The organism is Microbacterium thalassium (assembly GCF_014208045.1).
GTDB classification, from domain to species: Bacteria; Actinomycetota; Actinomycetes; order Actinomycetales; family Microbacteriaceae; genus Microbacterium; species Microbacterium thalassium.
This window is the reverse complement of record NZ_JACHML010000001.1, coordinates 850,668-1,312,040: the sequence shown is the minus strand read 5'-3', so window position 1 is coordinate 1,312,040 and position 461,373 is coordinate 850,668. Positions and strand designations below refer to the sequence as shown.

407 protein-coding genes, 1 pseudogene and 1 riboswitch (2 of these 409 running past the window's edge) are annotated in these 461,373 nt (G+C 70.8%); of the genes and pseudogenes, 179 read left to right on the top strand and 229 right to left on the bottom strand.

Going from position 1 to position 461,373, the window contains the following annotated elements:
- From HD594_RS06095 to HD594_RS06055, 9 genes are all read left to right on the top strand, one after another.
- Positions 1-202, top strand: the 3' portion of a protein-coding gene (locus HD594_RS06095; RefSeq protein ID WP_184750101.1) for a carbohydrate ABC transporter permease. The gene continues 794 nt to the left of window position 1, outside the view; only the last 202 of its 996 coding nucleotides appear in the window; its start codon lies off the left edge, out of view; it ends in the stop codon at positions 200-202.
- Positions 199-1,125, top strand: a complete 927-nt coding sequence (locus HD594_RS06090) for a carbohydrate ABC transporter permease (protein WP_184750100.1) — start codon at positions 199-201, stop codon at positions 1,123-1,125. The genes HD594_RS06095 and HD594_RS06090 overlap by 4 nt, the downstream gene beginning before the upstream one ends.
- 8 nt (positions 1,126-1,133) lie before the next feature.
- On the top strand, positions 1,134-1,790 hold the full coding sequence (locus HD594_RS06085; protein WP_184750099.1) for a hypothetical protein: 657 nt from the start codon (positions 1,134-1,136) through the stop codon (positions 1,788-1,790).
- Between the two features lie 42 nt (positions 1,791-1,832).
- Positions 1,833-3,896 (top strand): beta-galactosidase, encoded by a 2,064-nt coding sequence (locus HD594_RS06080; protein ID WP_184750098.1) that lies wholly within the window; start codon positions 1,833-1,835, stop codon positions 3,894-3,896.
- Entirely contained in the window at positions 3,893-5,416 is a 1,524-nt protein-coding gene (arfA, locus tag HD594_RS06075; protein WP_184750097.1) for an arabinosylfuranosidase ArfA, read from the top strand. Before HD594_RS06080 ends, arfA (HD594_RS06075) begins: the two co-directional genes overlap by 4 nt.
- A gap of 118 nt (positions 5,417-5,534) precedes the next feature.
- A complete protein-coding gene (locus tag HD594_RS06070) occupies positions 5,535-6,845 on the top strand; it encodes an alpha-galactosidase (RefSeq protein ID WP_271171320.1) in 1,311 nt (436 codons plus the stop codon).
- A gap of 160 nt (positions 6,846-7,005) precedes the next feature.
- On the top strand, positions 7,006-8,205 hold the full coding sequence (locus tag HD594_RS06065) for a Gfo/Idh/MocA family protein (RefSeq protein ID WP_184750096.1): 1,200 nt from the start codon (positions 7,006-7,008) through the stop codon (positions 8,203-8,205).
- A gap of 5 nt (positions 8,206-8,210) precedes the next feature.
- Positions 8,211-9,428, top strand: coding sequence for a dihydrodipicolinate synthase family protein (locus HD594_RS06060; protein WP_184750095.1), 1,218 nt, complete (start codon positions 8,211-8,213; stop codon positions 9,426-9,428).
- Entirely contained in the window at positions 9,425-10,306 is an 882-nt protein-coding gene (locus tag HD594_RS06055) for a sugar phosphate isomerase/epimerase family protein (protein WP_184750094.1), read from the top strand. The genes HD594_RS06060 and HD594_RS06055 overlap by 4 nt, the downstream gene beginning before the upstream one ends.
- 88 nt (positions 10,307-10,394) lie before the next feature.
- Here HD594_RS06055 and HD594_RS06050 read toward each other — a convergent pair whose 3' ends face one another.
- Complete coding sequence (locus HD594_RS06050) at positions 10,395-12,695, bottom strand: beta-L-arabinofuranosidase domain-containing protein (RefSeq protein ID WP_184750093.1); 2,301 nt, start codon at positions 12,693-12,695, stop codon at positions 10,395-10,397.
- A gap of 71 nt (positions 12,696-12,766) precedes the next feature.
- Here HD594_RS06050 and HD594_RS06045 point away from each other — a divergent pair, with 71 nt between their 5' ends.
- The 7 genes from HD594_RS06045 (at position 12,767) to HD594_RS06015 (ending at position 20,920) form a co-directional block, all read left to right on the top strand.
- Positions 12,767-13,804 (top strand): LacI family DNA-binding transcriptional regulator, encoded by a 1,038-nt coding sequence (locus HD594_RS06045; protein ID WP_184750092.1) that lies wholly within the window; start codon positions 12,767-12,769, stop codon positions 13,802-13,804.
- Positions 13,805-13,891: 87 nt separating this feature from the next.
- Positions 13,892-14,944 (top strand): LacI family DNA-binding transcriptional regulator, encoded by a 1,053-nt coding sequence (locus HD594_RS06040; protein WP_184750091.1) that lies wholly within the window; start codon positions 13,892-13,894, stop codon positions 14,942-14,944.
- Between the two features lie 156 nt (positions 14,945-15,100).
- Positions 15,101-16,444: a Gfo/Idh/MocA family protein gene (locus HD594_RS06035; protein ID WP_184750090.1), complete on the top strand. Its 1,344-nt coding sequence runs from the start codon at positions 15,101-15,103 to the stop codon at positions 16,442-16,444.
- Positions 16,441-17,388 (top strand): NAD-dependent epimerase/dehydratase family protein, encoded by a 948-nt coding sequence (locus HD594_RS06030; RefSeq protein ID WP_184750089.1) that lies wholly within the window; start codon positions 16,441-16,443, stop codon positions 17,386-17,388. The genes HD594_RS06035 and HD594_RS06030 overlap by 4 nt, the downstream gene beginning before the upstream one ends.
- Complete coding sequence (locus tag HD594_RS06025) at positions 17,385-18,284, top strand: 5-dehydro-4-deoxyglucarate dehydratase (protein ID WP_184750088.1); 900 nt, start codon at positions 17,385-17,387, stop codon at positions 18,282-18,284. Before HD594_RS06030 ends, HD594_RS06025 begins: the two co-directional genes overlap by 4 nt.
- Positions 18,281-19,357 carry a mandelate racemase/muconate lactonizing enzyme family protein gene (locus HD594_RS06020; protein WP_184750087.1) on the top strand — a complete coding sequence of 359 codons (1,077 nt, stop codon included), beginning with the start codon at positions 18,281-18,283 and terminating at the stop codon, positions 19,355-19,357. Before HD594_RS06025 ends, HD594_RS06020 begins: the two co-directional genes overlap by 4 nt.
- A 117-nt stretch (positions 19,358-19,474) precedes the next feature.
- Entirely contained in the window at positions 19,475-20,920 is a 1,446-nt protein-coding gene (locus HD594_RS06015; protein WP_184750086.1) for an aldehyde dehydrogenase (NADP(+)), read from the top strand.
- Between the two features lie 127 nt (positions 20,921-21,047).
- On the opposite strand, the gene HD594_RS06010 is transcribed toward HD594_RS06015, so the two are convergent.
- Entirely contained in the window at positions 21,048-22,166 is a 1,119-nt protein-coding gene (locus tag HD594_RS06010; RefSeq protein ID WP_184750085.1) for a glycerate kinase, read from the bottom strand.
- An 87-nt stretch (positions 22,167-22,253) separates the two neighbouring features.
- Between HD594_RS06010 and HD594_RS06005 the strand changes: the two genes are divergently transcribed.
- Positions 22,254-22,934: a ThuA domain-containing protein gene (locus HD594_RS06005; protein WP_246413885.1), complete on the top strand. Its 681-nt coding sequence runs from the start codon at positions 22,254-22,256 to the stop codon at positions 22,932-22,934.
- Positions 22,935-22,978: 44 nt separating this feature from the next.
- Positions 22,979-23,959 carry a UDP-glucose 4-epimerase GalE gene (gene galE, locus HD594_RS06000; protein WP_184750083.1) on the top strand — a complete coding sequence of 327 codons (981 nt, stop codon included), beginning with the start codon at positions 22,979-22,981 and terminating at the stop codon, positions 23,957-23,959.
- A 39-nt stretch (positions 23,960-23,998) separates the two neighbouring features.
- Here galE and HD594_RS05995 read toward each other — a convergent pair whose 3' ends face one another.
- Positions 23,999-24,985 carry a LacI family DNA-binding transcriptional regulator gene (locus HD594_RS05995; protein WP_246413870.1) on the bottom strand — a complete coding sequence of 329 codons (987 nt, stop codon included), beginning with the start codon at positions 24,983-24,985 and terminating at the stop codon, positions 23,999-24,001.
- A gap of 107 nt (positions 24,986-25,092) precedes the next feature.
- Between HD594_RS05995 and galT the strand changes: the two genes are divergently transcribed.
- Positions 25,093-26,265 carry a galactose-1-phosphate uridylyltransferase gene (gene galT, locus HD594_RS05990; protein ID WP_184752605.1) on the top strand — a complete coding sequence of 391 codons (1,173 nt, stop codon included), beginning with the start codon at positions 25,093-25,095 and terminating at the stop codon, positions 26,263-26,265.
- Complete coding sequence (gene galK / locus HD594_RS05985; protein ID WP_184750082.1) at positions 26,262-27,437, top strand: galactokinase; 1,176 nt, start codon at positions 26,262-26,264, stop codon at positions 27,435-27,437. Before galT ends, galK begins: the two co-directional genes overlap by 4 nt.
- A 66-nt stretch (positions 27,438-27,503) precedes the next feature.
- On the opposite strand, the gene HD594_RS05980 is transcribed toward galK, so the two are convergent.
- Positions 27,504-28,337, bottom strand: coding sequence for a DUF4190 domain-containing protein (locus HD594_RS05980; protein ID WP_184750081.1), 834 nt, complete (start codon positions 28,335-28,337; stop codon positions 27,504-27,506).
- A 139-nt stretch (positions 28,338-28,476) separates the two neighbouring features.
- Here HD594_RS05980 and HD594_RS05975 point away from each other — a divergent pair, with 139 nt between their 5' ends.
- From HD594_RS05975 to HD594_RS05960, 5 genes are read left to right on the top strand one after another with little or no spacing between them, the layout of a single operon-like run.
- The gene (locus HD594_RS05975; RefSeq protein WP_184750080.1) at positions 28,477-29,313 is read left to right on the top strand and encodes an alpha/beta fold hydrolase; all 837 of its coding nucleotides are present in this window, start codon (positions 28,477-28,479) and stop codon (positions 29,311-29,313) included.
- 5 nt (positions 29,314-29,318) lie between these two features.
- Entirely contained in the window at positions 29,319-29,948 is a 630-nt protein-coding gene (locus tag HD594_RS05970; protein ID WP_184750079.1) for a YdcF family protein, read from the top strand.
- Positions 29,949-29,959: 11 nt separating this feature from the next.
- A complete protein-coding gene (locus tag HD594_RS17170) occupies positions 29,960-30,529 on the top strand; it encodes a helix-turn-helix domain-containing protein (protein ID WP_221446564.1) in 570 nt (189 codons plus the stop codon).
- Positions 30,526-31,242, top strand: coding sequence for an ABC transporter ATP-binding protein (locus HD594_RS05965; protein WP_221447097.1), 717 nt, complete (start codon positions 30,526-30,528; stop codon positions 31,240-31,242). The genes HD594_RS17170 and HD594_RS05965 overlap by 4 nt, the downstream gene beginning before the upstream one ends.
- Positions 31,239-31,991, top strand: a complete 753-nt coding sequence (locus tag HD594_RS05960) for an ABC transporter permease (RefSeq protein ID WP_221446563.1) — start codon at positions 31,239-31,241, stop codon at positions 31,989-31,991. Before HD594_RS05965 ends, HD594_RS05960 begins: the two co-directional genes overlap by 4 nt.
- A 98-nt stretch (positions 31,992-32,089) precedes the next feature.
- On the opposite strand, the gene HD594_RS05955 is transcribed toward HD594_RS05960, so the two are convergent.
- Together HD594_RS05955 and HD594_RS05950 are read right to left on the bottom strand one after the other, a co-directional pair.
- On the bottom strand, positions 32,090-34,405 hold the full coding sequence (locus HD594_RS05955) for a glycoside hydrolase family 3 C-terminal domain-containing protein (protein ID WP_184750077.1): 2,316 nt from the start codon (positions 34,403-34,405) through the stop codon (positions 32,090-32,092).
- A gap of 66 nt (positions 34,406-34,471) precedes the next feature.
- Positions 34,472-35,782, bottom strand: a complete 1,311-nt coding sequence (locus HD594_RS05950; RefSeq protein ID WP_184750076.1) for an MFS transporter — start codon at positions 35,780-35,782, stop codon at positions 34,472-34,474.
- A 103-nt stretch (positions 35,783-35,885) separates the two neighbouring features.
- Here HD594_RS05950 and HD594_RS05945 point away from each other — a divergent pair, with 103 nt between their 5' ends.
- Together HD594_RS05945 and HD594_RS05940 are read left to right on the top strand one after the other, a co-directional pair.
- On the top strand, positions 35,886-36,506 hold the full coding sequence (locus tag HD594_RS05945; protein WP_184750075.1) for a TetR/AcrR family transcriptional regulator: 621 nt from the start codon (positions 35,886-35,888) through the stop codon (positions 36,504-36,506).
- A complete protein-coding gene (locus HD594_RS05940; protein WP_184750074.1) occupies positions 36,503-37,981 on the top strand; it encodes a carboxylesterase/lipase family protein in 1,479 nt (492 codons plus the stop codon). Before HD594_RS05945 ends, HD594_RS05940 begins: the two co-directional genes overlap by 4 nt.
- A 6-nt stretch (positions 37,982-37,987) precedes the next feature.
- On the opposite strand, the gene HD594_RS05935 is transcribed toward HD594_RS05940, so the two are convergent.
- A complete protein-coding gene (locus HD594_RS05935; protein WP_184750073.1) occupies positions 37,988-38,974 on the bottom strand; it encodes an LLM class F420-dependent oxidoreductase in 987 nt (328 codons plus the stop codon).
- A gap of 91 nt (positions 38,975-39,065) precedes the next feature.
- Between HD594_RS05935 and HD594_RS05930 the strand changes: the two genes are divergently transcribed.
- Positions 39,066-39,809, top strand: coding sequence for a hypothetical protein (locus HD594_RS05930; protein WP_184750072.1), 744 nt, complete (start codon positions 39,066-39,068; stop codon positions 39,807-39,809).
- A 13-nt stretch (positions 39,810-39,822) separates the two neighbouring features.
- Here the strand turns inward: HD594_RS05930 and HD594_RS05925 are convergent, their stop codons facing one another.
- The 4 genes from HD594_RS05925 to HD594_RS05910 form a co-directional block, all read right to left on the bottom strand.
- Complete coding sequence (locus HD594_RS05925; protein ID WP_184750071.1) at positions 39,823-40,725, bottom strand: DNA-methyltransferase; 903 nt, start codon at positions 40,723-40,725, stop codon at positions 39,823-39,825.
- Positions 40,704-41,753, bottom strand: coding sequence for a lipoate-protein ligase LplAB (locus HD594_RS05920; protein WP_184750070.1), 1,050 nt, complete (start codon positions 41,751-41,753; stop codon positions 40,704-40,706). The genes HD594_RS05925 and HD594_RS05920 overlap by 22 nt, the downstream gene beginning before the upstream one ends.
- A gap of 81 nt (positions 41,754-41,834) precedes the next feature.
- Positions 41,835-42,164, bottom strand: coding sequence for a hypothetical protein (locus HD594_RS05915; RefSeq protein WP_184750069.1), 330 nt, complete (start codon positions 42,162-42,164; stop codon positions 41,835-41,837).
- A gap of 132 nt (positions 42,165-42,296) precedes the next feature.
- On the bottom strand, positions 42,297-43,148 hold the full coding sequence (locus tag HD594_RS05910) for an alpha/beta hydrolase (protein ID WP_184750068.1): 852 nt from the start codon (positions 43,146-43,148) through the stop codon (positions 42,297-42,299).
- A gap of 129 nt (positions 43,149-43,277) precedes the next feature.
- Between HD594_RS05910 and HD594_RS05905 the strand changes: the two genes are divergently transcribed.
- From HD594_RS05905 to HD594_RS05890, 4 genes are read left to right on the top strand one after another with little or no spacing between them, the layout of a single operon-like run.
- Complete coding sequence (locus HD594_RS05905; RefSeq protein ID WP_184750067.1) at positions 43,278-43,961, top strand: hypothetical protein; 684 nt, start codon at positions 43,278-43,280, stop codon at positions 43,959-43,961.
- Positions 43,962-44,014: 53 nt separating this feature from the next.
- Complete coding sequence (locus tag HD594_RS05900) at positions 44,015-45,625, top strand: DHA2 family efflux MFS transporter permease subunit (RefSeq protein WP_184750066.1); 1,611 nt, start codon at positions 44,015-44,017, stop codon at positions 45,623-45,625.
- A 48-nt stretch (positions 45,626-45,673) separates the two neighbouring features.
- On the top strand, positions 45,674-46,132 hold the full coding sequence (locus tag HD594_RS05895; RefSeq protein WP_184750065.1) for a MarR family winged helix-turn-helix transcriptional regulator: 459 nt from the start codon (positions 45,674-45,676) through the stop codon (positions 46,130-46,132).
- A 5-nt stretch (positions 46,133-46,137) separates the two neighbouring features.
- Positions 46,138-47,487, top strand: coding sequence for an MFS transporter (locus tag HD594_RS05890; RefSeq protein WP_184752601.1), 1,350 nt, complete (start codon positions 46,138-46,140; stop codon positions 47,485-47,487).
- A 91-nt stretch (positions 47,488-47,578) separates the two neighbouring features.
- Here HD594_RS05890 and HD594_RS05885 read toward each other — a convergent pair whose 3' ends face one another.
- The 3 genes from HD594_RS05885 to HD594_RS05875 are packed head-to-tail and all read right to left on the bottom strand — an operon-like array spanning position 47,579 to position 53,815.
- The gene (locus HD594_RS05885; protein WP_184750064.1) at positions 47,579-48,616 is read right to left on the bottom strand and encodes a CE1 family esterase; all 1,038 of its coding nucleotides are present in this window, start codon (positions 48,614-48,616) and stop codon (positions 47,579-47,581) included.
- A complete protein-coding gene (locus HD594_RS05880; protein WP_184750063.1) occupies positions 48,616-51,348 on the bottom strand; it encodes a glycoside hydrolase family 3 protein in 2,733 nt (910 codons plus the stop codon). Before HD594_RS05880 ends, HD594_RS05885 begins: the two co-directional genes overlap by 1 nt.
- Before the next feature lie 7 nt (positions 51,349-51,355).
- Positions 51,356-53,815 (bottom strand): glycoside hydrolase family 3 C-terminal domain-containing protein, encoded by a 2,460-nt coding sequence (locus HD594_RS05875; RefSeq protein ID WP_221446562.1) that lies wholly within the window; start codon positions 53,813-53,815, stop codon positions 51,356-51,358.
- 77 nt (positions 53,816-53,892) lie between these two features.
- On the opposite strand from HD594_RS05875, the gene HD594_RS05870 reads away from it, so the two are divergent.
- Positions 53,893-54,531, top strand: coding sequence for a TetR/AcrR family transcriptional regulator (locus HD594_RS05870; RefSeq protein ID WP_184750062.1), 639 nt, complete (start codon positions 53,893-53,895; stop codon positions 54,529-54,531).
- Between the two features lie 41 nt (positions 54,532-54,572).
- On the opposite strand, the gene HD594_RS05865 is transcribed toward HD594_RS05870, so the two are convergent.
- On the bottom strand, positions 54,573-55,817 hold the full coding sequence (locus HD594_RS05865) for a D-arabinono-1,4-lactone oxidase (protein ID WP_184750061.1): 1,245 nt from the start codon (positions 55,815-55,817) through the stop codon (positions 54,573-54,575).
- A 53-nt stretch (positions 55,818-55,870) separates the two neighbouring features.
- Here HD594_RS05865 and HD594_RS05860 point away from each other — a divergent pair, with 53 nt between their 5' ends.
- Entirely contained in the window at positions 55,871-58,468 is a 2,598-nt protein-coding gene (locus HD594_RS05860; protein WP_184750060.1) for an ATP-binding protein, read from the top strand.
- On the opposite strand, the gene HD594_RS05855 is transcribed toward HD594_RS05860, so the two are convergent.
- Both HD594_RS05855 and HD594_RS05850 read right to left on the bottom strand, forming a co-directional pair.
- Positions 58,461-58,748, bottom strand: coding sequence for a DUF4242 domain-containing protein (locus HD594_RS05855; RefSeq protein ID WP_184750059.1), 288 nt, complete (start codon positions 58,746-58,748; stop codon positions 58,461-58,463). The two genes, HD594_RS05860 and HD594_RS05855, sit on opposite strands and share 8 nt — an antisense overlap.
- Before the next feature lie 166 nt (positions 58,749-58,914).
- A complete protein-coding gene (locus HD594_RS05850; protein ID WP_184750058.1) occupies positions 58,915-59,922 on the bottom strand; it encodes a LacI family DNA-binding transcriptional regulator in 1,008 nt (335 codons plus the stop codon).
- Between the two features lie 111 nt (positions 59,923-60,033).
- Here HD594_RS05850 and HD594_RS05845 point away from each other — a divergent pair, with 111 nt between their 5' ends.
- The 7 genes from HD594_RS05845 (at position 60,034) to HD594_RS05815 (ending at position 67,554) form a co-directional block, all read left to right on the top strand.
- Entirely contained in the window at positions 60,034-60,429 is a 396-nt protein-coding gene (locus HD594_RS05845) for an L-rhamnose mutarotase (RefSeq protein WP_184750057.1), read from the top strand.
- Positions 60,426-61,592: an L-rhamnose isomerase gene (gene rhaI, locus HD594_RS05840; protein WP_184750056.1), complete on the top strand. Its 1,167-nt coding sequence runs from the start codon at positions 60,426-60,428 to the stop codon at positions 61,590-61,592. Before HD594_RS05845 ends, rhaI begins: the two co-directional genes overlap by 4 nt.
- Positions 61,593-61,596: 4 nt before the next feature.
- Entirely contained in the window at positions 61,597-62,457 is an 861-nt protein-coding gene (locus HD594_RS05835; RefSeq protein ID WP_184750055.1) for an alpha/beta hydrolase fold domain-containing protein, read from the top strand.
- A gap of 18 nt (positions 62,458-62,475) precedes the next feature.
- The gene (locus HD594_RS05830; protein ID WP_184750054.1) at positions 62,476-64,512 is read left to right on the top strand and encodes a bifunctional aldolase/short-chain dehydrogenase; all 2,037 of its coding nucleotides are present in this window, start codon (positions 62,476-62,478) and stop codon (positions 64,510-64,512) included.
- Entirely contained in the window at positions 64,509-65,948 is a 1,440-nt protein-coding gene (locus HD594_RS05825) for a rhamnulokinase (RefSeq protein WP_184750053.1), read from the top strand. The genes HD594_RS05830 and HD594_RS05825 overlap by 4 nt, the downstream gene beginning before the upstream one ends.
- A gap of 150 nt (positions 65,949-66,098) precedes the next feature.
- The gene (locus tag HD594_RS05820; RefSeq protein ID WP_184750052.1) at positions 66,099-67,088 is read left to right on the top strand and encodes a serine hydrolase domain-containing protein; all 990 of its coding nucleotides are present in this window, start codon (positions 66,099-66,101) and stop codon (positions 67,086-67,088) included.
- 106 nt (positions 67,089-67,194) lie between these two features.
- Positions 67,195-67,554, top strand: coding sequence for a protein-L-isoaspartate carboxylmethyltransferase (locus HD594_RS05815; protein ID WP_184752597.1), 360 nt, complete (start codon positions 67,195-67,197; stop codon positions 67,552-67,554).
- A 15-nt stretch (positions 67,555-67,569) separates the two neighbouring features.
- Here the strand turns inward: HD594_RS05815 and HD594_RS05810 are convergent, their stop codons facing one another.
- Positions 67,570-67,914: a hypothetical protein gene (locus HD594_RS05810; protein WP_184750051.1), complete on the bottom strand. Its 345-nt coding sequence runs from the start codon at positions 67,912-67,914 to the stop codon at positions 67,570-67,572.
- On the bottom strand, positions 67,911-68,261 hold the full coding sequence (locus tag HD594_RS05805) for a DUF7882 family protein (protein WP_184750050.1): 351 nt from the start codon (positions 68,259-68,261) through the stop codon (positions 67,911-67,913). The genes HD594_RS05810 and HD594_RS05805 overlap by 4 nt, the downstream gene beginning before the upstream one ends.
- 131 nt (positions 68,262-68,392) lie before the next feature.
- Between HD594_RS05805 and HD594_RS05800 the strand changes: the two genes are divergently transcribed.
- Complete coding sequence (locus tag HD594_RS05800; RefSeq protein ID WP_184750049.1) at positions 68,393-68,860, top strand: MarR family winged helix-turn-helix transcriptional regulator; 468 nt, start codon at positions 68,393-68,395, stop codon at positions 68,858-68,860.
- A 9-nt stretch (positions 68,861-68,869) separates the two neighbouring features.
- On the opposite strand, the gene HD594_RS05795 is transcribed toward HD594_RS05800, so the two are convergent.
- The 5 genes from HD594_RS05795 to HD594_RS05775 all read right to left on the bottom strand — a co-directional run bounded on the left by HD594_RS05795 (position 68,870) and on the right by HD594_RS05775 (position 75,301).
- Entirely contained in the window at positions 68,870-69,364 is a 495-nt protein-coding gene (locus tag HD594_RS05795; RefSeq protein ID WP_184750048.1) for a MarR family winged helix-turn-helix transcriptional regulator, read from the bottom strand.
- Positions 69,365-69,455: 91 nt separating this feature from the next.
- Positions 69,456-71,753, bottom strand: coding sequence for a glycoside hydrolase family 3 protein (locus HD594_RS05790; RefSeq protein ID WP_184750047.1), 2,298 nt, complete (start codon positions 71,751-71,753; stop codon positions 69,456-69,458).
- Between the two features lie 106 nt (positions 71,754-71,859).
- Positions 71,860-72,705 carry a transglutaminase family protein gene (locus HD594_RS05785; RefSeq protein ID WP_184750046.1) on the bottom strand — a complete coding sequence of 282 codons (846 nt, stop codon included), beginning with the start codon at positions 72,703-72,705 and terminating at the stop codon, positions 71,860-71,862.
- On the bottom strand, positions 72,702-73,634 hold the full coding sequence (locus tag HD594_RS05780; protein WP_184750045.1) for an alpha-E domain-containing protein: 933 nt from the start codon (positions 73,632-73,634) through the stop codon (positions 72,702-72,704). The genes HD594_RS05785 and HD594_RS05780 overlap by 4 nt, the downstream gene beginning before the upstream one ends.
- Positions 73,628-75,301: a circularly permuted type 2 ATP-grasp protein gene (locus tag HD594_RS05775; protein WP_184750044.1), complete on the bottom strand. Its 1,674-nt coding sequence runs from the start codon at positions 75,299-75,301 to the stop codon at positions 73,628-73,630. The genes HD594_RS05780 and HD594_RS05775 overlap by 7 nt, the downstream gene beginning before the upstream one ends.
- Before the next feature lie 135 nt (positions 75,302-75,436).
- On the opposite strand from HD594_RS05775, the gene HD594_RS05770 reads away from it, so the two are divergent.
- Positions 75,437-77,032: a molybdopterin-dependent oxidoreductase gene (locus HD594_RS05770; RefSeq protein ID WP_184750043.1), complete on the top strand. Its 1,596-nt coding sequence runs from the start codon at positions 75,437-75,439 to the stop codon at positions 77,030-77,032.
- Positions 77,033-77,101: 69 nt separating this feature from the next.
- Here the strand turns inward: HD594_RS05770 and HD594_RS05765 are convergent, their stop codons facing one another.
- From HD594_RS05765 to HD594_RS05735, 7 genes are all read right to left on the bottom strand, one after another.
- Positions 77,102-78,088 (bottom strand): VOC family protein, encoded by a 987-nt coding sequence (locus HD594_RS05765; RefSeq protein ID WP_221446561.1) that lies wholly within the window; start codon positions 78,086-78,088, stop codon positions 77,102-77,104.
- Between the two features lie 54 nt (positions 78,089-78,142).
- Positions 78,143-78,436, bottom strand: a complete 294-nt coding sequence (locus HD594_RS05760) for a putative quinol monooxygenase (RefSeq protein ID WP_184750042.1) — start codon at positions 78,434-78,436, stop codon at positions 78,143-78,145.
- Between the two features lie 119 nt (positions 78,437-78,555).
- Complete coding sequence (rocD, locus tag HD594_RS05755) at positions 78,556-79,782, bottom strand: ornithine--oxo-acid transaminase (RefSeq protein WP_184750041.1); 1,227 nt, start codon at positions 79,780-79,782, stop codon at positions 78,556-78,558.
- Positions 79,783-79,795: 13 nt separating this feature from the next.
- Positions 79,796-80,668: a dimethylargininase gene (ddaH, locus tag HD594_RS05750; RefSeq protein WP_184750040.1), complete on the bottom strand. Its 873-nt coding sequence runs from the start codon at positions 80,666-80,668 to the stop codon at positions 79,796-79,798.
- Between the two features lie 169 nt (positions 80,669-80,837).
- Positions 80,838-81,863 (bottom strand): 1-acyl-sn-glycerol-3-phosphate acyltransferase, encoded by a 1,026-nt coding sequence (locus HD594_RS05745; protein ID WP_184750039.1) that lies wholly within the window; start codon positions 81,861-81,863, stop codon positions 80,838-80,840.
- Positions 81,863-82,738, bottom strand: a complete 876-nt coding sequence (locus tag HD594_RS05740; protein WP_184750038.1) for a patatin-like phospholipase family protein — start codon at positions 82,736-82,738, stop codon at positions 81,863-81,865. The genes HD594_RS05745 and HD594_RS05740 overlap by 1 nt, the downstream gene beginning before the upstream one ends.
- 170 nt (positions 82,739-82,908) lie before the next feature.
- Positions 82,909-85,935 (bottom strand): AfsR/SARP family transcriptional regulator, encoded by a 3,027-nt coding sequence (locus tag HD594_RS05735; RefSeq protein ID WP_184750037.1) that lies wholly within the window; start codon positions 85,933-85,935, stop codon positions 82,909-82,911.
- 104 nt (positions 85,936-86,039) lie between these two features.
- On the opposite strand from HD594_RS05735, the gene HD594_RS05730 reads away from it, so the two are divergent.
- Complete coding sequence (locus HD594_RS05730) at positions 86,040-86,882, top strand: SDR family NAD(P)-dependent oxidoreductase (RefSeq protein WP_184750036.1); 843 nt, start codon at positions 86,040-86,042, stop codon at positions 86,880-86,882.
- Between the two features lie 128 nt (positions 86,883-87,010).
- Positions 87,011-87,463, top strand: coding sequence for a hypothetical protein (locus HD594_RS05725; protein ID WP_184750035.1), 453 nt, complete (start codon positions 87,011-87,013; stop codon positions 87,461-87,463).
- 13 nt (positions 87,464-87,476) lie between these two features.
- Here HD594_RS05725 and HD594_RS05720 read toward each other — a convergent pair whose 3' ends face one another.
- From HD594_RS05720 to HD594_RS05695, 6 genes are all read right to left on the bottom strand, one after another.
- Complete coding sequence (locus HD594_RS05720) at positions 87,477-88,472, bottom strand: arabinan endo-1,5-alpha-L-arabinosidase (RefSeq protein ID WP_184750034.1); 996 nt, start codon at positions 88,470-88,472, stop codon at positions 87,477-87,479.
- Positions 88,472-89,983, bottom strand: coding sequence for an arabinosylfuranosidase ArfA (gene arfA / locus HD594_RS05715; RefSeq protein WP_184750033.1), 1,512 nt, complete (start codon positions 89,981-89,983; stop codon positions 88,472-88,474). Before arfA (HD594_RS05715) ends, HD594_RS05720 begins: the two co-directional genes overlap by 1 nt.
- A gap of 62 nt (positions 89,984-90,045) precedes the next feature.
- Positions 90,046-90,993 carry a carbohydrate ABC transporter permease gene (locus tag HD594_RS05710; protein WP_221446560.1) on the bottom strand — a complete coding sequence of 316 codons (948 nt, stop codon included), beginning with the start codon at positions 90,991-90,993 and terminating at the stop codon, positions 90,046-90,048.
- Complete coding sequence (locus HD594_RS05705) at positions 90,993-91,922, bottom strand: carbohydrate ABC transporter permease (protein WP_184750032.1); 930 nt, start codon at positions 91,920-91,922, stop codon at positions 90,993-90,995. The genes HD594_RS05710 and HD594_RS05705 overlap by 1 nt, the downstream gene beginning before the upstream one ends.
- A gap of 142 nt (positions 91,923-92,064) precedes the next feature.
- Positions 92,065-93,399 (bottom strand): ABC transporter substrate-binding protein, encoded by a 1,335-nt coding sequence (locus HD594_RS05700; RefSeq protein WP_184750031.1) that lies wholly within the window; start codon positions 93,397-93,399, stop codon positions 92,065-92,067.
- Positions 93,400-93,584: 185 nt separating this feature from the next.
- On the bottom strand, positions 93,585-94,619 hold the full coding sequence (locus HD594_RS05695) for a LacI family DNA-binding transcriptional regulator (RefSeq protein ID WP_184750030.1): 1,035 nt from the start codon (positions 94,617-94,619) through the stop codon (positions 93,585-93,587).
- 203 nt (positions 94,620-94,822) lie between these two features.
- On the opposite strand from HD594_RS05695, the gene HD594_RS05690 reads away from it, so the two are divergent.
- Together HD594_RS05690 and HD594_RS05685 are read left to right on the top strand one after the other, a co-directional pair.
- Positions 94,823-95,143, top strand: a complete 321-nt coding sequence (locus HD594_RS05690) for a hypothetical protein (protein WP_184750029.1) — start codon at positions 94,823-94,825, stop codon at positions 95,141-95,143.
- Positions 95,144-95,150: 7 nt separating this feature from the next.
- Positions 95,151-95,468 carry a hypothetical protein gene (locus tag HD594_RS05685; protein WP_184750028.1) on the top strand — a complete coding sequence of 106 codons (318 nt, stop codon included), beginning with the start codon at positions 95,151-95,153 and terminating at the stop codon, positions 95,466-95,468.
- A gap of 120 nt (positions 95,469-95,588) precedes the next feature.
- Here the strand turns inward: HD594_RS05685 and HD594_RS05680 are convergent, their stop codons facing one another.
- Entirely contained in the window at positions 95,589-99,275 is a 3,687-nt protein-coding gene (locus HD594_RS05680; RefSeq protein ID WP_184750027.1) for a bifunctional proline dehydrogenase/L-glutamate gamma-semialdehyde dehydrogenase, read from the bottom strand.
- A gap of 87 nt (positions 99,276-99,362) precedes the next feature.
- Here HD594_RS05680 and HD594_RS05675 point away from each other — a divergent pair, with 87 nt between their 5' ends.
- Positions 99,363-100,268: a LysR family transcriptional regulator gene (locus tag HD594_RS05675; RefSeq protein ID WP_184752591.1), complete on the top strand. Its 906-nt coding sequence runs from the start codon at positions 99,363-99,365 to the stop codon at positions 100,266-100,268.
- Between the two features lies 1 nt (position 100,269).
- On the opposite strand, the gene HD594_RS05670 is transcribed toward HD594_RS05675, so the two are convergent.
- Positions 100,270-100,908, bottom strand: coding sequence for a hypothetical protein (locus HD594_RS05670; protein WP_184750026.1), 639 nt, complete (start codon positions 100,906-100,908; stop codon positions 100,270-100,272).
- Positions 100,909-101,052: 144 nt separating this feature from the next.
- Positions 101,053-101,613, bottom strand: a complete 561-nt coding sequence (locus HD594_RS05665; RefSeq protein WP_184750025.1) for an acyl-CoA thioesterase — start codon at positions 101,611-101,613, stop codon at positions 101,053-101,055.
- A gap of 142 nt (positions 101,614-101,755) precedes the next feature.
- Between HD594_RS05665 and HD594_RS05660 the strand changes: the two genes are divergently transcribed.
- Both HD594_RS05660 and cofE read left to right on the top strand, forming a co-directional pair.
- A complete protein-coding gene (locus tag HD594_RS05660) occupies positions 101,756-102,262 on the top strand; it encodes a GNAT family N-acetyltransferase (protein ID WP_184750024.1) in 507 nt (168 codons plus the stop codon).
- A 26-nt stretch (positions 102,263-102,288) separates the two neighbouring features.
- A complete protein-coding gene (cofE, locus tag HD594_RS05655) occupies positions 102,289-103,089 on the top strand; it encodes a coenzyme F420-0:L-glutamate ligase (protein ID WP_184750023.1) in 801 nt (266 codons plus the stop codon).
- 60 nt (positions 103,090-103,149) lie between these two features.
- Here the strand turns inward: cofE and HD594_RS05650 are convergent, their stop codons facing one another.
- From HD594_RS05650 to HD594_RS05620, 7 genes are all read right to left on the bottom strand, one after another.
- Positions 103,150-104,013 carry a hypothetical protein gene (locus HD594_RS05650; protein WP_184750022.1) on the bottom strand — a complete coding sequence of 288 codons (864 nt, stop codon included), beginning with the start codon at positions 104,011-104,013 and terminating at the stop codon, positions 103,150-103,152.
- Complete coding sequence (locus tag HD594_RS05645; protein ID WP_184750021.1) at positions 104,010-104,714, bottom strand: response regulator; 705 nt, start codon at positions 104,712-104,714, stop codon at positions 104,010-104,012. Before HD594_RS05645 ends, HD594_RS05650 begins: the two co-directional genes overlap by 4 nt.
- The gene (locus HD594_RS05640) at positions 104,702-105,964 is read right to left on the bottom strand and encodes a sensor histidine kinase (protein WP_184750020.1); all 1,263 of its coding nucleotides are present in this window, start codon (positions 105,962-105,964) and stop codon (positions 104,702-104,704) included. Before HD594_RS05640 ends, HD594_RS05645 begins: the two co-directional genes overlap by 13 nt.
- 178 nt (positions 105,965-106,142) lie before the next feature.
- Positions 106,143-107,018 (bottom strand): LLM class flavin-dependent oxidoreductase, encoded by an 876-nt coding sequence (locus HD594_RS05635; protein ID WP_184750019.1) that lies wholly within the window; start codon positions 107,016-107,018, stop codon positions 106,143-106,145.
- Positions 107,019-107,052: 34 nt separating this feature from the next.
- Positions 107,053-108,711 carry a cytochrome b/b6 domain-containing protein gene (locus tag HD594_RS05630; protein ID WP_184750018.1) on the bottom strand — a complete coding sequence of 553 codons (1,659 nt, stop codon included), beginning with the start codon at positions 108,709-108,711 and terminating at the stop codon, positions 107,053-107,055.
- A gap of 11 nt (positions 108,712-108,722) precedes the next feature.
- Positions 108,723-109,691: an electron transfer flavoprotein subunit alpha/FixB family protein gene (locus HD594_RS05625; protein ID WP_184750017.1), complete on the bottom strand. Its 969-nt coding sequence runs from the start codon at positions 109,689-109,691 to the stop codon at positions 108,723-108,725.
- 16 nt (positions 109,692-109,707) lie between these two features.
- Positions 109,708-110,484, bottom strand: coding sequence for an electron transfer flavoprotein subunit beta/FixA family protein (locus HD594_RS05620; RefSeq protein WP_184750016.1), 777 nt, complete (start codon positions 110,482-110,484; stop codon positions 109,708-109,710).
- 347 nt (positions 110,485-110,831) lie between these two features.
- Here HD594_RS05620 and HD594_RS05615 point away from each other — a divergent pair, with 347 nt between their 5' ends.
- From HD594_RS05615 to HD594_RS05590, 6 genes are read left to right on the top strand one after another with little or no spacing between them, the layout of a single operon-like run.
- The gene (locus HD594_RS05615; RefSeq protein WP_184750015.1) at positions 110,832-112,106 is read left to right on the top strand and encodes an ABC transporter substrate-binding protein; all 1,275 of its coding nucleotides are present in this window, start codon (positions 110,832-110,834) and stop codon (positions 112,104-112,106) included.
- 59 nt (positions 112,107-112,165) lie between these two features.
- Positions 112,166-112,936, top strand: coding sequence for an ABC transporter ATP-binding protein (locus HD594_RS05610; RefSeq protein ID WP_184750014.1), 771 nt, complete (start codon positions 112,166-112,168; stop codon positions 112,934-112,936).
- The gene (locus HD594_RS05605) at positions 112,933-113,640 is read left to right on the top strand and encodes an ABC transporter ATP-binding protein (protein WP_184750013.1); all 708 of its coding nucleotides are present in this window, start codon (positions 112,933-112,935) and stop codon (positions 113,638-113,640) included. The genes HD594_RS05610 and HD594_RS05605 overlap by 4 nt, the downstream gene beginning before the upstream one ends.
- A 6-nt stretch (positions 113,641-113,646) precedes the next feature.
- Complete coding sequence (locus tag HD594_RS05600) at positions 113,647-114,525, top strand: branched-chain amino acid ABC transporter permease (RefSeq protein WP_184750012.1); 879 nt, start codon at positions 113,647-113,649, stop codon at positions 114,523-114,525.
- The gene (locus tag HD594_RS05595) at positions 114,522-115,583 is read left to right on the top strand and encodes a branched-chain amino acid ABC transporter permease (RefSeq protein WP_184750011.1); all 1,062 of its coding nucleotides are present in this window, start codon (positions 114,522-114,524) and stop codon (positions 115,581-115,583) included. Before HD594_RS05600 ends, HD594_RS05595 begins: the two co-directional genes overlap by 4 nt.
- A 44-nt stretch (positions 115,584-115,627) precedes the next feature.
- Positions 115,628-116,164, top strand: a complete 537-nt coding sequence (locus tag HD594_RS05590; protein WP_184750010.1) for a MarR family winged helix-turn-helix transcriptional regulator — start codon at positions 115,628-115,630, stop codon at positions 116,162-116,164.
- A gap of 166 nt (positions 116,165-116,330) precedes the next feature.
- Here HD594_RS05590 and HD594_RS05585 read toward each other — a convergent pair whose 3' ends face one another.
- From HD594_RS05585 to HD594_RS05575, 3 genes are read right to left on the bottom strand one after another with little or no spacing between them, the layout of a single operon-like run.
- The gene (locus HD594_RS05585; RefSeq protein ID WP_184750009.1) at positions 116,331-117,107 is read right to left on the bottom strand and encodes an enoyl-CoA hydratase-related protein; all 777 of its coding nucleotides are present in this window, start codon (positions 117,105-117,107) and stop codon (positions 116,331-116,333) included.
- Positions 117,108-117,115: 8 nt separating this feature from the next.
- The gene (gene mmsB / locus HD594_RS05580) at positions 117,116-118,024 is read right to left on the bottom strand and encodes a 3-hydroxyisobutyrate dehydrogenase (RefSeq protein WP_184750008.1); all 909 of its coding nucleotides are present in this window, start codon (positions 118,022-118,024) and stop codon (positions 117,116-117,118) included.
- 1 nt (position 118,025) lies between these two features.
- Positions 118,026-119,186: an acyl-CoA dehydrogenase family protein gene (locus HD594_RS05575; protein WP_184752589.1), complete on the bottom strand. Its 1,161-nt coding sequence runs from the start codon at positions 119,184-119,186 to the stop codon at positions 118,026-118,028.
- 233 nt (positions 119,187-119,419) lie between these two features.
- Here HD594_RS05575 and HD594_RS05570 point away from each other — a divergent pair, with 233 nt between their 5' ends.
- Positions 119,420-121,108, top strand: a complete 1,689-nt coding sequence (locus HD594_RS05570) for a choice-of-anchor I family protein (RefSeq protein WP_184750007.1) — start codon at positions 119,420-119,422, stop codon at positions 121,106-121,108.
- A gap of 234 nt (positions 121,109-121,342) precedes the next feature.
- Here HD594_RS05570 and pulA read toward each other — a convergent pair whose 3' ends face one another.
- From pulA to HD594_RS05535, 7 genes are all read right to left on the bottom strand, one after another.
- Positions 121,343-127,114 carry a pullulanase-type alpha-1,6-glucosidase gene (pulA, locus tag HD594_RS05565; protein WP_184750006.1) on the bottom strand — a complete coding sequence of 1,924 codons (5,772 nt, stop codon included), beginning with the start codon at positions 127,112-127,114 and terminating at the stop codon, positions 121,343-121,345.
- Positions 127,115-127,279: 165 nt separating this feature from the next.
- The gene (locus HD594_RS05560; protein ID WP_184750005.1) at positions 127,280-128,461 is read right to left on the bottom strand and encodes a thiolase family protein; all 1,182 of its coding nucleotides are present in this window, start codon (positions 128,459-128,461) and stop codon (positions 127,280-127,282) included.
- 39 nt (positions 128,462-128,500) lie between these two features.
- Positions 128,501-128,962, bottom strand: a complete 462-nt coding sequence (locus HD594_RS05555) for a hotdog fold thioesterase (RefSeq protein WP_184750004.1) — start codon at positions 128,960-128,962, stop codon at positions 128,501-128,503.
- Entirely contained in the window at positions 128,959-130,152 is a 1,194-nt protein-coding gene (locus HD594_RS05550) for a bifunctional 2-methylcitrate synthase/citrate synthase (RefSeq protein ID WP_184750003.1), read from the bottom strand. The genes HD594_RS05555 and HD594_RS05550 overlap by 4 nt, the downstream gene beginning before the upstream one ends.
- A 20-nt stretch (positions 130,153-130,172) precedes the next feature.
- On the bottom strand, positions 130,173-131,072 hold the full coding sequence (prpB, locus tag HD594_RS05545; RefSeq protein WP_184750002.1) for a methylisocitrate lyase: 900 nt from the start codon (positions 131,070-131,072) through the stop codon (positions 130,173-130,175).
- On the bottom strand, positions 131,072-132,598 hold the full coding sequence (locus HD594_RS05540; RefSeq protein WP_184750001.1) for an MmgE/PrpD family protein: 1,527 nt from the start codon (positions 132,596-132,598) through the stop codon (positions 131,072-131,074). The genes prpB and HD594_RS05540 overlap by 1 nt, the downstream gene beginning before the upstream one ends.
- Entirely contained in the window at positions 132,595-133,266 is a 672-nt protein-coding gene (locus HD594_RS05535; RefSeq protein WP_184750000.1) for a GntR family transcriptional regulator, read from the bottom strand. Before HD594_RS05535 ends, HD594_RS05540 begins: the two co-directional genes overlap by 4 nt.
- A gap of 221 nt (positions 133,267-133,487) precedes the next feature.
- On the opposite strand from HD594_RS05535, the gene HD594_RS05530 reads away from it, so the two are divergent.
- From HD594_RS05530 to HD594_RS05520, 3 genes are read left to right on the top strand one after another with little or no spacing between them, the layout of a single operon-like run.
- A complete protein-coding gene (locus HD594_RS05530) occupies positions 133,488-134,447 on the top strand; it encodes an ABC transporter ATP-binding protein (RefSeq protein WP_184749999.1) in 960 nt (319 codons plus the stop codon).
- Positions 134,444-136,054, top strand: coding sequence for an ABC transporter permease (locus HD594_RS05525; RefSeq protein WP_184749998.1), 1,611 nt, complete (start codon positions 134,444-134,446; stop codon positions 136,052-136,054). The genes HD594_RS05530 and HD594_RS05525 overlap by 4 nt, the downstream gene beginning before the upstream one ends.
- A 12-nt stretch (positions 136,055-136,066) precedes the next feature.
- Positions 136,067-136,561, top strand: coding sequence for a GbsR/MarR family transcriptional regulator (locus tag HD594_RS05520; protein WP_184749997.1), 495 nt, complete (start codon positions 136,067-136,069; stop codon positions 136,559-136,561).
- On the opposite strand, the gene HD594_RS05515 is transcribed toward HD594_RS05520, so the two are convergent.
- From HD594_RS05515 to rlmN, 5 genes are all read right to left on the bottom strand, one after another.
- On the bottom strand, positions 136,528-136,899 hold the full coding sequence (locus HD594_RS05515) for a VOC family protein (protein ID WP_184749996.1): 372 nt from the start codon (positions 136,897-136,899) through the stop codon (positions 136,528-136,530). The two genes, HD594_RS05520 and HD594_RS05515, sit on opposite strands and share 34 nt — an antisense overlap.
- 173 nt (positions 136,900-137,072) lie before the next feature.
- Positions 137,073-137,546, bottom strand: coding sequence for an NUDIX hydrolase (locus HD594_RS05510; protein WP_184749995.1), 474 nt, complete (start codon positions 137,544-137,546; stop codon positions 137,073-137,075).
- 10 nt (positions 137,547-137,556) lie between these two features.
- On the bottom strand, positions 137,557-138,570 hold the full coding sequence (locus HD594_RS05505; protein WP_184749994.1) for an aldo/keto reductase family protein: 1,014 nt from the start codon (positions 138,568-138,570) through the stop codon (positions 137,557-137,559).
- Positions 138,571-138,728: 158 nt separating this feature from the next.
- Positions 138,729-140,693, bottom strand: coding sequence for an ABC1 kinase family protein (locus HD594_RS05500; protein WP_184749993.1), 1,965 nt, complete (start codon positions 140,691-140,693; stop codon positions 138,729-138,731).
- A 57-nt stretch (positions 140,694-140,750) separates the two neighbouring features.
- Positions 140,751-141,986: a dual-specificity RNA methyltransferase RlmN gene (rlmN, locus tag HD594_RS05495; RefSeq protein ID WP_184749992.1), complete on the bottom strand. Its 1,236-nt coding sequence runs from the start codon at positions 141,984-141,986 to the stop codon at positions 140,751-140,753.
- A gap of 60 nt (positions 141,987-142,046) precedes the next feature.
- Between rlmN and HD594_RS05490 the strand changes: the two genes are divergently transcribed.
- The 6 genes from HD594_RS05490 to HD594_RS05465 all read left to right on the top strand — a co-directional run bounded on the left by HD594_RS05490 (position 142,047) and on the right by HD594_RS05465 (position 150,138).
- Positions 142,047-142,925: a PRD domain-containing protein gene (locus HD594_RS05490; protein ID WP_184749991.1), complete on the top strand. Its 879-nt coding sequence runs from the start codon at positions 142,047-142,049 to the stop codon at positions 142,923-142,925.
- A gap of 232 nt (positions 142,926-143,157) precedes the next feature.
- Positions 143,158-145,026: a beta-glucoside-specific PTS transporter subunit IIABC gene (locus HD594_RS05485; protein ID WP_184749990.1), complete on the top strand. Its 1,869-nt coding sequence runs from the start codon at positions 143,158-143,160 to the stop codon at positions 145,024-145,026.
- 76 nt (positions 145,027-145,102) lie between these two features.
- Positions 145,103-146,524 (top strand): glycoside hydrolase family 1 protein, encoded by a 1,422-nt coding sequence (locus HD594_RS05480; protein WP_184749989.1) that lies wholly within the window; start codon positions 145,103-145,105, stop codon positions 146,522-146,524.
- Positions 146,525-146,636: 112 nt separating this feature from the next.
- Positions 146,637-147,485: a Cof-type HAD-IIB family hydrolase gene (locus HD594_RS05475; protein WP_184749988.1), complete on the top strand. Its 849-nt coding sequence runs from the start codon at positions 146,637-146,639 to the stop codon at positions 147,483-147,485.
- A gap of 43 nt (positions 147,486-147,528) precedes the next feature.
- Positions 147,529-148,332, top strand: coding sequence for a hypothetical protein (locus HD594_RS05470; RefSeq protein ID WP_184749987.1), 804 nt, complete (start codon positions 147,529-147,531; stop codon positions 148,330-148,332).
- A gap of 162 nt (positions 148,333-148,494) precedes the next feature.
- Positions 148,495-150,138, top strand: coding sequence for an HNH endonuclease signature motif containing protein (locus tag HD594_RS05465; protein ID WP_184749986.1), 1,644 nt, complete (start codon positions 148,495-148,497; stop codon positions 150,136-150,138).
- Positions 150,139-150,350: 212 nt separating this feature from the next.
- Here the strand turns inward: HD594_RS05465 and HD594_RS05460 are convergent, their stop codons facing one another.
- From HD594_RS05460 to HD594_RS05420, 9 genes are all read right to left on the bottom strand, one after another.
- On the bottom strand, positions 150,351-151,184 hold the full coding sequence (locus HD594_RS05460) for an SDR family oxidoreductase (RefSeq protein WP_184749985.1): 834 nt from the start codon (positions 151,182-151,184) through the stop codon (positions 150,351-150,353).
- On the bottom strand, positions 151,181-151,969 hold the full coding sequence (locus tag HD594_RS05455) for an enoyl-CoA hydratase/isomerase family protein (protein WP_184749984.1): 789 nt from the start codon (positions 151,967-151,969) through the stop codon (positions 151,181-151,183). The genes HD594_RS05460 and HD594_RS05455 overlap by 4 nt, the downstream gene beginning before the upstream one ends.
- A gap of 8 nt (positions 151,970-151,977) precedes the next feature.
- On the bottom strand, positions 151,978-152,739 hold the full coding sequence (locus HD594_RS05450) for an SDR family NAD(P)-dependent oxidoreductase (protein WP_184749983.1): 762 nt from the start codon (positions 152,737-152,739) through the stop codon (positions 151,978-151,980).
- A gap of 78 nt (positions 152,740-152,817) precedes the next feature.
- Positions 152,818-154,476 (bottom strand): FAD-dependent oxidoreductase, encoded by a 1,659-nt coding sequence (locus HD594_RS05445; RefSeq protein ID WP_184749982.1) that lies wholly within the window; start codon positions 154,474-154,476, stop codon positions 152,818-152,820.
- 4 nt (positions 154,477-154,480) lie between these two features.
- Positions 154,481-156,712 (bottom strand): PAS domain S-box protein, encoded by a 2,232-nt coding sequence (locus HD594_RS05440; RefSeq protein ID WP_184749981.1) that lies wholly within the window; start codon positions 156,710-156,712, stop codon positions 154,481-154,483.
- A gap of 105 nt (positions 156,713-156,817) precedes the next feature.
- Positions 156,818-157,114, bottom strand: a complete 297-nt coding sequence (locus tag HD594_RS05435; protein WP_184749980.1) for a UBP-type zinc finger domain-containing protein — start codon at positions 157,112-157,114, stop codon at positions 156,818-156,820.
- A gap of 50 nt (positions 157,115-157,164) precedes the next feature.
- The gene (locus HD594_RS05430; RefSeq protein ID WP_184749979.1) at positions 157,165-157,953 is read right to left on the bottom strand and encodes an energy-coupling factor transporter transmembrane component T family protein; all 789 of its coding nucleotides are present in this window, start codon (positions 157,951-157,953) and stop codon (positions 157,165-157,167) included.
- The gene (locus tag HD594_RS05425; protein ID WP_184752587.1) at positions 157,950-159,329 is read right to left on the bottom strand and encodes an ABC transporter ATP-binding protein; all 1,380 of its coding nucleotides are present in this window, start codon (positions 159,327-159,329) and stop codon (positions 157,950-157,952) included. The genes HD594_RS05430 and HD594_RS05425 overlap by 4 nt, the downstream gene beginning before the upstream one ends.
- A gap of 85 nt (positions 159,330-159,414) precedes the next feature.
- Complete coding sequence (locus HD594_RS05420; protein ID WP_184749978.1) at positions 159,415-160,056, bottom strand: ECF transporter S component; 642 nt, start codon at positions 160,054-160,056, stop codon at positions 159,415-159,417.
- Positions 160,048-160,157: riboswitch (TPP riboswitch) on the bottom strand. It overlaps the preceding gene by 9 nt.
- A 129-nt stretch (positions 160,158-160,286) precedes the next feature.
- Here HD594_RS05420 and HD594_RS05415 point away from each other — a divergent pair.
- Entirely contained in the window at positions 160,287-161,798 is a 1,512-nt protein-coding gene (locus HD594_RS05415) for a D-alanyl-D-alanine carboxypeptidase family protein (protein ID WP_271171314.1), read from the top strand.
- Positions 161,799-161,805: 7 nt separating this feature from the next.
- On the opposite strand, the gene HD594_RS05410 is transcribed toward HD594_RS05415, so the two are convergent.
- The 4 genes from HD594_RS05410 to HD594_RS05395 are packed head-to-tail and all read right to left on the bottom strand — an operon-like array spanning position 161,806 to position 165,203.
- Positions 161,806-162,735, bottom strand: coding sequence for a J domain-containing protein (locus tag HD594_RS05410; protein ID WP_184749976.1), 930 nt, complete (start codon positions 162,733-162,735; stop codon positions 161,806-161,808).
- Between the two features lie 37 nt (positions 162,736-162,772).
- The gene (locus HD594_RS05405) at positions 162,773-163,318 is read right to left on the bottom strand and encodes a hypothetical protein (RefSeq protein ID WP_184749975.1); all 546 of its coding nucleotides are present in this window, start codon (positions 163,316-163,318) and stop codon (positions 162,773-162,775) included.
- Positions 163,315-164,136 (bottom strand): LssY C-terminal domain-containing protein, encoded by an 822-nt coding sequence (locus tag HD594_RS05400; RefSeq protein WP_184749974.1) that lies wholly within the window; start codon positions 164,134-164,136, stop codon positions 163,315-163,317. The genes HD594_RS05405 and HD594_RS05400 overlap by 4 nt, the downstream gene beginning before the upstream one ends.
- A gap of 5 nt (positions 164,137-164,141) precedes the next feature.
- A complete protein-coding gene (locus tag HD594_RS05395; protein WP_184749973.1) occupies positions 164,142-165,203 on the bottom strand; it encodes an enoyl-CoA hydratase/isomerase family protein in 1,062 nt (353 codons plus the stop codon).
- A gap of 93 nt (positions 165,204-165,296) precedes the next feature.
- Between HD594_RS05395 and HD594_RS05390 the strand changes: the two genes are divergently transcribed.
- Positions 165,297-166,919 (top strand): ATP-binding cassette domain-containing protein, encoded by a 1,623-nt coding sequence (locus tag HD594_RS05390; protein WP_184749972.1) that lies wholly within the window; start codon positions 165,297-165,299, stop codon positions 166,917-166,919.
- Positions 166,916-167,737 carry an ABC transporter permease subunit gene (locus HD594_RS05385; protein WP_184749971.1) on the top strand — a complete coding sequence of 274 codons (822 nt, stop codon included), beginning with the start codon at positions 166,916-166,918 and terminating at the stop codon, positions 167,735-167,737. Before HD594_RS05390 ends, HD594_RS05385 begins: the two co-directional genes overlap by 4 nt.
- A 12-nt stretch (positions 167,738-167,749) precedes the next feature.
- Here the strand turns inward: HD594_RS05385 and HD594_RS05380 are convergent, their stop codons facing one another.
- A complete protein-coding gene (locus HD594_RS05380) occupies positions 167,750-168,157 on the bottom strand; it encodes a hypothetical protein (RefSeq protein WP_184749970.1) in 408 nt (135 codons plus the stop codon).
- A gap of 104 nt (positions 168,158-168,261) precedes the next feature.
- On the opposite strand from HD594_RS05380, the gene cofG reads away from it, so the two are divergent.
- From cofG to cofC, 4 genes are read left to right on the top strand one after another with little or no spacing between them, the layout of a single operon-like run.
- Complete coding sequence (gene cofG / locus HD594_RS05375) at positions 168,262-170,601, top strand: 7,8-didemethyl-8-hydroxy-5-deazariboflavin synthase CofG (protein WP_271171313.1); 2,340 nt, start codon at positions 168,262-168,264, stop codon at positions 170,599-170,601.
- Complete coding sequence (locus HD594_RS05370) at positions 170,598-172,079, top strand: flavin-containing monooxygenase (RefSeq protein ID WP_184749969.1); 1,482 nt, start codon at positions 170,598-170,600, stop codon at positions 172,077-172,079. The genes cofG and HD594_RS05370 overlap by 4 nt, the downstream gene beginning before the upstream one ends.
- Positions 172,076-173,089 (top strand): glucose-6-phosphate dehydrogenase (coenzyme-F420), encoded by a 1,014-nt coding sequence (gene fgd / locus HD594_RS05365; protein WP_184749968.1) that lies wholly within the window; start codon positions 172,076-172,078, stop codon positions 173,087-173,089. The genes HD594_RS05370 and fgd overlap by 4 nt, the downstream gene beginning before the upstream one ends.
- Positions 173,086-173,724, top strand: a complete 639-nt coding sequence (gene cofC, locus HD594_RS05360; RefSeq protein ID WP_184749967.1) for a 2-phospho-L-lactate guanylyltransferase — start codon at positions 173,086-173,088, stop codon at positions 173,722-173,724. The genes fgd and cofC overlap by 4 nt, the downstream gene beginning before the upstream one ends.
- A 12-nt stretch (positions 173,725-173,736) precedes the next feature.
- Here the strand turns inward: cofC and HD594_RS05355 are convergent, their stop codons facing one another.
- The 7 genes from HD594_RS05355 to HD594_RS05325 form a co-directional block, all read right to left on the bottom strand.
- Positions 173,737-174,477: a sulfite exporter TauE/SafE family protein gene (locus HD594_RS05355; protein WP_184749966.1), complete on the bottom strand. Its 741-nt coding sequence runs from the start codon at positions 174,475-174,477 to the stop codon at positions 173,737-173,739.
- Position 174,478: 1 nt separating this feature from the next.
- Positions 174,479-175,480 (bottom strand): 2-phospho-L-lactate transferase, encoded by a 1,002-nt coding sequence (cofD, locus tag HD594_RS05350; protein ID WP_271171312.1) that lies wholly within the window; start codon positions 175,478-175,480, stop codon positions 174,479-174,481.
- Complete coding sequence (locus tag HD594_RS05345; RefSeq protein WP_184749965.1) at positions 175,477-176,277, bottom strand: uroporphyrinogen-III synthase; 801 nt, start codon at positions 176,275-176,277, stop codon at positions 175,477-175,479. Before HD594_RS05345 ends, cofD begins: the two co-directional genes overlap by 4 nt.
- Positions 176,278-176,488: 211 nt before the next feature.
- Complete coding sequence (locus HD594_RS05340; protein ID WP_184749964.1) at positions 176,489-176,767, bottom strand: hypothetical protein; 279 nt, start codon at positions 176,765-176,767, stop codon at positions 176,489-176,491.
- Complete coding sequence (locus HD594_RS05335; RefSeq protein WP_184749963.1) at positions 176,757-177,158, bottom strand: phage holin family protein; 402 nt, start codon at positions 177,156-177,158, stop codon at positions 176,757-176,759. Before HD594_RS05335 ends, HD594_RS05340 begins: the two co-directional genes overlap by 11 nt.
- Before the next feature lies 1 nt (position 177,159).
- Complete coding sequence (locus HD594_RS05330) at positions 177,160-177,531, bottom strand: hypothetical protein (protein ID WP_184749962.1); 372 nt, start codon at positions 177,529-177,531, stop codon at positions 177,160-177,162.
- 102 nt (positions 177,532-177,633) lie between these two features.
- Positions 177,634-179,121 (bottom strand): protoporphyrinogen/coproporphyrinogen oxidase, encoded by a 1,488-nt coding sequence (locus tag HD594_RS05325; protein ID WP_420827204.1) that lies wholly within the window; start codon positions 179,119-179,121, stop codon positions 177,634-177,636.
- Positions 179,122-179,183: 62 nt separating this feature from the next.
- Between HD594_RS05325 and HD594_RS05320 the strand changes: the two genes are divergently transcribed.
- Together HD594_RS05320 and HD594_RS05315 are read left to right on the top strand one after the other, a co-directional pair.
- Positions 179,184-179,756, top strand: coding sequence for an HhH-GPD-type base excision DNA repair protein (locus tag HD594_RS05320; RefSeq protein ID WP_184749960.1), 573 nt, complete (start codon positions 179,184-179,186; stop codon positions 179,754-179,756).
- Position 179,757: 1 nt separating this feature from the next.
- A complete protein-coding gene (locus HD594_RS05315; RefSeq protein WP_184749959.1) occupies positions 179,758-180,180 on the top strand; it encodes a DUF1801 domain-containing protein in 423 nt (140 codons plus the stop codon).
- Between the two features lie 195 nt (positions 180,181-180,375).
- On the opposite strand, the gene HD594_RS05310 is transcribed toward HD594_RS05315, so the two are convergent.
- The 5 genes from HD594_RS05310 to HD594_RS05290 form a co-directional block, all read right to left on the bottom strand.
- Entirely contained in the window at positions 180,376-181,761 is a 1,386-nt protein-coding gene (locus tag HD594_RS05310) for a glycine--tRNA ligase (protein WP_184749958.1), read from the bottom strand.
- 126 nt (positions 181,762-181,887) lie between these two features.
- Positions 181,888-182,229 (bottom strand): hypothetical protein, encoded by a 342-nt coding sequence (locus HD594_RS05305; RefSeq protein WP_184749957.1) that lies wholly within the window; start codon positions 182,227-182,229, stop codon positions 181,888-181,890.
- Between the two features lie 134 nt (positions 182,230-182,363).
- Positions 182,364-183,389, bottom strand: a complete 1,026-nt coding sequence (locus HD594_RS05300) for a hypothetical protein (RefSeq protein WP_184749956.1) — start codon at positions 183,387-183,389, stop codon at positions 182,364-182,366.
- 11 nt (positions 183,390-183,400) lie between these two features.
- Positions 183,401-185,248 carry a substrate-binding and vWA domain-containing protein gene (locus HD594_RS05295; protein ID WP_184749955.1) on the bottom strand — a complete coding sequence of 616 codons (1,848 nt, stop codon included), beginning with the start codon at positions 185,246-185,248 and terminating at the stop codon, positions 183,401-183,403.
- A gap of 45 nt (positions 185,249-185,293) precedes the next feature.
- Positions 185,294-185,887 carry a TetR/AcrR family transcriptional regulator gene (locus HD594_RS05290; protein ID WP_184749954.1) on the bottom strand — a complete coding sequence of 198 codons (594 nt, stop codon included), beginning with the start codon at positions 185,885-185,887 and terminating at the stop codon, positions 185,294-185,296.
- 103 nt (positions 185,888-185,990) lie between these two features.
- Between HD594_RS05290 and HD594_RS05285 the strand changes: the two genes are divergently transcribed.
- The gene (locus tag HD594_RS05285; protein ID WP_184749953.1) at positions 185,991-188,585 is read left to right on the top strand and encodes an MMPL family transporter; all 2,595 of its coding nucleotides are present in this window, start codon (positions 185,991-185,993) and stop codon (positions 188,583-188,585) included.
- Between the two features lie 51 nt (positions 188,586-188,636).
- Here HD594_RS05285 and HD594_RS05280 read toward each other — a convergent pair whose 3' ends face one another.
- A complete protein-coding gene (locus HD594_RS05280) occupies positions 188,637-188,960 on the bottom strand; it encodes a DUF4870 domain-containing protein (RefSeq protein WP_184752581.1) in 324 nt (107 codons plus the stop codon).
- 227 nt (positions 188,961-189,187) lie between these two features.
- Between HD594_RS05280 and HD594_RS05275 the strand changes: the two genes are divergently transcribed.
- The gene (locus HD594_RS05275; RefSeq protein ID WP_184749952.1) at positions 189,188-189,835 is read left to right on the top strand and encodes a phage baseplate assembly protein V; all 648 of its coding nucleotides are present in this window, start codon (positions 189,188-189,190) and stop codon (positions 189,833-189,835) included.
- Positions 189,836-189,853: 18 nt separating this feature from the next.
- On the opposite strand, the gene HD594_RS05270 is transcribed toward HD594_RS05275, so the two are convergent.
- From HD594_RS05270 to HD594_RS05245, 6 genes are all read right to left on the bottom strand, one after another.
- On the bottom strand, positions 189,854-190,633 hold the full coding sequence (locus HD594_RS05270; RefSeq protein WP_184749951.1) for a TIGR01458 family HAD-type hydrolase: 780 nt from the start codon (positions 190,631-190,633) through the stop codon (positions 189,854-189,856).
- A 33-nt stretch (positions 190,634-190,666) separates the two neighbouring features.
- Positions 190,667-192,133, bottom strand: a complete 1,467-nt coding sequence (locus HD594_RS05265; protein ID WP_184749950.1) for an aldehyde dehydrogenase — start codon at positions 192,131-192,133, stop codon at positions 190,667-190,669.
- A gap of 131 nt (positions 192,134-192,264) precedes the next feature.
- Complete coding sequence (gene menC / locus HD594_RS05260; protein WP_184749949.1) at positions 192,265-193,398, bottom strand: o-succinylbenzoate synthase; 1,134 nt, start codon at positions 193,396-193,398, stop codon at positions 192,265-192,267.
- A 51-nt stretch (positions 193,399-193,449) separates the two neighbouring features.
- Positions 193,450-193,599 carry a hypothetical protein gene (locus HD594_RS05255; RefSeq protein ID WP_184749948.1) on the bottom strand — a complete coding sequence of 50 codons (150 nt, stop codon included), beginning with the start codon at positions 193,597-193,599 and terminating at the stop codon, positions 193,450-193,452.
- A gap of 230 nt (positions 193,600-193,829) precedes the next feature.
- A complete protein-coding gene (locus tag HD594_RS05250) occupies positions 193,830-194,549 on the bottom strand; it encodes a GNAT family N-acetyltransferase (RefSeq protein ID WP_184749947.1) in 720 nt (239 codons plus the stop codon).
- Positions 194,550-194,559: 10 nt separating this feature from the next.
- A complete protein-coding gene (locus HD594_RS05245) occupies positions 194,560-195,402 on the bottom strand; it encodes an alpha/beta fold hydrolase (protein WP_184749946.1) in 843 nt (280 codons plus the stop codon).
- Positions 195,403-195,465: 63 nt separating this feature from the next.
- Between HD594_RS05245 and HD594_RS05240 the strand changes: the two genes are divergently transcribed.
- The 3 genes from HD594_RS05240 (at position 195,466) to HD594_RS05230 (ending at position 199,952) form a co-directional block, all read left to right on the top strand.
- Positions 195,466-196,800 carry a condensation domain-containing protein gene (locus HD594_RS05240; protein ID WP_184749945.1) on the top strand — a complete coding sequence of 445 codons (1,335 nt, stop codon included), beginning with the start codon at positions 195,466-195,468 and terminating at the stop codon, positions 196,798-196,800.
- Positions 196,801-196,888: 88 nt separating this feature from the next.
- Positions 196,889-198,289 carry an MFS transporter gene (locus tag HD594_RS05235; RefSeq protein ID WP_184752578.1) on the top strand — a complete coding sequence of 467 codons (1,401 nt, stop codon included), beginning with the start codon at positions 196,889-196,891 and terminating at the stop codon, positions 198,287-198,289.
- A 73-nt stretch (positions 198,290-198,362) separates the two neighbouring features.
- Positions 198,363-199,952, top strand: a complete 1,590-nt coding sequence (locus HD594_RS05230; protein ID WP_184749944.1) for a peptide MFS transporter — start codon at positions 198,363-198,365, stop codon at positions 199,950-199,952.
- Positions 199,953-200,010: 58 nt separating this feature from the next.
- Here the strand turns inward: HD594_RS05230 and HD594_RS05225 are convergent, their stop codons facing one another.
- The 4 genes from HD594_RS05225 to HD594_RS05210 form a co-directional block, all read right to left on the bottom strand.
- Complete coding sequence (locus tag HD594_RS05225; RefSeq protein ID WP_184749943.1) at positions 200,011-200,469, bottom strand: DUF3237 domain-containing protein; 459 nt, start codon at positions 200,467-200,469, stop codon at positions 200,011-200,013.
- On the bottom strand, positions 200,466-202,142 hold the full coding sequence (locus tag HD594_RS05220) for a CocE/NonD family hydrolase (RefSeq protein ID WP_184749942.1): 1,677 nt from the start codon (positions 202,140-202,142) through the stop codon (positions 200,466-200,468). Before HD594_RS05220 ends, HD594_RS05225 begins: the two co-directional genes overlap by 4 nt.
- 215 nt (positions 202,143-202,357) lie before the next feature.
- A complete protein-coding gene (locus HD594_RS05215) occupies positions 202,358-204,703 on the bottom strand; it encodes a glycoside hydrolase family 3 N-terminal domain-containing protein (protein ID WP_184749941.1) in 2,346 nt (781 codons plus the stop codon).
- Positions 204,704-204,756: 53 nt separating this feature from the next.
- Positions 204,757-205,875 carry an ROK family protein gene (locus HD594_RS05210; protein WP_271171311.1) on the bottom strand — a complete coding sequence of 373 codons (1,119 nt, stop codon included), beginning with the start codon at positions 205,873-205,875 and terminating at the stop codon, positions 204,757-204,759.
- A gap of 52 nt (positions 205,876-205,927) precedes the next feature.
- Between HD594_RS05210 and xylA the strand changes: the two genes are divergently transcribed.
- The 4 genes from xylA to HD594_RS05190 all read left to right on the top strand — a co-directional run bounded on the left by xylA (position 205,928) and on the right by HD594_RS05190 (position 210,486).
- On the top strand, positions 205,928-207,118 hold the full coding sequence (gene xylA, locus HD594_RS05205; RefSeq protein WP_184749939.1) for a xylose isomerase: 1,191 nt from the start codon (positions 205,928-205,930) through the stop codon (positions 207,116-207,118).
- A 162-nt stretch (positions 207,119-207,280) separates the two neighbouring features.
- The gene (gene xylB, locus HD594_RS05200) at positions 207,281-208,588 is read left to right on the top strand and encodes a xylulokinase (RefSeq protein WP_184749938.1); all 1,308 of its coding nucleotides are present in this window, start codon (positions 207,281-207,283) and stop codon (positions 208,586-208,588) included.
- Positions 208,589-208,630: 42 nt separating this feature from the next.
- Positions 208,631-209,623 (top strand): formylglycine-generating enzyme family protein, encoded by a 993-nt coding sequence (locus HD594_RS05195; RefSeq protein ID WP_184749937.1) that lies wholly within the window; start codon positions 208,631-208,633, stop codon positions 209,621-209,623.
- A 32-nt stretch (positions 209,624-209,655) separates the two neighbouring features.
- Positions 209,656-210,486, top strand: a complete 831-nt coding sequence (locus HD594_RS05190; RefSeq protein WP_184749936.1) for a class I SAM-dependent methyltransferase — start codon at positions 209,656-209,658, stop codon at positions 210,484-210,486.
- Between the two features lie 19 nt (positions 210,487-210,505).
- Here HD594_RS05190 and HD594_RS05185 read toward each other — a convergent pair whose 3' ends face one another.
- Both HD594_RS05185 and HD594_RS05180 read right to left on the bottom strand, forming a co-directional pair.
- Positions 210,506-210,949, bottom strand: a complete 444-nt coding sequence (locus HD594_RS05185) for a HEPN domain-containing protein (protein WP_184749935.1) — start codon at positions 210,947-210,949, stop codon at positions 210,506-210,508.
- Positions 210,939-211,535 (bottom strand): ArsR family transcriptional regulator, encoded by a 597-nt coding sequence (locus tag HD594_RS05180; RefSeq protein WP_184749934.1) that lies wholly within the window; start codon positions 211,533-211,535, stop codon positions 210,939-210,941. The genes HD594_RS05185 and HD594_RS05180 overlap by 11 nt, the downstream gene beginning before the upstream one ends.
- Positions 211,536-211,646: 111 nt before the next feature.
- Here HD594_RS05180 and HD594_RS05175 point away from each other — a divergent pair, with 111 nt between their 5' ends.
- Positions 211,647-212,108: a hypothetical protein gene (locus tag HD594_RS05175; protein WP_246413865.1), complete on the top strand. Its 462-nt coding sequence runs from the start codon at positions 211,647-211,649 to the stop codon at positions 212,106-212,108.
- Between the two features lie 32 nt (positions 212,109-212,140).
- Here the strand turns inward: HD594_RS05175 and HD594_RS05170 are convergent, their stop codons facing one another.
- Positions 212,141-213,376: a family 1 glycosylhydrolase gene (locus HD594_RS05170; protein ID WP_184749933.1), complete on the bottom strand. Its 1,236-nt coding sequence runs from the start codon at positions 213,374-213,376 to the stop codon at positions 212,141-212,143.
- Between the two features lie 112 nt (positions 213,377-213,488).
- Between HD594_RS05170 and HD594_RS05165 the strand changes: the two genes are divergently transcribed.
- Positions 213,489-214,079: a TetR/AcrR family transcriptional regulator gene (locus tag HD594_RS05165; RefSeq protein ID WP_184749932.1), complete on the top strand. Its 591-nt coding sequence runs from the start codon at positions 213,489-213,491 to the stop codon at positions 214,077-214,079.
- Between the two features lie 27 nt (positions 214,080-214,106).
- Positions 214,107-216,737, top strand: coding sequence for a glycoside hydrolase family 78 protein (locus HD594_RS05160; protein ID WP_184749931.1), 2,631 nt, complete (start codon positions 214,107-214,109; stop codon positions 216,735-216,737).
- On the opposite strand, the gene HD594_RS05155 is transcribed toward HD594_RS05160, so the two are convergent.
- On the bottom strand, positions 216,623-217,915 hold the full coding sequence (locus HD594_RS05155) for a multidrug effflux MFS transporter (protein WP_184749930.1): 1,293 nt from the start codon (positions 217,913-217,915) through the stop codon (positions 216,623-216,625). The genes HD594_RS05160 and HD594_RS05155 overlap by 115 nt on opposite strands.
- A 53-nt stretch (positions 217,916-217,968) precedes the next feature.
- On the opposite strand from HD594_RS05155, the gene HD594_RS05150 reads away from it, so the two are divergent.
- The gene (locus tag HD594_RS05150; RefSeq protein ID WP_184749929.1) at positions 217,969-218,406 is read left to right on the top strand and encodes a MarR family winged helix-turn-helix transcriptional regulator; all 438 of its coding nucleotides are present in this window, start codon (positions 217,969-217,971) and stop codon (positions 218,404-218,406) included.
- Between the two features lie 16 nt (positions 218,407-218,422).
- Here HD594_RS05150 and HD594_RS05145 read toward each other — a convergent pair whose 3' ends face one another.
- From HD594_RS05145 to HD594_RS05135, 3 genes are read right to left on the bottom strand one after another with little or no spacing between them, the layout of a single operon-like run.
- Positions 218,423-221,143 (bottom strand): alpha-L-rhamnosidase, encoded by a 2,721-nt coding sequence (locus HD594_RS05145; RefSeq protein WP_184749928.1) that lies wholly within the window; start codon positions 221,141-221,143, stop codon positions 218,423-218,425.
- Between the two features lie 35 nt (positions 221,144-221,178).
- Entirely contained in the window at positions 221,179-221,952 is a 774-nt protein-coding gene (locus HD594_RS05140; RefSeq protein ID WP_184749927.1) for an alpha/beta hydrolase, read from the bottom strand.
- A gap of 2 nt (positions 221,953-221,954) precedes the next feature.
- The gene (locus HD594_RS05135; RefSeq protein WP_184749926.1) at positions 221,955-222,521 is read right to left on the bottom strand and encodes a quercetin 2,3-dioxygenase; all 567 of its coding nucleotides are present in this window, start codon (positions 222,519-222,521) and stop codon (positions 221,955-221,957) included.
- 157 nt (positions 222,522-222,678) lie between these two features.
- On the opposite strand from HD594_RS05135, the gene HD594_RS05130 reads away from it, so the two are divergent.
- The gene (locus HD594_RS05130) at positions 222,679-223,605 is read left to right on the top strand and encodes a LysR family transcriptional regulator (protein ID WP_184749925.1); all 927 of its coding nucleotides are present in this window, start codon (positions 222,679-222,681) and stop codon (positions 223,603-223,605) included.
- A 20-nt stretch (positions 223,606-223,625) separates the two neighbouring features.
- On the opposite strand, the gene HD594_RS05125 is transcribed toward HD594_RS05130, so the two are convergent.
- The 8 genes from HD594_RS05125 to HD594_RS05090 all read right to left on the bottom strand — a co-directional run bounded on the left by HD594_RS05125 (position 223,626) and on the right by HD594_RS05090 (position 232,637).
- Positions 223,626-224,471, bottom strand: coding sequence for an ATP-binding cassette domain-containing protein (locus HD594_RS05125; RefSeq protein WP_184749924.1), 846 nt, complete (start codon positions 224,469-224,471; stop codon positions 223,626-223,628).
- Positions 224,468-226,492 (bottom strand): dipeptide/oligopeptide/nickel ABC transporter permease/ATP-binding protein, encoded by a 2,025-nt coding sequence (locus tag HD594_RS05120; RefSeq protein WP_184749923.1) that lies wholly within the window; start codon positions 226,490-226,492, stop codon positions 224,468-224,470. Before HD594_RS05120 ends, HD594_RS05125 begins: the two co-directional genes overlap by 4 nt.
- The gene (locus HD594_RS05115) at positions 226,489-227,430 is read right to left on the bottom strand and encodes an ABC transporter permease (protein ID WP_184749922.1); all 942 of its coding nucleotides are present in this window, start codon (positions 227,428-227,430) and stop codon (positions 226,489-226,491) included. Before HD594_RS05115 ends, HD594_RS05120 begins: the two co-directional genes overlap by 4 nt.
- Positions 227,431-227,484: 54 nt before the next feature.
- Complete coding sequence (locus HD594_RS05110) at positions 227,485-229,050, bottom strand: ABC transporter substrate-binding protein (protein WP_184749921.1); 1,566 nt, start codon at positions 229,048-229,050, stop codon at positions 227,485-227,487.
- Positions 229,051-229,324: 274 nt separating this feature from the next.
- A complete protein-coding gene (locus HD594_RS05105) occupies positions 229,325-230,158 on the bottom strand; it encodes a fumarylacetoacetate hydrolase family protein (protein WP_184749920.1) in 834 nt (277 codons plus the stop codon).
- Positions 230,155-231,030 carry a fumarylacetoacetate hydrolase family protein gene (locus tag HD594_RS05100; RefSeq protein WP_184749919.1) on the bottom strand — a complete coding sequence of 292 codons (876 nt, stop codon included), beginning with the start codon at positions 231,028-231,030 and terminating at the stop codon, positions 230,155-230,157. The genes HD594_RS05105 and HD594_RS05100 overlap by 4 nt, the downstream gene beginning before the upstream one ends.
- A 34-nt stretch (positions 231,031-231,064) precedes the next feature.
- Positions 231,065-231,850: an SDR family NAD(P)-dependent oxidoreductase gene (locus HD594_RS05095; RefSeq protein WP_184749918.1), complete on the bottom strand. Its 786-nt coding sequence runs from the start codon at positions 231,848-231,850 to the stop codon at positions 231,065-231,067.
- 28 nt (positions 231,851-231,878) lie between these two features.
- A complete protein-coding gene (locus HD594_RS05090) occupies positions 231,879-232,637 on the bottom strand; it encodes an SDR family NAD(P)-dependent oxidoreductase (RefSeq protein WP_184749917.1) in 759 nt (252 codons plus the stop codon).
- 101 nt (positions 232,638-232,738) lie between these two features.
- On the opposite strand from HD594_RS05090, the gene HD594_RS05085 reads away from it, so the two are divergent.
- From HD594_RS05085 to HD594_RS05075, 3 genes are all read left to right on the top strand, one after another.
- Positions 232,739-233,296, top strand: coding sequence for a carboxymuconolactone decarboxylase family protein (locus tag HD594_RS05085; RefSeq protein ID WP_271171310.1), 558 nt, complete (start codon positions 232,739-232,741; stop codon positions 233,294-233,296).
- A gap of 54 nt (positions 233,297-233,350) precedes the next feature.
- Complete coding sequence (locus HD594_RS05080) at positions 233,351-234,139, top strand: IclR family transcriptional regulator (RefSeq protein WP_184749916.1); 789 nt, start codon at positions 233,351-233,353, stop codon at positions 234,137-234,139.
- Between the two features lie 95 nt (positions 234,140-234,234).
- On the top strand, positions 234,235-236,583 hold the full coding sequence (locus HD594_RS05075) for an arylsulfatase (RefSeq protein ID WP_184749915.1): 2,349 nt from the start codon (positions 234,235-234,237) through the stop codon (positions 236,581-236,583).
- A 71-nt stretch (positions 236,584-236,654) separates the two neighbouring features.
- On the opposite strand, the gene HD594_RS05070 is transcribed toward HD594_RS05075, so the two are convergent.
- The 7 genes from HD594_RS05070 to HD594_RS05040 are packed head-to-tail and all read right to left on the bottom strand — an operon-like array spanning position 236,655 to position 243,300.
- Positions 236,655-237,173: an RpiB/LacA/LacB family sugar-phosphate isomerase gene (locus HD594_RS05070; RefSeq protein ID WP_184749914.1), complete on the bottom strand. Its 519-nt coding sequence runs from the start codon at positions 237,171-237,173 to the stop codon at positions 236,655-236,657.
- A 32-nt stretch (positions 237,174-237,205) separates the two neighbouring features.
- Positions 237,206-238,141, bottom strand: a complete 936-nt coding sequence (locus HD594_RS05065) for a VOC family protein (protein ID WP_184749913.1) — start codon at positions 238,139-238,141, stop codon at positions 237,206-237,208.
- Positions 238,141-239,172 carry a fumarylacetoacetate hydrolase family protein gene (locus HD594_RS05060; protein ID WP_184749912.1) on the bottom strand — a complete coding sequence of 344 codons (1,032 nt, stop codon included), beginning with the start codon at positions 239,170-239,172 and terminating at the stop codon, positions 238,141-238,143. Before HD594_RS05060 ends, HD594_RS05065 begins: the two co-directional genes overlap by 1 nt.
- Positions 239,169-240,173 (bottom strand): amidohydrolase family protein, encoded by a 1,005-nt coding sequence (locus HD594_RS05055; RefSeq protein ID WP_184749911.1) that lies wholly within the window; start codon positions 240,171-240,173, stop codon positions 239,169-239,171. Before HD594_RS05055 ends, HD594_RS05060 begins: the two co-directional genes overlap by 4 nt.
- Entirely contained in the window at positions 240,170-241,303 is a 1,134-nt protein-coding gene (locus HD594_RS05050; RefSeq protein WP_184749910.1) for an FAD-dependent monooxygenase, read from the bottom strand. Before HD594_RS05050 ends, HD594_RS05055 begins: the two co-directional genes overlap by 4 nt.
- 39 nt (positions 241,304-241,342) lie before the next feature.
- The gene (locus HD594_RS05045) at positions 241,343-242,335 is read right to left on the bottom strand and encodes a cyclase family protein (protein ID WP_184749909.1); all 993 of its coding nucleotides are present in this window, start codon (positions 242,333-242,335) and stop codon (positions 241,343-241,345) included.
- Positions 242,332-243,300: a fumarylacetoacetate hydrolase family protein gene (locus tag HD594_RS05040; protein WP_184749908.1), complete on the bottom strand. Its 969-nt coding sequence runs from the start codon at positions 243,298-243,300 to the stop codon at positions 242,332-242,334. Before HD594_RS05040 ends, HD594_RS05045 begins: the two co-directional genes overlap by 4 nt.
- 203 nt (positions 243,301-243,503) lie before the next feature.
- Here HD594_RS05040 and HD594_RS05035 point away from each other — a divergent pair, with 203 nt between their 5' ends.
- The 4 genes from HD594_RS05035 to HD594_RS05020 all read left to right on the top strand — a co-directional run bounded on the left by HD594_RS05035 (position 243,504) and on the right by HD594_RS05020 (position 247,137).
- Positions 243,504-244,466, top strand: a complete 963-nt coding sequence (locus HD594_RS05035; RefSeq protein WP_184749907.1) for a LysR family transcriptional regulator — start codon at positions 243,504-243,506, stop codon at positions 244,464-244,466.
- A gap of 187 nt (positions 244,467-244,653) precedes the next feature.
- A complete protein-coding gene (locus HD594_RS05030) occupies positions 244,654-245,793 on the top strand; it encodes an NDMA-dependent alcohol dehydrogenase (RefSeq protein WP_184749906.1) in 1,140 nt (379 codons plus the stop codon).
- 130 nt (positions 245,794-245,923) lie between these two features.
- On the top strand, positions 245,924-246,598 hold the full coding sequence (locus HD594_RS05025) for a hypothetical protein (RefSeq protein ID WP_184749905.1): 675 nt from the start codon (positions 245,924-245,926) through the stop codon (positions 246,596-246,598).
- The gene (locus HD594_RS05020; RefSeq protein ID WP_184749904.1) at positions 246,595-247,137 is read left to right on the top strand and encodes a hypothetical protein; all 543 of its coding nucleotides are present in this window, start codon (positions 246,595-246,597) and stop codon (positions 247,135-247,137) included. Before HD594_RS05025 ends, HD594_RS05020 begins: the two co-directional genes overlap by 4 nt.
- A 15-nt stretch (positions 247,138-247,152) precedes the next feature.
- Here the strand turns inward: HD594_RS05020 and HD594_RS05015 are convergent, their stop codons facing one another.
- From HD594_RS05015 to HD594_RS05005, 3 genes are all read right to left on the bottom strand, one after another.
- The gene (locus tag HD594_RS05015) at positions 247,153-248,139 is read right to left on the bottom strand and encodes an acyl-CoA thioesterase (protein WP_271171309.1); all 987 of its coding nucleotides are present in this window, start codon (positions 248,137-248,139) and stop codon (positions 247,153-247,155) included.
- A gap of 101 nt (positions 248,140-248,240) precedes the next feature.
- Positions 248,241-249,032 (bottom strand): alpha/beta fold hydrolase, encoded by a 792-nt coding sequence (locus HD594_RS05010; protein ID WP_184749903.1) that lies wholly within the window; start codon positions 249,030-249,032, stop codon positions 248,241-248,243.
- 91 nt (positions 249,033-249,123) lie between these two features.
- Positions 249,124-249,900, bottom strand: coding sequence for an IclR family transcriptional regulator (locus HD594_RS05005; RefSeq protein ID WP_271171308.1), 777 nt, complete (start codon positions 249,898-249,900; stop codon positions 249,124-249,126).
- Positions 249,901-250,030: 130 nt separating this feature from the next.
- Here HD594_RS05005 and HD594_RS05000 point away from each other — a divergent pair, with 130 nt between their 5' ends.
- Together HD594_RS05000 and HD594_RS04995 are read left to right on the top strand one after the other, a co-directional pair.
- Positions 250,031-250,783: an IclR family transcriptional regulator gene (locus HD594_RS05000; protein ID WP_184749902.1), complete on the top strand. Its 753-nt coding sequence runs from the start codon at positions 250,031-250,033 to the stop codon at positions 250,781-250,783.
- A 94-nt stretch (positions 250,784-250,877) separates the two neighbouring features.
- Positions 250,878-252,071: a 4-hydroxybenzoate 3-monooxygenase gene (locus HD594_RS04995; protein WP_184749901.1), complete on the top strand. Its 1,194-nt coding sequence runs from the start codon at positions 250,878-250,880 to the stop codon at positions 252,069-252,071.
- A 7-nt stretch (positions 252,072-252,078) separates the two neighbouring features.
- Here HD594_RS04995 and HD594_RS04990 read toward each other — a convergent pair whose 3' ends face one another.
- Positions 252,079-253,317: an MFS transporter gene (locus HD594_RS04990; RefSeq protein WP_271171307.1), complete on the bottom strand. Its 1,239-nt coding sequence runs from the start codon at positions 253,315-253,317 to the stop codon at positions 252,079-252,081.
- Between the two features lie 50 nt (positions 253,318-253,367).
- Between HD594_RS04990 and HD594_RS04985 the strand changes: the two genes are divergently transcribed.
- A complete protein-coding gene (locus tag HD594_RS04985; RefSeq protein WP_184749900.1) occupies positions 253,368-254,573 on the top strand; it encodes an MFS transporter in 1,206 nt (401 codons plus the stop codon).
- Between the two features lie 64 nt (positions 254,574-254,637).
- Here the strand turns inward: HD594_RS04985 and HD594_RS04980 are convergent, their stop codons facing one another.
- The 11 genes from HD594_RS04980 to HD594_RS04930 all read right to left on the bottom strand — a co-directional run bounded on the left by HD594_RS04980 (position 254,638) and on the right by HD594_RS04930 (position 266,429).
- A complete protein-coding gene (locus tag HD594_RS04980; protein ID WP_221446559.1) occupies positions 254,638-255,495 on the bottom strand; it encodes an SDR family NAD(P)-dependent oxidoreductase in 858 nt (285 codons plus the stop codon).
- Between the two features lie 44 nt (positions 255,496-255,539).
- Entirely contained in the window at positions 255,540-256,394 is an 855-nt protein-coding gene (locus tag HD594_RS04975; RefSeq protein ID WP_184749899.1) for an SDR family NAD(P)-dependent oxidoreductase, read from the bottom strand.
- 223 nt (positions 256,395-256,617) lie between these two features.
- Positions 256,618-258,102, bottom strand: coding sequence for an aldehyde dehydrogenase family protein (locus HD594_RS04970; RefSeq protein WP_184749898.1), 1,485 nt, complete (start codon positions 258,100-258,102; stop codon positions 256,618-256,620).
- Between the two features lie 31 nt (positions 258,103-258,133).
- Positions 258,134-259,057, bottom strand: a complete 924-nt coding sequence (locus HD594_RS04965) for a sugar phosphate isomerase/epimerase family protein (protein ID WP_184749897.1) — start codon at positions 259,055-259,057, stop codon at positions 258,134-258,136.
- Positions 259,058-259,069: 12 nt separating this feature from the next.
- Positions 259,070-259,840 carry an SDR family NAD(P)-dependent oxidoreductase gene (locus HD594_RS04960; protein WP_184749896.1) on the bottom strand — a complete coding sequence of 257 codons (771 nt, stop codon included), beginning with the start codon at positions 259,838-259,840 and terminating at the stop codon, positions 259,070-259,072.
- Between the two features lie 83 nt (positions 259,841-259,923).
- Entirely contained in the window at positions 259,924-260,916 is a 993-nt protein-coding gene (locus HD594_RS04955; protein WP_184749895.1) for a sugar ABC transporter substrate-binding protein, read from the bottom strand.
- A 70-nt stretch (positions 260,917-260,986) separates the two neighbouring features.
- Positions 260,987-261,976 carry an ABC transporter permease gene (locus HD594_RS04950; protein WP_184752564.1) on the bottom strand — a complete coding sequence of 330 codons (990 nt, stop codon included), beginning with the start codon at positions 261,974-261,976 and terminating at the stop codon, positions 260,987-260,989.
- Between the two features lie 2 nt (positions 261,977-261,978).
- Positions 261,979-263,496, bottom strand: a complete 1,518-nt coding sequence (locus HD594_RS04945) for a sugar ABC transporter ATP-binding protein (RefSeq protein ID WP_184749894.1) — start codon at positions 263,494-263,496, stop codon at positions 261,979-261,981.
- A complete protein-coding gene (locus HD594_RS04940; RefSeq protein WP_184749893.1) occupies positions 263,493-264,563 on the bottom strand; it encodes a zinc-dependent alcohol dehydrogenase in 1,071 nt (356 codons plus the stop codon). Before HD594_RS04940 ends, HD594_RS04945 begins: the two co-directional genes overlap by 4 nt.
- A gap of 28 nt (positions 264,564-264,591) precedes the next feature.
- Complete coding sequence (locus tag HD594_RS04935) at positions 264,592-265,554, bottom strand: transketolase family protein (RefSeq protein WP_184749892.1); 963 nt, start codon at positions 265,552-265,554, stop codon at positions 264,592-264,594.
- Complete coding sequence (locus HD594_RS04930; RefSeq protein ID WP_184749891.1) at positions 265,554-266,429, bottom strand: transketolase; 876 nt, start codon at positions 266,427-266,429, stop codon at positions 265,554-265,556. Before HD594_RS04930 ends, HD594_RS04935 begins: the two co-directional genes overlap by 1 nt.
- A 244-nt stretch (positions 266,430-266,673) precedes the next feature.
- Between HD594_RS04930 and HD594_RS04925 the strand changes: the two genes are divergently transcribed.
- The 10 genes from HD594_RS04925 (at position 266,674) to HD594_RS04880 (ending at position 276,739) form a co-directional block, all read left to right on the top strand.
- Complete coding sequence (locus HD594_RS04925) at positions 266,674-268,173, top strand: aldehyde dehydrogenase family protein (protein ID WP_184749890.1); 1,500 nt, start codon at positions 266,674-266,676, stop codon at positions 268,171-268,173.
- Between the two features lie 91 nt (positions 268,174-268,264).
- Positions 268,265-268,819: a MarR family winged helix-turn-helix transcriptional regulator gene (locus HD594_RS04920; protein WP_184749889.1), complete on the top strand. Its 555-nt coding sequence runs from the start codon at positions 268,265-268,267 to the stop codon at positions 268,817-268,819.
- Between the two features lie 33 nt (positions 268,820-268,852).
- Positions 268,853-269,311, top strand: coding sequence for a MarR family winged helix-turn-helix transcriptional regulator (locus tag HD594_RS04915; protein ID WP_184749888.1), 459 nt, complete (start codon positions 268,853-268,855; stop codon positions 269,309-269,311).
- A 94-nt stretch (positions 269,312-269,405) separates the two neighbouring features.
- The gene (locus HD594_RS04910; RefSeq protein ID WP_184749887.1) at positions 269,406-270,761 is read left to right on the top strand and encodes an NtaA/DmoA family FMN-dependent monooxygenase; all 1,356 of its coding nucleotides are present in this window, start codon (positions 269,406-269,408) and stop codon (positions 270,759-270,761) included.
- A complete protein-coding gene (locus tag HD594_RS04905) occupies positions 270,758-271,312 on the top strand; it encodes a flavin reductase family protein (protein ID WP_246413862.1) in 555 nt (184 codons plus the stop codon). The genes HD594_RS04910 and HD594_RS04905 overlap by 4 nt, the downstream gene beginning before the upstream one ends.
- A gap of 12 nt (positions 271,313-271,324) precedes the next feature.
- Positions 271,325-272,626 carry an NtaA/DmoA family FMN-dependent monooxygenase gene (locus HD594_RS04900; protein ID WP_184749886.1) on the top strand — a complete coding sequence of 434 codons (1,302 nt, stop codon included), beginning with the start codon at positions 271,325-271,327 and terminating at the stop codon, positions 272,624-272,626.
- A 240-nt stretch (positions 272,627-272,866) separates the two neighbouring features.
- Positions 272,867-273,670: a methylenetetrahydrofolate reductase gene (locus HD594_RS04895; protein ID WP_246414246.1), complete on the top strand. Its 804-nt coding sequence runs from the start codon at positions 272,867-272,869 to the stop codon at positions 273,668-273,670.
- A gap of 3 nt (positions 273,671-273,673) precedes the next feature.
- Positions 273,674-274,558 carry a formyltetrahydrofolate deformylase gene (gene purU, locus HD594_RS04890; RefSeq protein WP_184749884.1) on the top strand — a complete coding sequence of 295 codons (885 nt, stop codon included), beginning with the start codon at positions 273,674-273,676 and terminating at the stop codon, positions 274,556-274,558.
- A 55-nt stretch (positions 274,559-274,613) separates the two neighbouring features.
- Positions 274,614-276,020 carry a vanillate/3-O-methylgallate O-demethylase gene (ligM, locus tag HD594_RS04885; protein ID WP_184749883.1) on the top strand — a complete coding sequence of 469 codons (1,407 nt, stop codon included), beginning with the start codon at positions 274,614-274,616 and terminating at the stop codon, positions 276,018-276,020.
- 98 nt (positions 276,021-276,118) lie between these two features.
- A complete protein-coding gene (locus HD594_RS04880; protein WP_184749882.1) occupies positions 276,119-276,739 on the top strand; it encodes a PadR family transcriptional regulator in 621 nt (206 codons plus the stop codon).
- A gap of 34 nt (positions 276,740-276,773) precedes the next feature.
- Here the strand turns inward: HD594_RS04880 and HD594_RS04875 are convergent, their stop codons facing one another.
- Positions 276,774-278,267, bottom strand: coding sequence for an aldehyde dehydrogenase family protein (locus HD594_RS04875; RefSeq protein WP_184749881.1), 1,494 nt, complete (start codon positions 278,265-278,267; stop codon positions 276,774-276,776).
- Between the two features lie 224 nt (positions 278,268-278,491).
- Between HD594_RS04875 and HD594_RS04870 the strand changes: the two genes are divergently transcribed.
- Positions 278,492-279,142 (top strand): GntR family transcriptional regulator, encoded by a 651-nt coding sequence (locus tag HD594_RS04870; protein WP_184749880.1) that lies wholly within the window; start codon positions 278,492-278,494, stop codon positions 279,140-279,142.
- A gap of 96 nt (positions 279,143-279,238) precedes the next feature.
- Entirely contained in the window at positions 279,239-280,237 is a 999-nt protein-coding gene (locus tag HD594_RS04865; protein ID WP_184749879.1) for an MBL fold metallo-hydrolase, read from the top strand.
- A gap of 11 nt (positions 280,238-280,248) precedes the next feature.
- Here HD594_RS04865 and HD594_RS04860 read toward each other — a convergent pair whose 3' ends face one another.
- Complete coding sequence (locus HD594_RS04860) at positions 280,249-281,022, bottom strand: IclR family transcriptional regulator (RefSeq protein WP_184749878.1); 774 nt, start codon at positions 281,020-281,022, stop codon at positions 280,249-280,251.
- A gap of 33 nt (positions 281,023-281,055) precedes the next feature.
- On the opposite strand from HD594_RS04860, the gene HD594_RS04855 reads away from it, so the two are divergent.
- The 4 genes from HD594_RS04855 to HD594_RS04840 all read left to right on the top strand — a co-directional run bounded on the left by HD594_RS04855 (position 281,056) and on the right by HD594_RS04840 (position 285,563).
- Positions 281,056-282,135 (top strand): Ldh family oxidoreductase, encoded by a 1,080-nt coding sequence (locus HD594_RS04855; RefSeq protein WP_184749877.1) that lies wholly within the window; start codon positions 281,056-281,058, stop codon positions 282,133-282,135.
- Entirely contained in the window at positions 282,132-283,373 is a 1,242-nt protein-coding gene (locus tag HD594_RS04850; RefSeq protein WP_184749876.1) for an iron-containing alcohol dehydrogenase, read from the top strand. The genes HD594_RS04855 and HD594_RS04850 overlap by 4 nt, the downstream gene beginning before the upstream one ends.
- 6 nt (positions 283,374-283,379) lie before the next feature.
- Positions 283,380-284,807, top strand: a complete 1,428-nt coding sequence (locus HD594_RS04845; protein WP_184749875.1) for an NAD-dependent succinate-semialdehyde dehydrogenase — start codon at positions 283,380-283,382, stop codon at positions 284,805-284,807.
- 69 nt (positions 284,808-284,876) lie between these two features.
- Entirely contained in the window at positions 284,877-285,563 is a 687-nt protein-coding gene (locus tag HD594_RS04840) for a GntR family transcriptional regulator (RefSeq protein ID WP_184749874.1), read from the top strand.
- Here HD594_RS04840 and HD594_RS04835 read toward each other — a convergent pair.
- The 8 genes from HD594_RS04835 to HD594_RS04800 all read right to left on the bottom strand — a co-directional run bounded on the left by HD594_RS04835 (position 285,506) and on the right by HD594_RS04800 (position 293,599).
- Positions 285,506-287,089 carry a GMC family oxidoreductase gene (locus HD594_RS04835; RefSeq protein ID WP_184749873.1) on the bottom strand — a complete coding sequence of 528 codons (1,584 nt, stop codon included), beginning with the start codon at positions 287,087-287,089 and terminating at the stop codon, positions 285,506-285,508. The genes HD594_RS04840 and HD594_RS04835 overlap by 58 nt on opposite strands.
- Before the next feature lie 4 nt (positions 287,090-287,093).
- Positions 287,094-288,095 carry an aldo/keto reductase gene (locus tag HD594_RS04830; protein WP_184749872.1) on the bottom strand — a complete coding sequence of 334 codons (1,002 nt, stop codon included), beginning with the start codon at positions 288,093-288,095 and terminating at the stop codon, positions 287,094-287,096.
- 5 nt (positions 288,096-288,100) lie between these two features.
- Positions 288,101-289,117 (bottom strand): aldo/keto reductase, encoded by a 1,017-nt coding sequence (locus HD594_RS04825; protein WP_184749871.1) that lies wholly within the window; start codon positions 289,115-289,117, stop codon positions 288,101-288,103.
- A gap of 11 nt (positions 289,118-289,128) precedes the next feature.
- Positions 289,129-289,860, bottom strand: coding sequence for a cupin domain-containing protein (locus tag HD594_RS04820; protein WP_184749870.1), 732 nt, complete (start codon positions 289,858-289,860; stop codon positions 289,129-289,131).
- A 14-nt stretch (positions 289,861-289,874) separates the two neighbouring features.
- A complete protein-coding gene (locus HD594_RS04815) occupies positions 289,875-290,750 on the bottom strand; it encodes a phosphoenolpyruvate hydrolase family protein (protein ID WP_184749869.1) in 876 nt (291 codons plus the stop codon).
- 11 nt (positions 290,751-290,761) lie between these two features.
- A complete protein-coding gene (locus HD594_RS04810; RefSeq protein WP_184749868.1) occupies positions 290,762-291,586 on the bottom strand; it encodes a phosphoenolpyruvate hydrolase family protein in 825 nt (274 codons plus the stop codon).
- A gap of 1 nt (position 291,587) precedes the next feature.
- Complete coding sequence (locus HD594_RS04805) at positions 291,588-292,808, bottom strand: Tm-1-like ATP-binding domain-containing protein (protein ID WP_184749867.1); 1,221 nt, start codon at positions 292,806-292,808, stop codon at positions 291,588-291,590.
- 143 nt (positions 292,809-292,951) lie between these two features.
- Entirely contained in the window at positions 292,952-293,599 is a 648-nt protein-coding gene (locus HD594_RS04800) for a GntR family transcriptional regulator (RefSeq protein WP_184749866.1), read from the bottom strand.
- A gap of 217 nt (positions 293,600-293,816) precedes the next feature.
- Between HD594_RS04800 and HD594_RS04795 the strand changes: the two genes are divergently transcribed.
- The 8 genes from HD594_RS04795 (at position 293,817) to HD594_RS04760 (ending at position 302,176) form a co-directional block, all read left to right on the top strand.
- Complete coding sequence (locus HD594_RS04795) at positions 293,817-294,524, top strand: cupin domain-containing protein (RefSeq protein WP_184749865.1); 708 nt, start codon at positions 293,817-293,819, stop codon at positions 294,522-294,524.
- A gap of 106 nt (positions 294,525-294,630) precedes the next feature.
- Complete coding sequence (locus tag HD594_RS04790) at positions 294,631-296,223, top strand: ABC transporter substrate-binding protein (RefSeq protein ID WP_184749864.1); 1,593 nt, start codon at positions 294,631-294,633, stop codon at positions 296,221-296,223.
- A gap of 82 nt (positions 296,224-296,305) precedes the next feature.
- Positions 296,306-297,259 (top strand): ABC transporter permease, encoded by a 954-nt coding sequence (locus tag HD594_RS04785; protein WP_221446558.1) that lies wholly within the window; start codon positions 296,306-296,308, stop codon positions 297,257-297,259.
- Positions 297,256-298,200, top strand: a complete 945-nt coding sequence (locus HD594_RS04780; protein WP_184749863.1) for an ABC transporter permease — start codon at positions 297,256-297,258, stop codon at positions 298,198-298,200. Before HD594_RS04785 ends, HD594_RS04780 begins: the two co-directional genes overlap by 4 nt.
- Complete coding sequence (locus HD594_RS04775) at positions 298,197-299,315, top strand: ABC transporter ATP-binding protein (RefSeq protein ID WP_184749862.1); 1,119 nt, start codon at positions 298,197-298,199, stop codon at positions 299,313-299,315. The genes HD594_RS04780 and HD594_RS04775 overlap by 4 nt, the downstream gene beginning before the upstream one ends.
- Positions 299,312-300,268: an ATP-binding cassette domain-containing protein gene (locus HD594_RS04770; RefSeq protein ID WP_271171305.1), complete on the top strand. Its 957-nt coding sequence runs from the start codon at positions 299,312-299,314 to the stop codon at positions 300,266-300,268. The genes HD594_RS04775 and HD594_RS04770 overlap by 4 nt, the downstream gene beginning before the upstream one ends.
- Positions 300,265-301,377, top strand: coding sequence for a Gfo/Idh/MocA family protein (locus HD594_RS04765; protein WP_184749861.1), 1,113 nt, complete (start codon positions 300,265-300,267; stop codon positions 301,375-301,377). Before HD594_RS04770 ends, HD594_RS04765 begins: the two co-directional genes overlap by 4 nt.
- The gene (locus HD594_RS04760; RefSeq protein ID WP_184749860.1) at positions 301,361-302,176 is read left to right on the top strand and encodes a tyrosine-protein phosphatase; all 816 of its coding nucleotides are present in this window, start codon (positions 301,361-301,363) and stop codon (positions 302,174-302,176) included. Before HD594_RS04765 ends, HD594_RS04760 begins: the two co-directional genes overlap by 17 nt.
- 8 nt (positions 302,177-302,184) lie before the next feature.
- On the opposite strand, the gene HD594_RS04755 is transcribed toward HD594_RS04760, so the two are convergent.
- From HD594_RS04755 to HD594_RS04725, 7 genes are all read right to left on the bottom strand, one after another.
- Entirely contained in the window at positions 302,185-302,967 is a 783-nt protein-coding gene (locus HD594_RS04755; RefSeq protein ID WP_184749859.1) for an HpcH/HpaI aldolase family protein, read from the bottom strand.
- Positions 302,964-304,010, bottom strand: coding sequence for an NAD(P)-dependent oxidoreductase (locus HD594_RS04750; protein ID WP_184749858.1), 1,047 nt, complete (start codon positions 304,008-304,010; stop codon positions 302,964-302,966). Before HD594_RS04750 ends, HD594_RS04755 begins: the two co-directional genes overlap by 4 nt.
- A 197-nt stretch (positions 304,011-304,207) precedes the next feature.
- Entirely contained in the window at positions 304,208-305,491 is a 1,284-nt protein-coding gene (locus HD594_RS04745; RefSeq protein ID WP_184749857.1) for an ABC transporter substrate-binding protein, read from the bottom strand.
- Positions 305,488-306,579, bottom strand: a complete 1,092-nt coding sequence (locus HD594_RS04740) for a branched-chain amino acid ABC transporter permease (RefSeq protein WP_184749856.1) — start codon at positions 306,577-306,579, stop codon at positions 305,488-305,490. The genes HD594_RS04745 and HD594_RS04740 overlap by 4 nt, the downstream gene beginning before the upstream one ends.
- Positions 306,579-307,493 carry a branched-chain amino acid ABC transporter permease gene (locus HD594_RS04735; RefSeq protein ID WP_246413858.1) on the bottom strand — a complete coding sequence of 305 codons (915 nt, stop codon included), beginning with the start codon at positions 307,491-307,493 and terminating at the stop codon, positions 306,579-306,581. Before HD594_RS04735 ends, HD594_RS04740 begins: the two co-directional genes overlap by 1 nt.
- Position 307,494: 1 nt before the next feature.
- A complete protein-coding gene (locus HD594_RS04730; RefSeq protein WP_184749855.1) occupies positions 307,495-308,205 on the bottom strand; it encodes an ABC transporter ATP-binding protein in 711 nt (236 codons plus the stop codon).
- On the bottom strand, positions 308,192-308,947 hold the full coding sequence (locus HD594_RS04725) for an ABC transporter ATP-binding protein (protein WP_271171303.1): 756 nt from the start codon (positions 308,945-308,947) through the stop codon (positions 308,192-308,194). The genes HD594_RS04730 and HD594_RS04725 overlap by 14 nt, the downstream gene beginning before the upstream one ends.
- A 310-nt stretch (positions 308,948-309,257) precedes the next feature.
- Here HD594_RS04725 and HD594_RS04720 point away from each other — a divergent pair, with 310 nt between their 5' ends.
- The 3 genes from HD594_RS04720 to HD594_RS04710 all read left to right on the top strand — a co-directional run bounded on the left by HD594_RS04720 (position 309,258) and on the right by HD594_RS04710 (position 312,403).
- Positions 309,258-310,643 carry an aminomethyl transferase family protein gene (locus HD594_RS04720; RefSeq protein ID WP_184749853.1) on the top strand — a complete coding sequence of 462 codons (1,386 nt, stop codon included), beginning with the start codon at positions 309,258-309,260 and terminating at the stop codon, positions 310,641-310,643.
- A 72-nt stretch (positions 310,644-310,715) separates the two neighbouring features.
- Complete coding sequence (locus HD594_RS04715) at positions 310,716-311,618, top strand: IclR family transcriptional regulator (protein WP_184749852.1); 903 nt, start codon at positions 310,716-310,718, stop codon at positions 311,616-311,618.
- Positions 311,615-312,403 (top strand): DUF1932 domain-containing protein, encoded by a 789-nt coding sequence (locus HD594_RS04710; RefSeq protein ID WP_184749851.1) that lies wholly within the window; start codon positions 311,615-311,617, stop codon positions 312,401-312,403. Before HD594_RS04715 ends, HD594_RS04710 begins: the two co-directional genes overlap by 4 nt.
- On the opposite strand, the gene HD594_RS04705 is transcribed toward HD594_RS04710, so the two are convergent.
- Complete coding sequence (locus HD594_RS04705) at positions 312,400-312,822, bottom strand: MarR family winged helix-turn-helix transcriptional regulator (protein WP_221446555.1); 423 nt, start codon at positions 312,820-312,822, stop codon at positions 312,400-312,402. The two genes, HD594_RS04710 and HD594_RS04705, sit on opposite strands and share 4 nt — an antisense overlap.
- 7 nt (positions 312,823-312,829) lie before the next feature.
- Positions 312,830-314,740, bottom strand: coding sequence for an FAD-dependent monooxygenase (locus tag HD594_RS04700; protein WP_184749850.1), 1,911 nt, complete (start codon positions 314,738-314,740; stop codon positions 312,830-312,832).
- A 293-nt stretch (positions 314,741-315,033) separates the two neighbouring features.
- On the opposite strand from HD594_RS04700, the gene HD594_RS04695 reads away from it, so the two are divergent.
- Together HD594_RS04695 and HD594_RS04690 are read left to right on the top strand one after the other, a co-directional pair.
- Positions 315,034-316,245, top strand: coding sequence for a TetR/AcrR family transcriptional regulator (locus tag HD594_RS04695; protein ID WP_184749849.1), 1,212 nt, complete (start codon positions 315,034-315,036; stop codon positions 316,243-316,245).
- Between the two features lie 122 nt (positions 316,246-316,367).
- Positions 316,368-317,291, top strand: coding sequence for an alpha/beta hydrolase (locus HD594_RS04690; protein WP_184749848.1), 924 nt, complete (start codon positions 316,368-316,370; stop codon positions 317,289-317,291).
- A gap of 163 nt (positions 317,292-317,454) precedes the next feature.
- Here the strand turns inward: HD594_RS04690 and HD594_RS04685 are convergent, their stop codons facing one another.
- Both HD594_RS04685 and ligM (HD594_RS04680) read right to left on the bottom strand, forming a co-directional pair.
- The gene (locus tag HD594_RS04685; protein WP_184749847.1) at positions 317,455-319,056 is read right to left on the bottom strand and encodes an AMP-binding protein; all 1,602 of its coding nucleotides are present in this window, start codon (positions 319,054-319,056) and stop codon (positions 317,455-317,457) included.
- 140 nt (positions 319,057-319,196) lie between these two features.
- On the bottom strand, positions 319,197-320,606 hold the full coding sequence (gene ligM / locus HD594_RS04680) for a vanillate/3-O-methylgallate O-demethylase (protein WP_221446554.1): 1,410 nt from the start codon (positions 320,604-320,606) through the stop codon (positions 319,197-319,199).
- 181 nt (positions 320,607-320,787) lie between these two features.
- Between ligM (HD594_RS04680) and HD594_RS04675 the strand changes: the two genes are divergently transcribed.
- The 3 genes from HD594_RS04675 to vapC are packed head-to-tail and all read left to right on the top strand — an operon-like array spanning position 320,788 to position 322,467.
- A complete protein-coding gene (locus HD594_RS04675) occupies positions 320,788-321,816 on the top strand; it encodes a VOC family protein (protein ID WP_184749846.1) in 1,029 nt (342 codons plus the stop codon).
- A 49-nt stretch (positions 321,817-321,865) separates the two neighbouring features.
- Positions 321,866-322,072: a type II toxin-antitoxin system VapB family antitoxin gene (locus tag HD594_RS04670; RefSeq protein WP_184749845.1), complete on the top strand. Its 207-nt coding sequence runs from the start codon at positions 321,866-321,868 to the stop codon at positions 322,070-322,072.
- A complete protein-coding gene (vapC, locus tag HD594_RS04665) occupies positions 322,069-322,467 on the top strand; it encodes a type II toxin-antitoxin system VapC family toxin (protein ID WP_184749844.1) in 399 nt (132 codons plus the stop codon). The genes HD594_RS04670 and vapC overlap by 4 nt, the downstream gene beginning before the upstream one ends.
- Positions 322,468-322,528: 61 nt before the next feature.
- Here vapC and HD594_RS04660 read toward each other — a convergent pair whose 3' ends face one another.
- From HD594_RS04660 to HD594_RS04650, 3 genes are all read right to left on the bottom strand, one after another.
- Positions 322,529-323,692, bottom strand: coding sequence for an acyl-CoA dehydrogenase family protein (locus HD594_RS04660; RefSeq protein WP_184749843.1), 1,164 nt, complete (start codon positions 323,690-323,692; stop codon positions 322,529-322,531).
- 68 nt (positions 323,693-323,760) lie between these two features.
- Positions 323,761-324,873, bottom strand: coding sequence for a 5-methyltetrahydropteroyltriglutamate--homocysteine S-methyltransferase (locus tag HD594_RS04655; RefSeq protein WP_184749842.1), 1,113 nt, complete (start codon positions 324,871-324,873; stop codon positions 323,761-323,763).
- 80 nt (positions 324,874-324,953) lie between these two features.
- Positions 324,954-325,421, bottom strand: coding sequence for a MarR family winged helix-turn-helix transcriptional regulator (locus tag HD594_RS04650; protein ID WP_184749841.1), 468 nt, complete (start codon positions 325,419-325,421; stop codon positions 324,954-324,956).
- Positions 325,422-325,522: 101 nt separating this feature from the next.
- Here HD594_RS04650 and HD594_RS04645 point away from each other — a divergent pair, with 101 nt between their 5' ends.
- A complete protein-coding gene (locus tag HD594_RS04645) occupies positions 325,523-327,049 on the top strand; it encodes an acyl-CoA synthetase (RefSeq protein ID WP_184749840.1) in 1,527 nt (508 codons plus the stop codon).
- Positions 327,050-327,064: 15 nt separating this feature from the next.
- Here the strand turns inward: HD594_RS04645 and HD594_RS04640 are convergent, their stop codons facing one another.
- Together HD594_RS04640 and HD594_RS04635 are read right to left on the bottom strand one after the other, a co-directional pair.
- Positions 327,065-328,081 (bottom strand): sodium:calcium antiporter, encoded by a 1,017-nt coding sequence (locus HD594_RS04640; protein WP_184749839.1) that lies wholly within the window; start codon positions 328,079-328,081, stop codon positions 327,065-327,067.
- 89 nt (positions 328,082-328,170) lie between these two features.
- The gene (locus tag HD594_RS04635) at positions 328,171-329,952 is read right to left on the bottom strand and encodes a bifunctional sugar phosphate isomerase/epimerase/4-hydroxyphenylpyruvate dioxygenase family protein (protein ID WP_184749838.1); all 1,782 of its coding nucleotides are present in this window, start codon (positions 329,950-329,952) and stop codon (positions 328,171-328,173) included.
- Between the two features lie 168 nt (positions 329,953-330,120).
- On the opposite strand from HD594_RS04635, the gene HD594_RS04630 reads away from it, so the two are divergent.
- From HD594_RS04630 to purU (HD594_RS04600), 7 genes are all read left to right on the top strand, one after another.
- The gene (locus tag HD594_RS04630) at positions 330,121-330,663 is read left to right on the top strand and encodes a TRAP transporter small permease (RefSeq protein WP_184749837.1); all 543 of its coding nucleotides are present in this window, start codon (positions 330,121-330,123) and stop codon (positions 330,661-330,663) included.
- On the top strand, positions 330,660-331,934 hold the full coding sequence (locus HD594_RS04625; protein ID WP_184749836.1) for a TRAP transporter large permease: 1,275 nt from the start codon (positions 330,660-330,662) through the stop codon (positions 331,932-331,934). Before HD594_RS04630 ends, HD594_RS04625 begins: the two co-directional genes overlap by 4 nt.
- A gap of 1 nt (position 331,935) precedes the next feature.
- Positions 331,936-332,862: a shikimate dehydrogenase gene (locus tag HD594_RS04620; RefSeq protein ID WP_184749835.1), complete on the top strand. Its 927-nt coding sequence runs from the start codon at positions 331,936-331,938 to the stop codon at positions 332,860-332,862.
- The gene (locus HD594_RS04615; protein ID WP_184749834.1) at positions 332,859-333,890 is read left to right on the top strand and encodes a DctP family TRAP transporter solute-binding subunit; all 1,032 of its coding nucleotides are present in this window, start codon (positions 332,859-332,861) and stop codon (positions 333,888-333,890) included. The genes HD594_RS04620 and HD594_RS04615 overlap by 4 nt, the downstream gene beginning before the upstream one ends.
- Positions 333,891-333,910: 20 nt before the next feature.
- On the top strand, positions 333,911-334,948 hold the full coding sequence (locus HD594_RS04610; protein ID WP_184749833.1) for a phosphotriesterase family protein: 1,038 nt from the start codon (positions 333,911-333,913) through the stop codon (positions 334,946-334,948).
- On the top strand, positions 334,945-335,583 hold the full coding sequence (locus tag HD594_RS04605; protein ID WP_184749832.1) for a TetR/AcrR family transcriptional regulator: 639 nt from the start codon (positions 334,945-334,947) through the stop codon (positions 335,581-335,583). Before HD594_RS04610 ends, HD594_RS04605 begins: the two co-directional genes overlap by 4 nt.
- Before the next feature lie 75 nt (positions 335,584-335,658).
- On the top strand, positions 335,659-336,543 hold the full coding sequence (gene purU, locus HD594_RS04600) for a formyltetrahydrofolate deformylase (RefSeq protein ID WP_184749831.1): 885 nt from the start codon (positions 335,659-335,661) through the stop codon (positions 336,541-336,543).
- A 73-nt stretch (positions 336,544-336,616) separates the two neighbouring features.
- Here purU (HD594_RS04600) and HD594_RS04595 read toward each other — a convergent pair whose 3' ends face one another.
- From HD594_RS04595 to HD594_RS04575, 5 genes are read right to left on the bottom strand one after another with little or no spacing between them, the layout of a single operon-like run.
- Positions 336,617-338,101 (bottom strand): aldehyde dehydrogenase family protein, encoded by a 1,485-nt coding sequence (locus tag HD594_RS04595; protein ID WP_271171302.1) that lies wholly within the window; start codon positions 338,099-338,101, stop codon positions 336,617-336,619.
- On the bottom strand, positions 338,098-339,252 hold the full coding sequence (locus HD594_RS04590; RefSeq protein ID WP_184749830.1) for an NAD(P)-dependent alcohol dehydrogenase: 1,155 nt from the start codon (positions 339,250-339,252) through the stop codon (positions 338,098-338,100). Before HD594_RS04590 ends, HD594_RS04595 begins: the two co-directional genes overlap by 4 nt.
- On the bottom strand, positions 339,249-340,748 hold the full coding sequence (locus HD594_RS04585) for a flavin-containing monooxygenase (RefSeq protein WP_184749829.1): 1,500 nt from the start codon (positions 340,746-340,748) through the stop codon (positions 339,249-339,251). Before HD594_RS04585 ends, HD594_RS04590 begins: the two co-directional genes overlap by 4 nt.
- 20 nt (positions 340,749-340,768) lie before the next feature.
- Positions 340,769-341,632, bottom strand: a complete 864-nt coding sequence (locus HD594_RS04580) for an alpha/beta fold hydrolase (RefSeq protein ID WP_184749828.1) — start codon at positions 341,630-341,632, stop codon at positions 340,769-340,771.
- A 15-nt stretch (positions 341,633-341,647) separates the two neighbouring features.
- A complete protein-coding gene (locus HD594_RS04575; protein ID WP_221446553.1) occupies positions 341,648-342,400 on the bottom strand; it encodes an SDR family NAD(P)-dependent oxidoreductase in 753 nt (250 codons plus the stop codon).
- Between the two features lie 155 nt (positions 342,401-342,555).
- On the opposite strand from HD594_RS04575, the gene HD594_RS04570 reads away from it, so the two are divergent.
- On the top strand, positions 342,556-343,350 hold the full coding sequence (locus tag HD594_RS04570; RefSeq protein ID WP_184749826.1) for an IclR family transcriptional regulator: 795 nt from the start codon (positions 342,556-342,558) through the stop codon (positions 343,348-343,350).
- A gap of 4 nt (positions 343,351-343,354) precedes the next feature.
- Here HD594_RS04570 and HD594_RS04565 read toward each other — a convergent pair whose 3' ends face one another.
- From HD594_RS04565 to HD594_RS04555, 3 genes are all read right to left on the bottom strand, one after another.
- Positions 343,355-344,140 carry a 3-ketoacyl-ACP reductase gene (locus HD594_RS04565; protein WP_184749825.1) on the bottom strand — a complete coding sequence of 262 codons (786 nt, stop codon included), beginning with the start codon at positions 344,138-344,140 and terminating at the stop codon, positions 343,355-343,357.
- A gap of 170 nt (positions 344,141-344,310) precedes the next feature.
- Positions 344,311-345,162, bottom strand: a complete 852-nt coding sequence (locus HD594_RS04560) for a serine hydrolase (protein WP_246413854.1) — start codon at positions 345,160-345,162, stop codon at positions 344,311-344,313.
- Between the two features lie 154 nt (positions 345,163-345,316).
- Entirely contained in the window at positions 345,317-347,296 is a 1,980-nt protein-coding gene (locus HD594_RS04555; protein ID WP_184749823.1) for a M13 family metallopeptidase, read from the bottom strand.
- A gap of 151 nt (positions 347,297-347,447) precedes the next feature.
- Here HD594_RS04555 and HD594_RS04550 point away from each other — a divergent pair, with 151 nt between their 5' ends.
- From HD594_RS04550 to HD594_RS17905, 5 genes and pseudogenes are all read left to right on the top strand, one after another.
- Positions 347,448-348,773 carry an MATE family efflux transporter gene (locus HD594_RS04550; protein ID WP_184749822.1) on the top strand — a complete coding sequence of 442 codons (1,326 nt, stop codon included), beginning with the start codon at positions 347,448-347,450 and terminating at the stop codon, positions 348,771-348,773.
- 186 nt (positions 348,774-348,959) lie between these two features.
- Positions 348,960-350,186 (top strand): NAD(P)/FAD-dependent oxidoreductase, encoded by a 1,227-nt coding sequence (locus HD594_RS04545; RefSeq protein WP_184749821.1) that lies wholly within the window; start codon positions 348,960-348,962, stop codon positions 350,184-350,186.
- A 105-nt stretch (positions 350,187-350,291) separates the two neighbouring features.
- On the top strand, positions 350,292-351,113 hold the full coding sequence (ppk2, locus tag HD594_RS04540) for a polyphosphate kinase 2 (RefSeq protein ID WP_184749820.1): 822 nt from the start codon (positions 350,292-350,294) through the stop codon (positions 351,111-351,113).
- A gap of 136 nt (positions 351,114-351,249) precedes the next feature.
- Positions 351,250-351,462: a hypothetical protein gene (locus HD594_RS04535; RefSeq protein WP_184749819.1), complete on the top strand. Its 213-nt coding sequence runs from the start codon at positions 351,250-351,252 to the stop codon at positions 351,460-351,462.
- Between the two features lie 61 nt (positions 351,463-351,523).
- A pseudogene (locus HD594_RS17905) lies at positions 351,524-352,015 on the top strand (glycosyltransferase family 2 protein); the annotation flags it as partial.
- 294 nt (positions 352,016-352,309) lie between these two features.
- Here HD594_RS17905 and HD594_RS04525 read toward each other — a convergent pair.
- Both HD594_RS04525 and HD594_RS04520 read right to left on the bottom strand, forming a co-directional pair.
- Positions 352,310-353,218 (bottom strand): alpha/beta fold hydrolase, encoded by a 909-nt coding sequence (locus tag HD594_RS04525; RefSeq protein ID WP_271171301.1) that lies wholly within the window; start codon positions 353,216-353,218, stop codon positions 352,310-352,312.
- 9 nt (positions 353,219-353,227) lie between these two features.
- Positions 353,228-353,872 (bottom strand): TrmH family RNA methyltransferase, encoded by a 645-nt coding sequence (locus HD594_RS04520; RefSeq protein WP_184749818.1) that lies wholly within the window; start codon positions 353,870-353,872, stop codon positions 353,228-353,230.
- 105 nt (positions 353,873-353,977) lie between these two features.
- Here HD594_RS04520 and HD594_RS04515 point away from each other — a divergent pair, with 105 nt between their 5' ends.
- Both HD594_RS04515 and HD594_RS04510 read left to right on the top strand, forming a co-directional pair.
- Complete coding sequence (locus tag HD594_RS04515; RefSeq protein ID WP_184749817.1) at positions 353,978-355,459, top strand: Nramp family divalent metal transporter; 1,482 nt, start codon at positions 353,978-353,980, stop codon at positions 355,457-355,459.
- 26 nt (positions 355,460-355,485) lie between these two features.
- Positions 355,486-356,121, top strand: a complete 636-nt coding sequence (locus tag HD594_RS04510; protein WP_184749816.1) for a metal-dependent transcriptional regulator — start codon at positions 355,486-355,488, stop codon at positions 356,119-356,121.
- 18 nt (positions 356,122-356,139) lie between these two features.
- Here the strand turns inward: HD594_RS04510 and HD594_RS04505 are convergent, their stop codons facing one another.
- Entirely contained in the window at positions 356,140-357,099 is a 960-nt protein-coding gene (locus HD594_RS04505) for an SDR family NAD(P)-dependent oxidoreductase (protein WP_184749815.1), read from the bottom strand.
- Between the two features lie 75 nt (positions 357,100-357,174).
- Here HD594_RS04505 and HD594_RS04500 point away from each other — a divergent pair, with 75 nt between their 5' ends.
- From HD594_RS04500 to HD594_RS04490, 3 genes are all read left to right on the top strand, one after another.
- Positions 357,175-357,984, top strand: coding sequence for an HAD-IIA family hydrolase (locus tag HD594_RS04500; RefSeq protein WP_184749814.1), 810 nt, complete (start codon positions 357,175-357,177; stop codon positions 357,982-357,984).
- A gap of 6 nt (positions 357,985-357,990) precedes the next feature.
- A complete protein-coding gene (locus HD594_RS17815; protein WP_184749813.1) occupies positions 357,991-358,563 on the top strand; it encodes a YdeI/OmpD-associated family protein in 573 nt (190 codons plus the stop codon).
- A 149-nt stretch (positions 358,564-358,712) separates the two neighbouring features.
- Positions 358,713-359,726, top strand: coding sequence for a LacI family DNA-binding transcriptional regulator (locus HD594_RS04490; RefSeq protein ID WP_184749812.1), 1,014 nt, complete (start codon positions 358,713-358,715; stop codon positions 359,724-359,726).
- A 7-nt stretch (positions 359,727-359,733) separates the two neighbouring features.
- On the opposite strand, the gene HD594_RS04485 is transcribed toward HD594_RS04490, so the two are convergent.
- Complete coding sequence (locus HD594_RS04485; RefSeq protein ID WP_221446551.1) at positions 359,734-362,073, bottom strand: beta-galactosidase; 2,340 nt, start codon at positions 362,071-362,073, stop codon at positions 359,734-359,736.
- A 187-nt stretch (positions 362,074-362,260) separates the two neighbouring features.
- Here HD594_RS04485 and HD594_RS04480 point away from each other — a divergent pair, with 187 nt between their 5' ends.
- From HD594_RS04480 to HD594_RS04465, 4 genes are read left to right on the top strand one after another with little or no spacing between them, the layout of a single operon-like run.
- The gene (locus HD594_RS04480; RefSeq protein ID WP_184749811.1) at positions 362,261-363,334 is read left to right on the top strand and encodes a LacI family DNA-binding transcriptional regulator; all 1,074 of its coding nucleotides are present in this window, start codon (positions 362,261-362,263) and stop codon (positions 363,332-363,334) included.
- A gap of 47 nt (positions 363,335-363,381) precedes the next feature.
- On the top strand, positions 363,382-364,704 hold the full coding sequence (locus HD594_RS04475) for an extracellular solute-binding protein (RefSeq protein WP_184749810.1): 1,323 nt from the start codon (positions 363,382-363,384) through the stop codon (positions 364,702-364,704).
- Complete coding sequence (locus tag HD594_RS04470; protein ID WP_184749809.1) at positions 364,704-365,666, top strand: carbohydrate ABC transporter permease; 963 nt, start codon at positions 364,704-364,706, stop codon at positions 365,664-365,666. The genes HD594_RS04475 and HD594_RS04470 overlap by 1 nt, the downstream gene beginning before the upstream one ends.
- 12 nt (positions 365,667-365,678) lie before the next feature.
- Complete coding sequence (locus HD594_RS04465; protein ID WP_221446550.1) at positions 365,679-366,593, top strand: carbohydrate ABC transporter permease; 915 nt, start codon at positions 365,679-365,681, stop codon at positions 366,591-366,593.
- A 91-nt stretch (positions 366,594-366,684) separates the two neighbouring features.
- Here the strand turns inward: HD594_RS04465 and HD594_RS04460 are convergent, their stop codons facing one another.
- The 7 genes from HD594_RS04460 to HD594_RS04430 form a co-directional block, all read right to left on the bottom strand.
- Positions 366,685-367,845, bottom strand: coding sequence for a Gfo/Idh/MocA family protein (locus HD594_RS04460; protein ID WP_184749808.1), 1,161 nt, complete (start codon positions 367,843-367,845; stop codon positions 366,685-366,687).
- Positions 367,842-370,463: an exo-rhamnogalacturonan lyase family protein gene (locus HD594_RS04455; RefSeq protein ID WP_184749807.1), complete on the bottom strand. Its 2,622-nt coding sequence runs from the start codon at positions 370,461-370,463 to the stop codon at positions 367,842-367,844. Before HD594_RS04455 ends, HD594_RS04460 begins: the two co-directional genes overlap by 4 nt.
- A 196-nt stretch (positions 370,464-370,659) precedes the next feature.
- Positions 370,660-371,955, bottom strand: a complete 1,296-nt coding sequence (locus HD594_RS04450; protein ID WP_184749806.1) for an erythromycin esterase family protein — start codon at positions 371,953-371,955, stop codon at positions 370,660-370,662.
- Positions 371,934-372,632 (bottom strand): phosphoribosyltransferase, encoded by a 699-nt coding sequence (locus tag HD594_RS04445; RefSeq protein ID WP_246413851.1) that lies wholly within the window; start codon positions 372,630-372,632, stop codon positions 371,934-371,936. The genes HD594_RS04450 and HD594_RS04445 overlap by 22 nt, the downstream gene beginning before the upstream one ends.
- 86 nt (positions 372,633-372,718) lie before the next feature.
- Positions 372,719-374,002, bottom strand: coding sequence for a glycosyltransferase (locus tag HD594_RS04440; RefSeq protein ID WP_221446549.1), 1,284 nt, complete (start codon positions 374,000-374,002; stop codon positions 372,719-372,721).
- The gene (locus HD594_RS04435; protein WP_184749805.1) at positions 374,002-374,463 is read right to left on the bottom strand and encodes a GbsR/MarR family transcriptional regulator; all 462 of its coding nucleotides are present in this window, start codon (positions 374,461-374,463) and stop codon (positions 374,002-374,004) included. Before HD594_RS04435 ends, HD594_RS04440 begins: the two co-directional genes overlap by 1 nt.
- A 71-nt stretch (positions 374,464-374,534) precedes the next feature.
- Positions 374,535-375,398 (bottom strand): helix-turn-helix domain-containing protein, encoded by an 864-nt coding sequence (locus tag HD594_RS04430; RefSeq protein WP_184749804.1) that lies wholly within the window; start codon positions 375,396-375,398, stop codon positions 374,535-374,537.
- A 92-nt stretch (positions 375,399-375,490) separates the two neighbouring features.
- Between HD594_RS04430 and HD594_RS04425 the strand changes: the two genes are divergently transcribed.
- Both HD594_RS04425 and HD594_RS04420 read left to right on the top strand, forming a co-directional pair.
- Positions 375,491-378,739 (top strand): DUF5107 domain-containing protein, encoded by a 3,249-nt coding sequence (locus HD594_RS04425; RefSeq protein WP_184749803.1) that lies wholly within the window; start codon positions 375,491-375,493, stop codon positions 378,737-378,739.
- Positions 378,736-380,064, top strand: a complete 1,329-nt coding sequence (locus tag HD594_RS04420) for a cellulase-like family protein (RefSeq protein ID WP_184749802.1) — start codon at positions 378,736-378,738, stop codon at positions 380,062-380,064. Before HD594_RS04425 ends, HD594_RS04420 begins: the two co-directional genes overlap by 4 nt.
- 132 nt (positions 380,065-380,196) lie before the next feature.
- On the opposite strand, the gene HD594_RS04415 is transcribed toward HD594_RS04420, so the two are convergent.
- Both HD594_RS04415 and HD594_RS04410 read right to left on the bottom strand, forming a co-directional pair.
- Positions 380,197-381,234, bottom strand: coding sequence for a LacI family DNA-binding transcriptional regulator (locus HD594_RS04415; protein WP_184749801.1), 1,038 nt, complete (start codon positions 381,232-381,234; stop codon positions 380,197-380,199).
- Positions 381,235-381,382: 148 nt separating this feature from the next.
- Complete coding sequence (locus tag HD594_RS04410) at positions 381,383-384,664, bottom strand: PxKF domain-containing protein (protein ID WP_184749800.1); 3,282 nt, start codon at positions 384,662-384,664, stop codon at positions 381,383-381,385.
- A 277-nt stretch (positions 384,665-384,941) separates the two neighbouring features.
- On the opposite strand from HD594_RS04410, the gene HD594_RS04405 reads away from it, so the two are divergent.
- From HD594_RS04405 to HD594_RS04385, 5 genes are read left to right on the top strand one after another with little or no spacing between them, the layout of a single operon-like run.
- The gene (locus tag HD594_RS04405) at positions 384,942-387,065 is read left to right on the top strand and encodes a glycoside hydrolase family 36 protein (RefSeq protein WP_271171299.1); all 2,124 of its coding nucleotides are present in this window, start codon (positions 384,942-384,944) and stop codon (positions 387,063-387,065) included.
- Positions 387,066-387,109: 44 nt separating this feature from the next.
- Complete coding sequence (locus HD594_RS04400; RefSeq protein ID WP_184749798.1) at positions 387,110-388,432, top strand: ABC transporter substrate-binding protein; 1,323 nt, start codon at positions 387,110-387,112, stop codon at positions 388,430-388,432.
- Between the two features lie 60 nt (positions 388,433-388,492).
- The gene (locus HD594_RS04395) at positions 388,493-389,431 is read left to right on the top strand and encodes a carbohydrate ABC transporter permease (protein WP_184749797.1); all 939 of its coding nucleotides are present in this window, start codon (positions 388,493-388,495) and stop codon (positions 389,429-389,431) included.
- Positions 389,428-390,315: a carbohydrate ABC transporter permease gene (locus HD594_RS04390; protein ID WP_184749796.1), complete on the top strand. Its 888-nt coding sequence runs from the start codon at positions 389,428-389,430 to the stop codon at positions 390,313-390,315. The genes HD594_RS04395 and HD594_RS04390 overlap by 4 nt, the downstream gene beginning before the upstream one ends.
- A gap of 32 nt (positions 390,316-390,347) precedes the next feature.
- Positions 390,348-391,400, top strand: a complete 1,053-nt coding sequence (locus tag HD594_RS04385) for a LacI family DNA-binding transcriptional regulator (protein WP_184749795.1) — start codon at positions 390,348-390,350, stop codon at positions 391,398-391,400.
- Between the two features lie 29 nt (positions 391,401-391,429).
- Here HD594_RS04385 and HD594_RS04380 read toward each other — a convergent pair whose 3' ends face one another.
- Positions 391,430-392,098, bottom strand: a complete 669-nt coding sequence (locus HD594_RS04380) for a class I SAM-dependent methyltransferase (protein WP_184749794.1) — start codon at positions 392,096-392,098, stop codon at positions 391,430-391,432.
- 243 nt (positions 392,099-392,341) lie between these two features.
- On the opposite strand from HD594_RS04380, the gene HD594_RS04375 reads away from it, so the two are divergent.
- Positions 392,342-392,713, top strand: a complete 372-nt coding sequence (locus HD594_RS04375) for a carboxymuconolactone decarboxylase family protein (RefSeq protein WP_184749793.1) — start codon at positions 392,342-392,344, stop codon at positions 392,711-392,713.
- 72 nt (positions 392,714-392,785) lie between these two features.
- Here HD594_RS04375 and HD594_RS04370 read toward each other — a convergent pair whose 3' ends face one another.
- The 4 genes from HD594_RS04370 to HD594_RS04355 are packed head-to-tail and all read right to left on the bottom strand — an operon-like array spanning position 392,786 to position 396,456.
- The gene (locus tag HD594_RS04370; RefSeq protein ID WP_184749792.1) at positions 392,786-393,751 is read right to left on the bottom strand and encodes a PDR/VanB family oxidoreductase; all 966 of its coding nucleotides are present in this window, start codon (positions 393,749-393,751) and stop codon (positions 392,786-392,788) included.
- Positions 393,748-394,812 carry an aromatic ring-hydroxylating dioxygenase subunit alpha gene (locus HD594_RS04365; protein ID WP_184749791.1) on the bottom strand — a complete coding sequence of 355 codons (1,065 nt, stop codon included), beginning with the start codon at positions 394,810-394,812 and terminating at the stop codon, positions 393,748-393,750. Before HD594_RS04365 ends, HD594_RS04370 begins: the two co-directional genes overlap by 4 nt.
- 25 nt (positions 394,813-394,837) lie before the next feature.
- On the bottom strand, positions 394,838-395,542 hold the full coding sequence (locus HD594_RS04360; protein ID WP_184749790.1) for a Rieske 2Fe-2S domain-containing protein: 705 nt from the start codon (positions 395,540-395,542) through the stop codon (positions 394,838-394,840).
- Positions 395,539-396,456: a hypothetical protein gene (locus HD594_RS04355; RefSeq protein WP_184749789.1), complete on the bottom strand. Its 918-nt coding sequence runs from the start codon at positions 396,454-396,456 to the stop codon at positions 395,539-395,541. The genes HD594_RS04360 and HD594_RS04355 overlap by 4 nt, the downstream gene beginning before the upstream one ends.
- A 129-nt stretch (positions 396,457-396,585) precedes the next feature.
- Between HD594_RS04355 and HD594_RS04350 the strand changes: the two genes are divergently transcribed.
- Positions 396,586-397,098 carry a MarR family winged helix-turn-helix transcriptional regulator gene (locus HD594_RS04350; protein ID WP_271171298.1) on the top strand — a complete coding sequence of 171 codons (513 nt, stop codon included), beginning with the start codon at positions 396,586-396,588 and terminating at the stop codon, positions 397,096-397,098.
- A gap of 8 nt (positions 397,099-397,106) precedes the next feature.
- On the opposite strand, the gene add is transcribed toward HD594_RS04350, so the two are convergent.
- The 7 genes from add to HD594_RS04315 all read right to left on the bottom strand — a co-directional run bounded on the left by add (position 397,107) and on the right by HD594_RS04315 (position 404,654).
- Entirely contained in the window at positions 397,107-398,102 is a 996-nt protein-coding gene (add, locus tag HD594_RS04345; protein WP_221446548.1) for an adenosine deaminase, read from the bottom strand.
- On the bottom strand, positions 398,095-399,015 hold the full coding sequence (locus tag HD594_RS04340; protein ID WP_184749788.1) for an ABC transporter permease: 921 nt from the start codon (positions 399,013-399,015) through the stop codon (positions 398,095-398,097). The genes add and HD594_RS04340 overlap by 8 nt, the downstream gene beginning before the upstream one ends.
- A complete protein-coding gene (locus tag HD594_RS04335) occupies positions 399,012-400,289 on the bottom strand; it encodes an ABC transporter permease (protein WP_184749787.1) in 1,278 nt (425 codons plus the stop codon). The genes HD594_RS04340 and HD594_RS04335 overlap by 4 nt, the downstream gene beginning before the upstream one ends.
- Positions 400,286-401,836, bottom strand: a complete 1,551-nt coding sequence (locus tag HD594_RS04330; protein ID WP_184749786.1) for an ABC transporter ATP-binding protein — start codon at positions 401,834-401,836, stop codon at positions 400,286-400,288. Before HD594_RS04330 ends, HD594_RS04335 begins: the two co-directional genes overlap by 4 nt.
- A 61-nt stretch (positions 401,837-401,897) precedes the next feature.
- Positions 401,898-402,983, bottom strand: a complete 1,086-nt coding sequence (locus HD594_RS04325; RefSeq protein ID WP_246414224.1) for a BMP family lipoprotein — start codon at positions 402,981-402,983, stop codon at positions 401,898-401,900.
- A 91-nt stretch (positions 402,984-403,074) separates the two neighbouring features.
- Entirely contained in the window at positions 403,075-403,647 is a 573-nt protein-coding gene (locus HD594_RS04320) for a TIGR00725 family protein (protein WP_184749784.1), read from the bottom strand.
- Positions 403,644-404,654: a carbohydrate kinase family protein gene (locus HD594_RS04315; protein ID WP_184749783.1), complete on the bottom strand. Its 1,011-nt coding sequence runs from the start codon at positions 404,652-404,654 to the stop codon at positions 403,644-403,646. The genes HD594_RS04320 and HD594_RS04315 overlap by 4 nt, the downstream gene beginning before the upstream one ends.
- A 137-nt stretch (positions 404,655-404,791) precedes the next feature.
- On the opposite strand from HD594_RS04315, the gene HD594_RS04310 reads away from it, so the two are divergent.
- Entirely contained in the window at positions 404,792-405,577 is a 786-nt protein-coding gene (locus HD594_RS04310) for a GntR family transcriptional regulator (protein WP_221446547.1), read from the top strand.
- A gap of 21 nt (positions 405,578-405,598) precedes the next feature.
- On the opposite strand, the gene HD594_RS04305 is transcribed toward HD594_RS04310, so the two are convergent.
- Entirely contained in the window at positions 405,599-406,612 is a 1,014-nt protein-coding gene (locus tag HD594_RS04305; RefSeq protein WP_184749782.1) for an aldo/keto reductase, read from the bottom strand.
- A gap of 111 nt (positions 406,613-406,723) precedes the next feature.
- On the opposite strand from HD594_RS04305, the gene HD594_RS04300 reads away from it, so the two are divergent.
- Positions 406,724-408,082, top strand: coding sequence for an NtaA/DmoA family FMN-dependent monooxygenase (locus HD594_RS04300; RefSeq protein ID WP_184749781.1), 1,359 nt, complete (start codon positions 406,724-406,726; stop codon positions 408,080-408,082).
- Positions 408,079-409,410, top strand: a complete 1,332-nt coding sequence (locus HD594_RS04295; RefSeq protein ID WP_184749780.1) for an amidohydrolase family protein — start codon at positions 408,079-408,081, stop codon at positions 409,408-409,410. Before HD594_RS04300 ends, HD594_RS04295 begins: the two co-directional genes overlap by 4 nt.
- Positions 409,411-409,498: 88 nt before the next feature.
- On the opposite strand, the gene HD594_RS04290 is transcribed toward HD594_RS04295, so the two are convergent.
- The 5 genes from HD594_RS04290 to HD594_RS04270 all read right to left on the bottom strand — a co-directional run bounded on the left by HD594_RS04290 (position 409,499) and on the right by HD594_RS04270 (position 419,743).
- Complete coding sequence (locus HD594_RS04290) at positions 409,499-412,729, bottom strand: glycosyl hydrolase (RefSeq protein ID WP_184749779.1); 3,231 nt, start codon at positions 412,727-412,729, stop codon at positions 409,499-409,501.
- A 265-nt stretch (positions 412,730-412,994) separates the two neighbouring features.
- The gene (rhaS, locus tag HD594_RS04285) at positions 412,995-414,053 is read right to left on the bottom strand and encodes a rhamnose ABC transporter substrate-binding protein (RefSeq protein ID WP_184749778.1); all 1,059 of its coding nucleotides are present in this window, start codon (positions 414,051-414,053) and stop codon (positions 412,995-412,997) included.
- A 156-nt stretch (positions 414,054-414,209) separates the two neighbouring features.
- Positions 414,210-414,863 carry a response regulator transcription factor gene (locus tag HD594_RS04280; RefSeq protein WP_184749777.1) on the bottom strand — a complete coding sequence of 218 codons (654 nt, stop codon included), beginning with the start codon at positions 414,861-414,863 and terminating at the stop codon, positions 414,210-414,212.
- Positions 414,860-416,020 carry a sensor histidine kinase gene (locus HD594_RS04275; RefSeq protein WP_184749776.1) on the bottom strand — a complete coding sequence of 387 codons (1,161 nt, stop codon included), beginning with the start codon at positions 416,018-416,020 and terminating at the stop codon, positions 414,860-414,862. Before HD594_RS04275 ends, HD594_RS04280 begins: the two co-directional genes overlap by 4 nt.
- A 207-nt stretch (positions 416,021-416,227) precedes the next feature.
- The gene (locus tag HD594_RS04270) at positions 416,228-419,743 is read right to left on the bottom strand and encodes a glycosyl hydrolase (RefSeq protein ID WP_184749775.1); all 3,516 of its coding nucleotides are present in this window, start codon (positions 419,741-419,743) and stop codon (positions 416,228-416,230) included.
- 355 nt (positions 419,744-420,098) lie between these two features.
- Between HD594_RS04270 and HD594_RS04265 the strand changes: the two genes are divergently transcribed.
- Positions 420,099-420,350: a helix-turn-helix domain-containing protein gene (locus tag HD594_RS04265; protein ID WP_221446546.1), complete on the top strand. Its 252-nt coding sequence runs from the start codon at positions 420,099-420,101 to the stop codon at positions 420,348-420,350.
- 164 nt (positions 420,351-420,514) lie between these two features.
- On the opposite strand, the gene HD594_RS04260 is transcribed toward HD594_RS04265, so the two are convergent.
- The 9 genes from HD594_RS04260 to HD594_RS04220 form a co-directional block, all read right to left on the bottom strand.
- Positions 420,515-421,528, bottom strand: a complete 1,014-nt coding sequence (locus tag HD594_RS04260) for an amidohydrolase family protein (RefSeq protein ID WP_184749774.1) — start codon at positions 421,526-421,528, stop codon at positions 420,515-420,517.
- A gap of 33 nt (positions 421,529-421,561) precedes the next feature.
- The gene (locus HD594_RS04255) at positions 421,562-422,593 is read right to left on the bottom strand and encodes a cyclase family protein (protein WP_373877204.1); all 1,032 of its coding nucleotides are present in this window, start codon (positions 422,591-422,593) and stop codon (positions 421,562-421,564) included.
- Positions 422,590-423,600 carry a fumarylacetoacetate hydrolase family protein gene (locus HD594_RS04250; protein ID WP_184749773.1) on the bottom strand — a complete coding sequence of 337 codons (1,011 nt, stop codon included), beginning with the start codon at positions 423,598-423,600 and terminating at the stop codon, positions 422,590-422,592. Before HD594_RS04250 ends, HD594_RS04255 begins: the two co-directional genes overlap by 4 nt.
- A gap of 91 nt (positions 423,601-423,691) precedes the next feature.
- Positions 423,692-424,825, bottom strand: coding sequence for an FAD-dependent monooxygenase (locus HD594_RS04245; protein ID WP_184749772.1), 1,134 nt, complete (start codon positions 424,823-424,825; stop codon positions 423,692-423,694).
- Positions 424,822-425,841 (bottom strand): ABC transporter permease, encoded by a 1,020-nt coding sequence (locus tag HD594_RS04240; protein ID WP_184749771.1) that lies wholly within the window; start codon positions 425,839-425,841, stop codon positions 424,822-424,824. The genes HD594_RS04245 and HD594_RS04240 overlap by 4 nt, the downstream gene beginning before the upstream one ends.
- The gene (locus tag HD594_RS04235) at positions 425,838-427,382 is read right to left on the bottom strand and encodes a sugar ABC transporter ATP-binding protein (protein WP_184749770.1); all 1,545 of its coding nucleotides are present in this window, start codon (positions 427,380-427,382) and stop codon (positions 425,838-425,840) included. The genes HD594_RS04240 and HD594_RS04235 overlap by 4 nt, the downstream gene beginning before the upstream one ends.
- Position 427,383: 1 nt before the next feature.
- Positions 427,384-428,535, bottom strand: coding sequence for a sugar ABC transporter substrate-binding protein (locus HD594_RS04230; RefSeq protein ID WP_184749769.1), 1,152 nt, complete (start codon positions 428,533-428,535; stop codon positions 427,384-427,386).
- A 152-nt stretch (positions 428,536-428,687) separates the two neighbouring features.
- A complete protein-coding gene (locus HD594_RS04225) occupies positions 428,688-429,887 on the bottom strand; it encodes an alpha/beta hydrolase family protein (protein ID WP_184749768.1) in 1,200 nt (399 codons plus the stop codon).
- A gap of 135 nt (positions 429,888-430,022) precedes the next feature.
- A complete protein-coding gene (locus HD594_RS04220; RefSeq protein ID WP_184749767.1) occupies positions 430,023-430,949 on the bottom strand; it encodes a LysR family transcriptional regulator in 927 nt (308 codons plus the stop codon).
- 182 nt (positions 430,950-431,131) lie between these two features.
- On the opposite strand from HD594_RS04220, the gene HD594_RS04215 reads away from it, so the two are divergent.
- The 3 genes from HD594_RS04215 to HD594_RS04205 are packed head-to-tail and all read left to right on the top strand — an operon-like array spanning position 431,132 to position 434,042.
- Positions 431,132-432,058, top strand: a complete 927-nt coding sequence (locus HD594_RS04215) for a VOC family protein (protein WP_184749766.1) — start codon at positions 431,132-431,134, stop codon at positions 432,056-432,058.
- Positions 432,055-433,035 (top strand): amidohydrolase family protein, encoded by a 981-nt coding sequence (locus tag HD594_RS04210; protein WP_184749765.1) that lies wholly within the window; start codon positions 432,055-432,057, stop codon positions 433,033-433,035. The genes HD594_RS04215 and HD594_RS04210 overlap by 4 nt, the downstream gene beginning before the upstream one ends.
- Before the next feature lie 11 nt (positions 433,036-433,046).
- Positions 433,047-434,042, top strand: coding sequence for a fumarylacetoacetate hydrolase family protein (locus HD594_RS04205; protein ID WP_184749764.1), 996 nt, complete (start codon positions 433,047-433,049; stop codon positions 434,040-434,042).
- Positions 434,043-434,101: 59 nt separating this feature from the next.
- Here HD594_RS04205 and HD594_RS04200 read toward each other — a convergent pair whose 3' ends face one another.
- The 4 genes from HD594_RS04200 to HD594_RS04185 form a co-directional block, all read right to left on the bottom strand.
- Positions 434,102-435,160 carry a phosphotransferase family protein gene (locus tag HD594_RS04200; protein WP_184749763.1) on the bottom strand — a complete coding sequence of 353 codons (1,059 nt, stop codon included), beginning with the start codon at positions 435,158-435,160 and terminating at the stop codon, positions 434,102-434,104.
- A 32-nt stretch (positions 435,161-435,192) separates the two neighbouring features.
- Positions 435,193-436,302: an Rv3169 family protein gene (locus HD594_RS04195; RefSeq protein WP_184749762.1), complete on the bottom strand. Its 1,110-nt coding sequence runs from the start codon at positions 436,300-436,302 to the stop codon at positions 435,193-435,195.
- An 87-nt stretch (positions 436,303-436,389) separates the two neighbouring features.
- Positions 436,390-437,868 carry an MFS transporter gene (locus tag HD594_RS04190; RefSeq protein ID WP_184749761.1) on the bottom strand — a complete coding sequence of 493 codons (1,479 nt, stop codon included), beginning with the start codon at positions 437,866-437,868 and terminating at the stop codon, positions 436,390-436,392.
- Positions 437,869-437,993: 125 nt separating this feature from the next.
- Positions 437,994-439,031: a zinc-dependent alcohol dehydrogenase gene (locus HD594_RS04185; RefSeq protein WP_184749760.1), complete on the bottom strand. Its 1,038-nt coding sequence runs from the start codon at positions 439,029-439,031 to the stop codon at positions 437,994-437,996.
- 149 nt (positions 439,032-439,180) lie between these two features.
- Here HD594_RS04185 and HD594_RS04180 point away from each other — a divergent pair, with 149 nt between their 5' ends.
- Positions 439,181-439,714, top strand: coding sequence for a hypothetical protein (locus HD594_RS04180; protein ID WP_184749759.1), 534 nt, complete (start codon positions 439,181-439,183; stop codon positions 439,712-439,714).
- A gap of 19 nt (positions 439,715-439,733) precedes the next feature.
- Here HD594_RS04180 and HD594_RS04175 read toward each other — a convergent pair whose 3' ends face one another.
- On the bottom strand, positions 439,734-440,348 hold the full coding sequence (locus HD594_RS04175; protein WP_184749758.1) for a TetR/AcrR family transcriptional regulator: 615 nt from the start codon (positions 440,346-440,348) through the stop codon (positions 439,734-439,736).
- 74 nt (positions 440,349-440,422) lie between these two features.
- Between HD594_RS04175 and HD594_RS04170 the strand changes: the two genes are divergently transcribed.
- From HD594_RS04170 to HD594_RS04155, 4 genes are read left to right on the top strand one after another with little or no spacing between them, the layout of a single operon-like run.
- On the top strand, positions 440,423-441,244 hold the full coding sequence (locus tag HD594_RS04170) for an enoyl-CoA hydratase-related protein (protein WP_184749757.1): 822 nt from the start codon (positions 440,423-440,425) through the stop codon (positions 441,242-441,244).
- 58 nt (positions 441,245-441,302) lie between these two features.
- The gene (locus HD594_RS04165) at positions 441,303-442,064 is read left to right on the top strand and encodes an SDR family NAD(P)-dependent oxidoreductase (protein ID WP_184749756.1); all 762 of its coding nucleotides are present in this window, start codon (positions 441,303-441,305) and stop codon (positions 442,062-442,064) included.
- Positions 442,065-442,096: 32 nt separating this feature from the next.
- Positions 442,097-443,749: a long-chain-fatty-acid--CoA ligase gene (locus HD594_RS04160; RefSeq protein WP_246414217.1), complete on the top strand. Its 1,653-nt coding sequence runs from the start codon at positions 442,097-442,099 to the stop codon at positions 443,747-443,749.
- Positions 443,746-444,921, top strand: a complete 1,176-nt coding sequence (locus tag HD594_RS04155; RefSeq protein WP_184749754.1) for a thiolase family protein — start codon at positions 443,746-443,748, stop codon at positions 444,919-444,921. Before HD594_RS04160 ends, HD594_RS04155 begins: the two co-directional genes overlap by 4 nt.
- Positions 444,922-444,989: 68 nt before the next feature.
- Here HD594_RS04155 and HD594_RS04150 read toward each other — a convergent pair whose 3' ends face one another.
- The 13 genes from HD594_RS04150 to HD594_RS04090 all read right to left on the bottom strand — a co-directional run bounded on the left by HD594_RS04150 (position 444,990) and on the right by HD594_RS04090 (position 456,209).
- A complete protein-coding gene (locus HD594_RS04150) occupies positions 444,990-445,187 on the bottom strand; it encodes a ferredoxin (RefSeq protein ID WP_184749753.1) in 198 nt (65 codons plus the stop codon).
- 24 nt (positions 445,188-445,211) lie between these two features.
- Positions 445,212-446,426 (bottom strand): NAD(P)/FAD-dependent oxidoreductase, encoded by a 1,215-nt coding sequence (locus tag HD594_RS04145; protein ID WP_184749752.1) that lies wholly within the window; start codon positions 446,424-446,426, stop codon positions 445,212-445,214.
- A complete protein-coding gene (locus HD594_RS04140) occupies positions 446,423-447,637 on the bottom strand; it encodes a cytochrome P450 (RefSeq protein WP_184749751.1) in 1,215 nt (404 codons plus the stop codon). Before HD594_RS04140 ends, HD594_RS04145 begins: the two co-directional genes overlap by 4 nt.
- Before the next feature lie 10 nt (positions 447,638-447,647).
- Positions 447,648-448,148, bottom strand: a complete 501-nt coding sequence (locus HD594_RS04135; RefSeq protein WP_184749750.1) for an HtaA domain-containing protein — start codon at positions 448,146-448,148, stop codon at positions 447,648-447,650.
- A gap of 14 nt (positions 448,149-448,162) precedes the next feature.
- Positions 448,163-449,260: an NAD(P)-dependent alcohol dehydrogenase gene (locus HD594_RS04130; protein ID WP_184749749.1), complete on the bottom strand. Its 1,098-nt coding sequence runs from the start codon at positions 449,258-449,260 to the stop codon at positions 448,163-448,165.
- Positions 449,257-450,492 (bottom strand): NAD(P)/FAD-dependent oxidoreductase, encoded by a 1,236-nt coding sequence (locus tag HD594_RS04125; protein ID WP_184749748.1) that lies wholly within the window; start codon positions 450,490-450,492, stop codon positions 449,257-449,259. Before HD594_RS04125 ends, HD594_RS04130 begins: the two co-directional genes overlap by 4 nt.
- A 1-nt stretch (position 450,493) precedes the next feature.
- Positions 450,494-450,703: a ferredoxin gene (locus tag HD594_RS04120; RefSeq protein WP_246413848.1), complete on the bottom strand. Its 210-nt coding sequence runs from the start codon at positions 450,701-450,703 to the stop codon at positions 450,494-450,496.
- A gap of 18 nt (positions 450,704-450,721) precedes the next feature.
- Positions 450,722-451,984, bottom strand: a complete 1,263-nt coding sequence (locus HD594_RS04115) for a cytochrome P450 (protein WP_184749747.1) — start codon at positions 451,982-451,984, stop codon at positions 450,722-450,724.
- Positions 451,985-452,077: 93 nt separating this feature from the next.
- Positions 452,078-452,368, bottom strand: coding sequence for a hypothetical protein (locus tag HD594_RS04110; RefSeq protein WP_184749746.1), 291 nt, complete (start codon positions 452,366-452,368; stop codon positions 452,078-452,080).
- 174 nt (positions 452,369-452,542) lie between these two features.
- Positions 452,543-453,166, bottom strand: coding sequence for a TetR/AcrR family transcriptional regulator (locus HD594_RS04105; protein WP_184749745.1), 624 nt, complete (start codon positions 453,164-453,166; stop codon positions 452,543-452,545).
- 43 nt (positions 453,167-453,209) lie between these two features.
- Positions 453,210-454,610 (bottom strand): aldehyde dehydrogenase family protein, encoded by a 1,401-nt coding sequence (locus HD594_RS04100; protein ID WP_184749744.1) that lies wholly within the window; start codon positions 454,608-454,610, stop codon positions 453,210-453,212.
- A 37-nt stretch (positions 454,611-454,647) separates the two neighbouring features.
- Positions 454,648-455,400, bottom strand: coding sequence for an SDR family NAD(P)-dependent oxidoreductase (locus tag HD594_RS04095; RefSeq protein WP_184749743.1), 753 nt, complete (start codon positions 455,398-455,400; stop codon positions 454,648-454,650).
- Positions 455,401-455,573: 173 nt separating this feature from the next.
- A complete protein-coding gene (locus HD594_RS04090) occupies positions 455,574-456,209 on the bottom strand; it encodes a TetR/AcrR family transcriptional regulator (RefSeq protein WP_221446544.1) in 636 nt (211 codons plus the stop codon).
- Positions 456,210-456,306: 97 nt separating this feature from the next.
- Between HD594_RS04090 and HD594_RS04085 the strand changes: the two genes are divergently transcribed.
- From HD594_RS04085 to HD594_RS04075, 3 genes are read left to right on the top strand one after another with little or no spacing between them, the layout of a single operon-like run.
- Entirely contained in the window at positions 456,307-457,086 is a 780-nt protein-coding gene (locus HD594_RS04085) for an SDR family oxidoreductase (RefSeq protein ID WP_184749741.1), read from the top strand.
- Entirely contained in the window at positions 457,086-458,318 is a 1,233-nt protein-coding gene (locus HD594_RS04080) for an acyl-CoA dehydrogenase family protein (RefSeq protein ID WP_184749740.1), read from the top strand. Before HD594_RS04085 ends, HD594_RS04080 begins: the two co-directional genes overlap by 1 nt.
- Positions 458,315-459,397, top strand: a complete 1,083-nt coding sequence (locus HD594_RS04075; protein WP_184749739.1) for a phosphotransferase family protein — start codon at positions 458,315-458,317, stop codon at positions 459,395-459,397. The genes HD594_RS04080 and HD594_RS04075 overlap by 4 nt, the downstream gene beginning before the upstream one ends.
- Positions 459,398-459,436: 39 nt before the next feature.
- Here the strand turns inward: HD594_RS04075 and HD594_RS04070 are convergent, their stop codons facing one another.
- Positions 459,437-459,847, bottom strand: a complete 411-nt coding sequence (locus tag HD594_RS04070; RefSeq protein WP_184749738.1) for a tautomerase family protein — start codon at positions 459,845-459,847, stop codon at positions 459,437-459,439.
- 135 nt (positions 459,848-459,982) lie between these two features.
- Between HD594_RS04070 and HD594_RS04065 the strand changes: the two genes are divergently transcribed.
- Positions 459,983-461,373: the 5' portion of a sugar porter family MFS transporter gene (locus tag HD594_RS04065; RefSeq protein WP_271171297.1), read on the top strand. 49 nt of this gene lie beyond the right edge of the window; the window shows 1,391 of its 1,440 coding nt (coding positions 1-1,391); it begins with the start codon at positions 459,983-459,985; its stop codon lies off the right edge, out of view.

Here is a 461,373-nt window from a genome sequence, read left to right as displayed (position 1 = left end):
CATCATCTCCGGCGGCACGGGCGGCCCGGCGGGCATGACGAACTTCATCACCCTCTACCTGTACAAGCGAGGATTCTCCGACGGGCAGATGGGCTACGCCGCCGCGATCGCGTGGGTGCTGCTCGTCGTCGTCGCGATCATCGCCTTCATCCTCTTCCGCACCCAGCGCAACTGGGTCCACTACTCGGGAGACAACCGATGACCACTTCAGCCACGTACGGGCGGTCGGCCGCGACCACCCTCCAGAACCAGCTCATGGACAAGAGCCCGGCGCCGCGCCGCAAGATCAAGCGCAAGACCTGGCAGACGATCATCTGGTTCGTCGTGCTGCTCGCGCTCACCGCGATCGTGCTGTACCCGATGATCTGGCTGTTCTTCTCGACGTTCAAGCCGAACAGCGAGTTCGGCCAGAACACCGGCCTGATCCCGCTGAACCCGACGTTCGACAACTACATCAAGGTCACCGAGGGCATCGCCGGCGTGCCGATGGCGCAGTTCTTCTGGAACTCGATCGTCCTGGCCGTCGCGGCCGTCGTCGGCACCGTGTTCTCGTCGGCTCTCGCCGCGTACGCGTTCGCACGCATCCAGTTCAAGGGCCTCGGCGTCTTCTTCGCCGCCATGATCGGCACGCTGCTGCTGCCGTTCCACGTCGTGATCATCCCGCAGTACCTGTGGTTCAACACGCTGGGCATGGTCGACACGTTCTGGCCGCTGATCCTGCCGAAGTTCCTCGCCACCGAGGCCTTCTTCGTGTTCCTGCTCGTCCAGTTCATGCGGCAGATGCCGCGCGACATGGACGAGGCGGCCCGCATCGACGGCGCCGGCCACCTCCGGATCTTCTGGGCGATCATCATCCCGCTGATCAAGCCCGCGCTCATCACGTGCGCGATCTTCACCTTCATCTGGTCGTGGAACGACTTCCTGGGGCCCCTGCTGTACCTCACCAGTCCCGAGAACTACCCGCTGCCGATCGCGCTGCGCCTCTACAACGACCAGACCAGCACCAGCGACTACGGCGCGACGGTCACCGCCAGCTTCGTCGCGCTGCTGCCCGTGCTGCTGTTCTTCCTCGTGTTCCAGCGGTTCCTCGTCGACGGCGTCGCCACGCAGGGCCTGAAGGGCTAGGAGTCATGATGGATCGCAAGCAGCTGCGCGCGGCACGCCGCGCCGACCGCGACGGCTCCGGCCCCACGCTCGACGAGCGGGAGCCCGCGCGCTTCCCGGGCGCCGCGGCCAAGCTCGCGCTGTTCGGCGAGGTGCTGATGGCGGGCATGCTCATCACGCTCGTGAGCCTGCCGATCGTGACGCTCCCGATCGCGCTCGCCGCCGGCATCCGCCACCTGCGCCGCTACGTGATCGCCGAGGGATCGCCGCTGTCGGAGTTCTGGCTCGACGTCCGGCGGGGCCTCGCGGGCGGCGTCCTGGTCGGCTTCGGGGCGAGCGCGCTGGCTGCGATCCTGGCCTTCGACATCCTCCTCGCCCGCTCCGGCGCCCTCCCCGGGGGTGCCGCCATCGAGGTGATCGGCTGGGCGGGACTGGCCGCGGTCGGCGCCGCGATCTTCGGCCTCGCCGGCCTGTGGTCGCCCGAGCTCGGCTGGCGCGGAGCGGTCCGCGCCCTGCCCGCGTCCATCGGGGCGGATCTGCTCGGCGCGCTGTATCTCGTCGCCGCCGCCGTGTTCGTCGGCGTGCTGACGTGGGCCCTGCTGCCGCTGGTCATCCCGGCCATCGGATGCGCCGCGCTGGCGGTCGTCGCGATCCCCGTCAGACCGCGCCGTCGCGCCGCCCACTGACACCGCCCCTCGACCGCGACCCCGAATCCCCAGGAGGACTCTGTGCTGTACGGCGCCGACTACAACCCCGACCAGTGGTCGGAGGACGTGTGGGACGACGACGTGCGCCTCATGCAGGAGGCGGGCGTGAACATCGTCAGCCTCGGCATCTTCTCGTGGTCGCGCATCCAGCCGGCCGAGGACGTGTGGGACTTCGCGTGGCTCGACACCGTCATCGACAAGCTCCACGCCGGCGGCATCCGCGTCAATCTGGCGACGGCGACCGCGTCACCGCCGCCGTGGGTGAGCGCGACGTACCCCGACGTCCTCCCGGCCGACGAGCGCGGCGCGACCTACTGGCCGGGAAGCCGGCAGCACTTCGCGCCGTCGTCGCCGACGTACCGGCGCCTCGCGGCCGACCTCGTCCGTCGCATCGCGGAGCGGTACGCCTCCCACCCGGCCGTCGTCATGTGGCACGTCGGCAACGAGTACGGATGCCACCTGTGGATGGACTTCTCCGACTCGGCCCGCGACGCCTACCGGATCTGGCTGGCGAAGAGGTACGCCACGATCGACGCCCTCAACGACGCGTGGGGGACGAGCTTCTGGTCCCAGCGGTACGGGAGCTTCGACGAGGTCTTCCCCCCGCGCCTCGCGCCGTACAGCCACAACCCGTCGTCGATGCTCGACTTCCGGCGCTTCACGAGCGACATGCTGCTGGAGTGCTACCTGATGGAGCGCGAGATCCTCGTCGCCGCCGGCGCGGACCAGCCCATCACGACGAACTTCATGGGTCCGTTCAAGCCCGCCGACTACGCGGCCTGGGCGCCGTTCATGGACGTCATCGCCGACGACTGCTACCCCGACCCGGCCGACCCGCACCGTGTCCGGGACGCCGCGTTCCAGCGCGACCTCGTGCGCTCGCTCAAGCGCGGAGTCCCGTGGATCCTCATGGAGCAGGCGACGGATGCCGTGAACTGGCGCCCCGCCAACGCCGGCAAGGCTTCCGGCGCCCTCGCCGCCGAGACCGCCCAGGCGATCGGCCGCGGGGCCGACGGCATCATGTTCTTCCAGTGGCGGCAGTCCCGCGCGGGCAGCGAGAAGTTCCACTCCGCGATGCTTCCCCACGCCGGAACCGATACGGCGATCTGGCGCAGCGTGACGTCTCTCGGCGACCGCCTCGCGGCGCTGCCCGAGCTGCCCGCACCGGGCGACGACGCCCCCGTGGCGCTCGTGTTCGACTGGGAGAACTGGTGGGCCGTCGAGGAGCGCGACCACCCGACCCGGGTCGACTACCACGCGATCTGCCTCGAGTGGTACGGCGCCCTCCACGCCCTCGGCATCATGGTCGACATCGTCCCGCCCGAGAAGGTCGACGAGCGCTACCGCCTCGCGATCGCGCCGACGCTCTACCTGCTCCGCGATGCGGGCGCCGCTGCGCTCACGCGGTTCGTCGAGTCCGGGGGCACCCTGCTCGCGGGCCCCTTCACCGACGTCGTCGACGAGCACGATCAGTTCCGCGACGGCGGATTCGCCACGCAACTGGGCGGGATGCTCGGCATCCGCTTCGAGGACTTCTCGGCGCTCGCGGCAGCGGGCGCCGGCAGCACCGGCGTCGGCGCCCAGGGCGCGCGCGCCGAGGGCGCCCGCGCGACCGTCTCGTTCCGCCTGGGTGACGCCGATCACGTCGGCACGCTCGTGGCCGAAGGCATCGACGCCCGCGGGGCCGATGTTCTCGCCACGTTCGCGCAGGGCCGCACCGCCGGCCGCCCCGCGCTCACCCGCCGCCGCCACGGCGCCGGCGAGGCCTGGTACATCGCGACGATGCCGGATGCCGACGGCATCGCCGCCGTCGTGGCGGCCGTCGTCGCGGCCGCGGGCGTGGAGCCCGTGCTGGCCGGCCTCCCCGCCGGGGTCGAAGCGGCCCGGCGCGGCGACCTCGTGACGGTCATCAACCACGGCGATGTCCCGGCGCGCATCACGCTCGACGGGACGGATGCCGAGACCGGCGAGCCCGTGGGCTCGCGCGACCTGGAGCCCCAGGGCGTGCTGTTCGCGCTCGCTCCCCTGCGCGCCGGCGTCGGCCGGCCGGCCCCCGCCCTGCCCGACGAAGGAGCCGCCCGGTGACCGAAGCCCGCGCCCGCCTCGACCCGCACGATGTCATCGCCGACATCGACCGCCGCATCTTCGGCGGGTTCGTCGAGCACCTCGGCCGCCACATCTACGACGGCATCTTCGAGCCGGGGCATCCGGCCGCGGGGCCCGACGGCTTCCGCCAGGACGTCATCGACCTCGTGAAGGAGCTCGGCGTCTCGACCATCCGCTACCCCGGCGGCAACTTCGTCTCGGGGTACCGGTGGGAGGACGGCATCGGCCCGGTCGACGAGCGCCCGCGACGCCTGGACCTCGCATGGCACTCCACCGAGACCAACGAGGTCGGGCTGCACGAGTTCGCGGCGTGGCTCGACGAGGTCGGCAGCGATCTGATGATGGCGGTCAACCTCGGCACGCGCGGCACGGCGGAGGCCCTCGATCTGCTCGAGTACGCCAACGCGTCGGCGCAGACCGCGTGGACCGATCGGCGCGCCGCCAACGGGCATCCGGATCCGTTCGCGGTGACGATGTGGTGCCTCGGCAACGAGATGGACGGCTGGTGGCAGCTCGGCCATCGCAACGCCGACGACTACGGCAAGCTCGCCTCGCGGACGGCGAAGGCGATGCGGATGCTGGACCCCGGTGTCGAGCTGGTGGTGTGCGGCTCGTCGGGCCGCGGCATGCCCACGTTCGGCTCGTGGGAGCGCACGGTGCTGGAGCACACCTTCGACGACGTCGACTTCATCTCGTGCCACTCGTACTACCAGGAGCGCGGCGGGAACGCCCAGGAGTTCCTGGCTTCGGGCGTCGACATGCAGAAGTTCATCGAGTCGGTCGTCGCGATCGCCGACACCGTCGCCGCGACGAAGAAGAGCGACAAGCAGATCATGATCTCGTTCGACGAGTGGAACGTCTGGTACCTCTTCGACGACGACGGCGGGCAGAACGACAAGCCCGAGGAGAAGGGGTGGCCGGTCGCGCCGCGCCTGCTCGAGGATCAGTACCACGCGCTGGACGCCGTGGTCTTCGGCGACCTGCTCATCACGCTGCTGCAGCACGCCGACCGTGTGCGCTCGGCATCGCTCGCCCAACTCGTGAACGTCATCGCGCCGATCATGACCGAACCGGGCGGCCCCGCGTGGCGGCAGACGACCTTCTTCCCGTTCTCGATCACGTCGCGGCTCGCCGGCGACACGGCGGTGCGCGTCCCGGTCGACGCCGGCACGTTCACGAGCGAGCGTTTCGGCGAGGTGGCGAAGGTCAACGCGGTGGCGACGACGGATGCCGACGGTGTCTCGCTCTTCGTCGTGAACCGCTCGACGACGGATGCCGCGGATCTCTCGATCGACCTCTCGGCGCTCGTGCGAGAGCTCGGTCGCGACGTCACCGTGGTCGAGTCGCACGTGCTGCACGAGGACGACAGGTACGCGGCGAACACCCTCGCGGAGCCCGACCGTGTCGGCATCCGCCCCCTGACCGACGTGCGCATCAAGGACGCTGCGCTCGTCGCCACCCTCCCGCCCGTGAGCTGGGCCGCGATCCGGCTGGCCTGATGATGCGCCGGGACCCACGATTCCCCGCGAGACGCGTCGCGCGCACTGAGACCACGGCGCCGCGGGCCGGGTCTCAGCGCGAGACCGGTGTCTCGGGCGCCTGGTCGGGGGGTGCGGCGTGGTGCTGAAGAGAACGGCGACTCCGCCGATGGGGTGGAACAGCTGGGACTGCTACGGCACGACCGTCACCGAGGCCGAGGTGCTCGCGAACGCGCGGTTCATGGCCGAGCACCTGCTGCCCCACGGGTGGGACACGATCGTCATCGACGCGGACTGGTCCGATCCGGGAGCACGCGCTCACGGCTACAACGACGACGCGACGCTCGTCATCGACGGCTTCGGCCGGCTGCAGCCCGACCCGGGTCGCTTCCCGAGCTCCGCCGGCGGCGCCGGGTTCGCCCCGCTCGCCGCGCAGCTCCACGCGATGGGGCTGAAGCTCGGCCTCCACGTCATGCGCGGCATCCCGCGTGTTGCCGTCGCCGCGAACACGCCCGTCGAGGGGACGGATGCCGCGGCAGCCGACATCGCCGACGACACGAACGTGTGCGAGTGGAACCCGCATTACGCGGGACTCGACCACCGGCATCCTGCCGCGGCGGCGTACTACGCCTCGTGCGTCGCGCAATACGCCGAGTGGGGCGTCGACTTCATCAAGGCCGACGACATGCTCTGGCCCTATCAGGCGGCCGACATCGAGGCGTACTCGGCCGCGGTGGCCGCTGCCGATCGGGACATCGCGCTCAGCCTGTCGCCGGGCCGCGACCTGTCGGCGGCGCACCTCGACCATCTGCGGCGCCACGCGACGATGTGGCGCGTCTGCGACGACGTATGGGACCGCTGGCAGGATGTGGTGCCGAATTTCGCGCGCCTGGCGCGCTGGGCTCCGGTCGCAGGTCCCGAGGGCTGGCCGGATGCCGACATGCTGCCGCTCGGGCGCATCGGCATCCGCGCCGAACGCGGCGAGCCACGCGACGACCTGCTCACCCCCGCCGAGCGGCGGTCGCTCGTCACGCTGTGGGTCATGGCGCGCTCCCCTCTCATGATCGGCGGCGACCTGCCCTCGAGCGAACCCGCCACGGTCGACCTGTTCACGAACGGCGATGTGCTCGAGGTGCTGCGCTCCTCGCGCGGCAACCGCGAGTTGCTGCGCGAGGGCGACCTCGTCATCTGGGGCGCCGAGTCCGATGCCGCACGCTGGGCGGCGGTGTTCAGCCTCGCGGACGAGCCCACCGACCTGGTGCTCGACACGCGCGCGCTCGGTCTCGGCCCGGCGCCGTCCGAGGTGATCGACGTGTGGAGCGGCGTCCCGGTCCCGGTCGAGCCGGTCCGCGTGCAGAGCGACGCCGCCCGCGGCGTGGCGCCCGGCAGCAGCGCGCTGCGCATCGCCCTCGCAGCGCACGGGTGCGTCCTCCTGAGGAGCGCATCGTGACAGCCGCAGGCACCGGCCGTTCCCACTCGACGGGATGGCTTCTTGCATGCCCGCATCGACCATGGCACACTATTGGAAAGCGCTTACCCGCTCAGACTTCCGCGACATGCGCTCACCGCGACGGAGACGTCCGGTGACACCTCACAGAGAGAAGGACCCCATGACCGACACCGCCCTGGCCACGGCCCCGGCCGCAAACACCACTCCCGAGGTGCGCGAGATCGGCATCATCATGAACGGCGTCTCGGGCCGCATGGGGTACCGCCAGCACCTCGTCCGCTCGATCCTCGCCATCCGCGACCAGGGCGGCATCGAGCTGTCCGACGGCTCGAAGGTCACCGTCAAGCCGCTCCTGGTCGGCCGCAGCGAGGCCAAGCTCGCCGAGATCGCCGCCAAGCACGGCATCGACGACTACACCACCGATCTCGACGCCGCCCTCGCCGACCCGCGCTGGGAGATCTACGCCGACTTCCTCGTGACCAAGGCCCGCGCCACGGCGCTGCGCAAGGCGATCGCCGCCGGCAAGACCATCTACACCGAGAAGCCCACCGCCGAGACCGTCGACGAGGCCGTCGAGCTCGCCAAGCTCGCGAAGGCGGCGGGCGTCAAGACCGGCGTCGTGCACGACAAGCTGTACCTGCCGGGCCTGCAGAAGCTCAAGCGCCTCATCGACTCGGGCTTCTTCGGCCGCATCCTGTCGGTGCGCGGCGAGTTCGGCTACTGGGTGTTCGAGGGCGACTGGCAGCCCGCCCAGCGGCCCAGCTGGAACTACCGCGCCGAGGACGGCGGCGGCATCATCGTCGACATGTTCCCGCACTGGAACTACGTGATGGAGAACCTGTTCGGCGACGTGAAGTCGGTGTACGCGCAGGCCGCGACCCACATCCCGACCCGCTGGGACGAGAAGGGCGAGCCCTACACGGCCACCGCTGAGGACGCCGCCTACGGCATCTTCGAGCTCGACGGCGGCGTCGTCGCGCAGATCAACTCGTCGTGGACCGTACGCGTGAACCGCGACGAGCTCGTCGAGTTCCACGTCGACGGCACGCACGGCTCGGCCGTCGTGGGCCTGTTCGGCGCGAAGATCCAGCACCGCAACGCCACCCCGAAGCCGGTGTGGAACCCCGACCTCGCCGACGACCACGACTACGACGCCGACTGGGCCGGGGTCCCCACCAACGATGTCTTCCAGAACGGCTTCCGCCAGCAGTGGGAGGAGTTCCTCGAGTCCTACGTGCTGGGCACCGACTACGAGTTCGATCTGCTGTCGGGCGCCCGCGGCGTGCTGCTGGCCGAGGCCGGCCTGCAGTCCGACCGCGAGGGCCGCAAGGTCGAGCTGCCGACGCTGTCGCTGGACTGAACGCGATGAGCCAGCTCACCCTGCTCTCGGCGGAGGGCGCGACGACCCGGGTCGCGCTCTCAGAAGCCCCCGGGTACACCAAGCCCGACGGCCCGCTGCGCAGCCGCGTCGCGTACGCTGCCGCGCACGTGGTCCCGAAGACCCACGCCGACAACACCCCCGGGCAGCCCGCCGAGGTCGACTGGGATGCGACCCTCGACTTCCGCCGCGCGGTCTACTCGTGGGGCCTCGGCGTCGCCGATGCCATGGACACCGCCCAGCGGAACATGGGACTGGATGCCGCAGCGACGCGCGACCTCATCGCGCGCTCGGCGCAGGTCGCCCGCGAAGAGGGCGGCTCGGTCGTCGTCGGCGTCAACACCGACCACGTCGACGACGAGCACATCTCGATCCCCCAGGTGATCGACGCGTACAAGGAGCAGCTGCACTTCACCGAGGAGCAGGGCGCGGGCCCCGTGCTCATGGCCTCGCGCCACCTCGCCCGCGTCGGGCAGTCCGCCGACGACTACCGGCACGTCTACCGCGAGGTGCTGCAGTCGGCGACCGTCCCGGTCGTCCTCCACTGGCTCGGCACGGCCTTCGACCCGGTGCTCGCGGGCTACTTCGGCGCGGACGACTGGCAGACGGCTTCCGAGGTCCTGCTCGAGGTCATCGGAGAGAACGCCGACAAGGTCGCGGGTGTGAAGATGAGCCTGCTGGATGCGGCATCCGAGGTGTCGGTGCGCGAGCGCCTTCCCGAGGGCGTGCGCATGTTCACCGGCGACGACTTCAACTACGTCGGGCTCATCGGCGGGCAGGACGTGCCGCAGGCGCGTCAGCCCGAGCGGAACCCCGCGAGCCCCCGCCAGCACTCCGACGCGCTGCTGGGCGCGTTCGCCGCGATCACGCCGGTCGCCTCGGCGGCGATCCAGGCACTCGACGCCGGCGACCCCGACCGCTACTTCGAGATCCTCGACCCCACCGAGGGGCTCAGCCGTCAGATCTTCGCCGCGCCGACGTTCTACTACAAGACCGGCGTCGCGTTCCTGTCGTGGCTGAACGGGCACCAGAGCGCGTTCCAGATGGTCGGCGGCCTCCACTCGGCCCGCAGCCTTCCGCACCTGTCGCGCATCGTCGAGCTCGCCAACGCGTCCGGCGCGCTCGAGAAGCCCGAGCTGGCGGCGATCCGCTGGCACGGCATGCTGCGCGTCAACGGCATCGACGTCCCCGGAGTCATCTCATGAGCACCCCCGACCCGCGCCTGTCCATCAACCAGGGCACCGTCAAGCACGCGAGCCTCGCCGAAGCGCTGCGCGCCACCGCGGATGCCGGCGTGCAGGCGATCGGCCTGTGGCGTGAGCCCGTCCAGGAGGTCGGCCTGTCCACGGCGGCGAAGATGCTCGCGGACTCCGGCCTGCGCTTCTCGACGCACTGCCGCTCGGGCTTCTTCACGATGCCCGAGGGCCCCGAGCGCCGAGCCTCGATCGACGACAACAGGCTCGCGATCGACGAGGCCGCCACGCTCGCGGCGGCCGGCGCCCCCGGGTCCTGCCCGGTGCTGGTGCTCGTCGCCGGCGGCCTCCCCGAGGGCTCCCGCGACCTGATCGGCGCGCGCGAGCGCGTCCGCGACGCCATCGGAGAACTCGCGCCGTACGCGAAGGCGGCGGGCGTGCAACTGGCGATCGAGCCGCTGCATCCGATGTACGCCTCGGACCGCTGCATCGTCTCGACGCTCGGTCAGGCCCTCGACATCGCGGCGGACTTCGAGCCCGAGGTCGTCGGCGTCACCGTCGACACCTTCCACATCTGGTGGGACCCCGACGTGCTCGCCTCCATCGAGCGCGCGGGCCGCGAGGGCCGCATCGCGACGTATCAGGTGTGCGACTGGAAGACGCCGCTCGCCAGCGACGTGCTGCTCAGCCGGCACTACCCCGGCGACGGCGTCATCGACTTCGCGTCGCTCACGCGCGCCGTCGAGACGACCGGGTACGACCGCGACATCGAGGTCGAGATCTTCAACGCCGACATCTGGGCGAAGGATGCCGACACCATCGTGCGCGAGACGGCCGCGGGCTTCGGCGCTGCGGTGTCGCCGCACCTGGCGGCATCCGTCGCGGGCTGACAGGCCGGAAGCCACAGCACGGGCCGATCCGGGCGCACCTGACGCGGTGTCGCCCGGGTCGGCCCGTTTCGTGCGTCTCGCGATCGTGTCAGCGATCGGATGCCGGACACAGCACGCGCAGCTCGCGCAGTCGCGGTGTGCTGCCGTCGCGCGCCTCGATCGTCACCGCGAGCTCGACCGCTCCGGCGCTCCCCTCCGGCAGCCGCACCTCGCGCGAGCCGGGCGATCCGCCCGGCGGCACGGTCTCGTCGAGCACGGTCTCGTCGCCGACCCTCACCCGCAGGCCCGCGGGCTCACTCGGCGCCAGCCACGTCAGACGGATCCGGTCGGCGGTGCCGGTCCAGTCGCGCAGCGTCACACGGATCGCACCGCGCGTACGGCGCCAGCGGTCGCCGGCTTGCGCCCCCTGGTCCTCGTCGGTTGCCTCGAGGCCGTGATCGGACTCCGGTTGCTGCTCGCCGAATGCGACGACGTCGAGCGTTCGGGCATCCATCCCGAGCGACGCCTCGTCGATGCGCTCGAGCTCGGCCCGGCGCGCCTCGGCCGACGCCGCGTCCGCGAGCGGGAAGGCGACCGTGTACCGCGCGTCGTGGATCCGGGCGAACGGCTCCAGCACGATGGACCCGCCGTCGACGGTCGGTACGCGCACACGCCCGCCCTCGAGCCGCTCGGCCGTCGCGAGGTCCGCGGGATCGATCATCGGCGCGCCGGCGAGCGGGCGCAGCGGTCCGCGCGCGATATGCCCCATGCGCGCGGCGGTGCCGCGGTACTCGACGGCGTCGTCGGGGATCCGCAGCGCCAGCACGTCGGGGCCGTCGATCACCCAGCCCCACGCGGACCCGTCGGGGGACCGCTCGACGCGCAGCGCGCGCGGCACGGCGAGCCGCAGGCGGGTCACGCCCGTCCAGGTGCGGGCGGTGCGCCAGCGTTCCCCCGCGGCGACCGCCGTCACGTCGTCGGCGACCTCGACGCGTGCCGCTACGTCGGCGCCGTCGGGGATGAGGATGCTGAGCGCCCGGCGCACCGGACGATCGGCGGCGACCTCGACCTCCCACCCGTCGGCGCCGTCCGCTGCCGGCGCAGTCCGCAGCGTGACGGTGAGGCCGCGCCAGCGCGCGGTCGTGGCGATGAGGGCGTTGATGCGCAGCTCGTCCCCCGCCTCGCCGAACGCCAGCGCGCCGTGACGGGACTGGGCTTCGAACCCCGACCCCATGCAGCACCAGAAGCCCTCCGCCTCGGGCGAGTACACCCGGTAGTGACCGGGACGCTGCGACGTGAAGTACACCAGTCCGCCGTGCTCGGGATGCTGCGCCGACATCACATGATCGACCCGTGCCCGCTCCGCCCACGCGAGGTACGCGTCGTCGCCGGTCAGGACATGCAGGTGCGCGGCGAGCGCGATCATGTTCACGGTGTTGCACGACTCGGGGCCCTCGCGCGCGGTGAACATCGTGGCGAGATCGGATGCCGGCGGGAAGTGCTCGCGCACGCTGTCGCCGCCGATCGGGACGCTGCGCACGCGGGCGACCCGGTCGAAGAAGAAGCGCGCCGCCGCTCCCTCGCGCGCCACGATGTCGGCGACGAGCTCGGGCGCGATCTCGCGCGCGGCGCGCTCGATCGCGGCGCAGCCCACCACCACCGGGATCTGGGTGTTCGCGTGCAGTCCGTCGAGCTCGTCGCGCCCCGCCGCGAGCGGTTCGACGAGCGCGCGACGGGCGAACCGCCGGGCGAGGGCGAGGTGCGCGGGGTCGCGTCGCAGCACCGCGAGGCGCGCGAAGACTTCGGTCATGCCGCCGAACTCGGTCTGCAGCATCCGCTCGAATCTCTCGTCGTCGATCCGGCCCGCGGTGCGCAGCCACCACGCGCCGAACTGCTCGAGCGCCGCATCCGCCGAGTCCAGACCGAGGTGCTCGACGGCGTCGAGGAGCCCCGCAAGCGTCTTGTGCAGGTTGTAGAGCGGCACCCACCGGCCGTTCAGATGAAACGCGCCCGCGTCGACCCGTCCGGTGAGGATCTCGTCCCACAGCGCGGCGCCGTCGGGCACTCCCCCGACGTACCCGGTGCCGATGGCCCGCTGGCATTCCCGGATGCCGTCCGCCAGGTGCGCGGCGAGCGCTGCGATCGCGCCGTCGCCGGTCGTCGCGGCCAGCCGGCTCGACGCCGACAGCACGTGCCCGGCGGTGTGTCCGTCGAGCCCGTCGGCTTCCCAGCCGCCGTACCCGGGTGCCCGGGCCGGCAGTCCGGCCTCGCGCCGGAAGGGGGCGAGGAGCCTGTCGGGGTCGAGCCGCAGCAGCGTGTCTCGCACGGTCTGCTGCGCGGCCAGCGCGGGGCCGCCGTCGAGCCGGACCGCGTCGGCCGGCAGGAAGCGCGGCAGCGCGACGCCGGTCACCGGAGCTCCCGGAGGAAAACGTTTCCTGCGCATCCCACGGTTTTCACGGTCGACAGCCTAGACTCAAGACCGTGAGCGAGTCCGCGACGCCGACCCGAGGCGCGGCGACACTGCACGATGTCGCACGCGAAGCCGGCGTGTCGCTCGCGACGGCATCGCGCGTGCTGAACGGCTCGACCCGCAAGGTCGCCGAGAGCTACCGCGAGCGCGTCGAAGCCGCGGCCGACAAGCTCGGCTACACGGCGAACCTGTCGGCGCAGGCGACCGCGCGCGGCACCGCCGCGATCGTCGCCCTGCTGGTCGCCGACATCGCCGACCCGTACTTCGCACAGCTCGCCTCGGGCGTCGCGCGCGGCGCCGACGAGGCCGGGCTGGTCGTGACGATCGCCATCACCGAGCGCGACCCGCAGCGCGAAGCGAGGCTGGTGCGGGCCCTGCGCGGCCAGCGCCCGCGCGGTCTGATCCTCGCGGCGTCCCGCACCGGCGGGCCCGAGGCGGCCGTCCTGGAGCCCGAGCTCGAGGCGTTCCAGGGGATGGGCGGACGCGTCGTGGCGCTCGGCCCGGCTGAGGGCGACATCCGCTCGGTCGTCGTGGACAACCGCACCGGATCGCGGGCTCTCGGCCGGCACCTCACGACCCTCGGATACCGCGACGTCGTCATCATCGGCGCCCGCGAGGGCGTGCACACGTCGGATGACCGCATCGCCGGGTTCAGCGAGGGCTTCACCGCCGGCGGCGGTCAGGTCCGCGAGGTCATCCGCGCCGGCTTCACACGCGATGCCGGGTACGAGGCGACCGCGCGTCTGCTCGCCGAGCAGAGTGTTCCGGCCGGAACCCTGGTGTTCGGCATCAGCGACGTCGTCGCGATCGGCGTCATGTCGGCGGTCCGGGAGGCCGGCCGATTCGTCGGGTCCGACATCGCCGTCGCCGGTTTCGACGACATCGCGACGGGGCGCGACATCCGCCCCGGGCTGACGACCGTGCACGTTCCCCTCGAAGAGGTCGGCTACCGCGCCCTCCGCGCCGTGCTCGATGAGGAGTGGGATGCGTCGCAGCCCCCGCTCGCCCTCGACGTCGTCGTGCGCGGCAGCACCCCCGTCCGCGCCTGACGCGCGGTGGCAAGCGCTCCACGGCAGTCCGGCCACACATGAGGAAGCGCTTCCTGACGCTAGGCTGACCACCGACGAGGAGGACGGATGCCGCGAGGACCCAAGGGCGTGACGATCAACGACGTCGCCGCGCGCGCCGGTGTATCGCTGTCGACGGTCTCGCGTGCCCTCAACGGCAACCCCACGGTCGACCCCGCACTCGTCGCGCGCGTGCAGCAGGCGGCCGCCGAACTCGAGTACACCGCGAGCCCGGTCGCCCGCAGCCTCGTCCTCGGCCGCACCCAGACCGTCGCGGTCGTCGTGCCCGACCTCGGCAACCCCACGTTCCAGGCCATCCTGCGCGGGCTCAGCCGCGCAGCCGCCGCGGACGACTATCACGTGCTCGTCGCCGACTCTGCGGAGTCGGTGGATGAGGAGCGTGCCCTGGCCGCGACGACCCGCCGCCGCACCGACGGCGTCATCCTGTGCGCGCCGCGCATGCCGCAGGCCGAGCTCGACCGGCTGGTCGGCGGACTCAGACCCGTCGTCCTGGTCAATCGATCGTCGGACGACGTGCCCGCCGTGCGCGCCGACTACCGCAGCGCCCTCACCGACGAGCTGGACCTTCTGTACGCGCTCGGTCACCGCAGCATGGTGTTCCTGTCGGGCGTCGCACGCAGCGTCGCGAACACCTCGCGCCTCGAGGCCATCGCCGCCTTCGCCGCATCCCACCCCGACGTCGCGATCGAGGAGCTCCCCTGCGGCGTCGACTTCGACGCCGGCGCCGCGTCCGCGGATGCCGTGATCTCCAGCGGTGCGACCGCCGCACTCGCCTTCAACGACCTGGTCGCGATGGGACTGCTGAGCGCCGTGCAGGCGGCGGGATGCCGCGTGCCCGACGATCTGTCCGTCGTCGGCTTCGACGACATCCCGTTCGCCCGCTACACGTCGCCGCCTCTGACGACGGCGACGGTCCCGGCGGCGCAGCTCGGCGCCCAGGCATGGGCGCGCATGCGCGGGCTGCTCGAGGGCGAGGCGCCCCGGGATCCGCTCTGGCTCCGTCCCGAACTGGTCGCCCGGGGCACCACCGGCCCGCGCGGCCCCGCCGCGGGCGGTGTCGCCGCTGACTCCGGTGACGCCGAGACCAACGAATTCGACTGAGACCCCCAACGAGACGCACGGGTCTCAGCAGGATGTGCGGGCCTCAGCGGGATGTGCGGGCCTCAGCGCTAGTTCGTGCGGATGCGGGGCGGCAGGAGCCCTCCCGGGACAACGCTTGCCGTGCTACGCTGAGAAAACGTTTCCTGAAGGAGAGACATGAGCCACCGCCGCTACGCGCTCGTGGGCGCCGGCCACCGCGCCCAGATGTACGTCGACGCGATCCTCGGCACGTACTCCGACACCGCGAGCCTCGTCGCCATCTGCGAGCCGAACCCGGTGCGAGCGCAGTTCTACGCCGACCTGGTCACCGCCGCAGGCTCCCCCACGCCCGCCGTCCACACCCCCGGCGATCTCGAGGCGATGATCGCCGACGAGCAGGTCGACCGCGTCATCATCTGCGCCCGCGACGACCTGCACGCCGAACTCATCGTCCGCTCGCTGGATGCCGGCGCCGACGTCGTCGTCGAGAAGCCGCTCACGATCGACGGACCCAGCGCCGCGGCGATCGAGGACGCCATCGAGCGCACCGGCCGCGAGGTCGTCATCACCTTCAACTACCGCTACTCGCCGCGCAACTCGGCACTCCGCCAGGTCATCCAGGACGGCCTCATCGGCCAGGTGACGAGCATCGACTTCTCGTGGATGCTCGACACCAAGCACGGCGCCGACTACTTCCGCCGCTGGCACCGCGAGAAGAAGAACTCCGGGGGCCTGCTCGTCCACAAGTCCAGCCACCACTTCGACCTCGTCAACTGGTGGATCCGCTCGGCTCCGCGTCGTGTGTTCGCCAGCGGCGGCCTGCGCTTCTACGGCGCCGAGAACGCCGCCGCCCGCGGGATCACCGGCCGCCCCGAGCGCGGCACGCACGATGGAGCGGACGCCTTCGAGCTCGACCTGCGCGACGACGCGCGCCTGACGGCCCTCTACCTCGAGGCCGAGCAGCACGACGGCTACCGCCGCGACCTCGACGTCTTCAGCGAGGGCATCACGATCGAGGACAACCTCGCCCTCGTCGTCGACTACCTCTCGGGCGCGACGCTGAGCTACTCCCTCAACGCCCACGCTCCATGGGAGGGCTATCGCGTCGCGGTCAACGGCACCGAGGGTCGCGCCGAGCTCGACGTCATCGAGCGGGGCGCCGTGCTGGCCGACGAGGGCCTGCACCCGGTCCTCGACCCCAGCGCCTCGGATGCCGGCGCCTCGGGATCGCTGCGCCCCGAGGGCGAGCGCCTGCTCGTGCAGCGCCACTGGGAAGCCCCGTACGAGGTCGAGATCGAGAACCTCGCCGGCGGCCACGGCGGCGGCGACCAGCTGCTGCTGCGCGACGTCTTCGAGGGCCCCGGCGACGACCCGCTCGCGCGCCCCGCCGACTGGCGCGACGGCGTCCGCGCGATCGCGGTCGGCATCGCCGGCAACCGCTCGCTCGCGACGGGGCTGCCGGTGGAGACCGCCGACCTCGGCATCCGCTTCCTGTCCGAGGACGCGAAGGCGCGCGCGTGAGCCGCATCATCATCACCGGGGGCGCCGGCCGCCTCGGGCGGAGCCTCGTCGCAGGGCTCGCGGCGGTCGGCCACGACATCGTCTCGTTCGACCGCGCCGTCTCGGACGCGCCCGAGCTGGCCGAGATCCCGCAGGTCGCGGTCGACCTGACGGACCCGGATGCCGCCACCCGCGCCGTCGCCGACGCACGCGCAGACGCCCTCATCCACCTCGCCGCGATCGCAGTGCCCTTCAGCGCGCCCGAGGACGTCATCCTGCGCACCAACGCGGCGCTCGCGCTGAACACCGTGGGAGCGGGCATCGCCGCCGGCATCCCGAAGATCGTCACGGCGTCGAGCCCGACCGTCCTCGGCTACGGCGCGCCGACCGGCTGGCTCCCGGACCGCTTCCCCCTCGACGAGGACACGCCCCCGAAGCCGTGGAACGCGTACGCGCTGTCGAAGCACCTCGCCGAGCAGACGATCGCGATGTTCGCGCGGCAGACCGGCGACGCGACGCGCTTCGCGGCGTTCCGCCCGTGCTACGTCATCGCCCCCGAGGAGTGGGCGGGAGCACCCACGCAGCAGGGCCACACGGTCCTCGAACGCCTCGCCGACCCCGCGCTGTCGGCTCCCGCGCTGTTCAACTACGTCGACGCCCGCGACGTCGCCGGCTTCGTCGACACGCTCCTCGAGGCTCTCCCCGACATCCCCAACGCCGAGACGTTCTTCGTCGGCGCCGACGACGCGCTCGCGCGTGAGCCGCTCGCAGACCTGATGCCGCGGTTCGTGCCGGGCAGCGACCACGTCGCGTCGGTCCTCACGGGCACGGCGCCCGCGTTCTCGAACGCCAAGGCGCGGCGGATGCTGGGCTGGCGCCCGACCCGCACCTGGCGCGGCGAACTCGGGGAGCCCGCCATGGCCGACGCCCTCGACATCACGAACCGAAAGGACGTTCCGGCATGAACTTCGACGGCATCCTCTTCTTCCCGGTGACGCCCTTCGACGCCGACGGCCGCGTCGACCTCGACCTGCTGCGCACGCACGTCGAGACGTCGCTGGCGCATGCGCCCGGAGGGATCTTCCCCGCGTGCGGCACGGGAGAGTTCCACGCCCTGTCTGCCACCGAGGTCACCCAGGTCGTGAGCGCCGCGACCGAGACCGTCGCCGGACGCATCCCCGTCGTCGCCGGCACCGGCGGCCCGCTCGGCCAGGCGGTCGAGCTGGCGCGCGGCGCTGCGGACGCCGGCGCCGACGCGCTGCTCGTGCTGCCGCCGTACCTCGTGGGCGGTCCGCAGCGCGGTCTCGTCGCCTACATCGAAGCCGTGGCCGCGGCATCCGACCTGCCCGTCGTGGTTTACCACCGCGCGAACGCGCAGTACTCGGTCGAGTCGATGCGGCGCCTGGCGCGCAACCCGAAGGTCGTCGGCTTCAAGGACGGCACCGGCGACCTCGCCGTCGCGCAGCAGATCGTGCGCGCAGTGGCGGCCGAGGGCCGCGACGATTTCGCGTTCTTCAACGGGCTGCTCACCGCCGAGCTCTCGCAGGCGGCGTACCGCGGCATCGGCATGCCGCTGTACTCGTCGGCCGCGTTCGCCATGATCCCCGAGGTCGCGAACGCCTACTACCGCGCCTACATCGACGGCGACGAGGAGCGGCGCACCGCGCTGCTCGACGGCTTCTACACGCCGCTCGTGGCGCTGCGCGACGAGACGCCGGGCTTCGGGGTGTCGCTGATCAAGGCCGGGCTGCGCATCGGCGGTCTGCCGGTCGGCTCGGTCCGCGCACCGCTGGTCGACCCCACCCCCGAGCAGGAGGCCAAGCTCATCGGCATCCTCGAGGCGGGGCGCGCGCTGCTGTGACGACGATCTCGTCCTTCGGCACGCGGCTGGTCCGCGTGCCGCTGACGCGCCCGTGGGCCGCCGACGTCACGTCGGTCGGCGTCATCGCGACGCACGTCGTGCGCTCGGACGGCGCCGAGGGCTGGGGCTTCTCGTGGACGCCGCAGATCGGGGCCGAGGCCGTGCACGCTCTGCTCGCGCACGACATCACCGCGTTCGCCGTGGGGCGGGACGCCGACCCCGAGGCGCTGTGGCAGCAGGCGTGGCAGCACCTGCACGAGGCCGGCGGCGGCGGCGTCACGACGATCGCACTCGCCGGGCTCGACCTGGCGCTGTGGGATGCCGAGGCCCGCGCGCAGGGCGTCTCGGTGTCGGGGCTGCTCGGACGGCGGCGTGACTCCGTCGCCGCGTACGGCTCGGGCGTGAACCTGCATTACACGCTCGACGAGCTCGTCGCCCAGGTGCGCCGGTGGGTCGACGCCGGGTTCGGCGCCGTCAAGATCAAGGTCGGCAAGCCCGAGCTCGCCGAGGACCTCGACCGCGTCGCCGCGGTGCGCGAGGTGCTCGGCGCCGACCGCGGACTCATGATCGACGCCAACCAGCGGTGGGACCTCGACCGCGCCATCGCGTCGGTGCTCGCACTGCAGGAGTACGCGCCCGCGTGGATCGAGGAGCCGCTGCGCGCGGACGACCTCGCCGGGCACGTCGCGCTCGCGCAGCGCATCGACACCCCGATCGCCCTCGGCGAGAACGTGCACACGGCGTACCGGTTCTCGGAGTTCCTCCGCGCCGGAGCGGCGCAGATCGTTCAGCCCAACATCGTGCGCGTCGGCGGCATCACCCCGTTCCGCCGCATCGCGCAGGTCGCCGCCGAGCACGGCGCGACGCTGCATCCGCACCTGCTGCCCGAGCTGTCGGGCCAACTCGCCCTGACGCTGCCCGTGGGCACCGGCGCCGCCGAGCCCATGGCTGAGGACGTCGAGGACGCCGGCTTCGGCGCACTCGGCGCCCTGACCGAACGGTCGCCGGTGGCGATCGCCGACGGCCGCCTCACCGAGCTGCCCCACGCCGGCCTCGGCATCCGCTTCTCCTGACCGCCTCTTCCCCCGCCCCGCCCCGCCCCGCCAACCATGACGTCACCGCGCAACAGCACCTTCCCAGGCCCGATTCGGGTGCTGTATCGCCGTGACGACGAGAAAGGGACCGCAGACATGACCACCAGCCCGGAGCAGATCCAGCAGTATGCCGAGGCCGCTGAAGCCGCGGCGCCCGTGTGGCGGGCGGCGAGCGCGGACGTGCGCGCGTCGTGGCTGCGCGCGGCCGCCGACGCGCTCGACGCGAACGTCGACGAGCTCGTCGCGATCGCCGACGAGGAGACGCGTCTGGGCGAGACGCGCCTGCGCGGCGAGGTCGCCCGCACCACCGGGCAGCTGCGCCTGTTCGCGACCGTGGTCGAAGAGGGCTCGTACCTCGAGCTCATCGTCGACGACGCGGATGCGGCCGCCACCCCGCCCCGACCCGAACTGCGCCGCATGCTCACGGGCGTGGGCCCGGTCGCGGTGTTCTCGGCGTCGAACTTCCCGTTCGCGTTCTCGGTCGCCGGCGGCGACACCGCTTCGGCCCTGGCGGCCGGCAACCCCGTCATCGTCAAGGCGCACTCGGGCCACCCGCGCCTGTCGGAGCGCACGGCGGCCATCGTCGCCGAGGCGCTCGTGGGCGCCGGGGCCCCCGAGGGCTCGTTCGCGCTGGTCGAGGGTCGCGAGGCCGGGAACGCGCTGGTTCGGCATCCGGTCATCCAGGCCGCGGGGTTCACCGGCTCCGTCGCGGGCGGGCGGGCCCTGTTCGACCTGGCGTCGGCGCGCCCCGACCCGATCCCGTTCTACGGCGAGCTCGGCTCGGTCAACCCCGTCGTCCTGACGCCGGCGGCCGTCGCCGAGCGCGGCGAAACCCTCGCGACGGGGCTGGTCGGCTCGTTCACGCTCGGCGTCGGCCAGTTCTGCACGAAGCCCGGGGTGGTGTTCGTGCCGCGCGGCGCGGGCTTCGAGGACCTCGTGGCGACGCACGTGACGGATGCCGCCGGCGGCCCGCTGCTGACCGACCGGATCACGGCGGCCTTCCCGGTCGGCATCGGGCACCTCGAGGCCGACCCGTCGGTCGCGGTGCTCGGGTACGGGGCTCCCGCGGCCGAGGGCAGCGCGCGCCCGGTCGTGCTGACGACGGATGCGGCGGCCGTCGCCGACCGCCCCGCGACGCTCCTGGAGGAGTGCTTCGGCCCGGTGACGCTGCTCGTCCGCTACGACTCCGAGGATGACCTGGTCGCGGCGCTGCGCGCGGTGCCGGGCTCGCTCACCGCGACCCTGCACTCGGAGGACTCCGACGACGTCGCGGACGTGCTGGCCGTGCTCGAGCGCCGCGCGGGACGCGTGCTGTTCGCCGGCTGGCCGACCGGTGTCGCGGTGACGTGGTCGCAGCACCACGGCGGACCGTGGCCGGCGACGACGTCGCTGCACACGTCGGTGGGCGCGACGGCGATCCGCCGGTTCCTCCGCCCCGTCGTGTTCCAGGACGCCCCCGAGCGTCTGCTGCCCGAGCCGCTGCGCGACGCGTCGCTGGCGGCGCTCCCGCACCGCCGCAACGGCGTGCTCCAGGTGCCGTAGCCCGCTCCGACCCGCTCCAGCACCATCCAGCGCTGACGTGGCGTGACCGCGCGCCGGCACCGTTTCGGGCGCGAGACAGGTGCTGTCACGCCGTGACGACGGAACAGGGACGGCCGGGGTCGCGGGGTCAGAACCGGCGGGCCAGGGCGGCGCCGGCCTCGCGGAGCCAGCGGGCGGGGTCGGCCATCGCGGCCTCCGGCGAGCCGGCGAGCTCGGTGAGCGATGCGGATGCCGCGAAGCCCGAGACGTCGGCATCGCCGGCGATGCGCCCGGCGACGAGCGCGACCGGCACGCCGGCGAGCGCGGCGAGCGCGGCGACATGTGCGGGCACCTTTCCCGCGGCGGACTGGCCGTCGTACGAGCCCTCGCCTGTCACGACGACGGATGCGTCGGCCACGGCATCCCCGAGCCCGATCAGCTCTGCCACCGCGGTCGACCCCGGAACGAGCCGCGCTCCCCACGCGAGCAGCCCGAACCCGGTTCCGCCGGCGGCCCCGGCGCCGGGCGCCGCGGGGTCGGCGGGCAGCAGGGCGGCGTACGAGGCCAGGGCCGCCTCCAGCGCGCGGACGTCGTCGGGCGTCGCGCCCTTCTGCGGCCCGAAGACGGCTGCGGCGCCGCGCTCGCCCAGCAGCGGATTCGTCACGTCGCTGAGCACCTGCACCCCCGCGGGCGGCAGGGGTGCGAGCCCGGTCAGATCGGCCGATGCGATGGCCCCGAGCCCGCGACCGCCCGTCGCCGCCTCATCGCCTGCAGCATCCGCGAATCGCGCGCCGAGGGCGGCGAGCATTCCCATCCCGCCGTCGGTGGAGGCGCTCGACCCGATCCCCAGCACGAGCCGGCTCACGCCGTGCGACAGCGCCGCGGCGATGGCCTCGCCGAAGCCCCGCGTATCGGCGTCGAGTGGCCGCAGGCGCGGCGGATCGCCCAGGAGCTCGATCCCGCTCGCGCACGCCAGCTCGACGACCCCGACGCCGCCCGGAGCCTCGGCGGTGGGCGGGAGCAGGAGCCAGGATGCGGCCACCGGGGTCGCCTCCGGCCCGGTCACGGTCACCGGCATGCGGCGGGCGCCGGGCACGGCTGCGGCGAAGGCGTCGAGCGTGCCCTCACCGCCGTCGGCCATCGGCAGCAGCCTCACTCGCGCGGCGGGGTGGACCGACCGCCAGCCGTCGGTCAACGCGGCAGCCGCCGCGGCGGCCGGGATCGACCCCTTGAAGCTGTCGGGGGCGATCACGACCGTGTGGGGCATGGGACCATTCTCGCCGATCCCACGGGAAAGCGCTATCCGCTCCCGGGTTCGATGGGGCAGAATCGTCCGGGGAGAAGAGGAGCCCGCATGCCCTGCGCCGTGATCGCGGTCGGAACCGGCCGGTACGCCGACCCCTGGCACCCCTTCACCGCCACGGGCGACGCCGTCGCGGCGCTCCTTCGGACGGACGGATGGGACGTCTCGATCGATGCCGACGTGGACCACGCCCTGACGGTCCTCGCCGGAGCTGATCTCCTGGTGGTCAACGCCGGCGATCCGTGGCGGAGCGCCCCCGGCGATCCGGCGCCGCTGCGCCGCGCCGAAGCGGCCGCGACCCGGTGCCTCGACGACGCCGTCGCGAGGGGGACGGGCATCCTCGCCCTGCATGCGGCCACGGCGACGCTCCGCGACTACCCGCGATTCCGCGAGGCCATCGGCGGCGAGTGGGTCGAGGGCACGTCGTGGCACCCGCCCATCGGCGAGGCCACGGTTCCGGTGGACGACCCGTCGCACCCGGTCACCTCCGGCCTCGCCACGGTGACGGTGTTCGACGAGCTCTACACCGACGTGGTCGTCGATCCGGGCGCGCACGTGCTCGTCTCCCACGAACTCGAGGGGCGCCGGCATCCGCTCGTCTGGACCCGCGAGCACCCGACGCGCGCGGTCGTCTGCGCCCTCGGCCACGACGAGCGCGCCTACGCCTCGCCCGATCTTCAGCGGCTCGTGCGTCAGGCCGCGCGCTGGGCCGGGCGGGCGGGCGACGCCTGATCGACGACAATGGAACCGACATCGCCGAAATCCTGAGGAGACCCATGTCCTGGCTCGTCACCGGAGGCGCCGGCTACATCGGCGCCCACATCGTCCGCGCGCTCTCGGCCGCCGGGCTGTCGCCCGTCGTGCTCGACGACCTCTCGAGCGGACACGAGGGCTTCGTTCCCGACGGCGTGCCGTTCGTGCGCGGCTCCATCCTCGACCGCGATCTCGTGGAGCAGACGCTGCGCGAGAACGGCGTCACCGGCGTCATCCACGTCGCCGGCTACAAGTACGCCGGCGTCTCGGTCAAGCGCCCCCTGCACACGTACGCGCAGAACGTCGAGGGCACCCGCGTCGTCCTCGAGGCCATGGCGGCCGCGGGCGTCGCGAACATCGTCTTCTCCTCGTCCGCGGCCGTCTACGGCACACCCGACGTGGCGCTCGTCACCGAGGACCTCCCCAAGCGCCCCGCGTCGCCCTACGGAGAATCCAAGCTCATCGGCGAATGGCTCATCCGCGACCAGGCCGTCGCCACCGCCGAGTCCGACGCCCCTCTGCGCCACACGTCGCTGCGCTACTTCAACGTCGTGGGCTCGGGCGACCCGACGGTGTACGACACCAGCCCCCACAACCTCTTCCCGCTCGTGTTCGAGGCCCTCATCGACGGCCGCACCCCGAAGATCTTCGGCGACGACTACGACACCCCCGACGGCACCAACGTGCGCGACTACGTCCACGTCGCCGACATCGCCGCCGCGCACGTCGTGGCCGCGCAGCGCCTCGAGGGAGGCGAGCCGATCGAGCCCGCCTACAACCTCGGCTCGCAGAACGGTCTGAGCGTGAAGCAGATCATGGACGCCATGGCCCGCGTCACCGCCGTCGACTTCACCCCCGAGGTCTCGGCGCGCCGCCCCGGCGACCCCGACCGCATCGTCGCGACCGGCGACCTGGCCGCCCGCGACCTGGACTGGGCGAACCGCTTCACGGTCGACGAGATGGTCCGCACCGGCTGGGAGGCCCGCCGCCGCGCCGCGGAATGACCCGGCACCCGCCGGCCGACCTCCCTCCGGCGCCCGCGCTCAGCGCGGCGCAGCGGTGCTGCTGCGTTCGATCAGGCTCGTGGGCACCGTCTCGGCGGGGTTCGTCGCGCCCCGCTCGAGCCCGTGGACGAGCGCGGTCACGGCGCGCTCGCCGAGAGCCGCGAAGTCCTGCCGGATCGTCGTCAGCGGCGGGCGGTAGTCGGCGGCATCCGCGACGTCATCGAAGCCCACGACGCTGACGCCGCGCGGCACGTCGCGACCGCCCTCGGCGAGGGCGCGCAGGACGCCGAGGGCCATCTGGTCGTTGGCGACGAACACGGCCGTGGCCTCCGTCGGCAGTCGCTCCCCCGCCGCGTGGCCCGACGATGACGTCCAGTCGCCGCGCAGCGCCTCCGGCACCCGGGCGCCGCCCGCTTCCAGCGCCTCGCGCCAGCCGCGCTCGCGCTCCGCGGCGGCGAACGACGTCGACGGGCCGGCGACGTGGTGCACCGTTGCATGACCGAGGCCCAGCAGATGCTCGACCGCCCGCCGCGCGCCGCCGGCGTGATCGGACTGCACGATCGTGAAGCGCGGGTCGGCCCCGGCGTCGACGACCACCAGGTGGAGCCCCGACGGGGCCGCGGACCCGGCGGCGAGCGCCGTGGCCTCGTTGAGGACGACGGCGCCGTCGGCGCCCTGGTCGCGCAGCTGCTCGAAGGCGCCGGCAAGGGCGTCGGCCCCGGATGCCGTCACGACGGTGACCGCGTAGCCGCGAGCGGTCGCGGCATCGACGACGGCCTGCAGCATCCGGAAGTTGCCCACCGTCGCGAGGGTCGAGGCGACCAGCCCGATCGTCTGCGATCTGCCGGTGCGCAGGGCCCGCGCGGCACGGTGCGGCCGGTACCCGAGCTCGGCCATCGCCTCTTCGACGCGCATCCGCGTGGCCGGGTCGACGTTCGGGCTGGCGTTCGCGACGCGTGACACCGTCTGCCCCGAGACGCCGGCGCGCGCTGCGACGTCGGCCATCGACACGCGTCGTCCCGGCATCCGTCCTCCAACCTCTCGTCGGCCGACCGGATCACGCGGTGCGAGCGTCCGCGGCCTCGGCCATGTTGACGTTACCATGCGCCGTCGGATACCGTGTTGACGTGAACATGACGGAGTTCGAGACCCCCGAGACCCTCGGCGCGGGCGTCGTGAAGCGCCCCACGCGGCTGGCCGACGGCCGCGAGCTGATCTACTACGACGACCCCGGCACGACGCTCGGCGCCGAACGCGGCATCGACACCCGCGACCTCGGGCCGCGGCCCGATACCGCGACGATGCGCCGCGACGTGCTGACCGGCGACTGGATCTCGGTAGCCGCGGCGCGCCAGAACCGCGCCTTCCTGCCTCCGGCGCACCTCGACCCGCTCGCGCCGCAGAGCGAGACGAACCCGTCCGAGATCCCGTCGCTCTACGACGTCGCCGTCTTCGAGAACAAGTCGCCGTCGTTCGGTCCCGCCCTCGCCGAGGCCCACGGCGACGCCCCCGCGGCGGCCGACGCACCGCAGGGCCTCGCCGATCTCGACGCCCCCGGCCTCGGCCGCTCCCGCACGTCGGTCGGCCGCTGCGAGGTCGTGTGCTTCAGCCCCGAGCACTCCGGATCCTTCGGCACGCAGTCCCGCACGCGCGCCCGCACCGTCATCGAGGCATGGGCCGACCGCACGGCCGCGCTCTCGGCGCTCCCCGGCGTCCAGCAGGTCTTCCCGTTCGAGAACCGCGGCGAGGCGATCGGCGTCACCCTCCCCCACCCGCACGGGCAGATCTACGCCTACCCGTACGTCACGCCGCGCACGACGAGCCTGCTGCGTGCGATCGACGAGCAGGGCGACGACCTGTTCACCCGCATCCTGGACGTCGAGCGCGCGTCCGAGCGCGTGATCCTCGCGGGTGAGCACTGGACGGCGTTCGTGCCGTTCGCCGCCCGCTGGCCGCTCGAGGTGCACGTGCTCCCCCACCGCCACGTCGCGGACTTCAGCGAGACGACGGATGCCGAGCGCGACGAGCTCGCGCCGCTCTACCTGCGCCTGCTGCGCGGCATCGACGCCCTCTACGACACCCCCACGCCGTACATCGCGGCGTGGCACCAGGCACCCGTCCACACCGGGCGCGACGTCGTGCGGCTGAACCTGCAGATCACCTCGCCGCGGCGCGCGGCCGACAAGCTGAAGTTCCTCGCCGGGTCCGAGGCCGCCATGGGAGCCTGGATCGGCGACGTCCCGCCCGAGACGGCCGCCGAGCGCCTCCGCGCGGCCGTCGAGTCCGTTCCCGAGGTGACCGCATGACCGGGCACGCCGACGCCCGCTCGCTGTTCGAGGGGCTCACCGGGGCACAGCCGGCCGGCACCTGGTCGGCGCCGGGGCGCGTGAACCTCATCGGCGAGCACACCGACTACAACGACGGCTTCGTGCTGCCGTTCGCGATCCAGCACCGCACGCACGTCGCCGCGGCGCTGCGCGAGGACGGCATCATCCGCGTCGCCTCGACGTTCGACGCCGCTGCCGTCGAGGTGGCGGTCGCGGATCTCGACACGATCTTCCCCGAGCGCCGCGACGAGATCGTCGAGTGGGCCCGCTACCCCCTCGGCGTCGCGTGGGCAGCGCTGGCGGCCGCGGGCCGCGACGCGGCATCCGTTCCCGGTGCCGACCTCGCGTTCGCCTCCGACGTCCCCGTCGGCGCGGGGCTGTCGTCCTCGGCCGCGATCGAAGGTGCCGCCGCCGCGGCACTCGACGAGCTGTGGGATCTGGACCTCGACGCCGTCACGCGCGCCCGCGTGGGCCGCACCGCCGAGAACGAGGCCGTGGGGGCGCCGACCGGGATCATGGACCAGATGGCGTCGAACCTGGGCCGCGCCGACGCCGCGATCTTCCTCGACTGCCGGTCGCTCGAGGCTCAGGTCGTCGATCTCGGCTTCGCCGCGGCGGGGCTCGAGCTGCTCGTGATGGACACCGGCGTCAAGCACTCCCACTCCACCGGGGGCTACCGCGAGCGCCGCGAGGCCTGCGAGCGGGGCGCCGCGATCATGGGCGTGCCGGCGCTGCGGGATGTGACCGTCGCGGATCTCCCCCGCGCGCAGGAGCTCATGGATGACGTGACGTTCCGCCGCGTGCGGCACATCGTCACCGAGAACCAGCGTGTGCTCGACACCATCGCTGTGCTCCACGACCAGGGGCCCGGCGCCATCGGGGGGCTGCTGGTCGCGTCGCACGTGTCGATGCGCGACGACTTCGAGATCTCGGTGCCCGAGCTCGACACCGCGGTCGAGGCGGCCCTGGCCGCCGGCGCCGTGGGGGCGCGCATGACGGGCGGCGGCTTCGGCGGCGCGGCCATCGCGCTGGTCGCGCACGACCGCGTCGATCACGTGGCGGATGCCGTCGCCGCCGCGTTCGCCGCGGCCGGGTTCGCCCCTCCCACGCAGTTCACCGTGCACCCCTCGGACGGTGCGCGGCGGGACTGACCACCGTCAGCGTGAAGGCCGGGAGCGACATCACTCCCGGCCTTCCGTCTGCGCGCACCGCCCCGGTCAGGGCAGTTCGGGGAGGATCTCCACCTGGCGCACGCTCAGCGTCAGCAGGTCGTCGGAGGTCCCGTCGTCCCACTCGGTCGGCGTCGCGCCCAGCACCGTCACCCACGCCTTGACGTGACTGAATTCGCCGACCCCGGCGAATTCCGGGCAGTCGGTCTCGGAGGACTCGGCGACGATCCACGCGGGGACCTCGTAGCCCTCCCAGCTGGACTGCTGGGACTCGTCGACGATGATGATCGCGGCGCACGCGCCGGTGTACTCATCGAGCTGCTGCACTTCGCCGAAGAGGATGTGGGTCGCACCGGCGGCGGCATCCGGAGCGGCGACGAGGTCCGCGAACGCGCCGTCCCCCAGCTCCACGAAGGCCGACAGCGGGACGTCCTCGGCAGCGGGCTCCGCGGCCGGCTCCGGCTCGGGCTCCTCGTCGACCGCCACCGGGGTCTGGGCGGCCTCGTCGACAGCCGCGGCGATCGCGTCGTAGTTCGCGGCGAGGAACACCGCGGTCAGCGACATCAGCACCGAGGCGACCAGCCCGACGGCGCCGAGGGCGAGGCCGGTGATGCCGAAGCCCTTGCTCTGCCGCCGCACGAGAGCGACGATGCCGAGCGTGACCGCCGCGATTCCCAGGGCGGCGCCCAGGAACGGGATCCATCCGGTCGCGAATGCCGCGATGCCGACCACGAGGGCCGACACGGCGAGTCCGTTCCGCTTCGCAGGTGCCGGCGGCGCGGCGATCGTCGTCGTGGCGGGGTGACCCGTGGCGGCTTCGGCGGCGGAGTCATGTTCGACATCGACCTTGTCGTCGACGGCGGTCTCTTCGGGTGCTGGCATCGGATCAGTATCGCCCGGCGAACGCCCGGAATCGGGGTTGTCCACAGGCGGCCAACCGCCCCCTCTGGCGTGTCGCCGCCGCGACGCCTAGCGTCGTGCCGGGAGCACGGCATCCGTCCGCGCCCGGCAAGGAGCGAAGGTGGCTTACATCACCGTCGGGACCGAGAACTCGGTCGACGTCGACCTCTACTACACCGACATGGGCTCGGGTCAGCCGGTCGTGCTGGTCCACGGCTTCCCGCTGAACGGCGAGAGCTGGGATCGGCAGCAGTCCGCCCTGCTCGACGCCGGATACCGCGTCATCGCCTACGACCGGCGCGGGTTCGGCGAGTCGACGAAGACGGCGACCGGATACGACGTCGACACGTTCGCGGCCGACCTGCACGCGCTGATGGACGAGCTCGACCTGACCGACGCCGTGCTCGTCGGCTTCTCGATGGGCACCGGCGAGGTCGCGCGGTACCTCTCGCGCTACGGCGCCGCGCGGGTCGCCAAGGCGGTGTTCCTCGGGTCCGTCGAGCCGTACCTGCTGATCACGGACGACAACCCCGACGGCGCCGGGCCGCAGGAGTTCTTCGACGGGCTCGCCCAGGCGCTCCGCGAGGACCGCTACGCGTTCCTGACGGAGTTCTTCCGCAACTTCTACAACCTCGACGAGAACCTCGGCACCCGCATCTCGCCCGAGGCGGTCGCCGCGAGCGTCCAGGTCGCGAACCGGGCCGGCAACGTCGCGATCTCGACGACCCCGCTCAGCTGGCCGACCGACTACCGCGACGACATCGCGCAGATCGAGATCCCCGCGCTGATCGTCCACGGCACCGCCGACAACATCCTGCCGATCGACGCGACCGGCCGGCGCTTCCACGCGCTGATGCCCGCGGCCACGTACATCGAGATCGAGGGAGCGCCCCACGGGATGCTGCGCACGCACGCGGCCGAGGTGAACGAGGCGCTCCTGGCCTTCCTCGCCGACTGAGCCGCATGCGCCGCGCTCGGGTCCTCACCCTGGTCGGCATCGCCTGTGCCGGCGTCGCCCTGCTCGTGTGGGGCGAATGGGGCGCCTGGCGGATGTCGCGGACCGCGTACCCGGCGCGTCCGCTTCCGGGACCGTCGGGGGAGGACGTCGTCCTCGTCCTCGGCTATCCGCCGCGCGGCGACGGCAGCCCGAGCTTCCTGCAGCGCTGGCGCACGCGCATCGCTCTCCGATCGGCGCCGCCCGGCGCCCTGTTCGTGTTCTCGGGCGCGGCCGTGCACGGGGACCGCGCCGAGGCGGACATCATGGCCGACCTCGGCGCGCGTCTCGGCATCCGCCCCGACCGCATCGTGCGCGAGCGCAAGGCGACGTCGACGCGCGAGAACATCGACTTCTCGCTGCCGTGGCTGCGCGACGCGCGCACGATCCGCATCGCCTCGAACACCGGCCACGCGGCCCGCGCCCGGCGCTATCTCGCCGAGAGCGCACCGGAGCTCGTGCCCCGGTTGACCCCGACGCGCGACTTCGTGCCGTTCGAGCTCGGTCCGCTCCGGCTGGCTCTCACCTTCTACGACTGGGTCGCCGGTCGCATGGCCGACCGCGGCGCCGGGGTGGCCGAACTGAATGTTAGTGACTAACATAATGTTCCATGTCTCGCTCCCAGCGCACCCGTGAGGCCCTGCTGACGGCAGCCCTCGAGCTGTTCGCCGAGCGAGGATACGACGCGACGACGACGTCGGCCATCGCCGAGCGCGCGGGCGTCAGCGAGATGACCCTGTTCCGCCACTTCGCGACGAAGTCCGCGCTCGTCGTCGAGGACCCGTACGACCCGCTCATCGCCGCCGCTGTGGCCGCGCGCCCCGCCGATGAGTCGCCGCTCGCCGCCGCCGCACGCGGGGTGGCCGACGCATGGGGGGCCGTGGTGCCTCCCGAGGCGGCGGCCATGCGGGAGCAGCTGCGCATCGTCGCGTCGAGTGCGTCGCTCCGCGGCGTGATCGCGCAGCGCAGCCACGAAACCGAGGCCGCCGTCACGACCGCCCTCGTCGGGCGCGGGGCCGATCGCGCGGATGCCGTGGTCGTCGCGGCCGCCGTCATCGCCGGGCTCACCGCAGCGCTGCTCGAGTGGTCGACCACGGATGCCGCCGATCCGGGGCCGGCGATCACCGGCGCCCTGCGCGCGCTCGACCCGGATGCCGCCGATGCCGGAGCGACGACGTGACCGGGCTCGAACTGCGCGACGTCACACGGGTGTTCCGCGGCGGCGCAGGCGTCTTCGGCCTCGACCTGTCGATCGCCACGGGCGAGATCGTCGCGCTCGTGGGGCTGAACGGCGCGGGCAAGACCACCCTCATGCGACTCGCGCTGGGCATGCTGCGACCGGATGCCGGCGAGGTCCGCGTGCTCGGGCATCCGCTCGCGCGCACCCCTGCGGCGGCCTGGGCGCGCGCCGGCCATCTCGTCGAGATGCCGCTTGCCTACCCCGAGCTGACGGCCCGGCAGAACCTCCGCGCGTCCGCGCAGCTGCGCGGCGCCGATCCGGCGTGCGTCGACCGGGCCCTGGATCGCTGGGTGCTGGGCGCATACGCCGACCGGCCCGTGCGTCGCCTGTCGCTCGGCAACCGCCAGCGAGTGGGGCTCGCGGCGGCTCTGCAGCACGGGCCCGACCTGGTCGTGCTCGACGAGCCGACGAACGCCCTGGATCCGGCAGGCGTGCTGGTGCTGCGAGACGCGCTGGTGGAGCGGGCGGATGCCGGCGCCGCCGTCCTGGTGAGCAGCCACCACCTCGACGAGGTGTCGCGCATCGCGCACCGGATCGTCGTGATGAACGGCGGCCGCCTCATCGGCGAGCTGGCGCCGGGCGAGCCCGAGCTCGAGCGCGTCTTCTTCGAGCAGGTGCGCTCGGACGACGAGCGTCGGGCGGTGGCGCCGTGAACGCCGCGATGCGCGTCGAGGCGGTGAAGCTGATGCGCTCGCGCGTCGGCGTCATCGGCAGCGCCGCGATCGTCGCGGGCATCCTCGTGCTGTGCGCGGGCATGATGCTGGCGCTGGCGACCGGCGACCCGCAGCTCACCGCCAAGCTCGGGCCCGATGCGAGCCTCACGTGGGACGGCCTGTGGAACACCGCCGCTCAGATCACGTCGGCCGGCGGCCTGCTGGCGTTCGGGGTGGTCGCGGCCTGGATGTTCGGGCGCGAGTTCGGCGACGGGACCATCACCGGCCTTTTCGCGCTGCCCGTCGGCCGCGGCGCGATCGCGGCGGCGAAGCTGATCGTCTTCGCCGCCTGGGGCGCGGCGGTCAGCATCCTGCTCGCCGGCGTCCTCGTCGCACTCGGCCTGATCGCGGGATTCGGGTGGCCGGATGCGGCGGCCTGGGCCGGCGCTGGACGCCAGATCGCACTGGGGGTGTTCAGCGCGGGCCTCGCGGTGCCGGCGGCCTGGGTCGCGACCTCTGCCCGGTCGCTGCTGGGCGGCGTGAGCGTCGCGATCGGGCTCGTCGTCGTGGCACAGGTGGGGGTGGTCGCCGGAGCAGGCGGATGGATGCCGCTGGCCGCGCCCGCGCTGTGGGCGATCTCCGCCGGAACCGCGGTCAACGGCGCGCAGCTGGGCGTGACCGTCGCGCTCGTCGCGCTGTGCGCCGCGGGAACCGCGTGGTGGTGGCACCGGCTCCAACTCGACCGCTGACACCGGCGGCGCCGCGTCCGGCCCCAGGAAATGGCAGGTCGTGCCGCCTCCCACCGGGGGCGGCACGACCTGCCGTATTCACCGTGCGTCCGGTGCGATCACTCCTGCGGGGCGTTGCCCATCGCGATGAGGCCGTCGATCATCTCGGGAGTGATGCCGGCGCCGTCGGGGCTCATGCCCGACATCATGCCGAGGCGCCCGATCGGGAACGACCCCATCATCTCGGTGAAGTCGACGCCCTCGGGCATGATGTCCGCGGCGCCGCTCTCGGCCATGCCGCTCATCATGGCGGCCATCGCCTGCTGCACGACGGGCCCCGCCACGGGGTGGGCGAACACCTCGGCGAGCGAGGAGTTCCGCGTCAGCGGCAGGGCGAGCGCATCGCCGGCGACCTCCGCCGTGACGGAGACGCGGATGTCGCGGCTCGATGCCGCGATGTCGATCGTGTACGGCCCGCCCTCGACGATCCAGCTGTCGGTGCGGATGTCCCAGTAGGCGAGATCCTTGCGGCGCACGACCAGCACGACCTCGCCGCTTTCGCCCGGCTCGAGCGCGACCGACGCGAACGCCTTGAGCTCGCGCTCCGGGCGCTGCACCGCGCTCACCGGCAGCGACGTGTAGACCTGCACGACCTCGCGGCCGGCGCGCTCGCCGGTGTTCGTCACCGTGACGCGCACCTCGAGGTCGCCGGCCTCGGTCGTCGCCGTCGCGGCATCCGAATAGGCGAAGGTCGTGTACGACAGCCCGTGGCCGAACGGGAACGCCACGTCCATGCGACGGGCGTCGTACCACCGGTAGCCCACGAACAGGCCTTCGCCGTAGCGCACGTGCGAGAACTCGCCGGGAAAGTCGAGGTACGCCGGGGTGTCCTCGAGCCGCATCGGGATCGTCTCGGTGAGCTTGCCCGAGGGGGTGACGTCGCCGAACAGCACGTCGGCGGTCGCGCCGCCGCCCGCCTGCCCCAGCAGCCAGCCCTCGAGGATCGCCGGCACGCGGTCGGCGAAGGGCAGAGCCACGACGCCGCCGTTGGAGAGCACCGCCACGGTCCGCGGGTTCGCCGCGACGACGGCGTCGAGCAGTTCGAGCTGCTCGGCGGGGATGTCGATGTCGCTGCGGTCGTAGCCCTCGGACTCCAGACGGGCGGGAAGACCCAGGAACACCACGGCGGTCTCGGCTGCGGCCGCTGCGGCCACGGCCTCATCCCGCCACGCGGCGAGCTCGTCCTGCGTCGGCGCCTGCGGCGAGAGCGAGAAGCCCTTCGCGTACGCCACGTCGCCGGCCGCGAGCGCGCGGATCTCGTCGAGCGCGGTGTCCAGGCGCGTCGGGTTGATCATCGACGAGCCCGCGCCCTGGTAGCGGGGCTTCTCGGCGAACTCGCCGATGACGGCGAGCTTCGCGCCCTTCTCCAGCGGCAGCAGCGCGCCCTCGTTCTTCAGCAGCACGATCGAGCGGCCGGCGGCCTCACGGGCGAGCGCGTGGTGCGCCTCGACGTCGAGCGGGCCGTCCGCCGACCCGGCACCCTCGGTGGCCTTGCGCACGAGGTCGAGCACGCGCCCGGCGGCGACATCGACGACGGACTCGTCGAGCGAGCCGTCCTGGACCGCAGCGACGATCTGCGCGTCGGTGACGCCGTTCGACGACGGCATCTCGAGGTCGAGCCCCGCGGCGACACCGGCGACGCGCTCGTTGACAGCGCCCCAGTCCGAGACGACCAGGCCCTCGAAGCCCCACTCGTCGCGCAGCACCTTCGTCAGCAGCCACGGGTCCTCCGACGCGTACACGCCGTTGATGCGGTTGTACGAGCACATGACGGTCCACGGCTGCGCGTCCTCGACGACCCGCTGGAAGCCGCGCAGGTAGATCTCGCGCAGCGGCCGCTCGTCGATGTCGGAGCTCGCCCGCATGCGGTCGTGCTCCTGGTTGTTGGCCGCGAAGTGCTTGAGCGAGGTGCCGACGCCCTTCGACTGGATGCCCGTCACCAGCGCCGCGCCGATGACGCCCGAGACGATCGGGTCCTCCGAGAGGTACTCGAAGTTGCGGCCGCACAGCGGCGAGCGCTTGATGTTGATGCCGGGGCCGAGCAGCACGCCGACGTTCTCGATGGCGGTCTCGATGCCCAGGGCCTCGCCGACGCGCTCGACGAGGTCGACGTCCCACGACGACCCGAGGCCGACGGCCGGCGGGAAGCACGTGGCGGGCACGCTGCCGCCGAGGCCCAGGTGGTCGCCGGACTGGGCCTGCTTCCGCAGACCGTGGGGCCCGTCGGTCACCATGATCCCGGGGATGCCGACGCGCTCGATGGGCTTGGTGTACCAGAAGCTCGCGCCGCTGGTCAGCGACGCCTTCTCCTCGAGGGTGAGGTCGGCGACGGTCGTGGCGGAGGCAGACTCCGCGGCCAGTGTCGTGTCGGTCATGGGGTTCCTTTCAGTGGTTCACGAGTCGGGGGGATGCCGCGGCGCGGCGGCCGCGGCATCCCGAGGTCACTTGACGGCCTTGATCGGCCACACGGCGAACGCGCCCAGGATGCTGAGCACGATGCCCACGGGGAACAGCCCCGCGAACCCGAAGGCGAGGACGATCACCCCGGCCACGCCGGGGGCGAGGGTCTGCGGCAGGGTGGCGGCGATGTTCACGACGCCGAGGTCCTTCGCGAACGACTTCGCCGACGGGAGCACCTCGCTCATCAGCGCGGTGTCGACGGCCTGGAACATGCCGAACCCGAAGCCCGCGAGCACCGTGAACAGCATCCATGCCTCGAACGTGGGCGAGACCCACGGGATCACCAGGGCGACGCCCACGACGACCGACGAGGCGAACACGAAGACCTTCCGGCGGCCGAGCTTGTCCGACAGGGGCCCCGAGATCGCGGTCGCGAGCAGGATGCCGCCGAGGCTCAGCAGACCCAGCAGCGGGATGACGGTCTGCGGAGCGTCGATGCCGATGTAGTCGGTGAGCAGGAACAGCTGATACCCGGTGACGGCGAAGTAGCCGGTGTACAGGAGCAGCCGACCGGTGAACGCCCAGAAGAAGTCGGGGTGCGTGATGGGGTTCACCCAGAACGTGCTGAGGAAGTCGCGGAGCTTGAACGGCTCGACCTCGAGGTCGGTACTGGGGTAGTCCGGGTTGAAGAGGTTGAACAGCGCCATCATGACGACGGCGAAGACGGCGAAGAAGATGTAGCCGACCGTGATCGACTCGAAGAACAGGGAGCCGATGATCTGCCCGCCGAGCGCGCCGACCATGATCCCGATGCCGGTGAGGGCGGCGAAGGTCCCACGGCGCTTGACGGGAACCCGGTCGGGCATGATCGCGGACAGCGGGCCCTGCGCGACGTTGTAGGCGATCTGGACGAGCGTCCACGCCAGGACGATGCCCCACAGGCTGCTCGCGAACGCGAGTCCGACCAGCGCCAGAGCCCCGGCGAGGACGCCGATCATCATCCACGGCGCACGGCGGCCGAAGCGCGAGCGGGTGCGGTCGGAGATCTGCCCGGCGATCGGCTGCGCGATCATGGCCGCGAAGGCGCCGATCGTCGCGGCGATCGCGAGGTTGCCGACCTTGTTCGCCTCGTCCAGCAGCGTGATCTGCTGCGGCAGCAGGATGCCCGGGATGGCGCCCCAGAGGATGAAGATCGAGATGTTGGCCGGGAGCACCCAGATCAGGAGGCGCCGGATGCCCTTCTTCGGGGCGGGCGGGTCGTCGGTGCCGGCGGCACCCTCGATGAAGGCGAGATCGGTCTGCGTGTCGGGGGCGACAGCGGTGATGTCGTTCGGGTCTGACGTCGTCGTCATGAGCGGTTCTCTCTTCGGGTGGATGTGCACGTCCGCGTGCACGCATAAAAACCTTATGACATTTGGTTTTGAGAAATCAAGCATCATTCGGTTTACTGGCGTCATGGCACGAAGAGGTTCCTATGCGAAGGGCGTGGCCAAGCGCGAGGAGATCCTCGAGCGCTCACTGGACGTCATCGCCCGAGAGGGCTACCGCGGGGCGTCGGTGAAAGAGCTCGCGGACGCCGTCGGGCTCAGCCAGGCGGGGCTCCTGCATTACTTCGACAGCAAGGAGGAGCTCTTCACCGAGATCCTCCGCAAGCGCGACGAGGTCGATGCCCGCGCCTACGGTGGCAGCAGCGAGGTCGTGAGCCCGGATGGTCTGCGGGACGGCTTCGTGGGGGTCATCCGGCACAACGCCGACGTCCCCGGACTCGTGCAGCTGTACTCGCGCATGGCCGTGGACGCCGCCGATACGTCCCACCCCGCGCATCGCTACTTCGTCGACCGCAACTCCGCCCTGCGCGCGAGCTTCGCGGATGGTCTGCGTGCTCTCCAGGCCGAGGGCCGGCTCACCGACGTCGTCGACGCCGAGACGCTCGCCCGCATCGTGCAGGCCGTCGCCGACGGCCTGCAGCTGCAGTGGATGCAGGATCCGTCGACGGACATGGCCGGCACCGTTGAAGCGATGTTCCGCGCCCTCGACCCGAGCGTCCCCGCCGGCGACCCGAAGGAGACCTCGTGACCGCCGCAGGAGAGCCCATCGTCCGGATCGGGAGCGGGTCGGTGCGCGGCCGCTGGCGCGGCACCCCGGGCACGGAGGCCGCGAGCGCGGCGTTCCTCGGCATCCCGTTCGCCCAGCCGCCGGTCGGCGATCTGAGGTTCGCCGCCCCGGTCGCCGTCGAGCCCTGGGACGGCATCCTCGACGCGGCGGACCACGGCGCGACGCCGCAGCGCGGCGACACCGGCATCACCCTGATCCCCGAGCCCAGCGTGCCCGGCGACAGCACGCTCAACGTCAACGTCTTCACGCCTCGCCCGGGCGAGGCCGACGCCGCGCTTCCGGTGCTCGTGTACATCCACGGCGGCGGCTTCGTGTCGGGATCGCCCGCGAGCCCCTGGTACGACGGCGCGTCGTTCAGCCGCGACGGCATCGTCACTGTCGTCGTGTCGTACCGCCTCGGCTTCGACGGCTTCGGCCACATCGACGGCGCCCCCTCCAACCGCGGCGTGCGCGACTGGCTCGCGGCGCTCGAGTGGGTGCGGCAGAACATCGCCGCGTTCGGGGGCGATCCGGGACGCGTGACCATCGCCGGCCAGTCCGCCGGCGGCGGCGCCGTCCTCACCCTGCTCGGGATGCCGGCGGCGCAGCACCTGTTCCACGCCGCGTGGTCGCTGTCGGGCCCGCTGCGCGACATCTCCCCCGGGCGGGCGCAGCAGCTGTCGGCGGAGCTCGCCCGGCTCGCCGGCGTGCCCGCCACGCGCGCCGGCTTCGCCACGGTTCCCGAGGACAGGCTGAGGGATCTCCAGCAGCAGGTGGCCGCTCCCGCGTCGACGAGCGCGCTGGGTCCCATCGTGGCGATGATCGAAGACGGGCTGGCGTGGGGACCGGCCATCGACGGCGACCTCATCGTCCGCCCGACGATCGAGGCGATCCGCGACGGCGTCGGCGCCGACAAGCCGCTCGTCCTCGGCGCCACCGACGACGAGTTCACGATGGTCACCGCCGCCATGGGCGACGACGTCGACCCAGCCCCCGCCCTGGCGCTCCTGCTGACGGATCCGGCGTCGGTCGACGCGTACCTCGACGCCAACCGGGCTCACCGCGGCACGAGCGCCGCGGCGCTGCTCGGGCGGTTCGTCAGCGACGCGGTCTTCCGGTCATCGGTGGTGCGCGTGGCCCGCGCCCGCGCCGCCGCGCCCACGTGGGTCTACCGGTTCTCGTGGGCCTCCCCCACGTTCGGCTGGGCGATCCACTGCGTGGACGTCCCGTTCTGGTTCGACTGCCTCGACGCGCCCGGGGTCGCCGCCATCGCGGGCGACTCACCGCCTGCCGCGCTCGCCGACGCAGTCCACGGCAGCGCGGTCGCCCTCATCCGCGACGGCGATCCCGGCTGGGAGCCGTGGTCGCGCTCGACCGGCAGCACCCGCGTGTTCGACGACGGTGCGGCCTCGGGTGTGCACGCCGACGGGTACGCCAGCGTGCACGCCCTGGTCTGAGGCGGATTAGCGCAGCGACGGGATGACGTCGCGCTCGAACAGGTCGACGCCTGACCGGTCGTACGCGTGCTCCGGGAAGTAGTGGATGGCGTAGGCCAGGCCCCGGGCGCGCATGTCGTCGAGCCGCTCCGACACCTGCTCGATCGTGCCGACGAGCGCGCGACGCGAGCGGTAGTCGGCCATGTACGCCTCGGTCCTGTCGCCGAGGAACGGGGCGAGCCGCGCCTCGATGCGGTCCAGTCGCTCCTCGACCTCACCCTCGGTCTCGCCGACGACCGTGTTGAAGTTGGCGGTCATCACGACCTCGCCCGGATCGCGCCCGATCGCGGCGCAGTGCCCCTCGAAGACGGAGCGCTTGTGGCTGAACTCCTCGGGCACCGACGACCAGTTGGTGTAGTCGGCGTACTTCGCGGCGATCTTCAGCGTCACCTTCTCGCCGCCCCCGGCGATCCAGATCGGGATGCCGCCGTCCTGCAGCGGGAGCGGCCGCACGATCGCGCCGTCGACCTGGTAGTGCGTGCCGTCGAGCGTCGCCGTACCCGTCGACCACGCCTGCCGCATGATGTCGACGCCCTCGTCGAGCATCCCCAGCCGATCGCCGATCGCGGGGAACCCGTAGCCGTAGGCGCGCCACTCGTGCTCGTACCAGCCGCCGCCGATGCCCATCTCGACTCGGCCGCCCGAGATCATGTCGACCGTCGCGGCGACCTTCGCCAGGTAGGCCGGGTTGCGGTAGCCCATGCACGTGCACATCTGGCCGAGCCGGATGCGCTCGGTCGCCGCGGCGAACGCCGACATCAGCGTCCAGGCCTCGTGCGTGGCCTCCTCGGACGGGATCGGGACGGTGTGGAAGTGGTCGTACACCCACAGGGACTCCCACGGGCCCTGGTCGGCGTGCTGAGCGAGGGTCGCCATGACCCTCCAGTGGTCGGCGGTCTCGATGCCGACGAGGTCGTGACGCCAGCCCTGCGGGATGAAGATTCCGAATCGCATGGGGCTCAGCCTAGGAGCGCCCCGCCCACCTGAACAGGCCGGACCGGCGCGGGGCGCACCTGGATGCGGGCCCCCTGGCTAGCCTGGCCGCGTGGACATGTGGTTCGCGCGGTCCGCCTGGCTGTGGACCGAGGCGTCCCGACCCGCGACGCCCGCCGACCTCGCGTCGTTCGCCGCACGCAACATGGTGCGCGACGCGTGGGTGAGCGTGCCGTGGGCGGGGCCGACCCGGGCGACGGCCGCGCATGTGCGCGCGCTCGGCGGGCGGGGGATCCGCGCGGCGTGCCTGGGCGGTGATGCGACCTGGTCGACGGATGCCGACGCCGCCGCCGCGTGGGCCGATCGGGCGACGGCGTCCGGCATGTTCACGAGCGTCCACCTCGACATCGAGCCGTGGGCGCTTCCGGAGTGGACGACGCACGCGGACGTGCTCCTGACCGGTCTCGCGCGGACCGTCTCGGCCGTCGCCGCCGCTTCGCGCGGTCTGCCCGTCGAGGTGGATCTGCCGGGCTGGGTCGCGCGGACGCATCCGGCGGGTTTCGACCAGGCGGTGCGGGCCGCCGACCGCGTCACGATCATGGCCTTCCGGGACACCGCTGCGGCGATCGCGGATGAGGCGGATGCCGCCGTCGCTGTCGCAGCCGGCCGCGCGAGGACGTTCCGGGTGGGCGTCGACACGGTGCCGTCTCCGCGGCCCGAGACGACGTTCCACGACGACGGCCGCGACGCGCTCGCGCGCCACACGTCGGCGGTCGCCCTCGAGTTCGCCCGGCTGCCGGGCTTCGCCGGCATCGCGGTGCACAACCTGGCCGCGTGGCGCGAACTGCGTCCGTAAGGGGGACGTCCGCTCAGCCGGCGGGCGCGGTCACGACGCGCGCGTGCGGCATCCGGGCGCGCATGACCTCGACCGCCTCGGGGTTGTCGTCGACGAGCACGGCGTCGCGGCCGAGGGCCGACGCGACCGCGCCGGTCGTGCCGCTGCCGGCGAACAGGTCGAGCACGCGGTCGCCGGGCCGGCTCGAGGCCTGCACGATGCGTCGCAGGACCCCCTCGGGCTTCTGCGTCGGATAGCCCGTCTTCTCACGCCCCGTGGTGGGGACGATGGTGTGCCACCAGACATCGGTGGGGAGCTTTCCCCGCTCGGCCTTCTCGGGCGTGACGAGCCCCGGCGCCATGTACGGCTCGCGGTCGACGGTCTCGGAGTCGAACCAGTAGCGATCGGGGTCCTTCACGTACACGAGGATCGTGTCGTGCTTGGTCGGCCAGCGCCGGCGGGTCTTGCCCCCGAAGTCGTACGCCCAGATCAGCTCGTTGAGGAACCGCTCGCGGCCGAAGAGCGCGTCCATCAGCACCTTCGCGTAGTGCGCCTCGCGGTAGTCCAGGTGGACGTACAGGGTGCCGTCGTCGGCGAGCAGCCGCCACGCCTCGGCGAGGCGGGGTTCGAGGAAGCCCCAGTAGTCGTCGAACCGGTCGTCGTAGGTGCGCAGGTCGCCGCGCAGCCGCTCGTACTCGCGGCCGTGGAACCCGCGGCGCACGATGCCGGGCTCCTCGCCCACCGGGCGCGCGGTCTCGACGGCGCGTTCGCGTGCTCGGCCGGTGTTGAACGGCGGGTCGAGGTAGACGAGCGTGAACGATCCGTCGTCGAAAGAGCGGGCCACGGCGAGGTTGTCGCCCTGATGGATCTCGACCGCGCCCCGGGCGGCCTCGGGCTCGCCGGCGGCGGCGCTGCTCACGGCACCCGATGGAGCCATGCGTCGGTGGCGAACTTCGACTCGACCAGCGCCTCGGCCTCGGCGTACTCGTCGTCCGCGATCCCGCCCGGCACGGCCCCGTAGAGATGCGCGAACGTGTCCTTCAGCTTCTGGATGATCGCCTCGCGGGGCAGACCCGTCTGTCGCCGGAGCGGGTCGACGCGCTTGGCGGCCGACGTCGTGCCCTTGTCGCTGAGCTTCTCGCGTCCGATGCGCAGCACCTCGGTCATCATCTGGCCGTCCATGTCGTAGCTCAGCGTCGCGTGGTGCAGCACACCGCCGTTCGCGAGACGCTTCTGCGCCGCCCCGCCGATCTTTCCCTGCGGTGAGGCGATGTCGTTGAGCGGCTGGTAGACCGCCTCGATGCCGAGTGAGCGCAGCGCCTGGAGCACCCAGTCGTCGAGATACGCGTACGAGTCGGCGAACGTCATGCCGGCGACGAGCTCGGCCGGAACATAGAGCGAGTAGGTGATGATCGCATTGGCGCCCATCATCATCGCGCCGCCGCCCGAGATGCGGCGCACGACGTCGAAGCCGTGGCGTGCTGCGCCCTCGGGGTCGACCTCGTTGCGGAACGACTGGAACGATCCGATGACCACGGCCGACTCGTCCCACTCCCACATGCGCAGGGTGGGCCTGCGACGCCCGGCGCCGACACGGCCTGTCAGCACCTCGTCCAGGGCCAGGTTCATCATCGGCGACACCGGACGCTCGTGGACGATCTCCCAGTCGAACTCGCGCCAGCCGGGAGCCGTCACCAGCGCCCGTCTCACGGCGGTGCCGACGGCCTCGGGCGTGAAGCCGAGCAGCTGGGCGCCCGCGGGGAGCGCGGCGCGCACGGCGGCGGCGATGGCCGCGACATCCGATTCGACCGGCAGCCCGTTGACCGCGGCGTCGATGTCGTCCAGCGCCTCGTCGGGTTCGAGGAAGAAGTCGCCCGCCAGATGGAAGTCCGCGATGCGCCCGTCGCGCTCTTCGAGGTCGACGACGACCAGCTTCCCCCCGGGCACCTTGTACTCGCCGTGCATGGATTCAGCCTAGTCAGCGCCGGAACGACGACGCGGCCCGGTCTCCCGCAGGAGCCCCGGGCCGCGTCGCGACGGCGGCGGTCAGCCGTTGAGACCGGGGACGATCAGCCAGTCGTTGACGAGCACGATCCAGACGGCCAGGACGACGAGCGCCGCGACCGTCAGCGCGACGGCCGCCCGCCCGCGCAGGATCAGCCCGATGACGAGCACGATCATCACGGCGACCGCGAGGACCGTCGATCCGAACGGGATGCCGGTGACGAACAGGGAGAGCAGGAACAGCGCCGCGACGACGACCTCGATGATGCCGAGGACCGTGCCGCCGCGACCGCGCAGCCGCAGCACGCCGTCGACGAGGGCGAGGACGCCGCCGACGAGGGCGATGAGCAGGAGCCAGCTGAGAGTGATCACGGGTGGTGGCCTTTCTCGCTTTTCAGCCCGCCGCGGGTTCGGCGAGCGCGGGTCAGCCTAGCCACGGTCGGACGCGGGCCCCGCATCGGCGGGGAGGGCTGGACAGCGCGCTCTCGGACCTGCTATCGGCGGTCAGACCCGGATGGCGAAATGCCTGTCGAGCCACGCCAGCAGGTCGGCGCGCACCTCCTGCTGCATCACCTCGTTGAAGATCTCGTGGCGGGCGTCCGGGTACACGAGAGTCGTGATGTCACTGAGCCCCGAGCGCTCGCGGTACGCCTTCGCGAGGCGGTGGACGCTGCGCGGACCGCCCAGCGGATCGTCGCGCCCGACCATGAGCAGCGCCGGGATGTCGCGCCCGAGGTTCGTCCGCGGCCACCCCAGCATGCGGACCGTGTCGAGCAGTCCGAACAGCTTCTGCAGCGGCGTCAGGGTGGTGAGCGGGTCGTCGACGAACGCCTTCCCGACGGACTGATCCGACGAGAGCCACTCGGCACCGTGGGCGTCGGGCGCGTTCCAGCGGGCGTTGAGGTCTCCGGCGTTGAGGTAGCCCGGCCAGCGCACCGAGGATCCGCTGAGCACCAGCGCGTCGTAGGCGTCCGGGTGGTGGTTGACCAGCTTCTGCGCCATGAACGACCCCCACGAGTGGCCGAGGAGGACCAGCGGAAGGCCGGGGTTCTCGTCCCGGATGATGCGCGTGAGCCGCCAGAGCGCGTCTTCGGCCGCGCTCAGGCCTCCGGGGCCGAGCCTGCCCAGCTTCGACGCGTCGCCGTCGTGCTGCTTCATTCCGGTGCGCCCGTGGCCTCGATGATCGTCCGCGTACACCGTGTAGCCGTCGGCGGTGAGGGCGTCGATGAGCGCTCCGTATCGGCCGGCGTGCTCGCCCACGCCGTGCAGAATCTGGACGACCGCTCGCGGAGCGGTCTTCGCCGGGTGGACGTCGTAGACGATCGCGATGCCGTGTGCATCGATGAACTCGGGCATGCGCACGAGTCTAGGCAATGCGCCGCGGTCCGCCGGCGAGAGTTCGTACTCCGTCCGCGGTATGCCGCCGGCAGGATCTGCACCCGCGGGACGACGCCCGCACGCTGCGGCTTCCCTAGGCTCGACCCCATGAGCGCACACACCGGGAACGCACGTGCCGTCGGCATCGCGGTGGCGGTGATCGCCGCGCTCGCTCTCGTCGCGGGAGGCGCGGCGATCGGCGTCGCTCTCAGCCGCAGCGCCGATGCACCCCCGGCCGCCGCGGCGACTCCTGTCCCGGCGGACGATCTCGCCGACGAGGTCACCGACACCTCGGCGCAGGCCCAGGCGGATGTCGCCGACGTCGAGGACGCACTCGCCGTGGTGGCGGCGATGGACCTTCCCTCGGACGCCGAACTGGCGGCGGCGACGGCGGCGCTCGAGCAGGCGGCCGAAGCCGCATCCGCGAGTGCGGCCGCGGCATCCGCTCTCTCGAGCGATGTGGAGGAGCTGAACGCCTGGCTGGCCGAGCTCGACGCCTCGCTCGACGCCCTCGAGGACGAACTCTCGGCCTACCTCGCAGCACTCGGCGACGCGGCGACGGAGTACCTCGCCGGGCTTGGGGATGTGCCCGCCGATCGCCTCACCGGCGCGCAGGATGCCGTCGCGGGTCTCGAGGACCTGCGCGGCCGGCTCGGAGCCGGCGGCGCCGACGCGGGAGCGGGCGGCTTCGGCGCGACCGATCAGGTCAGCACCCTGCAGACGCGACTCGAAGCGGCCGAACGCGCCGCATCCCGCAGCGGGACGGAGCGGGACCGGGCGAATTCGGGATGATTCCGAGGATCGGTCCTGGCGCTGGCCGATATCGCTAGATAATCTAGCGAATCATGACGGATATGTTCGCGCGGCGCTGGGCCGGCCTCGTCTTCATCAGCATCGCGGTGTCGCTGATCATCGTCGACTCGACGATCGTCAACGTCGCCATCCCCTCGATCGTGGACGACCTGGGCATCACTTCGACCGAGGTGCAGTGGGTGCAGGAGGCGTACACGCTCGTGTTCGCGTCGCTGCTGCTGCTCTTCGGCAGCTTCGCCGACCGCTGGGGACGCAAGCGGATGCTGCTGATCGGCGTCGTCATCTTCGCCGTCTCCTCGGTCTTCGCCGCACTCGCCCCCACCGGCGGCCTGCTGATCCTCGCGCGGCTGGTGCAGGGCGTCGGCGGCGCGATGATGCTGCCGACGACGCTGTCGCTCATCAACGCGACCTTCCGCGGCCGCGAGCGCGGCATCGCCTTCGCCGTGTGGGGATCCACCATCGGGGGCATGGCGGCGGTCGGCCCCCTGCTGGGCGGCTGGCTCACCACCGAGTTCTCGTGGCGGTGGGCGTTCGGCATCAACATCCCCCTCGGCATCCTGATCCTCATCGGCGTCTCGCTTACGATCGCCGAGTCGCGGGAGCACAGCCATAAGGGCCTCGACGTCCTCGGCGCCGCCCTGTCGGTCGTGCTGTTCGGAACTCTCGTGTTCGGCCTCATCGAGGGCCGCAGCTACGGCTGGTGGGAGGCGAACGAACCCATCGATCTCGGATCCTTCACGTGGGACTGGTCTATCTCGCCCGTCCCGATCGCGTTCGCGATCTCGGCGGTCGCGCTCGCCGTGTTCGTCTGGTGGGAGCTGCGCCGGAGCCGCGCCGGGCTGGGCACGCTGCTCGAGCCGTCGCTGTTCACGATCTCGTCGTTCCGCAACGGCAACGTCGCCGCCCTCGTGGTCTCGCTCGGCGAATTCGGGCTGATCCTGTCGCTGCCGCTGTGGCTGCAGTTCGTCCTCGGCTTCGACGCGCTGCAGACCGGGCTGATCCTGCTCGCGCTGGCCGGCGGCTCGTTCCTCGCGAGCGGATTCGCCGGGGGCCTCAGCGGCCGCGTGCGCCCCGTCCTCATCGTCCGCGCCGGCATCGTCGCCGAGATCATCGGCGTCGCCTGGGTCGGCCTGGTGATCGGACCGGATGCCGCGTGGGGCTGGCTCATCCCCGCCCTCGCGGTCTACGGGTTCGGCGTGGGGCTCGCGACGGCGCAGCTGACGGGGGTCATCCTCGAGGATGTCCCGGTCGACCTGTCGGGGCAGGGGTCAGGCACCCAGTCCACGTCGCGCCAGGTCGGCTCGGCCCTGGGCATCGCGATCCTCGGAACGGTGCTGTTCACCAGCACCGGCGGCATCCTCGGCGGGCTCCTCGACGACCGCGGTGTCCCGGCCGACCAGCGCGACGCGATCGTCTCGTCGGTCGTCGACAGCGCCGGCGCCGCGATCGAGGGGCTGGAGCAGTCGCCCGAGACGGCCGACATCGCCGAGGACGCCAAGACCGCGTTCAGCGACGGCACGCGCCTGTCGGCGTTCACCGCCGCAGGATTCCTCACGATCGGGCTCTTCGCGACGCTGGCGCTCGGGCGCGGCGAGCCGCGCCGGACACGCGCGGAGGAGGCCGCCGAGTCACCGCCGGCCTGATCCGCGAACTTTCGTTAGCAAGGCTAATGAGCTAGGCTAACGAATCGCATGAACGACTCCGCCGCCCCCGCTCCCCCCGCCGATCACGACGTCCTCGCACCGGCCGCGGCCGACCTGCGCATGGCGGTGTTCCGCTTCGCGCGGCGTCTGCGCGCCGAGCGCGCGATCGACGCGATGAGCGACGGGCAGTTCGCCGTGCTCGCGGTGCTCAAGGTGTACGGAGCCCACAGCCTGGGCGAACTCGCCGAGCGCGAGCGCGTGACGGCCCCGTCGATGAACCGCACCGTGAACTGCCTCGAGGAGTCGGGGTGGGTGCAGCGCGCTCCCGACGAGGACGACCGCCGCAAGGTCAACGTCTCGCTCACCGAGGCGGGCCTCGAGGTCGTCGAAGAGACCGTGCGACGCCGTGACGCGTGGGTGGAAGAGGTGCTCGCCGACCTCGACGACGCCGACCGTGCCGCCCTCGCGCGGGCCGCGGCGATCATGGAGGAGGCGGCGGCCAAGTGAAGTCCATGTTCCGGTCTTTCACGACCTTCAACTACCGCATCTGGTTCCTCGGCGCGCTCGTGTCGAACATCGGCGGATGGATGCAGGCGACCGCCCAGGACTGGGTCGTCCTCACCGAGCTCACCGACAACAACGCCGCCGCGATGGGCGTGACGATGGCGCTGCAGTTCGGGCCGCCGCTGGTCCTCGTCAGCCTGACGGGCTGGGTGGCTGACCGCTTCGACAGGCGCCGCATCCTGTTCGTCACGCAGTCCGCCCTGCTGCTGCTGGCGACCGGAGCCGGTGTGCTGCTGCTCACCGGGGTCATGACTCTCCCCATCATGTTCGGCTTCGCGGCGGCCTTCGGCGTCGCCAACGCGTTCGACGCGCCGGCCCGCCAGGCCTTCGTGTCGGATGTGGTCTCCCGCGAGCACGCCTCGAACGCGATCGCGCTCAATTCGGCGTCCTTCAACCTCGCCCGCCTCATCGGCCCGGCCGTCGGCGGTCTGCTGATCGTCGCCGTCGGGACCGGCTGGGTCTTCGTCATCAACGCCGTGACGTTCCTCGCGATGATCCTCGCTCTGAGTGCCATGCACTCCCGCGAGCTCGTGCCCCGCGTGCGGCAGACGGGTCGCGCGCGCCTGTCGGAGGGCTTCCGCTACGTCTGGGGCCGCCCCGATCTGCGCGTGGCGTTCATCATGGTGTTCCTCCTCGGCGCGTTCGGCATGAACTTCCCGATCTTCGCCTCGACGATGGCCCTGGAGTTCGGCCAGGAGGCCGACGGCTACGGGCTGCTCAGCTCGATCCTCGCGATCGGCTCGTTCGCGGGTGCCCTGCTGGCGGCCCGCCGCGACCGCGCCCGCGTGCGCGTCATGGTGCTCGCCGCCGGCGGGTTCGGTGTGGCGTCGCTGGTGTCCGCCGTGATGCCGACCTACGGGCTGTACGCCCTCGCGCTGGTGTTCGTCGGCTTCTCGACCGTGACGATGCTGACCACCGCGAACGGCTACGTGCAGACCACGACCGACCCGGCCCTGCGCGGGCGCGTGCTCGCGCTGTACATGGCGGTCATCATGGGCAGCACGCCCATCGGCGCGCCCATCACCGGCTGGGTGGCCTCGACCTTCGGGCCCCGCGTCGCGATCACCGTGGGCGGCATCGCCGTCCTCGGCGCGTTCGCGATCGGGGCGGTCTGGATGCTGTCGTCGGGACGTGTGCGCCGCCACGAGGAGAAGCGCTTCCGGCTCACGATCGACGAGACCCGCCCCGTCTCGGTCGTCGACGCCGTGCCCGAGGACTTCAGCGAAGAGGTCGCCACGACCTCGCCGATCACGCTGCCGGAGCTGCCGGAGCGCCGCGTGCCGCACACCGCGAGCTGAGGCAGGCGCCTCCCGCGGACCACGGGCTGACGCCCAGGACGAGAAAGCCCCCGGCTCGGCTTTCCGCCGGGCCGGGGGCCATCCCGTCGAATCAGTCGATGCCGAAGAAGTCGACCGCCGCGAGCGGGCCGTCGAGGTGGGACGTCGTCGCTCCCATGACACGCGGCTGCGCGTACGTCGGGTTCGGGACGACGTGGCCGCCGCCCTCGACCGCGAACAGGACGACGGGCGCGTCACCGCCGTAGACCGTGCGGGTGACGTCGGTCTCGCCCGCGGCATCCGCGTTCGCGTACGCCGCGACCTCGGCCGTGGTGGCATCGCCGGCGCGGTCCGCGAGGAATGCGGCGCTGTCGTCCGCCGAGAGCACCGTGCCCAGCGATCCGCCGAACGTGCCGGCATCACCGCCGTCGAACGGGTTGATCGGGTCTGCGGTGCCGAGTACGAGCATCGTCGGGACGGCCTCGCCCTCCCACTCGCACACGTTGCTCTCGTCCGCCGGGTACGCCGCGGCGAAGGCTGCCACGCCGTGCACGACGTCCGGGGCCTCGGTCGCGAGACGCAGCGACATGTGTCCGCCGTTCGACAGGCCCGTCGCGAACACCCGTTCGGTGCTCGTGCCGTACGCGTCGGTCAGATCGGCGACCATCGCCTCGACGAAGGCGACGTCGTCGACGTCGTCTTCGCGCGCCGGGTAGGGCGTCGTGGCACGGCAGTCGTGCCACGTCTGCTCGTAGCCCTCGGGATAGACCGCGACGAAGCCGCGCTCCGCCGCGAGTTCGTCGAAGCGATAGCCGGATGCCGCGCGCATGCCCTCGGCATCCATCCGCGATCCGTGGAACGCGAACACCACCGGCGCATCGGCGGGGAGGTCCGCCGGGACGACGGCGACGTACTCGCGCGCCATCCCGTCGACCTCGATCGAGCTGCGGACGACGTCGGCGTCCAGCTCGGGCTCGGCCGGCGCGGCGGCGTACAGGAACCACGCGGCGAGCGCCCCGAGGGACAGCACGATCGCGCCGAGAACCGAGCCGGTGATGATGAGCGCCTTACGCAGCCGGCGGCGGGGCCGGCGGGCGGGGGCGGTGACGTCGATCTCCGCCCTGTCGCTGTCCCTCTCCACGGTGTCCATCAGGCGAACTGGTTCGTCTTGAGCACGGTGAACAGCACGGCGTGGACGCGGTCGCGCAGGGCGTTTCCGATGCCGATCGGGTCCTCCTCGGCCGCCTGGGCCATGGTGGAGGCCGTCCCGCTGGGGTTCAGCGCCGCGAGCATCAGGTCGTTCCCGTTCAGGGCCGCCTGCACGGGGTCCATCCATCCGCCCAGGACGGCGTCGGTGATGACGAAGCCCTCGAAGCCCCACTCGTCGCGGAGCACATCCTGCAGCAGCTCCCCGTTGCCGCCGGCCCACACGCCGCCGATGTTGATGAACGAGGACATGGCGCCCGACACGGGCGACTCCTTGACCGTGATCTCGAACGGGCGCAGGTACAGCTCGCGGAGCGCCTGCTCGGACACGAACACGTTGATGCCCGAGCGCGCGTTGACCTCCTGGTCGTTGAGCGCGAAGTGCTTCATCGTGGTCGGCAGACCGTTCTCCTCGGCGCCCGACACCATGCCGGCGGCCATCTTGCCGCTGAGCAGCGGGTCCTCTGAGAAGTACTCGAAGTCGCGTCCGCCCATCGCCGTGCGGTGCAGGTTCATGCCCGGCGCGTACCAGACGTCGATGCCGTAGGCCGCCGCCTCAGCGGCCACCGAGGCGCCGACCTCGTAGGCGAGCGCGTCGTTCCAGGTCGACGCGATGACGATCTCGGACGGGTAGAACGCCGAGTCCAGCGAGCTGAACAGCGAGTTCAGGCCCGCGGGGCTGTCGAGCATCGTGATCGCGGGGATGCCGAGACGGTCCACCGACTCGGTGAGGTACGCGCCGTACGAGAAGAGGTCGATCTGCTCCTCGAGGGTCAGCTGGTCGAGGAAGACCTCCCACTGCGGGTCGTCGTAGTCGAGACCCTTCAGGTCCTCGAGCATCAGGCCGTTGTCGGCACCGTAGGCCGGCGCCTCGCCCTCCGTGACGGGAACGAGCTCGGGGTTCATCAGCGCGAGCAGCTCGTCGGATGCCACGGTGTCGCCCTCGGGCGTCGTGGGGTAGGTTCCGTCCCAGTCGTCGCGCGACAGGTACGTGAGGTCGCCCTCGGCGTCGTCGAACAGGCTCTCCAGGCTCTCGCCCGTCGCGTCGTCGGTGTCGTAGACGACCTCGGCGCCGACGGTGGTCCCGACGGTGAACACGGGGCTGCTCACGTCGGTGCCCACGACGATGTCGTAGTCGCCCTTCTCGAGGACGTAGGCCTGGGCGTCCTCGCTCCACGACGACATGTCGCGCGTCGCGAAGGTCACCGCGACGGTCTCGGTCTGCCCGGGCTCGAGCAGCGACGTCTTGGCATAGCCGGCGAGCTCGATCGCCGACTTCTCGATGCCGCCGGGGGTGTACGGCGCTGCGAAGTACACTTCGACGACGTCCTTGCCCGCCACGTCGCCGGTGTTGGTCACCGTCACGTCGACCATGACGACCTCGTCGCCGACGGTGACCTGCGCGTCGGTCCAGTCGAACGTCGTGTAGCTCAGCCCATAGCCGAACGGGAACTGGACGATCTGGTCGTAGGCCGCGTCGCCCGCGTAGCGGGTCTCGTAGTAGCGGTAGCCGACATAGATGCCCTCTTCGTAGTCGAGGAAGGCGCGCCCGACGTTCTCGTACGAGTAGTCGCCGAGGTTCTCCGTCGCGGGGGCGGACTCGACGTCGTAGGCGTAGGTGTCGGTGAGGCGGCCCGACGGGTTGACCTCGCCGGTCAGCACCTTCGCGAGCGAGACGGCGCCCTGCGGTCCGGGGGTGCCGATCCAGACGGCGCCCGTGATCTCGGGGTACTCGTCGAGGAAGCCGAGCTCCATCTGGTTGCCCGAGTTGACGACCACGATGACGTTCGGGATGCTCGCCGTCACGCGGTCGAGCAGAGCCGTCTGCTCCTCGCTGAGGCGCAGCGTGTCGGCGGTGAAGTCGGACCCCTCGGATCCGGCGTTCCCGACGACGACGATCGCGGTGTCCGAGAACCCTGCGGCCTGCGCCATGACGTCGTCGGTCAGATAGTCGGGCGCCGGCTCCCCCTCGTCGCCGCCGATGAGGGCACCGGCGATCTGCACGAAGGCGTTGGACGAACCGACCTCGTGCTCCGCACCGGCATCCTCCATGACGGCGTACAGCTCCTGGTTGCACGTCACGCCCTGCGCTTCGAGGGCCTCGTACAGGGTCGGCGCGCCCTCCGAGGCGCCGCCGCCCGAGCCGCCGCCGCCGAGTTGGAGGTTGAAGGACGCGAACGAGAAGACGTTGACGGTGCCGTCCGAGAGCGGGAGCACCTCGTCCTCGTTCTTGAGGAGCACGATGCCCTCGTCCGAGACGGCCTCGGCCACGGGAACTGCGGCCTCGCGGGCGGCGGCCGCCGCCGGCGTGTCGTCGGTGAACGTGAGGGCGGCGCTGCGGGCGATGCCCGACGCGTACGGCGCTACCAGGACCACGACGCCCACGACCGCGACGGTTCCGATGCCCCAGCCGACCAGTCGGCGGGGGCGGTGCTTGGTCCGCTTGTAGGCGCGCTCGCGGCGCTTCGCCTCGCGGCGCTCGGCGCGATTCATCGACGCGCGCGCGGCCTTGCGCTCCTGCTGCGCGGCGCGTGCCGCGGCGCGGTCGGCGGCCTTGGCCTCCGACCGCTCCTCGGGCGTCATCGCCTTCAGCTCGGCGCGACGCTCCTTCGCGGCCGCCTTCTCCTCGGCGAGCCGCGTGCGGGCGTCGGTCTTGATCTCTTTCCGTGTTGCCATGTCTCTCTCAGTTCTCACCGGCGACGCGCGCCTCGGTGCGGCGCGTGCGCCAGGCCGACCACGCGTGGCGGATGCCGCGCAGGAATCGGCCGTTGACCATCAGCAGGAAGCCGTCGAGCATGTCGGCGTCGACGCGGCCTCCTGACATCCGCTCGACCGACCGGAAGGGCAGGTCGAGCACGAACCGCACGTTGTTCGCCGCGTGGGGCCGGCCCAGCAGCATGAGCGCACGGCTCGTCGTTTCGATGAGCGTGTGGAGCACGCTCGCAAAGCCGCCTCGCCCCTTCGTCTGCGCGATGATGTCGTCGCGCGTGAGGGGGCGATCGGTCGGCCAGGTCGCCGTCGGGAGCGCGCGGCCGAGCAGGGCCGCGTACTCGTCGTCCGGCACATCGTCCACGCGCCCGCTGGTGTAGTGCGGGAGCGCCGGCGCATCGCAGACCGCGAGCGGCTCGCCGTCGATCACGACGTCGGCGCGCAGCCGGATGTCGCGCGAGGACGCACCGGCCAGCACCGCGTAGGCGCCGGGCGCGATCCGCCACTCGTGGGCGCCGGTGTCGAACACGTGGAAGGCGTGGTCGGCGAACCGGACCTCCACGGTGGCGCTCTCGCCCGGGTCGAGCCGGACGGTCGCGAAGCCGCCGAGTTCGCGCGGGGCGCGGAACTGGCCGCGCGCGGCATCCGGAGCCTCGACGTACAGCTGCACGGTCTCGTGGCCCGCGCGGTCGCCGGTGTTGGTGACGGTGACGCGGGCGGATGCGGCATCCGCGCGCAGGTCGGAGTACGCGAACGACGTGTAGCTCAGGCCGTGGCCGAACGGGTAGCGCACCGGCGCGCCGACCTTGTCGTAGTAGCGGTAGCCGAGGTAGATGCTCTCGCGGTGCTCGCTGGTCGCCTCGGTGCGCGCGAAGGAGGCGGCGCTGGGAACATCCGCATAGCGCAGCGGGTAGGTCTCGGCGAGCCTTCCGCCGGGATTCGCGCGGCCGGTCAGCACGTCGGCGATCGCCGGGCCGAGGCCCTGCCCGCCGAGGTAGCCGAGCACGACGGCGTCGACGTCGTCGGCGAATGGAAGCTCGACCGGGGCGCCGCCCGCGACGACCGCGACCACCCGCACGCCGAGGGCGATGAGTTCACGAGCGAGCTCGAGCTGATTGCCGGCGAGGCGCATGTGGGCGCGGTCGACGGCCTCGGCCTCGGCGGATTCGTCGAGGCCGACGAAGAGCAGGACGACGTCTGCGCGCTTCGCGAGCCGCACGGCCCGGGCGCGCAGGCGCCGCGACGCGATGTCGCGGCGGCGGAAGCCGGCCTCGTACCCGATGATGTCCAGGCCCGAGTCGCGCAGGGCGTCCAGCGGCGCGTCCACGCGCGTCGGGTTGACCAGCGAGCTGCCGGCGCCCTGGTACCGCGGCCGCGCGGCGAAGTCGCCGATGACGGCGACACGGCCCGACGCCGGCCCGAGCGGCAGCGTGCCACGGTCATTCGACGCGAGCACGATCGAGCGTCGGGCCGCCTCGATCGCGAGCTCGTGATGACGGTCGTGGTCCACCGCCGGCGTTTCCGTGGGCGTCGTGCGGTCGATGAGCGCGAGCACCTCGTCGACCCGCGCGTCGAGGATCGACTCATCGAGCTCGCCGCGCTCGACGGCGTGCAGGACCTCGCGGTCGGTGACGCCGTCCGTCGACGGCATCTCGAGCGCGTTCCCCGCGACGACGCCGGCGACGCGGTCGTTGTTGCCGCCCCAGTCCGTGACGACGAGCCCGTCGAACCCCCAGCGACGACGCAGGATGTCGTCGAGCAGCTCGCGGTTCTCGTTCGCGTACGTGCCGTTGACCTTGTTGTACGAGCTCATCAGGGTCCACGCATCGCCCTGCGTGATCGCGATGCGGAATCCCTCGAGGTACAGCTCGTGCAGCGCGCGCTCGTCGACGACCTCGTCGATGCTCATGCGGTGGGTCTCCTGGCTGTTGACCGCGAAGTGCTTGGGGCACGCCGCGACGCCGCGGGACTGGATGCCGCGGATCATGGCGGCCGCAAGCGTCCCCGACAGGACCGGGTCCTCGGAGAAGTACTCGAAGCTGCGACCACCGAGGGGATTGCGCTTGATGTTAAGCCCCGGGCCGAGCAGGACGCTGACCTTCTCCGCGGCGGCTTCGGCGCCGAGCGCCGCGCCCACACGGCCGAGGAGGTCGACGTCCCACGTGTTGGCCAGCGTCGCGGCGGTCGGGAAGCACGTCGCGGGCAGGCTCGCGTTGAGCCCGAGATGGTCTGCCGCACCGCCCTGCTTGCGCAGGCCGTGGGGGCCGTCGGTGAGCATGATCGACGGGATGCCGAGCCGGTCCACCGGCTTGGTGTTCCAGAAATTCGCGCCCGACATGAGCGACGCCTTCTCGGCGAGGGTCATCCGCGAGCGGCGCGGATCGACGGGCGGATTCTCGCGATTCCGGTGCTGTCGGGTGTCTACATCGGTCACGTTGTCCTAGTCTAGTCGAACCTCCACCAGTTGGTGGAATTCTTTCAGCCGCTGTGCAGGTGGGCCAGGATGGAGGCATGACGGACGACCGCGGACCGGTGCTCTACGCCGACGGCTACGCCACCGGGCGCGCGACGAAGCGCGCGATCGTCGCCCGGGCCGCCGAAGCCTTCGCGCAGCGCGGGTTCCACGGAGCGTCCCTGCGCAGCATCGCGCGCGAGGCGGGCGTCGACCATTCGACGCTGATGCACCACTTCGGCAACAAGAACGCGCTCCTGATGGCGGTGCTCCAGTGGCACGACGAGCAGAACGTGCCACCCGGCACGCCTGCGCTGCCGTCGCTGGTCGAGGAGATGACCCCCGAGGAGATGGTCGCGGGCTTCGTCGCGACCGCCCGCCGCAACCAGGACAACCCGGGGCTCGTGCAGCTTCTGTCGATCCTGTCCGCCGAGGCGGGTTCACCCGACCACCCGGCTCGCCCCGCTCTCCAGGCCCGCCACGACCAGCTCACGAGCCTCATCGGCGACAAGATCCGGCGGCAGCGCGACGCCCGCGCGGTGGCCGCGGACGACCTCACGCCGGACGAGCGCGCCGCGGTCATCATCGCGACGTGGGAGGGTCTCCAGGTCTACGACGCGCTGCACCCCGGGGTGCTCGATGTCCCCGCGCTCATCGAGCGGGAGTTCCGCCAAGCGCTGGGCGTCACCGGAGGCTGACCCCGCGACCGCGCGGTCGATTCGTCGGGCCGCAGCCCGCTTCAGGACCGGATGCCGAGGCGCCGCAGGTGGTCGTTGGCGAAGCGCCCGTCCGGGTCGAGGCGCTCGAAGACGGCGCGCGCGTCGGCGAGGCGCGGATGCACGGCGGCGATCCGCCCCGCGTCGAACGCATGGACCTTCCCCCAGTGCGGGCGCGCACCGAAGGGACTCAGCGCGGACTCGATCTCGGGCACCAGGGCGGCGACCTCTGCGGGATGGTCGTGCCACGTGAAGTGGATGGCGACGCTGTCGCGCCGATAGGCGGGCGAGAGCCAGAGCCCGTCGGCGGCCGCCGTGCGAAGCTCGGTCACAATCAGGTGCGGACGGATCCGCTCCGCCAGGGGGCGCAGGGCCGAGAGCGCGGCAGGAGCCTCAGGCCGCGCGACGAAGTACTCGGTCTGGATCTCCGCGCCGAAGGACGGCTCCGCGTCCAGGCGGAAGTGCGGCAGGCGCAGCAGCCAGGGCCCGGGGACCCCGCCGAGCTCGGTCACGTTGTCGTCGCCGGGAAGCGGACTGTCCGGGCCGATGTGGCGCCGGGCGTCCAGGATCGCGTCGGGCACGGGATCGTCGTCGGACTCCAGTCGGGTCTTGACCCACAGGTGACCGATCGACTCCTCCTCCCAGCGGGAGAAGACCGACACGCTGTATCCGGCGCCCGTGACGGTTGCGAGGTCGCTCAGCGCCGCGTCCCAGCTGAGCCCGGTGTAGATGTCCTGCCGCACGCGGAACGTCGGCACGATGGCGAGCGTCACCTCGACGACGATCCCGAAGGCTCCGAGCCCGATGACGAGCGCGTCGAAGTCGGGATCCCCGCGGCGCACGTCGCGCAGCCGCGCGTCCGCGCCGACGTACCGCAGCGCGCGCACGGATGCCGAGAGCACGGGGTTGGCATCGCCGGAGCCGTGCGTGCCGGTCGCGCTCGCGCCGGCGACGTTGATGTGGGGAAGCGACCCCATGTTCGACAGCGCCCAGCCGCGCTCCTCGAGCCACACGGCGAGCACGCCGTAGCGGGTCCCGGCAGCCACCGTCACCGTGCGCGCGGCCTCGTCTAGCGAGAACTGCGGCGGGAGCCCGGTGACGTCGACGAGCGTCCCCGCGGTATCGGGGAGGTCGGTGAAGGAATGACGGGTTCCCAGAGCGTGGACGGGTCCCGAATCGCCGACGACCCGAAGGACGTCGTCGACTCCGGCGGCCGCAACGATCCGAGGCGCGGTGTACTCGTAGGTCCCTGCCCAGTTCCGCGGCATGATCCGAGACTAGTGCGGCGACGCCCGCAGCACGTGCTCAGTAGGGTGGGGCCATGCCACTGGTGGAGCGCGACGACCAGCTCGCCGCGCTCGACCGTCTCGCCGCCGGGCTCCCGACCGGGTCGATCGCGCTGATCGGCGGTGAGGCCGGATCGGGCAAGACGTCGCTGCTGCGGGAATTCCTCGCGCGCCGCCCCCCGGGCGTCTCGTGGCGGGCGGGCCGCTGCGACGACCTCGCGACGCCGGCATCCTTCGCCCCGCTGTGGGACATGGCCGATGCGCTGCCCGCCGCGGTCGCCGATGCTCTCGAGGGCGAGGGGCGGCAGCGCGTGCTCGCCGGGATCGCCGACGCGCTCCGCGCCGAGCCCAGCATCCTGGTGTTCGACGACGTCCAGTGGGCGGACGAGGCGACCATCGACCTGATCCGCTTCGTCGGGCGGCGCATCGACGAGCTGCCCGTGCTGCTGTGCCTGGCGTACCGGAGCGACGAGGTCGACCGGGGGCATCCGCTGCGCACCACACTCGGCGATCTGACGCGCGGGGCCGAGCGGATCGAGCTGCCCGCGCTGACCCTTCAGGGGGTCACCGGCCTCGCCGGCGGACGCGACATCGACGTCCCGCGTGTGTACGCGCGCTCGGGCGGAAATCCGTTCTTCGTCGCGGAGCTGCTCGCCGACCCCGACGCGAGCGCGTCCGGCGCTGTCGCCGATGCGGTGCTCGCGCGCGCCGCGAAGCTGCCGGCGTCGGCCTGGACGGTGCTCGAGCACACCGCGCTCGCGCCCGAGGGACTCCCCCTGACGCTTCTTCCGTCACTCGGTCACGATGCCGAACGCGACGCGGACCTGGCGGTCGAACGGGGCCTGCTCGACGTCTTCGGATCGCGGCTGCGCTGCCGCCACGACCTCGTGCGCACGGCGATCGCCGACGCCGTCTCGCCGGTGCGGCAGCGGAGGGTCCACCGGCACCTCGTCGAGCACCTCGCCCCGACGGCGACGACGACGGCGGATATCGCGCAGGTGGCCGCGCACGCCGTCGCGGGGGGCGACGGCGAGCGGGCCGCCGACTTCTCGCTCCGCGCGGCGGACCGGGCGGCGAGCGACGGCGCCCACCGCGAGGCGGTCCGGCACTTCACCCATGCCCTGAACCATCGCCACCACCTGACGCCTGAGCACGTCGACCACGTCCTGGAGTCGTGTGCACAGGAGGCCTATTTCGCACACGACCTCCCGCTCGCCCTCACCTGTGCGCTTGAGTGGCTGGAGCGTGCGCGCGACCTGACGCCACAGGAGCAGGGCTCGCGCACGCTGTGGTGCTCCCGCCTGGCGCACTACGCGGGCGACGCGGAACGGGCCGACGCGCTGGCAGACGCCAGCATCGCGCTCTTCGCCGACGCCGCCGACACGCTCAACGAGACCTACGCACGCTGGTGGCGGACCGACGACCCCGACGCCAAACGGACTCTGGGCCGGCGCACGGTCGACCTCGCGCAGGAGGCGGGTGACCTCGCGATCGCCGCGCACGTGCTCGTGGCGGCGGATGGCATTGAGGGGGGTTCGGCCGATGACGCGATGACGCACCTCGAGCAGGGCCTCGACTTCGCCCTGCGCTCCGGCAGCGATGAGCAGACCGCTCGCGCCTACTGCAACCTCGCCTATCTCGCGGTCGTGGATCGCGACCGCGAGGACGCCGACCGCTGGCTCGACGACGGCCTCGACTGGACGTGGGCCGAGGACCTCGCGTTCTGGTGGGACGCGATGGTCGACACGCGGGCGCTGCACCGCCTGTTCCGCGGGGATTGGGATGGCGCGCTCGAGGACTGCGCCCGCACCATCGACGGGCGGCGCGCTCTCCAGTGGCAGACCTGCGCCGCCGCGGCGCGGGCGACGATCCTGCTCCGACGAGGGGACCCGGATGCCGGTACGGCCGCGACGTTCTCCGACGAGACGGTCGCCGACGGCGGGCCCGACACGCTGATGGCCACCGCCGTGCATGCCGAAGCGGCGTGGACGGCCGGGGGCGACGCGACGGCCGCCGTGGCTGTGCTGGAGCGCGAAGTGCACGCGAGCCGTCCGCCTCGGCCCTGGCTGATCGCCGGCGTCGCCTTCTGGCTGGCCAAGATCGACCCGTCGCTGATCTCCGACGATGTGCGGGCGATGCTCCCGTCGCCGCTCGCGCGCGAGCTCTCCGGCGACCTCGCAGGCGCCGCCGCAGAGTGGCGCGACCGCGGGTGCGCATTCGAGGCGGCGGTGCTCGAGGGGTTGGCCGATGATCCGGACGCGCTGCGCCGCGCCTTCGCCGAGCTCACGGCGCTGGGCGCCGACGCGACTCTGGCACGCCTGCGTCGTGCTGCGGAGGAGCGGGGCGTCCGCTCGGTCCCCCGCGGCGCCCGCGCGACGACGGCGGCGGATCCGGACGGTCTCACGGCACGACAGGTCGAGGTCCTCCGATTGCTCGGCGAGATGATGACGGATGCCGAGATCGCCCGGCGCCTGACGATCTCGGAGAAGACCGCGAGCCACCACGTCTCGGCGATCCTGGCACGTCTGGGCGTGGGCAGCCGGCGCGAAGCCGGCACCCACGCCCGGACGCGGTTCCCCAGCGACCCCGGCGCCGATCCCGCGCCGGGGGGCCCAGCGAGGCCGGTCAGCTGACCTCGGCGAGGTCGGCGCTGTGCGGCCCGATCTCGTTCGCGACCAGCGTCACCTTGTCCGCCGGGAACCCGCCCCGGCGCGCGTGCTCGAGGACGGCATCCGCACTCTCGGCCTCGTGCACGCAGTAGATCTTGTCGCCGGCGACGTAGCTCGTGACCCACGTGTACGGCTGCCCGAGCGAGTCGACCACAGCGTTCGACGCCGTGGCGATGCCGGCGAGTGCTTGCTGGTCGAGGTCGCCCGCTCCGGGGATCTCCCGCTCGATGATGAAGCGCTGCATGGTGGTTCCTCCTGCTCGAAGTGGCTGCCCGACCGTGTGCCGAGCTGATCTCAGCCTCGCGCTCGCGGCGCGAACCGCCATCGGGAGCGGATCCCCACATTGTGCGATCGGACTGCCCATGTTGGGGAGCACCCCCGACGACCTGTCCGCGGCGGGCGAGCCGCCGTCAGCGGGCCGTGGACTCCCTGACGACGAGCTCCGGCTGGAAGCGGATGGTGCGCTCGTGCTCTCCGCCGGGGTCGGCGACCTCGTGCATCAGCAGGTCCACGGCGGTCGATCCGATCAGTCGAGCGGGCTGGCGGATCGAGCTGAGCGGGACGACCGCGGCGGCGGCGAAGTCGATGTCGTCGTAGCCGATGAGCGCCATGTCCTCGGGCACGCGGACGCCCGCCATGATGTTCATCGCCTGCAGCACGCCCACGGCGAGCAGATCGTTGGCCGCGAACACCGCGTCGGGGCGCTCGGGCAGGGGCCGCTCCAGCAGGCGCTGACCGGCCGTGCGCCCCTGCAGCACGGTGAGAGCGCCCATCTCGATGACCTCGAGCGTGACGCCCGGATGCTGCTCCACGGCTCGCCGCGCACCCTCGAGACGATCCCGCACCTGGCGGATGGCCAGGGGTCCGCCCACGAACGCGATCCGCCGGCGCCCGGTCTCGATGAGATGGGCGGCGGCGAGCCGGCCGCCCTGCACATCGTCCACGGCGACCGACGGGAAGGACCCGTCGTCGACTTCGCGGTCCACGAGCACGACGGGGATCCCGCCGTCCCGCAGCCGCTCGAGCCCGGCGAGGTCGTCGGTGGTCGGCGTGACCAGCACGCCGTTGACCCGCTGCTCGCGGAACAGGTCCACGTACGCCGACTCGCGGTCCGAGCGCTCGTCGCTGTTGCCGAGGAGCACCGAGAGTCCGTCCTCGGCCGCGCGCTCCTCGGCGCCGCGCGCGACTTCGGCGAAGAACGGGTTGCTCGCGTCCAGGACGACGAGTCCGACGCTGCGGCTACGCCCGGCGCGCAGCTGCCGGGCGGCGTCGTTGCGCACGAAGCCGAGTTCATCGATCGCCTGCTGCACGCGCTCGACGGTCTGCGGCGCCACCTTCTCGGGGCGGTTGAGCACATTCGAGACCGTGCCGACCGACACACCGGCGGCCAGGGCGACGTCCTTGACACTCGCAGCCACGGCGCCTCCTTCCCGCACCTTGCGTGAAACGATACATGTCGCCTATGCTTTGAAACGATTCACCACGCGGTGCGCCGCAGCGCCCGCATCCGCACTCGAAGGAGCACCTCGATGACGAGCCCCGTCGCACCGACGCGCGTCTGCTTCCAGCTCCAGGTCAAGCCCGAGCTGCTCGATGAGTACATCCGCCGCCACACCCCCGTGTGGCCCGAGATGCTCGCCGAGATTGCCGCCGCCGGCCGTCGCAACTACTCCCTGTTCCTTGCCGACGGCGGCCGCCTCATCGGCTACTACGAGACCGACGACGACGAGGCCGCGCAGGCGTACCTGGCCGCATCCGAGGTCGCGGCGAAGTGGGAGGCGCAGATGGCGCCGTTCTTCGTCGGCCTCGACGGCCGCCCCGACCAGGCCGCCACCCCGCTCACCGAGGTCTTCAACCTCGCCGACCAGCTCGATGCCGCACAGGCGGCATCCTCGCCCACCACCGAAGAAAGCAGTGCATCATGACGACGCTGTCCCCCGAGATCCTCTCCACCCTCGAAGGCCAGGGCATCGAGCTGCCCTCGTGGGCGTTCGGCAACTCCGGCACGCGGTTCCGTGTGTGGACCACCGAGGGCACCCCGCGTGACCCCCGCGAGAAGATCGCCGACGCCGCGCAGGTCAACAAGTACACCGCGCTCGCCCCCTCGGTCGCCCTCCACATCCCGTGGGACAAGGTCGACGACTACGCCGAGCTGCGCTCGTACGCCGAGGACCTCGGCGTCGCGCTCGGCACCATCAACTCCAACACCTTCCAGGACGAGGACTACAAGTTCGGCGCCCTGACGCACCACGACGACCGCATCCGCCAGAAGGCGATCGACCACCACCTCGAGTGCATCGACATCATGGACGCGACCGGCTCGCGCGACCTGAAGATCTGGCTCGCCGAGGGCTCGAACTACCCCGGTCAGATGGACATGCGCGCCCGCCAGGACCGCCTGAACGACTCGCTGCAGAAGATCTACGCGCGCCTCGGCGACGACCAGCGCCTCGTGCTCGAGTACAAGTTCTTCGAGCCGTCGTTCTACCACACCGATGTTCCCGACTGGGGCACCTCGCACGCGCAGGTCGCCACCCTCGGCGAGAAGGCGATGGTGTGCCTCGACACCGGCCACCACGCGCCCGGGACCAACATCGAGTTCATCGTCATGCAGCTGCTGCGCCTGGGCAAGCTCGGCTCGTTCGACTTCAACTCGCGCTTCTACGCCGACGACGACCTCATCGTGGGCGCGGCCGACCCGTTCCAGCTGTTCCGCATCCTCTTCGAGGTCATCCGCGGCGGCGGCCTGAACAACCCCGACGTGGCCTTCATGCTCGACCAGTGCCACAACATCGAGGACAAGATCCCCGGCCAGATCCGCTCGGTGCTCAACGTCCAGGAGATGACCGCGCGCGCCCTGCTCGTCGATCGCGCCGCCCTCGACGCCGCACAGGCCGCCAACGACGTGCTCGCCGCCAACGCGGTGTTCATGGACGCCTTCTACACGGATGTCCGCCCGGCGCTGGCCGAGTGGCGCGAGTCGCGCGGTCTTCCCGCCGACCCGATGGCCGCATACGCCGCATCCGGCTACCAGCAGCAGATCGTCGCCGACCGCGTCGGCGGCACGCAGGCCGGCTGGGGCGCCTGAGCCGATGATCGAGCCGTTCGCGGATGCCGACGGGCTGGTGCGCGTGTACCCCGCGCACCAGCCTGACGGCACCGGCATCGTCTGGGCGCACGGGGGCGGCTTCGCCTTCGGCGACCTCGACATGCCCGAGTCCGACTGGGTCGCCCGGCAGCTCGCCGCGCGCGGCACCACGGTCGTCTCGGTCGACTACCGGCTCGCCCCCGTCAGCGGCGGCATGTTCGGGTGGGACGTCCCCGCCCGCGCGGGAGCCCACTTCCCGGCGCCGTCCGACGACATGCTCGCAGCCTGGGCGTGGACGGTCGAGAACGCCGACCGCCTCGGCGTGGACCCCGCTCGCCTCGCGATCGGCGGGACGAGCGCCGGCGGCAACCTCGCCGCTGGCGCCGTGCTGCGGCTGATCGCGCACGGAGCCCCGGCCCTGCCGGCTCTCGTGGTCCTCGCGTACCCGACGCTCCTCGCCGTCCAGCCTCAGCCCGGCCCCGAGCTCCGGGCTGCGCTGGACGCGAGCCCGGATGCCGACCGCTTCACGCCCGCCGTCGTGCTCGCCATGTACGAGAACTACGTCGGCGGGCCCGTCGACGATGCCCCGGTCGGCGCCGTGCCCGGCCTCGCCTCCACGGCCGACCTGGCCGCCTTCCCTCCCACCCTCATGATCAACGACGACGTCGACGAGCTGCGCGTCTCGGGCGAGGCCTTCGCGGCCGCGCTCCGGGATGCCGGCCGCGAGGTCGACGTCGTCACCGAGCCCGGCACGACGCACGGGCATCTCAACCGACCCGACGAGCCCGCGGCATCCGTCTCGATCGACCGCATCGCGACGCGCCTGGGCGCTCTGTCCACCCGCCTTCCCTCCACCTCCTCCTGATACCGAAGGAACACTCCCATGACGAATCCCGCCGCTGCAGACCTCATCGCACGCAGCAACCGCCTGGGCGCCGACCCGAAGAACACCAACTACGCCGGCGGCAACACCTCCGCCAAGGGCACCGAGACCGACCCCGTGACGGGCGAGCCCGTCGAGCTACTGTGGGTCAAGGGCTCCGGCGGCGACCTCGGCACACTCCAGGAGAAGGGCCTCGCGGTCCTGCGCCTGGACCGCATGCGCTCGCTCGTGAACGTCTACCCGGGTCTGGACCGCGAGGACGAGATGGTCGCCGCGTTCGACTACTGCCTGCACGGCAAGGGCGGCGCCGCCCCGTCGATCGACACTGCCATGCACGGTCTCGTCGATGCCGCGCACGTCGACCACCTGCACCCCGACTCGGGCATCGCGATCGCGACCGCCGCGGACGGCGAGGAGCTGACCGCCAAGATCTTCGGCGACAAGGTCGTGTGGGTGCCGTGGCGCCGCCCCGGCTTCCAGCTGGGCCTGGACATCGCCGCCATCAAGGAGAAGAACCCGCAGGCCATCGGCTGCATCCTCGGCGGCCACGGCATCACGGCCTGGGGCGACACGTCCGAGGAGTCCGAGCGCAACTCGCTCTGGATCATCGACACCGCCGCCGCGTACATCGCCGAGAACGGCAAGGCCGAGCCCTTCGGCGCCGTGCGCGCCGGCTTCGAGGCCCTGCCCGAGGCCGAGCGTCACGCCAAGGCTGCGGCGCTCGCCGCCACCATCCGCGGCCTGGCCTCGACCGACAAGCCCATGGTCGGCCACTACACCGACTCGGACGTCGTCCTCGACTTCCTCGCGAGCTCGAACGCCCCGGCCCTCGCCGAGCTCGGCACGAGCTGCCCCGACCACTTCCTGCGGACCAAGGTCAAGCCGATGCTGCTCGACCTCCCCGCCGACGCCTCGGTCGAGGACTCCATCGCGCGCCTGAAGGAGCTGCACGAGGCGTACCGCGCCGACTACCAGGCGTACTACGACGCGCACGCGACCGACGAGTCGCCCGCGATCCGCGGCGCCGATCCGCTCATCGTGCTCGTGCCCGGCGTGGGCATGTTCTCGTACGGCGCGAACAAGCAGACCGCGCGCGTCGCCGGCGAGTTCTACGTCAACGCCATCAACGTCATGCGCGGCGCGGAGTCGCTGTCGACGTACACCCCGATCTCGGATGCCGAGAAGTTCCGCATCGAGTACTGGGCGCTCGAGGAGGCCAAGCTCCAGCGGATGCCGAAGCCCAAGACCCACCAGGGCCGCATCGCGTTCGTGACCGGCGCAGCCTCGGGCATCGGCAAGGCGATCGCGACGCGTCTGGCGGCCGAGGGCGCGTGCGTCGTCGTCGCCGACCTCGACCTCGAGAAGGCGCAGGCCGCAGCCGCCGAGCTCGGAGGCGCCGACGTCGCGATCGGCGTCGCCGCGAACGTCGCGGACGCCGACGGCGTCCAGGCCGCGATCGACGCGACGCTGCTCGCCTTCGGCGGCATCGACCTCGTCGTCAACAACGCCGGCCTGTCGCTGTCGAAGCCGCTGCTGGAGACCACCGAGAAGGACTGGGACCTGCAGCACGACGTCATGGCCAAGGGCTCGTTCCTCGTCTCGAAGGCCGCTGCGAAGGCGCTCATCGAGCAGGGCCTGGGCGGCGACGTCGTCTACATCTCGTCGAAGAACTCCGTCTTCGCCGGCCCCAACAACATCGCGTACTCGGCCACCAAGGCCGACCAGGCCCACCAGGTGCGCCTGCTCGCGGTCGAGCTCGGCGAGCACGGCGTGCGCGTCAACGGCATCAACCCCGACGGCGTCGTGCGCGGCTCGGGCATCTTCGCCGCCGGCTGGGGCGCCAACCGCGCCGCGACCTACGGCGTCAAGGAAGAGGACCTCGGCCAGTTCTACGCCAACCGCACGATCCTCAAGCGCGAAGTCGTCCCCGAGAACGTCGCCGACGCCGTGTACGTGCTGACGGGCCCCGAGCTCAGCCGCACCACCGGTCTGCACATCCCGGTCGACTCGGGCGTCGCCCAGGCGTTCCTGCGATGAGCGGCGGAGCGGTCGCGGCCGTCGACCTCGGCGCCACGAGCGGCCGCGTCATGATCGGGCGCGTCGACCCGCGCGGCACGCTCGCGCTCGAGCAGGTCGCGCGCTTCCCCAACGGCCCGATCCGGCTGGCGTCGGGGCTCCACTGGGACCTGACGGGCCTGTACGCCCACGCTCTGCGCGGACTCGCCGAGGCCTTCCGGGCCGAGCCGACGATCGCGTCGATCGGCATCGACTCGTGGGCGGTCGACTACGCGCTGATGCGCGGCGACCGGATGCTGGGCGAGCCCTTCCACTACCGCGACGAGCGCAACGAGCGGGCGGTCGAGACGGTGCACGCGAAGCATCCGTTCGACGACCTCTACGCCCGCAACGGCCTGCAGTTCCTGCCGTTCAACACCGTGTACCAGCTCGTGGCCGAGCGCGACAGCGGGTGCCTCGCGCTCGCCGACCGCATCCTGCTGGTGCCCGACGCGCTCGCGTTCCAGCTGACCGGCGCGCCCGTCGCCGAGCGCACCAACGCGTCGACGACGGGGCTGGTGCGCGTGGCCGACGGCACGTGGGACACCGAGCTCATGGCCGCGCTCGGGCTCGACGCGGGGCAGTTCCCGAGCCTCGTCGAGCCGGGCGACGTCATCGGCGAGCTGCGCCCGACCGTGCGCGACGAAGTCGGAGCGTCGCGCGGCATCGAGGTCGTCGCCGTCGGCTCGCACGACACCGCGTCGGCGGTCGTCGCGGTGCCGATGGCAGACCCGTCGACATCCGCCTACATCTCGTGCGGGACGTGGGGCCTGGTCGGCCTCGAGCTTCCGGCGCCGGTGACGACGGATGCCGCCCGCGAGGCGAACTTCACCAACGAGGGCGGCGTCGACGGGCGCGTGCGGTTCCTGCACAACGTGATGGGCCTGTGGCTGCTGAGCGAATCGGTGCGGCAGTGGGAGCGCGAGACGGGCCAGAGCCTCGATCTGCCGACGCTCCTGGCGGACGCATCCGAGGTCCCGGCGGACTCCGTCGCGGTCTTCGACGCGAACGACCCGCGCTTCCTGGCGCCGGGGAACCTCCCGGGCCGCGTCGCGCAGTGGTATCGCGAGCACGGACTGCCCGTCCCCGGCAACCGCGCAGCGTTCACGCGCGCGATCGTCGAGAGCCTCGCGGAGGCGTTCGCGGAGGCCGTGCGCACCGCCGCCTCGCTGGCGGAGCGGTCGCTCGAGGCGATCCACATCGTCGGCGGCGGGTCGCTCAACCAGCTGCTGTGCCAGCGCACCGCCGACCGCTCCGGCCTGCCGGTGCTCGCCGGCCCCGTCGAGGCCACCGCCCTCGGCAACGTGCTGGTTCAGGCCCGAGCGCAGGGCTGGTTCGGCGAGGACGCGTCACTCGAGTCCATGCGCGACCTGGTCGCACGCACCCACGCTCCCCGGCGCTACGAGCCCCGGGGCTGACGCCCCCGCCCTCCGCCCTCCGCCCTCCGCCCTCCGCCGAGTGGATATGCACTCGCCGAGTGCATAGGACATGACCCGCAACGTCCCTATGCACTCGGCGAGTAGACATGTACTGGTCCGCTTGGAATCGCTCGAGAGGAAACGACCCGCATGACCGGATACAGCGCAGCGTTCGCATGGGCCCGCCGGGCCGTGGACGACGGGCGGCTGCCGACCGCTGTGCTCGGCATCGCGACGGCGGACGGCGTCGTCGCGCTCGACGCGTTCGGAGCCACCGGATCGCGCCCGGCGCGCGTCGACGACCACTACCGACTGTTCTCCATCACCAAGCCCCTGACCGGCATCGTCGCGGCGCGCGCAATCGAGCGCGGCCTGCTCACGCCCGAGACGCCGCTCAGCGACGCGCTGCCCGGCTTCGGGGCGAACCGCGACGACATCGTGCGGCTGCGGCACCTCGCGAGCCACACATCCGGCATCAGCGAACCGCCGCTGGACCCGGCACTCCCGCTTCGCACGCTGCTCGTCGCAGGCGGACGCGACTTCGCCGCGGGGACGGTGTCGCGCTATTCGACGCTGGCCTTCGAGGGGATCGCCGCGATGACCGAGCATGCGACCGGCCAGGCGTGGGATGCGGCCATCGTCGAGTGGGCGGCCGAGATCGGCGCCGCCGGCTTCACGATCGACGAGGCCGCGGACCCGCATGAGATCCCGGATGCCGAGGCCGCGGGTCTCGACGCCGAGCGCTTCATCGCCGCGCGGCACCCCGGCGCCGGGTTCCTCGGCCGGGCCGCGGACCTTCTCGCGCTCGGCTCGGCTCTTCTCCGCACCGGCGTCGGTCGCGAGCGGACGGTGATGACCCCCGCGACCCTCGACATGATGCTGCGGCCGCTGACCGGAGACATCCCGCGCCTGGACCCCTACCCGCCCGAACGGGGACAGGACTGGGGCTTCGCGTGGAACCTGCGCACGCGCGCACCGGGACTGATCGATCGCGACTGCTACGGCCACGGCGGCTGGGCCGGGACCGAGTTCTGGGTGCATCCGTCGGCGGGTGTCGCCTGGGTCCTCCTGACGAACAAGGCGCAGCGTCCCGACGTCGACACCGACGAGCTCGACAACGCGGTGGTGACGGGGCTGTGACGCGCCGCCGAAGCTCCGCTGCAGATTCGCATTCACGCATTCGGCCCGAAGGTCGGCATAATGAGAGCGTGCCCCCCTGGCACAGAGAGTTCCCCCGGTGAGCAACATGCCCTACAGAGATCGGGCGACGGTCGATGCGTGGCTCCGTGAGTTCCACGCGTCGAACCCGGACATCGTGACCCAGATTTCGGTCCTGGACCAGGAGTTCACGGCGGGTCCGGAGTCGGGGCTCGTCGTGGTTTCGCTGCGCAACGCGTCGACCGTGACCTATGTCCAGCCGGTGATGCGCGACGGCGAGCCGGTGTGGATCGTGACGTTCGAGGCCCGCTCCGACAGCATCGATCTCGATGCCGGCGGAGTCGCGGATCTCGCGCAGGACCTCGACCTGCTGGCGCGCATCTGCGGCTTCCTGCAGAGCAAGACCGACGCCGCGGTAGCGGCCAAGCGCCGCGTCGTCGAGTCCTGAGCCGCCGGCCGGCGATCAGACGACGGGGAGGACCGCCTCGGCTCCGGCTGCGATGAGCAGCGCGACCGAGATGACACCCGTCGCGGACGCGACCGGTCGAGCGATGCGGTTCATGCGCTCCGCGCGTGTGGTCGCCACGCCGCGGGCGATGTCGCCGACGGCGCGCTTGGCCTCGCGCAGCGTCTCGTACCGACCCACCGGGGTGGAGCGCCCGTCGAAGCCGACGAAGCTCCCGTCGGGGTTCTCGAGGATGCGCCCGGCGAACTCGCCGCGGAGCGAGGCGGTGTGCGAACCGCGAGGATCGGCGGTCCATGCGAGACGCCGCGGGAATGTCGTGACAGCGGGAAGCGCGATGGTCATGCTGCACGCCCCAGGTGCGAAGCGGCCACCCGCAGCGGTTCGGGGCCGCGGTCCGCGACCTCGCTGTCGGTGAGGTCGATGACCACGCCGCCCGACGCGGAGGCCGAGCGGGCGAGCTCCTCGAGGTACTCGCGGTCGAGCGCCTCGGGCTCGGCCGAGTCGAACTCGAAGCGCAGCGGGATCGAGCAGTGCAGCCAGATCGTGGACCGTCCGCCCGAGTGGCAGAACGAGGCGGTGAAGCTCTCGGAACGGCGCAGCTTCGTCGTGGTGAGCGTGCGCAGATGTGCGAGGACGCGGTCCGGGATCTCGATCGCATCAATGTTGGTGCTGTAGTACAGACGACCCATCGTCGACTCCTTCTGGTTGGGAGAAGCTCTGCGAGCAGGTTACTCACCATATAACTAGTTAGTCAAGCGAGATAAACGATCAGCTGTATAGTGGAGGATCGAGACACCTTGGATATCGGGGGTGAGTATCGATGGAACACGACCAGAGTGGCGAGGATGAGGCATCCGCTCTCCTGACCGCCTACGACCGCTTCCGGCATGCAGATCTCGCGAGACAGGCTCGGGTGCGCTCCAAGACGGGGATGGGCGACAACGAACTTCGACTCGTGCGATACCTGCTCGCCGCGCAGCGCGACGGCGCTGACGTCAGGCCGAGCGCCATTTCGCGCTACCTGGGCATCTCGTCGGCCTCGACGACGGCCCTGCTCGACCGTCTGGAACGCGCCGGCACCCTTCAGCGGGTGAACGACCCGACCGACCGCAGAAGCATCCTCATCACGCCCACGGCAACCGCCGCCGCGACGCTCGCCGCCACCGTGGACGAGTACGAGCAGCGGGTGACGGGTCTGGCGGAGGATCTCGACGAGGTCGCGCGACGCATCGTCATCGACTTCCTCGACTCTCTCACCGAGGTCGCCGAGGAGACCGCGGTCCGCTGACGGGCGCGGTCACTCGTCGATCTCGTCGACCGCCTCGCGCATCGCCTCGAGGAACCGGATCACGACGGCACGATCGCCGTCGCTCATCGGGCGGACGACGTCCATCATGCGCTCGTGCATCCCGCTGAGCGTGCGGCGGATGTCGGCATCCGCCTTGTCGCTCGCCTCGATGACGACGCTCCGCCGATCCCCGGGGTTGGGTGCCCGCGTAATGTTGCCCGTCCGCTCCAGCCGATCCAGCAGGGCCGTCGTCGACGCCGACGTGATGCCGAGATAGCGGGCCAGGTTCGCGGGCGTCACCGGCTCGTCGTTCCGGTGCGCGCGCATCAGGTAGCGCAGCACGAGCAGTTCGTTCTCACCCATGTCCATCGAGTGCCGCGTGCGACGGCGCATGGCCACCTCAGCCGCGCGATAGGCGCGCAGCGCCTCCATCACGCTCGATGCGCGGATCTCCTCGGCGTCGGCGTACCAGTAGCCGTCGCCTCCCGAAGCGTTCTCATCCATCGGAATCGATTCTGCCGTGCGGCGGCGTGCTTCGGGTCACGGGCACGCGGAAGAAGCCGCTCATCGGCCCTTCTCCCGGCAGCGGAATCGCTCAGCCCACGCGCAGGGTGACGGTCCGCCGCAGGTCGCCGCGCGAGAACCCCACGTGCACGTCGTAGTCGCCGGCTCCGTCGCGCAGCGTGCCATCCCGCCACACGCAGAGCGCGTCGCTGTGGACGGCGACCGGCAGGGTCGCCTCTTGCCCGCTCTCGAGCCGGATCGCGGCGAACCCCACGAGCTTGAGGGTCTCCCCCGCCTCCGGACGCGCGTAGAGCTGGACGACGGCCTTGCCGCCGCGCGCCGCGCCGGCGCGCAGCGTCACGCGCACCTCCTGGCCGTCCGCGTGAGCATCGGCCAGTTCGACGTCCGCGTACCCCAGACCGTGTCCGAACCAGAATGCCGGCTCCACGCCGGCACGCTCGTAGGACCGGTAGCCGATGTCGACTCCCTCGGTGTAGCGCAGGCGCCCGGATGCGTCGACATCGGCCGGCGGGACGGCCGGAGATCCGTCGGGCCAGGTGAGCGTGAGCCGCCCGCCGGGCTCGGCGCTGCCGGCGAGCATGGCCGCCAGAGCCGGCGCGAAGCGCTCGCCGGACAAGCCCACGTGCAGCAGCGCCGAGACTCGGTCCCGCCAGGGTGTGTCGATCGGTCCGGCACCGTGCGTCACCACGATCACCGGCGTCCCCGTCGCGGCGGCGGCCTCGACCACCTGCGCCTGCCCGGCGGGAAGCCCCAGGTCGTCGGCATCCATCCCGGCCCCCGTCGCCCGGCCGGCGAGCACCACGACGGCATCCACGTCTCTCGCAACGGTGTCGACGGCTTCGACCGCCGGCGCGAGCGGGACCACCCCGAGCGACAGCCGAGGCACCATTCCCATTGCGGGGAACACGAAGGCGGGACCGGTCCGGAAGCGCGCGACGAGAGTCCGCGACCCCGTCGCCGCCGGGAGCACCGCACGCAGCACATAGTGCGGACCGGCGAGGAGAGGCGACGCGTCGCGGAATCCCGACCCGACCGGCGTGCCGTCGAGCAGCAGCTGGGCCTCGCCCGCGAACTCTGCGGCGACGACGAGCGCACCCAGGTGCGGCGGGATGACGACGGTCAGCTCGGCACGCCAGGGATGGTCGTGGTCGATCTCGTCGACGGGAAGCTCCGCGACCGCGAGCTCCACGTTCCGTCGCCCCGCGGAGTCCTCGATCACCGCGGAGACATCGACCCCGTCGCCGGCCACGAGCGGAGGCACGGGGACATCCGGGAGTCCTCCCGCCCGGGCCGCGACACGGATGCCCTCGCTCTCGAGCGCGGTCTCGAGCCCCGGCAGGCGCTCGCCCACCAGCGGAACTCCGGCAGAACCCCCGGTGACGAGACGGTGCTCGATCTCCTCCCCGCCGACGAGCGCGATGCGCGCACCGGCGGGGAGCGGAAGAACGCCCTCGTTGCGCAGCAGCACCGCTCCGTCGATCGCCACACGCTCGGCCACGCGCAGCGCCTCGGGCGTCCCCAGCGCCGCGGTGTCGGCGATGCCCGTCGGAGCCACGAGGCCCGCCGTCGACACGGCCGAGCGCACGTGGTCGCCGATCCGCGCGAGTGCGTCATCGTCGAGGGCGTCCACCATCTCGGGGGTGCGCTCCGACAGCGGCGGCGGGCCCGGCACGATCATCGCCGGCAGGTCCAGCCCCGCCGCGAGCGCCGCCTCGGCGTCCCGGACGGCGAAGAGGAAGTCGGGGACCGTGAACCCCTCGAAGCCCCAGAGCCGCCGCGGCACGTCCAGCAGGTCGCGGGACTGCGCCATGTAGGTGCCGTTGACGCGGACGTAGGCGGCGAGCAGCGCGACGACGCCGTGCCGCTCGACGGCCCGCCGGAACGGGGCCAGGTACAGCTCGTGGAGTTCACGCTCGCCCACGAGGACGTCGCGCGCATCGGTGCGCTCCTGCATCGGCCCTTCGCCGGCGCGCAGCCGCTCGAGGTTGTAGCAGACGAAGTGCTTGGCCACCGCGATGGCCCGGTGGGCGTGCACACCGCGCACGATGCGTCCCCCGAGCTCCCCCGTCAGCAGCGGATCCTCGCCGAGCCCGCCTGCGAGGCGCCCGGCTCGAGGATCCCGCCCGATGTCGAGTTCCGGGCCGAGCAAGACGTTGTGCCCGGATGCCACCAGCTCGGCGCCCAGGAGGTCGCCGTACCGCTGCGCGAGGTCTGCGTCGAACGTCGCCGAGAGCGTGAGCGCGCTCGGCAGGGCGGTCGCGCCGTCGTCGCCGCGGATGCCGCACGGCCCGTCCGCATAGGAGAGCCCCGGCAGGCCTGCGCCGGCGAAGTCGTTGAGCGCGATCCGGCGGTCCTCGTCGCGTGCCACGCGCGTCACCTCATCGTCCGTCGACGGTCAGGCGGCCCCACACCGCCCTGGCCGCCCACTCTGGCAGTCCGGCGGCACCGCCTGCAAGACGGAGTCTCCCCGGTGGCTACGCCTCGCGCGTGATGGTCACCTTCACGTGCAGATGGCTCTTGTGCGGGCCCGCGTACACGCCGCGCAGCGGCGGGACGTCGTTGTAGTCGCGACCGCGTCCCACCAGCACGTGGCGGTCGCCGATCTCGATGTTGTTGGTCGGGTCGAATCCCTGCCACTCGCCGGCGAACCACTCCACCCACGCGTGCGACTCGCCCTCGACGGCCTCGCCGACCTCGGCATCCGCTTTGGGGTGCAGGTAGCCGGACACGTAGCGCGCGGGGATCGCGACGGCGCGGAGCGCTCCGAGCGTGATGTGCGCGATGTCCTGGCACACGCCCTTGCGCTCCTCCCAGGCCTCGGCGGCCGTCGAGTGCACGCCGGTGATGCCGTGCATGTACTCCACCGCGTCCCCCACCGCCTCGGCGATCGCGCGGGCAGCGAGCCCAGGGTTCGTGTGCTCGGCGGCGATCCGGCGGGCGAGCTCGAGGATCTCGGCGTGCGGCTTCGTGCGGCCGGTCTGCCCCAGCTGCTCGACGGTCTCGATCAGCAGCGGCGCCTCGCGGGACAGATCCGCCCATGTGAAGTCCGTCGGTTCGATCGGCCGCGGTCGCACCTCGACGAGCGAGCGGGCGGTCAGCATCAGCTTCTCGTGGGTGTTCAGCACGTCGAACGCCGCGACGCGCGTGCCGAAGTAGTCGACGTACTGGTTGACCGAGGTCGACGGCTCGATGTCGAGCGAGGCGTTGAGCACGAACTGGTTCTCGGTCGAGTTCGGCAGCATCCGCGCCTCGTTGTACGAGGCCGACACGTCGCCCTGGTACGTGAAGCCCGTCTGGTGCTCGATCCGCAGGCGCTTCATGAGATCTCTCCGATCCAGCTGGGCTCGGTCTGCGTCGGGAAGAACCTCTGACGGATCGCCTCGGATGCGTCGCGGGTGACCACCTGGACGCGCTCCATGTGCTCGGGCAGCTCGTTGAGGATCTCGCTGAGCGCGCTGTACTCGAGGTCGTTTCGGATCTGGCCGAGGGCCCGCAGCACGGTGTTGGAGTGCCCGACGCGGTCGGCGCGGGGGTCGATCGCGCTCATGCACTGCTCGGCGCTCTGGATCGAGAAGATGATCGAACGCGGGAACAGGCGGTCCAGCAGCAGGAACTCCGCGGCGTTGCGTGCGCTCGGCATCCCCTTGTACGTGCGCAGGTACGCCTCGTACGCGCCGCACGAGCGCAGGATCGTCGTCCACGATGGCCCGGACGCCTCGGTGAGCGACCGCGTCGCCAGCATCCGGGCGGTCATGTCGGTGCGCTCGATCGAGCGCCCCAGCGTGAAGAACTGCCACGCCTCGTCGCGGCTCGTCGACGAGTCGACGACGCCGACCGACAGCGCGGTGCGCTCGCGCACCCACTGGAAGAAGTTGTGCACCTTGTCGATCTGCAGGCGGCGGGGCATGCGCGCGTTGGTCGTGTTCAGCGTCTCCCACAGCTCGGTCGAGACGATCTCGCGCGCGCGTCGCGCGTTCTCGCGGGCGGCGCCCAGGCAGTAGGCGATGCTCGAGTAGTTGCTGCGGTCGACCGCGAGCTGCTTGAGGACGTCCTCACGGCCGACGGACTCGGCGTCCTCGTCGGGGAACGACCCCATGACCGCCAGCAGCGACCGGCACGCGACGTCCTCGTCGATCCACGGGTCCTCCAGCAGCAGCTGGAGGTGGACGTCGAGGATGCGGGCTGTCCCGTCGGCGCGCTCGAGGTAGCGTCCGATCCAGAACAGGGATTCGGCGATGCGGCTCAGCATGCGTCGTCACCCCCGGTCTGCTGCTGCTGCTCGTGCTGCTCGACCACCGGTTCGGGGACATCCTGCGGGGAATGGTCGGGCTCGTGCTGCGCGTCATAGATGATCGGGATCGCGGATGTGACGGAGGCCTGGTCCTCGACGAGACCCGGGACTCCGCCGCCCTGACCGTACTCGACGTGGCCGGGTGCCGCGCCGCCGACGATCCAGGTGTCCTTCGATCCGCCGCCCTGGCTGGAGTTGACGACGAGCTGGCCTTCGGGAAGCGCGACGCGGGTGAGACCGCCCGGCAGCACCCAGATATCGTCGCCGTCGTTGACGGCGAACGGGCGCAGGTCGGCGTGGCGGGGACGCATCCCGTCCTCCACGAGGGTCGGGATGGTCGAGAGCATCACGACCGGCTGCGCGATCCACCCGCGCGGGTCGGCCAGCAGGCGCTTGCGGAGCTTGTCGAGTTCGCTCTTGGAGGCATCCGGACCCACGACGAGCCCCTTGCCGCCCGAGCCGTCGACGGGCTTGACCACCAGCTCGTCGAGGCGGTCGAGCACCTCTTCGAGGGCGCCCTGGTCCTCGAGCCGCCACGTGTCCACGTTCTTGAGGATCGGCTCCTCGGCGAGGTAGTAGCGGATGAGATCGGGAACGTACGTGTACAGCAGCTTGTCGTCGGCGACGCCGTTGCCGACCGCGTTCGCGATCGTGACGTTGCCCAGACGCGCGGCGAGCATGAGACCGGGCGCGCCGAGCATCGAGTCCGAGCGGAACTGCAGCGGATCCAGGAAGTCGTCGTCCACGCGGCGGTAGATGACGTCGACGCGCTGCGGACCGCGCGTGGTGCGCATGAAGACCTTGCCGCCGACGCACAGCAGGTCGCGTCCCTCGACGAGCTCCACGCCCATGAGCCGCGCCAGCAGCGTGTGCTCGAAGTACGCCGAGTTGTACACGCCCGGGGTGAGCACGACGACGTTCGGCTCCTCGACGCCGGGCGGGGCGGATGCCCGCAGCGCCGCGAGCAGCTTGTTCGGGTAGTCGCCGACGGGGCGGACGCGCATCGACACGAACAGCTCGGGGAGCGTCTGGGCCATGACCCGGCGGTTCGAGATGACGTAGCTGACGCCGGACGGAACGCGGACGTTGTCCTCGAGCACCCGCATCTCGCCGTGCTCGTCGCGGATCAGGTCGATCCCCGAGACCTGGATGCGCACCCCGTTCGCGGCGTGGATGCCGGCGGCCTGGCGGTAGAAGTACTGGGACGATGCGATCAGGCGGGCGGGCAGCACGCCGTCGCGCACGCAGTGCTGCCGGCCGTAGGCGTCGTCGAGGAAGGCCTCGAGCGCCCGCACCCGCTGCTTCACGCCCGCTTCGGTCTTCGACCACTCGTCGTAGTCGATGACGCGGGGCACCGCGTCGAGCGGGAAGGGTCTCTCTTCACCGGCGAAGTCGAACGTCACGCCCTGCGCGAGGTAGGAGGTCGCGAGGGACTCGGTGCGCCCGCGCAACTCCTCCTGCGTCATCTGCGCGAGAGCCTGATAGAGCTCCTTGTAGGCCTCGCGGGACTGTGGCACCGCGCCCGCCCCGAGGTCGCTGCCGAACATCTCATCGAACGCCGGCACCCCGGACGGAGTCTTGCGGGGCGCCGTGGTGGAGCCGTAGCCGTCGAACAGATCGCCCATGCCATGAGCCTAGTGGGGGACGTGTTGCCGTGTTGTTTCGGTTGACATCTGACGTCGATGCGATAGAGGCGGACGTCCTCGGATCGTCACATCTGCGGCGGGTTCGGCCCGGGCGCGTCGGCATAGGCTCGCACTGTGGCGACAACCCGGACGCGATCGCTGCTCGCCGCCGCGGCGGCGGGGGTATGCGCCGTCGCGCTCGGAACCGGCCTCGGCGAACTGACCGCGACGCTCGCGGTCCCGTCCTCCAGCCCGTTCGCGGTCGTCGGCGGAGCGCTCATCGACGCTGCGCCGCCGTGGGCCAAGGACCTCGCGATCGCACTGTTCGGCACGGCCGACAAGATCGCGCTGCTCATCGGGATCGCTCTCGTGATGGGGCTCGTCGCGGCCGCCGCGGGCATCCTCGAGACCCGACGTCCGCCGTGGGGGGCCGTGATCGGCGCACTGCTCGGAGGCGTCGGCGCGATCGTCGCGATGACCAGGACGGATGCGGGGACGTTCGCGTGGCTGCCCGCCGTGGTCGCCGGCGTCGCCGCCGCGGTCGCGATGCGCCTGCTCGCCCGGCTCGCCGCGCGTGCGTATCCGCCGCCCGCGGCCGTCCCGGCCGGTCCGGACTCCGCGGGCGCATCCCCGCCGGAGACCGCCACCCCGATGTCGCGCGGCGTCGACCGGCGCGGATTCCTGGCGTGGTCGACCGCGGCGGCCGCCGTCGGCGCCATCGGACTCGTCATCGGAAATGCGGCGCGCGCCGGCGTCCAGGCGGCGACCACCGTGCGCGACGCGCTGCGCCTGCCGACCCCGGCGAAGCCGGCGCCCGCGGTTCCGGCGGCGGCGGAGCTCGGCCTCCCGGACCTGTCGCCGGTCATCACGCCGAACACCGCCTTCTACCGCATCGACACCGCGCTGGTCACGCCGCAGATCGATCCCGCCGAGTGGTCCCTGCGCATCCACGGCATGGTCGACCGCGAGGTCACGATCACGTGGGACGAGCTGATCGCGCTGCCGCTGGAGGAGAGCCACACGACGCTCACGTGCGTGTCGAACTCGATCGGCGGCAACCTCATCGGCAATGCGCTGTGGCTCGGCTACCCGATCCGGGAGCTGCTGGCCCGCGCCGGCGTGTCACCGGATGCCGACATGGTGCTGTCGCACTCGATCGACGGCTTCTCCGCGTCCACACCCCTCGAAGCGCTCACCGACGACCGCAACTCGATCCTGGCCGTCGGAATGAACGGCGAGCCGCTCCCCGTCGAGCACGGGTTCCCGGTGCGCATGGTCGTCCCGGGCCTGTACGGGTACGTGTCGGCGACGAAGTGGGTGGTCGAGCTCGAGGTCACGCGCTTCGACCGCGCGCAGGCGTACTGGACGACGCGCGGATGGTCCGCCCGCGGGCCGGTCAAGCTCCAGTCGCGCATCGAGGTGCCCCGTCGCAGTCAGGTGGTCGACGCGGGCGACGCCGTGATCGCGGGCATGGCCTGGCACCAGCACGTCGGGGTCGGCGGTGTCGAGGTGCGCGTCGACGACGGCGAGTGGATGCCGGCGACGCTCGCCGCCGCGATCTCGGACGACACCTGGGTTCAGTGGAGCATCCCGTGGACGGCCGAGCCGGGCGGTCACACCATCACGTGCCGCGCCACGAGCGCCGCCGGCGACGTGCAGACCGAGGAGCGCACGTCGCCCGCGCCCGACGGCGCGACCGGGTGGCACACCATCCAGGTGACGGTGGCCTGACCGGAGCGGTCCACGCGAACCGGGCACGCGGCTCCCGCCCCTCACGCGCGGGCGCCGCCCGCCCGTCCCTCAGCCGACCAGGACCCGCACCACGTTGCCCCACGGGTCCGAGGTCACGAGCACGCCGGGCGCACTCTCGTATTCGATGCCGGCACCTGCGAGCCGCGCCGCGACGTCGTCGACGTCGGCCTGGTTCGGCACCCGCACGACGAACGCGCCGAGCCCCGGCCCCGCGCCCCGCTCCCCCGCGCCGTCGCTGAGCCACACGTTCGTGGCGAGGTGGTGGTGGTAGCCGCCCGCCGAATAGAACAGGGCGCCGTCCGCCTGAGACGTCACAGCGAACCCGAGCGCATCGGAATAGAAGGCGCGGGCCCGGTCGAGGTCGCCGACGCGCAGGTGCACGTGCCCCACGGTCGCGGAGCTCGGCGCGACCCCGTCCGCGTTCTCGGCGATGAAGGCGTTGGGGTCGAGGAACGCCGAGCCCATGGTCACCTCGCCGTCCTGCCACACCCACTCGTCGCGGGGCCGATCGACGTACAGCTCCACGCCGTTGCCCTCGGGATCGCCGAAGTAGAACGCGAGGCTGACCGCGTGGTCGGCGGCCCCCTGATACGACTCGGGGGCGCGGTCCGCCACGGTCAGCAGCGCAGCTGCGAGCGCGGGTTCGTCGGGGAACAGGATGGCCGTGTGGTAGAGCCCCGCCTGGCTGGGATCGTCGGCGCCGGCCGCACCCGCGAGCAGCGTCACCAGCGGCTCGTCGAAGCCGAGGACGACGTGCTCGGCATCTTCCTCCATCACCGGCAGACCGAGCGCGTCGGCGTAGTACTCCCGCATCGCCGGCAGATCGACGACGTTCAGCTCGACGGATCCCATCTCCGCCTCAGCGGGCAGAAGCGACGCGGGCGCCGTGTCTGCGCCCGCCGGCGCGCGCGTGGCCGCGACGAGGACGATGGTGATCACGGCGATGAGCACGGCGACCGCCCCCGTCACAGCGGCGACGACGATCGGACGGCGGCGGGCAGGCGCAGAGGCGGAGTTCACGTCGATCTGCAACATGCATCCATCTGAATGCATTCCCCACCGCGGTCCGCCGGGGCGACGCGGTCGATGTCAGCGGCGGACCGACTCCAGGCGAACGAGGCGCGGCGGGCCCGCCAGCAGCGCGCCGAGCGCGGGCACCGCACCCTCGCTCGAACGGTAGTCGCGATACGCCTGCTCGGCCTCCCACGACGACCACTCCTCGTACAGCGTCCAGCACGCCGGGTCGTCGCGGTCGACGAACCAGTCGAGCCGCTCGCAGCCCTCGAATGCCCGCGTGGTCTCGAGCATCTCGTCGAACACGGACTCTGCTTCGTCGAGCCGCGCCGGGTCCAGGCGGAACTCCACGATCGCTGCGTGCGCCATACCTCGCCCTTCGTCGAAACGCCGGTGGCGCCTTCACTCTGACGGCGCGTGCTCGCCGTCGCGCGGCTCGTTCCGCGGAGCGGAAGACCTGTCTCGGGCGGGGGAGCACGCAGACGGCGTCAGCCGGCGAGTACGACCTTGAGCTGCTCGACGGCCCAGTCCAGCTCGGTGGCGCGGATGACCAGCGGCGGCGCGATGCGGATCGTCTGACCCTGAGTGTCCTTGACCAGAACACCGCGCGCGAGCAGTCGCTCGGCGACCTCGCGCCCGGTTCCGACAGCCGGGTCGATGTCGATGCCGGCCCACACGCCCGCCACGCGGATCGCGGTGACGCCGTGACCGACGAGCTCGGCGAGCTTGGCCTCGAGGTGCTCGCCCAGCGCCTGCGCGCGCACCTGGACCTCGCCGCTCGCGAGCATCTCGACCACGCGCAGGCCCACAGCCGCCGCCAGCGGGTTGCCGCCGAACGTCGACCCGTGCTCGCCCGGACGGATGACGCCGAGCACGTCCTCGTCGGCGACGACGGCAGACAGCGGCACGATGCCGCCGCCGAGGGCCTTGCCCAGCACGTACATGTCGGGGACGACGTCCTCGCGGTCGCACGCGAAGGTGGTGCCGGCGCGGCCGAGGCCGGACTGGATCTCGTCGGCGATCATGAGGACGTCGTGCTTCGTGCAGATCTCCCGCACGGCCCGCAGGTATCCCTCGGGCGGGACGATCACGCCCGCCTCGCCCTGGATCGGCTCGATCAGCACGGCGGCGGTGTTCTCGTCGATCGCCGCTTCGATCGCAGCGGCGTCGCCGAACGGCACGGCCGCGAATCCGGGCGCGAACGGACCGAAGTCGTCGCGCGCATCGGGATCGTCACTGAAGCCGATGACCGTGGTCGTCCGACCGTGGAAGTTGCCGTGCGCGACCACGATGGTGGCGGCATCCGCGGGGATGCCCTTGACGCGGTACCCCCACGCTCGCGCGGTCTTGATGGCGGTCTCGACGGCCTCGGCTCCGGTGTTCATGGGCAGCACGAGCTGCTTGCCGCACAGCTCCGCCAGAGCGGTCGCGAACGCGCCGAGCTGGTCGTTGTGGAACGCACGGCTGGTGAGCGTGATGCGGCCGAGCTGCTCGGTCGCCGCCGCGACGAGGGACGGATGCCGGTGGCCGAAGTTCAGCGCCGAGTACGCCGACAGCAGGTCGAGGTAGCGCTTGCCCTCGACGTCGGTGACCCACACGCCCTCGCCGCGGGCGAGCACGACCGGCAGCGGGTGGTAGTTGCGGGCGACGTGCTCATCCTCCGAGCGGATGATCTGGATCGCGGCGGTCGCGAGATGGGAGTGCGAAGGAGTCATGGGCGCTGTCCCTTCAGCGTCGGAGCTCGAGCGTGCAGCACTTGATGCCGCCACCGCCCAGCAGCAGCTCGGAGAGGTCCACGGCGATCGGGTGGTAGCCGCGCTCGCGCAGCTGGCGCTCGAACCCGGTCGCCCGCGGGGAGATGATGACGTTGCGTCCGTCACTGGAGGAGTTCAGTCCGAACACGGCGCCGTCGGCATCCGACACATGGATGGCGTCGGGGAACCGTTCGGCGAGCACGGCCTGGCTGTGGGCGTCGAAGGCGCCGGGCAGGTACGCGATGTTGGCGCGCTCGACGCCGCCGGGCCCTTCGACGGGGTCGAGGACGGCGATCGCGGTGTCGAGGTGGTAGAAGCGCGGGTCGACCAGGGTCAGCGAGACGACCTCCTTGCCGAAGACCTCGCCGATCTCGCGATGGCTGTCGCCGGTCGAGCGGAAGCCGGTGCCGGCGAGGATCACGTCGCCGACCAGCAGGAAGTCACCCTCGCCCTCGTTGACCTCGGCGGGGTCGGCGACCTGGAAGCCGTTCGCGGCGAACCACTCCATGAACGCCGGACCCTCGGGCACGCGCTCGTCGAAGCGGAACTTCGCGCCGTAGGCGACGCCGTCGATGAGGAAGCCGCCGTTGGCGGTGTAGACCATGTCGGGCAGCCCCTCGATGGGGTCGATGAGCTGCACATCGTGGCCGAGGCCGATGTACGCGTCGTACAGGGCCTGCCACTGGCGCACCGCCTTGTCGGTGTCGGTGGGGTTGGCGGGCTCCATCCAGGGGTTGATGCTGTAGCTGACCGTGAAGTGCTCGGGGCGGCACATCAGGTACGTGCGCCGCTGCTGGATGCGCTCGGTCGCCGGGGCGAGCGGGACGGTGTTCTCGTGCGGGGACATGGTGCTCCTTCGGGAAGGGTGGCGGACGCTGTCCTCGAGGCCCGGCGGCCCTTCGACCCGCTCGTCCGGGTGCGCGCCGGTCGCGGGGAAGGGTGCGACACGGGCACGCCGAGCACCATTCTCGCACGCGAGGCGCACACCGTCGGCGCACGGCGGGCCGCCCGTCCCGTCAGGACGCGCCGACCTCCGCGGCGATGCGCGCGTCGATCCACCGATCGATCCGCTCCCACTGGCCGTAGAGCCACTCCTCCCGCTCGTCTTCGGGGGGCACGTCCTCGGCGGCGACGTACCAGACGCGCACGCTGATGGCGCTGTCCATCGGCAGGCCCTGCCAGAGCCGGCGCAGCGTCGACAGCCGCTCGAGCCCGACGTGTCCGACGAACGCGATGTCGGCGGTGGGCGCCGCGGCGATGGTGGTGAGCGCGCCCCGCGGCTTGGGCGGGAGGACATGGCTCATCCCCCGCGCCCGGTCGGCGAGGTCGGTGCGTCCGATCTCATCGAGCCGCTCGATGGCCAGTTCGCGGCGCCGCGCGGTGAAGTTGCCACCCTCGGGGAAGATCACGAAGGCGTCGGATGCGCCCATGGTGGCGGCCATATCTCGGATCGCCTCGATGGTTCCGGGACGCCGATGCCCCGGCACGAATCGGCTCGGCACGCGGCTGAGCGCGATGTCGATGCAGGGGTCGACGCGCAGCGTGTCCTTCAAGACGATCCGCGGCCGGCGACCGAGGTTGTTGAGAACGGCGTCGACCAGCAGGAACGAGTCGCCCGGGCCCGCGTGGCGCGACATGACCAGCAGCGGGCGATCGGCTCGGGGCGCCTCGTCGGGATCTTCAGGACCCACGTCGAGATCGAACGACAGCGAGAACGTGCGCCGGGCGCTGCCCATCAGCCGACGCAGCCACCACGCGATCGTGCGGTAGGTCAGATCCTGGAACCGGGGCTCCTTCATGTTCCGCCCGAAGCCCGAGGCGATCCAGTGCCCGAAGAGGATGAGCACCGTGACCGCCTGCAGTTCGATGTAGAGGAACAGGAACCAGCCGGCGCGCAGGATCCGCCATCGCCCCGGGACGAACCGCGACGCGAACGCGATCACGATGACCCACAGCGGGATCGTGGCGATGGCGGCGAGCGCCACGATGATCGTGCACGGGGCGAGCACGAGGCGTCGGACGAGGTAGGGCGGCGGCGCCATCACCGCTCCCCTGACAAGCCGCCCTCGACGCCGGCCGCGGTCGCGGTCATCTGCTCGGCGAGGTAGTCGCGCGATGCCTCGTACGCTCGTCCGGCGAGCTCGTCGGCGTCCCCGATGTCGCGCCACTTCAGCTGGCGGCGGTCATCGAAATCGAGCGCGTTCGCACTCGGCAGCACGTGCACGTCGGCGCCACCGGTCTTGCCGTCGCGGACGCTGGCGAAGCGGTGCCGGCGAGAGATCTCGAAGGCGATCAGCGCGGGCTCCCAGAATTTCGTGGGCGGCCGGAGGGGCTGCTCGACCCGGCCGACCTGAAGCACGTAGATCTCGCTCGCCCCCAGCTCCACGGCGCGGTCGACGGGGATCGAGTTGACCAGGCCGCCGTCGTAGAAGTGCTCACCGTCGATCTCGACAGGAGCGAAGAGCCCGGGGATCGCCGCCGAGGCGGCGAGCGCGTCGATGATCGGACCCTTGGTGAACCAGTGCTCGGCGGCGCGTTCGATCGACGCCGCCACGCACTGGAACGGCACCTCGAGGTCCTCGATGCTCATGCCGTCGAGCACCGTCCGGGCGATGTCGCGGATGGCGGACGGGTCGTTCAGTCCGACGCGCAACCGCACCGCCGTGCGCACGCGGTCCAGGACCGGCCCGCCGAGGAAGCCCGTCTCGCCGATGTCGCGCCACAGGCGCTCCAGTCGCATGACGCCGATGGGACCGGGGTCTGCCGCGAAGACGGCGCCGTTGAGCGCGCCGATCGACGTGCCGAGGACGATGTCGGGCTGGATGCCGGCCTCGACGAGGGCGCGCAGCATCCCCACCTCGACCGAGCCCCACTTGCCTCCGCCGCCCAGGACGAAGGCGCACCTCGGCGCGCTCATCGCGGTCCCCTTCTGCGCCCGCGGCGATGCGGGACGCCCTCGTTGCTCACGCTAGCGCGGCGGCGACGCCATGTCAGGGTCGGAGGGCCCACCGGCCCGGCCACCGCCGACGGGCCACCCTCGTCGTCACGAACGGCGGGGATCCTCGACGACGCGCCGTCTGTCCGACGTCACGACCGGCGCGTCGTCCCGGATCCCCGCCGAACTGAACCGTGCTCGGACGGCCACAGACGGGCCAGCACCCGGGCGGCGAGCTCATCGGCGGCCGGGGCGGCGGCGGAGGCGGCGGCATCCGCGGCGTCGGGCACGGCGCCCCACCGGGCGACCTCCCACGCGTCGCGGGCGAGGGCCAGCTGCGCGCGGGCGCGGGCGCAGAGCTCCAGCAGATCGCCGTCGTCCGCATCCGGTCCGCCCAGGAGCGTCACCGTCTCGGCAGCATCGACCAGGATGCCGACACTGCCGGTCGCGCGGGCCTCGCCGACCGCGGTCTCGAGATCCGCGCGCGCGATAGCGTCGTCGGCATCCGCGATGGCGAGCCTCGCCGACAGCACGAGCGCCGCAAGCCGCGGCCGCACCGGCGCTGCGCCGTCGGCGGCATCCGTCAGGATCGGCGAGATCAGACGGCGCGCGCGGGCAGGGTCGCCGGCCTCGAACGCGGTGATCGCGCGCTCGACGATGAACAGCGAGCGGTGGAATGCCGAGCCGCCCTCGTCGATCATGGCGAGCGCCTCGTCGAGCCGTCGCGCGGATCGCTCCAGGTCGCCGTCGATCCGTGCCGCGACGCCGTCGATGGCGATGGCCAGCTGTCGCAGCGCCGTCTCGCCGGTCGGCAGGAAGGTGGCGGTGACAGCCGCGGCGTCGCGCACCCGGCCCGCCCACGCGTGGACCGAAGCGAGATTGACCGTCGCCCGCAGGTGGATGTCGGGCGCGTCATCGACGCTGACGCGCCTCGCCCGCTCGAGCAGATCCGTCGCCGATCGCATGTCGCCCTGCTCGGCGGCGAGCGAGCCCAGCGCGTTGAGCGCACTCGCCTGGGTGCCGCGCGCGCCGCAGGCCTCCGCGGCCTCGACCGCCGACGTCGCGGACCCGATCGCGTGCGCATAGTCGCCCTGGTGGCTGGCGAGCCACGCGTCCTGCACCCGAAGCGCGGCGACGCGCTCGGGTGTCTGCGGTGGGCGCAGGACCGCACCGATGAGCCGTCTGCCCTCGTCGTAGAACCCGAACTCGAGCCAGAACCGGGTGACGACGATGACGACGTCCGCGGCGCGCTCGCTGTCGCCCCGGACCAGGAGGCTGTCGATCATGGCCAGGATGTTCGCGCGTGCGGCCCGGACCCGTCGGCGCCACTCCGCGATCTCGAAGCGGCGCCGCCCGCGACCGGCCTCCTCGACCAGCGCGGCGAAGAACTCGTCACGACGCAGTCGGGCCGCGACGCCCGAGCCGCCGGCGTCCGATCGCCGCTCGGCGTACTGGCGGATCGGCTCGAGCAGGCGATAGCGCGACTCGGCACCGCGCAGCGCCGCCACGACGGACTTCTCCACGAGGGTCGCAAGGGTCACCTCCACGCGTGGGAAGTCCTGCGAGGCCACCACCGCGGCAGCCGCACGGATGTCGAAGGCGCCACGCAGCACCCCGACGCTGACGAACATCTCCCGCTCGTCGGCGTCCAGCAGATCGAAGCTCCAGTGCAGCGCCGCCTCGAGGGTCCGGTGCCGCGGGAGCGCCGTCCGCGAACCGGCGCCGAGGGCCGCGAACACATCGCCCAGACGCTGTGCGATCTGCGCGACCGAGAGCGTCCGCACGCGGACGGCGGCGAGTTCGATCGCGAGGGGGATCCCGTCGAGCACACGCGTGATCCGGACCACGCTCGGGAGCACGTCGGTGGTGAGCGCGAAAGCCGGGTCCGCTCCTCGGCTGCGATCGACGAACAGGGCGACGGCGGCCGTGTCTGCAGCGGCGGTCAGATCGGCGTCGAGGGGCGGCACGGCGAGCGACGGCACGATGAAGACGTGCTCGCCGGGGATGCGCAGCGGCTCGCGCGTCGTCGTCAGAACGCGCAGCCGCGGGCACCGTCGCAGCAGGACCTGGACAGCTTCGGCGGTCTGCTCGATCATGTGCTCGCAGTTGTCCAGCAGCAGCAGCGCCTCGGTGTCGCCGATGAAGCTGCAGAGCGATTCGAGCGGGCCGCCCGGCCTCCCCTGCCCGAGCCGCAGGGCCTGCACGATGACGTCGGGCACGGATGCGGCCGGCTCGGCCGTGGTCAGGTCGACGAACCACACCCGATCGTCGAATCGCTCGCGGGAGCGCTCGGCGAGCTCGGTCGCCAGACGCGTCTTGCCGCATCCGCCCGCGCCCGTGAGGGTCGTCAGACGCCGCGTCGCGATCACGGCGCCCAGCACCTCCAGCTCGCGGTCGCGTCCGAACAAGGCGTCGACCGGCGCGGGCAGCCGAGCGCCGTCATGGTCGACGGGCGCGACCTCGGGCGAGAGACGGGATGCGATCTCGGCGAGTTCCGGCCCGACCGGTTCGCCGGCAGGGGCGAGCGCGTCGCGCGCCTGCGCGAGGGCCGCCGTCGCCTCGGTCGTCCGGCCTGCGTCGAGGAGCGCGCCGACGAGCACCGTCCACAGCCCCTCCTGCACCGGATCGTCGGCGAGCGCGCGGCGCACCGTGGCGAGGACCTCGTCGCGGCGGCCCGCCTCGATGGCGAGCTCCGCCCACCGCCGGCGGCAGTCGCGGCGCACCTGCTCGAGGCGCGCACGCAGCGACAGGGCGAACTCCTCGTAGGCGAACCCGACGAGGGGCTCGGCGTGCCACATCTCCAGCGCCTGCTCGAGCTGGGCGAGCGCTTCGACCGCATCCGACTCCGCGAGGCCCCGCGCGGCGAGGTCTTCGAAGGCGAGCACGTCGACCTGGTCGCGGGCGACATCGAGGGCGTACCCGCCCGACCGCGTCACGACGGCCGCCGTCGTGCCCGCGGCCGCCAGCCGGGTGCGCAGCCGCGAGATGTACACGCGCACCGCGTGAACGGCATCGCGCGGCGGACCGTCCACCCACAACTGATCGATCAGCCGCTCGATCGGCAGCACCCCACCGGCGCGGAGCGCGAGAAGGACGAGGATCGCCGCGGGGCGTCCGTTGCCCAGCGCGCCGTCCTCCGCATCCCCGACGGTGACCTCGCCGAACAGACGGATCTGCATCGAGCACGACTGTAGCGCGCGGCATCCCGCCCGTCGTCCGGGGTGTGACCTATCTGTGACCCCGATCCGCGATCGTGCTCTCACACACAGGAGAGGACACCGACATGGGCATGGAGAACTGCACCGGACGGGTCGCGCTGATCACGGGGGCGTCGCGGGGCCTGGGCGCGAACATCGCCCGCGAGCTGGCGGCGGACGGCTGTCACGTCGCGCTGACGGCGCGCACGATCGAGCCGCTGGACACCCTCGCGCGTGAGATCGAGACCGAGACCGGCCGGACGGCGATCGCCGTGCCCGGCGACGTGACGTCGCCGGGCGACCGATCGGGAGTCGTGGAGCAGGTCGCGGCCGTGCTCGGCCCCGTCGACATCCTGGTGAACACCGCCGCGATCGCCAAGGCGACGCCGTTCACGGCCGAGGATCCCGCGCTCCCGATCGCCACGAACCTGGAGGCGCCCATGCAGCTGACCCGCCTGGTCGTGCCGGGGATGATCGAGCGCGGCTTCGGGCGGGTGCTGAACATCGCGTCTCTCGCCGGGCTCGCGGGCCTTCCGCATCTGGTCGACTACTCCGCGTCCAAGGCGGGACTCATCGCCTTCTCGACGGCGCTGCGTGCCGAACTGCGCGGCACAGGCGTGTCGACGACGGTCGTCTCGCCGGGGTTCATCGGCGACGAGGGCATGTACCCGGCGTACGAGACACCCGTCCCGTGGTATCTCGGGACGAACGCCTCGGCGATCGTGGCGCGGAGGGCCGTGCGCGCGATGCGACGCGACCGCTCCGAGGTGATCGTCAACCGCCTCCCGCTGCGCGCGCTCGTCGTGCTCGGAAGCATGTCCGACCGCGCGATGAGGGCGATGACACGCGCCCTCGGAGCCGAGGACTATCTGCGGGGGCTGGCCGACCGGCGTCTGCCGTACTCGGATCTCGTCGCGGTCCCCCGGTGACCAAGGCCCCGGCGCGTCCGCGGGACTGGGGTCCGCGGGCGCGCCGGCTGCGCTCCGAACGTGCGATCCCGCCGTAGATCCGGTAGCGCCGGCGCGCTACGTTGAGGCTGACGCAGGGGGGCGTGATCGTGAGCAGCGATGTGGTCGAGAACGGACGGTCCCGGTACGAGCGCGAGATCGCGCGACGCCGACGGCGATCGACGTGGGAGGTGGGCCTGCGGACCTTCACGATGCAGGTCACGTGGATCGTCGTCCTCGCCGCCGGCGCGGCGGTGCCCCTCGCCGCCGCCGTGGGCTGGCCAGGCTGGGTGGCTCCCGTGCTGGGCTTCGTCATCGTCGTCGCCACAGGGATCGAGAAGATCTTCGGGCGGACGACGGATGCCGCCGTCGCCGTCGACGCGCTTCGCCGCCGGCTCGATCGCGAACGCCGCAAGCGGGACGCCCGCAGCGGATCCGACGAGGCGGAGGCCGATGGGTTCGACGCGTACGTGCGTGGCTGCGAGAGGGCCATCGCGGACTTCGACGCCTCGATGCTCGCCTACACGAAGAAGGCGACGGGACGCGAGGACGACGGCGACTGAGCCGGACGCACCGTCACCACGACAGCACGGGCCACCCGTCGGCATCCCATTCCACGGGCGCGAGCCCGAGGCGGAACTGACCGTTCAGGTCGGCGTCGTACCAGTGGAACGCCATCACGCCGTCTGAGACCGACTGGCCGCCCGGCCCGACGCGCGACCCGTCGGTCTCGAGAAGGACGGTGCCGCCGCCGGCGAGCAGCGGCACGCCGTCGCGGTCGACGAACGGCCCGGTGGGCGCATCCGCTCGCCCCACCGCGATCCTGTAGGTGCTGTCGGCGGCGCGGCAGCAGCTGTCGAACGAGACGAACAGGAACCACTCCCCCTCGTGCTCGAGCAGGTACGGAGCCTCGACGGCGTTGGGCGGCTCCTGCCGGTCGGCGAGGTGCAGCGGCTCAGCGTCGTCGACGCGCAGGCCACTCGGCCACTCCAGTTCGACCATGCGGATGCCGCTCCAGAACGATCCGAACGCCATGTACGGCGTGCCGTCGTCATCGGTGGCCACGCCGGGGTCGATGGCGTTGAAGTCGTCCAGCGGCGTCGAGGAGATCACAGGACCCTGGTCGACCCACTCGTATTGAGGATCATCGGGGTCGAGGGTCGTGTTGGTCGCGAGCGCGATCACCGACCGGTTCTTGCCGAAGGTCGACGCCGAGTAGTACAGGTACCAGGTGCCCCCGTGCTCGATCAGCTCGGGAGCCCACAGGTTGTCGACGCCGGGCACCTGCTCGCGGATCCACTCGGGCTTGGTCTCCCAGACCTCGCCCTCGTAGCGCCACGTGCGACCGTCCTCGCTCGAGCGCACCTGGATGTTGCCGTTCGCGATCGTGCCGTTGCCGGTGGAGTAGACGTACCAGGTGCCGTCCTGCACCGCCAGGGCGGGGTCGTGGGTCGCGAGGTCTCCCTCGAGCTCCCACGACCCGCCCGAGCAGGCGGCGAGCGTCGCCGCGAGAAGGCCGACGGACGCGGCTGCGATCCACCGGGTCAGCCGCGTCCGCCGCGTCGTGCGCATCAGCCGAGTGCGATGGCCGTCCACGAGACCGGGGGCAGCGTGACGGTCAGCGTGCCGTCCGCGACCACTGCGGTGTCGTTGGTCTTCGCCGTCACGCGCTCGCGGTCCTCGAGCGTGTTCTTGGCGTACACGTCCTCGTCCCAGACAGCGTGGGTTTCGAGCACCGACACATCGCCGAGCGCCGAGACGTCGGCGGTGATGGTGATCGCCTCGGTCTGGCTGCGGTTGACCAGGAACACCGCGCTGCGGCCGGTCTCGGCGTCGTGCGTGGCGACGGCGTCGACCAGCGGAACCTCGCCGTAGACCTCGGTGCTGTAGGTCGGCGCGTCGAGTTTGAGCTGCAGCGCATCGCCCTGCGCGAGGCGCGAGGTGACCGAGAACGGGAAGAACGTCGTCTGCTTCCACGCCGGCCCGCCGGGCTCGGTCATGATCGGCGCGATGACGTTGACCAGCTGCGCGAGCGAGGCGCTCGTGACGCGGTCGGCGTGCTTGAGCAGCGAGATCATCAGGTTGCCGAAGACGACGGCATCCGCCACCGAGTAGATGTCCTCGAGCAGGCGCGGGGCGACCGGCCAGTTGTCGATGCCCTCGATCTTGTCGACGCCGTGGAAGCGCTCGATGTACCAGACGTTCCACTCGTCGAACGAGATGTTGATCTTCTTCTTCGACCCGCGCACGGCGCCGACGTGGTCGGCCGTGGCGACGACGGTCTCGATGAAGCCGTCCATGTCGACGGCCGACGCGAGGAAGCTGGCGAGGTCGCCGTTCTTCTCCTCGTAGTACGCGTGGCACGAGATGTAGTCGACGTCCTCGTACGTGTGGGTGAGCACGGTGCGCTCCCACTCGCCGAACGTCGGCATGTGCGCGGACGACGACCCGCACACGACGAGCTCGATCGACGGGTCGAGCTGGCGCATGCCCTTGGCCGCCATCGACGCGACCTTGCCGTAGTCGTCGGCCGAGCGGTGGCCGAGCTGCCAGGGCCCGTCCATCTCGTTGCCGAGGCACCACATGCGCACGTCGAACGGATCGGCCTTGCCGTTGGCGACGCGCTGGTCGCTGAGGGCGGTGCCCGAGCGGATGTTGGAGTACTCGAGCAGGTCGATCGCCTCGAGCGTGCCGCGGGTGCCGAGGTTCACGGCCATCATGAGGTCGCTGCCGACCTTGTCGAGCCAGCCCGAGAACTCGTGCAGGCCCACCTCGTTGGTCTCGGTGGAGTGCCACGCGAGGTCCAGGCGACGGGGACGGTCCTCGACCGGGCCGACCGAGTCCTCCCACCGGAAGCCCGAGACGAAGTTGCCGCCGGGGTAGCGGATGGTCGAGACGCCGAGCTCCTTGACCAGGTCGATGACGTCCTGGCGGAAGCCCTCGGCATCCGCCGTCTCGTGGCCGGGCTCGTAGATGCCGTCGTAGACGTGACGACCGAGGTGTTCGACGAAGCCGCCGAAGAGCTTGCGCTGGATGGGGCCGATCGCGAAGTGCGGGTCGACCGTGATGCGTGCGGAAGGCATGGGTGTGCTTTCTTTCGTGCTTGAGGGGATGAAGAGGGACGGATGCCGGCGCAGCGCCGGGCTCAGGACTTGACGCCGCCGATGGCGAGACCGCCCTGCCAGTAGCGCTGCAGGAAGAGGAACGACAGGATCAGCGGCACCACCGAGATGAAGGCGCCCGAGGTGATGAGGTTCCACACCTGCTCGCCGCCGGCTCCGGCATTGGACAGGGTCAGCCAGCGGTTCAGGCCCACCGTGACCGGCAAGGTCTCGGGGCTCGTGAGCATCGCGAGCGGCAGGAAGAAGTTGTTCCAGGTGCCGACGATGCTCAGCAGCAGCACCGTGACGATCGCGGGGCGCAGGAGCGGGAACACGACCTGGAGGAACGTCCGCCACTCGCCCGCGCCGTCGATGCGGGCGGCCTCGAGGAGTTCGTCGGGGATCGCGTCCTGCGTGTAGACGCGCATCAGGTACACCCCGAACGGGTTCAGCAGCGACGGCAGGATCACGGCCCAGCCGGTGTTGATGAGGCCGTACTGGCTGAGGAGCATGAACTGCGGGATCACGAGGGCTGTGAGCGGCACCATGACCGAGCCGAGGATGATCCCGAAGATGACGTTGCGTCCCTTGAACGAGTACTTGGCGAAGCCGTACCCGGCGAGGACCGCGACGATGGTGGCCCCGATGCCCGCGGTGAACGAGTACAGGAACGAGTTGCCGAGCCACGTCCAGTAGATGCCGTTCTGGTGCTCGAACAGGCCCTGGATGTTCGTGAAGAACGACGAGGGGTTGTCGAACCAGAAGGCCGGGCTCGAGAAGAGGCTCCCCGTGCTCTTGGTCGAGGCGACGATGAGCCACCAGATCGGCACGACGAAGTAGAAGGCCATGATGACCAGCAGGACGTGCGAGCCGATCTTGCGGCCGCCGGTCGCGGGGCCGTGCTCGGTGCGGCGGCGCTCGCGCCGGCGCTGCTTGGGGTCGGTCGTGACGAGTTCCGTGTCGAGCGTCCCGGGGTTGAGTACGGCGGCCATCACTTCAGTCCACTCTGCTTGCGGGTCAGGAACAGGAACCCGAACGATCCGATGAACACGACCATCGCGAGGGCGAACGCGATCGTGGACGCGTAGTTGAACTGGCTGTAGCTGAAGGCCAGCGCGTACGCGTACATGTTCGGCGTGTAGTCGGCGGGGAGTGCGCCCGAGGCGACGCTGCGCAGCACGGTCGGCTCGGTGAAGAACTGGAGCGTGCCGATGAGGGCGAAGGTGATCACCATCACCATGGACGACGAGATCATCGGGACCTTGACGCGCGTCGCGATCTGCCAGCCGTTCGCGCCGTCGATGCGAGCCGCCTCGTAGATGGAGGGGTCGATCGCCCGGAGCGCGGCGTAGATGATGATCATGTAGTAGCCCGCCCACTGCCACGTGACGACGTTGACGAGGCTGAAGAAGATCGTGTCGCTCGAGAAGAAGTTCGGCGCTTCGAGCCCGAACAGCTCGAAGATCGTGCCGGCCGGTCCGAAACGCGGGCTGTAGAGGAAGCTCCACATCAGCGTGCCGATGACGACCGGGATCGCGTACGGCGCGAAGATCAGCAGCCGCGACAGCTTCGACAGCCAGGTGGCGAGGTTGTCGAGGAGCAGCGCCGCGGCGAGCGCGACGAGCAGCTGGACGGGGATCATCACGATGGCGTAGAGCGCGACGCGTCCGAGTCCGCCGAGGAACAGCGGGTCGGTGAAGGCCTTGACATAGTTCTCGAGGCCGACGAACTTGGTCCCGGTCGCGAGCGTCGAGCTGTACAGGCTCATGCCGAACGCGTAGGCGAGGGGGAAGACGAGGAAGGCTGCGAAGACAACCAGGAACGGGGTGATGAACAGCCAGCCCACCTTGTGGCGGCGTTCGGTGGCGCTGCGTCGTCGGCGAGGCGGCGCGGCCGGGGCGTCGATGACGGTCGTCGTCATGGCGATTCCCTTCGGTGTGGTGGATCGTGGGCGCGGGGCCCGGGTGGTGGATCGCCCGGACTGAGGTCCGGGGTGGTGGATCGGGTGGCGGGACGATGCCGCCGGGGGTGGGGCCGGCCCGTGAGGACCGGCCCCGGGGTGATCAGTTGGTGAGCTCGAAGCCCTGATCGGTGGCGTACTGCTCCAGAGTGGCCTGCAGGTCGTCCAGAGCGGTGGAGGCGTCCTTCGAGCCGTCCACGACGACCGCCGTGACCTCTTCCTGCAGCTGGTCGTAGGCGTAGTTCTGGAAGGGGCTGAACGTGAAGCCGGGGTAGCCGGCGGCCGCCTCGAGGAACACGTCCTTGTTGATCTGCTGACCGCCGAAGAAGGGGTCCTCACGCTCGACGAAGTAGTCCGACTCGAGGATCGGGAGCCACTGCGGCCACAGCGAGGCCTCTTCGACGCCGATCTTCCAGGCGTCCTCGGTGCCGAAGATCTCCTTGGCCACGAGCGCCGCGGCCTCGGGGTCGTCTGCCTGACTGGTCACCGCGAAGGTCGAGCCGCCCCAGTTGATCTGGACGGGGTTGTCGACGTCCCACTGCGGAACCGGCGCGGCGCGCCACTCGGCGGTGTCATCGGTGCCCTCGAGGCCCTTCAGGTAGCCGGGGCCCCATGCGGCGGCGATGTAGATGGCGTAGGTGCCGTCGACGAGCATCGTGTTGTAGTCGGCGGTGAACGCCTCGTCGGTGGCGACCAGGCCGCTGCTGGTCAGGTCGTTCCAGTACGCCAGGACGTCCTTGGAGCCGGCGTCGTTGACGTCGATGCCGATCTCGAGCGGGTTGGCGCTGTCGTAGGTGAAGGGAACGTTGCCGGCCTGCGCGAACAGGGCCTGCGTGTACGCACGGCCGTTCGGCGGGAAGTCGGCGAAGACGCCGGGTGCGCCGGCATCCTGCAGCTTCTGAGCGGCGTCGGCGAACTCGTCCCACGTGGTCGGCACCTCGATGCCGTACTCGTCGAGGATGTCCTGGCGGTAGAGCATGCCCATGGGGCCGCCGTCGACCGGGATGGCGTAGACGGCCGAGCCGCTCGAGACGTCCTTCCACGAACCCGCGGTGTAGTCGCTCTTGACGTCGTTCGCGCCGTACTCGGTGAGGTCCACCAGGCCGTCGCGAATCGTGAAGCTCGCGAGCACCTCGGACTCGAGCATGATGACGTCCGGAGCGCCGCTGCCCGACTCGAGGGCGGTCGAGAACTTGGTGTACTCGTCGTTGCCCTGGCCGGCGTTGGTCCAGCAGACCTGGACGTCGTCGTGGGTCTCGTTGAACAGGTCGACGACCTGGTCGAACGCGGGGTACCACGCCCACACGCTGACCTGCGTGGCGTCGGGGTTGAGGATCTCGTTGGTGCAGGATTCTGCTGCGGATCCGCCCGAGCATCCTGTCAGTGCGGCCGTGGCGACGGCGGCGACGCCGAGCCCGGCAAGAACCTTCGACTTCATTGGCTGTGTGCTTCCTCTCGCGGTGCAAACACCGGTGTTCACGGAGTGGTCGCGGGGCCTTCGCGTGGATTCCTCCACGGTGAGTCCTGCGATTTACAACGTTAGAAGTAAACGTTGTAAACGACATAGTGCTCCTGCATGCAGGAGATGTCAAGGCCCCTCGGGAAGATTTCGGAGCGAGTGCGCTACGGCGCGGTCACGGACTCGCGCTGCAGCGCCGGCGCGGACTCGCGCTCGACGATGCGGTAGTCCGCGAGGAGCAGCGACCGATGATCCTCGGTCGGATTCGCGATGCGGTCGAGCAGCGTCCGCACGGCAGTGCGGGCGATCCAGCGTCGCCCGGGGTCGACCGTGGTCAGCGACGGGATCGAGTACTTGGCCTCGTCCAGGTCGTCCCAGCCGATGACGTGCACGTCGCCCGGAACGTCGATGCCGGCCTCCTGAAGCACGCGCATGGCACCGAGTGCGAGGGTGTCGTTCAGCCCGAAGACGGCGTCGAACTCGGCGCCGCGGGCGAGCAGATCGCGCATCGCCGTCGCGCCGTTGGCCCGGTGCCACGTGGTCGTGTACGCGATGAGGCCCTCGTCATAGGGGATGCCCGCGGCCTCGAGACCCTGGACGTACCCGCGCGTGCGCAGGCCCGCCGAGCCGATGACCTCGCCCTCGTGCGCTCCCACGACCGCGATCCGGCGGCGTCCGTTGGCGATCAGGAACTCCGTCGCCGCCCGCGCACCCTCGACGTTCTGCATCGTGACGTGATCGACGGGGCCGTCGAAGATCCGCTCGCCGAGGACGACCATCGGGTACGGGACCTCGAGCGCGTCGACGTCCTCCTGCCCCATGCCGAGCGGGCTGAAGATGAGCCCGTCGGTGAGCTTGAGCCGCGGGCTGCGCAGCAGGTCGAGCTCCCGCTGGCGGTCGCCGCCGGTCTGCTCGACGAGCACCACGACGCCGGCCTTCTCGGCCTCGGCGATCACGTCGGCGGCGAGCTCGGCGAAGTACGACAGGCCCAGGTCGGGCAGGGCGAGCGCGATCGCGCCGGTCTTGCCCGACCGCAGATTCCGCGCGGTCAGGTTCGGCGTGTAGCCGAGTTCGGCGATCGCCGCCTGGACCTTCTCGCGGGTCGTCGGGCGCACGTGCGGGTAGTCGTTGATGACGTTCGAGACCGTCTTGATCGAGACGCCCGCGAGTCGAGCCACGTCGTGCAGCGTTGCGGCCATGTGCCCTCCTGTCGATCCACTGTACCCGGCCCGAGTACAACGTTGTAGAGTTGCGCCTCATCCCTGTGGAGCGCCGCCGCCGCAGGTTCCGGCATCCGTTCGTCGGAGTTCTGCGCGAAAGTCGGAGCATCCGCCCCCCGATCCTCCGACTTTCGCGCGCTTCCCCGGCGTTCGCGCGCGCGTCGGCCGTCTACGCTGACCTCATGTTCATCAGGACCAGCCGGCCATCCGGGTTCGGGCTCGCGATCGGATGGCTCGGCGCGCTCGCGGTCGCCGTTGCGTGCGTCTGGGCGTTCATCGGGGTCTACACGCAGGTCGGCGGCGACTGGGCAGCCGACGTGGAGACCTCGGCCCCCCGGATGCCGCTGCCCCTGTTCGTCTGGGCCGCAGGCTGTGCGCTGGTGTTCCTGGCGAGCATGGCCGGCGTGCTCGCTCCGATCTGGGTGCCGCTGTGGTCGTCCGTGCGAGCTCGACGGCAGGAGCAGAACACACTCTCGGACCGGATGAAGAAGTGGCACCGTTGACCGGCCGATGAGCCACGGGATCACCGCCGACCTCCGCTCCGAGATGATGCGCCGCATGGACGATGGCTGGCACCTCGACGGCGACCGTCGGGACGACGAGATGTGGATGATCCACCTCGTTCATCCGCCGGCATGGCGCTTTCTCCTCGAGTTCCTGAACCCGCTGAGCTGGTTCCTCAGCCCCGACCACCCGACCGCTCAACGGCGCCTGCACGTGTGGGTCGACGAGGCCGGTGTCCTTCACCGCCGCACGACCGGCGAGATCCCACCGCGCTGGCGCCAGCACCACTCATGGGAGGTCCCGGACGGGCCGATCCCGAATTGACCCGAGATACGAGCCCCTGCTCGTGTACCGAATGGCGGGGATCCCTGACGACACGCCGGTGGGCGGATGCTGCCAGCGGCGTGTCGCCGAGAATCCCCGCCACTTGTGACGCCCGCGGCCTCAGATCACGTCGGCAGACCAGTCGTCCGGGTTCCCGAACCGGTGCGCCGTGATCGTGATCGACTGCTCGCGCAGGAACGGGAGCAGCTCGAGGCGGCCCGCCGTCGTCACGGCGCTGTCGTAGACGGCAAGGTCGGGGTCGCCGTCGAACGCCGCCGCCAGGGTGCGGTGCAGCGACGCCACCGCGGATTCCGACCCGATCAGCCGCACACGCGGGGGACGCGGGTCGGCGGCCTGCATCCGCTCGATCCACTCCGCGTCGCTCTCGACGTACAGCGCGATGCCCGCGTCGTCGAGCGCGCGCCGCACCGGCGCCGGCACGCCCGTCGTCGCACTCACCGTCATCTCGGTGCCCGCGCGGATGCCGGCGAGCACGACACGCAGCAGCGCCTGCCAGGGCGCGTCCGCGGTGGCGCGCACCGCGACGGCCGGCACCGGGCGGTAGCGGAACAGGTTCCGCTCGACGCCGAGGCGCGACACGTCCTTGACCTTGCCGAACTCGCGGTCCCACGCGAGCGCATCCGACAGCGCGCCCCGTCGCAGCCACTCGAACGCCTCGTAGCCGAGCGAGGGCTGGGCCGCCTCGATCGCGTCGCGGATGCGGGAGTCCAGGCCCCGCAGGTGCAGCGTCTGCGACGGCGTGCCGCCGGTCGAGGGGCGCCACGAGCCGAGCCCGATGAGGTAGTTCGGTCCGCCGGCCTTCGTGCCCGGGCCCACCGAGGAGCGCTTCCAGCCGCCGAAGGGCTGCCGCTGCACGATGGCGCCGGTGATGCCGCGGTTGACGTAGAGGTTCCCCGCCTGCACCTCGTCGAGCCACGTCGCGAGGTCGCGGGCGTCCTGCGTGTAGAGCCCCGCCGTCAGGCCGTACGCGACCGCGTTCTGCAGCTCGATCGCCTCGGCGAGCGACGCCGCCCGCATGATGCCGAGCACGGGCCCGAAGAACTCCTCCCGGTGCACACGCGAACCGGGCTTGACGCCGGTGCGGATGCCGGGCCTCCACAGGCGCCCGGCCCACGGGTCGGGCGCGGGGCGGCCGGCACCGATCTCGGGCGCGACCATGTGCGGCTCGACGAGCCACTCCTCGCCGTCGCCCAGTGTCGTGAGCGCCCAGGAGAGCTTCCCCTGCGGGACCTCGATCACGGGCCCGACTTCGGCGGTCGGATCGGTCGGCGGCCCGACGCGCAGCGACGTCGCGGCGTCCTTCACCTGCCGCATGACCCGCTCGGACCGGGCGACCGGACCCACGAGGATCGCGAGGGACGCCGCCGAGCACTTCTGGCCCGCGTGCCCGAAGGCGCTCTTGACGAGGTCGGATGCCGCGAGGTCGAGGTCGGCCGACGGCATCACGATCATCGCGTTCTTGCCGCTCGTCTCGGCCAGCAGCGGCAGCTCCGGCCGCCACGAGCGGAACAGCGCCGCCGTCTCGAACGAGCCGGTCAGGATCACGCGGTCGACGTCGGGGTGCGACACGAGCTTCTTGCCGAGCGAGCCCTCGTCGACGTCCACGAGAGCGAGGACGTCGCGCGGGATGCCGGCCGCCCACAGCGCCTCCGCGATCACCGCCGCACACCGGCGCGCCTGGGGGGCGGGCTTGAACACGACGCCCGAGCCCGCGGCGAGCGCGGCGAGCACACCGCCGGCCGGGATCGCGAGGGGGAAGTTCCACGGCGGCGTCACGAGCGTGACCTGCGCGGGGACGAACACGGCCCCGCTGACGCGATCGAGTTCGCGCGCGGTCGCTGCGTAGTACCTGGCGAAGTCGACCGCCTCGCTGACCTCGACGTCCGCCTCGGCGAACACCTTGCCCGTCTCGGATGCCGCGACCTCGATGAGCTCGGCGCGACGGGACTCCAGCGCGCGCGCTGCCGCTTCGAGCACCGACGCACGCTCGGCAGCCGGCCGTTCGCCCCAGCGCGCACCGGCCTTCTTCACCCGCGCGACGACCGCGTCGACCTGGTCGGGGCTCCCGACGCGCGCGGCGGTGATCGCGACCTCGCCCGCCGTCGAGGACGGGATGCGGGCGAGAACGTCCTTCGCCCATGACCGCACCTGCGGCAGCGCCGGGTCGGAGTCGGGCGTGTTCGCGAAGCCCGCGACGCCGGCGGCGAGCACGTCGGACTCGCGGCTCGAGAACACCGCCGTCTCGACGAAGGAGTCGTCGGTGTCCGCGATCTCGAGCACGGCGCCGGTCATCGTGGGCTCGGCCGCGGCCTCGGCCGCCGCGCCGTCCTCGCCGTCGGCAGCTGCCGGAACGGCATCCGCCCCTCCGCCGCGCTGCTGCGCGCGCCGCGCGCCGGTCGCGAGGGCGGGGTCGTCCGCCCGTTCGAGCGACGCGACGAACCGGTCGCGCTCGCGCGCGAACAGCGATGCGTCCTCATGCAGGTCGAAGGCCGCCGAGAGGAAGTTCTCGTGCGACGCGTTCTCTTCCAGCCGGCGCACGAGGTAGCTGATGGCGACGTCGAACTCGTCCGGCCGCACGACGGGCACGTACAGCAGCACGTGGCCGACCTCGCGGCTGACGGCCTGCACCTGCCCCTGGGCCATACCCAGCAGCATCTCGAACTCGATGTCGCGCGTGACGCCGCGCTCCCCGGCGAGCAGCCAGGCATAGGCGATGTCGAAGAGATTGTGGCCGGCGACGCCGAGGCGCACGGCACGCGTGTTCTCGGGATCCAGCGCGAAGCGCAGGCACCGGACGTAGTTCGCATCCGAGTCGAGCTTCGTGTCGTAGGTGGCGACCGCCCACCCGTGCATGACGGCGTCGACGTGCTCCATGGCGAGGTTCGCGCCCTTGACGAGGCGCACCTTGATCGGCGCACCGCCTGCGTCCACGCGTTCGCGCGCCCACTCCGTGAGCCGTTCGAGCGCCGGCAGCGCATCGGGCAGATACGCCTGCAGCACGATGCCCGCTTCGAGACCCGTCAGGCGCTCGTCGGCGAGGATGCGGGTGAACACCGCGATCGTCAGATCCAGATCGCGATACTCCTCCATGTCGAGGTTGATGAAGGTGCCGTTCTCCGCCGCGGTCGCATACAGCGGCAGCAGGCGCTCGACGACCTTGTCGACGGTCTCGTCGAACGCCCACATCGAGATGTGGCTGACGATCGCCGATACCTTGACCGAGACGTAGTCGACATCGGGCCGGCGGATGAGGTCGTGGATGCCCTCGAGCCGCCGCAGCGCCTCGCCGTCGCCGAGGACGGCCTCGCCGAGCAGGTTGAGGTTCAGCCGCGCTCCGGACTCCCGGATCGACGCGATCGCGGGGCCGAGCTTCTCGGGCCGTGCGTCGACGATCAGGTGCCCCACCATCTCGCGCAGAACGCGGCGGGCGATCGGCACGACGGGCATCGGCGCGATCGGCGCCACCGCACCGCCCACCCGCACGGCGCCGCGCAGGTACCACGGCAGGAAGCCGGGCACGATCGGGGCGACGTGGTTCAGGCGGGATGCGGCGGCCACGACGCTCTCGGGACGCATGACTCCATCGACGAACCCGAGCGTGAAGGGCAGTCCGTTCGGGTCCTTCAGGACGCCGGCGAGGCGCTCGGCGGCGGGGTCGACGTCGGCGTCGGCGGCCTCGGTCACCCAGCGCGCAGCCAGCGCGATCGCGGCATCCGCGATCGCGGCATCCGTCTCGGGACCCTCATCCATCGCCACGTCTCCAGACTGCACCTCGACCGTCGTCATGACATCGAGCGTGCGGCATGCATCCGTTCAAGAAAAGCGATGATCTACGATCTATACCGTTCATGATTCTCGAATGATCGGATGCCGATGTTCGATCTGCGCCGACTGCGGATGCTGCACGAGCTCGCCCTGCGGGGAACCATCGGCGCCGTCGCGGACGCGCTCTCGTACAGCCCGTCGACGATCTCGCAGCAGCTGTCGCAGCTCGAGAAGGAGGCGGGGGTTCCGCTCCTGGCGCCCGACGGCCGCCGCGTGCGGCTGACCGAGCACGGCGAACTGCTCGTGGCCCACGCCGCCGATGCGCTCGCGCGCGACGAGGAGGTGCGCGGCGCGCTCGACGCGCTCCAGCCGAGCGGCGCTCCCGTGCGCATGGCCGTCATGCAGACCGTCGTGCACGGCATCCTGCCCGTCGCGCTGTCGCTGCTGACCGCCCGCGAACCGAAGCTGCGCATCGAGGTGAGCGAGGCGCCACCCGAAGAGGGACTCTTCGAGGTGTCGGCACGGCGCTTCGACCTCGCCGTCGCCGAGCAGTACCCCGGGCAGTCGCGCGAGCACCGTCCCGGGCTCGAGCGCGCGACCCTCGGACGCGACCCGATCCGCCTCGCGCTGCCGCCGGGGGATGACGCGCGCGGCCTCGCCGACCTGCGCGAGCGACCGTGGATCCTCGAGCCGGCGGGCACGGCGGCTCGCCAGTGGGCCGTGCAGCAGTGCCGGGCGGCGGGCTTCGAGCCCGACGTGCGGTTTGAGGTCGCCGACCTCATGGCGCACGCGGAACTGATCGCGGCCGGGCATGCGGTGGGGCTGCTCCCCGACCTGATGTGGGCGGGGAGCGCCCCGCGCGTGCGGCTCGTCGATCTGCCGGATGCGCCGGCCCGCGAGGTGTTCACCGTCGTGCGGCGCTCGTCCACCTCGCGGGCCGCCATCCGGGCCGTGCGCGACGCGCTGCGCGACGCGTTCGACGCCGCGCCCGCGCCCGCCGGCCAGAGCTCGTGAGTCAGGCGGAGTCGGCGCGCGCGGCGCGGCGCGAGTCTGCCGGTGCGCCGTCGGCGTGCGCATCAGCGGAGTCGGCGGGGGCGGATTCGGCCTGAGCGGCGCCGGCGGGTGCGGAGTCGTCGCCGGCCGGGGCGTAGCGCGGCCGGCGCAGTTCGTCGTCCTCCACACGGGGGCGCGTGATCGGCGCCTGCGACGACTCGGACTCGGCGGCCGGGGCCGCATCCGTCTGCTCGGAGGCCCGCTGCTCGTCGGCGCGATCGGCATACGGATCGACCTCGTCCGCCTCACGGAGCGCCGCGGCCTGCTCGTCGCGCAGACGGTCCGCCTCCGCGCGGTGCTCCTCCATGACGCCGCCGACGCGCTGGGCGTCCGCCTCGGCCTGCGCGGCTCGCGCGCGGGACTGCTCGGCCGTCGCCACTGCGGCTGCGGCATCCGCTCGCGCCTGGGCGAGCTCGGCCTCCTTCTCGCGAGCGGCGAGCTCCGACTCACGGGCCCGGCTGCGCAGGTCCTCCGCCTTGGCGTGCTGCGCCTGCTGGTGCCGCTGCGACCGGCCGCGCGCGGTCAGCACGTAGACGGCGATCACGACGAGGGCGACGGCGAGGACGCCGACGATGATCCAGATGAGGGTGGTGGTGTCCACGTCACGCTCCTTCTCGGTCAGGGCCGGCGGCGGTTTTCGCACCGGCACCCGCACCACCCAACCGGGTCGAAGCTCGAGAAGGCACCCCCTTGCGCCGGGCACCGCGACGCGCTACCCGCGCAGACGGGGGAAGAGGCGAACGGCTCAGCTCCAGACGCTCGGAGCCGGCGCCTTCGTGGAGGGCAGAGCGGATGCCGCGGCCCAATCGTGCACCCACGGGTCGATCTCAGGCAGATCGTCGGGGCGGCCCACCGCCTCGAACAGCTCCTCGTGGGTGACGATGCCGCCCGACCGCTTGAGGAACCGCGCGCGGACGATCATCTCGGTGTAGACCTCGCCGTCCACGACGGCGCGATGCATCAGATAGACCGACTTGTCGTCGTGCCCCATGAGGCGAGACTCGATCTCGAACCGCTGCCACAGCCCGAGGGATTTGCGGAACGTGATGGTGGAGCTCGCCACGACCGCATACCAGCGACGCTGGGCGAAGGCATCCCAGATCCCGGTGCGGATGAGCAGATCGAAGCGCCCCAGGTCGAACAGCGACGCGTAGCGGCCGTTGTTCATGTGGCCGAGGAAGTCGATGTCGGTCGGCAGCGTCGTCAGCCGGATGGTGCCGACGCTCTGCGGCGGGAGGAGGCCATCACGGCGCAGGCGCAGGCGCGCACGGAGAAGCACGATCAGGGTCCGCCACATCACGTTCACGAGGGCCGATCGTAGCCACCGACCCCACCGCACACGAAGCGATTGTGGAATCTCTACAGCACTTTCGGGCGCCCGCGCGTCCTCCACAGCCCCGCCGCCGCTCGATTTCACGTCCCGCCGACCGCGGCGTAGAGTCTGGCCCATGGGAGCTGAACTCCAGACCGACATCGTCGTCCGTCCGGTTCGCGACGTGGACGCCGAGGCCCTCGGGCGCGTGCACGCCAAGAGCTGGCACGAGACCTACGACCACCTCATCAGCAAGGCCGCGCTCGAGAAGGTGTCGCCGCTGCGGCTCGCCGAACTGTGGACCCACTGGGCCGTCCAGGGCCCCGACTTCAAGATGTACGCCGCCCTCGTCGACCACGAGATCGTCGGCTTCGCCGGCTCGGGCCCCGCCCGCGACCGTGACGCCCCGCGCAACCGCGAGCTGTACTTCATCTACCTGCTCGACCAGTTCCACGGCACCGGCATCGGCCAGAGGCTGTTCGACGCGGTCGTCGAGGAGGACGAGCCGCTCTACCTGTGGGTGGCCGAGGACAACCCCCGCGCGCACCGGTTCTACGCGCGCAACGGATTCGCCCTCGACGGCGCCCAGCACACCGAGCCCTTCCTCGGTGAGACGCTCACCGAGGTCCGGTTCGTCCGCTGACGCCCGCTGAGCGCGGCAGCGCCGGAATGCTCCAGGTCTGGGCTCTGCCGGGGATCGGCGAGATCTCGCCCGGCGACGACCTCGCCGACGTGATCGGCGACGCGGTGTCCGGGTTCGCGGCGTCCGAGCCGTCGAGCGCACCGCGGGACGGCGACATCCTCGTCGTCACCTCGAAGGTCGTGTCGAAGGCCGAGGGGCGGATGCTGCGCGCCGACGACCGCGAAGACGCCATCACGGCCGAGACCGTCCGCGTGGTCGCCACGCGACCGGGCCCGAACGGCGGCGTGACGCGCATCGTGCAGAACCGGCTCGGCATCGTGTCGGCTGCCGCCGGAGTCGACGCGTCCAACACGCCCGACGGCACCGTGTTGCTGCTGCCCGAGGACCCCGACGCCTCGGCGCGGGTGCTCGCGGAGCGCCTGCGGCAGCGCTTCGGCGTCGACCTCGGCGTGATCGTCACCGACACCCTCGGGCGCGCGTGGCGCGACGGCCAGACCGACCATGCGATCGGCGCCGCCGGCGTCCACGTCTTCGAGGACCTGCGGGGCGGAACGGATGCCGAGGGCCGCCCGCTCGTCGTGACGCTCCCCTGCGTCGCCGACGAGCTCGCGGCGGCGGGCGACCTCGTCAAGGGCAAGGCGGCCCGCCTGCCGGTCGCTGTCGTCCGCGGCCGCGGCGACCTCGTCGGACCGCTGGAGCTGCCGGGCGCCCGCTCGATCGTGCGGTCGCTCGACCGCGACATGTTCCGCCTCGGCACCGACGAGGCGTATGCCGAGGGCTTCGCCGCCGGCCGCGCGGCCGGAGCCGACGAGTCCGCGGGTTCCTGACCGCATGCCGGATGCCGGGAGCGCGCGGCCCCCGGCATCCGACCCCCCGGTGCGTGCGCGTCAGCGCGAGCGCAGCACCACCTGGCCGGCCGAGACCTGGACGTCGATGCTGTTGGGCGCCCCGGCGGTCGAGCCGATGCGGTTCTCGAAGTCGCCGGCCGACACGTCGGAGCGGATGTCGTAGACGTCGTCGGGGACGGTGACGGTCAGCGAACCGGCCGACACCTCGAGGGTGACGTCCTCGGGCGTCGAACCGCTGAGGGTGACGTCGAGCGAGCCGGCGCTGACCGACAGGTCGGCATCCGACACGTCCGAGAGGTCGACGTTGGCCGATCCGGCGCTGATGTCGGCGGCGATGGTGTCGGCGACGCCCGAGACGTCGGCGCTGCCGGCGCCGAGGACCAGCCGGATGTCGTCGAACTCGCCGTCGGCGGCGATGCTGCCGGCCGACAGCGTCAGGTCGGCATCCGCCCTCTCGACGGCGAGCGGCAGCCGCAGGACGGCGTCGCCGGTGCCGCCGAACCACCACCAGCCCGATCCCCACGCCCCCTCGGGCGAGGCGATGACGAGCGTGGATCCGCTGCGCTCCAGCGTCCAGTCGCCGATGCCCCACGCGCGGGTCACGTCGAGCTCGGCCTCGGTGACGTCGGCGAACTCGATCCGCAGCGACCCCGCTGACACATCGGCGTCGAGCATCGTCACGCCGCCGGCGGCCTCGGTCTGCGACTGCGTCGAGACGCTCGCCGCCGCGATCGTGGACAGGGCGGCCGACACCATCGCACCGACGAGGACGAGGGCACCGAAGACGATCACGAGGATCGCGACGGCCTTCGCCGCGTTGGACGGACCCGAGCGCGGCGGCGGCCCGGCGGGCTGCGGGGCCGGCTGAGCCGGCGGGGTCGGAGGGATCACGGTGGTGCTCATCGGTTCGTTCCCGTCTGCGGCGCGGTGCCGCCTGGCGTCTGGGGCGGCAGGGTGCCGCCTGCTTCGAGGTGGGCGAGGGCTGCGAGCACCCGCCGGTTGCCGGAGTCGTCCTGCTCGAGATCGAGCTTCTGGAAGACCGCGGTGATGTGCTTCTCGACGCTGCCCTCCGACACATGCAGCGTCTTGGCGATCGCGGCGTTGGAGCGGCCCTCCGCAATCAGGGCCAGGACCGAGGACTCGCGGTCGGTGAGGCGCTGCATCCGCTCGTCCTTGCGGCGACGGCTGAGCAGCTGGGCGACCACCTCGGGGTCGAGGACTGTGGCGCCCTCGCCGATGCGCCCGACCGCCTCGAGGAAGTCGGCGACGTCGGCGACGCGGTCCTTCAGCAGGTAGCCGAGGGCCCCGTCGCTGGCGGCGATGAGGTCGGCTGCGTACCGCTCCTCGACGTACTGCGAGAGGACGAGCACCGCGAGCTTCGGCAGGCGGGCCCGCAGCTCGAGCGCCGCGCGGATCCCCTCGTCGGTCCAGGTGGGCGGCAGTCGCACATCGAGGATGCACAGCTCGGGCGCCTCGGCGTCGACGGTCTCGGTGAGGTGCGTCGCGTCGGGGAGGGCCGCGACCACGTCGTGGCCGGCGTCTTCGAGCAGTCGCACGAGACCCTCGCGCAGGAGTGCGGAGTCCTCGCAGATCAGGATGCGCATGGCACGCTCACCTCCAGGCTGGTCGGCCCTCCGGCGGGAGAGTCGATGCGGGCTTCACCGCCGGCGGCGGCGATGCGGTTGACGATGCCGTCGAGGCCGCCGCCCGGAAGGATGCGGGCGCCTCCGACGCCGTTGTCCTCGACGCGGGCCCACAGCATCCCGGTGTCGCGCAGTCGCACGACGACCCGGCATTCGGTGGCGCGGGAGTGCTTGGCGGCGTTGGTCAGCGACTCGGCGATCGCGAAGTAGGCGGCCGCCTCGGCATCGCGACTGCAGCGGCCGTCCAGGCGCACGTCCAGGTGCACGGGGATGACCGAGCGCCCGGCGAGCGCCGACAGGGCGGCGTCGAGGCCGCGGTCGTCGAGGACCGAGGCGTGGATGCCGCGGGCGAGCTGCCGCAGCTCGGTGATCGCCGCCTTCGTCGACGTGTGCGCCTCGCCGATGAGCTCCTTGGCCGCTTCGGGGTCGCTGTCGATCTTCTGCTGCGCGAGGCCGAGCGTCATGCCGACGGAGACCAGGCGGGGCTGCACGCCGTCGTGGAGGTCGCGCTCGATGCGCGTGCGCTCGACGTCGGCGGCGCGGACGGCGCCGGCGCGCTGGGCGTTCGACGCCTGCGCGGCGGCGGCCAGCTGCGCTTCGCGCGAGGGGACCATGATCGCTCGGCCGATGACGCCGTGCAGGATGGCGAGACCCACGGTCGCGGCGGCCCCGAGCAGCGCCGCGAGGATGCCGACGGGCACCGCCCACGCGACCGGGACCTCGAGGCCGGTGCCTGAGAGGGGGATGCCGGCGCTGCGTGCGAACAGGGGCGAGAAGGCCAGGACGACGCCGGACGACATCAGCCCGAGCATGCTCAGCACGATCCACCCGAGCACGGTGGCGATGGCCGCGTTCGCGACGCCGCGCCACGCGGCCGGGTCGATCAGCTGCAGCCACAGGGTCTTCATGAAGCCGCCGAAGCCGGGCCGGCCGCTCGTGCGCGGCCGGTGGGGCGGGATGCCGAAGCCGTAGAGACCGTCGATGCGGGCGGCCTCGAACCAGCCGAGCGCGAAGATCAGGTAGATGAAGCCGAGGAGGAACAGGAGGCCGACGCCGAGGATCGGCAGAAGGCCGAGTCCGAGGCCGAGGAAGGTCGCGAGGACCGTGAAGACGGCGGGCCCGATGACGCCCATCGTGACCAGCTGCGCGGTGGCGCCGAGGACACGGAGCGGCGAGGCCACCGAGGGCGGGGAAGCAGTTGCTGTGGACATGACTCCAAGCTAGAACTCGGGGTCCGGGGGCGCGCCAGAGTCTTCCGTACTGTTCTCTTCGGGTTATCCCCCACCGCCGCAGCCGTCGAGTGCACATGCTCTCGCCGAGTGCACATGGCGTGAACGGGTGACGTCCTATCGTCTCGGCGACGTCATATGCACTCGACGCTGGGGCGCGTCAGCGCAGGCGCGCGAGGGCCTGCTCGTGCACGCGCGGGTCGGAGCCCATGCCCGAGGGCGAGTCGGGCCCGTAGACGATCAGCTCGTCGAAGCCTCCGGCCTCGGCCCGCTCGACGGTGTCGAGATAGCTGCCCACGTCGGAGGTCAGCCGCACCTTCCCGAACCCGATCATGACGCTCCGGCTCACGTCGGCGGGGTCGCGGTCGTACCGCTCGCACTGCTCGTCGAAGACGGATGCCTGCTGCGCGAGCAGCTGCCAGAACTCGTCCCCGTCGAGCTCGCGCCCGGCGGGGCCGCCGTACGTGTTCCACGTGTCGGCGTAGCGGGCGGCCAGGGCCAGCGCGCGCGGTCCGTGCGCGGCGACCAGGAACTCGGGGGCCGCGACGCCGTCCGGAGCCGGCAGCGTCTCGAGCCCGCCGAACGACAGCGTCTCGCCCTGCCACTCGGTCGCGCCGTCGAGCACCGCACGGTAGCCGCGCACGACGTCGGCGAACCGCCGCGACATGTCGCGCAGCTCCGGGCGCTCGCCGTGGTCGGCGACCGCGCACGACGGCGCGCCCATGCCGAGCCCCAGCACGAGGCGCCCGCCGCTGATGTCCTGCACGGTCATCGCCGCGCGCGCCAGGGCGACGGGACTGCGGAAGACGGCCGACGCGACGAGCGTGCCGAGCTTGACCCGATCGGTCACCGCCGCGGCGGCGGTCAGGGTCGAGAAGGCCTCCCCGAGCCACATCCCCGGCGCGGTCGCGTGCGTGAGGTGGTCGTAGGTGTAGACGACGTCGTAGCCGACATCCTCGGCCCACTGGTACCAGCGGGCCTGCTCGCGCCACAGCCCGACGGGCGGGATGACGAGGCTGATCCGGCTCAGTGCCATCGGGTCGGCATCCGCTCTCGTTCTCCGCGGCGCGTCAGCGCCCGGAGACCTTGCCGAACAGTCGGGCGATGGGGGCGAGCACGAGGGGCCGGGCGGCGACCCACGCGGCGGCGATGACGACGAGGGAGGCGACGAAGATCCAGAAGCCAACCCAGTTGTCGGCGTCCTGCGCGCCGTACATGTGGTTCAGGTTCCGCAGCGCCCCGGTGGCGAGGACCAGCACGACGTGCACGAAGATGAACAGCACGAAGTACAGCATCACCGGGAAGTGCACGGTGCGCGCCCACTCCACCGGATAGACCTTGTTGAGGGTCTTGGCGTTCTTCGGCCACAGCCCGCCCATCCGCACACCCGTGATCGCCGCGAGCGGCGCCGCGAGGAACACGGTCGCGAAGTAGGCGAGCTGCTGGAGGGAGTTGTAGTTGACCCAGCCGTTCTCGGTCGGCCAGTCCAGCGACACGTACTGCAGTGCCGCCGACAGGGCGTTGGGGAACACCTCCCACGAGGTGGGGACGATCCGCATCCACTGGCCCGACACGAACAGCAGCACCACGAACGCGACGCCGTTGATGACCCACAGCAGGTCCAGGGACTGGTGGAACCAGATCGTCAGGCTGATCTTGCGCTTGGGGTTGTTCCGCGGCGACCAGAACGCGGTCGGCCGCTTCTCGGTGCGGATCGTCAGACCCGACCGGATGATGAGGACCATCAGGAACACATTGAAGAAGTGCTGCCACCCCAGCCAGGCCGGGAACCCGACCGGTGCGCTCTCGGGCAGGTGGTACTCGCCCGGGTAGTCGGCGAGGAACTCCTGCATGAACTCGAGGCTCAGCAGCCACTGGACCGCGACGACGACCATGCCGGCCGCGAACAGCAGGCCCGCGCCGCCGATGATGACGGCTCCCGCCCACTGCCCCTTCGTGAAGGGGCCGACGCGCTGCGGCTCGGGCTTCGGCGCCGGGCGCGTGAACGCGGTCTCGCCCGCCCACACGGTGCGGGTGAACGGCAGCGGCGTCGAGTAGTCCTCGGCCGGAACGACCTCGGCGGCGGGTGCGACGGTGGCGACCGTGGGCTCCGCGGCAACGACCGCGGCAGCCGTCTCCGCAGGGACCGGCGCGGCGGCGGCCGTCTCGGCCGGGGCCGGGGCGGCGGCCGCCGCGAAGTCGGCGGGCGGCCAGGCGTCGCCACCCGGCGTACGCGGCAGGCCTCGCCGGACCGCGATGGCGGATGCGGCCGCGACCGGGACGGCGGCGGCGGGTGCGGCGGCGGCCGCGACCGGCGCATCGGCAGGCTGAGGAGTCTCGGCGATCGCCGGCGGCGCCGCGGCGGCGGGTTGCGCAGCGGGGCTCGCGGGAGCGACCGCGGGCGCACCTCCGGCGGCGAAATCGGCGGGCGGCCACGGCTCGCCACCCGGCGTTCGCGGAAGGCCACGGCGGATGGCGACGGCGGATGCGGCGACCGGCGCGACGGCGGGCGCGGCGACGGGCTGGGGCTGCTCGGCGACGGGGGCGGCGGCCACCGGCGTCGCGGCGACCGACACCTCAGGGGCGGCCGCGACCGCGACCGCAGGATCCTCGGCGGTCGTCCCGACCTGCTCGGCCACCTCGATCGGGGCTTCGCCGGCGGGAGGCCAGGCGGAGCCGCCGGGCGTGCGGGGCAGGCCCTGCCGGACCGTCGCCGTGTACGTCGCCATACCCGCCGGCCCTACTTCTTCTTCGCCTCGAGCGCCGCGATCAGCTGCGGCACGACGGTGAACAGGTCGCCCACGACGCCGAAGTCGGCGATCTCGAAGATCGGGGCATCGGCGTCCTTGTTGATGGCGACGATCGTCTTCGCCGTCTGCATCCCGGCCTTGTGCTGGATCGCGCCCGAGATTCCCAAAGCGACATACAGCTGCGGCGACACCGAGACACCGGTCTGTCCGACCTGGTACGACTGCGGCACGTAGCCGGCGTCGACCGCGGCTCGCGAGGCGCCGACGGCGGCGCCGAGCGCGTCGGCGAGGTCGTCGACGAGCGAGAACTTCTCACCGGAGCCGAGGCCGCGACCGCCCGAGACGACCTTCGCGGCACCCCGCAGTTCGGGGCGGGACGAGGTCACCACGGCCTCTTCGACAGCGCCGACCGTCGCGGCCTTGCGGCCGGAGGCGGTCACCTCGAGCGTCTCGACGACCGGCGACGCGACGGCCTCGGCGCGGGCGTCGATCGACCCCTGGCGCACCGTGATGACGGGGGCGCCGAAGGTGACGGACGCCTCGACGTTGTACGAACCGCCGTAGACCGAGTGCTGGGCGACGACGCCCAGGTCGTCGCGCGAGACGCCGATCGCGTCGACGCACAGGCCGGCGCGGGTGCGGGCGGCGAACCGGGCCGCCGCCTCACGGCCCTCGATCGACTGCGACGCGAGGATCGCGTCGGGGCGCACGAGCTCGGCGGCCGCGGTCAGCGCGTCGGCGACCGGGACGACGAGCCCCTCGCCGGGAGCGGCGACCAGGACGGTGCCGGCGCCGAGGGCCGCGGCATCCGCTGCGAGCTTCTCGTCGCCCACGACGAGCGCGACGGGTGTGCCGACGGTGGATGCTGCGCCCAGGAGCCCGGCCGACGATGCGGCGAGCGCGCCCGAGGGCGTCACGTCGAGCAGGACGAGGATCGAATCGCTTGCGAAATCAGCCATGTTGTTCTGCTCCCCCTTACGCGAGCCGGTTCTGGATGAGGAAGTCCGCGAGCTGCTCGCCCGCGTCGCCCTCGTCGGTGATCTTCACGCCCGCCTCGCGCGGCGGCTTCTCACTGATGGTCGTCATGATCGAGCGCGACGCGGCGGGGTCCATGGGGTCGAGGTCGAGGTCGGCCAGCGACAGCGTCTCGAACGGCTTCTTCTTCGCCGCCATGATGCCCTTGAAGTTGGGGAAGCGTGCGTCGGGAAGCGCCTCGGTGACGGAGATGAGCGCGGGCAGCTGCGCGCTGACGGCCGCGGCGCCGCCGTCGGTCGCCCGCTGACCCGAGACCGCGTCGGCGGTGATCTCGACCGTGTTCAGCATCGTGGCGGCCGGCACGTCGAGGATCTCGGCGACCATCGCGGGGATCACACCGCCTGAGCCGTCCGTCGACAGGTTGCCGGCGATGACGAGGTCGAAGTCCGTGCGCTGCAGCGCCGCGGCGAGCACCTCTGCGGTCAGCCCCAGGTCTGCACCGGCGAGTTGCTCGTCGACCACCTGAATGGCGGATGCCGCACCCATCGCGAGCCCCTTGCGCACGGTCGCGGCCGACGCCTCAGCGGCCATCGACAGCACCACCACCTCGGTTCCCGCGTTCGCGTCGGCATACGACAGCGCCACCTCGAGGGCGCGCTCGCCGATCTCATCGATCACGCGGTCGCTCGCATCGCGCTCGGCGAGCCCCGTCTCGAGATTGAGCTTCCGGTCACCGTAGGTGTCCGGGACCTCCTTGACCAGGACGACGATCTTCATTTCGAATCTGCTCCTTCGACGACACGAGTCTATTCACGCGCAGGACCCCGCCCGAGCCGGGGCGAGGAATCCTACGAACGACACCGGACTGCCGGAGGGGCCGTTTGTGGACTGCTCACGACGGCCGGCAGCGCCCCCGCGCGGGTTCGAGGACGCTCCGGCCATCACCCCCGCCCAAATGGTGACGTGATCGAAAGTTCACTTCGCTCGCGCATGCTCCTTCATTGATTGATCGAACGCAATCTTGCATACGTGAATTGCAATTAACAAAATCCGTGACATTCGCGCTCTGTTTTGGCAGACTGCCGTGAACAGCGCACCACCGAAGCACCGTTCGAGGAGGAACGATGTCTCATCTGCACATCACACGAGCACGCATGCTCACACTCGCCGCCGTCGGCTTCGCCTGCACCCTGGTCGTCTCGGGCTGCGCCGGCCGCGACACCGGCACGAGCCCCGACGAGACGGGGATGGCCGACGCCTGCGATGCGGGCTTCACCGACGACACCGTCACGGTCGGCACGAGCCTGCCGCTGTCGGGGCCCGCGGCCGCTTACGGCGCCATCGGCACGACCATGAAGGTCTACTTCGACGACATCAACGCCGCGGGCGGCCTGACGTTCGCGGACGGCACGCAGCGCGAGGTGGAGGTCATCGTCATGGACGACGGCTACGACCCGGCCAAGACCTCGACCAACGTCCGCACGCTGGTCGAGCAGGACGAGGTGTTCGCCCTGGCGGGCGTGCTGGGCACGGGCGCTGCGATCGGCGTCGCGCCCTACATCGAGGAGAACGGCATTCCGAACCTGTTCGTCGGCACCGGCACCGACGCGATCCCGGCGCTGCACGAAGGCGACACCGACTGGACGATCGGCTTCATGCCCCAGTACAGCTTCGAGGTCGAGACGCTCGCGACGTACATCACCGAGAACCACCCCGAGGCGACGGCGGCGATCCTCTACCAGAACGACGACTTCGGCGAGAGCGTCTACGAGGGCTTCGAGGCGGTCTTCGAGGGGACCGGCGTCGAGATCGTGGCCGCCGAGAACTACGAGCTGTCGGCGGCGACCGTCGACAGCCAGGTGACGGCCCTCGCGGCATCCGACGCCGACATCTTCCTCGACTGGGCCGTGGGCGCCTTCGCGACGCAGTCGCTGAAGAAGAAGCTCGAACTCGGCTGGGACGCGACCACCGTCATCAGCGCACCGGCCGCCGATGCGACCTTCTTCCTCAAGCCCGCCGGCGAGGGCGCGGCCGACGGCGTGATCTCGATCGCGTACACGAAGGACATCACCGACGCGTCGCTGGCCGGCGACGCGGGCTTCGACGCCTGGACCGAGTTCGCCGCCGCCCACCCCGACGAGGTCAACGCGATGTTCGCCCCGTCGGCGGCCGGGTACCAGACGGCCCAGCTGCTCGAGGCGGCGCTGTCGTCGATGGACGGGTGCACGCGAGAGGCGCTGCTCGCCGCGGCGACATCGTTCGACGGACTCGAACTCGACCTGTCGCCGATCCCGGTGTCCACGTCGGCCGACTACCCGTACACGTTCCAGGAGATCGGCGTGCAGGTGTTCAACGGCAGCACGTGGGACCTGCAGGACGGCACGTACACCGTCGACTGACCGACCGGCAGCGGGGTCGGCCGCAGCGGCCGGCCCCGCTCCGCTGTTCCAGGAGAACCATGAACGCCATCCTCGAGGTCGCTGAAGTCGAACTGTCGTTCGGCGGCGTCCGAGCGCTCGACGGGCCCAGCTTCACCGTCGGCGAGGGCGAGATCGTCGGCCTCATCGGGCCCAACGGCGCCGGCAAGACGAGCCTCTTCAACTGCATCAACGGGCTGTATCGGCCCCAGTCGGGCATGATCCGCGTGGGCGGCCGGCATGTCATCGGGATGCCCCGCCACCGCATCACCGACCTCGGGGTGAGCCGTACGTTCCAGAACATCGGCCTGCTCATGTCGCAGACCGTGCTCGAGAACGTGATGGCGGGCACCTATCACGTGTCCCACGGCGGCTACTGGGCGACCGCCCTCGCGCTCCCCCAGGTCAAGCGCAGCGAACGGTCGCAGCGCGCCTCGGCGATGGCCGTGCTCGACGCCCTCGGTCTCGCCGGTGCCGCCGACGTCCCCGTCGCCGTGCTCCCCTTCGGCACGCTCAAGCGCGTGGAGCTTGCGCGGGCGCTCGTGAGCGAGCCCCGGCTGCTGCTCATCGACGAGCCGGCCAACGGGCTGATCCACAGCGAGGTGCTCGAACTCGCCGACACCATCAGGCGTCTGGCCCGCGAGCGCGGGACAGCCATCCTGCTGGTCGAGCACCACATGGCGCTCGTCATGCGCGTGTGCGATCGCGTCGTCGTCCTCAACCTCGGGCGCAAGATCGCCGAGGGCGAGCCCGCGGACGTCGCGAACGATCCGGCCGTCGTCGCGGCCTATCTGGGAGGGGCGGCGGCATGACACTGCTCAGCGTCGAACTGGAGACGGCCGGCTACGGCCGCGCGACCGTGCTGCGCGACGTCGGCTTCGACGTCGCCGAGGGCGGGCGTCTCGTGATCCTCGGCGGCAACGGCGCCGGCAAGACCACGACGCTGCGCGCGATCAGCGGCCTCTGCCAGGCGCGCGGCCACGTGCGGCTCGACGGCCGGGACGTCATGGGCCTGGCGACGCATCGCATCGCACGGGCAGGCATCGCCCACGTGCCGCAGGGCCGCGGGACCATCAAGGACCTCTCGGTGCGCGAGAACCTGCTCGTCGGCGCGACGACGCGCACCCGCACCGAGGCGGCCGAGGATCTCGAGCGATGGGTCCGGCAGTTCCCGCGGCTCGGCGAGCGCATCGACCAGAACGCGGCGGGGCTCTCGGGCGGCGAGCAGCAGATGCTCGCGATCGCGCGCGCCTTCATGTCCCGCCCGCGGGTCGTCCTGCTCGACGAGCCGTCGCTGGGCCTGGCGCCCAAGATCACCGCCGAGATGTTCGCCTCGCTCGACACGGTCTGCCGCGAGACGGGCGTGGCGATGGTCGTCGTGGAGCAGAACGCCGATCTCGCCCTCGATGTCGCCGACGACGCGATGGTGCTCGAGAGCGGCACGATCGTGGCCGCCGGATCCGCCGACTCGATGCGCGGCAACGACGACGTCCGCCGCGCGTATTTGGGGGTGTGATCGACGATGATCCTGCAGCAGCTGGCCGACGGTATCGCGACGGGAGCCGTCTACGGCGCCCTCGCCCTGGCGATCGTGCTCGTCTTCCGGGCGTCGCGCACGCTCAACTTCGCGCAGGGCGAGTTCGCCCTGCTCGGCGCGTACATCGCGTGGCAGGCGATCGCGTGGGGCGCACCGCCCTGGCTCGCGCTGCTGGCGTCGATGACCTTCATGGCGGTGTTCTCGGTGGCCGCCGAGCGCGTCCTCTTCCGCCCCCTCGTTCGCCGCCACCAGCACCTGCCGGTGATCATCGTGAGCCTCGGGCTCATGATCGCGATGAACGCGCTGATCGGCTGGGTCTGGACCTACCAGACGAAGGAGGTCCCGCCGCTGTTCGGCGCCGGTATCGTCCAGCTCGGCCCCGTCGCCGTCTCGCGCCAGGACGCCGGCATCGTGCTGAGCGTGGCAGCCATCGCCCTGCTGCTCGCCGTCCTCTTCCGCTATACACGCGTGGGTCTGCAGATGCGGGCTTCGGTGTCGGCTCCCGAGTCGTCCGAGCTTTCGGGCGTCTCGACCGGCCGCATGATGTCGACGGGATGGGCGATCGCCGGCGCCGTCAGCGCGGTCGCGGGCGTCCTGATCGCGCCCGAGCTGTTCCTGCACCCCGGGATGATGGCGCCCGTCCTCATCTACGCGTTCGCCGCGGCGATCCTCGGCGGACTCGAGTCGCCGTTCGGCGCTCTGGTCGGCGGCGTCGCGGTCGGCATCGTCGAGAACCTCGCGGGCACGCTCGTGCCCGCCGTGGGCGGCGAACTGAAGCAGGTCGTCGCGCTCGCCCTCATCGTGGCGGTGCTGCTGGCGCGGCCGCAGGGCCTCTTCGGCCGGAAGGAGCTGGTGCGCGCATGACCACCACGACCCCCGTCCGCACGGTGGAGCACACCACGCCGCCGCGCACCACGCTGCTCGACTGGCTGCGCCGCCCCCGCGCCGCGCTGAACCCGCCGGTGTGGCTGCGCTGGACGATCGGCCTCGGCTCGGCGGCGGCACTGCTGGCGCTGCCCCTGGTCAATCCGTCGTACATCAACCAGACGGTGACGCTCGTCATGATCTGGACGATCGTGGGCCTCGGGCTCAACCTGCTCGTCGGGTTCGGCGGACAGGTCTCGCTCGGCCACTCGGCGTTCTTCGCCATGGGCGCGTACAGCGTCGTGATCGCCGGTCAGGCCGGCTGGCCGCATCCGCTCACCCTCGTCGTCGCCGGCGCCGTCCCCTTCGTGATCGGATACCTCATCGGGCTCCCCGCGCTGCGGCTGAAGGGGCTCCAGCTGGGTCTGGTCACCCTCGCGATGGCGATCGCGACACCGTCCGCCATCCGTGCGCTCGGCGACCTCACGCGCGGCAATCGGGGCATCGCGATCGACGCCGACCCGCCGGCATGGGTCGCGCTCGAGCACGACCAATGGGTGTTCTACCTCGCGCTCGCGTGCGCCGGGCTCGCCTACCTCGTCACGCGCCGCCTCGCGCGCGGCCGCCTCGGGCGCTCCTTCGTCGCCGTCCGCGATGCGGAGCTCGTCGCCGAGACCCTCGGCGTCGACGTGTGGCAGACCAAGACGCGGCTGTTCGCGGCATCCGCGGTCTACGCCGGCGTCGCCGGCGGACTGTATGCGCTGCTGCTGGAGTTCATCGGGCCCGAGAACTTTGGGCTGGCGATGTCGATCTCGTTCGTGACGCTCATCGTCGTGGGCGGCCTGGCGACCGTGCCGGGCGCGGTCCTGGGTGCCCTGTTCGTGCAGTACGTGCCGACCTGGACGTCGGCGCTGAGCGCGTCGGCCACCGGCGTCACGTATGGCGTCGTGCTGATGGTCTTCGCGTTCTTCGTCCCGTACGGCCTCGTCGGGCTGCTGCGCGGCATCCTCGCCCCTGCCGTGGATCGGCTGCCCGGCCGGCGTCCCGGACGCGCCTGACGGCGGCGCGCCGGTAGCGTGGTCGTGCGCGGAAGGAGCCACGGATGCCGAGGAACGCACCGCTGCCGGTCGACCCCATCGCCGAGGCGAAGCGCCAGTGGATCGCCCACGGCTGGGAGGATTCCGCCGGCGGCATGACCCTCGTCACGTCGGTCATGCGAGCGCATCAGCTGCTGCTGGCCCGCATCGACGCGACGCTCAAGCCCTTCGGCCTCTCGTTCGCGCGCTACGAGATGCTGCGCCTGCTCGCCTTCACGAGACAGGGACGGATGCCGATGGCCAGCGCCATCGCCCGCCTGCAGGTGCATCCCACGAGCGTGACGAACACCGTCGATCGGCTCGTGCGCGATGAGCTCGCCGAGCGCGAGCCGCACCCTGTGGACGGCCGCGCGGCGATGCTGGTCATCACCGATGCGGGCCGCGACCTGGTCGAGCGGGCCACGGCCGCCCTCAACACGAACGTGTTCGAGAGCCCCGGGCTCGACGCCGACGAGACGGCCGAGGTGGTGCGGCTCATCGCCCGCCTGCGCAAGGGGGCCGGCGACTTCACCGACCCACGTCCACAGCCCGAGCCCCTCTAGGGCTGCGGCGTCCGCCCCTCTGGGTTCAGCATCCGCCCCTTGCCCGCTCCCGCGGTGCACGAATTCAGGCAGATCTCGACGACACGCCGAATGGTCACGGCGCGTCGCGCGATCCTGCCTGCGTTGTGACACACGGCGCGTGACATCGGGCCCCGCGGGCGCGGGCTCAGCGGTTCCGGAACTCCGGCGCCCGCTTCTCGCGGAAGGCGGCCATGCCCTCCTTCTGGTCCTCGGTGTCGAACAGCGCCGCGAACGCCTCCTTCTCGAAGCGCAGGCCTTCGGCCAGCGGCGTCTCCATGGCGGCATCCAGCGCAGCCTTGGCCGCGTAGACCGACGGAAGGGACTTGGACGCGATCGTGTCGGCGATCTTCCCCGCCTCCTCGAGCAGATCGGATGCCGGCACCACCCGCGAGACGAGGCCCGACCGCTCGGCCTCGACGGCGTCGATCCTCCGCCCGGTGAGGATGATGTCCGCGGCCTTGGCGTACCCGACCGCGCGGATGAGGCGCTGCGTGCCGCCCATCCCCGGCATGACGCCCAGGTTGAGCTCGGGGAGCGCGAATTTCGCGGTGTCGGCGGCGAGGATGATGTCGCACATCATCGCCAGTTCGCACCCGCCGCCGAGCGCGTAGCCGGAGACCGCCGCGACGACGGGGGTGCGAACCGCCGCGAACCGCGACCAGTCTCCGAAGTGGTCGTCCTCGACCATCTCGCGCGCGGTCTTGGACTCCATCTCCTTGATGTCGGCACCGGCCGCGAACGCGCGTTCGGATCCCGTGACCACGATCGCGCCGATCCCCTCGTCGGCGTCGAAGGCGGTGGCCGCCGCGACGACGTCCCGCATGATCTGGGTGTCGAGGGCGTTCAGCACCTCCGGGCGGTTCAGCGTGATCCAGCCCACCCGGCCGCGGGTCTCGACGACGATGGTGGCGTACTCGGTCATGGGACTCCTCAGGCGTCGGTGCTCTCGGTGCGGATCGTGGTGATGATCCCCGAGAAATCCTGCCGGGCGCCGGGCCCGTTCGCGAACTCCTGGTAGATCTCGCGCGCCAGCAGGCCCATGCGTGCCGACACGCCTGTGGTGTCGATGGCGTGTTCGGCCAGGCCCAGGTCCTTGTTCATGAGGGCGCCTGCGAAGCCCGGCTGGTAGTCGCGGTTCGCGGGACTCGTGGGCACCGGCCCGGGCACCGGGCAGTTGGTGGTGAGCGCCCAGCACTGCCCCGAGGCGTTCGAGGCGACGTCGAACAGCGCCTGGTGGCTGAGCCCCAGCCGCTCGCCCAGCACGAACGCCTCGGCGACCGCGATCTGCGATACCGCGAGGATCATGTTGTTGCAGACCTTCGCGGCCTGGCCGAGACCGGCCTCGCCGCAGTGCACGATGCGGCGGCCCATCGCCTCGAGCACGGGGCGGGCGGCCTCGAAGTCCGCGGCGTCTCCTCCGACCATGAACGCGAGCGTCGCGTTCTCGGCGCCGACGACTCCCCCCGAGACCGGGGCGTCGAGGCACCGTTGCCCCGCCGCCCCGGCGAGCGCGTGCGCGGCGCGGGCCTCGTCCACGGCGATCGTCGAGCACTCGAGGAACAGGGTCCCCGGCGCGGCGACGTCGAGCAGACCCGGTCCGCCGTCGGCCCCCCGGTAGGCGTCGAGCACCTGCGCACCGGTCTGGAACATCGTGATGACGACGTCGGCGCCGCCGGCGACGGCATCCGTCGCCGACTCGGTCACGTCGAGCCCCTCGGCGCGGGCGGCATCCCGCGCGGCGTCGACCACGTCGAAGCCCACGACGTCGTGCCCCGCATCGGACAGGTTGTGCGCCATGGGCCGGCCCATGTGACCCAGACCCAGGAATGCGATCCTCATGTCACGCCTCCAGCAGCGCGCGCCCGATGATGACGCGCATGATCTCGTTGGTGCCCTCGAGGATCTGGTGCACCCGCAGATCGCGCACCACCTTCTCGATGCCGTAGTCCTGCAGATACCCGTAGCCGCCGTGCAGCTGCAGCGCCTCGTTCGCGATCGTGAACCCGGCATCGGTGGCGTACCGCTTCGCCATGGCGCACTGCATGGAGGCATCCGGCGCCTTCGCATCGAGGGCGGCCGCGGCATCCCGCACGAGCGCACGGGCGGCGCGCAGTTCGGTCGCCATATCGGCGAGCTTGAAGACCACCGCCTGCTTGTCGGCGAGCGGCTCGCCGAACGTGAACCGCTCCTTGACGTACTGCGTCGCGCGGTCGAGCGCCCACTGCGCGCCGCCGAGCGAGCACGCCGCGATGTTGATGCGGCCGCCGTCGAGCGCCGACATCGCGATCTTGAAGCCCTGCCCTTCGGAGCCGAGCATGTTCGCGGCGGGCACCCGCACCTCGTCGAGGATCACCTGGCGGGTCGGCTGGGCGTTCCAGCCCATCTTCCGCTCGCGCGCGCCGAACGACAGTCCGCGCGCGCCCGCGGGCACCAGGAACGCCGTGATGCCGCGCGCGCCCGGCTCGCCCGTGCGAGCCATCACGATGTAGACCGATGACTCGCCCGCGCCCGAGATGAACTGCTTGACGCCGGTGAGGACGTACTCGTCGCCGTCCCGGATGGCGGTCGTCGTGATCGCGGCGGCATCGGAGCCCGCGCCGGGCTCGGTCAGGCAGTAGCTGCCGAGGTCGCCCATCGTCACCAGGCGCGGCAGCCATTCGTGGCGCTGAGCGTCGTCGCCGTAGCTGTCGATCATCCACGCGACCATGTTGTGGATCGTCATGAACGCGGCCATGGTCGGGTCGCCCTCGGCGAGCGCGGCGAAGATCTCGACCGCGTCGGAACGACTCAGCGCCGAGCCGCCCACGTCCTCGCTGACGTAGATGCCGCCCAGGCCCAGGTCGCCGGCCATGCGCAGCGCGTCCTTCGGGAAGTGCTTGGCGGCGTCCCACTCCAGCGCGTGGGGCGCGAGCTCGGATGCGGCGAAGTCGCGCACCGCCTCCAGAATGGCGGCGCGCTCGTCCGCGGTGATGGCGGATGCCGCGGGCGGGGTGATCGTCATCGACACGTGTTCTCCTTCGAACGACGGGACGCCTTCGTGGGGCATCCTGCTGAGTCAGCGTGTGCCCTCGTCGGCACGCTGATCATTTTAGCTGGACTTCCTACTATCTGCATGGTAGTCCGTTTTTCTCAGAGCGTTCTGTGGCGTTCACCTCGATTTCACTTGGCGTCGGTACGAACGGAAGCACCTGCGCGCTCGCGCGCGGAGCTCTGCCCGACGACCTGAGGACACCGATGCCTTCTCATCTGAACCGCCGCGTCGCCGCGATCGGCACGGCGACCGTCGCCGCCTGCGCGCTGACCCTCACCCCGATCGCGGCAGGCGCCGCGATCGTCGAGCCGCCGATCGAGTACTCCGCCGGAGACGCGGCACTGTCGCTCGCCGCGATCGGAACCTTCGAGACCGGCATCTTCGATGCCTCCGCCGCCGAGATCGTGCAGGCGCACGGCGACCGCCTGTTCGTCGTCAACGCCGAAGCCGGCGCCGTCACGGTGCTGGACTACAGCGACCCGGCCGCACCGGAGTTCCTGTTCGAGATCACCTCGGACGGCGTCGCGAACTCGGTGGCGGTCCGCGACGACGGCTTGGGCGTCATCGCCTTCGAGGCCCCCGACAAGGTCTCGCCCGGACACGTCGTCTTCTTCGACGCGGATGCGGCCGACGGGGATGCCGCCTACCTCGGCGAGGTCATGGTCGGGTCGCTCCCCGACATGGTCACCGTGACGGACGACGGCAAGTACGCGGTCGTCGCGAACGAGGGCGAGCCCGACGACGACTTCCTGACCGACCCCGAGGGCACGGTCAGCGTCATCAAGCTGCACCCGACGAAGAAGCGCGCCTCGAACCAGGGGAACGTCCGCACTGCCGACTTCCACGCGTTCGAGGAGGGCGGCAAGAAGTCGCTTCCCGAGGACGTGCGCATCTTCGGCCCCGAGCCGGAGTCGGACTACCCGGTCTCGCGCAACCTCGAGCCGGAGTACATCACGACCGTGGGAACCACCGCGTACGTGTCGCTGCAGGAGAACAACGCGATCGCCGTGGTCGATCTCGACTCCGCGAAGGTGGACGAGATCTGGGCCCTGGGCTTCAAGGACTACGGCGCCGCCGGCAACGGCATCGACGCATCCGACCGTGACGACGCGATCAACATCCAGCAGTGGCCCGGCGTCGTCGGCATGTACCAGCCCGACGCGATCGCGTCGTACACCGCCGGCGACGAGACCTACCTCGTCACGGCGAACGAGGGCGACGCCCGCGAGTGGGGCGACTACGAGGAGCCCGTCCGTGCGAAGAATCTCGACGAGGACGGCCTCGGCCCGGTGTGCGCGCCCCTCGCGGACATCCTCGACGACGAAGAGGTCGGCCGCCTCGACGTGAGCCCCGAGAACGGGTTCAACGGCGAGTGCTACGAAACGCTCTACGCGTTCGGCGCACGTTCGTTCTCGATCTGGACGACCGACGGCACGCAGGTGTTCGACTCGGGCGACGACTTCGAGCAGTACACCGCGCTCGCGGCGCCGGAGTGGTTCAACTTCAGCAACGACGACCACGACCCCGACGACTTCGACTCGCGCAGCGATGCCAAGGGCCCCGAGCCCGAGGGCATCGCGATCGGCGAGGTCGACGGCCTCACCTACGCGTTCATCGGCCTCGAGCGCGTCGGCGGCATCATGGTCTACGACATCACCGACCCCGCCGCCGCGGAGTTCGTGACCTACCTCAACAACCGCGACTTCGACGTGGACGCCGCCGTCGAGGACGCCGAGGGCGAGGACGTCTCGAACCCGGCCGCCGGCGACCTCGGTCCTGAGGGTCTCGCGTTCATCGCCGCGAGCGACTCGCCCACCGGCGAGCCGCTGCTGGCCGTCGGCAACGAAGTCTCGGGAACGACGACGCTGTTCTCGATCACGCTGAACGACTGAGTCCGGCCCAGAGGGCGGCCCCGCAGGCATGATGCCTGCGGGTCCGTCTCGCTCCGGCGGCGTCACATCCGGCGGGGATTCAGCGGGACACGCCGGTCGAGGGGACGCTTCGGCGGCGTGTCGAGACGGATCCCCGCCGATTGACGCGCCTGTCCGCCGAGCGACGGCGATCCCCCGCCGTCCACCCGCGCGAGCGGGCCCCGCCGACGCACCGACGGGGCCCGTTCCTCGCGCTCAGCGAACGCCGACCGGCAGCTCCGGCTCAGGGTCGACGAGGACCGCCGCGGTGCGGGCCGGGATCGTGAGCGTCGCGGCACCCGCGTCCCACGTCGTGTCCTTCACGACCGGGTCGGCGCCGTCCGCGAGAGCATCAGCGAGGGCGAAGTCCCGCCCGGCGAGGACCGGCAGCTCCTGCTCGACGGCATCCGGCGACGCGTTGAACACCACGAGGGCGCCCTCGAGGTCGGGGTCGACCTCGACGCCCACGAGGTCGTCGATCAGCATCACGATCACGCCGGGAGCGGCATCCGGACCGCTGCCGGGGAACGTCACCTTCTCATCGATGAGCTCCGCCGACCCGAGGCGCAGCAGTCGCACATCGGAACGGACCCGCAGCAGATCGAGGGCGGCTGCCTCTGCCGTCGCGATGTCGTCCGCGCCCGGCTTCAGGTCGGCGTTCTCGAGGAGCGGCGCCATGACGTCCCACTTCGACTCGTTGTCGGCCGCGCGCGGCAGGCCCGAGCCGAACGTCGACTCCTGCCCGGTCCAGTCGATGCGGTTGAACCAGTCGCCCGAGTTGTAGCTGTTGCGGTCGAGCGACTTCGACCGCAACAGCTCGGTGCCGGCGTGCCAGAACGACGGGGTCTGCGCGTACGCGGTCGTGGCGAGCATGAGCGTGTTCATCCGCACGCGGTCGGCCATCGACGTGTCGACCGGGAGCTTGAGCACGCCCAGATCGAACAGCGTCTCGTTGTCGTGCGCGTCGACGTACGTGATGATCTCGTCGGGCTGGTCGGCGTAGCCGGCGGGCGAGCCGTTGTAGTCGAACTCGTCCCCGGACTTCACGGCGCCGTCCGACGCGGTCATCTCGAAGTCGCGCAGATTGCCCGCGAGGCCGAGCTTGACCAGGTCGGTCTTGGCCGCGAGGTCCGCGAACGGGTCGCCCGGAGCCGAGCCGTCACGCTCGTTCGGGTCGGTCGCCAGCCCCGTCCCGAAGCCCTGGTAGAAGGTGCTCGACCCGTCCACCGGGCTGCCGCCGTGGACGGCGTCGCGCAGCCGGTCGCTGAAGGTGCCGATGCCCGTCCCGCCGAGCTGTCCCTGGGTCGCCTGCTCGAACAGCGCGTTGTTCGCGACCTCGCCGAAGTTCCAGCCCTCGCCGTACAGGTAGATCTTCGAGCCGTCGACGCCGTCCTTCTTGAGCGTCAGCTCGTCGAGGGCCGCGCGGATCGCGAGCATGTTCTGCTTCGAATGGTGCCCCATGAGGTCGAAGCGGAAGCCGTCGACCTTGTAGTGGCGGGCCCACATGACGACGGAGTCGACCATGAGCTTGCCGGCGACCTCGTGCTCGGTGGCGACGTTCTGGCAGCACGTCGAGGTCTCGACGCCACCCGCGTTGTTCAGCCGGTGGTAGTAGCCGGGCACGATCTGGTCGAGCACTGACTTCTCGCCCTGACCGGACTGCGCGGTGTGGTTGTACACCTCGTCGAGGACGACCTGCAGTCCCATGCCGTGGAGCGCACCGACCATCTCGCGGAACTCCGCCACGCGCGCTCCGCCGTCGGCGTCGACGGCGTACGAGCCCTCGGGAACCGAGTAGTGGTACGGGTCGTAGCCCCAGTTGAACCCGTCGGCATCGACGACGGTCTCGATGCACGCCTGCTGCTCGGTCGACGCGGGGCCGAACGAGGCCAGATCGCAGTCGGGCTCGGCCTGCAGCGACCGGTCCTCCTCGATCGTGGCGATGTCGAACGACGGGAGCAGGTGCACCGTGTTGATGCCGGCATCGGCCAGCTCGCGCAATTGCGCGGTCCCCGCGCTGTCGCGGGTGAACGCTCGGTAGGTGCCCCGCTCCTCGGCGGGCACCGTCTCATCCGTGATCGAGAAGTCGCGGATGTGGAGCTCGTAGATCGCCCGGTCGACCGCGCGGGAGATGATCGGCGCCGCCGTCTTCTCCCACTGCTTGGGCTTGAACTGCGGGTCGTTCGGGTCGATCGCGACCGAGCGCACCGAGTTCTCCGTGAGCGCGACCGAGTACGGATCGGTGACGGTGTTCGTCTCGATCGCTCCGGTGGTCGGCGCATACACGACGACCTCCCACAGGTACTCGTCGCCCTTGAGCGCGCTCTTGCCCGCGACGGTCCACGTGCCGGATGCCGCGTCCCACTCGGCGCCGTGGCGCACCGGGTCGCCGGTCGCGCCGGGCTCCCACGTCAGCAGCGTCGCCTGCTGCGCCGTGGGCGCCCACAGCCGGAACGTGGGCTTGTTGCCCTCGGCCTTGAACGTCACGCCGAGTGCCACGTCGGCGACGGCATCCGCATACAGGTCGTCGAGCACGCCCGGGATCTGCACGCCGGTGAAGCCGGTCAGCGCGCCATCGGCGTCCCGCTGCGCGACCATCAGCTGGCCCGTCAGCAGGCCCGCCACGTCGGCGGCGGACTGCCCGCCCAGGTGCAGGGCCACGTAGCCGGCCAGCGCCGGGAAGCGAGCGGCCTGCTCGCCGGTGAGCCCGCCGTCGACGCGCTCGAGCGCGATGGGGTCGCCGCCCGTGACCTCGTCATCCTCGACCGCGAGGCCGGCATCCGCCGACGCATACAGCTGCCAGCTCGCGTCCGCCGGGTCGAGGCCGAGGTTCGCCGGCCAGGCAAGAGTCTCGGCGTCGATCCAGTGCGCACGCTGTTCGCCGACGCCCGCGAGCGGCGGGTTCGCCACCTCGATCTCGAGGATGTGGGTCTCGAGGGTGTAGCGGAAGACCACCAGCTCGCCGTCGCCGACGCTGAAGGACAGGTTCGCGCCGCCGGGCACACCGCCCTCGCCGTAGTTCTCGCTCCAGCCCATGCCGTGGGCGACCTTCACCTCGTAGGCGCCGGCCGGGATGCCGTCGGTCGAGAACTCGTAAACGCCGTCCTTGTCGCCGTCGGCCATGAGCGTGGCGAGACACTCGGGCTGCCAGTCGCCCGAACAGCCCAACTCCTCCTGGTGCGAACCGGGAAGCGTCACGATCGGGCCCTCGGCCGTGGACTGGATGATGTTCGAGCGCGGGTCGAAGTAGAACGTCACCGGACCGGCCTCCTCGACCGTGATCGCGATGTTCGGCCCGTCCTGAACGCCGTTAGCACCGTAGTTGATCGCCCAGGTGCCGTTGATGGCGACCTTGTACTCGTGGTCACCGGCCGGCAGGTCGAAGGTGCCCTCCCAGATGCCGTCCCCGCGCAGCGTGAGCGCGACGGCCTCGCAGTCGGGCTTCCAGTCGCCGGGGCAGCCGAGAGCCCCGTTGAAGCTGCCGGGCACGGACACCATGTCGATGTCCGACTCCGGCTCCTCCTCGACGACGAGGGAGACGGCATTGCCGACCGACGCGTACGTCGACGCGGCGGCGTGGCCGCCCGCGGCATCCGTGGTCACCGCGCGGTACTCGACGAGCGTGCCGCCGGCGAGATCCCGGATGTCGTGGAAGACGCGCGGCTCGGTGTCCTCGGCCGTGCCGAGGGCGTGCCACTCGTCGGAGCCGACGACGCGCCACGAGAAGCTCGTCTCCTGCCAGGTTGCGTCGTCGACATCGGCCGCGATGCCGACCTGGCCCGCGAGCGCCTCACCGGGCGAGGGCGCCGAGACCGTCGGCGCGAACGGCTCGGCCGGCGCCGTGACCGCGGCATCCGCCTGCCACACCACCGCCGACAGAGCGGGGACGGTCACGGATGCCGCTGCGTCGGCATCCGTCGCGAACGCCGCACCGCCGCCGTAGACCGACGCGAAGCCGGCGTCGGCGGTGAGCGTGGCGAGGTCGACCGTCTGCGACGACGTGCTGTTGTTCAGCGCCACGAGGTACTCGACCTTGTCGTCGCGGTCGACGCGCGAGAAGGCGTAGACGCCGGCGCCGTCCTCGGCGTACCGCTCGATCTGCGCGCCGGTCGCGAGCGCCGGGTGATCGGCGCGCAGCTGCGCGAGCGCTGCGATGTGCTCGTACACGGGCACATCGGTGTCGAACCGATCGACGGAGCCGACGGTCTCACCGGTGATCAGCTGCTGGGTCTGGTACTCGGCGACCTGGCTGGCGAACAGCGTCTGCCGCGCGCTCTTGTCGTTGCCCGGGTCGGCGCCCATGAATCCCTGCTCGTCGCCGTAGTAGATGACGGGCTGCCCGCGGCCGAGGAACATCAGGTCGTGCGCCAGCAGGTCGCGCTCGAGCGGCTGCGACTGGTTGCGCAGGAAATACGCGACGCGGCCCATGTCGTGGTTGCCCAGGAAGGTGGGCAGCGCGGTCGACGACGAGTCGGGCGTCGTATAGCGGTCGTCGCCGGCATAGAGGGACTGCAGACCCTTGGCGCTGTTGCCGGCGGCGTAGCTGACCGCGGCGGACTGGAACGTGAAGTCGAGCACCGAGTTCATGTCGGTGTCGCGGATGTAGGGCGCGAGCTTGGCCGGGTCGGCGTCGTAGACCTCGCCGAACATGAAGAAGTCGGGCTTGCCGGCGGTATGCGCGTAGTCGAGGACTTCGGTGGTCCACTCCTCCCAGAACTCGAAGTTCACGTGCTTGGCGGTGTCGATGCGGAAGCCGTCGATGCCGAGGTCGATCCAGCCCTGATACACATCGATGAAGCCGTCGACGACCGTGGGGTGCTCGGTCATGATGTCGTCGAGGCCCACGAAGTCGCCGTACGTGACCGACTCTCCCGACCAGGTGGAGTCGCCGCGGTTGTGATACAGCGTCGGGTCGTTCAGCCAGGCCGGCACCTTCGCGTCGGCGTCCTCCGCGGCGATCACGGGGGTGTACGGGAACGACGTCGCGGGATCCAGCGTCGGGAATGTTCCTGTGCCGGCATATTCCGCCGGGTCGAACGCCGCGCCGTCCGCGTCGCGGTACGGGTCGGTCTCCTGGTCGATGTACGAGTACTCGCCCTCGGCGTACGAGATGACGTCCGCGGTGTGGTTGGTGATGATGTCGAAGTAGACCTTGATGCCCAGCGTGTGGGCCTCGTCGATCAGTGCCTCGAGCTCCTCGTTCGTGCCGAGGTGCGGGTCGATCTGCGTGAAGTCGGTGATCCAGTACCCGTGGTAGCCGGCCGAGGCGTCTGCTCCGGAGCCCTGGACGGGCTTGTTCTTGAAGCTCGGCGTGAGCCAGATCGCCGACGTGCCGAGCCCGGCGATGTAGTCGAGGTTCGAGCGGAGACCGGCGATGTCGCCGCCGTTGTAGAAGCCCTTGTCGGTGGGGTCGAAGCCGGTGACGAGCCGGTCGCCGGTGAGGCCGCCCTCGTCGTTGGCGGTGTCGCCGTTGGCGAAGCGGTCGGTCATGACGAAGTAGAACTGCTCGTCGCTGCCGGGCTGGCGCACCGGCGCGGCGATCAGCGCGTCGTCGTCGGCGGTGTAGCCGTCGCGCAGCGACACGGCTTCGAGGCCGACGCGGTGCGTGTTGTCGTCGAACAGGAACCGCAGCGTCGCGGGACCGGCGATGGTGAGCGGGATGTTGTCGCCGCCGCCGTCGAGGCCGTACGACTCGTCCCACGTGTCGTTGACGGCGACCTTGTACTGCCACGACCCGGCCGGCACCTCGAACTCGGCGGCGAAGACGCCGTCGACGCTCGTGGGCGCGAGCTCGGTGGCCGAGCAGTCGGGCTGCCAGTCGCCGGGGCAGCCGAGCTCGTCCTGCAGGTCGCCGACGACGGCGAACGTGCGATCGGCGGCGAGGGCGGGCGCCGGGGTCACGGCGGTCGCACCGGCGGTGACCAGCAGGGCGCCGAGAACGGCGAACACGGCTGATCGACGGACAGGGAGGAAGGTCGACTTCGACAAGGCTGCTCCTGTTGCGCACGCGGCACATCGATGTGCAGGGAACTGATTGCCGCCGACGCTAGCGCGCTCCTCCAGGATTCTGCAAGCGCTTGCATTATGAGAATCAACTCATCAAGATCGAAAGGATGCGCCGCTCGCAAGCGTTTGCAGATCCACGCCCGCAGGTCAGAGACGTTCGATGACGGTGGCGTTCGCCATGCCGCCGCCCTCGCACATCGTCTGCAGTCCGAAGCGGCCGCCCGTCGCCTCGAGGTGGGCCACCAGCGTGCCGAGCAGCCGCGTGCCCGAGGCGCCGACGGCGTGGCCGAGCGCGATCGCGCCGCCCCACGGGTTCAGTAGCGCCGGGTCGGCGTCGAACTCCTCGAGCCATGCCAGCGGAACCGATGCGAACGCCTCGTTCACCTCGTACGCGTCGAGGTCGTCGAGCGTGAGGCCGCTGCGCTCGAGGATGCGACGCGTCGCCGGGATCGGGCCGGTCAGCATCATCAGCGGATCGTCGCCGACGACGGCGAACGAGTGGAAGCGCGCCCGCGGCGTGAGCCCGAGCGACGCGGCGGTGTCCTCGCCCATGATGAGCGCCGCCGAGGCGGCATCCGTCAGGGGTGAGGAGTTCCCGGCCGTGATGCTCCACTCCAGCTCGGGGAAGCGCGTCGCCAGGGCATCCGTGCGGAACGCCGGCCCGAGCCCGCCGAGCTTCTCGACGGTCGTGCCTTCGCGCACCGTCTCGTCGAACGCCACGGCGTCCTCGCCGCCGGCGTACACCGGCAGCACCTGGCTGTCGAAGCGGCCGCGGCGCCAGGCATCCGCCGCCCGCCAGTGCGACTCGGCGGCGTACGCGTCGAGCTCCTGGCGCGAGAAGCCCCAGCGAGTCGCGATGAGCTCTGCGGAGACGCCCTGGTTGACCAAGCCCTGCGGATAGCGATGGCGGATGCCGTCCGGCACGGTGGCGTCGCGCCACGCCGATCCGAGCGGCACGCGGCTCATCGACTCGACGCCGCCCGCGATGACGATGTCGTACGCGCCGGCGATGATCCCCTGCGCGGCGAAGTGCGCGGCCTGCTGGCTGGAGCCGCACTGCCGGTCGATGCTCACGCCCGGCACCGCCTCGTCGAAGCCCGCCGCCAGCAGAGCTTGGCGGGCGATGTTCATCGACTGGTCGCCCGTCTGGCTGACGCACCCCATCATCACGTCGTCGATCTGCTCCGAGTCGAGCCCGCTCCGCTCGAGCAGCCCGGTCAGCACCGTCGCGGCGAGGTCGACCGGATGCAGCCCGCTCAGGGCTCCCCCGGGCTTGCCCCGGCCGGACGGGGTGCGGACGACGTCGACGATGACGGCAGTGCGGGTCATGTCTCCATCGTGCCGCGCAGCATCGCGCTTGTCAGCGCATCAGCCGGTGCTGCGCTCCCCCGGAGTCGCGTAGGTGCTCCGCTGCTCGATGACGGCCATGGTGCAGCGCGAGATGCAGACGAGCCTGCCCGCGTCGTCGACGATCCGGATCTCCCAGACGTGCGCACGCCTGCCGATGTTCACCGGGGTCGCGGTGCCGGTCACCCAGCCGTTCGAGATCGGGCGCACGTGGTTGGCGTTGATCTCCATGCCGACGACGTGGAATCGATCCCGGTCGACGGCGAGATACGCCGACCACGACGCGAGGGTCTCGGCCAGGGCGACCGACGCACCGCCGTGCAGGACACCCGCCGGCTGGATGGTGCGCCGGTCGACCGGCATCCGGCACACGAGCGCGTCGTCGCACAGTTCGACGAACTCGATGCCGAGGTTGTCGATGAGGCTCTCGGCCGACAGGGACGGCAGATCGATCGACGAGACGTCGCCGAACCAGATGCTCACACCGCGGCCTCTTCCGGTCGCTCGTTCAGGCGGATCGCCTCGGTGTTGGCGACGTATCCCTCGACGTGCCGCTCGTCGGGCCCGTTGTACGCCGACAGCGGGCGGATGAGCGCGTTCGAGGCCATCTGCTCCATGATGTGCGCCGTCCAGCCGACGACCCGCGCCGCGACGAACAGCGGCGTGAAGGTGAGCGTGTCGAAGCCGATGAGGTTGTAGGCGGGACCCGACGGGTAGTCGAGGTTCGGGTAGATGCCCTTGCGCGAGACGAAGTCGTTCTCGAGGGCGTCGTACAGAGCCGCGACATCCGGACGGTCGTAGTACTGGACGAGCTCGTCCAGCGCCGCCTTCATGGTCGGCACGCGCGAGTCGCCGCGCTTGTACACGCGGTGGCCGAAGCCCATGATCTTGCGCTTCTCGGCGAGCGCCCGATCCAGCCAGTCCTCGACGTTCTCGGCGTCGCCGATCTCTTCGAAGATGTGCAGCACGGCCTCGTTCGCGCCGCCGTGCAGCGGCCCCTTGAGCGCGCCGATGGCGCCGACGACGGCCGAGTACAGGTCGCTGAGCGTCGACGTGATGACGCGCGCAGTGAAGGTCGACGCGTTGAAGGAGTGCTCGGCGTACAGGATCATCGACCGGTTGAACGCATCCACGACGATCTCGTCGGGCTCCTCGCCGAAGGTCATCCACAGGAAGTTCGCCGCGTAGCCTAGGTCCTCGCGCGGCTCGACCGCGTCGAGGCCGTGGCGGCGGCGCTGCCCGTACGCGACGATCGCCGGCAGGGCCGCGAACAGGTGCAGGCTGCGCGCCCGGTTCTCCTCGACGGTCCCGACGGCGTCGAGCACCGAGCCGTCGCCCGCGAGATCGATCGCGCCGATCACGCTGACGGCGGTGCGGACCTCGTCCATGGGGTGCGAGTCCAGCGGCAGAGCGTCGATCGCGGCCTTCACCTCGGGCGCGAGCGGACGATGCGGCTTGCCGTCCGCGGTCTGGGCGGCCAGCTGCTCAGGCGTCGGCAGCTCGCCGTTCCACAGCAGGTAGGCGACCTCCTCGAACGACTGGGTCGCGGCGAGCTCCTGGACCGGGTACCCGCGGTAGAGCAGCGAGTTGGTCTCGGGGTTGACCTTGGACACCGCCGTGTAGTCGACGGTGACCCCGGCCAGGCCCTTCTTGATCTCGTTCGTGTCGGTCATCTGCGTGCTCCTTCGCTCGCTCAGCGGCTGATCTGGAAGTTGAAGACGTTCGTGTCGAAGTGGTTGTACTGCTCGTAGTCGATCAGGTCGTACAGGTCGGCGCGATGCTGCATCTCGCCGAGCTTCGAGGTGAGGTGCCCTTCGTCGGTGAGCGTGTCGAGCGCGCGTCCCGCCGCGCCCATCGCGATGCGCAGCAGCGACACCGGCCAGATGACGATGTTCACGCCGACATCCCGCAGCTGATTCGCCGAGAACAGCTCGGACTTCCCGAACTCCGTCATGTTGGCGAGGATCGGCACGTCGAGGGCGTTTCGCATCGCCTCGAACTCGCCGAGGTCGCGCATCGCCTCGGGGAAGATCGCGTCCGCCCCGGCGTCCACGAGCGCCTTGGCGCGGTCGATGGCGGCATCCATCCCCTCGACGGCGCGGATGTCGGTGCGCGCCATGATGAGGAAGTTCGGGTCGCGCCGTGCGTCGGCGGCGGCCCGGATGCGCTTGACCGCGGTGTCCTCGTCGACGACGGACTTGCCGTCGAGGTGCCCGCAGCGCTTCGGGTTGATCTGGTCCTCGATGTGTGTGCCCGCCAGGCCCGCGTCCTCGAGGGTCTGGATCGTGCGGGCGACGTTCATCGGCTCGCCGAACCCGGTGTCGGCGTCGATGATCGCCGGGAGCTCGGTCATGCGGGCGATCTGCTCGCCGCGGCCCGCGACCTCGGTCAGCGTCGTCAGGCCGATGTCGGGGAGCCCGAGGTCGGCCGACAGCACCGCGCCCGAGATGTAGACGCCCTCGAAGCCCTTGCGCTCGATCAGCCGCGCCGACAGCGGGTTGAAGGCGCCGGGGAAGCGCAGCAACTCCCCCGACGCGAGCCGCTCGCGGAACAGCCGCCGCTTCTCGGCAGCGGGCGTCTGCGCGTACAGCATCAGAACAGACCCTTCGGCGCCGGAGCCGCAGCGAGCACGCCGGGCTTGGCGACGATGCTGAGCTCCAGCACCTCGGCCGGCGTCAGCTCGGGAAGACGCTGCGCGAGGTCGAGGAAGCGCTCGATCTCGGCGGGCTCCAGCACGGGCTCGGCGAGGATGCGGAACTTGCGGATGTAGTCCTCGCGGGCGAACGGCCGCGCTCCCAGCGGATGCGCGTCGGCGACGGCGATCTCGTCGACGACCGTCGTGCCGTCGGTCATCGTGATCTCGACGCGGCCGCCGAACGCCTTCTCGTCCGGATCGGTGGAGTGGTAGCGGCGCGTCCACTCCGGGTCCTCGGCCGTGGTGATCTTGTTCCACAGCTCCACGGTGTCGGGGCGCGCCGCCCGCTCGGGCAGGTACGAGTCGACGTGGTGCCAGCCGCCGTCCTGCAGCGCGACGGCGAAGATGTACGGGATCGAGTGGTCGAGCGTCTCGCGCGAGGCCTTCGGGTCGTACTTCTGCGGGTCGTTCGCGCCCGAGCCGATGACGTAGTGCGTGTGGTGGCTGGTGTGCAGCACGATCGAGGCGATGTTCGCGGGGTCGGCGAGCTCGGGGAGTTCGCCGTGGAGCTTGCGGGCCAGGTCGATCCAGGCCTGGGCCTGGTACTCGGCCGAGTGCTCCTTGGTGTACGAGTCGAGGATCGCGCGCTTGGCCTCGCCGGCGGCGGGCAGCGGCACCTCGTACGAGGCGTCGGGGCCGTCGAGCATCCAGGCGATGACGCCGTCCTCGCCTTCGTAGATGGGCGACGGGCTGGTCTGTCCGCGCATCGCGCGGTCGATCGCCTCGACGGCCATCTTGCCGGCGAACGCGGGGGCGTGCGCCTTCCACGTCGAGATCTCGCCCTTGCGCGACTGGCGCGTCGCGGTGGTGGTGTGCAGCGCCTGGCCGACGGCCTGGTAGATCGTCTCGACGTCGAGGCCGAGGAGGGTCCCGATGCCGGCCGCGGCCGACGGGCCGAGGTGGGCGACGTGGTCGATCTTGTGCTTGTGCAGGCAGATCGCGCGCACCAGGTCGATCTGGATCTCGTACCCCGTCGCGAGCCCGCGCACGAGAGCCGCGCCGTCGGCGCCGACGTGCTGGGCGACGGCGACGATCGGGGGGATGTTGTCTCCGGGGTGCGAGTAGTCGGCGGCGAGGAAGGTGTCGTGGTAGTCGAGCTCGCGGACGGCGACGCCGTTCGCCCACGCCGCCCACTCGACGCCGACGTGACGGTCCAGCGTCGCGCCGAAGACGGTCGCGCCCGTGCCGCTGACCGAGACCGGGTTGTCGAGCGCCTGCTGGCGGGCGGCGCTGACGGGTGCGCGGGTGAGGGATGCCGCGGCCACCGACGCATTGTCGATGACGCGGTTGATGATCATGTCGACCACCTCGGGCTCGACGGCCACGGGATCGGCGGCCACCTCGGCGATGTGCCAGGCGAGCTGTCCCTCGCGGGTGAGGTTCTCGTCGCTGCGGTGGACGCGCAGGTGGTGGGTGACGGTCATGCTGCTCCTTGGGTCGTGATGGCGCCGCCGGTGGTCGTGCCGCCGCCGAGGGAGGCGAGGACGCTTTCGAGCGCGTTGTGGAGATGGACGTGGGTGGCGTGTGCCGCGAGGTCGGCGTCGCGCGCTCCGATCGCCGAGGCGATGAGACGGTGCTCGGCGACGGATGCCGCCAGCCGCTGCGGATTGTCCCGCGCGAGGCGCCGCACTCGCACGAGGTGCGTGCGCACCGTCCGCAGGGCGGCGATCAGGTAGTCGTTGGCGACGGCGGCGTCCAGCGCCGCGTCGAACCGCGCGATGAGCGCGTAGTAGGTGTCGAGCCCGTCCGCGTCGCCGAGCGTCACCGCCGCGAACTCGCCCGCCAGATCGGCGAACGCGGCGGCGTCGCCGCGCACGGCGGCCAGGCGCGCGGCGGTCTCTTCGAGCGCGCGACGCAGTTCGAAGAGCTCGCGGATGTCGCCTGCATCGATATCGGCGACGACGGTGACGCGCGGCGACTGCTGCACCACGAGCCCGTCGGCCCCGAGACGTCCGAGCGCCTCGCGCAGCGGCGTACGGCTGACACCGAGCCGCGATGCCTGCTCGACCTCGGCGAGGACCGCACCGGGCGGCAGGGAGCCCGACTGGATCTCGTCGAGAAGAGTCGCGTATGCGCGATCGCTGGCCCGCATGCGTACCTCCTTCGACCCCACTGCCGACAACAGTGTATACATATGGGGCCTCGAAATGGCAATGTTTCGCCACTGATCACCAATGGTGTATACAACGTTGAGTCCACGCGCGGCGCATGCGGACGCGCAGCGGCGCCGCATCCGCAGGGGATGCGGCCGACGGCGCGTCGCGTTGATTCACTGTCTTCACGAATTCATGAAATCCGTGTAGCGTCGCCACCATGAGCGATGTGATCCTCACCCGCGGACTCGACAAGCACTACGGCTCCGTGCGGGCCCTCGACGGTCTCGACCTGACGGTCGCGGCCGGGCAGATCCACGGCTTCCTCGGTCCGAACGGCGCCGGCAAGACCACGACGATCCGCATCCTGCTCGGGCTCGCCCGAGCGACCAGCGGCGAGGCGACGGTGTTCGGCTCGGATCCCTGGACGGATGCGGTCGCGATTCACCGACGCGTCGCATCCGTGCCCGGCGACGTCAGCATCTGGCCGAACCTCTCGGGCGGTGAGGCGATCGACTTCCTCGCGCGGCTTCGCGGCGCGCGCACCGGCGACCGCGGCTACAAGGCGCAGCGCGATCGGCTGATGGAGGCTTTCCAGTTCGACCCCCGCAAGAAGGGGCGCGCGTACTCGAAGGGCAACCGGCAGAAGGTCGCGCTCATCGCCGCCTTCGCCGTGCCGGCGGACCTCTACGTGCTCGACGAGCCGACCAGTGGCCTGGACCCGCTGATGGCCGTGACGTTCCAGCGCGAACTGGCGCGGGTGCGCGATGCCGGAGCGACGGTGCTGCTGTCGAGCCACATCCTCTCCGAGGTTGAGCAGGTGTGCGACCGCGTCTCGATCATCCGCGCCGGGCGCATCGTCGAGAGCGGCACGCTCGCCGAACTGCGCCACCTCACCCGGACCCAGGTCTCCTTCGCCCTCGACGGCGATCAGTCGGTGGCCGACATCGCCGGCGCCCACGATCTCGCGGTCGTCGACGGACGCGCCCAGTTCACGGTCGACAGCGACGCGATCGCCGACGTCCTCCCCGAGCTCGCGCGGCGACGCGTGGAGGGGCTGCGCGTGGCCCCGCCGTCGCTCGAAGAGCTGTTCCTGCGCCACTACGGCGACGACCTCACGACCGACAGCGTCGGACGCGCGACGCGCCGCGGCACGCAGCCGACGGGTTCGCGGTCATGATGACGCTGCTCGGCAACCGGCTGCGCCGCGACCGGGTGCAGCTGGCGCTGTGGATCCTCGGCATCAGCGCCCTCGCGTACATGGGGTACGTGGCCGGAGGCGAGACGTTCGCGACCGAGCAGGACCGCGCGGCGCTGCTGGCCGCCGCGATCGCGAACCCCGTCATCCTGCTGTTCCGCGGGCTGCCCTCGGGATCGAGCGAGGGCGCACTGGTGATCTTCCTCATCCTCCCCGCGACGGCGTTCCTCGCGGCCCTCATGAGCACGTTCCTGGCGGTCCGCCACACCCGCGGCGACGAGGAGGCCGGCCGGGCCGAGCTCGTGTCGGCCACCACCGCATCGCGCACGCGACCGCTCGTCGCCACCGCGCTGCATGGCCTCGCCGCCAACCTCGTGCTCGCACTGCTGGTGTCGGCGGCGTTCGTCGCCTCCGGACTCGGCACCGAGGGCGCGTTCGTCGCGGGCTTCGCCATCGGCGGCGTCGGCGTCGCGTTCCTCGGGCTGGGACTGCTCGCGGCACAGCTCATGCGCACCTCGCGCGGAGCGAACGCGACGTCGGTGTGGACCGTGACCGCCCTGTTCTTCGTGTGCGGTCTCGGCAATGCCCTGGGCACCCCCTCCGACGATCTGCAGCGGATGGAGAGCTCGTGGCTCACGTGGCTGTCTCCGTTCGGCTGGGCCGAGAACACGCGCGCGTACGATGAGGACAACGCGTGGCCGCTGCTGCTGCTGCTCGCGCTCGGCCTGGTCCTGACGGGCGTCTCGATCACCCTCCAGTCCATCCGCGACCTCGGCGAAGGACTCGTCCCGTCGCGCCGCGGGCGCGCCGGCGCCGGCGCCGCCCTGGGAACGCCGATCGGGCTCGTGTGGCGGCTGACGCGCGGCGGCATCATCGGATGGGTCATCGGCGGCGCCGTCGTCGGCGCGATGGCCACGTCGCTCGCCTCCGTCGTCGACGAGTTCACCGCCGACAATCCGGCCATCGAGCAGATGCTCAGCCAGATCGCCGGCGGCGGGGACACCGAGCAGGCGACCGTGGCCGCGTTCTTCACCATTCTGGGCGTGCTCGCCGCATCCTGCGTCGTGCAGATCGTGGCGCGCGCCCGCCAGGAGGAGGCGGGCGGCACGGTCGAGCCGGTGCTGTCGGCGCCGGTGGCGCGCGTGCGCTGGCTGAGCGGCTACCTGGTCGTCGGGTTCGCCGCCGCCGTGCTCACCGTGGGGGCAGCCGTGGGCGCCTCGATCGCGGGGATCCTCGCGCAGGACGGCGACCGCGGCCTGATCCGCGATGTGCTCGTCATCGGCGGCGGCCAACTCGTCGCAGCATGCGTCTTCCTGGGCATCGCCGCGGTCGTCTTCGTCGCCGTGCCATGGCTCACGATTCCGCTGTCGTGGTCACTCGTGCTCGTCGCCCTGCTGCTCGGGTTCTTCGGTCCGCTCTTCGGGTTCCCCGATGCACTCGTCGAACTCTCGCCGATCGCGGCGGCGCCCACCGTGGCCGGCGACGACGTCGACCTCGGCGGGCTGTGGTGGCTCGCTCCCGTGGCCGTGCTCGGAACCGCCGCCTCGCTGGTGCTGATGCGGCGTCGCGAACTCGCGGCGGCGGCGTAGGGAGCCGGTCTGATGGAGCACCCGGGCACCGAGGCGGCCGAGCAGGCGGCGGCTCTCCTGACCGCGGCCGGCATGGCGCGCATGCCGGCGCGCGTCATGATGGCCCTCGTCGGGTCACCCGACGAGGGTTACACGGCTGCGGAACTCGCGGAGCGGCTGGGGGTGTCACCGGCCGCCGTGTCGGGCGCGGTCCGCTACCTGCAGTCGATGCGGCTCATCCAGCGCCTCTCGCGCGCCGGCGATCGGCGTGACCGCTACGACCTCGCCGACGGCGCCTTCCAGGGCGTGGGGGTCGGCAAGGCGCCGATGTTCACCGAGCTGGCCGATCTCATCGACGCCATCGGCACGGAGAACGCCGATGCTCCCGCATCGGTCGCCCGCGCCCGCGACACGGCGGACTTCCTCCGCTTCCTCGCCGAGCGCATGCCGCAGCTCGTCGACGAGTGGAAGCAGAATCGCGACGCCGACGGAGCTCAGGACCCCTCGACCTCGGTGATTCCCTCGTAGAGCCCGATCACGTTGCCGTCGGGGTCGGTGATCGCCGCCCACCAGCTCGTCGGGCTGATCGGCGCCTTCGGCATCACCACGGATCCGCCCTTCGCCTCGGCCGTCGCGATCGCCTCGTCGATCGAGTCGACCTCGACGTATGAGCGCGGCTGGGTGAAGTCGTCGCTGCGCGGCGCCAGGCCCCCGCCCGAGATCTTGTTCGGCGCCTGCCACATGGGGTAGCCCTCGAACCCGGGGGCTTCGGCGATCTGCCAACCGAACAGGGCCGAGTAGAAGCCGGTCGCCCGCGAGAAGTCGCTGACCGGGAGATCGATGTGCGTGATGTCGCCGTGAGCCATGTCGAATCCTTCCTTCGCGGACAGTGTCGACCCGGGCTCCGACATCGGCAAGGGGGTTGACCGCCGTCGCCCCACGGTTGCGAACGGCGGGGATCCGAGGCGACACGCCGCACGATGCCGTCGGCCCGTCGGCGTGTCGGCGAGGATCCCCGCCGCTTCGCACCGAGGGAGGCTCAGCGGGCGGCGGCGAGGCGCCCCACCAGAGCGTCGAGTGCGGGGCGCTGCCCCGTCACGAGACGCCCGCGGGCGGCATCCGGCTCCATCCACTCGACGCGGTCCACTTCGGGGAACCGTGCCGTGCGTCCCGACCGCGGCGGCCACTCGAGTTCGAATTCGCCGAACGCGACGCCGTCGAGGTCGATCCCCGCCCCGTCGGCGACGAACACCGTCACCCGCTTGCCCGACGAATACGCGAAGGTGCCCAGTTCCGCGAACGGCCCGTCCGGCGGGTCGATGCCGAGCTCCTCGCGGAACTCGCGCTTCGCCGCGTCGAGCGCAGCCTCGGCATCCGCGTCGTACTCCCCCTTGGGGATCGACCACGCGCCGGCATCCTTCGCCGCCCAGAAGGGCCCACCCATGTGGGCGATGAGCACCTGCACCGAGGGCTCGAGTCGGTACAGCAGGATGCCGGCGCTCGTCGTCGCCATGGGTGTGCTCTTAGACGACGCGGGACTTGGGCGAGACCGAGTAGGTCTCTTCGGGGTCGGTGACCGCGACGGGCGCGAGCGCCTCGTCGATCGCCGCCATGGCGCCCTCGTCGAGGGTCACTCCGGAGGCCTTGACCGTGTCGTCGAGCTGCTCGGGACGCGAGGCCCCGACCAGGGCTGCGGCGACGTTCGGGTTCTGCAGCACCCACGCGATCGCCAGCTGCGGCATCGTCAGCCCGTTCTGCTCGGCGATCGGCTTCAGCTTCTGCACGGCCTCGAGCACCTCGTCGCGCAGGAACGTCTGGATGAACCGCGCACCGCCGGCCTCGTCGGTCGCGCGCGAGCCGGCGGGCACCGGCTGCCCCGGCTGGTACTTGCCGGTGAGGACGCCCTGCGCCATGGGCGACCACACGATCTGCGACATGCCGAGCTCGGCGGCGGTCGGAACGACCTTGCCCTCGATCACGCGCCACAGCGCGGAGTACTGCGGCTGGTTCGACACGAGCTGGATCTTCAGCTCCTTCGCCAGCGCGTGGCCGGCCTGAAGCTGCTCGGCGGTCCACTCCGAGACGCCGATGTAGAGGGCCTTGCCCTGGCGGACCACGTCGGCGAAGGCCTGCATCGTCTCTTCGAGCGGCGTCTCGTAGTCGTAGCGGTGCGCCTGGTACAGCTCGACGTAGTCGGTGCCGAGGCGCGTGAGCGATCCGTTGATCGACTCGAAGATGTGCTTGCGGCTGAGGCCGGTGTCGTTCGGGCCCATGGCGCCGGTCGGCCAGTACACCTTCGTGAAGATCTCGAGACCCTCGCGGCGCTGACCCTTCAGCGCCTCGCCGAGGATCGACTCCGCGGCGGTGTTCGCGTAGGCGTCGGCGGTGTCGAAGCTCGTGATGCCGAGGTCGAGGGCGCGGTGGACGGTTCTGATCGCCGCGTCGTTCTCGACCTGTGAGGCGTGGGTGACCCAGTTGCCGTACGTGATCTCCGAGACCTTGAGACCGCTGTTGCCGAGATACCTGTAGTTGACCATCCCTCCAGGCTACGTCCCGCCCGCCCCCTCCCCGTTCTGCTCTTCGGCCGTGACGGCGCAACAGCACCGGAAACCGGCCCCGGCAGGTGCTATTGCGCCGTGACGGTGAGACTGCACCCGGGGGAGGGAAGGAGGGGCGGATGCTTGCGGGGAGGGGCTCAGCGGGTGGGGTCACGGCGGCGCAGGGCGCTGCGGAGGCTCCGGGTGATCAGGAGCAGACCGCCCAGACCCACGATGCTGCCGAGGAACGGGTACAGCGGCACGTCGTCCGTCAGCATCGGGCCGCCCGAGGCGACGACCAGCGCGATGCCGATCGACAGCAGCGCCACCCCGATGACCGTGGTGGTGATCTTGCCGAGCAGGCTCTCGATCCACGTGCGCTCGCCGGCGTCCTCGAAGGCCCGCAGCCGCACCGACAGCGTCCCGTTCTCGAGCCCGCGCGTCAGGTTCTCGACGCGGCGCGGGATGCGGCCGATGCTCTCCACGGCGAGCGCGAGCCGCGTCTGCGCCGAGATCAGCAGATCGGATGCCGACACCGAGATGCGCGCGAAGTGCGGCGCGCGCGCCAGCGCGCGACCGATCATGTCGTAGCCGGGGACCATCCGTCGCAGCGATCCCTCGAGCGACATGAGCGTTCGGAAGACGAGCAGCAGCTGGGGCGGGAGAGCGATCCGGTGCCGCCGCAGCGCGTCCAGCAGCGACCGGAACACGTTCTCGTCCGCGGGGACGTTCCGCATCCGCGTGAGCATGACGCCGATGTCCCGCTGCAGCGACGCCTGGTCCACGCTGTCGGGACCGGCTCCGCACAGGAGCAGCACCACGTCCGTCGTGGCGACGTCGTCATCGCTCGCGATCCCGAGCATCAGCGGCATGAGCATGCGCCGCATGCTCCGCTCGAGGATGCCCACGGCGCCGAAGTCGATGAGCGCGACGCGGCCGTCCTCATCGAGGATGAGGTTTCCCGCGTGCAGGTCGGCGTGGAAGACGCCGCGCACGGCCATCTGCTCGTACACGGCATCCACCACGCCGTCCACGATGGCGTGCGCGTACTCGTCGGGCACCTCCCCGCCGCGGAGCCTGCCGAACGGCACGCCGCGGATGCGCTCCTGCACGATCATGCGGGTCGTGCACAGCTCGTCGTACACCGCCGGGATGCGCAGCGGCATCGACTCGGTGTGGGCGATGGCGCCGCGCAGCAGCTCGATGTTGGCGACCTCGACGCGGTAGTCCAGTTCGGCGCTGAGGGTTCGGGCGAACTCGGCGACGAGCGCCGATGCGCCGTAGTCGCGCGCCCAGTCGGTGCGCCGCTCGGCGTCCGCGGCGAGCCGCTCGAGGATGTCGAGGTCGGTCGTCACCTGCGCCCGAGCCTCCGGCCGCTGGATCTTGACGACGACGTCCTCGCCGGTCAGCAGCGTCGCCGTGTGGACCTGGGCGACGGATGCCGCCGCCATCGGCGTCTCGTCGATCGAGGCGAAGACCTCGTCGACGCTGCGCCCGAGCTCCTTCTCGATCGCGCCGCGCGCCTCGTCCCACGGAATCGGGGTGGAGTCCATCTGAAGCGTCGACAGCGCGTCGATCAGCTCGCGCGGCAGAACGTCCTCGCGCGAGGACAGCACCTGTCCGAGCTTGACGAAGGTCACGCCGGCGTCGTTGAGGGCCGCGACGATGGCGTGGGCGAGCTCCTCGGTGCCGCCGTGCCGATTCTGGAACGCGCCGAGGCCGTGGCGGGATGCGATGGCGAGGATCTGCGCGTACCGCCGGGCGCGGTCGCGACGCCGGAATGCGTCCCGCACCGCCGCGATGGGGTTCCGCCACCGGTGGCTCGGCCACAGGAACTCGAGCGTCACGATCGCGATCACCGTGAGCGCGAAGACCCACCCGACCGTCAGCAAGAGGAACGCCGCGGCGACGGGACCGGCGACGACCAGGGTTCCGTCGTCCCGCACGACGTCGGCCGCCCGCAGGGACCACCACGCCACCGGCACGCTGGCGACGAACACGACGAACGCCGTGCCCATCGCGCGGCCCCACCCGATGTGGGAATCGAGCAGCCGTCTGCTCAGCCAGCCGCCCGCTGCGGCGAACAGCAGGGCGAACAGGACGAAGGCGAGCCAGGCCGGCATATCGCCGATTCTGTCAGCCGCGGGGGCGGCTGTGCGGGCCATTGGGCCCGCGACGCGTCACTCCGGCGGCGTCTCGGCGGCGACGCGCTCGTCGTCCTCGGTGGCCACGAGCTGACCGCAGGCGCCGTCGATCTCCTTGCCGCGGGTGTCGCGCAGCGTGGTGGGGATGCCCTTGGCCTCGAGCCGGCGGACGAACTCGTCCTGCGTCGCCTGGTCCGACGAGGTCCAGATCGACCCGGGCGTCGGGTTCAGCGGGATCGGGTTGACGTGAACCCAGCCGCGCCCGCGCTCATTCAGCTTGTCGCCGAGCAGGTCGGCACGCCAGCCGTGGTCGTTCATGTCCTTGATGAGGGCGTACTCGATCGACACGCGTCGGCCGGTCTTCTCGAAGTAGGCGCGCGCGGCGTCGAGGGCCTCGTCGACCTTCCAGCGCGAGTTCACCGGGATGAGCTCGTCGCGCAGCTCGTCGTCGGGGGCGTGCAGCGACAGCGCGAAGGTGACGGGGATGTCCTCGTTCGCGAGCTTCGTGATCGCGGGGACGAGCCCGACCGTCGACACCGTGATGCCGCGGGCGCTCATGCCCATGCCGTTCTTCTTGTCGGTCATGACGCGCACCGCCTGCATGACCCGCGCGTAGTTGGCCAGGGGCTCGCCCATGCCCATGAAGACGATGTTCGTGACGCGCTCACCCTCGTGCCCGAGCTTTCGCGGATCTCCGAGGCCGCCCTCGGCGATGAGGCGGTTGGCGCGCACGACCTGCTCGATGATCTCGGCGGCCGACATGTTCCGCGTCAGCCCCGCCTGGCCGGTGGCGCAGAACGGGCAGTTCATGCCGCATCCGGCCTGGCTCGACACGCACAGCGTGATGCGGCCCGGATAGCGCATGAGCACCGACTCGACGAGCGCGCCGTCGTGCAGCTTCCACAGGAACTTGATCGTGTCGCCGCGGTCGGTCTCGAGCCGCTTGACCTCGGTGAGGAGGTGGGGGAGCATGCCGGCGACGAGCTCCTCGCGACCGGATGCCGGAAGGTCGGTCATCGCGGCGGCGTCGTTCGTGTAGTGCGTGAAGTAGTGCTTCTCGAGCTGCTTGGCGCGGAAGCCCGGCATCCCGAGGTCCTTGACCTTCGTCTGGCGCTCGTCGGGGGTGAGGTCGGCCAGGTGGACCGGCGGCTTGCCGCGCTTCGGCGACGCGAACTGCAGCAGCGGGCGACCCTCGGCGTCCTTCTTCTGGGTCCACCCTTCGGTGGCCGGACGGACCTGGCGCACGCGCGGGGAGTCAGAGGAGGATGCCATGCCCTCAGGGTATGGGACCCACCTGCGTGATCGCTGGCGGACGCCCGTAGGATCGAAGCCATGGGCAGCAGGCGCGAGGAGCCGCACGGAGCGGGCGTCGTGCACAAGGTGCTGAACAACAACGTCGTCGTCAGCGCCGGCATCACCGGCTCCGAGGTCGTCCTGATGGGACGGGGCCTGGGTTTCCAGATGAAGCCGGGCGATCCGATCGACGTCGCCAAGGTCGAGAAGACCTTCCTGCTCGAGGGTGACCGCGCGCATGCCGAGGAGCTGCTCGCGAACGCTCCCTACGCCCTCGTCGACGCCGTCGATGAGGCGGTCACCCAGGCTCAGCTGGGCCTCGGCCGCGACCTCGGCCGCAGTCTTCCGGTGGCGATCATCGACCACCTGCAGTTCGTCCTCCAGCGCCTGAGTGACGGCATCCGCATCCCCACCGCACCCATGCCCGAACTCGGGGTGCTCTACCCCGAGGAGTACCGCACGGCGGAGGCCATGGTGGCGCGGCTGAGCGGAGACCTCGAAGTCGACCTGCCCGACGAGGAGAAGGTGTTCCTCACGATGCACCTGCTCAACGCGACGCAGGACGCGCCGAACGGGACCGCGGCGCTGCTCTTCCGTCGCGTGCAGCACATCGTCGGGACGGTCGAGGACTTCTTCGAGGTCGAGCTCGACACCGAGAGCCCCGACTACGCCCGGTTCATCCTGCACGTGAAGTTCCTGCTGCAGCGCCTCGTGTCGGGCAGCATGCTCGAGGGCGGCGACACGTCGTTCTACGAATTCGCACGCAAGAGCTACCCGCAGGCCGCCGAGTGCTCCGATGCCGTGGCGGAGTACATCCGCGCCGCATCCGACTCCGAACTCACCGACGAGGAGCGGCTGTACATCATCGTCCACGTCGAGCGCCTCACACAGCGCGTCGCGTCGAGCGACTCCCGCTGAGTGGGATGCGGCCCCGTGCGCCGGCGCGGTGCTGTGCTACCGTGACGTTCGCGGATCGATGATCCGTCCCAGTCTTCGGATTGTTACTGCGCACGCAGGCAAAACCTGAGCTGACCTGAGTCCTTCGGGACGTGGTCTACAGCTCAGGTTTTTTTGTTGCCCGAGAGCGGTCCGACGGCTTCGCACCACACAACAGACGCCGCACGGAAGCGGCGGAGGGAGAGGATCCACGATGGATCTCCGGAAGACAGCCGAAGGCGTCCTGGCGGGCGTCGGCGGCGAGGACAACGTCACATCACTCGTGCACTGCGCAACGCGGCTGCGCTTCGTCCTGAAGGACAAGGACAAGGCAGACGCGGCCGTCGTCAAGAAGGTGCCCGGCGTGATCACCGTCGCCGAGGCGGGCGGGCAGTTCCAGGTCGTCATCGGCGATGACGTTCCCGATGTCTTCGCCGAGATCGGCAAGATCTCGAAGGTCGGCCCCAGCGCCGCCGGCGAGACGAAGCCCGCGGAGGACGCCCCGAAGGCGAACCTCTTCAACCGCTTCATCTCGATGATCTCGTCGATCTTCACGCCCGTGCTGTGGACCCTCGCCGGCACCGGCCTGCTGAAGGCGTTCCTCGCGGCATCCGTCACGTTCGGCTGGCTCAGCACCGAAACCTCCACCTACGTGGTGCTCAACGCCCTGTCGGACGCGTTCATCAACTTCCTGCCGCTGGCGCTGGCCATCACCGCGGCGCGCTACTTCAAGGCCTCCGAGTTCACCTCGCTCGCCATCGCCGGCGCGCTCGTCTACCCGAGCATCACGGCGCTGGTCGGCGCGGAGGGCCTGACCTTCTTCGGCATCCCGTTCACGATGGTCAGCTACGTCTCGAGCGTCATCCCGATCATCATCATCGTGTGGCTGCAGAGCCACGCCGAGAAGTTCCTCTACGCGAAGCTGCACTCGTCGGTCAAGCGCTTCCTGACCCCGATGATCGTCGTGCTCGTCGCGGTGCCGCTGGTCTTCCTGGTCATCGGCCCGATCTCGGACATCCTCGGCGGCTGGCTCGGCTCGGGCATCGGCTGGGTCTTCTCGACCGTCCCCTGGCTCGGCGGCGCCATCATGGGCGGCCTGTGGCAGGTCTTCGTCATCTTCGGTCTGCACTGGGGCCTCGTCCCGCTGTTCCAGCTCGAGTACCAGACCACCGGCCAGCTGCTCCTGGTCGCCCCGGTCTTCGCCGCCGTCCTCGCGCAGGCCGCAGCGGTCGCCGGCGTGTGGGTGCGCACCCGCAACAAGAACATGAAGGCCCTCGCCGCCCCGGCCACCCTGTCGGGCTTCCTCGCGGGCATCACCGAGCCGGCGATCTACGGCATCAACCTGCCGCTGAAGCGACCCTTCGCCTTCGGCATCGTCGGCGGCGCCATCGGTGGCGCGCTCGTCGCGATCGGCGGCGTGTTCTCGACCGCGTTCGTCGTCCCCTCGGGCCTGGCCCTGCCGGCCCTGTTCGGCAACGGCAGCATGGTGTGGCTCGCGATCGGCCTGGCCGCCGCGATCGTCATCCCGTTCCTGCTCACCGTCCTCGTCGGCTTCAAGGACCCGCAGGAGGACGAGACCGTCGCCGCCGAGGCGAGCGACCTCGATGTCGCCAGCCCGCTCGACGGCATCGTCGTCCCGCTCGCCGAGGTGCCCGACGCGGCCTTCGCCGAGGGAGCCCTCGGTGACGGCGTGGCGATCGTCCCGAGCAAGGGCGTCCTGTACGCGCCGTTCGACGGCGTCGTGGCCGCCGCGTTCCCGACCGGGCACGCGGTGGGTCTGCGCAGCGCCGACGGCGCGGAGGTGCTCATCCACCTCGGCATCGACACGGTGAAGCTCGCCGGCAAGCACTTCACCCTCAAGGTGGAGCAGGGCCAGACCGTCGCGAAGGGCGATGTGCTCGTCGCGTTCGACCTCGAGGCCATCACGGCCGCCGGGTACGACATGACCACGCCGGTCATCGTCACCAACGGCGACCGCCACGAGATCATGGGCGACCGCGCCGCCGGTGCGATCACCCACGGCGACGCTCTGTACTTCGCCGTGTCGGTGGAGCCGGCCGCGACCGCGCAGGCCTCGGCCTGACGCCGCAGCGGGGGGTGCGTTCGTCGCACCCCCCGCTCACGCCCGCTCCGATCCGACTCGAACAAGAAAGACGCACATGAGCACCACCACGACTCCGTTCCCCGAGGGGTTCCTCTGGGGCGGCGCGACCGCGGCCAACCAGATCGAGGGCGCCTACCGCGAGGGCGGCAAGGGCCTCTCGGTGCAGGACGTCATGCCCCGCGGCATCGTCGCCCCGCGCACCGCCGAGCCGACGCCCGACAACCTCAAGCTCGAGGGCATCGACTTCTACCACCGCTACGCCGACGACATCGCCCTCTTCGCCGAGATGGGCTTCGGCGTCTACCGCTTCTCGATCGCGTGGAGCCGGATCTTCCCGAACGGCGATGACACCGAACCCAACGAAGAGGGGCTGGCGTTCTACGACCGTGTGCTCGACGAGCTCGAGAAGCACGGCATCGAGCCGCTCGTGACGATCTCGCACTACGAGACGCCGCTGAACCTCGCCGAGAAGTACGACGGATGGACCAGCCGCGAGCTCATCAGCTTCTACGAGCGCTACGCCCGGACGCTCTTCGAGCGCTACGGGTCGCGCGTGAAGTACTGGCTCACCTTCAACGAGATCAACTCGCTGCTGCACGCCCCGTTCATGTCGGGCGGCATCAACACGCCGAAGGACGAGCTCACCGACGCGCAGCTCTACCAGGCGATGCACCACGAGCTGGTGGCATCCGCCCGCGCGACCCGCATCGCCCGAGAGGTCGCGCCCGACGCCCAGGTCGGGTGCATGGTCCTCTCCATGCCGATCTATCCGCTGACGCCGGCGCCCGCCGACGCGGTCGCCGTCATGGACGCCGATCACGCCAACCTCGTCTACGGCGACGTGCACACGCGCGGGCGCTACCCGGGCTACTTCCTGCGGACGCTCCGCGAGAAGGGCATCGAACTGGACATCACCGACCAGGACCGGGAGGACCTGCTCAACACGGTCGACTTCGTCTCGTTCAGCTACTACATGAGCATCGCCGAGACGGCCGACCCCGCGAAGAAGACCGCCGGCAAGGGCAACATCATGGGCGGCGTTCCCAACCCGACGCTCGAGGCGAGCGAGTGGGGCTGGCAGATCGACCCGGTGGGTCTGCGCCTCGTGCTGAACCAGTTCTGGGACCGCTGGCAGAAGCCGCTGTTCATCGTCGAGAACGGACTGGGCGCGAAGGACCGGCTCGTCGAGGTCGACGGCGTCAAGACCGTCGTCGACGACTACCGCATCGCCTACCTCAACGACCACCTGGTCCAGGTGGGTGAAGCGCTCGAGGACGGCGTGACCGTGCTCGGCTACACCTCGTGGGGCTGCATCGACATCGTCAGCGCCTCGACCGCGCAGCTGAGCAAGCGGTACGGCTTCATCTACGTCGACCGCAACGACGACGGCAGCGGGTCGCTCGAGCGCTACCGGAAGAAGTCCTTCGACTGGTACGCCGAGGTCATCCGCACCAACGGAGCCACCCTCACCCGCTGACCCGGCATCCGTCGAGCCGCCCCTTTCGGCACGACCGGCCCCTGTGCTCACAGCACCGAGGTGGGCAGGTCGGCACGAAGGGGGCGGCTCGGCGATCGGAACACCACGCAGAATGGAACACGTGACTCCCACGCGCCGCATCGCCTTCCTCGACGTCGACGGGACCATCCTCGACCACGGTCAGACCGTCGCGGACTCCACCGTCGACGCGGTGCGCACCGCGCGCGCCGCCGGACACCTCGTCTACCTCAGCACGGGACGCTCGTTCGCCGACATCCACCCGGACGTGCAGGCGATCGGCTTCGACGGCGCCATCACGAACGGCGGCGCGTACGCCGTCAGCGGGTCAGACACGATCGTGGCCGATCCCATGCCCTCCGACGCCGTCGAGCGGCTGCTCGCGTGGGCCGAGACCACCGGCATCCTGCTGTTCCTTCAGGCGAACGACGGAATCTACGCCTCCGACCGGGTGCGGCGCACCGTCACCGAGATGATCCTCCGCTGGCGCGGTCAGCACCTGAGCGACGAACCACAGACCGCGCCGCAGCGCACGCCGCGGTTCCACGACCTCGCCGACGCCGACCGCACACGCATCGCGAAGGCGGTGTTCCTGGGCGAGGACACCGAGGCGGTCGACCGTGCGCGACAAGACCTCGGCGATCGCTTCCACGTCGTGTCCGGCAGCATGCCGCTGCCCGGCGGCTCCAACGGCGAGATCGGGATGCTGGGCACGACGAAGGGCTCGGCGATCACCCGGATGCTGGCCCACCTCGGGATGGATGCCGCCCACGCCATCGGCATAGGCGACAGCTGGAACGACGTCGAGATGTTCGAGGTGTGCGGTGTGGGCATCGCGATGGGCAACGCCGACGACGAGCTCAAGCGGATCGCCGACGAGGTGACCGCGAGCGTCCGCGAGGACGGGGTCTGGCACGCCTTCCGGCGGCACGGCCTGATCTGACGCCCACCCCGGACGGCCCACGCGAGGCGTAGCGTGGGCGGGGATGGACGACGACGACCTCGCGGAGCTCGACGAGCTGCGCCGGCGCGCGTACGGGCCCGGGGCCGACATCGCCGCGGATGCCACGGCCCGGGATCGCCTGGCGGAGCTCGAGCAGCGCGCTCACCAGGCACGGCACTCGTCGATCACGACCTCCGATCCGAGCGACGCGCGTCCGCCCGCGCGGGCCGAGGAACCGCCCGTCGTCCCCGCACCGGCCCCCGTGCCGTCCCTGTCGACGGGCGCGGCCGACGACCACCCGGCGCCGGCCGACGCCGCGGTCGACGCTCGTCGTCCGCGGACCCTGCTGCTCGTCGGCGTCGCGGTCGTCGCCCTCGCCCTCGCGTTCGCCACGGGCCTGCGCCCGAACCTCACGGAGGACGGCCCGAGCGCGGCGGACCCGATGCCGACCGCGGCCGCGCTCGCCTCGGCGCGGGTGCTCGACCGCATCCCGGTCACCGGCTCGCTCGGCAACTCCCTCCTCGTGGAGGTCGTCGACGAATGGCCCACCCTCCCGATCACGGGCGAGATCGACTGGGCGTCGTCGCTGGGCGACCACTTCGGCTGGGAGCTGTGGCTCTACGGAGCCGATGCCCCCGGCGCTCGCGTGCACTGCCTCCTGCTGGAGCGGCACGGAAACGTCCGGTACTCCTGCGCACCCGTGGCGAACGCCGCGCGGGGCTCGCTGCACCTGGAGCTTCCGATCGAGGAGGTAGCCGTCGCGCGCCGACTGCTGGGCGTCGACCGCCTGGACTTCCAGTGGCGTGCCGACGGTGTCGTCATCGTGACCGCGATCGCCGATCGCTGATCGCGCTGCTCCACCCGGACTGCGGCTCGCTCGGCGACCGATCGCGCAGTCGAGGAGACATCCGGGGGACCGCGCGTCGGTGCAGCGTCGGCGGCAGGCGCGTCGCGCTCGGTGCATGTCCACTTTCGAAACAATGTCCGAACCCCCTGCCATGCTGGAGCCATGACGAACTCGGAGGCGGCACCCGCTGAGGTCGCCGGCGCACGGCTGCGACCGGTGGTGTCCGAGGTCGTCGAGCTCCGTGCGCAGATCGCCGCGCTGCAGGCTCGCGAGGTGCGGGCGCTCGCTGAGGCGAGCGCCATCGCGCAGGAATGGGCGGATGCCGCGCCGACCCGCTCCGACGCCGAGCTCGCGCATCGGTCGGTGGCGGCGGACCTCGCTTCGGCCCTGCGGGTCTCCGACCGAACCGTGCAGCGGCAGCTCGGCGACGCGGAGCGACTGGTCACCCGGTTCCCCGAGACGGTCGCGTCCCTCGAGCGGGGGCGCATCTCGCTCGCGCACGCGCGTGTCATCGCCGAAGCCGCCGACCGCATCGACCAGCCCGAGCTGCTCGCCGAGTACGAGCAGACCATCCTCCCCTACGCCGAGGCGGAGTCCGCGTCCCGGCTGCGTCCGGTCGCGAAGCGTCGCGCGCAGTGGTTCCTCGACGAGACCATCCGCGAACGCCACGCCGCGGCGGCGGCCCAGCGATCCGTGCGGGTGCATGACCTCGACGACGGCATGGCCGCGCTCGAGGTCGTGGGTCCCGCCGTCGTCATCCATGGCATCTACGACCGCGTCACCCGCATGGCCCGCGACGTGGCCGACGCCGACGCTCAGGCGCTGGCCGACGCGAAGGCTGCGGCGCACGCGGCGGAGCGTGAGGCGAAGGCCGCGGAGCGTGAGGCGAAGACCGCGGCGGAACGTCACGCGAAGACCGCGGAGCGCGAGGCGGCGGCTGTGGAAGGTGACGCCGCGACCACCAGCGACGCGTCAGCGCAGAGGCACGGCGCTCCGGCGGAGAACGGGGGTGCCGCGGCAGAGGGCTGCGAGGCGGAGGCAAGCCTCGACGAGCCCGTGCCGGTGCACGCCGACGATGCTGATGCTGTCGCGCCGAGCGCGCCTGTGCGGGCGCGGCTGCACGCCGACGATGCGCGGGAACGCGCCACCCAGGCCCGCACCTCCGCCGACGACCTCGCCGCCGCCCGCCGCACCCTCGACGCACTCCGCGTCGACATCCTCGCCGACCTGCTCCTGGCCTCCGACCCCGCCGCGCACGCCGGGACCCGCGAGACCGGCCTCGGCGCGATCCGCGCGACCGTGCAGGTCACCGTCCCGGTCCTCACCCTCCTCGACTCCCCCGTCGACGACCCGTTCGACGCCGTCACCCTCGCCGGGCACGGGCCGATCGACCCCGACACCGCCCGAGAACTCACCGCCGGAGCACCCGGATGGGACCGCATCCTCACCCACCCCATCTCCGGAGCCGTCCTCACCGTCGACCGCTACGAACCCACCAAGAGAATGCGGCGACACCTCGCCGTCCGCGACCAGCACTGCCGCTTCCCCGGATGCCGCCAATCCACCACCCGCAGCGACCTCGACCACACCCGCGACTGGGCACTCGGCGGACCCACCGACGTCGGCAACCTCGCACACCTGTGTCGAAGGCACCACACCCTCAAACACCACACACCCTGGACCGTCGTCCAGCAACCCGGCGGCATCCTGGAATGGACGAGCCCGACCGGCCACCGATACCCGTCCCATCCGGCATCCGGCGTCCACTTCGCCACCGACGCCGAATTCGACCCCGCACCCTTCTGACCCGCGCGCGTGGTTCCGACAGCACGCGTGGTTCAGACACGCACGTTCCGTCTCGGCCGCGCTCCGTCTCGGGCGCGCTCCGTCTCGGCCGCGCTCGAACCCGGCCGGGGCCCGGCGGCGTCGCCGAGCTGCCGGCGCGGACGCCCCACGGCAGACGGATGAGGTGCCGGGCGCTCCGGTCAGGTCGAGCGAAGCCCGCGCCGCACCGCGGATCAGTCCAGGAAGATGTCGGGGAACAGCGCCTCGTCCGGCGTGCCCGGCACCGCCGCGTATCCCGAGAAGTCGGTCACGCCCGCTGCTTCGAGAACGTCCTCGACGACGAGCGTCTGCCCGGTGTACTCGCGCGACGGCTTCGTGATGACCTCGTAGGCGGCATCCGCGTAGATCTCGGGTGTGCGGCTGGCCTTCATCATGCGGTCGCCGCCGAGCGAGAACTGCACCGCGGCGGTCGCGATCGTGGTGCGCGGCCACAGGGTGTTCCCGGCGATGCCGTCCGCCGCGAACTCGGCGGCCATGCCGAGGGTCACCATGGTCATGCCGTACTTGGCGAGCGTGTAGCCGGTGTGGGCGCCGAGCCACTTCGGCGACAGGTTCAGCGGCGGGGCGAGCGTGAGGATGTGCGGGTTCTCGGCGTCCTTGAGCATGGGGATCGCCGTGCGCGAGAGCATGAAGGTGCCGCGCACGTTGATGTCCTGCATCAGGTCGTACTTCTTCGCGTCGAGATCGAGCGAACGCGACAGGTCGATCGCGCTGGCGTTGTTGACGACGACGTCGATGCCGCCGAACTCGCCCTGCACCGTCAGCACGGCCGCGGTGATGTCGTTGTCGTTGCGGACGTCGCCGACGATCGGCAGAGCGTTTCCGCCCGCGGCGCGGATCTGCTCGGCGGCCGTGTGCACGGTTCCCTCGAGCTTGGGATGCGGCTGATCGGTCTTGGCGAGGATCGCGATGTTCGCGCCGTCACGGGCGGCGCGCAGGGCGATCGCGAGTCCGATGCCGCGGCTGCCGCCCGACATCAGGATGGTCTTACCGGCGAGAGAGGTCATGAGGTCTCCTTGGCTGCTCTGCGGGCGGATGCCGCGGCGAAGGCGGCGATGCGTGCCTGGGCGTCGGGGGTGTCGAAGGCGGCCCCGATGGAACGGGCCTCTTCGGCGAGCTGGTCGGCGAACGAGCGCGACGGCTGCGAGCGGATCAGCCGCTTCGCCTGCCCGTAGGCGCCGTACGCGCCGGCGAGCCAGCCGCGGGCGATCTCCTCGGCGCGGGTCTTCACGGCATCCGGCGCCACGACCTCGGCGACCAGACCCCAGTCGAGCGCTTCGGATGCCGACAGCAAGCGGTCCTGCAGCACGAGCTGCAGCGCGCGTCGCTCGCCGACTGCGCGGGCCAGCTGCGCGGAGACCGACAGGTCGGGCGTGAGCCCGATGTTGGCGTACAGGCTGCCGATGCGCGAGTCCTCGCCGACGACGGCGTAGTCGCTGCACATCAGGATGCCGAGGCCCCCGCCCGCGGTCGTGCCGTGCGCGGCCGCGACGACGGGGACCGCCGACTCGGTGAGGGCGCGGATGCCGGTGTTGATGACGCCGGCGAGCCGGTCGATGTCGCTGCCGGAGCCCATCTTCGAGGCCATGTCGGTGACGTCGCCGCCGGCGCAGAACGCCGGGCCGGCCGCGTCGAGCAGGATCGCCCCGACGTCGGTGCGGCTCGTCGCCTCCACGGTCTTCTCGGCCCACGCGTGGGCGAGGTCGATGTTGAAGGCGTTGAGGCGCTGCGGCCGGTTGAGGGTCAGCCGTGCCAGGCCGTCGTCGACGGTGAGCAGGATCGCGTCGCTCATGGATCTCCTTACTTCGGCGCCATGCGGATCGCGCCGTCGAGGCGGATCGTCTCGCCGTTGAGGTAGTCGTTGTCGACGATGGCGGCGACGAGGCGAGCGTACTCGTCCGGCCGCCCGAGGCGGGCCGGATGCGGCACCTGCTGACCGAGCGAGTCCTGCGCCGCCTGAGGCAGCCCCTTGAGCATGGGGGTCTCCATGATGCCGGGCGCGATCGTGACGACGCGGATGCCGTAGCGCGCCAGTTCGCGGGCGATCGGCAGCGTCATGGCGTGCACGCCGCCCTTGCTGGCCGCGTACCCGGGCTGGCCGATCTGCCCGTCGAACGCCGCGACGCTGGCGGTGTTGACGATGACCCCGCGGCCCGCGTCGCCGGCCGGGTCGGTCCGCGCCATGGACGCCGCGGACTGCGAGACGACGTTGTACGTGCCGATCAGGTTGATGCGGACGATCCGCTCGAACTCCGCCAGCGGCGTCGGAGCCCCCTCGCGGTCGAGCACCTTGGCGGGCTGGCCGATGCCGGCGCAGCTGACGACGACGCGCAGCGGACCGGAGGCCGCGGCGACCTCGACCGCGGCGGCGACCTGATCGGGGTCGGTGACGTCGGCGGCGGCGAACGTGCCGCCGAACGCGGCGGCGGCCTCCGCTCCGGCCGAGGTGGGAAGGTCGACGATCGTGACGGCGGCGCCCGCATCGGCGAGTCGCTGCGCCGTCGCGAAGCCCAGCCCGCTGGCCCCTCCGGTGACGAGGGCGGATGCGCCCGTGATGTCCATGCGTTCTCCTTCGAACTCCGGCCGGCATGAGCCGACCTGCGGGATCGAGTCCCAGCATACGCGGGACCGCGTATCAGGTCACACCGTCTGCAGGTACTTGTGCACCAGGCTCACCGCGACGGCCCCCTCGCCGACGGCCGACGCGACGCGCCTCATGACATCGTGCCGCACGTCGCCCGCGGCGAAGATGCCCGGCACCGAGGTCTCGAGGAGGAAGGGATCGCGCGCGGGCGTCCAGCCCTGCGGCCGCCGCCCCTCTTTCATGAGGTCCTGTCCGGTCAGCACGAATCCGTCCAGCGTCTGGACCAGTCCGTCGACGATCCCCGTGCACGGGACCGCGCCGATGAAGACGAACATGGCGTCGGCGGGCTCCTCGGTCTCACCCTCCGTGCGCACATCGCACACCTTCACGCGCTCGAGGTGATCGTCGCCGATGAGCTCGGTGACGCGGGTGTACGGGCGCACCGTGATGTTGGGCTCCGCCTCGATCTGGTCGATGAGGTAGCGCGACATGCTGTGGGCGAGCGAGTCGCCGCGCACCAGGATGTCCACCTGAGCGGCGTAGCGCGACAGGAACATCGCCCCCTGACCGGCCGAGTTCGCACCGCCGACGACCATGACGTGCTTGTCCGCGTACGCCGCCGCCTCGGACGCGGCCGCCCCGTAGTACAGCGACGCGCCCTGCAGCCGCTCCGCGCCGGGGACGTCCAGGGTGCGGACCTTGACGCCCGTGGCGAGCACCAGCGCGTGGCAGCGCAGCTCGGTGCCGTCGTCGAGCGTGACGATCTTGTAGTCGCCGTCCACCCGCACGGCGGTGACCTCGGCGGCCGCCATGAGCTCTGCACCGAGCCGCTTCGCCTGCGTGGCGGCGCGCCGCGCGAGGTCGGCGCCGGAGATCCCGTTGGGGAAGCCCAGGTAGTTCTCGATGCGCGAGCTGGTGCCGGCCTGACCGCCCGCCACCTCGCGCTCGATGACGACGGTGCGCAGACCCTCGGACGCCCCGTACACGCCGGCGGCGAGTCCCGCGGGCCCCGCGCCGACGACGATCAGGTCGTAGAACGGCTGCTGCGCGGGCGCACGCAGTCCCACCTTCTCGGCCAGTTCGGGCAGGGGCGGGTCGGCGAGCATCGTGCCGTCGGGGAAGAAGACCACCGGCAGCCGCACCTGGTCGCCGGACGAGGCGTCGACCATCGCGGCGGCCTGGGCGTCCTTCTCGATGTCGAGCCACTGATAGGGGATCTGCCCGCGGGCGAGGAAGTCCTTCACGGCGTGTGTCCTCGGCGACCACAGCGTCCCGGCGACCCGGATGCCGTCGTACCCGACGGGGACGTTGGCCCGCCAGTCGCCCAGCAGCTCGTCGAGCACCGGGTAGAGGCGCTCCTCGGGCGGATCCCACGGCTTGAGCAGGTAGTAGTCCAGGTCGATGGTGTTGATGCTCGCGATCGCCGCATCGGTGTCGGCGTAGGCGGTGAGGAGAACGCGCTTGGCATCGGGATAGAGGGCGATCGCCTCCGCGAGGAACTCGGTGCCGCTCATCCCCGGCATCCGCTGGTCGACCAGGAACAGCGCGACCGGCGTCCCGCGGCGCTTCAGCTCACCGGCCGCCTCGAGGGCCTCCGCCCCGGACCCGGCGCGGACGATGCGGAAGTCCGCGCGGTAGCGGGCCTGCAGGTCGCGGGCGATGGCGCCGAGGACATGGGGCTCGTCGTCGACGCTGAAGATGACGGGCTTGACCATGCCGTCACCCCTCATCGGCCGGGTTCTGGCCGATCGGCAGCCGCACGCAGAAGCACGTCGCGCCCGGCTCGCTCATCACGGTGATCTCGCCCCGGTGCTTCTGGACGATGATGTTGTGCGAGATGTTGAGACCCAGGCCGGTCCCCTCGCCGGGGGGCTTGGTCGTGAAGAACGGGTCGAAGATCCGCGAGACGTTCTCGCCCGGGATGCCGGGGCCGTCGTCCTGGATCTGCACCTCGACCCAGTCGTCGACGCGCCGCGCCCGCACGACGAGCGTCCCCTCGCCGCCCATGGCGTCGATCGCGTTGTCGATGAGGTTCGTCCACACCTGGTTGAGCTCGCTCGCGAACGCCTGGATCTTCGGCAGGTCGTCGGCGTACTCGCGCACCACCGTCACGCCGCGCTTGAGCTTGTTGTGCAGGATGATCAGGGTGTTCTCGAGCCCCGCGCGCACGTCGACGTCCTGCACCGGCGCCTGGTCCATGTACGTGTAGGTCTTGAGCGCCTTGACGAGCTCGACGATGCGGTTCGTCCCGATCGTGATCTCGGCCAGCAGGTTGTAGATCATGTGCTTGTAGCCGAGCCACGGCGCGATGACGTCGAACTCGTCGGCGGTGAAGCCCTCTTCGAGCTCGGCGATGCCGTCCTTCGAGAGGCCGAGAGCGACCAGAGCGGGCGCGAGTTCGCCGCTGTCGTCGATGCCCCGCTCGTCGAGCCAGTCCTCGATGTCCATCTCGCGGTCGCTGCGTTCGAGCGCGCTGATCGACAGCGGGTCGCGCGCCCGCTCCGCCGCCAGCCGGTCGAGGCGCGAGAGCCGCTTGAGCTTCGCCTCGTAGACGCCGAGCGAGCCCAGACTCAGCTGTGCCTGCTGCAGCTTCGAGAAGATCGCGATCGCCTGCGCGGCTCCGCGCTGCGCCGCAGCCGCGGGGTTGTTGATCTCGTGGGCCATCCCGGCGCTGAGCTTGCCGAGCGAGGCCATCTTCTCCTGCAGCACGAGCTGGTCCTGCATCTGGCCGATGCGCTCGAGGGTGTCCTGCAGCTCGGCGTTCTTGCGGCCGAGCTCCTCGCTCTTCTCGCGCAGCTCCTGCTCGCTCAGCCGCAGCGCCTCCTCGGCCGCCTTGCGCTCGGCGATGTCGCGCAGGATGCCGGTGTAGTAGCGGTCCTCGCGCACGGTCCACGTCGACAGCGACAGCTCGATCGGGATCTCGTCACCGGCTTTGGTGATCGCCGACAGCTCGACCGTGGTCCCGATCACGTGCGGATCGCCGGTCTCGGTGTAGCGCTTCATGCCGGCACGGTGCAGGTCCTGGTAGCGCTCGGGGATGATGAACTCGAGCTTCTTGCCCACCGCGTCCTCTTCGGTGTGGCCGAGGATGCGGGTGGCCGCCGAGTTCCACGACACGATGCAGCCGGTGTGGTCGGCCGAGATGATCGCGTCGATCGCGGACTCGGTGACCGACCGGAACTTCTGCTCGGCCTGCTTGCGCTCCGAGATGTCGCGGATGATGCCCGTGTAGTAGCGGTCCTCGTCGAGGAACCACGTCGCCAGCGACAGCTCGATGGGGAACTCCGAGCCGTCGGCGCGGACGGCGGCGAGCTCGACGGTCTGACCGATCACGTGGGTCTCGCCACCCGACGTGACGCGGTGGACGCCGATGCGGTGGGCCTCGTGGAAGCGGTCGGGGATGATCAGCTCGAGCCGCTGGCCCACGGCCTCCTCTTCACTGCGACCGAAGAGGGCGGCGGCCGCCGTGTTCCAGCTGCGGATGATGCCCTCGGCGTCGGCGGAGATGATGGCGTCGATCGCCGATTCCATGACCGAGCGGAACTTCGCCTCGGATTCCTTCAGCGCCAGGCGCACCTTCGACACGGTCACCTGACGTTCGATGCGCGTGAGCACCTCGCGCGCGTCCAGCGGCGTGACGATCAGGTCGTCGCCCGTCTCGAGCCCGCGCACCCGCGTGTCGGCGTCGTCCTCGGCCGCCACGAACACCACCGGAAGATCCTCGGCCTCGGGCGTCGCGCGCAGCCCGTCGACCAGCGCGAAGGCGTCGACCTGGCCGAGGTATGCGCCGACGACGATCAGGTCGGGCGAGCTGCGCAGCGCCGCCATCGTGTCGTCGACCGCGCCGGTGGCGGTGCGCACCTCGTAGCTGTTCTCCTCGAGGATGGCCGACAGCCGGTCCGAGACGCCCTCGTTCTCGATGATGAGCAGAATCAGTCCCCGGTCGGGCACGACGTCTCCCTCGTCCGAAGCGCGGCGCACACCGCGCGAAAGCCCCAGCTTGCGGGTCAGACTATCCAGCACGGCGAGCAGGCGGAACCCCTCGCCCCCGGCCGCTCATTCCGCCGGACGAAAGGGCTGCGCGCCCTCGATCTCGAACAGGAGCTGCTGCGGGTAGCACCACCACCACGTCTCCCCCGGCTCGAACGACCGCACGATCGGGTGGTCGTCGTGCTCGCGCCAATGCGCCGTCGCGTGCTTGCCGGGGGAGTTGTCGCAGCATCCGACGTGCCCGCAGGCCATGCAGATGCGCAGGTGCACCCAGCGGCCGCCGACGCGCAGGCACTCCTCGCACCCCTCGGCGGACGGCGTGACGTCGCGGATCGTGTCCAGGTGCGTGCACGTGCTCGTCATCGATCCGCCTCTCGTCCTGCCCGGATGCTACCGAAGAGGACGGATGCCGGTCAGCCGGGCCCGAGGATCAGGTTCCAGGTCCCGGCGGCGATCGCGGCGCCGACGGCGACGGCGGCGATCGCGGCGCCGATGGCGAGCAGCAGGAACTCGCGCGCCCCGAATCTCGACTCGCGGGCCCATGTGCGCGGACCGGGCGCGCCGAATCCGCGGGCCTCCATCGCGGTGGCGAGCTTCGCCCCACGGCGGATGGAGAGGACGAGGAGCGCGAAGGCCATGCCGACGAACCGGCGGATGCGGCCGCGATCGGCGACGCCGCGCGCGCGCCGTGCGAGCTCGAGCGCCCGCCAGTCGTCGAGGAAGAGCCCCACCATGCGCAGCCCCGCCAGGGCTCCGAGCACGAACCGCGCCGGCAGCTTCAGCACCTGGGCGAGCCCGTCGGCGAGGTCGGTCGGGTCGACCGTCACGAAAAGCACCACCGAGGGCAGGGCGATCGCGAGCACGCGAAGCGTCGTCGCGGCCGCCAGCAGCAGCGAGCCCTCGCTGACGCGGACCGCCAGCCATTCCACGTAGACCTGCCCGGAAGCCTGCCCGTACAGCGCGATCGTGACGCCGGTCAGCGGAGCCGCAAGCCACACCGGCCACGTGCGCGCCCAGAACTCCCGCCAGCCGAGTCCCGCGAACGGGATGAGCACCAGCTCGAGCGCAAGTGCAACCGCCGCCGACACGACGTCGAGGGTGAAGACGAGCGGGACGGCGATGAGCGCTGCGGCGCCCAGCTTGGCGACCGGGTTGATCTCGGCGACGGCGCCGACGCGGGCGCGGGAATCGAGCAGCGTCATGACGATCCGCCCGCGAGCTCGAGCGTCTGGGCGCGAAGGGCCGAGACGACGTCGCGGTCGTGCGTCACCGCGACGATCGCCGCCCCGTCGTCGCGGAGACTCGCGAGCAGCGCCACGAGTTCGCCCCACGTCCGCGCGTCCTGCCCGAACGTCGGTTCGTCCAGGACCAGCACGCGCGGGCGCGTGGCGAGCGCCGCCGCCACCGTCAGGCGGCGCTTCTCGCCGCCCGACAGCGTGTACGGGTTGGCGGCCGCGAGATGTGCCAGGCGCAGCCGTTCGAGCAGTTCCTCGACCCGCCGGCGCGTCTCGTCGGCGCCGAGGCGCAGGGCACGCGGCCCGACCTCGAGCTCCTCGCGCACGGTGCGCGAGAGCAGCTGGTGCTCGGGATCCTGGAAGACGGTGCCGATGCGCGTGAGCAGGTGCCGCGACTTCCAGCTCACCGGCGATGGCCCGAGGTCGCCGGCGAGCGCCGTGGTCGCCGCGAGGTCGCCCGATGCCGGCGGCAGGAGCCCGGCGAGGGTGAGCCCGAGCGTCGACTTGCCGACGCCGTTGGGCCCCCGGATCGCGAGCGCCGAACCCGCGCGCACCTCGACGTCGATGCCCGATGCGACCGGGTGGCCCGCGACGCGCTGGACCGCGAGGTCGCGGGCGGCCAGCAGTCGCTCCCCCGGCGCGATGGCGGGCGGAGGCGGCTGGGCGGGCGGGATGCCGGGCACCCACACCCCCGCGGCCGCCAGGCGCTCGCCCTGCCGGCGGAGCACGTCGTCGGGGGCTCCGTCGGCGATCACGCCGTCGGGCCCGAGCACAATCACGCGGGTCACGAGCGGGAGCCACACGTCCACGCGGTGCTCGACGACCACGAGCGTGGCCGGGTGCGTCTGGAGCATGGCGCCGACCGCGTCGCGCACCTCCTCGACCCCGTCGGGGTCGAGGTTGGCGGTGGGCTCGTCGAGCAGGATCAGGCCCGGCCGCATCGCGAGCGCGCCCGCGAGCGCGAGCCGCTGCTTCTGACCGCCCGAGAGCGCCTTGGTCTCGCGGTCCAGCGGCACGTCGAGACCGACGGCGTCGAGCGCGTCGCGCACGCGCGGCCAGATCTCGGCGCGCGGCACTCCGAGGTTCTCGCACCCGAACGCGACGTCGTCGCCCGCGCGAGCGAGGACCACCTGCGCGTCCGGGTCCTGCAGGACCAGCCCCGCCCGCCCGCGCGCCGCGGTCGCCGGCATCCCGTCGACGAGGACCTCGCCGTGCGACTCGCCCTCCTCGTCACCGCCGAGCACGCCCGCGAGCGCGTGCAGGAGCGTCGACTTGCCGGAGCCGGATGCGCCGAGCAGCAGCACGCGCTCGCCCGCCTCGATCCGGAAGTCCACGCCCCGCAGCGCCCACGCGCGCCGTGACGCGTGCCTCCAGCCCCAATCGCGCGCTTCGACGGCCGCGGCGCGGGGCTCCTGCGTGCTCACGCGCTCAGACGCGCTCGCGGACCTCGCGCCCGGAGGCGAAGCGGTCCAGCGCCCCCGTCGCCGCGAGGCCGCGTGCGAGCAGCCACGACAGCAGACCGGCGACCACCGCACCCGACACCGCAGCGCTGACGAGGTACACGACGGTGAAGACCGTGTCGGCGCCGACGTACCAGAGGATCAGGTTGTTGACGGCGCCGAACAGCGCGGCGCCGACGCCCGCGAGCATCGCCACCGGCAGCGTCCACCGCCGGTAGAGGAACAGCAGGAACACCAGCTCGGCGCCCAGGCCCTGCACGAGACCGGCTTCGAGGGTCAGGAAGCCACCCCACTGGTTGCCGACGAGCGCCGAGACCACCGCGGCGAGGGTCTCGGTGTAGATCGCCGCACCGGGTTTGCGGATGATCAGCGCGCCCAGGACGCCGGCGAAGAGCCAGGGGCCGTCGAGCAGGCCCTGCAGACCCGGCAGCAGCGGTTCGAGCAGCGCCGAGGGCCCGAGGTAGCCGACGTTCCACAGCAGGAAGATCAGGCCCGAGGCGACGCCGATGACGCTGGCGACGACGATGTCGACGACCCTCCAGCGCAGGCTGCGCGGACGCGCGGACACCGTGCCCTTCGCGGGGGCGGACGTGGATGCAGACGTGTTCATATGACTCCTCCCTGCGCCGGCATGATCCGGATCAGGTTCGACGGTCGAAGCGCGGTTCGCTTCCTCTCAGCCCGGCACACCGGACTCCCGTGGTTTCTGTGGGTGCGAGTATAGCCCCGCGGGCAAGGTATTTTCGTATGGTGACTGTCGACGACGCCCCGCCCCTGTCACGCCGCGACGCCCGTGCACGCGGTACTCTGACCGCGCCGATCGACTTCGGGGGGACGGCAGTGGTGGCGCCTGACGAGAGCACGGCAGAGCAGAGCACGGAGATCGACCGCACGGCGGCCGAGCCGACCGTCGTGCTGTCCGACGAGCCTGCGAGCCCGGAGCCTCCCGTGCCCGACGCCGACGTCCCGGGGCCGACCGACACCACCGACGACGAGCCGCAGCCCTCGCCGGACACGACAGACGACGACGCCGGCGAGCGATCTGTCGCGCTGGCCTGGCTCGACGAGCGGACGCTGACTCCGCGCCCCATCACGACGCCGATGCTCATGTCGGGGGGGCTGCTCGATCGTCGCCCGCGACGCACGCTGCTGCGCCCGGGCGTCCTGGTGCCGACGGCCATCGGTCTCATGCTGGTGGTGGCATACGCGCTCACGGCCCTGCTGTGGCCGCTGCACGCGATCGAGCCGACGATCGCGGCCGACGAGGTGACCCCCATCCCGGCCGCCGTCACCGAGCCGGCGTGGCCGGCGAAGGGCGACGCCGCGATCGCGGTCGCGGGGATCCGCGGAACGGAGTCGTCGGACGACGCGCGAGCCTCGATCGCGAGCATCACGAAGCTCGTGACCGCGCTGGTGGTGCTCGACGAGATGCCTCTCTCGGTCGGCGAGGACGGCCCCGACTACTGGTTCGGCTACAACGACACCCTGGCCTACTGGAACTACCGCAACCGCGGCGAGTCGGCGCTGGACGTGCCCGTGGGCGGGAAGCTCACGCAGTACCAGATGCTGGAGGGGATGCTGATCGGCTCGGCGAACAACTACGCCGACCGTCTCGCGAACACGCTGTGGCCCACGGACGCCGTGTACGCGTCGGCCGCCAATTCATGGCTGTCCACCCATGGCGTGCCCGGCATCACGGTCGTCGAGCCGACGGGGATCGACTCGGCCAACAAGGCGACGCCGGAAGCGCTCATCGCCCTCGCGAAGAAGGCGCTCGCCAATCCGGTCATCGCCGAGATCGTGGCGAAGAAGAAGGTCGATCTCCCGGGGGCCGGAACGGTCACCAACACCAACGGGCTCCTCGCCGACGACGGAGTGGTCGGCGTCAAGACCGGCACGCTCGACACATGGTCGCTGCTGTCCGCCAAGGACGTCACGATCGGCGAGACGACCGTGCGGCTGTACGCCTCGGTCGTCGGACAGGCGAGCGACAAGGCGCGTCTGGCGGCCTCCCGCGAGCTGTACACGCAGCTCGAGGCCGAGCTGCAGCCCCAGCCGTCGGTGACGGCCGGCACGATCGCGGGCACCGTCGAGACGCGGTGGGGCGAGCAGGTCGACATCATCTCGACCGGCGATGCCTCGGTGATCCTGTGGAACGGCGGCTCGGGCACCGTGACGACGGACTTCGATCTCGGAGACAGCCGCACCGCCGGGGATCAGGTCGGGGTGCTGACGGTCGACGGCCCGCTGGACACCACGTCGGTCTCGCTCACCCTCTCGCAGGACGTCGAGGGCCCGACGGCATGGTGGCGCCTGACGCACCCGCTCGTGCTGTTCGGCCTCGCCGACTGAGTTCGCGTCACACGAAGCGCACGACGCGCTGCAGCCGCGTGCGCACGTCGAACACCTCGTTGCCGCCGATGTCGCGCACGCCCGTGATGCCGCGACGCAGCACGGTCGACAGCGCGCTGCGGGCGACGACGGCCACCGGCATCCCGCGCACCCTGCCGAGCTCGTCGACCTGGTCGAGGACGTCCTCGTCGGGGAGCACCACGATGGCGCCGCTGAACCGCACGCCGGCGGCGCGGGCGATGACGCGCATGCGGGCGAGCAGCCCCGCGATCGGCGGCTCGCCGACGCCGTCGCCGACGAGTTCGCCGCGTCGTACGCGCACCGGCCCGCCGAAGTCCTCGGACAGCACGCCGTAGAGACCGCTCGGCCCCAGCACGATGTGGTCGAGCTTGTCGTCCTGGCTCCCGCCGCGGCCCATCGCCTCGACGTCGTGCCACACCGTGTAGCCCATGCCGAGGTCCGAGACGATGCGGGCCGTCGCCTCTTCGGCGAGCGCATCCGCCAGCAGACGGCGGACCGCGTGAGGCGCCGAACGCACGAGCGCCGGGTCGTACGGGTCCTCGAGTTCGACGCCGCGGCCGGCCCACTCCCGGATGAGCGCGAGGTAGCGCTCGCGGCGCCAGCCGCCGGGATGGCCGTGCGAGCGGGCACGGGGGCGGGTGTCGCGCGCCGGCGTGCGCGGCGCCTGCCACGGCGACCACTCCGCAGGAGCGGCCGCGCCGAAGCCGTGTCCGCGGTCGTACGCGGCGCGCGCCTCGGGCGTGCCGACGAGCTCCCACGCGCGCTGCACCTGGATGAACGCGGCGGCGTCGCCGCCGGTGTCGGGGTGGGTCGCACGCTGCCGCAGCCGGTAGGCGCGGCGCAGGGCCTCGTCGTCGGCATCCGGAGCGACGCCGAGCACGTCGTAGGCGGACGCCGACAGCGGACTGTCGAACACGGCTCACTCCCCTCGGCCGGAATCGGCCGGCTCCAGGCTATCGGCCCGTGTCCGCGCCCTCGTCCGCCGGCGCCGCGCGACGCTCACCACGCCGTGCGTAGGCCGCGGCCTCGCGGCTCGACAGCGCGAGGAGCAGCAGGACGTCCAGGCCGATCGACAGCAGCGTCGTCTCGATCGAGACGACCTCGTCCGAGAACCACCAGCCGATGAAGGCCGAGACGATGAAGGCGGTCGCCCACGACATCACGAGAACGCGCGGCCAGTTCCAGCCGCGCAGGATGAGCACGGCGAGCACGATGTCCGCAGCGATGACGGTCGCTCCGATCGCGACGAACAGCCACATCGCGGCCCCGAGCGCGTCGGCGCCGGCCTCGATGAGACCGAGGTCGACGCTCGCGACGAGTTCCGGCCACAGGCCCGCCACGGTGGCCACCCACAGCGCTCCCGCCGCCGCGCGCAGCAGGAGGATGACCGCGCCCGCGGTGGTGGCCGGCGGCCGCTTCATCCCGGGGTCGTACTCGGTCCGGGCGATCAGCTGGGCCGCGGGCTCGAACGCCGGACGCTTGCCGGGCGCGTCGGTCATGCGCTCACCTCCCGCAGATCGAGGATCGGCAGATCGCCGTCGGTGCGGATGCTGTCGCCGCCGCCGTTGCGCGCGTGGTAGCCGGTGGAGAAGTCCTCGATGACCTCGAGCTGCACGCGCTCGTCCGCCTCGCGCACGGTCCGGACGATGAAGTCGCGCTCGATGTCGGTGTTCGCGTCGATGCGGTGCGTGAACTGCAGTGTGAACAGCGACAGCCCGACCGCGGTGTCGAACGTGCCGGCGGCCAGCCAGTCGACGCGGTGGCCGCCGGGCAGCGGCCAGTCCTCCGGGCACTTCCAGAAGCGCACGTGGTGGCGCTTGGCGGGGTTGCCGTCGACCTCCTTCTGGTAGGCGACGTCTTGCTTCCGCTCGAAGAGGAACAGCGGACTGACCGGGGCCTCGTCGTAGCTGCGGCGCGTGACGGTGGAGGTGATGATGCGCCACGACGACGCCAGCGTCACCGGGTCGGCACGCGTCCACCCGGCCGCGCTCATCGCGGCGTCGAGCTGCTCGTAGGTCCCGAGGACCGCGAGGTTCACGGGATCGCCGAGAAGCCCGTCGCTCGTGCGCGCCCGGCCGATGAAGTAGTGCGGCACGTAGATCGTGGTGAGGATCCGATGCAGGCGCGGGAGCACGAGGTAGGCCAGCAGCACCCAGAAGACGACCGCGACCAGGAACCCCCACCACCCCACCTGGAAGGTGGTCGTCAGGCCCAGGTAGGCCAGCCACACGGCGGCGACGCCGGCGAACACGAAGAAGAACCAGTCGATCGCCAGCCCGACGGAGTACCGTCGTCGCAGCTCCTGCCGATCGGCCATCGTCCTCACCCCCAGAGCGGGGTCTCCGGCACGTGTCGGAGAGCGCGCTGCGCGGCATCCTGCTCCACATCCGCGATGGAGGCGGGCTGCCACGCCGGGGAGCGGTCCTTGTCGATGAGCTGCGCGCGGATGCCCTCGACGAGGTCGGGCTGCGTGGAGGCGAACCACATGACGAGCCCGTACTCCTGCTCGAGCGCCGCGCGCAGGCCCGACAGCCCGCGGGCAGCACGCACGGCGGCGAGGGTCACGGTGAGCGACGTCGGCGACAGCTCGGCCAGCGTCTCGGCCGCGCCGTGGGCCTCGGGCTCATCGCGCGCCTTCAGCCGCTCGACGATCTCGGCCACGGTGTCGGCCGAGAAGGCGTCGTCGATCCAGGAGCGCGCCGCCTCGAGCGCCGACGGCTCGGGGCTCTCGTCGAACAGCAGCACAAGCTCTGTGGGGCTGGACGGATCGGCACGGGTCTCGAGAGCGTCGCGCAGGGCCTCGAGGTGCTCGGAGGGCACGAGGTGGTCGGCGAAGCCGGCGTAGACGGCATCCGCTGCGTCCATCACGGCACCGGTCAGGGCGAGGTACTCGCCGAGCCGCCCGGGCGCGCGCGCCAGCAGCAGGCTCCCCCCGACGTCCGGCGTCAGGCCGATGCGCGTCTCGGGCATCGCCAGGCGCGACCGCTCGGTCACGACGCGGATCGCCGCGTGGCCGGCGAGGCCGATGCCGCCGCCCATCGTGATGCCGTCGGCGATCGCGACGATCGGCTTCGGGTACTCCGCGATGCGCGCGTTCATCGCGTACTCGGCGCGGAAGAACACCGACGTCTCCTCGGGCCGGCCCGCGCGGATGAGCTCGGCGAGACCGCGGACGTCTCCGCCCGCGCACAGCCCGCGCTCGCCGGCGCCGTCCAGCAGGACGAGGTCGACCTCGGGATCGGTCTCCCACGCGTCCAGCGCCGCGATGACATCCCGGACCATGCCGAGATCGAGGGCGTTGATGGCCCGCGGACGGTTGAGGGTGAGATGCCCGATCCCGCCGCGGGTGCGGGCCAGGACGCGGGGTTCGTCATCGACGGTCACGTTCGCCACGTTACCCGCCGCGCGCGAATCCGGGACGTGCGAGGCGTCGTGGGCCAGGATGGTGGGAACAGCTCCTGACGACGAGAGGTTCGCATGCCAGACGGACAGACTCTCGAGTTCTCCGGCGTCACGAAGCGGTTCGGGTCGATCACGGCGGTCTCGGAGTTCACCGCGCGCGTCGAGCCGGGCCTGGTGACCGGGTTCCTCGGCCCGAACGGCGCCGGCAAGACCACGACGCTGCGCGTGCTGCTCGGGCTCATCCGCGCGACCGCGGGCTCGGCCACGATCGGCGGCGCGCCCTACGCGAAGCTGCGGCACCCGCTGCGCACCGTCGGCGCCGTTCTCGAGGCCTCGAGCTACCACCCCGGTCACACGGCGACGACGCACCTCACGGCGTACGCGCACGCGGGCGGGATCCCGGTCTCGCGCGTGGACGAGGTGCTGGGACTGGTGGGACTGGCGGACGCCGCGGGGCGCAAGATCGGCGGGTTCTCGCTCGGCATGCGCCAGCGCCTGGGGCTCGCCTACGCTCTGCTGGGCGACCCGGGGGTGCTGGTGCTCGACGAGCCCGCCAACGGCCTCGATCCCGAGGGCATCCGCTGGATGCGCGGGTTCCTGCGTCAGCTCGCGCGCGAGGGACGAACGGTCCTGGTGTCTTCCCACCTGCTCGCCGAGGTCCAGCAGACCGTCGACTCGCTGCTGATCATCTCGGGCGGCCGCCTCGTGTTCACCGGCGGCATCGACGAACTGGCCGCCGCCGACGAATACGCGACGGTCGTCGACGCCCCCGACCGCGCGGCGCTGTCGGCCGCGCTGGGCGACGCGGACGTGTCGTTCGACCTGCTGCGCTCCGGGCTCGTCGTGCCGGGCCTGACCACCGCCGAGGTCGGAGCCGTCGCCGCGTCGGCCGGCGTCGCGCTGTCGCTCCTGCAGAGACGCGGGCCCGCGCTCGAAGAGGTCTTCCTCGAGCTCGTCAACGGCACGCGCGTGCACGAGAGCGCGTCCGGCGCGCCGGGTGCCGCCGCGGCCGAAGGGCCCGCGGCCGAGGAGGACCTCGAGGGGACCGCTGCGGTCGCCGAGGTCGCCGAGGCGGATGCTGAAGCCGCCCCGGCCGAGGCGGCCGACCTGGAACCGGGGGTGGCGGACGAGCCGGAATCGGAGCCGGCACCCGAACCCGAACCCGAACCCGAACCCGAACCGGAATCGGAGCCCGCTCCCGAACCCGAACCTGAGCCCGAACCGCAGCCGGAGTTCGCTCCGGAAGCCGAAGCCGAAGCCGAAGCCGAGCCGGAGCCCGAACCGGCGTTCGCCCCGGAAGCCGAACCCGAGCCGGAGCCCGCCCCGGAAGCCGAACCCGAGCCGGAGCCCGCCCCGGAAGCCGAAGCCGAACCGGAGCCCGAGCCGGAGTTCGGTTCACCAGCCGAGTCTGAACCGGAGCCGGAGCCCCAGCCGGAGTTCGCTCCAGAGGCCGGGGCCGAGCCGGAGCCCGAACCCGAACCCGTGCCGGACGGCGAGTCGCCGCCGGCATCCGCTCCCTCCGACGATCGACCGTGGGAGTCGTTCGTCAAGACCGAGGCCGACGAAGAGGCCGACCGGTTCTTCGCGTCGTTCGACGCCGGTCCGTCGCCCGCGGACGACGAGTCCGACGCTGCGGCCGACCCAGAGGAGCCGGCCCCAGCCGACGGCGAGCCGCACGAGGGAGGTGACGAGCGATGAGCCTGGCCACCGCGACCCGCTCCGAGACGACCAAGCAGTTCGGCACCGCCATGTGGTGGGTGCTGATCGTGGTGTTCGTCGCGTACGTCGCCTTCACCGCCGGAATACTCGGCGCCGTCTTCGCCGCGTCGGCGACCGGCAACCTGCCCGGCGGCACGACGGGTGCCGAGATCCCCGCCGAGGCGCTGCCGCCGGTCCTCTACTCGGCGGGCATGTCGATCGGCTACGTCTTCCCGCTGCTGATCGGAACGCTGATGGTCACCGGGGAGTTCCGGCACAAGACCCTCACGGCGACGTTCCTCGCGACGCCACGCCGCGGCCTGGTGATGCTCGCGAAGGTCGTCGTCGGCGTCGGGATGGGCGTCGTGTACGGCATCGCCGGGATCGTGGCCTCCGTCGGCCCCGGCGCGGCCTTCCTCGCGGCGTTCGGCCTCGACACCGAGCTCGGCTCCTCCGACACGTGGGCCCTGCTCGGACGCATGATGCTGGCCTCGGTGCTGTGGGTCCTCGTCGGGGTCGGGGTGGGCGCGCTCGTGCGCAACCAGGTCGGGGCGATCGTGATCGTGCTGGTGTTCACGCAGTTCCTGGAGCCGGTCGGCCGGGCCGCCGGCGCCTTCGTCGAGGGCCTCAACACCGTCACCCAGTACCTCCCGGGCGCGGCGAGCGACGCGCTCGTGGGGGCGAGCGTGTTCACGAGCATGCCGGGGACGACCGGGAGTTCGCTCGAGTGGTGGATCGGCGGCCTCGTGCTGCTCGGGTACGCGGTGGTGCTGCTCGTCCTCGGCTACCTCGTGAGCTGGCGGCGCGACGTCAGCTGACGCGGCGTGCGCCTATGCCTGCGCGGCGTCGGCGACGATGTCGACGACGTCCGTCGGCGTGCGGTCGTCGACGTCCATGCGCAGCGCCTTGACGAGCTCGAGTCCGTGACGGGTCGTGAGCAGGATCCGCTGGAATTCGGGGTGCCCCGTCAGGTCGATGACGACGGCCTGCCGGTGACGGCGGACGATGACGAAGTCGTCGGCGGTGGCCGATCGCCACAGGCCCATCGCCACCACGCCGCGCAGATGCGTGCCGGGGTTCGGGATGCCGCGCAGCCACGTCCACGCGTCGTCCACCAGCTGGATCTTCGAGATGGCGGATCGCTCGACCTCGACATTCTTCTTGCGGAATGTCATCGCCTTCTCGGCGCCCGACAGCACGACCTCCAGCCGTGTGGAGTCGAGCATCAGCGTCACCATGGTCATAGTCTGCCAGCGCGCGCACGCGGCCGTGGGCCGCTTTGCTCACAGGAACGCAACGATCGCACGACGCCCGCACGGCCCGGCGGTGGAAGACTGGAGCGGTGCCCCTGCTCGACCCGCCGCACACGGCAGAACGCGATCCGCTCCGGATCCTGGCCCGCGCCACCGCGGGCGAGGGGATCGGCGCGACCGAGGCCGCGACGCTGCTGACCGCCGACGGCCCGGCGTTCGACGCCCTGCTCGACGCCGCCTCGGCGATGCGCGACGCCGGACTCGCCGCCTCCGGTCGGCCGGGCGTGATCACCTACTCGCGCAAGGTGTTCGTGCCGCTGACGACGCTGTGCCGCGATCGCTGCCACTACTGCGTCTTCGTCGACACCCCCAATCAGCTGCTGAAGAAGCACAAGCCCGCCTACATGTCGCCCGAGCAGGTGCTCTCGGTCGTGCGGCAGGGGCAGGCGATGGGCTGCAAGGAGGCGCTGCTGACGCTCGGCGACCGCCCCGAGGACCGCTGGCCCGAGGCGCGCGCATGGCTCGACGAGCACGGCTTCGCATCGACGCTCGACTACGTCGCCCACGTCGCGCGGCTGATCACCGCCGAGACCGGCATGCTCGCGCACCTCAACCCCGGCGTCATGAGCGAGGACGAACTGCGCACGCTGCGCCCCACGGCCCCGTCGATGGGGATGATGCTCGAGACCACCTCGCGCCGCCTGTTCGACGAGCCCGGCCAGGTGCACTACGGCTCCCCCGACAAGGACCCGGCCGTGCGGCTGGGCGTCATCGAGGACGCCGGCCGCGCCCGCGTGCCGTTCACGACCGGCATCCTCGTCGGGATCGGCGAAACCGTGCGCGATCGCGCCGAATCGCTCGTCGCGATCCGCGACGCCCACGAGCGGCACGGGCACGTGCAGGAGGTCATCGTCCAGAACTTCCGCGCCAAGCCCCGCACCGCGATGCAGGGCTCCCCCGATGCCGAGCTCCGCGAGTACGTCGCCGCCGTCGCCGTCGCGCGCCTGGTCATGGGTCCGCGCATGCGCATCCAGGTTCCGCCGAACCTGTCGGACCCGGGCGAGTTCGGCCTGCTGGTGCGCGCGGGCGCCGACGACTGGGGCGGGGTGTCGCCGCTGACCGCCGACCACGTGAACCCCGAGCGGCCGTGGCCGCACGTCGACGACCTCGCGCATCTCACCGCGGAGCTCGGCTTCGAGCTCCGCGAGCGCCTCACCGCTCATCCGGAGTACGTGGCGGATGCCGACACGTGGCTGGATCCCGCCATGCACGCGCCGGTCGCCGCCCTCGCGGATCCGGCGACGGGGCTGGCGGCCGCGTCCGGCCGACGGCACGCGACGGCACCCGCGCGGCCCGCGGCATCCGCCGATCGGTCGATCCGCCGCCTGGCCGAGCGCGCCGCCGCGGATCCGCTGGCCCTCGACGACGCCGAATGGGCGGAGCTGCTGACCGCCACCGGAACCGGCCTCGAGACCGTGGTCGAGACCGCCGACGACGTTCGCCGCTACACCGTCGGCGAAGCCGTCTCGCTGGTGGTCAACCGCAACCTCACGTCCTCGGGCTTCACGACGGGAGCGCCGGCCGCTCCCCACGAGTTCACGCTCGCCGACGCCGCCGCCGTCGCGCGCGACGCGGTCGACCTCGGCGCGACCGAGATCTGCGTGCAAGGACGCCTGGACGAGACGGTGTCACCGCACGCGTACGCCGACATCGCACGCGCCATCACGGACGCGGCCCCCGACATCCACCTCCACGCGTACCGCCCGCAGGACGTGTGGGACCTCGCCGACCGCGCCGGCATCGGCCTCGAGCAGGCTCTCGCCGAACTGCGCGACGCCGGCGTCGACACCATGCCCGGCACGGGCGTGAAGGTGCTCAGCGAGCGCGTCCGGCGCCTCGTCGCTCCGGACGACCTCGACATCGCGCGCTGGAGCGACGGCATCCGGGCCGTCCACGAAGCAGGGTTCCGCACCACGTCGGTGCTCTTCTACGGCCACGTCGAGACCGCCGACGAACGCGTGACCCATCTGCGGATGCTGCGCCGCATCCAGAGTCGCACCGGCGGCTTCACGGAGTTCGTGCCGATCCCCCTGCCCGGTCCCGCCGGCGGCGTGCCGCTGGTCGCCGGACGCGAGCCGGTCGACGAGCACCGCGCGATGGTCGCCGTGTCTCGGCTCATGCTGTCGGGCAGCATCCCGCACGTCCAGATCCCGTGGACCCGCGTCGGCCGGGACGTCGCGGCCACGCTGCTCCAGGCGGGAGGCGACGACCTGGGCGGCACGCTTCTGGACGGGCGCGTCAAGCCCGAGGCCGGCATCGAGCACGGGCAGGAGCTGCCGGTCGAGGCCGCGCGCGCGATCGCCGCGCGACTGTTCCGGCCGTTCCGCCTGCGCACCACCGACTACCGCGACGTCGGAGCGCAGCGATGACCGCGCACGTCGAGGTCGCGATCGTCGGCGCGGGCTTCGCCGGCCTCGGCATGGCGATCGCGCTGCGACGGGCGGGGCGCGACGACTTCGCGATCCTCGAGCGGGGCTCCTCCGTCGGCGGCACGTGGCGCGACAACACCTACCCGGGGGTCGCGTGCGACGTGCCCGCACACCTCTACGGGTTCGCGAGCCACCCGAACCCGCACTGGTCCGGCCTGTTCGCGCGCGGCGACGAGATCCACCGGTACCTGCAGTCCATCGTCGACGCCGAGCGGCTCGACGACCGCCTGCGCCTGGGCACCGCCCTGACGGGTGCGCAGTGGGACGACGAATGGGGCGTATGGCGCCTCGAGACGTCGCGCGGCGCGCTGTCGGCCGACGTCCTCGTGCTCGCGTGCGGCCGGCTCACCGAGCCGTCGATCCCCGATCTTCCCGGGCTCGAGTCCTTCCCCGGCCCGATCTTCCACTCGGCGCGCTGGGACCACTCCGCCGAACTCGCCGGCGCCCGCATCGGCGTCGTCGGCACGGGCGCCAGCGCCGTCCAGCTCGTACCCGAGCTGGCCCGCACGGCGGCGCACGTCACCCTGTTCCAGCGGACTCCCGCGTGGATCGTCCCGCGCGACGCACGCCCCTACACGGACGCCGACCGCGAGCGGTTCGCCGCGCATCCGGGCGAGCTGGCGCGGCTGCGCGCGCAGCTGTATGCCGAGGGCGAGGCCCGCTTCGCATCGCGGTCGGGGGATGCGGATGCCGCGGCCGCGGCCCGTGCCGTCGCCGAAGACCACCTCGCCGCGCAGGTGGCCGATCCGCAGCTGCGTGCCGCGCTGACACCGGGCTACGCCTTCGGCTGCAAGCGCGTGCTCCTCTCGGACGACTTCTACCCCGCCGTCTCATCGCCCGCGGTGACCCTCGAGTCCTCCGCGCTCGCCGGGGTCGACGGGCGCACGCTGGTCTCGGCGACCGGGGCGCGGCACGAGGTCGACGCGCTCGTGCTCGCCACGGGGTTCGCCACCACGCGCCAGCCGTACGCCGAGCTGGTCGTCGGCGAGGAGAACGTCACGCTCGACGAGCACTGGGCGGAGGGAATGACCGCGTTCGGGTCGACGGTGGTGTCGGGCTTCCCGAACATGTTCGTCCTCGACGGCCCCAACGCGGCCCTCGGCCACAACTCCTCGGTGCTGATGATCGAGGAGCAGGCGGCGTACACCGTGCGGTGCCTCGTGCACCGCGACCGGTCTGGTGAGCCGCTGCGCGTCGACCCCGCCGCCGAGGCGGCCTACACCGACGAGATCGCGGAGGCCGCGGCATCCACCCCCTGGATGACCGGCGGATGCCGCAACTGGTACGTCGACGACCGGTCGGGGCGGCTGACGCTGCTGTGGCCCGGCACCGTCGACGCGTTCCGCGCGCGGCTCGCGCGCGCGGACGGATCCGAGTTCGCGCTCGCTGCCGCGGGCGCCGAGAAGGGAGCATCATGAGCGTTCCGATCCGATTCGGGTACAAGGCCTCGGCCGAGCAGTTCGGCCCCGGCGAGCTGCTGGACTACGCCGTCCTCGCGGAGGAGGTCGGGTTCGATTCGGTCTTCATCTCAGACCACCTGCAGCCGTGGCTGCACGAGGGCGGGCACGCGCCCGCATCCATTCCGTGGCTCGGCGCGCTCGGCGCGCGCACGTCGAAGGTGCTCATCGGAACCTCGGTGCTGACGCCGACGTTCCGCTACAACCCGACCGTCGTCGCGCAGGACTTCGCCACCCTCGGCGTGCTGAACCCGGGGCGCGTGATCCTCGGCGTCGGCACCGGCGAGGCCCTCAACGAGAAGAACCTCGGCATCACGTGGCCCGATCCGCCCGAGCGCTTCCAGCGTCTGAAGGAGGCCATCACCCTCATCCGCCGGCTGTGGTCCGAGGATCGCGTGACCTTCGACGGCAACTTCTACCACGCCAAGAACGTCACCATCTACGACAAGCTCGACCAGCCCGTGCCGATCTACATCGGGGCGGCAGGGCCGGCCGCCACGCGCCTGGCGGGCCGCATCGCCGACGGCTTCATCACCACCAGCGGCAAGAAGCGCGAGCTGTACACCGACACCCTCATGCCGGCGCTGCACGAGGGCCTCGAGAAGGCGGGCCGCGCGCCCGACGCGATCGACACGCTGATGGAGATCAAGGTGTCGCTCGACGACACGATCGAGCACGCGATGGAGAAGACGCGCTTCTGGGCGCCACTCGCCCTCACGCCCGACGAGAAGATGGGCGTCGACGACCCGATCGAGATGCAGCGACTCGGCGAGGAGCTGCCCCTGGAACGGACGGCATCCCGCTTCATCGTGTCCGATGACCCCGACGAGCACGTGGAGCGCATCGCGTGGTACGTGGAGCTCGGCTTCCGGCACCTGGTGTTCCACGACCCGGGCCACGACCAGGAGGCGTTCCTGCGCCGCTACGGCGCCGAGATCCTGCCGCGCCTGCGGGAGCGGTTCGGCGCGTGACGCCGGAGTCGGCGCCGGGATCGTGGGCTGTCGTCGTCCCGGTGAAGTCACCGGCGATCGGCAAGTCGCGCCTGGACGCCGGCGGCGTCGACCGACGGGAGCTGGCGCGTGCGATCGCCCTCGACACGATCGCCGCGGCCGCCGCATGCGACGATGTCGCCCAGGTGTACGTCGTGACCGACGACGCAGCGCTGCCGCTGCACGCGCACGACATCCCAGGGCTCCGCTTCGTCCCGGAAGGCGACGCCCGGGGGCTGAACGAGGCCATCGCCGCGGGCGCGGACGTCGCCGGCGAGCGGATGCCGCGCGCCGCGCTGCTGGGCGACCTGCCCTCGCTGCGCCCTCGGGATCTCGCGGAGGCGCTGCGCCAGGCGGCATCCGTCGATCGCGGCGTGGTGGCGGATGCCGAGAGGACGGGCTCGACGCTCGTCACCGCCCGCGCCACAGTCCCGTGGGACGCGGCCTTCGGCGCCGACTCGTTCGCGCGGCATCGCGCCCTCGGGTGCGTCGCGCTCGACGTGCCGCCGGGTTCGACCCTGCGCCGCGACGTCGACACGGCCGACCAGCTGCGCGCCGCCGCGGCGCTCGGGGTCGGCCCGCGGACCACGGCTCTGGTGGGCGCGCCGGCCGGATAGCCGCCGCAGGTCTCAGAGCAGCAGGTATACGGCGCCGACGATCGTGAACACGATCACGAGGCGCTCGAACAGCACCTGGTCGATGCGGTCCGCGACCCACCGGCCGAACAGCGCGCCGCCGACGACCAGCGGCACGAGCGCCAGGTCCAGGAGCAGACCCGGCACCGTGATGAGCCCCAGGCCGATCGAGAACGGCAGCTTGCTGAGGTTCACCAGAGCGAAGAACCAGGCCGCCGTGCCGAGGAACTCCTTGACCGAGAACCGTGCGGCGAGGAAGTACATCGACATCACGGGCCCCGCCGCGTTCGCGACCATCGTCGTGAAGCCGCCCAGCGTGCCGTAGGTCGCCGCGGCGATGCGATGCGAACCGGCGTCGGCGACGCTGCGCGACATGCGCCGGCGCAGCAGCGTCAGGGCGATCACCGACAGCAGGATCACGGCGATCACGCGCTTGACCCACGCGTCGTCCGCGACCGCGAGGAACAGCACGCCCAGCACGATCCCGACGACCACGGCAGGCGCCAGCCGCAGCAGCGCCGCCCAGTTGGCGTGGCGTCGGTAGGCGAGCACCGCGAACACGTCGGCGACGATCAGCAGCAGCAGGATCGTCCCGGTGGACTGCCGGGCGGGCAGCACGGCCGCGAAGATCGCGACGGCGACGGTCCCGGCGCCCGGCACTGCGGTCTTCGACAGTCCGACGATCGCGGCGGCGACACCGAGCAGAGCCCATGCCAGCCAGGTCAGCTCGGGCACGTCACACGCCCGCAGCCTGGAGCGCCCGGGCGGCGAGCGCTGCGGACGCGTCGGCGTCGGTCATCCACAGCGGAGCGACGATCGGGCGGATGCCGCCGCGCGCGACGTCGTCGGCCGCGGCGGCGTCCTCCTCGGCGAGCAGCCACGCGTCCAGCAGACCGCCGTCGGCGCGGGCGCCGTAGTGGGAGGCGACGGCCGCGGCCGAGGTCTCCACCCCGATCGCGGTCAGGCACACGTCGGCCATCCCCCGCACGACCCGTCCCCCGATGATCGGCGAGACCCCGATGACCGGGGCGGCCGTATCGCGCAGCGCTCCGCGGATGCCGGGCACGGCCAGGATGGGCCCGATCGAGACGACGGGATTCGACGGCGCGATCAGCACGACGTCCGCCTCGGCGATCGCCTCGGCGACGCCCGGGGCCGGCACAGCCTCCGCGATCCCGGGATTCTCGAACCGCACGGGGTCGAGGGCCGCCCGGTGTCGCGTCCACCACTCCTGGAAGTGCAGCTCCCGCATCCGGCCGGCGTCGCTCACGATGACGCGCGTGTCGACCTCGGTGTCGGTCATGGGCAGCAGCCGCGCTCCGAGCGGCCAGCGTGCGCCGAGCCGGCCGACGACCTCGGTGACCGACAGCCCCTCGCGCAGCCAGCCCGTGCGAGCCAGGTGGGTGCCGAGATCCAGGTCGCCGAGGGTGAACCAGGGCCATCCGGCGCCCCACGCCTGCAGCTCGGCGTTCACCCGTTCGGTGTCGCCCTCACGTCCCCACCCGCGCGCGGTGTCGTTGACGCCCGCCAGCGCATAGAGGATCGAGTCCACGTCGGGCTGCAGGCGCACACCCGACAGCCACAGGTCGTCGCCGGTGTTGACCACGACGGTGATGGCGGATGCCGTGTCGGCGACGCCGCGTGCGCGAAGCCCTCCGCGCACGCCGGCGACGAAGCGGGAGCCGCCGACGCCACCGGCCAGCACGACCACCCGGGGCCGAGGGTCGGATGCCGTCACTGCGCGTATTCGTCCGCGTCCTGCGGGTGGGCGTGGCGGGCGACGGCGTCGATGAGGGCGTCGACGCTCTGCTGGTCGGCGACGACGTCCACCGCCAGACCCGTGGCGTCGGCGTCGTGCGCCGTGCGCGGGCCGATCGCGGCGATCAGGGTCGACGCGGGGATGTCGGGGAACTGCGCCTTCACCTGCGCGGCGACAGAACCGCTCGTGACGAGGATCGCGGTGATGCGGCCCGAGCGGACGTCCTCGGCGATGCGGTCGGCCACGGGCACGCCGACCGTGCGGTAGGCGACGACGCTGCGCACCTCGTGGCCGGCGTCGGTGAGCCGGGCGCTGAGCACCGGCTTGGCGATCTCGCTGCGCAGCGTCAGGATGCGACGCGGCTCGCGCTCGAGCGCGATGAGCTGGTCGGCGAGCCCCATCGCGGAGTTGTCGGCGTCGGGCACGAGGTCGACGTGATACCCGCTGGCCTGCAACGCGGCGGCCGTCGTCTCGCCGACCGCGGCGACGTGCGTGTCGTCGGGGATCGTGGCGCCGTACGCGCGCAGGACGTCCACCGTCGTGGCGCTGGTCACGGTCAGCCAGTCGAACTCGCCGCGCGACAGGTCCGCCAGAGCCGCCAGGAGCGTGTCCTGGTCGGTGGACGGCGCGAAGTTGATCAGCGGCGCGATGACCGGCACCGCTCCCTGACGTCGCAGCGACGCCGCGACCGAGTCACCCCACGGTCCTCCGCGCGGAACGAGCACGCGCCAGCCGGTGAGGGGCTTGGCGCTGCTCAGGCGAGTGTGAGTGTTCATGGGGGGTTGCTGCTCTCACGGTGCAGTTCTCGGCCGTCCCACGTTCGAGTCAGCCGACGCATCTCGGGTGTGACACGGCGGCAGCATCCGCACCATCGCACTGCCTGCGGGTTCGAGCATACCCCCGCCGCGCGCCGAGCGCGCCCCGGTGCCGTGTGGGTCACCGGTAACATCCGCCTCGGGAGCGGTCCCGGGGCTCAACACGTGCGGCTCAGCGCGTGTAGAGGCGCACGACGCCCCACACCGCGGCGCCGACTCCCGCGGCGACCGCGACCACCGCCGCGGCGGCGAGCACCGGGCTGCTCCGCGCGAACGAGCGCGACGCGTCGATCCCCTTGTCGATGGCGATCCCCATCCGACGGGGCACATTCGCCTTCTCGTCGATGGCCGCCAGCGCCGCCTTCAGCTCGGCGCGGGCCCGCTCCACCGGGTCGGCGATGTCGAGCGGCACAGCGGTGCGGGGCAGGGGGACGGGCACATCAGAGCTCATCGCGGACCTCCTGGACGTCCTGGGCGATCGACTGGACGGGGTTGGTGCGCTTGGTCATCCGGCGGAATCGCAGAACACCCAGCAGCGCCAGAATGATCGCGACGATCAGCATCGCGAAGAACACCACGAGCGCCGACAGCCACACCGGCCACCATGACGAGAGTCCGGCGATGGCCCACGTGCCGAGCGCCGGCACCGACCAGAACAGCACGAAGAGGGCGGCGAACACCCACAGCGCGCCCCAGCCGCCGTCCTTCGCGGTCTTGGCGAGCCACGCCTTGGCCGCGTCGACCTCGGCGATGATGAGGTTCCGGACCAGCTCCGGAATGTCGCCGATGACGGTGAGCAGACTGTCGTCCGCGCGGTCTCGGAATCCGCGGGTCGGCGACATGTCAGGCCTCGCTGTCCTCGACGGCTTCCTCGGCCCCGTCCTTCACGGCCTTCGCCGAGGTCTCGGCCGCCTTCTCGACGTCGTCGGCCGAGTCCTTGGCGGTCTTGATCGCCGCGTCCAGGCGCTGGCCCGGGGTCCCCTTGCTCGACGCGGCCTTGCCGACCTTGACCGCCGAGTCCCACAGGGTGCTCGGAAGGGCCATCGCGCTGGTCTTCGCGAACTCCTTCGCCTTGCCGACCTGGGTCTGCACGGGCTCGAGTTCCCAGACCTTCAGCCACAGGCCCTTGATCTGCTCGTACCGCTCCCGTCCGGCGCGCGCGCCGAGGACGTAGCCCACGGCGAGTCCGACGACGAGTCCTGCCTTGCCCCTCATGGGGTCTCCTCCCGCTCGGGTGGTGCTCCTGCTGGCTCTCCCAGGGTAGCCATACATGCCGCCCGCGGCATCCGCTTGCGCGAAACCGGCGGGACGGATATGTCACTCGGCCGCATCCGACCCCCACAGCACGCTCCGGCGCACGCGCTCGGACTCGGCCACGGCGTCGTCGACGGAGTGGGCGAGACCGCTGCCGGCGAGCCACGCGCCGACCGCGGACAGCGGCGGAATCGCGGCGATCGCCGAGCGCACGGCACGGGTGTCGTCGGCGTGTCCGAGCACCGAGGCCGGACGCGCGAGGATGTGACGCTCGCGCACGCCGTCGCGCACGATCAGCTCGGGGCGCGGGATGCCGAGGATCTCGGACGCCGCGTCGGCGGCCCGCTCGATCGCTTCGGCGTCGGCCATGCCCGCGGTGATCGGCGCGACGTCGGCGGTGCCGAACGTCAGCCGCAGGACGTGACGCCCGGCGCCCGCGGCTTCGGCGAGCCATGCCCACCGGACCGTCTCGTGCAGCACGCCGGCGGCCGCCGCCGTGCCGGGCACCGGGTAGCAGGCGGTGCCGCGCGGGCGATCGTCGAGCGCGGTCGAGGCGACGACCAGGGTGACCGTCTCGACGTCGATCGGCCCGCGCGTGCGCACCGTCGCGAGATCCGGGACGACAGGCTCGAGCAGCATCCGCGCGGCCTGCTCGTCCGTCGCGACGATCACGGCGTCCGCGGGCGCGATCGGATCGGCCGCGTCGGTCACCGCCTCATCGTCCGTCGACGGGATGCGCAGGAGCCACCGCTCGGCGTCGTCGCGCTCGAGCCGCAGCACCTCGGTGTCGGTGCGCACGTCGACGTCGAGTTCGCTCAGCCGCGCGGCGAGCGCGTCCACGAGCCGCGGCAGCCCCCCGGCGAGGCTCTGGATGCCGGGAGCGCCCGAGCGATCCACGAGCTCCTCGGCGACCGCGCCGCCGAGCGAGCCGGTGCGCGTGAGTGCGCCGTTCAGACCCGGCGCCGCGACGTCGACATCGACCTCTTCGGGGCGGATGCCGTACCCGCCGACCGTCAGCGGCGCGACCATGCGCTCGAGCACGGCGTCGCCCATCCGCGAGCCGACGAGCCGCGCGAGAGATCGCTCGACGCCGATGGTCATCGGCGGTCGCAGGCGGTCGACGTACGCCCGCCACGCACCGCTCCAGCCGATGATGGCCCGCACGTCGTCGGCCCACGGATTGGCCGGGATGCCGCGCACGGTCTCGCGCGGCATCGGCGCGGCGCCCGTCGGCAGCCCCGACACCCACACCGCGTTCTCGGCGGGCTCGACGACGGCATCCGTCAGGCCGAGCTCGTCGACGAGTCGCGCGACCCCGCCGCCCGCCGTCGCCCAGCACGTCGCCCCCGTGCCGACCGGCATGCCGTCGACCTCGGCATCGCCGATCGTGCCGCCGAGCCGCCCGGCCGCCTCGACGAGCGTGACGGCCAGGCCGACCTTGGCGCACTCGTGCGCGGCGACGAGCCCCGCGATGCCGCCGCCGACGACGACGACGTGTCGCTCGTGCGCGTGCGCGGCCAGGTCGGGGAGGGCTTCGGATCGGTCTTCCACGGCATCCATCCTCGCATCGGCGCCGCATCGCGCGGCCTGCCGCCGGGTGCGAGACTGGCATCATGACGCTCCACATCACCGGCGACGCCGACGCCGACCAGCTCCTCACCGATGACCCGCTCGCCCTGCTGATCGGGATGCTGCTGGACCAGCAGGTCGCCATGGAGACCGCGTTCGCGGGGCCGCTGAAGATCCGCGAGCGCGTCGGGGCGATGGATGCCGGAACCCTCGCCGGCTACGACCCGGACGCCTTCACCGAGGCGTTCAAGCAGACACCGGCGGTGCACCGGTTCCCGGGCTCGATGGCCGGCCGCGTGCAGGCGCTGTGCGAGGCGATCCAGACCGACTGGGACGGCGACGCCGCGGCGATCTGGACCCGCGACGAGCCGAACGGGGCGACCGTGCTGAAGCGGCTGAAGGCGCTGCCGGGCTTCGGCGAGCAGAAGGCGAAGATCTTCCTCGCGCTGCTGGGCAAGCAGTACGGCTACGACGGCGACGGCTGGCGCACGGCCGCAGGCTCGTACGGCGACGAGGGCTCGTACCGCTCGGTCGCCGACATCACGTCGCCGGAGTCGCTGGCGAAGGTGCGCGAGTTCAAACGCGAGATGAAGGCCGCGGCGAAGGCGAAGGGCTGACATGGAGAAGACGGGCGGCAGTGTTGCCGGGTTCATCGCGGGGATCGCGCCCGCGAAGCGTCAGCGGGACGCCGAGACGCTCATCGCGCTGATGCGGGAGATCAGCGGGCGCGAGCCGGAGCTGTGGGGCACGATCATCGGCTTCGGCGCGTGCCACTACCGCTACCGGACGGGGCACGAGGGCGACATGCCTCTGATCGCGTTCGCCCCGCGCAAGACCGCGTCGACGATCTATCTCGACTCGATCGCGGCGCACGAGGAGGAGCTCGCGCGCCTGGGCCCGCACTCGTCGGGTGTGGGGTGCCTGTACATCAAGGACCTCGAGAAGGTCGACGAAGACGTGCTGCGCGAGATCGTGGAGGGCGCGTACGCCTACGCCGCCGGCGGCGGCGGCGAGTACGCGAAGATCACCGTCCTCGACTGACTCCGCGGCCGGGGCGCTCCGGCCGCCTGGCGCGTACGGAACGGCGGGGATCCTCCGCGACGCGCCGACGAGCGGATGCCGCCCGCGGCGTGTCGCCGAGCATCCCCGCCGTTCGTCACACGTGCCGGGCGGAACGGCCGCCGGCCCGACCGGCATCCGGATGAACCCGGGCCGGGCGAGCCGTGACGAGCGGCGTCAGGCGCCCCGCAGGCGCTCCGACAGGTACGCGGTGAGGTTCTCGAGCGGCACGCGCTCCTGGCCCATGGTGTCGCGGTCGCGCACGGTCACGGCGCGGTCGTCGAGCGAGTCGAAGTCGACGGTGACGCAGAAGGGCGTCCCGATCTCGTCCTGGCGGCGGTAGCGGCGGCCGATGGCGCCGGCGTCGTCGAAGTCGATGTTCCACTCGCCGCGCAGCGAGTCGGCGACCTCGCGCGCGAGCGGCGAGAGCTTCTCGTTGCGCGACAGCGGCAGGATCGCGACCTTGACGGGAGCCAGGCGCGGGTCGAGCTTGAGCACCGTGCGGGTGTCGGTGCCGCCCTTCGCGTTCGGCGCCTCCTCCTCGTGGTACGCGTCGATGAGGAATGCCATCATGGCGCGCGTCAGACCGAACGAGGGCTCGATGACGTACGGGATGTACTTCTCGCCCGAGGCCTGGTCGAAGTAGGTCAGGGCCTGGCCGGACGCCTCGGTGTGGCTGCCCAGGTCGAAGTCGGTGCGGTTGGCGACGCCCATGAGCTCGCCCCACTCCTTGCCCGGGAAGCCGAAGCGGTACTCGAAGTCGATCGTGCCGTCGGAGTAGTGGGCACGCTCGTCCTCGGGAACGTCGAAGCGGCGCATGTTGTCGGTCTCGATGCCGAGGTCGACGAACCAGTCCCAGCACGCCTCGACCCAGTGGTCGAACCACTCCTGCGCATCGGCGGGCGGCACGAAGAACTCGATCTCCATCTGCTCGAACTCGCGCGTGCGGAAGATGAAGTTGCCGGGCGTGATCTCGTTGCGGAACGCCTTGCCGACCTGGCCGATGCCGAACGGCGGCTTCTTGCGGCTCGCGGTGAGCACGTTCGTGAAGTTCACGAAGATGCCCTGCGCGGTCTCGGGGCGCAGGAAGTGCAGGCCCTGCTCGTCGTCGACGACGCCGAGGAAGGACTTCACCAGGCCCGAGAACGCGCGCGGCTCGGTGTACTGGCCCTTCGTGCCGCAGTTGGGGCATGGGATGTCGGCGAGGCCGTTCTCGGCCTTGCGGCCCTTGCGCGCCTCGAAGTCCTCGACGAGGTTGTCGGCGCGGAAGCGCTTGTGGCACTGCAGGCACTCGACGAGCGGGTCGGTGAAGGTGGCGACGTGGCCGGAGGCCTCCCACACGCGCTTGGGGAGGATGACCGAGGAGTCCAGGCCCACCATGTCGCCGCGGCCGCGCACGAAGGTCTTCCACCACTGCCGACGGATGTTCTCCTTCAGCTCGGTGCCGAGGGGGCCGTAGTCCCAGGCCGAACGCGAACCGCCGTAGATCTCACCGGCCTGGAAGACGAAACCGCGGTGGCGGGCGAGGCTGATGACTTTGTCGAGGCGGGACTGCTCGGCCACGGTGGCTCCAATGGTCGGGAGAGGGTGTGGGAGTGCGCGAGGCGCGCGGGATGCCGCGTGTGGCGGCATCCGACGATTCTAGTCGTCCGGACGCGGTCACTCCGCTCCCACCGGGTCACCCGACCGTCAATGCGGGAACCACGGCGACAGCGCGAACTCCGCGATGAGGAACAGCACGAACAGCCCGCACAGCGCGAACGCCGCGAGCACCAGGATCGACCGGTCGGCCCGGGCGAAGAACGCCACGAGACCGGTGATCAGCGACGCGAGCGCGCACAGCATCCCCGCGAGCATCGGCAGCGCCACGCCCGGGCGGGCGAGGACGTCGCCGAGGATCGTGTCGGCCGACGGAACCTCCAACAGCGTCGCGGTGAACGACCCCACGGCCAGCAGCACGGGAACGGCGATCCCCAGTCCGAGGGACCAGCCGCCCAGCGGTGTGCGGGGGGCGATCGTCCAGGAGCGCATGTCCGGCCCCCTTTCAGCGCCGGAGTCCAGCTCCGGCGTCACCTCCACGGTAGGCACGGCACCGGTGCGGTCGGCAGTGCCGAACGGCCCGTCGCGACGACGGGCGGGAAGTCCGTCGCGGCGCCGTCCGGCGTTCAGGACCGGGGCGGATGCTGCTCGTCGCCGGCCGCGTCGAACGCGCACTGCCAGTCCTGCAGCTCCTTGCGGCCGCCCATGAGCCCGTCGAGCGAGACCTGGAAGTGCAGGGCGCGGCGGGCGTTGACCTGCTTGATATTCTCGACGACCTCGTGCGAGACGGCGTCGAGGGCGCTCTGCACCTCGCGCACGCGCTCGGCCGGGTCGTCCCACAGGTTCGGGTGCGTGAGGATGTCGAGCAGGTACTCGCGCTCGAGGGCGGCGGTGAGCTTGCGCAGCTTGTCGCCGTACTCCACGGCCGCGATGCCCACCTGGGAGCCGTCGCGGCCTCGCGCGAGCCGCACGAAGAGCTCCTCGACATTGGTGGCCAGCGCCGCGATCCTCTGGCTGGTCTGCAGTGCGACGCCGTTGCCGGCGGAGCCTGCGGCGGCGTAGGCCCCGGTCAGCTCGCGCAGCGACGCGATGCGGGGCCGGATCTCCGCCGGGACGCCGCGTGCCGCCCGGGAACGGCGCCGCGCGCGCCGCACAGCGATGAGCGTGGCGATGCCGGCGACGACGACGGCGACCGCCACGACCACCCCGATCAGCGGGCCCGCGTCGAACCCGCCGCCGAGGTCGGGTCCCGTGCCGCTGACGGCGACCACCTCGTCGACCGTGGCCACGAGCGCGTCCTCGAGGGAGCCGGCCGACGTCTCGGCCTCGTTCGCGATCCGCGGCGCCTCGCCCTGTTCGAGCACATAGGAGCCCGCCGACAGGTCGTCGCCGACCGCGATGATGATCGTGTCGTAGGAGGTCTGCTCGGCCAGCTGCTGGAGGATCTCGCTGTTCGAGGCCTCGAGCGCGGCGTTGTCCGAGAACACCGCGACGCCGATCGACGCGTCGCCGACGTGCTCCTCGAGCACCGCCCGCAGCTGCGCGCTCGAGGCCACTTCGCTCGACACGTAGACGTTGGCGGTGGCGAGCGCGTCGGCGGCGTCGTCGACGTAGCCCCCCGGGGAGGCCGCTGCGGCGTGCACCTGGATCATGGCTACCCGGGTCAGAAGTTGTTGATGACCGAGGCGAACACGAGGTCGATCTTGGCGGCATCCGACGCGTCGAACCACTGGCCGCCGGTCGCCTCGGCGATGCGCGCGAGGGCGTTGGTGTCGGCGCCCTCGCCGTACGCGATCGGGAAGATGCGCACGGGAGCGTCGTCGCCGCCTTCACGGGACGCCGTGCCGATCTTGGCGACGAGGGAGTCCAGCGAGATGCGCGAGTCGGTGTCCTGCCCGTCCGACAGCACGACGATCGCGTTGATGCGTCCGGGCTCGGCGCGCGCGGTCATCTCGTCGTACGCCGCGGCGATCGCGTCGTAGAGCGGTGTCCCCTCGCGGTCCGCGAAGCGCAGGTCGTCGAGCGACGACTGCAGCTGCTCGAGGTCCGAGCCCAGCGGCGAGACCTCGCGGAGGATGCCGACGCCGGCGCCCGCCGATGACGACAGCCCGGTCGTGAAGGCCCACACGCCGACCTCGTCGGTGCGGCGGAAGTGCGCGAGCGTCGTCTGCGCCCCCTCGATCGCTCCGTCGAGCTTCGACCGGCCGTCTCCGATCTCCTCGTCCATCGAGCCCGAGATGTCGATGAGCTCGAGCACCGAGGACGGCTTGCGGATCTCGGTCCACTGGTCGATGGCGGCCGAGACGACGGCGACCTCGGGCTTGGGGAGAGTCGTCGCCGGCTGCTCGGCGACGATGCCGTTCTCGACCGTGAACAGGTCGCCGAGGGGCACGCTCTCATCGAGCGGACGGAACCCGAACTCGGGCAGGATGCCCTGGGCGGTGTCGGTCTGCAGGAACCGCGCGAAGGCCTCGCCGGCGGTCGCCTGCTCGGCGGTGACCCAGGACGCGCCGAGCACCGTGATGGGGTTGTCCGACCACATCGAGCCGCCCGCGGGGTACACGGCGACGAGCTTCTCGCGCGGCGGCGTGAGCGTCTCGCCCGGCTGCACCGTGTGCGAATCGGGGTTCCCGAGGTTGTAGTTGATGAGCGAGGTCTCTTCGAGCGCGACCGCCGAGACGTATCCCGAACCCGACGTGCCGCTCTGCGCCTCGTCGTACAGGCGCGTGAGCACCTTGCCGGTGGTGTCGCCGTAGTGGATGACGCACTCCTCGAAGATGCGCGAGAACTCGGCGGCATCCGTCACGTCGGCCGCCGTCAGATCGGCGGTCTTGTCCGCGGCCTCGTAGGACTGCATGAGGATCGTCGACAAGCCGGTCGTCGAGGTGTTCGGGTTCGTCTTCGAGATCTTGAAGGATCCCCACAGCGGCTTGCCGACGCTCGCCCACCCTTCGGGATCGGCGCACAGGGCGGCGAGGTCGGTGATGCTGATCTCGGCGTCCGGCCATCCGAGGGCACGGGCCATCGTCTCGGGCATCCCGAAGATGATGGGCGTGTGGGTGAACGACTCCGGCTCCCCGACGAGGGACGGGGAGGCCGCGGCGGCCACGCGATCGGTCCACACCGTCGACGCCGGCGACCACATCGTGGGCCAGCGGCGCACGTCGTCGTCGGGCCAGTCCTCCCCCGACGACAGGAAGCGCGCCCCGTTGCCCGATGAGACGTCGATGGGGCGGATCGTGGCGCACGTGTCGAGAGCCGCCATCTCGGGCGACTCCTTGAACGCATCCGCCAGCGCATCGAGCATGTTGACCTTCTCGGACGACGTCGCCACGACCACGCTCGTGCAGCCGTCGTCGGCGAAGTCACCGCCTCCGTCCGATCCGTCGTCGAACGAGATCGGGAAGCACCCGGCGAGCATCGCGAGGGACGCGGCGAGCGCCGTGGCGATCAGCGCACGGCGGCGCTTCGGGCGGAGCGGAGCGTCGTTGCGGAGCGGGTCCCCAGGCATGGCCCCAGCCTACGTCCGCCGCGGACGCCCCACGCGAAGCGGGCGTCATTCCGCAGGAGCGATCCCGGTTCCCAGGATCGCATCGAGCAGGCGCTCCACCTCGTCGGAGACGTTCCCCGGCGGCGTGCGCAGCAGCACGCGGAGCACGAACGCGCCGGCGATCGCCTCGGCGATGGTCTTCGTCGGCGAGCCGGGCGGCAGATCGCCGTCGGCGACGCCCTGGTCGAGCCGGCGGCGGAGCAGCCCGTCGGCGCTCAGCGCCTGGCGCACGCGATCGGCGATCGCGGCATTGTCCGTGGCGGCGGCGATCAGCGACCGCAGCAGCGAGGCATGGGCGGGATCATCGGCGAAGGCGAACTGCGCCGTCAGGGCGCGGCGCAGGTCATCGCGCAGGTCCGCGGTCGAGCTGACGGTCAGAAGGTCCGGAAGCAGGTAGCCCTCGACCATGCATTCGGCGACCAGCTCGCTCTTGTCAGACCACCAGCGGTAGATCGTCTGCTTGCCGACATGGGCGTCGGCGGCGATGCCCTCGACCGTCATGTGCGCGAACCCTCGCTCGACCACCTGACGCGCCGTCGCTTCGAGGATCGCGATGCGCGCCGCCTCACTGCGCGGGGCTCCACCACGTCGAACGGTCACCTGTTCATCCTACGTTCAGCAAGCGAGACGCAACGTATCGTATGCTTACGTCGCCGCCGACGCCGCCGGCTCCTCTCCCTGCGATCTGCGAAGGACACATCACATGGCAGAACTGCTCTACAGACTCGGCAAGGCGTCGGCCCGACGCGCCTGGGTGGTGATCGTTTCGTGGATCGCCGTGCTGGCGATGGCCGGCGGCGCGTTCGCGATCGGCTTCGGCTCGCTCGCGACGAGCTTCGACGTGCCGGGCACCGCATCGGGCGAGGTGATCGACGAACTCGCCGACAAGCTTCCCGAATACTCCGGCGCCAGCGGCCAGGTGGTCTTCCACACCGAGGACGGCGAGGCGTTCACCGACGAGCAGCAGGAGGCCATCGCCGAACTCGCCGCCGGCGCGGAGGACCTCCCCGACGTCGCCGAGATCGCCGAGCCGTTCGCCTCCGAGCAGGAGCTCGCCGACGGCCGGCAGGAGATCGTCGACGGCCGCGCCGAGGTCGCCGACGCCGAGGAGCAGATCGCCGACGGACGCGAGCAGATCGCCGACGCGCTCGCCGAGCTCGACGCGGGTCAGGAGCAGCTCGATGCCGGCCAGGAGCAGCTGGACGCGGCTCGCGCCCAGGCCGAGCAGTTCGGCGCGCCCGCCGAGCAGCTCGCCGCCCTCGACGCGCAGCAGGCGCAGCTGGACGCCCAGCAGCAGCAGATCGACGACGCGCGCGCCGAGATCGCCGCGAATCTCCAGGACCTCGATGAGGGCGAGGCGGAGCTCGCCGACGCCGTCGTGCAGCTCGACCGCGGCGAGGCGCTGCTGGCGCTCGCCGACGGCATCCACCTCGTCTCGGTGGACGGTTCCACCGCGATCCTGAACGTCGCCTTCGACGTGCCGCTGCTCGAGCTCGACCCCGCCTCGAAGGAGGCGGTGATCGCGTACTTCGAGGACAACCCCGTCGACGGCGTCGAGGTGGCCTTCTCGACGACGATGGCCCAGTCCGTGCCCAACCTCATCGGCCCGGGCGAAATCATCGGTCTCGTGATCGCCGGCATCGTGCTGCTGGTCATGCTCGGAAGCGTCATCGCCGCGTCGCTGCCGATCGTCTCGGCGCTCGTCGGCGTCGCGGTCGCCGTGCTGGCGGCGCTGTCGCTGTCGGGCGTGCTCGACATGTCGTCGGTGACCCCCGTGCTCGGCGTCATGCTGGGCCTCGCGGTCGGCATCGACTACGCGCTGTTCATCATCAACCGCCACCGGCGCCAGCTCCTCGAGGGCGCGGACGTCCGCGAGTCCATCGGCCTGGCCAACGGCACGGCCGGCAACGCCGTCGCCTTCGCCGGCTCCACGGTGATCATCGCGCTGCTGGCGCTGAACGTCACCGGCATCCCGTTCCTCGGCCTCATGGGCACGGTCGGCGCGTTCGCGGTGCTCATCGCCGTGCTCATCGCCGTGACCCTGATCCCCGCGCTCCTGGGCCTGCTCGGCCTGCGGGTCCTCGGCAAGCGCGACCGCGCGCGCCTCGGCACCCTCCACCACGAGGACACCGGCGCGAAGCCCATGGGCACCTGGCGCGCCGTGCTGACGGCGCTGGGCGCGATCGTCGCGCTGCTGATCGTCGCGATCCCCGCCCTGTCGATGCGCGTGGGCCTCCCCGACGGCGCGAGCGAACCCGAGGGATCGTACGCCTACGAGGCACACATCCTCACCGAGGAGGCGTTCGGAGCCGGCGCCAACGGCCCGCTCGTGGTCACCGCGACGCTCCCGGGCGACCAGTCCGACGCCGAGCAGCTCCAGGCGCAGCTCGAGATCGCCACCGTGATCTCGGAGCAGGACTCCGTGTTCGCGGTGGCGCCGATCGCGATCTCGGACGACGGCACCCTCGCCGCGTTCCAGGTGATCCCCGACGAGGGCCCCAACTCGGTGTCGACCGATCAGCTCGTGCGCGACCTGCGGGGGCTTCCGCCGGTCGAGGGCGAGTACGAGCTCGGCGTCGCCGGCCAGGCGGCGATCAACATCGACATCTCGGAGAACCTCGCCGATGTGCTGCCGCTGTACATCGCGGTCGTCGTCGGCCTGTCGCTGCTGATCATGATCGTCGTGTTCCGCTCGCTCCTGGTGCCGATCATCGCCACCGGCGGGTTCATCCTGTCGCTGTTCGCCACCTACGGCGCGACCGTCGCGGTGTTCCAGTGGGGCTGGGGCGCCGAGCTCATCGGCCTGCATTCGACCGGCCCGATCCTGAGCTTCCTGCCGGTGATCCTCGTCGGCATCCTGTTCGGCCTGGCCATGGACTACCAGCTGTTCCTGTCGTCGGGCATGCGGGAGGCCTACATCCACGGCTCCTCCGCGCGCCTCGCGGTCATGAAGGGCGTGCGTGCCGGCCGGGCCGTCGTGACGGCCGCGGGCCTGATCATGGTGTCGGTGTTCGGCGGGTTCATCTTCGCCGAGTCGGTCATGATCCGCTCGATCGGGTTCGGCCTCGCCTTCGGCGTGCTGCTCGACGCCTTCGTCGTGCGGATGCTGCTGATGCCGGCGCTCATGCACCTGCTGGGCCGATCGGCCTGGTGGCTGCCGAAGTGGCTGGACCGCATCATCCCCAACGTCGACGTCGAGGGCGCCAAGCTCGAGCGGGCGCACCACGCGCCGTGGGTCGAGGATGACGACACGGGCGAGGGCGAGAAGCGCCCCGCATCCGAGTCCGCCCCGGTCTGACCGATGACAGCGGCCCCCGCCTCGATCGAGGCGGGGGCCGCTTCCGTTGTCTCAGGAGACGAAGCGGATCGTCATCGGGTACTGGTACCACTGCCCCTGGTTCGCCTTGACGGCGGCGATGATCGAGAAGACCAGCGCCAGGATGCCGGCGGCGATCAGCACGAAGATGCCGACGATCACGAACGTGAGGATGTAGCCGGCGACGTACACGATGAGCAGCGTCAGCTGGAAGTTCAGCGCCGTCGCGGTGTGGGCGCGCACGAAGGGGCCGCGGTCCTTCAGCACGAGGTAGCCGATCAGCGGCGCGATGAATCCGAAGAAGAGTCCGCCGAGGTGGATGAGGGTGGCCCACATCTTCTCGTCGGCGGGGCTCATGCTCGGCGGAGGCGGGGGCCCGTAGGGCGGCGGCGGGTACTGGGTCACGAGGCCAGCGTAGAGGGCGAGCGGCCTCCCGGGGGCCGCGCGCTCTCGACCCCCGGGAGGCCGGCATCCGCGCCACGATCTCGGAGCTCGGGTCCTACACTGGCGCGGTCGGGCGTCTGCCGACGGCGCCCGCGTCAGCGAGCGGCAGCGAGCGGCAGCGAGCGGCAGGAGGAACGGCGATGGGCGAGAAGATCAGGCAGCGGACGCTCCCCGGCGTGTACCGGGCGGAGGTGACCGACAACGTCGATCCGCTCGGGAGCGGGCGCGTGGAGGTGCGGCTCGTCCGCCCCCAGGGCGACCCGGGGCGCGAGGTGCGCATGTGGGCGCCGTGGTGCTCGCCGTACGCCGACGACGGTCAGGGGCTTCAGGTCCTGCCCGAGGTCGGCAGCGACGTGGTCATCGCGTTCGAGGCCGGCGACCTCGCCCACCCGATCGTCCTCGGCGCCGTGTGGGGTTCCGGCGACGCCCTGCCCGAGCCGCCGCATCCGGCGAACGACGTGCGGGTCCTGCAGACCCGATCCGGCAGCCGACTCGAGTTCGACGACGCCGCGTCAGCGCCGGCGGTCCGGCTGACGACGGCCGCGGGGCACAGCGTCGTGCTCGAAGACGACCAGGTGACCATCAGCCACGGCAGCGGCAGCACGATACGGCTGACGGCAGCCACCATCGAGATCAGCGCGAGCGGCCCGGTGAAGGTCCAGGCGCCCATGGTCGACGTGTCGGCTCCCCTCGCGAGGTTCGACGGCACGGTCACGTGCACGACCCTCATCGCCAGCGCGTCGGTCGTCTCGCCGGCCTATACCCCGGGCGTCGGCAACATCATGTGACCGTCCGCGCGGCATCCCTCAGCGGCTCGCCCACCACCGCGGCAGGTCCGCGATCGAGTCGATGACCGCGTCGGGGGTGACGTCGCCGTCGAGATCCGCCGGCGAGAACTTCCCCGTCCGCACCAGCACGCCGGTCAGTCCGGCATGCTGGGCGCCGCCGACGTCGGTGCGCACGTCGTCGCCGACCATGACGGCATCGCCGGGAGCGACCCCGAGCGCCGCCGCGGCGGCGTCGTAGAACCGCGCATCGGGCTTGCCGAGCACGACGGCGTCGCGACCGGTCGCGTACTCCAACGCACGCACGAACCCGCCCGCATCCATCCGCAGACCGTCTTCGGCGCGCCAGTAGCGGGTCAGTCCGAGGGCGATCAGCGGTATCGCCGGATCGCTCATGAGCAGCCGGAACGCGCGGTTGAGCGTCGCGAAGTCCCACGACGGGCCGAGGTCGCCGACGACGACCGCGCCCGCACCCTCCTCGGCCCCGGGATCCAGCGCATCGAGCCCGGCGAACTCGGCCGCCGTGACGTCGGGCACGAACAGGGCCGGGGTGCCGACGCCGCGCTCGCGCAGCCAGTCGGATGCGGCGACGGCGGGGGTGAGCACGTCGTCGGCATCCGCCTCGATGCCGAGCCGACGGAGCTTGTCGACGATGGCGCCGCGCGGACGCGACGTGGTGTTCGTCAGGTACCGGAACGGGATCTGCTCGGCCGCGAGCCACGCGACGGCGTCGGCGGCACCGGGCACCGCTTCGTCGCCCACGTACAGGACGCCGTCGAGATCCAGCAGCACACCGGTCATGCCTCCATGATGCGCCGCCCGGCCGACGCGCGCCTACGACGCCGGCGGGATGCTCGCGTTGATGGCCTTGATGTCGACGTAGTTGTCGAACACCTCGGGGCCCTGCTCGCGGCCGAGGCCGGATGCCTTGTACCCGCCGAAGGGGCTCGCGAGGTCGGGAGCGTAGCCGTTGACCCCGACCGTGCCGGTCTGGATGCGGCGTGCGATCCCCAGCCCACGCTCGATGTCCTGTGAGAACACCGCGCCGCCGAGCCCGTACGTCGAGTCGTTCGCCAGGGCGACCGCCTCATCGTCGCCGTCGTGCTCGAGCACGGTGACCACGGGCCCGAACACCTCCTCCTGTGCGATCTGCGAGTCGGGCGAGGCCCCCGTGAGGATCGTGGGCTCGTAGAACGTGCCCTGCTCGCCCGGCAGGTCCCGTCCGCCGGTGAGGATGCTGGCCCCCTCCGCCTTCGCGCGGTCGACCATCGACCGCACGCGGGACCGGATGCGCTCGGACACGAGCGGTCCGAGCTCGGTGTCCTCGCGGTGAGGATCGCCGTGCCGGAACGAGCGCGCGATGTCCACGAGACCGTCCACGAACTCGTCGCGCCGGCCGCGCGGCACGAGCACGCGCGAGAGCAGGAAGCACGTCTGCCCCGAATTCATGAACGACATCGTGCGCAGCGTCGCGAGGGTGACGTCGAAGTCGGCGTCGTCGAGGATGACCGCCGCCGACTTGCCACCCAGCTCCAGCGTCACCGGGACGAGCCGCTCACCGCCGATGCGCGCGATCTGCCGGCCGGCGGCGGTCGAGCCGGTGAACGCGATCTTGTCGACACCGGGGTGTCGCACGAGCGCGTCGCCGGTGTCGCGGCCGCCGGTGACGATGTTGACGACGCCGTCGGGGATGCCCGCGGCCTCGACCGCCTCGGCGAGGATGAGGGCGTCGAGCGGCGTTTCGCCCGCGGGCTTGATCACGACGGTGCAGCCGACCGCGAGGGCCGGGGCGAGCTTGGTCGTCAGGAGCGACTGCGGGTAGTTCCACGGCACGATGAGGCCGGCCACGCCCAGCGGCTCGCGGCGGATGATCGACGAGCCGGGACCGAGGACGTTCGCGCGGTCCTGCTCGAAGGCGTAGTCGCGGATGAGACCGGCGAAGTACCGCAGGTGCGCGGCCGGCACGATGCCGTTCATCGGCCGGGACAGCGTGCGCGGCTGCCCCATCTCGTCGGTCACGAGGTCGGCGATCCGGTCGCCCCGCCGCTCGAGTTCGTCCGCGAGGCGCTCCATCGCCGCCGCGCGCTCCTCGACGCCCATGCGCGACCACGGGCCGGACTCGAATGCCTCCCCCGCCGCGGCGACGGCCGTCGCGACGTCGTCGGCGTCGCCGTCGACCGCCGTGCCGACGAGTTCGCCGGAGTACGGGTTGTGCACCTCGATCCGCGCGTCCGAATGCGCGGTGACCCAGCGCCCTCCTGCGAACAGCCGGTCCTCGACCGGTGCGACGGTGATGGTCATGGCGGCACCTCCTCGTGTCCGCCTTCTTCGATACCCTGCCCGGCACCCGTTGTCACCGGGGTTTCCGTCCGGCGGATGGACATCCGCATCCGGCCGCCGCGTGCTCGTCGGCGCGAGCGGGGCGGCACCCGCTATCGCCGCAGGACCTCGCGCGCAACTGTGACGTCCTCGAGCGCGATGGGGTCGATCTCGACGCCGATGCCGTGCCCCGTCGGCACGCGGACGTGGCCGTCCTCGAGCGTGATCGGCTCGGTGACGATGTCGCGCGTGTAGAACCTGTTCGACGCCGAGATGTCGCCGGGCAGCGTGAAACCCGGGAGCGCGGCGAGCGCGGCGTTGACCGATCGCCCGATGCCGGTCTCGAGCATCCCGCCGCACCACACCGGGATGCCGGCGCTCTGGCACAGGTCGTGGATCGCGACCGCCTCGAGATAGCCGCCGACGCGTCCCGCCTTGATGTTGATGACCGATGCCGAGCCCAGCGCGAGCGCATCGGCGGCTGCCTTGCGCGACGTGATCGACTCGTCGAGGCACATCGGCGTCGTCAGGTGCCGCGCGAGCGCCGCGTGGTCGACGAGGTCGTCCTCCTGCAGCGGCTGCTCGATCAGCAGCAGATCGAACCGGTCGAGCTCGGCGAGCGTGTCGATGTCGGCGAGCGTGTACGCCGAGTTCGCATCGACCTGCAGCGGGATGGCGCCGAACGCGTCGCGCACGGACGCCGTGTCGCCGACGTCGCGGCCGGGCTTGATCTTGATCTTGATGCGCACGTAGCCGTCGTCGAGGTAGCCGCCGACGGCCTCGACCAGAGTCGCCGGGTCGCGCTGGATGCCGACCGAGACGCCGCTGGGGACGCGGTCGCGCTCCGCGCCGAGGTACTCTCCGATGCCGCGCGACTCGGACCGCAGCGCCGCGTCGAGCACGGAGAGCTCGAGCCCGGCCTTGACCATGCGATGCCCTTTGAACGGCTCCAAGACCGTCGCGACGTCCTCGGGGGCGAGCGTGCGACGGTCCAGCAGCGCCGGGATCAGCCAGCGCAGCGCCACGTCCCACGCACCGTACGTGTACTCGCTCGAGTACAGCGGGGCGTCCTGCGTGACGATCTCACCCCAGCCGTCGCCCTCCGACGTGAGCGCCCGCACGACGATCACCTCGCGGACGGTCTCGGTGCCGAAGGACGTGGTGAACGGGGAGACGAGGGGGAGATGCAGAACGCGCAGCTCGACCCCCTCGAGGGCGACGGATGCCGCGGGTCGGGCGATGGGCATGGGGCCAGCGTACGCGGGCCCGGGTCGGCCCCACTGGCGGCGCGGGCCGCCTCAGTGGGCGAGGGCGCGGGCGGGCGTCTCGGTGCGCAGCGGGATGAAGGTCGCGCGTGCCGTGCGCGGCCGCATCCGCCGGGCGGCAGGCGACGGGCGCCGGCGCGCGCGATGGATCAGTGCGGCGAGAACCTCTGCGGGTGCGGACATGGCGTGCTCCTCTCGGGTCCGTCGTCTGTGAGACGCGCGTCCCCGCGCTCCATGACGCGGAACGGCCCCTCGACCCCGAAGAGTTCCGCAGACCCCGCCTGATACACCGGCGCGCGGGCGCCGCCCCGTCCGACGGTCGGAGAATGCGCCGAACGTCGGCGGATCCGAGAGCGAATTCTCCGACGCAGCGCGCGCCGACGTCGGTGACCCCGGCCACCGACATCCGCGGTTCAGGGGCGGACGAGCAGGTAGCCCCGGTCGTCGTCGAAGCCGCCGATGACGAGGCCGTCGCCGAGGTGGTCCACGATCTGGTCCCGGACGCGCACGCGCCACAGCGCCGCCTCCATCCCGTTGGCGGCTCTGATCGCCTCGATGTCGTGGGGGACTTCGACCGACGCGACCACGTCGTCATCCGGCGGCGTCGGCACGGGGCGGGCGGCGACCGCCCACGAGACCATGATGCGGTCGGATTCGTCGCCGCGGTTCACGCCGTCGTCCATCGGGCCGTAGTGGTTGACGAGGTACTCCGTCACGCGCGTCCCGAGGATCCGCAGGTTGAAGTGGGCGTTGCGGGCGACGAGGGGGTCGAACGTCCACGTGATGTGGCCGACCTGCCGGGCGAGCGCCCACTCGCGCTGGTGCTGCTTGAGCACGCGGCCCAGGCCCTTGCTGCGGTACGGCGGCAGAACCCCGGTGATGTGGCTGTGCATCGAGCGCGCCGACGGCTCCGCGAAGAACGCGACGGAAGCCCCGATCATGCGGCCGTCGGTGTAGAGGCCCATCGCGTAGTTGCCGGCGTGGGCGAGGGCGCGCAGCAGGTTGGGCGGCATGCCCGACCGATCGCCGCCCCACACCTCGGCCAGCACTGCCGAGGCGTCGAAGACCTGCTCGACGGTCTCGAGAGGGCGGATGCTGATGCCCGGCGGCGTCTCGGAGGTCAGCTCGGCCATGGCGCCCAGACTACGCCGAACGCGTCGCGGGGCGTCCTCCCGGAATCTCGATGACGCCGGTCGTCGGATTCTCGACGCCCGCCGTGATGACGTGCTCGGCGAACAGCCCCGGCCATGCCATGACGCCGTAGGGGGTGCGGGCGACCACGAGGCGGCTGTGCGGCAGCGTCTCGTTGAGCTTCGTGGCGGTGCGCAGCGGATGCGTGTGGTCTCCCGTCCACGCCAGGATCAGCGTCGGCACCGTGATGTTCGCGATGTGCTCCCGGGGCGGGAGGTCGGTCGTGGCGGCTCCGCGCAGCACCGTCGGAAGCAGCACCTCGGGCACGGCGGGGCCCGTCAGCGGCGCCTCGGCGAGAGCCGGCGGCACCGGCGTCGTGCTGCCGAGCTCGACGAACGCGGCGACGCCCGAGGCCTCGATCAGGTCGGCGTTCGACAGATAGGTCTCCGCCTGCGCACGCCGGGTGCCCCACGCGGTCGGCGGCAGCATGAGCGTGAGGCTGTCGAACCGCTCGATGTCGCGCAGCACCGCGTGCAGCAGCGTCCCGGTGCCCATCGAGGGCCCGAGGCCGTGGACGGTCTCACCCGGAGCCACGTGGTCGAGGACGGCCAGCAGATCGTCGGCGAGCCTCTCCCACGCGTAGTGTGCGGGGTCGTCGGTTCCCGTGGAGCCGCCGTGGCCGCGAGCATCGACGCGCAGCACGCGGTGCCCGTTGAGCGCCCGACCGAGGTCCAGACCCAGGTGCGCGTCGCGGTGACGACTCGACATGAGGCCGTGCAGCTGTACGACGAGAGGACCGACCTCCCCCGAGATCTCGAAGTCGAGAACCGCTCCGTTGACCAGGACTGCGGGCACGGCACCTCCGGTGTTGGGGAAAAACGTCGAAACGCGAAACCTAGACCCCCTACACTACGGCGAATGCGATTGACGAATGTCCGCCACATGACGCTCCCGCCCGGGCGCGTGCGCAGCTATGCCCTGCGCGTGGCCGATCGCGACGGGTCGCGACTGCCGGTGTCGTTCGATCAGGGCCGCCATGTGGGCGGCGGGGACCGCGCGGGATCGTGGATGGCGATCGCCTTCCGGCTGCCCGAGGGCACCGATCCCGCAGCCCTCGCGGCTGCCTGGCGCGCGGTCGTCGAGCGCCATGGGACGCTGCGCACCGTGTTCTCGCTGGAGGAGGACGGGCACGTCGCCCTGCACGGCGCCGTGATGGCCGAGGGCGAATGGGTCGAGCACGACGCCCCCGCCGACCGCCTCACGCGCGACGTCGTGCGCGACGTGTTCGACGCGGAGTGCCGCCCGTTCTCGCATCCGTCCCACCGCCTGCTGCTCGTCGAGCCGCCCGCGGATGCCGAGGACCGCCGTCCCGCGATCGTCATCGGCTCCGACCACGCTCATGTCGACATGTGGTCGCTGCTCGTGATCGTCCACGACCTCGTGCAGTGCCTCGACGACATCCGTGCCGGACGCGAGCCCGGAGCCACGATGGAGCCCGCCGAGCCGTTCGCGCTGCACACGGCGCTGCTGGATTCCCGCGACCCGGCGCCCGAGGAGATCACCCGCCGGTGGGCCGAGATCCTCGACGCCGAGGGCGGCACGATGCCGCTGTTCCCGCTGCCTCTGGGCGACCTGTCGCACCTGCGGCCGGCGATCGTCGAGGTGCGCGACGTGCTGTCGGGCGAGGAGATGGATCTCTTCACCGCCCGCGCGCACGATGCCGGCGTCGGAGCCGCGGCTCTGGCGATGTCGCACCTCACGCGGGTGACGCGCGAACTCTCGGGCGCACCGCTGCGGGCGGTCTTCCCGGTGCACAGCCGGTTCGAGCGCCGCTGGCACGACTCGGTCGGCTGGTTCATCACGAACTCGGTCATCGAATGCACGGATGCCGACCCGTCCGCGTGCGCGTCGGCACTGCGTCAGTCGATGGCGCTCGGCTCGCATCCCCTGGGCCCGATCCTCGCCCCCTACGGCGGGATGCCGGTCGCGCCGGGCATGTTCGCGCTGTCGTGGCTCGACACCCGGCGCCTGCCGGTCGCCCTCTCGGACGACCTGCAGATCCAGTACGTCTCGAGCGTCATCGAGTCCGACGACGTCATGGTGTGGTTCATCGTCAACGACGCGGGGCTGCACCTGCGCTACCGGTGCCCCGACACCCCCGAGGCCCACGCGAGCGTCGGGCAGTGGATGGATGCCGTGTGCGCCGCGCTGCGCACCCCGCTCGACGCTCCCGTGCCCGCGGCGTCGCACTGATCTGCGTCATCCGACCCGCGAGCACACCGCGCGCCGATAGCCTGACTCGGTGAACCGGGAAGAGCATCAGCGCAGGAGACTCACCCGGATCCCACCCCAGGGCCTGATCGTGGCCGTGCTGGCGCTGGCCGGCCTGGCGTCCTCGTTCATGTTCACGCTGGTCGTGCCGATCCAGTCGAAGCTGCCCGAGCTGCTGGACGCGAGTCGCGAGGACACCGCCTGGGTGGTCACCTCGACACTCGTCGCCGGCGCCGTGATCACGCCGATCTCGGGGCGGCTCGGCGACATGTACGGCAAGCGCCGGATCCTGCTGGTGCTCGCCGCGTCCCTCGTGGCGGGGTCGGTCATCGCGGCGCTGTCGCCGGGCATCGCGGGGGTGATCGTGGGACGCGCGCTGCAGGGCGCGTTCGTCGGAGCGGTGCCGCTGGGGATCTCGATCCTGCGGGATGTGCTCCACGAAGACCGCGTCGACTCCGCCATCGCCCTGATCAGCGCGACACTCGGCGTCGGCGGCGCGCTGGGTCTTCCCGTCAGCGCCTTCATCACCGAGCGCGCCGACTGGCACGCGGTGTTCTGGGTGGCCGGCGCGATCGGCGCGGTCGTCTTCATCCTGGTGCTGTGGATCGTGCCGGTGAGCGTGCTGCGCACGGCCGGGCGCTTCGACTACGTCGGCACCGCGGGCCTCGCGATCGGTCTGGTCGGCATCCTCCTGGCGATCTCGCGCGGCAACGAGTGGGGCTGGACGGCGCCCGCCACCCTCGCGACGGGCCTGGGCGGAGCACTCGTGCTGCTCCTGTGGGGCTGGTACGAGCTGCGCATCCCCGAGCCGCTCCTGGATCTGCGGGTCGCCGCCCGGCGCCCGGTGCTGCTGACCAACATCGCCTCGGTGGCGATGGGCTTCGCCCTGTTCGCGTCGAACGTCGCCTATCCCCAGATCCTCGAGTTGCCCGTCGAGGCGGGCGGGTTCGGCCTGTCGCTGCTGGCCGCGAGCCTGGTCGTCATGCCCTCGGGCGTGGTGATGATGGTGCTCTCGCCGTTCTCGGGCCGGATCGCGCGCACGGTCGGCCCGAAGCTGCTGCTGGTGCTCGGCGCGATCTCGCTCATCGTCGCGTACGGGTTCACGCTGCTGTTCTCGAGCGAGGTGTGGCAGCTGCTCGTCGCCAACATCCTCGTCGGCATGGGCATCGGCTTCGGCTACGCGGCGATGCCCATGCTCATCATGCGGTCGGTCCCCCAGTCCGAGACCGGCGCGTCGAACGGGCTCAACGCCCTGTTCCGCTCGCTCGGAACCAGCAGCGCGGCCGCCGTCATCGGAGCCGTGCTCGCGACCTACGCGGTCGAGTACGAGGGCGTCCCGGTGCCGACCCCGCAGGGCTTCCAGATCTCGTTCGTGATCGGCGGCGTCGTCGCGGTCGTCGCCCTCGTCATCGCGCTGCTCATCCCCCGCCACCGGGACCCGCAGGAGCGGCATCCGTCGCTGCCGGAGTGATGCGGCATCCGTCCCTGCCGGGGTGACGCCGCTGGGGCTGTCGCACCCGTGAAGGCGGGTCTACCCTGACGCCATGAGCAGGCGCGAAGACCGGGAAGAGCCGTACGAGGTGCCGGTCGGGCCGCCCGACGGAGCGACCGCGGCGGGACGCACCGGAGGCGATGACGCGGCGGATGCGAGCGGCACGGACGCGGTCCACATCTCGGCGCCCGAGCACCTCGACGCGCGGCACGATCGCGGCTTCTTCGGCCAGCCGCGCGCGCTCGCGCACATCTTCGGCGTGGAGATGTGGGAGCGGTTCAGCTTCTACGGCATGCAGGGCATCCTGCTCATCTACATGTACTACTCGGCCGCGGAGGGCGGCCTGGGGATCGACCAGGGCATCGCGACCGGCATCGTCGGGGCGTACGGCGGCAGCGTGTATCTCGCCACGATCCTCGGCGCGTGGCTCGCCGACCGGCTGTTCGGCTCGGAGCGCGTGCTGTTCTACAGCGCGATCGTCATCATGGCGGGGCACATCGCGCTCGCGGTGCTGCCGAACGTGCTGGGCCTCGGCATCGGCCTCGTCCTCATCGCGCTCGGCTCCGGCGGGCTCAAGGCGAACGCGACGGCCGTCGTCGGCACGCTCTATACGGCCAAGGACCCCCGGCGCGATGCCGGCTTCTCGCTGTTCTACCTGGGCATCAACCTCGGCGCGCTGCTCGGGCCGCTCATCACCGGCCTGCTGCAGTCGTCCATCGGCTTCCACTGGGGCTTCGGCGCCGCCGCGGTCGGGATGGCGGCGGGACTCGTGCAGTACTCATTCGGCCGCCGAGAGCTGCCCCCGCAGTCCCGCGAGGTCGCGAACCCCCTGCCGCGCAAGCGATACGGCGTCGTCGCGGGGATCGGCGCGGCGGGTCTCGTCCTCGTCGTGCTCGCGGTGATGCTCGGGGTGGTCCGCGCCGACAACCTCGCCGGCGTCGTGATCGTCGTGACCCTCGTCGCCGCGGTCGCGTACTTCTTCGTCATCATCTCGTCGCGCTTCATCACGCCGGTCGACCGCTCGCGGATGTGGGGCTTCCTGCCGCTCTTCGTCGTCAACGTCGGCTTCTGGTCGCTGTACCAGCAGCAGTTCACGGTGCTCACGGTCTACTCCGACCAGCGCCTGGACCGCGACATCTTCGGCTGGACCATGCCGGTGTCGTGGATCAACTCGATCAATCCGGTGTTCGTGATCGTCCTGTCGGGCGTCTTCGCGGCGGTGTGGACGCGACTGGGGAATCGCGCGCCGTCGGCGCCTACGAAGTTCGGGATCGGAACCGTCGTCATGGGCGGCGCGTTCCTGCTCTTCCTGCCGTTCGCGGGCGGCGGGGCGAACTCGACGCCGCTGATCGCGCTCGTCGGCATCCTGCTGGTATTCACGGTCGCCGAGCTGTTCATCTCGCCGCCCGGGCTCTCGGTGACCACGAAGCTCGCCCCCGAGCGCTTCCACACCCAGATGGTGTCGCTGTACTTCCTGTCGGTCGCGCTCGGCACGGCGATCGCCGGCTGGCTCGCGCAGTTCTACGACCCCGACGACGAGGTGCCCTACTTCACGGTGCTGGGATTCATCGCGATCGGCATCGGCATCGCGCTGCTCCTGGCCGTCAAGCCGGTGCTGGCCCTCATGAAGGGGGTGCGATAGCGGCCATGCGTCGCGTGAGCCGCGCGCGGTCCACGGCACCGAGCGCGGGCATCGTCCGTCACGTCACCCGGTACGCGACGTAGCGCACGCGGTTCGCCTCGCGGATGTATGAGGCGATGTACACCGAGCGCTCGAGCTCGGGCCGCGACGCGCACTCGAGGGTGAGGGCGGCACGGAAGTAGTACGCCGCGGGATCGACGTCCTCGCCGCGGAGCAGGGACTCCAGCACCGCCGGGTCGCCGCTGCGCACACCCGCGGCTCGGATGTAGAGCAGCGTCCCGTCGGTCGCACGGGCGCTGTAGCGCCCGTCGATCTCGATGCTCCCGTCCGCGCGCACGGTCTGCCAGTCCGCGCCGCCCGCGAGGATCTCGCCCTCGAACGCGCCGCTGATCGACCCGCCGACGACCGGGATGATGCGCCGATGCCCGGCGCGGGTCATCCCGTGGTCCTCGAGAGCGCCGAGGTCGGCGATCACCTCGAACGCCGGCTCGAGCGCGGGGACCGGAGGCGACGTCATCGTGACCACACCGGCAGGGAGATGCGCGTGCCCGCGGCACCGCCGTGGGCGAGCTCCTGGTGCGCGACGACGGTGCGGACGGCGTCGAACGCGGGCTCGCCGGTGCCGGGGTTCCGTGCGTAGCGCGGGTGCGCGCCCGAGCTGATCTGGACGCCCACCCGGTGCCCGGCGGCGAACCGGTGGAACGTCGGCCACAGCGACACCGCCACCTCGCGGAAGCCGTCGGCATCGGGCACGGGGTCGGTCTCGGCGGTGCCGACCGAGCCGATGCGGCGGATGCCGTCGCACACCGTCATCGACCGGCCGTCGGGGTGCACGTCGGTGATGCGCACGAACACGTCGAAGCTCTGGGCGCTCGAGCGGATCCGCACCGTCGCGACCGGTTCTCCCGCGACGTCCAGCGGCTCGGCGAGCGGGTCGGTGCGGAAGGCGACCACGTCGGTGCGCTTCTCGTGATCGGCGTTGTCGACGGGCTCGGTGTCGGGCAGCAGACTCGGACCGCCCAGGGCGGGCGTCGGGTCGTCGGGGTCGTACGTGTACGACGTGAGCCCGGTGGGTGCGACATCCGTGGCCATTCCTCCGCCGGCGACGAGGAACCAGTCCTGCGGCGCCGATCCCGGAGGCGGCCACTCGGCGAGGTCGAACCACCGCCCCGCGCCCGTCTCGTAGGCGCGGACCGGGGCCGTGCGATCCCACTCGTCGCCCAGGAACGTCTCGCGCAGGAAGGCCACCCCTTCGCGCAGAGCCACCGCCGACATGTCCGGTGACCGGTGACCCCATGGCCCGATCGTCAGACGCGGCGGGTTCCCCGCGTCGACGAGCTGCCGGTAGCTGCGCAGCTGCCAAGGCGTGAAGATGTCGTGCCAGCCGGCGATCATGAACACCGGCGAGGCGACCTCCGGCACGGAAGCGGTGTGCGACTGCTGCGTCCAGTACTCGTCGGCGAGGCTCTCGTGGCGGATCCACTCTTGGTACCAGCGGATGGGGTGACCCGTGGCAGCGGTGTCGCCCAGACTGAGCGGCAGCACGTCGAACGCCTTCTCGAGCCGACGGTCCGGCAGCACGAACGACAGCATCGCGAGCCCGCCGCGCTCCATGCCGTCGATCCCGCGACTCCACCCGAGCGCATTGCGCAGCGCCAAGGCGCCGTGGTCCCACGTGACGGCCCCGAAGTCGGGCATCGTCACCTGGAAGACGAGCGCCTCGGGCGCGTCTTCGGGATCCTCGCGAAGCATCCGTCCCGCCGCGGCCCATTCCGCGTAGCCCATGTAGCTCACGCCCGAGGTGGCCAGGCGCCCGGTGAACCACGGCTGCCGGCGCACCCAGCGATAGGTGGCGATGCCGTCGCGCTGCTCATCGACCTGCGGATGGAAGACCCCGCCGGAGCCGTGTGTGCCGCGGCACGTCTGGAAGAGGACCGTGAAGCCCTCGTAGACCAGGACGCGCGCCATGCTGCCGATCGGCCCGCGCCGGCCGTAGGGGCTGCGGATCACGATCGTGGGGAGCGACCCGTCCGCACCGACCGGCTGATACAGGTCGGCGAGCAGCTCGACCCCGTCATCCATCGGAACGCGGAGATCCTTCGTGACCTGCACCTCATACGGGCCGAGCCGCGCTCCGCCGTGGGCGCGTCGATCCATCGCGCGCGTGATCCGCTGACGCAGTGTGGGCATGCCGCCTCCTCGCGGTCCGCCTCGAGCCTACGGACCCTGCCATGGTGGCACCGGTCGACCCGTTGGGCTACGGGGACCGACGTGATCTCGGACAGCGCCTCGACGCGGCGCACGCGTGGGGCACCAGCAACGTGGTGACCGAAGATTCCGTCACCTGTGCTCCGTCGGCGTCCATGCCCTCACCCTGGAGGTTCTGCGTGGCGGGGCGCAGGGCCTCATCGGTCGGGCGACGAAGCGTACTCGACACGCGCCGGGGTGACGAGGACGGGTGCGGGGACCGCGCGCACCGCGCCGGTGAGCTCGATCCGGACCTGGTGGGCGGTGTCCTCGCTGGAGCGTCCGAGCGTCAGCACGATCCAGCCGGGTTCGACGATGCGCTGGAGGTCGACACCGGTGAACACGGTCCGTTCGGCGTCGACGAGGAACGTCACCCGCGCGCTCTCACCGGGTTCGAGGGATACGCGCCGGTACCCGATGAGGGCTCGCACCGGTCGCGTGACCTGCGCGACCTCGTCGGTGAGGTACAGCTGGACGACCTCATCACCGGGGCGGTCCCCGATGTTGGTGACCGTGACACCGACCTCGAACGCACCGTCTGTCGGAACCCGAGTCGCGGATGCGCGCGGCTCGGCGTACCGGAACGACGAGTACGACAGCCCGTGGCCGAACGGGAACAGCGGACTCGGGTCGAGGTTCGAGATGCCGTCGCTGAATCGTCCCAGGGGCGGGGTGAGATAGGTCCCCGGCTGCCCGCCGGGCGTGCGCGGGATGCCGACGGGCAGCCGGCCGGACGGGTTGACGTCGCCGGCCAGCACGCGTGCGATCGCACCGCCGCCCTCCTCGCCGGGCATGAAGGCCTGGACGATCGCCGCGCAGCGGTCGACGTACGCGCCGAGCGCGTAGGGGCGCCCCGAGACGACGACGAGCACCACCGGCGTGTCGGTGGCGAGGATCGCCTCGACGAGCTCGCCCTGGACGCCGGGCAGCGTCAGATCCTCTGCGTCGCAGCCTTCGCCGGAGGTGCCGCGGCCGAACAGACTCGCGAGGTCGCCGACAGTCACGATGGCGACATCCGCCTCTGTGGCGGCGGCGACCGCGGCCCCGATTCCGGAGCGGTCCGACTCCAGAATCGGCACACCGGGACGGTGGATGATCGTCGACGTGTCGAACGTCTCCTGAAGCGCGGCCGCGAGGGAGCGGACGGGCACGCCCGTGCCGTCGGCCGTGTAGCGAGCCAGCACGTGGATCGGGAACGAATAGCAGCCGAGGAACGTCCGCGGCTCGCCGGCGGACGGCCCCACGACGGCGATCCTGCGCGGTTCGCGCCCGAGCGGCAGGATGCCGCCGTTGGAGAGCACGGTGATGGACTTCTCGGCGATCTCGCGCGCGATCTCACGGTTCTCCGGGCGGTCGAGGTCGATTCCCATCCCATCGCCGGTCTCGGCCGGGACCGGCGACCACCCGGGGTCGAGAAGCCCCAGCGCCGCCTTCTGGGTGAGCACGCGCAGCGCGGCACGATCGACGTACGCCTCGTCGAGTGCGCCCGACTCGACCATCGGGACGAGCCTGCCGTAGGCGTCGGTCTCGGGCAGCTCGACGTCGATGCCCGCCGTCAGCGCGACCGCACCGGAGGCCGCCCGGTCAGCAGTCACGCGGTGCATCATGTCGAGGAACGCCACTGCGCCGTAGTCCGAGACGACGGTTCCCGCGAAGCCCCAGGTGTCCCGCAGCACCCTGGTGAGCAGCTGCGGCGAGGCGGCCGCGGGCAGTCCATCGATGTCGGAGTAGGAGTTCATGACCGAGCCCGCGCCGCCCTCGCGCACCGCGATCTCGAACGGCGTGAGGATGACGTCCGCGAACTCGCGGGGCCCGATGCCGACCGGAGCGTGGTTGCGCCCCGCCTTCGACGCGGGATAGCCCGCGAAGTGCTTGAGCGTCGCAATGATCCCGCTGGACTGCAGGCCCCTCACGTACGCCGCGCCGAGGGTGCCGACGAGGTACGGATCCTCGCCGATCGTCTCCTCCACGCGACCCCAGCGGTAGTCGCGCACCACGTCCATCAGCGGCGACAGACCCTGGTGGACGCCGACGACGCGCATGTCGCGCCCGATGGCCGCCGCCATCCGCCCGATCGCATCCGGGTCGAACGTCGCGCCCCAAGCGATCGCCGCGGGGAACACGCTCGCCCGGTACGCCGTGAACCCGGTGAGGCACTCCTCATGGGCGATGGCGGGGATGCCGAAGCGCGACGCGGCGACGATCTCGGACTGCATCCTCCGGAGCACGGCCATGCCCTCGGCCGGTTCGAGGGGCACGGTTCCGAAGACGCGCGTCAGCTGACCGAGGCCCTCGGTGACGGCGTCGGCGAAGGGCCGGCGTGCGAAGTCGAACGCGGACTCCATCGGCGCGACGTCTCCCGCGGCCTCGGGCTCCTCGGGGCGCGGCCAGTAGCTGCCCAGCTGCGCGAGCTTCTCCGAGAGCGTCATCTCCGACAGCAGCGCCGCGGCCCGCGTCTCGGGCGCCGCGATCGTGTCATGCCACGGCTTCGTGGTGGGCTTCATCCCGCTCCTCGTCATTCAGGTCGAGTCCGGCTGCGGCCGCTCTGCACGCGCTGTCATGCACTCAGCAGACGCTTCTCGAAGACGCGCTCCGCCGCCCCGACGAGCAGCCGGTCTTCACCGAGCGCCGCCACCCGGACCTCCACGTCCTCGGCGTTCGCCGACATGGCCTGCGACCGCACCTCACCGGTGAACGACGGCAGGTCGCGCGCCGCGAGGATCGCGAGGAATCCCCCCACGACGACAACCGAGGGATTGAGCACATTCACCGCGTTGGCGAGCGCGGTGGCGAGGATCCGGAGCTGCCGGTCGAGCTCGCCGTCCTCGATGCCGGTGAGGGCATCCGCGAGGTCGGCGTCGTCGGCGTGCGCCAGGTCGACGAGCGCGAGCAGCCGGGCACGCGTGACCTCGTCTTCGAGCACGCCGTCGGGCGTGCGGCGGTCGGCGGCGTCGACGATGCCGGGCCTGTTCTGCCCGAACTCCCCCGCATAACCGCTGCGACCGCGCACCAGCTGACCGCCGATGATCAGTCCGCCGCCGATGCCGCTGGCGCCACCGTTGAGATAGACGGCGTCTTCGACGCCGCGCGCCGCTCCGAAGAGGTGCTCGGCACGCGCACCGAGCGTCGCGTCGTTGTCGAGGTCTGCCGGCAGACCGGTGGCAGCCTCGACGAGGTCGCGCAGCGGGACGTCCCGCCAGCCGAGGTGCGGAGCGTCCCGCACGAGTCCGTCGCTCGCGCGTACGAGTCCCGGAACGGCGATCCCCACGCCGACGATGGTCGAATCCCGCAGGGCGTCCGACCCGGCGATCCACCGCGCGACGAGGTCGACGACGGCCCCCGGCGACGGCGCGGCCTCCTGCTCGATGCGCGCACGCGCACGCACGGAGCGATCGAGCCCGATCGCCGCGATCTCCACGGCGTCCACTTCGGGGTTGACGGCGATGGCGACGACATCGGCGGATGCGGCGACCACGGGCGAGGGCCGTCCGACGCGCCCCGCCTCGGGGGCGCGCTCCTGAACGAGTCCGGATTGCTGGAGCTCGGCGACGAGATCGCCGATCGTCGAGCGGTTCAGGCCCGTCGCAGCGGTGAGCGCGGCGCGGGACTGCGGACCGTCGACGTGGACGAGGCGCAGGACGCGGGCGAGGTTGCGCTGTCTGACACTTCCATCCACGCCCTCAGCATAGTATGTTGTTGTTCGCAACAAAACCGCGAAGGAGCGCGAAATGCCCACCCCCACCCCCGCCGACAAGTTCACATTCGGCCTCTGGACCATCGGCTACAACGGCACCGACCCGTTCGGTGGGCCCACCCGGAAGTCCCTCGACGTCGTCCACGCCGTGGAGAAGCTCGCCGAGCTCGGCGCCTACGGCCTGACCTTCCACGACGACGACCTCTTCGCCTTCGGCTCGACCGACGCCGAGCGTCAGACGCAGATCGACCGTCTGAAGGGCGCCCTCGCCGCCACCGGGCTGAAAGCCCCCATGGTCACCACCAACCTCTTCTCGGCCCCCGTCTTCAAGGACGGCGGCTTCACCTCGAACGACCGTCAGGTGCGCCGGTTCGCCCTGCGCAAGGTGCTGCGCAACCTGGACCTCGCCGCCGAGCTCGGCGCCGAGACGTTCGTCATGTGGGGCGGCCGCGAGGGCGCCGAGTACGACAGCGCGAAGGACGTCCGCGCGGCCCTCGAGCGCTACCGCGAGGCGGTGAACCTGCTCGGCGACTATGTCACCGACAAGGGCTACGGCATCCGCTTCGCGATCGAGCCGAAGCCGAACGAGCCGCGCGGCGACATCCTGCTCCCCACCGTCGGGCACGCGCTCGCGTTCATCGACTCGCTCGAGCGCCCCGAGCTCGTGGGCCTGAACCCCGAGGTCGGGCACGAGCAGATGGCGGGTCTGAACTTCGCCGCCGGCATCGCCCAGGCGCTGTACCACGGCAAGCTCTTCCACATCGACCTCAACGGCCAGCGCGGCATCAAGTACGACCAGGACCTGGTCTTCGGCCACGGCGACCTGCACAATGCCTTCGCGCTCGTCGACCTGCTCGAGAACGGCGGCCCGAACGGCGGACCGGCCTACACCGGCCCGCGCCACTTCGACTACAAGCCCAGCCGTACCGAGGACGAGACGGGCGTGTGGGACTCCGCTGCCGCGAACATGCGCACCTACCTGCTGCTCAAGGAGCGCGCCGCGGCCTTCCGCGCCGACCCCGAGGTGCAGCAGGCGCTCGAGGACGCGAAGGTGTTCGAGCTGTCGCAGCCGACCCTCGGCGACGGCGAGTCGTACGACGACCTGCTCGCCGACGCATCCGCGTACGAGGACTTCGACCCCTCGGTGTACCTCGGCGGCAAGGGCTTCGGCTTCGTGCGCCTGCAGCAGCTGGCCACCGAGCACCTGATGGGCGCGCGCGGCTGACACAGGCGCGCGCGGCCGGTCCAGGCGCGCGCCGCTGACACAGCATCCGTGTACCACTTCTGGTCGCCTGCGGCTTCGCCGGGCGACCAGAAGTGGGACACGATCACCCAGCACTCGCGGCTTCGGCCGGAGAAGAAGCCATCGAACCGATGAAGGAGCGACATGGCACTCGTGATGGGGGTCGACTCGTCGACGCAATCGTGCAAGGTCGTGGTGACGGATGCCGACACGGGCGCGATCGTGCGGCAGGGGCGCGCGGCGCACCCGGACGGCACCGCCGTCGATCCCGCGGCGTGGTGGACCGCGCTGCGAACGGCCGTCGCCGAAGCCGGCGGGCTTGACGACGTCGCCGCGTGGGCGATCGGCGGCCAGCAGCACGGCATGGTCGCGCTGGATGCCGACGGCCGCGTGATCCGCGATGCCCTGCTGTGGAACGACACCCGCTCGGCGGACGCGGCGGCAGACCTCATCGCCGAGTTCGGGGCCGAGGAGCTCGCCCGCCGCACCGGCCTCGTGCCCGTGGCGTCGTTCACCATCACCAAGCTGCGCTGGCTGCGCGACCACGAGCCCGAGAACGCGGCGCGCGTGGCCGCCGTCGCCCTCCCCCACGACTGGTTGACGTGGCGCCTGCGCGGCTTCGGCCCCGCCGGCGAGTCGCCGCGCGGCCCGGTGCTCGAGGAACTCGTGACGGACCGCTCGGATGCCTCGGGCACCGGCTACTGGGACCCCGCATCCGGCGGCTACGACCGCGAACTGCTCATCGCCGCGCTCGGCCAAGACGCGATCCTGCCGCGCGTGCTCGGCCCGACCGAATGGGTCGCCGATGCCGAGGGGCGCCGCGTGGGCGCGGGCGCGGGCGACAACGCCGGCGCCGCCCTGGGCCTCGGTGCGGGCCCCGGCGATGTCGTCGTCTCGATCGGCACAAGCGGCACGGTCTTCGCCGTCAGCGAGCAGCGCACGATCGATCCGACCGGCACGGTCGCCGGCTTCGCGGACGCCGACGGCCGCTTCCTGCCCCTGGTCGCCACCCTGAACGCCGCGCGCGTCCTGGACGCCATCGCCCGGCTTCTCGACGTCGACCACGACGAGCTCAGCAGGCTCGCGCTCGACGGGGAGCTCGGCGCTGGAGGGCTGACGCTCGTCCCCTATTTCGAAGGCGAGCGCACGCCGAATCTTCCCGACGCGACGGCGTCCCTCACGGGCATGACGCTCGCCTCGACGACACGGGAGAACCTCGCCCGCGCCGCCGTCGAGGGGATGCTGTCGGCCCTCGGCGCCGGGCTCGACGCCCTGCGCGGGCTCGGCGTGCCGCTGACCCGCGCACTGCTGATCGGCGGCGGCGCGCAGTCCGAAGCGGTGCGACGGATCGCGCCGCAGGTGCTTGGGATCCCCGTCGACGTACCGGCCCCCGCCGAGTACGTCGCGCTGGGCGCCGCCCGCCAGGCCGCCCGCATCGCCGCCGGCTCCTGATCACCACGTGCTCGATGCTGCGGATGCGGAGAGAATGGCAGGGTGAACGAGCAGGACGACGATCGAGACGGTGGCTGCGGAGCGGGATGCGGCTGCGGCACGCCCGGACGTGAGCAGTTCGTCTCGATCTCGCGTCCGTCGGACGCCCCCAGCACGGCGGGCGCGGGCGCGACGGATCGCCACACCATCGAGCAGGCGGTCATCCCGGCCGGCACGTTCGTCATGGGCGACTCCTCGGGCGACCGCAACGCCGGTGACGGCGAGGTCCCGCTGCACGAGGTGACGCTCGGCTCCTTCTCGATCGATGCCACGAGCGTCACGAACGACGACTTCGCGCGCTTCGTCGACGCGACCGGCTACGCCACCGAGGCCGAGACCTTCGGATTCTCGGCCGTCTTCCATCTGGCGCTCGCCGCGCCGGAGGAGGACATCCTGGGCCAGCCGCCCGGCACGCCCTGGTGGTTCGGCGTCAAGGGCGCCGACTGGCGGCATCCGGGCGGGCGCAACTCGTCGCTCGCCGGCCTCGGCGACCATCCCGTCGTCCATGTCTCGTGGAACGACGTCCAGGCCTACTGCGACTGGGCCGGCCGGCGCCTGCCCACCGAGGCCGAGTGGGAGTACGCCGCGCGTGGCGGCCTCGATCAGAAGAAGTACCCGTGGGGCGACGAAGAGCCGGATGCCGGCGGCACGTGGCGCGCCAACATCTGGCAAGGGGGCTTCCCCGGCACGAACACGCTCGAGGACGGCTACCTCACGACCGCCCCAGTGCGCACCTTCGAGCCCAACGGCTACGGACTGTGGCAGCCGATCGGCAACGTGTGGGAGTGGTGCGCGGACTGGTTCGATCCGAACTACTACCGCGCCTCGCCCGCAGCAAACCCCACGGGCCCGATCCGGGGCGGGTCGCGCATCCTGCGCGGCGGCAGCTACCTGTGCCACATCTCGTACTGCAACCGCTACCGCAACTCCGCCCGGTCGCAGAACACCCCCGATTCCTCGATGGGCAACGCCGGCTTCCGCACCGTCTCGCGCTGACCGGGCGGATCCCTCGCGGATAGGGTGGCGGGGTGCAGGAGTTCACCGACGCCAACCGTGCGAACTGGGACGAGCGCGCGGGACTCCACGCCGCGCGCAACGGCTCGGGCTACGACGTGGGTCGCTACATCCAGGATCCCGCGCTCCTCTCGGAGGTCGTGCGGTTCGACGTTCCGCGCCTGGGCGACATCGAGGGCACGCGCGCGGTGCATCTGCAGTGCCACATCGGCACCGACACCATCTCGCTCGCACGCCTGGGCGCGCGCGTCACGGGTCTCGACTTCTCATCGGTCGCCGTCGCCGAAGCCCGCGCGCTGGCCGCGGATGCCGGCGACGACGTGGACTTCGTCGAGTCCGACGTCTACGCGGCCGCCGATGTGCTCGAGCGCGGCACATTCGACCTCGTCTACACCGGCGTCGGCGCGCTGTGCTGGCTGCCGAGCGTGTCGCGCTGGGCGCGCGTCGTGGCCGAGCTGCTGGCTCCGGGCGGGCGGCTGTTCATCCGCGAGAGCCACCCGATCGTGTGGGCCGTCGACGAGCGCATCGAGGGCGACATCCATCTGCGCTTCCCGTACTTCGAGACGGCGGAGCCGCTGCCGTGGGACGAGGAGGAATCGTACGTCGAGGTCGATCGGCCGCTGACCGCGACCCGGACGTACTCGTGGAATCACGGCCTCGGCGAGATCGTGACCGCCGTGATGGATGCCGGCCTCACCCTCACGGGGCTGACGGAGCACGACAGCCTGCCGTGGCAGGCCTACCCCGGCCAGATGATCGAGCGTCCCGGCGGCGAATGGGCCCTCGACCGCCTGGCGGGCGTCATGCCGCTCAGCTACACCCTGCAGGCGGTCAAGCCGGGCTGAGCCGCCCCGGGCCGCGGGGTCAGGAGCCCACGTACCGCGCGCAGGCCGCGACGATCGCGTCGGCCGCATCGATCGCCTCGACGACGTCCTGCGGCGTCGCGGTCGGCCGCTCGTCGTCGGGGTACTCGGTGCTGTTGCGCACCTGGCGCATCCAGTCGAACTCGCCGAGCGCCTCATCCGCCACGAAGGCGGATGCCGCGACGGCGGTGTTCCGGTGCGCGCCGCCGATCGCCCGCACGCGCAGTCCATGAGAGGCCAGGACCGCGGCGAGCGCCTTGCGCGCACCGTCGTACGCCGCGGTGAACGCCATGGCGTGGTCGTCGGTGGCGGCGATCACCCGGGCGGTGCCGACGTGCTGCTCGGCTGCCCGCAGGACCCGCCGTGCGTGCTCGGGATTCACAGCGACGCGCTCGAGTCGTCGCCGCTGCAGCATCTCGCCGATGACGTCGGGTTCATCCGCCATGGACGGCACCCGTCATCACGTCGACGAACGGGCGGGAGCGCACCGTCCGCAGGAACGGCGGCGGCTCGGCGGCATCCCAGTCCTCCCGCGAGGCGCGCGTGATGTTCACCGGGACCGCGAGCTGATCGCTCGCCTCCCCCGCGATGGCGCTGAGCGTCCGGCGGGGGACGTCTCCGACGACCAGCACATCGACGTCGTTGGGGAACGGCCCGGCTTCGCCGCCGCGGCGGGCCGCCCACGACCCGTAGATGTACACATGCTCGGCGCCGTCGACGCCGTCGAACGCGGCGCGCAGGACTGGAACCGGCCCGTACGTCGCCGCGATGATCTCGCGCATCGGTGCGTAGAGCGGATGCTCGGGGTTCGCGCGCACGAGGCGATTGCGCCCCTCCATCCGGTCCTGCAGCACGGCCGCGTCGACGAGGCGCGTGACCTCGCGATGGACCACCGGCCCGCTCACCCCGGTCAGCCGGCCGAGTGCGGACAGCGTGAACTCCGCGTCGGGGTGGCCGAGCGTCTCGGCGAGCAGGGCCCCGACCGCATCGGAACGCACGAAGGGCGTCAGCTGCGATGGCAGAGTCTTCACAGAACAGGAATATACATTCCGCTTAAAGGAATGGTCAAGGGATCGCTCGCCTCCTCCCCAGCCGGAGCGGACCGCGCGTGCTCCACAGACGCCCATCCGGAAGACCCGACCTTGGCAGCCCGTGACAACCTCGACCCCGAGGGCGACAATGAGGGAGTGGACATGAACGACCCGCAGATCTGGACGCTCATCGGCGTGTTCGCCGCGGCGATCCTCGGCGGGTTCACGGTGGTCATCACGAGCCTGAGCCGGGTCATCCGCGCCGAGGTGGGCGGATTGCGTGCCGAGATCGGCGGCCTGCGCGGCGAAGTCGGCAGCGAGATCGGCGGCCTGCGCGGCGAGGTCGGCAGCGAGATCGGCGGCCTGCGCAGCGAGGTCGGCGCCCAGATCGGCGGCCTGCGGGCCGAGATGCTCGGCGAGATCGGCGGCCTGCGCGGCGAGATCGGCGGCCTGCGGGGCGAAGTCGCCGGGCTGCACGCCCGCTTCGACGGGCTCGAGAAGCGCATGGACCACCTCGACCGCGACGTCCAGGCGATCACCGATCGCCTGTGGCGCGGCGACCGCGGCGCGTAAGCACCGCGGCCGCCGCAGGGCGACGATCCGGGTCAGCTCCGCACGCTGGCCTGCGCTCGGACATACTCCGCGTACGCCCCCGCACTCGGCTTGGCGGTTCGCACCATCGCCTCGCGGTCGACCTCGAACAATCCAAGCTTGGGGCCGTACCCGAAGATCCACTCGAAGTTGTCCATGAGCGTCCAGTGGCAGTACCCCAGCACCGGCGTGCCCGACGCGATCTCGTCGGCGAGCAGGTCGAGGGCAGCCGGGATGAACGCGGCCCGCTGGGCGTCGTCGGGGCTCTGCAGGCCGTGCTCGGTGACGAAGACCGGCACCCCGGACTTCTCGTGCGCGTAGTGGACAGCGCCGGCGAGCGAGCCGGGCTCGATGACCGTGCCCATGCCGTTGCGCTCCCCTTCGGGGATGACCTCGCCGTCGGGGCCGTGGTAGGTGCGCTCGTAGTTCTGCACGCCGATGAAGTCATCGTCGCGCGCGACCTCGAGCCAGTGGTCGTAGACGCGCGCGCGTCGCTCATCGCGGCGATCCTCGCCGCCGGGGAGGGCGACCTCGTCGCTGATGGCGATCGAGACGCCGACCGACAGGTCGGCGCGCCGCGCCTTGATGGCGGCCTTCGCGGTGCGGTGCACCACCGTGAACGCATCCCGGAACTCCACCTGCGCGCTCGCGGGGATGACGTTCGCGGCGTAGTAGCTCTCGCTGCCGGCCGCCCGTGCGGCGGCCGCCAGCATGTCGAGCTTGATCTGCTCGACGTGCGGCGGGAGCTTGTCCTGCAGCAGCTGCTCGAGGTTCGGCTCGTTGAGCGTGACCCCGGCGGCGATCCGATCGCCGATACGCGCCATCACCCGATCGCACTGGTCGGCGAACAGCTGCGGGGCGTCTGCGGCCAGCCACGAGGCGGATGCGGCGAACCAGTGCGGAGCCGCGAAGTGGCTGAACGTCACGATCGGGGCGAGACCGCGTTCGAGGCATCCGTCCACGACCTGCTCATAGTGGTCGAGCGCCTCCTGAGAGACCTCACCCCGAGCGGGCTCGATGCGGGCCCACTCGACGGAGAAGCGGAAGGCATTCAGCCCGAGGCCCGCGACGCGGTCGAGGTCATCCGGCCACAGGTCGTAGGCGCGGCATGCGTCGCCGGACCGCTCCATGAACAGGCTCGGCTCGACGTTCTCGAGGAACCAGATGTCGCTGTCGGCGTTGCCGCCCTCGTTCTGGTGCCCGGCGACGGCGACTCCCCAGAGGAAGTCGTCGGGGAATGTGTTGGTCATGGCATCCGTCCTCGATCGTCTTCGAACGTGCCCCCTCCTGAGGACGGGGGACACGCTAGCACGAAAATATTGAGGCTTGCATATTTTCATCTGGGCGACATACGCTGAGGCGATGGCCGGACCCAGAGGCGAGTACCGCAAGAGCGCAGAGCGGCGCGAGCAGATCCTCGACGCAGCCTTCGCGGTGTTCGCGAAGAGCGGCTATTCCGCGAGCTCCGTCAACGAGATCGCCAAGGCCGTCGGCATGACGCAGACCGGTGTGCTCCACCACTTCTCGGGCGGAAAGATGGCGCTGCTGCGCGCGGTCCTCGAGCGCCGCGACGCGCGCGCCGAGCACAGCCTCGAAGACCTCCACGGCCGCGACTTCCTCGCCGGCCTCGTCGAGATCTCGCGCACGCAGGCTGACCAGCGCGGTGTCGTTCAGCTGTACTCGATCCTGGCCGCCGAGGCGACGGACCCCGAACACCCCGCGCGCCCGTACTTCGCCGAGCGCTTCCACCGCATCGCCGATGCCGTCACGGCCGCCTTCCAAGAAGTCGGCGCCGACGGCGGACTGCTCGAAGGGGTCTCTCCGCGCGCGGCCGCGCTGAGCACCCTCGCCATCATCGAGGGGCTGGGGCTCCTCTGGCTCGACGACCTCGACGTCGACATGGCCGAAGACAGCCGCCGCCACATCAACGGCTTCCTCGTCGACCCCATCTGATCCACCCGCACCCTCCCTGAGGACACCATGACCGCAGCCGTCCGCCCTGTCACGATCGAGCACCATCGCGAGCCCCTCGGCATCGGCGAGAGCCACCCCCGCCTGTCCTGGGTCGTGGACACCGACGAAGCCGGGTGGCGTCAACGCGCCTATGAGATCGAGGTCTCGGTCCCGGAGGCCGGCACCGAGACGTTCACCAGCGGGCGAGTCGACTCGGACGCGCAGGTCCTCGTCGACTGGCCGGTCGAAGCCCTGCCCAGCCGCGCGCGGCGATCGGTGCGAGTACGTGTGTGGGGCCCGGACGATGCCGCGAGCGCGTGGAGTGACCCGACCGCCCTCGAGACGGGGCTGACCGATCCCGCGCTCTGGACCGCATCGCTGGTCGCACCCGGACTGCCCGCCCCCGGCGACGACGGCGAGCCGGCGATGCTGTTGCGCGGCGAGGCGACGCTGGGCAGCGGCATCCGTCGCGCCCGCATCCGGGCCACCGCCCACGGCGTCATGACCTTGCACCTCAACGGGGAGACCGTCGGCGAAGACGTGCTGCACCCGGGCTGGACGAGCTACGTGAACCGCCTGCGCTACCGCACGTGGGACGTCACGGATCAGGTGCGCGAGGGCGTCAACGCCCTCGGCGTCCACCTGGCCGACGGCTGGTATCGCGGTTTCCTCGGCTTCGGCGGGCTGCGCGACACATACGGCGACCGCACCGCCGCGCTCGTGCAGCTCGAGGTCGAGCATGAGGACGGCTCGCTCGCCGTGTTCGGCACCGACGGCACGTGGCGCTGGGCGCCCGGCCCGGTGACCCGCGCGGACCTGTACATGGGCGAGACGTTCGACGCCCGCCGCGCCGTCGCAGGCTGGAGCGAGCCCGGCTTCGACGACTCGGCATGGCGACCCGTGTCGGTCGTCGACCTCGACCCCGCCACGGTCGTCGCACCCGATGGTCCCGCCGTGCGGCGAACCGCGTCGGTGCGCCCTGTCGCGATCACGACGTCGCCGGCGGGGCGCACGCTCGTCGACTTCGGTCAGAACCTCGTGGGACGCCTGCGCGTGCGGGTCCCCGCGGGCGAACCGGGGACGACGATCACGCTGCGCCACGCCGAGGTCCTCGAGGACGGCGAACTCGGGACCCGCCCGCTGCGCCGCGCGAAGGCGACCGACGAGGTGGTCATCGCGGGCGGGGCCTTCACGTGGGAGCCGGCGTTCACCTTCCACGGCTTCCGCTACGCCGAGGTCGAGGGGTGGCCCGGAGAGCTCACGCTCGACGACCTCGAAGCCGTCGTCGTCCACACCGACATGCGCCGGCTCGGCGCGTTCGAGGCATCCGATCCCCTGCTCACGCGCCTGCACGAGAACGTCGTGTGGGGGATGCGGGGCAACTTCCTCGACGTCCCGACCGACTGCCCGCAGCGAGACGAACGACTCGGCTGGACCGGCGACCTGCAGGTCTTCGCGCCGACCGCCTCGTTCCTCTACGACACGTCGGGGATGCTCACCGGCTGGCTCGCCGACCTCGCCGCCGACCAGACCGCCGAGGGCAATGTGCCGGTGTACGTCCCGTGGGCCGAGGTCGACCCGCACCTGCCGCCGCTCGGCGCCGAGGCGGGCTGGGGCGACGCCGCCACCGTCGTGCCCTGGACGCTGTACGAGCGGTACGGCGATGTCGGCATCCTCCGCCGCCAGTGGGCGTCGATGACTTCGTGGACCGACTTCTTCGCTGCGCGCGCCGGCGACGAGATCGACTTCCCGGGCGGCGGCTTCTCGTTCGGCGACTGGCTCGACTCGGCCGCACCCGACGACCAGCCGTGGGCGGCGCGACTGCCGTGGCAGGCGGTGGCGACGGCGTACCTCGCACGCTCGGCGCGCATCGTGCGCGACACCGCCCTGCTGCTGGGCGACGAGTCCGCCGCAGCGAGGTACGACGGCCTGTTCGACCGAGCCGCGACGCGCTTCCGCACCGAGTACGTCACACCGTCCGGCCGCGCGGCGTTCCCGTCACAGACCGCGTATGCACTCGGCATTGCGTTCGACCTCCTGCTGCCCGACCAGCGCCAGCACGCAGGCTCCCTGCTGGCCGACCAGGTGGCTGCCGACGGCTTCCACGTCGGCTCGGGCTTCCTCGGCACCCCCGTCGTGTGCGACGCGCTGGCCGACACCGGCCATGCCGCGACCGCGTGGCGCCTGCTGCTGCAGCAGGAGTGCCCCTCCTGGCTGTACGCCGTGACGATGGGAGCGACGACGATCTGGGAGCGCTGGAACTCCATGCTCCCCGACGGCTCGATCAACCCGGGCGAGATGACCTCGTTCAACCACTACGCTTTCGGCGCGATCGCGGACTTCCTGCACCGCCGGGTCGCAGGCCTCGCCCCGGATGCCCCCGGGTACCGTCGCCTGCGCATCGCGCCGGTGCCGACGCCCGAGCTGACGTGGGCGCGCGCCTCGCACGAGACGCCGTACGGCCGCGCCGCCGTGTCGTGGACGCTCGACGGCGAGGACTTCGCGCTCGAGGTCGTCGTGCCGCCGTCGACCGAGGCGACCGTTCAGCTGCCCGACGGCTCGGCTCCCATCGAGGTGGCATCCGGCACGCACACTTTCACGTGCCGGTTCGCCCCCGAGTCCGCCGCATCCGCACCTGCCGCCTTCTCCGCCGCCTGAGGCGAGGCAGCTCGTCCGGCCAGGTGCGCGGCCCCCGCGAGCAGCGCGAGAACGAGCATCACGATCGCGAGCGGCAGCGTCGCGTTCCCAACCTCGAGGCTCACGAGGGGCGACACGAGCGCCCCGAGCCCGAACTGACCCGCGCCGAGCACGGCCGAGCCCGTTCCGACCGCGGTCGGGACAGCCGCCAGCGCGAGAGCGGTTGCCGGGCCCATCACGAAGCCGAGCGAAGAGACCGCGACGAAGATCGGGACGGCCATCCAGCCGGCGGGCGCGCCGGACACGGACAGGACGAACAGCACGCCGGTCGCGCCGATGAGGCCCGCAACGCCCATCCCGAGGACGCCGCGCGCCGGGATCGTGCGCAGCAGCCGGGTCGCCAGGGCGCTGGCCGCGGCGAGACCGAGCGCGTTGACGCCGAACAGGACGCCGTAGACGACCGCGTCCAGTCCCATGACCTCCTGGTACAGGAACGGCGACGCCGAGATGTAAGCCATCATCGCCGCGAAACCGAGAACGAAGGTCGCAGCCGGACCCGCGTAGCCAAGCGATCCGAGGGCGCGGAACCCGCCGGCGGCTCCCCGGCCGCGGCGCTCGCGGGGAAGGGACTCCTCGACGACGAACCAGGATGCGAGCAGCATCGCGACGGCGAGTGCGGCGAGGACGGCCAGGATCCCGCGCCAGCCGAGGACGTCGACGACGAGGCTTCCCGCCAGCGGGGCGATGATCGGCGCGATCCCGCCCACAATCATCATGAGGCTGAACGCACGGGCGGCGGCATCCCCGCGCTCGCGGTCTGCGATCACCGCACGACCCAGCACCATCCCGGCCGCACCGCTCAGCCCCTGCAGGAACCGCGCCGCGATCAGGAACTCGATCGAGGGCGCGAACACGGCGGCGACGCTCGCGGCGGCGAAGAGGACCGCTCCCACCAGAAGCGGACCGCGACGCCCGAGGCGGTCCGACAGCGGACCGAAGACGAGCTGTCCGATGGCGAGGCCCACCAGGAAGCTCGTGAGGGTGAGCTGGATGGCGGTCGCCGACGTGTCGAGGTCTGCGGCCATCAGGGGGAACGCCGGCAGATACAGGTCGGTGGAGAACGGCGCAACGCTCGCCAGCAGAGCCAGCACCACGAGCAGCAGGGGTGGGATTCCGGATCGTGGCGTCACGTCGGTCATATATATTTTTATCATTCGTTAACTATCGAACGACAAGGATATACGATCGTTCCATGGAGCACACAAGGATGTCGCCGCTCTTCTCCCTGGCCGACCTGATCCTGGCGGTGTCGCGCCAGCTGAGCCTGTACGACGATGGGGCCGCAGCGGGGCCGACGCCTCTCGAGACCACGGTGCTGCGCTACGTCGACCGCAATCCCGGCACGACCGCGGGCGCGGCCGCGGCGGCGACGCTGCTGCAGCCCAGCAACTTCAGTCGTGCCCTGCGCAGCCTCGAGGCCAAGGGGTTCATCCGTCGCGAGCACGACGAGCACGATGCCCGTTCGATCAGGCTCCACCCCACCGAGCGCGCCGCGGCGAACCTCGATCGCCTCGATGCGACGTGGAGCGCGATGCTCGACGGGATCCTCGACGACGGGACGCGGGACACGCTCATCGCAACACTCGAGCGCATCGAGCGCCAGCTCGCGGAGCGACGTCGGCCGGGCTGATGCACCGCCCGCGTTCTCAGGCGCGGACCACCGCCCGGTCGAGCTGAAGGATGTGCGTGGAGGTCTCCGCAGGGAGCGGGATCGTGCCGCCGTCGACCTCCAGCACCGCGTCGACGCCGTACGGCACGGTGACGGTGACGGTCGCGCCATCGGCGTCCAGCCACCACTCGACCGCGAGCCGCCCGGCCGGCGTGCCCACGTGCGCTCTCGCGTGCGCGAGACCCGACGCGAGGTCGGGTGCGATGGCCACGGAGCGGAAGCCAGGCGCCGCGGGCTGGATGCCGGCGACGCGGCGATACAGCCAGTCGTCGACGCAGCCGAATGCGTAGTGGTTGAGCGAGACCGCGCGAACGCCGCCATCGGGCCCGATGGCGTCCCATGACTCCCAGATCGTCGTCGCCCCGCGATCGACCTCGTACAGCCACGAGGGGGCGGCGTCCTGCCACAGCAGGGTGCGCGCGAGGTCGCGGTGGCCGGCGTCCCACAGCACGTCCAGCAGGTAGGGGACGGAGAGGAAGCCGGTGTCGAGGCGGTCGCCGCGCTCGTGGATGAGGCGAACGAGTTCCGCGACGGCCGCGTCGACGCGGTCTCCCGGGATCATGCCGAACGCGAGGGCGATCACGTACGGCCCTTGGAGCTCCACGGAAAGTCGCCCGGACTCGTCGACGTACTCCGCCGCGAATGCACCGCGCACCTGCGCCGCCTCGACCGCGAGCGCGCCGGACTCCTCGCCCCGGCCGAGGACCTCGGCCATGCGCGCCGCGAGGGTGAGCGTCTGCGCCTGGAACATCGGAGCCACCAGTTCTCCGGTGAGCGAAGGCGCGATCCCGATCGCCTCGTGGAGCGGGCGGCCTTCCATCGTCGAGGGCGTGAGCCAGTCGCCGAAGTGCGTGCCGGTGTTGAACAGGAGCCGCTGGGCGGCGAGACGCTCGGGCGAGAGCTCCTCGGCGACGAGACCGTTGGGAAGCTCCGCTCGCGCCTGCAAACGCTGGTAGTCGATCCACCGCAGGACGGCGTCGTAGTTGTCGCGCAGCACCCGGGTGTCGCCGTACCGCTCGTACAGAGTCCAGGGCACGAACGCGATCGCGTCGCTCCATCCCGCTGCCGCGACGATGGACCCGATGCCCTCGGCAGCGGCGGCGGCCTCGGCGTCGAACGGGGAGTACGGCGAGGTGATGGTGACGCGTCCGTCGTCCCGCTGGTCGGCGCGGACGTTGTCGAGCCATCGGCCGAGGAAGGGCAACACCCGGGCGTTGTTCGATGCGGCAGCGGCGAAGACCTGCGCGTCGCCGGTCCAGCCCGCGCGCTCCCGCTGCGGGCAGTCGGTCGGGATCGACAGGAAGTTGGCGCGCTGGCTCCACACGACGTTGTCGTGCAGGCGCGTCAGCCGCGCGTCCGAGCAGGTGAATCCACCGGTCTGATCGAGGTCGCTCGAGATGACGACGGCCGCGATGTCGGCGGGAACGAGCACATCGATGAGCCCGCGGACGCGTGCGTAGCGGAATCCATGGAAGGTGAATTCCGGCTCCCACTCCTCGTCGCCCCCGGCGGCGACGAGGACATCGGTCTGCTCCTTGTTGATGCCGGCGATGTTGTCGAACCAGTCCCCCGCCGCGTCGAGCGTCTCGGTGTGCTCGATCGTGATCTCCTGCCCCGGCACGGTGTCGCGCACGCGCAACCGCACGCGCCCGGCGATCACCTGCCCGAAGTCCACGATCGCGCCGTCGGCCGTCTCGCGTACCGAGATCGCCGGCAGCTCGCCGACGCGCCGGATCGGCTCGCCGGAGAAGGGCACGAGCGTGCCCGCATCCGCTCCTGCGATCTCGACGGGCGTCCAGGCGGAGTCGTCGAACCCCGCGACGCGCCACCCCGGGGGCTCGCAGCGGCGGTCGACCTTTTCGCCGATGAACAGCTCGGCGTAGACCCACGATCCGATCGCACTGCGGACATCCGCGCCCGAGACCACGATCTCGCTTCGCCCGTTGGCGTAGTCCAGGTGAAGCTGCCAGATGGCCTCGGTCGTGTCGCCGAACTGAGCGCTCGAGCCGGTGAGCCCGATCCGCCCGGCCCACCAGCCGTCGGCGAGAGCGACGCCGAGGACGTTCTCGCCCGCGCGCAGCTGCGCGGTGACGTCGTAGACCTGCACGCTCACCCGATGCTCGTAGCTGTCGAAGCCGGGGGCGAGCACCTCGTCGCCGACGCGTTCGCCGTTCGCCCACGCCGAATACGAGCCGTGGGCCGTGGCGTGGAGGCGAGCGCGCACGAGACCGGGAGACACCCGGAACGACTGGCGCAGCAGCTGCACCGGGCGAAGACGATCCTCGAGCGAGGCCTCCGGGCCGGCACCGCGGATCCAGTCCACGATGCTCCACCGCTCGACGAGAGCCGGCTGCTGCACGGGCCGAACCCACGATGCCGACCAGTCGGACTCGTGCAGAAGCGCGGTCGTGAACGTCGCCTCCGCCCACGGTGTAGGTCCGTCGGCCGTGAGGCTGCGCACGCGCCAGCGATACGCGGCGTTCGATCGCAGCGGCGGACCGGCGTACTCGACCGGCGCGGCGGATGCGCCGGTCGAGACCACGTGATGCCACAGGCGCCCGGATGCATCGGCGACCTCGAGTTCGCGACCCGCCGAGGCATGGTCGACGGTCCACGAGAAACGCGGGTGGGCGGCACCGATGCCGATGGGCTCGGTCAGGTACTCGACACGCAGGTCGGCACACCGGGGCGTGGTCATCGGGTCTCCTTCGCAGCTGCCGGCGGGCAGGTGGCTCACGCGGTGACGCGGCGGACGAAGGCCAGTGCGTCGGCGAACAGGGGTGCTGTGTCGGCCACGCCCTGCCAGAAGTGGCGGCCGCCGGGCACGCGGCGCAACTCCACCGGTGCGCCCGCACGCTCGAGCGCACCCGCGAGCAACTCGCTCTGCGAGATCGGGACGTGGACGTCGTCGGTGCCGTGAGCGATGTGGAAGGGCGGCGCGTCCGGGCGGACCTGGAGCGCCGGGGATGCGAGCCGCGCAAGATCGGGGACGGATGCCGCCGGGGCGCCGAGCCAGCGCGCCTCTCTCGTCGCGTCCGCAGGCTCGCCGGTCGGATGCTTCGCCATCTCGAAGAGCTCCGTCGGGCCGAACCAGTCGACGACGCCTCGCACGTCGTCGCGGCGGAGCCCCGTCAACGCCGCGATCGTCGCGCCCGCGGAGACACCCCACAGCACGATCCGCGATGCGTCGTAGCCGTACTCGGCGGCATGCTCGCCGAGCCATCCGATCGCGGCATCCGCGTCGTCGAGCTGTGCGGGGAAGCCCGCCTCGCCGCTCAGCCGGTACTCGCACGACGCGACCGCGAAGCCGGCCGCGACGATGCGGTCGAACGATGTTTCCGCCGCGATTCCCGGCGTGAACACCCTGCGGCTGCCGCGGAGGAACCCCCCGCCGTGGAAGAACACGACGAGGGGCGCCTCCGCGGCAGTCGGCATCCGCAGATCGAGCGACAGCGGACGGAAGCCCTCGGGCTGGGCGTAGTCGATCTCGAGGACCGAAGCTGGCATGTTCAGTCGCGGAACTGGAACTCGGGCATGAAGACGGTGGCGTACTTCTCACCCGCCGCGCGCATGATGTCGGGCGAGGGGACATAGACGCCCTGCGGCTCGTTCAGGTCGGTCTTCTGGCCGATGGCGTGGAAGAACCGTTCGAAGCCGGCCGTGCCCGCGCCGAAGACCGTGGTGGTGTTCTCGATCTTGAAGGCGTGGACGATGCCGGCCGGCACGTACGCGAAGTCACCCGTCGTGAGCGTGGTCTTCGTGTGATAGTCGGCCTGGTCGTCCATCCACACCGAGATCTCGCCGTCGACGACGTAGAAGAACTCGTGGGTCTTGAGGTGGATGTGCGCCGGGATCCGGTCTCCCTGCCGGGCCTTCATCGTCCACGCACCGTACTGGTCCTCGGTCTCGTCGCCCGAGAGAAGGATCTCGAACAGCTGATCGAAGACGAGCGACTTCTCGCCCTGGCCCTCCCCCAGCACGAACGGCTTGGGCGCGGCGGGCAGGAGCCCCGCGAACGGCACCTTCTGCGGGTCGTCGGTCGGGAAGGTCATGGGTCGGGACGTGATGGTTGACATGTGCTTACCTCCTTGTGAAGCATGGTCGCCGTTAGGTCAGGTCTACTGCCTGACAACGTGCTCGGCTCGTCGCCGTTGTTCGATTTTCAAACCTGAACGGGTGAAGAGGAAGTTCGACCTCCCTACTCGTCATTAGTCTCAGGCTAATATTGCGCGCATGGATGTCCCCATTCACGCCGTCCGGTCGTTCTGCGTGCTCGCCGACGAGCTGCACTTCGGGCGCGCGGCCGCACGCCTGCGTATCACGCCGCCGTCGCTCAGCCAGCAGATCAGCCGGCTCGAGGACCAGATCGGCACGCGGCTGTTCGATCGCAGCCCTCGCCACGTCGAGCTGACCGAGCACGGCCGCGAGCTGCTGCCGCTCGCCCGCCGGGTGCAGTCCGACCACGATGAGCTGCTGGCGTGGGCGCGCGCGCTGCACACCCGATCCGATGCCCCCACGCTTCGGCTGGGAATGGTCGCCTCCGGCTCGGCCGTCCCGACCACGAACATCATCTCGGCGATGCTGCAGTCCGCGCCCGACGTGCGCGTCGAGATGAGACGTCTCGGGTTCTTCGACGTCGAGCCTGCCCTGACCAGCGGTGATGTCGACGTGGTCTTCTCGCCGTGGCCCATGAAACTGCCCAGTCGGATTCGCGTCGAGGCGCTGTGGGAGGAGCCGCGCGTCCTCATCGTCCCCGTCGGTCACCCGCTGGCAGGGCGAGACTCGATCTCGATCGTCGAGGCGTCGGACGAGGTGTTCGTCTCCGCGGGGGGCGGTGACCCCGAGATCGTCGACTGGTGGATCGTCGATCCGCGCCCGGACGGCTCGCGGCCGCGCCGCGGCCCCACGGCCGACAGCGTGGAGGGCCTGCTGGATCTGGTCGCCGCCGGTGCCGGCGTGAACATCGGCGGCGAGGGCGCTGTGGCCAACTACCGGCGCGAGGGGATCACCCACGCGCACATCGACGACATCGCCCCGGCGACGGTCGTGCTGTGCAGCCGCGCCGACGACACCAACCCGATGGTCGCGGCTTTCCGCCGCACCGCACGGCGGCTGTCGCCGCTCGACACGGCCGCGCCGCCCGAGCTGCTGTCCCGCTGACCCGCGGACGCTCTCGGAGCTCACGCCGCGGCCGACTCCTTCAACGCACGCCACGCCTCCCGCCGGCGCGCCTGCTCGTCGGGATCGGGGACGGGGGATGCCGCCATGAGCACGCGCGTGTAGTGCTCCTTCGGGTCGCGCACGACGTCGGCGGTGATGCCCTCTTCGACGATGCGGCCACGGTTGAGCACGATCACGCGCTGGGCCAGGAACTCGACCACCGCGATGTCGTGCGCGATGAACAGGTAGCCGAGGTCCGCGCCGCGGCGCAGCTCGGCGAGCAGGTTGAGCACCTGCGCCTGCGTCGAGAGGTCCAGGGCGCTCACCGCCTCGTCGCACACGACCAGCCGCGGGTCGGTAGCGAGGGCGCGCGCGATCGCGATGCGCTGACGCTGCCCACCCGAGAACTGGCGCGGCAGACGCTCACCCGCGTCCCGGGGCAGTCCCACCGACTCGAGCGCGTCGGCAACGCGGCGGGCCCTCTCGGCGCGGCCGACCCCGGCGACGCGCAACGGCTCCGAGACGGCGTCGCCGATCGGGCGGCGCGGATTCAGCGATGAGAACGGATCCTGGAAGACCGCGCGCAGATCGCCGTGCAGCGCTCGGCGCTCGGCCGGCGTCGCGCGGGTGATGTCGCGGCCCTCGAAGATGATCTGGCCGCTGGTGACGGGCTGGAGCCCGAGGATCGCCTTGCCGATCGTGGTCTTGCCCGACCCCGACTCGCCCACGAGTCCGAGTGTCTCGCCGCGGGCGATCGAGAACGACACCCCCTTCACCGCGGGCTCCACCTTGCGGCTGTACTGGATGACGAGATCCTTCACCTCGAGCAGCGGCTGGGTCGGATCGTGCTGGATCGGCGTGGTCATCGGCTTCCTCCCACGGTCTCGGCGGGCTCGGGCGCGAACCACTCATCTTGGCGGCCGAGCAGCTCGTCGCGGCGTACGCAGCGGACGACGCCCTCGCCGTCGGCGCGCGACTCGAGCGGCACCGCGGCGCGGCAGGCATCCGTCGCAAAGCGGCAGCGCTGCGCGAAGCGGCATCCGGCCGGCCACGATCCCGGCGTCGGGACCTGGCCCGGGATCGAGGCGAGTCGATCGGAATGGGCGAGCTCGACCGCCGCATGCGGGTCGGAGGCCAGCAGCGCCATCGTGTACGGATGCTCCGAGCTCAACAGCACATCGCGCACCGACCCGGTCTCGACGAGTTCGCCGGCGTACATGACGGCCACTTCGTCGCAGATGTCGGCGACCACACCCAGGTCGTGCGTGACGAGCACGACCGACATGCCGCGATCGGCGACGAGCCTCCGCAGAAGTCCCAGGATCTCGGCCTGCACCGTGACGTCGAGTGCGGTGGTCGGCTCGTCGGCGATCAGCAGACGGGGCGTGCCCGCGAGCGCGAGTGCGATCGCGACGCGCTGGGCCATGCCGCCCGAGATCTGGTGCGGGTAGCTGCGCAGCACGCGGGGCGGATCGACGATGCCGACGTCCACGAGCAGCTGCTCGGCGATCTTCTTCGCCTCGCCGCCGCCGCCGACGCGGCGCAGGCGCCGGATCGTGGTGGTGAGCTGGTTGCCCACCGTGAACATCGGGTCGAGGGCCCGCGTCGGCTCCTGCGAGATGTAGGCGATGTCGTGTCCGCGCACCTTCGCCATCACCGCGTCATCCGCGCCCGCGAGATCGACGTCACCCCAGCGGATGTGACCGGAGCGCACCGACAATCCGGGCGTGAGAAGGCCGAGCAGGGCGTGCGAGGTGACGCTCTTGCCGCAGCCGGACTCGCCGACGAGTCCCAGGACCGTTCCCGGGCGAACGCGCAGGCTGACGCCGGTGACGAGGGCCGGGCCGTCGTCGACCCCGAGCACGAGGTCCTCGACGCGCAGTTCGCCCTCGGCGACGCTGTCGTCGCCTGCGCTCGTGCCCGGGGCCTCCGCGGCGGTCGTGGCCGGGGCGGTCGACGCCGCGGCCGCGGACGCCGTGGGCCGGCGCGACCGCGTGCGGCGCAGCGCGACCAGCGGCGGCGGCGTCGCGTTGCCGCCGGAGAGGACATCGGCCATGCCGTTGGCGGCGATGATCGTCAGCGCCAGGACGACACCGGTGGGCACCATCATCCACGGCTGCTGGAAGATGAACTTCGAGGCCGCCTGGATCATGCCACCCCACGTCGGCTCGGGCGGCGGCGGGCCGAAGCCGATGAAGGCCAGGCCGGTCTGGATCAGGATGCCCACCCCGAACAGCAGCACGAACTGCACCGCGACGGTGGTGATCATGTTCGGCAGCACGTGCCGCCAGCTGGCGGCGAAGGGGCGCATGCCGTCGACGGCGGCGGCCTCGACGAAGAGCTGGCGATGCAGCGACGAGGCCTGCCCGACCTGGATGCGGTACTGCCCGCCGAACATCAGCACGCCGAGGACGATCATCACGAGGGGCATGTTCGTGCCGACCGCGGCGATGAACGCCAGGATGATCACCATCGTCGGGATCGAGAGGAAGACCTCGCTGACGCGCCCGGCCACCGACTCGACCTTCGCGTAGCGGCCGGCCGCCAGCACGACGGGGATGGTGATCGCCATCGCCACGAGCGGCGGGATCATCGCGAGGAACATGGTGGGGGCGGCGGCTGTCACGATGCGCGACAGCAGGTCGCGCCCGAGCTCGTCGGTACCGAGCAGGTGGGCCGCCGAGGGACCCTGCAGCACGGCCGAGAGGTCCTGCTCGAGGGGTCCGTAGCGCAGCCACAGCGGCGCGGTCAGCGAGGCAAGCACAAGCCCGACGAGCCAGATCGCGGCGATGAGCGCGGACGGGGAGCGCAGGATGCTGCCCGTCAGCCCTCGCGGCTTCTTCTTCTTGCGGGCCCGGAGGGCGATCGTCGTGGTGGAGTCGGTCATGAGGTCCTCAGCTTCGGGTCGAGGAAGCGGTTGAGCAGTTCGATCGCCACGTTCACGGCGACGACCACCAGGGTCGCCACGAGCACGAGGGCCTGCACCATCGGCAGGTCGGAGGCGCCGACCGCGGCCTGCATGGCCTGCCCGATCCCCGGCAGCGCGAACAGGGTCTCGATGATGACCGAGCCGCCGAAGAGGACGATGAACTGGATGGCGACGCTGGCGAGGATCGGCAGGCTCGCCCCGCGCAGGGCGTGGACGTAGACGATGCGGAGGCGGTGCGTGCCGAGGGCGCGGAGGGTGCGGATGTGCTCCTGCGCGAGCGCCTCGGCCATCGAGGCGCGCGTTTGTCTCGCGATGAAGCCGGCTGAGGTGATCGCGATCGTGATCACGGGAAGGATGAGCGACGCGAACCAGCGGGCGGGATCGACCTCGAGCGGAACGTAGCCGGTGGCCGGGAGGAGCCGCAGCTGCACGGCGAAGACGAAGACGAGGATGATGCCGAGCCAGAACTGCGGCAGCGAGAGGAAGACGCCCGAGAAGGCGGTGATGATGCGGTCGACGACGCCGCCGCGCACGGCCGCGATCACGCCGAAGGTGATGCCGAGCAGCGAGCTGACCAGCGTTCCGCCGATCGCGAGGGCTGCGGTGACTGGCAGGCGCTTGGCGATGTCGGCGCCGATGTCGCGCCCGTCGATGAGTGAGATGCCGAGGTCGCCGGTGACGACGCCGCCGACCCAGTTCGAGAACTGCACGAGCCACGGGTCGTACCACCCGATGGACGCGTTGTAGGCGACGATGTCGTCGGGAGTCGCGCCCATGCCGAGGACGACGGCTCCGGGCGTCGATCCCGACAGATGCATGAGGGCGAAGGCCGCGAACGACGCGACGAGCAACGTGATGACGGCGAACAGCACGCGCTTGAGGATGAAGACAAGCATGGGAAGTGCCCCTTCACCCGGGGCGCCGGCGGTGGCCGGCGCCCCGGGCTCGGATCAGGATGCGGGCTGGATGGTGGCGAGGATCGGGTAGGCCTCGGCACCGGCGAAGGTCGGCTCGGCGACCTTGCCCTGCTCGTAGCCCCACGCCGCGAACTCCTCATAGAGCGGGATGAGCCATCCCGACTCGACGAGCACGCGGTTCAGGTCGGTCAGCGCCTCGGCCTGGGCGGCTTCGCCCTGAGCGGCACCGTATGCCTGCGCCGCCGCCTGGATCTCGGGGCCCTCGGCGCCGTGGAAGTTCGCGAACCCGAACAGGACACCGTTGACGTTGCCGAGCGGGTTGCTCCACGTGAGGTTGAGCGGACCGCCCATGTAGTTCGTCCGCACAGCGGCGAAGAGCTCTTCCGTGGAGGCTGCCATGTTGAGCGTCACGTCGACGCCGATCGCGGCCCAGTACGTCTGGAGCGCCTCGAGGTCGCGCTGCGTGCGAGCCTGGATCGTCCACTCGAACTCGAGCCCGTCGGCGTAGCCCGCCTCGGCGAGCAGGTCCATGGCGGCCTCGGGGTCATAGGCGTACTCGTCCTCGAGCTCGGGGATGAAGCCCGGGCTGTCGGCGGGCAGCACGTTCCACGTCGGCTCCTGGCCGGGGTGGACCGCGGCGACGTACTCGGGGCGGTTGATGGCGATCGACAGCGCCTTGGCCACGAGCGGGTCCCCGAATGCGGGGTTCAGCGCGCCGGCCTTGTCCATCGCGAAGAGGTTCCAGATCGTGCCGCCGTTGAGCGCCACGGCCTTGCCCGACGACTCGACCTGGTCGGTGGTGTCGGCAGCGAGCAGCGTGATCTCGACCTCACCCGAGATGAGCGCGTTCGTGCGCGCCTGCGGGTCGAGGATCGGCTTGAACTCGTAGGAGTCGAAGGGGTAGTCGGCGGCGCGCTCGGCGCCGTCCTTCTTGACCAGGACGTACGAGTTGCCCTTGATGGTCGCGTCGGTGTCGACCGTCAGCGGACCCGAGCCGTCGGGCGTGGTGTCAAGGCTCGCACGGTCGGCGAGTCCGGTGGGGCCGACGATGGCGCCGCCCGGGAAGGCGAGGTTGCCCTGGAAGCCGGGCTGCGGCACGGCGAAGGTGAGGGTCAGCGTGTCCTCATCGACGACCTCGACATCCGTGATCTCGGTCTCGCCGCCAGCGGCGAGCTCGCGGTAGGCGTTCAGGTCGACGTTGTCGCGCTGGTCGAGGTTCTGCTTGACCAGGTCCGCGCTCAGCGCGGTGCCGTCGTCGAAGGTGAGCGTCGTGTCGACATCGAGGGTCATCTGGGTGAAGTCCTCGTTGAACGAGAAGTCCGTCGCGGCACTCGGGACCACCGATCCGTCCTCGCCGATCTCGAACAGGGAGTCGTAAATGCCCTCGAAGAAGAACCGCTGACCGTTGCTGTAGAGCAGCGGGTCGTACCCCTGGGGGGCCTGATCGGCGTCGAGGCCGATCACCAGGCTCGCGGTGTCGACGTCTCCGCCGCCGTCGGCGTCTCCGCCGCCGCCGCTGCAGGCGGTGAGGGTGAGTGCGGTTGCCGCGAATGCGGCGACAGCGATCACGCCGCGCGTGCGTGCTGTATGACGAACCATCCTGATCTCCAATGATCGATGTGCTGTGGGTGGACTTCGGTGTCTGCCCGGCGGTCGGGGCCGCGGGTGCTTCTATCGTGACTAGTGAAAGTCACTTTTGCTATTCGGAAGTAGGCACGGAGGGTTAGTCTGCGCCTAACGTGAGTGTGGCTTGACCCGCGTACCCGATCCGATCGGGTGCAGTCATCTTGCTCAGACCTCGCGTCATCAGGGAAGAGTGAGTCCGCTATGGCCTGCATCAGCGCGACTGATACTCCGGCTGATATCAGCGCGGCTAGCGGAACCGCGTCGTCAGCTCCCCGACACCCTCGATGACGGACGTGAGGGTCTCTCCCGCTCGAAGGAACCGCTGCGGCGCGCGACGGTTGCCGATCCCCGAGGGCGTGCCGCTGAAGATGATGTCTCCGGGCAGCAGCGTCGCGACGGCCGACAGGCGGACGATCAGCTCGGGGATGTCGTAGATCATGCGGGACGTGCGCGAGTCCTGCATGACCTCGTCGTCGATGGCGCACGAGATCGCGAGATCCGCGGGATCGTCGAGCTCGTCGGGCGTGACGATCCACGGCCCGGTGGGCGAGAAGCCGGGATGCGACTTCGCGAGGCTGAACTGCGGCATCGTGCCGGCGAGCTGCGCGACGCGCTCGGAGAGATCCTGCCCGACGGTGAATCCCGCTACGTGCTTCCACGCATCCTCGCGACGGATGCCGTGACCGCCGCGGCCGATGACCACGACGAGTTCGACCTCCCAGTCGACGTTGCCGTCAGGGAGGACGACGGTCGCCTCGGGCCCGGTCAGGCTCGACGGGAACTTCGTGAACGTCACCGGCAGACTGTCGGGCGGGTACCCGGCCTCGTCGGCGTGCTCACGATAGTTCACGCCGATCGCGAAGATCTGCGGCGGGCGCGGCACCGGCGGCCCGAGGTCGGCGCGGTCGAACGCTTCGCCCGCGGCATCCGCCCCCGCCGCCCACGCGGCGAACGCGTCCCAGTCGGCGTAGGCCGACATCGGGTCGGGGCCGAAGCGGCCCTCCGACGCGGTCGCCACGTCGACCGCCGTCCCACCCCGGGTGACCAGGGCGAGACGGCCGGCCAGGTTCGCGATCCTCACCAGTCCACCCGCTGCGGCGCCGGCTCGCCGTACCGCTCTTCCCACGAGATGACCTTGTTGCGGAGGACGCCCAGACCCTCGATCTCGGCCTCGACGACGTCGCCCGGCTGGAGGTAGAAGTCGAAGGGGTTCTTCTGCACCGCCGCAACGCCCGAGATGGTGCCGGTGGTGAGGAGGTCGCCCGCCGAGAAGATCTGCGGCGAGTGATACGCGACCAGGTGCGGCCACTGGATGCGGGTCTGGTTGGTGTTGCCCTGCTGGCGCACCTCGCCGTTGACCCGCAGCTGCATCGCCATGTTGTGCATGTCGGGGATCTCGTCCTTGGTGACGATCCACGGGCCGATCGGGCAGAAGGTGTCGATGCCCTTCGAGAACGAGAAGACGCCGGACTCCATCTCCTTGCGCTGGATGTCGCGCGCGGTGATGTCGTTGAAGATCGTGAAGCCGGCGATGTAGTCCTCGGCCTCCTCGGGCGAGAAGAACTTGCCGGACTTGCCGATCACGATCGCCATCTCGAGCTCGTAGTCGAGCTCCTTCGTCAGCCCCTCGGGGTAGACGATGTCGTCCTCGGGACCGATGATCGCGTCGAGGTTCTGGAAGAACACGATGCCCTTGTGCACCGGGTGCGACCAGTCGACGGCGGTCAGCTCGTTGTGGTGGTCGATGAAATTCCCGGCGGTGTGGAAGAACTTCTTCGGGCGGATGGGGGCCTCGAGCTTCACATCGGCGTAGTTCAGCCGCTCGCCGGTCTCGGCGACCTTGCCGTCGCGCTCGAAGTACTCGCGGGTCGAGGGGACATCGAGCTCGATGACGAGCCCTTCTTCGAGCTCCAGGCGGCCGACGCGGCCGCCGTCGAAGGTGATCAGCTTCATTTCTGTCTCTCCTGTGTCGTTTCTCGGATGCCGGTCAGGCGCCGACCATGTTGAAGCCGCCGTCGGCGAGCATGTAGCCGCCGGTGAGGTGGGCCGCCTCGTCGGTGGCCAGCCACAGGCACGTGCCGGCGACGAACTCGGGCGGCGGGATGTGGCCCATCGGCGTCTGCGAGATGAGCACTTCGCGGCGGCCGCTCTTCCAGTCCTCGCGCTCGAGCAGCCGCTCGGTCTCCATGAAGCCGGGGGCGAACGTGTTGACGCGGACGGCCGGGGCGAACGCCTTGGCGTACGACTTCGTGATGCCGAGAATGCCGTACTTCGCCGCGGCGTACTGCGGGGCGCGGGGCGACCCGCGCACGATTACGGTGGAACCGACGTTGACGATGTTGCCGTGGCCCTGCTCCAGCATCCGCTCGCCGAACTCGTGGGTCATCAGCAGCGTCCCCTTGACGTCGACGTCGATGACGGCGTCGAGGGCCTCCTGCGTGAGCTCCTTCCACGACATCTGCTCGCTCGAGACGTCGCCGACGTTGTTGACGAGGACGTCGAGGGTGCCGAAGGCCTCCCACACGGCATCCGCCATCGCCTTGATCTGGTCCCAGCTGGCGATGTCGGCCTGGACCAGGATGCCGTCGCTGCCCGCTTCGCGGACGCGCTCGAGCGTCTTCTCGGCGCCCGCGCGCGAGCTGCGGTAGTGGATGGCGACCTTCGCGCCCTCCTGCGCTGCGCGCACCGCGATCTCGGCGCCGAACCCGGTGCCGGCGCCGGTGACGAGCACCGTCTTGCCCGCGAAGCGCGGGAAGATCTGAGCTTCAGCCATTTCTGCCTCCTTGGAGAGTGGTCTGGGATCAGACGAGCGTGCGCCCGCCGTCGATGTACATGACGTGGCCGGTGACGAAGCCGGCGTGCTTGGACGAGAGGAACAGTGCGGGCCCGGTCAGCTCGTCGGTCGTGCCGAGGCGGCCCGCCGGGACCTGGCTCTCGAGCGCTTCGCGCTTGCCGGGCTTGGCGAGGTGCACCGCGGTGAGCGGCGTTTCGATGTAGCCGGGGGCGAGCGCGTTCACCGTGACACCCGACGGCGCCCACTCGTGCGCCATGACGCGCAGCAGCTGGTTGATGCCACCCTTGGTCGCCGCGTACGGACCGTGCGAGTGGTGGGCGAGCAGGCCTGAGACACTCGACAATGCCAGCACACGGCCGTGGCCCTGGGCGACCATATGGCGACCCGCCGCCTGAGCCAGCGAGAACACCGTCGACAGGTTCACGTGGACGATGTGGTCCCACTCGTCCTCGGTGAAGTCGAGAATGGGCCGGCGGTCGTTGATCCCGACCGCGTGGAGCAGCACGTCCAGTCCTCCGAGGCGCGCGATCGCCTCGGCGACGACCCGCTCGCCGGCGCCGTGCTCGGTGAGATCCGCCGTCACGAGCTCGAAGGTCTCATCGCCGTCGACGGCGAGCGCGGCGAGCGCGGCCTCATCGCGGTCGACCACGGCGACCGTGGCACCGGCTCGGGCATAGGCGCGGGCGCAGGACCCGCCGATGCCGCCGGCTCCGGCGACGAGCACGCGCGCTCCGCGGAGCCCCAGCCAGTCGTCGTGTTCGGTCATCGCGTCTCCTTCGGCGGGATCTTCATTATATGAAAGCAAGTTTCGCGGAATGAATGTAACGTGGAGCCCAGCAGGTGTCAAACACGACTCGAGGAGGAGCAGTGGCGTCACGCATCCGCCCTCTCGCCCCCGGCGAGATGTCCGAGCAGCAGCGCGGGCTGTACGACGCGATCACGGGTGGACCGCGCGCCCAGAGGCCCCAGCACTTCGCGCTCACCGCGCCCGACGGGTCGCTGCGCGGGCCGTTCGACGCGATGCTGCGCTCACCCGCGGTCGGCGCCGCACTGCAGGGCCTCGGCGCCGCGATCCGCTACCGGACGGGCTTCGGCGACCGGGAGCGGGAGCTGGCGATCCTGCTCGTCGCCGCGCATTGGTCGAGCGAGTTCGAGCGCGAGTCCCACGAGGCGATCGCCCGCGCCCTCGGTTTCACCGATGAGGAGTTGGAGGCGCTGCGCCGATCGGACATCACCGCGTTCGACGGCACCGAGGCGGCGATCGGCCGCGCCGTTGTGGGCCTTCTGGCGGGAGACCTCGACGACGACACCTGGAGCGCCGCCCACGCCTCGCTGGGCGAGGAGAGGTTGTTCGAACTCTCCACCCTCGTCGGCTACTACAGCACGCTTGCGCTGCAGCTCCGGATCTTCCGGGTGGGCGCATGAACCGGGCCGAACGTCCCTTGCCCGCCCCCACATGCAGGAATACGGTTTCGACTGATGAAAACTAATGAGACGGGCAAGCCCAATCGCTACCGGATCGAAGCGCTCGCGAAGGGACTCGACGTGTTGCGACTCTTCGATGAGTCGACGACGACATTGAAGCTGCGGGAGATCTGCGACCGGACCGGGATCCCGATGCCGACCGCGTTCCGCGTCGTCGCGACGCTCGAGGAGGAGGGATTCGTCGAGCGCCTCCCCGACGGGGCGGTTCGGCCCGGTCTGGCCGTGCTCACGCTGGGCTCCGCCGCGCTGCGCGGGGCGAGCATCGTCCAGATCAGCGAGCGCCCGCTGCGGCAGCTCGCCGAGGCGACCGGCGAGACGGTGAACCTGGGTGTGCTGCGCGGGTCGGATGTGCTCTACCTCGCCCGCATCCGCAACGCCGACCTCGTGACCGCCAACATCCAGGTGGGTTCAACGCTTCCGGCTCCGCTGACGTCGATGGGGAAGCTCCTGCTGGCCTATCTCCCCGAGGATGAAGCGCGGGCGTCGCTGGCGGGCTTCGACTTCGGCCGCGCCGCCGGCCCCCATGCGGCCCGCTCCGTCGACGAACTGCTGCCGCGCCTGGCCGAGACGCGCGCCCAGGGCTTTGCGGTGCAGGACGAGGAGGTCGCGGTGGGACTGCGCTCGATCGCCGTGCCCGTCTTCGGACGCGATCCGCAGCCGGCGGCCGCGATCAACATCGCCGTCGCGACCAGCCGCCACAGCGTCGACGATCTGCGCGGGCCACTGCGCGAACAGCTCAGCGCGACGGCTGACGAGATCTCGCTGCGCCTGCGCGCGGCGTGACCGCACGGCGGGTGAGCGCCGCCATCACGATTCTCGATGCGGGTCATCACGGCGCATCGATCGACCTAGGGTGAACCACGGCACGAAGGAGAGCCATGATCGACGACGACAGCACGCCCGACCTCCGACACACCGACGGCGCGAGCCCGCGCGGCTACGACGGGTTCGGAGGTGTCGTCGCGCCGAGGTCGTCTCAGTCGACGCCCTGGTGGCCGGCTCCGAAGCGGGCGCCCGAGAAGGCGCCCAACGTCATCGTCATCCTGATCGACGACATGGGCTTCAGCGATGTGTCGCCGTTCGGAAGCGAGATCGACACCCCCGCGATCCAGGCGCTCGCCGACGACGGCTACCGCCTGACGAACTTCCATGTGGCTCCCGTGTGCTCGCCGACGCGCGCCGCCCTGATGACCGGCTGCAACCCGCACCGCGCGGGCGTGGGCTCCGTCGCCAACATGAACCCGGGATACCCCGGCATCCGCGGCGGGCTCCCGACCGACATGCCCACCCTGGCCGAGACGTTCCGCGGCAACGGCTACGCGACGCTCATGGTCGGCAAGTGGCACCTCACGCCCGAGACCGAGATGCACGACGGCGCCTCCACGTCCACGTGGCCGATCCAGCGCGGCTTCGACCGCTACTTCGGGTCGCTCGAGGGCTTCACGACGATGTACCACCCGCATCGGATCCTGCGCGACAACTCCCCCGTCACCGAGGAGTTCGCCGACGACGACTACCTCACCGACAGGCTCACGTCCGAGGCCATCGACATGATCGACGGGGTCCGCTCGAGCGGTGTCGACCGGCCGTTCTTCCTCTACTTCGCGCACAACGCCGTCCACGGCCCCGTGCAGGCCAAGCCCGCCGACATGGCGGCGCACCGCGGTGCCTACGACGCCGGCTGGGATGCCGTGCGCGCCGCACGGTTCGAGCGGCAGAAGGAGCTGGGCCTGTTCGATGCGGATGCCGAGATCTCACCCTCGGGCCCGCAGAACACGCAGGGCGTGCCGCCGTGGGACTCGCTCGATGAGAGCACGCGCGAGCTGTACGCCCGCCACATGGAGGTCTACGCGGGCGCGGTGACGGGGATCGACGACAGCGTCGCCCGGCTCGTGGCCCACCTGAAGGACATCGGCGAGTACGAGAACACGATCATCGTGTTCGCCAGCGACAACGGCGGCACGAGCGAGGGCGGCGTGAACGGCACGCGCAGCTATTTCAGCCAGTTCACGTTCTCGTCGGGTCTGCCCGACGACTGGGTGGCCGACGTCGAGCGGCCGCTGGACGAGCTCGGCGGCCCCCGCGTGTTCGGCCACTACCCCGCCGGCTGGGCGCACGTGTCGAACACCCCGTTCCGGCTGTACAAGGGCACGGTGCACGAGGGCGGCATCCGCAGCCCCCTCATCGTCAGCTGGCCCGCGGGGCTGCCCCGCGGCGACGGCGACCGCGGCGTCCGCGGCGACTTCGCCTTCGTCGCCGACCTCGCCCCCACCCTCGAGGAGCTGTGCGGCGTGACGCGGCCGACGACGCTGCGCGGAGCCCCGGCGGCCGACCCCGACGGGTCGAGCTTCGCCGCGGCCCTGCGACCCACGGAGCAGCCCTCTCGCCCGACCGGTCAGCATGTGTCGTTCCTCGGCCAGCGGTCGTACTTCGAAGGCCGCTTCAAGCTCGTCGGCATGGGCTGGGAGCGCGGCGGGGGCGACGGCCCGGCGTTCTGGCGGCTGTACGACGTCGTCGCCGACCCCGCCGAGGTGCACGACCTCGCCGCCGATCACCCGGACGTCGTCGCAGACCTCGCCGAGAAGTGGCGCCTGGCGGCGTGGCACAACACCGTCTTCCCCCTGCCGGACGAGCCGACGATGCTGGTGAAGATCCCCTCGACCGACCTCGAACTCGAGCAGCCCGTGCGCCTGCGCCCGGGCGCGCCTACCCTCGAGCGCGTGCGGTCGTACAAGCTGATCGCGCTGCGGTCGTTCGCGGTCGAGGCGCGGTTCGGGGGAGCCCTCGGCGAGGGCGTCATCGTCTCGCACGGCGACCAGGGCGGCGGCTACATCCTGTTCGCCGAGGACAGCGCACTGCGCTTCTCGTACAACGCGTACGGAGACATGCACCGCACCGAGATCCCGCTGGCCTCGGATCCCTCGACCGTGACGCTGGCGTTCGACGCACTCGACGGCTTCGCGTGGCGCATCACCGCCGTGGTGGACGGCGTGTCCACCGTGCTCGTCGACCGCGTCCCCATGCTCATCGGCATGGCCCCGTTCACCGGCATCAGCGCAGGGTTCGACGGCGGCGGCCCGGTGGATTGGGAGCTGCACGAGCGGCGCGGGTGGTTCCGGTACTCCGGTGGTCTGCGCGACGTGCGCTACACCCCAGGTGCGAAGGCACCGTACAACGACGAGATCGTGGTCGCGATCGACGAGATCAGCGCGCGGCTCATCGACTGACGCCCGACGGCACGACGCGAAGGCGGCGGAGGCAGATGGCCCTCGCCGCCTTCGTCATCGCGGTCGCGGTCTCAGTCGTGCTGGACGGCGATCTGCTCGGGCTCGAGCTGGACGGCCCAGCCCTCGATCGTCCCGGAGTTCTCGTACTCCTCGATCTGCAGGATGCGGCGCCCTGCGTCGACATTGTGCGGCAGCGACGTGGTGACGAACGCGGCGATCGTGAGCCACGCGTTCTCCTCGAAGGCGATGCCCTCGAACACGAGCACGTTGGCGTCGACGGTCGCACGCGTGGTCGCCGCCGCGCGCGGCGAGGCCGCCGTAACTGCCCGCGCCCCGTTGACCTTGTTGGCCGCGACGACGCCGGCGGCCGGCTCGTCGACGACGAGCACGCCGAACGCGTCGACACCGGCGTCCTGGTCGGTGACGACGGCCGTGCCGACGGTCACCGCGAAGATCGGATAGTCGTCGCCCGGGTCGAGCGCCTCGGCGCCGTGCCACACGACCTCGTGGCCGGCGGCACGTGCACGCGCCTCGAGGGCGCGGCCGAGCTCGTAGCCGGCGTGATCGGCGGCGAAGTGGATCTTGGTCATGTCTTCTCTCCTCGCTGAGACGTCCACGCCGGTCACGCCGGGGGCGCGACGAACAGGCCCTTGTCAATGTCGTTGAAGGACTCGCGCGCGATGATCTCGCTCATCGCCTGCGCGGTGCCCCACTGGTCCTGGCTCGACAGCTGCGAGATGTCGAGGCGGTGCGGCTCCCAGTTCTCCTCGTCGAGCACCGACAGCTCGGTGGTGTACTCGATCGTGTTCCCTGCGGGGCTGAGGAAGTACGCGAACGTGTTGTCACCGGCGTTGTGGCGACCGGGGCCCCAGATCATGCGGGCGCCCGAGCGCAGGATCTTGCCGGCGCCGCGCATCCACTCCTCGATGCCGCGCATCTCGAACGACAGGTGGTGCAGCGAGTGGTGGGGGCCCATCGCGACCGCTACCGAGTGGTGGTTCGGGTTGCATCGCATGAAGTGCATCATCTCGCCGCCGTCGGGCCGGATGAGCGAGTCCGAGATCGAGAAGTCGAGGTGGTCGACGTACCACTGAGCCGTGTCGTTGAGGTTGGCCGAGTTGAACACGACGTGCGAGAGCTTCGCGGGGATCGGCTCGCGCTCGCGGATCTTGCGCGCGGTGCGGGTCTGGTAGCCGGTCGAGAACTCCAGCACGCGACCGTCGCCGTCGAACACGCGGAAGCCGTACCCCCCGCCGAAGCCGGTGAGCTCCTGCGGCTCGTGCACGAACTGCACGCCCTCGGTGTGGAGCTTGTCGGCGAGCGCCTGCAAGTCGTCGCGGCCGTCGACCGCGAACCCGACCAGGTCGATCCGCTTCTCGTCATCGCGCAGGCGCAGGATGAACGGCTCGGTGGAACCCTCGGCGGCCAGGTAGCTGACGCCCTCTTCGGCGTGGACCTCGGTGAGGCCCCAGTAGTTCGTGAAGAAGTCGCGCTCCTCCTCGAAGTTGGGAACCGCGAGAGCGGCGTAGCGCAGATGAGCGACGAGTCGCTTCGTCATCATCGACCTTCTTTCTGTGCGGATGCCGCGGCGGGCGCGGCGGATTCATTCGGGGTGTGCCGGAGGCGCGGCCGGGGCGACGCGGGCGGAAGATCCGGCGCGGGGACGCAGGCGCCGACGCGCGCGACGAGCTCGCCGACGCCGTGGACGGTCATGGCGACCTCGTCGCCCTCCTTCAGGGGCGGCGGGGTGAGAGCGCCGTTGCGCCCCCACAGCTCGCCGAGGCAGCCGCCGTTGCCGATGGTGCCCGAGCCGAGCACGTCGCCCGGCTTGACGACCGCGTTGCGTGACGCGTAGGCGACCAGCACCGGGAACGGCCAGCCCATGTTCGCGAACAGGTCCTCGCCGATGAGCTCGCCGTTGACGCGCACCTCGCCGCGCACGGCGAGGAAGCCGTCGGCGTCGATGGCGGGCTCCAGCTCGTCGGCCGTGACGATCCACGGCCCGAGCGAGGTGCCGAAGTCCTTGCCCTTGGCCGGGCCCAGGCGCACCTTCATCTCGCGGCCCTGCAGGTCGCGGGCCGACCAGTCGTTCATGATCGTGTACCCGAAGATGTGGGATGCCGCCTGCTCGGGCGTGAGGTTCACACCGTCGGAGCCGGACACGCCGCCGACGACAGCGGCGAGTTCGAGCTCGAAGTCGAGGCGCTCGGTGACCGGCGGCGACACCGGTTCACCGGGCCCGAGGATCGTGTGCGGATTGGTGAAGTAGAACGTGGGGTACTCGTACCACTCATTGGCGACGTGGCTCTTGCCCTCGACGCCCGCGCTGACTCCCTCGACGTGCTCTTCGAACGTGACGAAGTCGCGGACCGAGGCGGGTACGAGCGGCGCGAGGAGGGTGACGTCGGCGAGCGGCGAGCCCGTCGGAGCCTCAGCGAGCGCAGCCGCATGAAGCGCCTGCGCCGCTCCGAGCCCGTCCGAGAGAACGTCGGCGACCGTCTTCGCGTGAGGGAAGGGGATCACCCGCTCGTCCTCGACGAAACCCTCGCCGATCGTCCCGTCGGAGTGCTTCCAGCGCGCGAGCCTCATGCCTGCACTCCCACCGTCACCAGGGCGTCGGCGTTGGCCGAGAGGATGCGGCGCTCGACGTCGGCGGTCAGTCCCGCCGACTTCACGAACGCGACGGGGTCGGTCGAACCCATGTCGAACGGGTAGTCGCTGCCGAGCACGACCTGGGTCGAGCCGACGGTCGCGAGCAGGTGGCGCAGCACGGCCGGATCGTGGATGACGGTGTCGAACCAGATCTTCCGGAGGTACCACGACGGCTCGTGGGCGCACTTCTGCGCGTCCGGGCGCACGCGCCACGCGTGGTCGGATCGCCCGATCGCCGTCGGCAGGTATCCGCCGCCGTGCGCCGCGACGATCTTCAGCCCGGGGTACCTGTCGAGGACGCCCGAGAAGATGAGGTGCGACAGGGCGACGGCGTTCTCGACCGGCTGCCCCACGGTGTTGGCGAGGTAGAAGCGATCGAGGCGCTCGTCGAGGCTGCAGCCGAACGGGTGCAGGAAGATGACGGCGCCGAGCTGTTCGGCGCGCTCCCAGAACGGCTCGAGACGCACGTCCGACAGTTCGACGTCGCCGGCGAACGACGAGATCTCGACTCCGGCGAGGCCTTGCCCGAGCACCGCGTCGTCGAGGGCTTCGACGATGCGCTGCGGATGCTGCAGCGGCACGACGCCGAGACCGACCAGCCGACCCGGCGCCTGCGCGACATGCGCGGCCACCAGCCGGTTGGACTCGGCCGCGACCCACACCGCGAGGTCCTCGGGCGCCCACGGGTAGAAGTGGTTCGGCGACGCCGAGACCCACTGTCGGTCCACCCCCTGCCGTTCCATGTCGGCCAGTCGCACCCTGACGTCGGTGAGCTTCGGGATGCGCGACCCGACCATCGGGCCCGACACCGCCTGGCTCGCCGCGCCGTTGCGTCGCAGCTCGAGCGCCGCCGCCTCGGCGACGAGCTCCGGGGCGCGACGCTCGACCTCGGCGTGGAGTCCCGGCATCAGCAGGTGCGCGTGGACGTCGGTGGTCATGCCGGCTGCGCCATCTTCTGCGCGATCCCGAAGATCAGGCCGCCGGCGTCGGCGTCCCGGTCGCCGTCGATCTGCCACTGCGCCAGCTGCACCGAGGCCTCGACGACCGCGGTCGCCCGCGGCAGGCGCCGGGCGTGGAAGGCATCCCACAGACCCTGGTCGACCTGTTCGCCGCCGGTGAGCAGCTCGGTGAGGACGAGCGCGTCCTCGAGTCCCTGGGCCGCACCCTGCGCGATCGTCGGCGGGCAGCTGTGGGCCGCGTCGCCGATGATCACGACGCGACCGCGGTTCCAGGGCTCGGCGACGACGTGCTTGGTGAACCACGTGTAGTTCGCGTGCGCGCCGGCCGCGAGGTCGGCGCGGATCGCGTCCCACGGGCCGTGGTACGCGCGGGACTCCTCGAGCATGATGCGCGTGGCCTCCTCGTCGCTGACGCCGACGCGGTCCTGCGCCTTCTCGACGAGGAACGCGTACATCGAGCCCTCGCCGGTCGGTGTGTATCCGGCGATGTAGACCGGGCCGCCGTAGTACAGCTCGCTGCGGACGACCTCGGCGGGCCGCGACACGAAGGTGCGCCAGATGCCCATGCCCACGGGCTCGGGCTTGGTCTCGATGCCGATCAGGTCGCGCACGGTCGAGTTCAGGCCGTCGGCGCCGATGACCAGATCGTAGGTGCCGGCGGACGCGCCGTTCACGAAAACCTCGACGGCGTCGCCGCTCTGCTCGAGGCCGGTGACCTTCGCGCCGAACGTGGCGTTCACGCCGGCCTTCTCCGCATGCGCGAAGAGGATGCGGGCGAGGTCGGGGCGCGGCATGCCCATCGCCGCGGGGTAGTCGGGGCCGCCGGTCTTGACGTCGGGCAGCTCGGCGACGATCGGGGCGTCCGGTCCGGGCGCACGCAGGTTCAGCCCCTCGAAGGGGTACCCGGCGGCCTTGATCTCGTCCCACGCGCCGAGCGTGTCGAAGGCGCGCAGGGCGTTGCCCTGCAGCGAGATGCCCGAGCCGAGGGCGCTGAGCTCGGGCTGCGCCTCGAAGAGATCGACGGCGACGCCCGCCTTGGCGAGCTGGATGCCGGCGGCGAGGCCCGCGACGCCGGATCCGGCGATCGCGACCTTGTTCACTGCGGTCATGGGAAGAACCTCTCTGTTCCTGCGGGTGTCTCGGGTTGTCTAGAGGATGGCGACGGGGTTGATCGGCGAGCCGACCGCGCCGGTGATCGGCAGCGGCGCGGCCGACAGGAGGAAGGCGTACCGCCCGGACTCGGCGCACGCGCGGGCAAGCTCGTCGAGGTTCCACATCTCGCCGATGGTGAGCCCCATGTTCGGGATCACCACCTGGTGCAGCGGCTGGAACGAGGGCGCGTCGAACTCGTTCGGACGGACCTCGAACCCCCACGTGTCGGTCGCGATCGCGGCGATCTCGGTGCGATGAAGCCACCCGGCCGTCGTCAGCGACAGGCCCGGGGCGGGCCCCCCGGCGTAGTCGCCCCAGCCGTCGCGGCGGGTGCGCGCATACTGCCCGGTGCGCACGAGCACGATGTCGCCGCGGCCGACCTCGACGCCCTGCGCCGACGCGGTCGCCTCGAGGTCGGCGACGGTGATGGCATACCCGTCCTCGAGCTCACCGGTCGCAGGGCTCAGGTGACGCCCGACGTCGAGCAGCACGCCCCGCGAGACGATGACGGATGCCGCGTGCTCGATGCCGGTGACCAGGTCGCCGTCGCTGGTGACGACGTCTCCTGCCCGGCGGCCGTTCCACGCCATGCCGTGGTCGAAGATGTGGCCGAGGCCGTCCCACTGGGTCGAGCACTGAAGCGGCATCGCGATGACGTCGTCCGCGCCGCCGATGCCGTGGGGGAAGCCCTGGGCGCCGCGCTCGGCATCCGTCCCCGTGTCGGTCATGGTGTGGACCGGGTTGGTGCGGCGGCGCCAGCCCTTCTGCGGACCGTCGGTGTCGAACGCCTGCGCGAGCGAGACGACCCGGCCCGCGCGCACGAGGCCGGCGGCCTCGACGCGCCTGGCCGGGTCGATGAAGTTCAGCGTGCCCAGCACGTCGTCCTCGCCCCAGCGACCCCAGTTGCGGAAGGCCTCTGCGCGCGCGGCAATCTCGGCCTCGGGGTTCTGCCGGTCGAGGTCGGCGGGGTTCTCCGAGGGCGCGGTCACGAGGCGTCCTCCGCGACGCAGCGCACGATCTGCGTGCCCAGTCCCTCGATCGAGCCGGTCATGACGTCGCCGTCGCGCAGGAATCGCTTCCAGTGCTGACCGTTGCCGGGAGGGCTCCCGGTCAGCAGCAGGTCGCCTGGCAGCAAGGGCATGTTCTGGGACGCCGCCGAAATCAGCGCCGGGATGTCGAACAGCAGGTCGTCGGTGTTGCCGTTCTGCATGCGGTCGCCGTTCAGGTCGAGCGCGACGGCGAGGTGGCCGCCGTCGACGTGCGCAGCGGGGACCAGGAAGGGCCCGGTCGGAAGGAATCCCGGCGCGTTCTTCGAGCGGTACCAGTCGGTGCCGATCTCCTTCATGTCCTTGCGGAAGACCAGATCGCGCGTCGTGATGTCGTTAACGATCGTGTAGCCCGCGACGTGGTCCATCGCGTCCTCGCGCGAGACCCGGAACGCCTCGCGGCCAATGACGATCGCAAGCTCGAGCTCCCAGTCGTGGACGTCGCTGTACGAGGGCAGCACGAGCGGCACGTCGTCGCCGACGACCGCCGCCGGCAGGCCGATGAAGAAGTACGGCTCGCCGTTCTTCTTGCGCTCGTCCATGAGGTTCGCCGCGAATGCTCGTGCCTCTTCGGGCGTCCGGTCGGTGTTGTTCGTCAGCCCTGCGGCGACGAGCTCGATGACGTGCTCGCGATAGTTCGCTCCGGCTTGCAGCACCTGGCGAGGCTCGACGGGAGCGGTCAGGACGACCTCGGCGAGCGGGAGCCACGAGTCGTCCGCTTCTGCGGCGAGCGCGGCCAGGCGATCCCAGTCGGGCGCGGCGAGGAAGTCGTTGAGCGTCGGCGCGCCGAGCGCGTCGGCATCGAGAGGCCGGATGCGGTCGCCGGCGACCAGCCCGAGGCGCACCTCGGCACCCTCGCGGTAGCGAGCGAGCGCGAAAGGGGCGGCGGGTCCGTGAGACGTCGTCATCGATGTGTCCTTCTGCCGCGTACGGCGGTGGTGCTCCCGACAGGGCCGCGGCATCGCGACGCTGTCGTTCGTGGTGACACCATCCTGCGATCGCCGCTGTACATAAGGGAACCGGATTCCGTCTATTCCGCGCATCCACATGATCTATAGTTGGGCTGGACAGCGCATCCGACGACGAAACACCGCGGAAGGATCACGACGACGTGACCGCCAATAATCCCCTGTCGCGACTCGACCTGAACCTGCTCGTCTCGCTCGACGCCCTGCTGACGGAGCGCAGCGTCACACGCGCGGCCGAGCGACTGCACCTGAGCCAGCCCGCGCTCAGCGCATCGCTCGCGCGACTTCGCACGCACTTCAACGACCCGATCCTCGCCCGCCGCGGCAACACCTACGAACTCACTCCGCTCGCGGTCCGGCTGACCGAGCACACGGCGATCGCCCTCGACGCGGCGCGGCGGGTCTTCGAGAGCCAGGCCACGTGGACGCCGTCCGACTCGACGCGGGAGTTCTCGGTGTACGGCTCCGACTACGGATTCGCCACGGTCGGCGCCGCGGTCTCCCGCATCGCCGCACGGGTCGCCCCCGACGTCCGATTCCGCTTCATGCTCCACACCACCCCCATCGTCGACGACGCCGCCACGAGCCTGCGTTCGGTGGATGCCATGGTGATCCCGCACGGTTACCTCACCGACCTTCCGTTCCAGGATCTGTGGCGGGACCGCTGGGTGATCGTGGCGGACGAGGACAACGACGCTGTCGCCGACGGCCTCACGATGGACCTGCTGTCGGAGTCGCCCTGGGTGTTCACCTACCGGTCGCGATCGGCGTTCACCTCCGCCAGCCGGCAGCTGCAGCTGATGGGCATCGAGCCTCGCGTCGAGGTCGTCGTCGAGAGCTTCATGTCACTCGGGCACTTCGTGACCGGCACTCGGCGCCTGGGGATCGTGCAGTCGGCGATCGCGCCGATGATCGCCCGCAACGGCGGTCTGCGTGTTCTCGAGCCACCCTTCGACGCCGCGCCGACGGCGAACGCACTGTGGTGGCATCCGGTGCACGAACGCGACCCCGAGCACGCATGGATGCGCGGCATCTTCGCCGAAGCGGCCGCCGAGGTCCAGGCGACCGCCGACGCCGCGCGCGCCGCCGAGGCTCCCGCGCCGTAGGGTCGGCGGCCCGGCCGCAGAGGTGCCCGCTCGGCGATCGCGGATGTCTGTCCACCTCGGCCCTCTACGCCGGAGCGCCTCTGCTCTCCGGCGGAAGCCCCATCGCGGCGCGCCCGCACTCCTGGGAAGATTCGGCACAGCGCCCCGACAACGACGTTCGCGGGCGCGTGACCGATGCGAGGCGACGATGAAGACACGTGCCGCAGTCCTGTGGACCTCCCCCGGCACCTGGGAGGTCCGCGAGGTGGACTTGGACGACCCCGGCCCCACCGAGGTCCTGGTCCAGATGGTCGCGACGGGCATGTGCCACTCGGACGACCACATCGCCACCGGCGACCTTCCCTTCGAGCATCCGCCCGTCGTCGCCGGGCATGAGGGCGCCGGCGTCGTGCGGCAGGTCGGCTCCGCTGTCACGGATCTGGCGGTCGGCGACCACGTGCTGACGTCGTTCGTCCCTTCGTGCGGACGCTGCAAGTGGTGCGCGCGCGGGCAGCAGAACCTCTGCGACGCCGGCGGGAACGCCATGATCGGCGAGCAGCCGTCGGGCGGCTATCGCATGCGCGCCGACGGCGTCGAGATCGCGACGATGACCGGACTGGGCGGCTTCTCGGAGTGGCAGGTGTTCGACGAGACGTCGCTGATCAAGATCGACCCGTCGCTGCCGCTGCACAGCGTCTGCCTCGTCGCGTGCGCCGTGCAGACGGGCGTAGGCTCCGCGACCAGCGCCGCCGACGTGCGCCCGGGCGACGTCGTCATCGTGATGGGTGTCGGGGGGATCGGCATGAACGCCGTCCAGGGCGCGTCTCTGGCGGGAGCGAGCCACGTCATCGCCGTCGACCCGGCGCCGCGCAAGCTGGAATGGGCGCCGCAGTTCGGCGCCACCGAGGTGTTCGCCGACATGCCCGCGGCGCAGGAGTTCGCCGCATCCATCACGAACGGACAGGGCGCGGACTCGGCGATCGTCACGACCGGGGTCGTCACCAACGAGCACATCGGCCAGGCCTTCGAGGCGATCCGCAAGGGCGGCACGGTCGTGGTGACGGGACTCGGCCCCGCGGACGACGACGGCCCGATCCCGGGCTTCAACGCCTCGAATGCGGCGCTCATGCAGAAGCGCATCCAGGGGGCCCTGTTCGGCATGGGCTCGCCGCGCGACGCCATGCCGACGATCCTCGAGCTGTACACGGCCGGCCGCATCAAGATCGACGAACTCGTGACGAAGCGCTACACGCTCGACCAGATCAACGACGCGTACGCCGACATGCACGCCGGCGAGCTCATCCGCGGCGTCATCGACTTCGTGCCGATCGGGGAGAGCATCGACTGAGAGCGCACGGGGCTCGTGACGACGGGCCCAAAGACTCTGGCGCGCCCGCCTGTTCCGCGGTTTCGTGAACGCGAGCGGGCCCGGAGGCCGCCACCGGTCGGTCCGGGTCGCGAACCGCCGGAGGTGCGCGATGAACGAGGAGCTGTTTCTCCACCTGGCCGAGATCGGCGGCGTCTACGTCGGCTTCGGCGCGCTCATCAGCCTGCGCTCCGCCGAGGCACGTGAGCCGCACGCCCGCGGTTACCTCCGCGGGATCGTCTGGATGGGGAGCGGCGTGGTTCTGCTCGCGCTGCTGCCGGTGCTCATGGTCGGCTACGGCCTGGCCGGCCATGCGCTGTGGGTGGTCTGCGCGGCGGTCGCCGCCGTGGTCTACGTGGCCATCGTGGTGATGCTGAACCGGACGCCCGAACTGAGCGGTGAGTACGAGTCGCGGCATCGCGCGTACGGACTCGCCTTCATGTCGCTCGGCGCTCCGCTTCATCTGGCCATCGCGGGGACGCTGCTGGTGATCCTCCTCGGAGTCGCACCCGCGATCGAACCGACGCTGTACGCGACCGCCGTCACCGCGGTCCTCGCCTTCGCCACGTGGACCCTCGTCATGCTCGTATGGGATCCGCTTCCGCCGAAGCGGGCGCGGAAGGCGGCGGCAGTACGGGCTCATGGGCAAGCGCCGACGAGCGGTGCCTCGTCCTCGGCGATGGGGAATCACGCGGCACGGCCGCGTCCTTCTGCCGGGCGTCACGGGTCACGGGCTCGCCGGGTGCGGGCGATGACCGGATCGCGGACCGGGGGAGGTGCGCGATGAACGAGGAGCTGTTTCTCCACCTGGCGGAGATCGCCGGCGTCTTCGTCGGCTTCGGCGCCCTGATCGCGATGCGCAACGGCGGCGCCGAAGACGCCTTCGCGAGCTATCTGCTCAGGGCGCTCGTGACCATGGGCTCCTTCGTCATCGTCCTCGCGCTTCTGCCTGTCGTCCTCGCCCAGTTCGGTCTCTCGGGCCGCGTCCTGTGGCTGACGTGCGCGATCACGGCCGTGCCCCTCTACGCCGTCCTCGTCTTCGTCGTCAACCGCACACCCGAGCCTGCCTTCGGCAAGCGCCACCGCACCTTCAGCCGGGTCTTCATCTCGGTCGGACTTCCGCTTCATGTCCTCATGCTCACCTCGATCACCCTGATCCTGATCGGCGCGTTCCCCGCGCTCGACGTCGCGCTGTACACCGCGCTGGTGTCGGTGTCGCTCGCCTTCACCGTGTGGGGACTCCTGATGCTCCTGTACCGACCGGGTGAGCACGCGGACGAGCAGCACGTGCAGGCGCTCGAGGACCCCACGGACGCGATGCGCTGATCAGCTCTGCGTCGGCTAGTCCCGCAGCGTGACCTCGGCGGGGATCGGCACGAGCTCCTCGCGGCGGTGGATCAGGTCGACGGCGTGCTGGGTCAGGGCCACGTCCTCGGGCAGGGACGGCTCCCAGCGCCGCACCGGCCGGGCGGCATCCGCCCCTCGATCGACGAAGATGAGCATGCACTGGGTCGACAGCACCTTCGCGTCGGGCGTGCGGGGATCGGCGGTGAGCACGCGCACCGAGATGTGCATGCTTCGCGGGCCGGTGTAGATGAGTCTGGCGTCCAGTTCGATCACGTGGCCGATCCGCACCGGCGCGAGGAAGTGGATGCCGCCGGAGTACACCGCGACGGCCTGGTCGCTCGACCAGCTCGCCGCGCACGCGAACGCCGCCTCGTCGATCCAGCGCATGACGGTGCCGCCGTGCGCCGCGCCGCCGAAGTTGACCGAGCTCGGCGGGACGAGGAACCGCAGCACGGAGCGGGGCGCCTCGGTCGCCTCGGAGTACTCCTGGGTCAGCATCGCCTTCTTGATCGCGTCGCGCGCGGGGATGCGCGCGACCGCGGCGGCGGCGAGCTCGCGATCGGTCTCGGACGCGGGCGCCCACGCGGGGATGCGCACCGGCTTGCGGTCCTCGCCGACGGCGACGAACACGAGGATGCACGTCGTGTTGGCGGTGTAGACGCGGTCGCGGATGTCGGCCGATTCGACGGTCACGGCCACGTGCATGCTCGAGGACCCGGTGTGCACGATGCGCGCGTGCACAGCAACGAGCGATCCGGGCTTGATGGGGCTCGCGTGCCGCACATTGCCGACGTACGCGGTGACGCAGTAGCCGCCGCTCCAGCCGACCGCGCACGCATAGGCGGCCTGGTCGATCCACTCCATGACGCTGCCGGCGGCGACGGTCGCGCCGCCCGCGGCGGCATCGTGCGGCAGGCTCAGGAACCGCATCGTGACGCGGTCGTCGTGCCCGGCGACGGGCTCGGAAGTCGTGGTGCTCACGGCGTCAGCCTAGAGCGGATGCCGCAGGGCCCGCGGTTCACCTCAGCCGACCGCTCCTCCGTCCCCACGACCGGACACCGGCTCGCGCGTCTCGCTCGCGGTCAGGCCGACACGCGCTCGTCGATGCCGGCGAAGAACTCCCCGAGCACCTTCACCACCGCGGCGGGCTGCTCGACCGGGGGCAGGTGCGCGGCATCCGCTATCCACCCCGCGCCGCCCTCCTGCACGCCGTCGGCGATCGCGACCAGCGCGGACTCGGGTGCCACGGCGTCGAACTCTCCCCACAGCGCGAGCACGGGCGGCTCGATCTCGTGCAGCCGATCGCGCACGTCGTACGCGGCGAGCGCCTCGCAGCACAGCGCGTAGCTCTCGTCGTCGGCATCCTGCAGCGCCTGCAGCAGGCGTCCGGTGAGCTCGGGCTCGCGGGCGATCGACCCCGGCGCGAACCAGCGCTCGGCCGACGCGATGACGAGCGACGAGGTGCCCGACGCGCGCACCAGTGCGGCGCGGTCGCGCCAGCCGTCGGGTTCGCCGAGCTTCGCGCCCGTGCACAGCAGCGCCGCGCCGTCGACCATGCCGGGATGCCGCAGCATGAGCTCGAGCCCGACGGCCCCGCCGAACGAGATACCGGCGTAGCGGAAGTGCTCGTGCTCGTGGGTGCGCAGCGCCTCGGCCACGGCGTCGGCGAGGTCGCCGATCGTGAAGGGCTCCGTCGCGGGCTCCGCGGCACCGTGGCCGGGGAGGTCCCACGCGATGACGCGATAGCGCTCCGCGAGCTTGGGGATCACCGTCTCCCACAGGATCGTCGATGTGCCGAGCGCCGGCCCGAGCACCAGCAGAGGCGCATCCGCGTACCCGACGGGGGTGCCGAGGGCGATGGGCGGTGTGGTCATGAGGGTCCCTCCACTCCGATGTCGAGGCTGTGATCGACGATACGCCCGGCGAGCCCGGCGCGCGGGGCCGGATCGCGTGGGGGCGTGTCGGTCATCGCCGCCGCAGGTCTTCCTGGAGATCGCGCGCCGCCTGCACGACGAGGGGACCGAGCCGGCGCTCATCGGCGCGATCGAGGTGCACGACGAGACCGATCGCGATGGGCGGGAGCCCCTCGACGGCGCCCAGCGGCGCCGCGACCGAGATGTTGCCGAGCGTCATCTCCTCGCGCGTGACGGCGTACCCGCGCGAGCGCGCCTGCGCGATGTCGGCGCGCAGCGCTGCCTCGGCGATCACGGTGTGGACCGTCTCGCGCTCGCGCGGCGCGCGGAAGTACTCCTCGAGCCACTCGTCGTCCCGCGTCGACAGCAGCGCCTTGCCGACGCCGGTCGCGTGCAGCGGGCCGCGCCCGCCCATGCGGCTGAGGGTCGCGATCGACGCGCGCCCGGTGACCCTGCCGACGAAGAGGGCGACCGAGGTCTCGGGCGTCGCCCCATGGAGCACGGCGAGGTGCACGTTCTCGCCCGTCGCCTCGTACAGGCGCATCATGTGCGGCAGCGCCGTCTCGCGCAGCTGGAGCGACAGCGGCGACAGTTCGCCGAGCTCCCACAGCCGCACGCCGATCGTGTAGCGGTGGCCGGGAGCGCGCGCGAGGAGGCGCAGCGACACGAGCTGAGCGAGCAGCCGGTGCAGCGTCGACGAGGCGAGCCCCGTACGCTCGGCCAGTTCGGCGGCCGTGAGCTCGGGCTCATCCTCGGTGAAGCAGTCGAGCACGCGCAGCATCCGGTCGACGACGCCCTCGCCGCCGGGTGCGTTCCCCGCGTTCCCCACGCCTTCACGCTACCGCCGCGGCGCCGGGCCGTCTCGGCTGCGGCATCCGTGTCCCGCTTCTCGTCGGCCTCGGACGGCGTGGGCGACGAGAAGCGGGACACGGTTCGCTCGGGCATGGCACAGTGAGCCCGTGGCCAACTCGCCGTCCGGAGACTCCGTGATCGATCGGCTCGTGCGCGTGCTCGAGACGTTCACGGCCGATCGCACGGTCCAGACGGCCTCCGACATCGGGAGGCGCGCGGGGCTGCCGTCCTCGACGGCGCATCGCCTCGTCGACGACCTCGTCCGCAGCGGCCTGCTCGAGCGCGACGACGAGCACCGCGTGCGCCTGGGCATGCGGCTGTGGGAGCTCGCGCTCCGCGGCTCGGACGCGCTGCGCCTGCGCCAGGCGGCGCTGCCCTTCATGGAGGGCGTTCAGGCCCGCATCCGCGAGCACACCCAGCTCGCGGTGCTCGAGCAGGACGAGGCGCTGTTCCTCGAGCGGCTGTCCCACCCGTCGGCGGGGGCGAACATCACGCGCGTGGCCGGCCGACTCGCGCTGCACGCGTCGTCGTCGGGCCTGGTGCTGCTGGCCCACGCTCCGGACGACGTGCTCGACCGCGTGCTGACCGGGCCGCTGCCGGCCATCTCTCCCGAGACGGTCACCGACCCGACCGCGCTGCGGCGCATCCTCGCGGGCATCCGCGAGCACGGCTACGTCGTCTCGCCCGGGTCGGTGGAATCGGTCTCGACCGGCGTCGCCGTGCCGGTGCGCGACCGCGGCCGCGTCATCGCGGCGCTGTCGGTGATCCTCCCGCGCGATGCGTCGACGGACGACGTCGTCGTGACTCTCCGCGCGGCGGCCCGGGGCATCGAGCAGGCCCTCCGCTCCGACCGCGACTGAGATTCCTCACCCATTCAATGGGAACGGATGCGGCGAGCGCGGCTCGCAGCGTCGACACTGGTGACGGCATCCGCACCTCGTCGAAGGAGACGACATGACCACCGTCCGCACCCGCGTCGCCATCGTCGGCGCCGGCCCCGCCGGCCTGCTGCTCTCGCACCTGCTCGACGAACTCGGGATCGAGTCCATCGTCATCGACCAGCGCACCCGCGAGGACATCGAGAGCACGATCAAGGCCGGCATCCTCGAGCAGGGAGCCGTCGAGATGCTCGACCGTCTCGGCGAGTTCTCGCGCGCCCGCACCGTCGGCGTGCGCCACGACGGCATCGAGCTGCGCTTCGACGGCGCCGGCCACCGCATCGACTTCGCGGGCCTCGTGGACCGCGGGGTGTGGCTCTACCCGCAGCACGAGGCGCTGAAGGACCTCATCGCCGCCCGGATGGCCGCCGGTCAGGATCTGCGCTTCGGCGTCACGGCCGATCGCGTCGAGGGGGCCGAGACCGACCGGCCGACGGTGTACGCGACGGATGCCGAGGGGCAGCCGCTCGAGATCGAGGCGGAGTTCGTCGTCGGCGGCGACGGCTCGCGCAGCGTCGTCCGCCCGACGGTGACGGGATCGTCGCACGGCGGCTACTTCCGCGAGTACCCGTTCGCGTGGTTCGGCATCCTGTGCGAGGCGCCGCCGAGCGCCGAGGAGCTCATCTACAGCAACTCCCCCAACGGCTTCGCGCTCATCAGCCAGCGGTCCGAGACGATCCAGCGCATGTACTTCCAGTGCGACCCCGAGACCGACCCCGACTCGTACAGCGAAGCCCAGCTGTGGGAGGAGCTGCAGTCGCGTGTGCCGGGCACGACGCTCACGGAGGGGCCGATCTTCCAGCGGGGCGTGCTGCGCTTCCGCAGCTTCGTCGCGCAGGAGCTGCGCCGGGGACGCGTCGCGCTCATCGGCGACTCCGCGCACACCGTGCCGCCCACCGGCGCGAAGGGCATGAACCTCGCCATCGCGGATGTCATCGTGCTCGTCGGCGCGCTTCGGGCCCTGCTGCTCGAGGGCGATGAGCGGCTGCTCGACGAGTACGCCGAGACCGCGAGCGCGCGCATCTGGAAGGCCCAGCACTTCTCGTGGTGGATGACCTCGATGCTCCACGTGGCGCCCGACGCCAGCGACTTCGACCGCCACCGCCAGCTCGGCGAGCTGCGCAGCGTCGTGGACTCGGAGAACGGCCGTCGGTACCTCGCCGAGGCGTACACGGGCTGGCCGTTCGAGGGCCTCGACCGCCTCGCGTGACCCGCTGCTACGCCGCCTCGCTCGCCGCGGGGCGGCGCATCGCCGGGGCGGCGAGCAGACCGCACACGAGGAACACCAGCACGGCCCCGAGCAGGACGAGCAGCGGCAGGGTCCACGCCCCGCTCGCCTCGTGCATGACGCCGAGCGCGATCGGGCCCGCCGCGGCGACGGCGTAGCCGACGCCCTGCACGATGCCCGACCGAGCGGCGGTGGCGCGCTGATCGCCGCCGAACCCGCTGATCATGATGAACACCGACGTGATGCCGCCGCCCTGCGCGACACCGCCGACGATGCACCACACCAGCCACAGCCCGGGTGCGAACAGGAACCCGAGGGGGATGCAGAGCCAGCCGGCCGCCACAGCGGCGACGCCGACGACCATGGACGAGCGCATCGTCACGAGCGGGATCGTCATGCTGCCGGCGATGCCCGCGACCTGGAAGATCGCCGCCACCGCGCCCGCGGCGGAGTCGGACAGCCCCTGGTCGGCCAGCAGCGTCGGCAGCCACGCGGTCGTGGCGTAGAAGGCGAAGGCCTGACCGGCGAACGCCGCCGCCAGCAGCCACGTCGCCCGCGACCGCAGCACCGGTGCCTGCTCGATCGGCGCAGCCGTGGCCGGCCCCGGCGCCGGGACGAACGCGGCCCGCAGGCCGCGCAGCGGGATCCACACGGCCAGCGCGGCGAGGCCGAATCCGGCCCACGCCGCCAGCGCACCGCGCCAGCCGACGATCTCCGCCAGCGGCGCGGTGGACAGGGTGACGATCATCGTCCCGACGTTGAGCGAGGACGTGAAGACCCCGGTCATCGTGTGGACCCGCCGAGGCGGGAAGTCGCGGGCGATGATCACCGGGATGACGACGTTGCCGATCGTGAGGAAGACACCCATGATCGCGGTTCCGACGATGGCCGCCTCGATCCCGCCGAGCGAGCGGACGACGCATCCGATGACCGATCCGCCGAGGCTCAGCGTGAGGGCGACATCGGCTCCCGCCCGCCGGATGACGACGATCGCCAGCGGCGCGAAGACGGCGAAGCACAGCACGGGGATGCTCGTGAGCAGGCCCACGACCCCCGCCGTGACGCCGAGGTCCTCGCCGATCACGCCGGCGACCGGCGCCACGGCGACGAACGGCGAACGCAGCATCGCCGCCGCCAGGACGATCACCGCCGTCAGCCCGACGGCGTAGGCCGCACGCGGCGCGGGGTGTGGGCGACCCGGATCGGGCCGCGCGCTGCCGTCGGTCACCGCGCCCACGCTACTCCCGCCGCCCCCGACCGGAGTAGAGTCCGATACCTATGGACATAGGTGTCACCCGCACGCGGGGTGCGACGATCGCGCTGTTCGCGGCGGTGTGCCTGGTCGCGATGAACATGCGGCCGACGATCACGGCGGTCGGCCCCTTGCTCGACGAGATCGGGACCGACACGGGCCTCGCCATCGCGACCCTCGGCCTGCTCGCGAGCGTTCCCCTGGCCGCCTGGGCGATCGTCTCGCCCTTCGCCCACGACCTCAGCCAGCGCTTCGGCATGTCGCGCGTGGTGCTGTGGTCGCTGCTGCTGCTCACACTCGGCACCGCGGTCCGATCGCTGCCCGGCCCCACGGCGAGCCTGTGGATCGGCACGGTGCTCATCGGGGTGGCGCTCGCCATTGCGAACGTCCTGATGCCCGCGGTGGTCAAGCGCGACTTCGGCGGCCGTGTCCCCCTCGTCATGGCGCTGTACACGGGGCTCCTCGGCGGGTTCGGTGCGATCGCGTCGGGCGTCGCGGTGCCCGTGTCTCAGATCCCGCTCGGCGGCGAGCCGGCCGGCTGGCGCTTCTCGCTGCTGGTCACGGGCGGGGTCCTGCTGCTGCCGGCGATCGTCGTCTGGGGATGGGCGACGCGGGGCCGCGGGCACGGCTCCGGGCGCAGCCGGAGCCACGGACGCACCGGCATCTGGTCCGACCCGGTGGCCTGGATCGTCGCCGCGTACATGGGCCTGCAGTCGGCGTCGTTCTACATGCAGGTGACGTGGCTCGCGACGATCTCGACCTCGACGGGGCGCTCGTCGATCGCGGCCGGGGTCGACGTGATGATCTATCAGATCGCCGCCGTCGGCGGCGCTCTGGCCCTCCCCTTCGCCCTGCGCGGCCGTGTCGAGGCGCTCGCCCCCGCGCTGCTGCCGATCCTCGGGATCGTCGGACTCTCGGGGCTCATCGTCGCGCCATCGGGCATCACCGGGTGGGTGATCCTCACCGGCCTGTGCTCGGGCGCCTCGCTCGGCATGTCGCTCACGCTCATGGCGCAGCGGGCGCGCGACCACGACGGCGCGAGCGCCCTGTCGGGAATGTCGCAGTCGGTCGGCTATGTCGTGGCGGCCATCGGCCCGCCCGTGTTCGGGTGGTTGCACGCGATCACCGCCGGATGGCTGGCACCGCTGGTCCTGCTCATGGCCGTGCTGATCGGGCAGGGCATCGTCGGAATCTTCGCCGGGCGCGAGCGTTTCGTGCTCGAGCCCCGCTGACCGAGACGAGAGCACCCGCCTCGCCTCGTCGCCTGCTCCGGGCCGGCGGATGCGCTCCGGGCGGTCAGTCCTTCTTCTTCGCCGACGGCGAGCCGGCCGCCCCGACATCGCGCGGCGCGAAGCCGCCGCCGTCGACGGCGATGACCTGCCCGCTGACCCAGCGCGCCTGATCGGTCGAGAGGAAGAAGCCGGCCGACGCGATGTCCCAGTTGTTTCCCTCGACCTGCATCGCCACGTTCTGGCGACGGAACTCGCGCTGCTCCTGCGACATCCCCTTCGCGGCGAACGCCCCCCAGATCATCCCGACGCGCACGCAGTTGACACGGATGCCGCGCGCCGCGAGCGACACCGACGCACCGCTGGTCAGCTTCTCGAGCGCCGTCTTGGCGATGCTGTACGGCAGGCCGGGTCCGCGGCCCTCGGCGGCGCCCGACGAGATCAGCACGATGGCCCCGCCCCGGGTCATGTGCTTCTGCGCGTGGCGCATGAGGAACCAGGCCGACTTCAGGTTGAGGTCCATGGCGAAGTCCCACGCCTCCTCGGTGGTGTCGAAGATGCCCTCGACGCCGCCGCCGCCGATCGAGTCGGCGACGACGTCGATGCGGCCGAACCGCTCCATGACCGCGTCGATCGTGCGGGCGACGTCGGCGTCGTCGGTGAGGTCGACCACGTACGCCTCGGCCGTGCCGCCGGCCTCGCGGATGCCCGTCACCGTGCGCTCGGCGGCAGCCGCGTCGCGGTCGAGGACCGCCACCGCCGCGCCGTCTCGCGCGTACATCCACGCGAGGGCGAACCCGATGCCGCCCTCGGGGCCGCTCAGGCCGCCGCCGGCGACCACCGCCACCTTTCCGGTGAGCCACGGCCCGGTCGATCCCGCCAGCGCGTCCTCCACCGGCATCGGCCAATCGGTCTGTGCGTCCATCGATGACTCCTTCGTCTCGTCGTCTCGTCGTCTTTGCCGGCCGGTCACCGGACGGGCGCCGCGGCGTCGTCGGGTCCGGCCAGCGGGAATGCGCTGAGCCCGCCGCCGTCGAGCGGGAGCTCCTGCGCCGTGATGTGGTCCGCGCGCTCGTCGGCGAAGAAGGCCACCGCGTTCGCGACGTCGTGCGGGCGGCCTACCTTGCCCACGGCGATCCGGGCGCCCATCATGCGCATCGCCTCGTCGCGGTCCGCGTCGCGCCGGCCGAGCATCGACCGGCTGGTGCTGACCAGGCCGGGACAGATCGCGTTGACGGTGATCCCCCAGCGGGCGACGTCCATCGCGAGCGCCCGCGTGAAGCCGAGCACGCCCGCCTTCGAGGCCGAGTACGCCGTCGAGCGCGGAGCTGCGTCGATCCCCGCCATCGACGAGATGTTCACGATGCGCCCGTAGCGCTGCGCGCGCATCGGCCCGATCACCGCCTGGCTCATGAGGAAGACGCCCGTGAGGTTCACCCGGAGGATCTCGTTCCACGCGTCGAACGGCACGTCCGCGATGTCGACGCGGTCGGGGCCCTGGGGCGCGGCGGCGTTGTTGACGAGCACGTCGATGCGTCCGAAGCGCGCGAGGACGTCGCCGACCATCCGCTCGACGTCGACGGGGTCGCCGATGTCGCCGGTCAGCGCCAGCGCCGTGCCGCCGGATGCCTCGACCTCGGCCGCGAAGTCCGCGATGCCGTCCCCGCCGTCACGCGCCTGCTCGCCGGCGTTCGGCACGCCCTGCGGGGCGCGGTCGGTGACGACCACCGCGAAGCCGTCCTCGACGAGCCGGGCGGCGATCGCCCGCCCCGCACCGTCGGGCTTCCCGCATCCGGTGATCAGCGCCACGCGGCGATCGAGCATCCTGGTTCTCCTCCGAAGCCGTCCGTCGGGCGGGCCCACGACGCGTCCGTTCCACTGTGGAGGGGCGGATGCCGCTGCTCAACGCCACTTTCGCCGCACGGAACACGGGGTCCCCGTCAGCGCGTCGTGTCCCACTTCCTGTCGGCCGCGACAGCGGCAGGCGACCGGAAGTGGAACACGGGCTCGAGCGGAAGACCCCGTGTCGTCGAAGGAGAGCGGACCGCTACAGCGGGAACTGCCCCGGCTCACGGCGCATGGTGATCCAGCGCGTCTCGGTGAAGGCGTCGATGTTGGCCTGCACGCCCCCGTGGCGCGACCCGGTGCCCGAGGAGCCGGTGCCGCCGAACGGCGTGTTCGCCTCGTCGTTGACCGTCTGGTCGTTGATGTGGACGATGCCCGTCGGGATCCGCTGCGCGAGCTCCCATCCGGCGAGCGCGTCCTTCGTGACGATCCCGAGGGACAGTCCGTAGTCGGTGGCGGATGCCAGTTCCACCGCCTCATCGTCGGTCGAGTACGACACGACCGAGGCGACCGGCCCGAAGACCTCCTCGCAGTACGCCGGAGCATCGGCGGGGATGTTCGCGAGCACCGTCGGCCGGTAGAACAGGTCCTCGTAGCTGCCTCCGGCGCGCAGCTCGGCGCCGTGGGCGACGGCATCCATCACGAGCGAATGGACGCGATCGCGCTGGACCTCGTCGATGAGCGGGCCGAGGTGCACGGGGCCGGCCGCGGGATCGCCCACCGCCATCGAGTCCGCCTTCGCCGCGAGCTTCTCGACGTAGGAGTCGAACACCGACTCGTGGACGATGTGGCGGCCGACCGTCATGCAGATCTGCCCCTGGTGCAGGAACGAGCCCCACGTGGCGAGATTGACCGCCTGGTCGACGTCGGCGTCCTCACGGATGATGAAGGCGGAGTTGCCGCCCAGCTCGAGGTGCGCGCGCTTGAGGTGCTTGCCGGCCTGCTCGCCGACGCTGCGGCCGGCGCGCGTGGAGCCGGTGAAGGCGATGACGCGCACGTGCGGGTCCTCGATCATCGCCTGGCCGACATCGGCGCCCCCGGGGACGAGCTGGAGCAGCCCCGGCGGCAGGCCGGCCTCCTCGAAGATGCGGACGAAGGCCACACCCCCGGTCACGATGGTGCGCGGGTCGGGCTTGAGGAGGACCGCGTTGCCGAGCGCGAGCGCGGGAGCGACGGCCCGGATCCCGAGGATGAGCGGGACGTTGAACGGCGAGATGACGCCGACGACCCCGACCGGGATCTGCTGCGTCAGCGACAGGCGCGGCTCTTCGCTCGAGAGCATCGAGCCCAGCGGCGCCGAGGGGAGGGCGGAGGCCTCGTAGCACTCCGCCGCCGTCACGTGCAGGGCGAATCCGGCCAGCGGCGGGATGGCCCCGACCTCGCGGATGTTCCAGCCCGAGATCTCGTCGGCGTACTGCTCCCACAGCATCCCGGCCTTGCGCAGCACCGCCGCACGTGCCGGGTGCGGCAGCGCCGCCCATTCCTTCTGCGCCACGGCCGCACTGCGGGCGGCCCGCGTGACGTCCTCGGGCCCGGCGAGGCCGACGGTGGCGACCGTCTCGCCGGTGGCGGGTGCGACGGAGTCGACCGTGCCGCCCGCGCCGGGCACCCATTCGCCGTCGATGAAGATCCGGCCGCCGAAGGCCGCCGGGTCGAGGAGGACGTCGGTGTCCTGGATGATCGTCATGATTCTCCCTGTGGATCTCGGGGCGCGGATCTCACGCCGTCTGCGGGATGGGGCCGGTGGCGCCCCGCGCCAGCCGCTGGGCGCGCCGGCCCACCGTGCTCGCGGCCCAGCCCTGACGGATGACGTCCATCGCGTCGCGGGCGATGACGGTGCCGTCGTCGTAGGTGTCGCGCCAGATCGCCAGCATGTCGGCGACCGGCTCGGCCATGAGGGGGCGCGAGAACGCCTCGAGCCCGAACCGTCCCTCGTAGCCGTCGTCCAGCGCCTGCCGGACGACGTCGGCGACGGGCACCGTGCCCTGGCTCAGCAGCCCGCGCCCGGACTGGCCGAGTTCGAGGAACGCCAGCCGAGGCAGAGCGGTGCGGATCGCCGCGCTCATGTCGGCCTCCTCGACGGCCATGTGGAAGGTGTCGAGGTGGATGCGCAGATGATCCGAGCCGCTGAGCTCGACGTAGCGCATCGCCTGGTCGGCGGTGTTCACGAACGAGGTCTCGTAGCGGTTGAGGACCTCGAAGGTGAGCGTCACGCCGCTGTCATGCGCCTCATCGGCCAGGAGCCCCACGTCCTTGGCAGACCGCTCGATGGCGTCCGCGCCGGTCGGCGCGCTCGCGCCGAACGGGGCGTAGGGCACGCCGTTGAGCTGGTCGGCACCGAGCGCCAGGGTGAATGCGAGCGCTTCGCGCAGCGACCGGAGCCCGGCCTCGCGCACCGCCGCATCCGGCGACGACACGTCGGCGTCGGGGGTCTGCCCGCACATCGCGATGGGTTCGAGCCCCCGGTCGGTGATGAGCACCCGCAGGCGTTCGGCCTCCGCGAGGTCGAGCGGCATGGGCGGCAGCACGACCCGGCGGTAGCCGGCCGCCGCGACGGCGTCGAGCGCCGCCGGCACCGCGTCGCCGGACGGATCCGGCACGAGGGCGCTGAGGTGGCAGGCGATGTCCAGTTCGAAGGTCATGGCCACGTCCTGCTAGAAGACCGGCAGATCCAGGCGCTGCTTGAACACCGAGTAGCCGTCGTCGACGTGCACGACGGTGCCGTTGATGACGTTCGCCTCGTCCGAGGCGAGGAACGCCACGACGTTCGCGATCTCCTCGGGCGCGGTCATCTTGTTGCGCAGCTGCTCCGAGGCGAAGGTCGCCTTCAGTTCGTCGGAGAACTGGTTGATGATCGGCGTGGCGACGCGGCCCGGCGTGATGGCGACGGCCCGCACGCCGTACTCCGCCAGCTCGTAGGCGGCCGATCGGGTGAAGGAGATGACGGCGGCCTTGGCCGCGCTGTACGAGAACGACAGCTCGGCCGCCTGCTCGCCGTAGATCGACGAGGTCGAGATGATGACGCCGCCGGTCCCCTGCTTCTTGAACTGGCGCCCCGCGGCGAGGATGCCGTAGTAGACGCCGTCCTGGTCGACGCGGATCATCGGCTCGTAGTCGACGGCCGGGTCCTGATCGAGCAGAGGCTTGCCGCCGGCGATCCCGGCGTTGTTGAAGATCACGTCGAGCTTTCCGAACGCGTCGACGGCGCTCTGGACCGCGGCCTCCACTTCGGCCAGCTTCGACACGTCCACGCCGACGGCGACGGCACTGCCGGGTTCGAGCTGGTCGACGACCTGCTGGGCCTGCTCGACGTTGATGTCGGCGATGGCGACCTTCGCGCCCTCGGCGATGAACTTCTTCACCGTCGCCAGTCCGATTCCGCTCGCGCCGCCCGTGATGAGGGCGACCTTGTCCTTCAAACGCATGCGCGTTCCTCTTCTCTGCCTCGCTGCAGGTGGATGTCGGGGGAAGCGGCGGGGACGCCCTCGGGCGTCCCCGCCGGCCTGTGTCAGCCCAGCTGGTCCGACGGGGTGATGTCGGCAGCGTTGGACTCGTTCACCAGAGTGGTGTCCACCGTCTCGAAGTTGCTCGAGGGGAGGGTGCCGCTGTTCTGGTACTCGACCATCGACGCGATGACGTCGTCGTTGATCGACGGCCAGGGCTGCTCGATCGTGGCGAGCATCGTGCCGGCCTCGATGGCGGCGATGGCCTCGGCCACCGCGTCGACGCCCGTCACGAACGCCGACGAACCGGCCTCCTGGACGGCCTGCGACGCGCCGAGGGCGGCGTCGTCCCAGCCGACCCACACGGCGTCGAGGCCGTCGGGGTTGGCTGCGAGGTAGTCCGCGACGAGCGCGAGCGCCTCGGTGCGGCCGCTCGCGGGCGACTTCACCTGCTGGATCTCGCCACCGGCGAGCACGGCGCCCGCGGCGACGAGGTCGTCGGCGGCGAGGTTGGACCGCATCCGGATGCCGGGGTGCGGGTCGTGCCCGATGACCATGATGTTCTTGCCCTCGATACCGCCGAGCGCCTCGTCGATCGCGCCGAGCGTCTGGTCGACGATGCCCTGCTGGTTGGTCGTGATGTTGAGCACGAACGCGTCGGTGGCCTCGGTGCCGGAGTCGATCGCGAAGATCGGGATGTCCGCATCGTTCGCGGCGGTGATGATCGACCCGATCGACGCGTAGTCGGTGTAGCCGTCGAACACCGCGTCGGCGCCCTGGCCGATCGCGCTCTCGACCGCGGGGTTCATCTTCTGGAAGTCGAAGTCACCCTGGATCATCGTCAGTTCCCAGCCGAGCTCCTCGGCCTGCGCCTCGACCTCCTTGACCCACCACGCGCCGATGGGCGTCTGGTTGCCGGAGGTGAAGGCCACGACGCGGAACGGCTCGTCTCCGCCGCCGCCATCGGTCGAACCGCCCGAGTCGCCGGACGAGCAGCCGGTGAGGGCGAGGGTCGCCACGGCGGCGACCGCCGCGAGCGTCTTCAGTGAGCTACGCATGTTGCACTCCTTTGTCAGTGATGCGTTTTCTCTTCGGTGCGTGAGCGGGCGGGCCCGCTCGTGTGGGTCGCTAGCGTTCTCGGCTCCTCAGCCCCGAGAGCGTGACCGCGGCCACGATGATCAGGCCGGTGATGACCTGCTGGATGTAGGCGTTGACGCCCAGGATGTTGAGGCCGTTGGCCAGGACGCCGATGATCATGACGCCGATCATCGTGCCGACGAGGTTCGCGGCCCCGGACCGGGCGATCGTCATGCCGAGGAACACCGCGGCGACCGCGAACATCATGTTGTTGCCGTCCTGGGTGGCGCTGGCGCTGCCGAGCCGCGCGGCGAGCAGGATGCCGCCCAGGGCCGAGACGGTGCCGGCGAGCACGAAGGCGATGAGGCGCACGCGCCGCACGTTCACGCCCGACAGGCGCGACACCTCGTGGTTGCCGCCGACGGCGTACCAGCGCCGGCCGATGGTCGTGTAGCGCAGGACGAACCACGTGGCGAGCGCGACGACGACCGCGAAGTACACCGGCAGCGGGATCTCGAACAGCCGTCCCTGCCCGAGCGCGTTGAACTCCGGCGGGAAGTTGAACAGCGTCGTCCCCCCGGTCACGAGGTAGCTGATGCCGATGACGGAGGTCATCGAGGCGAGCGTCGCGACGAACGCCGACACTTTCAGATACGCCACGAGATAGCCGTTGAAGAGGCCGATGAGGGTGCCGACGACGAGAGCCGCGAGGATCGCGATCGGGATCGGCGTCCCCCCGAGCATGAGCGCGGCGGCGGTGGCCCCCGCCAGGGAGGAGTTCGCGCCGACCGACAGGTCGAAGTCGCCCACGACCATGACCATCGTCTGCGCCGCCGCGATGATCGCGAGGATCGAGACCTGGTAGAGGATGTTCCGGACGTTGGTGAATCCCAGGAACACGTCCGGTCGCATCAGGAAGAAGAACAGGATCAGCGCGATCAGGGCGACCAGCGTCCCGCCCTGCAGCATCCACTTCCCGGCGTTCGATGCGTGGCCCATGACGACGGTGCTGGTCGTCGGAGCCTTGTCGTTGTTCGTCATGGTCACTTTCCGGTCTTTCCGTAGCAGTAGGCGAGAAGGACCTCTTCGTCCGCATCCTCGGCGGGGACCTCGCCCGATATCCGCCCCTCGTGCATGATGATGATCCGGTCGCTCATCCCGATGAGCTCGGGCAGCTCGGAGCTGACGACGATGATCGCCGTTCCGTCCTCTGCCAATCGCCGGATGAGCCGGTAGATCTCGGCCTTCGTGCCGACGTCGATCCCGCGTGTGGGCTCGTCCATGAGCAGCACGCGCGGCTTTCGCGCGAGCATCTTGGCGAGCACGACCTTCTGCTGATTGCCGCCCGACAGTTCGCCGACGTGCTGGCGCGGGCTGCGCGCCTTGATCTGCAGGTCCTGCATGCCGCGCTTGGCGATGTCGATGATGCGGCCGCCCGCGACGACCCCCGACGTGCTCACCGACGGGAGGTTGGCGATGGCGATGTTGTCCTGGATCGACGCCTTGAGCATCACGCCCTGGCTGCGCCGCTCCTCGGGGACGAGCGCGACGCCCGCCTCGAGCGCGCGGGCGACGCCCGGCGAATGCGGCAGCATCTCGTCGCCGACGGCGATGGTGCCGTGCACGTGCTTCTGGGCGCCCGAGAGGATGCGCAGCAGCTCGCTGCGTCCGGCCCCGGCGAGTCCGCCGACGCCGAGGACCTCACCGGCGTGCACCTGGAGCGAGACGTCCTGCACGCGACGTCCGGTGAGCCCCTCGACGGTCATGACCGGCTCGCCGATCGAGGTCGCCCGCGCCGGGAACAGCTCATCGGCGGCGCGGCCGACCATGGTCGAGATGACCTCGTCGACGTGGGAGTCGGCGACGTCCTTGGTGACGATCGTCTGACCGTTGCGCATGATCGTGAGGCGGTCGCACAGCTCGAAGACCTCCTCGAGGCGGTGCGAGACGTACAGGATCGCCACGCCCTGGTCGCGCAGCCCCCGCAGCACCGTGAACAGGTCGACGATCTCGGTGTCGGTCAGCGACGCGGTCGGCTCGTCGAGGATGAGGATCTTCGCGTCGGTGGCGAGCGCCCGCGCGAAGGCCACCATCGTCTGCTGCACCGGCGACAGCTCGAAGCCGAGCTTGCCGAGGGGGATCTTCTTGTTGATCTTGTCGAGCTGCTCCTGGGCGCGCTTGCGGAGCTTCCCCCACTGCACGACGCCGCCGCTGGAGGGGGTCTGCTCCCCCAGCAGGATGTTCTCGGCGACGCTGATGGTCGGGATGATCGACAGCTCCTGGTAGAGCGCCACGATGCCCGCGGCGTTGGCCTCGCGCACGTTGTCGAATTCGACCTTCTCGCCCCGCACCCGGATCTCGCCGGCGTCCGCGTCGTACAGCCCGGTGATCACCTTGATGAGCGTGGACTTGCCGGCCCCGTTCTCTCCGAGCAGCGCGTGGATCTCGCCCGGGCGCACGTCCAGCCGGGCGTTCTCGAGGGCGTGGACGCCCTCGAAGCGCTTGACGATGCCGCTCGCCTCGAGGGCGAGGGGGGCGGATTCCGCAGCCTCGTCGCTCATGACGTCACCGTCTCTTCCGGGATCTCGTTGCAGCGGATGACGACCTTGGGGTACGCGCCGCTGACGTGGACCTCGAATGCCTTCTCGGCGCGGTCGAGCGGGAACACGGCCTCGGTGAGCTCGTCGACGTCGAGGTGGGGCAGCACCTGGAGCGCCCGCGGGAACGCGTAGGGCGAGACGAACACGCCCGTGAGGGTGAGCTCCTTGAGGTACAGGTAGTCCGACAGGTTCAGCGGCATCTCGAAGTCGTGCGGGTACATCGCGCCGTAGACGACCATGCCGCCCTTGGCCGCGATGTCGAGCAGCCCCTTCACCGCGCGCGTCGAGCCCGAGGCGTCGATGACGACGTCGAAGCCCGCTCCGCCGGTGATCTCGTCGGTGCGCTCGAACTGGTTCTCGGCCACGGGGTCGATCACATGCTCGGCGCCGTGGCGCAGCGCCATGTCACGACGGTCGGCGATCGGCTCGATCATCGTCAGCGAGGTCGCCCCGTACATCTTCATGACCTGGAGCGCGAGCTGGCCGATCGGCCCGCCGCCGCACACCGCCACGCGATCGCCGACGCGAACGCGCGTCTTGTCGGCGATGCGCACGGCGACCGACGTCGGCTCCAGAAGGCACCCCTTCAGCAGCGACACGTCGTCGGGCAGCTTGTAGACCTGGGACTCGTGCCAAACGATCGTCTCGGCCATGCCGGGACGGTTGTAGTCCTGGATGTGCTCGCAGAACTGCTGCGCGCCCGCCTGACATGGACGGCACGTGCCGCAGAACTTCAGGAAGTTGCCGGCGACGCGGTCGCCGACCTGCAGGCCGTTGCGGTTCGCGCGCTCGCCGAGCTCCTCGATGACCCCCGAGATCTCGTGGCCGAGCCCGATGGGCACGTCGGTGCCGAAGAAACCTTCGGCGAGGTGCGGGTCCGATCCGCAGATCGCGGCGTAGGCGACGCGGATGCGGACGTCCTCGGGCCCGAGCGGCTGGTCGGGGAAGTCGACCAGGCCGACCCGCCCCCGAGTCGACTCGTCGGGGTCGCGCAGGCTGCCGATCTTGGTGACGGCGACTGTCTTCATCGATCTCTCCGTTGAGAATGGCGGGTGTTCAGGACGCGGCCAGCACGCGGCGGGTCGCGGCGATGGTCGCCTCGAGCCCGTAGCCGTACTTGTCGCGCAGCTGCTCGTCCTCGCCGAAGCCGGCGTAGACCTGCGGGATGCCGAGGCGCTCGAATCCCTTCAGGCACAGACCGCGGTCGGCGATGACGTCGGCGATGCGGGTGGCGAGCCCGCCGTAGGCGAGGTGGTCCTCGAGGACGACGAACCGGCCGCCGGTCTCGTCGGCGCACTGGAGGATGAGGTCCTCGTCGATGGGCTTGAGCGTGAACATGTCGACGACGCGGATCGACCGGCCGTCCTCGGCGAGCTTCTCGGCCGCCTCGAGCGCCTGCGCGACGGTCGTGCCGTGCGTGAAGATCGTCGCGTCCGTGCCCTGCCGCGCCACGATTCCCTTCCCGATGCGGACCTCGTGCTCGCCGGGCTCGTAGAGGACCTTGTCCTTCTTGCCGACGGCGAGGCGGATGTAGAGGGGCCCCTGCATCGTCATCGACTGCCGGATGATCTCGCCGACCATGAGCGGGTCGCCGATGGAGGTGACGGTCATGTTCGTCAGCGAGCACATGAGCGACAGATCCTCGACCGCGTAGTGGGTCGATCCGCCGTTGCCGACGAGCCCGCCGTGCGTGCCGATGATCTTGACGGGCAGGTTCGGGTAGCAGACGTCGGTGCGGATCTGCTCGAGCGCGCGCATGCTGAGGAAGGGCAGCATGCCCGAGACGACGGGGATGTTGCCGTCGTAGGCGAGGCCGGCCGCGATGCCGACGCTGACCTGCTCGGCGAGGCCGACGTCGAGGAAGCGGTCGGGGTACTTGTCGCGGAACTCCACGAGGGTGGCCCCGATGTCGGGGGTGATGACCCACAGGTTCTCGTGGGTCTCGCCGAGCTCGGCGAGGGTCGACCCGATGACCGAGCGGGCACCGAGGAACTCGCCGAAGGTGAAGGTGACAGGCATCAGACGCTCTCCTTGTTGCGGGTGGACTCGAGGGCGGCGAGGGCCCGCTCCAGGTCGGCGGCGCCGAGAGAGCCCGCGTGCCACGCGAGGTTGTGCTCCATGAAGTCGACGCCCTTGCCCTTGACGGTCTCGGCGATGACGACCGTGGGCCGGTCGCTGTCGGTGGCCGGCAGCGCGTCGATCGCCGCGACGAGCGCCCCCATGTCGTGCCCGTCGACCTCGACGACGTTCCAGCCGAACGCGCGCCACTTGTCGGGGTAGGGCTCGAACACGACGCGCTCCTCGGCGAAGCTCGTCATGAGCTGGCGGTTGCGGTCGATGAAGGCGACCAGGTTGCCGAGCTCGTTGCTGCGGGCGGCCATCGCCGCCTCCCAGACGCTCCCCTCACCGGTCTCGCCGTCGCCGAGGAGGCACACGACGCGGTGGTCCTCGCGACGGTGGCGGGCGCTGAGCGCCATGCCCACTGCGAGGGGCAGACCGTGGCCGAGCGAGCCGGTCGAGCACTCGACGCCGGGCAGCTGCACCTTGCACGGGTGCATGCCGTAGGCGCTGTCGAGCTGGCCGTAGGTCTCGACGATGCCGTCGTACGAGAAGAACCCGCGCATCGCCATCGCGATGTACATGCAGACGGCGGCGTGGCCCTTGCTGAGCACGAACCGGTCGCGGGCCGGGTTGGCGATGTCGTCCGGGTCGACGCGCAGTCCGTAGTGGTAGAGGGCCGTGAAGATGTCGGCCGCGGAGAGGTCTCCGCCGATGTGCACCGCTCCCTCGTACGTCCCGCACAGGTGCAGGAGCTTCGTGCGCAGTTCGAACGCGAGGTCCTCGAGCTCTTCGACGCTCGGACGCTCTGCCGTCTCCAGGGTGTGCGTTGCCATCCCTTGCCTCCTCGTTGAGTTCACGAAGGGCCGATCGGATGCTGCGAGGGGCAGGTCTCCGTCGACACTTGCTCGTCCTGCCCCGGCTGCTGCACCGGAGCGACGGGAGTGACGCTAGCACAATCTGATTTACCCGTAAACAGGAATAGTTCTAAACCTGTTGACATACCTCCCAACCGGAGGGATGCTCGAAGAAGCGGCGACGGTGCAGTCGACGCGAGAGACACAGAGAGGTGCGATTTCGATGACGGACACCCTGAGCACGGCCGCGGGAGTGCGGACCGGCTTGTTCATCGGCGGGGAGGAGCGATTCACCGCCGACACCCTGAAGATCGCGGACCCCGGCAAGCCCGGCGTCATCGTCGGCGAGGCCGCGGCGGCTTCCGCCGAGGACGTCGCCGACGCGGTGGCGGCGGCGAACGCGGCGTTCCCGGCGTGGTCGGCGCTGTCGGCGCAGGAGCGCGCGGCGAAGATGGCCGAGGCGATCGCCGGCATCGCGGACGACCGCGACGAGGACGCGGCGATCCTGTCGCAGGAGAACGGCAAGATCCGGATGGAGGGCTGGATCGACGCCCTCGTGTTCGAGATCCGCTGGAACCTGGCGCTCATGCTCGCCGACGAGGTCGACAAGGGCCACACGCTTCCGGTCATCCCGGGAGCCATCCCCGTCTCGACCGAGGTGGCGTACCAGCCGCTGGGCGTGGTGACGGTGATCGTGCCGTTCAACTGGCCGATCGCGATCCTGGGCGCGGCTCTTCCGCACGCGCTGCTGGCGGGCAACACCGCGATCGTGAAGCCGCCGCCCTCGGCGCCGCTGGCCACCACCCGCGTCGTGCAGCGCGTGGCCGAGAAGCTGCCGCCGGGCGTGCTGAACGTCGTGACCGGCAAGGACGAGAACATGTCGGGTCTGATCCAGAACACCGACATCGCCAAGGTCTGCTTCACCGGATCCGTCAACGGCGGCAAGCGCATGATGGAGATGGCCTCCAAGACCCTCACCCGCGTGACGCTGGAGCTGGGCGGCAACGACGCGGCGGTCTTCCTCGAAGACGCCGTCATCGACGACACCCACCTGGACCGTCTGTACGCCGCGATCTTCGACACCACCGGCCAGATCTGCATGAACGCCAAGCGCGTCTACGTGCACCGGTCGCGCATGGACGAGGTCGTCGACGGGCTCGCGGCGCGTCTGGACAAGGCCGTGATCGGGTACGGGCTGGACGAGGGAACCACGATGGGGCCGCTGCACCAGCCGGCGCAGAAGGCGTTCGTGGAGGAGATCATCCAGGAGGCCAAGGACGCCGGCGCCGACGTGCGCGAGTACGGCCAGCTCCCGGGGGGCGAGCTGGCGGGCGGCAACTTCCTGCGGCCGGCGATCGTGGTCGACCCCGACGTGAACCTGCGCGTGGTCACCCAGGAGCAGTTCGGCCCGGTCATCCCTGTCATCCCCTTCGACACCGAAGAGGAAGCCGTGCGACTGGCCAACGACACGTGGGGCGGGCTGTGCGGATCGGTGTGGACCGACTCGCCCGAGGCGGCCAACCGCGTCGGATCGCAGCTGGTCTGCGGGTACGTCTGGGTCAACGACCACGGCGCCACCCGACTGGACCTGCGCGCACCGTTCGGCGGCATGAAGCAGTCCGGCATCGGCCGCGAGCAGGGCATCGAGGGCGTCCGCGCCTTCCAGGACACCCGCTCGATCGCGACCATCGACCCCGAGGCGCTGGCGGGCATGGCCCACTGACGCCCTGTCACCCGACGGGGTCCTGTGCTCGCCCGCGCGAGCATGGGGCCCCGTTCGCGTCTGACAGACTCGTCCCACCGAAAGGAGCGGCATGGCCATCGACGCCGACGGGACCGCTCGACCACCCCTTCCCCACGGAACGGTCGTCGAGCCGCTCCACAACGCCCTCGACCCGGACGCGTTCACGCCGCGCCTCCTCGCGCTCCTGTCCAACGCTCTGGTCTGGCGCGAATCCCATGAGCTGCGCCGTCGGTTCGGGCTCGGCACGAACGAGTGGCGCGTGATCTCTGCCCTCGCCAGCCGTCCCGGCGCATCGGCGACCGAGATCTCGGAGTTCCTCGTCGTCAACAAGGCGATCGTCTCCAAGAGCGTGAGCGTGCTGGTCGAGCGCGGTCTCCTCGTCCTGTCGGACGGCCCCCGCGGCTCCCGGCCGCTGTACCTGTCGGCAGGCGGTGCCGACCTCCACAGCGAGATGCTGCCGGTGTCGATGCGCGGCCAGGAGCTGATCCTCTCGCACGTGAGCGAGAGCGATGTCGAGCAGCTCAACGCCCTGCTGCACCGCATGCTCGAAGAGCTGCGCGACATCCAGATCGTCGAGCGCGCGCTCGCGCAGTCCCCGATCCACGACCACGACCACGACGGCTGAGCCCCGACGTCGGCCTCGTGCCAGGATCGACGCATGCCCGATGACGCAGAGGATGCACGCGGGGCGGCCGAGCTGCGGCTCGCGGCGCAGGTGCACCGGCTCAGCCAGCTGCTGAGCCGCCCCTTCGTCCAGGAGCACGCCGCGAAGGTCGGGCTCTCTCACGCCGAGTGGCGGGTGCTCGCCCAGATCGTGCAGGAGCCGGGGACCACCGCGGCCGAGATCAGCGTGGCGACCGCCTTCACGCCCATGCACGTCAGCCGCGCGGTGCAGGTGCTGCGGTCGAAGGGGTTCATCGCCTCGAGGGCGGATCCGGCCGATTCGCGCCGCCAGCTGCTCGAGGCCACCGAGAGCGGAGCGGGGACGTTCGCGTCGCTCGTCCCGTACGCCCGGCACGATGTGCGATCGGTCATGTCGACGCTCACGGCATCCGAGTTCGAGGCCTTCGTCGGGTATCTCGACCGGGTGGTCGAGAGCGCCCAGCAGCGGCTCTGAGACGACCGCTTCCGCGACCTGGAAGAGGCGCTCGCCGTATTTAGTAACAAATGTTACTGTTTTCGCGTTCGACGGCGACACGATGGAGGCGGCGATGGCCACGCGACCGGATCGACGCATGATCCTCACGATGTTCATGCTCACGACGGGATTCCAGATCGACAGCTGGCGCGACCCGCGCAGCCGCATCGAGGACGTCGGCTCGCTCGACCTGATCGCCGACATGGCGCGCGCCGCCGAGGCGGCGAAGCTGCACGCCGTCTTCTTCGGCGACGGCGTCGACGTCGGCACGATCCGTGACAACAACATCCGCAACACCGGCCTGTACGAGCCGATCTCGTCGATCGGGGCGCTCATCGGGGTCACCGACAAGATCGGCCTCGTCGGATCGCTGTCGACCAGCTTCTTCGAGCCGTACAACGCCGCGCGGCAGTTCGCGGGGCTCGACCGGCTCTCGGGCGGCCGGGTCGGGTGGAACATCGTCACATCGCTGTTCGGCGGGGCGCAGAACTTCGGCCTCGACGCCATGCCCTCCCCCGAGGCGCGGTACGACAAGGCCGCGGAGTTCGTCGATGTCGTGGGCGCCCTGTGGGACAGCTGGACCGACGACACCGTCATCGCCGATCGCGTGTCCGGGCAGTGGGCGCGCACCGAGGGCATCGTCGACATCGATCACAGCGGCGCGCACTTCCGCGTCGCGGGGGCCCTCAACATGATGCGTCCCCCGCAGGGGCATCCGGTGCTCTTCCAGGCGGGGCAGTCGGCGCCGGGGATGCGTCTGGGCGGCACGGTCGCCGACGCGATCTACACCGCGCAGTCCGACAAGCGCGCGGCGCGCGCGTACGCCGACGGCGTGCGCGAGATCGCGGCTGCGGCGGGGCGAGATCCGCACGATCTGAAGGTGCTCCCCGGCGTCGTGCCGATCGTCGCCGAGACCGCGAGCGAGGCCGAGGAGCTCTCGCGCGAGCTGGCCGGCTACATCGACCTGGACGCCGGCCGTCGCCGCCTCGGCGCGGCCGTCGGGTTCTCGGTCGCCGACCTCGACGCCGACGAGGCGATCCCGGCCGAGCGGTTCGCGGTGAACCCCGGGAACAACTCCCGCTGGGAGACGTGGCGGCGCATGGCGGTCGACGAGAAGCGGACCGTGCGCGAGATGATCGTCGACTTCGCGCGGGCGGGCGGCCACCGCATCCTCATCGGGTCGCCCGGCGAGGTCGCCGACAGCATGATCGACTGGTTCGAGGACGGAGCGTGCGACGGGTTCAACCTCGACCCGCCCAGCATCCCCGTCGGGATGCGCAACATGCTCGACCTGCTGGTGCCGGAGCTGCAGGAGCGGGGCTACTTCCAGACGGAGTACTCCGGAGACACGCTCCGGGAGCGGATGGGGCTGCCGCGGCCCACGGGCAGGCGGCTGCAGGTTCCGGCCCTCGCGGGGGACGCGGGATGATCCCCTGCGCACCCGGCCTCGCCGAGACCGGCTTCCCCGCCGCCTGGGAGGACGCGATGACGACGCAGGTCGATGAGGCGCACTTCCGCGACACGCTCGGGCGCTTCGCCTCCGGCATCACGATCGTGACGGCGACCGACGGCGCCGGTCCCGTCGGCTTCACGTGCCAGTCGTTCTCCAGCGTGTCGCTCGATCCCCCGCTGGTGTCCTTCAGCGTCATGGCGTCCTCCACCTCGTACCCCCGCATCCGCGAGACCGGCGGATTCGCCGTCAACGTCCTGTCGGAGGGGCAGCGCCACGTCTCGGCGCAGTTCGCGCGTCGCGGAGCCGACAAGTGGGCGGGGATCGACTGGACGCCGAGCTCGGTCGGGAACCCGCTGCTGGACGACGCGCTGATGTGGGTCGACTGCGAGCTGTGGGCCGAGCACGAAGCCGGCGACCACGTCATCGTGATCGGCCGCGTCACGAGGCTCGACCGGGCGGAGGGCCTGCGGCCCCTCCTCTACTACCGGGGCGGATACCGGAGCATCGACGCCGATGCCGACGAGTGAGAGGAGCCGCGCATGAGCGGCACACGCCAGATGGTCCTGACCATGTTCATGCTGAGCTTCGGCTATCACAGCGGGGCATGGCGACTGCCGGACAGCCGCTCCGAGGAGATCGGACGACTCGGCCTCATCCGCGACATGGCGAAGGCGGCCGAGGCGGCCAAGCTCCACGCGGTGTTCTTCGCCGACAGCCAGGATGCCGGCCCCGTGCGGGCGAACGCGAACCTGGGCACCGCCGTGCACGAGCCGATCTCGGTGATGAGCGCCCTGAGCGGCCACACCGAGAAGATCGGCCTCATGGGCACGATGTCGACCACGTTCTCCGAGCCGTACAACGCCGCACGGCAGTTCGCGGGGCTCGACCTGCTCAGCGACGGCCGGGCCGGATGGAACATCGTCACCTCCGTGATGGGCCAGCGCAACTTCGGCATGGAGCAGCTGCCCGACCCCGAGACCCGCTACCGGCGCGCCACCGAGTTCACCGAAGTGGTGCTCAAGCTCTGGGACAGCTGGGCACCGGACGCGATCATCAACGACCGCGCGGGCGGAAGGTGGGTCGAGAGCGACCGCATCCGCGACATCGATCACGTCGGCGAGTTCTTCCAGGTGCAGGGGGCGCTGAACATGCCCCGCCCGCCGCAGGGCCGGCCCCTGCTGGTGCAGGCGGGGCAGTCCGAGGCGGGCAAGACGCTCGGGGCGCGCTTCGCCGACGCGATCTACACCGCGCAGCCCGACAGGGAGAAGTCGATCGAGTTCTACGCCGACTTCAAGCGCCGGGTGGCCGCGAACGGGCGCGACCCCGAGAAGGTCAAGATCCTGCCGGGCGTCATGCCGGTTGTCGCCCCGACGCTCGCCGAGGCCCGGGAGCACGCCGACGAACTCGCCCGCTGCGTCGACGAGGTCAGCGGCCGCGCCACCGTCGCCCGCGTCCTCGGCGCATCCGTCGACGACCTCGACCTCGACGACCGCATCCCGGCCGACCGCATCGTCGACGGCCCGCACCGCGACGCGCGCTTCAAGACCCTCTACAGCAGGATGGCCGCCGAGATGACGGTGCGCGAGTTCATGGTGGCGCTGTCGCGCGGGCACGGCCACCGCTGGATCGTCGGAACGCCGGCGACCGTCGCCGACTCGCTCATCGAGTGGTTCGAGGCTCGCGCCGCGGACGGGTTCAACCTCAATCCGCCGAGCGTTCCGCACGGCATGGACGCGATGCTCACGCTGCTCGTGCCTGAACTGCAGGAGCGGGGCTACTTCCAGGACGACTACCGCGGCGACACCCTGCGCGAGCGCATCGGGGCGGAGCTGCATCCCTGACCGGCGGTTCCGATCAGCGGAATCGGAGCCGCGGCGACCGACCGCCGGAGCCGATACTGACGGCAGACCGAACCGAGTCGGGTTTCCCTATGGACATTCCCTATGTGCATAGGTATTCTGATCTCGGAAGCGCAACGAGGCGCTCCGGCTGAGAACGAAGGGGTCCCACCAGTGACCAGCACCGCTCACGTCCCGCACACCGCCGCCGCCATCGAGCTCGTCGAAGGCTTCTCGCTCGAGATGACAGGCAAGGACGTCCCCGGCCTGCAGGAGGCCGCGCACGCGATCCCCGCCGGGACGAAGATCAACGTGACGTTCCTCGGGAACGAGGATCTCGACATGCGCGTGGCCGCATCCAAGGCCGTGAAGGATCTCGGGTTCACCCCCGTCCCGCACATCTCCGCGCGCCGCATCGGCAGCCAGGCCCAGCTCGAGGAGTTCCTCGGCCGCCTGCAGGAGGTCGGGGCCACCGAGCACGTCTTCGCCGTCGGCGGCGACCCCGCAGAGCCCGAGGGTCCCTACCCGGACTCGCTGAGCGTCATCCAGACCGGGATCCTGCAGCAGTACGGGGTCAAGGAGGTCTCGATCGCCGGCTACCCCGAGGGGCACCCCGACATCGAGACCGACGTGCTGTGGCGCCATCTCGACGACAAGGTCGCCTCGCTCAAGGAGCAGAACCTCGACTGCACGATCCTGACGCAGTTCGCGTTCGACACCGACCCGGTCATGTCGTGGATCGACGCCGTCCGCGCCCGCGACATCGACGCGACCATCCGCATCGGCACGCCCGGCCCCGCCGGCATCAAGCGGCTGATCAACTTCGCCCGCCGGTTCGGCGTCGGAGCGAACGCGATGATCGTGAAGAAGTACGGCTTCTCGCTGACCAACCTGATGGGGACCGCGGGCCCCGACCGGTTCGTGAGCGACCTCGCCGCGCTGCTCGAGGCCGACGAGGCCTCCGGCTCGGTCAAGCTGCACATGTACACGTTCGGCGGACTGCTCGCCACCGCCGACTGGGCGCGCGCGTTCACCACCGGAGAGTGACCCATGGCCGTGCACCACGATGCCCACAAGGACCATGCCTGCCTGACCATCCACGGTCCCGACCAGGCGGGCCTGGTCGCCGCCGTGACGGCGCTGATCACCCGCAACAAGGGCAACATCGTCACGCTGGACCAGTACTCGTCCGACCCCGAGGGCGGTGACTTCTTCCAGCGGGTGGTGTTCCACCGTCTCGATCTGTCGGCGGCGATGCCCGAGATCGAGGCGGATGTCGAGAAGACCCTCAAGCCATTCGGCATGCAGTGGACGCTCACCGACCAGTCCATCCCGAAGCGGATGGCGATCCTGGTCTCCACGTCCGACCACTGCCTGCTCGAGCTGCTGTGGCGCCACCGCCGCGGCGAGCTGCCGGTGACGATCCCGATGGTGATCTCCAACCACACCAACACCGCCGAGGACGTCCGCACGTTCGGCATCCCGTTCTTCCACGTCCCCTCGCAGGGGCCGGACAAGTCCGAGGCCGAGGCGAAGATCCTCGAGCTGGTGAAGGACAACGTCGACTTCATCGTCCTCGCCCGCTACATGCAGATCATCTCCGAGGACTTCCTCGACAAGGTCGGCGTGCCGGTGATCAACATCCACCACTCGTTCCTGCCCGCCTTCATCGGGGCCGCCCCGTACCGCAAGGCCAAGGAGCGCGGTGTGAAGCTCATCGGTGCGACGAGCCACTACGTCACCAAAGACCTCGACGAGGGCCCGATCATCGAGCAGGACGTCGCCCGCGTGAACCACGCGATGACCGCCGCCGACCTGCAGGCCCGCGGCGCCTACGTGGAGCGCGCCGTGCTCAGCCGCGCCGTGCAGTGGCACGCGCAGGACCGCGTCATCCGAAAGGGCAACCACACCATCGTCTTCACCGACCGACCGTAAGCACTCCCGGTGCCTCAACGGGAGGCACCCTCCACTGAACAGAGAGGTTCATCCCATGGCAGACAATCTGCAGCAGCTGCTCGACGAGACCAACGCGGTCGAGCTGCTCCGCAACTCGCAGATCGGGTCCTACATCTACCCGGTCGTGCCCGCCGACTTCCAGAACTGGATCAAGGAGCAGCAGGCCTGGCGCAACACGTCGGTGCTCTACGACCAGTCGCACCACATGGACAACGTGTTCCTCAAGGGCTCGGACGCCATCAAGCTCATCAGCGACACCGCGATCAACTCGGTGGCGAACTTCCCGGTGAACAAGGCGAAGCAGTACGTGCCGACCACGGCATCCGGCCACGTCATCGGCGACGGCATCCTGTTCCGCGAGGCCGAGGACGAGTACGTCTACGTCGGCCGCGCGCCGGCGTCGAACTGGCTGATGTACCACGCCGAGACCGGCGGCTACGGCAACCTCGACCTCACCGTCGACCGCCGTTCGCCCTCGCGCCCCTACGGCGACGCCGTGAGCCGGAAGTACTACCGCTTCCAGATCCAGGGGCCCACCGCCTGGAACGTCATCGAGAAGCTCAACGGCGGCCCGCTCGAGCAGCTGCGGTTCTTCACGATGTCGACGATGCAGATCGGCGGTGCGAACGTGCGCACTCTCCGTCACGGCATGGCCGGCGCTCCAGGCCTGGAGATCTGGGGTCCGTACGAGGATCACCACCGCGTCCGCGATCTCATCGTCGAGGCGGGCGCCGAGTTCGGGCTCGTCCCGGTCGGGTCGCGCGCCTACCCGTCGAACACCCTCGAGTCGGGCTGGATCCCCTCGCCGCTGCCGGCGATCTACTCCGGCGCCGAAGAGGAGGGCTACCGCAAGTGGCTCGGCGTCGACAGCTACGAGGCCACCGGCACGCTCGCGGGCTCGTTCGTCTCGGACAACATCGAGGACTACTACCTCACCCCGTGGGAGCTCGGCTACGGCTCGTTCGTGAAGTTCGACCACGACTTCATCGGCCGCGACGCGCTCGAGAAGATCGACCCCGCGACGCAGAAGCGCAAGGTCACCCTCGAGTGGAACCCTGAGGACGTCACGAAGATCTTCGCGTCGCTGTTCGACACCGAGGGCGAGAGCTACAAGTTCTTCGACCTGCCGCTGGCCAACTACGGCTCGGCGAACTACGACTCGGTGCAGGATGCGGCCGGCAACAACATCGGGTTCTCGATGTTCACCGGCTACAGCTCGAACGAGAAGCGCGCGCTGTCGCTGGGCACGGTCAACCCGGACGTCCCCGAGGGCGCCGAGGTCACGGTCGTGTGGGGCGAGCCCAACGGCGGCACCAAGAAGGCGTCGGTCGAGCCGCACAAGCAGCTCGAGGTCCGCGCCGTCGTCTCGCCGGTTCCGTACTCGACGGTCGCCCGCCAGACCTACCAGGGCGGCTGGCGCACCGGCTACCAGGAGTCCTGACCCACCGACCCGGGGGAGGGCGGACGCGCGCGCGTCCGTCCTCCCCCGCACCATTTCCGCCAGTTGATAACGTGTGACGTCACGAAAGGGGGACGCCGATGAGCCTGCGCTACGCACTCCTGGCGATCCTGCGCGTGGGGCCGCTGTCGGGCTACGACCTGCAGAAGCAGTTCTCGCAGTCGGTCGGGCACGTCTGGTACGCCCCCGACTCGCAGATCTACCCCGAGCTGCGCAAGATGAACGCCGACGGGCTCATCGAGCCCGAGGAGCAGACGCGCGGCGAGCGCGGCACCCGCATCGTCTACCACGTGACGGATGCCGGCGAGCAGGCCTTCCTCGCGTGGATGCGCAGCCCGCTGTCCTACCAGCGGGTGCGCGACCCCGCCCATCTGCGGGCCGCCTACCTCGAGGCGGCCGAACCGGCCGATGCCCGCCGCTTCTTCGAGGCTCACATCGCCGAGTGGGAGAGCGAGCTGGAGCAGTTCGAAGGCGAGCTGCACCACATCGACGCGCTCTCGAACCCCATGCTCGTCCGCCGCCTCGCCGTGACCCCGGATGCCGAGCGGGAGCGCACCATCGAGTACAAGCGCTTCGCGTACGAGGGTCTGGTCGAGCGCGCCAAGGGCGAGATCGGCTGGGCCCGCCGCGGCCTCGAGCTCGTGGACCGGCTGTATCCGGACGTAGACGCGAACGCGGACGCGGACGCCGAAGCCTCCTGAGGCCGCTTCGCGCGTCCGCGCCCGGAGCGCCGGGTCAGTGCGCCAGGGCGGCGAGCGCCTCGGGGTCGATGGTCGCGATGGCGCGGGTGTCCTGGAAGGCGCGGACGCCCTCGATGCCCTGCTCGCGGCCGATGCCGGACTGCTTCATGCCGCCGAACGGTGCGCGCAGGTCCAGGCGGGTGGCGCCGTGGTCGTTGACCCAGACGTACCCGCAGACCAGCTGCGATCCGACACGGTGGGCGGCCCCCGGGTCGCCGGTCCAGACGCTGCCGCACAGGCCGCCCCAGGTGTCGTTGGCCAGCGCGACGGCTTCGCCTTCGGTGTCGAACGGAATGATCGGGATCACGGGACCGAACTGCTCCTGCGTGACGACCCGCAGATCCAGGTCGGGGTCGATCACCAGCGCGGGGCGGACGAAGTTGCCCTTCTTGAGCTCGCCGCGGGGGAGCCTGCCGTATTCGCGCACGTCGGCGCCGGCGTCCTTGGCCTCCTGGATGATCTCGTCCACGAACGCCTTCTGCGCCGGCTGGTGCAGCGGGCCCATCGTGGTTCCCTCGTCCAGCCCGTACCCGAGGACCACCTTCTTCAGTCGAGCGTCGAGGCCGTCCACCAGCTCGTCGATCCGCGACCGATGGACGAAGACGCGCTTGGCGTTCATGCAGATCTGGCCGGTGGTGTCGAAGATCGCCGCGTACAGGCGGTCGAGGTGGGTGTCGTCGATGACGGCGTCTTCGAGGAAGACCGCCGCGTCGTTGCCGCCCAGCTCCAGCGTCACGCGGGTGAGGGTCTTGGAGGCCATCTCCATCATGCGCTTGCCGCCGCCTACCGATCCGGTGAAGCAGACCTTGGCGATGTCGGTGTTCTGGATCAGACCCGACATGTTCTCGTCCTTGCCGGTCACGACGTTCAGCACGCCCGGCGGCAGCTTCTCGGCCACGCGCTGCACGACGCGGGTGGTGGCCAGCGGCGCCGAGGGCGGCGGCTTCACGATCGCGGTGTTCCCCGCCAGCAGCGCGTGCGGAAGAGCCGCGCCCAGGATCGCGATCGGCCAGTTGAACGGCACGATCACCGTCACCACGCCCAGCGGCTGGTACGCCACCTCGGTGGACACCGGAATCCCCGGCGCGGGGTCGAGCACCTTCCCCTTGTCGACCTCGTCGGCGAGCATGAGCGCCAGGTTCCAGCGGATCTCGAACACGAGGGCGTCGATCCAGCCCTCCATCCGGATCTTGCCGTTCTCCTGCGACAGGATCGCCGCGTCCTCGTCGCGGTCGTCCGCGATGCCGGCGATCGCCTCGGCCATCTTCGCCGCGCGCTCCTGCGCCGACAGCGCCGACCAGGCCGGGAACGCCGCGTTCGCCGCCGCCACCGCATCGGCGACGTCCTCAGCGGAAGCCGCCGCGGCCTCGCCGACGATGACGCCGGGCTTGCCGGGATCCGCGATCCTCAGGGTGTCGGCCGTGAGCCGCTCCTCCCCGCCGATGAACAACCCTGTCCGCACTCCCGCGGCCGTGACTGTGCGAGCCATCCGATACCACCTCTCTGTGGGGGCGCATCGAAAGCGATGCGACCCGTCGCTGTCTCCATCCCGCCAGATGATCCTGGTTCTGGCGAGCCCGCATCCCGGCGTCCGGGACGCTCCGGGACGACTGACATCATCACCGGCGGCGCACAGATGATCGCCAGAATGCTCGCGAGAATCGTCGACAAAATGTGCGATCGCGCTATCCTCGGGAACGAAAGGGGGCCAGCGTGAGTGCCTCACCCGCCCCGGACGAAGACGTCCGGGCCGATCTCACCCAGCAGATCCGTGAAGCGATCCTGGGTGGGAAGTATGCGCCGAATCAGCGGCTCATCGAAGCCGACATCAGCGATGAGTACGGCGTCTCGCGCGCAGCCGTGCGCACGGCACTCCTCCATCTGTCGGGGGAAGGCCTTGTGGAGCGGCTCCCCAACAAGGGCGCGCGCGTGCGATCCATCTCGGTCGCCGAGGCGGTCGAGATCGTCGAGGTGCGCATCGGGCTCGAGTCGCTGTGCGCCCGGAAGGCCGCCGAGCTCATCACGGACGCGGAGGCCGACGAGCTGCGGCAGCTGCGTGCCGAGATCATCGAGTCGGTCGAGACCGGGCAGCTCCTCCAGTACTCGCGCCTGAACCACCAGCTCGACGAGCGGCTTCGCGAGATCAGTGCGCATGCGACGGCCGTCCAGCTGCTCGAACGGCTCCGCGCCCAGTCGGCGCGGCATCAGTTCCGGCTCGCCCTGCACCCCGGTCGCGCCGCTGTCTCCGCCCCGGAACACGCGGCGATCATCGACGCCGTGGTCGCGCACGATCCCGACGGCGCCGAGGCCGCTACGCGCCATCACCTCGAGGGCATCATCGCGGTGCTCCACCAACTCGAGTAGCCGGCGCCGCTCCCCTTGCGTCTGCTTCGGCGTCCCGCCCTTCGGGATGCCGGCTGACCCGTCACGAGGTCGTGTGGCTCCATGGGAGGCATGGGCATGCGCGTCATCACGCTCGGAACGGCAGGGGGTCCCGGGTGGGGCCGCCGTGAGGACGGCACCGTGCGCTCGGGCGTCGCGACGGCCATCGAGGTCGACGGCCGCGTCCACCTCGTCGACGCGGGCTACGGAGCCGGCCGCCAGCTGGTACTCGCCGGTTTCCCGGCGGACGCCCTCGAGACGGTTCTGATCACGCACATGCACTCGGACCACCTCGTGGACCTGCCCGGGATCATGCTCTTCTCGATGTGGCGTCTCCCGCTGCCGCCCGCGCGCACGATCCCCGTCATCGGCCCGGCGACCGGTGTGCTGCCCCGGCTGTGGGAGCTCGCCCGCGAGGAGCCGACGGTCATCACGCCGCACGCTCCCATGCCGGGGATCGACGAGACGATGCGACGCCTGGTGTCGGCGTTCGCGAACGATCTGAACGACCGCGCGTTCGACACCCTCCGACCATCGCCGCTGACCTGGTTCGAGCCCCGCGAGATCCCCGTTCCCGACGAGGTCGGCTTCGACGCAGTGACCGCCAGTCACCCGTCGATGGACCCCGTCGTCGTCCACCGCGGCGACGACGTGACGATCTCGGCGACCCTCGTCGACCACTTCCCCACCGCGCCCGCGTTCGCCTTCCGCATCGACAGCGCGTACGGCTCCGCGGTCGTGTCCGGCGACACCGGCCCCAGCTCCAACCTCGTGCGACTCGCCCGCGGCGCGGACGTGCTCGTGCACGAGGCCCTTGACTTCGGCTCGCTCGAACGGGCCTACGGCCCCGAGGAGGGCTGGACCCCGGAGGTGCGATCCATCGTGGGCCACCACCGTCGTGCCCACACATCGCCAGAGGACGCCGTCCGCATCGCCGAGGAGGCGGGCGTGCGGCGGCTCGTGCTGAATCATCTCGCGCCCTCGCGTCTGTCCCGCACCCACTGGAAGGGGCTCATCCCGGCCACGTCGATCGACGTCGTCGTCCCGGAGGATCTCGACATCGTCGAGGTCGGGTGACCGACGCGCGGTCAGCGTGCCCGCGTGCGAGGTGCGTTCAGCTGCCGTGAGATCGCGAAGGCGGTCGCGATGACGGTCGGCGCGAAGCGCTGCGCCTGCGACAGCGCGGTCGCCCCGGTGACCGAGACCGCCGCGATCGCCCGGCCCTGGCGGTCGAGCACCGGCGCGGCGACGCAGAACAGGCCGAGCTGCGACTCCTCCACGTCGTAGGCGACCTTCTCCCCGCGCGCCTGTCGCAGCTCGCGTCGCAGCGACTCGACGTCGGTGAGCGTCTTCGACGTCAGCGCGCGCATCGTGGGCTCCAGTGCGTCGACGTCGTCGTCGCCCGTGCCGGCGAACGCGAGGATCGCCTTGCCCAGGGCCGTCGCATGCAGCGTTCCGCGGCCGCCGAGCCGCGTGTGCGGCACGGTGAGCCCTCGCGTGTTGATCTTCTCGAGATACACGATCTCGTCGCCGTCGCGGACGGCGAGGTTCGCGGTGAGCTGCGTCACCTCGTGGAGCGTGTGCAGGTAGGGACCCGAGACGTCGCGCAGCGTCGCGTGCGTCGGGGCGAGGGTGCCGAGCTCGAACAGCTTGGTGCCGAGGCGCAGCCCGCGGGGCGAGCGCTCGAGAGCACCCCACTCGACGAGCTCGACCGACAGCCGGTGCGCCGTCGACCGGGACACGCCCGAACGCGCCGACAGCTCCCGGATCGACATCTCGGGATGGTCGGCGCTGAAGGCATCGAGGAGCGCGAGGGCTCGGCGCAGCGAGCTGGTGGCGTCCTGCTGGTCGGGACCGGACATCTCCCGACGATCATACGGGTGCCGAGAATGTGGGTGGACGAACACGAGGAGGTGGCGATGGACGGTCATGGCGGGAGGCGTCGCACGGACGCCGACGAGGCCACGCGCCTGGCGGCGCTCGTGCTCGCGGGGCTGGGGGTCCCCGAGGCGGACGCGACGGTCCAGGCACGGCACCTCGTCGAGGCGGACATGCGCGGTCATGCCTCTCACGGCCTGCGCCGCATGACGGTGCTCGCCGAGCGCATCCGGGTCGGGCTGATCTCCCCCGCCGCCGAGCCGGAGTTCACCTGGGCCGCCTCGGGCGCGCTCGTCGTCGACGGCAGGAACGGCCTCGGGCCGGTGATCGCCTACCGCGCGATGGACCTGCTCGCCGCCCGCGCCGCCGAGACGGGCGTCGCCATCGCCGCGATGCACCGGACCCATCACCTCGGAATGCTCTCGCCGTACGTGGAGAAGGCGGCGGGCGAGGGGCTCATCGCGATCGTCCTGACGTCCACCGAGGGTCTGGTGCACCCGTGGGGCGGCGCCGGCGCGCTGGTCGGCACGAACCCCCTCGGCGCGGGGATCCCGGCGCCGGACGGCGACATCATCCTGGACATGTCGACCGCGTCGGTGTCGGCGGGGAAGATCCTCGACTACGCGGCGCGCGGCGAGGCGCTCCCCGACGGGTGGGCCGTCGACTCCGCCGGCCGCCCCACGACGGACGCCGCGGCCGCCGCGCACGGGGCGATCTCGCCGTTCGGCGGCGCCAAGGGCTACGCCCTCGGCGTCACGCTCGGCGCGCTGGTCGGCGCCCTCACGGGCACCGCCTACGGCCGCGACGTCCACGGCACCCTCGACACGACGTCGAGCACGACGAAAGGCGACATCCTCATGCTGATCGATCCGAGCGTCTTCGGGGAGGCGCCGCCGTCGACCGCGCTCGGCGACTACGTCGAGCAGCTGCGCGAGAGCGGCGTCGACGGCGCCGCGGTGACCGTGCCGGGCGACAGGGCCCGCGCGGCCAGAGCCGCTGCGCTGAGGGACGGATTCGACATCGGCGAGGACGTGTGGGCCACGCTCGAGGAGCTCGCCGCCCAGGTCGGGAGCCGCAGCGAGGGGCCGGCGGCATGACCGGCGCGCTGGGGATCCTGCGCCTCCCGTCCGATGTCCGCTTCGGCTACGGCGTGCGCGCGGGCATCGCCACTGCGACGGCCGCGATCGGGCGACGCGCCTTCGTGGTCGCCGATCCGTTCCTGGCGACCACGCCCGCGTTCGCCGAGACGGTCGAGGCTCTGGAAGCGGCCGGGGTCGCGACGCACATCCACACCGAGGTCCCGCCGGAGTTGCCCGTGCCCGTCGTCCACGACGCCGGGCGGGCGGCGGCCCGCTTCGGACCCGACGTCGTCATCGGCTACGGCGGTGGAAGCGCGCTCGACGCGGCCAAGCTCGTCGCCCTCCTGGTCAGCCACGGCGGCGACCTGGACGGCTATTACGGCGAGAACGCCGTGCCCGGCCCGGTCGTGCCACTGGTCGCGGTGCCGACCACCGCGGGAACCGGATCGGAGGTCACACCCGTGGCGGTGGTCTCGGACCCGGACCGGGAGCTCAAGGTCGGAATCTCCAGTCCGCACCTGATCCCGCGCGCCGCCTTCGTGGATCCGGAGCTGACGCTGGGCGCCCCACCCTCCGTCACCGCACACGCGGGCATCGACGCCTTCGTCCACGCCGTCGAATCGTTCACCGCCGCTGCGCTGCCGGTCGACCTCGGCGGGGCGCTCCCGGTCTTCGTGGGGCGCAATGCACTGACCGACGTGCTGTCGTTGGAGGCCGCGGGCCTCATCCACTCCGCGCTCCCGGCGGCGCTCGCCGATCCGGGGGATCGCGGGGCCCGAGCCGACATGGCCCACGGCAGCCTGCTGGCGGGTATGGCGTTCGGCGCCGCGGGCACGCATCTGAGCCATGCGATCCAGTACCCCGTCGGCGCGATGACGCACACCCCCCACGGGCTGGGCACGGGGACGCTGCTCCCGTACGTCCTGCAGGCGTGTCTGCCCGCGACGGTGCCCCGGCTGGCCCGGCTGGGCGACGCCCTCGGCCTCCCCGCCGAGGACGATCCCGCCCGGCGCGCGCAGGGCACGGTGGACGCCATCGCGGCGCTGTGCGCGCGCGTGGACCTGCCCGGATCCCTCGCCGATCTCGGCATCCGCCCGCAGGACGCGCCGGGCATCGTCGACCTCACGCTCCAGGTGCGCCGGCTCGTCCAGATCGCGCCGGTCACCGCCGACGCGACGTTCCTGCGGCGCATCGTCGACGCGGCCATCGCGGGCGACCGCGCCGCGCTCGCAGACAACCCCCCGACGAAGGCATAGGACCTCATGACGCTCTTCACCCAGCTGTACATCGACGGCGCGTGGCGCGACGGCGCCGACGGCGGCACGTTCCCGGTGATCGACCCGGCCGCCGGCGAGACGATCGCGCAGTTCGCGGCCGCCACCGCGGAGGACTGCGCGGCTGCGGTCGAGGCGGCGGAGGCCGCCTTCCCCGCCTGGTCGTCCACGAGCCCACGCGCGCGGTCCGAGATCCTGTACCGCGCCTTCGAGATCCTTCGGGCCGAGCGGGAGCGGTTCGCGGAGATCATGGTGCGCGAGAACGGCAAGGCCTGGCCCGACGCGCTGGCCGAGGCGACCTACGCGACCGAGTTCTTCCGCTGGTTCGCCGAGGAGGCGGTCCGGGTCCCGGGCGACTTCCGCCTGTCGCCCGCCGGCGACAAGCGGATCGTCGTCGCCCGACAGCCGATGGGCGTCGCGCTCCTCATCACACCGTGGAACTTCCCTGCCGCCATGGCCACGCGCAAGCTCGGCCCGGCCCTCGCGGCCGGCTGCACGACGATCCTGAAGCCCGCACGTGAGACGCCTCTGACGGCCGCCTACATGGTGGACGTCCTCGAGCGCGCGGGCGTCCCGCGCGGCGTGGTCAACCTCGTCACGCCGGTTCCCACCGGACCCCTCGTGGCGGGAATGCTCGCCCACCCTGCCGTGCGGAAGCTGTCGTTCACCGGATCGACCGAGGTCGGCCGCGAGCTGCTCAAGGAGTGCGCCGACACCGTCGTGAGCGCATCGATGGAGCTCGGGGGCAATGCACCCGTCATCGTGCTCCCCGGCGCCGACATCGCGCAGGCGGTGGACGGCGCCATGATCGCGAAGATGCGCAACGGCGGATCCGCGTGCACGGCCGCGAATCGCTTCTACGTGCACGACAGCGTCCACGACGCCTTCGTGGCGGAGATGTCGGCCCGGCTCGGCGAGGTCCGGACGGGCTCGGGGCTCGACCAGGCCAACACGCTCGGTGCGCTCGTGTCGGTCGCCGAGCGCGACAAGGTCGCCGAACTGGTGCGAACCGCCGTCGGTGAAGGTGCCCGCCTCGTCAGCGGCGGCGGCAGTCACGCCGAAGGCGCCTTCATCGACCCGACGCTCATCGACGGCGTCACCCACGGCGACACGATCACCAGGCGCGAGATCTTCGGGCCGGTCACCGCCGTCGTGCGCTACGAGTCGGTCGACGAGGCGGTCCGCATGGCCAATGACACCGAGTTCGGACTGGTCGCCTACGTCTTCGGCCCCGAGGAGCTCGCCCTCCGGACCGCCCTGCGCGTGGACGCCGGCATGGTCGCCGTGAACCGCGGCGTGCTCAGCGACCCCGCTGCGCCGTTCGGCGGCACGAAGCAGAGCGGGCTCGGTCGCGAGGGCGGCTCGGAGGGCATCCTCGAGTTCCTGGAGGAGAAGTACGTCGCGCTCAATCCGTGAGCGCGCGGGTCGACCCTCGCCGCCGACGACGCCGCACTACACTGACTGGCAGTACGCAGGCGGCGGGAGGTGAGCGGGTCCGCTATGGTCGCCGACGCCACGGAACGACGCTCCACATCCGCGGAGCTCGTCGACAAGATCGCCCACGACATCCGGGAGGGCCGGTTCCACCCCCGGGAGCGGCTGATCGAGGTCGAGCTCGCGGCCCAGTACGGCGCGACGCGCAATGCGGTCCGCTCGGCGCTCATCGAGCTGACGGCGCTCGGCCTCGTCGAACGCGAGGCCAACCGCGGTGCGCGCGTGCGGCCCGTGTCGATCGACGAGGCGATCGAGAGCACCGAAGTGCGCTTGACCCTGCAGGCGATGTGCACCCGCCTGGCCGCCGAGCGCATGGACGACGCCGGGAGGCAGGAGCTGGAGGGTCTCCTCGATCGCTTGCGCCGGGCCGTCGCCGGCGGCGACATCGCCGCCAACACCGCGGCCAACGCCGAGATCTCGCGCGTCATCCGCCGCATCAGCGGGCACGGCACGGCGTCGCGCATCATCGAATCGCTCCAGGACCAGGTGCGCCTGAACGCCTACCCGTATCTGCTCCCCGACCGTCGCGTCGAGTCCATGCACGAGTACGAGGACGTCGTGCACGCCGTGCTGTCAGGCGATGCGGATGCCGCACAGGCAGCGGCCGAAGTCCACCGCGATCACGTGCTCGCGGCGCTCCGCGGCATCCGCGATTCGGTGGCGCTCCCGGCGGGCTGAGCACCGACCGCGCCCGCGACGAACCCGGCGGCGCGCTCGCCGATCATGATCGCCGCGAGGTGGGTGTTCGCCCGCGGGACGATCGGCGCGACGGACATGTCGGCGACGGTGAGCCCGGCGACGCCGAGGACGCCGAGTGTCGTGTCGACGACGGTCGTCGCCGCGTCGGCCGGCCCCATGCGGCATCCGCCGGAGATGTGCGACGTGTCGCGCGCGGCGCGACGCAGCCACGCGTCGACCTCGTCGTCGGAGGCTCCCGTGGGCATCTCGCCGCCGAACCGATCGCGCACGGTGCGGCCGCCCGCGCCGAGCAGCGCGACGGCGGAACGGACGGCGTGGCGCGCCAGGGCCCGATCCGCGGCATCCGCCAGCAGATTCAGGTCGATGTCGGCAGGCGCGGCCGGGTCCGCCGACACGATCGCCGAGCGGCCGCGGCTGCGACAGTGGCCCAGCTTGACCCCGAACGCGACCTCGTCGGCGCCGACCGGCGCCGGGTTCGCGGCGACGACCAGCAGGTCGCCCTCACGGGAGCCGTCGATGTCGGACGAGTACCGCAGCATGGCGTTCCCGCGCGCGCCGTTCGCCGCCGGTCGCGCACCGGGCAGGTCGACCGACAGCCAGAATCCGACGTGGTCCTGCACACCCTCTCCCACCGGCAGATCGGCGACCGGCCGGATGCCCTTCTGGGCGATGAGCGGCCCGGGGCCGATGCCCGACCGCTGCAGGATCGCAGGAGACGCGTGTGCGCCGGCGGACAGGACCACATGGTCGGCCTCGATGATCTCCGCGCCGCTGTCCGAGACCACCCGGACGCCGGCCGCTCGTCCGCCGGTCACGATCACGCGGTCGACGAGGGCACCGGCACGCACGTCGATGCGCCCCTGTGCCCGCAAGGCGTCCACGTAGCCGTCGTACGAGGTCACCCGGACGCCGTAGCGGATGTTGCTCGCCGTGCGCGAGACGCCGAGCGCGCCCGGCCGATGGTAGTCGGGCTCCCATGCGTGCCCCGCAGCGAAGGCGGCGTCCGCCAGGAGCCGGTCGCCGTCCCCCCACTCGCTCTCGAGGCGCCGCACGACGGGCGTCGGCCCGCCCCTTCCGTGGTACGCCGCGGAGCCGTAGTCGACGTCATCCTCGAGCCGGACGAAGTGCGGCAGCACGTCCGCCGGCCCCCAGCCGTCGCAGCCGAGCTCGACCCAGTGGTCCCATTCGTCGTCCGGCGGACGCACGACCACGAGTCCGTTGATCGAGGAGGTTCCCCCCATCCCCCAGCCGCGCAGGTAGGGCTCCGGCCGGTCGCCGGCGAATCGCCGTGCCGACACCTCGGGAGCGGCGTACCGGCTGGGCGAGCGGCCGTCGACGCGCCACGCGAACACGTCGTCGGGCGGGCGCCGGATCTCGTCGGGGCACGACTCGCTGCGCCAGTCCGGTCCCGCGTCCACCAGCACGACGTCGACGCCGCGCTCGGCGAGGCGTCCCGCCACGGCACAGCCCGCCGACCCCGCTCCGACGACGACCGCTCGTGCCATGCGGCTAGAGCCCCAGCTTCTCTTTGATGACCGCCGGCATCCGCTCGGTCGGGAAGGGCCACACGAATTCCGGGCCGCCGATCAGCCACGGGTCCACGCGTCCGGCGTCGGCCAGACGCGCGAGGACGGCGGCGGGCACGGGATCCGACAGCGCCGCGGCGTCCTCGCGGAGCTCGTCCGGGCTCGTCACCCCGATCACGACGACGTCGATGAGCGGCTCCGCGAGCGCGTACGACATCGCCGCGCGCGGCAGCGACACCCCCGCGGCATCGGCGATGTCCTGCATCCGCCCCACCGCCTCGACGACCTCGGGCTGGGCGTCCCAGAAGCTGTACAGCGGAGCATCGACTCCCCGCACGCCCGTGCCGAGGATGTTGCCGGTGAACGGAGATGTGAGGATCGTGCCGATGTCCTTCGCCTTCGCCTTCTCGAGCAGGCCCGACGACGTGGCGGCGTCGTTGAGGAGCGTGTAGAGCCGCGGGAACTGGATGACGTCGAACTCGTCCGACTCCACGGCGCGCTGCAGCGGCGCGAGCGTTCCCGTGGCCATGCCGATGCTCTCGACGAGCCCCTCGTCCTGGAGGCGATGCAGCTCGGGCAGGGCACCGTCGGCGGCGCGGATCACGGCGAGGTCGTCGTCGTCCCGAGGGTCGTGCACCATGAACAGCGGGATCCGCTCGATGCCGAAGGCCGCGAGGCTGCGCTCGACGCTGTCGCGGATCTGCCCGGCCGAGAAGCCCTTCCCATGCCCGAACTTCGTCGAGACGACCAGGTCGGCGGGCGCGTTGTCGAGCCCTGAGATGATGCGGCCCAGCTGCGGTTCGTTCTCGTAGACCTCCGCGGAATCCAGCAGCGTGATGCCCAGGTCGAAGGCCGTCCGAAGCTGGGCCGCGATCGCCTCCTCGTCGAGGACCTGGACGGCGGGGTGGGATGCCGTGTTGCCGAGGCCCCAGGCCCCCAGCCCGATGCGCGAGGTGCGGATGCCAGTGCGCCCGAGTGTCGTCATACCGCTCATCCCTTCACCACATCCTTGAGCTCCTCGGGCGCACGGTCGACCGGGAACGGCCACACGAACTCGGGCCCGCCGAGCAGGTGCTCATCGACCGCGCCCGCATCCGCGATGGACTCGAGCTGGTCGCGCGGGAGCCCGGTGTGCAGCGATGCCACGTTCTGCTCGAGCTCACCGGGCGTGCGGACGCCGATCACGGCGACGTCGATGAGCGGCTCGGTGGCGACGTACGCCACGGCGGCCTGCGCGATCGTCACGCCGAGCTCGTCGGTGCGGTCCTGCATGCGGCCGACCGCCTCGACGACCTCGGGCTGCGCCGGCCAGTAGGCGTACAGCGGCTTGTCCACCCCGCGGACACCGGTCGCGAGGATGTTGCCGGTGAACGGAGCGGCCAGCTGCGTGCCCATGCCCTTCTCCCGCGCGCGCTCGAGAAGGCCGGATGTCTTCGCGGCACGGTTGATGAGCGTGTACAGGCGCGGGAACTGGATCACGTCGAACTCCCCGGAGTCGACCGCGCTCTGCAGCGGAGCCATCGTCCCGGTCGCGACGCCGATCGCCCCGACGAGCCCTTCGTCCTGCAGCGCGCGAAGCCCGGCGAGCGCGCCGCCCGCCCCGTAGACCTGCGCCATGTCCTCGTCGTTGCGCGGATCGTGGAGCATCATCAGCGGGATGCGCTCGAGCGACAGCGCTGCGAGCGACTGCTCGACCGAGCGGCGGACGCCGTCTGCGGTGAACGGCTTGCCGTGCCCGTACTTCGTGGCGATGAGGAGGTCGTCCGGGACGTTCGGCACCTCGGTGAGGAGCTTGCCGAGCCGCTCCTCGTTCTCGTACATGTCGGCGGAGTCGAGATAGGTGATGCCGGCCGCGAAGGCGGCTTCGAGAACCGAGATGATCGTCTCGTCGTCGCCGATCGTGGCTGCGGCGGCTGCCTTGCCGATGCCCCACGTGCCGAGGGACAGCTGAGAGGTGCGGATGCCGGTCGAGCCGATCTCGACCCGGGGAACGCGTTCGCTGGTCATATGCGGTCCTCTCACTCCGGGATCACGGTCGCGCCGGTCGAACGAGCCGCGAGGTCGTCCCAGACCTGCTGCGGCACGTCGCGTCCGATCGTCGGCTCGCCCTGGTTCTTGTGGTTGAGATGGCCGTCGCGCTTGCGATCCTCGAGCGGCATCGCCATCACGATCCCGTTCATGACCTCTTCGGTGTCGAGCGTCCCGTGCGGGATCCCCTTGCCGGCCGCCATGAGCTCGCCGGGACCCACCGGGATCTTCATGCCGTTGTAGTCGAGCGTGAAGTGGCCGCGGAAGATCACCCAGTACTCATCGCCGTCGTGGTAGTGGTAATCGCACGGGTTGCCGGGCCGGAACATGCAGATCTCGTTGCGGATGGTGTGGTCCCAGTGGCCCATGACCCGCACGAGCTCGGCCATCGACTGGCCGGAGTTGGTGATCGTGGCGCCCGAGGCGGGGATGTCGTAGTAGTCGCGCTTGTGCAGCGTCACGCGGCCGTGCTCGCTCTCGACCTGCACCTGGCCGCTGACGACGGTGATGCGGTCCTTGTCGTGCTTGGGCTCGATGCGCATCGACGACGCCAGCGGGCTGTCCTGGTAGTAGCCCCAGTACGCGACGTGGCCGCTGGCGTCGGGCTGGACGGAGTGGTTGTTCATGACCATGACGCGGCCGAGATGGATGAACTCGAAGTCCTCGATCTCGACCCAGGGCAGGCGGTCGGTCTGCAGCGATTCGCGGGTGTAGATGGGCATGGGGCTCCTCCGGGTCAGGCCGGCTGCGCGGTGCGGCGCAGCACGGGGCTCTTGAACGATGCGATCTCCGCGGCGACGTATTCCTCGACCGGAATCCGCTCGATGGCGGACTCTCCGAGGATTCCCTGCACGTCGCTGTGGGCGTAGAGGTGCTCGGTGTCGGCAGGGCGGGCGAACGGACCGCCGTGCGCGATCACGAAGACGCCGGGATTGGCCGCGCGAGCCGACTCGACGACCGCCTGGACGTGATCGGTCGCGGCCTCGATGGACAGGCTGCTCTCGGCGTCGGGCGACGGACCCACCATGCCCCCCTGGGTCAGCCCGCAGCGGGCAACGATGAGGTCGGCTCCCGCCGCCGCCAGGTCGCCCGCGAAGCCGGCGTCGTACGCCTGGCCGACGGTGAACACGTCGCGCTCGCGGCACAGCGCCATGAGCTCGAGCTCGCGATCGGAGCCCATGCCCACGTCGTTGCGCGCACGGCCCCAGTTGCCGGTGTAGGCGAGCGCCGTCGGGAAGTTCGTGATGCCGTTGATCCCGCGGGCGACGTAGTCGTCGACCACGCGCGCCAGACGGCGACGCTGGCCGTCCGTGGCGTCGATCCCCGCGATCACCGGCGTACGGTCGACGACGTTGTCGATCTCGGGATACATGTCGAGCGTCATGTCGATCGGGTTGCCGATGTAGATCGACGTGGGCACGCCGAGGTTCCGCGACCTGCTGTTGGCGTGGATCATGACGAGATCGACGCCGGCGACTTCGGCGCACTTGGCGATGATGCCCACGCCCGCCGACGTCGCGACGATGGGCTTGCGCTCGCCGAGCGTCGCCGAGAGGCGGGCGAGGATCTCGGACCGGGTGAAGGTGCGCTCAGGCACGGAGGCGGTTGTCATGGCTGCTCCTCTCAGGCGACCGCGCGAGGCGTCACGGACTTGAACTGGTCGATGGTCTCGATGACGGCCCGCTCGACCGGGATGCGCTCGGCGCTCGAGGCGCCGAGGAAGCCCTGCGCGTCCGTCGTGTCGTAGAGGTACTGAAGGTCGTCGGGCGACGAGAGCGGTCCGCCGTGCGACAGGCAGATCACGTCGGGGTTCTCGGCGCGCGCCAGGTCGATCAGCTTCTGGACGTGTCGGCAGCTGTCCTCGAGGGCCATCGCCGACTTGCCCGCGCCGGTCAGTCCGCCGGTCGTCCATCCCGCGTGAGGGACCACGACGTCGGCCCCGGCGGCCGCCAGCCCCTGGATCTGCCGCTCGGTGTACCCGTAGCAGATCGTGAAGAAGTCGTTCTCGCGCGCCTTCGCGACCATCTCGAAGTCCAGCGGGAGGCCCAGGCCGACATCGTTGCGGTCGGGCTGCGCGAACGACGTCGGGAAGTTGATGAGCCCGTCGTAGCCCGCAGCCTGATAGTCGGCGATGAGGCGGTCGAGGTCGTTCCAGTACGTCGGGTCCTGCGCCTCGGCGCCGCCGATGATCGGGGTGTCGCGCACGGCGTTGGCGATCTCGGGGTACATCGCCAGCGTCGTCGGGTTCGCGTGGTTGAGCAGGTGGTTGGTGGCCAGCCCCATCAGCCGCGTGCGCCCGGTGTTGTAGACGATGATGAGGTCGGCGCCCCCGGCCGCCGCCGACTTCGCGATGAGCCCCGAGCTGCTGCCCGCGCCCACGATGGGACGGTCGTCCGCGAGCTGCGCTCGCAGGCGATCCAGGATCTGGGTCCGTGTGAATCGGGCCATGTCACTCCTTCGGTGTGGGTGCCGCGTTCGCGGCGTCGATGAGCGAGAGCAGGCGCTGGGCAGCCTCGCGTGCGAAGTCGGGGTCGTTGATGTGCGCGGGCACAGTCGTGACGGAGACCGCGTCGGGCGCGTGCTCGCGCACGGCCTCCTCGAAGGCGGTGTCGGCGTCGGGATCGGCGAACGGCCCGCCCTCGACGTCGAGCGACGAGTAGCCCTTCGCGGGGATCATGACCGCAGCCGGCGCGGGTGAGGCGGCGAGGCGCTCGGCGACCCAGCGTCCGACGCGCGTGCTCTCCTCGGCGGTGGACCGGATGAGGGGCACCGTCGGCAGGTGCCAGTGGTGCGCTCGCGCGGCGAACGCATCGGGGATCGGCGGCATCACGTTGATCACGTCGATCGCGCCCGGCACCACGACCTGCGGGATGCCCGCCTCCGTGGCCGCGCTCAGACGGGACTCGCCGGCATCGCACAGCCCTCCGGCGATGTTCTGGACGAGCTCTGTGGTGGTCCAGTCCAGGATGCCGGCGAACCGGCCCTCCCGGGTGAGCCGCTCCATCGTCCGTCCGCCCGCTCCGGTCGCGTGGAAGACGACGACATCGTAGCCGGCCGCCTCCAGTGCAGCGCGGGCGACGTCCCCGCCCGCGGTCGTGACCCCGAACATCGTCATGGCGATCGCCGGTCGAGGCTCGGTGGTCTCCGCCACCGACTGCACCATGCCGGCCATGGCGCCGGCGGCGTTTCGCAGCACCGTGCGCAGCAGCGCGTTGGTCCCGGCGACGTCGACGACGCTCGGGAGCAGCAGGATGTCGTCCTCGCCCGTGGACTTCACGACCGTGGTGACGACGAGCTTGGGGAATCCGAACGGCAGCGACTCGAACGCGCGATTTGACATCCATCCGCCGGTTCCGCCGCCGATCCCGAGTGCCCCGTCGACCGCGCCGTCCGCGAGCCATTCGCTCAGCAGTCCGCGCGCTGCGGTCGCGGTCGTCTCCATCGCTCCGGTCCGATCGTCGCCGGTCGCCGACGTCGCGCCGCGCGCCATGAGTGCCGATCGCGGCACGTCGGCGATGTCGGGCGACTCGCCCCGCAGCGACATGTCGACGATGACGGGCCGGACGCCGCGCGACGCGAGCTGCTGTGCGACGTACTGCGCCTCGGCGCTCTTCGTGTCGAGGGTCGCGAGCAGCGCCACGCGTGGTGCCGAGGATGCGGCATCGCTCATAGGTCTGAACTCCATCGTTCTCCGCGCTCTGCGAGGCGGATGCGGCCGGGGAAGCGGTGGCATCACGCTAAACGGCTGTCCGCCATCCTGTCAACTGGATTGTCAACATTTTTGTCGGACCCGCGGATCGCGCCCGCACCTCGTCACTGCGAGACGTCTGCGTAGTCCCGCAGCAGCAGCACGACCCGATCGAGGTGGCGTCGCATCGCCTCCTCGGCGAGCTCCGCATCGCCGGCGAGGACCGCCTCGCCGATTCTGCGGTGGTCTTCGGCGGAGTGCGCGAACGACCCCGCGCGGAAGGCCGTGGGGAAGTGCTGCTGGAGGTTGAAGTTCCGGATCGTCGCGAGGGTGTGGACGGCCGCCGTGTGGCGTGACATCGCCATGAGCGCCTCGTGGAAGCCCAGACTCGCCTGCCGGTAGCCGTGCATGTCGCCGGCGTCGGCGAGTCGTTCGAGCGCCGCGAGCATCTGCGCGAGCTGCTCGCGCTCCGCGGAGTCTCCCCGCCGGGCGGCCTCCCGGGCGCACAGCACCTCGAGCTCCCGGCGGACCTCGGCGAGCTCGATCGCCTCGGCGAGCGACAGGCTCCGCACCATGGCGCCCTTGTGCGGCATCCGATCGATCAGCCCTTCGGCCTGCAGCTGCACGAGAGCGGTCCGGACGGTGCCGCGCGGGAAGCCGTAGCGTTCGACGAGATCGCTCTCCACGAGGCGCTCGCGGGGATGGTACTCACCCCGCGTCAGATCGGCGCGCAGGCGATCGGTGAGCTGCTGAGCCGCATCCGTGTGCTCCATGGCCCTCCTCCCACGACGCCGGGCGGGGCCGGCGACATCAACGTCCCGCACAGCGGGTCAGGGTGTGGATCCTCATCCTCGGTGAGCCAAGTGTAGTGGGCATCGACATTCCTGACCACAGGATTGTTGACAATGTGGTTGACGGCTTGGTCGACCACACTTATGCTCCCACATAGTCGCGGGGTCTCGGCCCCGCCCGCATCAAGGAGGCTGCCCGGTGCCGCTGTATGCCAACCGCGAAGAACTGAAGAACCGTCCCGCCCGCGACGCGTGGGTCGACATCGACGACGTGGAGTTCTTCACCCTCGGCAACTCGGACCGGGAGGCACAGGGCGAGGAGCCGCTCCCCGACGAGTGGCCCGACCCGATCACGGATCCGGAGGCGAGCCTCCACACCACGCACGACATCGCCGCCGCGCGGCGTATCATCCCGACGACGCCGCAGGAGCGGCTCGTGGTCGTCTCCGGCGAGGCCTACGTCGAGACCGAGAACGCGCGGGCGACGCTGAAGAAGATGCAGTGGATCGACGTGCCGCCCTCGGGCGCCGTCGTCCGCAACGCACTCAACCCGGGCCCCGAGGGCCATCGCGGACAGGTCGAGATCGTGCGCATCGCCGGCCACTGGAGCGAGGTCATCCGCACCGCGATCTTCACCTTCGGTCCGGGCCGTCCGTGCGACTACCACTACCACGACGGGGACGAGTACTGGTTCGTCTTCCGGGGCCACTTCACCCTCCACTACCGCGGCGAGGACCACGAGGTGACCCCGGGAGCGATCCTCGCGGCCGGGATGGGCGAGGAGCACGGCGTCGTGGACCCCGCCGAGACGTTCGAGGGCGTCGGGTTCGCGACGCAGCTCGAGGGCCAGGGCCGTGACGGCCATCTCTGGCGCCCCGTGCACGGCGACCCCGTTGAGACCCGGTGACGCAGCGCGCCAACGCGTCACCGCACAACTGAACATCGCACACAAGTGAACACCTGCACCCACAGACGCGCGCAGTGCGCGCACCCGATGGAAAGCGAGCACGTCAATGAAGATGTCACGACTCCGGGTCGCCGGCGCGGCGGTTGTCGCCGCCGCGGCACTGACCCTCGCCGCCTGCACCGGCGGCGACACCGGTGAGACCGGCGAGACCCAAGCACCGTCGCAGGACACCCCGGTCGCGGGCGGCGAACTGACGATCCTGTCCGCCGGGAACGTCGCAACATGGGACCCGGGCTCCGCGTTCGGAAGCTTCCCCGGCGTGAACTGGGATCGCCTGTACGCCGTGTACGGCGCGGTGATCAGCACCGACGTCGACGGCAACATCGTCCCCGGTCTGGCCGAGAGCATCAGCACGGACGACGGCGGCGCGACGTGGACCATGACCATGCGCGACGGCGTCGCCTTCACCGACGGCGAGCCGGTCGATGCGAACGCCGTGGTCGCCAACTACGAGCGGTTCGCAGACGAGGCCAATGCCCTCGCCGCCTACCGCGTGGCCAGCTCGTTCGCGGTCTCGGCGGTGGACGACATGACGGTGGAGATCGTTCCGCTCGACCCGAACCCGGTGCTCGACACCCTGATCGCCGACAACATCCCCTTCATCGCGTCGCCCGCGTCGCTGCCCGAGGCGGGCGCCGAGTACGGCGACCCCGTCGGCGCGGGCCCCTTCGTGCTCGAGAGCTGGGACACCGCCGTCGGTGAGGAGTTCAGCAAGAACGCCGACTACTGGGGGGCCGACGACGGCCTGCCGTACCTCGACACGCTGAAGTTCAGCATCGTGGCCGACCCGGCCCAGCGCGTGTCGACGGTCGTCCAGGGCGGCGCCCAGATCATGAACGGCTACGGGTTCCAGTTCATCGCGGACGCCGACAACCCGGCCGTCGCCACGTTCGACGTCGCGTCCGGTGGCATCCGCCACTACGTGTTCAACAACACCAGCGATCTGATGAGCGACCCGCGCGCCCGGGAGGCCGTCGTCCTCGCCATCGACCCGACGGAGATGGTCCAGACGCTCACACAGGACCCGAGTGCCGAGGGCAGCACGGCGCTGTTCCCGTCGACCTCGCCGTTCTACGACGCGTCGCTGAGCCTGCCCGAGACCGACCTCGACGCCGCGCAGTCGCTCGTCGACGAGATCACCGGCGAGGGCACGGACTTCACCATCAACCTGCTCATCGCGGCGGTGCCCGAGCTCGTCCGCGCCGGTGAACTCTTCCAGCTCACCCTCGAGCAGCTCGACGGCGTCACGGTGGAGCTCAACCAGATCCCGATCCAGGACTGGCGCGCGGAGGCGTTCGACAAGGACAACTTCGACGTGACGTTCTACCCCGGTGTGTTCGACCTGAACAGCCCGTGGGTCGGCATGGCCAATCTGTTCGGCGTCGGCGGCTCCGACAACTTCGGCAACATCGACATCGCCGATATGGAGCAGGCTCTGCAGGACGCGCAGTCGGCCACATCCGACGCCGACCGCGAAGCCGCGATGGCGCAGGTGCAGCAGATCTACGTCGACGAGATGCCCATCGGCGTCTTCGGCATCGACTACCGCACCTTCCTGATCGGCGCGGACGTGACCGGACTGCAGTCCATGGGTCGCGGTGCGCTCTACACGGATCGCATCGGCTACAAGGCCGAGTAGCATCACCCGAGGCGCCGGGGGTGCCCGTCACCCCCGGCGCCTCGCCATTCATCCACCACCCGCAACGACGAGGGGACATTCGGTGAACGCGACCGCGAGGGCAGTGGTCTCCCGCCTCCTGTACGGGATTCCCGTGCTGATCCTGGTGACCCTGGGGGCGGCCGCCCTGATGGACTTCATGCCCGGATCGCCCGGGCAGGCCATCCTCGGTGATGCCGCGACCGCCGAGCAGGTGGACGCGATCAACGAGCGTCTCGGGTACAACCAGCCGTTCATCCAGCGCTACCTCGAGTGGGTCTGGAACGCACTCCACCTCGACTTCGGCACGACGCTGTTCACACAGGAGCCCGTCACCGACGTTCTGATGCGCCGGCTGGCCGTGACGGTCGAATTGGCGGGCCTCGCCCTGTTCTTCGCCCTCGTGATCTCGATCCCCCTCGCGCTGCTGGCGGCGATGCGGGCGGGCAAGTTCCTCGACCGCACGCTCAACATCGTGTCGTCGGCGCTGCTGAGCATCCCGAGCTTCGTCACGGTGGTGCTGATCTCGCTGGTCTTCGTCGTCTGGCTCGGCTGGTTCCCCGCGACGGGATGGGTGCCGCTCAGCGACAGCGTCGCGGACAACCTCAGATACGCCTTCCTGCCGGCGATGGCGCTCTCCATCTACGAGTGCGCCTTCTTCTACCGGGTAGTGCGGTCCGACCTGACGGGCACTCTCCGCGAGGACTTCATCCTCGTCGCCCGCGCGAAGGGACTGCCCCGCCGCTACATCCTGACGCGGCACGCTCTGCGCCCGTCCACCACCTCGCTGATCACCGTCATCGGCCTGTCACTGGGCCGTCTCCTGGGAGGCGCCGTCATCGTCGAGTACTTCTTCTCCGTGCCGGGCCTCGGCGCCGAGGCCGTCAGCGCCGTCGGCATCAAGGACATGCCGATGATCCAGGCGATCGTGACGGTGCTCGTCGTGGCGTACGTCGCGATCTTCATCCTCGTCGACCTCGCCTATGCGTGGATCGACCCGAGAGTGGGTGTGCGATGAGCCGGACCGCGCCTGTCACCTCGGGGCCGCGCACCCAGGGGTTCAACGCCGTCATCAAGCCCGGTCGCGGCGGCGGAACTTCGCTGCCGCTCATCCCCCGCCTCAAGCAGCGCCGCAAGCGGCGCGTGCGCCCGGCGCTGTTCTGGTTCGCCGTCGTCTGGCTGAGCGTCCTCATCCTCGCCGCGGTGTTCGCCGACGTCATTCCCGGGCTTCCCGCGTACGACGAGAAGATCGGCTCGTTCGCACAGCCGCCGGATCTGACCCTGGGCGGGCTTCTCGGAACCGACGGCGTCGGCCGCAGCAATCTCTCGCGGATCATCTACGGCGCGCGCGTGTCGCTCACGATCGCGATCGCCTCCACACTCATCGGTCTCGCGATCGGACTGATCGTCGGGATGATCGGCGGCTACTACCGCGGCGTGTGGGAGTCGGCGGCGAACATCATCGCGAACACGGTGTCGGCGCTGCCGCCCCTGCTTCTCCTGCTCGCGCTCGTGTCCGCGATCGGGACGTCGCTGCTGGGAATCACGCTGGCCCTCGGGTTCGTCATCTCCGACCTCTACATCCGCGTCACGAAAGGCGCGGTCATCGGCAATGCCAATCGGGAGTACGTGCTGGCCGCGCGGGCCCTGGGCGCCGGGGACGTGCGCATCATGACCCGCGAGATCCTTCCCAATCTCATCCCCGTGCTGGGGTCGATCATCCCCATGGCGATGGCCATCATGATCGTCGTCGAGGGTTCGCTGAGCTTCCTCGGCTACGGCATTCCGGCCCCGACCCCGAGCTGGGGCGGCATGATCGCCGCGGGCGCGGACATCATGCGGCAGTTCCCCTACGTGATCGCCGGGCCGGTGATCACCCTGTTCCTGACGGTGCTGTCCTTCAACGCCATCGGCGACTACCTCTCGAGCCGCACCGACGTGAGGGAGGGAAAGCTGTGATCCCCCGGACAGAGCACACACCGGACCTGGTCTCGATCAAGGGACTGTCCGTCGACATCGACACGCCCGAGGGCACGGCCCACATCCTGCGGAACGTCTCGATGGACGTGCCGCGGGGCCAGACGCTGGGCATCGTCGGCGAGTCCGGCTCGGGCAAGTCGATGACGCTGCGCACGATGCTCGGTCTTCTGCCCGCCGATGCCCGGGTGCGGGGCGGCATGTGGTTCGACGGCGAGGACCTGACGGCCATGGCGCCCGAGCCCCGCCGCAAACTCCTGGGTCGGCGGGTGGGCGTGGTCTTCCAGAACCCGATGACCTCGCTCAACCCGGTCGTGACGATCGGGCGGCAGATGGGCGAGGCGGTTCGCTTCCACCTCGGCTATTCCAAGGCGCAGGCGCGGGAGCTGTCGATCCAGCTGCTCGAGCAGGTGGGCATCGCGAACGCGGCGAACAGGCTGCGGGACTACCCGCACCAGTTCTCGGGCGGCATGCGCCAGCGCGTGATGATCGCCATGGCCCTCACGTGCTCGCCCGACCTCATCATCGCCGACGAGGCGACGACGGCTCTCGACGTGACGATCCAGAAGGGCATCCTGGACCTGCTCCAGGAGATCCAGCGCGAGCGGAACATGGCGATGATCATCGTCTCGCACGACCTCAGCGTCGTCGCCGGCCGCACCGACGACGTCGTCGTCATGTACGGCGGCCGTGTCGTCGACCGCCGGCCCACGGCTCGCCTGTTCGCCCCGCCCATGCATCCGTACACCCGGGCGCTGTCGATGGCGATCCCGCGGCTGGACATGCCGGCGCACACGCGCCTCCCGGCCCTGGGCGGGCGCCCGCCGAGCGTGTACGACCCGCTGCTGACGGAGGAGGAGGCGGACGCGCGCGACATGGACCGCTGGAGCAGCGTCTCGGAGACCATCGTGGACGACTCGGCATCCGCCCCCGATGTCGTCGCGGCCGGGGCCGGCCCCACCGCCGGCGAGCAGGTGATCGTCGGCACCCTCGCCGCCGAGCAGGAGGCCGGCGTCGCCGAGGGCGGCGACGCCGAGGTGGCGCACGACACGCTGTACGCGCCGATGGCGCGTGAGGACGAGGAGGCCGGACGGTGACCGCGAGCGAGACGACGACGGCCCCCGCACGCGCGCCCTGGCTGCGCGACGACGCGCTGCTGACCGTCGAGGGTCTGCACTGCGCTTTCAAGACGGCCTCGGGCCGCGTGCACGCCGTGCGAGGGGTGACGTTCGACGTGCGGCCGGGCGAGACGCTCGGGCTCGTCGGGGAGTCGGGCTGCGGCAAGACCACGACCGGTCGCGCGATCCTGCGCCTTCCCGCCGGGCAGGCCGGCACGGTGACGTTCCGCGGCACGGACATGTCGCGCCTGTCGCACGGCGATCTGCGCAGCGCACGCCGCAAGCTGCAGATGATCTTCCAGGACCCGCTGTCGTCGTTCAATCCGCGGCGCAAGGTCGTGGACATCGTGGAGGAGGGCCTGGCGATCCAGCGGTTCCCCCGCGGCGAGCGTCGGGCGCGGGTGGCCGAGGTGCTGCAGCAGGTCGGCATGAGCACCGAGATGGTCGGCGACCGGCGTCCGCACGAGTTCTCCGGCGGGCAGTGCCAGCGCATCTCGATCGCGCGCGCGCTGGCGCCGGGCCCCGAGCTGATCGTGTGCGACGAGCCGGTCGCGTCTCTGGACGTGTCGGTCCAGGCCCGTGTGCTCAACGTTCTGCAGGACATCCGCGCGCGCAACGACCTCTCACTGGTGTTCGTCTCGCACGACCTCGCCGTGGTGAAGGTGATCAGCGACCGGATCGCCGTGATGAATCGCGGGCGTATCGTCGAGATCGGCGACGCCGCCGATGTCTACGACTCTCCCGCGCACCCCTACACCCAGCGTCTCCTGGACGCCGTGCCCGTCGTCGACGACTCCGAGCGACGCGACGCGGGCGATCGCGCCGTGACCGTGGACGACTGGGAGACCGTCGATCGCGCGATGGTGGAGGTCGGGCCCGGGCACTATGCCGCTCTCGGCGAGATCGTCCACGACGGCGAGGATGTGCCGTGAGCGCCCCCGGCGTGCGGCTCGCCGTGATCGGCGGCGGGTCCCAGATCTTCGAAGCCGCCCACGCCCCGGCGATCGCCGATCTCGGCGCCGAGGTCGTGGGCCTGTTCGACGCCGCGCCGGCGCGCGCCGCCGCCGTCGGCGGCAGATTCGGGTGGCCGGTGGCGGCGGATTTCGACGCGCTGCTCGCGACCGGAGCGGATGCCGCCGTCGTGTGCGTGCCGCATCCGCTGCACGCAGGGTTCGTCACCGCGTGCGCGACAGCGGGACTCGATGTGCTCGTCGAGAAGCCGCTGGCGGGCACGCTCGGCGAGATCGACGACATCATCCGCGCGGCGGAGGCCTCGGGCGTCCTCGTCGCGGTCCTGCAGCAGCATCGTCTGCGAGATGAGGTCGTCGCCGCCCGGGCGATGCTGACATCGGGGGAGCTCGGACGCATCCATCGCGCCGTGCTGACCGCTTCGTACCCGAAGCGCTCGAACTACTACACCGACACCGCGTGGCGCGGGACGTGGGCGGGCGAGGGCGGCGGCGTGCTGCTGAACCAGGGCCTTCACGACATCGACCTCCTTCAGCACCTGCTCGGCATGCCCGAGCGCGTGTGGTCGACCCAGGGCACCGCGCTCCACCCCATCGAGGCCGAGGACACGGCCGACGTCGTGCTGACATGGCCCGACGGGGCGACCGGGAGCGTGCACGTGACCAGCGCCGCGGCGCTCGAGGAGAATCGCCTCGAGATCTTCGGCTCCGCCGGCGACATCCGCATCACCGGCCGAGGGCTCGAGGTCCGCCCCCACGGCGAGGACTTCGCCGCCTTCGCGGCCACGCCGGGCGGCCATCTGGATCTGTTCCCGCGCGGCGAGTGGGAGCTGCGGGTCGCCCCGGGTCACGGCACGCACCGGGACGTGTACGCCGACTTCTTCGCCGCCCGCGAGCACGGCGGAGCGCCGGTCACGCCCGCGGCGGATGCCCGCGGCGCGGTCGAGATCATCGCCGCCGCGGCGATCTCGCACGACATCGGAACGGCGGTCGCCCTGCCCGTGGACCCCGCCCGGCAGGATGCCCTCCTGCAGCGACGCATCGAGGAGGCAGCGCATGAGCGAGTGGGCTGAGGCATCGCGGCCGCCCGAGCCGCTGCAGGAGACGCCGCTGAACAACCTCCGTGATCTCGCCGGCATCCGCGTCGAGGGAGGCGTGCTGGCGCCGCACCGGGTGTTCCGCAGCGACGATGTCTCGACGGTGCCGGCCGACCAGGCTTCCCGCCTGTTCGATCTCGGGATCCGGACCGTCATCGATCTGCGGTCCCGCGCCGAGTCCGACCACACCGGCCGCGGCGCGCTCGGCCGCCATGAGGTGCGGTACGTGTCCCTCCCGCTCGTCGGCGGTGCAGCGGACCCCGAGGAGTTCCTCCGCCACCTTCGCGAGGGCACGGCCACCCCCACGACGGTGGGCGAGTACTACGCCGCGACGGCGGCCGCCGAGGCCGAGACGATCGCCCGGGGGCTGCGGGTGATCACCGCCTCCGACGGCGCGACGCTGTTCCACTGCCAGGCCGGCAAGGATCGCACGGGGATCTTCGCGGGAGTTCTCCTCGGCGTTCTCGGCGCCGACCCCGACGACATCGCCGCCGACTACGCCGCGAGCGCCGAAGCAGTCCCGCGCATCATGGCGCGCGTCAGCGCCTCGATCGGGCACCTCATGGGCGAGTCCGATGAGTACTTCCGCGCTGCCGCCGCGGGTCTCGGGCCGGTCAGCCCCCTGCTGGGCGCCGAGGCCGACGCGATGCACGCGATGCTCGACATCCTCGATGCTCGCCACGGCGGCGCGCGCGCCCTGTTGCGGTCGGCCGGCTTCGACGACGCGGAACGGGAGGCGCTGCGCGTCCGGGTGGTCGCCGGCCCCCTGCTCTGACCGGTCCGTCAGTCGAGGGCGTCGCGGATCTCGTTCAGCCCCGTCGACAGCGCCGTGCGGTACAGCGCGAGGTCGCTCCCCCACGCGAGCACGCGGAATCCGCGGGCAACCAGCTCTGCGGCATGCTCGGCGTCGTCGGCCAGGAACCCGGCCGCTTTGCCGTTCGCAGCGGCGGCGGCCACGATGCGGTCGACCGCGGCCTGGAAGCGCTCGTGCTCGAACTGGGTCGGGATGCCCATGCTGATGCTCAGGTCCCAGTGACCGATCCACAGGATGTCGACGCCCTCGACGGCGGCGATCTCCTCGACGTTGTCCAGTCCCTCCTGCGTCTCGATCTGCAGCATGAGGATCGTGTCGGCGTTCGACTTCCACATCGCCGAGTTGGGCTCGACGAGGTCGAAGTCGTGACCGGCGAGTCCGAACATCGCCCCTCGCACACCGGTCGGCGGGTACTTGGCCCACGAGACGATCTCACGCGCCTCGTCCGCCGAGCCCACCATGGGCACCATCAATCCCACCGCGCCCATGTCCAGGGCCATGCCGATGTACTCGCGCCGCGCCGCCGGAACGCGCACGAACGGCACTCCGCCCGCCGTGCGCACGGCCGAGACGAACGTGCCGATCGTCTCCCACCCGAAGCCGGTGTGCTCCCCGTCGACGAGGACGAAGTCGGCTCCCGCCCGGACGGCGGCCCGCGCGATAGCCGGACGCGGAGACGCGAGCACGAAGGTGCCGACGACCGGGTCCTGGGCCTGGATCCGCGTCTTCAACCTCATCGGCGCCGCGCTCATGCGTCGGCTCCCGGTGCTTCGGGAACGCCCTGCCATCGCTCGTGGTCGAACGCCGCGGGATTGATCACCAGGTACGACGGGCGCTGACCGCGTGCGACCTCGAGCAGCGAGCGCACGCAGCCGGACCCGTTGCCGTACGCGAGCTGCTCGGTCCATCCGGTCGCGTGCGGGGAGAGAAGGACGTTGTCGCAGTCCAGAATCGGATCGTCGTCGTCGGCCGGCTCCTTCTCGAGCACATCCAGTCCCGCACCGCGGATGCGTCCCCGCGTGAGTGCGTCCGCCAGCGCGGCCTGATCGACGAGAGGCCCGCGCGCGACGTTCACCAGCAGCGCGTCCGGCTTCATGAGGTCGATCCGCCGTGCGTCCACGATGTGCCGCGTCTCGGGGGTGAGGGCGGCCGTCACGACGACGGCGTCGGCGTTCGCCATGAGCTCGTCGATGCCGACGAGCTCGGCGCCCGCGTCGGCCGCGCGGCCGGCGTCGAGATACGGATCGTAGGCGAGCACGTGCATCCCGAGGGGCGCGAGGAGCCGGGCGACCTCGCGGCCGATGTTGCCGAAGCCGATGATGCCGAGGGTCTTTCCGGGCAGACCCACGCCGTTGTAGGCGTAGCGCTCGCTCCAGTCGCGGCGCTCGCGCACGATCCGGTCCTTCTGGCGGACGTTGTGGGCCACCGCCAGCAGAAGCGTCACCGCCGCCAGCGCCATCGGCCCCCGCGTTCCGTCGGGCGTGGTCGTGACCGGAATGCCCGCACGCGTGCACGCGTCGACGTCGATGGTGTCGTAGCCGACGCCGAAGCGCGCGACCACCTTGAGGCGATCCGCCCCTTCGAGCGAGGCGGCATCCAGCGCGTTTCCGAGGACCATGACACCGTCGTACCCCGCGAGCGCTCCGGGCGACAGGGGGGTCTCGTCGACCTCGAGGTACTCCCACTCGACTCCGGGCTCGCGCTCGAGCGCATCGATCCCGATGTCTCCCCAGCCGATCGAACCGTCGTCGGCGCGGAAGTCGCGGGTCAGGGCAACCTTGAATGTCTCGGGCATCGAGGTCTCTCTCATCATCGAGGTGGATTGTCCCTTCGAGCGTAGGCATCCGCCACACGGCGGGATAAGCCGCCGTCCCGATTGCCGGGACCGCTCGATCGAACGAGAACCCTCGACACGACCGGCGTGGGATCCCTGCGCGGAAACCAGAGGGGGTGGGCCGAGAAGCCTCGACCCACCCCCGCTGTCTCAGTGCGTCACTCGACGACTTCGACGTTCGCGTATCCGGCGCCGTTGAACTTCTGCAGCACGACGGTCTGGATGGCCGGGAGGCCGTCCGTCGTCGTGTTGATCGGTCCGAAGGCGAACTCCAGGTCGAGGCTGTCGATCGACGTGAGCGCCTCGTAGAACGACTCCCGCGTCGGCTCGGTCATGTTCGTGAACGCCTCCTCGAGGATCTGCGCTCCGATCCACGACCACAGGCAGTGCGGGAACGACTTGCCATCCTGGTCGGGGCCCTCGGCGTACTCGGCGATCGCGTCGAAGTACTCCATGCCCGACTCCGTCTCGGCGAACGGCGGCGCCGCCGCAGCCTGCGCGAAGCCGGCCGCGTAGACACCGGGGTAGGTGTCGGCGTCGACGCCCGCGGGCGTCAGCACGCCGCCGGGCGAGGCGGTGTTCGACGGAAGGAAGATCACCGGGTTCCAGCCGATCGCGTCGGCCTTCGTCAGATCCTCGATCGCGCGGGGCACGACCGAGACCGCGTGGAACAGCACGTCGGCGTTCGTCGCGGCGAGCTCCGTGATCTGCGGCTCCAGGTAGTTCGGCGTGTTGCCGGCCGGCCCGGGCTCGTAGCTGAGCTCCTTGACGATGGTGATGTTGTCCGACCCGGCGACGGCCTCCTGGAAGCCCTCCCAGTAGCCCTTGCCGTAGTCGTCGTTCTGGTAGAGCGCGGCGACCGTGTACTCCTCGCCCGAGGCGACGAGGGCCTCACCGAACGCGGCGCCCTCCTGCGGGTACGTCGGCACGAGGCCGAGCTGCCACGGCGACTCCTCGCGCGTCGAGAAGATCTTGTCGCCGGTCATGATGAGCACCTGCGGCATGCCCTCTTCGATGGCCGCCTCGCGCCACGCCCGGTTGGTCGGGGTGCCGAGTCCGATGCCCGCGGCGAAGACGTCGTCGGCGACCATCTGCTGGAAGTTCGCCGCGGCCTTCTCGGGGTTGTACTCGTCGTCGTAGGTCTTGATCTCGATCGTGCGGGTCTTGCCGTCGCCGAACTCGATGCCGCCCTCGGCGTTGCGCATGCCGAAGTACGCCAACGCGCCGTCGGCGGTGCAGTTGCCGGGGCCGGCGGTGGCTCCGGTCAGCGGTGTGCTGATGCCGAACAGCAGCGAGTCATCGGTGATTCCGGGCGACGCCGCGGTCTCTCCGTCGGTCGAGCCGGAGTCGCCTCCTCGCGCACAGCCGGCCAACGCCACGGCAGCGATGCCGATGGCGGCGGCGACTCCGAGAACACGACGCCCCCTTGCGGTGGTGATCATTGGATTGCCTCTCTCTCTGGGTGGTTGGGTGGTGCTGAGGCCGATGCGCCGTCGCCCTCACCGTCGCTGTCGCCCTGCCGGCGACGGCGCCTGACGAGGCGGCGGATGACGCGGGGCAGGCTGGCGAGGCCCCCCGGCAGAAGGAACAGGACGAGGAGGATGATGATGCCCTGGACGATCGGGGTGTACCCGGTGGCCCCGACGGCATTGGTGAGCTGCGGGATGAGGACGTAGAAGGCACCGCCGAGGAGCGAGCCGACGATGCTGCCCGCGCCGCCGACGATCGTGGCGATGACCAGTTCGATCGAGTGGCCGAAGCCCATGACGTCCGGGGAGACGAATTGGATCGCGACGACGTAGAGGAAGCCCGCGACGCCGCCGTAGATCGCGGCGACCGTGAAGGCGAGCACCTTGTAGCCGTACGGCGAGATGCCCATCGAGGCGGCGATCGCCTCGTTCTCCTTCACGATGGCGAAGGCGCGGCCGTACTTTCCTCTCACGAGGAAGTACGCGAGTGCGAACATGACCGCCGAGATCGCCAGGATCGCGAAGTACTGGATCTGGTCCTGGTACGGGAAGGTGTCGGTCCGTGGGATGAAGCGGGCCGACATGCCCTCGGAGCCCCCGGTGATCTCGAAGCGCTTGAGGAGCGGGACGCCGATGATCGGGAGCGCGATCGTCACGAGCGCCAGGGCCAGACCGCGCAGCCGCAGGGCGGCCATCCCGATGATGACCCCGGCCACGCCCGGAAGGACGATCGCCAGCGCGAGGGCCACGGCGAGCACGAGAAGCAGCAGATCGGGTCCGAGCGCGGCGGCCCAGTCCGATTCGATGGTGATCGCGGCGGCGTAGGCGCCGATCCCGACGAAGAACACCTGACCGAGCGACACCTGGCCGGCATAGCCCATGACGATGTTCAGCCCGAGGACCGCGACGGCGAAGACGAGGATCCGCGAGATCGTCTGGTTCGTGAAGGGGTCCGAGACCAGCGGCAGGACGAGCAGGATGACGGTGATGATGATGCCGACGGCAAGGCCCGTCCAGCGGTTCTGGGTGACCCGGGTGTAGAGACTCTGCTGCGTCGACATCAGACACGCACCACCTGTCGTCGGCCGAACAGACCTTGGGGTTTGATGATGAGCACGGCGAAGAGGAAGACGAAGGGCACGATCACCTTGAGGTCATGGCCGATGAACGGCACGTACACGCCGACGAGGCTCTCGACGATGGCGATCACCCATGCGGCGAGCACCGCGCCGATCGGCGAATCGAGGCCGCCGATGATGACCGCCGCGAGCGCGTAGACGAGGATGCCGTCGAAGTTGTCGGGGTAGAGCTGAGCCTTGGCCGCGAGCAGGACGCCCGCCACCGTTCCGAGGGCGGCAGCGAGTCCCCACCCGATCATGAGCATCCTGCCGACCCGGATGCCCGACAGCGCGGCGGAGTCGGAGTTGTCGGAGACCGCACGGAGCCCCAGTCCCAGCTTCGTTCCGCGGAACAGCAGCTGCAGGACGATCATGAGCGCCATGATCGTGACGAAGGTCGTGATCGACCACACGCTGATCGAGACCCCGAGGACGGTGAAGCTCTCGTTGCCCGAGATGTAGAACGGGTACGGGATGTAGTTGAAGCCCCACACGATCCCGATGAACCCGCCGATGAACGTGAACAGTCCGATGGTCACGACCACTTGGGTGTCGACCTCGGCTCCCATGAACCGGCGCATCACGAACCGCTCGATGAGCGCTCCGATGCCGAACGACGCCGCGACGGCGACGATGATGCCGATGGTGATGCCCGCGAACAGCCCGACCACGGGCGTCACGAGATTGCTCGCCGTGAGTCCGATGTACGCGCCGAGGACCGCCATGCCGCCTTGCGCGAAGTTGACCAGGCCCGTGGCCTGATTGACCAGGACGATCGCGAGCGCCAGGGCCGCGTAGAGCGATCCCTGCGCGAGCCCATCGATGATGAGCTGGATGAATGTCGCCAGTTGATTCATCTCATGCCCCCAGATACGCCTTGCGGATGGCGTCGTCGCCCCGCAGCTCTTCGGTGGTGCCCGTCAGCACGCTTCTGCCGGTCTCCAGAACGACCGCCGAATCGACGACCGAGAAGGCGAGGGTCGCATTCTGCTCGACCACGAGCATCGAGATTCCCGACTCGGCTCGCAGTCGGGAGATCGCGTCGTAGACATCCCGTGCCGTACTCGGCGCGAGGCCGAGCGACGGCTCGTCGAGGATGAGCAGGGTCGGCGAGGCCATGAACGCGCGCGAGACCGCGAGCATCTGCTGCTCGCCGCCGGACAGCGCCGAGGCGGGCTGCCCGATGCGCCGCTTGAGGTTCGGGAACAGCTCGATGAGGTAGTCCACGTCCTGCGTGACCTTCTTCTTGTCCTTGCGCAGGTAGGCGCCGACCATCAGGTTCTCGCGGACGGTCAGGTTCCCGAGCGTCCCGCGACCCTCGGGAACGTGGGCGATGCCGAGGGCCGCCACCTGCTCGGGCCGGAGACCGCGGATGTCCTTGTCCTGGAACCGGATCGTGCCGCCCGTGCGGACGACGCCGCTGATGGCGCGCAGCGTGGTCGTCTTGCCCGCGCCGTTGGCGCCGAGGATGCCCACGGCGCCGCCGTCGGGCACCGAGAGCGACACGCCCTCGAGCACCTGCACGCGGCCGTACGATGCCGTCACGTCGACGAGTTCAAGCAGCGTCATCCGCATCCTCCTTGCCCAGATACGCCTCGATGACGCGCGGGTCCGACTGCGCCTCGGCGGCCGTTCCCTCCATCAGCTTGCGTCCGTGGTCCAGCACCACCACGTGGTCGGTCAGCGCCGAGATGAGCCCCATGTTGTGCTCGACGACGATGACCGTGATGTCGTCCTCGTCGCGGATGCGGAGAACCGTCTCGACGAGGTGCTCGACCTCCGCGTGCGGCAGCCCTGCCGCCGGCTCGTCGAGCAGGAGCAGCTTGGGCTTCATCATCAGCGCCCGGCACAGCTCGATGCCCTTGTGCAGGCCGTGCGAGAGCTCGTCGGCGCGTTCGCCGGCGGCCCAGTCGAGCCCGGCGCGCTCCAGCAGCGTCATCGCCTCGGCGCGCATCTCCTTCTCGGCGCGACGGGGATACGGCATCCGGAACGACCACGCGATGGGTCCGCCCGGGAGCCGCTTGTGGGCGCCGAGCATGACGTTCTCGAGGACGGTCTCGCGAAGCTGCAGGGCGGGGTGCTGGAACGTGCGCGCGAGGCCGTGCCGAGCGAGCGTCGAGGGGTGGTCGCCGAGCACCTCGGTCCCGTCGATCTGGATCGATCCGGCGCTGGGCTTGTAGTGCCCGCTGATGCAGTTGAACAGCGAGGTCTTGCCCGCGCCGTTCGGACCGACGAGTCCCAGGATCTGGCCCGGCTCCACGTCGAAGCCAACGTCATCGAGCACCGTGACGCCGCCGAAGTGCAGGCTCACGTCTCTCACGGTCAGTCGAGCGCCCATGCTCACCTTTCGTGTCGTCGCGTCGTTGCTACGACCGAGGGGACCGGGTGATCCCCTCACTTGGGGAACGTACGTATCCCCCTGTGGATTGTCAACGATTTTGGTGTGACGTCGCCGAGTCTTTATGCATTCGTTGCCATCCGGACGAGTCACTCCGCCTCTCACACACCATCGTGGCCGTGCCTCGGCGGCCCTCCGACCGCGATTCCGTCCAATGGAATCACGGCTTCCCGCCGTCTGCGCCGAACGTAGTCTTCCCAGCGGATCGAAAGGAAGGTCGAAGATGACCGAATCACTCTCCGCGGCCATCGCCCGCGCCGGCAGCCCCGTGGAACTCCTGCGCAATCAGGACTGGCCCGCGTTCACGTTCCCCGTGGCACCCGAGTTCACCAACTGGCGCGACGAGCAGCGGGCGTGGAACACCACGGTCGCGCTCATGGACCAGTCCCACCACATGACCCAGCTGTTCCTCGGGGGCGCCGATCTGATCGAGCTGCTGTCGACGATCTCGCCCAACACGTTCAAGACGTTCCGGCCGGGCGTGGCCAAGCAGCTCATCTCGGTCAACAAGGACGGCTACCTCATCGGCGACGGCATCCTCTTCTGGAACGAGGACGCCCCCGAGGGGCTGGTGCTGATCGGCCACCACCTGCTCATCGACTGGGTGCGCTTCAACGTCGAGAAGGCGGCCGCGGCCGGCAAGGACGTGCACCTGCGGCTCGAGCCGAACTCGCACATGCGCCAGGGCCCGCCGACGTTCTACCGCTACGAGCTGCAGGGCCCTGAGGCCGACAAGGTCATGGAGAAGGTCTTCGGCGGCCCCGCACCCGAGATCAAGTTCTTCCACATCGGCGATGTCGAGATCGCGGGTCGTCCCGTCAAGGCGCTGCGCCACGGCATGGCCGGCCAGCCCGGGTTCGAGTTCTACGGAGCGTGGGAGGACAACGAGGTCGTGCTCGACGCCCTCATGGAGGCGGGCGAGGAGTTCGGCATCCGCCGCGTCGGCGCGAAGGCCTACTCGGCGACCCCCCTGGAATCCGGCTGGGTTCCGACGCCGTTCCCCGCGATCTTCGACGAGGACTTCGCCGAGTACCGCGAGTGGCTGCCGGCCGCGCGCGCGGGGTCGATCGGCGGGTCGCTGTACTCCCCCGACGTGCACGACTACTACATGACGCCGTACGACATCGGCCTGGGCCGGTCGGTGCGCTTCGACCACGACTTCCACGGGCGCGAGGCGCTCGAGAAGCACGCCGAGAACCAGCGCCGCCGCAAGGTGACCCTGCTCTGGAACGCCGAGGACGTCGCCGACGTCGTGCGCTCGCAGATGGAGCCGGGCACGCCCGCGAAGTACATCGACTTCCCGAAGGCCCGGTACGGACTGTTCCAGATGGACACGATCGAGAAGGACGGCGCGCAGGTGGGCATCTCCACCGACGCCGGCTACGTCGCGTTCGACCAGCTCTACATGTCGCTGGCGACGCTCGACGTCGACGTCCCCGACGGCTCCGAGGTCGATGTCGTGTGGGGCGAGGACCCCGTGTCGCGCAAGGCCGCGGTCGACCAGAACCACCGGCAGGTCCGCATCCGCGCGACGGTCGCGCCGGCGCCGTTCCACGAGTTCGCCCGCACGGTGTACCGCACGAACGAGCCGGTGGGCGCCTCGAGCTGACGATGCAGTGCTCCCGTGGCGCCCGGTTCCGTTCATCGGAACCGGGCGCTACGCTGACGCGGGGAGGTCGCGATGGCGCGAGGGTCTGCCGGTGAGTCGGTGCTTCACAAGCATCTGCGCGTGCTCGAGTCGTTCGATTCGATGCGCCCCTTCCTGAACCTGTCCGAGATCGCGGATGCCGCCGGCCTCGCGCCCTCGACCGCGCACCGGCTCGTCGGTGAGCTCGAGCGCGAGGGCCTGCTGGAGCGCATGCCCGACCGTTCGTACCGGCTCGGCATCCGCCTGTGGGAGTTCGCGTCGCGCACCCCCGGAGCCCTGGGGCTGCGCGAGCTCGCACGCCCCTGGCTCAGCGCCGTGCATGCGCGGGTGCGCCAGCACGCGCAGCTGGGGGTGCTGGCGGGCCGCGACGTGCTGTTCATCGAGCGCATGTCGACGCGGGATGCCGTCGTCAACGCGACCCTCATCGGGGGGCGGATCCCGCTCCCGCTGAGCTCGAGCGGGCTCGTGCTCCTCGCGCACGCCGATCCCGCCCTTGTCGACGACGTCATCGCGCATGGCTGGCCGCACCACACCGCCGAGACGATCCGCGGCGGGACGGCATTGCGGGAACGACTCGCGCGCGTGCGCGCCGACGGCTTCGCCGTCGCGGCGGGCCAGATCCACCTCGAGTCGCGGGGCATCGCCGTTCCCGTCATGGGACCGCACGGCGGCGTGTACGCCGCGATGGGCGTCGTCATCCCCAACGACGGCTCCACCCCGCTCCCGTCGATCGAGCTGCTCCGCATGGCGGCGGTGGGCATCACGCGCGACCTCGCGACCGCCTATCTGCCCGACAGCGGCCGCGACGGGCCCACGCCCGAGCACGGCCTCCAGCCGCTGCTGTCGATGTCGCGCCGGTCGTTGGAGTACTTCGAGGCCCACCCGGCCGACGTCGCCGCGCACCACGGTCACGGCGAATGGGCCGGCGCCGTATGACCACGATCGCGATCATGGGCCACGGCGAGGCCGGGCGCGCGTACGCCGAGGGCCTGCTCGGCGCCGGCGCGCACGTGCGCGCGTACGACCCGTACCGGCGCGTGGACGTTCCGGGTGTCCACGAGGCCGTGACCGTCGCCGACGCCCTCGTCGGCGCCGAGGCGGTGCTGAGCCTGGTCACCGCCGCCGAGAGCCGGGTGGCCGCGGCCGACGTCTTCGCGGCGGCGCCCGCCCCTGTCGTCTACATCGACATGAACACGTCCGCCCCCGACCTCAAGCGCGAGATCGCCGGCATGGCAGAGGAGGCCGGAGTCGATATGGCGGATGTCGCCATCCTCGCCCCGGTGATGCGCGCCGGGCACCGCACGCCGCTCATCGCCAGCGGGTCGGGCGCGGTTCGCGCAGCCGAGATCCTCGGTCCGCTGGGGGCTCCGGTGACGGTCGTCGACGGACCGCCCGGCGCGGCCGCGCGTCTCAAGCTGCTGCGGAGCGTCTTCATGAAGGGACTCGCCGCGCTGGTGATCGAAGGCACGAGCGCAGCCCGCGCCGAAGGCGCCGAGGAGTGGCTGCGCGGGCAGATCTCCACCGAACTGGGGCCGTCGGGCGCCGACCTGGTCGACCGCCTCGTCGAGGGGACCTACCTTCACGCCGTCCGCCGCGAGCACGAGATGCGCGACGCGCTCGCGCTCCTCGAAGAGACCGGCCGGCCGACGGACATGACGCGCGCCACGCTCGCGTGGCTGGAGCGCATCGTCTCCGCGCAGGGCGAGCCGAACCGCTCCTAGCCCAGGAGCGCGCGCAGGCCGTCGCGCACGGCGTCGAGCTGCTCCGGAGTCAGCGGCGACGTCAGCTCGCGATCGGCGGCGGCGACGAGCGGCCCCAGTCGCCGCCGCTCCGCGAGCCCGAGCTCGGTGAGGGTCACGGTGTTCCGGCGCGCGTCGTCCTGGTCGCGCTTGCGGGCGACGAGTCCGCGCCGCTCCATGCGCCGCACGAGGTCGGCGATGGTGGAGCGATCCAGGTCGACTTCGTCGCACAGCTCGCGCTGGCTCGCCTCGCCGAGCCGGTCGAGGATCACGAGGATGGAGTACTGCACGCTCGTGATCTCGGCCGAGACCATGCGCGCCCACGTCGCGACGTGCGCCTGCTGGGCGCGGCGGATCAGATAGCCGGTGTGGCGCTGCGGTTCCTGATCGGGATCGAACACGGCTCGATCATCGCAGAGCCGCGGCGCGGCGTTCGACGAAGACCCCCTCGAAGAACTGCGTCAGCTCGGCGCGCGCGGTCAGCGGCAGCACGTGGGCGATGTACTGATCCGGGCGCACGATCACGATCGCGCCGTCTTCGGCGATGCCCCGGGCGTCGAAGATGTCGTCGCTCGGGTCGATCGCCCACACCTTCTCCCAGTCCTGCAGGCCGAACGGCCCGGAGTGCGGACGCAGGATCTCGGGCACCGCGGCGATGTCGACGTTGTGGTGGCCGACACGGAAGACGCCGTGCACGTCGAAGACGCTGTCGACGTCGGCGTCGCGGACACGGAACCGCCACACCGGCGACTCCGGGTCGTCGCTCAGCCAGCGGGCGAAGTCCTGCAGCGCCGATCCGCCCTTGTCACCGAACGCGTAGAGCCGCCACCGGGCGTCCGCGACGTGCGCGTGCCCGAGCTGCATCCGCCTCGCGTCGGCCACGCGCACGACCGGCGCCGAGTGGAAGCGGGTCCCGATCTCGAAGCCCTGGGCCAGCGCCTGGTGGGTGTCCTCCCCCGTGAGGGTCGACGGCCGGTACTTCGTCGCCAGGCCCGCCGTGTAGCGACCCTGTCGCGCGAACTCGGACTGCATCTCCTCGGTCGTCACACCTCCGAGCTCGGGGTGGGCCGGATCGAGGGTGGGCTGCGCGATGAAGGCGGACCAGAACCGGTCGAAGTCGATGAGGTCCTGGGCGACCGACTGGCGCTCTGCCGAGTAGGTGTCCAGCAGCGACTCGTCCGAGCGGCCCTCGAGGACGGCCACGAGCTTCCAGCCGAGGTTGAAGGCGTCCATCATCGACACGTTCATGCCCTGACCCGCCTTGGCGGAGTGGGTGTGGCACGCGTCGCCCGCGATGAAGACATGCGGACGCCGGGTGCCCACGAGCTCGTCGGGGACGTCGTCGAAGCGGTCCGTCACGCGCTGACCGACCTCGTAGACCGACGACCAGGCGACCGAGCGAACGTCGATCGAGTACGGGTGCAGGATCGCGTTGGCGACCTCGGTGAGCTGCTCGACCGTCGTCTTGCGGATCTCGGTGTCGCCGGCGGGGACCTCGCCGAGGTCGACGTACAGGCGCACCATGTTGCCGCCCTCGCGCGGGATCATCAGCAGGCTCCCCTTGCCCGCCGACTGGATGACGTTCTTGGTGCGCCAGTCCGGGAAGTCGGTGTTCGCGAGCACGTCCATGACGCCCCACGCGTGGTTCGCCGCGTCCCCCTTCAGCTCGCGCCCGATCGCGCGGCGCACGTTGCTGCGCGCGCCGTCGCAGCCCACCACGTACTTCGCGCGCACGGTGAACTTCTCACCGGCCTGCTCGCCCGCGACGTGACGCAGGGTCACCTCGACGGGGTGCTCGCCGTCGCCGACGGTGAGGGTCACGAACTCGATGCCGTAGTCGGCGGTCAGCCGGCTCGCCGACTTCGCCGCGTGGTCGAGGAGGTACTGCTGCATGCGCGCCTGGTTGACGATGACGTGCGGGAACTCGCTCAGGCCGTCGGGGGTGTCCTGCACCCACCCGGTGCGGACGATGTTCGAGCGGTCCTTCTCGCTCGGCCCCCAGAACCGCACCTCGTTGACCCAGTACGCCTCGCGCACGAGCGCGTCAGCGAGGCCGAACGTCTGGAACATCTCGACCGTGCGCACCGCGACGCCGTCCGCGTGCCCGAGCTCCAAGGGTGTCTCGCGCCGCTCGACGATGCCGGTGCGGATGCCGGGGAACGCCGCGAGCTGGGCGGCGAGCACGGTGCCGGCAGGCCCTGTTCCGACGATGAGCACGTCGAGCTCGTCGGGAAGCCCCGCGGGGCGGGCGAGCGCCTCGGGCGCTGCGGGGTGGATGTCCGGGTCACCCGGGCGGTAGCCGTCTCGGTAGAACTGCATGGCTGAATCTCCCTCGATCCGCGCCGACTCTCGGCACGAAGACAGAATATACTCAGTACCCCAACGATTTCAAGTGCGTCTTCCCGACGCCTCTGTTGCCTCCTGCCCCGCGTCGGCGCTCTCGACCAGAACGAGCACCCGCTGGATGCGGGAAGTGAACTGCATCCACGCCCACGAGCGGGCGAGCGGTGCGCGGGAGTCGTTCGAGCATGACCCTGGAAGCTCGGATATCACGAGCTTTGTGAATTTCAATTCACGCAATTCCTCCATTCGTGGCGGAGTACGCTGACGAAATGGCACCGACAATCGCGAAGTCCGCGCCGGCCGCGCCGCCCCGAACGCGGCCGAAGGACCGGCGCCAGCACATCGCCATGGCGGCGGCGCTGGCCTTCTCGGAGCGCGGCTATCACCAGGTGAGCCTGAGCGACGTCGCCGACGCCGTCGGCATCTCGGCTCCGGCGCTATACCGCCATTTCCCCAACAAGTACGCCCTGTTCGTCGACGCCGCCCAGCGCCTGGCCCACGGGCTCATCGAGGCGACCGACGCCGTCGAGGTCCCCGAGGAACCCGACACCGCGCGCGAACGGCTGGACGCGCTGCTGAACGCCATCATCGCCAAGACGATCGAGAACCGACGGACCGGCGGGCTGTACCGCTGGGAGGGGCGCTACCTCGAGCGCCCCGAGCGCGACCGGCTGCGCGACGAGTTCGCGCGGCTGCGCGCCAGCATCCGCCGCCCCCTCGAGATGCTGCGCCCTGAACTCGACGAAGCGGATGCCGACATGCTCGCGACCGCCGCCCTGAGCGTCGTCGCGAGCATCACGACCCACCGCACGACGATGGCCCAGAAGCCGATGACCGAGCTCCTGATCGCGAGCGCCGACCGGATCCTCGCGGCGGACCTTCCGGCGCCGGCCGACGCGCCGTTCGTCGCCGAGACGGGACTGACCAGCTCGGCCAAGCGCGAGACGATGATCCGCGAGTCGATCTCGCTGTTCTATCACCGCGGGTATCACGAGACGTCGGTCGAGGACATCAGCGCCGCCGTCGGCATCACCGCCTCGGGGTTCTACCGACACTTCGCCAGCAAGTCCGAGATCCTCCTCGAGGCGTGCGTGCGCGCGGCCGAGCGGCTGAGCGCGACCGCGGCCGGCGCCCTGGCGTCGGCCGGGTCCTCGGGCGAGGCGCTGAGCCGTCTCGTCGACTCGTACGTGGACTACAGCTTCGTGCACCACGAGCTGGTCAGCGTCTACTTCTCGGACGTCGGCGCCCTCGACAAGGTCGACCAGACCCGACTGCAGGCGATCCAGCGCGACCACGTCGACGAATGGGTTGCCCTGCTGCAGGACGTGCGCCCCGACCGGTCGGCGAGCGCCGCGCGGTTCCTCGTCCACGCGGGACTCACCGTCGTGGTCGACGTGGGCCGTACGGTGCGGTTCGACGGCGCGCCGGAGACGCGCGCCCGAGTCGGAACCCTGGTGCGCGCGTCCATCGGCGTGGAGTGAGGCCGCTCAGCCCTTGTGCTTGCCGCCGTGCAGCATGCCGAGCATCTTCTCGGACAGGTGCATGTCGCGCTCCGAGCGGGTGGCATACTCGCCCACGACGGCGAGCCGAAGGAGGACCGTCCGTGGACATCGATGTCGTCGACCCGAGCCTGCGTGAGGCTGCGCGGCGCGCGCCCGCGTTCCGCCTCGAGAGCAGACTGGGGCTGTGGTCCGCGGCGACGCTGACGAGACTCGCGCCAGGTCGGACCGTCGAGGGAGTCCGCCGACGGATCGAGCGCCACGACGGCATCCGCCTGCGCGTCTACACACCGCCGTCCACTTCGGGAGCCGGGCTGCTGTGGATCCACGGCGGCGGACTCGTCATCGGCTCGGCGGCGATCGACGACGTGCCGTGCGGCAAGACCGCGCGCGACACCGGAGCGGTCGTGGTCTCGGTCGACTATCGCCTCGCGCCGCGGCATCCGTTCCCGGCCGCGATCGATGACGCGGCTGCGGCATTCGCGTGGCTGCTGGCGTCGGCGTCCGAACTCGGCGTCGACCCCGCGCGAATCGCGATCGGCGGGCAGAGCGCGGGCGGCGGTCTCGCCGCCGCACTCGTGCAGCGCCTGCACGACGAGGGCACACAGGTCTCGGCCCAGTGGCTGTTCTGCCCGATGCTCGACGACCGCACCGCGGCCCGGCGCGACCTCGATGCCGAGGACCACCTGGTGTGGAGCAACCGCGCCAATCGGGTCGGCTGGACGTCGTACCTCGGCGACCGCGTCGGGGCGGACGAACTGCCGCCCTACGCCGCCGCCGCGCGGCGGACCGACCTCGCCGGCCTGCCGCGCACGTGGCTCTACTCCTCCGACATCGAGCTGTTCTACGACGAGGACCGCCGGTACGCCGAGCGGCTCCGCTCCGCGGGCGTCGATGTCACGTTCGAGACCGTCCGCGGCGCTCCCCACGGCTTCGAGGCGTGGGCACCAGGCAGCGAGATGGCGCGCGCTCTCTTCCGGAGCGCCCGGGACTGGCTCCGCGACGCGCTGGAGCCGGGCGAGCGCTGAGGACAGCCTCGGTCTGGCGGCCTCTGGGCGGGTGCGCCCGCTCGCCCGCTCAGCGCCCCTCGTACTGACCCCGCCTCGGCGGAATAGAGGCCGAGGGGTACAAGGCGATGGACGAGCGTCGCGCCATCAAGGTGCTGCTCGACCCGCCCCGCTGACCCGCCCGTCAGCGGACGGCGCCCGCGCTGCGGTCGGCGACCACCTCTTCGCGCATCCGCCCGATGTCGACCTTGCCGGTCGGGGTGCGGTCGAGCGACGCGCGGAACACGATGTGCCGCGGGCGCTTGTAGCCGGCGAGCATCGTGTCGACGTGCGCCATCAGCTCGTCGGCGGTGACGTCGGCCGCGCGCTGCACGACGGCGGTCACGATCTCGCCGAAGCGCGGATCGGGCACCCCGAGCACGACGACGTCGGCCACCGCCGGATGCGTCAGCAGCGCCTCTTCGACGTCGAGCGGATACACCTTCTCGCCGCCGGTGTTGATGACACCGCTGCCGCGGCCGAGGAACTCGATGTGCCGGTCGTCCTCGACGCGCACCCAGTCGCCGGGGACGACATGGCGGATGCCGCCGATGACGGGGAACGTCGCCCGCGTCTTCTCGTGATCGCGGTGGTAGCCCAGCGGCAGGGCGCCGCGCTGCGCGAGCACGCCGAGGGCTCCCGGGCGGTCCTGGATCTCGCGCTGCTGGTCGTCGAGGACCACTGCCGTGGGGAACAGCTTGGGGCGCCCGGGAAGGTCCTCGACGCACGTCGTCGTCGTGGCCGCGAACACGCCTCCTTCGGTCGAGGCGAGCAGGTCGAAGATCGACAGGTCTCCCAGCTCGTGCAGGCGCCGCTTCGTCTCGGGGCTGAACCGCATGCCCGAGCTCATGACCGACGTCACGGTCGGCAGGCCGACCCCCAGGCGGTTCGCGGCCTCGACCAGCGGGATCGCGACGGCGTCGCCGGCGACGATGATGCGCGTCGCACCCTCGTCGTTCGCGAACCGTACGGCCGCCTCGGCGTCCAGGCGCGCGGACGAGGTCACGAGCACCGTGCCGCCGAGTGTCAGCGTGTTCATCGAGGTCGTCAGCGCCGTGCCGTGCATGAAGGGCGCGAGCGGCAGGTTGACGATCCGGGGCGTCGACGGATCCGCCGCGATCCGCGCGGCGTCGTCGACGGTCTCCGGCCAGGGCACGTCGGTCAGCGAATAGGTGGGCACCATCTGCGCCACGAACAGATCCCGCTCGTCCCAGCGCACCGCCTTGGGCCGCCCGGTCGTCCCGCCGGTGTAGATCCACAGCTCGGCGTCGTCGGGCGCGGCCGCCGGCAGCGGCTCGTCGCCGGCGACGGCATCCGCCCATGCGGTGCCCGGCAGCGGCTCGGTCTCGTCGTCGGGGATCGAGATGAGCAGGATGTCGTCGGCGGCCTCCGCGGCCGCCGGTCCCGCCACCGAAGCGAGCGAGGTCGGATACAGCAGCGCCTCGGCGCCGGAGTCGTCCAGGAGCGCCGTGATCTCGCCGGCGCGCAGCCGGAAGTTCAGGGGCACCGGCGTGATGCCGGTCGCCAGGCACGCGAACAGCGTGATCAGGAACTCGGGGCGGTTGTGCAGCAGCATCGCGACGGCGTCGCCGGAGCGGATGCCCTGACGCTGCAGGGTCGCGGCGAGCGACCCCGCCTCGCGCGCGAAGCGCTCATAGGTCCAGGCGTCGTCCTGGGTGCGGATCGCGAAGCGATCGGGCACGGCTCGGGCGACCGCCTGCCATACATCGGCGTAGTGGGCACGCATGGCCCATAGTCTGACCCGCCGCACCCCCGCTCGGAATGCGTCCTTCCGGCGGGCAGGAGGCCGATCTGCGCGCACTCCGCGCGCACGACGAAGGGGGCGGATGCAGCATCCGCCCCCTTCGCGTCAGCCGGTCCCGCCGGTCAGGCCGTTGCGGCGGCCGTGCGCCAGCCGCCCTGGTACTCCGTACGCGCGGTCTCGGCGTAGGGCACCGGGCTCACGATGGCGCGCACGGCGATCTGCTCGTGCGGCTCGACGGTGGTCTTGCCCGACCCGCCGTTCGGCTCGCCCCACACCACGCGCACCTCGGCGCCGATCGGCACGTCGGCGTCGACGGTCGCCAGCGACAGACCGCGCTTCTCGTTCGCGGTGACGCCCGTGAACAGCGACAGGCCGATGGTGTTGCCGTCGGCGTCGATGACGGCGTCGAAGTTCGACGAGCCGTAGTTCGCGTTGGGCAGGTCGAAGAACTGGTAGCCGGGACCCTCGCGGTCCAGGGGCGAGCTGAGGACCTTGGCGAGGTCCTCGTCGTTCCAGGCCAGCGTGACCTTCTTGCGCTGCGTCGACGGGTCGATCTTCTCGAGCGCCTCGCGGCCGATGAAGTCGTGGTCGAACTTCACGAACGAGCCGTAGCCGAGCTCCCACGGGTTCAGGTAGTAGTCCTCGATGTCGTCCGAGACGAACGACCCGGCGAGGGCGTTGATGGCCTCGTAGCTCTTGGCGCCCGACCACTCGCGGAACTTCCGCTCGATCTCGCCGCCGGTGTAGATGGCGGGGAGCGGCGAGGGGATCCAGCCCGACTCGAGCGTGTTCGACGAGTAGGCGCGCGAGCCGCAGGGCTCGATGCCGAACTCGGCACCGGCCTCGAGGATCGCCTCGCGGATCTTGCCGTGCTGCTCGTAGGGTCCCCACAGCTCGAGGCCCGGGGCGCCCGCCATGCCGTGGCGGAGCGTGCGGACCTGCTCGCCGGCGATGGTCATGTGGCCCATGTGGAAGAACTTGACCTTCTCCATCGGGCCGCCGTTGAGCTTCTCGATGATGGCCCACGCGTTCGGGCCCTGGATCTGGAAGCGGTAGTACTCGCGGTGCACGGCCTCGCCGTAGGGGCGCGACGGCGAGCGGTCGTCGTAGCGGATCTCGACGTCGTAGCCGCCGGTCTCGGCGTGGAACTGCAGCCAGTTCGCCGCCGGCGCGCGGCCGACGTACACGTACTCGTCCTCCGCCTCGCGGAAGAGGATGCCGTCGCCGATGACGCCGCCGGTCGAGGAGGTCGGCACGTACTGCTTGGCGGTGTCGACCGGGAAGTTCGCCACCGAGTTGATGGCCGTGTCGCTGATCAGCTTGATCGCCTCGGGTCCCGACATGAACAGGTTCACCATGTGGTGCGACTGGTCGAACAGCACGGCGGTCTCGCGCCAGGACTTCTGCTCGCGGCGCCAGTTGCTGAACTCGGCGGGAACGACCGGATAGATGTAGGTTCCGAGCTTCGAGTCGCGGAGCATCTGCACGATGTTCCCCTGCTCGTCGAGCAGCTCCTGGAGGTTGTCGGCCATGATGTCTCCTTCGACGTCGTCGTCTTGGTCCGATGCGATGCTACGGAGCCAATTTACCTATGTCAATAGGTATTTCGATTTCCCTATGAATATAGGTATGCTCGCCACCACGCAGGTTCCGACGGGCGTGGCCTCCCAGACCTCGCCTCCGCCCTGAGCCCGTTGTCAAGGAGGACACGACATGGCCACGTTCGAGAACTTCGACCTCGCCCATCTGGGCGGCATCGAGCTGTTCACCCCCAAGTTCGAAGAGAGTCTGCACTTCTTCCGCGACATCTGCGCGATGCGCGAAGTCGAGCGGATCGGCGACTCCGCCTACCTGCGCTGCTGGGACGAGTACCAGCTGTACACGCTGAAGCTCACCGCCTCCGACACCAACGGCGTCGGTCGCACCCTCTACCGCACCACCAGCGAAGAGGCGCTGCAGCGCCGCGTGAAGGCGATCGAGGACTCCGGGCTCGGCCACGGCTGGCGCGAGCCCGAGGTCGGCGTCGGCCGCTCGTACGAGTTCGAGGACCCGGACGGGCATCTCATGGCGCTGTACTACGACACCGAGCACTACGTGCCCGACGACGAGGACCGCCCGGCGCTGAAGAACCAGGCATCCGCCTACCCCGGCCGCGGCATCAACGCCCGCCGCATGGACCACATCAACTATCTGGCGTCGGACGTCAACGCCGCCGGCGAGTTCTGGCGCGACGTCATGAAGTCACGCGAATCCGAGCGCGTCAAGCTCGATGCCGGCGGCTACGGCGCGTGGTGGTTCCGGTTCCACCAGAAGTCCTACGACGTCGTCTACTCCGACGACTGGACGAGGCAGCGCGGCCGGTTCCACCACTTCGCGATCGCCCCGGACTCCCGTGAGGACATCCTCAAGGCCGCCGACATCTGCCTCGAGAACGGCATCTACATCGAGTACGGCCCCTACAAGCACGCCATCAACCAGACGTTCTTCCTGTACGTGTGGGAGCCCGGCGGCAACCGCATCGAGTTCGCCACCGCGCAGGGCCGGCTCATCCTCGACCCCGACTGGCCGGTCGTGGAGTGGAGCCAGGCCGAACGCGCCAAGGGCCAGGCGTGGGGCATGAAGACCGTCCCCACCTTCCACACCCACGGCACGCCGTTCGTCGAGCACCAGGAGGAGATCGACCGCGCCGCGCTCGAGGGCAGAGAGTTCGTCCTGCCCGAGGGCGACGTCGAGAACGAGTAGCCGCAGCGGACGCAGGCGGCCCGTACACCATAAGGTGTACCATGGTGTCATGGGGCGCACCAACATCGACATCGACGAAGAGCTGGTGGCTGAGGTCATGGGCCGGTACCGGCTGGAGTCGAAGCGCAGCGCGGTGGACTTCGCGCTGCGGAACCTGATCGCGCAGCCGTTGTCGATGGACGAGATTCTTGCGATGCGCGGCACCGGCATCGAATTCGACAACGACGAGGTCGAGGGCGGCTGGACCGCAGCGTGATCATCGACACGTCCGTATGGATCGAGTTCCTGCGGTCCGGACCTTCCGATGCCGGCGATCACCTCGCGGCCAGGATCAAGCAGGAGGAACGGATCGTGGTTCCCGAGACTGTGCTGCTCGAGCTTCTCAGCGGCCCGACCGACGAACTGGTCGCAGCGCGGCGCCGACGGATGCTGGAGTCCTTCGAGATCGCACCGTCCGAACCGGTCGTCGACGCGCTGCGGGCGGCGGCGCTGCAACGCGAGTGCCGCCGTGCAGGCGAAACGGTCCGGAGCCTCGGGGACTGCCTCATCGCCGCGGTCTCACTGCGGCTGGCGCTGCCGGTGCTCCACCGCGACCGTGACTTCGAGGTCTTGCGGGCGCACTGCGGGGTTCAGACCGTTTCGCTGCTCTGACCGGGCGGCATTCGCTCAGGCCGTCGTCGACCCGGGTCGAGACGCCCGAGCGACCCGCCGATCAGCGGGCGAGCTGGCGCCCGATGATCTCCTTCATGATCTCGGTCGTGCCGCCGAAGATGGTCGCGACGCGGGAGTCCATGTAGTCGTGCGCGACCGCGTACTCGCGCATGTAGCCGTAGCCGCCATGCAGCTGCAGCGCCCGCTGGATGACCCGCTGGTGCAGCTCGGTCGCCCACCACTTCGCCATCGCCGCGGTCGTGGCGTCGAGCGCGTGGTTCGAGACGTCCACGATGCAGCGGTCGATGAACGTCTGCGTCACCTCGATCTCGGTCGCCAGCTCCGCCAGATAGAACCGATTGGCCTGGAAGTCGATGACCCGCTGCCCGAAGGCGCGCCGGTCCTTCGCATAGCCCAGCGCATCCTCGAACGTCGCGCGCATGCGCGCCATCGCCGTGATCGCGATGCTCATCCGCTCCATGGGGAGGTTGTGCCGCATGTTCGCCAGACCCTCGCCCAACTCGCCGAGGACGTTCGACTTCGGGATGCGGACGTCCGAGAACGACAGCTCCGCGGTGTCCTGCGCCGACAGGCCGATCTTCTTGAGCGGACCCGTGCGGGCGAATCCGGGCGCGTCGGCGTCGATCACGACGAGGCTGATGCCCTTGCGGTCGGATGCGGGGTCGGTGCGCACGGCCGTGACGAAGAAGTCCGCCAGCATGCCGTTCGAGATGAACGTCTTCGCGCCGTTGACCACCAGGTCGTCACCGTCGGGGAGCGCGGTCGTCGCGATCCCGGAGAGATCCGACCCGGTGCCCGGCTCGGTCAGCGCGATCGCGCCGACCTTCTCGCCCGCGATCATGGGGGCCAGCCACCGCTCGTTCTGCTCGGGGGTGCCGAAGGCGACGAGGTAGGGGGCCACCAGGTCGTTCTCGCCGCAGATCGACATCGAGACGTCCGTCGCGCCGACCCGGGCGAGCTCCTCGGTGAGGATCGCGTTGTACCGGAAGTCGTCGACGCCGCCGCCGCCGAACTCCTCCGGGGCGTTGATGCCGATCAGCCCCGACTCCGCGGCCTTGGCGAACAGGCTCCGATCCACCTGACCGGCGGCGCTCCACGCCTCCACGTTCGGAAGCACCTCGCGCTTGACGAACTCGCGGACGGCGTCGCGGAACTGCTCGTGCTCCTCATCGAAGAGGGTTCGGGGAAGGGCTACGTTGACCATGCCAATCATAGTAAACGTCATCTATATTGGCCGTCAACGACTTATTGCGAGCGGCGCCCGCCCGCGGGCTACTTCCAGACGTCGTCCGCGATCGCGACGACCTCCCGGATCTTCGCCCACTGCTCGTCCTCGGTGAGCGTGTTCCCCTCTTCGGTCGAGGCGAAGCCGCACTGCGGGCTGAGCGCCAGCTGGTCGAGGGAGGCGAACGCGGAGGCCTCGTCGATGCGCTTCTTGATGGCGTCCACGTCCTCGAGCTCACCCGACTTCGACGTGATGAGACCGAGCACGACGGTCTTGTCGCCCTCGGGCAGGAACCGCAGCGGCTCGAAGCCGCCGGCGCGCTCGCTGTCGTACTCGAGGAAGTACCCGTCGTAGTTCGTGTGGTCCAGCAGCGCCTCGGCGACCGGCTCGTAGCCGCCCGACGAGATCCAGGTCGACCGGAAGTTGCCGCGGCACACGTGCGTCGTGATCTTCAGATCGTCGGGCTTGCCCTCGAGGATGCGGTTGAGCATGCCGGAATAGCGCTCGGCGATGCCGTCCGTCTCGATGCCGCGCGCCCGCGCCTTCTCGAGCTCGACATCGGAGCACAGGTACGCCCACGCGGTGTCGTCGAACTGCAGGTAGCGGCATCCGGCGTCGTAGAACGCCTGCACCGCGTCGCGATACGCCTGCACGAGGTCGTCGACGATGTCGTCGCGGTGCTCGTACGGAGCCGCGAGGTGCCCCGGCTCGAGGCGGAAGTCGAGGACCGTGGGCGCCGGGATCGAGAACTTCGGCATCGCCCCGGTGGTGCGGGCGAGCGTGTCGCGCAGGAAGCGGAAGTGGCTCAGGAACGGGTGGTCGTCGCTGAAGCCGACCTTCTTCGAGATCTGAAGGCCGCGGGGCTTGGTCTGCACGCCCTGGAACTGGATGCCGTGGTCGAGTTCGACGATCTCGACGCCGTCGAGCAGCCCGAAGAAGTCGAAGTGCCACCACGAGCGGCGGAACTCGCCGTCGGTGGCGAGCTTCAGGCCGGCATCCGCCTCCTTCTTGACGAGGTCGATGATCGCGTCGTCCTCGACGGCGTGGAGCGCCTGCGTGGACAGGTCGCCGAGGGCGTGGTCGTGCCGGGCCTCGTGGACCGCGGCGGGACGGAGGAAGCTGCCGACGATGTCGGCCCGGAACGGAGGCTCATGGGACATGTCGCGAGCCTACGCCCGGCACGAGCCGCACACGAGCCGTGTGTCACCGACGGTCACAGCCGGGCCGCCCGCGCCGCGGGTCAGCCGACGTCGTCGATGGCGATGCGGCGAAGCAGCCCCGTGAGGTGCTCGCGCGCGGCGGGTGTCAGCGCGGCGTACGTGCGGTCGTCGGCCGCCCTCGCCGCGGCGCGCGCGTCGGCCGCGAGCCGCTCCCCGGCCGGGGTCGCGACCACGACCTTCGCGCGGCGGTCGTCCGGGTCGGGGAGACGCTCGACCAGCCCGCGCCGCTCCAGATCGTCGACGAGCACGACGATCTGACTCGGGTCCAGACGGAGGAAGTCGGCGAGCTCACGCTGCGACGGACGGACATCGTCGGCGACGATCGCGAGCACCGCGAAGGCGCGCACCTTCAGGCCGTGTTCGGCGAGCGCGGCGTTCACCTCGGCCACCGACATCGCGTTGGCGCGCGCGAGCAGGAAGCTGAGGTCGTCGCCGAGCGGCGAAGACGTCAGCCGGTCTGCGGCGGGGATGGCACGGGCACGAGGCATGGGCGCCATCGTAGCCCAAGATGGGTGAACAGAAGGACTATTGACTTTCTCAATAGAATTCGGTTTGAATGGGCGGCGGAGCAGCAACTCGAAGGAGAGACATGCGCAATCGCGGACTCGGATTCTGGCTCGCCAAGCGGCGCCTGAAGAACCCCGACAAGCCGGCGATCGTGTTCGACGAGGACGTGATCACGTACCGAGAGATCGCCGACGCCGCCGACCGCGTGGCCGCGGTGCTGTGGCATCGCGGCATCCGCAAGGGCGATTCCGTCGCCTACATCGGCGAGAACAGCCCGCAGTTCCTGCAGGTGCTGTTCGGCGCCGCCCAGATCGGGGCCGTGTTCGTCCCGGTCAACACGCGCCTCGCGGCGCCCGAGATCACCCACGTGCTCACCGACTCCGGGGCACGGGCGCTGATCCTCGACCTGGACTTCCTCGAGCGGGCGATGCCGGGCGTCGAGGCGGGGCGCATCGCGCACGTCATCGTCACCGGCGAGGGCACCGCGGACAACCCCGGTCTCACCGTGCAGATGACCGAGACCACCGGCGGCCACACGATCGCGGATGTGACGCTGGACGATCCGGCCGCGATCATCTACACGTCTGGGACGACCGGAAAGCCCAAGGGCGCCGTGCTCACGAACGGCAACCTGACCTGGGCGGCCATCAACTGCATCATCGACTACGACGTGGCCTTCGCCGAGAAGTCGCTCATGATCTCGCCGATGTTCCACGTCGCGGCGCTCGGCATGGGGGCTCTGCCGGCGATCCTCAAGGGCGGGACGCTCGTCCTCGAGAAGGCCTTCGATCCGGGTCGGGCGCTCGCCCTCATCCAGCGCCACGGCATCACGATGCTCGCGGGCGTGCCGACGACCTTCCAGATGATGGCGGACCACCCCGACTGGGCATCCACCGACCTGTCGACGCTGGAGAAGCTCACGTGCGGCGGGTCGGCCGTGCCCACCCGCATCCTGAACGCCTACGAGGAGCGCGGCCTCAGCTTCTCGCAGGGATACGGCATGACCGAGACCTCGCCCGGCGCGACGGGACTGGCCCCGGAGAAGACCCGCGAGAAGCAGGGCAGCGTCGGGCTGCCGCAGTTCTTCACCGAGGTGCGGATCGCCGACGAGAACGGCGACATGGTGCCGCGCGGCACGGTCGGCGAGATCGAGATCTCGGGCCCGAACGTCTTCCCCGGCTACCACGGGCTTCCCGAGGCGACGGCGAAGTCGTTCACGGACGACGGCTGGTTTCGATCCGGGGATCTGGGCTACCTGGATCCCGACGGATTCCTCTACATCGCCGACCGACTGAAGGACATGATCATCTCGGGCGGCGAGAACATCTACCCCGCCGAGATCGAGAACCTCATCAACGACATCGAGGGCATCTCGGGCGTCGCCGTCGTCGGCATCCCCGACGAGCGCTGGGGCGAGGTCCCGTGGGCGGTCGTCACGGTGCGCGAGGGCACCGAGGTCGACACCGAGTCGGTGCGAGAGCACCTGGACGGCGTACTGGCCCGGTACAAGCTGCCCAAGAACGTCGTGGTCGTCGAGGACTTCCCGCGGACCGCATCCGGCAAGATCCGCAAGGCCGACCTGCGCGCCCGATTCGGTCGTTCCTCCTAGCGGACGAGCGGCGCGTCAGAGCGCCGAGACCGCGAGCGCGATCGTCCCGGCGTAGAGCGCCGGGATGGCGATCCCCTCGAACCCGATCCCCTGGCGGTCCCGCATCACGAGCCCCGCGCCGAGCACGGCCGTGATCAGCAGCGTGCCCCCCAGCAGCACGAGACTGACGGCGCCGGCGGCCGAGTAGATGGTCCCCTCGAGGTAGAACGAGTCCGCGACGCTCAGAGTCAGGACGTCGAAGACGTTCCCGCCGATGATGTTCGCCACACCGAGCGTCAGCGCGCCCATGCGGATGGCCGCGATGAGGACGATGAGCTCGGGCAGCGACGTGATCGCCGTGGTGAGGGTGAACCCCGTGATCCCGCTCGACCAGCCCGTGGCGGCGACGACGCTCAGACCCGCCTGGCCGATGACCCACCCGGTGACCGCCACGACGAGGCCGAGCGAGGCGAGCGTCCCCCACAGCCGCACCAGCGACTGCGTGCGCACCGGCCCGCCCTCGTCCTCCCGCGTCTCGCTGGTGCGGATCGGGCGCCACATGGGCTCTTCGTGCACTCGTCGCACGAGGTGCAGGCCATACAGGTAGAACACGGGGATGAGGATCGTGACCGGATGGATCCAGCCGATCTGCAGGTCCGGGGTCGCGAAGGCGATGACGGGCAGCGCCATCAGGGCGATGAGCACGATCGCCTGCAGGATGTTCTCCAGCGACGCCGCCGCGTGCTCGAGGTTCGCGCGGCGATACACCAGGTCGGCGATCGCGAGCCACACCGTCTGCAGCGCGATGCCGCCGATGGGGTTCGCCAGCGCGAAGGCGGCGTCTCCGGCGAGCGCACCCGTCGCCGTCGTGACGATCCCCGGCAGGGACGTGACCGCACCGAGGAAGACCGCGCCGGCCACCGCCTCGCCGATCCCGGTGCGGTCGGCGATCTCGTCGGCCGCGCGCGCGAGCCTCGAGCCCGCGAAGATGATGATGATCACGGCGCCCGCGAGGGCCAGGACGCTCGGCCAGAGGGGCCAGGGCTCGGTCATGCGGATCCGATCGGGCTGCGCGACCGGGGGTCGCTCGGCGGACTCGGTCCGCCAACGCTACGGGGTGCGCCACCCCTCGACAAAACCGGTCAGCGCGTGCGTGCGCGCTGCATCGCCAGGCGCACCGGCGCGTTGGGTGCGCCGTAGCCGTCGTAGGCACCCCGGCGCTCGAGGAACTCGAGGAAGACCGTGCCGACCGTCTCGGTGTAGAAGTGGATGAACTCGCCGCTGTCGTCACGGTCGTAGAACAGGTCGAGCTCGCGCAGCCGCGACAGGAAGTCCTGGTCCAGGCGGAAACGCGCCGACAGGTCGTCGTAGTAGTTCTCGGGCACGGGGAGGAACCGCATCCCCCGCTCGCGCGCCCGGCGCGCCACCTCGAACACGTCGTCGCACCGCACGGCGATGTGCCGCGTCGGCAGCGGCGCGGTCGGCGGTGCGAGGTTCACGGGCAGGCGCACGACACCGTCGGCGGTGCGCATCACCTGGCTGCGCACGAGCCCCAGCGGGCCCGGCACCTCGGCGGCCTGCTCGGCGTGCAGCGAGAGCACGCTGTGGGCGAAGAGGATCGCCTCGTCGAAGTCCTGCCACCGGCTGCCGATGTTGATGTGGTCGATCTCGCCGTCGAGCGCGGGCGGCTCGGCGACGCCGCCCTCGAACTCCGGGATCCACGAGCCTTCGGCGGCACGGTCGTTCCAGAACACCTCCGTGCCGTCGGGCGCCGACACGGCGCGCAGCTCCTGCTCGCCCGAGTACGTGCGCCGGAAGACCGCGGGGGCCCCGAGCGCCCGGGCGCGCTCCGCCGCGCCGGCGGCGTCGTCGACGGTGAGCCCGAACGCCGCCAGGCGCGGATGCTCGTCCCGCACCTGCTCGTTGAGGACGATGCGGGCGTCGCCGTAGGTCCACAGCCGCACGGGCTTGCGCCGGTGCCGCCCGCGGAAGGCGAAGCCCAGCTGCGCCAGCAGCTCGTCCAGGTCGTCGAGCTCGGCGCCCGCGATCTCGACGAAGTCGATGCCGCGGGCGTCCTGCGCGGGGCTCAGGCGCGAGGTGTCCCAGTCGTTCTCGACAGCGGTGCGGTCCGCGAGCCACGTCAGCGAGCGCCGGGCGTGCGCCGCCGTGCGCTTCACGTCCGTCTGCCGGAACGTGTCGTTGAAGACCTCGAGCGACAGCGGCCCGCGATATCCGGTGCGGAGCACGTGGGCGAGGAACCGCGTCAGGTCGAAGGCGCCCTCGCCGGGGAAGAGCCGGTGATGACGGCTCCACGACAGCACGTCCATCGAGAGCGCCGGCGCATCCGCCAGCTGCAGGAAGAACACCTTCTCGCCGTGGATCGCCTCGATGCCGGCCGGGTCGTGCCCGCGCGAGAGGATGTGGAAGCTGTCGAGGCACACGCCGAGGTTGGGGCGGTCGGCGAGCTCGACGATGCGCCACGCGCGCCGGTAGTCGTCGACGAACCTCCCCCACGCGAGCGCTTCGTACGCGATGCGGATGCCGCGGGGCGCGGCGAGGTCGGCGAGCGCTCCGAGCTGCTCGGCCATCACGGCGTCGTCGTCGATCGTGGCCGTGGCGACGTTCGAGCAGACGAGCACCTGGTCCGCGCCCAGGCGCTCCATGACGTCGAACTTCGCCTCGGCCCGGCGCAGGTTGTCGGCGAGGAGGTCGGCGTCGACGCCCTCGAAGTCCCGGAACGGCTGGAACAGCTCGATCGTCAGGCCGAGCCGCGCGCACAGGGCGCGGATCTCCTCGGGCGACTCGTAGGCGGCGACGAGGTCGGCATCCATGATCTCGACGCCGTCGAAGCCCGCTTCGGCGCAGGCGTGCAGCTTCTCGACGAGCCCGCCCGACAGGCAGACCGTCGCAATCGACGTTCGCATGGCACCGGAATGTACCAGTTCGTACATTTTCTGGGAACAGGGGTTGCCGAACTAATGTAATAACCGGTACGTTCCTAAACAGCCGAGCCGCGGGCACGATCCGCCGGCCCGGACGAGGCGACAGCACGCCTCGCAGAGCAATCCCACGTCCGAGAACAAAGGTGTCCCGTGACTGAACCACGCCCGTCGAGCCCGACGGTCCTCCAGCGCATCGCGAAGGTCGTCTTCGTGATCGAGCTGACGATCGGCGCGATCTGCGTCCTGATCATCCTGGCCCTGATCTTCCTCCAGGCCGCCCAGCGCTACCTCCCATTCGACAGCTTCGCGTGGACCGGCGAGATCTCGCGTTTCGCGCTCGTGTGGCTGACGTTCTCGGCGATGGGGCTGCTCGTGACCACCCGCGGGCACATCGCCCTGGAGGTCGTCGACACGTTCCGCAGCGTCATGCTCGTGCGCATCATCCAGGTCCTCGCGCTCGTCATCGTCGCCGCCACCGGCGTCGGCCTCGCCATCGAGGCGTGGGCGCTCGTCGAGACCCAGGGCATCATCCGCTCCCCCGTCCTGCGCCTGCCGATGTCGTGGGTGTACGTGCCCGTGCTGATCGGCGCGGTCAGCACCGCGATCCGCGCGAGCATCGCGGCGATCGAGATCGCCATCCACGGGCCGGTGCTGCCCGAACCCGAGGACGACGAGAGCGAGGCCACGGCATGACGCTCGCCATCCTGGGGATCGCCATCGCGGTCCTGCTGTTCCTGCGGGTGCCGGTGGCGTTCGCCTTCCTCGGACCCGCGATGGTCTACATGGTCATCGAGGGCCAGTCCACGGGCAACGCGCTGCGCATCGTCTCGAACGCCGCGGCCAGCTTCCCCCTCCTCGCCGTCCCGCTGTTCGTCTTCCTCGGCTCGCTCGCGAACCACGCGGGCATCGCCGACCGCCTCTTCCGCTTCGCTCTCGCCGTGCTCGCGAAGGTGCGCGGCAGCCTCGGCTACGTCGCGGTCGGCACGAGCGTCGGCTTCTCGTGGATGAGCGGCTCGGCGGTCGCCGATGCCGCGGCTCTCGGCAAGGTGCAGATCCCGGCGATGCTCGCCAACGGCTATACCCGGCGCTTCGCCACGGGCGTCTCGTCGACCTCTTCGCTCATCGCGCCCATCATGCCCCCCAGCATCCCCGCCGTCATCTACGCCGGCCTCGCCGCCGCGTCGACCGGCGCGCTGTTCGCGGCATCCGTCATCCCCGCCCTCGCCATGGCGGTCGGACTCTGCGTGGTCGTGGCCGTCCTCGTCCAGCGGAACCCGAACATCCGCCGCGGGAAGTTCGACAAGGCCGAGCTGCTCGCGTCCACGAAGGGCGTGATCCTGCCGATGGTCTCGCCGTTCATCATCCTCGGCGGCATCCTCGGCGGCTTCTTCACCCCGACCGAGGCGGCGGCGGTCGGCGTGGTGTACATCATCATCGTCGGCCTCGTGCAGCGCTCGCTCACGCTGGCGGGATTCATCCGGGCGCTCAAGGAGACCGTGCTGACGACGGCCGGCATCATGCTGATCGTCGCCTCGGCGTCGCTGCTCGGCTACATCCTCGCCCGCGAGCGCCTGCCGCAGATGCTCACCGAGCTCATCTTCTCGATCACCGACAACCCGACGGTGTTCCTCGCCCTCGCCGCCCTGCTGATGCTGCTGCTCGGCACGGTGATCGACGCCACCGCGATCCTCGTGCTGGTCGTGCCGATCCTCGCCCCCATCGCCGCGCAGTTCGGCATCGACGCCATCCCCCTCGGCGTGCTGCTGATCGCGTCGCTCATGATCGGGCTGCTGACACCGCCGGTGGGAACCGTGCTGTTCGTGACGGCATCCGTGTCCGAGACACGTGTGGGAGAGGTCTTCCGCGGGTCGCTGCCGTTCCTGATACCCGCCGTCCTCGTCACGCTGTCGATCGTGCTCTTCCCCGACGCGGTGCTGTGGCTGCCCGGATTGCTGGGGCTGTGACATGACCGGGATCGCCCAGCGCCGCCCGGCCGTCCTCATCGGGCTCATCGGAGAAGGGGTCACCCCGTCTCTCACACCGCCGATGCACGAGCTCGAGGGCGCCCGCCACGGCATGAGCTACGTGTACCGGACGGTGGACCTCAGCCGCGGGCAGGGCACCGAGGAGCACGTGCGCTCGCTGTTCGACGCCGCGCGGCGGCTCGGCTTCACCGGCCTGAACATCACGCACCCGATCAAGCAGACCGCCATCGGCCTGCTGGACGAGCTGTCCGAGAACGCCCGCCGCGTGGGCGCCGTGAACACCGTCGTCTTCGAGGGCGACCGCACCGTCGGGCACAACACCGACATCACGGGCTTCGCCGAGGCGTTCGCCGACGAACTCGACGATGTCGCCCGCGACGCCGTCGTGCTGGTCGGGGCGGGCGGCGCAGGATCCGCGGTCGCGACCGCGCTGCGCGGGCTCGGCGTCGGCGAGCTCATCATCGTGGATCAGGATGCCGAGCGCGCCGACGCCCTGGCCCGCACCGTCGCGGCGCGCACCTCGGGCGGCGCCATCCGGGCGGCATCGCTCGACGACCTGCCGGCGCTCCTGGCGCGCGTCGACGGCGTCGTCAACGCCACGCCTCTGGGCATGGCGGCGCACCCGGGCACCGCGTTCGACGTCTCGCTCCTCCACGAGCGCCTGTTCGTGGTCGACATCGTCTACCGGCCCGTCGAGACGGCACTCCTCGCGGCCGCGCGGGCACGCGGTTGCCGCGTCATGTCGGGACTCGGCATGGCGATGCATCAGGCCGCCGACGCCTTCGAGATCTTCACCCAAGAACCTGCAGATCGGCGGGCGATGCTCGCCGATCTCGAGAACCTGGTCGCTGCCGAGGCGGCCGGGGCCCTTGCCCCCGTGGCAACCCTGAGAGGAGAGAAGCAATGACTGCACGACGCAACAAGCGAACGATGTGGATCGCTCTGGCCGCAGCACCGGCACTGATGCTGGTCGGCTGCACGTCGGGCGGCGGTGACGCCGACAGCGGCACCGGCGACGAGACAGAGGTCCGGACGCTGCAGCTGGCCCACAGCTACACCGAGGAGCAGCCCCAGCACGCGTGTGGCGCGCAGGTGATCGCGGACGAGGTGGCCGCGGCCGATGTGGGTCTCGAGATCGAGATCTTCCCGGCCAGCCAGCTCGGCGGCGACGCCGACCGCATCGCCCTGGTCGCCTCGGGCGACATCGACATGGACATCCAGGGCGCATCGGCCCTGGGCGCGGTCTACGAGCCGATCAGCGTGCTCGACGCGGCCTACGCGTTCGACGACGCCGACCACCTCGCCGCTTTCATGGCCAGCGACGAGTCCTCGGTCCTGGTCGACGGCTTCAAGGAGGCATCCGGCGTGCAGGTCGTCGGCGTCTGGTCGGCCGGTGAGCGGCACTTCACGTCGAACACGCCGATCCGCACGCCGGAGGACCTCGACGGCGTCCGCATGCGGTTCCCGGGTTCGCCCCAGTACCTCATGAACGCCGAGGCCCTCGGGGCGGATGCGACCGAGGTCGCGTACGAGGAGCTCTACCTGGCCCTGCAGCAGGGCACGGTCGACGCTCAGGAGAACCCGATCACCAACATCCTGGCGCAGAGCTTCTACGAGGTTCAGGACTACCTGAACCTGTCCGCTCACCAGCTCAACACCAACCTGGTGATCGTGAGCCCGGTGTGGGACGAGCTGACCGAGGAGCAGCAGGAGGCGCTGACCGCGGCCACCGAGACCGCTGTGACCAGCGTGACCGAGTGCATCGAGGAGGAGGCCGAGGCGACGCTCGACGAGTGGCGCAGCGGCGATGACTGGGAGGTCATCGAGGACGTCGACCGTGAGGCGTTCCAGGAGATGACCGTCGCCTACTTCGAGGAGAACTACACCGGAGACTCCCTCGAGGTCTTCGAGGCGATCCGCGCCACCGCGCCCTGAGGACGCGGAGCGGAACGCGCGTGAGTGAGGCGAGCACGCCCGGGGTCCCGACGTTCACCGGACAGGTGGATGCCGGGGCCCTGGGCGTGACGCTCATCCACGAGCACGTGTTCGTGCGCAGCCCCGAGCTCGACGCGAGCATGCCGCATCCGGAATGGGATGAGGATGCGCTCGTCGATCGGGCCGTGGGCCTGTTCCAGCGACTGCACGAACACGGTGTGCGCACCGTCGTCGACCTCACCGTCCCGGGCCTGGGCCGCGATGTGCGGACGGTCGCCCGCGTCGCCGAGCGGGTGCCCGTCTCGCTCATCGCGGCCACCGGCTGGTACACCGCGGACGTGCTCCCGCACGCGATCCGCATGAACGGCCCGGGACGGCTGGTCGACGGCCCCGACCCGCTCATCGAGCTGTTCGTCGGCGACATCGAGCGCGGCATCGCGGGGACCGGGATCCGGGCCGGGATGCTGAAGGTGGTCTCGGACGCCGAGGGCATCACGCCGGACGTGGAGCGGGTGTTCACGGCCGCGGCGGTGGCGCATGCGCAGACCGGCGTGCCGATCACGACCCACTCCCACGCGCCGTCGCGGGGCGGGCTCGCCCAGCAGCGGCTGCTGTCGGGCCTCGGCGTTCGGCTGGACCGCGTCGTGATCGGCCACAGCGGCGACTCGACCGACCTCGCCTATCTGCGCGAACTCGCCGACGCGGGCTCGTACCTCGGATTCGACCGGTTCGGCATGAGCCACGTCGGCAGCGACGAGGATCGCGTGCGGATGCTGCTCGCCCTGCTCGAGGCCGGCTACGGCGACCGCATCGTGCTGTCGCACGACGCCGCGGTGTTCAGCCGCGTCACGCCGCCGTCGTGGCGGGCGGGCACCGTCCCCCAGTGGCGGATGGACCACCTCTTCACCACGATCCTGCCTCGCCTGGCGCGCGAGGGTGTGGACGAGCGGACCATCGCCCAGCTGATGGTCGACAACCCGCGCCGCCTGCTCGCCGCCGAGCGCAGCACCGACCTTCCGCGGCCGGAGCACGCGCCGCCAGTAGGGTGGGGAACGTGAGCGAGCCCGTCATCCGCCGCCGCGACGCCGAGCGGACTCGCGCCGAGCTGCTGGACGTCGCCACGGCCGCCTTCGCCGAATCAGGCTTCTCCGGCACGCGCGTCGACGAGATCGCCGAGCGCACCCGCACGACCAAGCGGATGATCTACTACTACTTCGGCGGCAAGGAGCAGCTCTACCTCGCGGTGCTCGAGAGGGCCTACCGCACGATCCGCGAAGCCGAGCAGGAGCTTCACGTCGGCGACCTGCCGCCCGTCGAGGCGCTGCGCCGTCTCGCCGAGCTCACGTACGACCACCACCTCGAGCACCGCGATTTCATCCGGCTGGTGTCGATCGAGAACATCCACCGCGGCGAGTTCATCCGGCGCCTGGATTCGCTGCGCACGCTGAACAAGCCGGCGCTGACGGTGCTCGACGACATCCTGGCTCGCGGTCGGGCCGACGGGTCGGTGCGCGACGACGTCGACGCGCTCGACGTGCACCTCGTGATCAGCTCCTACTGCTTCTTCCAGGTCGCCAACCAGTACACGTTCGGCTACCTGTTCGAGCGCGATCTGCTCGACGCCGCGCGACGCGAGCACCTGCGCGGCATGATCGGCGACGTCGTCGTCGCGTGGCTGAACCGCACCCCCTGAACGCGGGCGCGGCAGCCGGCCGGGAATGCGCCCGGACGGTCCGGCGCACCGGCTCGGACACGGCAGAATCGAGGGATGCCGTCGAACCCTGCGCCCCGCCCGCTCGCCGACCACGCCTGCCTCATCGTCCACGGCAAGGACCGGCCCGGGATCGTCGCGGCGGTGTCGGCCCTCATCACGCGCCACCAGGGCAACATCGTCGCGTTCGACCAGTACTCCGACGACCCGACCGGGGGCGCGTACTTCCAGCGCGTCGTGTTCCACCGGCCCGAGCTCGCCGCCGCCCTGCCTGAGATCGAGGCCGATCTCGCCGAGACCCTCGGCAAGGGGTTCGACCTGGAGTGGAGCCTCACCGACCAGTCGACGCCCAAGCGCATGGCGATCCTCGCCTCCAAGCAGGACCACTGCCTGCTCGACCTGCTGTGGCGGCATCGCCGCGGCGACCTGCCGGTCAGCATCCCGATGGTGATCTCGAACCACACCACCTCGGCCGAGGACGTGCGGTCCTTCGGCGTGCCGTTCTTCCACGTGCCGTCGGTCGCGGGGCCGGACAAGTCGGCATCCGAGGCGAAGATCGTCGAGCTCCTCCGCGGCAACGTCGACGTCGTCGTGCTCGCCCGCTACATGCAGATCCTCTCGAGCGACTTCCTCGAGCAGGTCGGGGTCCCCGTCATCAACATCCACCACTCGTTCCTGCCCGCGTTCATCGGCGCCGACCCCTACAAGAAGGCGAAGGAGCGCGGCGTCAAGCTCATCGGCGCGACCAGCCACTACGTCACCGCCGACCTCGACGAGGGGCCGATCATCGAACAGGACACGGTGCGGGTGAACCACGCCGACAGCTATGAGGAGCTCGTGCGCCGCGGCGCCGACGTGGAGCGGCAGGTGCTGTCCCGCGCCGTGCTGTGGCACGCGCAGGACCGTGTGCTGCGCCACGGCAACCACACGATCGTCTTCTGACACGCACCTCGCCCGCCCGGCCGCCGTCAGGACGGATGCCGCGCGGGCGAGGTGCGGATGAGGGCCGCCTGCCTCAGAACGGGTACGGCGCGATGTCGGGGCGCATGGTGAGCCACTGCGTCTCGGTGAACGCCTCGATGTTCGCCTGCGCCCCGCCGAAGCGGGATCCGGTTCCCGAGTCGCCGACGCCGCCGAACGGTGCGTTGGCCTCGTCCATCACGGTCTGCTCGTTGATGTGGATCTTCCCCGAGCGGATGCGGTCGGCGATGCGCATCGCCTCGGCGACGTCGCCCAGCAGCGACACCGACAGGCCGTAGGGGTTCTCCCTGATCAGCCCGATCGCCTCCTCTCGGGTGCGGTACGAGCGCACCGGGGCGACCGGGCCGAAGATCTCCTCGCTCCACGCCGGGTTGTCGCCGGCGACCCGGCTCAGCACCGTCGGCCGCACGAACAGCCCGTCGTGCGTGCCGCCCGCCTGAACGGAGGCGCCCGCGTCGATCGCACCGCCGATGATGCCGAGCACGCGGTCGCGCTGGCGCTCGTCGATGATCGGCCCCATGTGCACGTGGCCGGTGGGGTCGCCCACGACGAGGGCGTCCGCACGTCGAGCCAGAGCGGCCACGTACTCGTCGTACAGGGACTCGTGCACGATGTGCCGCCCGGTGGTCATGCAGATCTGCCCCTGGTGCATGAACGAGCCGAACGCACCCGCCGAGGCGGCCTGCTCGACATCGGCGCCCGGCAGCACGACCAGCGCGTTGTTCCCGCCGAGCTCCAGGTGCGCGCGCTTGAGGTGGCGGGCGGCGAGCTCGCCGACGATGCGCCCCGCCGGCGTCGATCCGGTGAACGACACGATCCGCACCTCGGGGGCGGTCACGACGGCCTCGCCGACATCCGCGCCGCCGGGCAGCAGCGACAGGAGCCCTGCGGGCAGCCCCGCCTCCTCGAACACGCGCGCGATCGCGACGCCGCCCGACACGGTGGTGCGCGGGTCGGGCTTGAGCAGCACGGCGTTGCCGAGCGCGAGCGCCGGGGCCACCGAGCGGATCGAGAGGATGAGGGGGAAGTTGAAGGGCGAGATGACGCTCACGACCCCCGCCGCCCGGCGGCGGGCGAACGACCACCGCGGCTCCTCCGCAGCGAGCACGTCGCCCATCGCCGCGGTCGGGAGCGCCGAGGCCTCGTAGCACTCCTGCGCGGCGGTGTGGGTCTCGAGCTGCGCCTTGGGCGCGATCGCGCCGGTCTCGCGCTGCACCCACGCCTGGATCTCCTCGGCGTGCTCCTCGAAGAGCGCGCCGGCGCGGCGGAGCACGGCGGCCCTCTCCTCGGGCGGCGTGTGCTCCCAGGCCTCCTGCGCGGCGGCGGCCGCCGTCGCCGCGACGCGCACCTGGGCGGCCTCGACGCCGAGGTACGTGCCGAGCAGCTCGCCGGTCGCGGGCTCTCGGATCTCGTGTGCGACACTCCCGGCGACGCCGTCGGCCGCGAAGACGCGGTTCGACCAGACCTCGGGGGCGAGCAGTCCCGCGCCCACGGCGGGCGCGATGTCGATGGTGGTCACTGGGCTCCTCCTCGGTGAGCGGCGATCGGATCGTCGGAGACGTGCAGCACGGGCTTGATCACGCGGCCGGAGGTGCCGGCGTCGATCGCCTCGTCCACGTGCGGGAACGCGAAATCCTCGATCAGTCGGTCGATCGGGAAGCGACCCTGGCGCCACAGGTCCAGGAGCGCGGGGATCAGGCTGCCGTTGCGGCCCTCGCCGCCGAGCACGCCCACGATCCGCTTGCCCCAGAGCGCCCCGAAGTGGTCGACCGAGAATCGCGAGTCCGCGGGGGCGCCGCCGATGAGGATCACGGTGCCCCGCATGCTCACCGACTCGACGGCCTGCTCGACCACCCGGATGACCCCCGTGCATTCGAACGCGTAGTCGGCCGGTCCGCCGCAGATCCGCCGGACCTCGTCGAGCGCATCGCCCGCGGCGGCGTTGACGGTGTGGGTCGCACCGAGCTCGCGCGCGAGGGCCAGGCGATCCTCGTGCAGATCGACCGCGATGATCGTGGTCGCTGGGCTGTTGCGCGCCGCCATGATCGCCGCGAGGCCCACGGCCCCGGTCCCCCAGATCACGAGCGCGTCACCCGGCTTCGGTTTCGCCACGTTCATGACGGCGCCCGCGCCGGTGGTCACACCGCACGCCAGCGGGGCGGCGACCGAGAGCGGCACGTCGTCGGGCACCTTCACGAGCGCGTCGGCGAGGACGAGCGACGCGGTCGCGAACGACGACTGGCCGAAGAAGTGACCGGCCAGCGCCGCGCCGTCCGCGGTGCGATACGCCGACTCGCCGCGGTGCTCCCCGCGCAGCCGCGCGCCGCTGGTGAGCGCCTCGACGAGGTGATCGCAGTAGCGCGGCTCGCCGTCGAGGCAGGCGTCGCATTCGCCGCACGACGGCCAGCCGATCACGACGCGATCGCCCACGGCCACCTGGGTCACCGCGGGCCCCACCGCCTCGACGACCCCGGCGCCCTCGTGACCGAGGATGCCGGGCAGCGGCAGCGGCAGGTCGCCCTCGCGCGTGATCGCGTCGGTGTGGCACACGCCGGCGGCGACGATGCGCACGAGCGCCTCGCCCGGCCCGGGCTCGTCGATGAAGACGGTCTCGACCTGCGACGGCGCGCTGCGCCCCGGGGTCACGGATGCGGTGATCTCGACGCTCATGCGAGCACCTCCTGGCGGGACGCGAAGACGTAGTCCTCCGGGTGGAAGGTCCCGTTCTCCTCCCGGAAGGCGTAGGCGAAGTCCGGCCACGTGACGGTGAGCTCCCCGGTGATCGGGTCGACGTACCAGTTGCGGCATCCGCCCTCGATCCAGACCGTTCCCTTGCTGAGGCCGAGGACCTTCTCGTGGGACGCCGCCTCGGCGGAGGACGTCACCTCGAAGCGGTCGGCGCCGGTCTCGCGCAGGTGGCGGAGCACCCCGAGCACGTACTCGATCTGCGACTCGATGACGAAGACCACCGAGTTGTGGCCGAGACCCGTGTTCGGCCCGTTGATCAGCAGCAGGTTCGGGAAGCCCGCGACGGTGATCGACTGGTGGGCCCGCATGCCGTTCTCCCACGCATCGGCGAGCGAGCGGCCCTCGCCGTCGACGATGCGCGGCGCGAAGGGCGGCCGGGCCGCCTCGAATCCGGTGGCGAGCACCACGACGTCCAGCTCGTACGCCTCGCCGGACGCGGCGACGGCGTGGGTTCCGTCGAAGTGCGACAGCGCGCTGGTCTCGAGCGTGACGTTCGGCTTCGTGAACGACGGGAAGTACTCGTTGGAGATGAGCACGCGCTTGCAGCCGATCTCGTAGTCCGGCGTGAGCGCGGCGCGCAGTTCGGGGTCGGCGACCTGGTCGGCGAGGTGCCCGAGCGCGAGGTCCTTGGCCTGGTCGATCGCACCTTCGACCATGCGTCGCTGCGCGAAGTTCGCCTCGTTCGCCCAGAACATCTCCTCGCGTTCCGCCGCGATGGCGCCGGGCACGCGCGCGAACCGCCGGCGTTCGGCATCCGTATAGGGGCGGTCCTCGCGGGGGATGACGTAGGCGGCGCTGCGCTGGAAGACGACGACCTCGGACGCTGCTTCGGCCATGCGCGGCACGATCTGGATGGCCGAGGCCCCCGCACCGACCACGCCGACCCGCTTGCCCTCGATCTGCGCCGACGGGTCCCACTGCGCGGAGTGGAAGACCTCGCCGGCGAACTCCTCCTGCCCGGGGAACTGCGGAACGTTCGCGTCCGCGAGATGCCCCATGGCGGTGATGAGGATGGGGGCCCGCCACACGCCGATCGGCGTGCGGACGATCCACTCGCGCGCGGCTTCGTCCCACTCCGCCCGCTCGACGTCGGCGCCGAAGCGCAGGTGCGGCAGCAGCCCGCCCTCGCGGGCGCAGGTCTGCAGGTAGCGCCAGATCTCGCCGCCGGGGGCGAACACCCGCGACCAGTCGGACTCGGGCCGGAACGAGTAGGAGTACAGCAGGGACGGGACGTCGCACGCGACGCCCGGGTAGACGTTGTCGCGCCACGTGCCGCCCACGTCCTGGGCGCGCTCCAGGATGACGAAGTTGCTCTCGCCCTCTTCGAGGAGGCGGATGCCGAGGCCGATCCCCGAGAACCCGGAGCCGACGATGATGATGCCTGCGCGCTCTTCCGGCGCACCGCTGAGGTCTGACATGAGTGATCCTTCCGGTGCTGTCAGGGGAGGGGAGGCGTGATGACCGAACCGGCCGGGTGGCGGTCGGGGTGGCCGGTGAACTCGTCGATCAGGGCGAACAGCTGCGCGGGACGCTCGAAGACGACGGCGTGGCCGGTCGGCAGCTCGGCGTAGCGGGCGTCCTCGATCGCGCCGAACAGCTCCTGGCTGTGGTGCCGCGGAACCATGTGGTCCTCGGTGAGGCCGATCACGAGGGCGCGCGACGCGATCGCGGTCGCCTCGTCGGTGATATCGATGTCGCGGTTGAGCTGCATCTGCTTGCGGAGGAACGAACTGGGTTCGGCCACGCGGTGCAGCTCCGCCACCTGCGCGTCGGTGCGCGTGTGGAGGAACGGCGACCCGAACGCGCAGAACGTCGAGTACTCGGCGAGCGCCTGCGGGGAGACGGCCGCGAGCTGCGTCCAGATCTCGTTCCGCAGGCGCTGCTGGGCGTCGGTGCGCAGCCACCCGGCCACGAGCACGAGCTGCCGCGCGACGGAGGGATGCCGGGCCGCGAAGGCGGCCGCGACGACGGCGCCGAGGGAGTACCCCAGCACCGTGACCGCGGTCGCCGGCACGGCATCCTCGATCACGGCGGCGACCTGGGCCACGAGGTCGTCGAGTTCGAGGTCGTCGCCCTCGGGCTCGCTCAGATCGATCGCGATCACCCGACTCCGCGTCGCGAGCATCGGCTCGATGAACGCGAAGTGGGTGGCGGTCGACCCGCCCGTGCCGTGCACGAGCACCGTCGGGAGGCGGTCGCCGCGATCGGGTCCCGGGTTGTCGGTGTAGCGGACGGCGACGCCCGCGACGACGACCTCTCGCGCCTCGAGGCCCGGTGAGGCTGTGAGTGTCTGCTGCTGCATCGTGGTCTCGCTCTTTCAGTAGGTGGCTCGTCCGCCGGACAGGTCGAAGACCGCTCCGGTCGAGAAGGTGACGCGGTCGCTCGCCAGGAAGGCGATCATCTCGGCGACCTCTTCGGGGCGCCCGAGCCGCCCCATCGGGATCCGCTCGAGCAGCATCCGCTTGATGTCGTCGGAGAACCACTCGGCCTCGAGCATGGGGGTGCCGATCAGGGCCGGGGCGATCGCGTTGACGATGACGCCGGTCTTGGCGAGCTCCTTGCCCATCGACTTGGTCATCGCGACCAGCCCCGCCTTCGCCGCGGCGTAGCCACCGGCGAGGGGGTGTCCCTCCATGCCGGCCGCCGACGCGACGTTGACGATGCGGCCGTAGCCCGCCTCGATCATCGCGGGGACGACGGCCCGGCACATCAGGAAGTGGCTCGTCAGGTTGATCTCGAGGTCCCGGCGCCACGCCGACGGCTCGACCTCCCACACCGGGACCTGGTCGCTGCCGACGCCGGCGTTGTTGACCAGGATCGTCGGGGTGCCGAAGGACGCGAGCGCCGTCTCCACAGCGCGCGGTGCGAGCGCCTCGTCCGTGATGTCGCCGACCACCGCGACCGCCCGTCCGCCCGACGCCGCCAGGTCGGCGGTCAGGCGGTCGAGGGTGTCCCCGTCCCGGTCGACCGCGACGATCCCCGCACCCGCAGCGGCGAGCCGGCTGACCGTCGCGCGGCCGATGCCGCCTCCGGCTCCGGTGACCAGGGCCACCTCGGGTCGTGTGCTCACGCTGCCTCCTCGCAGATCGCACTCGTCGCTGAGTTCATTGAATGGACTCCGCATCCCCGTAGTGAGGTTGTGGAACCAACTCGTTTCGAGATATTCCTAGTGGATAGACGTCGCAGACCCGACGTCCATTCCGAATGATGGACTTTGGAGCGCACATGGCCGACCCGACGACTTCTCCCGTGATCGGCGTTCTGCCGCGGGTGAACTCCGTGCTCACCGCCATCGGCGCCGGCGGCGAGAACGGCGTGCGACTGAAGGACCTCGCCGATGCGACCGGCATCGCCCGCCCGACGGTGCACCGCCTGCTGCAGGACATGGCCGAGGTCGAGTTCGTCACCCAGCTCTCCGATCGGCGCTATGCGCTGGGCCCCGCCCTGTTCTGGCTCGGCCTCGGCGCTCCCCCGGCGCTCCCGGCGATGCCCGCCGTTCGCGCGGTCGCGCAGGCGCTGGCGGACGCGGTCGGCGACACCGTGTACGTGAGCATGCGGGTGCCCGACGGCGTCCGGTACATCCTCCGCGCCGAGGGCGACTTCCCCATCCGCACGCACGTCGTGGCGGTCGGCGAGACGAAGCCGTTCACCTCGAGCTACTCCGGCCTCGCACTCCTCGCGACGCTCCCGGAGGAGACCCGCGAGCATGCGCTCCGCAACATCGTCGTGTCGGCGCCGCCGGGCTGGGCCTCCACGATGGGCCTGGACGAGACGATGCGCGCGGCGATCGATCACGTGCGCGCTCACGGATGGTGCGCGGGTCCGGGCCTGGTGATGCCCGGCGTCGCCGGCATCGCAGCACCGGTGCCCGACCCATCGGGCGTGCCCGTGGCGGCCATCTCGATCTCAGCGGTCGAAGCACGCCTCCCGCGGGAGCGCGCCGAGCAGCTCGCCCCGCAGCTGATGGCCGCCGCCCGACGCATCGCGAAGATCATCGCTCCGGCGCGCCAGGCGAACTGACGACTCAGTCGGCGCGGTGGATGTGCAGCCCGCCGTCGACCCACACGGCCTGCCCGGTGGAGAACGGCAGGCTTCCGCTCGCGAGCGTGGACACCGTCGCGGCGACATCCTCGGGGGTGCCCCAGCGCCGGGCCGGCACGCGGCCGGCGCGGATGACGTCGTCGAGCTTCTGCGGCACGGCGGAGGCGGTCATGTCGGTGCGCATGTAGCCCGGGCGCACCTCGTAGGCGGCGATCCCGTGCTCGGCGAGGCGGACGGCGAACAGCTCGTTGAGCATCGACAGCGCCGCCTTCGACAGGTGATAGGGAGATCGCTCGAGGTTCACCATGCGCGACGCGATGGAGCTCACCGTGATGATCGAGCGATGGTGGTCGGATGACGCGGCCGCGACCATGCGGCGCGCGACCTCCTGGGTGAGGAAGAACGTGCCCCGCTGGTTGACGGCGACCACGCGGTCGTACATCTCGGGCGTGATGTCCAGGATGTCCGTCAGCGGCCGCGACGCGAGCCCGGCGTTGTTGACGAGGCAGTCGATGCGACCGAACGCCGCCCACGCGCCTGTCACGACCGACCCGATCGCATCGACGTCGGCGATGTCGGCGCGGACGCCGTGCGCTCCGCCGCCCGCCGCGCGGATGGCCGCGACGGTGTCGTCGACGTCGGCGATGTCGGCCGCGACGACGTCGAACCCGTCGGCGGCGAGCCGCACCGCCGTGGCCCGCCCCAGGCCCTGGCGCGCACCCGTGACCAGCGCCACCGGACGCACCGCATCCACCTCGCGCTGCACCATCGCCGCACCCCCTTGCGCTCGACCGTGTTCCGCAGGGCGGACTCCGGGTGGATTCAGCTCTGCGGCTCAGCCCGCAGAGCTGAGCCCGAAAGTAGCACGCGGCGCATGAGCGGGCCGTCCCGGCGCGACGTTAGTCCGTCTTGTGGACTCGATGCCCGAGCCCCGGCGGCTCAGAACACGTACTCCATGAGTTCCATGCCGAGGGTGCGGAACGCCTCGTGCGCCCGCATCCGGTGGTAGATCGACAGGTCGTCGAAGCACACGATCAGGGCGTACGACACCCCCGCGCGGGGTCCGGCGAGCACACCGGCCTCGACGCGGATGCCGTCGTCCCGACCCGTCTTGTTGATGAACAGCAGCCCGTGCTCGTCGTTCTCGTGCGAGAACGGATCGAGACCGGTCGCCGCGGCGACCAGCGATAGGTCGTGGTTCAGGCTCAGCCACTCGGCGACCTGCGCACTCACGCCCGGCGACACCGCCTGCGAGTTCACCAGCGCCGCGAAGACCTCGGCGAGTTCCCGCGCAGAGCCCAGAGCGAAGTGCGGAGCGTCGTCGGGCCCGCGCTCGTCGCGGAAGCGGTCCAGCAGCGCCGACCGGCTCAGGCCCAGCGCCTCGATGCGCGCACGCACGGCCGGAATGCCGATGCGATGCAGCAGGGCGTTCGCGGCGAGCGCGTCGCCGGTCGAGGCGGTCAGCACGGCGAGGTCGACCAGCGGCAGCGCCGGCGCCTTCAGGTGCTGCCACACGCCGCCGACGCCGACGGGATCGATGACCGAGCGGTCGAGGATCTCGAGCGGATCGAGTGTTCCCGCTTCGAAGCCCGCGGCGGTCTCGACCAGCAGCGGGACGACGCCGAGGCCGGCGACGGGGAGCGTGACGAAGTCGTCTCCATTGAGCACAGCGGTGCCACGGTCGAGATCTGTGATGCGCACCGAGATCTTGGCACCGGTGCCGGCGAGATCGTCGAGCGCCTTCAGCGTCGCGGTGAACGTCGGTCTTGCGGATGCCGCCCTCCTCGGCATCCGGCGGCTGCTGCGTCGCGACCCCCGAAGCGACTCAGCCTCCCTTTTGGGCTCAGGGGACATGCCCACAGGGCTTCCTTCCGGTATCGGGTGTTCGGGCGGATGGGGCGGTGCGCTCGGGCGAGCGCGATCGGGGGCTGGGGCTCCCCCGTCGTCACCAGATGGTGACGCGCTGCTCCTCATCGAGCCACAGGGCATCGGCCTCGGTGACGCCGAAGGCGTCGTAGAAGGCGTCGATGTTGCGGACGATCTGGTTGCAGCGGAATTCGTTCGGCGAGTGCGGGTCGATGGTCAGCAGGCGGATGGTCTCGGCGTCGCGGCCCTTCTGCTGCCAGATCTGCCCCCAGCTCAGCAGCAGGCGCTGGATGCCGGTGAGGCCGTCGATCTCGGCGCCGCCCTCGGGCTCCTCCTCGGCTGCGGCGAGGGCGAGGCGGTAGGCCTTGATCGCGATGCCGAGGCCGCCGAGGTCGCCGATGTTCTCGCCGATCGTGAGCGCGCCGTTGACGTGGTGCTCCTCGGCGAGGCCCTCGGGGACGAGCGCCTCGTACTGCGCGATGAGGTTCTTCGTGCGCTCCTCGAACGCCTCGCGGTCGGCATCCGTCCACCAGTCGCGGAGGGACCCGTCGCCGTCGAAGCGGCTGCCCTGGTCGTCGAACCCGTGGCCGATCTCGTGGCCGATGACCGCGCCGATGCCGCCGTAGTTGGCGGCGGCGTCGCGATCCACCTCGAAGAACGGGTACTGGAGGATGGCCGCCGGGAACACGATCTCGTTCATGAGCGGGTTGTAGTAGGCGTTGACCGTCTGCGGGGTCATGAACCACTCGTCGCGGTCGACCGGCTGACCCACCTTGGCGAGCTGACGGTCGTGCTCCCACACATTCGCGCGGCGGACGTTGCCGACGAGATCCTCGGGATCGATCTCGAGCGTGGAGTAGTCCTTCCACTTCACCGGGTAGCCGATCTTCGGCGTGAAGGCGTCGAGCTTGGCGAGGGCGCGCTCGCGCGTCTCGGGGCTCATCCACTCGAGCGTCGAGATCGACTCGCGGTAGGCCTCGATGAGGTTTGCGACCAGCTCGTCCATCGCCTCCTTGGCGGCGGGCGGGAAGTGGCGCTCGACGTACACCTTGCCGACGGCCTCGCCCATCGCCGCTTCGACGAGGCCGACGCCGCGCTTCCAGCGCTCGCGGTTGACGGGGACGCCGGTGAGCTGGGTGCCGTAGAACGAGAAGTTCTCGTCGACGAACGCGGCCGACAGGAACGGCGCCGCCGAGTGGACGACCGAGAAGCGCAGCCACGCCTTCCAGTCCTCGAGCCGGTCCTCGGTCAGCAGCGAGCCGAGGCCCTCGAGGAAGCTCGGCTGGGTGACGTTGACCTCGGCGAACACGTCGGGGTGGTCCGGCGCGACCGCGGCGACCCAGGGTCCGAGCGGAACGCCCACGAGCTCCTCGGCCTCGTCGCCGGTCATCAGGTTGTAGGTGGCGACCGCGTCGCGGCTGCGCACGTTGTCCCAGTGGTGCTCGGCGAGCTCGGTCTCGAGCGCGACGATGCGGTCGGCGGCGTCCGCGGCATCCGCCACCCCCGCGAGCTCCAGGATGCGCTCGACGTGCGTGCGGAACGCGGTGCGCGTCTCGGCGAAGTTGTCCAGGCGGAAGTAGCTCTCGTCCGGCAGCGACAGCCCGCCCTGCACGAAGAAGGGCACGTAGCGCTCGGGGTTGCCCGGGTCCGGCTCGATGTAGAGGTGGATGAGGCCGGCGACGCCGTCGCGCTCGAGCTCGCCGAGCGTCGCGAGGAACGACGGGATGCCGTCGACCGCGTCCACCTTCGCGAGCTGCGGGCCCAGCGGCTCGGCGCCGAGGGCCTCGATGCGCTCGGTGTCCATGAAGCTCGTGTAGAGGTCGCCGATCTTGCGCGCCTCGGTGCCCGTCTCGGCGGACTGCGCCTCCTCGATGATCGCGCGGACGTCCTTCTCGGCCTGCTCGGCGATCAGATGGAACGAGCCCCATCGCGCCTTGTCGTCCGGGATCTCGGTGCGCTCGATCCAGGATCCGTTGACGTGACGGAACAGGTCGTCCTGGGGGCGGATGTCTGCGCTGAGCTCGTCGAGCGCGAGGCCCGAGCGGGGGCTGTCGGTCATGCTTCCACAATAGAGCGCGGCACCCCGCTCGCGGGTCTGCGAAGGGGCTCTGAGGCGGCTATGAGCCCAGCGTGACCGCATCGTGATGCGGCCGGGCGAGGCGGGGGCGCGCGAAGCGCGTCGTGTCGGCGCGGGCCCGTAGCCTGGTGAGGTGGAGGGCACTCGAGACACGCTCAATCGCGACATCCTGCGCCTGGCCGTCCCCGCCCTCGGCGCGCTCGTGGCCGAGCCGCTGTTCCTGATCGTGGACTCGGCGCTGGTCGGCCACCTCGGCGTGGTGCCGCTCGCCGGGCTCGGCATCGCATCGGCCGTGCTCCAGACGATCGTCGGGCTCATGGTCTTCCTCGCCTATTCGACGACGCCCGCCGTCGCGCGCCGGTTCGGCGCGGGCGACTCCGGCAAGGCGGTGTCGGCGGGCATCGACGGGATGTGGCTGGCCCTCGGGCTCGGCGCGATCCTCGCCCTCGTCGGGTACGTCGCGATCCCCGTCATCGTTCCGCTGTTCGGCGCAAGCGCCGAGGTCGCCGAGCAGGCGAGCATCTATCTCGGGATCTCGATGTGGGGTCTGCCCGCGATGCTCATCGTGTTCGCCGCGACCGGGCTGCTGCGCGGCATGCAGGACACGGTCACGCCGCTGTGGATCGCGGGCCTCGGATTCGGCGGCAATGCCGTGCTCAATGCCGTCTTCATCTACGGGTTCGGCTGGGGCATCGCGGGCTCCGCGGTCGGCACGGTCGTGGCCCAGTGGGGCATGGTCGCCGCGTTCGTCGTGGTCATCGGCCGGCTCGCGCGTCGCCACGACGCCACGGTGCGCCCGCAGCGCGACGGCGTGAGCGGATCGGCCCGCTCGGGCGGATGGCTGTTCCTGCGCACCGTGTCGCTGCGGATCGCGCTGCTGGCGACCGTCGGCGTCGCGAGCGGGCTCGGCACCGACGAGCTCGCCGGCTGGCAGGTCGCGTTCACGATCTTCTCGACGGCGGCGTTCGCGCTCGATGCGCTCGCGATCGCCGCGCAGGCGCTCATCGGCAAGGGCCTCGGGGCCGAGGACGACCGGCTCGTGACGCGCGTGCTCGGCCGCACGGTGGCGTGGGGGCTGTGGTTCGGCGTGATCGTCGGACTGCTGATCGGCGCATTCTCGGGCCTCATCGGGCTCCTCTTCACCGGCGACGCCGCCGTCGCCGCCCTCGTCCAGCCCGCACTCCTCGTCCTCGCCGTCGCTCAGCCCGTGTGCGGCGTCGTCTTCGTCCTCGACGGCGTGCTCATCGGGGCGGGCGACGCGAAGTACCTCGCGATCGCGGGCGTGCTGAACCTCGTTCCGTTCCTGCCCGTGCTCGTGGCCGTCGCGCTGCTGCACCCGACCGGCGCGTGGGGACTGGCGTGGCTGGCCGTGACGTTCTTCGGCGTGTACATGCTCGCCCGGCTCGCCACCCTCGGATGGCGGGTGCGCGGTCGCGCGTGGATGACCGCCGGGGCGTGACCCCTCGCCGACAAGGTGCGGGGCGTATAGGCTCCGCCCCCAACGGCACTTGTTCCCGCAAGCGGCAGCCGAAACCGCATGACGAGAGGACCCGCACGTGAACGAATCCGCGCCCTTCCCGTCCGCCGTCCATCCGCGGGTTCAACGCGCCCGATTCGTGTTCACCGGTCGGTCGGAGTCCGCGGCATGAACTCGCCCCGGCGCGTGGTCCTCCTCGGCGGCGGCTACGTCACGCTCCACGCGTACGCCCGCATCGCCACTCGGCTTCCGCGCGCGCTGCGCCGCGGCGACGTCGAGATCGTCGTGATCTCGCCCGACTCCTGCCACCGCTACCACGGGTTCACGGGAGAACTGCTCGCCGGCTCGATCTCGCCCGACCGCGTCGCGACTCCCCTGGCCGACGTGCTGCCGCGGGCGCGCATCATCGACGGGACGGCGGTCGGCGTCGACCCGGGCCAGCGGGTCGTGACGTACATGCCAAGCGGCGCGGACGGCCCCGCATCGCTGGCCTTCGACCACCTCGTGGTCGGCACCGGCGCTCATGAGCCGACCGGCACCGTGGCCGGGCTGCGCGCAACGGGCCGCACCCTCAGATCGCCCGGCGACATCGCGCGGCTCGCAGACCGGGTCCGCGACGCATCCAGCGATCCCGTCGTGGTCATCGGTGGCGGCGTCGCCGGGGTCGAGCTCGCGGCGGCGATCGCCGACCACGGGCGACACGTGACGCTCGTGCACTCCCGCGAGCGCGTCCTCGACGAGTGGGCGGGAAGGCCGAAGCTTCTCGCCTACGCGGAACAGGAGCTCGCACGGGCGCGGGTGCGCACCCGCCTCGGCGTGCGAGCGGTCGAGAGCGACGGCGGCGAGGTGCGCCTCGACGACGGCACGGCACTGCCCGCCGCCACCGTCGTCGCGACCATCGGTGCGTCACCGGTCATCGTTCCGGGTCTCGACGGCGCACGCGACGACCGGGGGCGGCTGCGCACGGCACCCGATCTGTCGGTCGCACCGGGGATCTGGGCCGGCGGAGACGCCGCCCGTGTCGCGCATCCGGTCACCGGCGAGCTCGTGCCGGCGAACGCTCTGTGGGCGATGAAGCAGGGCGACCACATCGGCCGCACCGTCGCACGTGCGCTGCGGGGGCGGCCTGCCCGCGCCTTCGGGTATCGCGGGCTGGGTCGCGCCGCCGCGTTCGGCGTCGGGCACGGCATCACCGAGATCTACGGCATCGGCCTGCGCGGCTGGCCCGCGTGGCTGCTGAGACTGGGCTTCTTCCTCCGCTTCATGCCGTCCCGACGGCGGGCGGCGGGCGTCGTGGCAGACCTTCTGCGCGCGTCGCGCACCGCTGTGCGACCGGGTGCCGACGGTTCTTCTCGCTCCGCTCGCTCGGCGACCGGTGAGGGGGCTGCTTCGTGAACACGCCGACCGGCGAGGGGCGGGCCCTTCGGTCCTGTGCCTCGTGGCCCCGGCGGCGTAGAGTCCGCTGACAGAAGGCAACCGGGCGGAGTGCGAGGAAGCGCGATGGGCAAGAAGAAGAAGCACCACGAGAACGAGCACGACGAAGCTCCGGCGAAGATGAAGCGCAAGGAGTACGAGAAGGAGCTCGAGCGCCTCCACGGCGAACTCGTCGCCATGCAGGAGTGGGTCAAGCACACCGGCGCCAAGGTGATGATCGTCTTCGAGGGCCGTGACACGGCCGGCAAGGGCGGCACGATCAAGGCGATCACCGAGCGCGTGAGCCCGCGCGTCTTCCGCGTGGTGGCGCTGCCGGCGCCGAACGACCGCGAGAAGTCGCAGATGTACTTCCAGCGGTATATGGCGCACTTCCCCGCCGGCGGCGAGGTCGTCATCTTCGACCGCAGCTGGTACAACCGGGCCGGCGTCGAGCCGGTGATGGGATTCTGCACGCAGGAGGAGACCGACCGCTTCCTCGATCAGGTGCCGCTGGTCGAGAAGGCGATCGTCGACAACGGAATCATCCTCGTCAAGTACTGGCTCGAGGTCAGCCCCGAGGAGCAGACCCGCCGACTCGAAGGACGCATCGACGACCCGCGCAAGATCTGGAAGCTCTCGGCGATGGACCTGAAGTCCTACAGCCGGTGGTTCGACTACTCGCGCGCCCGCGACGCCATGTTCAAGGCATCCGACACCAGCTGGGCGCCGTGGTTCATCGCGCGCACCGACGACAAGAAGCGCGGGCGGCTGAACGTCATCACGCACCTGCTCAGCCAGATCCCGTACGAGCCGATCGAACGCGACGGCCTCGAGCTGCCCGAGCGCCAGGACGCCGGCGGCTACCGCGACCCCAACCTGCCGCTGCGCTACATCCCGACGCCGTACTAGGGGCCGTCGGTCGACATCCGGTCCTCCCCAGGCGGACGTCCGGGGAGGCTGTGCACACGTGTGCTCGACGCCGCCCGATCACCGGCTCACCCTGGCATCGTCGTCCGCGAGGGCTCACAATGGGAGGGTGCTGGAGATGACCGAACCGCAGGTGTGGACGATCATCGGCGTGTTCGCAGCAGCCATGTTCGGCATGATCACGATCGTGTCGACGCTGTTCATCCAGGTCATGCGCAGCGAATTCGGCGGCATGCGCAGCGAGTTCCGCCGACTCGAGGGGAAGGTCGACAATCTCGACCGCGATGTTCAGGCCTTGATGCGGCATACCTTCGGCATCGACCGCGACTGAGCGCCTGACCGACGGCGGTGCAGCCCCATCGCGTCGACGCGGGCCCCTATGCTCGGCAGTGATGTGCACCGTCAGTGTCGTCGTCCCCTCGCTCAACGACGCCCGGATGCTGGATCGATGCCTGGCCGATCTGGCGTCGCAGACCCGACCCGCGGACGAAGTGATCGTCGTCGACAACGGATCGACCGACGACACGCAGGAGGTCGCCGCCGCCCACGGCGCCGCGGTCGTGGTCGAGCCGGAGCGCGGTGTGCTCAGGGCGACCGCGCGCGGCTTCGACGCGGCGACCGGTGATGTCATCGGCCGACTCGATGCCGACTCGAGACCCGAGTCCGGCTGGGTGGAGCGGCTGGCGAGCCGGTTCGACGCCGATCCGACCCTCGGCGCCGTGACCGGGACGGGCGAGTTCTACGGCTGCGGCCGGACCGCGCGCTTCCTCGGACGCCATATCTACCTCGGCGGCTACTTCTGGTTCATGGGCATGATCATCGGCCGCACGCCCCTGTTCGGCTCGAACTTCGCGCTGCGGCGCGAGGTCTGGGCCGACGCGCGCGACCGGATCCACCTCGACGATCCGCGCGCGCACGACGACCTCGACATCAGCTTCGTCCTGGACCCCGAGGTCGGCGTCGACTTCGACCCGGATCTGCGCGTCGGGGTGTCGGGGCGGCCGTTCGAGAGCGTGGCCGGCATGCGGCGACGCGCGGCGTGGGCCTTTCACATCGTCGGGGTCAACTGGTCCGAGGTGAGCTGGGCCGAGCGCCGGTCCGCGTGCCGCCGCGGCCGCCGCCTGCGGAGCGTCGCGCAGCGCGTGGCGCCGGTGCCCGCGGAACCCGCCGCGGCCGCGTCAGCGCCCGGCGAGGCGCAGCATCTCGAGGGTGAGCTGATGCGGGGCGGTCTCGCAGGGGCTGTGCCCGGTGCGCAGGGCGACGAAGCGCGCGCCGATGCGCTCGGCGAACGCGCGATGAGCGTCGACCTGCCAGACGTCTCCGGTGCCCGTGGCGACGAGGACCGGAATGCCGGTGTTCCGCAGGCCCTCGGCGACATCGGGCGTGCGCTTCATGAGCGCGAGGATGTCCCCCACGCTCGAGGTCCGGGTCAGCCCGAACCGGGCGGTGACGAAGACGGCCCGATCGTGCGGGGCGCGGTGCACGTTGTGCTTGAGGGCCGCGATGAAGGGGCGGCCGAGGGCCCGTCCGGGGACCAGGGGGCTGAGGGGCCCCAGGACCTTGAAGCCTCGGAGCGCCTGTCCGGCCAGAGGCGGCGCTGACAGCAGCGTCAGGCTCGAGAACAGCTCGGGCCTGTGCAGTGCGGCCACGGCCGCAACCGTCCCCGCGAATGAGTAGCCCAGCGCGTGCACCGGCCCCGGCCGTGTCTGCAGGACGGCGAGGAGGTCGTCGACGAACAGCTCGAGCGTGTAGCGCGACCCCGGCGGATCGAGGTTCTCGGGTCCAGCGCCGTGGGACTCGTACTGCCCAGCCATGTCGAAGGCCTCGACACGGTATCCCACGGCCGCGAACAGCGGCATCATCAGCACGAAGTCCTCTTTCGAGCCCGTCATGCCGGGCACCAGCACGACCCGCGGGCCGTCCACCGGCCCCATCGCGATCCGCGCGAGTCGCCCGCTCGGGACGTCGACGAGGTCGGACTCGCACCCGGGCGGATGCGCGCTCCAGTCGATCGGAGGCTGCGCGGCGTCGCGTCGCGCCGCCTCGGCCATCTCCGCCGCAGCCGCCTCGCCCCAGAGCGTGCTCACGACGGCATCCTATGACCGGCGGGGCTCCGCCCACCGGCGACACCACTCGTACATCACGACGGCTCCGGCGGCGCTGGCGTTGATCGAGCGCGTCGAGCCGTACTGCGTGATCTCGACGACCGCCGATGCCGCCGCCAGCGCCTCGGGCGACAGCCCGGGTCCTTCCTGCCCGAACAGCAGGACGCACCGCTCGGGGACGTCGGTTCGGTCGAGGGGTTCCGAGCCGTCGACGTTGTCGATCGCGAGGATCGGCAGGCCCTCGGCCTCCGCCCAGGCCGCGAACGCGGCGACGTCCTCGTGATGGCGCACGTGCTGGTAGCGGTCGGTGACCATGGCGCCGCGGCGATTCCAGCGGCGCCGCCCGATGATGTGCACCTCGGCGGCGAGGAACGCGTTGGCGCTGCGCACGATGGCGCCGATGTTCATGTCGTGCTGCCAGTTCTCGATGGCCACGTGGAACCTGTGCCGGCGCGTGTCGAGGTCGGCAACGATCGCGTCCATCGTCCAGTACCGGTACTGATCGACGACGTTGCGCCGGTCGCCCTCGGCGAGAAGCTCGCGGTCGTAGCGGGGGTCGTCCGGCCACGCCTCGGGCCCGCCGGGCCACGGCCCGACGCCGTACGGCAGCTCGGGCTCGGCACTGTCGTGGGTCACCCCGCCACAGTAGTGCTGCCCGGTTCCACCCACGCGACTCCCGCACCGCGGGAGCACGGGACTTCCGACCTTTCGGCATACCGAAACCTGAGCTATGGTTTCGGTATGCCGAAATCTCCGGACGACCTGCGGGCGCCGGCCGCTCCCGATGCGGACGGCGCGGCGGTCGCCCCCGTGGTTCCCGGTGCCGACAGCGTCGTCGGCACCGGGGCGAGCCGTTCCGCCGGCGGCAGCAGCAGCCCCCGCACCGTCCGCCGTCGCACTCCGTCTGCCCCGCGGCTCGCGTGGCTGATCGGCCCGGCGCTCGTCGCGGGCGTCGCGTACCTCGATCCGGGCAATGTGGCGAGCAACATGACCGCCGGCGCCCGCTACGGTTACCTGCTGGTGTGGGTCGTCGTGCTCGGCAACGTCATGGCGTGGCTCATCCAGTACCTGTCGGCGAAGCTCGGCATCGTCACGGGCCGCAGCCTCCCCGAGATCCTGGGCCAGCGCATGGGCAACCGCTGGGGCCGCCGCGCGTACTGGCTCCAGGCGGAGCTCGTCGCGATGGCGACCGACATCGCCGAGGTCATCGGCGGCGCGGTAGCGCTGTGGCTCCTGTTCGACATCCCGCTGCTGTGGGGCGGCGCCATCACGGGCGCCGTGTCGATCGTGCTGCTGATGCTCCAGTCGCGCCGCGGCCCGCGCACCTTCGAGTTCGTCGTCATCGGCATGGTCGCCATCATCGCGATCGGCTTCACGTTCGGCGTCTTCCTCGCCCCGCCCGACCCCGGCGGCATCGCGCAGGGCATGATCCCGCGGTTCGAGGGGGCGGACTCGGTGCTGCTGGCCGCGTCGATCCTCGGCGCGACGATCATGCCTCACGCGATCTACGCGCACAGCGCCCTGAGCCGCGACCGCTTCGCGCCGACCGCGAAGGGCCAGGCGCCCGCAGCGATCGAGCAGGCCTCGCACGGGATCGGCCACGAGGCCCCCGGCGACCCGGGCCCCGGCGCGCGCGTCGCCGCACCGCTCGAAGCCCTGCGCGGCATCGCCACGACGCGCCTGCTGCGCGCGACCAAGTGGGACGTCACGATCGCGATGCTGATCGCCGGCACCGTCAACCTCGCGATCCTGCTGCTGGCAGCTGCCAACCTCGCCGGGGTTCCCGGCACCGACTCGCTCGAGGGTGCGTACGCCGCCCTCTACGTCGGGCTCGGCCCCGTCGTGGCGACGCTGTTCGCCGTGGGCCTGCTCGCCAGCGGCCTGGCCAGCACGTCGGTCGGAGCCTACGCGGGCGCCGAGATCATGCACGGTCTGCTGCGCGTGCGCGTCCCTCTGCTGGCGCGACGCCTGGTCACCCTCGCTCCCGCCCTGGTGATCCTCGGCATCGGCTTCGACCCGACGCTCGCGCTCGTGCTCAGCCAGGTCGTGCTGTCGTTCGGCATCCCGTTCGCGCTCATCCCCCTGGTGTCGCTCACCGCCAAGAAGGACGTGCTCGGGGCGCACCGCAACCGCGTCGCGACGACGATCGCGGGCATCGCGGCATCCGTCTTCCTCATCGCGCTCAACGTGATCCTGCTGTGGCTGGTGTTCACGGGGGCATGACCGGGGACCGCCGGTACCCTGTAGCGGTGGCCTCTCCCGCCGTCGACGACTACCTCAAGACGATCTACCACCACACCGAGTGGCAGGACGATCCGATCACGCCGTCGCAGTTGGCCGCGACCCTGGGGCTGGCGCCCTCGAGCGTCACCGAGATGGTCCGCAAGCTCTCGACGCAGGGGCTCGTCTCGCATCGCCCGTACGGCCCGATCTCGCTGACGGATGCCGGACGCCGCCGCGCCGCCGCGACCTGCCGCCGCCACCGCCTGATCGAGACGTGGCTGGTGCGCGAGTTCGGCTACGCCTGGGACGAGGTGCACGACGAGGCCGAGGTGCTCGAGCACGCGATCAGCGACCGTCTGCTCGAGCGCATCGACGCCCGCCTCGGACGACCGCGCTTCGATCCCCACGGCGATGCGATTCCGGATGCCGACGGCAACGTCGACCGCGAGCCGTTCGTGCTGCTGGCCGAAGCCGGGCCCGGGCACACCGGGCGCGTGCTGCGGGTGAGCGATCGCGACCCCGAGCTGCTGCGCGCGATCGAGAGCGCGGGGGTCGCCGTCGGCAGCGAGGTGACGGTGTCGGGCGCCGCGACCATCACGGTCGCGGACGCCGCCGTGGATCTGCCGGACGGCGCGCCCGACGCGGTGTGGCTCACGGCCTGACGGAGCCACCTGCCGCGGTCAGCGCCGGACCTTCACGGCCTTGCCGAACGGCCAGTGCACGCCGGTGTCGTCTTCGCACACGTGCCACAGCCGGTCGGCGATCTCGGGGTCGCGCGTGAGCTTGTCGGGTCGCTGCACCTGGGGTGCGCCGTGCACGACGAACCGGGGACCCCAGAACTGCCCGCCCTCGACCTCCGGTTCGACGAGGGCGTGCACGAGCACGCGGGCCCCGGCCTCCTTCGAGTGCGACAGCGGCGTCTGCAGATTGTCGATGAAGCGCTTGCCGCGGCTGGGCTGATTCACGCCGTGGATGCCGACGGTGCGGCCGCCGATGGCATAGCCGGGATGCGCGACGACGCTCGTGACATCGACGTTCGCCTCGCGCAGGCGCCGGTCGGCCTCGAACCCGAGCGCGGTGGTGGCGACCTTGGACTGCACGTACGCGCGCCAGCCGCTGTAGCCGTCGGCCAGTTCGGGGTCGACCGGGTCGTAGTGCGACACCGACGTCGACACGCTCCCCAGCCACACCATGCGCCCGCCCGCGCGTGCCAGCGACAGCAGCAGGGCTCCGGCGAGCGCGTAGTGGCCGAGGACGTTCGTCGCCCAGACCAGCTCGTGCCCGTCCGAGGTCGTCATGCGCTCCTTGGGCGGATGCACGATGCCCGCGTTCAGCAGCAGGCCCGACAGCGGCGTGCGCGACCCGACCGTCGCCGCCGCCGCTCGCACGGAGCCGAGGTTGGCGGTGTCGAGGATCATCGTCTGCACGCAGGCCGTGTCGGCCTCGGGGATGCGGCGGTGCAGCGCGGCCCGCGCCGACGCGAGCCGGTTCGGGTTGCGGCCGGTCATGATGACCGTCGCACCGCGGCGGACCAGCTGCTCGCTGGCGAAGTAGCCGAGTCCGGCATTCGCGCCGGTGATCAGATACGTGCGGCCGGACAGACCGGTGGCTCCATGGGGGTGTCGGTCCTCGCGCGCCACGATGCCGACATTACGCCCCGCATGTGTCGCACACGTGACGAACCGCGCCGGATGCCGGGACCGTAGGCTGAAGCCATGCGCGAGCGTTCCGACATCGAGTGCTGGCTCACCGACATGGACGGCGTCCTCGTTCACGAGAACACGCCGATCCCGGGCGCCGCGGACCTGCTGGAGCACTGGCGCTACACCGGCACCCCGTTCCTGGTCCTCACGAACAACTCGATCTTCACGCCGCGCGACCTGAGCGCGCGGCTGAAGGCATCCGGTCTCGTCGTGCCCGAGGAGTCGATCTGGACGTCGGCGCTGGCGACGGCGCAGTTCCTGCGCACCCAGATGCCGGGCGGGTCGGCGTTCGTCATCGGCGAGGCGGGCCTGACGACGGCGCTGCACGAGGCGGGCTTCGTCCTGACCGAGACAGACCCCGACTACGTCGTGGTCGGCGAGACCCGCAACTACTCGTTCGAGGCGATCACGAAGGCGATCCGCTTCGTCCGCGGTGGCGCACGCTTCATCGCCACGAACCCCGACGCGACCGGGCCCTCGACCGAGGGCGTGCTGCCGGCGACCGGGGCGATCTCGGCCCTCATCACGAAGGCGACCGACCAGGAGCCGTACGTCGTCGGCAAGCCGAATCCGATGATGTTCCGGTCGGCGCTGAACCGCATCGGCGCCCACTCCGAGACGACCGGCATGATCGGCGACCGCATGGACACCGACATCGTCGCCGGCATCGAGGCGGGCCTGCACACGGTGCTGGTGTTGACCGGCATCAGCGCCGAGGGCGACGTCAACCGCTTCCCGTTCCGCCCCGACGAGGTGCTCGACTCGGTGGCAGGACTTCTGCCGGACGAGCCGGTGGAGTCCGAGATGCCCGAGGGCCTGTAGGCGACCGTGGGCGCGCTCGACGACGGCGAGAGGGTCGCGGCGACGGATGCCGCGGCCTGGCGTTCGTGGCTGTCGGCCAACCACGCCACGACGAAGGGCGCGTGGCTGCTGCGCGCCCGGCGCGGCTCAGGACTGACGTTCGTCGACTACGAGGACGCCATCCGCCAGGCGCTGTGCTTCGGCTGGATCGACGGCCCGATCCGCGTCTTCGACGAGGCCACGAGCGGCCTGTGGTTCGCACCGCGGCGTCCCACGAGCGGATGGGCGGCGACCAACAAGGCGCGCATCGTCGAACTCGAGGCCGCAGGTCTCCTCGAGCCCGCCGGCATCCGCGCCATCGAGGTCGCCAAGGCGAACGGCTCGTGGTCGGTGCTCGACAACGCCGAGGCGCTGCGTGAGCCCGACGACCTGGCGGCCGCGCTCGACGCGGCACCTGCCGCGCGCACGGCGTGGGACGGGTTCCCGCCGTCGGCCCGCAAGCTGGGCATCGGCGCCGTCGACACCGCGCGCCGCGCCGAGACGCGTGCGGCGCGCATCGCGAAGATCGTGGCGGATGCCGCGGAAGGGAAGCGTCCATGATCAGCCCCGTCGAGCAGAACCTCATCTACCTCGTGGCGGTGGTGACGATCCTCGGCACCCTGACGGTGATCATCTGGCAGTGGTGGCGCAGCCGCGGCAAGGACTGACGACCGCCCGCGCCGCCCTACACTCGGGAGCGGGAGGACGGAATGATCGATGGAGCACCGCCCGCGGGCAAGCGCCCGACGATCAAGGACGTCGCGAAGGCCGCGGGCGTCTCACCGGGAACCGTCTCGCGTGTCCTCAACGGCCGGAACTGGGTGTCGCCCGAGTCGAAGGCCGCCGTTGAGGATGCCATCGCGCGCGTCGGCTTCCGCCCGAACGCCCACGCCCGGACCCTGGCCACGGGACGCACGAACTCGATCGCGTTCCTGCTGACCGAGCCGCAGCAGATGCTGTTCGAAGACCCCAACTTCGCCCGTCTGCTGCGCGGCGCGACCGCCGCAGCTGCCGAGCGGGACACGTCTGTGGTGCTCATGGTCGCCGACACGTCCGACGAGCGCCGCCGCGCACGGGAGTTCCTCGGCGACCGGCACGTCGACGGTGTTCTGCTGATCAGCACCGACCCCGACGACCCGCTCATCGACGAGATCGGCCTCGCGCACATTCCCACCGTCATCTGCGGCCCCGAAGTGTCCCGCCACGAGAACGTCGGGTACGTCGGCGCCGACGACCGCGGCGGCGCGCGCATGGCGACCGCGCATCTGGTCGGGCTGGGGCGCCACCGCATCGCGTGCATCGCCGGCCCCGAGCGGGTGGCCGAGCCGCGCGTGGCCGGGTACCGCGACGCCGTCGGCGACGCCTTCGACGGGAGCCTCGTCGCCTACGGCGACTGGACGCCCGAGTCGGGACGGCTGGCGATGGAGCGGCTGCTTGCCGCCCACCCCGACATCGACGGCGTGTTCGCCCAATCGGACGGCATGGCGGCGGGCGCTCTCGATGCGCTCGCCGCCGCCGGCCGCCGCGTGCCGGAGGACGTCGCCGTCACGGGCTTCGACGACCAGCCGATCGCCGCCCGCCTCGACCCGCCGCTGACGACGATGCACCAGCCGTTCGAGAAGATCAGCGCTGAGATGGTGGGCCTGCTGCTGGAGATGGTCGAGGGCGCCGCCGCGCGGACGATCGCCCTCCCGACGGAGCTCGTCGAGCGCGAGAGCGCGTAGCTCCCCGTCAGCCGGCGCGGCCCTCGCGCCACAGCGCCCGTCGGGTGAGCCGCACCTCGTCGACGCCGAGCAGGTCGCCCGCGACAGCGTCACGCCGCGCCTGCGCCGCCTCGGGAACGTGCACGATCGAGTCCTTCGCGAGGGGCAGAATCCGAAGCACGACGTCGACCCCGGGGACGATGCCCGCGTCGTGGCAGTTGACGCGCCAGCGGGATCCGTCCCAGAACCGATCGGCGACGATGCGTCCGTCCACACACAGGTCGGCGACGTCACCCGCCCACGCGACCTCGAGGCACGCGTCGGAGTCGATCGCGTCCTCGGGGACGATCAGGCGGTACTCGGCCGAGAACGCTGCGATCACGTCGTCGCCGGGCGCCGAGGGTCGCCCGTCGTGCGAGCCGTACCCGCGTGGTCGGCCGTCGCCCGCGGGCAGCTGAGGTTCGACGAGGACGGCGCGAGTCTGCGCGATCCCATCGCTGTACTGCACGACGAGCGGCGTGAATGCCCGCGCGATCGGGTCGTACGAGGCGGCGCCGGGATGCTCGGCCGCGGTGCGCAGCTCGACGCGCCCGTCCGCATCCCAGGTGATCTCGTCATCGGCCAGGATCAGGCGGCGCGCGCGGCCGGTGGCATCCTGCGGAACCCAGGTTCGCCGCGCTTCCTCGGCGGGGAGGACGAGCAGGTCCACGGCACCGCCGGACGCGACGAGCCGCACGGGTTCGCGCGACGGCTCGAGGCGCGCGACGACGCGGTCGCCGCCCTCGTCGACGAGTTCGTGGGCGCCCTCGATCACGGCGCCGCCCCCGAGGGCCAGTTCGACCGGCACGTCCTGCTCGGCGACGGCGACGAAGGTCGGCACGGACCCCTCGAGCAGCGTGAGGGCGGATGCCGTGAGCCACTCGATGCGCACGCCGCCGGTCGCCAGGTGGACCGGCCAGCGTGCGAGGGTGCCCGCGGGGATGTCGATCGGGGCCGACGGCAGGCGCAGGACCGCATCGCCCAGATCGAGCTTGAACGACGCGGCGCGGTAGGCGGCCAGCGGCACGTGCGGCTGATGCCACGCGACGAACAGGAACCCTCCGTCACGATCGCCGCGGTACGCCCAGCGCAGCGTCTCTGAGTCCTCGACGCCGGAGGGACGCACATCGGGCAGGTGCGAGCTCTTCGCATCGAGCATCGGCCCGAACGCCGCGAGGAACGCGTTCTGCGCGCGCAGCTCGGCGTGGCCGTCGCCGAGGCGGCCGGATTCGCCGACCGGCGCATGGAAGTCGTAGCCGAGCTGCGGCATGTCGTTGGGGTACCCGCTCGCGTGCGACTCCTGCAGGCCGCGGCGCGGGTTGGTCCCGCCGACGTACATGAAGTACCCCTGCCACGCCGAGCCGTTGCCGATCTTGCAGTGCCCCACGGTCGCCACATCGCGCCCCGTCGGCAGGGGGCGCCGGTGGTATGCCGTGGCCATGCCGCCGCCGAGCTCGCACGTCGCGGGCGGGAACCACTCCGACAGCGGGACGCGGTCGTCCCCCGCCTCGCCGTCGCGCACGTCCGCCCCGATCCCGGGGTCGTCCCACACGTCCGAGAAGAAGAAGTGGTCACGGAACGTGGCGTCCCACGGAGCCTGCGGATCCACCCAGAAGCCGTCGGCGTACCCGCCGTACAGCGGGAAGACCTCCTCGGGCGGCAGTTGCGCGCCACCCCACGCGGTCGCGGTCCACAGCGGAGCCGACATGCCGCACTCGCGCGCGAGGCGCTTGAGGGTCACGAGGTGGCCGGGCTGGTCGTAGAGCTCGTTCTCGAGCTGGATCCCGAGCACGGTGCCCGGCTCGCAGCGTCCCTCGAGGGCGGCGCCGAGCTGCTCCCACCACGCCCGCACGAGCGCGAGGTAGGCGGGGTCGTCCGTGCGATGCGCGACGGGGGCGTCCTGCACCCAGTCCGGGAACCCGCCGTTGCGGATCTCGCCGTGCACCCACGGACCGATGCGGAGGACGACCTCGAGCCCCTGCGCGCGGGCGAGGTCGACGAAGGCCGCGACATCGAGGTTGCCGTCGAACGAGGCCCGTGCGTCATCGGGGGCGTGGTGGATCCACGGCACGTAGGTCGCCACGACCGTGATGCCTCCGGCGGCCATCTGGCGGAGGCGCTGCTCCCACCGCTCGCGCGGCACGCGCGAGTAGTGCATCTCGCCCGAGACCGGGATCCATGTCCGCCCGTTGCGCACGATCCGGCGACTCGTGAGCTCCAGACCCGGACGCACATCCTCGTCGTTCGCCATGCGCGGGCGCAGCTCCGCGCCCGCCGTCGCGGACGCGCGCAGCGTCAGGGCGGATACGGCTGTTCCAGGTTCGGACATGTCGCGCGGTCACTTCCTCGTCGTTGGCTTGCCTGGGAGGAAAACGTATTCCACTTCTCGGGACCAGCGTCGCTGCAATCGTCCTCGGGGAGTTGACACGTTCCACCCGCCTGGCTACTGTAACCGATTACAGGCCGAACTAAAACCGGTTACAGTCTGATTCACCCAGAGTCGGGAGGAGGCGAAGATGCACGAAGACAGCGAGCTGGCGGCGGAGACCGCCACCACGCCGAGCGCAGTGCCCTCCCCCGACCGGGTGCCGACGATCCACGACGTCGCCCGCGTCGCCGGCGTCTCGTCCGGCACGGTGTCCCGCTACCTCAACGGACACAAGTGGGTGGCCGATACCAGCGCCGAAGCGATCAAGGCGGCGATCGACGCGACGGGCTACCGCCGCAACCGCTTCGCCCGCTCGCTCGCGACCGGCCGCAGCTCGACCGCGGTCTTCCTTCTCACCGAGCCGCAGGACCGGCTCTTCGGCGACCCCAACTACCCGATCCTGCTCCGCGAGATCACGACGGCGCTCGCAGATCGCGGCATCACCCTCGTGCTCATGACGGCCAGTGAGGACGACGAGCGCCGGCGCGTGATGGACTTCGTGCGCGGCGGGCACATCCAGGGTGTGCTCCTGGTGTCGTCGCACGTCGACGACCCGATGACCGAGCAGCTCGCCCGGGCGGGCGTGCCGACCGTCAGCTGCGGCCGTCCGATCGGGTGGGAATCCTCGATCGCCAGTGTGGCGGCCGACGATCGCGCCGGAGCCCGCATCGCGACCGAGCACCTCATCACCCTCGGCCGTCGCCGCATCGGCTTCATCACCGGCCCCCTCGACATCAGCGGCGCGATCGACCGGCTCGACGGCTACACCGACGCGCTCGCCGCCGCCGGCATCCCGCTCGACCCCGCTCTGATCGCGCACGGCGACTGGCTGAACGTCAGCGGCCGTGCGGCGATGACCGAGCTTCTGACCACGGCGCCCGACATCGACGCCGTCTTCGCCTCGAACGACCTCATGGCGTCGGGCGCGATCACCACACTCCGCGCCGCCGGACGCACCGTGCCCGGCGACGTGGCGGTCGTCGGATTCGACGACTCGGGGCTGGCTGCCACCACGGACCCGCCCCTCACGACCATGCGTCAGCCCTTCGCCGAGATCAGCCGCGAGATGGTGCGGCTGCTCACCGAGCGAGTCCCGGGCGAAGCGCCGGCCGTGACCCTTCCCGCACTCCTGGTCACCCGCGAATCGAGTGCGGCTTTATGAGAACCACCACCCGCAATGCACACTTGCACACAAGAAAGGGGACAGAGATGTCCGAAATCAGCAAGCGGAGCCACCGGCTCCTGATCGGCACGGGCGTCGCGCTCACCGGCGCGATGGTCGCGCTCACGGGCTGCAGCGCTTCGGGCGGAGCCTCGGCCGACGGCCCGACCGAGGTGACCGTCATGTACAAGAGCAGCGAGTTCACCGAGGACATGATCGCGGCGTTCGAGGAGGAGAACCCCGACATCACGATCAGCTTCATCGAGTACGACCAGACGCGCCTGAACGCGATGCTCGCCTCGGGCGACGCTCCCGACCTCGTGCGCGGCGGCCCCAACGCGAACCTGTTCGCCAAGGGACTGGCCACCAACCTCGACGACTTCCTCGCCTCGAGCGACGTGCTCAACGCCGACCTGCTGCTCCCCGCCAACGACGCGTGGCGCTGGGACGGCTCGCAGGTCGGCACGGGCAGCTACTACGGCATCATCAAGGACTGGAGCCCCGACGCGACGATCTGGCAGAACGAGGCCCTGTTCGAGGAGGCCGGCGTCGAGCCGCTGGACACCGTCGAGGTCACGAGCTGGGACGACGTGCTCGAGAAGGCGATCGAGCTCAAGGACGCCGGCATCGAGTACCCGTTCGGCATCGAGTGGCAGTGGGGCCTGGGCAACCTGTTCCTCACGATGGTCGCCCAGCAGGGCGGCACGGTCTACACCGACGGCGGCGCCGCGGTCGACCTCGAGACCCCCGAGGCGCAGCGCGCGATCTCGTGGCTCGTCGACTACGGCAAGGCCGAGGTCGGTCCGACCTCGCTGAACCCGCTCCCCGACGGCCAGGACGCCCCGACGTTCGTCGCCGGCAAGATGGCGATGTCCATGGACGGCTACTGGTTCGGCGGCAACCTGCAGGACGAGGCGGCCGCGACGGTCGCCGAGACCGCCTCGATGGCCCCCGCGCCGACCTTCGGCGAGCGCATCAGCCCCATCTTCGGCGGCGTCGGCGCCTGGATCCCCGAGGCCTCGAAGCACAAGGACGCCGCATGGACCGTCATGGAGTACTTCATGGCCGGTCAGCCCGCGGCCGACCGCGCCACCACCGGCTGGGGTCTGCCGATCCTCGAGTCGCTGTGGTCGGAGCTGCCGACCGAGGAGCCCTACCAGCAGCAGGCCGCCGACGCCGCGCTCATCGAGGCCGAGTACGTCGTGCCGCTCGAGCAGTCGCAGTACGCGCAGGGCTCGCAGTGGGACCAGGTCATCGACGAGCAGGTCACGTCGGCCATCAAGGGCGAGCAGTCCGCTGAGGAAGCCGCCACGGCCATCCAGGACCAGATGAACGTCTACCTGGCTCAGAGCAAGGACCAGCTGGGCTGATGAGCAGCTCCACGCTGGCTCCGGTCGCGGCCGCGGGCGAGTCCCGCGGCCGCGGCTGGCGCCGTTACCGCTCCTCCACGTTCTACGCATTCGCGTCACCGTGGATCATCGGCTTCGTCGTTCTGACACTGGCTCCGATCATCTACGCGTTCGTCGTGAGCCTCACGAACTTCGATGGGGTCTCGCCGATCTGGCGCTTCATCGGGTTCCGCAACTACATCGAGATCTTCGGCGACGCCAACGTATGGGCGGCGCTCATCCGCACCCTCGCCTTCACGGCGATCGTCGTGCCGCTCAGCGTCGCCGGCGGCCTGGGCCTCGCGATCCTCGTCAACCGCCGCATCCGGGCCCGCGGTCTCGTCCGCGCGATCTTCTTCATCCCGTCGGTCGTGCCGATCGTGGCTGTGGCCATCATGTGGCGCCTCATCTTCAACCGGGATGCCGGTCTTCTCAACTTCATCCTGCAGCTGTTCGGCGGCGACAAGGTCACGTGGCTCGTCGACCCGTACGCGTTCTACGCGCTCATCATCATGATGCTGTGGGGCATGGGCGGCGGCATGATCATCTCGCTCGCCGCCCTCCAGGACGTCCCGGTCGAGCTCGAGGAGGCCGCCCGCATCGACGGCGCCGGCCAATGGCGCATCATCCGGCACATCGTCATCCCGCTGATCTCGCCGGTCCTGTACTTCCAGGTCATCACGGGTGTGATCGGCACGCTCCAGATCCTCGTGCAGCCGCTGCTGCTCGCGGAGACGAGCACGATCGCCTCGTCGGTGAACGTGCCGCAGAGCTCGACGCTCTACATGGTCGAGGTCTACAACGAGTTCTTCTACAACCAGCGCTTCGGCTACGGCGCGGCGATGCTGTGGGTGTTCTTCATCTTCATCCTGGCGCTGACGCTCATCCTCCAGCGCATCAGCAAGCGCGTCGTCTTCTACCAGGTCGGCACGGAAGCGGATTAGGCAGGCCCCATCATGGCAATCATCGAAGAAGACCTCACCACGAGGGCGGTCGTGCAGAAGACCGCGACGCCGAGTGAGCGAAAGCGCAAGCACAACCGTGTCGACGGCAAGCACGCCGGCGTCGGCACCTACATCCTGGTGATCCTCGCGGTCGCGCTGTTCGGCATCCCGTTCCTGTGGATCGTGCTGGCGTCGATCGCCACCCCGACGCAGTTCTCTCAGGGTGCCGAGGGGCTGCTGAACATCCAGCCGACGATCGACAACTTCGTCGAGGCGGTCACGCGCATCAACTTCGGCGCCTACGCGATGAACTCCCTCATCCTGGCCACGATCAGCTCGGTCCTCGGGACCGCCGCGAGCGCCACCGTCGGCTTCGCGTTCGCGCGACTGCGCGGCAAGGGTCAGAACGTGCTGTTCACGATCGTCGTCGCGACGATGATGATCCCCCACATCGCGCTGCTGATCCCGACGTACATGATGTTCTCGCGCGTGGGACTCGTCGGCACGTACTGGCCATGGGTGCTGTGGGGCCTCAGCGGCACGCCGTACCTCATCTTCCTGTTCCGCCAGTTCTTCACGGCGATCCCCCTCGAGCTCGAGGACGCCGCGATCATCGACGGCTGCGGCTGGGTGCGCACGTACGTGCAGATCTTCCTGCCGCTGGCGAAGCCCGTGCTGCTGACATCGCTGATCCTGTCGTTCACGTGGGCGTGGGGCGACTACCTCGCCCCAGCGCTGCTGCTGAACTACGACAACACGACGCTGGCGGTCGCCACCGCCGCCGGCTACATCGACCCGCGCGGAAACGGCCTGCCCACCATCCAGGCCGCCGGCGCGCTGCTGTACCTGATGCCCGTCGTCGTGCTGTTCCTGTTTGCGCAGAAGCAGTTCATGGGCTCCTCGGTCGGCTCGGGCGTGAAGGGCTGACCGATCCTGCGGCGACCCGACGCCGCGCACGTGAGAGACCCCGGATGTGATTCGCATCCGGGGTCTCTCCGCCTCTGGTCGTTCGAGTCCGCTAGGCGCCCGATGCCCAGGGGGCCCCGACGCCGGTGAACGTCTGGCCGGTCGCCGCGGCCCGCTCGCACCACTCGTCGACATCGGCGACGATCGGTCGGGCAGCCGACCCGTCGCCCGTCCAGCGCACGAACTCCGCGGGGATCGCGCGGGCGTCCGGACCCGTCCGGATCTCTTCGAGCACGCGCATGAACGCGCCCGTCGAGGCGAGCGGGCAGTGCAGCGGGGCGCCGTCGCGCAGGTGGTCGATGAGGTTCTCGAGCATGGACGTGCGCGTGTAGGTCTCCGTGCGGACGGAGCCGTCGGCGCCGACGATCTCGAGCAGATCGACGGCGTAGTGCAGGCGCAGCGCGCCGGCGGTCCCGTGGACAGTGATCACCGGGGACTCGACCTCCTCGGCGGCGCACACCGTGAGAGCGGCGGCCACGTGCGTGCCGTTCACCGTCGAGGCGACCAGCGACGAGGTGTCGTCGGTCTCGATCGGATGCGCGTGCCACGCGTCGATCTCGACGTCGAGGACATCCTCCGCCGTGAAGCAGCCGTCGAGCGCGAGGGCGGCGTCGACCGCGTGCGCGAACGGGTTCGTCATGGCTCCGTCCATGACGATCGTGCCGTCGAGTTCGCGGTGACCGGCCCACCGGGCGCGCTCGTAGTACGCGCGATCTCGCACCCACAGACCGACGGCGCCGATGCCGCGCACCTCGCCGATCGCCCCCTCGTCGATCAGCGCACGCACCGCCGGAAGGGCTGTGCTGCCCCGCGCCTGGAAGCCGACCTGCACGGCTCGCCCGGCAGCCTCGGCGAGCCTCGTCAGCTCGGCGTGCTCGGCGAGCGTCGCCGTGGGCGGCTTCTCGAGGAGCACGTGGGCGCCGGCGGCGAGCGCGCTCCGCGCCATCTCGGTGTGCGTGTGGATCGGCGTCGCGATCGCGACGATGTCGGGGACGGCGTGCGAGAACAGCTCGTCGAGGGACGCGAAGTGCGGCGTCGCGTAGACGGCGTCCCGCTCGTCGCCGGGAAGGTAGCGCGGGTTCTCGCGCGGTGCGACGAGGTCGACGATCGCGGCCAGACGCGCCTTCCCCTCCAGCCGCAGGGCGTCGACGATGTGGCTGCGGCCGAAGCCGAGGCCGACGACGGCCACGGTCAATTCGCGGGATTCGGTCATCGCAGGCGGTCTCCGATCAGAGCGAGGTTCTGGATGGTGGCGAGCGAGCTCTGCGCGGCGTCGTTCGTGCTGATGGGCAGCTCGTCCACCGGGGCGAGGACCTCGGGCGGCGTCACGCGGCGGCCGGGCCCGAGGTCGACGGGCGTGACCTCGCCGCCGGCGAAGAACGCCGCCCAGGCGCGGTCCGCGGCCTCGTGGTCGCCGTCGTGCGCAGCGGCGTAGGCGGTGAGGCGCGAGTGCCACTGGGGGAAGAGATTCCCCCGGATCTCCTGGCCGAGCTCGGCCCGCTGCCGCTCGGGTGTCGAGATGTAGAGGCGGCAGTAGTCCAGCCACGCGTCGCGGAAGCCGGGCACGTCCACGAGTTCGACCAACTCGGCGCACAGCTCGACGAGCCCGAAGATCGCGTTCAGGTGCGACACGTCGACGCCGTCGTACGGCTCGACGAGGCGGCCGCGCTCGAGATCGTAGCGGGCGTGGCCGTGCAGGAAGCCGCGCGGCCACGACCCGATGTCGGCCATCGTGTTGAGCAGCCGGTCACGCGAGTGCTCGTTCCCCGTGATCTCCCAATCGGCGAGCCATCCGGCGGCGAGCGTGCCCCACTCGGTGCCGAGCCCCACCATGATGCGGTCGAGCCGCGGGGCGGGCGGCGGGAACTCGTCGGGTCGGGCCTTCCGCCACGGGTCGATGCCCCGATACGCCTGATCGGTGTCGCGCTGGGCCACCAGCAGGTCACGAGAGTGCTCGTCGGCGGTCAGATAGTAGTGCGGCCGGCGGAACGTCGCCGAGCCGATGCGGGGCTGCTTGCAGCCGCAGCCCCAGTGCTGCACGTTGTGCCGCGACCCGAAGCCCGCCAGAGGACCCGAGTGGTACGCGTCGACGTCGCCGGTATGTCGCGCCATCGCCTCGGCCATGCGGAAGACGTCCGCTCGGCCGGTGCGCAGGAACGTCGTCCACAGCCACAGATCGGTCGCGAGTTCGGAGTTGTCCCACGCGTACCCGCCGATGTCGTAGCGCCACACGTGCCGGTCGTCGTCGTACGTGTGCATGACGTCGCCGTAGTCCCAGAACCCGTACCAGCCTCGCTGCTCGACCTGACCGAGGTAGAAGTCGACGATCTGATCCAGGCGCTCCTCGAGCGCCGCCCTCGGTGCGCTGTCGCGCGCGACGAGGTCCCAGTCACCGAAGACGCCCGCCGTGTGCAAGGCGTCGGGCGTCGCGCACAGCCGCGGACCACGCGCGACGTGCGCGATGTCGGATGCGAGCTCGTCGAGGCCCGGGGTTGCCGCGTACCCGGTGATCTCGATCTCGTGTGTGCGTGCGACGCCCGTGGCGCTGCCGAGGTCGTCCTCGTAGTCCTCGTACGTGATCTCGAGCGCCTCGAGCTGCTCGACGTACGTGTCCTCGCCGAGGCCGTCGTGGTAGAACCGCACGTCCATGGGCGGGGCGTCCGGCGCCCACAGCCACACCGTGAGCTCACCCTCATGGCGGTGGGCGTCGCGGATGTCGAGCCCGGTGGGCGCGGACTGCCAGAAGCCGGAGAGACCCACGCCCAGCCCGCCGGCGGGGTCGCCGAGGTAGACGTACCCGTCCGAGCGCGTCCCGTGCGCGACGTGCACCCACGAACGGTTCGGAGCCGTGCGCTTCGCGATCGAGAACGCGTTCGGCGACAGCTGGCGCAGCGTGTAGTCGGGCCATTGCGGCACCCACCGCAGGAGGTCGGCGACGCCGCTCTCCCATGTCTCGGCCGGTGGTGTCGCGCGGCCTTCGAGCTGTGCCTCCCGCACGGCCGAGCCGGGGTCGCGGCGCAGACCCGTCACGCCTCGCACGGCCTCGCGCATCACGCCGCCGTCGGCACCGGCGAAGCGGATGTGGCGATCGACGGATGCCGCGCGCAGGGGCACCCGGAACCGCAGACCCAGCGAAGTCAGGAAGTCGCGCTCGGGATCGCCGTCCCATACGAACGTATGCACGAGACGGAATGTCCGCGCGCCGGCGGCGAAGACAAGGCGCACCGTGAAGGGGAGCCACGTCCGGCCGGTCTCGTCACGGTGCGCGCCCTCGATGCGGACCACCGCTCGGACGGGTCCCGACTGCTCGACCGCGACCGACTCGACCACACCCACGGCGGGTGAACGTCCGGCGTGATCCGGCTCGGGTCGATCCTGCCTGCTCGAGACGAGGCGCCCGTCGACCGCGACGACCGTGCCGCCCACCGCGACCGACGAGACGAGGCGATCACCGGAGCGCGGGATCTCGACGGAGAGCGGACCGGTCGAGACGGCGACCGCGTCGTCGCTCTCGGTGACGTCGATGCGGGCAGACAGCGCCGCCGCGTCCGGTGCGCTCTCGGCACGGAGCACCCGGTATGCCTCGACCGGCCGGTCCGTCGCGGCCAGCGCCACCCCCGCCCATTTCGCCGATCCGTCGGGCCACGTCGCCAGCGGCCATGTCTGAGACGCGACCGCCGTTCCGTCGTCGGCGACCACCGAGAGCGTGCCCGGGTCGGTCACCTCTCCGCGCGGCAGCGGGACGCCGAAAGTGGCGCCGAGCGGCAGGCGCGGCGGCGCCGCATCGTCGATCCACCGCAGCGGGATGTCGATCGGCTCGGGACCGGCCATGCGGGAGCTTCCTTCCGTGGGCGGTGCGAGCGCGGGGTGGTTCGGCACCGCCCGTCTCTCGTCGCCCGAGTTCGCCTTCCCTCGCCGGAAAGCGCTTTCTGTTGCCGCTTCCACGGTATGCCGCGAGCGCCGCGAAATCAACGAGGCGAGCCTATCGGGCGCCGCCAGGACGCCACAGGGCTGCCCCGACGGCGGATCAGAACCCGCTCGGCTCGGTCTCGAACTCGGGCTCCTCGGGCTGAGCCTCGTGGTGGAGCGGGGTCAGGGCCTCCGCCTGCTCGAACCACAGCAGCGCGTCGTAGCGGGCGCCCATCACCGTGGGCACGTAGTTGCCCGCCTCGCGGGCGGGGTCGTACACGACGCCGATCGCGCGGTGACCCGCCCGATGCGCCGGCCACGGCCGGTGCTCCCTGCCGATCAGCGGGATGACGCTCGGCTCGCCGAGCGCCCGGTGGAGCAGATCCTCGTGGCTCCCGGGCCGCGCCGGCCGAACCGGCATCCGCTCCTCGGCCTGACCCCACTGCGAGCCGGCGATGACCGACCCGCGGTGGCTGGCGAACCCGACGAGCATCACCGCTTCTTCGCCGTGCCTCTCGCGCAGGAGCTGACCGATGTTGACCATCCCGGCATCGGCCATCGTCGTCGCGCGGGCGTCGCCGACGTGGGTGTTGTGCTCCCAGATGATTCCGCGCGAGTCCGTCCCGAAGTGCCGGCGGAGGCGCTCGGCGGTGTCGGCCATATGGATGTCGCGGATGTTCCACGACCCGCGGTCGGTGCGCACCATCGCCCGGTAGTACCGCTCGGCCTGCACGGCGACCTCGGCGTTCTGCATCGCGTCGAACGCGTCGTCGCCGTCGGCGAGGAACCGGTGGCGCACCTCGGTCAGCAGCTCGACGACGTCGCTCTCGCACGACTGCGGCACCATGCTCGTACTCCACGCGTAGCGGTGCGGGTCCTCGTCGAAGGGCGCGAAGCACTGCCATGCCTGCAGCGCCGCGGGCAGTGCATCGGGCTGGTTGTCGGCGAGCCACCGCATGACGCGGTCGAGCGAGTCCCACAGCGAGTAGACGTCGAGGCCGTAGAACCCGACGCGCTGCGCCTCGGGACGCGTGAGGTTCAGTTCGTGCAGCCAGTCGAGGAAGTCGGCGACATCCGTGTTCGCCCACATCCAGGTCGGCCATCGCTCGAATCCCTGCAGCACGGTTCGGGCGTCCGCGCCCCGGTCCGTGAGTCCCCGCACCCAGCGGTCGATCCGCCAGCAGTCGGGCCAGTCGCCTTCCACGCCGATCCACGTCGGCCGACCGTCCTCGATGATCCGGCGGGTGAGTTCGGCACGCCACGCGTAGAACTCATGGGTGCCGTGCGAGGCCTCCCCGAGGGCCACGAAGCGGCGCGGCCGCGCCGCACGCACCACCGGGTCCAGGTCCGCAGGCCCGGCGAGCGGATGCGCCAGGTCGCGGATGTCGGAGATCAGCTGGTCGGCGGTGTCCACGTCGGCCCCTCCGGGCGGCGGTGCGCGGCCAGGATCCGCACGACCTCGTCGTCCGACGTCTGTCCGAACACCTCGTAGTGGGCGCCGACGGCCTGGAAGTACGGCGGCTGCATGAGGCACACCACCTCATCGGCGTCCGTCAGCCGCTTCCGGGCGTCCGGTCCGCCGACGGGGGCTGCGACGACCACGCGGGCTGCGCCGATGTGCCGGGCGACGAGGCACGCGGCCCGCGCCGTGGCCCCCGTCGCGATGCCGTCGTCGACGATGATCGCGGTCCGCCCGGTGAGGTCGAGCCGATCGTGCCCGCCACGCAGCCGCTCCACGCGCTCGTCGAGCGTCCGCCGCTCACGGGCCTCGACGTCGGCCACCTCCTGGCGGCTGACCCCGAAGCGTCTGACCAGGGCCTCATCGAGCACGCGCACTCCGCCCTCGCCGATCGCACCCATGGCGGTCTCGGGACTGAACGGGAGGCCGAGCTTGCGCACGATGATGACGTCGAGCGGTGCGTCCAGCGCTTCGGCGACGAGCGCCGCCACGGGCACCCCGCCGCGCGGCAGCCCCAGGACGACCGGATCCTGCCACGGCATGACGGCGAGCGCGGCGCCCAGCTGCCGACCGGCATCCGCCCTGTCTCTGAACATGCCCGCCCGTGAGGACGTGCCCGAGGACCACTTCATCGTCCGCCTCCTGCTCGACTCCAGCGTGCGCCGAAGCGTGCGGACGGGTGAGAGGCGAAGGTCCCGCGACCGTCGGCCGCGTGAGCTCAGACCCGCGCGAGGATCCCCTCGATCTGCTCGACGGCGGCGGCGACGCCGTCCTCGTCGCGGATGCGCCGGCCGATGTCTTCGGCCGTGGAGCGGATGCCGTCATCTGTCACGACCTGGCGGATCGCGGCGGCGAGGCGCTCGGCCGTGACCTTCTTCTGCGGCACCGGCGTGCTGCCGGCACCGGAGGCGGCGACCACGCGACCCCAGAAGAACTGGTCGATGATGAACGGGCACACCACGGTGGGGCGTCCGGCGCGAAGCCCGGCCGCCGTCGTGCCGGCGCCGCCGTGGTGCACGACCGCCGCGACGCGCGGGAAGATCCAGTCGTGCGGGGCCTCGGTGATCCGCAGGATCGAGTCGGGGAGCTCTTCGGTCTCCATGCCGCCCCACCCCGTCGCGATGATCCCCCGCACACCGGACTGCTCGAGAGCGCCGACGACCGCCTGCGTGATGCGCTTCGGGTCGCGCCCGGCCATGCTGCCGAAGCCGACGTACACCGGCGGGTCCCCGGCGGCCAGGAACTCCTCGAGCTCGGCTGGCGGCGACCACGTGTCGGGCGCGTCGAGGAACCAGTACCCGGTCTCATGCGCGTGCGCGGGCCAGTCGGCGGGGCGCGGCAGCACGTGCTCGCTGATGCCGTGGATGACCGGGATCGGACGCCCGTCGGGCAGCGTCGTGGTCAGCGCCGCGCCCTTCTTCTCGGGCAGCCCGAGCGTTTCGCGCCGGAAGCGGTTCACGATCTTGTCGTACTGCGCGTAGCCGACCTCGACGAGCTTGTAGGTGAAGCGGTTGTACCAGGCACCCCATGGCAGGGCCGGCAGGCCCACCATCGGGAACTCACCGGTGGGAACCGAGACGGGCACGACGAGCCCGAGCACAGTTGCGGCGCCGAGCTTCTCGGCGACATGCGGACCGGCCATCGCCTTCGGGTGGTAGATGACGAGGTCGGGTGCGAACGGCTCGGCGACCTGCCACACGTCGTGCATGAGCTTCTCGTTGATGCGCTTCGCCTCGCCGACGAGCCGGATGTTGGTCTTGACGAGTCCGACGATGCCGGATGCCTCGTCGAGCGTCGAGCGGCCCTCGTCGGAGTCCAGCAGCAGGAGGATGTCGTCGCTGAGCGGCGCGAACGGCACACCGTGCTCGGAGACGAACGGGGCGAATCGGCCGCATGTCGCAAGAATCACCTCGTGTCCGGCATCCTGCAGTCCCTTCGCGAGTGCGACATAGGGCTGCACGTCTCCGCGCGACCCCACGGTCACCACGAGGATCTTCGACATCAGCTGCTTCCTTCCTGGCTGGCCCGGAACTCGTCCATCAGCTCGGGCATGCGGTTCATCATGAAGACGTAGAAATCGCGCGTCCGCGCGAGGCGCCGCGCCTGCGGGGCGTCGTCGTCGCCGATCAGGTCGAGGCCCTTCTGCACGACGTCGAGGAAATCCCGCATCTTGGCGGTGGGATCCACCGCGAGCGCGAAGGCGTCCTCGTGGATCTCGTACGCGTGCCCGCGCCCGGCGGCCGGCACGCGCCGCACCAGCCCCGACTGCTGCAGCACGCGCATCCCGGTCGAGACCGAGGCCTTCGACAGGCCGGTCGCCTCGCACAGCTGCGCGCTCGTCTGCTGCGGCGGGTCGCAGATCATGAGCCACCCGAGCAGCGTTCCGAACGACGGCGTCGTGCCCATCTGGGCGAGCACGACGCCGACCTCTTCGGCGTAGGCGCGGGCCTGGTCGTCGTGCATCAGTCACCACCGGACGTATTGTTCAGAACATTCTGAACATACCACTTCAACGCCGGCAGGACGACCGCCGATCACCCCTTGTGCGTGGCCCGGTACGCCCGCGGGCTCATGCCGTGCACCGCGCGGAACCGGCGTGAGAAGTAGAACGGATCGTCCATCCCCACCCGGCGCCCGATGTCGGCGACCGAAAGATCGGTGGTGTCGAGGAGCGTGCGGGCGCGGGCCATCTTGAGCGCGGAATGGTAGGCGATGACTCCGCCACCCGTCGCCTCGCGGAACAGTGCCGAGAGATGGGATGCCGACACCCCGACCATGCCGGCGAGCTCCGGCACCGCGATGTGCCCGTCGATGCGCTCCTCGAGGTACCGCATGGCGCGCTGCAGCGGGCTGCCCGCCTCGGGCCGCATCCGATCGACCGCCAGCTGGGTGAGCAGCCGCCACGCCATGCCCGACGCGGCCGTCAGTGTCGCGGGAGTGGTGTCGCGGGAGAGGGCGAGCGAGATCTCGTCGAGCAGCGCGATGACGCGCTCGCTCGCCCGGAGCGACAGCGCCACGCGGCCCGGCGCCGCACCGGTCGCCTCGACGAGTTCGGCGACATCGGTTCCCCGCACATGGCACCACCAGATCGTCCACGCATCCCCGGGCGTCGCCCCGTACGCGTGCGGCACGGCGCTCGGGATCACGACGGCCGCCCCAGGCGCGACCCGCTCCCGCACGCCGCCGGTGTCGACCCATCCGGAGCCCGCCGCGCACACGATGACGATCGTCTCGTCCGCGCCGCGCGGCCGGTGACGTCCATGACGCTCGGCGTGCGGGAACCAGCCGGCATCCGTGACCAGCATCCGCCGCGTGACCGGGCGCGTCAGAGCCGCCGCCACGAGCGGCCTCGGCAGAACGCTCAGCCGCTGGTCCTCGAAGCCCTCGGTCCGCTCCATGATCCGCATGGTGACACACCATCATCGAATCGTCCAGGTTCTGCATCCGAATCCCCATGTTCCCGCGATTTCCGTGGCCGTAGTCTCAGGACGTGACCCGTGACAATGACGCCCCGAGCCGTATCGTCCTCCCCGACGCTCCCGCCGACCAGGCCGCGATCCTCGCCGCCGGCGGCGTGGCGTGCTGGAGCGAGCCGGTCTCGATCGACACCTACGAGGCCGGCGACCCCGACCCGTACCCGCTGTTCCTCGACCGCCGCGTGTACCAGGGCTCGAGCGGCAAGGTGTATCCGCTGCCGATGATCGACAGCGTCTCGCAGACGAAGGCGCCGCGCCGGTGGCAGGCGATCCACCTCGAGAACGCGTACGTGCGCCTCATGCTGCTGCCCGAGATCGGCGGGCGCATCCACATCGGGTACGACAAGGTCGCGGGCTACGACTTCTTCTACCGCAACAACGTCATCAAGCCCGCGCTCGTGGGCCTCGCGGGCCCCTGGATCTCGGGCGGCGTCGAGTTCAACTGGCCGCAGCACCACCGCCCCGCCACCTATCTGCCGGTCGACACCCGCATCGAGCGCGAGGACGACGGCGCCGTCGTGGTGTGGCACAGTGACCTCGACCCGCTGCAGCGCATGCGCGGCGTCCACGGCATCCGCCTTCGTCCGGGCTCGTCGCTCGTCGAGGCCGAGGCGATCCTGCACAACCGCACCGATGTGCCGCAGACCTTCCTGTGGTGGGCGAACGTCGCAGCGCGTGTGCACGAGGAGTATCAGTCGTTCTTCCCGGACGACGTCGGGTTCGTCGCCGACCACGCCCGGCGTGCGATCTCGGCCTTCCCGCGCGCCGACCGCGCGTACTACGGCGTCGACTACCCGACGCTGGCGGACGAGCGCGCGGATGCCGATCGCATCGACATCTACTCGAACATCCCGGTGCCGACGTCGTACATGATCACCGACACCGACGACGAGTACTTCGGCGGGTACGACCACGCCGCGGATGCCGGGTTCGTCCACTGGGCCGACCGCTCGGTCTCGCCCGGCAAGAAGCAGTGGACGTGGGGCAACGGCCCCATCGGGCACGCGTGGGACGACCAGCTCACCGACGCCGACGGCCCGTACGTCGAGCTCATGGCGGGCGTCTACACCGACAATCAGCCCGACTTCAGCTGGCTGCTGCCGGGCGAGACCAAGACCTTCAGCCAGTTCTGGTACCCGATCCACCGCATGGGCCCCGCCCGTCAGGCGACGACGGATGCCGCGGTGGCGGTGTCGCCCGACGGGGCGGGTACGCGCATCGGGGTCGTCGCCACGACCGCGTTCGAGAACGTGACGATCACGGTCCGCTCCGGCGACGCCGAGCTTGCCGAGTGGACGACGGCGTTGGACCCCCGGACGCCGTTCGTCCAGACGGTCGACGCCGCATCCGACGACGTCGTGACCGTGACGGTCGCGACCGCCGACCGCACCCTCGTCGAGTGGACCGCGAAGGCGGCGTCGGACGAGGAGCCGTGGGTCGCCACCGCACCCGACGCCCCCGAGGACATCGACGCGAACGACGAGCTGTACGTCACCGCCGTGCACCTGATCCAGTACCGCCACCCCACCCGGTCGCCGCTCCCGTACCTGCGCGAGGCGCTGCGGCGCGACCCCTCCGATTCGCGCGCTGCGACGGCACTCGGCGCGTGGCACCTGAACCGCGGCGAGTACACGGAGGCGAAGGACGCGCTCGAGACGGCCCTCGCGCGCATCACGCGCCGCAACCTCAACCCGCGCGACGGCGAGCCGTTCTACCTTCTGGGGCTCGCGTGCGAGCGCCTGGGCGAGGACGACGCGGCCGACCGCTGGTTCGGCAAGGCCGCGTGGAACGCCGCATGGGCGGCCCCGGCCACCCTCGCCCGCGCGCGCATCGCGCTGCGCGGCGGCGACGCCCGCGCCGCGCTGCGACTCGCGGGCGCGGCCGGCCCGATCCCCGAGGCGCGGCGTCTCGCGGCGCTGGCGACGGCCTTCCTCGGCGACGCCGCATCCGCCGCCGACGCGCTCCGCGAGCTGCATGCGGCCGACCCGCTCGACCCCGCCACGTCCGCGCTCGTGGGCGTGCACGGCGACCGCGACGCGCGCACGGCGCTCGACGTCGGAGCCGAGTTCGCCCGCGCCGGCGCGTACGACGCGGCCCTCGCCGCCACCGCCCAGACCGATCCCGCCGCGCCGGCGGCCGGACTGGCCGGCCCCATCCGCCACTACCTCCGCGCGCACTGGCTCGACGCGGCGGGTCGTGCGGACGAGGCTGCGGCCGAGCGCGAGGCGGCCCGCCGGGCCCCGGCGGCCTTCGCCTTCCCCGCCGGCCTCGACCAGCACGACGCGCTCGTCGCGGCCGTCGACGCCGACCCTGCCGATGCGGTCGCCACGGGGCTCCTGGGGATGTGGATGCTGGACGCCGCGCGGAACGCGGAGGCGCTCGCGCTGCTGCGCACCGCGGCCGAGGCTGGTTCGACCGATCCGGTCGTGTGGCGCAATCTCGCGATCGCGGCAGTGGCGGCCGAGGACGACACGGATGCCGCGGCGCGGGCCTTCGAGCGCGCGCTCGCGCTGCGTCCCGATGCCCGCCTCGTGTTCGAGCGCGATGTGCTCGCCGAACGCCGCGGGCTGGACGCCGGCGCACGCCTCGACCTGCTCGAGCAGTTCGCGAGCCTGCTCGGCACGCGCGACGACCTGTCACTGCGTCACGTGACGCTGCTGCTGGACGCCGGCCGCGTCGACGAGGCGTGGGACATCCTGACGACGCGCTTCTTCCGGCCCTTCGAAGGCGGCGAGGGCCGTGTGATCGCCGCCTACGACCGCGCCGCCTGCACGAAGGCGCGATCGCTCGTCGAGACCGACCCCGCGGCGGCGGTCCGGCTGCTCGAAGAGGGCATGACCCCGCCCGCGCACCTCGGCGAGGGCCGGCATCCCGCCGAGCGCCCCGTCGAGCGCTGGGTCGTGCTGGGCGATGCACGCCTGGCCGCCGGAGACGAGTCCGGCGCCCGCGAGGCGTGGGAGTCCGCCCGGGCGGCCACCCCGCTCGCGGTCGCTCCCCGCCCCGCCGACGAGGCCACCTTCTGGACCGGCGTCGCGCACACGCGCCTCGCCGAGCACGCCGACGCCGACGCGATCTGGCAGGAGCTCGACGACCGCGCCGCGCAGCTGCGCCGCGAACGCGACGCCGTGGACTACTTCGCCACGTCGCTGCCTGAGCTCGCCCTGTTCGACACCGACACGGGCGCGGCGCGCGAGCGCACCGCGGATGCCCTCGAGGCGCTCGCCTCGCGCGGGCGGAGCCTCCACGAGATGATCGCCTCGTGACAGAGCGCTATCTCGGGTCGGGAGCGATCCCCCGGGACGAGTCCTCCCCGACGGGCCCGGTGCCCGCCCACCTGCCCGAGCGCCTCGCGATCACGCTGTGGGACTTCTCCTGGTACACGCAGGCCGGTCCGGGCGAACCGTACGCCGACCTCGATGCGGCGGTGGTCGATGCCGCCGAGCTCGGCTACAACGCCGTCCGCATCTGCGCCGCACCGCTGCTGCTGTTCGGCGGTCTCGGGCTCGACGATCTCGCGGGCGCACTCGAGATCGAGGGACTGGGCGCGTCGCCCGCGGGCGGCTTCTTCGGTCAGCGGACCCGGTGGTACGACACCCCCGGAGGCTTCACGATCGACCTGCGGGCGCGCCTGCTCGCGCTGTTCGACGCGGCCGAGCGGCACGGGATCGTCATCATCCTGGCGAGCTGGGAGTACCAGCAGTCACCCGCGTTCGCGGCGGAGCCAGAGTGGTTCGAGACCATCGATGCGATCCCGCTCGACGCGCGCTACCGCGTCCTCGCCGACGCGTGGGACCGCATGATCGGATGGCTGACGACGCACGGTCACCGCGACCGCATCGCGCTGGTCGAGCTGCACAACGAGGTCGACTTCTCGATCCTGCCCGACCTCGCAGACGGCGGCGCGGCGCAGGTCGAGAGGCTGCGGACGCGGCATCCGGATCTGGTCGTGACCGCGAGCTACGGCAAGCCGCCGCACCTGGCGATGCACCGCGTGCCCGACGGCCTCGGCGCGGCGCAGTTCCACGTGTACAGCTACGGCGTGCTCGACGAGCTGCAGAGCCTCCTCGACATCCGCGCCGAGGGCAGCGAGGGGTTCCCGAATGCGGCTCTGCGATCGATGCTGCGGCCCGACGCGCCGACGCCGGAGGCGTACGGCCGCGCGGCGGACTGGAAGTACCGGGCCACGGTCGTCACCGACCAGATGATCTACGGCTACGACTGGATCGACGAGACGGCGTGGGACGCGTGGCTGTTCGACCACTACGCACCCTACGAGCAGGTGATGCGCCGCGAGATCGCGTCGCGCACGATCGCGATCGCGGCGTGGGCGCGGTGGAAGAACATCCCCGCGGTCGTCGGCGAGGGGTGGGTCGGCTACACGCCGCTGCACGGCACCTTCGAGGAGTCGGGCATCGGCCGCGCACTCGCCGAGCACGGCATCGACACCGCGATCGCCCACGGTGTGTGGGGCGTGGTGCTGTGCTCGAACGCGGCGCCGCATCACCCGATGTGGCAGCAGCGCGAGTGGCAGCGCACGATGACCGCGCGCATCCTGGCGGCGAGCGCCGCCGCGCGGGAGCCGGTCTGATCCGCCGGCGCTCCTAGGGTGCCGTGGGTTCGGCCGGCCCGGCCGCACCCGCCCTCTGGTCCGCCAGGTCCCACACCTGCTCGAGGGGGGCGAACTCGGCGTCGCCGCCCGCGCCCCCGGGCGACAGGTCCGCTATCCCCGGCGCGGAGGCGCGGTCGATTCCCGCACGACCAGCGAGGGCACCGGCAGCTGCGGCGCCACTGCTTCACCACCACGCGTCAGCGCGTCGGCCATCGCGTGCGCCGCCCGGCCCAGGGCGACGAAGTCCATATGCACCGTCGTGAGCGCCGGGGTCCAGAACTCCGTGGCGGGGATGTCGTCGAACCCGACGATGCTCACCTGGGCCGGGATCTGCCGACCCGCGTCGTACATCGCCCGACGAACCCCGAGCGCGATGTCGTCGTTGCCGCAGAACACCGCCGTGACGTCGTCCCGGGCCGCCAGCATCCGCCCGGCCTCGTACCCGTCCTGCAGGCTCCACCCGGCCGGCACGACCTCCGGCACCGGGGCGTCCGCCGCTTCGAGTGCTTCTCGCCACCCGGACTGGCGACCGACGCCGGGCTGCTCGGCGGGAATCGCGACGTGATGCACGGTCCGGTGACCGAGGTCGAGGAGGTAGGTGGTCGCGGCGGCCGCGGCGGCGTGCTCGTCGAGCGACAGCGATGGCCGCCCGATGCCGACATGACCGGGCTCGGCGACGACGACGACCGGCACATCGGCCGGGATCCCCGCCAGGACGGCGAACGACGCCGGATCGAATCCGATGACGACGACAGCCCCGGAGCTCGGGTCGCTCAGCTGCTCCACGACGCGCCGCACGTGCGGCTGCGCGTCGGACTCCACGACCGTGATGCCGACGGTGTGCCCCGCGGCCCGCGCGCTCTCCTCGATGCCGCGCAGCGTGCTCGCGTGACCGTAGAGCTGCGTATCGGCCGTGACGACCGTCACCGCGCCGACGCGGCCGTAGTTCAGCGAGCGCGCGGCGCGGCTCGGGCGGTAGTCCATGGCGGCGATGGTCTCGAGCACGCGCGTGCGGGTCTCATCGCTCACGTTGGCCGCGTCGTTCAGCACGCGGGACACGGTCTGATACGAGACGCCGGCCGCCGCCGCGACGTCCCGGATGTTGGGCGCATGGGGTCGCGCCGCCTCGCCCGCGTTCCCGTTCGTCACGGCAGTGATTGTGGCACGTCCGGGCAGGACCCGATCGCCGTCCGTGGTGTGTTCGCGTTCATCCGCTCCTCCGCGGCCGCTGCCCCGAGACGACCGGGTGGGATGGCGGATCACGCCACCCCACCCGGTCGCGGGTGGATCGGTTCGTCTACCCGACCATGAAAAGGGCGGTCATCGACCCACCGCCCGCCACCGTCGCGGTCGCCTGGTAGCACTTTCCGGCCGGAGCCGGCGCCTTCCAGTTGTAGACGAACTGGCCCGCCGCCTCGTCATAGCGCAGGACCGTCTGGCCCGGCGCGGACGAGGCCGCGATGTCGTCTCCGACGATCTCGCCGGTATCGCATGCCACCTCGACGATCGTCAGCGAGACCTGCTCCGGGTCCGTCACCTCGACACCGTCGGCGAACGCCTCGAACTTCAGCGGCACCGTCTTCCCGGCCTTGACCGTGGTCATCGAGCCGTCCGACTTCACCGGCTGGGCGAAGTGGGTGATCACGGTCGTGCCCTGGGTGAGCGGCGACAGCGACAGCCAGTCGACGTTCGGGGCCCAGCCATCGCTGCGGTCGAACGTCAGCGCGCCGTCGTCTGTGGTCAGGGTCAGGTCGGAGGTGACCGCCCAGAATCCGTCCCACGTGTAGTTGTTGCGGTACGGCGACCGCGTCGTGTCGCCGCCGGCCTCGGTCGTATCGATGAACCGGGTGACGACGTCGGTGTTGTACGGGTGCCCGGTGTTGACCTCGTTCTGCGCGTAGGCCACGTTCAGCACGTAGTCGCCCGCGCCGACGCCCGCCGGGCGCTCCCAGGTCATCGAGCCGTTCTCGCCGAGGTCTCCGACGAACTCGCCGCCGGAAGCCCAGCGGCTCCCGCCGATGCTGCTGCCGTCGCGGGAGAGGTCCTCGGCCTCGGTGCGCACCGTCGCCTCGTCGGCGTCACGGTTGCGGACCGTGGCGAGTTCGGACACCACGACAGGCGTGCTTCCCGTGTTGGTCAGCTCGATCTGGTTGACACCGCGGTGCAGGTAGGCCGTGGTCGTGACCGTGGCCCCGCCCGCGGGCACGGCACCGGCCTCGGCGCCCAGGTCGCGGTTCGACAGCTCGACCGTCAGCTCACCGGCCTCCGGCGCCGAGCCCGTGCGAACCAGGTCGTAATACCCGTCCGCCGGGGCACCCAGGAACAGCTGCGCCGTTGCACCGGGCTCCAGGGTGACCGGCCGCGCGGAGCGGCTGTTGTCGACCGAGAAGTCGCCCGAGATCCGCGCCTGCCACAGCGGGTACCGCAGCGTGTCGGGCTCCGGGACCGAGACGTCGAGGCGATCGAGCGTGATGTCGTAGTACACATCGAGTTCGCCGTCGTCGTCGGACGCCCGCAGCGACACCGTGTGGGCACCGGCGGTGAGGTCGACCGGAACCTCCGCGCGGGCGCGGTAGGTCCAGTTCAGCGTGGCCGAGTAGGTGACCCGCTGGACGAACTCGTCGTCGACGTACAGAGCCTGCTGACCCCACTTCGTGTTCGAGCCGTGGATGATCCCCAGCTCGTACGTGCCGTCCTCGGGCACCTCGACGTCGAAGGTCACGCTCGACGACGCCCGGTTGAACGCACCCACGTCCATCAGGTTCGACGCCGCGTAGCTCCAGTCGCCGGTCTGCGAGAAGGCCTGCGCGTCCACGATCGCCGCGTCCTCGGCCTCGTACGAGGCCGACCACACCGCGTCGGGCTGGACAGGGGCGTCGGCGGATGCCGGGAGGATGCTCACGCGGTATGCGGCCTGCTGGTTGGCAGGCACGACGACCGAGATCTCACCGCCGGAGACCGCCGTGCGCTTCACCGTGTCGACACGGGGAGACGACGTCTCGCCCTCCTGACCGGTCAGATCCGCGGTCTCGATCAGCACGTCGACCTCGTCGCCGAAGTCGGCGGGGATGTTCTCCACCGTCAGCGTCGCGCCCAGCGCGTTGCCTCCCATGATCACGGTCGCCAGCTGCTTGGTCTCGTCCAGGGCGGCAATCCCCTGCATGGTGTCGGGGCGCACCGCCTCGGGGGTGAACTCCACCGTGTGACCGGAGAGATCGGAGTACCACTTCGTCACCCACCAGCCGCCGTTGGCCATCTTGGTCTGCGCGGCGTGGTCCGAGAGGTTCCCCGCGTAGGTCCAGAAGGCCATGTCACCGTCGACCTTGGTGTCCTCGAACATGGCGAGCCACTGGATCAGTCGGCCGGGGTTGCCCATGTCGTGGCGGTTGCCGTACTCGTCGATGTTGATCGGGAGCGGACCGATCCCCAGGTCCTCCTCGATGGCGCGGTACTCCTCGTAGTTCTCGCGGTACCCGGTCGAGCCGAGCGAGCCGGTGCCGAGTTCGTGCCACGCCATGACGTCGGGCAGCGTGCCCGCATCCTTGGCATGCGTCAGCAGGTCGCGCACACGGTCGGGGTGCCAGATCGCCTCGTTGGGCCCGACGATGATCGCGTCGGGGTCCATCTCCTTGATGACGGCGTACGCCGCATCCCAGTCGGCGAGGAAGTTCTCACGCTCGCCGCCGTTCCAGTCCTGGTACCAGATGCCGTCCGGCTCGTTGTACGGAACCCAGGCGAACTTCTCCATCGGCAGGCCGGCGTCGATGACCGCCTGCATCTGGGTGCGGATGCGGGGGAGGTAGTCCGCCTGGATGTCGGCGGGCTCCTGGTAGGGCCACGCGCTGTAGACGTCCTGCATGTAGACGACCATCTGCTCGCCGCCGTTGTCGAAGAACGCGTCCGAGATGTCGAGCACGTCGCCGTTGGGGTGCTGGTCGCCGTTCGCCGGCTTCTGCGCGAGCGTGCGGGGACGCATGCCGGCGACCAGGTCGTCACTGGGAACACCGTCGTCGCTCATGCCGTAGAGCACACCCGTGGCGCCGCCGTAGATCGCGCCCGTGTCGGCCGACAGGTCGACGCTCACGTTCGCGGGCTCGTCGACGAGCGTGCGCTTCCACAGCTGGTTGGGGGCGCCGGTGCACCTCCAGAGGGCGATCTCGGTCCCCGCCGTCGTCGCGGCCCCCCACGCGTCGACGCACACCCTGGTGTCGCCCAGGCTCTGGATGGTGAGGTCCTCGCGGATCTCCCACTTCTGGCCGTCGTCGTCGACGTCGCACGGCTGGATGGTCAGCCGGGTGGCCTCATCGAAGCCGGCGACGTCGAGACACCTCGCGTCGGTGCCCCCGAACACGACGAGCTGCTTCGCGTCCGTCCACTCCCAGAGCTGTGCGTCTTCGCCGTCGCAGTCCTGAAGAGTGACGATCGTCCCGGTGTCACCGCTCGCGGCGTCGATGCAGCGGTCGCTCGCCACCCCCCTCAGGACCGTCGCGTCTGACTCCGCGGCCACGGCGGGCGAGGTCACGACGACCCCGGCCAATCCGATGACGACCGCCGGCAGCACGGCGGCCGCCGCGCTCATGCGTATGCGTCGTATCAACGTCACGAGTTGTCTCCCTTGACAGAGTGGGTGGTGTGTGACCAGTCACATCACACGGTGTGACTGGTCACACGCATTCTGCAGACTGCCCCCGCCCGCCGTCAATCCCTCAGAGCATAGGGATATGATAACGCTTTCATCTCGCGTGATACCGATTTCAAGAAAGTTCTTGATAACGGTTTCACGCATGTGTATCGTCCCTCGGGACCGCTATCGACGTCGAGGCGACGACCGCACGACATCAACGACGAGGAGTGACGTGACCGAGCTGGTGACCAGTGGCACGACCGAGCTGCTGACATGGGGAACCCCCGCGCTGGAACTGTCGTTCCACTACGGAGACGACTCTCCCGTGCGCCTCGTCCGCGTGGCCGCCGAGGGCGCCGCCTCGGATGTGTACGGCCTGCCGGCCGTCGAGATCGTGACCGCCGACGTCGGGCACCTCCCGGCATCCGGTCGCCTCGCGCACTCCGAGATCGGCACGCGCCTGCGCTACGACTCCCACCACGCGACGCGGACCGACGCCGGCGAGCAGCTCACGATCGTGCAGACGGCCGGCGACCTTCGCGCCGAGCTCCGCCTCGAGATCCGCGACGGTGCGGCCGCGGTCCGCTCCGTCGTGACCGTCGCGAACGACGGCGCGAGCCCGCTGGTGCTTCGCTCGGCGACCTCATGGTCGGCCGGCTTCACCGACCCCGCCGCCGAAGACGTCCTGGGCGGCTGGGAGGTCATCCACGGTGCGAGCGACTGGCTGGGCGAATCGCGCTGGCAGCGCGAGCCGCTGCGCGGGCCCCGCTTCCCCCAGCTCGCCGAGCACCTCACCGGACACAACCCGCGCGGGTCCTTCACCGCGACGTCCACCGGCACGTGGTCGACCGGCGCCGCCATGCCGACCGCTGTCGTCGCCCACGCCGCGCGCGGATTCGCCCTGGCCTGGCAGATCGAGCACAACGGAGCGTGGCGCTGGGAGATCGGCGAGGACACGCTCGGCGGGTACATCGCCCTCGCCGGCCCCACCGACAGCGACGCCGCCTGGACCGAAGTCCTCGCGCCGGGCGCCGGCTTCACCACGGTCCCCGCGACCGTGGCCTTCGGGACCTCCGCCGAAGGCGCCATCGCCGCGCTCACCGACTACCGCCGCGCAGCCCGACGGCCGCACCCCGACAACACCGACATGCCGGTGGTCTTCAACGACTACATGAACACGCTCAACGGCGACCCCACCACCGAGAAGCTGCTGCCGCTCATCGACGCGGCCGCCGAGGTCGGAGCCGACGTCTTCTGCATCGATGCCGGCTGGTACGACGACAGCGGCCACTGGTGGGACTCGGTCGGCGAATGGCTGCCGTCCACCACACGCTTCCCCGGTGGGCTCGGCGAGGTCATCGACGCCATCCGTGACGCCGGCATGGTGCCGGGTCTCTGGCTCGAGCCCGAGGTCGTCGGCGTGCGCAGCCCGATCGCCGACACGCTGCCCGCGGACGCCTTCCTCCAGCGGCACGGCGTCCGGCTGGTGGAGCACCACCGCTACCACCTGGACCTGCGTCACCCGGCGGCGGTCGCGCACCTCGACGGCGTCGTCGACCGCCTGGTCGAGCAGTTCGGTGTGGGCTTCTTCAAATTCGACTACAACATCAACCCGGGCCCGGGCACCGATCTCGACACGGTGAGCGTCGGCGCGGGGCTGCTCGAGCACAACCGGGCTCACCTCGCGTGGCTCGACGGCGTGCTCGAGCGCCACCCGGAGCTGGTGATCGAGAACTGCGCGTCCGGCGCGATGCGCATGGACTTCGCGATGCTCTCCCGCCTGGCGATGCAGTCGACGTCCGACCAGCAGGACTTCGTCAAGTACCCGCCGATCGCGGCATCCGCCCCCATCGCCATGCTCCCCGAGCAGGCGGCGAGCTGGGCCTACCCGCAGCCCGAGATGAACGACGAGGAGCTGTCCTTCTCACTCGTGACGGGCCTCCTCGGCCGCTACTACGTCTCGGGCTACCTCAACCGCATGACCGACGCCCAGCGCGGAATCGTGGCCACCGCGATCCGCACCGCCAAGGAGCTGCGCCCGGCCATCGCCGCCGGACACGCTTTCTGGCCCGCCGGCCTGCCCTCGTGGACGGCGCCCTGGGTGGCGCTGGGCCTCCACGGCCAGGGCGACGACATCCTCTCGCTGTGGCGACGCGGCGCGGAGCGCACGCTGTCGCTCTCGCTGCCCCACCTGCGCGGTCGCGCCGTCGAGGTGACGACCGTCTTCCCCACCGACCTTCCGGAATGGAGCACCGACTGGGACTCCTCCACCGGAACCCTCACCGTACACGCAGGCGATGCGCCCATCGCCGCGCGTACCATCCGCGTCGCCGCACGCCAGACCCGGCTCGCGTAGGCGCCCGCACCAGATCACACTGATCACGAACAAGGAGCAATTCAATGAAGAAGCGAATCCTCGCCGCAGCGGCCCTGACCGCGATCGGCGCGCTCACCCTGGCAGGGTGCTCGGACCCCGGCAGCGGAAGCGGCGGAGAGACCGCGGCCCCCGAGGACTGGCCCGCGCAGGACACCGACCTCAGCGGCGTCAGCCTCACGATCTGGGCCGCGCAGAACTCGAACACCGTCCCCGAGAGCGTCGTGGCCGGCTTCGAGGAGCTCACGGGAGCATCCGTCGAGGTCGTCACGATCCCCGACCCCTACGAGCAGAGCATCCAGACCAAGGTCGCGACCGGCGACAAGCCGGACCTCGCGTTCTGGCAGCCCACCGCGTCGCAGCTGACCGCTCTCAACGCCTCGACCAACCTGCAGTCGCTCGACGGCGCGCCGTGGCTGGACTCGTACAGCCCCGACCTGCGCGACATCACCGGCATCCTGGATGGCACCCGGTACGCGACTCTGATCACCACCCCCGCGGTGGAGGGCGTCTACTACAACAAGCAGGTGTTCGCCGACAACGGCATCACCGAGCTGCCCGGTGACTGGGACGAGTTCCTCGCCGACGCGCGCGACCTCAAGGACGCCGGCGTCACGCCGTTCTTCGACTTCGGCGGCGGCACGCCGTGGGCCACCCAGTGGTGGGTCCAGGTGCAGCTGGCGGATGCCGCGCAGGACGGGCTGTGGGACCGCGTCAACGCCAACGAAGAGACGTTCACCGACCCCACGATCCAGGGCGCGATCGACGAGTACCAGGCGCTGATCGACGAGGGCCTGTTCAACGACAACCTCAAGACGGCGACCTTCGAGGACCAGGGCCCCGCGCTGCTGAACGGCGACGCGGCCATGGTCATCCAGGTGAACTCGTACTTCGGTCTGCTCCAGTCGCTGGCCGACACCGCCGAGCTCGACGAGAAGATCGGGTTCTTCCCGATCTCGCCGTCCGGCAACGTCGGCACGTTCATCCCGGACCAGTCGAACGCCCTCGTGGCCTTCAAGACCGGTGACGCCACGCGCGAAGCCGCTGCCCGCCAGCTGCTGAGCTACTGGCTCGGCGACGGCTACCCCGACTTCGTCGAGGCGCAGTCGACGGTGTCGCTTCAGGACGGCGTGCCCTCGTCGGCCGACGTCCCCCAGGCCCTGCTCGACGTCAGCGCGTCGCTCGGCGGCTCGGTCGGCTCGATGCAGGCCCTCGCGGTGGCCAACCCGGACCTGTACCTGAACCTGGGTGACATGATCCAGGGCACCAAGACCCCGGTCGAGGTGGCCGAGGCCACCCAGGCGCAGTTCGCCGAACTCGCCAAGGCCATCGGTACGCCCGGGTTCTGATCCCGACAGAGTGGGGGTGCCGACCCGAACGGCACCCCCACCCTCCCAGAGAGAGTCATCATGACAACCACACTCGGACTGTCCAAAGGCGCAGCCGACGCCCGAGGGATCAAGGAGTTCCTCCCCTCGGGGAGGGCGAAGAAGGACCACCCGCTGTGGTTCCTGATCCCCGCCCTGATCGTGCTGGTCCTCTTCTTCTTCGTCCCCACGATCTACAACTTCGTCTACGCCTTCACCGACTGGTCGAGCTTCAAGTCCGGCATCAACTTCGTCGGGTTCGACAACTTCGTCTCGCTGTTCTCCAACGGCGCGCTGGTCAACGCCCTCATCGTGACGCTGGTCTACGCGGTGCTCGTCGCCATCTTCCAGAACGTGTTCGGGCTCATCCTCGCGCTGCTGCTCGAGAAGGACACCCGCATCAACCGCATCATCCGCGTCGCGTTCTTCATCCCCGTGATCATGTCGGCTCTCGCCGTCGGCTACATCTTCCAGGCGATGCTCAAGCCCGAGGGCGCGCTCAACGAGATCCTCGGTTTCTTCCTCGGCCGCACGGTCGAGATCGCGTGGCTCGGCAGCACCACCTGGACGATCGTCGTGGTCGCCCTGATCCACGCGTGGAAGTGGATGGGGCTGTCGATGCTCATCTACCTCGCGGGTCTGAAGACGATCAGCGACGACGTCCTCGAAGCGGCGCGCCTCGACGGAGCCGGCTGGTGGACGACGTTCCGCACGATCCGCTTCCCGCTCCTCGCTCCCGCCGTCACCTTCAATGTGGCCACGGCCCTGCTCGGCTCCATGAACGGATTCGACATCGTCCAGGCCACGACGGCCGGCGGCCCCGGCGGGACCACCGAACTCCTGAACATCTTCATCTTCCGCACCTTCGGGCAGGGACTGTTCGCCCAAGCCACCACGATGAGCCTCGTGCTCTTCCTGACGGTCACGCTGCTGGCGTTCCCCGTCATCCGCATCCTGCGCAAGCGAGAGGACGTGCTATGAGCACCGAAACCGCTGTCGCCATCGGCGTCGTCGCTCCGCGCGGCACCGGCCGGGTCCGCCCCCGGCGCCGATTCCGCGACCTCATCCAACCCACGGTGGCGATCCTCACCGCCTTCCTCCTGCTCGGCATCCCGTTCTGGCTGGTGATCATCACCGCCTCCAAGAACCAGGCCGAGGCGTTCAACCCGAACCTGTCGCTGCCCACCGAATGGCAGCTGTGGGACAACCTGGTGACGGTCTTCACCGACGGCGAGATGCTCGCAGCGTTCGGGGGCAGCCTGCTCGTCATGGTCCCCTCGGTGTTCGGCGTGCTCATCCTCGGGTCGATGGCGGCGTGGATCCTCGGGCGCCGCGCCTCCAAGCCGCTCGCCTTCGTCTACGCCCTCGCCATCAGCGGCATCGTGCTGCCGCCGGCGGTCGTCACGATCGTGCTGCTGCTGCGTCAGCTCGGACTCGCCGGCACGGCGGTCGGCATGATCGCGGTGTACATGGGCATGTACCTCTCGACGGTGATCTTCTTCGTCACCGGGTTCGTGCGGACGATCCCCGTCGAGCTCGAGGAGGCGGCCCGCGTCGACGGCGCCTCACCGTTCCGCGTGTTCTGGACGATCATCCTGCCACTGCTCGTCCCGGTGCTCGCGACGGCGACGATCCTCATCTGCCTCTACATCTGGAACGACGTGTTCTACGCGCTGTTCGTGATCGGCGGCCGGCTCGACACGCTGCCCCTGAACCTGTACCAGGTGGCGAGCGCCGGGCTGTACCTGCAGAACTGGCACCTGATCTTCGCGTATATCATCCTCATGAGCCTGCCGCTGCTGATCACCTTCATGATCGCCCAGCGGAAGATCATCTCGGGGATCACCAGCGGCGCCGTCAAGTGAGCACGGAACCAGCCGCGAGGCGGAGCGGACGAATGACGAACGGAACCAAGCCGGCGACGATCGCCGACGTGGCTGCCCGGGCTGGAGTCTCGGTGCCGACGGTCTCGCGCGTCCTCACCGGCGCGGCTCGGGTGAGCCCCGCCAAGCGCGAGCTGGTCGAGGCCGCGATCGCCGAACTCCACTACCGCCCCAGCGCGGCCGCGCGCGTCCTCGTGTCGCGCAAGGCGCAGGTGATCGCCGTCATCGCCGGCGATACGTCCCGCTACGGGTACGCGGAGGCGATCCGCGGGATCGAGGAGGACGCCCGCGCGGCCGGCTACACCGTCATGATCACGGTGGTCGAGACCGCCGACGACGACGAGGTCGATCGCGCCATCTCGGCGACGCTGACGCAGCCGCTCGCGGGCGCGGTCGTGCTGAAATTCGACGCACCCGGTGTCGCGGCGCTGTCCCGGCTTCCCGCAGACGTCCCGGTCGTCGCGCTCTCGGGTGTCCGCGACACCGCGGTCCCGCAGGCCGTGCTGGATGAGACGCGCGCCGCCGAGGAGCTCACGGACTACCTGCTGGGGCTCGGCCACCCGACCGTCCACCACGTCCGCATCCCCCCGTCGCGCCGCGAGGACGGACGGACGACGGGGTGGCGTCGGGCCCTGCGCAAGGCGGATGCCGCCATCCCGCCGACCTTCGACTCGACCTGGGACCCGCGCGACGCCGTCGACGTCGGAACGCAGATCGCGAAGGATCCCGCCGTCACGGCCGTGTTCTGCGGGAACGACGAGATCGCGATGGGCGTCATCCGCGGCATCGCCGATGCGGGGCTGCGGGTGCCCGAGGACGTCTCGGTCGTCGGCTTCGACAATCACCCGCTCTCGGGTCTGTGGTCCCCGCCGCTCACCACCGCGGAGCAGGACTTCGCCGGGCTCGGACGTCGGGGCCTGCAGCTCCTCTTGAAGGAGATCGACGGCGAGGAGAGCAAGCGGTACTCGTCCGAGCGCCCGCCGTTGGTGATCCGGTCGTCGGCGGCAGCGCCGAATCCTCAGCGCGTCAGCGCTGCGGCATCCGGCCACGTCGCCGAGAGCGCCTGACCGGCCGCTGCGCCCGCCGCACGCGGAAGTCAGGCGGGGGCCTGCAGCACGAGCGCGCGCGAACTCACGCCCCACGTGGTGATGACCGTGTCGAGGCGCCGTCGGTAGGTCGATGGCAGGTGCGGCTCGAGGTCGACGGGCCGGCACCCGCCGGTGACGTGCGGATCGATCCGCCAGGCACCGTTCCACATCGCCGAGACGGCGCGCGAGACGCCGCGCGCTCCGTGCGTCAGGCTCGCGACGGCGATCAGCCTGCCAGGGCGCAGAACGCGGTCGGCCTCGGCGAAGAAGGCATCGGTCGCCTCGGGTGAGTACAGATCGAGCACGTACACGGCGAGCACGCGGTCCACGCTGTGGTCCGCGATCGGCCACGGAGAGCGCCCGTCGACGAGCCGGACCTCGGCGCGATCCGCGAACGGCTCGACCGCCCGGCGCGTCCGCTCCACCATGGCGGGGCTGACGTCGAGGCCCAGATACGTGGCGGCGGCGGGCAGCCGGTCGCCGAGCAGGGATGCCGCGAGCGATCCCGTGCCGCATCCGATCTCGACGACGCCCCGGGCAGAGCCGAGCTCGGCGGCGTCGAGCATGACGCCCATCGCCTCACGCTCGTAGAAGCCTCCCAGGTCCTGCCACCGCCCGATGCGGTCGTACACCCGGGCGGCCTGCTCGGGTTCGAGGTAGCGGTGACGGCGGGACACGCCCTCACCGTACGCCGAACGCCCCGGGACTTCCGGCTCGTCAGCGCGAAGGTCGCCGGCATCCTGGGCAACGCGCGAACGCGCGAACGCGCGTGATGGATCCCACCATATGGTCGGACCACTTGTGTGGTCTGACCACAGGGTGTAGTCTGACCACAGACGCTCTCGAGAGGGACCTCCACCCGAGAGAACAAGAGCGGGCGCCCCGCCGGATCGGGACACCTTCACAAGAGGAGTACGACAATGTCGAAGAACTTCGTCGAGATCGAATCGCAGGTCATGGACGGGATGAAGGCCCTCTCGGCCGCGATCCCCGGAACCATCAACGGATTCGCCACCATGCACAAGAAGGCCCTCGCCGACGGCGCCCTCGACGCCGCCACCAAGGAGCTCATGGCCCTCGCGATCGCGATCGCCATCCGCTGCGAAGGCTGCATCGCCTGCCATGTCAAGGACGCCCTCAAGGCCGGCGCCACCCCCGAGCAGGTCAACGAGACCATCGGCGTCGCCATCCTCATGGGCGGCGGCCCCTCCGTCGTCTACGGCGGAGAAGCCCAGACCGCCCTCGCCCAGTTCCAGGCCACCAACGCCACAGAGGCCGCCCTCGTCGGCTGACCCGCACCCGGCAACCGCAAGAGGGGTGTCGCTGCATCTGCAGCGACACCCCTCTTGCGTCCGTTCGGAACCCTACGCGTCGATGACGAGGCGCCTGCTCAGCGCCCGAGAGACGCAGATCATCATCGTGCCGGTGTCCCGTCCGCATAGGACGTCGTCCCGATGGTCGACGTTCCCCTCGATGACACGGGTCTCGCACGTGCCGCAGATCCCTTCCTCGCAGGACCCGAACACATCCCCGCCTGCCTCCTCGGCCACCGCGAGGATGGACTGACCCGGCTGCACCTGAACCGTGACCCCGGTGCGGGCCAGATGCACCTCGAAGGCCTCGTCATCGGGGCGGACGATGTCGGCGCTCTTGTCCGCCGCTGCGGCGAACCGCTCCATATGCCCGTCTCGGTCGTGCATGAGACAGGCCTGCTCGAACTGCTCCATCATCCCGGCCGGGCCACAGCAGTACAGCCCTGCGTCGGTGGGGGCGCCGGCGATGACGGCATCCAGATCGAGTCGCGCCCCCTCCTCGCGGGCATACAGGGCGATACGCGGACCGTGCTGATCGACGAGCGCGTCGGCGTACGCCATCGACGAGATCGAGCGGCCCGCATAGTGCAGTACCCACGGGGCGCCGGACGCCTCGGCGTGCGCGATCATCGGCAGCAATGGCGCGATGCCGATGCCGCCGGCGACGAACACGTAGTGATCAGCGGCATCCAGCGGGAAGTGATTGCGGATGGCGAGGATGCGCACCGAAGTGCCGACGGCCAGGTCATGGACGGCGCGCGATCCGCCGCGGCTCTCCTGCTCACGAAGCACCGCGATGCGCAGACGTCGCCGGTCATCGGGGTCTCCGCACAGCGAGTACTGGCGGATGATGCCGCCCGGGAGCTCGATGTCCAGGTGCGCGCCCGGCTCCCACTGGGGAAGATCGTCGGCCGTCGTTCTGATCGTGACCGCCACGACCTCGTCGGCGACACGGACGCTGTCCTCGACGACGGCTGCCAGGTCGAGGCGGGCGGGGATGATTGCCTCGATCGTCATCGCGCAGCCTGCACGTCCGACCGCACGGCCTGGAGGAAAGGCGTCGCCCACACCCGGTCCGGCGGCACCATCGAGCTCTCAGAGGCGAGTTCGGCGAGGATCCTGCGGTACTCCACCGTCATCCGGTCGGTGCGCGTGTGCATCTCGGTCTGGATCTCGAGGGGGAACTCCGGACGGATCGACTGCAGCAGATTCAGATCCTCATCCTGGATCTGGCGGTCGAGCGCGACGATGCCCGCCTGCTTCTCCGCATCCGGGTCGTCGTTGCGCGCGATGAACTGGCAGAAGAGCGTGTTCTCGTCGTCGATCGGCGTGGCGACCTTCATCAGAACGTGGTTGACGCCGTTCTCGTATTCCATGCGGTCGCGGAAGACGAACGGCTGGATGAGTTCGGAGTTCGTCACACGCTCGGTGTACTCGCCCTCCAGGCCGATGTTCTTGCGCAGGGCGTCGGTGACGCGCGCGCGATACGTGACCCGCGAGGTGAGGTGGTGGCCTTCGCGCGTCACCACCATGTTGTTCATCTTCGGCGCCGACGAGTCGCCGATCGTGTTCTTGTGCGTCCAGGCCACGTGCGAGACATCGAGCGCGTTGTCGATGATGCGCGGCGCCGATGCGTTCCAGGTCTCGAGGATCTCGAAGATGACCGTGTATGAGGGGTCCTCGGCCTCAGGAAGCTCCGGGATGTTCGCGCGTGGCATGCCGGGGCACACCCAGACGAACCCGTACTTCTCCTGGACGAGGACCGACAGCGCGCGGGCGCGCGGCGGAATCGGCTTGTCGTCATCGTTCTGCGGGATGCGGGTGCAGGCGCCGGTCGGGTCGAACGACCACCCGTGGTAGGGGCACACGATGTCACCGTTCTCGACCCAGCCCTGCGAGAGGCGTGATCCGCGGTGGGGGCACTCGTCGAGTGCGGCGCCGACGAGTCCCTTGCGGCCTCGCCAGATGACGTAGTCGTCGCCCAGGAGTCGCACCCGGGCGGGCTTCGTGGTGATGTCGGCCGAATAGGCCACGATATACCAGAACTCTTTGAGAGCGGGAACCTGGCTGACGAGCATCGGTCTCTGCCTTTCCTGTTCGTTCTTATTCGGTGTCGCCGCTCGGGAGGCGGCTGGGTTCGTGAATGGGGAGAGGGGCGAGGCGAGCGGCCCAGTCATGCGCCTCGCCGGTCCTCCGGGCGGCGGTCACGATCGGGAACACCTCCGTGCTGTGGTCGCCGACTGCGCGCACCGCATATCGCAGCGCCCCGCGGTCGTCGTGTCCTGCGCGGATCGCACCGTCGACGACGGACGCGCCGAGCGTGTCATCGAGCGCGGCCACTCCGAGCGCGAGGCGCTCGGAGTGCAGGAAGACGTCGTCCGCGCCGATGGTCGGCAGAGGGTCCGACTCGTCGCCCGCCGCGCCCCACACGAGCCCCCCGGCCACGCTCGTGCGGAGGACCGCCACACTGCCCATCCCGCGCGGGACGAGATTCTCCCCCAGCGCGGGGATCCGGGCGCACGCGCCGGCACGGTCGTACGACCACCCGTGGTAGCCGCATTCGAGGACCTCGCCGGACGGGCCGGGTGCGACCTTTCCCGCCGAGAGCGGCACCCGCCGGTGCGGGCAGACGTCGTAGAGCGCCGCGATCTCTCCGTCGAGGCGCACGAGCGCCCACGGCAGACCCGCCGCCGTCACCGGAACCGGGATCGGAGCAGCGCGATCGACCTCCGCCGCGTGCACCAGCGGGATCCATCCACCCCCTCCGTGCCCGATCCCCTCGACCGCGGCCTGCACCGGGAAGCTCATGCGGGCACCTCCTCTCGTGCGCCCGCCTGGGCGAGACCGCATTCCTCGAGGAAGTCGAGCATCGTCCGGCGCATCTCGACGCTTGCGCGATCGGCCCGTGTGTGGAACTCCGCACGCACCGTCAAGCACAGGCGAGGGTCGGGCATGCGCGAGACGATCGTGAGGTCCTCGTCGAGGACGCGACGGGAGAACGTCACCTGCTCGTCGAGTCCGGGGTCGGTCCGCGGGACGATGACGGTGACATACACGCGGGTCGACGCCGCCGATTCGGGCTGGCACACGATCGTCGCGGCGGCGCGCTCGCCGTCACCCGGGAAGTACATCTGCAGATGGCAGATGTACGGCGGCCAGTACGTGTACGTCGCGATCCGGCGCTCGCCCAAGCCGCCTTCGCTGTTGCGCCGTCCCTCCTGGATGATCGTGTCGTGCTCGAGTTGCACGAAGTCGCCTCGGGCGGTGATGCGGTACCCGTCGTCCGTCACGGGTCGGGATCGCCCGAAGGACTGCCGGTGCAGATACGAGAAATGCGTCACGTCGAGGAAGTTGTCGATGACGATGCCGGCCGCCACGTGCGTCTGACGGGTGAGCACGTCGGACTGATACGCGTCGTCGAACCACTCGGGGTAATCCGGGATCGGCGCGATGGGCGGCTCCAGCGCCGCCCACACGAGTCCGTACCGTTCGGCGACGTCAGCCGCTGTGTCGTCGAGGATGACGATCGGATCGGCGGCGTCCGCCGATGTGCCGTGGCCGGGCCACATCCGGCTACCGGCGCGCCGCACACAGACCGTCTGGCCGAGCAGCGTCGCGGTCCAGGGTTCCTCCCCGATGTCCTGCGCGCGCCCGATCGGATGCCAGGCACGGCGCAGGCGCGGATCGTCGTTGTCGAGCAGGATCGGCGTATTGTCCGCCACGAGTCGCCTCCCAGATACTTCGCGCCTTTAGTATTCGGATACTTAAGGCCTTCAGCGTTTAAGGTAGGACGCACCTGTTACACCGGTGTTTCGATCTGTCGCGAACCCCGTGAAGATGGAGGAGACGACGTGAACGAACCCGACACGGGTCGACCCGACGAAGGCGACCAGACCGCGGATCGGGACTTCCGGGAGGCACTTCGCTCACACTCCGCCGGGCGCAGTCTCGGCTTCATGCTGTGGCACACCACGCTGCGCTGGCAGCGCGGTGTCGATGCGGCCCTCGCGCCGTTCTCGCTCACACACGGGCAGGCGCTGCTGCTGACCTCGGCGTGGTGGCTCGCCCGCGCCGGAGGGGTGCCGAACCAGCGTCAGGTCGCCGACCACGCCGGCGTCGGCGAGGTGATGGCGTCGCAGATCATCAAGGTCCTCGAACGCAACGGACTCATCGAACGGACCACGCACCCCGACGATCCGCGTGGGAAGGCCCTGTCGGTCACCGATCGCGGTCGCGAGGTCGCCGAGCACGCGGTGGTCGCGCTCGATGGGTGGGACGCCCAGTTCTTCGCCTCTGTGGACGAGCCGCAGACCGTCCTGGCGGCACTGCAGCGGCTCGCCGGCCGGGCACCCCAGTCCTCCTGACCAGCTCCTCAGGCGGCTTGTGCGAGCCAGGCGTCGATTCCGGTCAGACCTCGCGCGACCACGTCAGCCGGTGCCGCCGATGCCTGGAGCGAGGTCCGCGCGAACTGCGCCAGCGCCTGGTCGTCGAAGCCGAATGCGGCGCGGCAGAGCTCGTACTCGCTGAGCACATCGCACCCGAAGCTGACGGGGTCGTCGGCGTTGATGCTGATCCGCAGACCCGCGGCGACGAGCTGAGGCAGGGGGTGCTCGGCGAGCGAGGGCACCGACCCGAGCACGACGTTCGATGTGGGGCAGACATCCAGACATACTCCCCGCGCGCGCACGAGGTCGACGACTGCAGGATCCTCGATGACGCGGATGCCGTGCTGGATGCGGTGAGCACCGAGGTCCTCGATGCTGCGCCGGACGGAGTCCGCGCCCGCCAGCTCCCCCGCGTGGGGCACTCGGAGCAGGCCGGACCCGTTGATCTCGCCGAATGCGTCCCGGAAGGCTTCGGCGGGGAATCGGGACTCGTCGTTGTGCAGTCCCAGCGCGACGACGCCTCGCCCTTCCCAGCGCCGCGCGATGCGCGCCTGCTCGAGCGCCTGCTCGACCGGCTCGTTGCGATTGATCGCCAGGAGCCACCCGATGCCGACGCCGGTGGCGACGGTCGCGTCGCGCCCCGCGTCGACGAGGAGCTCGAGAGTCGCCTCATCGGGGCCGATGAAGCGACGGTGCAACGGCAGCCACACCGCGGGCTCGATCCACACGCATCCGTGCGCGGCGGCGTCCTCAGCCATTTCGTGGACCATGCGCCGAAGCTGGTCCGGTGTCCGCATGACATCGATGGCCGCCTGGCACAGCTCATCGAACTCGATGAAGGATCGGAAGTCGGTCATGCGCGGGGTCGGCCGCCCGAGCTCCTCGGCGAACTCGTCGAGGGTGCTCTGCCGCACGGTCTCTTCGAAGTGGACGTGCAGGTGGGCCTTCGGGAGTCGAGCCAGCGCTCGGATGTGTTCATGCACGGGCGAACTCCTTCCCTACCGCCGCCGGAGCGGTGCCCCGCCCGACGAACGTCGCGAGCGCGATGAGCGCCAGGACGTACGGCATCGCCTGCAGGAGCTCATGAGGGATGTCGGGCGCGACGATCTGCGAGCGCAGCGCGATGGCCTCTGCGAAGCCGAACACGACGCAGGCGGCCACGCCGGGCCAGACGCGCCACTTGCCGAACACGAGCGCCGCGAGGGCGAGGTATCCGCGACCCTGTGTCATGTTGGCCTGGAAGGCATCCAAGACGACGATCGACAGGTACGCTCCGCCGAGCGCCGCGAAGACGCCCGAGAAGGTGACCGCGAACAGGCGCGTGCGCACCACGTCGATGCCGGCGGAGTCGGCGGCCTCGGCGGATTCTCCGCATGCCCGGACGCGCAGCCCGAGGTCGGTGTGGAAGAGCACCCACCACACACCGACGACGAGGACGATCGTCCCGTAGTCGACGAGCGAGAGCTCGCCGAAGAGCGGCCCGACGACCGGGAGCGCCGAAAGTCCGGGAATCTCGATCGATGGGATCTTCGCCACCCCCGGCGAGATCCCGTCGACACCCCAGATGATGGGAACGAGCGCAGCGGTCAAGCCCGCGCCCACGAGGTTGATGGCGGTGGACGCGACGACCTGGTTTCCGCGCAGCGTGACGGTGAGGAAGGCCAGGAGTCCGCCGGAGACCACTCCGGAGACTCCGGCGGCGAGAAGGCCGAGCCAGGCGTTCCCGATGAGGAACGAGAACACCACCGCCGTGAGCGCTCCACCGAGCATCATGCCCTCGAGCCCGATGTTCATCACCCCGCTGCGCTCGCTGATCAACCCGCCGAGCAGGGGAAGGATGATCGGAACGGCGAGGTGGATCGCGGCGATCACCAGCGAGATCGTGAAGATGCTCATCGGTTCGACTCCATCTCGGCGAGACTGCGCGACATCTCTTCGTTCTCGTCCGCGAGCGGCGGCGGCAGAGCGGTGTCGATCGCATGATCGAGTTCGCCGCCTCGTGCGGGCCGACGTGCACGCCAGGCGCGCAGCAGACGGAGGACTGCCGGCTGCGCGGCGACGAAGGCGACGACCAGTCCTGAGATGACGCCGACCATCTCGCGACTCATCCCCGCCTGTGCCTGCAGGTACACCGCGCCGGAGTCGAGCGTGCCGAAGAACAGCGCCGCGACGGCGATGCCGATCGGCGCCAGCGCGCCGAGGAGCGCGACCGCGATCGCGTCGAATCCGTACCCGGGCGAGAACGCGTCGTAGTAGCGCCCGAACAGCCCGAGCACCTGAACCGCGCCCGCGATCCCCGCGAGACCCCCGGACAGCAGCATCGCGCGCACGACCGTCCCGGCGACGGAGACCCCCGCGCTCTCAGCGGCGGAGCGATTCGCGCCCGTCAGCCGGAGCCCGAAGCCGAACGGGGTGCGATGCAGGACCCAGGCGAATGCGACGACGAGGATGATCGCGATGATGAGTCCCGCGTGCAGGCGCGTGCCGGGCATCACGACCGGAAGTCGCGCCTCGTCGATGATCTTCTCGGTGGCGGACGGCTGCGTCTCGGACACGAAGGGTCCGCTGGGAGACACCAGGAAGGTGGACAGGCTGAACGCGACGTAGTTCATCATGATGGTCGTCACGACCTCGTGCACACCGCGGAAAGCCTTCAGCAGCGCCGGCACGAGCGCCCACAGGGCGCCGGCCGCGGCACCGCCCAGCATGCACACGACGAGTAGAGCGGTCCCCGGCAGTGGGAGCGTCGCGCCGATGATCCCCGCGGCCAGGGCGCCGACGACCAACTGCCCCTCCACACCGATGTTGAACAGGCCCGCGTGGAAGGCGAGCGCGACCGCGAGGCCGGAGATCAGCAGCGGCGTCGACTGGACCAGCGTTTCGGCGATCGCTGCGGGCGACCCCCAACTGCCGACGACGAGCGCCTCGAGCGCAAGATCGCCGTCGGCTCCCGACAGGTAGATGAGAGGGAGCGACACGAGCAGCGCGACCCCGACCGTGATCGCGAATGAGGCCGTCTTCGCGGCGATCGTTCCCGAGGAGGCTCCGGCCCGGGCGAGGAACTCCGCGCGCCAGTCGCCGGACCCGAGTCGGTTCCCCGTCGTGATCTCGCGGAGCAGGTGCTCGTCCATGCGCACGTTGTGGTGGCTCCGGGGCTTGGTCGCTCTCATGCGGCATCCTCCTGCGATCGGGCACCCGACATCCACTCACCGAGCTGCTGCTGGTCGGCCTCGTCGATGCCCACTTCGCCCACGATGCGGCCCTGGCGGATCACGACGATGCGGTCGGCGATCTCGAACACCTCGGCGAGGTCGAGGCTGAGCAGGAGGACGGCCGCGCCACCCTCGCGCAGTCGCAGGAGCGACTCGTGCACCGCCGTCGTGGAGGCGATGTCGAGTCCGCGCGTGGGCTGGGCTGCGATCATCAACCGCGGTGCTCGAGCGAGTTCTCGGCCCACCACCAGCTTCTGCTGATTCCCGCCGGACAGGCTGGCGATCGGCACGTCCGGTCCCGCGGCTCTCACACGCTGGTCGCGGATCAGAGCAGCCGCGAAGCGGCGGCGCCGACGATGCGAGAGCCACAGCGCGCTGGCCGCGAACGGCTCACCCGTGGTGAATCCGATGGACGCGTTGTCGATGAGCGAGAGCTCGTCGGCCACGGCCCGCTCGTGCCGATCCTCCGGGATGTGCGCAATCCCGGCTCCGAAGCGGCGGCGGGTCGTCGAACGCGTGATGTCGACTCCGTCGAGCTCGACGATCCCGCCGGTCGGCCGAGCGAGCCCGGTGAGCAGATCGACGAGCGTGCCCTGGCCGTTGCCCTCGACACCGACCACGGCGAGGATCTCTCCCCCGTGCACGTCGATGTCGATCGGCCCGAACCGCTCGCCCAGGGTCAGGCCGCGCACGCGCAGCGCCGCGGGAAGCCCCAGCGTGGTTCGCTCGGGCACGCTCGGCCGGGGCCTGCCGATCATGAGCTGGACGAGGTCGGCTTCGAACGCCGCACGCCCAGCGGCGCGGTCGTCCTCCGCGATCTCGCGCGAGCCGACGCGCCGACCGTCGCGAAGGACCGTGACCGCATCGCACAGCCGCATGATCTCGGGCAGTTTGTGGCTGATGAGGATGACGGTCGTCCCGTCGGCGCGCAGCCGCTCCAGAAGGCGATACAGCTCCTCAGCCTCGGGCGGCGACAGGGCGGCGGTCGGCTCGTCGAGGACGAGCGTCGTCGCCCCCGCCCACAGGGCCTTGACGATCTCGACCTTCTGCCGCGCTCCGACGGAGAGGTCCTCGCACCGCGCGTCGGGGTCGAGCCCGAAGTCGAAGCGATCTGAGAGCTCACGTGTGCGCTCGCGCGCGGCCGCGAGGTCGAGGCGGCCGACGCTCCGGCGCCAGCGGCCGCCGGGGCCTCTCCCGAGAATGAGGTTCTCGGCCACGGTGAAACGACCGATGAGACTGAAGTGCTGCTGCACCATGCCGATCCCGCGGGACAGAGCATCGGCGGACGAGCGCAATTCCACGCGCACCCCTCCGATTTCGATGGTCCCGTCGTCGGGTCGCACCATGCCGAAGAGCACCTTCATGAGCGTCGACTTCCCGGCGCCGTTCTCCCCGAGCACGCCGTGGATCGAGCCGGCAAGGACCGTGAGATCGATGTTCTCGTTGGCGGCGACGGCGCCGAAGCGCTTGGTGATTCCGGTGAGCCGGATGGCGGGATCGGTCATGGGATCTCTCTCTGCAGAGGCCGGAGGGGGCCGCGACGGCGACCCCCTCCGGCTCTTCGGGTCAGAGCGTCGGGGCGCTGAAGCCCTCGAGCTCCTCGGGAGTGGCCGGCGGCACGAGCGAGCCGTCCGTGATCATCGCGGTGGCGGCGTCGACCTTGTCCAGGATGTCGGACGAGATGTCGTCCAGGTTCTCCTGGCAGAGGCCCACCGCTCCATCAGCGAGGCCGAGCTGCACGGTGCCGCCCTCGAAGGTGCCGTCGACGGCGGCGGTGTTCTCCCGAAGGACCGTGCCGGCGACGTCCTTGACGGCCGAAGTGAGGAAGTTCTCGGGCGCGAGGGCGATCTTGCAGGTGTCGGTGCTGACCACCCAGTTGCCCGAGCCGAGCTCCTCCGCGGCGTCGAACACGCCGATTCCGCTGCCGCCGGCGACCTCCATGACGATGTCGGCGCCCTGATCGTAGAATCCGAGCGCGAGCTCCTTGCCCTTCGCGGAGTCGCCGAAGCTGCCGACGTATGCCGGCGTGACGACCGCATCCGGGTTGACGGCGGCGACCCCCGCGACGAAGCCGGAGTAGAAGCGCAGCACGGCGGGGATCTCCATGCCGCCGACGAAGCCGATCTCGTCCGTCTCGGTGGTCAGCCCCGCGACGATTCCGGTGAGGAAGGACGCCTCCTGCTCCTTGTAGAGAACTCCCGCGACGTTCGCGAGCGGCTCTCCGTCGGCATCGAGCGCCTCGGAGTCGATGATCGTGAACAGCGAGTCGGGGTTCGCTTGGGCGACCTCCACGATCGCGTCGGCGAGCAGGTATCCCACGGCGGTCGTGACGGTCGAACCCGTCGTGACCGCCTGCTGCAGGTTGGTGACGTACTGCGACTGGTCGGACGACTGCAGCACCTGAGCCTTCCCGCCGAGTTCTTCGGCACTCTGGTCGATGCCGAGCTTCGCGAGGTCGTTGAAGCCCTGATCGCCCAGTCCCGCCTGGTCGGTGACCATCGTCCACACGTAGTCGGTGGTCGAGGCGTCGTCGGCGGTGTCGCCGGCGGTCACCGCGCTGGAAGCGCAGGACGTGAGGGCGAGTGCGCCGGCGGCAAGCAGGCTCAGCGCGGCGAGGGCAGTGTGGCGCGATCGGGCGCGCCGGGTGTTCATGGTCACGGATGCTCCTTCGGGTCGTTCGGGGAACCGGAGTTGAGGATGAGGTGGTGCGATGAGGTGGTGCGGGTAGCGCTGACGGACGGCATCATTGACCCGCCCATCCCGTGAACGCGCCGAGCCGGGATCCAGCCCGGGGCTCGCGCGCACGTTCCATGGCGATCGCGACCGCGTCGTCGGGATCGGAGACGAAGCTCAGAGGGGTGACCTTGCGATCGTCGAGCCACTCGCCGTCGGTGACGGCGTCGCGCAGGCGATCCGCCCAGCCGGTCGTGCCCTCGACGACGACGACCGGCACACCGGAGTCGTAGGCGATGGTCACCTCGTTGAGCGTGCCGACGCCGCCGCCGACCATGACGATCGCATCGCAGCAGCGCGCGGTCAGCACATTCCGCATGGTTCCCATGCCCGTCGGGAAGACGAGCGAGACATAGGGATTGGCCTTCGCGGGGTCAGCGTAGGGCAGGAACCCGATGGTCAGCCCCCCGGCCTCGAACGCGCCCTTGCACGCCGCTTCCATGACGCCGCCCGTACCGCCTGAGACGAGCGCCGCCCCGGATGCGGCCACACCGCGTCCGACGCGTTCGGCCGCTTCCAGCACGTGGGCAGGAAGGTACTCCCCCTCGCGCCAGCTCCGTCCGATGACACCGATCTTGATCACTGGATGCCTCCTTGCAGCACGTCGACGTGGGGGTGCGCCGCGGCCCGGAGCTCGTGCGCCCGGGCCTCGACCTCGCTCGGTGCGACATCGAGCAGGTCGAGCGGATCGGTGACGGAGACGGCGAACGACGCCGCAGCCGCCCCGAGCGCCGCAGCGGCGACGATGTCCAGCCCTCGAGCGCGCCCCGCGAGGAAGCCTCCGCAGAACGCGTCCCCGGCACCTGTCGGATCGATGGGCTCGTCAGGGTGGGCGGGAACGAGCCAGCGCTCCGCACCATCGACGATGAGGACGCCATCCGCACCGGCTTTGAGGACGATCGTGCCGGCTCCTGAGTCGCGCAGCCGCACGATGACCGCGTCGATGGTCGCGTCGGGGTCGATGACGTCGAAGTCCGACGTGCTCGGCAGGAAGTAGTCGATGTCACCGACGGTGTGCTCGAGTCGCTCGTAGGGCGCGTCGAGCAGGTCGGAACGCGCCGGGCAATCGGTCTGCAGCGTGCCACGGGCGCCTGAGAGATGCGCGACCATGGCCCGGTGACGGACGAGCGGCAGCAGTGGCAGATGCCAGTGGGCGATCTCGTCGAGCCAGGCATCCGGCACAAGAGCGGGCGTCGGGGCGCCGAGGGCCAGGGTCTCCGGGTCCGTGGTGGTGTCGATGAACTGCGCCCGAGTCGCCGCATCCATGCCTGCGAGCATGTGCGCGGGAACGGGCTGGAGCCGTCCCCCGTCGGGAAGGTGCGCGAACGTCAGGCGAACCGGGTGCGCACGATCGATGCGCGCCACCGCCGACGTATCGATGCCGGCCGACTGCAGCCGCTCGACGACCTCGCCGGGGTAGTCGTCGCCGACCACCGTGACGATCCGGGGCGCGACACCCGAGATGAGCGCCCCCAGGCTCGACCACAGGGCGTTCCCGCCGACCTTGCCGGTCAGGGGCCTGCCGTCGGGAGCGATCACGCTGTCGAAACTGAACGACCCGCAGATCGCGACGGGGGTGGGAGTGCTCATGACTCCCATATTGTTCATTGTTGAGCAATGAACAAAATTGAGCCGAACATGTTTACACGGCGTTTACGTTGGTAATCTTCGTGTCACAAGCCGGAGTCCCGGATAGACAAAGATAGGTCTGAAGAGGAGGTCGTGCATTGTCCGACGAACCAGCGCTCTCGGTGCGCCCCGTCCGCGACCGACGCCCGCTGTCGGTGCAGGTGTACGACCGCCTGGTGGAAGCGCTCCGCGAGAACGGCCACCCGGGCGACCCGATCGCGCCGGAGATCGAGCTCGCCGCCCAGCTCGGCGTGAGCCGCACCGTGCTGCGCGAAGCGCTGCGCCTGCTCGAAGAGGACGGCATCATCGAGCGAGGCGCGGATCCGCGCCGTCGCCAGCTGGCGCACCCGAGCGCCCGGCCACCGGCCTTCAACGCCCCGCTCGAGGAGATGCTCCGCGCGACCGGGCGGATGCGGGTCGACGTCGTCCGGACGGAGCGACTGACCTCGACGAACTGGAGTCGCGTGCTTCTCGAGCTCGACGACGCCGAAGACGAGCTGCTGTGCCGCGAGAGCCTGTTCCACGTCGACGGCGAGCCGGTCGCCTCCGCGGTCGAGTTCGTGCCGACGCGAGAAGGCGCCGTCCCCCTCGCGCTCGTCGACCGGGCCGACGGCGCACCTCAGACTCTGCTCGCCAGCCTCGGCGCCCAGTTCCGGGCGCGGTGCGTCCCGTCACTGTGGCGGATGGGAGCGGCCGGCTCAGCGGGCTCGCGCACGGGGTTCAAGCAGGTGCCGCGCGGGCATCTGACGAGCCTCACGACGGTGCTGAGCAAGAGCGGGAGGCCGGTGTTCCTCGCGAAGTACCTCATCCGGCTGGACGCTGCGGTCCTGGTCGTGGGCGAGGATCCGGACGGACCCGACCCACTCACGCTCGACAGCCTCTAGACCCACCCGCTCGCTATGGCGCTAGCGTGCCGAACGACGCCGCGCGTCCGGCGCGAGCGCCGGGGGTGTCCAGCCTTCGTTGCGTGGGTCGAGGCTCGTCCCGGGCGGGATGATCTCGTCGATCGCATCGAGCACGCCCGGGTCGAGGGTGGTCTCCGCCGCCAGGAGGAGATCGTCGAGCTGATCGACCGTGCGCGGACCGATGAGCACAGAGGAGATTCCGGGATGCTCCTGGGCCCAGCCCAGGGACATCGCCGTGAGGCTCATGCCGGCAGAGTCCGCGACAGCCGCCAGACGCTCCGTCGCGGTCAGCTTGGCTTCGTCGTCCGCCCGCACGAACGGATTGCCGGATGCCGCGCGACTGGATTCGGGTACGGCTACGCCGCGGCGATACTTCCCCGTCAGCCATCCGCCGTTCAAAGGCCCCCACGCGATCACACCCACCCCGTGGGCCTGAGCGGTCGGGAGCGCCGCACGCTCGATGCCGCGCACGAGGATCGAGTACGGCGCCTGTTCGCTCACGAACGGAGCCGCGCCGAGCCGCTGCGCGGCCCACTGGCTCTCCACGAGCATCTCGGCCGGAAAGACCGACGAGCCCGCCCAGCGGATCTTGCCGGACTGACGGAGGCCGTCGAACGCGGCGACCGTCTCGTCGATCGGCGTTCGCGGATCGGGGCGGTGGAGCTGGTAGAGGTCGATGTGATCGGTGTTCAGGCGTCGCAGGCTGTCCTCGACGGCCCGGGTGATCCACCGCGCCGAGCCGCCGGAGCGCTCGGGGTCCGCTCCCATCGGCAGACCGACCTTCGTCGCGAGGACGACTTCGTCGCGACGCGAGCCGAGCAATCGACCGAGAGCCTCCTCGACTGCGCCGTCGCCGTAGACGTCCGCGGTGTCGACGAGGTTGATCCCCGCATCGAGGGCCCGCTCGAGCAGTGCCCGCGCCGAACGGTCGTCGTTGCTGGTCAGCAGTGACATCGTGCCCAGGCCGATGGCGCTGACGGTCGGTCCGGCGGTGCCGAGTGTGCGGAGCTGCATGTGTTGTCCTCGTCCTGCGTGTAACGGCTGCGTAAACAGATCCTGCCCAGTTCGGGTCATTGATCAACAATGAACAATACTAGGCATGTCAACAGCGAGGAGGAGACAGCGATGGATCGCATCTACCTGGGTGTATTCGAGATGTTCGGTTCGCCGAGCGCGCGCGGAGTGAGCGCGTGGGCGCATCCTCGCAGCGATCTGACCCGCTTCCACGACATCGGCCACTGGGTCGAGCTCGCGAAGACGCTCGACGATGCCGGCTTCGACTGGCTGTTCTTCGCGGATTCGTTCGGATACCCGACCATCGGTGGCGAGATGGTCGATGCCGCCGCACGCTACGGGATCAACTTCCCCCTGCTCGATCCGCAGATGCTGCTGCCCATTCTGGCCGCGAGCACGCGCGACCTCGGGCTGGTCGTCACCGAGACCACGGGTCTGCATCACCCCTTCGAGACCGCGCGACGCTTCGCGACCCTCGACCACATCGCCGGTGGGCGGCTCGGCATGAACGTCGTCACCGGCAGTGTGCAGAACGTCGTCGCCGACCTCTTCGGTCACGAAAGGATGCGCGAGCACGACCTGCGCTACGACATGGCCCAGGAGTACCTCGACGTCGCTCGTCGCTATTGGGAGCAGTCGTGGGACGACGGGGCCGTCATCGCGGATCCGACCAGCCCGATCTACGTCGACCCCGCGAAGCTCCACCGGATCGAGCACGACGGCACCTTCTACCGCTCGTCGGGATACCTGACCGTGGATCCCTCGCCGCAGCGCACGCCTGTCATCTTCCAGGCGGGTTCATCCGGTCGCGGCAAGGAGTTCGCCGCGGCGAACGCCGACTGCGTGCTTCTGCAGAGCTCGGCCGCCGAGCAGATGGCGGCCAACATCGCCGATATCCGTGCGAGGGCTGCGGCGCACGGCCGCGACCCGCGCAGCGTCAAGGTCGTGGCGACGCAGTCGTTCTTCGTGGCTGAGGACGCTGAGGACGCGCGGGCGCTCCAGCGCGAGTTCCGTGACATGCAGACAGTCGAAGTGGCAGCAGCGATGTTCGTCTCGAACACGGGGATCGACCTGCTGTCGCTCGATCCCGGCAAGCCGCTGTCGCAGATCCCGCTCGATGACGTCGTGGGACAGATGGGGCAGAGCAACATCGACCGGTTCGTCGGTCCCGACGGCGCGGGCCCCACGGTCGGCGAGATCCTGGAGCAGCTGCGCGTCCGCGGCATCCGCGGATCGCAGATCGTGGGAACTCCGACCGCGGTCGCCGACCAGATCGAGGAGTTCCTCGAGGCCACCGACCTCGACGGCCTCATGGTCGACCCGCTGTTCGGGGCCGAAGACGTTCGCGATTTCGCCCGTCTCGTCATGCCCGAGCTTCGCCGCCGCGGCCGGCTCGGCGAACGAGGCACGCAACGGACACTGCGAGATCAGCTCTTCTCGGAAGCTCCTGCGACCATCGGAACCCCTTGACACGGATCGCGATCCGCGGCGGCACGATCATCGCGGCGACCGGGGAGACATCGGGCGACCTCCTGATCGAAGATGACACGATTGTCTCGGTCGGGCCGACCGTCCGCGGTTCCGTCGATGTCGACCTCGACGGAACCGGATCGATCGTTTCGCCGGGATTCGTGCAGAGCCACGTGCACCTCTGCCAGACGGCCTTCTCGGGACTCGCCGAGGACCTGGACGTGATGCAATGGCTGGATCGATGGGTCTGGCCGCTCGAGCAGCTGCTCGATGCCGACGACCTCGCGATATCCGCGCGCTGGGGCGTCGCCGAGCTGCTCCTGTCCGGAACGACCTCGTTCCTCAGCATGGAGTCGGCGCACCACACGGATCGCGCCTTCGAGGCCGCCGCAGACCTCGGCGCCCGTGCCACGATCGGCAAGGCGCTCATGGACCGCCGCGAGCCCGGGACGAGCCTCGTCGCCGAGAGCACGGAGGAGGCCTGGTCCGACCTGCTCCGGCTCATGCGCACCTGGCACGACGGCGATGAGCGGCGGCTGCGGGTCGCGGTATCACCGCGTTCACCCAGCGCTGCGACGCCCCAGCTCTGGGCGGATGCCCTCGAGCTTGCCATCCGCATGGATGCCGTCGTCCACACGCATGTGAACGAGAACCACGCTCAGGCTCACGGTGTGGCTGAGGTCAACGCCGCGCGCGACGTGCGGTATCTCGACGAGCTGGGCGCGCTCACCCGGCGTACCGTGCTCGCCCACGGGGTGTGGCTCGATGACGACGAGGTGTCGCGCATCGCGCGCACTGGGGCGTCGATCGCGCACTGTCCCAGCGCGAACCTCAAGCTGGGGTCCGGCATCGCCGACGTGCCGCGCCTGGTGGCGGCCGGAGTGAATGTGGGCCTCGGCGCCGACGGCGCCGCATGCAACAACACGCTCGACGCACGCGCCGAGATGCGACTCGCCGCCCTCGTTCATCGCCGCGGAGGCGACGCGTCAGCGATCACGGCCGAGAGCGCGTTCGCATTCGCGACGGTCAACGGAGCACGCGCTCTCGGCCTCGGCCCCCGCGTCGGCAGCCTGCGGCCGGGCATGAAGGCGGATGTGGCCGTATTCGACGCACCCCAGTTCAGCGCGGGCACCGGCGAATCCGCACGCGATCATCTGGTCTTCTCCGGGTCCGCGGCCCGCGCACGCACCGTCCTCGTGGACGGGCGTATCGTCGTCGACGACTTCGGGCTCACACGCGACGACCAGGCGCGCATCCGACGGGAGGGCGCAGCCGTTCGCGCGTCGCTCGCTCGGCGCTTGTCCGTCCCCTCGCTCGCGCGGCGGTGACACCCGCCCAGCGACTGCCAGACGGCTGGCTGCGCACGCGGATCGGCGGGCCGCCCTGAGGCGACCCGCCGATCCGAGGTGATTCAGCTCACTTGCCCTGCAGGCTCACCTTCGTCTGCACGTAGGGCACGAGGCTCACGCTCTGAAGCCCGTAGGACTGCGACGAGTTGATGCGCCCCTCGGCCACCATCCGTCGCCCGAGGGTCGAATCGAGCTTGATCTCGATCGTGTTCGTGCCCTGGTGCAGCACCGAACCCGCGTCGATCGTCCCCGTGAAGTGGTCGACGTCGTCGAACGCCTTCCCGTTGACGGTGATCTCGGCGATCATGTCGTCCGAATGACCGATCTCGATCAGCGACCCCACCGATCCCGTCCAGCCCTTCGGGAGCGTGAAGGTCTTCGTGTACCAGCCGATGCCCGACACGTCGTTCATACTGTCCACTCCGAGCTCGTCGAGCTGGTCGGATGTCGCCGGAAGATCGCTCCACGAGCCGAGCGCGATGTCGTCGAACGTGACCGTCTCGGTGCTCGACAGCGTGGGATCGACGTCGTTGCGCTCAGGGTCGGGACCCCAGCTCTCGAGCGTCAGACTCCAGCCATCGCTCAACGACACCGGAGCGGGCGCGGCGGCGACCTCGATGGTCGTGTCCTTGTCGCCCGATCCATCGATCGCATAGCTGCCGGCCTCGGTCGTGCGCACGACGAGCGTGTTGTCGTTCTGGAAGACCGCGGTGGCGCCGTCCAGCGACTCCGCATGCAGCCCGCCGGCGGTGTCGTCACCTACGAGGGCGATGATGGCCGCGTCCCGCTGCTCGAGATCGACGGTCACCGTCACGCGCCCGTCCTCCACTCGGTACTCGGTGATCGGGGTGACCTCTCCGGTCCACGCGTCTAGCGCATACGGCTTGCCCGTCCCCGCGAGCGAGACGGTCGCGCCGTACATCGTGGCGGACCCGTTCGCGTTGTAGAGGTAGTAGTAGTCGACATCGCCGTCGGCGCGGTGGGATGCCTCCAACTCGGGCTGCTCGTGCTGAGCGTCGGGCTCGATGCCCCAGCCTGCCAGCGTCGCGGCGACCTCGATCTGCGTGTCGACGACAGCGACGTTCGACTTCGTCGTCAGGTCTGCGATCGCCGCGGCGAGGTCGGCATCCGTGTTCCCGGGCTTCTGCGTTCCGTAGACGCGGCTGATCTCCGAGTCGTACAGGATCACCGGGAGCCCGGCGTCGGCGTAGTCGGCCAGCTTCTGCACCGCCGGAGCGGACATCCGGTCCGCCTGGCGAACGATGAGCGCATCGTATGCGGGCCCGTCCGGGGCGAGAACGCCACCGTCCACCACGGCCGAGGGCTCGTCCAGCAGCGCCTCACTCAGCAGGTTGTACGAGAAGCCCTCGTCCAGCAGCACCTGCATCGAGTTGCCGTTCTGGATCTGGAAGCCCGTGTTCGTGCCGAGGAGCACGGCGAGATCGACATCCGCCTCGCCCGCCTGCATGACCGCCTGGCTCCGTGCGACATAGCCGCTGAACGTGTCGGCGTCGTCCCACCAGATCTGGCGGGCGTTGTAAGACGAGAAGCTCCGGTTGCCGCAGCACACGAAGTTCCAGCCCGGCCAGTCGTCGCGGTAGTCGTTGAACGTCCGTGCGAACGCCGAGCCGTGGAAGATCGAGCGATTGACGCCGTGCGACAGGTCTCGGTTGACCTCACGGGCGACCGTCTGCCACGTCGAGTTGATGTCCGCGGAGAAGGTCGTGGTCTCCATCGACAGGAGCGACCCGTCCGCGAGGTTCACCGCTGCCGCGATGTTGCGCAGACCATCACCGGAGGTGGAGTTGTCGCCCTCCGGGATGTCGACGGCAGCCGCGGCGGCCGCGATGTCGAGTCCCGCCAGGGTGTACGCCTGGGCCCGGTAGGTGTAGTCGAACGTCGACGTCCAGTCGCTGATGAGCGAAGCGTGCTCGGTCTCGTACAGCTCGCCGAGTGCGAGGTTCTTGTCCTCGAGGATCCGGGTCGCCAGGTCGACGTCGTCGAACGACGTCGCTGACCCCATCGCGAGGATCGGCGCATACGCCGAGGCGTCGTATCCGTTCGTCTCTCCCATCTCGTCGATCAGATCCGCGGTCCACAGCGGGCTGTCGGCGTGGATCTCGATGGAGTCTTCGAAGATGCTGGTGCCCTGCTTGCCGTTCTCCTTCAGCAGCGCGATCATCTCGTCGTCCAGGATGTGGTCGTCCCAGAAGTCGAAGAGCTTCTGTGCACCCTCGGCGCTGAAGTAGTCGGTGGCGTAGGAGCGGTTGTGGATGGTGACCGACGCGCCGCCGGACATAACCTGGCCCGTACCGTGGTGGTAGCTGCCGAACAGCACCCAGTCGCCGGCGGCGAGTTCGTCGCCCTCGCTCGGCTCGTAGCCGTCCAGTGCCGCGACACCGGCGAGGTCGGTCTCGTAGATGTGCTGCCAGTCGGCCATCCGCTTGCGATTGCCGTCGTCGTCGATCTTGCCGCTGAAGCTCGGGTCGGCGGGCTCGGGACCGAACTTCGCCACGACCTCGTTCTCGTAGTCGATGCCGTTCGCGTCGGCATACGCCTCGTCGGGGACGCCGGCGGCGTAGCCCGTGTACTCCTCACCGTCCATCTGCTCGCCGGTCACATCGGTCACGTCCGTCAGGGTCTCCAGATCGAAGACGGGGGAGTCGCCCTCGATGCTCTCGACCTGGACCACCGTCGCCGCGGAGAGCTTGTCCACGAAGAGGAAGGGTGCGCTCTTGTCGGTGCCGAACTCGTTGTGATAGTCGCGCGTCTTCTGCTCGGGGAGCGGGATCGCCGCGACGGCGCCGAGGTCGTCGGCGGTGATCTTCCGATAGGCGTGGGCGGCTTCCTGCTGCTGTTCGTCGTCATTGGGATCGATCGAGTTCACGATCGGGGGCCAGTGGGACGTGATCGTGATGTCGACCTTGAAGCCCGCCTCGATCGAGTTCGCCGTGGTCAGCAGGCGCTTGAGGACCCTCTGCCAGTTGTCTGTGCCCCACCCGATGACGGCGGCGTCGTCGTTGTCATAGCTGGAGGTGTCGGCGAGGAACGAGACCTCCACGCCGCCGAACCCCTCCCGCGCCATGTCGCGGATCTGCTTCTCGACGAGGGCCAGTCCTTCCTCGTCGGCGCCAGCCCCCGCATCGGGGAACCACATGCGCGCCATCGGGCGCGCGTCCAGGGAAGGACTGCCGAAGGTCGCCTCGACGCTGTCGAGAGCGGCGTCGGGTGCGGCCGCGATCGCCGCTCCTCCCGGCAGCGCGGCAAGGCCGAGCGCGAGCGACCCGGTGGCCAGCACCGCGCACGCTCTGCGCGAGAGCCACCGGGGATCCTTCTGTGAGGTCGGTCGAGTCTTCATCGATCTTCCGTTTCTCTTGTCGTCGCCTCAGCACCTGCGCTGCGGCGGGCTCGTGGGGATGGTGTTTCTGTCCGTCCGGAGGGCGGCCCGGTCGGCCCTTCGTCGCCGACTACTCGGCGTCTTCGGTCACTTCGTGGGCACGACGATCGGCGGCTGCCCGGGGCGCCGTGGTCAGAGGCGCCCCGGGAGCCGGGCGTGCTTCGGTTTAGAAGTCGAAGTCGCCGATGTTGTCGGCGTCGAACACGTACGGCTCGCCGAGCAGCACGGTCGCGTCCGCGTCGACGGTGTACGAGCCCAGCTCGCCGGCCTCGAACGTGTCGCCCTCGGCGCCGGTGATCTCACCGGTCGCCAGCGCCTGCGCCGCGTACGCGGCCAGGTAGCCCAGGTCGGCCGGGTTCCACAGCGCGAACGCGGTCACGGTGCCGTCCTCGACGTACTCGCGCATCTGGTTCGGGGTACCCAGACCCGTCAGCGCGATCTCGCCCTTGTACTCCGACGTCGACAGGTAGCGCGCCGCAGCCGAGATGCCGACCGTGGTGGGCGAGACGATGCCCTTCAGGTCGGGATAGGTCTGCAGCAGAGCCGCGGTCTTGTCGAACGAGGTCTGGTCGTCGTCGTCGCCATAGGCGATCTCCACCAGCTCCACGTTCGGGTGGTTCGCGTCGAGCTCGGCCTGCATCATCTCGATCCAGGCGTTCTGGTTCGTCGCGTTCGCCGATGCCGACAGCACCGCGATCTGGCCCTCGTCGCCGATCTGCTCGGTGATCAGATCGACCTGGATCTTCGCGATGCCCTCAGCGGTGGCCTGGTTGATGAACAGGTCACGGCAGTCCGGGTTGGTGTCCGAGTCGAACGTGACGACCTTCACACCCGCGTCGCGCGCCTCGTCCAGCGCGTCGCAGATAGCCTCGGGGTCGTTCGCCGACACGATCAGCGCGCTCGCGCCCTGCTGCGCCGCCGTCTGGATGAACGGCACCTGCGCCGTCGGCGAAGCCTCGGTCGGACCGACCTCCTCGAACGTCCCGCCGAACTCCTCGACCGCCGCCTCGGCACCACCGGTCGAGGTGTCGAAGTACGGGTTGCCCAGGTTCTTCGGCAGCATCACGATCGACACATCGCTGCCAGCGTCACCACCCGAATCACCCGTCGCCGTGCCCTCGGTACCCGAGCTCGAGCAGCCCGTCAGCGCCAGGGCGGATGCCGCCACCAGCGCGGTCAGGCCGATGCCGACGCGTCCAAAACTGCGTCCCAATGCGATCACCATGTGCGATCCTCCTCGATCGGTTCTCTTGGTGCGCCGAGTCCAATTGAATGGATTCAGCGGTGATCAGAAGTGAACCAACTCCGGCTCGCCGGTGGCAACATCCTGTCCGGAATCGGCCATCTCCTCACGAAGTGAGTGCTCCCGACGCGGCGAGATTCAGCGCGGCGCGTGCACCAGGTGCGCCCGGTAGGCGAGGGCGACGAGCTGTGCCCTGGTGCCGACGTGAAGTTTGACCATCGCGCGGTTTATGTGGGTCTTGGCGGTCTGTCGCGAGATCGACAGCGATGTCGCGATGTCGTCATCGCTGAGACCCTCGGCAGTCAGGATGACGAGCTCCCGCTCTCGGGGAGTCAGAGCGTCGAACGCCGATTCCCCATCCGGCGCCGAGACCCTGCCCTGCGCTGCCGCCACCAAGGCCTCGATCGCGCGCGACGACATGGACAGATCCCCCGCGTGGACGGCGACGATGGCGTCGGCCAGCTGCCGAGCGGGTGCACTCTTTCCGATGAAGCCGCTCGCCCCTGCGTCCACTGCGGCGAGCACGTTCTGCGGCTCCTCGAAGGTCGTGAGGATCAGGACCTTCGCCTCGATCGGTGCCGCGGTGATCGTCCTCGTCGCCTCGATGCCGTCCATCGTCGGCATCTGGATGTCCATCAGCACCACGTCTGGATGCAGGCGCTTCGCTGCCGCGACCGCTCCGATGCCGTCGTCCGCCTCGGCGACCAGCTCGAGAGCGGGGTGGTTGGTGATCAGGTCCCTGAGCGCGGCGCGGATGAGCGGCTGGTCGTCGACGATGAGCACCCGGATCATGTGCCCGCCTCCACACGCGAAGGAACCGTCGCCTGCAGGACGAACAGCCCGTCACGCCGCTCCCCGCTGACGTGGCCACCGAGCGGCTCGACGCGCTCGGCGATGCCGCGGAGCCCGAACCGTGTGCCCGCACTGACAGTGCCGCGATCGGAGACGTGGTTGACGACGTCGATCACGATCGGATCACCCACGACCACATTCACGCGCACGGGGTACGCCGTGTCGGCATACCGCAGGGCATTCACGAGCGCCTCCTGCACGACCTGGTACGCGACGTCGCCCCGTGCATCGGGCGCCGCACCTTCGGTCATGCGGAAGTCGATGATGAGGTGCTCCCTCTGGAACCGCGCGATCAGCGAGGGCAGATCGCTCAACCCCTTGCCCGGAGTCGCTTCCCCCGAGGACCGCAGCTGCTCGAGGACGCGCCCGACCTCCTCGATCAGGCCGGCCGCCGCATCCTCGATCGTGTGAAGCGCGCGCCGGGCATCCGGGGGACGCACGTCCAGCGCCTCCAGGGCATTGCCGGCGTTCAGGGAGATGACGGTGAGCTGGTGACCCACCGCGTCGTGAAGCTCGCGCGCCGTGGCCAGGCGCTGGGCATTGAGATGGCGCTCGACCTCGGTGGCTCTGTTGGCCTCCGCCGCCGCCGCAAGCGCGGCGGAAGTTCGAACCCGTTCGTCCCGCACCTGGAAGGTGTATCCGAGCCCTGCCGCGAAGAGCACGGTGATCACGATGCTGAGCGGCTTCATGGACAGCCATCCCCAGTCCCCGGTCAGCATGACGGCTGCGACGCCGGCAGCCACGCAGACGCTCGACACGATGATCGACATCCGAAGCGACGCGACGAGCGTGAAGGAGAAGATCGCGATGAGCCATGCCACCTGATAGCCCGGGCTGGGCCATTCGTACAGCAGGGCGACGACGTTCACCGCCCCGGTCACCGCGACGGCGATCAGCGGCCAGCGCGCGCGCAGGATCAGCGCGGACGCCGCGATCAGCAGTCCGGCGAAGTGCACCGCGTCCTCGGCACGGATCGCGATGGTCTCGCGTCCGACGCTCTCGACGGTGCCCAGCACGATGACGACGCCGATGGCGACCGCTGTCGTGACCGGGTACGGGATGTACTTCACCGGACGGTGGTCGGTGCTCCCTCGCATGGTTTCATCCTGCACTCTGGGCCCGCGAATCTGCACACTGTCAACGTGACCTACCGCATTCGCGGTAGGTCACGTTGAGAGGCACCCGCCGCGGCTGCGCGGGCGATCCGGATCTTGGGCGATGTGGGGGTCATCGGTCGTGCTTCCGGCGGAGAATCGCCATGGGCGAGGCTCGGGGGCGGCGCACGGCCGCCCCCGAGCGATCGATCACTTGAGCGTCGTGATCGTGTAGGCGTCCAGTGAGACGCCGGTCAGTCCGGTGGCCGCCGAACCGGCTCCGCCGTTCTCGGTCTTGTAGCGCCGTTCGAGCGTGGTGTCGATGGTGATCTCGATGCGGTTCTCGCCGACCTTGAGGGCCTTGGCGAGATCGATCGTGTCGGAGAGCTGATCGACGTCGTCGAACACCTTCCCGTTCACCACGACGTTCGTCACCATGTCCGCACCGTGCTCCAGATGCAGCACCGCACCGGCATCGCGCCAGTCCTTGCCCAGTGAGAAGCTCGTCGAGTACGTGCCGATGCCCGACACCTCGTCGATCGAGTCCACACCCAGCTCGGACAGCTGCTCACCGGTCGCCGGCAGATCGCTCCAGTCACCCAGAGCCACGTCGGAGAACTCCACCGTCGTCCTCGCCGACTCCGTCGGATCGACCGCGTTGGCCTCCGCATCCGGACCCCAGCTCTCCAGCGACAGATCCCACCCATCAGCCAGGCTCACATCGTCCGGAACCGACGACACCGAGACGTCCTTCACCGAGCCGTCCGCCAGGGTCACCTCGTACTCGCCCGGCTCGAACGCGTGATGCACCAGCTTGTTGCTCGACACCACCAGATCGCCCCCGGACACCTCCGTCGCATGCGGCTGCTTGCCGTTGTCGTCCACCAGCACCACGAACTCGGCATCCTCCACGCCGATCTCCGGCGTGAACGTGACCGTGTCACCATCCCGCGTGTACTCCGCCAGAGGCTCGAACTCACCCGTCCACGCATCCAGCACATACGGCGTCCCCGAACCCGACAGCGTGACATCCTGACCGGCGAGACCGGACAGCACGTCGCCGCTCGCGTGGTCGTGGGTCAGCGCGCCGTCGATGCCGACGGTCCACGGGTTGACCTCCCAGGGGAATCCACCGCCCCCGCCGGACGGCGCGGCGATCGAGGTCACCGTGACGACCTCCTGCGTCGACCCGGTGCCGAGCAGCAGCTGGGCGCCGACCGACAGCCCCTCGGCGCTGACCAGCTTGAGCTCGGTGTCGCCCGCCGAGGCTGCCGACGGGATGCTGGTGCCGGCGTTGAACAGGTAGTAGAAGGTCGTGCCGCCCTCCACTCGACTCGACGCCTCGAGGAAGGCCGCGTCGTAGGACGCATTCGGGGTCACTCCGGTCGCGTCGAGCGCCGCGAGTGCGGCGGACTGGTCGGCGACCGTGGTGACGTTCGGCATCGCCGTGAGCTCGGTCCATGCGGCCAGCATGTCTGCGTCGTTGTTGTCGGGCTTGTCGGTGCCGTACACGCGGGTCGGAGCCGTGTCGAGCACGACGATCGGCAGGCCCGCGCCGGCGTAGCCGACGAGCTTCTCGACGGTCGACGTCGACAGCTTCGAGGCATCCTCGATGACGACGGCCTTGTACTCGGCCCCGTCGGGGTCCAGGACGCCGTCCTCGACGATGGCGGCCGGCTCCTCGAGCAGCGCCTGCGACAGGATGTTGTAGGAGTACCCGGCGTTCATCATCTCCTGCAGCGAGTTGCCGCTCTGGATGCTGTAGCCGGCATCGCTGCCGATCAGCACGGCGAGGTCGGACTTCGCCTGGCCGGCCTGCATGACGCCCTGGCTGCGAGCCACGTAGCCGCTGAAGGTGTCCGCGTCCTCCCACCAGATCTGCCGGGAATCGTAGGTCGAGAAGCCGCCGTTGCGCAGCACCTTGAAGAAGTTCCACCCCGGCCACGAGCTCTCGTAGCCGTTGAAAGCGCGAGCGAACGCCGACCCGTGGAAGATCGACCGGTTCACGCCGTCGGACAGGTCGCTGTTGACGACCTTGGCGACCTCGTCCCACGTGGAGAAGATCGTCCCGCCGGTGTATGTCTCCATCGACAGGAGCTTCTGACCGGTGAGGTTTGTCGCGGCCTTGAGATTGCGGATGCCGTCGCCCGCGGTCGAGTTGTCGCCCTCGGGGATGTCGAGCGTGGCTGCGGCGCCGGCGATGTCGAGACCGTCGAGCGTGTACGCCTGGGCGCGGTACGTGTAGCCGAAGGATGCCGCCCAGTCCTTGATGAGGTCTGCGTGCTCGGTCTCGTACAGATGGCCGAGCGTCAGGTTGTAGTCCTCGATCAGTCGCGTGGCCTCGTCGGAGTCGTCGAACATGCTCGAAGAGCCCATCGCGAGCACCGGCGCGTACACCGCGGATTCGTACCCGTTGAGCGCGCTGTTCTCGTCGAGCAGGTCGGCGGTCCACAGCGCGCCGTCCTTGTGGATCTCGATCGAGTCCTCGAAGATCGACGTCCCCTGCTTGCCGTTCTTCTCGAGCAGCGCGATCATCTCGTCGTCGAGCAGGTTCTCGTCCCAGAGGTCGAAGATCTTCTGCACGCCCTCGGCCGAGAAGTAGTCGGTCGCGTAGGTGCGGTTGTGCTGTGTGACCGACGAGCCGCCCGACTGCACCTGGCCGGTGCCCTGGTGGTACGACCCGATCAGCGCCAGATCGCCGACGGCATACCCGTCGCCGTCCGATGGACTGTAGCCCGACAGGTCCACAGCCGACAGATCGGTGCTGTACTCGTCCTGCCAGTCGGCCATCCGCTTGCGATTGCCGTCTGCGTCGATCTTGCCGTCGAAGTCCGGGTCGGCGGGCTCGGGACCCCACTTGTCGATCACGTCTGTCTGATAGTCCAGACCGAGGGCGGCGGCGGTGGCCTCGTCCGGGATGCCGGCGGCGCTGCCCGCGCCGGGAACCGCCGAGGTCGCCGAGGTGACGTCCTCGAGCGAGGCGAGCCCGAACGTCGGCGTGCCGTCGGCGCTCACCGCCGTGACGGTGGCCAGCGTGGCCGCCGAGAGCTTGTCCACGAAGAGGAACGTCGCGCGCAGGTCGCTGCTGTTCGAGAAGTCCTGCGTGCGCTGCGTGGGCAGCGGGACGGATGCCGCTCCCGCCGCGACATCGGCGGCGGTCAGCTTGCGGTAGGCGTAGGTCGCCTGCTGCTGCTGGGCATCGTCGTTGGGGTCGATCGTGTTGACGACCGGCGGCCAGTGCGACGTGATCGTGATGTCGATCTTGAAGCCGCCCGGAACCTGGTTCGCGGTCTTGAGCATCGTCTTCAGGATGCGCTTCCAGTTTTCGGAGCCCCAGCCGACCGTGGCGAGCTCTTCGTTGCTCACGTCGCTGTCGTCGGCGAGGTAGGCGATCTCGACGCCGCCGAATCCGGCCGCGGCCATGTCCTCGATGTGCTTCGCGACGAGGGCCAGGCCCTCGTCGTCGGCGCCGGCGCCGGCATCCGGGAACCACATGCGGGCCATCGGCTTGGCGTCGAGACTGGGGCTGAGGAATGCGCTGAGCGCCTGGTTCACCGAGGAGGCGCCCCGGGCCGCCTCCGCGGGTGCGGCGGCTGCGGGCATGGCGAACAGACCGCACGCGAGCGCGGCCGAAACCGACATCGCCGTCAGCGACGCCTTGCCCGGCCAGGTCGTTCGCGGGCTTTTCGCACCGGTGGGCGGGGCTCCGAGCTTGTCGTCTCTCATCGTGGGTCCTTCCAGACGTCGTCGTGTGGGCTGGATTGCGCCGGCGCCTGCGCCGGCCGTCGCATCATCGATTGAATGGATTCAGTGACGGTCAGGAGTGAACCAGGCCGACACTCCGGCTGCCAACGAGTTGTCCGACATCGGCCAGCGGTCGATGGCCGCCGGATGCTGCTGACGTCGACGGCGGCGACGGGCGCGCCCTGCGCGATCCCCCACCCGACGCCGCCCCGGGCAGGCGGGTCCCATTCGTCCGACCTACCGTGTTCGCGGTACGCCGATTTGCCGCGAACGCCCATCGACCCATCGGTCATGCGCCGGATTCAATGAGGGTGTCCGATCAACGACGGGGACGCCGATGCACCAACCACAGCTCGAGCCGATGGCGCTTCGCCACATGAACATCGACCCGCGCGATGCTGCCGTGGACCGCGACGACGTCCGCCTCCTTCGTGCCCTGGCCGAGGGCCACACCACGGGTTCAGCCGCGCGGGCGCTCGGCTACTCGGAACGGACGGCCCGACGTCGGCTCGCCGCCATCTGCGACCGGCTCAATGTGCGGTCGGTGACGGCGGCAGCCGTGTGGGCCGCGAGGAACGGGCTGATCTGACGTTCCTCGCAGTCCACACGAGTCGGACGTTCCGGCCCATACGAACGCTCGGGCTTCGCGCAGGTGCGCCGGCGAGTCGAGTACCGGCCGATGCCTACCTGCGGGCCAGATGCCCACCGCAGGACTCAGCACTCACCCGTCGTCAACGGCGGCGAAGCACAGCTCTACAAGCTCGCCGCCTCGACCGTTGCCTGCACCAACGCGTCGGCGTTGCCTGCCAGGATCGCCTCGACGACGACGCTCGGCAGCCCGGCGGAGCGGACGAAGGCGACCGGGTCGTCGAGTCCCATGTCGAACGGATAGTCGCTCCCGAGGACGACCTGCGACCCGCCCGCGGCGCCGACGAGATGGTTCAGCGCCGTGGCATCGTGCACGACGGTGTCGAACCAGATTCTGCGCAGGTACGACGACGGCGCATGCGCGCATCGCTGCGCGTCGGGACGCACCCGCCACGCGTGGTCGCTGCGCCCGATCGCCGTCGGCAGGTACCCGCCGCCGTGGGCGGCGACGATCTTGAGGGTCGGATGCCGGTCGAGCACGCCCGAGAAGATGAGGTGTGACAGCGCGACGGCGTTCTCGACGGGCTGTCCCACCGTGTTGGCGAGGTAGTAGCGGTCGAGGCGCTCATCGAGACTGCATCCGAAGGGGTGCAGGAAGATGATCGCCCCCAGCTCTTCGGCCCTGCTCCAGAAGGGTTCGAGTCGCACATCCGACAGCTCGACGTCACCGGCGAAGGACGAGATCTCGACGCCGATGAGGCCGTGGCCGAGCACGGCGTCCTCGAGCGCCTCGACGATGCGATGCGGATGCTGGAGGGGCACGACACCGAGCCCGAGGAGGCGCGCGGGCGCCTGCGCGACGTGCGCGGCGATGAGTCTGTTGGCCTCTGCGGCCATCCACGCTGCGAGATCCTCGGGCGCCCACGGATAGAAGTGGTTCGGTGAAGCCGACACCCACTGGCGGTCGACTCCCTGCCGGTCCATCTCCTCGAGGCGCACGGTGACATCGGTCAGCTTCGGGATGCGCGAGCCGACCATCGGGCCGGAGACCGCCTGGCTCGCCGCACCGTTTCGGCGCAGCTCGAGCGCGGCCGCCTCTGCCACCGCCTCCGGTGCGCGGCGTTCGACCTCGGCGTGGAGCCCGGGCATCAGAAGGTGGGCGTGGACGTCGGTGGTCATGCGAGGACCTCTCTGTCTCGTGGTGCGGTTCGGCTAGAGGATGGCGATGGGGTTGATCGGCGACCCGACCGCACCCGTGATGGGGAGGGGCGCGGCCGACAGCAGGAAGTCGTAACGGCCGTCCTGCGCGCACAGGGCTGCCAGTTCGTCCAGATTCCACATCTCGCCGATGGTGAGGCCCATGTTCGGGATCACCACCTGATGCAGCGGTTGGAAGGCGGGGACGTCGAACTCGTTCGGCCGCACCTCGAACCCCCACGTGTCCGTGGCGATCGCGGCGATCTCGGTCCGATGCAGCCACCCGGCGGTCGTGAGGGACAGCCCCGGGGCCGGCCCGCCGGCGTACTCGCCCCACCCGTCGCGACGCGTGCGGGTGAACTGGCCGGTGCGGACGAGAACGATGTCGCCGCGCCCGACCGCGCTCGACGCGCCCTGGGCCGCGATCGTCGCCTCGAGATCAGCCGCGGTGATCGCGTAGCCGTCCTCGAGCTCCCCCGTCTCGGGTCGCAGGAACCGGCCAACGTCGAGCAGGACGCCACGGGATGCGACGACGGATGCCGCGTGCTCGATGCCTGTGACGAGGTCGCCGTCGCTGGTGACGACGTCACCTGCGCGGCGTCCGTTCCATGCCATGCCGTGGTCGAAGATGTGGCCGAGGCCGTCCCACTGGGTCGAGCACTGCAGCGGCATCGCGATCACATCGTCCGCGCCGCCGATGCCGTGCGGGAAGCCCTGGGAGCCGCGTTCGGCGTCGGTGCCGGTGTCGGTCATCGTGTGCACCGGGTTGGTGCGCCGGCGCCAGCCCCGCTGCGGCCCCTCGGTGTCGAACCGCTGTGCGAGGGACACGACGGCTCCCGAGCGCACGAGCGAGGCGGCCTCCACCCTCTTCTGCGGGTCGATGAAGTTGAGGGTGCCGAGGACGTCGTCCGGCCCCCACCGGCCCCAGTTGCCGAAGGCCGCGGCGCGCGCCGCGATCTCGGCCTCGGGGTCGTTTCGATCGAGGTCTGCCGGGTCATCGCCGGGGAGTCCTGTCGCGTCCTCGACGCGCTCGACGCGCACGCTCACGACCGCGCCGTTCCGCCGGCCGCGAGTGCCACGTTGCGATCCGGGGCGGGCGGTGCCTCCGCGACGCAGCGGACCACCTGGACGCCGAGGCCCTCGATCGATCCGGTCATCACGTCGCCCTCGCGCAGGAATCTCCGCCAGTGCATGCCGTTGCCCGCGGGGCTCCCCGTGAGGAGGATGTCGCCCGGAAGCAGAGGCATCGTCTGCGATGCGCCCGAGACCAGAGCCGAGATGTCGAAGAGCAGGTCGTCGGTGTTGCCGTCCTGCATCCGATCGCCGTTCAGATCGAGCGTCAGCGCGAGCTTCCCGCCGTCGACGTACGGCGCCGGGACGAGGAAGGGGCCGGTCGGGAGGAATCCGGGGGCGTTCTTGGAGCGGTACCAGTCGGTGCCGATCTCCTTCATGTCCTGGCGGAACACCAGATCGCGCGTCGTGATGTCGTTGACGATCGTGTACCCGGCGATATGGTCGGTCGCCTGTTCGCGCGAGACGCGGAACGCCTCACGGCCGATCACGACCGCCAGTTCGAGCTCCCAGTCGTGCTGCTCGCTGTAGGTCGGCAGGACGAGCGGCACATCATCGCCGACGACGGCGGCGGGCAGACCGATGAAGAAGTACGGCTCGCCGTTGGCGGCTCGGTCGTCCATGATGGTCGCTGCGAATTCGCGCGCCTGTTCGGGCGTGCGATCGCTCGTGTTCGTCAGGCCCGCCGCGACCAGCTCGATGACGTGCTGCCGGTAGTTCGCGCCGGCCTGGATCACCTGGCGCGGCTCCACCGGGGCGGTGAGCGTGACCTCGCCCAGCGGCATCCAGTCTCCCCCCTCCGATGCCGCCAGCGCGACGAGCCGATCCCAGTCGGGGTCGCTCAGGAACTCGTTGAGCCCGGACGCGCCGAGGTCCTGGTGGTCCAGAGGGCGGATCCGGTCGCCGGCGACGAGGCCGAGTCGGATGCCGTCGCCCTCCCGGTAGCGGGCGAGTGCGACGGGGGCGGCGGGTGGTGCGGTCATCGTGCGGGTACTCCTCGATGGGTCGGTGAGAGATGAGGGTGGGGCGGCCGGCCGACGGCTCCGCCTCGATGGCGTCCGTCGCGCGGTTCGGTCACAGCGGCTGCGACAGCAGTTCGCTGACCTCGGTCATGAGCTCCGCCGACTCGCGGTCGTTGCCGGGTGAGCGCCGCCACTCCGCGATCTGGAGCGAGCTCTCGACGACGGCCTTCGCCCGGGGCAGCCGTCGGGCGTAGAAGTCGGCCCACAGCCCGCTGTCGAGAGCGGTCCGTGTCGCGAGCAGCTCCGCGAGGACGACGGCGTCTTCGAGGCCCTGCGCCGCTCCCTGCGCGAGCGTGGGCGGGCAGCTGTGGGCGGCGTCGCCGATGAGCGCGACGCGACCGCGATGCCAGTCGCCGGGGAGGGTGAAGAAGCTCATTCGCGAGTAGTTCACGAGTGAGGCGTCGGTGAGGTGCTCTCCGATCGCGTCCCAGGGGCCGTGATACTGCGCCGCCAGACCGCGCATCTGCTCGAGCATCTCCTCCGGCGACAGGTGCGAGCGGTCGACGTAGTCGTCGACGATGTACGCATACATCGTGTCGGGCCCGGTCGGCGAATATCCGGAGTAGTACGCGGCACCCCCGTAGATGAGCTCGGTGCAGTCGACGCCGGGGATCAGCGGGACGAACGCCCGCCACACGCCGAAGTCGAGCATCTCGGGTCGCGCGTCGATCCCGATCAGGGAGCGGACGCTCGAATGCAGGCCGTCGGCACCGATCAGCAGGTCCGCTTCGATGGTGAGTCCGGCATCCGTCGTGACCGTCACGCCGGCGCTGTGCTGCGTGACCGCCGTGACCCTCTGCCTGTCGTGCACGACGGCACCCACCGTGTCGGCTCGATCACGGAGGATCCGTGCCAGGTCGGGTCGGTACATGCCCGCCGCGGCGGGATAGTCGGCACCGCCCGCCCGATGGGTGTCGACCCGGAAGATCTCGGTGCCGGCCGCATCGGGTGCGCGCAGGACGAGCCCGTCGAAGACGGATGCGGCGGCCCGCACCTCGTCCCAGACACCGACGCGGTCGAGCATCCGCAGCGCGTTCCCCTGGAGGCTGATGCCGGAGCCGAGCGGCTCGGAGGTCCGGTGGGCCTCGAGGACGTCCACCTGGATCCCGGCCTCGGCGAGGAGGGCGGCGGTGGCCAGTCCGGTGATCCCTCCGCCGGCGATCACGACCTTTGCGACGGCGGTCATCGTCCACGTCCTTCCCTGCGACGGCGCAGATGCGTCGAGACGAACACCGCGAGCACGAGCGCCACGCCGTTGAACACGGAGTCGACCCACGACTGCGCCCCGGCGAGGGTGAGTCCGCTGACGCTCACCGCCACGAAGAGAACGCCCAGGACGGTGCCGGGGACGTTGAAGCGGCCCGGACGGATCGCGGTCGCTCCGAGGAAGACGGCGGCGAGAGCGGGGAAGAGCAGTTCGGTTCCGGCGCCCGGGTTCGCGCCGCCGGTCCGTGCCGAGAGCAGGATGCCGGCGACGCCGGCGAGGCTTCCGGCGAGCACGAAGCCGAGGAAGGTGAGGCGCGTGCTGTCGATGCCGACGAGGTCGGCGGCGCGCCGGTTCGACCCCAGCGCGTACATGCGGCGCCCGAAGGGCGTCCAGCTCAGCAGGTACCAGGCGGCCAGGGCGACGGCGACCACCACGTAGACCACCATCGGCAGCCCCAGGAACGTCCCGGATCCGAAGCTGATCATCGACGCGTCGATGCCGTAGATGGGAAGACCGCCGGAGTACCACTGCACCAGCCCGGCGATCGCGGTCGCGACACCGAGGGTGGTGATGAACGCATCCAGGTGGAGGCGTGCGACCAGCCAGCCGTTGAGCAGTCCGATCGCGCCCCCGGTCACGATCGCGAGGACGATCGCGACGATCACGGGGAGCCCTGCGTGCGCCTGGGCGGCCGCGCACACCATCGCCGAGGCGACCGCGCTCGCGCCCACGGAGAAGTCGAAGTTGCCGGTGATGAGCGGGAGCATCACGGCGATCGCGCAGACCAGGACCACCGATTGGTTGGCCAGGACGACCGAGAGGTTCGCGGTGGTGAAGAACGCGCCGGAGCTCGCGGGGAGGATCGAGAAGAACGCGATCATCGCGAGGAGCAGGATGAGCAGCCCGTAGCGCTCGCCGACGACGGTCATGCTCTTGCGCTGGACCGGGATGGTCCGGGTGGCCGTCGTGGTTCTTGTGGTTGTCGTGGTCGTCATGCGTCGACTGGCTCCTCAGCCAACATCGCGTTGGTGATCTCGTCGCGAGTGGTGCTCGCGGTGTGCAGGAAAGTGGCGATCCGCCCATTGCGGAACACGGCGATGCGATGCGTGATCGCAAGCAGCTCATCGATGTCCGACGAGGCGACGAGCACTGTCGCCCCGCCGCGCGCTGCGGCGGCGATGCTGGTGTAGATGTCGTGGCGTGCGACGACGTCCACACCCTGCGTCGGCTCCACCAGGAGAAGCAGTCGGGGCGATCTCTGAAGCCAGCGACCCAGGACCACCTTCTGCTGATTGCCGCCGGAGAGCACACCGAGCGGGGCGTCCACGCTCGCGGCGCGGATGGAGAACCGGCTGATCGTGTCGGCGGCGGCGTGGTGTTCGCGACCGCTGCTCAGAGCGAAGCCGTTCCAGATTCTGTCGAGGATGGTGACGGACAGATTCTGGGTGATCGACATGTTCGTGAACGCGGCGTCGGCATGCCGGTCCTGCGGGATGAACGCGGCGCCGGCGGCCATCGCCTCGGCGGGCGAGTGAGGGCGGAAGCGCTCTCCCCCGAGGGCGACGTCCTCGGCCTCGGACGGGATCGCGCCGAACAGCCCGGCGAGGACGTCGCTGTGTCCCGATCCGTCGAGGCCGGCGAACCCCAGGATCTCGCCGGCACCGACCTCGAAGGTCGCGTCTCGGCAACTGCCGGTGCGGAGGGATCCGACCGACAGCGCCGGTGCTCCCGGCGCGTGCTCGACGAAGGATTCGGGCATCTCGCGGCTCTCGCCGCCGGTCATGAGGCTGACGACCCGCCCGAGGGGCATGTCGCCCAGGGGCGCGCTGCCGACGTTGCGTCCATCGCGGAAGACCGTGACATCGTCTGCCACCGAGGCGATCTCGTTGAACCGATGGCTCACGAGCACGACGGTCTGTCCCTCGTCCGCGCGGCGACGGACGGCGTCCATCAGGTCCTGCGCGTCGTGCTCGCCGAGCGCCGCAGTCGGTTCGTCGAGCAGCAGGATGCTGTCGGCGGAGTCGGCGTCGTCGAGCGCTCGCGCGATCGCGAGCATCGCCCGCTGACTGGGCCGCAGATCGGCGACCCGGGTGTGCGGCCGCGCGTCGATCTCGAACGCGTCGAGGAGGTCCTGCGCTCGACGTCGCAGGAGCTTCTCGCGGACGGCGGTCCAGCGCGTGGGGTAGCCGCGGCTCAGCGCGATGTTCTCGCTGATCGTCAGCTGTGGGAACAGTCCCAGATCCTGATGCACGAACCGCAGACCGAGCCCGTGGGCGGTCTCGGGGTGAAGTCCTCCCAGCTCGAGGGAGCGGTCCGCGATCCTCAGTTCGCCGCCATCGGCGGTGTAGACGCCGGCGAGGCACTTGATGAAGGTGGACTTGCCCGATCCGTTGCCACCGAGCAGCGCGTGGACCGTCCCCCGACGAACAGTCAGTTCGGCGTCGACCAGTGCACGGAAGTGTCCGAACGTCTTGGACACTCCTGTCGCGCTGAAGGCGGCCTCGCTCGGGCTCGGTGCGCGCTGCTCGGTGGTCACGTCAGTTCTCCCAGATCGCCTGGTAGTCCGCCTTGAAGTCGATCGCCGGCGTGTAGACGAACGGCTGCCCGGCGGCCGGGAGGTTGGTGTCGGCGTCGACGACCTGCAGTCCGATGCCCGCGGGCACCAGATCCTGACCCGCGAGGACCCGCAGGGCGGCGTCGACACCGGCCCACCCGTTCCACTCGGCCGCGCTCGCGACGGTGGCGTCCTGGCCGCCGTTCGAGCGGATGACCTCCCAGTTCGGGATCGATCCGAAGTTGCCGATCACGTTGAGCTCGTCGCTGCGACCCGAGGCGTTGATGGCCTGTGCGAGTCCGGCGAGGAACCATCCGTCGATGGGAACGGCGACGGCGTTCGCGTCGGCGTGCTGGAGCAGCGCCGTGGAGAACTTCTGCGGGAGCGCGCCGGTGGCGAGATCGGAGTTGGACAGCTGGACCGAGCCGACGATCTCGCAGCCCTCGCAGTCGGCGAGCCGGTCGGTGAGGCCCTTGGCGATCAGCGGTCCCCACTGGGTGTCGTTGAACTCGATGGCCAGGAGCTTGGCGGCGCCGTCGGTCTTCCCGATGAGCCATTCGGCCTGCAGCGTGCCCACCTCTTCCCAGTACTCGTCGTAGCTGTAGCCGTCGAGCATCTGGATGGTGCCCGAGTACAGCGGCTCCTCACAGTCGAGCCCTCCGACGTTGATCGTGGTGATCCCTGCGGTTGCGGCCTCCTGCAGGGCACCGCTGACGGCGCCGCAGTCCTGCCCGATCGTGATGATGACGTCCGCGGCCGCCGCGATGCCCTGACGGATGCAGTTCCCCCATCCGTCGGGGTTGAGCTCGCCGTCGCACACCGACGCGTCCCAGCCGATCGAGCCGGCGGCCTCGAGGGCGCCTGCCGACGGAGCGGCGCATGTCGTCGAGAACTCGCCGCACGAGACGATCCAGGCGGTCAGGTCGGGGGTGACCGGAACGGTGTCGGTGGCCGGGGCGCCGACGACGCCGTCATAGGCCACCTGGAGCGACGATGTGGCATCGGCGGCAGGCTCGGTCGGGTCGCTCTCGCTGGCGACGGTTGCGGACGAACAGGCGCTCAGGAACAGGGCGAGCGCCGCCGCGCCTGCGGCCGCGAGGACCGCGCGCTGCGTCTTGCGTGGGTGAGGGTTCACGGGATCTCCTTTGATTCGACCGGCTGCTTTGCAGATCGCAGTCAATGTACGAATGCCGGACGGCGGTGCGGAAACAGCGGTCCGCAATACCGGGCATGCGCGAAGCCGATGAGCATGGAGACAGCGCACCCGGCAAGAGCGGTCGGGGCACGCTACGACAGGGCGGGTGCGGCGTCGGCTGCAGTCGCGTCCGCGGGCGCCTCAGCGCGGAAGCGCGTCGCGATCCAATCGGCGGTGAACTGCGAGACCAGCGGAAGATTGTCGAGACCGATGTGCGCGGACCCGCCTTCTTCAGCGCCGAAGATGCGCAGCTCTCGGTCGGGACTGTTCACGGCCTGTGCGTAGGAGCGGTGGGCGTCGCTGACGGGGATCTGGCGGTCATCGGCACCGTGGGTGATGAGGAATGGAACCGTGATCTCCTCGAGGACGCCCTCGAGGCTGATGCGCCGTGAGAGATGGAGGAACTCGTCGACGTCGGCTGCTCCCCACACCCACTGGACGTGGTCCCAGTAGTGCGGAACAGGGCGCTCGCCCTCGCGTCGACGGCGCCGCTGCTGGATGCTCGCCCAGTCGTGGTTGGCTCCCCACGAGACGGCGAGCGCGATGCGCTTCTCGTAGGCGGCTGCCCGGGGGGCGAAGTACCCGCCGAGAGACCACCCGACCAGGCCGATGCGGTCGTCGTCGAATTCGTCGAGCGCGACGAGGTAGTCGACGCATGCGGCCGCCCACACTTCGCTGTCGAAGCGTGCGCGAAGTCCGCGCAGGCGGAGCGCTTCACCCGATCCGGGGGTGTCGACCATGAGCGTGGAGATCCCCCGTCGCCCGAGTTCCCGCGCGAATCCGGAGGAGTACATCATCTCCTTGGTGCTGTCGAGGCCGTTCCATTGAATGACCACGGGTCCCGGTTCCCGGTCCGTCGACGGCGCGCGGTACAGGTACGCCGGCAGCGAACCACCGCCGTAGGGGATCTCGACGGCGGACACCGGGGCCCCGGAGAGCTCCAGGTGTCGGTTCAGGAGGTCCAGCGACTTCTGGTAGGCGGCATTGCGACCGGCCCATGCGGGCGACTGGAGTCTTTCGGCCTGCGAGGTGTACAGGCTCGCGAGGTAGTACTTGTCTGCGGCGGCGAGGACACGGCCCTCGCGTTCGTCCTCACGCCCCGACGCGGCGACGCGGTCGGCGACGGCTTCCCACGCGCGGTACAGGTGCTCCGTCGCCGCGTCGTCGCCGTTCCCACCGGTCTCGAGCACGGGCCGGCACGCTCGGTCGACATCGTCGATCCGGCCACCGCTGTTCAGCGTCGCGACGACCGCGAGACTCCACACATAGTTGCCGGGAAAGTACTCGAACATCGCCGCCCTCTCGTCGCTGAGCTCACCGGATCGGGGTGCGATCCGGTCGCCTCGATTAGAGGGGACGTCTGCCGACGCTCGGAAACAGTTGTTGGCGATGGCAGGTATCACGCCCCTGCGAGCGGGGCGACGGCGCTACTGCGCTGCGGCGACCTGTTCGAGCAGACCTCTCAACCACGCCAGTCCGGCGTCGCGCTCGCGGGACGGATGCCAGAACGCGTGCTCGGTGAAGCGCTCGCTGGGGAACGGCGCCTCCTTGATGACGAAGTCGTCGGACGTGCACGTGATGCCCGCGAGCGAACGGGGCATCAACGCCCAGTACCGGCTTCCCCGGATGAGGTGGCTCATGCCCAGGTACGAACTCACGGACACGTGCGGGTCGATGTCACCGAGCGTGCGGTGGGCATCGAGGCCCGCAAGAGGCCGCAGCTGATTGCGCGGGCCGAGCGCGGCGAGCAGCTGCGGAGATCGCTTGAGATCCTTCACGGTCAGCTCGTCGCGGTCGGCGAAGGGGCTGTGACGCGACAGCACGACGACGAAGTCGTCGTCGAACAGCGGCATCGACGAGCTCGCGTACGCCGGCAGGTACTCGACCGGGAGCACCATCAGGTCGTACTGCATGAGAGCACCGTCCGGGTCGCGGACGAAAGTGGTGGGCAGCGATTCGAAGCTGATGCGGACGTTGGGCGCGTCAGCATCGATCCGCTGGATCAGCTGGGGTCCGATGCGGGTGAGCGAGTAGTCGGAGAGCGCGACGCTGAAGACCCGCTCGGAGTCCTGCGGGTCGAACTCCACGCCTGCCGCGAACAGGACCGCCGCTGCGTCGTATGCCGCGCGAGCCGCCGGCATCAGGCTCTCCGCGAAGGGAGTCAGCTGCAGTTCGTTGCCGACGCGGACGAGCAGCTCGTCGCCGAAGTATCCCCGCAGCCGACGGAGCACACCGCTCATCGCCGACTGCCCGATGTGCAGCCGCGCTCCCGCGTTCGTGACGTGCCGCTCTTCGAGGAGCGCATTGAGCGCGACGAGCAGATTGAGATCGATCGATTCGAGACGGGCGACCACGGTGTCCTCCCCTCGGTCCCGGGGAGCGTACCAGTTCGTGATGCCGACTATCGGTGAGAACCATTTCCGCTGCCGCGCGGTCGATTCCTACGGTGAAGGGACTTGCCGCGCCTCAGCGCGCGGTGAACGAGAGACGTCGACGCAGACCACTGCCGTCGCGCGCACCACGGCAGGAGGCCACCTTGACTCGGATCCACAGTCTCGGATACGTCGGATTCCAATCCCCGAACGTCGACGAGTGGCCGCGCTTCGCCACCGATGTGTTCGGACTCGAATGCAGCCGCGAGGATTCCGGTGCGGTCCGCATCCGCTGGGACGACCGGATGTACCGCATGCGCATCGAACCCGGGGACGAGGACCGCCTGCTTCACCTCGGCTGGGAGACCAGCGATCGGCTGGACTTCGCCGCAGTGAAGGAGGACCTGCGAGCACGCGGCGTCGAGGTCGTCGACGAACCCGCCGAACTCGCCGATGCCCGCCAGGTCACCGCGCTCGCGTCGTTCACCGACCCGTTCGGCGTACGCCAGGAGCTCTTCTACGGCCCGGGCCACCTCGACCGCACGTTCCGCGGCCAGCGGGCGACATCATCCTTCATCACCGGCGACCAGGGCTTGGGGCATGCCGTGCTCATCGTCCCCGACCTCGAGATCGCGAGCCGGTTCTACCAAGACACACTGGGCTTCAAGTGCAGCGACGTCGTCGATGTGGGCATGGGCCCGATGGCGTTCCTGCGCTGCAACCCCCGCCACCACAGCCTCGCGATCTGGGCCATCCCCGGCTCTCTCGGCCTCAACCACGTGATGGTCGAGAGCACCGACATCGACGACGTCGGCCGCGCGTACGATCTGGCGCTCCAGAGCGACTATGAGATCAGCGCGTCGCTGGGGCGGCACGCCGGAGACGAGCAGCTGTCGTTCTACACGCGGACACCGAGCGGATTCGACCTCGAGTTCGGGGCGGACTCGCTCGTGATCGACGACGACGACGCCTGGAGCATGCGCCGCATCGACCGGCGCTGGGGGAACCGCAGTGAGATCTGGGGACACCAGTTCCGCCCGCTCCCGCCGCAGAGTTCGGTCTACCCCTACCCCGCCGAGGTGCCCGCATGATCGACGTCCATGCCCACATGTTCTTCGACGAGCTCCTCGGAAAGGCGGGCTCCGCGGGGCCGGCGATCGAGAAGGTCGGCGAGGCGCGCCACGAGATCGTCGCCGGCGGCTACCGCTGGCCGATCGGCCCGAAGTCGAGCCTCGCCGAGACACCCCGGCAGCGACTCGACTCGCTCGACGAGGACGCGATCGACGTCCAGGTCCTGTCGCTGTCACCGCTCTGGCTCTTCACGCACACGCCTCGTGAGATCGCCGCGCCGTTCCTCCGGAGCGCGAACACCTTCATGTCGGAGTGGTGCTCGCAGCAGCCGGATCGGCTCCGAGGATTCGCCGCACTGCCGACCGTCGACATCGGTGCCGCGATCGCCGAGCTCGAGCACTCGGTCAGCGAACTCGGTCTGGTCGGCGGATACATCGGCACCGACGCACGCGCCGCGCTCGATCACCCGGACATGGACGACCTCTATCAGGCGTGCGTCGACCTGGACGTGCCGCTGTTCGTCCACTCGACCGTCCCCGGCGTCGACGGCCCGGCCGGAGACCCGCGACTGGACCGGTTCGACTGGCACGTCACGCTGGGCTACCCCCACGAGGAGACGCTCGCAGTGGCATCGCTGATCTTCGGGAAGGTGCTGCTGCGCCACCCGAAGCTCGACGTGTATGTCAGCCATGGCGGCGGGAGCATCGCGTTCCAGCACGGCCGGCTGCGCCACTTCGCGAGCCTCCCCCGCTCCCCGATCACGGTCGAGGAGTTCGACGCGCAGTTCTCGCGGCTCTGGTTCGACACCCACGTCAACTCGCCCGAGTCGCTGACCCTCCTCCGCGCTGTCGCGAACCCCGACCGGCTCGTCTTCGGCACCAACTACCGCGGCTGGGACTCCGGCAGCGTCGACGAGGTCGAGCCGATCGCCGACGACGTCGTCCGCAACGCCCGCACCCTGCTGCGCACCCCCGACCGCGCGACAGCCTCTGCCTGAGAGGGACCCCCATGCGCATCGCACGCTGGCAGCGACTCGACGGCGTGATCGAGTCCGGCTTCATCCACGACGATCACGCGATCCCCCTTCCCGATGGCCGCCCCGTGGACGTCCTCATCCACGCCGGCCTGCCGACCGCGCTCGCGGTCGGCAGAGAGTTGATCGAGTCCCGCGATCGCACCGGGTGGCGCCCCCTTCCCACCGTGCGCCTCGTCCCGCCGATCGTGCCGGGAAGCATCCGCGACTTCGTCACCTTCGAAGAGCACGTCGAGGGGATGGTCAAGCGAGCCGACCCCGCCGCCACCGTCTCCGACGCGTGGTACGAAGCCCCCACCTTCTACTTCACCAATCCGCACACCCTCATCGGCCCGACGGACACCCTGGTGCCCCCGCGCACGGCGGAACTCGACTTCGAACTTGAGGTCGCCGCCGTGATCGGGGCCGTACGAGAGAGCGACGGCCGACACATGACGGTCGAGCGCTCAGCGCAGCAGATCTTCGGCTACACCATCTTCAACGACTGGAGCGCGAGAGATCTGCAGGCCCGCGAGATGAAGGTGTCGCTCGGGCCCTGCAAGGGCAAGGACTTCGGCGCGACGCTCGGCCCCTGGATCGTCACCGCCGACGAGTTCACCGACCGCCACACCGACGACGGGCTCCTCGACCTCGACGTCGAGGTCGAGATCAACGGCGAGATCTACGGGACGGACAACCTGACCGGCATGAGCTGGTCGTTCCCCGAGATGATCGCCTACGCGTCGCGCGATTCGCGGGTGGCTCCGGGGGACATCCTCGCCTCGGGCACGGCAGGCCGCGGCTGCCTCGCCGAGATCTGGGGGCGCACCGGATCGCTGGATCCTGCGCCGCTGAAGCCCGGCGACAGCGTCCGCATCACCGTCGAAGGCATCGGCGAGATCCTCAACACGATCGGCGAACCGCGCGCATCGCTGCCCGAGGTGCCGGCCGCCCGGCGGAACAGTGGCCGTCTCCGCGCGGCCCGGCAGTGAGCAGCGCGACCGCGCTCGTCCGATCGTGCGTGCGGGTGTACGGCATCCGGCTGCGGCGTTCAGACCCGCGCCCGATCGCCGCGCAGGTGCGCCAGCGAGTCGAGATCGATGGCGTGCTGGGCGGCGCGCTGCACCATCGAGACGAACAGCTCGTCGCCGCGGTCGGTCTGCTCGACCGTCATCGCCGCTCCCACGCCGATGAACAATCCGTGGAAGGCGAAGCGCGCGTAATCGGCCCAGCACGCCTCGAAGGAGTAGCCGTCGACTCCGTAGTCGACCAGCCTCGCGTGATAGGCCTCGAGTAGCGGGCGCTCGATGGCGCGACGGTCAGTGGGATCGAGCGAACCGCCGAGGAAGTAGGCGACGTCGAGCACCCCCGGCCCGCGCTGGATCGTCTGCCAGTCCACGACGGCGAGCCGGTCGGTCCCGTCGCGCACGTCGAACAGCAGGTTGTCGGCACGGAAGTCGCCGTGCTGGAGGGTGGTCGGCGCCGAGTTCTGGGCGGTGAGGTACGCCGCGAAGTCCTCGAAGAAGGCCCGTCCGATCTCCACGACCTCCGGCGCGAGCCGGCCCTCGAAGCGCTCGCAGAAGGCCCCGAACATCGCCGGCAGGAACGGCAGCACCTCCTCGGGGATCTCGCGCGGGCCCGGCAGCCAGTCGAGCGCGTGCAGCTCTTCGCGCTGCCACATCTGACCGTGGAGCTTCGCCACCTCCATCACGACGGCTTCGGCCTCCGCCGCGGAGCATCCCGCGATCTGGTCACGGGTGCTGCACGGCGCGAGATCCTCCATGAGGAGGGCGAACCGCTTGCCGTCATCGCTGATGACGGCATGGTGGACCTCGGGCACTCGGATGTGGAGCTCGCGGGCGAGGTCCTGGTAGAACCTCACCTCACGGAGGTAGTTGTTCTCCTGGTGCGCAGCCTCGGCGCTGTCGGCGTCGTGCGCGGTCAGCTTGAGCACGAGACGGGTGGGCACGCCGTCCTTCTCGAAGTCGACTGTGTAGGTGTCTCCGACCTGCCCCTGCCCCAGCCTCGCGGCAACGGGGTCGGAGAGCCGGTGTGACTCCACTCCGAGCGCGCCGGCCAGCCATTCGCGGTCGAGTTCGCTGATGTCCATCGATACTCCTTCGTATCCTCCGGTGGTGCGTTTCAGGCGGTGGTGCGCTCCAGGACGCGAGCGCCGTCCAGGAAGCCGGTGAGCCCGTACTTGGGCAGCGGACCGACGGCGATCTGCTCGAGCACGCCCAGCCCGGTGCGATCGCCCCATGTCGCGCGCACGAGCTGCTGCACATGGACGTTCTCGTAGGCGAGCGGGTCGAGGTCCGCCACCACCCAGCTCTCGCCGTGCGACTCGCTCTCGCCGTGCCAGGTTCCGTGGCCCCAGGTCGGATGTCCGTAGCCGATGCCCTTCATCTGGAACGTGGCCACCGGTTCGAGTTCCACCTCGACCTGCTCGCCGGACGGGCCCGCGGCGGTGATCGTCGCGGACGCCACCCGGCGGGTCCCGGGAGTCCAGGTGAACTCATGCGCCCCGGTCATCGAGGCAACGGACTGCCCGGTGCCGGCCGCATCCGCCTTCGGCACCACCGCCGCGTGGTTCAGCCAGGCAGAGCCGTCCTGCCGCTCGAAGGTGATGTAGTGGAAGCACTCGTCGTCGAAGTGGATCGGCGCCCAGAAGAACGTGAAGCCCTGCGGACGCATCGGCGCCCCGTGCGGGCGGCCGGTCACGCGGGTCCCCCACGAGCGGTCCTTGGTACCGCGCACGCCTTCGCCGAGGTCGATCGTCTCCCCCTCGACCTCGATTGTCCCGGTCCATGTCCCCCATTGCGTCGCGCGCGTGGCGTCCATGACCAGGCGGTTGCCGGCGATCTGCGTCTGGCGGGGCTCCTCGATCGCCACCGTGTCCGCCGTGTACGTGAGGTCGGCGCGGATGCCGTGTTCCAGAGAATCCACGACGACACGGTTGACGCGCATCGGCTCGATGATCTCCACCGCGATCGGGCCCATCCGCGTGTCGATGGGGTCCGGATTCATCCGGCCGCTGGCGAAGACCGACGTCTGACGCCCGTCCCGCAGCACCGAGAAGGCCCCCTCCATCAGCTCGCGGTTCGGGTAGGTGCAGAACGCCACGGCGAACATCAGGTCATCGCGGAACCCGTTGAACCAGAACCGGTCGTACTGATCGGGGTGCCCCGAGCCCGCCTGCGCCAGCGGAGCCGCGGTCTGGTGGACGGGGTAGTCGTCGAAGGGGATGAGCATGGTCTGGGTCTCCCTGGGCTGAGCGGTCGGCGAAATCGGTGTCGGCACGGATGCTGGGGCGGCGGCCTCGCCGCCGCCCCAGCCGGATCAGGCGCCTGCCGCGCCCGCCGCGGGCGCCGGCTCTGCGGCGAGGAGGCCCTTGGCCTCGGCGACCCGGCGCCGGTGGCCCACGAGCATGGAGATCGCGACCAACAGCGCCACGATGGTGACGGCGATGACGTAGCCCGACATCCAGAGCCACGATGACTCTGTCGGGAGAGCGGTCTCGGGGACGGTCGACAGGGACAGGATCGTCGCCGTGACCGCGGTGCCGATCGCGATCGACGCGTTGCGCGCGACCTGGCTCACTCCGGTGTACTCGCTGGTGGACTCCGCCGGAACGACCTCGACGACGAGGTTGTAGATGGACGAGATCACGAACGCGTTCGCGACAGACGCGGCGACGATGAGCACCAGCGCGAACGGCACGAACTGCCGGCCGGCCGGTGTCGCGAGGCCGACGAAGATGCCGACGAACATGAGCAGGCCGACCACCATCGAGGTGGCCGCCCCACGGCGCTGGGCGATCACACCCGCGATCGGAGTCAGCGCGAACGTGATGCCCGCCGCCAGCAGCGAGATGAGGCCGTAGGTCGTCGCCGTCAGCCCCAGCCCGACCGGCATGCCGGCCGGCGACAGCACGAGCACGGGACCGAGGATCGTCGTCGCCGACAGCGGCGCGAGGCCGCCGATCACGATGACGAGCATCACGCGGCGCAGCGCGGGCTGAGCCAGCAGCCGCAGGTTCACCAGCGGGTCCGTCGTGCGCAGCTCCCACCACACCCACACCGCGAGACCCACTGCGCCGATGCCCACCGGCACCCACACGGCCGGCGAGGTGATGCCGGCGCCGCGCAGCGCCGTCAGGCCCAGGAGCATCGCGCCGATGGCGGGGGCGAACAGGATCGCTCCGAACCAGTCGATGCGCGCGCCCGGCTGCGTCGACCTCGAGCGGGGGACGACGGTGATCGCGAGCAGCAGGCACAGTGCGCACAGCGCCGCGGCGACGACGAACATGCCGACCCACCAGCCCGCGTCGACGAGGATGCCGGCGACCATGATGCCCGCTCCGGCGGTGATCGTCGCCGTGGCGGTCAGCAGTGCGACCGTCATGGGAACCCGCTCCTTGGGCAGGGACTCCCGCGCGATGCCGATCAGGAGCGGGATGATGCCCGCGCTCGTGCCCTGGAGCGCACGCCCTACGAGCAGGGCGGGGAACGACTCGAACACGACCGTGACGAGCGAACCGACCAGCGAGATCGCCAGCAGGACGATCAGCACCCGCTTGCGCCCGTACATGTCGCCGAGCCGGCCTGCCACGATCGCCGAAGCCGCCCCGACCAGGACGAAGATCGTGATGATCCACGAGATCCCCGCGAGGTCGACTCCGAAGTGATCCGACAGGAACGGCAGGGCCCCCAGCACCATCGTGTGCTCGAAGATGCCGGCTGCCTCCACGAGGAGAAGCACGCCGACCAGCAGGACGGCTGCGCTGCCCCTCTTCTCATTGCTGAACGTGTCCACCATGACTCATCCGCCTTTCGCGACGTCGTTGACGCGTATCCGTGTGGTGTGCCGCCTGTGCGGCGAGGTATTTACTTAGCGCTCGCTAATGTAGGGGAGGGTCGTGCGCCCGTCAATCCCTCATCGCTTCATTCCCGCGGGTCGATCAGGGTCTTGATCGCCTTGGCTCCGCCTGACAGCTCATCGAAGACGTCCGCCAGTTCGCTGAGGCCCCGGACGCTGTCGGTCATTCCATCGGTCCGCAGCAGCCCCTTCGCCAGCAGGTCGACGGTGATGTCGAACTCCCACCGGTTGTGGGCGAGGGTGGTCTGGACGTCCAGCTCCTTCGCCATCCACATCGCGGGGATCAGCTCGACCGGCGCGAAGGGCGTGCCGACCAGCATCAGCGTGCCCCCCGGGCGCAGGAGCGTCGTCGCCGACTGGATCGCCTGCGCATTGCCGGCGCACTCGTAGGCGATGTCGACGCCGCGCCCCCCGGTGAGCGCCTGGATCTCGGATGCGAGCTGCGGATCCGCCGGATCGAGCACAGTCGTCGCTCCCAGCCGGGCCGCCAGGTCGCGCCGGTCCTCGCCGCGCGCCACCATGACGACCTCGGTCGCCCCGGCGAGCTTCGCGAACTGCATCGTGGCGAGACCGATCAGCCCCGCGCCGATGACGACGACCGTGTCACCCAGGCGCGGCTGGCGCCGGCGGACGGCATGCAGCGCGACGGTGAGCGGCTCGACGAGCGCCCCCTGCTCGAGGCTGACGCTGTCGGGCAGCGCGATGACCGACCGGGCGGGGACGGCGAGCTTCGGCGTGTAGCCGCCGTGCGGCGGGGCCGTCGGCAGGGAGGAGATCGTGTAGTTCTCGCAGCGCGCGTGATGCCCCGCCTGACACATGACGCAGCGCCCGCAGGGCGGCTGACTGGTCCGCGCGACGCGCTGCCCGACCTCGAGCCCGGTCACATCGGCGCCGACGCCGATGACCGTCCCCGACCATTCGTGGCCCGACAGCGTCGGATGGTAGGGGAACCCGATCTCGTAGGCGTGGACGTCGGATCCGCAGATCCCGGTGTACGCGATCTCGACGACGACATGGTCGGGCAGCACCTCGCTGACGTCCGCGGCGTCGACGGGGCTGATCGTCCGACGTCCGGTGATGACGTAGGCCAACTGGTCGGTCATGCTCTTCCTCCACATCGAGTGAACGAGCATCACGGTATTCCGAAAGCAGGACATTGTCCAGTATTGTGTGATCTCATCCAGCGGACGGTCAGCGACGACGGTCCCGGTTGGACGGTCAGCGAAGACGGTTACGGCAGAAGGAGAGTCGCATGACGCAGAACGTGTACGAGCCCGACGATTTCGACCCCACAGGCTTCGACGGCACCTGGGTGATGGTCAACGACGAGTCGACCATCTGGGATGCCGAGAAGCAGGAGTACGTGCCCGAGATCCTCGCCGGTCAGGAGATCACGATCCGGCACGAAGGAGATCTGCAGATCTACCGCATCCGGGTCGACATCGAACCCGACCTCAGCATCCACATGGCGTACGAGTGCCGCTTCGGCGACAGCGCGTGGGTGCCCTATCGCGTGGTGCAGATCGACGGCGACCCGAACCACCCCCGACTCCAGCCCAACGCCGTCCTCAAGCAGGGGACGCGACTGAACGAGCCCATCGCCTGGATCAAGCAGGTCTACGTCGACCGCCGCACCCAGTACCGCATCACCAAGAACCCGGACGGCACGGCGCAGTACATCATGATGCGCCGACTCAACGAGGACGGCACGCGAAATGTCGGCACAGTGCTCAACCCGGCGGGCGTCGCGAGCATCGACAAGGCCTTCATGCGCATCGACGCGTGAGGGCGGCGGGCGGACCGCTTCAGTGCGCTCCGCCCGCCTCCGCCTCCGGCGTCGCGCGCACGGTGTCCAGTGCGATCGTCACATACTGGCGCGCGACGTCGGATGCCGTCAGCGGCCCATCCATGCGGAACCAGGTCGTGATCGCAAGGCACATGCCGAGGATCGCTCGCCCGCTCTCGCGGGGCAGCGGCGTCGCGAACTCCCCCGACGCGCACCCGCGCTCGACGCACTCGATGAGCGCCTCCGCCACCACCGCACGCCGCGCAGCGTATTCGCGCCGATTCTCGGGGGTGAGGCTGCGGATCTCGCGATCGAGGAAGGCGAGATCGCGATGGTGCGTCAGGTGCAGGACGATCGCCTCGACGACGGCGCAGAAGCGGTCACGCGGATCCTCGCCCGCGTCGTCGAGCGCTTCCGCGACGTGAGACTCGAGGATGTCCATCGTGTGCGAGAGCAGCGCGGTGAGCATCGCCTGCTTGTTCTCGAAGTGGTAGTAGAGCGCCGGCACCGTGACGCCCACCTCTTTGGCGATGGTGCGTACGGACGTCGCGTCGTACCCGTGCTCGACGAACTGGGTCAGAGCCACCTGCAGGATGCGGGAGAGCTGCGGCTCGGGAAAGTCACGCCAGGACACGCCCCGAGTCTAGGGGACCCCGGTTTGCTTAGCGATCGCTCACTAACTACAGTGCACTCCAGGAGGTGCCGACGATGACACACGAGATCACAGCGCCGGTTCGCTACGACGTCGTGGAGCAGGTCGCGATCGTGAGGATCGACCGCCCCGAGGCGCGGAACGCGATCAACGCGGCCGTATCGAGCGCGGTCGGTGACGCGCTGGAGAGAGCGGATGCCGATCCCGATGTTCGCGCGATCGTCGTGACCGGCGTCGACGACGTCTTCTCGGCCGGCGCCGATCTCAAGGCCCTCGCCCAGGGCCTCTCCCTCGACTCTCCCGAGCACCCGGAGTGGGGATTCGCCGGCATCGCCCGCCACTGGATCCACAAGCCGCTCATCGCCGCGGTCAACGGGCCGGCGCTCGGCGGCGGCGCCGAGATCGCACTCGCGTGCGACCTCATCGTCGCCTCGGATTCGGCCGTGTTCGGACTCCCCGAGGTGCGGTGGGGCCTTTTCGCCGCGGCGGGCGGCGTCCTGCGCCTGCCGCAGCACATCGGCGTCCGCCGCACGCTCGAACTCGCCCTGACAGGGGATCCGATCGACGCGGCGACGGCACTCGAATGGGGAATCGTCAACCGTGTCGTCCCGGCCGACCGCGTCCTCGATGAGGCGGTCCTCCTCGCGGGCCGCATCGCGCGCAACGCTCCGCTGTCCGTGCGTGAATCCAAGCGCGTCATCCACGCGACCCTGAGCGACGGCTCGGTGTGGGGCCAGGACTGGCGCACGTCGACGGTGTGGGACGAGAGCCAGCGAGCCATGGACCTCACCTTCGCCAGCGACGACGGGCACGAGGGCATGCGCGCCTTCGCGGAGCGTCGCACACCGGTGTGGGGTCAGACGACCCTCACACCCTGAGGTCTCCCCCGCGACGCTCACCCCCGTGAGGTCTCACAGAACGAAGGAGTTCACCCGAATGGATGTCACAGGCAGGACCGTCCTGATCGCCGGAGGCGCCTCGGGCCTCGGCCTGGCCACCGCGCGGCGACTGCGCGCCGAGGGCGCTCGCGTCGTGGCGGCCGATCTGCCCGGATCCATCGCCCGGACGGCGGCGACACCGGATGCGGAGGGCATCGAGTTCGCCGCAGCGGACGTCACCGACGAGCAGGCGGTCGCCGATGCCGTCACGCTCGCGAACTCGCGCGGCGACCTGTCGGTCGTGGTCAACTGCGCGGGGATCGGAGATCCGCAGCTGACGGTCTCGAAGACAGGACCGCAGGATCTCGCCCGCTTCGAACGCGTCGTGCGTGTCAATCTCATCGGGACGTTCAACGTCGTGCGGCTGGCCGCCGCGGCCATGATGGCCAACGACCGCGCGGGCGAGGAGCGCGGCGTCATCGTCAACACCGCGTCGGCGGCAGCGTTCGACGGCCAGATCGGCCAGGCGTCCTACGCCGCCTCGAAGGCGGGCATCGCCGGCATGACGCTCCCGCTCGCCCGGGAGCTCGCGCGCCACGCCATCCGGGTGGTCACGATCGCACCGGGGCTCTTCGACACACCCCTGCTCGGCCAGCTGCCCGACGAGACGCGCGCCGCACTCGGCGCCCAGGTCCCCTTCCCCTCGCGCCTCGGCCGCCCCGAGGAATACGCCGACCTCGTCGCGGCGGTGACGGCGAACCCCATGCTCAACGGCGAGACGATCCGGCTGGACGGCTCGATCCGGATGGCGCCGCGGTAGTCGCGGCGGAAGCGAAGAAGACAGGAGTGACAATGACCGTCACGGTTCCGGGCCTCATGCAGGACTTCCCGCTCACCACGAACCACTTCCTCTGGCGCATGGCGCGCGTGAACCCGCGCACGCGCGTCGTCACGATCCTCGACGACGAAGGGACGTCCGACGAGACCACGCTCGGCGATGTCGCTGACCGCAGCCTGAGGCTCGCAGCGTCCCTCGACCGCCTCGGCATCCGGCCGGGTGACCGCATCGGGACCGTCGCGTGGAACACCGTGTCGCACCTGATCGCCTACTTCGGCGTCATGTCGATGGGAGCCGTGCTGCACACCGTCAATCTGCGCCTGCACGCACAGCAGATCGTGTGGACCGTCAATCATGCCGAGGACCGCATCCTCATCGTCGACGACAACCTCGCCGAACTGGTGTTCCCGCTTCTGGCCGACATGCCGACGGTGGAGCGCATCGTCGTCATCGGCGGTGGCGACGTGCCGGAGGCGCCGGTGCCCGTGCAGCGTTTCGACGCGCTCGCCGACGCGGACCCCGGCGACTACCGGATGCCGGAACTGGACGAGCGGTCGGCCGCGGCCCTGTGCTACACGTCCGGCACGACCGGCGACCCGAAGGGCGTCCTCTACTCGCATCGCTCGATCGCGGTGCACTCCCTGATCATGTCGGGCTCGGACGTCTTCGGCATCGCCAAGCACGACGTCGTGCTCGCGACCGTCCCCATGTTCCACGCGATGGGCTGGGGCCTGCCGTTCCTCGCGACGATGGCCGGCGCCGATCTCGTCCTGCCGGGGCGCCACCTCGGGGCCAGGAGCCTGGCGCGAACGATCGCCGCGCATCGCGTGACGTGGTCGACGGGGGTGCCGACGATCTGGATGGATCTGCTCCGCCATGTCGACGCCGGCGGCGACGCCGCGAGGGACGGTCTCGCACCACTGCGCAAGCTCATCCTCGGGGGGACGAAGGTCCCCGAGGACCTGATCCGCCGCTTCGCGCGCGATCTCGACGTCGAGGTCATCTCGGGCTGGGGGATGACCGAGATCTTCCCGGGCGGCGCCGTCGCCGCGACCGACCCCCGGCTCTCGACCGAGGACAACCTCGCCCACCAGACGATCGCAGGCCGGATCAGCCCCTTCTACGAACTGCGTCTGGTCGACGACGAGGGCATCGTGCAGCCGCACGACGGCCGAAGCCGGGGTGAGATCCAGATGCGCGGGCCGTCGGTCGCGGGGGCGTACTTCCGACTCGAGGACGAGGCGGCGGACCGCTTCGACGACGGCTGGCTGCGCACCGGCGACATCGGCACCGTCGATGCCGAAGGCTGGGTCACCCTCGTCGACCGCTCGAAGGACATGATCAAATCCGGCGGAGAGTGGATCTCGTCCGCAGACCTCGAATCGGCCCTCCAGAACCACGAGCTGGTGGCGGAGTGCGCGGTCGTCGGGCGCCCCGATGACCGCTGGAGTGAGCGCCCGCACGCGTTCGTCGTCCTCACCGAGGACGTGCCGGATGCCAACCTGAAGGACTTCCTGGCCGGCCAGGTGCCGAAGTGGTGGATCCCCGAGGAGTTCGAGCGGATCGACGCCATACCCCGGACGACGACCGGCAAGTTCGACAAGAAGCTGCTGCGCAGCCGATTGACACACACCGATGACCGCGTTATCGAAGGAGCACCCGCATGACCAGCGCCGTGATCGTGGACGCCGTGAGGACGGCATCCGGCAAGGGAAAGCCGGGCGGAGCGCTGTCGGGGGTCCACCCGTCGGAGATGCTCGCGACGGTGATCCGCGCCCTCGTGGATCGCGCGGGGATCGATCCCGCCCTCATCGACGACGTGATCGCCGGCTGCGTCAGCCAGGTCGGCGACCAGAGCAACAACATCGCGCGCACCGCCGCGCTGCTCGCGGGGCTGCCCGTCACCGTCCCCGGGACGACCGTCGACCGTCAGTGCGGGTCCAGCCAGCAGGCGGCCCATTTCGCCGCGCAGGGCGTGATCGCCGGCGCGTACGACATCGCGATCGCGGCCGGCGTCGAGTCGATGAGCCGCGTACCGATGTTCTCCAACGGCCAGGGCGGGCATCCCCACGCGGGACTCGATGCCCGGTTCCCCAGCCTGCCGCCGCAGGGCATCGGTGCCGAGCTCATCTGCTCGCGATGGGGCTTCGACCGCGACGCCGTCGACGCCTTCGCCGCGGCGTCCCACAGCCGTGCGGCGGCGGCCCAGGCGGGCGGTGTCTGGGATCGCGAGATCATCCCGGTCACACTGCCCGACGGATCGCCGCACACGGGCGACGAGACGGTGCGTCCGACGACCAGCGTCGAGGGACTCGCGGGGCTCGCGCCCGCGTTCCGCTCCTCCGGGTATGGCGAGCGCTACCCGGAGATCGACTGGAAGATCACGGCGGGCAACTCCTCGCCGCTCACCGACGGCGCCTCCGGCATGCTCATCATGAGCGAGGACCTCGCACAGAGGCTCGATCTGACCCCCCGTGCGCGCTTCCACAGCTTCGCCGTCATCGGATCCGACCCCGAGATCATGCTCACCGGGCCGATCGACGCCGCTCGGAAGATCATGGCCAAGGCCGGGATGACGATCTCGGACTTCGACGCCTACGAGGTCAACGAGGCCTTCGCACCCGTGCCGATGGCGTGGGCCGAGGACCTGGGGGCCGACCCCGCGCTGCTGAATCCGCGCGGCGGGGCGATCGCACTGGGGCACCCGCTGGGCGCATCGGGGACCCGCCTGATGACGACGATGCTGCACTATCTCGAGGACACCGGCGGCCGCTTCGGCCTGCAGGCGATCTGCGAGGCGGGCGGCATGGCCAACGCGACGATCATCGAGCGGCTGTAGTCACTCCTGCAACAGCGAAGAGGCCCGGTTCCCACCGGGCCTCTTCGCTGTTGCGCTCTCGCCGGCGGTCAGTCGAGGATCGTGACGACCTTGGACGGGCAGATCGCGGCCCCTTCGCGTGCCTTCGCCTGCAGCGCGGCGCCCTCGGGGCTGTCGTCCAGCAGAACGACGATGCCGTCGTCCTCACGCTGGTCGTAGATCTCGGGCGCGACCATCACGCAGTTGCCCGCCGCGATGCAGCGGCTCTCGTCGATCAGGATCTTCATTGTCTCTCCTTCCGGGGAACGCGCTCAGTCGAGCACTCGCTCGGCGTTCCGCTGATAGTTCTGGGCGAGCTGCCGGCGCAGCCGCGCGAGCACCGGGCCGTGGCCGCGCGCGATCACGCCGCGCAGCTCTCCGTCGTCATAGGCCGCGAGGACCCACTTCGACCCCTCGAGCGAGCCGTCCTCGAAGACGAGGTCCGCGGTGGGGTCGACCATCCCGAAGGACTGGATCTTGAAGTCGTACTGATCGGTCCAGAAGAACGGGACGGGCGCATACGGCGCCTCCTCGCCGGCGATGGTGCGGGCCAGATGGACGGCACCTTCGATCGCGTTGGAGCGCGTCTCCATCCGCATCACGCGGTCGAGCGACGTGTGGACGAAACGCGCGACGTCGCCGACCGCGTACACGTCGTCCGCTGCGCGCTGGCGATGGTCGGTGACCACACCGTTGTCGAGCTCGATGCCGCTCGACTCGAGCCACGCCACGTTGGGAGCGGCGCCCACCGACATCAGGACGACGTCGACCTCCAGCTCAGTGCCGTCTGCGAGACACAGCGCCGTCACCCGGTCGCCGTCGCTGACCACGCCCTCGACCTGCGTGCCCAGGTGGAATCTCACGCCGTGGGCGACATGCTGGTCGAGCAGCCACCGCGCGACATCCGGGGTCAGTCGCTCGCGCATCGGCAGGTCGGCCGGCTCGATCACCGACACCTGGACGCCGCGCTTGGTGGCCGTCGAAGCCACCTCGAGCCCGATGAGACCGCTGCCGACGATCGCCAGCCGGGTGCCCGGCACGAGACTGCGCTCGAAGGCCTCGGCGTCGGCGATCGTGCGCAGCACGTGGACGTTCGCAGAGCCGGCGAGAGAGGGGATACGGCGCGGAGTTGCTCCGGTCGCGATCACGAGCGTGTCGTAGCCGACCGACTCACCGGTCTCGAGCCGCACCTCCTTGGCGGTGGTGTCGAGAGCGACGGCGCGCACGCCGAGGCGGAGCTCGACCTGGGCCGTGCTCAGCTCCTCGTGCGAGGCGAGGCCCAGCGAGTCGAGCCCGGCCGTGCCGAGCAGGACGCCCTTCGACAGCGGGGGGCGGTCATACGGAAGCTCGGCCTCCTCGCCGATGAGGGTGATCGCCCCCTCGTATCCCATGCGGCGAAGGTTCAGCGCCACCCCGGACCCCGCCGCGGAGGCCCCCACGATGACGACCCGCGCACCGGGGTCGGTTGCATCCCGAGGCTCGGTCATGCCCGCTCCCAGTTCACGATGAGCTGCGGCGTGCCCTTCATGAGGCGACGCTCGCGCCATCCCTCGGCGGGCTCGACGTTGGTGAAGGTCTTGTAGCGGCCGAGCACCGCCTTGAGTGCGAGGTTGATCTCCATGCGCGCGAGCTGGGCCCCCACGCACGCATGCGGGCCATAGCCGAACGCCATGTGCGGCTTCGGGTCGACACGGTCGATGTCGAGCACGTCGGGGTTCGGGTACGCGGCCGGATCGTGGTGCGCCGCCTGGAAGTTCCCGCCCACGGCGTCGCCGGCCTTGATGTGGACGCCGCCGAGCTCCATGTCCTCGGTGGCGATGCGGCCGCGCGCGATGCCGACGCCGACGCTCACGCAGCGCAGCAGCTCCTCGGTCGCCCGGGGCAGGGCCTCGGGCTCGTTGCGCAGCCGCGTGAACAGTTCAGGCTCGTACGAGAGCCACTCGAGCATGCCGTTGAGCATCGAACCGGTGGCGTCGTGCCCGGCGGCCAGGAGCGTCATCCCGAGGGTGCGCAGCTCATCCTCGGTCCACTCGCCGGCCTCGGTGTCGTGGATCATGGCGCTCATCAGGTCATCGCCGGGGTTGCGCTTCTTCTCCTCGTACAGCTTGTCGAAGTAGGTGGCGATGAGGACGTAGGCCTCCATGACCTGCTCGAGCGTCTGGGCGCGCGAGTCGACGACGAAGTACGACGCCTCGAGGAACTCGCGGTCCTCGATCGGCGGAGCGCCGAGCAGCGAGCAGAGCACCCGCACCGGGAGGATCCGCGAGAACGTGTCGCTGACGTTGGCGGGGTTGCCGGAGCGCTCGAGATCGTCGAGGGCCTCCTCGACGAGCCGCGCGGTGTCGGGGATCAGCTTCTGGACCCGCTTGACGGTCAGGTGCTTCATGAGCACCTTGCGCTTGGTCTGGTGCTTCTCGCCGTCGTAGGCCATGAACGACGGCGTCGCCATCTTCTCGGCCTGACGCATCCGGGGGTACTCGTCGAGATCCAGCATCGCCTCGATGCTGAAGCGCGGGTCGTTGTACATCTGGCGGGCGAGATCGTAGGTGAGCGTCATCCAGCCGTCGCCCTCGCCGAAGGGGAACGCGACGGGGACGACGCTCGCCTGCTCGCGCAGTTCGGCATAGTCCCGCTTGATCCCCTCGGCGTTGACGAGGTTCTGCTTGGCGGGCATCGGGTAGGGAAGGGTTGCAGTCATCATCGACTCCTCATGCTCTCTGGCTGGTGGTGGGGTGCTCTGTCGTGGTCATGACGAGGTCGCTGAGCGGTTCGCCGGCGGAGTACACGCCGCCGAAGAGCAGCGCGCCGTCGGTGGTCAGGCGCAGCGCGAAGCGGGTCCGGGAGTCCGCGGACTCCACCGGCTCGGCGTCGGCGATGCAGATGCGCCGGTCGCGGTCGGCGGACGTGAAGCGGTAGTGGCCGTCGGATTCCTCCAGCGCGGGCTCGGCGATCACAACCTCGAGGAAGCCGCCGTGCCCGGTGAAACGGAGGAATCCGCCGAAGCGCCAGGACGTCTCAGGGGCCAGATCGATGGCGGTCAGCGGGAAGCGGAAGACGCCGCCGCCGACGAGCCCGATGTCCGGCGACACGTCGCACACGCCATCAGGAAGCCCCTTGACGTAGCGCAGGAAGGAGTCCTTCACCGACCAGTCCATCCAGCCGGCCGCGGTGGCCGCCTGGCCGCGCTCCGCGCTCACGATCGTCTCCATGGGTTTCTCCTCGGTCATTCGGATGCGAACGTCAGCACGGGCTTGACGACACGGCCGGAGTGAGTCGCCTCCTCCGCGTCATTGACGGACTCGAACGGGAATGTCTCGATCAGTCGGTCGAAGGGGAACTCCCCCGCCTTCCAATGCGCGATCAGCCGGGGGATCAGCTCGTGGGGGTCGGCCGCTCCCTCGAGCACGTACCCCACCTTCTTGCCGGTCAGCTGGGTCGGATGCACGGACAGCGCGTCCGCGCTCGCGCCGACGAGGACGAGTTCGCCTCCGATCCGGAGGGTGCCGAGCGCCGTCTCCATCACCGCTGACCGGGCCGTGGTGTCCAGCGCGAAGTCCATCCCGGGGCCGTCGCCGACCACCTTCTCGTCCGCCAGCGGGTCCTTCCCCCGCACGACGCGCGTCGCTCCCAGCTCCAGCGCCAGCTCGAGCCGCTCGGGCACCACGTCGATCGCGACGATGTCGGACGCGCCCGCGAGCTTCGCGGCCATGATCGCGGCGAGTCCGACCGCTCCGGCGCCGAACACGGCGATGCTCTGTCCGGGCTGAAGCCCCATGGCGGTCAGGACCGTGCCCGCGCCGGTCTGGATCCCGCATCCGAGCGGTCCGAGCAGCTCGAGCGGCAGGTCCGCGTCGACGACGACAAGGCTGCGCTGGTCGACGACGGCATGGCGGGCGAACGACGACTGGCCGAACCAGCGCGTCCCGATGTCCCGCTGCTCGGCATCCGTGCCACCGCTCGTGCCGTCGACGTTGCGGGCGGTCATGTTCATCCCGGTGAACAGTTCGCAGTACGAGGGCGTGCCACCGGCGCACTGCGCGCACACGCCGCAATAGGCGAAGGTCAGCACGACCGCGTCGCCGATCGCCACGTCGGTCACCTCGGAGCCCGCATCGACGACGACGCCGGCGCCTTCGTGACCGAGGACCGCCGGGAGGGCGTACGAGGCGAGACCCCGCGGCATCACGTCGGTATGGCAGAACCCCGCGCCGACGACGCGGACGAGCACGCTCGTCGGGCCCAGGTCCGACAGGGTGACCTGCTCGAGCGCGAACGGCGCGTCGGGCTCGCGCAGGACGGCGGCCTCGGTGGTGATGCTCATGCTGTCGCTCCTTCGGGCGTGCGAGCGCGTGCTGCGCCGTTGACGATCTCGAGCGCGGCCTCTCTGCCGGCACCATCGGCGATGACGCGCCTCAGCTTCATGATCTTTCGCGGCTCGTTGAGGGTCGCCGCGCCCACCACGCGATCGTCGGTGACGAAGAGCGCGACGAAGCGCGTGTCGTCGACGGAGCCGGCGACGATCTCGACGGAATCCGCGGTCGCGGTGCCGACGAACTGGATGCGCTGCTCGTACCAATCGCTCCAGAAGTAGGGGACGGTCGCGTAGGGCGCGAGACTGTCGGGAGTGACGGCGTTGCGCCCGGCTACCGCGGCCTGGTCGGCCGCGTTCGTCCAGTTCTCGAGACGCATCGTGAGCCCGAGTGCACGGTTCGGCCAGTGCGCGACGTCGCCGGCGGCGAACACTCCCGGCAGCGATGTCTGCATGTGCTCGTCGCACACGACGCCGCCGTCGCGGGCGTCGAGGTCGATGCCGGAATCCCGCAGCCAGCCGGTCGCCGGAGCCGCACCGATCCCGATCACGACCACGTCCGCGGGCAGGACCTCGCCGTTGCTCAGTCGCACCTCGCGGATCGCGTCGTCGCCCACGAACTCCTCGATGACGGTGCCGAGGATGAGGCGGGTGCCGTTCGCCGGATGCAGCGACGCGAGCGCGCCGCCGATCTCCTCGCCGACGGCCCGCACGAGCGGCACGGGTGCACCGTCGAGGACGGTCGCGTGCGCTCCCAGCTTCTTCGCCGACGAGGCGATCTCGGAGCCGATGAACCCGGCGCCGAGGATGACGACGCGCGCTCCGGGGACCACCAGCTCGCGCAGGCGATCGGCGTCCCCGATGCTGCGCAGTGTGACGATGCCGGCCAGGTCCGGCACGCCGGGGATCGTCCGCGGCGCCGCTCCCGTGGCGATGATCAGGGAGTCGTACCGGTACTCGTCGCGGTCGGTCACGACGACGCGGTCTTCGGCGCGCAACGCGATCGCCCTCTCGCCGAGCCTCAGTTCGACCCCGAGTTCTTCGCGGAGCGCGTCCTCGGTGCGGTAGACGTCAGCATCGACCTCGCCCAGCAGGTAGCGCTTCGACAGCGGCGGGCGATCATACGGCAGGTGCGTCTCAGCGCCGATGAGCGTGATCGCACCGTCGAATCCGGCCTTCCGCGCGGCCTCCACAGCGCGCAGCCCGGCGAGCGAGGCTCCGACGACGACAAGCTGCCCGCTCATCTCAGGCCGGCACTTCCACGAGACGCAGCGCGGCCGCCGGGCAACCGTTCACCGCCTGCTCGATCTCGTCCCGTTCGGCGGCCGAGACGTCCTCGCCCCGCACGATGAGGGTGCCGTCGTCGTCGACCTCGAAGCGGTCCGGCGCGTACGACTCGCAGATGCCGATGCCGGTGCAGCGGTTGCGGTCGACGTCGATTCGCAGAATGGTCATGTCTTCCTCGTTCCTCGCTCAGCGGATCGTGACGGGCAGGTGCCGCACGCCGTTGATGAAGTCGCTGACCAGCTGGACCGGCTCGCCGATCTCGATGTCGGGCAGCTTGGTGAGTATCTGGCGGAACAGCGCGCGCAGCTGCGCCTTCGCGACGGCATTGCCGAGGCAGTAGTGCACCCCGCCTCCACCGAACGCCTGGTGGCGGTTCGGCGTGCGCGACAGGTCGAACCGCCCGGGCCGGTCGAACACCGACTCGTCGCGATTGCCCGAGCAGTAGAAGATGCCGACCTTGTCGCCGGCCGAGATGAGCTGCCCGCCCAGCTCGACGTCCTGCGTGGCGGTGCGGGCGAACTGCATGACGGGGCTCGCGTGGCGGACGAACTCCTCGATGGCTCCGACGATCCGCCCGTCGTAGTCGTCCATGAGCCAGCGCTTCTGATCCGGGTTCGCCTCGAGCTGCATGAGGCTCCACGTCGTCGTCTGCTTCGTGGTGTCGTTCCCGGCGGTCGCGAACAGCAGGGTGATCATTGTGAGGTCCATCTCGTCGAGGACCTCCCCGTCGATGTTCGCCTGCACGAGCGCCGTCATGATGTCGTCCTGGGGCTTCGCGCGCCGCGCCTCGGCGAGTTCGGTCGCGATCTGCGACAGCGTGCCGAACGCGGTCGCCGAGGTAGCGAACCGCTCCTCGCGCGAGCCGCCCACGCCGGGGTCCTGCAGCGCGAACAGGTCGTCGCCGGCCTGGCGGAATGTCTCCATGAGCTCTTCCGGGACGCCCAGGAGGTCGGCCACGGTCATCATGGGCAGTCGCGACGACACCTCGTCGACGAAGTCGATCTCACCGGCGCCGACCACGCGGTCGATGATTCCGGCGGCGCGCTCCTCGATCTTCTGGCTAAGACGTGCGACCGCCTTCGGGGTGAAGGCCGCGCTCATGATCTTGCGGTACGCCGTGTGCTTGGGCGGGTCGTAGTCGAGGAAGCTCGCCCCGGCATTCCCGGGAATCGGGTGGAGCGACGTCGTGCCCAGCTGCGAGCTGAACAGCTCGTGATGCATGCTCACGTGCGCGATGTCCTCGGCGCGCACCACCGCCCAGTACCCTGCCTCGCCGTGCTCTTCGGGAGCGAGGTCGAGGTCCTCCATCGGCGGGTGCCAGCTCACCGGGTGGTCGGCGCGGAGCTGTGCGAACGTCTCGTTGCGCTCGTCGAACGTCTTGCTCCAGAACGCGACGCTGGAGATGTCCAGGCCGGTGGTCGGCTCGTGGGCGGTTGCGTGGATCTGCATGTCACCTGTTCCTTCGGGCGGGATGCCGGGAGTCGATCGGGCGGTGAGCGGGCGCGGGCGGCGAGTCCGCCCTGCGCCTGCTCGGGACCGGGCTCAGGCCCGGCTGCCGACGATCTTCTGGTTGGGGAACGGGCCGGGCTTCACAGTGCCCGAGATGTCGTCGCCGTCGGCGACGAGGGTGTAGATCATGTGGAGCTTCATGGGCTTGTCGGTGTCGCCCTCGAAGGTCGCCGTGTCGCCCTCGAGCGCCACGTTGTAGAAGTCGACTCCTGCCTCGTCCACGCGCTCTGCTCCCAGCGGCTCGTCCGTGATGGCGAGCACGAACTTCTGCGGACCGGTCGGGGTCTTCACCTCGAGGTTCCAGGTACCGGTGATCTGCGACATCGCTGTCTCCCTTGCACTGCATCGTTGCGGTTCAGCCCGACTCCTGCGTCGGGTGAACTCATTAAACGGGACAGTGTCCGGTTTTGTCAACGATGCGGAGCGAATCCCCCGGAAATCGTCCAGGACGCGCGAAAGCGGGGGTGCCTCCACCCCCGCTTTCGCACAGAAGGCGCGTCAGTGCGCGGTCGGACCGTCCGACGGCGGGGCGAGCGCCTCGGCCCGGGCGGCGAGCTCGAACAGGTTCTGGAGCGCGTCGAGCGGCGCGGTCATGTCGAGGTCGGGCTCGTAGAGAAGCCGCAACTGGATTCCGTCGACCAACATGGACATGAGCATCGACAGCACCCGCGGGTCGATCGACTTCGGCGCATGGCCGGTCTCCTGCAGCCCCTCGAGCGCGGCGAATCCATGCTCGTTGGCCGCCCGGAACCGCTCCGCGAAGAACTGGTGAGCGGCGTTGTCGGGATCGGTGGCTTCTGCCGCCAGCCGAACGTACAGCTCCGTGAGGCCGGGGATGGCATGCTGCCACGCCATGCTGGTGCGCGTGATCTCGAAGAGGTCCTCGGGCGACGCATCCTCGAGGACCTCGAGAGCCGGCGCGTCGCGTTGCGCGATCAGCGCCGTGAGCAGCTGGTCCTTGCTGGCGAAGTGGTGGCCGATGCCGGTCTTGCTGAGCCCCGCGCGGGCGGCGACCTCTCGGATCGTCACCGCACCGTAGCCCTCCTCGGCGATGAGCTCGAGGGATGCCGCGAGGATCTCCTCGCGCTTCGCCACGCCTTTCGCGTACTGCCGCTTCTCCATGCCGCCCAGGCTACTGGTCGGCACGGCGAGGTCTCGCCGGCGGTCAGCCGATGGCGTACGTCTTGTGATTGGCAAAGGCATCCATTCCCGTCTCGCCGAGCTCGCGCCCGATTCCCGAGGCCTTGGTCCCCCCGAAGGGCGCCTCGACCGGCGCGCCGAACAGCGTGTTGATGCCGACGCCACCCGAATCGATGCCTTCGGCGACCAGTCGCGCCTCGTCGAGGTCCTCTCCGTAGACGGTCGCGCCGAGCCCGTACGGGGTGTCGTTGGCGAGCCGGACGGCATCGGCGGCATCGGCGGCTCGGTAGATCACCCCGAGCGGCCCGAAGGCCTCCTCGTAGTACAGCCTCATCCCGGGAACGACGCCGGTGAGCACCGCGGGATGGAAGTATGCGCTCCCCTCCTCCGCACGTCCCCCGGCGACCAGCACCGTCGCCCCCTTGCCCACGGCATCGTCATAGAGCGCCTGCAGGTCGGACGCCGCGCGTGCACTGGCCATCGGGCCGAGTGTCGTCGCGGGATCGAGGGGGTCGCCGACCACCTGCTCGCGGAAGAACGCGGTGTACTGCTCGATGAACTCGTCGGCGACCCTGTCCGTCACGATGACCCGCTTGGGTGAGTAGCAGACCTGACCGCCGAACATGAGCCGCATCATCGAGGACATGCCCGCCGCGGATGCGACATCCGCCGAGTCGAGGACGACGAACGGGTCCGAGCCTCCGAGTTCGAGCACGGCCGGCTTGACGTGCTCGGCCGCCTGCTGCCCGATCTTCGTTCCGATCTCATTCGACCCCGTGAAGGTCACGGCTCGCACCCGCGGATCGGCGATGTACCGCGAGACCTGCTCCCTGGTCGGCAGGATCGTCTGGTACACGCCCGGCGGGAAGCCTGCTTCTGCCATGAGCTCGTCGATGAGCAGCGTGGAGTTCGCGGTGAGCGCCGCGGGCTTCATGATGACGGTGTTGCCGAGCATGAGATTCGGCACCGTCGCCCGCATCGCCTGGTAGATCGGAGCGTTCCATGGCTCGATCGCGAGAACGACGCCTATCGGCTCCTTCCGCGTATACGCCTGACTCGCCAGCGGGAGCTCGACCGGCCTGTCGGCGAGCAGCTCAGGAGCGCGCTCGGCGTAATAGCGGAACATCTCGACGACCGTGCTCGCCTCCATCATGCCCTGGCCGAGCGGCTTGCCCGCCTCTTCGGCGTTGAGCTGCGCGTAGCGCTCAAGGTTCTCGGCGAAGACCGCGGCCGCATGCTCGAACAGCGCGATCCGGTCGGCGAGCGTGGTGCTCCGCCAGAGCCCGAACGCGGCATCCGCCTTCGCGAGCGCCTCCTCCGCCTCGGCATCGGTGAAGGCGGCGCGATCGAGGACGACCTCGCCCGTTGCCGGGTTCACCGTCGAGTAGGCGCCGCGCGTCAGCTGGGGATGGGTGGTCTGGGACATGACTGCTCCTTCGGGGTCTGCCACGATCAAGTTCCTGCTAGGGGATGCGTCCGTCCGTGCCGGCCCGGGCGATGACGATCTCGTCGACGACGGCGCGACGCGACAGAGCAGCGAGCATCGACGCGACGCCCGCGATCTCGGCGGCGCTGAGCATGGTGTTCCGCGGCACGGAGTCGCCGAGCCACGTCGTCATGTCCGTCGCGACGTATGCCGGGAGGATCGCCGTCGACGAGATCCCCTCCCCGGAGTGCTCCAGGTTGAGCGTCTTGACGAGCGAGACCAGCGCGGCTTTCGACGCCGCATAGGCACCCAGTTGCGCATGCGGATGCGCGCCGAGGATCGATCCGACCGCGATGACCTTGGCTCCGTGCTCTTCGTTGCGGGCGGCGGTCTCACGCAGCATCCCCAGCGCCGATCGGAACAGGCCGATCGCCGAGAACGCGTTGACGACCATCAGCTTGTGGAGCCGCTCCCCCGTCGCATCGGCGATCGGGCCGACCGTTCCCATCCCCGCGTTCAGGACCAGCGCATCGAGCGAGCCGCGGGCTTCGGCATGGGCGGCGACGATGTCCACGTAGCCCTCGGGGTCCGACAGATCGGCCGCGTGCACATGGACCTCGACGCCATGCTCGGCGCGAAGCGCGGCCGCCGCGGACTCCAGACGGTCGCGATCGCGGGCGCAGAGAGTCAGGGCGAAGCCGTCCGCGGCAAGCCTCTGGGCGATGGCGTATCCGATGCCGCGGCTTCCGCCCGTCACCAGCGCGGCGCGGGGGTGACGAGTGCGGGTCACCACTGTCGTGCTCCACGGATGGTGACTTGCGACATCGTCGTCTCCCAGCGCTGCGTCGTTGCGGTAACCCGGACATCCGCGTCCGCCGCGAGATCATTAAACGGGACAATGTCCGGTTTTGTCAACGTCGCAGCGGAGGCCACGTCGCCGGGAGGCATCGCCCTCGTACCGGATCAGCGCACGCCGAGCATCCGTCGCGCCAACTCCACGTACTCGGCAGCGAGCTCTTCGGCCTCGAGCCCGCCGCCGGAGCGATACCACTGCGAGACACCCGTGCACATAGTCACGAGCGCACGGACGGCGTCCCGCTCGTGCGCGACGCTGAAGACGCCTTGGAGAACACCCTCGTGAACGATCGACTCGAGCACCGCCTGCTGCCGGTCGCGCTCGGCGATGTGCTCTGCTCGCGCCTGCGGACCGAGGGAACGGATCTCGCTCGCTGCGATGAACGCCAGGTCGCCGCGATGCGCGTGGAAGAGGACGAGACACTCGACATGGGACGTCAGGCGACGAACCGGATCGGCGCCCGCCTCGGCATCCGCTGCGAGCGTTCGAGCATAGAGATCGGCCATCGCACTGCGCATGACGGCCACGAGCGTGGCCTCCTTCGACGGGTGGTGGTGATAGTACCCGGCCACCGAGAGGCCGGCTCGCGCCGCGATCACCCGGACGGTCGTCCCGTGGAAACCGCTCTCGACGAAGCACTCGAGGGCGGCCGCGAGCTCGGGGGGCAGCGCGTCTGCCGAGTAGTCGCGCCAGTCGTCGATCGGCGCGGCCTCGACGCTGGCCGGCTCATCCGCGGTCGTCACACGGGGCCTCCTTGACATTCGGCTGCAGGGTCGTCCATAGTCTACAGGGCGACCGAACGAGCGCTCGGTCGGCACAACGATGTGAGGGCCCCACACCATGACCGAGACGAATTCACCGGACCGGATGGCCGGCAAGAACGCGATCGTCACCGGCGGAAGCCGCGGCATCGGCCTGGCGGTCGCCCAGCGGCTCGTCGCCGAGGGTGCCCGCGTGCTTATCACGGGCCGCCGGCAGGAGTCGCTCGACGCAGCGGTCGCGACCATGCCCGCCGGCAGCGCGATCGCCGTGGCTGGCAAGGCCGATGACCCGGAGCACCGCGCGGCGGTGCTCGAGGCCGCCGCCGCGGAGTTCGGCGGCCTCGACATCCTCGTCTGCAACGCGGGGATCAACCCGCTCTACGGGCCCCTCGTCGACCTCGACCTGGACGGCGCGCGCAAGGTGCTCGAGGTGAACGTCGTCGCCACGCTCGCGTGGGTTCAGGATGCCGTGAAGCACACGGGGCTCGGGTTCCGCGAGCGGCACGGCTCGATCGTCATCCTCTCGTCCGTCACCGGCCAGGTGCCCTCCGCCGGGATCGGCTGGTACGGCGTGAGCAAGGCGGCGAACGCCCACCTGACCCGCACGCTCGGCGTCGAACTCGCCCCCGACATCCGCGTCAACGCCGTCGCGCCGGCCGTCGTCAAGACGAACTTCTCGCGGGCGCTGTACGAGGGGAAGGAAGACGATGTCGCCGCCGACTACCCGCTGGGGCGGCTCGGCACACCGGGCGACGTCGCCGCGGCAGTCGCGTTCCTTGCGTCGGCCGATGCCTCATGGATCACGAGCCAAGTGCTCACGCTGGACGGCGGTCTGCTGGCCGCGGGAGGGACGGCCTGATGGACACCGCCGAACTCGAGGATCTGCGTCTCGCGACGCGCGCCTTCATCCGGACCGAGGTGATCCCCGCCGAGCCGAGACCCGGCGAGCGCCTGGATCCGCAGGTCCGGCGCGAGCTGAACGAGAAGGCCAAAGCGGCGGGCGTGTTCGCGCCGCACGCACCCGTCGAGCTGGGAGGCCGCGGACTCGCGATCGACCAGTGGTCGCCCGTGCTCCAGGAGGCCGGCTACTCGCCCATCGGCCCGAGCGCGCTCAACTGCATGGCGCCCGATGAGGGCAACATGCACATGCTCGAGCTCATCGCGACGCCGGCGCAGAAGGAGCGGTACCTCGCTCCCCTGGTCGCGGGCGAAATGCGATCGTGCTTCGCGATGACCGAGCCCCACCCCGGCGCCGGCAGCGACCCGGAGGCCCTACGGACCACCGCGACCCGCGTCGACGGCGGATGGCGGATCGACGGAGAGAAGCGGTTCATCAGCGGCGCGATCGGCGCGGGCTTCGCGATCGTCATGGCGCGCACCGACGAATCGGATGCCGGGCCCGCCGGCGCCACAATGCTTCTGGTCGACGCCGACAACCCCGGGATGACCCTCGGCGCCGCGATCCACACGGTGGACCGCGCGATCGACGGCGGCCACCCGCACGTCCACTTCGACGACTGCTTCGTGCCCGACGACGCCGTGCTGGGCGAGCCGGGGCGGGGCTTCGCCTACGCACAGGTGCGTCTCGGTCCCGCGCGCCTCACCCACTGCATGCGGTGGCTCGGCCTCGCCCGCCGCGCGCACGACATCGCCCTCGACCGCGCAGCGCACCGAGAGCTCTTCGGGTCGCCGCTGAAGCAGCTCGGCATCGCGCAGTCGCTCATCGCAGACTCGGTGATCGACATGGAGACCTCCGACGCGATCATCACCAAGACCGCCGGGCTCCTGGTCGCCGATGCCCGCGCGGGTTCGGCACTCAGCTCGGTGGCCAAGGTGCACTGCTCCGAGGCCGTGTACCGCGTGATCGACCGCGCGATCCAGCTCACCGGCGGAGACGGCGTCTCGGACGGCCTGCCGCTCGCGCAGTACCTCAACGAAGTGCGGCCGTTCCGCATCTACGACGGGTCGAACGAGACGCATCGGTGGGCGATCGCGCGGCGGTCTTCGTCGGCGCGGGCGCGCGCGGGCGTCGAGCGGATGGACATCCCGCACGTCGACCGGCTCGACGTCCCCCAGGAGGCGACGGCATGAAGACCGCGTCGGACGGCGTCGACGTCGTGCACACGCCCGAGCAGGCCGCGGGGCTGGAGCTCGCGCCGCTGCTCGTCCTCGATCCGCTGCGCCACTACTTCGACGCGCACGGACTCGGCGGCGGAGACCTGACGTGGCAGCGCATCGGCGAGGGACAGGCGAACCTGACCTACCTCATCGTCCGGGACGGCGAGCGCTTCGTGCTGCGGCGCGGACCGCGTCCTCCGCATCCGCCGTCGACGCACGACATGGTTCGCGAAGCGCGCATCCAGAAGCTGGTCGCCCGATCGGGCGTGCCGGTTCCCGAGATCGTGTCGGTGTGCGAGGACCCCGCCATCCTCGGCGTTCCCTTCTACGTCATGCGCTTCCTCGAAGGCGAAGTGATCACCGACCCCATCCCCGCGGCGCTCGACGCACCCGAGGAGCGGCGGCGGACGGCTCTCGCGGCCGTCGACGCGCTCGTGGAACTGCACGCCATCGACGTCAGCTCCGGGGAGCTCTCGTCGATCGGTCGCCCCGACGGCTACCTCGAGCGCCAGGTGCGCCGATTCTCGGCCCTATGGGACCAGAGCACCGAGCGGTCGCTGCCCGAGCTGCACGAGGTCGGCGCCTGGCTCGGAGCGCACGTTCCCCGCACCCAACGGCCCTCGGTCGTGCACGGCGACTACCGGCTCGGGAATCTCATGTTCGCCGCGGACGCGCCTGCCCGCGTGGCGGCCATCCTGGACTGGGAGATGGCGACGCTCGGCGACCCGCTCGCCGACCTCGGGTACTTCACGGCCACGTACGCGGTGCCCGGCGGATCCGCGACGCCGATCGAACTCACGTCCGTCACGCGCCTCGCGGGCTACCCGGACCGAAGCGAGCTCATCGAGCGCTACGCGGACCGGACCGGGCTCGATGTCTCGGACCTGGCGTGGTACCAGGCGCTCGCGCTGTTCAAGGCCGCGATCTTCTGCGAGGCCATGTACACCCGGTGGCTGCACGGCGAGCGCCCGGGCGACACGTTCGCACCCACGCTCGCGGAGGGCATCCCGGCGATGATCGCGGACGCGAGGCAGTTCATCCGGCACGCGTGACGGTGGAGTGAAGCGTCGAGGGACTCCCGCTCGAGACGGTCAGGCCTCCGCGGGGGCCGCTCCGGGAACCGCCAGCTCGCCGGTCATGTACTGCGCGCGGCCGAACCCGAAGCTCCAGTCCTGGGGGCCGTTCTCGACGTAGCCGATGAAGACGTCTTCGGGGGCGACACCGACGGCTTCGAGGCGCGCGGCGATCTCGGCGTAGAGCTTCTGCTTGGTCGCGTCACTGCGGCCGCGCTGCGTGAAGATCTGGATGATCACCGGGTCGGTGCGCTCGAACCCGAGGCCGGCGTCCTCGGCGACGATCGTGGCGGCGGGACGCGACGTGATGACCTGGAACCGGTCGCGCTCCGGGATTCCGTAGACGTGGACGATGGCGTCGTGGACGGCGGATGCGAGCTCGGTCGAGTTCTCACGGGCGTCGCTGTGGTCGATGCGGACGAGTGGCATGGCAGCCTCCCAAACAGTTTGTTCGGACATACTAACATATTTGCCTTGCAGTCGCCGCACGAGCATGACAGTATGTTCGGACATATACGGAACCAGTCCTCTCCATACGAACCTCCACGCAAAGGAGCGTCCCCCGTGTCGCACACCGCCTCACCCCCGACCTCGACCCCGTCCGCGTCGAGCCGCAAGGGCTTCCTCGTCAAGCTGACGGTCATCTCGACCCTCGGCGGACTGCTGTTCGGCTACGACACCGGCGTGATCTCGGGCGCGCTGCTCTACATGCGCGACGACCTCGCGATGAACGCCGTGCAGGAGGCATGGGTCGTCAGCTCGCTCCTGTTCCCCGGGGCCGCCTTCGGCGCGCTGCTGGGCGGACGCATCGCGGATGCCCTCGGCCGCAAGTGGTCCCTCATCGTCTGCGCGCTGATCTTCCTGGTCGGAGCGATCCTGTGTGCGATCGCACCGAACGTCGAGATCATGGTCGGCGCGCGCATCCTGCTCGGCTTCGGCGTCGGCGCGGCCGCGGTGTCGGCCCCCCTCTACCTCGCCGAGATGGCGCCGGCCGAGAAGCGCGGCCGCATGGTCACCATCAACGAGCTCATGATCGTCACCGGCCAGATGCTCGCCTTCGCGATCAACGCCCTGCTGGCGGTCACGATCGACGGCGCCCACGTGTGGCGCGTCATGCTGGCCGTCGCCGCGATCCCGGCCATCGCGCTGCTGATCGGCATGTTCGCGCTCCCCGAGTCGCCGCGCTGGTTCGGCGCACGCGGGCAGGTCGACCAGGCCCGGAAGGTCCTCGCCTTCAGCCGCTCGCAGGACGAGATCGACACCGAGCTCGCCGAGATCGAGTCGACGGCCAAGGCCGAGGGCAACAGCCGCAAGCACGCGTGGCTCGCGCTGCGCAACAACCGCTGGATGCGCCGCCTGCTGTGGATCGGATTCGGTCTCGCCGCCGTCCAGCAGGCGACGGGCATCAACACCGTGAACTACTACGCCCCGAGCATCCTCACCCGGTCGGGACTCGGCGACCAGGCCGCCCTCATCGCCACCATCGGCGTCGGCGTCACGAGCGTCACGATGACCATCCTCGGCATCTGGCTGCTCGGCTTCGTGCCGCGCCGGGTGATGCTGATGATCGGGTTCGGCGGCGTCGTCGGCTCGCAGCTGCTGCTCGCGTTCCTGTTCACGCTCCCCGAGTCGGATGCCACGAGCTACACGATCCTCGCCGGCATGATGATCTTCGTCGCGTTCGTTCAGGCGTTCATCGGCACGTGCGTGTGGCTGCTGCTCAGCGAGATCTTCCCGCTCGCCATCCGTGGGCTCGCGATGGGCATGGCCGTCTTCGTCCTGTGGACCGTCAACGCCGCGATCTCGTTCGTCTTCCCGATCATCGTCGAGGCCTTCGGGTCGACCCCGACGTTCCTGCTGTTCGCCGCGGTGAACGTGGTGTCGCTGCTCTTCGTGTGGCGTGCCGTCCCCGAGACCAAGGGCCGGACGCTCGAGACACTCGAAGAGGACTTCCG

Bases quoted from the DNA above. Each gene is read 5' to 3' on its own strand.
- HD594_RS06090 (WP_184750100.1), top strand. From the start codon at position 199: ATGACCACTTCAGCCACGTACGGGCGGTCGGCCGCGACCACCCTCCAG.
- HD594_RS06085 (WP_184750099.1), top strand. From the start codon at position 1,134: ATGGATCGCAAGCAGCTGCGCGCGGCACGCCGCGCCGACCGCGACGGC.
- HD594_RS06065 (WP_184750096.1), top strand. From the start codon at position 7,006: ATGACCGACACCGCCCTGGCCACGGCCCCGGCCGCAAACACCACTCCC.
- HD594_RS06060 (WP_184750095.1), top strand. From the start codon at position 8,211: ATGAGCCAGCTCACCCTGCTCTCGGCGGAGGGCGCGACGACCCGGGTC.
- HD594_RS06055 (WP_184750094.1), top strand. From the start codon at position 9,425: ATGAGCACCCCCGACCCGCGCCTGTCCATCAACCAGGGCACCGTCAAG.
- HD594_RS06040 (WP_184750091.1), top strand. From the start codon at position 13,892: ATGCCGCGAGGACCCAAGGGCGTGACGATCAACGACGTCGCCGCGCGC.
- HD594_RS06035 (WP_184750090.1), top strand. From the start codon at position 15,101: ATGAGCCACCGCCGCTACGCGCTCGTGGGCGCCGGCCACCGCGCCCAG.
- HD594_RS06025 (WP_184750088.1), top strand. From the start codon at position 17,385: ATGAACTTCGACGGCATCCTCTTCTTCCCGGTGACGCCCTTCGACGCC.
- HD594_RS06015 (WP_184750086.1), top strand. From the start codon at position 19,475: ATGACCACCAGCCCGGAGCAGATCCAGCAGTATGCCGAGGCCGCTGAA.
- HD594_RS06010 (WP_184750085.1), bottom strand. From the start codon at position 22,166: ATGCCCCACACGGTCGTGATCGCCCCCGACAGCTTCAAGGGGTCGATC.
- HD594_RS06005 (WP_246413885.1), top strand. From the start codon at position 22,254: ATGCCCTGCGCCGTGATCGCGGTCGGAACCGGCCGGTACGCCGACCCC.
- galE (WP_184750083.1), top strand. From the start codon at position 22,979: ATGTCCTGGCTCGTCACCGGAGGCGCCGGCTACATCGGCGCCCACATC.
- HD594_RS05995 (WP_246413870.1), bottom strand. From the start codon at position 24,985: ATGCCGGGACGACGCGTGTCGATGGCCGACGTCGCAGCGCGCGCCGGC.
- galT (WP_184752605.1), top strand. From the start codon at position 25,093: ATGACGGAGTTCGAGACCCCCGAGACCCTCGGCGCGGGCGTCGTGAAG.
- galK (WP_184750082.1), top strand. From the start codon at position 26,262: ATGACCGGGCACGCCGACGCCCGCTCGCTGTTCGAGGGGCTCACCGGG.
- HD594_RS05980 (WP_184750081.1), bottom strand. From the start codon at position 28,337: ATGCCAGCACCCGAAGAGACCGCCGTCGACGACAAGGTCGATGTCGAA.
- HD594_RS05970 (WP_184750079.1), top strand. From the start codon at position 29,319: ATGCGCCGCGCTCGGGTCCTCACCCTGGTCGGCATCGCCTGTGCCGGC.
- HD594_RS17170 (WP_221446564.1), top strand. From the start codon at position 29,960: ATGTCTCGCTCCCAGCGCACCCGTGAGGCCCTGCTGACGGCAGCCCTC.
- HD594_RS05955 (WP_184750077.1), bottom strand. From the start codon at position 34,405: ATGACCGACACGACACTGGCCGCGGAGTCTGCCTCCGCCACGACCGTC.
- HD594_RS05950 (WP_184750076.1), bottom strand. From the start codon at position 35,782: ATGACGACGACGTCAGACCCGAACGACATCACCGCTGTCGCCCCCGAC.
- HD594_RS05945 (WP_184750075.1), top strand. From the start codon at position 35,886: ATGGCACGAAGAGGTTCCTATGCGAAGGGCGTGGCCAAGCGCGAGGAG.
- HD594_RS05935 (WP_184750073.1), bottom strand. From the start codon at position 38,974: ATGCGATTCGGAATCTTCATCCCGCAGGGCTGGCGTCACGACCTCGTC.
- HD594_RS05925 (WP_184750071.1), bottom strand. From the start codon at position 40,725: ATGGCTCCATCGGGTGCCGTGAGCAGCGCCGCCGCCGGCGAGCCCGAG.
- HD594_RS05920 (WP_184750070.1), bottom strand. From the start codon at position 41,753: ATGCACGGCGAGTACAAGGTGCCCGGGGGGAAGCTGGTCGTCGTCGAC.
- HD594_RS05910 (WP_184750068.1), bottom strand. From the start codon at position 43,148: ATGCCCGAGTTCATCGATGCACACGGCATCGCGATCGTCTACGACGTC.
- HD594_RS05905 (WP_184750067.1), top strand. From the start codon at position 43,278: ATGAGCGCACACACCGGGAACGCACGTGCCGTCGGCATCGCGGTGGCG.
- HD594_RS05900 (WP_184750066.1), top strand. From the start codon at position 44,015: ATGACGGATATGTTCGCGCGGCGCTGGGCCGGCCTCGTCTTCATCAGC.
- HD594_RS05895 (WP_184750065.1), top strand. From the start codon at position 45,674: ATGAACGACTCCGCCGCCCCCGCTCCCCCCGCCGATCACGACGTCCTC.
- HD594_RS05890 (WP_184752601.1), top strand. From the start codon at position 46,138: ATGTTCCGGTCTTTCACGACCTTCAACTACCGCATCTGGTTCCTCGGC.
- HD594_RS05885 (WP_184750064.1), bottom strand. From the start codon at position 48,616: ATGGACACCGTGGAGAGGGACAGCGACAGGGCGGAGATCGACGTCACC.
- HD594_RS05880 (WP_184750063.1), bottom strand. From the start codon at position 51,348: ATGGCAACACGGAAAGAGATCAAGACCGACGCCCGCACGCGGCTCGCC.
- HD594_RS05870 (WP_184750062.1), top strand. From the start codon at position 53,893: ATGACGGACGACCGCGGACCGGTGCTCTACGCCGACGGCTACGCCACC.
- HD594_RS05865 (WP_184750061.1), bottom strand. From the start codon at position 55,817: ATGCCGCGGAACTGGGCAGGGACCTACGAGTACACCGCGCCTCGGATC.
- HD594_RS05860 (WP_184750060.1), top strand. From the start codon at position 55,871: ATGCCACTGGTGGAGCGCGACGACCAGCTCGCCGCGCTCGACCGTCTC.
- HD594_RS05855 (WP_184750059.1), bottom strand. From the start codon at position 58,748: ATGCAGCGCTTCATCATCGAGCGGGAGATCCCCGGAGCGGGCGACCTC.
- HD594_RS05845 (WP_184750057.1), top strand. From the start codon at position 60,034: ATGACGAGCCCCGTCGCACCGACGCGCGTCTGCTTCCAGCTCCAGGTC.
- rhaI (WP_184750056.1), top strand. From the start codon at position 60,426: ATGACGACGCTGTCCCCCGAGATCCTCTCCACCCTCGAAGGCCAGGGC.
- HD594_RS05835 (WP_184750055.1), top strand. From the start codon at position 61,597: ATGATCGAGCCGTTCGCGGATGCCGACGGGCTGGTGCGCGTGTACCCC.
- HD594_RS05830 (WP_184750054.1), top strand. From the start codon at position 62,476: ATGACGAATCCCGCCGCTGCAGACCTCATCGCACGCAGCAACCGCCTG.
- HD594_RS05825 (WP_184750053.1), top strand. From the start codon at position 64,509: ATGAGCGGCGGAGCGGTCGCGGCCGTCGACCTCGGCGCCACGAGCGGC.
- HD594_RS05820 (WP_184750052.1), top strand. From the start codon at position 66,099: ATGACCGGATACAGCGCAGCGTTCGCATGGGCCCGCCGGGCCGTGGAC.
- HD594_RS05815 (WP_184752597.1), top strand. From the start codon at position 67,195: ATGCCCTACAGAGATCGGGCGACGGTCGATGCGTGGCTCCGTGAGTTC.
- HD594_RS05810 (WP_184750051.1), bottom strand. From the start codon at position 67,914: ATGACCATCGCGCTTCCCGCTGTCACGACATTCCCGCGGCGTCTCGCA.
- HD594_RS05805 (WP_184750050.1), bottom strand. From the start codon at position 68,261: ATGGGTCGTCTGTACTACAGCACCAACATTGATGCGATCGAGATCCCG.
- HD594_RS05800 (WP_184750049.1), top strand. From the start codon at position 68,393: ATGGAACACGACCAGAGTGGCGAGGATGAGGCATCCGCTCTCCTGACC.
- HD594_RS05795 (WP_184750048.1), bottom strand. From the start codon at position 69,364: ATGGATGAGAACGCTTCGGGAGGCGACGGCTACTGGTACGCCGACGCC.
- HD594_RS05785 (WP_184750046.1), bottom strand. From the start codon at position 72,705: ATGAAGCGCCTGCGGATCGAGCACCAGACGGGCTTCACGTACCAGGGC.
- HD594_RS05780 (WP_184750045.1), bottom strand. From the start codon at position 73,634: ATGCTGAGCCGCATCGCCGAATCCCTGTTCTGGATCGGACGCTACCTC.
- HD594_RS05775 (WP_184750044.1), bottom strand. From the start codon at position 75,301: ATGGGCGATCTGTTCGACGGCTACGGCTCCACCACGGCGCCCCGCAAG.
- HD594_RS05765 (WP_221446561.1), bottom strand. From the start codon at position 78,088: ATGTTGCAGATCGACGTGAACTCCGCCTCTGCGCCTGCCCGCCGCCGT.
- HD594_RS05760 (WP_184750042.1), bottom strand. From the start codon at position 78,436: ATGGCGCACGCAGCGATCGTGGAGTTCCGCCTGGACCCGGCGCGGCTC.
- rocD (WP_184750041.1), bottom strand. From the start codon at position 79,782: ATGACTCCTTCGCACTCCCATCTCGCGACCGCCGCGATCCAGATCATC.
- ddaH (WP_184750040.1), bottom strand. From the start codon at position 80,668: ATGTCCCCGCACGAGAACACCGTCCCGCTCGCCCCGGCGACCGAGCGC.
- HD594_RS05745 (WP_184750039.1), bottom strand. From the start codon at position 81,863: ATGGCGCCGCCGCCCTACCTCGTCCGACGCCTCGTGCTCGCCCCGTGC.
- HD594_RS05740 (WP_184750038.1), bottom strand. From the start codon at position 82,738: ATGAGCGCGCCGAGGTGCGCCTTCGTCCTGGGCGGCGGAGGCAAGTGG.
- HD594_RS05735 (WP_184750037.1), bottom strand. From the start codon at position 85,935: ATGCAGATCCGTCTGTTCGGCGAGGTCACCGTCGGGGATGCGGAGGAC.
- HD594_RS05730 (WP_184750036.1), top strand. From the start codon at position 86,040: ATGGGCATGGAGAACTGCACCGGACGGGTCGCGCTGATCACGGGGGCG.
- HD594_RS05720 (WP_184750034.1), bottom strand. From the start codon at position 88,472: ATGCGCACGACGCGGCGGACGCGGCTGACCCGGTGGATCGCAGCCGCG.
- arfA (WP_184750033.1), bottom strand. From the start codon at position 89,983: ATGCCTTCCGCACGCATCACGGTCGACCCGCACTTCGCGATCGGCCCC.
- HD594_RS05710 (WP_221446560.1), bottom strand. From the start codon at position 90,993: ATGGCCGCCGTACTCAACCCCGGGACGCTCGACACGGAACTCGTCACG.
- HD594_RS05705 (WP_184750032.1), bottom strand. From the start codon at position 91,922: ATGACGACGACCGTCATCGACGCCCCGGCCGCGCCGCCTCGCCGACGA.
- HD594_RS05700 (WP_184750031.1), bottom strand. From the start codon at position 93,399: ATGAAGTCGAAGGTTCTTGCCGGGCTCGGCGTCGCCGCCGTCGCCACG.
- HD594_RS05695 (WP_184750030.1), bottom strand. From the start codon at position 94,619: ATGGCCGCAACGCTGCACGACGTGGCTCGACTCGCGGGCGTCTCGATC.
- HD594_RS05690 (WP_184750029.1), top strand. From the start codon at position 94,823: ATGTTCATCAGGACCAGCCGGCCATCCGGGTTCGGGCTCGCGATCGGA.
- HD594_RS05685 (WP_184750028.1), top strand. From the start codon at position 95,151: ATGAGCCACGGGATCACCGCCGACCTCCGCTCCGAGATGATGCGCCGC.
- HD594_RS05680 (WP_184750027.1), bottom strand. From the start codon at position 99,275: ATGACGACGGTCGAGGTGCAGTCTGGAGACGTGGCGATGGATGAGGGT.
- HD594_RS05675 (WP_184752591.1), top strand. From the start codon at position 99,363: ATGTTCGATCTGCGCCGACTGCGGATGCTGCACGAGCTCGCCCTGCGG.
- HD594_RS05660 (WP_184750024.1), top strand. From the start codon at position 101,756: ATGGGAGCTGAACTCCAGACCGACATCGTCGTCCGTCCGGTTCGCGAC.
- cofE (WP_184750023.1), top strand. From the start codon at position 102,289: ATGCTCCAGGTCTGGGCTCTGCCGGGGATCGGCGAGATCTCGCCCGGC.
- HD594_RS05650 (WP_184750022.1), bottom strand. From the start codon at position 104,013: ATGAGCACCACCGTGATCCCTCCGACCCCGCCGGCTCAGCCGGCCCCG.
- HD594_RS05645 (WP_184750021.1), bottom strand. From the start codon at position 104,714: ATGCGCATCCTGATCTGCGAGGACTCCGCACTCCTGCGCGAGGGTCTC.
- HD594_RS05640 (WP_184750020.1), bottom strand. From the start codon at position 105,964: ATGTCCACAGCAACTGCTTCCCCGCCCTCGGTGGCCTCGCCGCTCCGT.
- HD594_RS05635 (WP_184750019.1), bottom strand. From the start codon at position 107,018: ATGGCACTGAGCCGGATCAGCCTCGTCATCCCGCCCGTCGGGCTGTGG.
- HD594_RS05630 (WP_184750018.1), bottom strand. From the start codon at position 108,711: ATGGCGACGTACACGGCGACGGTCCGGCAGGGCCTGCCCCGCACGCCC.
- HD594_RS05625 (WP_184750017.1), bottom strand. From the start codon at position 109,691: ATGGCTGATTTCGCAAGCGATTCGATCCTCGTCCTGCTCGACGTGACG.
- HD594_RS05620 (WP_184750016.1), bottom strand. From the start codon at position 110,484: ATGAAGATCGTCGTCCTGGTCAAGGAGGTCCCGGACACCTACGGTGAC.
- HD594_RS05615 (WP_184750015.1), top strand. From the start codon at position 110,832: ATGTCTCATCTGCACATCACACGAGCACGCATGCTCACACTCGCCGCC.
- HD594_RS05610 (WP_184750014.1), top strand. From the start codon at position 112,166: ATGAACGCCATCCTCGAGGTCGCTGAAGTCGAACTGTCGTTCGGCGGC.
- HD594_RS05605 (WP_184750013.1), top strand. From the start codon at position 112,933: ATGACACTGCTCAGCGTCGAACTGGAGACGGCCGGCTACGGCCGCGCG.
- HD594_RS05600 (WP_184750012.1), top strand. From the start codon at position 113,647: ATGATCCTGCAGCAGCTGGCCGACGGTATCGCGACGGGAGCCGTCTAC.
- HD594_RS05595 (WP_184750011.1), top strand. From the start codon at position 114,522: ATGACCACCACGACCCCCGTCCGCACGGTGGAGCACACCACGCCGCCG.
- HD594_RS05590 (WP_184750010.1), top strand. From the start codon at position 115,628: ATGCCGAGGAACGCACCGCTGCCGGTCGACCCCATCGCCGAGGCGAAG.
- HD594_RS05585 (WP_184750009.1), bottom strand. From the start codon at position 117,107: ATGACCGAGTACGCCACCATCGTCGTCGAGACCCGCGGCCGGGTGGGC.
- mmsB (WP_184750008.1), bottom strand. From the start codon at position 118,024: ATGAGGATCGCATTCCTGGGTCTGGGTCACATGGGCCGGCCCATGGCG.
- HD594_RS05575 (WP_184752589.1), bottom strand. From the start codon at position 119,186: ATGACGATCACCCCGCCCGCGGCATCCGCCATCACCGCGGACGAGCGC.
- HD594_RS05570 (WP_184750007.1), top strand. From the start codon at position 119,420: ATGCCTTCTCATCTGAACCGCCGCGTCGCCGCGATCGGCACGGCGACC.
- HD594_RS05560 (WP_184750005.1), bottom strand. From the start codon at position 128,461: ATGACCCGCACTGCCGTCATCGTCGACGTCGTCCGCACCCCGTCCGGC.
- HD594_RS05550 (WP_184750003.1), bottom strand. From the start codon at position 130,152: ATGACCGACACGAACGAGATCAAGAAGGGCCTGGCCGGGGTCACCGTC.
- prpB (WP_184750002.1), bottom strand. From the start codon at position 131,072: ATGCTGTACGCGCAGACGCCCGCTGCCGAGAAGCGGCGGCTGTTCCGC.
- HD594_RS05540 (WP_184750001.1), bottom strand. From the start codon at position 132,598: ATGACCGTCACCCACCACCTGCGCGTCCACCGCAGCGACGAGAACCTC.
- HD594_RS05535 (WP_184750000.1), bottom strand. From the start codon at position 133,266: ATGCGGGCCAGCGATCGCGCATACGCGACTCTTCTCGACGAGATCCAG.
- HD594_RS05530 (WP_184749999.1), top strand. From the start codon at position 133,488: ATGAGCGATGTGATCCTCACCCGCGGACTCGACAAGCACTACGGCTCC.
- HD594_RS05525 (WP_184749998.1), top strand. From the start codon at position 134,444: ATGATGACGCTGCTCGGCAACCGGCTGCGCCGCGACCGGGTGCAGCTG.
- HD594_RS05520 (WP_184749997.1), top strand. From the start codon at position 136,067: ATGGAGCACCCGGGCACCGAGGCGGCCGAGCAGGCGGCGGCTCTCCTG.
- HD594_RS05515 (WP_184749996.1), bottom strand. From the start codon at position 136,899: ATGGCTCACGGCGACATCACGCACATCGATCTCCCGGTCAGCGACTTC.
- HD594_RS05510 (WP_184749995.1), bottom strand. From the start codon at position 137,546: ATGGCGACGACGAGCGCCGGCATCCTGCTGTACCGACTCGAGCCCTCG.
- HD594_RS05505 (WP_184749994.1), bottom strand. From the start codon at position 138,570: ATGGTCAACTACAGGTATCTCGGCAACAGCGGTCTCAAGGTCTCGGAG.
- HD594_RS05500 (WP_184749993.1), bottom strand. From the start codon at position 140,693: ATGCCGGCCTGGCTCGCCTTCGTCCTGTTCGCCCTGCTGTTCGCCGCA.
- rlmN (WP_184749992.1), bottom strand. From the start codon at position 141,986: ATGGCATCCTCCTCTGACTCCCCGCGCGTGCGCCAGGTCCGTCCGGCC.
- HD594_RS05490 (WP_184749991.1), top strand. From the start codon at position 142,047: ATGGGCAGCAGGCGCGAGGAGCCGCACGGAGCGGGCGTCGTGCACAAG.
- HD594_RS05485 (WP_184749990.1), top strand. From the start codon at position 143,158: ATGGATCTCCGGAAGACAGCCGAAGGCGTCCTGGCGGGCGTCGGCGGC.
- HD594_RS05480 (WP_184749989.1), top strand. From the start codon at position 145,103: ATGAGCACCACCACGACTCCGTTCCCCGAGGGGTTCCTCTGGGGCGGC.
- HD594_RS05475 (WP_184749988.1), top strand. From the start codon at position 146,637: ATGGAACACGTGACTCCCACGCGCCGCATCGCCTTCCTCGACGTCGAC.
- HD594_RS05470 (WP_184749987.1), top strand. From the start codon at position 147,529: ATGGACGACGACGACCTCGCGGAGCTCGACGAGCTGCGCCGGCGCGCG.
- HD594_RS05465 (WP_184749986.1), top strand. From the start codon at position 148,495: ATGACGAACTCGGAGGCGGCACCCGCTGAGGTCGCCGGCGCACGGCTG.
- HD594_RS05460 (WP_184749985.1), bottom strand. From the start codon at position 151,184: ATGACCTCTCTCGCCGGTAAGACCATCCTGATGTCGGGCGGCAGCCGC.
- HD594_RS05455 (WP_184749984.1), bottom strand. From the start codon at position 151,969: ATGAGCGACGCGATCCTGCTCACCGTCGACGACGGCCTGGCACGGCTG.
- HD594_RS05450 (WP_184749983.1), bottom strand. From the start codon at position 152,739: ATGGACATCACGGGCGCATCCGCCCTCGTCACCGGAGGGGCCAGCGGG.
- HD594_RS05445 (WP_184749982.1), bottom strand. From the start codon at position 154,476: ATGGTCAAGCCCGTCATCTTCAGCGTCGACGACGAGCCCCATGTCCTC.
- HD594_RS05435 (WP_184749980.1), bottom strand. From the start codon at position 157,114: ATGACGAGCACGTGCACGCACCTGGACACGATCCGCGACGTCACGCCG.
- HD594_RS05430 (WP_184749979.1), bottom strand. From the start codon at position 157,953: ATGACGCTGCTCGATTCCCGCGCCCGCGTCGGCGCCGTCGCCGAGATC.
- HD594_RS05420 (WP_184749978.1), bottom strand. From the start codon at position 160,056: ATGAACACGTCTGCATCCACGTCCGCCCCCGCGAAGGGCACGGTGTCC.
- HD594_RS05405 (WP_184749975.1), bottom strand. From the start codon at position 163,318: ATGACCGACGCGCCCGGCAAGCGTCCGGCGTTCGAGCCCGCGGCCCAG.
- HD594_RS05400 (WP_184749974.1), bottom strand. From the start codon at position 164,136: ATGGCCGATCGGCAGGAGCTGCGACGACGGTACTCCGTCGGGCTGGCG.
- HD594_RS05390 (WP_184749972.1), top strand. From the start codon at position 165,297: ATGCCAGACGGACAGACTCTCGAGTTCTCCGGCGTCACGAAGCGGTTC.
- HD594_RS05385 (WP_184749971.1), top strand. From the start codon at position 166,916: ATGAGCCTGGCCACCGCGACCCGCTCCGAGACGACCAAGCAGTTCGGC.
- HD594_RS05380 (WP_184749970.1), bottom strand. From the start codon at position 168,157: ATGGTGACGCTGATGCTCGACTCCACACGGCTGGAGGTCGTGCTGTCG.
- HD594_RS05370 (WP_184749969.1), top strand. From the start codon at position 170,598: ATGACCGCGCACGTCGAGGTCGCGATCGTCGGCGCGGGCTTCGCCGGC.
- fgd (WP_184749968.1), top strand. From the start codon at position 172,076: ATGAGCGTTCCGATCCGATTCGGGTACAAGGCCTCGGCCGAGCAGTTC.
- HD594_RS05345 (WP_184749965.1), bottom strand. From the start codon at position 176,277: ATGAACACTCACACTCGCCTGAGCAGCGCCAAGCCCCTCACCGGCTGG.
- HD594_RS05340 (WP_184749964.1), bottom strand. From the start codon at position 176,767: ATGAGCTCTGATGTGCCCGTCCCCCTGCCCCGCACCGCTGTGCCGCTC.
- HD594_RS05335 (WP_184749963.1), bottom strand. From the start codon at position 177,158: ATGTCGCCGACCCGCGGATTCCGAGACCGCGCGGACGACAGTCTGCTC.
- HD594_RS05330 (WP_184749962.1), bottom strand. From the start codon at position 177,531: ATGAGGGGCAAGGCAGGACTCGTCGTCGGACTCGCCGTGGGCTACGTC.
- HD594_RS05320 (WP_184749960.1), top strand. From the start codon at position 179,184: ATGACGCTCCACATCACCGGCGACGCCGACGCCGACCAGCTCCTCACC.
- HD594_RS05315 (WP_184749959.1), top strand. From the start codon at position 179,758: ATGGAGAAGACGGGCGGCAGTGTTGCCGGGTTCATCGCGGGGATCGCG.
- HD594_RS05305 (WP_184749957.1), bottom strand. From the start codon at position 182,229: ATGCGCTCCTGGACGATCGCCCCCCGCACACCGCTGGGCGGCTGGTCC.
- HD594_RS05300 (WP_184749956.1), bottom strand. From the start codon at position 183,389: ATGATCCAGGTGCACGCCGCAGCGGCCTCCCCGGGGGGCTACGTCGAC.
- HD594_RS05295 (WP_184749955.1), bottom strand. From the start codon at position 185,248: ATGCCTGGGGACCCGCTCCGCAACGACGCTCCGCTCCGCCCGAAGCGC.
- HD594_RS05285 (WP_184749953.1), top strand. From the start codon at position 185,991: ATGGCAGAACTGCTCTACAGACTCGGCAAGGCGTCGGCCCGACGCGCC.
- HD594_RS05280 (WP_184752581.1), bottom strand. From the start codon at position 188,960: ATGAGCCCCGCCGACGAGAAGATGTGGGCCACCCTCATCCACCTCGGC.
- HD594_RS05275 (WP_184749952.1), top strand. From the start codon at position 189,188: ATGGGCGAGAAGATCAGGCAGCGGACGCTCCCCGGCGTGTACCGGGCG.
- HD594_RS05270 (WP_184749951.1), bottom strand. From the start codon at position 190,633: ATGACCGGTGTGCTGCTGGATCTCGACGGCGTCCTGTACGTGGGCGAC.
- HD594_RS05265 (WP_184749950.1), bottom strand. From the start codon at position 192,133: ATGACCATCACCGTCGCACCGGTCGAGGACCGGCTGTTCGCAGGAGGG.
- menC (WP_184749949.1), bottom strand. From the start codon at position 193,398: ATGCCCATCGCCCGACCCGCGGCATCCGTCGCCCTCGAGGGGGTCGAG.
- HD594_RS05255 (WP_184749948.1), bottom strand. From the start codon at position 193,599: ATGTCCGCACCCGCAGAGGTTCTCGCCGCACTGATCCATCGCGCGCGC.
- HD594_RS05250 (WP_184749947.1), bottom strand. From the start codon at position 194,549: ATGGCCGAGCTGACCTCCGAGACGCCGCCGGGCATCAGCATCCGCCCT.
- HD594_RS05240 (WP_184749945.1), top strand. From the start codon at position 195,466: ATGCGATTGACGAATGTCCGCCACATGACGCTCCCGCCCGGGCGCGTG.
- HD594_RS05230 (WP_184749944.1), top strand. From the start codon at position 198,363: ATGAGCAGGCGCGAAGACCGGGAAGAGCCGTACGAGGTGCCGGTCGGG.
- HD594_RS05225 (WP_184749943.1), bottom strand. From the start codon at position 200,469: ATGACGTCGCCTCCGGTCCCCGCGCTCGAGCCGGCGTTCGAGGTGATC.
- HD594_RS05220 (WP_184749942.1), bottom strand. From the start codon at position 202,142: ATGCCCACACTGCGTCAGCGGATCACGCGCGCGATGGATCGACGCGCC.
- HD594_RS05215 (WP_184749941.1), bottom strand. From the start codon at position 204,703: ATGAAGCCCACCACGAAGCCGTGGCATGACACGATCGCGGCGCCCGAG.
- xylA (WP_184749939.1), top strand. From the start codon at position 205,928: ATGCCCACCCCCACCCCCGCCGACAAGTTCACATTCGGCCTCTGGACC.
- xylB (WP_184749938.1), top strand. From the start codon at position 207,281: ATGGCACTCGTGATGGGGGTCGACTCGTCGACGCAATCGTGCAAGGTC.
- HD594_RS05185 (WP_184749935.1), bottom strand. From the start codon at position 210,949: ATGGCGGATGAACCCGACGTCATCGGCGAGATGCTGCAGCGGCGACGA.
- HD594_RS05170 (WP_184749933.1), bottom strand. From the start codon at position 213,376: ATGACCAACACATTCCCCGACGACTTCCTCTGGGGAGTCGCCGTCGCC.
- HD594_RS05165 (WP_184749932.1), top strand. From the start codon at position 213,489: ATGGCCGGACCCAGAGGCGAGTACCGCAAGAGCGCAGAGCGGCGCGAG.
- HD594_RS05160 (WP_184749931.1), top strand. From the start codon at position 214,107: ATGACCGCAGCCGTCCGCCCTGTCACGATCGAGCACCATCGCGAGCCC.
- HD594_RS05155 (WP_184749930.1), bottom strand. From the start codon at position 217,915: ATGACCGACGTGACGCCACGATCCGGAATCCCACCCCTGCTGCTCGTG.
- HD594_RS05150 (WP_184749929.1), top strand. From the start codon at position 217,969: ATGGAGCACACAAGGATGTCGCCGCTCTTCTCCCTGGCCGACCTGATC.
- HD594_RS05145 (WP_184749928.1), bottom strand. From the start codon at position 221,143: ATGACCACGCCCCGGTGTGCCGACCTGCGTGTCGAGTACCTGACCGAG.
- HD594_RS05140 (WP_184749927.1), bottom strand. From the start codon at position 221,952: ATGCCAGCTTCGGTCCTCGAGATCGACTACGCCCAGCCCGAGGGCTTC.
- HD594_RS05135 (WP_184749926.1), bottom strand. From the start codon at position 222,521: ATGTCAACCATCACGTCCCGACCCATGACCTTCCCGACCGACGACCCG.
- HD594_RS05130 (WP_184749925.1), top strand. From the start codon at position 222,679: ATGGATGTCCCCATTCACGCCGTCCGGTCGTTCTGCGTGCTCGCCGAC.
- HD594_RS05125 (WP_184749924.1), bottom strand. From the start codon at position 224,471: ATGACCACGCCGATCCAGCACGATCCGACCCAGCCGCTGCTCGAGGTG.
- HD594_RS05120 (WP_184749923.1), bottom strand. From the start codon at position 226,492: ATGACCGACTCCACCACGACGATCGCCCTCCGGGCCCGCAAGAAGAAG.
- HD594_RS05115 (WP_184749922.1), bottom strand. From the start codon at position 227,430: ATGCTTGTCTTCATCCTCAAGCGCGTGCTGTTCGCCGTCATCACGTTG.
- HD594_RS05110 (WP_184749921.1), bottom strand. From the start codon at position 229,050: ATGGTTCGTCATACAGCACGCACGCGCGGCGTGATCGCTGTCGCCGCA.
- HD594_RS05100 (WP_184749919.1), bottom strand. From the start codon at position 231,030: ATGAAGCTGATCACCTTCGACGGCGGCCGCGTCGGCCGCCTGGAGCTC.
- HD594_RS05095 (WP_184749918.1), bottom strand. From the start codon at position 231,850: ATGGCTGAAGCTCAGATCTTCCCGCGCTTCGCGGGCAAGACGGTGCTC.
- HD594_RS05090 (WP_184749917.1), bottom strand. From the start codon at position 232,637: ATGACCGAACACGACGACTGGCTGGGGCTCCGCGGAGCGCGCGTGCTC.
- HD594_RS05080 (WP_184749916.1), top strand. From the start codon at position 233,351: ATGAAAACTAATGAGACGGGCAAGCCCAATCGCTACCGGATCGAAGCG.
- HD594_RS05075 (WP_184749915.1), top strand. From the start codon at position 234,235: ATGATCGACGACGACAGCACGCCCGACCTCCGACACACCGACGGCGCG.
- HD594_RS05070 (WP_184749914.1), bottom strand. From the start codon at position 237,173: ATGACCAAGATCCACTTCGCCGCCGATCACGCCGGCTACGAGCTCGGC.
- HD594_RS05065 (WP_184749913.1), bottom strand. From the start codon at position 238,141: ATGACGAAGCGACTCGTCGCTCATCTGCGCTACGCCGCTCTCGCGGTT.
- HD594_RS05060 (WP_184749912.1), bottom strand. From the start codon at position 239,172: ATGAGGCTCGCGCGCTGGAAGCACTCCGACGGGACGATCGGCGAGGGT.
- HD594_RS05055 (WP_184749911.1), bottom strand. From the start codon at position 240,173: ATGACCACCGACGTCCACGCGCACCTGCTGATGCCGGGACTCCACGCC.
- HD594_RS05050 (WP_184749910.1), bottom strand. From the start codon at position 241,303: ATGACCGCAGTGAACAAGGTCGCGATCGCCGGATCCGGCGTCGCGGGC.
- HD594_RS05040 (WP_184749908.1), bottom strand. From the start codon at position 243,300: ATGACGACGTCTCACGGACCCGCCGCCCCTTTCGCGCTCGCTCGCTAC.
- HD594_RS05030 (WP_184749906.1), top strand. From the start codon at position 244,654: ATGAAGACACGTGCCGCAGTCCTGTGGACCTCCCCCGGCACCTGGGAG.
- HD594_RS05025 (WP_184749905.1), top strand. From the start codon at position 245,924: ATGAACGAGGAGCTGTTTCTCCACCTGGCCGAGATCGGCGGCGTCTAC.
- HD594_RS05020 (WP_184749904.1), top strand. From the start codon at position 246,595: ATGAACGAGGAGCTGTTTCTCCACCTGGCGGAGATCGCCGGCGTCTTC.
- HD594_RS05010 (WP_184749903.1), bottom strand. From the start codon at position 249,032: ATGACCACACCGCCCATCGCCCTCGGCACCCCCGTCGGGTACGCGGAT.
- HD594_RS04995 (WP_184749901.1), top strand. From the start codon at position 250,878: ATGACCACCGTCCGCACCCGCGTCGCCATCGTCGGCGCCGGCCCCGCC.
- HD594_RS04985 (WP_184749900.1), top strand. From the start codon at position 253,368: ATGGACATAGGTGTCACCCGCACGCGGGGTGCGACGATCGCGCTGTTC.
- HD594_RS04980 (WP_221446559.1), bottom strand. From the start codon at position 255,495: ATGGACGCACAGACCGATTGGCCGATGCCGGTGGAGGACGCGCTGGCG.
- HD594_RS04975 (WP_184749899.1), bottom strand. From the start codon at position 256,394: ATGCTCGATCGCCGCGTGGCGCTGATCACCGGATGCGGGAAGCCCGAC.
- HD594_RS04970 (WP_184749898.1), bottom strand. From the start codon at position 258,102: ATGACGATCATCCAGGACACCGACGTCCTCCTCGACCCGGCGGCCTTC.
- HD594_RS04965 (WP_184749897.1), bottom strand. From the start codon at position 259,057: ATGACCTTCGAACTGGACATCGCCTGCCACCTCAGCGCCCTCGTGCCG.
- HD594_RS04960 (WP_184749896.1), bottom strand. From the start codon at position 259,840: ATGCGTTTGAAGGACAAGGTCGCCCTCATCACGGGCGGCGCGAGCGGA.
- HD594_RS04955 (WP_184749895.1), bottom strand. From the start codon at position 260,916: ATGCGTAGCTCACTGAAGACGCTCGCGGCGGTCGCCGCCGTGGCGACC.
- HD594_RS04950 (WP_184752564.1), bottom strand. From the start codon at position 261,976: ATGACGAACAACGACAAGGCTCCGACGACCAGCACCGTCGTCATGGGC.
- HD594_RS04945 (WP_184749894.1), bottom strand. From the start codon at position 263,496: ATGAGCGACGAGGCTGCGGAATCCGCCCCCCTCGCCCTCGAGGCGAGC.
- HD594_RS04940 (WP_184749893.1), bottom strand. From the start codon at position 264,563: ATGAAGACAGTCGCCGTCACCAAGATCGGCAGCCTGCGCGACCCCGAC.
- HD594_RS04935 (WP_184749892.1), bottom strand. From the start codon at position 265,554: ATGCCTGTCACCTTCACCTTCGGCGAGTTCCTCGGTGCCCGCTCGGTC.
- HD594_RS04930 (WP_184749891.1), bottom strand. From the start codon at position 266,429: ATGGCAACGCACACCCTGGAGACGGCAGAGCGTCCGAGCGTCGAAGAG.
- HD594_RS04925 (WP_184749890.1), top strand. From the start codon at position 266,674: ATGACGGACACCCTGAGCACGGCCGCGGGAGTGCGGACCGGCTTGTTC.
- HD594_RS04920 (WP_184749889.1), top strand. From the start codon at position 268,265: ATGGCCATCGACGCCGACGGGACCGCTCGACCACCCCTTCCCCACGGA.
- HD594_RS04915 (WP_184749888.1), top strand. From the start codon at position 268,853: ATGCCCGATGACGCAGAGGATGCACGCGGGGCGGCCGAGCTGCGGCTC.
- HD594_RS04910 (WP_184749887.1), top strand. From the start codon at position 269,406: ATGGCCACGCGACCGGATCGACGCATGATCCTCACGATGTTCATGCTC.
- HD594_RS04905 (WP_246413862.1), top strand. From the start codon at position 270,758: ATGATCCCCTGCGCACCCGGCCTCGCCGAGACCGGCTTCCCCGCCGCC.
- HD594_RS04900 (WP_184749886.1), top strand. From the start codon at position 271,325: ATGAGCGGCACACGCCAGATGGTCCTGACCATGTTCATGCTGAGCTTC.
- HD594_RS04895 (WP_246414246.1), top strand. From the start codon at position 272,867: ATGACAGGCAAGGACGTCCCCGGCCTGCAGGAGGCCGCGCACGCGATC.
- purU (WP_184749884.1), top strand. From the start codon at position 273,674: ATGGCCGTGCACCACGATGCCCACAAGGACCATGCCTGCCTGACCATC.
- ligM (WP_184749883.1), top strand. From the start codon at position 274,614: ATGGCAGACAATCTGCAGCAGCTGCTCGACGAGACCAACGCGGTCGAG.
- HD594_RS04880 (WP_184749882.1), top strand. From the start codon at position 276,119: ATGAGCCTGCGCTACGCACTCCTGGCGATCCTGCGCGTGGGGCCGCTG.
- HD594_RS04875 (WP_184749881.1), bottom strand. From the start codon at position 278,267: ATGGCTCGCACAGTCACGGCCGCGGGAGTGCGGACAGGGTTGTTCATC.
- HD594_RS04865 (WP_184749879.1), top strand. From the start codon at position 279,239: ATGCGCGTCATCACGCTCGGAACGGCAGGGGGTCCCGGGTGGGGCCGC.
- HD594_RS04860 (WP_184749878.1), bottom strand. From the start codon at position 281,022: ATGTCCGGTCCCGACCAGCAGGACGCCACCAGCTCGCTGCGCCGAGCC.
- HD594_RS04850 (WP_184749876.1), top strand. From the start codon at position 282,132: ATGACCGGCGCGCTGGGGATCCTGCGCCTCCCGTCCGATGTCCGCTTC.
- HD594_RS04845 (WP_184749875.1), top strand. From the start codon at position 283,380: ATGACGCTCTTCACCCAGCTGTACATCGACGGCGCGTGGCGCGACGGC.
- HD594_RS04835 (WP_184749873.1), bottom strand. From the start codon at position 287,089: ATGGCACGAGCGGTCGTCGTCGGAGCGGGGTCGGCGGGCTGTGCCGTG.
- HD594_RS04830 (WP_184749872.1), bottom strand. From the start codon at position 288,095: ATGACGACACTCGGGCGCACTGGCATCCGCACCTCGCGCATCGGGCTG.
- HD594_RS04825 (WP_184749871.1), bottom strand. From the start codon at position 289,117: ATGACCAGCGAACGCGTTCCCCGGGTCGAGATCGGCTCGACCGGCATC.
- HD594_RS04820 (WP_184749870.1), bottom strand. From the start codon at position 289,860: ATGCCCATCTACACCCGCGAATCGCTGCAGACCGACCGCCTGCCCTGG.
- HD594_RS04815 (WP_184749869.1), bottom strand. From the start codon at position 290,750: ATGACAACCGCCTCCGTGCCTGAGCGCACCTTCACCCGGTCCGAGATC.
- HD594_RS04810 (WP_184749868.1), bottom strand. From the start codon at position 291,586: ATGGCCCGATTCACACGGACCCAGATCCTGGATCGCCTGCGAGCGCAG.
- HD594_RS04805 (WP_184749867.1), bottom strand. From the start codon at position 292,808: ATGAGCGATGCCGCATCCTCGGCACCACGCGTGGCGCTGCTCGCGACC.
- HD594_RS04800 (WP_184749866.1), bottom strand. From the start codon at position 293,599: ATGGAGCACACGGATGCGGCTCAGCAGCTCACCGATCGCCTGCGCGCC.
- HD594_RS04790 (WP_184749864.1), top strand. From the start codon at position 294,631: ATGAAGATGTCACGACTCCGGGTCGCCGGCGCGGCGGTTGTCGCCGCC.
- HD594_RS04780 (WP_184749863.1), top strand. From the start codon at position 297,256: ATGAGCCGGACCGCGCCTGTCACCTCGGGGCCGCGCACCCAGGGGTTC.
- HD594_RS04760 (WP_184749860.1), top strand. From the start codon at position 301,361: ATGAGCGAGTGGGCTGAGGCATCGCGGCCGCCCGAGCCGCTGCAGGAG.
- HD594_RS04755 (WP_184749859.1), bottom strand. From the start codon at position 302,967: ATGAGCGCGGCGCCGATGAGGTTGAAGACGCGGATCCAGGCCCAGGAC.
- HD594_RS04750 (WP_184749858.1), bottom strand. From the start codon at position 304,010: ATGCCCGAGACATTCAAGGTTGCCCTGACCCGCGACTTCCGCGCCGAC.
- HD594_RS04745 (WP_184749857.1), bottom strand. From the start codon at position 305,491: ATGATCACCACCGCAAGGGGGCGTCGTGTTCTCGGAGTCGCCGCCGCC.
- HD594_RS04740 (WP_184749856.1), bottom strand. From the start codon at position 306,579: ATGTCGACGCAGCAGAGTCTCTACACCCGGGTCACCCAGAACCGCTGG.
- HD594_RS04735 (WP_246413858.1), bottom strand. From the start codon at position 307,493: ATGAATCAACTGGCGACATTCATCCAGCTCATCATCGATGGGCTCGCG.
- HD594_RS04730 (WP_184749855.1), bottom strand. From the start codon at position 308,205: ATGACGCTGCTTGAACTCGTCGACGTGACGGCATCGTACGGCCGCGTG.
- HD594_RS04720 (WP_184749853.1), top strand. From the start codon at position 309,258: ATGACCGAATCACTCTCCGCGGCCATCGCCCGCGCCGGCAGCCCCGTG.
- HD594_RS04715 (WP_184749852.1), top strand. From the start codon at position 310,716: ATGGCGCGAGGGTCTGCCGGTGAGTCGGTGCTTCACAAGCATCTGCGC.
- HD594_RS04710 (WP_184749851.1), top strand. From the start codon at position 311,615: ATGACCACGATCGCGATCATGGGCCACGGCGAGGCCGGGCGCGCGTAC.
- HD594_RS04700 (WP_184749850.1), bottom strand. From the start codon at position 314,740: ATGCAGTTCTACCGAGACGGCTACCGCCCGGGTGACCCGGACATCCAC.
- HD594_RS04695 (WP_184749849.1), top strand. From the start codon at position 315,034: ATGGCACCGACAATCGCGAAGTCCGCGCCGGCCGCGCCGCCCCGAACG.
- HD594_RS04685 (WP_184749847.1), bottom strand. From the start codon at position 319,056: ATGCGTGCCCACTACGCCGATGTATGGCAGGCGGTCGCCCGAGCCGTG.
- ligM (WP_221446554.1), bottom strand. From the start codon at position 320,606: ATGGCCGACAACCTCCAGGAGCTGCTCGACGAGCAGGGGAACATCGTG.
- HD594_RS04675 (WP_184749846.1), top strand. From the start codon at position 320,788: ATGGCCACGTTCGAGAACTTCGACCTCGCCCATCTGGGCGGCATCGAG.
- HD594_RS04670 (WP_184749845.1), top strand. From the start codon at position 321,866: ATGGGGCGCACCAACATCGACATCGACGAAGAGCTGGTGGCTGAGGTC.
- HD594_RS04660 (WP_184749843.1), bottom strand. From the start codon at position 323,692: ATGGTCAACGTAGCCCTTCCCCGAACCCTCTTCGATGAGGAGCACGAG.
- HD594_RS04655 (WP_184749842.1), bottom strand. From the start codon at position 324,873: ATGTCCCATGAGCCTCCGTTCCGGGCCGACATCGTCGGCAGCTTCCTC.
- HD594_RS04650 (WP_184749841.1), bottom strand. From the start codon at position 325,421: ATGCCTCGTGCCCGTGCCATCCCCGCCGCAGACCGGCTGACGTCTTCG.
- HD594_RS04645 (WP_184749840.1), top strand. From the start codon at position 325,523: ATGCGCAATCGCGGACTCGGATTCTGGCTCGCCAAGCGGCGCCTGAAG.
- HD594_RS04640 (WP_184749839.1), bottom strand. From the start codon at position 328,081: ATGACCGAGCCCTGGCCCCTCTGGCCGAGCGTCCTGGCCCTCGCGGGC.
- HD594_RS04635 (WP_184749838.1), bottom strand. From the start codon at position 329,952: ATGCGAACGTCGATTGCGACGGTCTGCCTGTCGGGCGGGCTCGTCGAG.
- HD594_RS04625 (WP_184749836.1), top strand. From the start codon at position 330,660: ATGACGCTCGCCATCCTGGGGATCGCCATCGCGGTCCTGCTGTTCCTG.
- HD594_RS04620 (WP_184749835.1), top strand. From the start codon at position 331,936: ATGACCGGGATCGCCCAGCGCCGCCCGGCCGTCCTCATCGGGCTCATC.
- HD594_RS04615 (WP_184749834.1), top strand. From the start codon at position 332,859: ATGACTGCACGACGCAACAAGCGAACGATGTGGATCGCTCTGGCCGCA.
- purU (WP_184749831.1), top strand. From the start codon at position 335,659: ATGCCGTCGAACCCTGCGCCCCGCCCGCTCGCCGACCACGCCTGCCTC.
- HD594_RS04590 (WP_184749830.1), bottom strand. From the start codon at position 339,252: ATGAGCGTCGAGATCACCGCATCCGTGACCCCGGGGCGCAGCGCGCCG.
- HD594_RS04585 (WP_184749829.1), bottom strand. From the start codon at position 340,748: ATGTCAGACCTCAGCGGTGCGCCGGAAGAGCGCGCAGGCATCATCATC.
- HD594_RS04580 (WP_184749828.1), bottom strand. From the start codon at position 341,632: ATGCAGCAGCAGACACTCACAGCCTCACCGGGCCTCGAGGCGCGAGAG.
- HD594_RS04570 (WP_184749826.1), top strand. From the start codon at position 342,556: ATGGCCGACCCGACGACTTCTCCCGTGATCGGCGTTCTGCCGCGGGTG.
- HD594_RS04565 (WP_184749825.1), bottom strand. From the start codon at position 344,140: ATGGTGCAGCGCGAGGTGGATGCGGTGCGTCCGGTGGCGCTGGTCACG.
- HD594_RS04560 (WP_246413854.1), bottom strand. From the start codon at position 345,162: ATGCCGAGGAGGGCGGCATCCGCAAGACCGACGTTCACCGCGACGCTG.
- HD594_RS04555 (WP_184749823.1), bottom strand. From the start codon at position 347,296: ATGACCGACAGCCCCCGCTCGGGCCTCGCGCTCGACGAGCTCAGCGCA.
- HD594_RS04545 (WP_184749821.1), top strand. From the start codon at position 348,960: ATGAACTCGCCCCGGCGCGTGGTCCTCCTCGGCGGCGGCTACGTCACG.
- ppk2 (WP_184749820.1), top strand. From the start codon at position 350,292: ATGGGCAAGAAGAAGAAGCACCACGAGAACGAGCACGACGAAGCTCCG.
- HD594_RS04535 (WP_184749819.1), top strand. From the start codon at position 351,250: ATGACCGAACCGCAGGTGTGGACGATCATCGGCGTGTTCGCAGCAGCC.
- HD594_RS04515 (WP_184749817.1), top strand. From the start codon at position 353,978: ATGCCGAAATCTCCGGACGACCTGCGGGCGCCGGCCGCTCCCGATGCG.
- HD594_RS04500 (WP_184749814.1), top strand. From the start codon at position 357,175: ATGCGCGAGCGTTCCGACATCGAGTGCTGGCTCACCGACATGGACGGC.
- HD594_RS04490 (WP_184749812.1), top strand. From the start codon at position 358,713: ATGATCGATGGAGCACCGCCCGCGGGCAAGCGCCCGACGATCAAGGAC.
- HD594_RS04485 (WP_221446551.1), bottom strand. From the start codon at position 362,073: ATGTCCGAACCTGGAACAGCCGTATCCGCCCTGACGCTGCGCGCGTCC.
- HD594_RS04480 (WP_184749811.1), top strand. From the start codon at position 362,261: ATGCACGAAGACAGCGAGCTGGCGGCGGAGACCGCCACCACGCCGAGC.
- HD594_RS04475 (WP_184749810.1), top strand. From the start codon at position 363,382: ATGTCCGAAATCAGCAAGCGGAGCCACCGGCTCCTGATCGGCACGGGC.
- HD594_RS04470 (WP_184749809.1), top strand. From the start codon at position 364,704: ATGAGCAGCTCCACGCTGGCTCCGGTCGCGGCCGCGGGCGAGTCCCGC.
- HD594_RS04465 (WP_221446550.1), top strand. From the start codon at position 365,679: ATGGCAATCATCGAAGAAGACCTCACCACGAGGGCGGTCGTGCAGAAG.
- HD594_RS04460 (WP_184749808.1), bottom strand. From the start codon at position 367,845: ATGACCGAATCCCGCGAATTGACCGTGGCCGTCGTCGGCCTCGGCTTC.
- HD594_RS04455 (WP_184749807.1), bottom strand. From the start codon at position 370,463: ATGGCCGGTCCCGAGCCGATCGACATCCCGCTGCGGTGGATCGACGAT.
- HD594_RS04445 (WP_246413851.1), bottom strand. From the start codon at position 372,632: ATGAAGTGGTCCTCGGGCACGTCCTCACGGGCGGGCATGTTCAGAGAC.
- HD594_RS04440 (WP_221446549.1), bottom strand. From the start codon at position 374,002: ATGTCGAAGATCCTCGTGGTGACCGTGGGGTCGCGCGGAGACGTGCAG.
- HD594_RS04435 (WP_184749805.1), bottom strand. From the start codon at position 374,463: ATGCACGACGACCAGGCCCGCGCCTACGCCGAAGAGGTCGGCGTCGTG.
- HD594_RS04430 (WP_184749804.1), bottom strand. From the start codon at position 375,398: ATGGAGCGGACCGAGGGCTTCGAGGACCAGCGGCTGAGCGTTCTGCCG.
- HD594_RS04410 (WP_184749800.1), bottom strand. From the start codon at position 384,664: ATGAGCGCGGCGGCCGCCGTGCTGCCGGCGGTCGTCATCGGATTGGCC.
- HD594_RS04400 (WP_184749798.1), top strand. From the start codon at position 387,110: ATGAAGAAGCGAATCCTCGCCGCAGCGGCCCTGACCGCGATCGGCGCG.
- HD594_RS04395 (WP_184749797.1), top strand. From the start codon at position 388,493: ATGACAACCACACTCGGACTGTCCAAAGGCGCAGCCGACGCCCGAGGG.
- HD594_RS04390 (WP_184749796.1), top strand. From the start codon at position 389,428: ATGAGCACCGAAACCGCTGTCGCCATCGGCGTCGTCGCTCCGCGCGGC.
- HD594_RS04385 (WP_184749795.1), top strand. From the start codon at position 390,348: ATGACGAACGGAACCAAGCCGGCGACGATCGCCGACGTGGCTGCCCGG.
- HD594_RS04375 (WP_184749793.1), top strand. From the start codon at position 392,342: ATGTCGAAGAACTTCGTCGAGATCGAATCGCAGGTCATGGACGGGATG.
- HD594_RS04370 (WP_184749792.1), bottom strand. From the start codon at position 393,751: ATGACGATCGAGGCAATCATCCCCGCCCGCCTCGACCTGGCAGCCGTC.
- HD594_RS04365 (WP_184749791.1), bottom strand. From the start codon at position 394,812: ATGCTCGTCAGCCAGGTTCCCGCTCTCAAAGAGTTCTGGTATATCGTG.
- HD594_RS04360 (WP_184749790.1), bottom strand. From the start codon at position 395,542: ATGAGCTTCCCGGTGCAGGCCGCGGTCGAGGGGATCGGGCACGGAGGG.
- HD594_RS04340 (WP_184749788.1), bottom strand. From the start codon at position 399,015: ATGAGCATCTTCACGATCTCGCTGGTGATCGCCGCGATCCACCTCGCC.
- HD594_RS04335 (WP_184749787.1), bottom strand. From the start codon at position 400,289: ATGAGAGCGACCAAGCCCCGGAGCCACCACAACGTGCGCATGGACGAG.
- HD594_RS04330 (WP_184749786.1), bottom strand. From the start codon at position 401,836: ATGACCGATCCCGCCATCCGGCTCACCGGAATCACCAAGCGCTTCGGC.
- HD594_RS04325 (WP_246414224.1), bottom strand. From the start codon at position 402,983: ATGAACACCCGGCGCGCCCGATCGCGCCACACTGCCCTCGCCGCGCTG.
- HD594_RS04315 (WP_184749783.1), bottom strand. From the start codon at position 404,654: ATGAGCACTCCCACCCCCGTCGCGATCTGCGGGTCGTTCAGTTTCGAC.
- HD594_RS04305 (WP_184749782.1), bottom strand. From the start codon at position 406,612: ATGCAGCTCCGCACACTCGGCACCGCCGGACCGACCGTCAGCGCCATC.
- HD594_RS04300 (WP_184749781.1), top strand. From the start codon at position 406,724: ATGGATCGCATCTACCTGGGTGTATTCGAGATGTTCGGTTCGCCGAGC.
- rhaS (WP_184749778.1), bottom strand. From the start codon at position 414,053: ATGGTGATCGCATTGGGACGCAGTTTTGGACGCGTCGGCATCGGCCTG.
- HD594_RS04280 (WP_184749777.1), bottom strand. From the start codon at position 414,863: ATGATCCGGGTGCTCATCGTCGACGACCAGCCGCTCATCCGCGCCGCG.
- HD594_RS04275 (WP_184749776.1), bottom strand. From the start codon at position 416,020: ATGCGAGGGAGCACCGACCACCGTCCGGTGAAGTACATCCCGTACCCG.
- HD594_RS04270 (WP_184749775.1), bottom strand. From the start codon at position 419,743: ATGAGAGACGACAAGCTCGGAGCCCCGCCCACCGGTGCGAAAAGCCCG.
- HD594_RS04265 (WP_221446546.1), top strand. From the start codon at position 420,099: ATGCACCAACCACAGCTCGAGCCGATGGCGCTTCGCCACATGAACATC.
- HD594_RS04260 (WP_184749774.1), bottom strand. From the start codon at position 421,528: ATGACCACCGACGTCCACGCCCACCTTCTGATGCCCGGGCTCCACGCC.
- HD594_RS04250 (WP_184749773.1), bottom strand. From the start codon at position 423,600: ATGACCGCACCACCCGCCGCCCCCGTCGCACTCGCCCGCTACCGGGAG.
- HD594_RS04245 (WP_184749772.1), bottom strand. From the start codon at position 424,825: ATGACCGCCGTCGCAAAGGTCGTGATCGCCGGCGGAGGGATCACCGGA.
- HD594_RS04240 (WP_184749771.1), bottom strand. From the start codon at position 425,841: ATGACGACCACGACAACCACAAGAACCACGACGGCCACCCGGACCATC.
- HD594_RS04225 (WP_184749768.1), bottom strand. From the start codon at position 429,887: ATGTTCGAGTACTTTCCCGGCAACTATGTGTGGAGTCTCGCGGTCGTC.
- HD594_RS04210 (WP_184749765.1), top strand. From the start codon at position 432,055: ATGATCGACGTCCATGCCCACATGTTCTTCGACGAGCTCCTCGGAAAG.
- HD594_RS04205 (WP_184749764.1), top strand. From the start codon at position 433,047: ATGCGCATCGCACGCTGGCAGCGACTCGACGGCGTGATCGAGTCCGGC.
- HD594_RS04200 (WP_184749763.1), bottom strand. From the start codon at position 435,160: ATGGACATCAGCGAACTCGACCGCGAATGGCTGGCCGGCGCGCTCGGA.
- HD594_RS04195 (WP_184749762.1), bottom strand. From the start codon at position 436,302: ATGCTCATCCCCTTCGACGACTACCCCGTCCACCAGACCGCGGCTCCG.
- HD594_RS04190 (WP_184749761.1), bottom strand. From the start codon at position 437,868: ATGGTGGACACGTTCAGCAATGAGAAGAGGGGCAGCGCAGCCGTCCTG.
- HD594_RS04185 (WP_184749760.1), bottom strand. From the start codon at position 439,031: ATGACCGACCAGTTGGCCTACGTCATCACCGGACGTCGGACGATCAGC.
- HD594_RS04180 (WP_184749759.1), top strand. From the start codon at position 439,181: ATGACGCAGAACGTGTACGAGCCCGACGATTTCGACCCCACAGGCTTC.
- HD594_RS04170 (WP_184749757.1), top strand. From the start codon at position 440,423: ATGACACACGAGATCACAGCGCCGGTTCGCTACGACGTCGTGGAGCAG.
- HD594_RS04165 (WP_184749756.1), top strand. From the start codon at position 441,303: ATGGATGTCACAGGCAGGACCGTCCTGATCGCCGGAGGCGCCTCGGGC.
- HD594_RS04160 (WP_246414217.1), top strand. From the start codon at position 442,097: ATGACCGTCACGGTTCCGGGCCTCATGCAGGACTTCCCGCTCACCACG.
- HD594_RS04155 (WP_184749754.1), top strand. From the start codon at position 443,746: ATGACCAGCGCCGTGATCGTGGACGCCGTGAGGACGGCATCCGGCAAG.
- HD594_RS04150 (WP_184749753.1), bottom strand. From the start codon at position 445,187: ATGAAGATCCTGATCGACGAGAGCCGCTGCATCGCGGCGGGCAACTGC.
- HD594_RS04145 (WP_184749752.1), bottom strand. From the start codon at position 446,426: ATGACCGAGCCTCGGGATGCAACCGACCCCGGTGCGCGGGTCGTCATC.
- HD594_RS04140 (WP_184749751.1), bottom strand. From the start codon at position 447,637: ATGACTGCAACCCTTCCCTACCCGATGCCCGCCAAGCAGAACCTCGTC.
- HD594_RS04135 (WP_184749750.1), bottom strand. From the start codon at position 448,148: ATGGAGACGATCGTGAGCGCGGAGCGCGGCCAGGCGGCCACCGCGGCC.
- HD594_RS04130 (WP_184749749.1), bottom strand. From the start codon at position 449,260: ATGAGCATCACCACCGAGGCCGCCGTCCTGCGCGAGCCCGACGCGCCG.
- HD594_RS04125 (WP_184749748.1), bottom strand. From the start codon at position 450,492: ATGAGCGGGCAGCTTGTCGTCGTCGGAGCCTCGCTCGCCGGGCTGCGC.
- HD594_RS04120 (WP_246413848.1), bottom strand. From the start codon at position 450,703: ATGACCATTCTGCGAATCGACGTCGACCGCAACCGCTGCACCGGCATC.
- HD594_RS04115 (WP_184749747.1), bottom strand. From the start codon at position 451,984: ATGCAGATCCACGCAACCGCCCACGAGCCGACCACCGGCCTGGACATC.
- HD594_RS04110 (WP_184749746.1), bottom strand. From the start codon at position 452,368: ATGTCGCAGATCACCGGTACCTGGAACCTCGAGGTGAAGACCCCGACC.
- HD594_RS04105 (WP_184749745.1), bottom strand. From the start codon at position 453,166: ATGGAGAAGCGGCAGTACGCGAAAGGCGTGGCGAAGCGCGAGGAGATC.
- HD594_RS04100 (WP_184749744.1), bottom strand. From the start codon at position 454,610: ATGTCCCAGACCACCCATCCCCAGCTGACGCGCGGCGCCTACTCGACG.
- HD594_RS04085 (WP_184749741.1), top strand. From the start codon at position 456,307: ATGACCGAGACGAATTCACCGGACCGGATGGCCGGCAAGAACGCGATC.
- HD594_RS04080 (WP_184749740.1), top strand. From the start codon at position 457,086: ATGGACACCGCCGAACTCGAGGATCTGCGTCTCGCGACGCGCGCCTTC.
- HD594_RS04075 (WP_184749739.1), top strand. From the start codon at position 458,315: ATGAAGACCGCGTCGGACGGCGTCGACGTCGTGCACACGCCCGAGCAG.
- HD594_RS04070 (WP_184749738.1), bottom strand. From the start codon at position 459,847: ATGCCACTCGTCCGCATCGACCACAGCGACGCCCGTGAGAACTCGACC.